Source organism: Terrisporobacter glycolicus ATCC 14880 = DSM 1288 (genome assembly GCF_036812735.1).
Lineage (GTDB): Bacteria > Bacillota > Clostridia > Peptostreptococcales > Peptostreptococcaceae > Terrisporobacter > Terrisporobacter glycolicus.
This window is the reverse complement of record NZ_CP117523.1, coordinates 1,038,084-1,499,456: the sequence shown is the minus strand read 5'-3', so window position 1 is coordinate 1,499,456 and position 461,373 is coordinate 1,038,084. Positions and strand designations below refer to the sequence as shown.

441 protein-coding genes, 2 tRNA genes, 1 other RNA gene, 1 pseudogene, 6 riboswitches and 3 other annotated features (2 of these 454 running past the window's edge) are annotated in these 461,373 nt (G+C 28.2%); of the genes and pseudogenes, 67 read left to right on the top strand and 378 right to left on the bottom strand.

The window, feature by feature from the left end:
• From TEGL_RS07340 to TEGL_RS07330, 3 genes are all read right to left on the bottom strand, one after another.
• Positions 1 to 957 carry the 5' portion of an SEL1-like repeat protein gene (locus TEGL_RS07340; protein ID WP_018589560.1) on the bottom strand. Its footprint begins 276 nt before the window's first position, so only the first 957 of its 1,233 coding nucleotides appear in the window; it begins with the start codon at positions 955 to 957; its stop codon lies beyond the left edge, outside the window.
• A gap of 182 nt (positions 958 to 1,139) precedes the next feature.
• A complete protein-coding gene (locus TEGL_RS07335; protein ID WP_018589559.1) occupies positions 1,140 to 2,306 on the bottom strand; it encodes a toxic anion resistance protein in 1,167 nt (388 codons plus the stop codon).
• A 25-nt stretch (positions 2,307 to 2,331) separates the two neighbouring features.
• Complete coding sequence (locus TEGL_RS07330; protein ID WP_018589558.1) at positions 2,332 to 3,474, bottom strand: 5-bromo-4-chloroindolyl phosphate hydrolysis family protein; 1,143 nt, start codon at positions 3,472 to 3,474, stop codon at positions 2,332 to 2,334.
• Positions 3,475 to 3,836: 362 nt separating this feature from the next.
• Here TEGL_RS07330 and TEGL_RS07325 point away from each other — a divergent pair, with 362 nt between their 5' ends.
• Positions 3,837 to 4,256: a YjdF family protein gene (locus TEGL_RS07325; RefSeq protein ID WP_018589557.1), complete on the top strand. Its 420-nt coding sequence runs from the start codon at positions 3,837 to 3,839 to the stop codon at positions 4,254 to 4,256.
• 183 nt (positions 4,257 to 4,439) lie between these two features.
• Here TEGL_RS07325 and TEGL_RS19780 read toward each other — a convergent pair whose 3' ends face one another.
• The gene (locus TEGL_RS19780) at positions 4,440 to 4,679 is read right to left on the bottom strand and encodes a WYL domain-containing protein (protein WP_242827320.1); all 240 of its coding nucleotides are present in this window, start codon (positions 4,677 to 4,679) and stop codon (positions 4,440 to 4,442) included.
• Between the two features lie 30 nt (positions 4,680 to 4,709).
• Positions 4,710 to 4,934, bottom strand: a pseudogene (locus TEGL_RS19775) (WYL domain-containing protein); the annotation flags it as partial.
• Positions 4,935 to 5,056: 122 nt separating this feature from the next.
• Here TEGL_RS19775 and TEGL_RS07320 point away from each other — a divergent pair.
• On the top strand, positions 5,057 to 5,299 hold the full coding sequence (locus TEGL_RS07320; RefSeq protein ID WP_018589556.1) for a hypothetical protein: 243 nt from the start codon (positions 5,057 to 5,059) through the stop codon (positions 5,297 to 5,299).
• A 127-nt stretch (positions 5,300 to 5,426) separates the two neighbouring features.
• On the opposite strand, the gene TEGL_RS07315 is transcribed toward TEGL_RS07320, so the two are convergent.
• The 4 genes from TEGL_RS07315 to TEGL_RS07300 all read right to left on the bottom strand — a co-directional run bounded on the left by TEGL_RS07315 (position 5,427) and on the right by TEGL_RS07300 (position 6,700).
• Positions 5,427 to 5,681 (bottom strand): hypothetical protein, encoded by a 255-nt coding sequence (locus tag TEGL_RS07315; RefSeq protein WP_018589555.1) that lies wholly within the window; start codon positions 5,679 to 5,681, stop codon positions 5,427 to 5,429.
• Positions 5,682 to 5,701: 20 nt separating this feature from the next.
• A complete protein-coding gene (locus TEGL_RS07310) occupies positions 5,702 to 5,893 on the bottom strand; it encodes a YwbE family protein (RefSeq protein ID WP_018589554.1) in 192 nt (63 codons plus the stop codon).
• A gap of 95 nt (positions 5,894 to 5,988) precedes the next feature.
• Positions 5,989 to 6,064: transfer RNA gene (locus tag TEGL_RS07305), tRNA-Met, on the bottom strand.
• A gap of 252 nt (positions 6,065 to 6,316) precedes the next feature.
• A complete protein-coding gene (locus TEGL_RS07300) occupies positions 6,317 to 6,700 on the bottom strand; it encodes a hypothetical protein (protein WP_018589553.1) in 384 nt (127 codons plus the stop codon).
• Positions 6,701 to 7,032: 332 nt separating this feature from the next.
• Between TEGL_RS07300 and TEGL_RS07295 the strand changes: the two genes are divergently transcribed.
• Positions 7,033 to 7,587, top strand: a complete 555-nt coding sequence (locus tag TEGL_RS07295; protein WP_018589552.1) for a hypothetical protein — start codon at positions 7,033 to 7,035, stop codon at positions 7,585 to 7,587.
• 74 nt (positions 7,588 to 7,661) lie between these two features.
• Positions 7,662 to 8,087: a CBS domain-containing protein gene (locus TEGL_RS07290; RefSeq protein WP_018589551.1), complete on the top strand. Its 426-nt coding sequence runs from the start codon at positions 7,662 to 7,664 to the stop codon at positions 8,085 to 8,087.
• A gap of 132 nt (positions 8,088 to 8,219) precedes the next feature.
• Here the strand turns inward: TEGL_RS07290 and TEGL_RS07285 are convergent, their stop codons facing one another.
• From TEGL_RS07285 to TEGL_RS07245, 9 genes are all read right to left on the bottom strand, one after another.
• Positions 8,220 to 8,996, bottom strand: coding sequence for a sporulation protein (locus TEGL_RS07285; protein ID WP_018589550.1), 777 nt, complete (start codon positions 8,994 to 8,996; stop codon positions 8,220 to 8,222).
• Between the two features lie 721 nt (positions 8,997 to 9,717).
• Positions 9,718 to 10,902 carry a diguanylate cyclase gene (locus tag TEGL_RS07280; protein ID WP_018589549.1) on the bottom strand — a complete coding sequence of 395 codons (1,185 nt, stop codon included), beginning with the start codon at positions 10,900 to 10,902 and terminating at the stop codon, positions 9,718 to 9,720.
• A gap of 228 nt (positions 10,903 to 11,130) precedes the next feature.
• Positions 11,131 to 12,474: a GHKL domain-containing protein gene (locus TEGL_RS07275; protein WP_018589548.1), complete on the bottom strand. Its 1,344-nt coding sequence runs from the start codon at positions 12,472 to 12,474 to the stop codon at positions 11,131 to 11,133.
• Positions 12,475 to 12,500: 26 nt separating this feature from the next.
• A complete protein-coding gene (locus TEGL_RS07270) occupies positions 12,501 to 13,229 on the bottom strand; it encodes a LytR/AlgR family response regulator transcription factor (RefSeq protein WP_018589547.1) in 729 nt (242 codons plus the stop codon).
• 803 nt (positions 13,230 to 14,032) lie between these two features.
• On the bottom strand, positions 14,033 to 15,484 hold the full coding sequence (locus TEGL_RS07265; RefSeq protein WP_018589546.1) for an amino acid permease: 1,452 nt from the start codon (positions 15,482 to 15,484) through the stop codon (positions 14,033 to 14,035).
• A 250-nt stretch (positions 15,485 to 15,734) separates the two neighbouring features.
• A riboswitch (Lysine riboswitch) is annotated at positions 15,735 to 15,911 on the bottom strand.
• 132 nt (positions 15,912 to 16,043) lie between these two features.
• On the bottom strand, positions 16,044 to 16,868 hold the full coding sequence (locus tag TEGL_RS07260; protein ID WP_018589545.1) for a lysozyme inhibitor LprI family protein: 825 nt from the start codon (positions 16,866 to 16,868) through the stop codon (positions 16,044 to 16,046).
• A 194-nt stretch (positions 16,869 to 17,062) separates the two neighbouring features.
• A complete protein-coding gene (gene brnQ, locus TEGL_RS07255) occupies positions 17,063 to 18,379 on the bottom strand; it encodes a branched-chain amino acid transport system II carrier protein (RefSeq protein WP_018589544.1) in 1,317 nt (438 codons plus the stop codon).
• Positions 18,380 to 18,610: 231 nt separating this feature from the next.
• A complete protein-coding gene (locus tag TEGL_RS07250) occupies positions 18,611 to 19,069 on the bottom strand; it encodes a hypothetical protein (RefSeq protein ID WP_018589543.1) in 459 nt (152 codons plus the stop codon).
• A gap of 125 nt (positions 19,070 to 19,194) precedes the next feature.
• Positions 19,195 to 19,653 (bottom strand): hypothetical protein, encoded by a 459-nt coding sequence (locus TEGL_RS07245; protein WP_018589542.1) that lies wholly within the window; start codon positions 19,651 to 19,653, stop codon positions 19,195 to 19,197.
• Positions 19,654 to 20,188: 535 nt separating this feature from the next.
• Between TEGL_RS07245 and TEGL_RS07240 the strand changes: the two genes are divergently transcribed.
• The 3 genes from TEGL_RS07240 (at position 20,189) to TEGL_RS07230 (ending at position 23,274) form a co-directional block, all read left to right on the top strand.
• A complete protein-coding gene (locus TEGL_RS07240; protein WP_018589541.1) occupies positions 20,189 to 20,926 on the top strand; it encodes a LytR/AlgR family response regulator transcription factor in 738 nt (245 codons plus the stop codon).
• Positions 20,927 to 20,929: 3 nt separating this feature from the next.
• A complete protein-coding gene (locus TEGL_RS07235) occupies positions 20,930 to 22,249 on the top strand; it encodes a sensor histidine kinase (protein WP_018589540.1) in 1,320 nt (439 codons plus the stop codon).
• Positions 22,250 to 22,413: 164 nt separating this feature from the next.
• On the top strand, positions 22,414 to 23,274 hold the full coding sequence (locus TEGL_RS07230; RefSeq protein WP_018589539.1) for a MerR family transcriptional regulator: 861 nt from the start codon (positions 22,414 to 22,416) through the stop codon (positions 23,272 to 23,274).
• Positions 23,275 to 23,372: 98 nt separating this feature from the next.
• Here TEGL_RS07230 and TEGL_RS07225 read toward each other — a convergent pair whose 3' ends face one another.
• The 11 genes from TEGL_RS07225 to TEGL_RS07175 all read right to left on the bottom strand — a co-directional run bounded on the left by TEGL_RS07225 (position 23,373) and on the right by TEGL_RS07175 (position 35,458).
• Positions 23,373 to 24,554, bottom strand: coding sequence for a CaiB/BaiF CoA transferase family protein (locus TEGL_RS07225; RefSeq protein WP_018589538.1), 1,182 nt, complete (start codon positions 24,552 to 24,554; stop codon positions 23,373 to 23,375).
• Between the two features lie 27 nt (positions 24,555 to 24,581).
• Positions 24,582 to 24,959, bottom strand: coding sequence for a hypothetical protein (locus tag TEGL_RS07220; RefSeq protein ID WP_018589537.1), 378 nt, complete (start codon positions 24,957 to 24,959; stop codon positions 24,582 to 24,584).
• Positions 24,960 to 25,004: 45 nt separating this feature from the next.
• Positions 25,005 to 25,481, bottom strand: a complete 477-nt coding sequence (locus TEGL_RS07215; protein ID WP_018589536.1) for a hypothetical protein — start codon at positions 25,479 to 25,481, stop codon at positions 25,005 to 25,007.
• Positions 25,482 to 25,504: 23 nt separating this feature from the next.
• Entirely contained in the window at positions 25,505 to 26,860 is a 1,356-nt protein-coding gene (gene brnQ / locus TEGL_RS07210) for a branched-chain amino acid transport system II carrier protein (RefSeq protein WP_018589535.1), read from the bottom strand.
• 112 nt (positions 26,861 to 26,972) lie between these two features.
• A complete protein-coding gene (gene acrA / locus TEGL_RS07205) occupies positions 26,973 to 28,079 on the bottom strand; it encodes an acryloyl-CoA reductase electron transfer subunit beta (RefSeq protein ID WP_018589534.1) in 1,107 nt (368 codons plus the stop codon).
• A 22-nt stretch (positions 28,080 to 28,101) separates the two neighbouring features.
• Positions 28,102 to 28,905, bottom strand: coding sequence for an acryloyl-CoA reductase electron transfer subunit gamma (gene acrB / locus TEGL_RS07200; RefSeq protein WP_018589533.1), 804 nt, complete (start codon positions 28,903 to 28,905; stop codon positions 28,102 to 28,104).
• Between the two features lie 23 nt (positions 28,906 to 28,928).
• Positions 28,929 to 30,071: an acryloyl-CoA reductase gene (gene acrC / locus TEGL_RS07195; protein WP_018589532.1), complete on the bottom strand. Its 1,143-nt coding sequence runs from the start codon at positions 30,069 to 30,071 to the stop codon at positions 28,929 to 28,931.
• Between the two features lie 439 nt (positions 30,072 to 30,510).
• A complete protein-coding gene (gene preA / locus TEGL_RS07190; protein WP_018589531.1) occupies positions 30,511 to 31,743 on the bottom strand; it encodes an NAD-dependent dihydropyrimidine dehydrogenase subunit PreA in 1,233 nt (410 codons plus the stop codon).
• A 46-nt stretch (positions 31,744 to 31,789) separates the two neighbouring features.
• Entirely contained in the window at positions 31,790 to 32,995 is a 1,206-nt protein-coding gene (locus TEGL_RS07185) for an FAD-dependent oxidoreductase (protein WP_018589530.1), read from the bottom strand.
• A 319-nt stretch (positions 32,996 to 33,314) separates the two neighbouring features.
• Positions 33,315 to 34,430: a 4Fe-4S binding protein gene (locus TEGL_RS07180; protein ID WP_027626943.1), complete on the bottom strand. Its 1,116-nt coding sequence runs from the start codon at positions 34,428 to 34,430 to the stop codon at positions 33,315 to 33,317.
• 2 nt (positions 34,431 to 34,432) lie between these two features.
• Complete coding sequence (locus tag TEGL_RS07175) at positions 34,433 to 35,458, bottom strand: LacI family DNA-binding transcriptional regulator (protein ID WP_018589528.1); 1,026 nt, start codon at positions 35,456 to 35,458, stop codon at positions 34,433 to 34,435.
• Between the two features lie 247 nt (positions 35,459 to 35,705).
• Between TEGL_RS07175 and TEGL_RS07170 the strand changes: the two genes are divergently transcribed.
• From TEGL_RS07170 to rbr, 4 genes are all read left to right on the top strand, one after another.
• Entirely contained in the window at positions 35,706 to 36,971 is a 1,266-nt protein-coding gene (locus TEGL_RS07170; RefSeq protein ID WP_018589527.1) for a Zn-dependent hydrolase, read from the top strand.
• Between the two features lie 50 nt (positions 36,972 to 37,021).
• The gene (gene hydA / locus TEGL_RS07165; RefSeq protein ID WP_018589526.1) at positions 37,022 to 38,395 is read left to right on the top strand and encodes a dihydropyrimidinase; all 1,374 of its coding nucleotides are present in this window, start codon (positions 37,022 to 37,024) and stop codon (positions 38,393 to 38,395) included.
• A gap of 9 nt (positions 38,396 to 38,404) precedes the next feature.
• Positions 38,405 to 38,899: a DUF1097 domain-containing protein gene (locus tag TEGL_RS07160; protein WP_018589525.1), complete on the top strand. Its 495-nt coding sequence runs from the start codon at positions 38,405 to 38,407 to the stop codon at positions 38,897 to 38,899.
• Between the two features lie 244 nt (positions 38,900 to 39,143).
• Entirely contained in the window at positions 39,144 to 39,737 is a 594-nt protein-coding gene (gene rbr, locus TEGL_RS07155) for a rubrerythrin (protein ID WP_018589524.1), read from the top strand.
• Positions 39,738 to 39,864: 127 nt separating this feature from the next.
• Here the strand turns inward: rbr and TEGL_RS07150 are convergent, their stop codons facing one another.
• From TEGL_RS07150 to TEGL_RS07090, 13 genes are all read right to left on the bottom strand, one after another.
• On the bottom strand, positions 39,865 to 40,443 hold the full coding sequence (locus tag TEGL_RS07150; protein WP_018589523.1) for a GNAT family N-acetyltransferase: 579 nt from the start codon (positions 40,441 to 40,443) through the stop codon (positions 39,865 to 39,867).
• 221 nt (positions 40,444 to 40,664) lie between these two features.
• Positions 40,665 to 41,483 (bottom strand): ABC transporter ATP-binding protein, encoded by an 819-nt coding sequence (locus TEGL_RS07145; RefSeq protein ID WP_018589522.1) that lies wholly within the window; start codon positions 41,481 to 41,483, stop codon positions 40,665 to 40,667.
• 5 nt (positions 41,484 to 41,488) lie between these two features.
• Positions 41,489 to 42,109, bottom strand: a complete 621-nt coding sequence (locus TEGL_RS07140; RefSeq protein ID WP_338460419.1) for a dipeptide/oligopeptide/nickel ABC transporter ATP-binding protein — start codon at positions 42,107 to 42,109, stop codon at positions 41,489 to 41,491.
• A 47-nt stretch (positions 42,110 to 42,156) separates the two neighbouring features.
• A complete protein-coding gene (locus TEGL_RS07135) occupies positions 42,157 to 43,002 on the bottom strand; it encodes an ABC transporter permease (protein WP_018589520.1) in 846 nt (281 codons plus the stop codon).
• Positions 42,999 to 43,964: an ABC transporter permease gene (locus tag TEGL_RS07130; RefSeq protein ID WP_018589519.1), complete on the bottom strand. Its 966-nt coding sequence runs from the start codon at positions 43,962 to 43,964 to the stop codon at positions 42,999 to 43,001. Before TEGL_RS07130 ends, TEGL_RS07135 begins: the two co-directional genes overlap by 4 nt.
• 3 nt (positions 43,965 to 43,967) lie before the next feature.
• Entirely contained in the window at positions 43,968 to 45,677 is a 1,710-nt protein-coding gene (locus TEGL_RS07125; RefSeq protein ID WP_018589518.1) for an ABC transporter substrate-binding protein, read from the bottom strand.
• 16 nt (positions 45,678 to 45,693) lie between these two features.
• Positions 45,694 to 46,434 (bottom strand): PIG-L deacetylase family protein, encoded by a 741-nt coding sequence (locus tag TEGL_RS07120; RefSeq protein WP_018589517.1) that lies wholly within the window; start codon positions 46,432 to 46,434, stop codon positions 45,694 to 45,696.
• A gap of 260 nt (positions 46,435 to 46,694) precedes the next feature.
• On the bottom strand, positions 46,695 to 48,128 hold the full coding sequence (locus TEGL_RS07115) for an FGGY-family carbohydrate kinase (RefSeq protein ID WP_018589516.1): 1,434 nt from the start codon (positions 48,126 to 48,128) through the stop codon (positions 46,695 to 46,697).
• A gap of 11 nt (positions 48,129 to 48,139) precedes the next feature.
• Positions 48,140 to 49,126 (bottom strand): 2-hydroxyacid dehydrogenase, encoded by a 987-nt coding sequence (locus tag TEGL_RS07110; protein WP_018589515.1) that lies wholly within the window; start codon positions 49,124 to 49,126, stop codon positions 48,140 to 48,142.
• A 22-nt stretch (positions 49,127 to 49,148) separates the two neighbouring features.
• Positions 49,149 to 50,201: an S-methyl-5-thioribose-1-phosphate isomerase gene (locus tag TEGL_RS07105; protein WP_018589514.1), complete on the bottom strand. Its 1,053-nt coding sequence runs from the start codon at positions 50,199 to 50,201 to the stop codon at positions 49,149 to 49,151.
• Positions 50,202 to 50,271: 70 nt separating this feature from the next.
• Positions 50,272 to 51,474: an S-methyl-5-thioribose kinase gene (gene mtnK, locus TEGL_RS07100; protein WP_018589513.1), complete on the bottom strand. Its 1,203-nt coding sequence runs from the start codon at positions 51,472 to 51,474 to the stop codon at positions 50,272 to 50,274.
• Positions 51,475 to 51,519: 45 nt separating this feature from the next.
• Positions 51,520 to 52,863, bottom strand: coding sequence for a Na+/H+ antiporter NhaC family protein (locus TEGL_RS07095; protein ID WP_018589512.1), 1,344 nt, complete (start codon positions 52,861 to 52,863; stop codon positions 51,520 to 51,522).
• 217 nt (positions 52,864 to 53,080) lie between these two features.
• Positions 53,081 to 53,671, bottom strand: coding sequence for a class II aldolase/adducin family protein (locus tag TEGL_RS07090; protein WP_018589511.1), 591 nt, complete (start codon positions 53,669 to 53,671; stop codon positions 53,081 to 53,083).
• A gap of 259 nt (positions 53,672 to 53,930) precedes the next feature.
• Between TEGL_RS07090 and TEGL_RS07085 the strand changes: the two genes are divergently transcribed.
• The 4 genes from TEGL_RS07085 (at position 53,931) to TEGL_RS07070 (ending at position 58,112) form a co-directional block, all read left to right on the top strand.
• Positions 53,931 to 54,728 carry a DeoR/GlpR family DNA-binding transcription regulator gene (locus TEGL_RS07085; protein ID WP_018589510.1) on the top strand — a complete coding sequence of 266 codons (798 nt, stop codon included), beginning with the start codon at positions 53,931 to 53,933 and terminating at the stop codon, positions 54,726 to 54,728.
• The gene (locus tag TEGL_RS07080; protein WP_018589509.1) at positions 54,721 to 55,887 is read left to right on the top strand and encodes an iron-containing alcohol dehydrogenase; all 1,167 of its coding nucleotides are present in this window, start codon (positions 54,721 to 54,723) and stop codon (positions 55,885 to 55,887) included. Before TEGL_RS07085 ends, TEGL_RS07080 begins: the two co-directional genes overlap by 8 nt.
• A gap of 49 nt (positions 55,888 to 55,936) precedes the next feature.
• Complete coding sequence (megL, locus tag TEGL_RS07075) at positions 55,937 to 57,124, top strand: methionine gamma-lyase (RefSeq protein ID WP_018589508.1); 1,188 nt, start codon at positions 55,937 to 55,939, stop codon at positions 57,122 to 57,124.
• 175 nt (positions 57,125 to 57,299) lie between these two features.
• On the top strand, positions 57,300 to 58,112 hold the full coding sequence (locus TEGL_RS07070; protein WP_018589507.1) for a polysaccharide deacetylase family protein: 813 nt from the start codon (positions 57,300 to 57,302) through the stop codon (positions 58,110 to 58,112).
• A 57-nt stretch (positions 58,113 to 58,169) separates the two neighbouring features.
• Here the strand turns inward: TEGL_RS07070 and pflB are convergent, their stop codons facing one another.
• The 5 genes from pflB to TEGL_RS07045 all read right to left on the bottom strand — a co-directional run bounded on the left by pflB (position 58,170) and on the right by TEGL_RS07045 (position 65,223).
• Positions 58,170 to 60,404, bottom strand: coding sequence for a formate C-acetyltransferase (gene pflB / locus TEGL_RS07065; protein WP_018589506.1), 2,235 nt, complete (start codon positions 60,402 to 60,404; stop codon positions 58,170 to 58,172).
• Positions 60,405 to 60,568: 164 nt separating this feature from the next.
• Positions 60,569 to 61,960, bottom strand: coding sequence for a GntP family permease (locus tag TEGL_RS07060; protein ID WP_018589505.1), 1,392 nt, complete (start codon positions 61,958 to 61,960; stop codon positions 60,569 to 60,571).
• 148 nt (positions 61,961 to 62,108) lie between these two features.
• Positions 62,109 to 63,107 (bottom strand): 4-hydroxythreonine-4-phosphate dehydrogenase PdxA, encoded by a 999-nt coding sequence (gene pdxA, locus TEGL_RS07055; RefSeq protein ID WP_018589504.1) that lies wholly within the window; start codon positions 63,105 to 63,107, stop codon positions 62,109 to 62,111.
• Positions 63,108 to 63,132: 25 nt separating this feature from the next.
• Positions 63,133 to 64,446, bottom strand: coding sequence for a four-carbon acid sugar kinase family protein (locus TEGL_RS07050; protein WP_018589503.1), 1,314 nt, complete (start codon positions 64,444 to 64,446; stop codon positions 63,133 to 63,135).
• Between the two features lie 15 nt (positions 64,447 to 64,461).
• Positions 64,462 to 65,223 (bottom strand): DeoR/GlpR family DNA-binding transcription regulator, encoded by a 762-nt coding sequence (locus TEGL_RS07045; protein ID WP_018589502.1) that lies wholly within the window; start codon positions 65,221 to 65,223, stop codon positions 64,462 to 64,464.
• Positions 65,224 to 65,529: 306 nt separating this feature from the next.
• Between TEGL_RS07045 and TEGL_RS07040 the strand changes: the two genes are divergently transcribed.
• Together TEGL_RS07040 and TEGL_RS07035 are read left to right on the top strand one after the other, a co-directional pair.
• Positions 65,530 to 66,015 (top strand): C-GCAxxG-C-C family protein, encoded by a 486-nt coding sequence (locus TEGL_RS07040; RefSeq protein WP_018589501.1) that lies wholly within the window; start codon positions 65,530 to 65,532, stop codon positions 66,013 to 66,015.
• Positions 66,016 to 66,026: 11 nt separating this feature from the next.
• Positions 66,027 to 66,956, top strand: coding sequence for a TDT family transporter (locus TEGL_RS07035; RefSeq protein ID WP_018589500.1), 930 nt, complete (start codon positions 66,027 to 66,029; stop codon positions 66,954 to 66,956).
• 52 nt (positions 66,957 to 67,008) lie between these two features.
• Here TEGL_RS07035 and TEGL_RS07030 read toward each other — a convergent pair whose 3' ends face one another.
• On the bottom strand, positions 67,009 to 67,713 hold the full coding sequence (locus tag TEGL_RS07030; protein WP_018589499.1) for a fibronectin type III domain-containing protein: 705 nt from the start codon (positions 67,711 to 67,713) through the stop codon (positions 67,009 to 67,011).
• 355 nt (positions 67,714 to 68,068) lie between these two features.
• Between TEGL_RS07030 and TEGL_RS07025 the strand changes: the two genes are divergently transcribed.
• Both TEGL_RS07025 and TEGL_RS07020 read left to right on the top strand, forming a co-directional pair.
• Complete coding sequence (locus TEGL_RS07025) at positions 68,069 to 69,481, top strand: PQQ-dependent sugar dehydrogenase (protein ID WP_018589498.1); 1,413 nt, start codon at positions 68,069 to 68,071, stop codon at positions 69,479 to 69,481.
• Between the two features lie 89 nt (positions 69,482 to 69,570).
• Positions 69,571 to 70,074 (top strand): hypothetical protein, encoded by a 504-nt coding sequence (locus tag TEGL_RS07020; protein WP_242827319.1) that lies wholly within the window; start codon positions 69,571 to 69,573, stop codon positions 70,072 to 70,074.
• Between the two features lie 209 nt (positions 70,075 to 70,283).
• Here the strand turns inward: TEGL_RS07020 and TEGL_RS07015 are convergent, their stop codons facing one another.
• The 8 genes from TEGL_RS07015 to TEGL_RS06980 all read right to left on the bottom strand — a co-directional run bounded on the left by TEGL_RS07015 (position 70,284) and on the right by TEGL_RS06980 (position 78,036).
• The gene (locus TEGL_RS07015) at positions 70,284 to 70,673 is read right to left on the bottom strand and encodes an HIRAN domain-containing protein (protein WP_018589496.1); all 390 of its coding nucleotides are present in this window, start codon (positions 70,671 to 70,673) and stop codon (positions 70,284 to 70,286) included.
• Positions 70,666 to 71,469: a J domain-containing protein gene (locus TEGL_RS07010; protein ID WP_018589495.1), complete on the bottom strand. Its 804-nt coding sequence runs from the start codon at positions 71,467 to 71,469 to the stop codon at positions 70,666 to 70,668. The genes TEGL_RS07015 and TEGL_RS07010 overlap by 8 nt, the downstream gene beginning before the upstream one ends.
• Before the next feature lie 156 nt (positions 71,470 to 71,625).
• Entirely contained in the window at positions 71,626 to 72,270 is a 645-nt protein-coding gene (locus TEGL_RS07005) for an ABC transporter ATP-binding protein (RefSeq protein ID WP_018589494.1), read from the bottom strand.
• Positions 72,260 to 73,195, bottom strand: a complete 936-nt coding sequence (locus TEGL_RS07000; protein WP_018589493.1) for an ABC transporter ATP-binding protein — start codon at positions 73,193 to 73,195, stop codon at positions 72,260 to 72,262. The genes TEGL_RS07005 and TEGL_RS07000 overlap by 11 nt, the downstream gene beginning before the upstream one ends.
• 9 nt (positions 73,196 to 73,204) lie before the next feature.
• A complete protein-coding gene (locus tag TEGL_RS06995; protein ID WP_018589492.1) occupies positions 73,205 to 74,068 on the bottom strand; it encodes an ABC transporter permease in 864 nt (287 codons plus the stop codon).
• Complete coding sequence (locus TEGL_RS06990; protein WP_018589491.1) at positions 74,068 to 75,060, bottom strand: ABC transporter permease; 993 nt, start codon at positions 75,058 to 75,060, stop codon at positions 74,068 to 74,070. Before TEGL_RS06990 ends, TEGL_RS06995 begins: the two co-directional genes overlap by 1 nt.
• Before the next feature lie 94 nt (positions 75,061 to 75,154).
• The gene (locus tag TEGL_RS06985; RefSeq protein WP_018589490.1) at positions 75,155 to 76,789 is read right to left on the bottom strand and encodes an ABC transporter substrate-binding protein; all 1,635 of its coding nucleotides are present in this window, start codon (positions 76,787 to 76,789) and stop codon (positions 75,155 to 75,157) included.
• 221 nt (positions 76,790 to 77,010) lie between these two features.
• The gene (locus tag TEGL_RS06980; RefSeq protein ID WP_018589489.1) at positions 77,011 to 78,036 is read right to left on the bottom strand and encodes a hypothetical protein; all 1,026 of its coding nucleotides are present in this window, start codon (positions 78,034 to 78,036) and stop codon (positions 77,011 to 77,013) included.
• A 103-nt stretch (positions 78,037 to 78,139) separates the two neighbouring features.
• On the opposite strand from TEGL_RS06980, the gene TEGL_RS06975 reads away from it, so the two are divergent.
• Entirely contained in the window at positions 78,140 to 79,063 is a 924-nt protein-coding gene (locus TEGL_RS06975; protein ID WP_018589488.1) for a LysR family transcriptional regulator, read from the top strand.
• 137 nt (positions 79,064 to 79,200) lie between these two features.
• Here the strand turns inward: TEGL_RS06975 and TEGL_RS06970 are convergent, their stop codons facing one another.
• Positions 79,201 to 80,664 carry a UDP-N-acetylmuramoyl-L-alanyl-D-glutamate--2,6-diaminopimelate ligase gene (locus TEGL_RS06970; protein ID WP_026255006.1) on the bottom strand — a complete coding sequence of 488 codons (1,464 nt, stop codon included), beginning with the start codon at positions 80,662 to 80,664 and terminating at the stop codon, positions 79,201 to 79,203.
• Between the two features lie 11 nt (positions 80,665 to 80,675).
• Positions 80,676 to 81,143: a metal-dependent transcriptional regulator gene (locus TEGL_RS06965; RefSeq protein WP_018589486.1), complete on the bottom strand. Its 468-nt coding sequence runs from the start codon at positions 81,141 to 81,143 to the stop codon at positions 80,676 to 80,678.
• A 240-nt stretch (positions 81,144 to 81,383) separates the two neighbouring features.
• Between TEGL_RS06965 and TEGL_RS06960 the strand changes: the two genes are divergently transcribed.
• Positions 81,384 to 81,611 (top strand): FeoA family protein, encoded by a 228-nt coding sequence (locus TEGL_RS06960; RefSeq protein ID WP_018589485.1) that lies wholly within the window; start codon positions 81,384 to 81,386, stop codon positions 81,609 to 81,611.
• 28 nt (positions 81,612 to 81,639) lie between these two features.
• Positions 81,640 to 83,760 carry a ferrous iron transport protein B gene (feoB, locus tag TEGL_RS06955; RefSeq protein WP_018589484.1) on the top strand — a complete coding sequence of 707 codons (2,121 nt, stop codon included), beginning with the start codon at positions 81,640 to 81,642 and terminating at the stop codon, positions 83,758 to 83,760.
• An 89-nt stretch (positions 83,761 to 83,849) separates the two neighbouring features.
• Here the strand turns inward: feoB (TEGL_RS06955) and TEGL_RS06950 are convergent, their stop codons facing one another.
• The 7 genes from TEGL_RS06950 to TEGL_RS06920 form a co-directional block, all read right to left on the bottom strand.
• Positions 83,850 to 89,918 (bottom strand): leucine-rich repeat protein, encoded by a 6,069-nt coding sequence (locus tag TEGL_RS06950; RefSeq protein ID WP_018589483.1) that lies wholly within the window; start codon positions 89,916 to 89,918, stop codon positions 83,850 to 83,852.
• Positions 89,919 to 90,073: 155 nt separating this feature from the next.
• Positions 90,074 to 90,949 (bottom strand): hypothetical protein, encoded by an 876-nt coding sequence (locus TEGL_RS06945; RefSeq protein ID WP_018589482.1) that lies wholly within the window; start codon positions 90,947 to 90,949, stop codon positions 90,074 to 90,076.
• A 116-nt stretch (positions 90,950 to 91,065) separates the two neighbouring features.
• A riboswitch (cobalamin riboswitch) is annotated at positions 91,066 to 91,257 on the bottom strand.
• 228 nt (positions 91,258 to 91,485) lie between these two features.
• Entirely contained in the window at positions 91,486 to 93,078 is a 1,593-nt protein-coding gene (locus TEGL_RS06940) for a HAMP domain-containing sensor histidine kinase (RefSeq protein ID WP_161618780.1), read from the bottom strand.
• Positions 93,059 to 93,775: a response regulator transcription factor gene (locus tag TEGL_RS06935; protein WP_416389611.1), complete on the bottom strand. Its 717-nt coding sequence runs from the start codon at positions 93,773 to 93,775 to the stop codon at positions 93,059 to 93,061. Before TEGL_RS06935 ends, TEGL_RS06940 begins: the two co-directional genes overlap by 20 nt.
• Complete coding sequence (locus TEGL_RS06930; protein WP_018589479.1) at positions 93,756 to 94,832, bottom strand: lysylphosphatidylglycerol synthase transmembrane domain-containing protein; 1,077 nt, start codon at positions 94,830 to 94,832, stop codon at positions 93,756 to 93,758. Before TEGL_RS06930 ends, TEGL_RS06935 begins: the two co-directional genes overlap by 20 nt.
• Positions 94,825 to 95,514, bottom strand: coding sequence for a polysaccharide deacetylase family protein (locus TEGL_RS06925; RefSeq protein ID WP_018589478.1), 690 nt, complete (start codon positions 95,512 to 95,514; stop codon positions 94,825 to 94,827). Before TEGL_RS06925 ends, TEGL_RS06930 begins: the two co-directional genes overlap by 8 nt.
• On the bottom strand, positions 95,505 to 96,581 hold the full coding sequence (locus TEGL_RS06920; RefSeq protein ID WP_018589477.1) for an MGDG synthase family glycosyltransferase: 1,077 nt from the start codon (positions 96,579 to 96,581) through the stop codon (positions 95,505 to 95,507). Before TEGL_RS06920 ends, TEGL_RS06925 begins: the two co-directional genes overlap by 10 nt.
• A gap of 243 nt (positions 96,582 to 96,824) precedes the next feature.
• Here TEGL_RS06920 and TEGL_RS06915 point away from each other — a divergent pair, with 243 nt between their 5' ends.
• Both TEGL_RS06915 and TEGL_RS06910 read left to right on the top strand, forming a co-directional pair.
• Complete coding sequence (locus TEGL_RS06915; RefSeq protein WP_018589476.1) at positions 96,825 to 97,712, top strand: LysR family transcriptional regulator; 888 nt, start codon at positions 96,825 to 96,827, stop codon at positions 97,710 to 97,712.
• 213 nt (positions 97,713 to 97,925) lie between these two features.
• On the top strand, positions 97,926 to 98,159 hold the full coding sequence (locus tag TEGL_RS06910) for a hypothetical protein (protein WP_018589475.1): 234 nt from the start codon (positions 97,926 to 97,928) through the stop codon (positions 98,157 to 98,159).
• A 100-nt stretch (positions 98,160 to 98,259) separates the two neighbouring features.
• Here TEGL_RS06910 and TEGL_RS06905 read toward each other — a convergent pair whose 3' ends face one another.
• Together TEGL_RS06905 and TEGL_RS06900 are read right to left on the bottom strand one after the other, a co-directional pair.
• Positions 98,260 to 99,144, bottom strand: coding sequence for a sigma-70 family RNA polymerase sigma factor (locus TEGL_RS06905; protein WP_018589474.1), 885 nt, complete (start codon positions 99,142 to 99,144; stop codon positions 98,260 to 98,262).
• 278 nt (positions 99,145 to 99,422) lie between these two features.
• On the bottom strand, positions 99,423 to 99,929 hold the full coding sequence (locus TEGL_RS06900; protein ID WP_018589473.1) for a type I restriction enzyme HsdR N-terminal domain-containing protein: 507 nt from the start codon (positions 99,927 to 99,929) through the stop codon (positions 99,423 to 99,425).
• A gap of 622 nt (positions 99,930 to 100,551) precedes the next feature.
• Here TEGL_RS06900 and TEGL_RS06895 point away from each other — a divergent pair.
• Entirely contained in the window at positions 100,552 to 101,853 is a 1,302-nt protein-coding gene (locus tag TEGL_RS06895) for a DUF1002 domain-containing protein (RefSeq protein WP_018589472.1), read from the top strand.
• Between the two features lie 43 nt (positions 101,854 to 101,896).
• Here TEGL_RS06895 and proC read toward each other — a convergent pair whose 3' ends face one another.
• Entirely contained in the window at positions 101,897 to 102,697 is an 801-nt protein-coding gene (gene proC, locus TEGL_RS06890; RefSeq protein WP_018589471.1) for a pyrroline-5-carboxylate reductase, read from the bottom strand.
• A 37-nt stretch (positions 102,698 to 102,734) separates the two neighbouring features.
• Entirely contained in the window at positions 102,735 to 103,346 is a 612-nt protein-coding gene (locus TEGL_RS06885) for a DNA-3-methyladenine glycosylase (RefSeq protein WP_018589470.1), read from the bottom strand.
• Between the two features lie 126 nt (positions 103,347 to 103,472).
• Here TEGL_RS06885 and TEGL_RS06880 point away from each other — a divergent pair, with 126 nt between their 5' ends.
• Positions 103,473 to 104,393, top strand: coding sequence for a hypothetical protein (locus tag TEGL_RS06880; protein ID WP_018589469.1), 921 nt, complete (start codon positions 103,473 to 103,475; stop codon positions 104,391 to 104,393).
• Between the two features lie 55 nt (positions 104,394 to 104,448).
• On the opposite strand, the gene TEGL_RS06875 is transcribed toward TEGL_RS06880, so the two are convergent.
• The 4 genes from TEGL_RS06875 to TEGL_RS06860 form a co-directional block, all read right to left on the bottom strand.
• Positions 104,449 to 105,252 carry a MetQ/NlpA family ABC transporter substrate-binding protein gene (locus TEGL_RS06875; protein ID WP_018589468.1) on the bottom strand — a complete coding sequence of 268 codons (804 nt, stop codon included), beginning with the start codon at positions 105,250 to 105,252 and terminating at the stop codon, positions 104,449 to 104,451.
• Between the two features lie 29 nt (positions 105,253 to 105,281).
• Positions 105,282 to 105,944 (bottom strand): methionine ABC transporter permease, encoded by a 663-nt coding sequence (locus TEGL_RS06870; protein WP_018589467.1) that lies wholly within the window; start codon positions 105,942 to 105,944, stop codon positions 105,282 to 105,284.
• Positions 105,937 to 106,902: a methionine ABC transporter ATP-binding protein gene (locus TEGL_RS06865; protein WP_018589466.1), complete on the bottom strand. Its 966-nt coding sequence runs from the start codon at positions 106,900 to 106,902 to the stop codon at positions 105,937 to 105,939. The genes TEGL_RS06870 and TEGL_RS06865 overlap by 8 nt, the downstream gene beginning before the upstream one ends.
• Positions 106,903 to 106,989: 87 nt before the next feature.
• Positions 106,990 to 107,093: riboswitch (SAM riboswitch) on the bottom strand.
• 88 nt (positions 107,094 to 107,181) lie between these two features.
• On the bottom strand, positions 107,182 to 107,772 hold the full coding sequence (locus TEGL_RS06860) for a hypothetical protein (protein WP_018589465.1): 591 nt from the start codon (positions 107,770 to 107,772) through the stop codon (positions 107,182 to 107,184).
• Positions 107,773 to 108,036: 264 nt separating this feature from the next.
• On the opposite strand from TEGL_RS06860, the gene TEGL_RS06855 reads away from it, so the two are divergent.
• Both TEGL_RS06855 and hydE read left to right on the top strand, forming a co-directional pair.
• A complete protein-coding gene (locus TEGL_RS06855; protein ID WP_018589464.1) occupies positions 108,037 to 108,522 on the top strand; it encodes a hypothetical protein in 486 nt (161 codons plus the stop codon).
• A gap of 492 nt (positions 108,523 to 109,014) precedes the next feature.
• The gene (gene hydE / locus TEGL_RS06850) at positions 109,015 to 110,073 is read left to right on the top strand and encodes a [FeFe] hydrogenase H-cluster radical SAM maturase HydE (RefSeq protein ID WP_018589463.1); all 1,059 of its coding nucleotides are present in this window, start codon (positions 109,015 to 109,017) and stop codon (positions 110,071 to 110,073) included.
• Between the two features lie 75 nt (positions 110,074 to 110,148).
• Here the strand turns inward: hydE and TEGL_RS06845 are convergent, their stop codons facing one another.
• The 15 genes from TEGL_RS06845 to TEGL_RS06775 form a co-directional block, all read right to left on the bottom strand.
• Positions 110,149 to 112,275, bottom strand: a complete 2,127-nt coding sequence (locus TEGL_RS06845) for an adenosylcobalamin-dependent ribonucleoside-diphosphate reductase (protein WP_018589462.1) — start codon at positions 112,273 to 112,275, stop codon at positions 110,149 to 110,151.
• 199 nt (positions 112,276 to 112,474) lie between these two features.
• A complete protein-coding gene (locus TEGL_RS06840; RefSeq protein WP_018589460.1) occupies positions 112,475 to 114,034 on the bottom strand; it encodes a glycine betaine ABC transporter substrate-binding protein in 1,560 nt (519 codons plus the stop codon).
• On the bottom strand, positions 114,027 to 115,163 hold the full coding sequence (locus TEGL_RS06835) for an ABC transporter ATP-binding protein (RefSeq protein ID WP_018589459.1): 1,137 nt from the start codon (positions 115,161 to 115,163) through the stop codon (positions 114,027 to 114,029). The genes TEGL_RS06840 and TEGL_RS06835 overlap by 8 nt, the downstream gene beginning before the upstream one ends.
• Positions 115,164 to 115,337: 174 nt before the next feature.
• Entirely contained in the window at positions 115,338 to 116,399 is a 1,062-nt protein-coding gene (ispG, locus tag TEGL_RS06830) for a flavodoxin-dependent (E)-4-hydroxy-3-methylbut-2-enyl-diphosphate synthase (protein WP_018589458.1), read from the bottom strand.
• Between the two features lie 23 nt (positions 116,400 to 116,422).
• On the bottom strand, positions 116,423 to 117,445 hold the full coding sequence (gene rseP / locus TEGL_RS06825) for an RIP metalloprotease RseP (protein ID WP_018589457.1): 1,023 nt from the start codon (positions 117,443 to 117,445) through the stop codon (positions 116,423 to 116,425).
• Between the two features lie 27 nt (positions 117,446 to 117,472).
• Positions 117,473 to 118,624, bottom strand: coding sequence for a 1-deoxy-D-xylulose-5-phosphate reductoisomerase (locus TEGL_RS06820; RefSeq protein ID WP_018589456.1), 1,152 nt, complete (start codon positions 118,622 to 118,624; stop codon positions 117,473 to 117,475).
• Positions 118,625 to 118,894: 270 nt separating this feature from the next.
• Positions 118,895 to 119,674: a phosphatidate cytidylyltransferase gene (locus TEGL_RS06815; protein ID WP_018589455.1), complete on the bottom strand. Its 780-nt coding sequence runs from the start codon at positions 119,672 to 119,674 to the stop codon at positions 118,895 to 118,897.
• Between the two features lie 11 nt (positions 119,675 to 119,685).
• Positions 119,686 to 120,420 carry an isoprenyl transferase gene (locus TEGL_RS06810; RefSeq protein WP_018589454.1) on the bottom strand — a complete coding sequence of 245 codons (735 nt, stop codon included), beginning with the start codon at positions 120,418 to 120,420 and terminating at the stop codon, positions 119,686 to 119,688.
• A 30-nt stretch (positions 120,421 to 120,450) separates the two neighbouring features.
• The gene (locus tag TEGL_RS06805) at positions 120,451 to 120,654 is read right to left on the bottom strand and encodes a hypothetical protein (protein WP_018589453.1); all 204 of its coding nucleotides are present in this window, start codon (positions 120,652 to 120,654) and stop codon (positions 120,451 to 120,453) included.
• A gap of 5 nt (positions 120,655 to 120,659) precedes the next feature.
• Complete coding sequence (gene frr / locus TEGL_RS06800; RefSeq protein WP_018589452.1) at positions 120,660 to 121,214, bottom strand: ribosome recycling factor; 555 nt, start codon at positions 121,212 to 121,214, stop codon at positions 120,660 to 120,662.
• Between the two features lie 32 nt (positions 121,215 to 121,246).
• The gene (gene pyrH, locus TEGL_RS06795; protein WP_018589451.1) at positions 121,247 to 121,948 is read right to left on the bottom strand and encodes a UMP kinase; all 702 of its coding nucleotides are present in this window, start codon (positions 121,946 to 121,948) and stop codon (positions 121,247 to 121,249) included.
• Positions 121,949 to 122,042: 94 nt separating this feature from the next.
• The gene (tsf, locus tag TEGL_RS06790) at positions 122,043 to 122,954 is read right to left on the bottom strand and encodes a translation elongation factor Ts (RefSeq protein WP_018589450.1); all 912 of its coding nucleotides are present in this window, start codon (positions 122,952 to 122,954) and stop codon (positions 122,043 to 122,045) included.
• Positions 122,955 to 123,013: 59 nt separating this feature from the next.
• On the bottom strand, positions 123,014 to 123,736 hold the full coding sequence (rpsB, locus tag TEGL_RS06785) for a 30S ribosomal protein S2 (RefSeq protein ID WP_018589449.1): 723 nt from the start codon (positions 123,734 to 123,736) through the stop codon (positions 123,014 to 123,016).
• A 198-nt stretch (positions 123,737 to 123,934) separates the two neighbouring features.
• Positions 123,935 to 125,116: a D-alanyl-D-alanine carboxypeptidase family protein gene (locus TEGL_RS06780; RefSeq protein ID WP_018589448.1), complete on the bottom strand. Its 1,182-nt coding sequence runs from the start codon at positions 125,114 to 125,116 to the stop codon at positions 123,935 to 123,937.
• 80 nt (positions 125,117 to 125,196) lie between these two features.
• Complete coding sequence (locus TEGL_RS06775; RefSeq protein WP_018589447.1) at positions 125,197 to 126,252, bottom strand: potassium channel family protein; 1,056 nt, start codon at positions 126,250 to 126,252, stop codon at positions 125,197 to 125,199.
• A gap of 239 nt (positions 126,253 to 126,491) precedes the next feature.
• Here TEGL_RS06775 and TEGL_RS06770 point away from each other — a divergent pair, with 239 nt between their 5' ends.
• Positions 126,492 to 126,992 carry a CarD family transcriptional regulator gene (locus TEGL_RS06770; RefSeq protein WP_018589446.1) on the top strand — a complete coding sequence of 167 codons (501 nt, stop codon included), beginning with the start codon at positions 126,492 to 126,494 and terminating at the stop codon, positions 126,990 to 126,992.
• Between the two features lie 179 nt (positions 126,993 to 127,171).
• Here the strand turns inward: TEGL_RS06770 and TEGL_RS06765 are convergent, their stop codons facing one another.
• The 8 genes from TEGL_RS06765 to TEGL_RS06730 form a co-directional block, all read right to left on the bottom strand.
• Positions 127,172 to 128,932, bottom strand: coding sequence for a DNA polymerase (locus tag TEGL_RS06765; RefSeq protein ID WP_033316289.1), 1,761 nt, complete (start codon positions 128,930 to 128,932; stop codon positions 127,172 to 127,174).
• Between the two features lie 171 nt (positions 128,933 to 129,103).
• On the bottom strand, positions 129,104 to 129,805 hold the full coding sequence (locus TEGL_RS06760; RefSeq protein WP_018589444.1) for a PepSY domain-containing protein: 702 nt from the start codon (positions 129,803 to 129,805) through the stop codon (positions 129,104 to 129,106).
• A 137-nt stretch (positions 129,806 to 129,942) separates the two neighbouring features.
• Positions 129,943 to 131,313 carry an alanine/glycine:cation symporter family protein gene (locus TEGL_RS06755; protein ID WP_018589443.1) on the bottom strand — a complete coding sequence of 457 codons (1,371 nt, stop codon included), beginning with the start codon at positions 131,311 to 131,313 and terminating at the stop codon, positions 129,943 to 129,945.
• 317 nt (positions 131,314 to 131,630) lie between these two features.
• Positions 131,631 to 131,719, bottom strand: a riboswitch (glycine riboswitch).
• 310 nt (positions 131,720 to 132,029) lie between these two features.
• On the bottom strand, positions 132,030 to 133,118 hold the full coding sequence (locus TEGL_RS06750; RefSeq protein WP_018589442.1) for a hypothetical protein: 1,089 nt from the start codon (positions 133,116 to 133,118) through the stop codon (positions 132,030 to 132,032).
• Between the two features lie 28 nt (positions 133,119 to 133,146).
• A complete protein-coding gene (locus tag TEGL_RS06745; protein ID WP_018589441.1) occupies positions 133,147 to 134,322 on the bottom strand; it encodes an AI-2E family transporter in 1,176 nt (391 codons plus the stop codon).
• A gap of 32 nt (positions 134,323 to 134,354) precedes the next feature.
• Complete coding sequence (locus TEGL_RS06740) at positions 134,355 to 135,308, bottom strand: protein kinase domain-containing protein (RefSeq protein ID WP_018589440.1); 954 nt, start codon at positions 135,306 to 135,308, stop codon at positions 134,355 to 134,357.
• Between the two features lie 206 nt (positions 135,309 to 135,514).
• Positions 135,515 to 136,777, bottom strand: coding sequence for a VanW family protein (locus TEGL_RS06735; protein ID WP_034854702.1), 1,263 nt, complete (start codon positions 136,775 to 136,777; stop codon positions 135,515 to 135,517).
• A 194-nt stretch (positions 136,778 to 136,971) separates the two neighbouring features.
• Positions 136,972 to 137,142, bottom strand: a complete 171-nt coding sequence (locus TEGL_RS06730; RefSeq protein ID WP_018589438.1) for a hypothetical protein — start codon at positions 137,140 to 137,142, stop codon at positions 136,972 to 136,974.
• 297 nt (positions 137,143 to 137,439) lie between these two features.
• Here TEGL_RS06730 and TEGL_RS06725 point away from each other — a divergent pair, with 297 nt between their 5' ends.
• Complete coding sequence (locus TEGL_RS06725) at positions 137,440 to 137,697, top strand: TM1266 family iron-only hydrogenase system putative regulator (RefSeq protein ID WP_018589437.1); 258 nt, start codon at positions 137,440 to 137,442, stop codon at positions 137,695 to 137,697.
• 240 nt (positions 137,698 to 137,937) lie between these two features.
• Positions 137,938 to 138,498, top strand: coding sequence for a hypothetical protein (locus tag TEGL_RS06720; RefSeq protein ID WP_018589436.1), 561 nt, complete (start codon positions 137,938 to 137,940; stop codon positions 138,496 to 138,498).
• 15 nt (positions 138,499 to 138,513) lie between these two features.
• Here the strand turns inward: TEGL_RS06720 and TEGL_RS06715 are convergent, their stop codons facing one another.
• The 3 genes from TEGL_RS06715 to TEGL_RS06705 form a co-directional block, all read right to left on the bottom strand.
• Complete coding sequence (locus tag TEGL_RS06715) at positions 138,514 to 138,732, bottom strand: hypothetical protein (protein WP_018589435.1); 219 nt, start codon at positions 138,730 to 138,732, stop codon at positions 138,514 to 138,516.
• A 151-nt stretch (positions 138,733 to 138,883) separates the two neighbouring features.
• Positions 138,884 to 139,441 carry a 3D domain-containing protein gene (locus TEGL_RS06710; RefSeq protein ID WP_018589434.1) on the bottom strand — a complete coding sequence of 186 codons (558 nt, stop codon included), beginning with the start codon at positions 139,439 to 139,441 and terminating at the stop codon, positions 138,884 to 138,886.
• Positions 139,442 to 139,818: 377 nt separating this feature from the next.
• Positions 139,819 to 140,868 (bottom strand): SH3 domain-containing protein, encoded by a 1,050-nt coding sequence (locus tag TEGL_RS06705; RefSeq protein WP_018589433.1) that lies wholly within the window; start codon positions 140,866 to 140,868, stop codon positions 139,819 to 139,821.
• 212 nt (positions 140,869 to 141,080) lie between these two features.
• Here TEGL_RS06705 and TEGL_RS06700 point away from each other — a divergent pair, with 212 nt between their 5' ends.
• Positions 141,081 to 141,209, top strand: coding sequence for a hypothetical protein (locus TEGL_RS06700; RefSeq protein WP_018589432.1), 129 nt, complete (start codon positions 141,081 to 141,083; stop codon positions 141,207 to 141,209).
• Positions 141,210 to 141,492: 283 nt separating this feature from the next.
• Here the strand turns inward: TEGL_RS06700 and TEGL_RS06695 are convergent, their stop codons facing one another.
• Together TEGL_RS06695 and msrA are read right to left on the bottom strand one after the other, a co-directional pair.
• The gene (locus TEGL_RS06695) at positions 141,493 to 142,023 is read right to left on the bottom strand and encodes a hypothetical protein (RefSeq protein ID WP_018589431.1); all 531 of its coding nucleotides are present in this window, start codon (positions 142,021 to 142,023) and stop codon (positions 141,493 to 141,495) included.
• 425 nt (positions 142,024 to 142,448) lie between these two features.
• Positions 142,449 to 143,330, bottom strand: coding sequence for a peptide-methionine (S)-S-oxide reductase MsrA (msrA, locus tag TEGL_RS06690; protein ID WP_018589429.1), 882 nt, complete (start codon positions 143,328 to 143,330; stop codon positions 142,449 to 142,451).
• A gap of 261 nt (positions 143,331 to 143,591) precedes the next feature.
• Here msrA and TEGL_RS06685 point away from each other — a divergent pair, with 261 nt between their 5' ends.
• Entirely contained in the window at positions 143,592 to 144,416 is an 825-nt protein-coding gene (locus TEGL_RS06685) for a carbon-nitrogen hydrolase family protein (protein ID WP_018589428.1), read from the top strand.
• 563 nt (positions 144,417 to 144,979) lie between these two features.
• On the opposite strand, the gene TEGL_RS06680 is transcribed toward TEGL_RS06685, so the two are convergent.
• Together TEGL_RS06680 and TEGL_RS06675 are read right to left on the bottom strand one after the other, a co-directional pair.
• Complete coding sequence (locus TEGL_RS06680; RefSeq protein WP_018589427.1) at positions 144,980 to 146,098, bottom strand: XRE family transcriptional regulator; 1,119 nt, start codon at positions 146,096 to 146,098, stop codon at positions 144,980 to 144,982.
• 104 nt (positions 146,099 to 146,202) lie between these two features.
• Positions 146,203 to 147,399: a DHHA1 domain-containing protein gene (locus tag TEGL_RS06675; protein ID WP_018589426.1), complete on the bottom strand. Its 1,197-nt coding sequence runs from the start codon at positions 147,397 to 147,399 to the stop codon at positions 146,203 to 146,205.
• A 148-nt stretch (positions 147,400 to 147,547) separates the two neighbouring features.
• On the opposite strand from TEGL_RS06675, the gene TEGL_RS06670 reads away from it, so the two are divergent.
• Positions 147,548 to 148,036 carry a prolyl-tRNA synthetase associated domain-containing protein gene (locus TEGL_RS06670; RefSeq protein ID WP_018589425.1) on the top strand — a complete coding sequence of 163 codons (489 nt, stop codon included), beginning with the start codon at positions 147,548 to 147,550 and terminating at the stop codon, positions 148,034 to 148,036.
• A 68-nt stretch (positions 148,037 to 148,104) separates the two neighbouring features.
• Here the strand turns inward: TEGL_RS06670 and moaC are convergent, their stop codons facing one another.
• The 3 genes from moaC to TEGL_RS06655 are packed head-to-tail and all read right to left on the bottom strand — an operon-like array spanning position 148,105 to position 149,867.
• Entirely contained in the window at positions 148,105 to 148,596 is a 492-nt protein-coding gene (moaC, locus tag TEGL_RS06665; RefSeq protein WP_018589424.1) for a cyclic pyranopterin monophosphate synthase MoaC, read from the bottom strand.
• 16 nt (positions 148,597 to 148,612) lie between these two features.
• A complete protein-coding gene (locus TEGL_RS06660) occupies positions 148,613 to 149,374 on the bottom strand; it encodes a DUF6241 domain-containing protein (RefSeq protein WP_018589423.1) in 762 nt (253 codons plus the stop codon).
• Positions 149,352 to 149,867 (bottom strand): RNA polymerase sigma factor, encoded by a 516-nt coding sequence (locus TEGL_RS06655; protein WP_081617833.1) that lies wholly within the window; start codon positions 149,865 to 149,867, stop codon positions 149,352 to 149,354. Before TEGL_RS06655 ends, TEGL_RS06660 begins: the two co-directional genes overlap by 23 nt.
• A gap of 207 nt (positions 149,868 to 150,074) precedes the next feature.
• Here TEGL_RS06655 and TEGL_RS06650 point away from each other — a divergent pair, with 207 nt between their 5' ends.
• Entirely contained in the window at positions 150,075 to 151,643 is a 1,569-nt protein-coding gene (locus TEGL_RS06650) for an oligosaccharide flippase family protein (RefSeq protein WP_018589421.1), read from the top strand.
• Positions 151,644 to 151,670: 27 nt separating this feature from the next.
• Here the strand turns inward: TEGL_RS06650 and TEGL_RS06645 are convergent, their stop codons facing one another.
• The 3 genes from TEGL_RS06645 to TEGL_RS06635 form a co-directional block, all read right to left on the bottom strand.
• A complete protein-coding gene (locus tag TEGL_RS06645; protein WP_018589420.1) occupies positions 151,671 to 152,540 on the bottom strand; it encodes an alpha/beta hydrolase in 870 nt (289 codons plus the stop codon).
• Positions 152,541 to 152,742: 202 nt separating this feature from the next.
• A complete protein-coding gene (locus tag TEGL_RS06640) occupies positions 152,743 to 153,426 on the bottom strand; it encodes a zinc ribbon domain-containing protein (RefSeq protein WP_018589419.1) in 684 nt (227 codons plus the stop codon).
• 15 nt (positions 153,427 to 153,441) lie between these two features.
• Positions 153,442 to 154,803 carry a hypothetical protein gene (locus tag TEGL_RS06635; protein WP_018589418.1) on the bottom strand — a complete coding sequence of 454 codons (1,362 nt, stop codon included), beginning with the start codon at positions 154,801 to 154,803 and terminating at the stop codon, positions 153,442 to 153,444.
• A gap of 219 nt (positions 154,804 to 155,022) precedes the next feature.
• Between TEGL_RS06635 and TEGL_RS06630 the strand changes: the two genes are divergently transcribed.
• Positions 155,023 to 155,901 (top strand): MBL fold metallo-hydrolase, encoded by an 879-nt coding sequence (locus TEGL_RS06630; protein WP_018589417.1) that lies wholly within the window; start codon positions 155,023 to 155,025, stop codon positions 155,899 to 155,901.
• A gap of 30 nt (positions 155,902 to 155,931) precedes the next feature.
• On the opposite strand, the gene TEGL_RS06625 is transcribed toward TEGL_RS06630, so the two are convergent.
• The 10 genes from TEGL_RS06625 to TEGL_RS06580 all read right to left on the bottom strand — a co-directional run bounded on the left by TEGL_RS06625 (position 155,932) and on the right by TEGL_RS06580 (position 172,313).
• On the bottom strand, positions 155,932 to 156,783 hold the full coding sequence (locus tag TEGL_RS06625; protein WP_018589416.1) for a patatin-like phospholipase family protein: 852 nt from the start codon (positions 156,781 to 156,783) through the stop codon (positions 155,932 to 155,934).
• A gap of 122 nt (positions 156,784 to 156,905) precedes the next feature.
• Positions 156,906 to 158,579, bottom strand: a complete 1,674-nt coding sequence (cspC, locus tag TEGL_RS06620; RefSeq protein WP_018589415.1) for a bile acid germinant receptor pseudoprotease CspC — start codon at positions 158,577 to 158,579, stop codon at positions 156,906 to 156,908.
• 11 nt (positions 158,580 to 158,590) lie between these two features.
• The gene (locus TEGL_RS06615; RefSeq protein WP_018589414.1) at positions 158,591 to 160,720 is read right to left on the bottom strand and encodes a S8 family peptidase; all 2,130 of its coding nucleotides are present in this window, start codon (positions 160,718 to 160,720) and stop codon (positions 158,591 to 158,593) included.
• A gap of 312 nt (positions 160,721 to 161,032) precedes the next feature.
• Entirely contained in the window at positions 161,033 to 163,138 is a 2,106-nt protein-coding gene (locus TEGL_RS06610) for a S8 family peptidase (RefSeq protein ID WP_018589413.1), read from the bottom strand.
• A gap of 88 nt (positions 163,139 to 163,226) precedes the next feature.
• Positions 163,227 to 164,624 (bottom strand): asparagine--tRNA ligase, encoded by a 1,398-nt coding sequence (asnS, locus tag TEGL_RS06605; protein ID WP_018589412.1) that lies wholly within the window; start codon positions 164,622 to 164,624, stop codon positions 163,227 to 163,229.
• 191 nt (positions 164,625 to 164,815) lie between these two features.
• Positions 164,816 to 165,062 (bottom strand) — a binding site (T-box leader).
• Between the two features lie 171 nt (positions 165,063 to 165,233).
• Entirely contained in the window at positions 165,234 to 165,449 is a 216-nt protein-coding gene (locus TEGL_RS06600) for a CDIF630_02480 family spore surface protein (RefSeq protein ID WP_018589411.1), read from the bottom strand.
• Positions 165,450 to 165,561: 112 nt separating this feature from the next.
• Positions 165,562 to 167,244, bottom strand: a complete 1,683-nt coding sequence (gene cspC, locus TEGL_RS06595; RefSeq protein WP_278244862.1) for a bile acid germinant receptor pseudoprotease CspC — start codon at positions 167,242 to 167,244, stop codon at positions 165,562 to 165,564.
• A 38-nt stretch (positions 167,245 to 167,282) separates the two neighbouring features.
• Entirely contained in the window at positions 167,283 to 170,591 is a 3,309-nt protein-coding gene (gene cspBA, locus TEGL_RS06590) for a bifunctional germination protease/germinant receptor pseudoprotease CspBA (RefSeq protein ID WP_026255000.1), read from the bottom strand.
• Between the two features lie 117 nt (positions 170,592 to 170,708).
• Complete coding sequence (locus tag TEGL_RS06585; RefSeq protein ID WP_018589408.1) at positions 170,709 to 170,918, bottom strand: hypothetical protein; 210 nt, start codon at positions 170,916 to 170,918, stop codon at positions 170,709 to 170,711.
• A gap of 66 nt (positions 170,919 to 170,984) precedes the next feature.
• On the bottom strand, positions 170,985 to 172,313 hold the full coding sequence (locus TEGL_RS06580; protein ID WP_018589407.1) for a hypothetical protein: 1,329 nt from the start codon (positions 172,311 to 172,313) through the stop codon (positions 170,985 to 170,987).
• A 348-nt stretch (positions 172,314 to 172,661) separates the two neighbouring features.
• Here TEGL_RS06580 and TEGL_RS06575 point away from each other — a divergent pair, with 348 nt between their 5' ends.
• Positions 172,662 to 173,711 (top strand): PTS transporter subunit IIC, encoded by a 1,050-nt coding sequence (locus TEGL_RS06575; protein WP_018589406.1) that lies wholly within the window; start codon positions 172,662 to 172,664, stop codon positions 173,709 to 173,711.
• A 48-nt stretch (positions 173,712 to 173,759) separates the two neighbouring features.
• Here TEGL_RS06575 and TEGL_RS06570 read toward each other — a convergent pair whose 3' ends face one another.
• The 5 genes from TEGL_RS06570 to TEGL_RS06550 form a co-directional block, all read right to left on the bottom strand.
• Complete coding sequence (locus TEGL_RS06570) at positions 173,760 to 174,821, bottom strand: DUF6398 domain-containing protein (RefSeq protein ID WP_018589405.1); 1,062 nt, start codon at positions 174,819 to 174,821, stop codon at positions 173,760 to 173,762.
• 178 nt (positions 174,822 to 174,999) lie between these two features.
• Positions 175,000 to 175,344 (bottom strand): cupin domain-containing protein, encoded by a 345-nt coding sequence (locus tag TEGL_RS06565; protein ID WP_018589404.1) that lies wholly within the window; start codon positions 175,342 to 175,344, stop codon positions 175,000 to 175,002.
• A gap of 135 nt (positions 175,345 to 175,479) precedes the next feature.
• Positions 175,480 to 176,592: a peptidylprolyl isomerase gene (locus tag TEGL_RS06560; RefSeq protein WP_018589403.1), complete on the bottom strand. Its 1,113-nt coding sequence runs from the start codon at positions 176,590 to 176,592 to the stop codon at positions 175,480 to 175,482.
• 107 nt (positions 176,593 to 176,699) lie between these two features.
• Positions 176,700 to 177,257, bottom strand: a complete 558-nt coding sequence (locus tag TEGL_RS06555; protein WP_018589402.1) for a hypothetical protein — start codon at positions 177,255 to 177,257, stop codon at positions 176,700 to 176,702.
• Between the two features lie 18 nt (positions 177,258 to 177,275).
• Positions 177,276 to 178,805, bottom strand: a complete 1,530-nt coding sequence (locus TEGL_RS06550; RefSeq protein WP_018589401.1) for an FAD-dependent oxidoreductase — start codon at positions 178,803 to 178,805, stop codon at positions 177,276 to 177,278.
• 188 nt (positions 178,806 to 178,993) lie between these two features.
• Between TEGL_RS06550 and TEGL_RS06545 the strand changes: the two genes are divergently transcribed.
• From TEGL_RS06545 to nagB, 3 genes are read left to right on the top strand one after another with little or no spacing between them, the layout of a single operon-like run.
• Entirely contained in the window at positions 178,994 to 179,731 is a 738-nt protein-coding gene (locus TEGL_RS06545) for a GntR family transcriptional regulator (RefSeq protein ID WP_018589400.1), read from the top strand.
• Positions 179,732 to 179,748: 17 nt separating this feature from the next.
• Positions 179,749 to 180,888: an N-acetylglucosamine-6-phosphate deacetylase gene (gene nagA, locus TEGL_RS06540; RefSeq protein ID WP_018589399.1), complete on the top strand. Its 1,140-nt coding sequence runs from the start codon at positions 179,749 to 179,751 to the stop codon at positions 180,886 to 180,888.
• Between the two features lie 50 nt (positions 180,889 to 180,938).
• The gene (gene nagB / locus TEGL_RS06535) at positions 180,939 to 181,709 is read left to right on the top strand and encodes a glucosamine-6-phosphate deaminase (RefSeq protein ID WP_018589398.1); all 771 of its coding nucleotides are present in this window, start codon (positions 180,939 to 180,941) and stop codon (positions 181,707 to 181,709) included.
• Positions 181,710 to 181,759: 50 nt separating this feature from the next.
• Here nagB and TEGL_RS06530 read toward each other — a convergent pair whose 3' ends face one another.
• From TEGL_RS06530 to TEGL_RS06485, 10 genes are all read right to left on the bottom strand, one after another.
• Positions 181,760 to 182,578, bottom strand: coding sequence for a MurR/RpiR family transcriptional regulator (locus TEGL_RS06530; protein ID WP_018589397.1), 819 nt, complete (start codon positions 182,576 to 182,578; stop codon positions 181,760 to 181,762).
• A 36-nt stretch (positions 182,579 to 182,614) separates the two neighbouring features.
• A complete protein-coding gene (locus TEGL_RS06525; protein ID WP_018589396.1) occupies positions 182,615 to 183,505 on the bottom strand; it encodes an ROK family protein in 891 nt (296 codons plus the stop codon).
• A 68-nt stretch (positions 183,506 to 183,573) separates the two neighbouring features.
• Positions 183,574 to 184,029, bottom strand: coding sequence for a YhcH/YjgK/YiaL family protein (locus TEGL_RS06520; protein WP_018589395.1), 456 nt, complete (start codon positions 184,027 to 184,029; stop codon positions 183,574 to 183,576).
• 12 nt (positions 184,030 to 184,041) lie between these two features.
• The gene (locus TEGL_RS06515; protein WP_018589394.1) at positions 184,042 to 185,535 is read right to left on the bottom strand and encodes a sodium:solute symporter; all 1,494 of its coding nucleotides are present in this window, start codon (positions 185,533 to 185,535) and stop codon (positions 184,042 to 184,044) included.
• A gap of 27 nt (positions 185,536 to 185,562) precedes the next feature.
• Positions 185,563 to 186,447, bottom strand: a complete 885-nt coding sequence (locus tag TEGL_RS06510; RefSeq protein ID WP_026254999.1) for an N-acetylneuraminate lyase — start codon at positions 186,445 to 186,447, stop codon at positions 185,563 to 185,565.
• Positions 186,448 to 186,519: 72 nt separating this feature from the next.
• Complete coding sequence (locus TEGL_RS06505; RefSeq protein WP_018589392.1) at positions 186,520 to 187,215, bottom strand: N-acetylmannosamine-6-phosphate 2-epimerase; 696 nt, start codon at positions 187,213 to 187,215, stop codon at positions 186,520 to 186,522.
• A 243-nt stretch (positions 187,216 to 187,458) separates the two neighbouring features.
• Complete coding sequence (locus tag TEGL_RS06500; protein WP_018589391.1) at positions 187,459 to 189,408, bottom strand: PTS fructose transporter subunit IIABC; 1,950 nt, start codon at positions 189,406 to 189,408, stop codon at positions 187,459 to 187,461.
• A gap of 2 nt (positions 189,409 to 189,410) precedes the next feature.
• Positions 189,411 to 190,328 (bottom strand): 1-phosphofructokinase, encoded by a 918-nt coding sequence (gene pfkB / locus TEGL_RS06495; RefSeq protein ID WP_018589390.1) that lies wholly within the window; start codon positions 190,326 to 190,328, stop codon positions 189,411 to 189,413.
• 156 nt (positions 190,329 to 190,484) lie between these two features.
• Positions 190,485 to 192,260, bottom strand: coding sequence for a BglG family transcription antiterminator (locus TEGL_RS06490; RefSeq protein ID WP_018589389.1), 1,776 nt, complete (start codon positions 192,258 to 192,260; stop codon positions 190,485 to 190,487).
• Between the two features lie 84 nt (positions 192,261 to 192,344).
• On the bottom strand, positions 192,345 to 194,462 hold the full coding sequence (locus tag TEGL_RS06485; RefSeq protein WP_018589388.1) for a DNA topoisomerase III: 2,118 nt from the start codon (positions 194,460 to 194,462) through the stop codon (positions 192,345 to 192,347).
• 195 nt (positions 194,463 to 194,657) lie between these two features.
• Here TEGL_RS06485 and TEGL_RS06480 point away from each other — a divergent pair, with 195 nt between their 5' ends.
• The 3 genes from TEGL_RS06480 to TEGL_RS06470 all read left to right on the top strand — a co-directional run bounded on the left by TEGL_RS06480 (position 194,658) and on the right by TEGL_RS06470 (position 197,633).
• Positions 194,658 to 195,077 (top strand): hypothetical protein, encoded by a 420-nt coding sequence (locus TEGL_RS06480; RefSeq protein ID WP_018589387.1) that lies wholly within the window; start codon positions 194,658 to 194,660, stop codon positions 195,075 to 195,077.
• Between the two features lie 298 nt (positions 195,078 to 195,375).
• A complete protein-coding gene (locus TEGL_RS06475; protein ID WP_018589386.1) occupies positions 195,376 to 197,295 on the top strand; it encodes an OPT family oligopeptide transporter in 1,920 nt (639 codons plus the stop codon).
• Positions 197,295 to 197,633 carry a PqqD family protein gene (locus tag TEGL_RS06470; protein WP_018589385.1) on the top strand — a complete coding sequence of 113 codons (339 nt, stop codon included), beginning with the start codon at positions 197,295 to 197,297 and terminating at the stop codon, positions 197,631 to 197,633. Before TEGL_RS06475 ends, TEGL_RS06470 begins: the two co-directional genes overlap by 1 nt.
• 42 nt (positions 197,634 to 197,675) lie before the next feature.
• Here TEGL_RS06470 and TEGL_RS06465 read toward each other — a convergent pair whose 3' ends face one another.
• The 8 genes from TEGL_RS06465 to TEGL_RS06430 all read right to left on the bottom strand — a co-directional run bounded on the left by TEGL_RS06465 (position 197,676) and on the right by TEGL_RS06430 (position 203,786).
• Positions 197,676 to 198,116 carry a GNAT family N-acetyltransferase gene (locus tag TEGL_RS06465; RefSeq protein WP_018589384.1) on the bottom strand — a complete coding sequence of 147 codons (441 nt, stop codon included), beginning with the start codon at positions 198,114 to 198,116 and terminating at the stop codon, positions 197,676 to 197,678.
• A 20-nt stretch (positions 198,117 to 198,136) separates the two neighbouring features.
• Complete coding sequence (locus TEGL_RS06460) at positions 198,137 to 198,973, bottom strand: aldo/keto reductase (RefSeq protein WP_018589383.1); 837 nt, start codon at positions 198,971 to 198,973, stop codon at positions 198,137 to 198,139.
• Positions 198,974 to 198,978: 5 nt separating this feature from the next.
• Positions 198,979 to 199,617 (bottom strand): ribose 5-phosphate isomerase A, encoded by a 639-nt coding sequence (gene rpiA / locus TEGL_RS06455; protein WP_018589382.1) that lies wholly within the window; start codon positions 199,615 to 199,617, stop codon positions 198,979 to 198,981.
• A 15-nt stretch (positions 199,618 to 199,632) separates the two neighbouring features.
• Positions 199,633 to 200,487 carry a MurR/RpiR family transcriptional regulator gene (locus TEGL_RS06450; protein ID WP_018589381.1) on the bottom strand — a complete coding sequence of 285 codons (855 nt, stop codon included), beginning with the start codon at positions 200,485 to 200,487 and terminating at the stop codon, positions 199,633 to 199,635.
• Between the two features lie 189 nt (positions 200,488 to 200,676).
• Positions 200,677 to 201,660, bottom strand: a complete 984-nt coding sequence (locus tag TEGL_RS06445) for a lipoate--protein ligase (RefSeq protein WP_018589380.1) — start codon at positions 201,658 to 201,660, stop codon at positions 200,677 to 200,679.
• 3 nt (positions 201,661 to 201,663) lie between these two features.
• The gene (gene lipA, locus TEGL_RS06440; RefSeq protein ID WP_242827301.1) at positions 201,664 to 202,545 is read right to left on the bottom strand and encodes a lipoyl synthase; all 882 of its coding nucleotides are present in this window, start codon (positions 202,543 to 202,545) and stop codon (positions 201,664 to 201,666) included.
• Positions 202,546 to 202,646: 101 nt separating this feature from the next.
• The gene (locus TEGL_RS06435) at positions 202,647 to 202,862 is read right to left on the bottom strand and encodes a hypothetical protein (RefSeq protein WP_018589378.1); all 216 of its coding nucleotides are present in this window, start codon (positions 202,860 to 202,862) and stop codon (positions 202,647 to 202,649) included.
• 102 nt (positions 202,863 to 202,964) lie between these two features.
• Complete coding sequence (locus tag TEGL_RS06430; RefSeq protein ID WP_018589377.1) at positions 202,965 to 203,786, bottom strand: nitroreductase family protein; 822 nt, start codon at positions 203,784 to 203,786, stop codon at positions 202,965 to 202,967.
• A gap of 215 nt (positions 203,787 to 204,001) precedes the next feature.
• On the opposite strand from TEGL_RS06430, the gene TEGL_RS06425 reads away from it, so the two are divergent.
• Complete coding sequence (locus tag TEGL_RS06425; protein ID WP_018589376.1) at positions 204,002 to 204,883, top strand: LysR substrate-binding domain-containing protein; 882 nt, start codon at positions 204,002 to 204,004, stop codon at positions 204,881 to 204,883.
• 142 nt (positions 204,884 to 205,025) lie between these two features.
• On the opposite strand, the gene TEGL_RS06420 is transcribed toward TEGL_RS06425, so the two are convergent.
• The 4 genes from TEGL_RS06420 to TEGL_RS06405 form a co-directional block, all read right to left on the bottom strand.
• On the bottom strand, positions 205,026 to 205,805 hold the full coding sequence (locus tag TEGL_RS06420; RefSeq protein WP_018589375.1) for a ZIP family metal transporter: 780 nt from the start codon (positions 205,803 to 205,805) through the stop codon (positions 205,026 to 205,028).
• 323 nt (positions 205,806 to 206,128) lie between these two features.
• Positions 206,129 to 206,887: a 5'/3'-nucleotidase SurE gene (gene surE, locus TEGL_RS06415; protein WP_018589374.1), complete on the bottom strand. Its 759-nt coding sequence runs from the start codon at positions 206,885 to 206,887 to the stop codon at positions 206,129 to 206,131.
• Positions 206,888 to 207,022: 135 nt separating this feature from the next.
• Complete coding sequence (locus tag TEGL_RS06410; RefSeq protein ID WP_018589373.1) at positions 207,023 to 207,814, bottom strand: DUF6241 domain-containing protein; 792 nt, start codon at positions 207,812 to 207,814, stop codon at positions 207,023 to 207,025.
• Positions 207,807 to 208,334 carry a sigma-70 family RNA polymerase sigma factor gene (locus TEGL_RS06405; RefSeq protein WP_018589372.1) on the bottom strand — a complete coding sequence of 176 codons (528 nt, stop codon included), beginning with the start codon at positions 208,332 to 208,334 and terminating at the stop codon, positions 207,807 to 207,809. Before TEGL_RS06405 ends, TEGL_RS06410 begins: the two co-directional genes overlap by 8 nt.
• A gap of 867 nt (positions 208,335 to 209,201) precedes the next feature.
• Between TEGL_RS06405 and hpf the strand changes: the two genes are divergently transcribed.
• Complete coding sequence (gene hpf, locus TEGL_RS06400; RefSeq protein ID WP_018589371.1) at positions 209,202 to 209,735, top strand: ribosome hibernation-promoting factor, HPF/YfiA family; 534 nt, start codon at positions 209,202 to 209,204, stop codon at positions 209,733 to 209,735.
• Between the two features lie 196 nt (positions 209,736 to 209,931).
• On the opposite strand, the gene TEGL_RS06395 is transcribed toward hpf, so the two are convergent.
• The 30 genes from TEGL_RS06395 to TEGL_RS06250 all read right to left on the bottom strand — a co-directional run bounded on the left by TEGL_RS06395 (position 209,932) and on the right by TEGL_RS06250 (position 238,220).
• Positions 209,932 to 210,657: a putative ABC transporter permease gene (locus tag TEGL_RS06395; protein ID WP_018589370.1), complete on the bottom strand. Its 726-nt coding sequence runs from the start codon at positions 210,655 to 210,657 to the stop codon at positions 209,932 to 209,934.
• A gap of 128 nt (positions 210,658 to 210,785) precedes the next feature.
• Positions 210,786 to 211,643 (bottom strand): thermonuclease family protein, encoded by an 858-nt coding sequence (locus TEGL_RS06390; protein WP_018589369.1) that lies wholly within the window; start codon positions 211,641 to 211,643, stop codon positions 210,786 to 210,788.
• A gap of 180 nt (positions 211,644 to 211,823) precedes the next feature.
• Positions 211,824 to 212,180 (bottom strand): CoA-binding protein, encoded by a 357-nt coding sequence (locus tag TEGL_RS06385; RefSeq protein WP_018589368.1) that lies wholly within the window; start codon positions 212,178 to 212,180, stop codon positions 211,824 to 211,826.
• A gap of 139 nt (positions 212,181 to 212,319) precedes the next feature.
• A complete protein-coding gene (locus tag TEGL_RS06380) occupies positions 212,320 to 213,003 on the bottom strand; it encodes a GTP pyrophosphokinase (protein ID WP_018589367.1) in 684 nt (227 codons plus the stop codon).
• 304 nt (positions 213,004 to 213,307) lie between these two features.
• A complete protein-coding gene (locus tag TEGL_RS06375) occupies positions 213,308 to 214,513 on the bottom strand; it encodes a dicarboxylate/amino acid:cation symporter (RefSeq protein ID WP_018589366.1) in 1,206 nt (401 codons plus the stop codon).
• Between the two features lie 201 nt (positions 214,514 to 214,714).
• A complete protein-coding gene (locus TEGL_RS06370) occupies positions 214,715 to 215,098 on the bottom strand; it encodes a hypothetical protein (RefSeq protein ID WP_018589365.1) in 384 nt (127 codons plus the stop codon).
• A gap of 25 nt (positions 215,099 to 215,123) precedes the next feature.
• On the bottom strand, positions 215,124 to 215,990 hold the full coding sequence (locus tag TEGL_RS06365) for a nucleoside hydrolase (RefSeq protein WP_018589364.1): 867 nt from the start codon (positions 215,988 to 215,990) through the stop codon (positions 215,124 to 215,126).
• 13 nt (positions 215,991 to 216,003) lie between these two features.
• Positions 216,004 to 217,026 carry an ABC transporter ATP-binding protein gene (locus TEGL_RS06360; protein ID WP_018589363.1) on the bottom strand — a complete coding sequence of 341 codons (1,023 nt, stop codon included), beginning with the start codon at positions 217,024 to 217,026 and terminating at the stop codon, positions 216,004 to 216,006.
• Between the two features lie 16 nt (positions 217,027 to 217,042).
• A complete protein-coding gene (locus tag TEGL_RS06355) occupies positions 217,043 to 217,852 on the bottom strand; it encodes an ABC transporter permease (RefSeq protein WP_018589362.1) in 810 nt (269 codons plus the stop codon).
• Positions 217,853 to 217,860: 8 nt separating this feature from the next.
• On the bottom strand, positions 217,861 to 218,727 hold the full coding sequence (locus tag TEGL_RS06350; RefSeq protein WP_018589361.1) for an ABC transporter permease: 867 nt from the start codon (positions 218,725 to 218,727) through the stop codon (positions 217,861 to 217,863).
• On the bottom strand, positions 218,727 to 219,950 hold the full coding sequence (locus TEGL_RS06345; RefSeq protein ID WP_018589360.1) for an ABC transporter substrate-binding protein: 1,224 nt from the start codon (positions 219,948 to 219,950) through the stop codon (positions 218,727 to 218,729). Before TEGL_RS06345 ends, TEGL_RS06350 begins: the two co-directional genes overlap by 1 nt.
• A 39-nt stretch (positions 219,951 to 219,989) precedes the next feature.
• The gene (locus tag TEGL_RS06340; RefSeq protein ID WP_018589359.1) at positions 219,990 to 220,967 is read right to left on the bottom strand and encodes a (Fe-S)-binding protein; all 978 of its coding nucleotides are present in this window, start codon (positions 220,965 to 220,967) and stop codon (positions 219,990 to 219,992) included.
• Positions 220,957 to 221,658 (bottom strand): TVP38/TMEM64 family protein, encoded by a 702-nt coding sequence (locus tag TEGL_RS06335; protein ID WP_018589358.1) that lies wholly within the window; start codon positions 221,656 to 221,658, stop codon positions 220,957 to 220,959. Before TEGL_RS06335 ends, TEGL_RS06340 begins: the two co-directional genes overlap by 11 nt.
• 53 nt (positions 221,659 to 221,711) lie before the next feature.
• Entirely contained in the window at positions 221,712 to 222,107 is a 396-nt protein-coding gene (locus TEGL_RS06330; RefSeq protein ID WP_018589357.1) for a hypothetical protein, read from the bottom strand.
• Positions 222,108 to 222,122: 15 nt separating this feature from the next.
• Entirely contained in the window at positions 222,123 to 222,788 is a 666-nt protein-coding gene (locus TEGL_RS06325; protein ID WP_018589356.1) for an ABC transporter ATP-binding protein, read from the bottom strand.
• Positions 222,788 to 224,002, bottom strand: coding sequence for an ABC transporter permease (locus tag TEGL_RS06320; protein ID WP_018589355.1), 1,215 nt, complete (start codon positions 224,000 to 224,002; stop codon positions 222,788 to 222,790). Before TEGL_RS06320 ends, TEGL_RS06325 begins: the two co-directional genes overlap by 1 nt.
• Before the next feature lie 2 nt (positions 224,003 to 224,004).
• Positions 224,005 to 224,412, bottom strand: a complete 408-nt coding sequence (locus TEGL_RS06315; RefSeq protein ID WP_018589354.1) for a DUF4418 family protein — start codon at positions 224,410 to 224,412, stop codon at positions 224,005 to 224,007.
• 103 nt (positions 224,413 to 224,515) lie between these two features.
• On the bottom strand, positions 224,516 to 225,163 hold the full coding sequence (locus TEGL_RS06310; protein WP_018589353.1) for a YdjY domain-containing protein: 648 nt from the start codon (positions 225,161 to 225,163) through the stop codon (positions 224,516 to 224,518).
• Between the two features lie 41 nt (positions 225,164 to 225,204).
• Entirely contained in the window at positions 225,205 to 225,915 is a 711-nt protein-coding gene (locus tag TEGL_RS06305; RefSeq protein ID WP_018589352.1) for a TVP38/TMEM64 family protein, read from the bottom strand.
• A gap of 245 nt (positions 225,916 to 226,160) precedes the next feature.
• Positions 226,161 to 227,183, bottom strand: a complete 1,023-nt coding sequence (locus TEGL_RS06300; RefSeq protein ID WP_018589351.1) for a phosphotransferase family protein — start codon at positions 227,181 to 227,183, stop codon at positions 226,161 to 226,163.
• Entirely contained in the window at positions 227,162 to 227,893 is a 732-nt protein-coding gene (locus TEGL_RS06295) for a TIGR04282 family arsenosugar biosynthesis glycosyltransferase (protein ID WP_018589350.1), read from the bottom strand. The genes TEGL_RS06300 and TEGL_RS06295 overlap by 22 nt, the downstream gene beginning before the upstream one ends.
• Positions 227,859 to 228,533 carry a TIGR04283 family arsenosugar biosynthesis glycosyltransferase gene (locus tag TEGL_RS06290; RefSeq protein ID WP_018589349.1) on the bottom strand — a complete coding sequence of 225 codons (675 nt, stop codon included), beginning with the start codon at positions 228,531 to 228,533 and terminating at the stop codon, positions 227,859 to 227,861. The genes TEGL_RS06295 and TEGL_RS06290 overlap by 35 nt, the downstream gene beginning before the upstream one ends.
• Positions 228,534 to 228,661: 128 nt before the next feature.
• Positions 228,662 to 229,045, bottom strand: coding sequence for an arsenic metallochaperone ArsD family protein (locus TEGL_RS06285; protein WP_018589348.1), 384 nt, complete (start codon positions 229,043 to 229,045; stop codon positions 228,662 to 228,664).
• Between the two features lie 230 nt (positions 229,046 to 229,275).
• A tRNA-Lys gene (locus tag TEGL_RS06280) sits at positions 229,276 to 229,348 on the bottom strand.
• Between the two features lie 277 nt (positions 229,349 to 229,625).
• Positions 229,626 to 230,903, bottom strand: a complete 1,278-nt coding sequence (gene larA / locus TEGL_RS06275) for a nickel-dependent lactate racemase (RefSeq protein ID WP_018589347.1) — start codon at positions 230,901 to 230,903, stop codon at positions 229,626 to 229,628.
• Positions 230,904 to 231,012: 109 nt separating this feature from the next.
• Entirely contained in the window at positions 231,013 to 232,461 is a 1,449-nt protein-coding gene (locus TEGL_RS06270) for a sodium:solute symporter family protein (RefSeq protein ID WP_018589346.1), read from the bottom strand.
• Positions 232,462 to 232,638: 177 nt separating this feature from the next.
• Positions 232,639 to 232,888, bottom strand: a binding site (T-box leader).
• Between the two features lie 148 nt (positions 232,889 to 233,036).
• Positions 233,037 to 233,642, bottom strand: a complete 606-nt coding sequence (locus TEGL_RS06265) for a hypothetical protein (protein ID WP_018589345.1) — start codon at positions 233,640 to 233,642, stop codon at positions 233,037 to 233,039.
• 292 nt (positions 233,643 to 233,934) lie between these two features.
• Positions 233,935 to 235,131, bottom strand: coding sequence for a pyridoxal phosphate-dependent aminotransferase (locus TEGL_RS06260; protein WP_018589344.1), 1,197 nt, complete (start codon positions 235,129 to 235,131; stop codon positions 233,935 to 233,937).
• A 127-nt stretch (positions 235,132 to 235,258) separates the two neighbouring features.
• Positions 235,259 to 236,950, bottom strand: coding sequence for a M3 family oligoendopeptidase (locus TEGL_RS06255; protein ID WP_018589343.1), 1,692 nt, complete (start codon positions 236,948 to 236,950; stop codon positions 235,259 to 235,261).
• A gap of 70 nt (positions 236,951 to 237,020) precedes the next feature.
• Positions 237,021 to 238,220, bottom strand: a complete 1,200-nt coding sequence (locus tag TEGL_RS06250; protein ID WP_018589342.1) for an ion channel — start codon at positions 238,218 to 238,220, stop codon at positions 237,021 to 237,023.
• A 161-nt stretch (positions 238,221 to 238,381) separates the two neighbouring features.
• Here TEGL_RS06250 and TEGL_RS06245 point away from each other — a divergent pair, with 161 nt between their 5' ends.
• Complete coding sequence (locus TEGL_RS06245; RefSeq protein ID WP_018589341.1) at positions 238,382 to 238,819, top strand: hypothetical protein; 438 nt, start codon at positions 238,382 to 238,384, stop codon at positions 238,817 to 238,819.
• Positions 238,820 to 238,882: 63 nt separating this feature from the next.
• A complete protein-coding gene (locus TEGL_RS06240; protein ID WP_018589340.1) occupies positions 238,883 to 239,197 on the top strand; it encodes a DUF1540 domain-containing protein in 315 nt (104 codons plus the stop codon).
• Positions 239,198 to 239,254: 57 nt separating this feature from the next.
• Here the strand turns inward: TEGL_RS06240 and TEGL_RS06235 are convergent, their stop codons facing one another.
• The 14 genes from TEGL_RS06235 to TEGL_RS06170 form a co-directional block, all read right to left on the bottom strand.
• Positions 239,255 to 239,941: a YczE/YyaS/YitT family protein gene (locus TEGL_RS06235; protein WP_018589339.1), complete on the bottom strand. Its 687-nt coding sequence runs from the start codon at positions 239,939 to 239,941 to the stop codon at positions 239,255 to 239,257.
• Between the two features lie 135 nt (positions 239,942 to 240,076).
• Complete coding sequence (locus TEGL_RS06230; protein WP_018589338.1) at positions 240,077 to 240,493, bottom strand: DUF3785 family protein; 417 nt, start codon at positions 240,491 to 240,493, stop codon at positions 240,077 to 240,079.
• Positions 240,494 to 240,618: 125 nt separating this feature from the next.
• Positions 240,619 to 241,521, bottom strand: coding sequence for a transglycosylase domain-containing protein (locus TEGL_RS06225; protein WP_018589337.1), 903 nt, complete (start codon positions 241,519 to 241,521; stop codon positions 240,619 to 240,621).
• 162 nt (positions 241,522 to 241,683) lie between these two features.
• Positions 241,684 to 242,160, bottom strand: a complete 477-nt coding sequence (locus TEGL_RS06220; RefSeq protein ID WP_018589336.1) for a hypothetical protein — start codon at positions 242,158 to 242,160, stop codon at positions 241,684 to 241,686.
• Between the two features lie 269 nt (positions 242,161 to 242,429).
• On the bottom strand, positions 242,430 to 243,437 hold the full coding sequence (locus tag TEGL_RS06215) for a serine/threonine-protein kinase (RefSeq protein WP_018589335.1): 1,008 nt from the start codon (positions 243,435 to 243,437) through the stop codon (positions 242,430 to 242,432).
• Positions 243,428 to 243,727, bottom strand: coding sequence for a hypothetical protein (locus TEGL_RS06210; protein ID WP_018589334.1), 300 nt, complete (start codon positions 243,725 to 243,727; stop codon positions 243,428 to 243,430). The genes TEGL_RS06215 and TEGL_RS06210 overlap by 10 nt, the downstream gene beginning before the upstream one ends.
• Positions 243,728 to 243,841: 114 nt before the next feature.
• Positions 243,842 to 244,363: a 3'-5' exonuclease gene (locus tag TEGL_RS06205; protein ID WP_018589333.1), complete on the bottom strand. Its 522-nt coding sequence runs from the start codon at positions 244,361 to 244,363 to the stop codon at positions 243,842 to 243,844.
• 25 nt (positions 244,364 to 244,388) lie between these two features.
• A complete protein-coding gene (locus tag TEGL_RS06200; protein WP_018589332.1) occupies positions 244,389 to 245,486 on the bottom strand; it encodes a murein hydrolase activator EnvC family protein in 1,098 nt (365 codons plus the stop codon).
• A gap of 21 nt (positions 245,487 to 245,507) precedes the next feature.
• Complete coding sequence (gene ftsX / locus TEGL_RS06195; protein ID WP_018589331.1) at positions 245,508 to 246,404, bottom strand: permease-like cell division protein FtsX; 897 nt, start codon at positions 246,402 to 246,404, stop codon at positions 245,508 to 245,510.
• A complete protein-coding gene (gene ftsE / locus TEGL_RS06190) occupies positions 246,404 to 247,075 on the bottom strand; it encodes a cell division ATP-binding protein FtsE (protein WP_018589330.1) in 672 nt (223 codons plus the stop codon). Before ftsE ends, ftsX begins: the two co-directional genes overlap by 1 nt.
• Before the next feature lie 177 nt (positions 247,076 to 247,252).
• Positions 247,253 to 248,182 (bottom strand): S8 family peptidase, encoded by a 930-nt coding sequence (locus TEGL_RS06185; protein ID WP_018589329.1) that lies wholly within the window; start codon positions 248,180 to 248,182, stop codon positions 247,253 to 247,255.
• Between the two features lie 25 nt (positions 248,183 to 248,207).
• Positions 248,208 to 248,906 carry a hypothetical protein gene (locus tag TEGL_RS06180; RefSeq protein ID WP_026254995.1) on the bottom strand — a complete coding sequence of 233 codons (699 nt, stop codon included), beginning with the start codon at positions 248,904 to 248,906 and terminating at the stop codon, positions 248,208 to 248,210.
• Between the two features lie 92 nt (positions 248,907 to 248,998).
• Positions 248,999 to 250,009 carry a 3'-5' exonuclease gene (locus TEGL_RS06175; RefSeq protein ID WP_018589328.1) on the bottom strand — a complete coding sequence of 337 codons (1,011 nt, stop codon included), beginning with the start codon at positions 250,007 to 250,009 and terminating at the stop codon, positions 248,999 to 249,001.
• A gap of 95 nt (positions 250,010 to 250,104) precedes the next feature.
• Positions 250,105 to 250,974 carry a tRNA 2-thiocytidine(32) synthetase TtcA gene (locus tag TEGL_RS06170; RefSeq protein ID WP_018589327.1) on the bottom strand — a complete coding sequence of 290 codons (870 nt, stop codon included), beginning with the start codon at positions 250,972 to 250,974 and terminating at the stop codon, positions 250,105 to 250,107.
• Positions 250,975 to 251,127: 153 nt separating this feature from the next.
• On the opposite strand from TEGL_RS06170, the gene TEGL_RS06165 reads away from it, so the two are divergent.
• Genes TEGL_RS06165 through TEGL_RS06155 form a run of 3 tightly spaced genes read left to right on the top strand, consistent with a single transcriptional unit; the run spans position 251,128 to position 252,197 of the window.
• Positions 251,128 to 251,334 carry a spore coat associated protein CotJA gene (locus tag TEGL_RS06165; RefSeq protein ID WP_018589326.1) on the top strand — a complete coding sequence of 69 codons (207 nt, stop codon included), beginning with the start codon at positions 251,128 to 251,130 and terminating at the stop codon, positions 251,332 to 251,334.
• Positions 251,334 to 251,600: a spore coat protein CotJB gene (locus TEGL_RS06160; RefSeq protein ID WP_018589325.1), complete on the top strand. Its 267-nt coding sequence runs from the start codon at positions 251,334 to 251,336 to the stop codon at positions 251,598 to 251,600. Before TEGL_RS06165 ends, TEGL_RS06160 begins: the two co-directional genes overlap by 1 nt.
• A 24-nt stretch (positions 251,601 to 251,624) precedes the next feature.
• Positions 251,625 to 252,197: a manganese catalase family protein gene (locus TEGL_RS06155; RefSeq protein ID WP_018589324.1), complete on the top strand. Its 573-nt coding sequence runs from the start codon at positions 251,625 to 251,627 to the stop codon at positions 252,195 to 252,197.
• 79 nt (positions 252,198 to 252,276) lie between these two features.
• Here TEGL_RS06155 and TEGL_RS06150 read toward each other — a convergent pair whose 3' ends face one another.
• The 14 genes from TEGL_RS06150 to TEGL_RS06085 form a co-directional block, all read right to left on the bottom strand.
• Positions 252,277 to 252,678, bottom strand: a complete 402-nt coding sequence (locus tag TEGL_RS06150) for a hypothetical protein (protein ID WP_018589323.1) — start codon at positions 252,676 to 252,678, stop codon at positions 252,277 to 252,279.
• A 113-nt stretch (positions 252,679 to 252,791) separates the two neighbouring features.
• On the bottom strand, positions 252,792 to 253,250 hold the full coding sequence (locus TEGL_RS06145; protein WP_018589322.1) for a hypothetical protein: 459 nt from the start codon (positions 253,248 to 253,250) through the stop codon (positions 252,792 to 252,794).
• Positions 253,251 to 253,266: 16 nt separating this feature from the next.
• On the bottom strand, positions 253,267 to 254,079 hold the full coding sequence (locus tag TEGL_RS06140) for an N-acetylmuramoyl-L-alanine amidase family protein (protein ID WP_018589321.1): 813 nt from the start codon (positions 254,077 to 254,079) through the stop codon (positions 253,267 to 253,269).
• Between the two features lie 94 nt (positions 254,080 to 254,173).
• A complete protein-coding gene (locus TEGL_RS06135; protein ID WP_018589320.1) occupies positions 254,174 to 254,686 on the bottom strand; it encodes an amidase domain-containing protein in 513 nt (170 codons plus the stop codon).
• Between the two features lie 16 nt (positions 254,687 to 254,702).
• Positions 254,703 to 255,383: a DUF3298 domain-containing protein gene (locus tag TEGL_RS06130; RefSeq protein ID WP_018589319.1), complete on the bottom strand. Its 681-nt coding sequence runs from the start codon at positions 255,381 to 255,383 to the stop codon at positions 254,703 to 254,705.
• Positions 255,384 to 255,591: 208 nt separating this feature from the next.
• The gene (locus TEGL_RS06125) at positions 255,592 to 256,587 is read right to left on the bottom strand and encodes a C40 family peptidase (RefSeq protein WP_018589318.1); all 996 of its coding nucleotides are present in this window, start codon (positions 256,585 to 256,587) and stop codon (positions 255,592 to 255,594) included.
• 130 nt (positions 256,588 to 256,717) lie between these two features.
• A complete protein-coding gene (locus TEGL_RS06120; RefSeq protein ID WP_018589317.1) occupies positions 256,718 to 257,479 on the bottom strand; it encodes a glycosyltransferase family 2 protein in 762 nt (253 codons plus the stop codon).
• Positions 257,480 to 257,646: 167 nt separating this feature from the next.
• On the bottom strand, positions 257,647 to 258,321 hold the full coding sequence (locus TEGL_RS06115) for a sugar transferase (protein WP_018589316.1): 675 nt from the start codon (positions 258,319 to 258,321) through the stop codon (positions 257,647 to 257,649).
• Positions 258,322 to 259,002: 681 nt separating this feature from the next.
• Entirely contained in the window at positions 259,003 to 260,346 is a 1,344-nt protein-coding gene (locus tag TEGL_RS06110) for a L,D-transpeptidase family protein (protein ID WP_018589315.1), read from the bottom strand.
• A gap of 97 nt (positions 260,347 to 260,443) precedes the next feature.
• Positions 260,444 to 260,881, bottom strand: coding sequence for a COG2426 family protein (locus tag TEGL_RS06105; RefSeq protein ID WP_018589314.1), 438 nt, complete (start codon positions 260,879 to 260,881; stop codon positions 260,444 to 260,446).
• A gap of 21 nt (positions 260,882 to 260,902) precedes the next feature.
• On the bottom strand, positions 260,903 to 261,952 hold the full coding sequence (gene galE, locus TEGL_RS06100; RefSeq protein WP_026254994.1) for a UDP-glucose 4-epimerase GalE: 1,050 nt from the start codon (positions 261,950 to 261,952) through the stop codon (positions 260,903 to 260,905).
• 142 nt (positions 261,953 to 262,094) lie between these two features.
• Complete coding sequence (locus TEGL_RS06095) at positions 262,095 to 263,198, bottom strand: SH3 domain-containing protein (RefSeq protein WP_018589312.1); 1,104 nt, start codon at positions 263,196 to 263,198, stop codon at positions 262,095 to 262,097.
• Between the two features lie 167 nt (positions 263,199 to 263,365).
• Positions 263,366 to 263,709: RNase P RNA component class A (gene rnpB / locus TEGL_RS06090), an RNA gene on the bottom strand.
• Positions 263,710 to 263,876: 167 nt separating this feature from the next.
• On the bottom strand, positions 263,877 to 265,085 hold the full coding sequence (locus TEGL_RS06085) for a NupC/NupG family nucleoside CNT transporter (protein ID WP_018589310.1): 1,209 nt from the start codon (positions 265,083 to 265,085) through the stop codon (positions 263,877 to 263,879).
• Between the two features lie 493 nt (positions 265,086 to 265,578).
• On the opposite strand from TEGL_RS06085, the gene brnQ (TEGL_RS06080) reads away from it, so the two are divergent.
• Positions 265,579 to 266,871, top strand: a complete 1,293-nt coding sequence (gene brnQ, locus TEGL_RS06080) for a branched-chain amino acid transport system II carrier protein (RefSeq protein WP_018589309.1) — start codon at positions 265,579 to 265,581, stop codon at positions 266,869 to 266,871.
• A gap of 29 nt (positions 266,872 to 266,900) precedes the next feature.
• On the opposite strand, the gene TEGL_RS06075 is transcribed toward brnQ (TEGL_RS06080), so the two are convergent.
• The 26 genes from TEGL_RS06075 to TEGL_RS05950 form a co-directional block, all read right to left on the bottom strand.
• On the bottom strand, positions 266,901 to 267,662 hold the full coding sequence (locus TEGL_RS06075) for an SH3 domain-containing protein (protein WP_018589308.1): 762 nt from the start codon (positions 267,660 to 267,662) through the stop codon (positions 266,901 to 266,903).
• A 420-nt stretch (positions 267,663 to 268,082) separates the two neighbouring features.
• Positions 268,083 to 268,376 (bottom strand): metal-sensing transcriptional repressor, encoded by a 294-nt coding sequence (locus TEGL_RS06070; RefSeq protein ID WP_018589307.1) that lies wholly within the window; start codon positions 268,374 to 268,376, stop codon positions 268,083 to 268,085.
• A 24-nt stretch (positions 268,377 to 268,400) separates the two neighbouring features.
• Positions 268,401 to 269,729, bottom strand: coding sequence for an MATE family efflux transporter (locus TEGL_RS06065; RefSeq protein WP_018589306.1), 1,329 nt, complete (start codon positions 269,727 to 269,729; stop codon positions 268,401 to 268,403).
• A gap of 132 nt (positions 269,730 to 269,861) precedes the next feature.
• On the bottom strand, positions 269,862 to 270,356 hold the full coding sequence (folK, locus tag TEGL_RS06060; RefSeq protein ID WP_018589304.1) for a 2-amino-4-hydroxy-6-hydroxymethyldihydropteridine diphosphokinase: 495 nt from the start codon (positions 270,354 to 270,356) through the stop codon (positions 269,862 to 269,864).
• Complete coding sequence (folB, locus tag TEGL_RS06055; protein WP_018589303.1) at positions 270,349 to 270,714, bottom strand: dihydroneopterin aldolase; 366 nt, start codon at positions 270,712 to 270,714, stop codon at positions 270,349 to 270,351. Before folB ends, folK begins: the two co-directional genes overlap by 8 nt.
• Positions 270,715 to 270,716: 2 nt before the next feature.
• Positions 270,717 to 271,508: a dihydropteroate synthase gene (gene folP / locus TEGL_RS06050; protein WP_018589302.1), complete on the bottom strand. Its 792-nt coding sequence runs from the start codon at positions 271,506 to 271,508 to the stop codon at positions 270,717 to 270,719.
• An 18-nt stretch (positions 271,509 to 271,526) separates the two neighbouring features.
• Entirely contained in the window at positions 271,527 to 272,108 is a 582-nt protein-coding gene (gene folE / locus TEGL_RS06045; protein WP_018589301.1) for a GTP cyclohydrolase I FolE, read from the bottom strand.
• A gap of 15 nt (positions 272,109 to 272,123) precedes the next feature.
• Positions 272,124 to 272,792, bottom strand: a complete 669-nt coding sequence (locus tag TEGL_RS06040) for a hypothetical protein (protein WP_018589300.1) — start codon at positions 272,790 to 272,792, stop codon at positions 272,124 to 272,126.
• 67 nt (positions 272,793 to 272,859) lie between these two features.
• Positions 272,860 to 273,627 carry a TIM barrel protein gene (locus TEGL_RS06035; protein ID WP_018589299.1) on the bottom strand — a complete coding sequence of 256 codons (768 nt, stop codon included), beginning with the start codon at positions 273,625 to 273,627 and terminating at the stop codon, positions 272,860 to 272,862.
• A gap of 31 nt (positions 273,628 to 273,658) precedes the next feature.
• Positions 273,659 to 274,555, bottom strand: coding sequence for a 3'-5' exoribonuclease YhaM family protein (locus TEGL_RS06030; protein WP_018589298.1), 897 nt, complete (start codon positions 274,553 to 274,555; stop codon positions 273,659 to 273,661).
• A gap of 327 nt (positions 274,556 to 274,882) precedes the next feature.
• Positions 274,883 to 275,704: a purine-nucleoside phosphorylase gene (locus tag TEGL_RS06025; protein ID WP_018589297.1), complete on the bottom strand. Its 822-nt coding sequence runs from the start codon at positions 275,702 to 275,704 to the stop codon at positions 274,883 to 274,885.
• Positions 275,705 to 275,818: 114 nt separating this feature from the next.
• Complete coding sequence (locus TEGL_RS06020; protein WP_018589296.1) at positions 275,819 to 277,105, bottom strand: NupC/NupG family nucleoside CNT transporter; 1,287 nt, start codon at positions 277,103 to 277,105, stop codon at positions 275,819 to 275,821.
• A 16-nt stretch (positions 277,106 to 277,121) separates the two neighbouring features.
• Positions 277,122 to 278,321: a phosphopentomutase gene (locus TEGL_RS06015; protein WP_018589295.1), complete on the bottom strand. Its 1,200-nt coding sequence runs from the start codon at positions 278,319 to 278,321 to the stop codon at positions 277,122 to 277,124.
• 1 nt (position 278,322) lies between these two features.
• The gene (deoC, locus tag TEGL_RS06010) at positions 278,323 to 278,988 is read right to left on the bottom strand and encodes a deoxyribose-phosphate aldolase (protein ID WP_018589294.1); all 666 of its coding nucleotides are present in this window, start codon (positions 278,986 to 278,988) and stop codon (positions 278,323 to 278,325) included.
• Positions 278,989 to 279,033: 45 nt separating this feature from the next.
• Positions 279,034 to 280,335, bottom strand: a complete 1,302-nt coding sequence (locus tag TEGL_RS06005; protein ID WP_018589293.1) for a pyrimidine-nucleoside phosphorylase — start codon at positions 280,333 to 280,335, stop codon at positions 279,034 to 279,036.
• A 222-nt stretch (positions 280,336 to 280,557) separates the two neighbouring features.
• Positions 280,558 to 281,619: a BMP family ABC transporter substrate-binding protein gene (locus TEGL_RS06000; protein ID WP_018589292.1), complete on the bottom strand. Its 1,062-nt coding sequence runs from the start codon at positions 281,617 to 281,619 to the stop codon at positions 280,558 to 280,560.
• Between the two features lie 11 nt (positions 281,620 to 281,630).
• The gene (locus TEGL_RS05995) at positions 281,631 to 282,383 is read right to left on the bottom strand and encodes a response regulator transcription factor (RefSeq protein WP_018589291.1); all 753 of its coding nucleotides are present in this window, start codon (positions 282,381 to 282,383) and stop codon (positions 281,631 to 281,633) included.
• Positions 282,377 to 284,134, bottom strand: coding sequence for a cache domain-containing sensor histidine kinase (locus TEGL_RS05990; RefSeq protein WP_018589290.1), 1,758 nt, complete (start codon positions 284,132 to 284,134; stop codon positions 282,377 to 282,379). Before TEGL_RS05990 ends, TEGL_RS05995 begins: the two co-directional genes overlap by 7 nt.
• Before the next feature lie 225 nt (positions 284,135 to 284,359).
• Positions 284,360 to 285,658, bottom strand: a complete 1,299-nt coding sequence (locus TEGL_RS05985; RefSeq protein ID WP_018589289.1) for an NAD(P)/FAD-dependent oxidoreductase — start codon at positions 285,656 to 285,658, stop codon at positions 284,360 to 284,362.
• Positions 285,648 to 286,103 carry a 4Fe-4S dicluster domain-containing protein gene (locus TEGL_RS05980; RefSeq protein WP_018589288.1) on the bottom strand — a complete coding sequence of 152 codons (456 nt, stop codon included), beginning with the start codon at positions 286,101 to 286,103 and terminating at the stop codon, positions 285,648 to 285,650. Before TEGL_RS05980 ends, TEGL_RS05985 begins: the two co-directional genes overlap by 11 nt.
• Positions 286,096 to 287,997, bottom strand: coding sequence for an anaerobic carbon-monoxide dehydrogenase catalytic subunit (gene cooS / locus TEGL_RS05975; protein ID WP_018589287.1), 1,902 nt, complete (start codon positions 287,995 to 287,997; stop codon positions 286,096 to 286,098). Before cooS ends, TEGL_RS05980 begins: the two co-directional genes overlap by 8 nt.
• A 189-nt stretch (positions 287,998 to 288,186) precedes the next feature.
• On the bottom strand, positions 288,187 to 288,837 hold the full coding sequence (locus tag TEGL_RS05970) for a hypothetical protein (RefSeq protein WP_018589286.1): 651 nt from the start codon (positions 288,835 to 288,837) through the stop codon (positions 288,187 to 288,189).
• A gap of 170 nt (positions 288,838 to 289,007) precedes the next feature.
• Positions 289,008 to 289,829 (bottom strand): MerR family transcriptional regulator, encoded by an 822-nt coding sequence (locus tag TEGL_RS05965; protein WP_018589285.1) that lies wholly within the window; start codon positions 289,827 to 289,829, stop codon positions 289,008 to 289,010.
• Between the two features lie 66 nt (positions 289,830 to 289,895).
• Complete coding sequence (locus TEGL_RS05960) at positions 289,896 to 291,239, bottom strand: MATE family efflux transporter (RefSeq protein WP_018589284.1); 1,344 nt, start codon at positions 291,237 to 291,239, stop codon at positions 289,896 to 289,898.
• Positions 291,240 to 291,326: 87 nt separating this feature from the next.
• Positions 291,327 to 292,592, bottom strand: a complete 1,266-nt coding sequence (locus TEGL_RS05955) for a SulP family inorganic anion transporter (RefSeq protein WP_081617830.1) — start codon at positions 292,590 to 292,592, stop codon at positions 291,327 to 291,329.
• Between the two features lie 115 nt (positions 292,593 to 292,707).
• A complete protein-coding gene (locus tag TEGL_RS05950) occupies positions 292,708 to 293,631 on the bottom strand; it encodes an exonuclease domain-containing protein (RefSeq protein WP_018589282.1) in 924 nt (307 codons plus the stop codon).
• A gap of 160 nt (positions 293,632 to 293,791) precedes the next feature.
• Between TEGL_RS05950 and TEGL_RS05945 the strand changes: the two genes are divergently transcribed.
• From TEGL_RS05945 to TEGL_RS05935, 3 genes are all read left to right on the top strand, one after another.
• Positions 293,792 to 294,004, top strand: coding sequence for a hypothetical protein (locus TEGL_RS05945; RefSeq protein ID WP_018589281.1), 213 nt, complete (start codon positions 293,792 to 293,794; stop codon positions 294,002 to 294,004).
• A gap of 111 nt (positions 294,005 to 294,115) precedes the next feature.
• A complete protein-coding gene (locus TEGL_RS05940) occupies positions 294,116 to 296,431 on the top strand; it encodes a fibronectin type III domain-containing protein (protein WP_018589280.1) in 2,316 nt (771 codons plus the stop codon).
• Positions 296,432 to 296,720: 289 nt separating this feature from the next.
• Positions 296,721 to 296,948, top strand: a complete 228-nt coding sequence (locus TEGL_RS05935) for a hypothetical protein (RefSeq protein ID WP_018589279.1) — start codon at positions 296,721 to 296,723, stop codon at positions 296,946 to 296,948.
• A gap of 64 nt (positions 296,949 to 297,012) precedes the next feature.
• Here the strand turns inward: TEGL_RS05935 and TEGL_RS05930 are convergent, their stop codons facing one another.
• From TEGL_RS05930 to TEGL_RS05805, 26 genes are all read right to left on the bottom strand, one after another.
• The gene (locus TEGL_RS05930; protein WP_018589278.1) at positions 297,013 to 298,632 is read right to left on the bottom strand and encodes a peptide ABC transporter substrate-binding protein; all 1,620 of its coding nucleotides are present in this window, start codon (positions 298,630 to 298,632) and stop codon (positions 297,013 to 297,015) included.
• Between the two features lie 52 nt (positions 298,633 to 298,684).
• Positions 298,685 to 299,662: an ABC transporter ATP-binding protein gene (locus tag TEGL_RS05925; RefSeq protein WP_018589277.1), complete on the bottom strand. Its 978-nt coding sequence runs from the start codon at positions 299,660 to 299,662 to the stop codon at positions 298,685 to 298,687.
• A 3-nt stretch (positions 299,663 to 299,665) separates the two neighbouring features.
• Positions 299,666 to 300,676 carry an ABC transporter ATP-binding protein gene (locus tag TEGL_RS05920; protein ID WP_018589276.1) on the bottom strand — a complete coding sequence of 337 codons (1,011 nt, stop codon included), beginning with the start codon at positions 300,674 to 300,676 and terminating at the stop codon, positions 299,666 to 299,668.
• Between the two features lie 13 nt (positions 300,677 to 300,689).
• Complete coding sequence (locus tag TEGL_RS05915) at positions 300,690 to 301,700, bottom strand: ABC transporter permease (RefSeq protein WP_018589275.1); 1,011 nt, start codon at positions 301,698 to 301,700, stop codon at positions 300,690 to 300,692.
• Positions 301,701 to 301,718: 18 nt separating this feature from the next.
• Positions 301,719 to 302,645, bottom strand: a complete 927-nt coding sequence (locus TEGL_RS05910; RefSeq protein WP_018589274.1) for an ABC transporter permease — start codon at positions 302,643 to 302,645, stop codon at positions 301,719 to 301,721.
• A 341-nt stretch (positions 302,646 to 302,986) separates the two neighbouring features.
• Entirely contained in the window at positions 302,987 to 304,348 is a 1,362-nt protein-coding gene (locus tag TEGL_RS05905; RefSeq protein WP_018589273.1) for an MATE family efflux transporter, read from the bottom strand.
• 8 nt (positions 304,349 to 304,356) lie between these two features.
• Positions 304,357 to 305,142: an ABC transporter ATP-binding protein gene (locus TEGL_RS05900; RefSeq protein WP_018589272.1), complete on the bottom strand. Its 786-nt coding sequence runs from the start codon at positions 305,140 to 305,142 to the stop codon at positions 304,357 to 304,359.
• Between the two features lie 15 nt (positions 305,143 to 305,157).
• Positions 305,158 to 306,165 carry a FecCD family ABC transporter permease gene (locus TEGL_RS05895; protein WP_018589271.1) on the bottom strand — a complete coding sequence of 336 codons (1,008 nt, stop codon included), beginning with the start codon at positions 306,163 to 306,165 and terminating at the stop codon, positions 305,158 to 305,160.
• 6 nt (positions 306,166 to 306,171) lie between these two features.
• The gene (locus TEGL_RS05890) at positions 306,172 to 307,182 is read right to left on the bottom strand and encodes a FecCD family ABC transporter permease (RefSeq protein WP_018589270.1); all 1,011 of its coding nucleotides are present in this window, start codon (positions 307,180 to 307,182) and stop codon (positions 306,172 to 306,174) included.
• 127 nt (positions 307,183 to 307,309) lie between these two features.
• Positions 307,310 to 308,245, bottom strand: a complete 936-nt coding sequence (locus tag TEGL_RS05885) for an iron-hydroxamate ABC transporter substrate-binding protein (RefSeq protein ID WP_018589269.1) — start codon at positions 308,243 to 308,245, stop codon at positions 307,310 to 307,312.
• 214 nt (positions 308,246 to 308,459) lie between these two features.
• Positions 308,460 to 310,442 (bottom strand): sensor histidine kinase, encoded by a 1,983-nt coding sequence (locus tag TEGL_RS05880; protein ID WP_027626941.1) that lies wholly within the window; start codon positions 310,440 to 310,442, stop codon positions 308,460 to 308,462.
• Between the two features lie 155 nt (positions 310,443 to 310,597).
• Positions 310,598 to 312,622, bottom strand: coding sequence for a tetratricopeptide repeat-containing diguanylate cyclase (locus TEGL_RS05875; RefSeq protein ID WP_018589267.1), 2,025 nt, complete (start codon positions 312,620 to 312,622; stop codon positions 310,598 to 310,600).
• Positions 312,623 to 312,648: 26 nt separating this feature from the next.
• Positions 312,649 to 314,334, bottom strand: a complete 1,686-nt coding sequence (locus tag TEGL_RS05870; RefSeq protein ID WP_018589266.1) for a sensor domain-containing diguanylate cyclase/phosphohydrolase — start codon at positions 314,332 to 314,334, stop codon at positions 312,649 to 312,651.
• 29 nt (positions 314,335 to 314,363) lie between these two features.
• Positions 314,364 to 316,409, bottom strand: a complete 2,046-nt coding sequence (locus TEGL_RS05865) for a tetratricopeptide repeat-containing diguanylate cyclase (protein ID WP_018589265.1) — start codon at positions 316,407 to 316,409, stop codon at positions 314,364 to 314,366.
• A 225-nt stretch (positions 316,410 to 316,634) separates the two neighbouring features.
• Positions 316,635 to 317,225: a histidine phosphatase family protein gene (locus TEGL_RS05860; RefSeq protein ID WP_018589264.1), complete on the bottom strand. Its 591-nt coding sequence runs from the start codon at positions 317,223 to 317,225 to the stop codon at positions 316,635 to 316,637.
• A 12-nt stretch (positions 317,226 to 317,237) separates the two neighbouring features.
• Positions 317,238 to 318,557: a DVU_1553 family AMP-dependent CoA ligase gene (locus TEGL_RS05855; protein ID WP_018589263.1), complete on the bottom strand. Its 1,320-nt coding sequence runs from the start codon at positions 318,555 to 318,557 to the stop codon at positions 317,238 to 317,240.
• 3 nt (positions 318,558 to 318,560) lie between these two features.
• Complete coding sequence (trsS, locus tag TEGL_RS05850; protein ID WP_018589262.1) at positions 318,561 to 319,886, bottom strand: radical SAM (seleno)protein TrsS; 1,326 nt, start codon at positions 319,884 to 319,886, stop codon at positions 318,561 to 318,563.
• A 27-nt stretch (positions 319,887 to 319,913) separates the two neighbouring features.
• The gene (locus TEGL_RS05845; RefSeq protein ID WP_018589261.1) at positions 319,914 to 320,207 is read right to left on the bottom strand and encodes a hypothetical protein; all 294 of its coding nucleotides are present in this window, start codon (positions 320,205 to 320,207) and stop codon (positions 319,914 to 319,916) included.
• On the bottom strand, positions 320,200 to 321,318 hold the full coding sequence (locus tag TEGL_RS05840; RefSeq protein ID WP_018589260.1) for an aminotransferase class V-fold PLP-dependent enzyme: 1,119 nt from the start codon (positions 321,316 to 321,318) through the stop codon (positions 320,200 to 320,202). Before TEGL_RS05840 ends, TEGL_RS05845 begins: the two co-directional genes overlap by 8 nt.
• Positions 321,302 to 322,447 (bottom strand): DVU_1551 family NTP transferase, encoded by a 1,146-nt coding sequence (locus TEGL_RS05835; RefSeq protein WP_018589259.1) that lies wholly within the window; start codon positions 322,445 to 322,447, stop codon positions 321,302 to 321,304. Before TEGL_RS05835 ends, TEGL_RS05840 begins: the two co-directional genes overlap by 17 nt.
• The gene (locus TEGL_RS05830) at positions 322,444 to 323,481 is read right to left on the bottom strand and encodes an XdhC family aldehyde oxidoreductase maturation factor (protein WP_018589258.1); all 1,038 of its coding nucleotides are present in this window, start codon (positions 323,479 to 323,481) and stop codon (positions 322,444 to 322,446) included. Before TEGL_RS05830 ends, TEGL_RS05835 begins: the two co-directional genes overlap by 4 nt.
• A gap of 21 nt (positions 323,482 to 323,502) precedes the next feature.
• Positions 323,503 to 323,931 carry a DVU_1555 family C-GCAxxG-C-C protein gene (locus TEGL_RS05825; protein WP_018589257.1) on the bottom strand — a complete coding sequence of 143 codons (429 nt, stop codon included), beginning with the start codon at positions 323,929 to 323,931 and terminating at the stop codon, positions 323,503 to 323,505.
• A gap of 4 nt (positions 323,932 to 323,935) precedes the next feature.
• Positions 323,936 to 324,568 carry a DVU_1556 family methyltransferase gene (gene trsM, locus TEGL_RS05820; protein ID WP_018589256.1) on the bottom strand — a complete coding sequence of 211 codons (633 nt, stop codon included), beginning with the start codon at positions 324,566 to 324,568 and terminating at the stop codon, positions 323,936 to 323,938.
• On the bottom strand, positions 324,565 to 324,786 hold the full coding sequence (locus tag TEGL_RS05815) for a DVU_1557 family redox protein (protein WP_018589255.1): 222 nt from the start codon (positions 324,784 to 324,786) through the stop codon (positions 324,565 to 324,567). Before TEGL_RS05815 ends, trsM begins: the two co-directional genes overlap by 4 nt.
• Positions 324,787 to 327,012, bottom strand: coding sequence for a pyridine nucleotide-disulfide oxidoreductase/dicluster-binding protein (locus TEGL_RS05810; RefSeq protein ID WP_018589254.1), 2,226 nt, complete (start codon positions 327,010 to 327,012; stop codon positions 324,787 to 324,789).
• Between the two features lie 178 nt (positions 327,013 to 327,190).
• Positions 327,191 to 329,935: a molybdopterin-dependent aldehyde oxidoreductase gene (locus TEGL_RS05805; protein ID WP_018589253.1), complete on the bottom strand. Its 2,745-nt coding sequence runs from the start codon at positions 329,933 to 329,935 to the stop codon at positions 327,191 to 327,193.
• A 93-nt stretch (positions 329,936 to 330,028) separates the two neighbouring features.
• Here TEGL_RS05805 and TEGL_RS05800 point away from each other — a divergent pair, with 93 nt between their 5' ends.
• Positions 330,029 to 330,442: a hypothetical protein gene (locus TEGL_RS05800; protein WP_154650599.1), complete on the top strand. Its 414-nt coding sequence runs from the start codon at positions 330,029 to 330,031 to the stop codon at positions 330,440 to 330,442.
• Positions 330,443 to 330,621: 179 nt separating this feature from the next.
• Here the strand turns inward: TEGL_RS05800 and TEGL_RS05795 are convergent, their stop codons facing one another.
• The 60 genes from TEGL_RS05795 to TEGL_RS05500 all read right to left on the bottom strand — a co-directional run bounded on the left by TEGL_RS05795 (position 330,622) and on the right by TEGL_RS05500 (position 387,551).
• Positions 330,622 to 332,136 carry a UDP-N-acetylmuramoyl-L-alanyl-D-glutamate--2,6-diaminopimelate ligase gene (locus TEGL_RS05795; RefSeq protein WP_018589251.1) on the bottom strand — a complete coding sequence of 505 codons (1,515 nt, stop codon included), beginning with the start codon at positions 332,134 to 332,136 and terminating at the stop codon, positions 330,622 to 330,624.
• 46 nt (positions 332,137 to 332,182) lie between these two features.
• On the bottom strand, positions 332,183 to 332,884 hold the full coding sequence (locus tag TEGL_RS05790; RefSeq protein WP_018589250.1) for an aspartate/glutamate racemase family protein: 702 nt from the start codon (positions 332,882 to 332,884) through the stop codon (positions 332,183 to 332,185).
• 12 nt (positions 332,885 to 332,896) lie between these two features.
• Entirely contained in the window at positions 332,897 to 334,111 is a 1,215-nt protein-coding gene (locus TEGL_RS05785; RefSeq protein WP_018589249.1) for a carboxylate--amine ligase, read from the bottom strand.
• Between the two features lie 333 nt (positions 334,112 to 334,444).
• The gene (locus TEGL_RS05780) at positions 334,445 to 334,798 is read right to left on the bottom strand and encodes a response regulator (RefSeq protein WP_018589248.1); all 354 of its coding nucleotides are present in this window, start codon (positions 334,796 to 334,798) and stop codon (positions 334,445 to 334,447) included.
• Positions 334,799 to 334,874: 76 nt separating this feature from the next.
• Positions 334,875 to 335,687, bottom strand: coding sequence for a CheR family methyltransferase (locus tag TEGL_RS05775; RefSeq protein WP_018589247.1), 813 nt, complete (start codon positions 335,685 to 335,687; stop codon positions 334,875 to 334,877).
• Positions 335,671 to 336,153: a chemotaxis protein CheW gene (locus tag TEGL_RS05770; RefSeq protein WP_018589246.1), complete on the bottom strand. Its 483-nt coding sequence runs from the start codon at positions 336,151 to 336,153 to the stop codon at positions 335,671 to 335,673. The genes TEGL_RS05775 and TEGL_RS05770 overlap by 17 nt, the downstream gene beginning before the upstream one ends.
• Before the next feature lie 21 nt (positions 336,154 to 336,174).
• Positions 336,175 to 336,654 (bottom strand): chemotaxis protein CheD, encoded by a 480-nt coding sequence (locus TEGL_RS05765; RefSeq protein WP_018589245.1) that lies wholly within the window; start codon positions 336,652 to 336,654, stop codon positions 336,175 to 336,177.
• A gap of 9 nt (positions 336,655 to 336,663) precedes the next feature.
• Positions 336,664 to 337,278 carry a chemotaxis protein CheC gene (locus tag TEGL_RS05760; RefSeq protein ID WP_018589244.1) on the bottom strand — a complete coding sequence of 205 codons (615 nt, stop codon included), beginning with the start codon at positions 337,276 to 337,278 and terminating at the stop codon, positions 336,664 to 336,666.
• Between the two features lie 29 nt (positions 337,279 to 337,307).
• Positions 337,308 to 338,363, bottom strand: a complete 1,056-nt coding sequence (locus TEGL_RS05755; RefSeq protein ID WP_018589243.1) for a protein-glutamate methylesterase/protein-glutamine glutaminase — start codon at positions 338,361 to 338,363, stop codon at positions 337,308 to 337,310.
• A 30-nt stretch (positions 338,364 to 338,393) separates the two neighbouring features.
• Positions 338,394 to 340,544, bottom strand: a complete 2,151-nt coding sequence (locus TEGL_RS05750) for a chemotaxis protein CheA (RefSeq protein ID WP_018589242.1) — start codon at positions 340,542 to 340,544, stop codon at positions 338,394 to 338,396.
• Between the two features lie 216 nt (positions 340,545 to 340,760).
• Positions 340,761 to 342,518, bottom strand: a complete 1,758-nt coding sequence (locus TEGL_RS05745; RefSeq protein WP_018589241.1) for a methyl-accepting chemotaxis protein — start codon at positions 342,516 to 342,518, stop codon at positions 340,761 to 340,763.
• 228 nt (positions 342,519 to 342,746) lie between these two features.
• Positions 342,747 to 344,462, bottom strand: a complete 1,716-nt coding sequence (locus TEGL_RS05740) for a methyl-accepting chemotaxis protein (protein ID WP_018589240.1) — start codon at positions 344,460 to 344,462, stop codon at positions 342,747 to 342,749.
• Between the two features lie 169 nt (positions 344,463 to 344,631).
• Positions 344,632 to 345,762: a hypothetical protein gene (locus TEGL_RS05735; protein WP_018589239.1), complete on the bottom strand. Its 1,131-nt coding sequence runs from the start codon at positions 345,760 to 345,762 to the stop codon at positions 344,632 to 344,634.
• A gap of 28 nt (positions 345,763 to 345,790) precedes the next feature.
• Positions 345,791 to 346,054, bottom strand: coding sequence for a flagellar motor switch protein FliN (fliN, locus tag TEGL_RS05730; protein ID WP_018589238.1), 264 nt, complete (start codon positions 346,052 to 346,054; stop codon positions 345,791 to 345,793).
• Positions 346,055 to 346,057: 3 nt separating this feature from the next.
• A complete protein-coding gene (locus TEGL_RS05725) occupies positions 346,058 to 346,945 on the bottom strand; it encodes a flagellar motor switch protein FliM (RefSeq protein ID WP_018589237.1) in 888 nt (295 codons plus the stop codon).
• A 21-nt stretch (positions 346,946 to 346,966) separates the two neighbouring features.
• Positions 346,967 to 347,728: a flagellar hook-basal body complex protein gene (locus TEGL_RS05720; protein ID WP_018589236.1), complete on the bottom strand. Its 762-nt coding sequence runs from the start codon at positions 347,726 to 347,728 to the stop codon at positions 346,967 to 346,969.
• Positions 347,729 to 347,745: 17 nt separating this feature from the next.
• A complete protein-coding gene (locus tag TEGL_RS05715; protein WP_018589235.1) occupies positions 347,746 to 348,516 on the bottom strand; it encodes a flagellar hook-basal body complex protein in 771 nt (256 codons plus the stop codon).
• Positions 348,517 to 348,528: 12 nt separating this feature from the next.
• Positions 348,529 to 349,242, bottom strand: a complete 714-nt coding sequence (locus TEGL_RS05710; RefSeq protein WP_018589234.1) for a sigma-70 family RNA polymerase sigma factor — start codon at positions 349,240 to 349,242, stop codon at positions 348,529 to 348,531.
• An 18-nt stretch (positions 349,243 to 349,260) separates the two neighbouring features.
• Complete coding sequence (gene flhA / locus TEGL_RS05705; protein WP_018589233.1) at positions 349,261 to 351,315, bottom strand: flagellar biosynthesis protein FlhA; 2,055 nt, start codon at positions 351,313 to 351,315, stop codon at positions 349,261 to 349,263.
• A gap of 22 nt (positions 351,316 to 351,337) precedes the next feature.
• Positions 351,338 to 353,170, bottom strand: coding sequence for a fused FliR family export protein/FlhB family type III secretion system protein (locus TEGL_RS05700; protein WP_018589232.1), 1,833 nt, complete (start codon positions 353,168 to 353,170; stop codon positions 351,338 to 351,340).
• Between the two features lie 3 nt (positions 353,171 to 353,173).
• A complete protein-coding gene (fliQ, locus tag TEGL_RS05695; RefSeq protein ID WP_018589231.1) occupies positions 353,174 to 353,443 on the bottom strand; it encodes a flagellar biosynthesis protein FliQ in 270 nt (89 codons plus the stop codon).
• Positions 353,444 to 353,459: 16 nt separating this feature from the next.
• A complete protein-coding gene (gene fliP / locus TEGL_RS05690) occupies positions 353,460 to 354,128 on the bottom strand; it encodes a flagellar type III secretion system pore protein FliP (protein WP_018589230.1) in 669 nt (222 codons plus the stop codon).
• Entirely contained in the window at positions 354,097 to 354,489 is a 393-nt protein-coding gene (locus TEGL_RS05685) for a flagellar biosynthetic protein FliO (RefSeq protein ID WP_018589229.1), read from the bottom strand. Before TEGL_RS05685 ends, fliP begins: the two co-directional genes overlap by 32 nt.
• A gap of 1 nt (position 354,490) precedes the next feature.
• On the bottom strand, positions 354,491 to 355,195 hold the full coding sequence (locus TEGL_RS05680) for a flagellar motor protein MotB (protein WP_018589228.1): 705 nt from the start codon (positions 355,193 to 355,195) through the stop codon (positions 354,491 to 354,493).
• Positions 355,185 to 356,003, bottom strand: coding sequence for a motility protein A (locus tag TEGL_RS05675; RefSeq protein WP_018589227.1), 819 nt, complete (start codon positions 356,001 to 356,003; stop codon positions 355,185 to 355,187). The genes TEGL_RS05680 and TEGL_RS05675 overlap by 11 nt, the downstream gene beginning before the upstream one ends.
• 19 nt (positions 356,004 to 356,022) lie before the next feature.
• On the bottom strand, positions 356,023 to 356,835 hold the full coding sequence (locus TEGL_RS05670) for a flagellar hook-basal body protein (RefSeq protein ID WP_018589226.1): 813 nt from the start codon (positions 356,833 to 356,835) through the stop codon (positions 356,023 to 356,025).
• A 5-nt stretch (positions 356,836 to 356,840) separates the two neighbouring features.
• Entirely contained in the window at positions 356,841 to 357,347 is a 507-nt protein-coding gene (locus tag TEGL_RS05665; protein WP_018589225.1) for a flagellar hook assembly protein FlgD, read from the bottom strand.
• An 11-nt stretch (positions 357,348 to 357,358) separates the two neighbouring features.
• A complete protein-coding gene (locus TEGL_RS05660) occupies positions 357,359 to 358,588 on the bottom strand; it encodes a flagellar hook-length control protein FliK (protein ID WP_018589224.1) in 1,230 nt (409 codons plus the stop codon).
• A complete protein-coding gene (gene fliJ, locus TEGL_RS05655; RefSeq protein ID WP_018589223.1) occupies positions 358,578 to 359,042 on the bottom strand; it encodes a flagellar export protein FliJ in 465 nt (154 codons plus the stop codon). Before fliJ ends, TEGL_RS05660 begins: the two co-directional genes overlap by 11 nt.
• Positions 359,043 to 359,057: 15 nt before the next feature.
• Entirely contained in the window at positions 359,058 to 360,365 is a 1,308-nt protein-coding gene (gene fliI, locus TEGL_RS05650; protein WP_018589222.1) for a flagellar protein export ATPase FliI, read from the bottom strand.
• Positions 360,362 to 361,144 (bottom strand): FliH/SctL family protein, encoded by a 783-nt coding sequence (locus TEGL_RS05645; protein ID WP_146053475.1) that lies wholly within the window; start codon positions 361,142 to 361,144, stop codon positions 360,362 to 360,364. Before TEGL_RS05645 ends, fliI begins: the two co-directional genes overlap by 4 nt.
• Positions 361,125 to 362,183 carry a flagellar motor switch protein FliG gene (gene fliG / locus TEGL_RS05640; protein WP_018589220.1) on the bottom strand — a complete coding sequence of 353 codons (1,059 nt, stop codon included), beginning with the start codon at positions 362,181 to 362,183 and terminating at the stop codon, positions 361,125 to 361,127. Before fliG ends, TEGL_RS05645 begins: the two co-directional genes overlap by 20 nt.
• A 15-nt stretch (positions 362,184 to 362,198) precedes the next feature.
• Positions 362,199 to 363,737 carry a flagellar basal-body MS-ring/collar protein FliF gene (gene fliF, locus TEGL_RS05635; protein ID WP_018589219.1) on the bottom strand — a complete coding sequence of 513 codons (1,539 nt, stop codon included), beginning with the start codon at positions 363,735 to 363,737 and terminating at the stop codon, positions 362,199 to 362,201.
• 22 nt (positions 363,738 to 363,759) lie between these two features.
• A complete protein-coding gene (gene fliE / locus TEGL_RS05630) occupies positions 363,760 to 364,086 on the bottom strand; it encodes a flagellar hook-basal body complex protein FliE (RefSeq protein ID WP_018589218.1) in 327 nt (108 codons plus the stop codon).
• An 11-nt stretch (positions 364,087 to 364,097) separates the two neighbouring features.
• Positions 364,098 to 364,502: a flagellar basal body rod protein FlgC gene (gene flgC / locus TEGL_RS05625; RefSeq protein ID WP_018589217.1), complete on the bottom strand. Its 405-nt coding sequence runs from the start codon at positions 364,500 to 364,502 to the stop codon at positions 364,098 to 364,100.
• A gap of 4 nt (positions 364,503 to 364,506) precedes the next feature.
• Positions 364,507 to 364,830, bottom strand: a complete 324-nt coding sequence (locus TEGL_RS05620) for a flagellar basal body protein (protein WP_018589216.1) — start codon at positions 364,828 to 364,830, stop codon at positions 364,507 to 364,509.
• Between the two features lie 521 nt (positions 364,831 to 365,351).
• Positions 365,352 to 365,459, bottom strand: a riboswitch (cyclic di-GMP riboswitch).
• Between the two features lie 143 nt (positions 365,460 to 365,602).
• Positions 365,603 to 366,295: a hypothetical protein gene (locus tag TEGL_RS05615; protein WP_018589215.1), complete on the bottom strand. Its 693-nt coding sequence runs from the start codon at positions 366,293 to 366,295 to the stop codon at positions 365,603 to 365,605.
• Between the two features lie 306 nt (positions 366,296 to 366,601).
• On the bottom strand, positions 366,602 to 367,663 hold the full coding sequence (locus TEGL_RS05610) for a radical SAM protein (protein WP_018589214.1): 1,062 nt from the start codon (positions 367,661 to 367,663) through the stop codon (positions 366,602 to 366,604).
• 43 nt (positions 367,664 to 367,706) lie between these two features.
• A complete protein-coding gene (locus tag TEGL_RS05605) occupies positions 367,707 to 369,674 on the bottom strand; it encodes a glycosyltransferase (RefSeq protein ID WP_018589213.1) in 1,968 nt (655 codons plus the stop codon).
• Entirely contained in the window at positions 369,664 to 371,286 is a 1,623-nt protein-coding gene (locus tag TEGL_RS05600) for a tetratricopeptide repeat protein (protein ID WP_018589212.1), read from the bottom strand. The genes TEGL_RS05605 and TEGL_RS05600 overlap by 11 nt, the downstream gene beginning before the upstream one ends.
• Positions 371,287 to 371,311: 25 nt before the next feature.
• Positions 371,312 to 373,528 (bottom strand): glycosyltransferase, encoded by a 2,217-nt coding sequence (locus TEGL_RS05595; RefSeq protein ID WP_338460416.1) that lies wholly within the window; start codon positions 373,526 to 373,528, stop codon positions 371,312 to 371,314.
• 111 nt (positions 373,529 to 373,639) lie between these two features.
• Positions 373,640 to 374,431 carry a flagellin gene (locus TEGL_RS05590; RefSeq protein WP_018589210.1) on the bottom strand — a complete coding sequence of 264 codons (792 nt, stop codon included), beginning with the start codon at positions 374,429 to 374,431 and terminating at the stop codon, positions 373,640 to 373,642.
• Positions 374,432 to 374,536: 105 nt separating this feature from the next.
• Positions 374,537 to 374,857 carry a flagellar protein FliT gene (fliT, locus tag TEGL_RS05585; RefSeq protein WP_018589209.1) on the bottom strand — a complete coding sequence of 107 codons (321 nt, stop codon included), beginning with the start codon at positions 374,855 to 374,857 and terminating at the stop codon, positions 374,537 to 374,539.
• Positions 374,858 to 374,875: 18 nt separating this feature from the next.
• Positions 374,876 to 376,543, bottom strand: a complete 1,668-nt coding sequence (gene fliD / locus TEGL_RS05580; RefSeq protein ID WP_018589208.1) for a flagellar filament capping protein FliD — start codon at positions 376,541 to 376,543, stop codon at positions 374,876 to 374,878.
• Between the two features lie 12 nt (positions 376,544 to 376,555).
• Complete coding sequence (gene fliS, locus TEGL_RS05575; protein WP_018589207.1) at positions 376,556 to 376,939, bottom strand: flagellar export chaperone FliS; 384 nt, start codon at positions 376,937 to 376,939, stop codon at positions 376,556 to 376,558.
• Between the two features lie 13 nt (positions 376,940 to 376,952).
• Positions 376,953 to 377,165, bottom strand: coding sequence for a carbon storage regulator CsrA (csrA, locus tag TEGL_RS05570; RefSeq protein WP_018589206.1), 213 nt, complete (start codon positions 377,163 to 377,165; stop codon positions 376,953 to 376,955).
• Positions 377,166 to 377,176: 11 nt separating this feature from the next.
• Positions 377,177 to 377,548: a flagellar assembly protein FliW gene (fliW, locus tag TEGL_RS05565; protein WP_018589205.1), complete on the bottom strand. Its 372-nt coding sequence runs from the start codon at positions 377,546 to 377,548 to the stop codon at positions 377,177 to 377,179.
• A gap of 16 nt (positions 377,549 to 377,564) precedes the next feature.
• On the bottom strand, positions 377,565 to 378,515 hold the full coding sequence (locus tag TEGL_RS05560; RefSeq protein WP_018589204.1) for a hypothetical protein: 951 nt from the start codon (positions 378,513 to 378,515) through the stop codon (positions 377,565 to 377,567).
• A 10-nt stretch (positions 378,516 to 378,525) separates the two neighbouring features.
• On the bottom strand, positions 378,526 to 379,833 hold the full coding sequence (gene flgK / locus TEGL_RS05555; protein ID WP_018589203.1) for a flagellar hook-associated protein FlgK: 1,308 nt from the start codon (positions 379,831 to 379,833) through the stop codon (positions 378,526 to 378,528).
• Positions 379,834 to 379,848: 15 nt separating this feature from the next.
• Positions 379,849 to 380,262 carry a flagellar protein FlgN gene (locus TEGL_RS05550; RefSeq protein WP_018589202.1) on the bottom strand — a complete coding sequence of 138 codons (414 nt, stop codon included), beginning with the start codon at positions 380,260 to 380,262 and terminating at the stop codon, positions 379,849 to 379,851.
• The gene (flgM, locus tag TEGL_RS05545) at positions 380,259 to 380,534 is read right to left on the bottom strand and encodes a flagellar biosynthesis anti-sigma factor FlgM (RefSeq protein ID WP_018589201.1); all 276 of its coding nucleotides are present in this window, start codon (positions 380,532 to 380,534) and stop codon (positions 380,259 to 380,261) included. Before flgM ends, TEGL_RS05550 begins: the two co-directional genes overlap by 4 nt.
• Positions 380,535 to 380,554: 20 nt before the next feature.
• Positions 380,555 to 380,860, bottom strand: coding sequence for a FliM/FliN family flagellar motor switch protein (locus tag TEGL_RS05540; RefSeq protein ID WP_018589200.1), 306 nt, complete (start codon positions 380,858 to 380,860; stop codon positions 380,555 to 380,557).
• A gap of 10 nt (positions 380,861 to 380,870) precedes the next feature.
• On the bottom strand, positions 380,871 to 381,296 hold the full coding sequence (locus tag TEGL_RS05535) for a YaaR family protein (RefSeq protein WP_018589199.1): 426 nt from the start codon (positions 381,294 to 381,296) through the stop codon (positions 380,871 to 380,873).
• Positions 381,297 to 381,329: 33 nt separating this feature from the next.
• Positions 381,330 to 381,989 (bottom strand): lytic transglycosylase domain-containing protein, encoded by a 660-nt coding sequence (locus TEGL_RS05530; RefSeq protein ID WP_018589198.1) that lies wholly within the window; start codon positions 381,987 to 381,989, stop codon positions 381,330 to 381,332.
• A gap of 160 nt (positions 381,990 to 382,149) precedes the next feature.
• Positions 382,150 to 384,141, bottom strand: a complete 1,992-nt coding sequence (locus TEGL_RS05525; RefSeq protein ID WP_018589197.1) for a fructose-1,6-bisphosphatase — start codon at positions 384,139 to 384,141, stop codon at positions 382,150 to 382,152.
• A gap of 176 nt (positions 384,142 to 384,317) precedes the next feature.
• Complete coding sequence (locus tag TEGL_RS05520; protein ID WP_018589196.1) at positions 384,318 to 384,467, bottom strand: FeoB-associated Cys-rich membrane protein; 150 nt, start codon at positions 384,465 to 384,467, stop codon at positions 384,318 to 384,320.
• 16 nt (positions 384,468 to 384,483) lie between these two features.
• Positions 384,484 to 386,574, bottom strand: a complete 2,091-nt coding sequence (feoB, locus tag TEGL_RS05515) for a ferrous iron transport protein B (RefSeq protein ID WP_018589195.1) — start codon at positions 386,572 to 386,574, stop codon at positions 384,484 to 384,486.
• A gap of 17 nt (positions 386,575 to 386,591) precedes the next feature.
• Positions 386,592 to 386,819, bottom strand: coding sequence for a FeoA family protein (locus tag TEGL_RS05510; protein WP_018589194.1), 228 nt, complete (start codon positions 386,817 to 386,819; stop codon positions 386,592 to 386,594).
• A gap of 15 nt (positions 386,820 to 386,834) precedes the next feature.
• Positions 386,835 to 387,047, bottom strand: a complete 213-nt coding sequence (locus TEGL_RS05505; RefSeq protein WP_018589193.1) for a FeoA family protein — start codon at positions 387,045 to 387,047, stop codon at positions 386,835 to 386,837.
• A gap of 165 nt (positions 387,048 to 387,212) precedes the next feature.
• Positions 387,213 to 387,551: a DUF2325 domain-containing protein gene (locus tag TEGL_RS05500; RefSeq protein ID WP_018589192.1), complete on the bottom strand. Its 339-nt coding sequence runs from the start codon at positions 387,549 to 387,551 to the stop codon at positions 387,213 to 387,215.
• A gap of 184 nt (positions 387,552 to 387,735) precedes the next feature.
• On the opposite strand from TEGL_RS05500, the gene TEGL_RS05495 reads away from it, so the two are divergent.
• The 3 genes from TEGL_RS05495 (at position 387,736) to TEGL_RS05485 (ending at position 389,234) form a co-directional block, all read left to right on the top strand.
• Positions 387,736 to 388,284 (top strand): DUF3793 family protein, encoded by a 549-nt coding sequence (locus TEGL_RS05495; RefSeq protein ID WP_018589191.1) that lies wholly within the window; start codon positions 387,736 to 387,738, stop codon positions 388,282 to 388,284.
• 121 nt (positions 388,285 to 388,405) lie between these two features.
• The gene (locus tag TEGL_RS05490; protein WP_018589190.1) at positions 388,406 to 388,846 is read left to right on the top strand and encodes a MarR family winged helix-turn-helix transcriptional regulator; all 441 of its coding nucleotides are present in this window, start codon (positions 388,406 to 388,408) and stop codon (positions 388,844 to 388,846) included.
• Positions 388,839 to 389,234 carry an HsmA family protein gene (locus TEGL_RS05485; RefSeq protein ID WP_018589189.1) on the top strand — a complete coding sequence of 132 codons (396 nt, stop codon included), beginning with the start codon at positions 388,839 to 388,841 and terminating at the stop codon, positions 389,232 to 389,234. Before TEGL_RS05490 ends, TEGL_RS05485 begins: the two co-directional genes overlap by 8 nt.
• Before the next feature lie 72 nt (positions 389,235 to 389,306).
• Here TEGL_RS05485 and TEGL_RS05480 read toward each other — a convergent pair whose 3' ends face one another.
• The 23 genes from TEGL_RS05480 to TEGL_RS05370 form a co-directional block, all read right to left on the bottom strand.
• Positions 389,307 to 390,083, bottom strand: a complete 777-nt coding sequence (locus tag TEGL_RS05480) for an AAA family ATPase (RefSeq protein ID WP_018589188.1) — start codon at positions 390,081 to 390,083, stop codon at positions 389,307 to 389,309.
• 4 nt (positions 390,084 to 390,087) lie between these two features.
• Positions 390,088 to 390,912, bottom strand: coding sequence for a DUF975 family protein (locus TEGL_RS05475; RefSeq protein WP_018589187.1), 825 nt, complete (start codon positions 390,910 to 390,912; stop codon positions 390,088 to 390,090).
• Between the two features lie 163 nt (positions 390,913 to 391,075).
• Entirely contained in the window at positions 391,076 to 394,609 is a 3,534-nt protein-coding gene (gene nifJ, locus TEGL_RS05470) for a pyruvate:ferredoxin (flavodoxin) oxidoreductase (RefSeq protein WP_018589186.1), read from the bottom strand.
• 373 nt (positions 394,610 to 394,982) lie between these two features.
• Positions 394,983 to 395,657, bottom strand: coding sequence for a deoxyribose-phosphate aldolase (gene deoC / locus TEGL_RS05465; RefSeq protein ID WP_018589185.1), 675 nt, complete (start codon positions 395,655 to 395,657; stop codon positions 394,983 to 394,985).
• Positions 395,658 to 396,086: 429 nt separating this feature from the next.
• Entirely contained in the window at positions 396,087 to 396,650 is a 564-nt protein-coding gene (locus TEGL_RS05460) for a phosphate propanoyltransferase (protein WP_018589184.1), read from the bottom strand.
• Positions 396,651 to 396,751: 101 nt separating this feature from the next.
• Positions 396,752 to 398,017, bottom strand: a complete 1,266-nt coding sequence (aroA, locus tag TEGL_RS05455; RefSeq protein ID WP_018589183.1) for a 3-phosphoshikimate 1-carboxyvinyltransferase — start codon at positions 398,015 to 398,017, stop codon at positions 396,752 to 396,754.
• On the bottom strand, positions 398,010 to 399,116 hold the full coding sequence (gene aroB / locus TEGL_RS05450; RefSeq protein ID WP_018589182.1) for a 3-dehydroquinate synthase: 1,107 nt from the start codon (positions 399,114 to 399,116) through the stop codon (positions 398,010 to 398,012). Before aroB ends, aroA begins: the two co-directional genes overlap by 8 nt.
• Complete coding sequence (aroC, locus tag TEGL_RS05445) at positions 399,104 to 400,273, bottom strand: chorismate synthase (RefSeq protein WP_018589181.1); 1,170 nt, start codon at positions 400,271 to 400,273, stop codon at positions 399,104 to 399,106. The genes aroB and aroC overlap by 13 nt, the downstream gene beginning before the upstream one ends.
• A 312-nt stretch (positions 400,274 to 400,585) precedes the next feature.
• Entirely contained in the window at positions 400,586 to 402,025 is a 1,440-nt protein-coding gene (gene nhaC, locus TEGL_RS05440; RefSeq protein WP_018589180.1) for a Na+/H+ antiporter NhaC, read from the bottom strand.
• A gap of 139 nt (positions 402,026 to 402,164) precedes the next feature.
• Positions 402,165 to 403,814: a M20/M25/M40 family metallo-hydrolase gene (locus TEGL_RS05435; protein ID WP_018589179.1), complete on the bottom strand. Its 1,650-nt coding sequence runs from the start codon at positions 403,812 to 403,814 to the stop codon at positions 402,165 to 402,167.
• 29 nt (positions 403,815 to 403,843) lie between these two features.
• A complete protein-coding gene (locus tag TEGL_RS05430; RefSeq protein WP_018589178.1) occupies positions 403,844 to 405,193 on the bottom strand; it encodes an alanine/glycine:cation symporter family protein in 1,350 nt (449 codons plus the stop codon).
• Between the two features lie 10 nt (positions 405,194 to 405,203).
• Positions 405,204 to 406,265, bottom strand: coding sequence for an ornithine racemase Orr (gene orr / locus TEGL_RS05425; RefSeq protein ID WP_018589177.1), 1,062 nt, complete (start codon positions 406,263 to 406,265; stop codon positions 405,204 to 405,206).
• Positions 406,250 to 407,653 (bottom strand): GlmL-related ornithine degradation protein, encoded by a 1,404-nt coding sequence (locus TEGL_RS05420; protein WP_018589176.1) that lies wholly within the window; start codon positions 407,651 to 407,653, stop codon positions 406,250 to 406,252. The genes orr and TEGL_RS05420 overlap by 16 nt, the downstream gene beginning before the upstream one ends.
• Positions 407,646 to 409,853, bottom strand: coding sequence for a D-ornithine 4,5-aminomutase subunit OraE (oraE, locus tag TEGL_RS05415; protein WP_018589175.1), 2,208 nt, complete (start codon positions 409,851 to 409,853; stop codon positions 407,646 to 407,648). Before oraE ends, TEGL_RS05420 begins: the two co-directional genes overlap by 8 nt.
• Positions 409,847 to 410,257: an ornithine aminomutase subunit alpha gene (locus TEGL_RS05410; RefSeq protein ID WP_018589174.1), complete on the bottom strand. Its 411-nt coding sequence runs from the start codon at positions 410,255 to 410,257 to the stop codon at positions 409,847 to 409,849. The genes oraE and TEGL_RS05410 overlap by 7 nt, the downstream gene beginning before the upstream one ends.
• 66 nt (positions 410,258 to 410,323) lie before the next feature.
• Positions 410,324 to 411,757, bottom strand: a complete 1,434-nt coding sequence (gene ortB / locus TEGL_RS05405; protein WP_018589173.1) for a 2-amino-4-oxopentanoate thiolase subunit OrtB — start codon at positions 411,755 to 411,757, stop codon at positions 410,324 to 410,326.
• Positions 411,750 to 412,058 carry a 2-amino-4-oxopentanoate thiolase subunit OrtA gene (gene ortA, locus TEGL_RS05400; protein WP_018589172.1) on the bottom strand — a complete coding sequence of 103 codons (309 nt, stop codon included), beginning with the start codon at positions 412,056 to 412,058 and terminating at the stop codon, positions 411,750 to 411,752. The genes ortB and ortA overlap by 8 nt, the downstream gene beginning before the upstream one ends.
• Before the next feature lie 46 nt (positions 412,059 to 412,104).
• Positions 412,105 to 413,175 (bottom strand): 2,4-diaminopentanoate dehydrogenase, encoded by a 1,071-nt coding sequence (gene ord / locus TEGL_RS05395; RefSeq protein ID WP_018589171.1) that lies wholly within the window; start codon positions 413,173 to 413,175, stop codon positions 412,105 to 412,107.
• 214 nt (positions 413,176 to 413,389) lie between these two features.
• A complete protein-coding gene (locus TEGL_RS05390; protein ID WP_018589170.1) occupies positions 413,390 to 414,799 on the bottom strand; it encodes a sigma-54 interaction domain-containing protein in 1,410 nt (469 codons plus the stop codon).
• A 46-nt stretch (positions 414,800 to 414,845) separates the two neighbouring features.
• Positions 414,846 to 415,445 (bottom strand): flavodoxin family protein, encoded by a 600-nt coding sequence (locus TEGL_RS05385; protein ID WP_018589169.1) that lies wholly within the window; start codon positions 415,443 to 415,445, stop codon positions 414,846 to 414,848.
• An 8-nt stretch (positions 415,446 to 415,453) separates the two neighbouring features.
• Positions 415,454 to 417,205 carry a GAF domain-containing SpoIIE family protein phosphatase gene (locus TEGL_RS05380; RefSeq protein WP_242827299.1) on the bottom strand — a complete coding sequence of 584 codons (1,752 nt, stop codon included), beginning with the start codon at positions 417,203 to 417,205 and terminating at the stop codon, positions 415,454 to 415,456.
• A 490-nt stretch (positions 417,206 to 417,695) separates the two neighbouring features.
• Positions 417,696 to 418,172, bottom strand: a complete 477-nt coding sequence (locus TEGL_RS05375; RefSeq protein ID WP_018589166.1) for a hypothetical protein — start codon at positions 418,170 to 418,172, stop codon at positions 417,696 to 417,698.
• 178 nt (positions 418,173 to 418,350) lie between these two features.
• A complete protein-coding gene (locus TEGL_RS05370) occupies positions 418,351 to 418,656 on the bottom strand; it encodes a DUF1540 domain-containing protein (protein WP_018589165.1) in 306 nt (101 codons plus the stop codon).
• 206 nt (positions 418,657 to 418,862) lie between these two features.
• Here TEGL_RS05370 and TEGL_RS05365 point away from each other — a divergent pair, with 206 nt between their 5' ends.
• Positions 418,863 to 419,339, top strand: coding sequence for a hypothetical protein (locus tag TEGL_RS05365; RefSeq protein ID WP_018589164.1), 477 nt, complete (start codon positions 418,863 to 418,865; stop codon positions 419,337 to 419,339).
• A gap of 55 nt (positions 419,340 to 419,394) precedes the next feature.
• Here TEGL_RS05365 and TEGL_RS05360 read toward each other — a convergent pair whose 3' ends face one another.
• The 6 genes from TEGL_RS05360 to hpt form a co-directional block, all read right to left on the bottom strand.
• Positions 419,395 to 419,565 (bottom strand): hypothetical protein, encoded by a 171-nt coding sequence (locus TEGL_RS05360; protein WP_018589163.1) that lies wholly within the window; start codon positions 419,563 to 419,565, stop codon positions 419,395 to 419,397.
• A gap of 76 nt (positions 419,566 to 419,641) precedes the next feature.
• Positions 419,642 to 420,250, bottom strand: coding sequence for a manganese efflux pump MntP family protein (locus TEGL_RS05355; RefSeq protein WP_018589162.1), 609 nt, complete (start codon positions 420,248 to 420,250; stop codon positions 419,642 to 419,644).
• A 434-nt stretch (positions 420,251 to 420,684) separates the two neighbouring features.
• Positions 420,685 to 420,903, bottom strand: a complete 219-nt coding sequence (locus TEGL_RS05350; RefSeq protein ID WP_018589161.1) for an alpha/beta-type small acid-soluble spore protein — start codon at positions 420,901 to 420,903, stop codon at positions 420,685 to 420,687.
• A gap of 90 nt (positions 420,904 to 420,993) precedes the next feature.
• On the bottom strand, positions 420,994 to 422,220 hold the full coding sequence (locus tag TEGL_RS05345) for an NAD(P)/FAD-dependent oxidoreductase (RefSeq protein WP_018589160.1): 1,227 nt from the start codon (positions 422,218 to 422,220) through the stop codon (positions 420,994 to 420,996).
• A 31-nt stretch (positions 422,221 to 422,251) separates the two neighbouring features.
• Positions 422,252 to 423,172 (bottom strand): phosphatase PAP2 family protein, encoded by a 921-nt coding sequence (locus TEGL_RS05340; RefSeq protein ID WP_018589159.1) that lies wholly within the window; start codon positions 423,170 to 423,172, stop codon positions 422,252 to 422,254.
• 175 nt (positions 423,173 to 423,347) lie between these two features.
• Positions 423,348 to 423,872, bottom strand: a complete 525-nt coding sequence (gene hpt, locus TEGL_RS05335; protein ID WP_018589158.1) for a hypoxanthine phosphoribosyltransferase — start codon at positions 423,870 to 423,872, stop codon at positions 423,348 to 423,350.
• A 208-nt stretch (positions 423,873 to 424,080) separates the two neighbouring features.
• Between hpt and TEGL_RS05330 the strand changes: the two genes are divergently transcribed.
• Positions 424,081 to 425,157, top strand: coding sequence for a pyridoxal phosphate-dependent aminotransferase (locus TEGL_RS05330; protein ID WP_018589157.1), 1,077 nt, complete (start codon positions 424,081 to 424,083; stop codon positions 425,155 to 425,157).
• 65 nt (positions 425,158 to 425,222) lie between these two features.
• Here the strand turns inward: TEGL_RS05330 and TEGL_RS05325 are convergent, their stop codons facing one another.
• Entirely contained in the window at positions 425,223 to 425,987 is a 765-nt protein-coding gene (locus tag TEGL_RS05325; RefSeq protein WP_018589156.1) for a viroplasmin family protein, read from the bottom strand.
• A gap of 70 nt (positions 425,988 to 426,057) precedes the next feature.
• Positions 426,058 to 426,990 (bottom strand): macro domain-containing protein, encoded by a 933-nt coding sequence (locus TEGL_RS05320; RefSeq protein WP_018589155.1) that lies wholly within the window; start codon positions 426,988 to 426,990, stop codon positions 426,058 to 426,060.
• Positions 426,991 to 427,478: 488 nt separating this feature from the next.
• Between TEGL_RS05320 and TEGL_RS05315 the strand changes: the two genes are divergently transcribed.
• The gene (locus TEGL_RS05315; RefSeq protein WP_018589153.1) at positions 427,479 to 427,694 is read left to right on the top strand and encodes a YdbC family protein; all 216 of its coding nucleotides are present in this window, start codon (positions 427,479 to 427,481) and stop codon (positions 427,692 to 427,694) included.
• Between the two features lie 92 nt (positions 427,695 to 427,786).
• Here the strand turns inward: TEGL_RS05315 and TEGL_RS05310 are convergent, their stop codons facing one another.
• Both TEGL_RS05310 and trhA read right to left on the bottom strand, forming a co-directional pair.
• On the bottom strand, positions 427,787 to 428,881 hold the full coding sequence (locus TEGL_RS05310; RefSeq protein WP_018589152.1) for a DUF6884 domain-containing protein: 1,095 nt from the start codon (positions 428,879 to 428,881) through the stop codon (positions 427,787 to 427,789).
• A gap of 18 nt (positions 428,882 to 428,899) precedes the next feature.
• Entirely contained in the window at positions 428,900 to 429,568 is a 669-nt protein-coding gene (trhA, locus tag TEGL_RS05305) for a PAQR family membrane homeostasis protein TrhA (RefSeq protein ID WP_018589151.1), read from the bottom strand.
• Positions 429,569 to 429,805: 237 nt separating this feature from the next.
• Between trhA and TEGL_RS05300 the strand changes: the two genes are divergently transcribed.
• Positions 429,806 to 430,636: a DegV family protein gene (locus tag TEGL_RS05300; protein ID WP_018589150.1), complete on the top strand. Its 831-nt coding sequence runs from the start codon at positions 429,806 to 429,808 to the stop codon at positions 430,634 to 430,636.
• A gap of 226 nt (positions 430,637 to 430,862) precedes the next feature.
• Here TEGL_RS05300 and TEGL_RS05295 read toward each other — a convergent pair whose 3' ends face one another.
• The 6 genes from TEGL_RS05295 to TEGL_RS05270 all read right to left on the bottom strand — a co-directional run bounded on the left by TEGL_RS05295 (position 430,863) and on the right by TEGL_RS05270 (position 436,328).
• Positions 430,863 to 431,540, bottom strand: coding sequence for a Crp/Fnr family transcriptional regulator (locus TEGL_RS05295; RefSeq protein ID WP_018589149.1), 678 nt, complete (start codon positions 431,538 to 431,540; stop codon positions 430,863 to 430,865).
• 139 nt (positions 431,541 to 431,679) lie between these two features.
• The gene (locus TEGL_RS05290; protein ID WP_018589148.1) at positions 431,680 to 431,913 is read right to left on the bottom strand and encodes a hypothetical protein; all 234 of its coding nucleotides are present in this window, start codon (positions 431,911 to 431,913) and stop codon (positions 431,680 to 431,682) included.
• A 79-nt stretch (positions 431,914 to 431,992) separates the two neighbouring features.
• The gene (locus TEGL_RS05285) at positions 431,993 to 433,195 is read right to left on the bottom strand and encodes an Ig-like domain-containing protein (protein ID WP_018589147.1); all 1,203 of its coding nucleotides are present in this window, start codon (positions 433,193 to 433,195) and stop codon (positions 431,993 to 431,995) included.
• Between the two features lie 135 nt (positions 433,196 to 433,330).
• Entirely contained in the window at positions 433,331 to 435,010 is a 1,680-nt protein-coding gene (gene ilvB / locus TEGL_RS05280) for a biosynthetic-type acetolactate synthase large subunit (RefSeq protein WP_018589146.1), read from the bottom strand.
• 28 nt (positions 435,011 to 435,038) lie between these two features.
• On the bottom strand, positions 435,039 to 436,028 hold the full coding sequence (gene ilvC / locus TEGL_RS05275; RefSeq protein WP_018589145.1) for a ketol-acid reductoisomerase: 990 nt from the start codon (positions 436,026 to 436,028) through the stop codon (positions 435,039 to 435,041).
• A gap of 81 nt (positions 436,029 to 436,109) precedes the next feature.
• Positions 436,110 to 436,328 carry an ACT domain-containing protein gene (locus TEGL_RS05270; protein WP_018589144.1) on the bottom strand — a complete coding sequence of 73 codons (219 nt, stop codon included), beginning with the start codon at positions 436,326 to 436,328 and terminating at the stop codon, positions 436,110 to 436,112.
• A 147-nt stretch (positions 436,329 to 436,475) separates the two neighbouring features.
• Positions 436,476 to 436,736: a binding site (T-box leader), on the bottom strand.
• Between the two features lie 187 nt (positions 436,737 to 436,923).
• Between TEGL_RS05270 and TEGL_RS05265 the strand changes: the two genes are divergently transcribed.
• Together TEGL_RS05265 and TEGL_RS05260 are read left to right on the top strand one after the other, a co-directional pair.
• On the top strand, positions 436,924 to 437,133 hold the full coding sequence (locus TEGL_RS05265; protein WP_018589143.1) for a 4Fe-4S dicluster domain-containing protein: 210 nt from the start codon (positions 436,924 to 436,926) through the stop codon (positions 437,131 to 437,133).
• A gap of 2 nt (positions 437,134 to 437,135) precedes the next feature.
• Positions 437,136 to 437,759: a 4Fe-4S binding protein gene (locus TEGL_RS05260; RefSeq protein WP_018589142.1), complete on the top strand. Its 624-nt coding sequence runs from the start codon at positions 437,136 to 437,138 to the stop codon at positions 437,757 to 437,759.
• A gap of 81 nt (positions 437,760 to 437,840) precedes the next feature.
• Here TEGL_RS05260 and TEGL_RS05255 read toward each other — a convergent pair whose 3' ends face one another.
• The 22 genes from TEGL_RS05255 to TEGL_RS05150 form a co-directional block, all read right to left on the bottom strand.
• Entirely contained in the window at positions 437,841 to 438,281 is a 441-nt protein-coding gene (locus tag TEGL_RS05255; RefSeq protein WP_018589141.1) for a DUF134 domain-containing protein, read from the bottom strand.
• The gene (locus TEGL_RS05250; RefSeq protein ID WP_018589140.1) at positions 438,251 to 438,724 is read right to left on the bottom strand and encodes a Fur family transcriptional regulator; all 474 of its coding nucleotides are present in this window, start codon (positions 438,722 to 438,724) and stop codon (positions 438,251 to 438,253) included. The genes TEGL_RS05255 and TEGL_RS05250 overlap by 31 nt, the downstream gene beginning before the upstream one ends.
• Positions 438,725 to 438,729: 5 nt before the next feature.
• Positions 438,730 to 439,086: a NifB/NifX family molybdenum-iron cluster-binding protein gene (locus TEGL_RS05245; RefSeq protein ID WP_018589139.1), complete on the bottom strand. Its 357-nt coding sequence runs from the start codon at positions 439,084 to 439,086 to the stop codon at positions 438,730 to 438,732.
• A 26-nt stretch (positions 439,087 to 439,112) separates the two neighbouring features.
• The gene (locus tag TEGL_RS05240; RefSeq protein ID WP_018589138.1) at positions 439,113 to 439,964 is read right to left on the bottom strand and encodes an ATP-binding protein; all 852 of its coding nucleotides are present in this window, start codon (positions 439,962 to 439,964) and stop codon (positions 439,113 to 439,115) included.
• The gene (locus TEGL_RS05235; protein WP_330360080.1) at positions 439,955 to 440,872 is read right to left on the bottom strand and encodes an ATP-binding protein; all 918 of its coding nucleotides are present in this window, start codon (positions 440,870 to 440,872) and stop codon (positions 439,955 to 439,957) included. Before TEGL_RS05235 ends, TEGL_RS05240 begins: the two co-directional genes overlap by 10 nt.
• Positions 440,873 to 440,931: 59 nt before the next feature.
• Positions 440,932 to 441,288: a NifB/NifX family molybdenum-iron cluster-binding protein gene (locus TEGL_RS05230; RefSeq protein WP_018589136.1), complete on the bottom strand. Its 357-nt coding sequence runs from the start codon at positions 441,286 to 441,288 to the stop codon at positions 440,932 to 440,934.
• Between the two features lie 14 nt (positions 441,289 to 441,302).
• Positions 441,303 to 442,133 carry an Mrp/NBP35 family ATP-binding protein gene (locus tag TEGL_RS05225; RefSeq protein WP_018589135.1) on the bottom strand — a complete coding sequence of 277 codons (831 nt, stop codon included), beginning with the start codon at positions 442,131 to 442,133 and terminating at the stop codon, positions 441,303 to 441,305.
• Between the two features lie 132 nt (positions 442,134 to 442,265).
• Complete coding sequence (locus TEGL_RS05220) at positions 442,266 to 443,960, bottom strand: CoA-disulfide reductase (RefSeq protein ID WP_018589134.1); 1,695 nt, start codon at positions 443,958 to 443,960, stop codon at positions 442,266 to 442,268.
• 130 nt (positions 443,961 to 444,090) lie between these two features.
• Positions 444,091 to 445,164 (bottom strand): GGDEF domain-containing protein, encoded by a 1,074-nt coding sequence (locus tag TEGL_RS05215; protein WP_018589133.1) that lies wholly within the window; start codon positions 445,162 to 445,164, stop codon positions 444,091 to 444,093.
• Between the two features lie 182 nt (positions 445,165 to 445,346).
• Positions 445,347 to 446,183, bottom strand: a complete 837-nt coding sequence (locus TEGL_RS05210; RefSeq protein WP_018589132.1) for a DegV family protein — start codon at positions 446,181 to 446,183, stop codon at positions 445,347 to 445,349.
• Between the two features lie 212 nt (positions 446,184 to 446,395).
• Positions 446,396 to 447,175, bottom strand: a complete 780-nt coding sequence (locus TEGL_RS05205; protein WP_018589131.1) for a C40 family peptidase — start codon at positions 447,173 to 447,175, stop codon at positions 446,396 to 446,398.
• Between the two features lie 141 nt (positions 447,176 to 447,316).
• Positions 447,317 to 447,907: an ATP-dependent Clp protease proteolytic subunit gene (locus TEGL_RS05200; RefSeq protein WP_018589130.1), complete on the bottom strand. Its 591-nt coding sequence runs from the start codon at positions 447,905 to 447,907 to the stop codon at positions 447,317 to 447,319.
• 196 nt (positions 447,908 to 448,103) lie between these two features.
• Entirely contained in the window at positions 448,104 to 448,412 is a 309-nt protein-coding gene (locus TEGL_RS05195) for a DUF6323 family protein (protein WP_018589129.1), read from the bottom strand.
• 92 nt (positions 448,413 to 448,504) lie between these two features.
• The gene (locus TEGL_RS05190) at positions 448,505 to 449,353 is read right to left on the bottom strand and encodes a L,D-transpeptidase family protein (protein WP_018589128.1); all 849 of its coding nucleotides are present in this window, start codon (positions 449,351 to 449,353) and stop codon (positions 448,505 to 448,507) included.
• Between the two features lie 150 nt (positions 449,354 to 449,503).
• Entirely contained in the window at positions 449,504 to 449,944 is a 441-nt protein-coding gene (locus TEGL_RS05185) for a hypothetical protein (protein ID WP_018589127.1), read from the bottom strand.
• 159 nt (positions 449,945 to 450,103) lie between these two features.
• Positions 450,104 to 451,147, bottom strand: a complete 1,044-nt coding sequence (locus TEGL_RS05180; RefSeq protein WP_018589126.1) for an acyltransferase family protein — start codon at positions 451,145 to 451,147, stop codon at positions 450,104 to 450,106.
• Positions 451,148 to 451,397: 250 nt separating this feature from the next.
• Positions 451,398 to 451,658 (bottom strand): PqqD family protein, encoded by a 261-nt coding sequence (locus TEGL_RS05175; RefSeq protein ID WP_018589125.1) that lies wholly within the window; start codon positions 451,656 to 451,658, stop codon positions 451,398 to 451,400.
• 651 nt (positions 451,659 to 452,309) lie between these two features.
• A complete protein-coding gene (gene yjeM / locus TEGL_RS05170; RefSeq protein WP_018589124.1) occupies positions 452,310 to 453,839 on the bottom strand; it encodes a glutamate/gamma-aminobutyrate family transporter YjeM in 1,530 nt (509 codons plus the stop codon).
• Positions 453,840 to 454,112: 273 nt separating this feature from the next.
• Positions 454,113 to 455,705, bottom strand: a complete 1,593-nt coding sequence (locus tag TEGL_RS05165) for an EAL domain-containing protein (RefSeq protein ID WP_018589122.1) — start codon at positions 455,703 to 455,705, stop codon at positions 454,113 to 454,115.
• A 259-nt stretch (positions 455,706 to 455,964) separates the two neighbouring features.
• Positions 455,965 to 456,225 (bottom strand): PqqD family protein, encoded by a 261-nt coding sequence (locus TEGL_RS05160; protein ID WP_018589121.1) that lies wholly within the window; start codon positions 456,223 to 456,225, stop codon positions 455,965 to 455,967.
• A 259-nt stretch (positions 456,226 to 456,484) separates the two neighbouring features.
• Positions 456,485 to 457,345, bottom strand: a complete 861-nt coding sequence (locus tag TEGL_RS05155; protein WP_018589120.1) for a hypothetical protein — start codon at positions 457,343 to 457,345, stop codon at positions 456,485 to 456,487.
• A 16-nt stretch (positions 457,346 to 457,361) separates the two neighbouring features.
• Positions 457,362 to 457,841: a S24/S26 family peptidase gene (locus tag TEGL_RS05150; protein ID WP_018589119.1), complete on the bottom strand. Its 480-nt coding sequence runs from the start codon at positions 457,839 to 457,841 to the stop codon at positions 457,362 to 457,364.
• A gap of 241 nt (positions 457,842 to 458,082) precedes the next feature.
• Here TEGL_RS05150 and TEGL_RS05145 point away from each other — a divergent pair, with 241 nt between their 5' ends.
• Positions 458,083 to 459,099 carry an LCP family protein gene (locus TEGL_RS05145; RefSeq protein ID WP_018589118.1) on the top strand — a complete coding sequence of 339 codons (1,017 nt, stop codon included), beginning with the start codon at positions 458,083 to 458,085 and terminating at the stop codon, positions 459,097 to 459,099.
• Between the two features lie 61 nt (positions 459,100 to 459,160).
• On the opposite strand, the gene TEGL_RS05140 is transcribed toward TEGL_RS05145, so the two are convergent.
• Positions 459,161 to 460,255: a DUF5050 domain-containing protein gene (locus tag TEGL_RS05140; RefSeq protein WP_018589117.1), complete on the bottom strand. Its 1,095-nt coding sequence runs from the start codon at positions 460,253 to 460,255 to the stop codon at positions 459,161 to 459,163.
• A 162-nt stretch (positions 460,256 to 460,417) separates the two neighbouring features.
• Positions 460,418 to 460,517, top strand: a riboswitch (SAM riboswitch).
• 101 nt (positions 460,518 to 460,618) lie between these two features.
• Between TEGL_RS05140 and TEGL_RS05135 the strand changes: the two genes are divergently transcribed.
• On the top strand, positions 460,619 to 461,167 hold the full coding sequence (locus TEGL_RS05135) for an ECF-type riboflavin transporter substrate-binding protein (protein WP_018589116.1): 549 nt from the start codon (positions 460,619 to 460,621) through the stop codon (positions 461,165 to 461,167).
• 26 nt (positions 461,168 to 461,193) lie between these two features.
• Positions 461,194 to 461,373: the 5' end (the start) of an ABC transporter ATP-binding protein gene (locus TEGL_RS05130; protein WP_018589115.1), read on the top strand. 1,524 nt of this gene lie beyond the right edge of the window; the window shows 180 of its 1,704 coding nt (coding positions 1-180); the start codon lies at positions 461,194 to 461,196; its stop codon lies beyond the right edge, outside the window.

The window sequence follows — 461,373 nt, the reverse complement described above, 5'->3', positions numbered from 1 at the left end:
AAGATATTCACCTTGTTCTATGGCTTTTTCATACCATATTTTAGCCTTTTCGTAGTTTTGCTCTATTCCTAATCCCTCTTGATAGAAATATCCCAAATTACACTGAGCATCAGAGCATCCTAAGTTTGCAGATTTTTCATACCATATTCTGGCTTGCTCCAAGTCCTCCTCTACGCCTATACCTTGATTATACATATAACCAAGTTGATACATGGCTAATTCACTTCCATGTTCGGCAGCTTTTTCAAAAATATTAATAGCTTTTTTACAATCTATTTCTACACCTTCACCATTTGAATACATAAGTCCCAAATTATAAAGAGCACTTTTATTGTTTTGTTCGCATGCTTTTTTATACCACTTTATAGCTTTCTCATAATCTATTTCACAGCCTTGCCCCATTTTATACATAACACCTAAATTATAGGCAGCATTGGAGTTTCCAAGTTGTGCAGCTTTTTCGTACCACTTAATAGCAGTTTTATAATTTTGATTTACACCTAGTCCATTTTCATAGAAACATCCCACATTAAAACAAGCAAACTCTGTCTTAGAGCTTTTGAACCAATAAAGGGCTTTTTCATAATCAGTTTCAGTGCCAGTTCCTTTAAAATACATATTTCCAAGGGCGTACTGGGCATCTTTATGACCTTGATTAGCTGATTTTTTATAAAGCTCTAAGGCTTTTTCATTATTTCTCATTTTATAATATTTTTCATCGGCTTCTATTTCTATTTGAAAATAATCTTCCAACCCTTCCATACCATCTTCATAAAAAATCCCCATTATGTACTGGCTGTGGTCATTGCCTTGAAGTGCTGACATTTTACTCAAAACCAAAAATTCCTCAAAATTTTGTTCTCCATTTTCTCCACAAAGAAATTCTTTTGCATCTTTTAATTTCTTGTAAGAATCTATTTCATTGAACTCAAGTATATCATCATCAAAGTTGCTCATATATTCCCCTCCTAACTATTATTTACATTAATAAATTTGTTTTTTCTTAGGTAATTATAGCACAAAGTTAAGAAGGGCTACACATTTTTGTATAGCCCTTTCATTTATTTATTTTATATATTTACTACTATAAACTTTCTTACCATTTATAAGCTTATTTACAGCTAGTCATTATTTCTTCTTTACTTATATTTAAAATCTATAAGCTTATTTTTTAATTGATTTTCAATATTTCTTAATTCAGCTTCAGCTTCCCTACGTTTTTCACGTCCTTCTGTTTGTATATTAAGAATTTCATCAAGAGTTGAAATCAACGATTCATTAGTAGCTCTAAGTGTTTCAATATCAACAATTCCTCTTTCAGATTCTTTTGCAGTTTCTATTGTTGAAGTTTTTAATATTTCTGCGTTTTTGCGTAAAAGTTCATTTGTCATATCTGTTACTTCTCTTTGGACTCTGGCAGCATCAGTAGCATGAGCAACTCCAAGTGCTAACACTATTTGACTTTTCCAAAGTGGAATAGTATTTATAATTGTAGATTGTATTTTTTCAGACATTAAGGTGTCATTGTTTTGAATTAATCGAATTTGAGGAGCCATTTGTAAAGAAATCATTTTGGTTAATTCTAAGTCGTGAATTTTCTTTTCAAATCGATTACAAAGAGCAATAAAATCATTTAATTCTTGAGCATCCTGAGGATTACCGCTTTTTTTTGCTTTTTCTTGCAATTTAGGAAGTTCTTCTTTTTCTAATTTTTGAAGTTTCTTTTTCCCAGCTAAGATATACATATATAGCTCTTTAAAATATACTTTGTTTATTTCATACATTCTATCTAGCATGGCAATATCTTTTAAAAGCTGTATTTGATGCTTTTCAAGAACATTGCACATTTTAGTGATATTATTTTCTACATTTTCATAATTTACTTTCATCTTCGAAACTTTGTCTTTGCCTTTTTTAAATAAACCAAAAATTCCTTTTTTCTCTTCACCTTCTTCAAAGTTTTTTAACTCAAGAACTACACTAGATAGTATTTCTCCAATTTCACCTAAATCTTTGGTTCTAACATCATTTAATGCTGCTTGTGAAAAATCAGAAATTTTCTTTTGAGCACCTACACCATATTGTAAAATAGAATTTGAATTACTTATTTCTATTTTATTTACAAATTGATCTACCATTTTTTTCTCTTCTTCTGTCAGTTGTATTTCATCAGTTATTTTTTCTTCTATTATTTTTTCTTCTGCTTTTTCCTCTTTTATTTTTATATCCGGAGCTTCCTCCTCAAATGATTGAAAAGTTAATTCCGGCTTTATATCAATAGACTTATCTTTGAATTCATCACTCATTTTAATGCCTCCCTATTATTTTTATTTACTTTTTAAAATCTTCTTCTCCTAATCCTTCTTGTTTAAATAATGTTTTAAGAACAGAGATATCTGTGGAAATATCTAAAACAACATCTTCAAATAAATAATCTAATAAATTTTCAAAAGCATTATTAATAAGATCAATACTCTTTTCAATTTGAATTTTAGCATTTTTTATATTATCACCTTGAACTACTTGATTATTTAACTCTTTGTATGAGTTTATTAGTTTTATAGTAATTGGAAGGTAATGATTTATAAATTTATTAACTTCTTGTGTCTTTTTAGGATTTTTTTCAACTTGATTAAGTATTTGATCTGCAATGTTTCCCAATTTGTCTAACTTTATAGCTATTTCTTCTCTGTAAAACTCATTTTTTACGGCTTTGATTTGTTCAATATAATTTCTTCCTATTTTAACAGTAGATTCTATTTCTTCTTTTCCTGAATTATTTATTTCTTCTTTCAATTTTTCTTTATTAGTTTCTTTGGCTATTTGTTCCTTTTTCAAATTTAAATAATCACTATAAACTTCATCATTTAACATAAAATATGTTTTTTCTTCATCTATATGTCCTTCTAAAAACATGCCTAAATCAATCATTTTACGTAAGTCTTTAAGTATAAAACTCTTTTTCTCTTTAACAAATTTTGCTAAGTCATCAATTAAGAAATAACTATTGTCGTCAATAACTCTTACATAAGTCTTAAAACGCTTTACTCTTTTTCTTACATTTATTCCTTTTAATAATAATCCTACACTTCCTACAAAAAATAAAACTAAAACTCCCGTAACAACTTGGCTACCTACAATAAAATTACTAAATAGTGAATTAGCTATTAGATATAACCCCACTGAAGAACCATAAATTACACTTCCACCAGCTCCAAACACTATATAAAGTATTCCTGATATACTTCCAGCTGGTCTTTTACTAATGTATTTTGATATATCATTTTTAGATTTTTTATTTAAGCCCATGTATTTTACACCATATTCATTGAACTTTGATTTAAATTGATTTAGAGTGTCTTCAGTTTTATAGTTAATATCTCTTTTTAGATTAGCAATATCTATTGCTTTTAGTGCACTGCTAACTGTAGACATAATTTGATCTTCTAAATTAGAAAAGTCCTTTTTATTCATTATATTGCCTCCAGATTATTTTTCTTATTATTAACATAAATCTAGATATATACTATATCCTTGTGATAATATTTTAAGTTTATTATATATTATAAGTTAATTAATTGTAACTGATAACCTGAAATTTACTTTGAGTTAATATTATTAGCCTTTATATAGTTAGAGTTATCATCCAGATTTAGTAAAAATTACAAATTAAGCAATTTTCGAACTCTACACATACTATAAAACTTTTGATATAATATATTTGAGAGATAAAAACACAGTTTCGGTTGGTAGTCCGAACCTATTTGTAAAATAGCAGTAACCTGCCCTCCTGGGTTGTCCATTCTTTTGTAATAAAATTACAGGAGGAGTTATTTATGATACAAAGTAGTTGCAAATTAACAGTATTATTTCAAAATCAATTTTGGGTTGGTACTTTTGAAGGTGAAAGTGAAAATGAATATAGTGTGGCAAGAGTATTCTTAGGATCAGAACCTACAGAAGCTCAATTATATGAATTTATACTAAAAAACTATAATCAGATTCCATTTAAAAAAATCAAATCTCAAACATTCTCTACTCAAAAGAAAACTAATTACAAGAGATTACAAAGAGAAGTAAAGAAACAACAAAAAGAAAAAGGTATGGGTACAAAAGCTCAAAACGCTATTAAACTTCAACATGAATCAGCTAAAGTTGAACGAAGAAAAAAAAGAAAAGAAAGAAAAGAATCAGAACACGACAAAATGTATGAATTAAAACAGATGAAGAAAAAAGAAAAACATAAAGGCCATTAATGAAATTTTTTCTAAAAATGCATTTAAATATGTTTAGTAAAAATGCCCTTTGAATCTAAACAAGTGGATTCTAAGGGCATTAATTTGTATATACTCATACCAGTAAATAATGAATTTCTCATTAAGAATACTAAATTAAAAAAGTTCACTTTTTTGATGTATGACTAACCTAATGCATCGTTTTTAATATTCTTTATAGATTTTCAGTAGTTTTTGTATACGATTAACAAGTTCTATACGTACATGTTCTGGAGATAAACATTCACATTTATCTCCAAATCCCATTAATATATTATATCCTAAATCATGATCTACAAAAGGAAAGTCGACTATAAATTTATCATCACCATAATCTTTTACACGCTCTTCCCCACATCTTTCAACCGTTTGTTTCCTAAGAGACCAATCAACTAGAAGTTTTATAGTAAAAAGCCTTTTATCTATACATCCACTTCAGTCTAATGGTTTTGATTTAAATTCCCTAAGTGTAAATGTGGATTCTAGTATTTCAATATTTGATATCCTGGATAATTTAAATACTCTAAAATTTTCTCTTAAAGTACAATATCCTTGTAAATACCAGTTATTTTCTTTTAGTATTAATTTATATGGTTCTACGCAACGCTTACCTTTCTTTCTATTAACACCATAGTATTCAAACGATAGGTGTTTATTATCATTTAAAGCTTTTTTATTTTTTCAATATTAATTTATCTATAACCTTGACATACTGATGTCAAATTTACTTTGATATATTTAATTTGTTACAAACAATATATAAAATATGGAGGTTATTGTAAATGAAATTTTCAAAAAAATTTAATAGAATTATATCATCATTCTCAGATAATTTAAAAGTTGATGAATTTGAAAAAAATAATATAGTTTCTTTTACTACTATACCATCTAATTCTACTGAGCATATTAGATGTAATGGTGAAGTTATTCAAAAAAGTAATTTAACTATTTTTGATTTGAAGGATGAATTTATAGAAAAAATACCTGATTATGAAGTTACTATACTATTTCAACGTTTTTACTAAGACTCCTCTAGTCTTTACAAGAAGTTCATTTTTAATTATATACATTGCTTTTTAAAACTGAAAAAGAGAGTCTTAGGCTAAAACTCTCTTTCTTAACAATATATTAAATTTATAAATTTACTCAAATTTAAACTTTTTTAGGTCTTAAGTCTGATTGACTTAGATGCTTTCTTATTACATATGTTGTTCCATCTTTTTTTAACTCTGCTTCATATGAATATCCATACTTTTCTATTTCATAATAATCTAGTATTTTAACTGCATCTCCTGCTTTTAAAGAAATATTCTTTGTGTTAGTTTCACTTCCATCTATATGTGCCTTTATTCTTCTATTTTTTGCAAGATAGGCTATATCATTTATTTCAAATTCTCTTTTTATCATAAAATCTCCTTAAAATATATTTATAAAATTTCTTGAACTCTACCAACTATGCCACTTTCAAGCATAACCTTGATTCCATGGGGATGAGTTTTAGAATTTGTAAGTATTTTAGATACCACACCCTCTGTTAATTTTCCAGTTCTTTGATCTTGTTTTTGAACTACTAATACTTTACTTCCTATTTTTATATTGTCTCTATTTTGTCCATTCATATTAATTTCCTCTTTTTATTAAAAAATAACTTTGTTATATTTTAAAAAAACTCTTATATCAAGTGATATAAGAGTTTTATATTCATAGTATTAATTGGTTGCGGAGACAGGACTCGAACCTGTGACCTTTGGGTTATGAGCCCAACGAGCTGCCAACTGCTCCACTCCGCGCTGTTATTTGATTTATGTATTAACTATAACATATATAATTTAATATAACAACCTATTATTAAATTATTCTTTCCAAACTTGTAACTTTTGAATCTACCCCAAATCCAAATGGACTGTTTTCTTAGAATTACAATTATAAATACCTAATACAATAAATGTGATTCCACCTAATATCCAAATTATAAATTTATTACTTTAGAATAATCCTGCTCTATATTAGACCTTTTATTTGCTTGAATTAAACTTTGCTTATTAATTTGAGATAACTTCTAAATATGAACCTATTATATTTTCATCCTTAGCAACCAATTCTACTAAATTCATTTCTAATGTATCTCCTGTATTCACAGAGTCAAAAACTTGCTTATTATGTAGTACATATAATTGTTCATCATAAATAATCTCTACTCTATATGAGTCAGATTTTATGATAGCTCCTGCATGAGGCACATTAGATCCTGAGACTGGAGAATAATATTTGCCTTTAACAACTACTTTTACTGTTCTTTTTCGTATTGATTTTGTTTTTAATTTTTTCACAGTATAGTTATATACATATTTTAATCCTATTATAATTGAACAGATTATTCCAATTACTACAAATATAACCCACAATATTTCAACACACATGTTCATATGAAATTATCCCCCATTTTAAATAATTCTCCTATAATTATGGCTTTCTTTTTGTGTAAATACAAATTATCTTAAATACATTAACTCACCGTAATAGTAGCATATTTAGTGATTTTTCGCACAACCTGAGGGGCGTCTTAGTCAAGACTTTGCAATGATTTTACTTGCTATAAGTTTCTTTCATAAAAAAAGCCTGAACATAACTCAGGCTTTAATAGGAAAAATTATATTCTCAACTTTCAGCTAATAGCTGCAGGATTTAGAACTCGTATAATTATTTATATGCTATTTGCACATAATAAATATAAATATTCTAAATGGTAGGTGCAAATATGAAAAATAAAAAAATTAGTATCTTTAATTTAATACTTTATATTATATATATTTTTTCAATAATATTATTTATATTTAAAGGTGAATATGGAAAAAGTGGATTAAGTGCAACTTGCTTAATTATACTCTTTGTATTAAATAAATTATATTCTAAAAATTATCCTATAATAGATAAAAGTTTATTTATATTTGGTAACTTATTTATGTTATCTTCGTTCTTATTAGGATCTTGTTATAACTTTTATGACAAAATAAAAATTTATGATGACTTTTTGCATTTTTGGTCAGGATTTATAACTGTTAAAATAGGCTGGAATATATTAAATTTTTTAAATATACAAAATTCATCTAGTAGAATAATCATTCTTATACTTATTCTTTTCTTTGGTCTAGGTATATCTGGTTTCTTGGAAATAATTGAGTATACATTAGATGTATTATTTAGTAAGCATACTCAATCAGGTGGGCTAAAAGATACTATGCAAGATATGATTGACGCTTTGGTTGGTGGCCTTATTATGAGTGGGTATTTCTTTAAAAAAATAAAAAAGTAAATCAATAATTATAAGCATATGTTCTCTTTAATAAGGAAAAGATAGTATTGATTTGAAAAAAGGAGGGTTTAACTGTGAAAGTAAAAGATCTAATGACAAAGGATGTATCATATGTAACAACAGGTTCTAATATAAAAAATGCAGCAGATATTATGAAATCTTTAGATGTTGGAATAGTTCCTGTTTGTGATAATAATAAAACTCCTGTTGGAGTAATAACAGATAGAGATATTGTTTTAAGAAGTGTTGCTGGAAATAATACTAATCAAAATGTAGAGAATGTAATGAGTGGAAATATGGTAAGCGTGAGCTCTGATACAGATGCTCATGAAGCAGCTAGCTTAATGGCCCAAAATCAAATTAGAAGATTACCAGTAGTTGAAAATAATAAGATTGTTGGTATGCTTTCTTTAGGTGATTTAGCTAGTGTAAATAAACATGTTGATGAAGCTGGACAAGCTTTAAGCTCCATTTCAAAACCAGGTAATGAAGTGAAATAAAAACTCACCCCTTAAATTAGATTTAACAGGTATTTTTATCCTGTGTCTACTTTAAGGGGTGATATTCATTTCAATAGCAACTGGATTTAAAAGTTTCCTTCCAGTTGCTTAGTTAATTCTATATAACAAATTCTAAGAATACATTCTTAGTAATCTTTCTATTTCATATTTTATTTCATCACTTGTATATTTTCTAGAATTCTCTAGTCTCATTCTTAGTTTTGTTTCATCCAGTCCCATATACTCACTCATAAAGCTCTTAATTCCTCTAACTTTTCTGTCCACTTCTAAAACTAAGTCTACATGAGTATTTGTTGGTACAAACACTAATTCTAGTTCATCTAATCTATTTCTAAAATAACCCCCAAGCGGCATAAATTCAAATTCTTGTACAAAGTTATATTTAATCAGTCTTGCTGGACAATACTCATTTTCAACTTCTCTAAGATGGAATCCTAACTCTGATATAGCATTTAAAACGTTTGTCATATATTCATTAGGTTCTACATTTATATAATCTCTATCTGATGTATCTATTGACCCTTGTATATCCATATATGTTGATATCCATACTTTTGATTTGTGCTTTGTAATAGGTACTCTTTTATATAAAATAAAACTAAATGGAATTTCATATAATTCCTCTGGTTGTATAGTTTTATCTATTTTTATTTCATTCTCTTGAATACGTTGTGTTTTATTTACTTCTTTATCATCAACTTCTTGTTTGTAGTTAGTATATACACCTATTGTTATGTCTTTTATATATTGCTCTACTTTACCACCTTTTATTTTACATATTCCTTCTATTCTTTTTCCTGGCACGATCTTTTTTGTGTGAACTATTGTGTCTATTTTTGTGCCACCTATACCAAGTGTTATAGCCATCATTTTATCAAATATCCCCATTATATACCTCCAATATATTTCTTAGTACCTATATTTTATACTAAATTTAATGTTTTCTCAAACCTTAGAAGATATATTGTATTATCTCATTTTATTTCCTTGTGATATTACAGGTCCTTCATTATTATTGTCATCTTTATCATCAGTAAGCGTAATCTTTTTACTTACTACTTCACTTTCATTTCCTGAATTATCAATAGTTTTAACTTGTATACTATTAGTTCCAACTTTTAAATAAACTTTATTCTTATATTTGGTCCATTTACTATTATTTAATTTGTATAAAACTTATTTGACTCCACTTAATGAGAAGTACTTATCTTTTTTAGATATAGTTGGATTAATAGACTTAGTTTTGTCTATTCCAAACTTTCTTTCTTTTAAAAGTTCCTAATAGCATGAAAGATGCTTTGTTTCAGTATTTTATAAATCACCAACATTAGGGGCAAACTATTATTGTTGAAAATAGCATTCCTCAGGTGGATTATAATAGTGTGAATGTGATTAGGTTTACTAAGGGTTATGAGCTTGGTAGATATGGCTTTTGCAAGATTTAAAGTAAAACACAAAAATAGCCTGGATGTCCGCTGCCCAGGCTATTTTTGCGATATATGAAAAAAAATAATGAATCAATGAACAAAGAATTTCTAATTAGGATATTTAAATTATGGACATACTTTTGAGTTTCTATACATATTTTTTATTATTTTTTTCTCTACTTTTATACATCATTAATAATAAATTTGCCTTTACCCTTTTTCTTAACCTCATAAAGTATCCTATCTGCTATTTCATAATTTTCTTTGTAATCTTTATTAATATTAAATTTACTAACACCTACACTTAAAGATAATTTTGGATTTAAATCAGTTTCATCAATTTTTTTGAATATATTTTCTAATACTAATTGTGGAGAAACCTCTTTTCCACTTATTAGGCCTGCAAATTCATCTCCACCTATCCTAAAAAACATGCCACCACTTTCTTCTTTAAGAATTTTTCCAACTGTTCTTAGATATTTATCCCCCTTAAGATGACCATATTTATTGTTCAAATTCCTCAAATCATCTAAATCTATCAAGGCAAGATAATATTCATCTTCCTTATTCAAATATATTTTATTTATTATATCTTGAAACTTATTTCTATTGTATATGCCTGTTAATTGATCTTTTTCTGATTTTTTTATAGCTTTTAATTCATCAGTAATATCTCTAGCTATACACAACACGCCTCCATCTATCTTTTCCTTAGATACTCTAAAATAATTTTCTCCTAATGTTTCAACACAATAATATGAACCTTTTTCTAAAGTTTCATAATCTCCAACTAAACACTGCTCATATAAATTTTTATCAAGCAAATTTTCATTTACTAAATCAATATCCCTTTTTCCTATAATATAGTCTGTGTCTTTATTTAAAAAATCAGCATATGTTTTATTTATATAAACATATCTTAATTTTTCATTTTTAAAAAACATTATATCTTTAGATTTATCTGCTAATAATGCTAAAAAATTCATTTGATTATTTTCTATATCTAAGTTAAACAATTCTATTAATACGTATTGATCTTCATATAAAGATATTTTCATTGATAATTCTATCTTCATATTATTTTTACTTACTTTAATACTATTAAGTACTTGTTCTTCTTTAGTTTGAATAACATTGTCAATAGTATTGTTAATAATACAATCCTTACATTTACTTGTATTTTGACAATGGACTTTTTCTATAATTGTATTTTTACAATTTAAATAGTCTCCTAATAATTGATTTAAATCATTTCCTAATAATTTTCTAGTTGTCTTATTTACATACAATACTTCCTTGCATTTGTTTATTATTATAATGCCGTTTTTTTGATTATCCAATATATTAATTATTGTATTACTATCCATTTAAATTCCCCTTTCAATAATTAAAATATTTAATTTACAAGCGCTCTGTATAATATTAAATTATCATATTTATTTTAATCATTATTTATGATTTACTAAAAAGTTAGTTTTACAACTAATTTTCACCATATTTTACTCTTAATAATAATTTATTTTCATTACAAAAACACATATATTTCGCCAACGACACTTTTTCATAACCGAACAGCATAATTATAGTAAGAAACATTATATTTTTTCTTTTATTGACAAGGGTATTTTTATTAAAAATTTAAATTCTCTCTTTTCTTTATCTACATCTATAATATTCATGCCATTTACCCCAGAAACTATATATTTTATACTTTCCACACCTATGCCATGAATTTTTTTATTGGATTTAGTAGTAATTAATCTATCATTTTTAAAATTTATATTTCCATTAAATGAATTGCTTTGATAGATAATTAAATTATCATCTTTAACATAACTTTTAAAGCTTATCCATTTTTTTTCATTCTCACTTTGATTTATACAAGCTTCAAAAGCATTTTGGCACAAATTATTAAATATATTTATCAGATCCAGTTCTGTTATGCTAAGATTACTTGCAATATAGCAGTCACAATCAAAAATAATATTTTCATTTTCACATTCTTCATATAATCTATTAAATAAAGTGTTAATTACAGGATTATTTGAAAATTTTTTATTATATGTTTTAATACTTTCAATTTTTTTATCAAACTCACATATTATGTCCTTAGCTTTTTCTGTATTTCCTATCTCAATAAGATCCTTAATATTAAATAATATATTTTTGAAATCATGATTATACATTTTTAGCAAGTTAGAATATTCATCAACTTTCTTATTTAGATTATTATTATACTCTAAATTCATCAAAGTGGTTTTATACAAAACTTCTTCCTCCACCCATTTTATTGATTTAATTTTCATACTTAATGAAAAATAAAAACAAAATCCTATTAAAATTCTTTCTAATAGCATAATACATGTAGTTGTTCTAATATTTCCTGAATAGTAGTAGGTATAGTTGGAATTAAGCAATATAATAACTAAACTAACAACTAATAAATTACTCATTAGCAGCTTTCTTCTATTAATTAATAGTTTTTTTGCCATATCTAATGTACTTCTTCTTTTAAAATTAATCATCAGAAGTAACATTAATAATCTAGATATACCAAAGGATAATATATAAGTTTCATAACATTGAACAGTTTGGTACATACTTTTGTTTGATATTACACTTAAAATTCCTACAACAATATCTCTAAATAACATTAAATGAAACATTTGATTTATAATTACGCAATATATGACTCCTATTGAGTCGAAGAAAATTATTTTAAATAAGACCATATATGTTAAAAATATCAAAATATATACAATTGGAATATAAATTTTTTTACAAATTAATCCCATTGATACAATAGACATAATCATTGGAAATGCTTTTGATAAACTTTTGTTTCTTAGTTGCAATAATTCCTTAACATAATTCATGAAAAACTTATTAAAAAAATAAATTAATGAAAAAGTTATTCCTTCTACAAGATTTAATCTCATATGCTTACCTCATTCTTTTAAATAAGTTACAATAATATATTTCCAAACTCTTTTTCCACAATCATATTTTTAAAATCTTTTAAATATTTTCTACCTATTGGCACAGTAACCCCTCCTTGTAACCTACATTCCAAATTATTAAATGATTTTACATACTCAATATTAATTATGTATGACTTATGACAACGAATAAATCCATGTTCTTTAATCTTTTCATATATATTCTTAAAAACAATATTTACTTCTTCCCTTTCTCCATAAATATTATGTAATATAGCTTTTTTATTTAAACTTTCCATATAAAGAATCCTATCTAAATTAACAACCTTATTTTGATTTTTACTAGAAATAATTATATTCTTATTGCAATTTTTATCAACTTGAGCAGCAGCCTTTAAAAATATATCTTCAAACCTGTTATTACTATCATCTTTTAGAATATAGTTTAATGGTTCTACTTCAAATGAATCTAGTGCAAACTCTTTACTTGAAGTTAAAAATATTATTATTCCACTATATCCACGATTTCTTAAAATCTTTGCTGTATCAATTCCATTAATACTTTTCATTATTATATCTATAATTATTATATTGAATCTATTTGGGTCTTCTTCTATATCAAAAATTAAACTTTCACCATTCCTAAAGGTTTCAATCTTAAATGCATAATTATGCTTATATGAAATTTCATTTATCTTATGTGAATAACAATCTAAAACATCTATTTCATCATCACATAAACAAATATTTAACATTTGCAACACTCCTAAATGTAAATTTATTATAATTTAGCAATCCAAAATAAATATTGAATTTCTTATTTATAATATCAAATTTATTTAATTAGTACATGAATTTTTTTATTATTTCAATATTTGACATGGAAAAAGGCTGTATATATACAGCCTTTAAAGTAAGGAAAAGTAGTAATTACTGATCCATATTATCACTTTTTCAATTTTTAATTGGATTTTATCATTCACTATTGTATGTATTAGGTATATTATTCTTTTCCAACAAATATATCAATACTATGATTTTTTTTATATAAATAAAAGTTTTATTTTATTAATTAATTGTAAATTGTAAATTATACTATGTAGAAAATTATTCATCCTTGGTGGTAGAATTTTTAGTTGTGTTTTGGAAGAAAAAATAAGTATAAAAAAACACTTATTTTTTCTTGCTGAGCCGCTGCAATTACTCCAAGTTTCAATCCTTGTTTTAATGGAATTCATTCTTATAGTAGTACGACCTCAAGTAATTGAAATAACTAGCTTTCAATTATCCAAGTCTTGCAATATGACTTTTTATAATAATTTTATAATAACAAAACTTAAATACTAATTTCTTTTTTAAAAATCACTCTATTGTTAATTATATACTTCTTAAAGTATAAATCAACAATAATTCACATAATAAAATTTCTTATTTTTAATTTTATAAGCATATTTTTAACTTTCTCTTCTATCTTTAAAGTAAAGCAAAAGAAAGCATGTACTTTCCAATAAGAAAATACACGCTTTCAATTATATCTGCTTACTTTTCATCAAACATCTTACATAGCCTTTTTCTTATCTTCCAATCTACCTTCATTGGATTTATTATAAGACTTTTGCGATATAAATCTTATGGCAAGTCCCATACTTATAAGAATTACTGGTCCACCATAGGTTTTTACTATTAGTAAAATAGCTTCTGTTCCACTAGATCCAACGACATAGTCAAGACCTGCTCCCAAGAACCCTGTACAAGATAGTACTAAAGCTATTCCTGACATAGTGTAGGCAAGTACATCTGATTTAAAGAATTTAAAATCAATGTTTTTATTATTTTTTCTAAATGACATATATGCACACATAAGGATTATATATGGTATAACAACTGTTAAAGCTGATAAGTCTGTTAACAATTTAAAGAATGCATCTATAGACTTTAGTCCAAATAGTGGTATGGCTATTAATACTATTAATATTGCACATTGGGTCCATAGTGCGTTTACTAATGTTCCATCTTCTCTTTTCTTAACTAAGAATTCTGGGAATGTTCCCTTTGGAACTTCTCCAAACATAGCTCTTATTGGAGACTCCATCCATATTATATAAGCTGCTATTGATGTTACTAAGAATATCGCCGCATATATTTGAACTACTATTTTTCCATTTATTCCAAAGTTGTTTGCTACTATACTATAAACCACATACCCTGCATCTTTTATACCAGCACTTTCCAAAACTTCTGGTGATGCTATTAATTGTACAGCCACAGAACCAAGTATATATGATAATGCTATAAGTATAGTTGCTATAACCATTGCTTTTGGAAATGTCTTTTTAGGATTTTCTGTTTGTTTTATATATGTCCCTGCAACTTCTGAACCTGATACTGCAAATAGCAACCAAGAAAAAGTTGAGAAATAACTTACATTAAATTTTGGAACAACTGTTTCCACACTAAACTCAGTTGCAGAAGGTGTTCCGTTAAAATATCCAACTACAGTCATTACTATAAATATTATTGTTGCTGCTAGAGTAAATTTCCCTCCAAAATCAGCCAGCTTAGAGAATTTACTTACACCTATTGTTGCTATATATGTCATAGCTATACATATAAATATTGATAGTATTGGCAACAAATAAGCATTGGAATCAGTAAATACGTTTCTTCCAAGTAAAGCCCATGATGCTGCTACAGGTATTCTGGAAAAGACCATTTGTAGATAGAAAAGTATACCTATAAAATAAGACCATGTACTTATGAATGCCCATTTTTCACCTATTGCTTGTTCTACCCAAGTATAAATTCCACCGTCTTTGTCTTTGTTAAAAGATGCCATTTCAGCTATAACTCCACACAGTGGTAAAAAGTATAGTACTGATACTATCACCCATGAAGGTATAGCAGTTGCCCCTAAATATACTGCGTTACTTGCGATGTTAGTAAAATTAAAAGTAGGAACAAATATAAGCATTACTAATGCCCATAATTTTATTTTTTTATTTTCTCCCATGATGTCTCTCCTCTACAATAGATATTTCCCATATAAAAAATTTGCTTGGCTCGAATGACGTGTTAGTGAATTATGTTGCTACCACTTTGTCAACAACCTTACTCGCGTCAATAAGTTGGTTATTGTAATTTATCTATAAATCAGAAAAACATAACTTACAATAAAAAAAGCCTTGAGCTTAACACTCAAGGCTACGTAAATACAAAAATACACTAAAATGGATACAGTATATTTAAGTATATATTATCCCTTAAATGATAGCTCACCACAAAATAATTTGTGACAGTGATACAGATATTCTCTGCATCCCCAGCTGTACAACTTTTTAGCTTCAATTATACAACTTCGGCGATACTTCCTTTCCTAGTAAATTTTTATGCTTTTACTAATTACTAGTACTATTAATTACCGCTCCTCTATCTTTTTTATACTTAGTTTAAATTTATGTATTAATTATACGCCATTTAATGAATTTTGTAAATGTTTTTCACTAAATTTAATTAAATTTCAAAGCAATTTTTTAAATTAACCATGAAAACTAAAGTACCAATATTTGTTATTATCTATAATACCTTTCATTGAACTTCTCACATCTATCAATGGTAATTGTGGCAAGACTTTGGTACATAAAAAGTTTATCCTTTCTAAGCCCCTTTTCTTTTGCCATTTTTTCCTCAACCCATTGAACTTGCTCTTTTTTCAACTTATTAAATAAACTTTTATCCAAATTTGTTTTTAAATCTTTATATAAATTATTTAACATTTCATCACTTAACTCATAAACTGCTTTTGCACTTTCAACGTCCTTCATATCATAAGATCTTAGAGTCTTTATTAATGCTGCTTGATATCTAAATATACCATCTCTTTTAACTGCTAAATCTTTAGCTTCTTTAGCTTTATTTTTATAATCATTTTTAATATTTTTAGCTGTTTTGCTTTCCTCTTTAGCCTTATCTTTTACTGTCTTTTTCTTTTCTTTTTTTGCTTCTTTTTCTTCTTTTTCTTCTTGGTCAGGATTATTCTTTAAGTTTACACACTTTTTCTTTAAATCCGTTGCAGCCTTTTTTATTATGTCACTTTCACTATTTATTGTTTCTATTGATGCACAAAGCTGTATTGCCACATCGTAGTGTTTCTTTTCCTTAGAATCAATTGCTTCTATTAAATTATTTGTTTGCTTATAAAGTGCATTTGCTTCTTCTTCATTATTATTTTCCTCTTTTGCTAAACCAAATAAGTTCTTTGCTTTATCGTATTCTTCATTTGTGGCTGCTCTTTTCCCATCTTCTAAATATTTATCATAAGATGATGTATCCTCTTTTTTGCTACATCCTACAACAAATAAACATAATATAGTTAATAGCATTATTACTTTTTTCATTTACTCAATCCCTTCTTGCTTTACAAATATTTCTATTTTATATATTAATTATATTAAATATTTTGTTGAATATCTATATATTTTATAGAATTAATATATAGTTAGTCATAATAAAATCTTTAAGTGCAAATAAAAAAGCCTAAGAGAAAATTAAATCCCTCAGACTTTTTTATTATTGTATAGTATTTAAATGTTTATAAGGCGTCATCAATTCTGTCATATCCCTTATCATCCTTATGGTTTGGTATAATGCTTCCTATAATACCTCCAATGATTGCTGGAATAATCCAGTTAAATCCTAAAGTACTAAGTGGTAATTTATTTATAAATGCAATTTCGAAGCCCATGTTATTTGCAACTGTAAGAATACTTACAAGTAGTGCCACATATGTTGCTCCTTTAAATGCATTGTCATTTTTAATTTTGTGACCAAATAAAGTCATTATTACTAAAACTATTGTTGCAGGGTAAATAACTGATAATATTGGTGCAGAAAATTGTATTATAGTACTTACACCAAAGTTAGATACTACTGCGCTAAATATACATACAACAATAACTATAGTTTCATATTTTAAAGCACCTTTAGTTATTTTAGTAAAGTATTGTGCTGTTGCTGATACAAGTCCTATAGCTGTCGTCAAACATGCTAGTCCAACTATTATTGCTAAGACTACTTTTCCTGGTTTTCCTAATAATTGCTCTGTTATGCCAACTATTAGTGAAGTTTGGTTTATATCTTTTGGGCTAACTCCAGCAAATTGATGAGCCACAGTTGAACCTAAATATGTTAAACCTCCATATACTATAACTAAGGCTACTGCAGCTACAAGTCCAGCTTGTAAAGTTAATTTTATCTTTTGTGATTCTTCTGTATATCCCTTTTGAGTAAGAGAAATAATTACAACTGCAGATAGTGCTATTGCTCCTAATGGGTCCATTGTTTGGTATCCTTGAGATATACCTTCAGAGAATATATTGCTTATTACTGGTGCTTCATTTAAATCACCAAGTGGTGATACTACACCCATTATTATTAAAAATATTAATGCTATTAACAAAGCTGGCGTTAAGTATTGTCCTATAATGTCTACTACTTTAGATGGTTTTATTGTAAGAACAAGTGTTAAACCAAAGAATAAAACTGAGAATAAAATTGGGCTGAATCCACCAAAAATTGGTTGTATTCCCATTTCAAATGTTGTTGCACCTGTTCTAGGTATTGCTAAAAGTGGTCCTAGGCAAATCATTATTGCTGTTGCCAGAATAAATGATAACCTTTTCCCAGTTCTTCCTAGTACAGTGTTTATATCTCCTTGGCACTTGGCTGCTGCCATTATTGCAAGTAATGCTAAGCCAACGTCTGCAATAATAAAACCTGTAAAACCAGTCATCCATCCACTACCACTTACTACACCAAGGTATGGTGGAAAGATTAGATTTCCTGCTCCAAAAAACATTGCGAATAGTGCAAATCCAACTACAATGATGTCCTTCTGCTGCCTTTTCATGTTAAAGCCCCCTTAAAAAATTCATTTATGTTTATTTATCAATTAAAAAAAATTATACATTTCTAAGTTCTTAACGTCTATAATTTCTCAATTATTTAACATATATTTATCATTTGGAGTGATTTTTAACATTAATTTAACCATTATTTTAAAAAACATAATAACATTTCCTACCAATGAAGGGTGCATTTATTTTAAAAGCGCCCCTCAAAATCTTAATATTACTAATTTCTACATACCAACGACTATTTTTGTAGAAATTTCATCTAAATTTTTGTTTACAACGTTGTGTAAGTACATTTCTCCACCAAGTTTTTCATTAAGTTCTATCATTTCTTTGCATCTTTCGTGCACATCATGTAAACTACATACTTCTCCACTGCTCATTACAATATGAACAACACACTCTGGAAACTTGGCTCTCATTTCTTTAACAAACTCTATTCTTTCTTCACTATATAATTCCATATCTTCATAGAAGTAAATGATTTTTTTACCATAAGCTTTGAAAACACTATTTATGTCATTTTCATCAAAACCTATCATACTTTTTTCTTCATCTTCTAAAATTCCTAAAAAATATTGCAGAGTTTTTTCAGCAGTTTCAAAATTTCCCTCACCCATACAGCATAATCTATAATCGTTCTCTAAGTAAGAAAATTTTCCCCCTATTTTTATCTCTTTTAACATATTTTTAATCTCCTTATAATTTATAGTGCCGATTTAATTATACCACTTCTAAAAAATGCTGCAAATTTTTTGTATACGTAAAAAAGCTATGTTTTTCATATATAAAATCATAGCTTAATAAAAATTTATTTAGTATTGTAGTTATCTATGCTATTTAACCATACATCATAGTTGGATCCAGTAAACAGCATATCTAAGTTTTCTTTGGCAAATAACTCTTCTATAAGGTTCTTTTTTTCCTCGTTATTATATGTTCTTATTTTGAATAATATGTGAGGTTTACCTCTATTTAGTCCATCATAATAAACTGCAACCCATAAGTCTTCCAGTTCTATACCATTGCTAGTTAGATATTCCATAATAGTACCTCTATAAATATTTAAAAACTCTATTTCTTTTTCGTTGTGTGTTTCTGCCACAAGGTCAAATCCGAAAGATTTATTTTTGTTAGTTGAATGTAAATTGTCCTCAACTCTGTCTTCTGTCTTTTGTGGTTGGGGATTTTCCACATACTTTGTACCAAAAGAGAATATGCCAAATAAAGCAACTACAATTATAATACCAATTATTATCTCTTTGCTCATTTTTATTATCTCCTGTAATCAAAACTTATCACTTATTTATTTTTGCTGTATCTGCTTATTTTGCTAAATTTATAAATAATTTATTCTTATAAAATATTTATAATTAATATAAGCAAACTAAAAGGAACTATTGCTAACCCCTATTTGCAATAGCTCCTCTCTTTTATTGGCCGTTCATGTAATTCCCCTTGAATCAACTTGACCCCTAAGTTTTAAAACTTTTAACTAGTAATGAATTTGACTTGTATCCCCATACATCATTTATAATTCATCAATAGCTTTTATAATCCCCATAATTAGTTACGCCTAGACTTCTATGTAAAATATATCATTGCATAAATACTAGAAACCGCCATTACTAATATATGCACTATTAATATATTTTTTCTTTTAGAAAACTTATTAGCAACTAAAATAATAATAATTAATTTTTCATATTTTTTCTATATTTTTGCACCCAGAGACAATACTTTGCACCTAAATACCATTTTGTGGTAGAATTTATATAAAGTTTTCTAATTATTATGGGGGTAATATGAGAATAGCTATTATAGACGATTTAATTAAAGATAGAACTGATGTGAAAAACTTAGTAAATGAGTTCTTTTTAGACAGGTTTACAGAACCAAATAATATGGATTTAAAAATAGATGAGTTTGAAAGTGGGGAAAATTTCTTATCGATTTTTAAAGCTAATTATTATGATATTATAATTTTAGATATATACATGCATAAACTTACAGGTATTGAAACTTCCAGAAAAATTTTCGATATTGATAAATCATGTAATATAATTTTTTTAACTACAAGTAATGATCATATACTTGACAGTTTCGAAGTAAAAGCAGTATTTTATATAATTAAGCCAATAACACTTCATAAAGACAAACTATTTACTGCTCTTGATTATTGTCTTGAAAATTTAAATTTAGACACGTCATCCTTAGAAATAATCATAAATAAAAAACCAATAAATTTACTTTTTTCTAATATTGTATATGTTGATTGTGAGCGTAGAATAAGTAAATTCCATACTACTAAAACTACTCTTGTTTCTAACAAAAGCTTAAACAATTACTTGGAAATCTTGCTAAGTGATAAAAGATTTATTGAATGTTTTAGAGGAATAATTGTGAATATGGAACATGTAGACAGGATAGAGTCTGACGATTTTGTATTGTCAAATGGTGAGATTATTCCAATTAGTAAACGTAAAAAATCCACTATTAAAGATATTTATTTCGAATATTTTTTAAAGAAAAGAGGCATTTAGCATATGAATTCTTTCATAGTTGCTATATCGATATCATTGGACCAAATTCCAGGGATTATTATTAGATATTTGCCTTTTCATAGTTATATAAAAAACAAAAAAAGAAAATTGCTTTTTGCTACATATTTAGTATTTTTTATACTAGAAGCTGTTTTACTTTTTCTAGCAATTAATAAATATGGTATGCAAATTTTCACTTTTAAAAAAACTATTATGCGTGGAGCTATTATATTTATACTTATAAATTGTGTAATAATTAAATCAAGATTTTTTCAGCATATGTTTGTTGCAGCTATGCAATCAATTTATTCTTTATTTTTACATACTATAATATCTTTTCTTCAATCATGCTTTTTTTTAAGTGAACCAATTTATTATCAATTTTACTTACAGTCCATGCTATATATATTTCTATTTATAATTGCTATTTATCCTCTTATTAGAGTTATAAAAGGTACTTTTATGATTTATATGAAAGAGGAAAACTCACATTATTGGAATGTATTATGGATTATACCATTTTGTCTTTTTTTTAGTGATGCAATAATAACTATGAATAATCAATGGGTAAATAGCTTCAACCAACTACTATCACGTTTATTAACAATTATTGCTTGTTTTTCCGTATTTAAATGTACTAGTATTGATTTTTCCGAAAAGAAAAACAAAGCTGACATACTTCACAATAACCAACTTCTAAAGCTTCAGGTTTCTGACTTAAATACACATTTACAGGATATTGATAAAAATAAGGAAAGCTTAAGCATACTTAGACATGATATGAGGCACCGCCTATACCTAATAAAAACCATGTTAGATGAAGGCAATTATGATGAAATTAATAATATTATTGATAATATGAATAACACTTTAGCTAAGACCAATATAATTTCATTTTGCAAAAACCCTATTATTGACGCTTCCTTGTCTGCTTATATTAAAAAAGCAATTAAAGAAGACATTAAGGTTATTACAAAAATAGATATTCCTTGTGAACTGAATATTGATACTACAGATTTAGCCGTTGTTATTTTGAACCTTATGGAAAATGCTCTTCATGCAAGTTTAGAACAAAAATCAAATGAGGATAAGATTATTGAGATTAGTTCAAAGTATTCAAATGGAACTTTAGCATTTAGAATAAAAAATAGATTTGATGGAAAAGTAAGCTTTGGTAAAGATAATCTTCCTGTAACATCTTCTTTGGGCCATGGCATAGGTATGCGCTCTGTAAAAGCATTTACAGAAAAATATAACTCTAGCTTATCTTGTAGTTATGAAAATGGCTGGTTTTCTACTATTTTATTTATAAATAATTGTTAAATAAAATAGTCCCTTTCCTTGGACCATACATGAACGAAACTTTTTCATTCATTCATGCAATTGTGCTATAATTTAATATATACTAGTCTATTTATTAACAATGTATATTTCCAAAATATATTAAATACATTTCACAATACCAATATTCACGGGGGGAGCTATATATGAATTTACGAGAAAAATATTCCATAGGCGAAGTTGAGAAAATTTGCAATATTCCTATAAAAACTTTAAGATACTATGATTCCATAAAATTAGTAATACCTTCTTTTAGAGATGCCGAAAGTAATTATAGATACTATAGTAAGGAACAAATGGTGACAATCTGTATTGTTCGCAAACTTAGAATGCTTGGATTTGGATTAAAAGAAATACATAATATTATAAATGATAACAAAGCTCATATTCTAGAAGAAAGTATTGACTCAAAATTAGTCGAAATTTCCGAGGAAATAAAAAAACTACAACAAAAATATGCAGAAGGTTGTACCTTTTCCCAAAGATTAAAAAAGGGCGTTGATATACTATCTTTGTACTCAAAAGACGAGGTTGAATCAAAAGGTATAACTATTGAAGAAATTTCTGAATCTTACTTATTTTATACTAGAAAAGTTATGAAAAATTATTCAAATAAAGATGTTTCATTGGAAAGATGGGTTGAGCTTATTAATTTGTCTAACAAAATAAATATAGAAAATAAAGGTTCAATCCTTGTTACTTATTATTCAAACCCTTTAGAACAATTTTTATATAAAGATATTGAGATCGAATTTGGTATGTATTTAGATGCTCCTATTGAATCGTGTAATTGTAAGAAGTTTGGTGGATTTACAGCAGCTACTACTATTCATGTGGGCGACTATTCAAATATAATAAATACACATATTAAAATGATTCAGTATATAAATAAAAATGGATACAATATTAGTGGTAATATTTCCGAGGAATTTATTATATCTCCTTTTGATGTAAATAACCCAGATGAACATGTTACAAAGGTAATAATTCCAATTGAAAAGGCCTAGGCACAATAAAAATTAAAAGAGAAGTATATCATTTAAAATGAAATACTTCTCTTTTAATTTTTATGCTTTAATTTATTATAAATGGGTTTTAGGGAAACCTACATTACGCCTTCTTCTTTTAATACTTTTACTTCTTCTTCACTTAGACCAAATACCTCTGCATTGTGTTGGCCAAGAAGTGGTGCTGGTGTGTCTACACTACCTGGAGTTTCAGAAAGTTTCATAACACATCCTTGGAAATATTGATCTCCAGCAGTTGGATGTTCACAGTGTACCATCATCTCACGCGCTTGAATATGTGGATGTTCAATAGCTTCCTTAACATTTAAGATAGGTCCGCATGGTATTCCTGCGTTGTCCATAATGTCTTCCATTTCTTTTTTAGTATAATCCTTACACCACTGCCCAATTAAATTTTTTAAATCTGGAACGTAATTTTTACAACGTAGATCATTTGTTGTAAATCTTGGGTCTTCTAATAGTTCTTCATGATTTATTGTTTTACAGAATTTTTCGAAAAGTCTGTCGTTACCAACACCTACAGCAACAAAACCGTCCTTACATTCATATACATCAAATGGAGCTATTGAAGGATCTATATTTCCATTACGCTCTGGTATAATTCCTCCCACTGTATAGTTAACAAGGGCATTTTCTAGTAAACTAAATATTGTATCTATCATTGATACATCAACAAGCTGTCCTTCACCAGTTTTTTCTCTATTATAAAGTGCTATTAATAAGCCAACTGTTAAGTAAATTCCTGCAACGTGGTCTGCAATAGAAGGTCCAACTTTTACTGGATTATTTTCTTTGTAGCCAGTAAGGTTTATCATACCGCCCATGGCTTGTGCCACTATGTCATAACAAGCTCTATGAGATATAGGACTGTTTTGTCCAAATCCTGAACCTGATGCATATATTATAGAAGGATTTACTTTTTTAACAGATTCATAATCTATTCCAAGTCTTGTAGTAACTCCTCCTTTGTAATTTTCTACAACTACGTCTGCATCTTTTACTAAATCATAGAACATTTTTTTACCTTTTTCTGATTTAAGGTTAAGAGTAACACCTTTTTTATTACGATTCACATAGCAGTAAAAACCACTTTCTCCACTTTTTTCATCTATTGGGCCCCATTCACGACATTGGTCCCCATTAACAGGTTCTATTTTTATAACATCTGCACCATAGTCAGCTAACATCATTGTACAAAATGGTCCATTTAATGCGGAAGTAAGATCTACAACTTTTAATCCTTCCAGTGCTTTTTTCATGATTATTACTCTCCTTTATTTCATATTTTAAAAAGTTTCATAAACAAATTGTCCTACTGTAGATAGTACTGGCTCAGGAAGTACATCTATAGAACTTGGGAATGGTGGGTCTTTAGGAACTTCTATAACTTTAAAAGCTCTTACTTCAATTAATGCTTTGTTACCATCTATTTTCTTAGCTCTTGCTATATATTCCATATAGTCTCCTGCTTGAGATGGTGTATATAAACGTATTTTTTTAACTTCCACACAATGACCTGTATTTCCAAACACCTTAGCCATTAATCTTACTGCTGTATCATTCATAAGAGTAATATTTCTTGCTCCATTTATTAATCCACCAAGATAAAAAACATCTCTATTTGACATTCTATAACGGAATGTTGCTGTCTGTTGTTCGTTCATAATTTAACTCCCCTTTTCATATTATTTTTTATTTAAATTTAAAACTTATATTTCAGCTTCTGCTTCCTCTGGAAAATCATCAAGTGGGAACCATGGATCTGTAACCAATCCTTCTGGTTGTTCTCCACGTTGTAAGTGTTTTTTAACTACTAAACGTACATATCCTTCTGTACAAAGTACTGGCTCATCAAACCAGATCATTTCACCTTTTTTACAATCTGTTTTTCCTTCACGAAATGCTGGTGTAGCAAGTTTGTAAACTTCTATTTTACAGTCACGAGAAGAATTCCCCACCTTTACTAATGTTGCTTTGTAATCTACCATATCTCCTACATAAACGTCTTTGTAACATTTTACATCGTGATATCCTAAGCAAAGTGACTCATCACCATCGCATAAAATCATTTCCTCTGTTTCAACGTCACCTATAAAATCAAACTGACGTCCAATTGATATTAATCCATCTGGATTAGCTGCATCTGCAGTTGTCATGTTATAACTTAAATAAGATACTTTTCTCATAATAACTCCTCCAAATAATTTTTTTAACTAACAACATCTTCTATCTTATCTTTCTTGCATATAATTATTAAACATCCAATAATAACAACGGCCATTGTCCATGGAAACCATGCAAGTTTTTCAGATGATAGAGGAAGTGCCTCATAGAACTTGTTTAAAACACCTAAATTTATATTTAATTTAATTCCATAAGCGTAAATTGTATCAATAGCACCAAATATTAAGGCTGTTATCATTGCATAAGAACATACTTTTAATTTTCTTTCTTCTTGGCTGTTTGGTACAAGAGCATAGTATATTACAAGTACTATTGCTGCTGGGTATATTCCATCAAGTATTGGTCCTAAAAATGCAAGTATTGATGAAAGTCCCATACAACCAAATATTGTACTAAGTATTAATATTGAAATAGATGCCTTCTTGTAATCAATTTTTCCCTGTGTTGTGTCTACGAAAAATTCTGCACATCCAGAAGTCATTCCTATTGCAGTGGTAAGAGCTGCAAAGAATAGTGCTACTGAGAATAATATTCCACCCGTTTTTCCCAACAACTTAGTGGAAACTTCAGTATAAAGAGCTGTATAAGTTAAATCTATTGTGCCTCCTGTTGAAGCACCTATTAGCATATGACATAGATGTGTAATAGATAAAAGTGCAATACCTATTATACCTACTCTAATAATATTTTTACTCATACGACTTTCTGAAACGCCCTTTGCTTTTAGTGAGTTTAAGATAACCACACCAAATATTAGGGCACAAAGTATTTCAGCTGTTGCATATCCATTAGTAAAACCATAGGAGAAGGCTGAACCTTCATAAGTTTTAGCTACTGGTGTTGATATTGGATCTATAAGTCCCTTTCCTACAACGATTATTACTATAATAAGAAGTAGTGGAAATAAGATTTTAGAAATACGATCCATAGTTTTTCCTGGACTAATTAAAAACACATAAGTTACTATATAAAATATAATTGTAAATATAATAAGAGGTAACTTAGATTGTGAATTTAGCCCAAAGGCTTGAACTATTGAGTCCCATGCTGCTGCACTCATACGCGGTATAGCATATAGGGGGCCCAGTATAACAATTGTTAGTACTGTATAAAATTTTCCTAATTTTTTACCTAAAACACGATTTGCAATTTTACTATAACTACCATTCCCTCGTGATAATGCAATATAAGCAAGTAGCGTAAGTAACAATGATGTAATAAATGCCCCAGCAAAAGCTATTAGTACAGATGAACCACTCTCTTTTCCCCAGTTCATTGGCCAAACCATGCTCGATGCTCCAAAGTGCATGGAAAATAATGCTCCACCCATCATAAATAAAGCTGGTAGTTTCAAATCTCCATTTTTGTTTAAATTATTCATTATATCCTCCATAAATCTAATATTCATATATTAAAGCTACAAAGGTATTAATTATGGATTTGCAATTAGATAACTAGAGGCAGATATCTATTGTCATACATCTATTGCTTATTTATTTATTGTTTTTAGCTTCTTTTATGTTGTCTATCATCATTGGAACAATTTTAAATAAATCTCCACTTATACCAAAGTCAGCACAGTCAAAAATTGGTGCTTTTTCATCTTTGTTTATTGCGATAATCAACTCAGAGTCTTGCATACCTGCTTTATGTTGAATTGCTCCTGATATACCTAAAGCTACATATACTTTTGGGTGAACTGTTTTTCCTGTTTGCCCTACTTGGTGATCTGCTGATAACCAGCCAGAATCTATAACAGCACGGCTACCTCCTACAACTCCTCCACCAAAAGCATCTGCAAGTTCTTTAGCAAGTTGTATTCCTTTTTCAATATCCTTGCTAATTCCACGTCCTACAGAAACTATAACCTCTGCTCCTATAAGATCCACCATTTGTTTAGCTTCTTTTACAACTTCCAAAACTTTTGTTTGTAAGTCATCTTCACAAATACTAACTGGATATATTTCAACTTCACAAGCTTTTGCTTTTTCTTCACTAAACTCACCTTTTTTCATAACACCTGGTCTAACTGTTGACATACAAGGTCTAAATCTAGGACATATTATTGTAGCCATTAAGTGACCACCAAAGGCAGGTCTTGTCATTTTTAAGTTTGTATCTTCCATTTTGAATTTTGTCTTTGACAAATCAAGAGTAGAAGATGTTGCTATAAAATCAACATAATTATTCATGTCTATATCTAAATGTGTACAGTCTGCCGTAAGTCCTGTGTGTAGTCTAGCTGCACATCTTGGTGCCAAATCTCTTCCTATATTAGATGCACCTATTAGTACAACTTCTGGTTTTTTGTCCATTACCACATCACAAAACACCTTTGTATATGCATCTGTAGTATATTCTTTAAGATTTTTATCATCACAGATAATTACTTTATCTGCTCCATAACCTCCAAGTTCTTTTGCAAGATGAGATATATTATGTCCAAGGATTACACCAATAAGTTTTGAACCTCTTTCATCAGCTAGTTTACGTCCTTCAGATATTAATTCAAAATTTGTGTTCATCATCTGTCCATGACGTTGTTCACAAAATACCCAAATATCTTTAAATTCTTCTATACGAGAACTATTAAATTCCATATTTGATTGTCTCCTTTCACAATTAAATAACATGTAGTTTTTCTAATTTACTAGTTAACTCAGCTACTGTTTCTTTACCATCACCTTCAAGCATTATTCCCACACCTTTTTGTGGTGGTGTAAATGACTTAAATATATTAGTAGGTGAACCTTTAAGACCTATAGTATCAACGTCAATTAATGGTTCATCTTTTAATGCTTCAAAATTAAGAACAGTAAGTGGTTTGCTATAACATTCCATAATTCCGTTTATAGTCATATAACGAGGTAATATATTATCTTCTTTAACACATGTTATAAGACAAGGAGTCTTAACTTCTATCATCATATATCCATCTTCAAGCATACGTTTTATAGCTAATTTATTATCTTCTTTTTTAATTGTTGCTGCATAAGTAACTTGTGGAATGTTTAGTTTTTCTGCAATTTGTGGACCTACTTGTGCAGTATCTCCATCTATTGCTTGACGTCCACAGAAAATTATATCTTCATCACTTATACCTAAGTGAGTAATTGCTGCTGCAATAATTTGTGATGTGGCAAAAGTATCAGAACCACCAAATTCACGAGAAGATATAAGTACAGCGTCATCTGCACCCATGGCAAGTATTTCTCTAATCATTTTTTCTGCTTGAGGAGGTCCCATTGTTACTGCTGTTACTTCACATCCTAATTCATCTTTTAATTTTAACGCTTGCTCTATAGCAATCATGTCATCTGGATTTATAATAGTAGACATGGAACCACGGTTAAGTGTTCCATCTGGATTAACTGCTACTTTACCAGATGTATCTGGTACTTGTTTAACACAAACATAAATTCTCATTGTTTCATACACTCCTTTTTTCCTTATTTCATAACTGCTCTTGCTATAACCACCTTGTGAATTTCAGAAGTACCTTCATAAATTTCAGTAATCTTAGCATCACGATACATTCTTTCAAGCGGATAGTCTTTCATATAACCATATCCACCGTGAATTTGGAGTGCCAAATTCGTTACAAAACGCGCATTTTCTGCTGCATTTAGTTTACACATAGCAGCTTCTGTTGTGTGAGGTTTATCCGCATCTTTTAGATATGCTGCATAGTAAACAAGTGCTTTAGCTGCTTCTGTTTTAGTAGCCATGTCAGCTATATACCACTGTATTCCTTGTAAAGCTCCTATAGGTTTTCCAAATTGTACACGTTCTTTTGTATATTTAACTGATAATTCCAAAGCTCCCTCTGCAACACCTACTCCTTGTGCACCTGTTCCTATACGAGCACCATCAAGAGCTTGCATTGCTATTTTAAATCCTTGTCCTTCTTTTCCTAGAAGGTTAGATGCTGGAACTCTACAATCTTCAAATATTAATTCAGCAGTTTCAGAACCACTAAGTCCCATTTTTGACTCTACTTTACCAATACTAAATCCTGGAGTACCTTTTTCAACTATTATTGCTGACATACCTTTTAGTCCTTTTTCTGGCTGAGTAAGTGCAAATATTAGTAATATATCTGCACGGCTACCTCCAGAAATAAAACATTTAGTACCATTTAAAACATACTCGTTTGTTTCAGGGTCAAGTATTGCTGTAGTCTTTGCAGCTCCTGCATCTGAACCTGCATTTGGTTCAGTAAGAGCAAAGGCTCCCAAAGATCCACCTTTAGTAAGTTTTGGTAAGAATTTTTGTTTTTGTTCTTCATTTCCGAATTTATAAATGGCATGAGGTGCAATTAAATGGATTGATAGTATGGCTGCAGAAGACATACATTTCTTTGCAAATTCAGAAACTGCTAACACCTCTTCCAAGGCACCGCCGCCTGATCCACCATACTCTTTAGGAACACCTATACCTGTAAATCCTATCGCCGCCATTTTCTTGAAATTATCAACTGGAAAAGTGTGCTCAGCATCAATTTCAGCTGCAACTGGATCTAACACTTCTTGTGCAAACTGTCCGGCTAATCTTTTTATCATTTCCTGTTCTCTAGTTAATGAAAAATCCATATGTTATTTCATCCTTTCTTTTATCTATTTTCTATATATACATTTTTAATTTTGTCTTACTTCAAATTACTATCTTAATTAAGTTATATCTTATATAGCAACTGTACTGTCAACAAAGTAAAAGCAACTAAATTCAATAGGTTTAAGGTATTTTTAAAAAACCCTCCACCTACTGTACCTCTTATATGGAAGTAAGTTTTACATATTTATATATTTCATTTGTGAAAGTAAGGTAATTTCATATTTTGTACCATAAAATACCATGATTTTTTGGTAGAGTTTTTTTGAAAAAAACACGTATTTTATGGGAATATTATTTATATAATTTTTCATTAAATATTAGATTCATCCCTTGTGAAACACAACTTTATTTCAACATAAAAAAGAGCCATATAAAGTAATTTACTTACTTCATATGGCTCTTTAGTTTACTTGAGTATTACATCACTATTTCTTTTTCTTTTCCATCTCTAAACATTATTTCGCCTTTGCCTATTGCTCCAACTGGACATACTAAACTACATAAATGACATCCAACACACTTATCTTTGTTTAATGTGATTTCTCTAGTTTCTTCATTGTATGTATATGCTTGATGTCCTCCATCAAAACAAGAAACGTAACATCTTCCACATCCTAAACATTTATCTTCATCTATTTCTGGATAAATTACAAATGTACGATCTATATCTTCAGCAGGTATTATGTTGTTATTTGCTATTCCTACTAAATCTTCTAATTTGTCTATTCCTCTTTCTTCCATAAAGTATGATAATCCACTTATCATATCTTCAACTATTCTATATCCATATTGCATTACAGCAGTTGTAACTTGTAAGTTACTTGCTCCTAATACTATGAATTCTAATGCATCTTTCCAAGTTTCTATTCCACCTATACCACTTATTGGAACATTTTTTAACTTATCATTTGTTCTCATTTGTTGTATAAATCTTAATGCTATAGGTTTAACAGCTTTTCCTGAATAACCAGATATAGAAGATTTACCATTAACTACTGGTAATCCTATCATTTTATCAACATCTATTCCAGTTATTGATTTTATAGTATTTATAGTAGATATACCTGCTGCTCCGCCTTCCATAGATGCTATTGCTGGTATGTTCATATCACCTATGTTTGGTGTCATTTTTGCAAGTATTGGTAATTTAGATCCTCTAGCTACTGCTTCACAGTATGTTTTAACTAATTCTGGGTTTTGACCAACATCTGATCCCATAGCATGACTAGTCATTTGAGGACATGAGAAGTTACATTCTATCATATCTGCTCCAGCTTCTGTAACTAATCTAGCTAATTCTTCCCATTCTTTCTCGTTTTCACCCATTATAGATGCAACGATAACTTTTGTAGGATAATTAGTTTTTAACATTCTTAAAGCTTCTAAACTTTCTTCTAATGGATGTTCAGAAATTTGTTCCATATTTTTAAATCCAACAAATTCAGTACTTTCTTTTCTTAGAGCATCAAATCTTGGAGAACAATCTGTTGGTATGAAGAAGCCAAGAGTTTTAAATACAACTCCACCCCATCCAGTTTCTAAAGCTTTAGCACACATTTCATAACAGTTATCTACAGGTGAAGAAGATAGAAAAAATGGATTTTCACACTTAACACCACAAAATTCAATCGATAAATCTTTCTTAAACATTATTTGCCCACCTTTCTTTATTTAGGGATATTAATTATATTTTTTATTAGCATTTTTCTGAACATGCGTTATTTACATATTCAATAACTTTATTAGCTACTTCTTTACCACTCTTTATTGCATAAACAACAGTTTTATCACTAGAAACCGCGTCTCCAGCTGCAAATATGCCTTTTGAAGCATCTACTAAGTCTTCTATATTTCTTTCACTTTCTTGACTTATTGCTAATATATACTGATCACATTTCATTGTAATTGTTGTATCATTACCTAAACTTTCAAAAGTGGCTTTTTCAACTTTTGAATTTCCTTCTATACTAACAGGTTTGAATTTTACAAATATGTTTACACCAGCTTCTTTTGTTTCAACTTTTTCATCTATGTATGCCGGCATTTCATTTTCAGTTCTTCTGTATAATATATTTACGTTTTCTGCTCCTCTTAATTTTGCAGTTCTAGCAACGTCCATAGCAACGTCTCCGCCACCAATTACTATAACGTTTTTACCTGCATATAGATTTTGTGGATCTTCTTTAACTCTTCTTAAATAGTCAACACCGATTTCCACATTTTCTAAATTTGTTCCATCTATATTTAATGTTTTACCTTTGTGAAGTCCACATGCCCATATAACAGCATCAAAACCTTTACTTAGTAAGTCATTTGGATTTTCTACTTTAGTGTTATTTTTGAATTCAACACCTAATTCTTTTACTTGATTTATTTCATGGTCAACTAATTCCTGTGATAATCTATCACTTGGTATTCCATAAGATAAGTAACCACCTAATTTTTCATCTCTTTCGTAAACAGTTACATTACATCCTTCTTTTACTAATTCTACTGCTGCTGCAAGACCAGCTGGTCCAGATCCAACTATAGCAACTTTCTTGTCCCCTTGTTTTCTTTCTCTTAACAGTGGAACGTTTAATGTTTTATCTAATTCCATTAAATATTCTTGAAGCATTTTTATTTTTATTGGTGTTTTTAGGCCAACTCTGCTACAAGCTCCTTCGCAGTATGCCTTTGATGGACATACCTTACTACAAACTCCACCTAAAACATTGTTAGCTTTTATTGTTTCAATAGCCCCTTTTGGATTTTCAAATCTTAATGATCTTATAAATTTTGCTGGATCTGTTCCAGCTGGACAAGCTTTAGAACATGGTGCATCATGACATAGTAGACATCTAGAAGCCTCTTCGCGTATTACTAATTCAAAATTCTTATCTGTTTTTTTATTTTGATCCATTTTCATTTTCCTTTCTAAACTATTTTTATTTTAAGCCACAATAAGGCTTTGTTACCTTCGTACATATACCTATACCTAACATATACCTATTAGCCTTATACTTAACCCTGATTGTAAATGCTTCTTTTTGTTGTACTCCTTTCTTTAAGAATAAGGACTAAACTGTAAACGTTTACATTACGTTTATACTTAATTTATAATTCCATTTTTTGTTAATGTCAACAAAAAAATGATTTTTTTGTTATTTTTTTGTTAAAGTTTTTTTGACCTAAATTAAAAAGGTGCCATATAATCGCTTATATAGCACCTTCTTAGTATATTAATTCTCATCATAAATTTGTAATTTATTTATCGGACAAATATGAACGCAAAGTCCACAGCCTATACATTTCAGTTTATCAATTTTTATTTTATTATTAATTACTTCTATTGCATTTTCCAGGCAATATTCAGTACATAAATTGCAATCTTCTTTGCAAACTTCATCATCACATTTACAGGTCATAGGTTGCAGTGATAATTCATCTAAAGGTTTAATTTGTTTTAAAGCCTTTCCACGTATTTCATCTATTGAACTAATTTTCTTATCTGTAAACCACTTTTCTAAGTCATTTAATATTTTTCCAATTATACCTTCACCATTTAACATAAGTGCTGTTCCAATTTGTATTGTTGATGCTCCTAACATCATATATTCTATTACATTTTCATAGTTTTCTATTCCTCCTACACCACATATAGAAATATGAACAGATTGAGCAATAGATGCTACACTAGCTAATCCAATTGGTCTAATAGGTGCTCCAGAATACCCACCATAAGTTGGTAGTAGTGGAACTCCTTTTTCAATATTTACACCTAAAATACATCTTATAGTATTTATGGCACTTATTGCACTTGCTCCAGCTTTTTTAGCTGCTTTTGATACTTCACTTATATTATTTACATGTTGAGATAATTTCACCATAACTGGTATTTTAACATTTTCAACTACATGTTTTACTATGTCATAAACAAAATTTCTATCAGAACAAGGAACTTCTACTTCTTCACCTAAAGGACTTGATAAAGATATCTCAATGGCATCTGCTCCATATTTTTCTAATTTTTTTGCTAAGTATGTAACCTCTGATGGTGAGTGACCTGAAATACTTGCAATAACAATTCCTCCATCACTTTTGGCTATCTTTAATTCTTCTTGCCATCTTTCCAATTGAAAACGACTATAAAATCTTATATTTTGTAATCCTTGACCATTATATGCTACTTGTTCACTTATCTTTGAAAATGGATCACTTACTATAGTTTCTGTAATTACAGCTCCTGCCCCAGCTCTTAAATTATTTCTTAACTTTTTGCCATCGCCATTCCAAGGGCCCGCTGAAATTATAACTGGATTTTTTAGTTTTAATCCCATGAAGCTCGTCTCTAACATAATTAAAATATCTCCCCTATCTTATTACCATATCCACATGATTTACGTATTTTAATCTTTGTTTCTAGCAGTATTTCTTGAGTAAAACTATCTTCAGATTCTTGGTTATTAATTATATCTATTAATAATCTAGCGCCCAAAACACCTTGTTTATGTAGAGGATTTATTACTGTTGTTAATTTTGATTCAATCATTCTAGAAAGCTGAATATTATCAAATCCTATCACAGCTATATCCTCTGGTACTTTTATATCGTTGTCTCTTAATGCCGCCATTGATGCAAAAGCAAAAATATCATCTGTAGCAAAAATTGCTCTTGGAGGATTTTTTAACTTAAGTAGCTTCTTAGTTAATAAGTATCCTTCATCTAGAGATATTTGAGAATGTAAGATATAATTATTTTCAATATTAATATTATTATTCTTCAAGGCTCTCTTAAAACCCTCTAGTCTTAGAGCATTTTCTCTTTTTTCTTTTGGACCATTTATTATAGCTATTTTGTCATATCCAATGTCAATCAAATGCTTTGTAGCTTTGTAACTCGCTTTTTCATAATCAATTTTTACTGTATCAATCTCTTTGCAAGCATTACTTTCCCCTATAGATACTATGGGAATTCCCTTTGATTTAATGGAAAGCAATTTTTTACGGCTTATTGAACTTGAAATAATTATTAGCCCATCGGTATTTCTTTTGATTAAGCTGTCTATACTATCCTCTTCTTTTTTAGCATCATAAGAACCATCACAAATAACAGTAATGTAACCACTTTCTGACATAATATCCTCGATACCTTTTATAATTTCCATGTAACTTGGATTTAATATATCAGGAACAATTATTCCAATTGTTTCTGCTTTACCTAAGTTCATACCTCTGGCAAACCAATTTGGTGTATAGTTGCATTCATCTATGATAGCCTGAACTTTTTCCCTCGTTGCTTGTGCCACTGTTTCTGGATGATTTTGTACCCTGGATACAGTTGCGACTGATACACCAGCTTTTTCTGCAATTTGACGTATATCCATAATTTACCTTCCCTAATTATTTTATAATGTTTGATTTATTTTTATTTTATCTAAGTTTTCTTATAACTGCAATGATTTCAGTTTTAGATTTTCGTTATATAATTAACGTATTCCATTTTGGAATAGTTGAAAATTTAATTTTTTAGTTGACTTTCTAACTTTTTGGACTTATAAAATTAGTATAGAAGATGTGTAAACGTTTACATCTTTTTCTTATATCAATTTAATTATATGGAGGGAAGTTTGTATGTTTAGATGTAGTACTGAAAGAATGGAAGATAAAATCAAAACATTTTCAAAATTTGGGGATGCAGGACATGGTGGAATAACAAGATACTCATTATCTCCTGAAGCTCTTCAAGCTAGAGACGAATTTGTTAAAAGAATGGAAGCAATTGGTGCAGTTATAGAAACAGATGATATGGCTAACATGTATGCTACTTTACCTGGTACAGATCCTAATGCAAAAAGAATTATAATGGGTTCTCACTGTGACTCTGTAAAAAATGGTGGTAACTATGATGGTATATTAGGAGTAATGGGAGCTATGGAAGTGTTAGAAACTGTTGCTACTGAAAAAATTCCTCACAAGCATCCACTTACTGCTATGATATGGACAAATGAAGAAGGTTCTTTATATCCACCAGCAATGATGAGTTCTGGTATAGTATGTCATGATGTACTTCCTAGTGAAATTGCTAAAAACTTTGAATATGATAATTTGATGAATTCTAAAAGCGTGTTAGATAAAACAACTACTTTTGGTTCTCAATTAGCTAGTTTTAAATATAAGGGAAAAAAAGAAAATCGTTTAAATGTTGATAAATATAAATGTATGTTTGAACTTCACATAGAACAAGGTCCTATCTTAGAAGATGCTGGCAATGATGTTGGTGTTGTTACTTGTGTTCTTGGAATGTTTAACTGTCGTATAAAATTCTATGGTCAATCAGATCATGCTGGTACAACTCCTATGCATAAACGTCAAGACGCTTTATATGCTGCATCTCAAGCTCTTTGTTACTTACACGATGAAATCGATAAATTAGAAAATAAAGAATTAGTTTATACAACTGGTGAAATAGTATGTCACCCATGTGTACATACAGTAATACCTGATTTCGTTGAATTCTCTATAGATGTTCGTCATGAAGATCAAGAATTATTAGCAAAAGTATATGAAATAGTTAAAAGCTTGGAAGGTAAAGAATGGGCTAAATGTAAATGTGAAGTTCAATTAGCTTGGAAGAGAGACACTGTTTACTTCGATAAAGAACTGGTAAACTTTGTAAAAAAATCTGCTGAAGAATTAAATATACCTCACCAATACATTAACTCAGGTGCTGGACATGATGCTCAGTTTGTAAATTACTTAATGCCAACAACTATGATATTCGTAGTTTCTAAAGACGGACATTCTCACTGCGAACAAGAATACTCTTCTCCAGAACAATGTGCTAACGGAGCTACTGTTTTATTAAACGCTGTATTAAAAGCTGATTTAGAAGACTAATAATTAAAGATTCATAATTTAAAATAATTTTAAAATTTGAGGAGGAAATTATGAGTAAATTTGATAAAGTAATAAAAAATGGTACGATAGTAACTGCTTCTGATACATATAAAGGTGACATAGGTATAAAAGATGGAATAATAGTTGAAATAGGACTAAACTTAGAATGTGATACTGTAATAGATGCTACTGGTAAGTTAATAATACCTGGTGGTATAGATGCTCATACTCACTTAGATATGCCTTTTGGTGGAACTTTTTCAAGTGACGACTTCGAATCTGGATCTAAAGCTGCGGCTATAGGTGGTACTACTTCTTTTATAGACTACTCTATACAACCTGCTGGCGGAACATTAGCTGATGCAGTTAAGATTTGGAAAGAAAAAGGCTCTAAATCATGTGTAGACTATGGTCTTCATGTAGCTATAACAAAAGCTGACGAAAATGCTTTAGCTGAAATACCTACAATGGTTAAAGAAGGTATAACTAGTTTTAAAGTATTTATGGTTTATGATGCTATGAGAGTAAATGATGCTGCATTTATGAATATATTAGAAAAATCAAAAGAGTATGGTGCTTTAGTTGGAGTTCACTGTGAAAACTATCATGTTATAAATCACAGAACTAAACAACTTTTAGAAGCTGGTAAAACTGAACCTAAATATCATGCTGTTTCTAGACCAGCAACATGTGAAGGTGAAGCTGCTAATAGAGCTATTACTCTTGCTAAATTAACAAATGCTCCTCTTTATATAGTTCACAATAGTTGTGAAGAATCAATTTCTAGAATAAAAGAAGCTCGTGAAGCTGGACTTCCAATAATGGGAGAAACTTGTCCTCAATACGTTATGTTATCTGAAGATAACTATGATGAGCCAGGATTCAATGGTGCTAAATATGTAATGTCACCTCCTCTACGTAATAAGAAAAACTGGGATTACATATGGCAACAATTAAAAGACGGCGTAATACAAACAGTTGCAACTGATCACTGCCCATTCTTTATGAAACAAAAAGAATTAGGAAAAGATGATTTTACTAAAATACCAAATGGCGGACCTGGTATAGAAACTAGAATGTCAATAATGCTTTCTGAAGGACCAAAACATGGTTTATCTTTAAATAAAGTTGTTGAAGTAACTTCTACAAACGTGGCTAAAATATTTGGTATGTACCCTAAAAAAGGTACAATAGCTGTAGGAAGCGATGCTGACTTAGTATTATATGATGCAAACAAAGAAGTTACTCTAACAAAAGATGTACTTCATGAAAATGTTGACTATACTGCTTTTGAAGGTGTAAAAGTTAGTGGATATCCTGTTATGACATTATCTAGAGGTGATGTTGTAGCTAAAGATGGTGAATATATAGGTGAAAACAACCGTGGTGAATTTATCAAACGTGAAAAATCTATAGTGTTATAGGTGAATGTTATGAAAAAAATGAGCTATTTATGTGCCCTTGGAATAGTGACTGCCGTCCTTTGTGGTATATGGGCCTGGTTCTCTGGTGCCCTAGGACTGTTTGGATGGGCTGGTTTCGCTGGATGTACTACATACTTTGCATGTGGTCATCATGGAGTTGAAGGATTGAAAAAAACTATTATACCAAACATGGCTGGTGTTCTTTGTGGTATGACAATTTTCTTCTTAACTGGTTTAGTTCCAGCACTTGGTGATACAGGTGTTTGGTGTGCCATAGTTACATTTGTAATGTGTATCATAGGTAAATCAAAATGGTTTGATTTTATTCCTGGTACCTTTATGGGGTGTTTTTCAACATTTGCTGCTAGTGGTAATTGGATGTTATTAGTTCCTTCTTTATTACTTGGTGCTCTACTTGGTATATCATGTGACAAAGGTGGCGACTTGTTCTATAAGGTTGTAACAAAAAACAACTATAATGATAGTGATGTAGAGGCTGAATAATAGTATTTACTTCATTATATATAAAAAGGGCCATATTGAGGTTTTACTCAATATGGTTTTTTTGTATACTTTGTTAATAATATAAAACATTGATTAGTAATAAAATACCTATTAATACATATACTAAGTTTAACTTTTATATAAATATTTACACTCAATAAAAAATAATTTATAAAAATGTTAGAGCTAATCTGGCTTTTTCAATCATCATACTATATAAAATAATTAACTATAGGAGGAATCTATGAACTTACTAAAGGATAGTCAAACTAAAATCAACTTAATGAGAGCCTTTGCTGGAGAAAGTCAAGCACGAAATAGATATACATTTGGTGCTTCTCAGGCAAAAAAAGAAAACCTAGCTTTAGTAGAAAAGAACTTTTTATATACTGCCGATCAAGAGAGGGCACATGCTAAAGTATTTTACAATCACCTTAAAGAACTTTCAGGAGGTACCATCCATATTGATGGTGGCTACCCTGTAGAAATATTTGATAATATACTTCAAACTTTAAAAGCAGCTCAACACGATGAATATGAAGAATGGCAAGAGGTATATAAAAGCTTTGCAAATACTGCTAAGGAAGAAGGTTTTATGGCTGTAGCAAATAGTTTTGAAAAAATATCAAATATAGAAAAAATACATGGAGATAGATTTGGAGATTTTGCATCAAAAATAGAAAATGGAACTTTATTTAAAAGCGATAAAGAAGAAAAATGGATTTGTTTAAACTGTGGTCATGTACATACTGGAACAGAAGCGCCAAAAGTTTGTCCAGTGTGTCAACATCCTCAAGGTTACTTTATCTTATATTCTAAATCTCCATTTGAAAATTAAAATAATTACAATATTTAAATAACAAAATGGTGTATCATATTTTGATACACCATTTAATCTTTTTACATTAATTAGTGAAGGAAAATTTTTAATTAAATTACATATTTTCCTTCACTAATTTTCTTCTTTAATATTCAAATTTTTTATCAAATTCATTTACAGCTTCTTCATTAACATTATAGCAATCATCAAAAACATAAAATCCACTTACATTTTTTAAGGAATCCTTTTTAAATATTTTCACCATAAAAAATGGTGCTTCATCATCCATAGGTATTCCTTCCATATAAACACCATATTTAGATGCTGATTCAAACCCAAACCTGCTATAGTAGTTCTTGTCTCCAGTAATAAACACAGCAGAGTATCCAAGCTTAGTAGCTTTTTCTAATGTGTCCAAAATCAACTTACCACCTATACCCTTCCCTTGAAACTCAGGCATAACACTTATGGGCCCCAATGTAATAAAAGTTTCATTGTCAATACCTTTAATGCGTCCCTTTGTATAAGCAATATGACCTACAATTTTATTATCATATACAGCAACTAACTCCAATTCTTCAATAGACTTTTTGTCTTTGTGCATATTATGTATTACTAAATGCTCACAACATCCAGGCCTGTAAATATTCCAAAATGCTTCTCTTGTCAAAATTTCTACCTCTTTATAGTCATTTGTGTTTATGTTTCTAAGTACTAAACTCATATAATCTCCTTATAAAATAATTATTTTAAATCTTAACTATGTTCTATTCACTTATTTAGCTAAATTAAATCTAAGTTTATTCTAGCATAAAACTTCTAAATATTTTTTCAACTATTATATAAGTAAAAAGTGAACTCATAAATAAATTTCTAGGAGTAATATTATCAAACTTAATAAATATAATTTAGATTTAACCCCATTGAATAGATACTGCAAATAATCTATTTAGTCGGAGTTTTATTTAAATACTCCCAATACTCAATTATATTTTTTGATGCTAAGATTAACTCTTTAGTATATTCATTGTCAGGGTTATTCTTTATGTCTATTGCTGTTTTACATTCAATAATTTTTCCTTCTTTCATCACTGCTATTCTGTCACAATTATTTATTACAGTACTTATATCATGGCTAATCATTACTGTGGATATTTTCTCATTTGTTTTAAGTTCTTCCAACAAATTTAATACTCCATTTTTTGCACATGCATCTATCATAGATGTTGGTTCATCTAGAACTAAAAAACTAGGTTTGGTGGAAATACCTCTTGCAATGGCAACCCTTTGACGTTCCCCACCACTAAGCTCCTTTGGATATTTATTCATATAAATAGAAGGATTCAAATGAACTTTTTCTAGTAAATTAGATACATATAAATCTAAATCCTCTATATTTTTATGTAGACTATGAATCTTTATAGGCTCACTTAGTATTTCTTTTATTGTTAAATATGGACATAGTGATGAATAAGGATCTTGCATTACAAAACCCATACTTTTATATAAATTTTGTCTTTCACTTCCTTTAAGCTTTAAAATATTTTTATTCTTATAGATGATCTGTCCAGAATCTGCTTTATGAAGATTAAATAATATTTTCATTAGTGTTGTTTTTCCACTACCACTATTACCTATTATACCTAAACTTTCATTTTCTTTGATTTTCATATTTATATTTTTTAGTACTTGCTTTTTTAATCTTTTTTTATTTTCCATTCTATAAAAAGATTTATTTATATCCTTAAATTCTAATATATTCATTTATCTTAAACACTCTTTTCAATAATAGTTTTTTCCATATTTATAATTTCGTCACAAAAAGCATTCACAAGTCTTTTATCATGGCTAACGAATATTATGGATAAATTTAAAGATTCTTTAATATTTTTTAGATAATATAATATCTCAGCCTCCACAAGTAAATCAAGTCCTGTTGTAGATTCATCTAATATTAATAGTTTTGGATTAGTACATAAAGCACATACTATTGCAATTCTTTGCTTCATTCCTCCACTAAGTTGATGAGGATATGAATTTAAAATATATTTTTCTAAATCAACCATTTTTAATAATTCTTCTACATTTTTATCAAAATATTCTTTACTCATATTTGAAAACTGATATAGTTCATCTATACTATCTTTTATTTTTAATACTGGGTTAAATGAGTTCATTGCAAGCTGTGGTACTATGGATATTTCATTCCATGTAGGTCTATAATTTAGTTTTTCACCTTCAAATTTAATATCTCCTTTAAAACTCCCACCCATCTCTTCTATCATTCCTAATATAGACCATATAATTGTACTTTTTCCGCTTCCAGATGGTCCTATAATTCCAAGGACTTTAGAATAATCTAGGTCAAAGTTAATATCCTCAACTATCAAAGTATTTCCATAGTGGATATGCAAATTTCTAACTTCTAATAAATTAATTATGCCACCTCCTTTTTAGGAGCCAATAAGTTCTCCACTGTATATCCAATTAAAACAAATGATATACTTAATACACAAATACAAAGACCCGCAGGAACTATCCACCATAACCAAGCACTTGTTAAAAATACGTTTCTGTTTTGGGCGTAATAAAGAATACTTCCCCAACTTTTTAATGTTGGATTTCCCAGACCTAAGAAACTAAGAGATGATTCTGTTATTATGGAACCTTTTACTAAAAACATAAATCTATATACAATTGTAGGGAAAATTTCCCTTATTATATATTTTCTTATTATATAATAATCACTTGCACCCATTGATTTAATATTTAATATATAATCCTTATTTTTTACTTTTATTACTTGAGATCTTAAAATCCTAACTGTTCCAGGCCAATATGTAAATCCTATTATCAGCGCTATAGATATGTAATTTCCTCTAAAGTATACTGATAGTAATATAACTAAAGGTAAGAATGGAATTACTAAGAAAAAATCTGTTATTCTCATTATAGTATCTTCAATTTTCTCTCCATAGTATCCTGACAATATTGATAATACTATAGCTATACCAATAGCTATTACAGAACTTATAAAACCTATTAACAAAGATATTCTACTTCCATATATAAGCTCACTTAATATGTCCTGTCCTATATCATTTGTTCCTAAAATATGTTCACCAGATGGTTTTAAAAAAGGTATAGCAACTCTATCATATGGGTTGTATGGAGATAATTTATTTGCAAATATTGCAACAAATAGAAATCCACCTAATATAACTAAACTTACAGCAAAAACTCTTTTTTCAAATTTATTTAATTTACTTAAGTATTGTCTCATATTCCATCTCCTACCCTTGGGTCTATATACTTGTATAACTTATCTGCTAGATAGTTTGAAAATATAACCATAGTTGATATAGTCAAGAAACAATACTGTATAAGTGGATAATCCCTAGCTATAATAGCATCAAACATAATCTTTCCCAGTCCTGGATAAGAAAAAACTGTTTCTACTGCTATTGACCCACTGAAAATGCTCCCTATATTCAACATAAAAATAGTGAATACAGGCAATATTGAATTTTTTATTATATATTTCTTTTCTATAACATGATTTGGAATTGACTTTACCTTTGCCATGAATATATAGTCTTCTTGTAAAACTTCAAGGACGGACACCCTCATCTGTATGTAAAAAGTTGTTATTGATGTAATTACCATGGCTGTTAAAGGTAGAACAAAATGTGATACTATGTCAAATAGTCTTGTTATAATATTAAAATCTCCATGTATACTATAAGCTCCGTAGGTAGGAAAGATATTTAGCTTTACACTGAATATAACTAATAAAATCATACTTACCCAAAATATAGGAAAACAGCTTAAAGATGAAACTGCCATATTCATCTTTAAGCTTTCCTCTCTTTTCTTCATAGCCGACTTATATCCAAAATAAGACCCTAAAAGTGTGCTTATTATAATATTTAAACTAGATAAAAGTAGAGTCCATAAAGTTGCTGATTTGACTATATCAAATATGGGCAACTTTTTTGAAAAAGACATACCAAAATCTAAAGTAAATATATTTTTTAAATAATAGAAAAATTGTATATAAAGTGGTTCGTTTAATTTGTACTCACTTAATATTGCATTTTTCTGAGATGTTGTTAAGTTTGCTATGTCTTCACCAACTATATAAGATATAGGATTTCCCGGTAATAATTTAGGTAATAAGAAATTCATTAGTATGACTAAAAATATTAAGATTAAATAATTTATAAACTTCTTATTTTTTTTCATATATTACACTCTTTTCTTTCTTGAAAAATATATTGCTCCACCTGCTATTGCTATTATTACTACACCAGCACCTATATAAGTAGTTTTGTTGCTATCACTTGTAGCACTAACTTTATTCTCTTTATTTAGGAATGAGAATCTATTTATAACTCCCACACCATTTTGCATTACCCAGTTTTCTCCCAAACTTTTGTTGTAAACGCTTATTATATCTTGGTTCATTAAATTTACAAACGGAAGGTCTTTAGCTATTATAGATTGTAATTCTTTAATAAGTTTTAATCTTTTATCTGCATCTAAAGTAGTTGATAATTCTTTTGCTTTTTTATCAAACTTTTCACTTTTATATCCACCAATATTTAAAGTTCCTATTGCTGTATCTGAATCTCCAAGACCAACTATTTTAGTTGGGCTTAATTGAGTTCCAGCAGACCATCCCCACATAGCCATATCAAAATCTCTACCTTTGGCTACATCAAATTCTGGCCACACTAATTCATCTACAGTTGTAGCATCTAATGAAGATATTTTTATTTCTATCCCAACTTTACTTAAATAATCTTTTATCATTTCAGCAATTCTTATTCTTGAAGCGCTTGATGAATAAACTAAAAGCTCAAAACATAACTTTTTACCATCTTTATTTTGTCTCACATTATTTTTTATAACATCAAATCCAGCTTCATCTAATGCTTTTTTAGCATCTTCAACGCTGTATTTTATTTCTAAATCTTTGTTTGCATAATCTAAAGTTTTTGAGTAGAATCCTGGATTACCTTTTTCAGCATATCCAAGGGTTACAGTTTTAATTATTTCATCTATATTTATAGCTTTTGCTATGGCATTTCTTATATTAGCATCATTTAATATTTTTCTTTCTGTATTAAACTGAAGCATAGTTGTACCATAACCTGTACTATTTAAAATTCCTATATTATCATTACTTTTAAATGTATCAAGTAATTCAGGTGTTAAATTCATCGTACTTGTAGCTATTTCACCTTTTTTAATAGCATTAAACATTGCAGTTGAATCTTTTATTATAGGTATATACAATTCTTCCACAATAGGATTACCTTTAAAATAATCTTTGTTTGCTTTTAACTTATAGTACTCTCCAACCTTGTACTCTTCAAGTTTAAATATTCCACTACCTATAGTTTCTTTCGTTTCTTCAGCTTTTTTATAATCTTTATATATGTGCTGTGGAATTATAAAGAATGCTGATAAAGAATCACCTATAAAATCAGGATTACCTTCTTTTAATTTTATAACAAAATTTAAATCATCTTTTACTTCTACTGATTCTATTTCATTAGCTATTTTAGTAAAAGTAGATTGATTTTGAGTTTCTGCATATTCAAAAGAAAACTTTACATCTTCTGCTGTTAATTTTTTATCATCATGCCACTTCATATTTTCTTTTAATTTCATTTCATAAGTTTTATAGTCGTCGCTAACTTTGTAATCATCTTCTATCATCCAAGGTATCACTTTGTTGTCTTTATCTAATATAAATAATTTATCATATACTAAGTTTACAAGATCTAACCCTGGTGCTCCTGTAACATAAGTATATGGAGTTATATTATTTTCATCTGCACTTACTCCTACTATTAATTTACTATCACTGCTTTCTGTTGCAAAAACAGATGTTAACGTTATACAAAATACCGTGACTGTAATTAATATTGTTCTTAATAATTTCTTCATTTTACTCCCCCATTTTTTAAATTAAATTGTCCAAATAAAATTTTCCTTCTTTTTTATAGCACTCTGCAAAAGCAACTTGTCCATGATGAGCAGATCCATTTGATAAATATAGCGCATAGTCAAAACACTTTTGAGCAGCCTTACCTTTTTCAAGATAAGAGTCAAGTTCATTCCAGTTGGGAACTATTTTTAACATAGTTTTATTTCCATAATAAGTTTCAAAATGCTTCCCACTAAACTCCAGCTGAGATTCCAGACATTGCATTGCTGCGTTTTTTTCATCCCATACTGAACTTATATCTACAACTGTATCAGTATCATGGGCAAACATATAATAAATATTTGGTATCTTATGTAATCCATATTCCTTTATACTCCACTCATCAAAATTTCTATTACAAAGTGATATAGCTTCTAAAATCAAAGTCATTGCAGGTCTTCTATCTGGGTCAAAATCACTTATACATCCATGTGGGTCTTGAGTTATTATAATATCTGGTTTAAATTTTCTAATCTCTCTTACTAGTTTTTTCTTAGATTCTAAATCAACGTTCATATTTCCACTTTCAAAATCTGTGTAAGACATTTCTATGTTTAGTATTTCACTACTCTTTTTAAGATTTTCTTTCATTCTCTCACCTGCTAACATTATTGATGCTATTGATTTTCCTCCATCTTTAGCATTTTTAGCAAGTACACCACCACACTCAACTGACTCCATACCATAAACACCTAAAAGCATAATTGTTTTACCCATATAAGCCTCCCCTTTTTGCATAAAAAAGCCATGAAAATCATGCTGTATTTCAAATACAACAAATAACCTTCATGGCTTCTATTTTATAACTTTAATTTTTATAGTTTAATAGTATCATGCTCTCAATTAATTGGCAATATTTTACATTATTTTTAAATGAAAATGTATTTTTTACTTTTTTATCTAAAATTATATCCTTTATTTCCACATAAAACTTCTAAATATTTTTTTCAACTTTATTTTAATTTGCCACCTATTATTTAATTAATATTTTTTCTAGTTTCAAACCACTGATCATAGTATTTTTTAATAAAATGATTTTTAGACGGATAATAAATAATGCAACCTTTATCTCTATCTCCATTATTTATTTTAAAATACTCATTACAAATCTTTATACCACCATTAAGTGATGCTTGAGAAGAGCCTTTTCTAACATACAGTTTCTTATTTGTTAGGTTTGCTATCATTTGACTTACAAATTCAGATTGTAATCCACCTCCACAGCCTAAAATATAATCATTGCTATTTACAATTAGATTATTTAAATTACAATATTGAAGATATGTTGAACAAGTTATATCTGCTGCTACTGACCACATCAAATCATATTTATCTATATTTCCATCAAACGGAGGTCTCATAATAAATCCACCTGTTTTTATGGATTTAGCTTCATCAAAAAATAAGGTTGATAAAATAGAAATACATTTATAGTTATCCTTATTAAATAATTCTTTGTCAATTTCTTCATAAGATACATCTTTGCATAACAGGTTTTTAAGTCGTTGATAGTTTAAACCTGTAACTCCAGGGTTTGTTTCTATTTGATAATTTTCACCCTTTAAGTTACTATCAGTCCAACATCTTTCTTCTTTATCATAAATTCTATCATTTGAAATTGCTACGACAGGAGAAGTTGTTCCTGATACGATAGCTACTTCTCCTTCTTTTATCTCAATTCCTTTTACTGCTACTTGTGTATCTGCTCCTCCTACAATAAACACGCAATCTTCATCAATTCTTAATACTTGACACAATTTAGGACTTATATTTCTTATTATTTCCCCAGCTGATTTTATATCGGGTAATATATTTTTGTCAACACCAAAATAGTCACATAATACTGATGACCAATCAAGTTTATCTATATCAAATAATTGTGTTTCACATGCTTGAGAAGGTTCAATACATATTTTTCCCGTAAATATTTCTCCGATCCATTCACTTAAACTTGTAAATTTAAATATTTCATTGTATATATCTATATGTTTTTTCTTTAAACCTAATAATTTTGCTGCTGGAAAATCACATGTAAGCCATCTTCCACTTTTTTTATAAACATCAACTGAATTTCCCACATCACTTACCCATGCTTCACCTCTGTTGTCTATATTTGGTAGTCCATAAAAAGCTTCGCCAAGCTTATTGTATAATACAATGCTTTGGCGTGCTCCAACAGAAGTTATGGCAGATATTTTTATTTCAGGAAATTCACTAATAATCTCTTTTATATAATTTAAAATTTGTTTAGACCAATCTGTTGGTATAAAATACTGGGCATCTTCATATTCATAATCTCTATAGTAATTATTTTCAAATGATTTAATACAAAGAATTTCTCCATTAGAAGATACCAATCCAACTCTTGTATTACCTGTCCCCAAATCAACTATTAAATAATTTTTATCCATAGTTAGGCTCCTTATAACAGAATCTGTTTATTAAACACTATTTTATCTAAGTCTTCATTATTAAGCCATTTCTTTAATCTTTCAGTTATTATATCAGATTGATGATTTGTTACTTCATATGTTGCACCACAAATATGAGGTGTAAGTAAAACATTATCTAATTCAACTATTTTTAAATCTTCTTTTGTAGGTGGCTCAGTTTCTAGTACATCTAATATAGCCCCTTTTATTTTTTTATCACTAAGTACATTGTAAAGATCTTTATTATTTACAACTGCTGTTCTAGCTGTATTTACAAATATAGCTTCTGGTTTCATAAGTGATAACAAAGACATATTAATCATATTTTTTGTACTTTCTAATACAGGTAAGTGAATAGAAACTATATCACATTTTTTAAATATACTTTCTAAGTCTTCTTTAATGTAGTTTTCTTTGTGATTTTCTACAAAAGGATCGTAGAATGAAATTTTCATTCCAAATGATTCTAGCATTTTAGCTGCTGATTGACCTACAGCTCCAAATCCAACAAATCCAATTGATTTGCCTTGTAACTCATTTCCCATCCAAGTATAATAAGGAGTTGTTCCCTCCACCCAATTTCCATCTTTTATCCATTGCATAGATTTTGGAATGTTTCTCATATATGTAATCAAAAGACCTACTAACATTTCTGCAACAGCTTGTGCATTTCTAGCAGGTGTGCAAAGTATAGGTATATTAGCTTTATTACATGCCTCTACATCGATATTTGCAGGATTAGCTCTACAGTCACCTATTACTTTTAACTTTGTATAATTTGTTACTACTTTTTCTGTTATTCTATCTAACTCTGTAATTAATGCATCTGGTTCATATTTATTTAATGCTTCTAGCATTTCATCTTCATAATATCTTTCACCTGAGTCAGTCCAAGGTTCATATATTACTTCTTCAAACATTTCTTCTAGTTCTTTTCTTCTTTCTTCTATTATTGGCGCTCTTACTAATAATTTCATATATTTCCCCCTTATTAAAATCTTAATAAAATTCTTTCATTTCACTATCAAAATATCTATTTAAATCATATGGTGAATATATTCCCTTATCAGTGACAATACCACTAATTAAGCTAGGTGGTGTTATATCAAATGAAGGATAAATACCCTTAACTTCTTCTAAAGTATTTTTGATACCTCTATAACTTAATACTTGCTGTGGATCTCTTTCTTCTATTATAATATCTGTACCTTTTTCTTTATCAATATCTGGTATTCCCGTAACAAAATAAGGTATAGAAAAATATTTTGCTAATAAGGCAATTTGATAAGTTCCTATTTTATTTGCAATGTGTCCATCTTTAGCTATTGTATCTGCTGCTGATGTGAATAAGTCTATATTTTTATGTTCCATTGCATAAGCTATCATATTATCAGTTATTACAGTTGTATCAAATCCCATTTGAGAACAACAACTAGATGTAAGCCTAGCACCTTGCAAATAAGGTCTTGTTTCTGCACAGTATACTTTTATATCATTATTTCTTTTTTTAGCTGCACGTAACATCATTCCTATAATTGTTTCTCCAAAACATTGAGTAAGAATTGTTCCATTCTTAGGAAACATATCTGCTAAATATTCTCCTACTATTTCCATAGTAGAATATCTTCTATTTAATGAGTCTATCGTTCTGTTAAATACAGCATCTACAGGGTCTTGTCCGCTGTCTATAGCTTTTTCCCATTCTTTAAAACATCTCTCTGTTATAAGTCCCATACGATTTGCCGTAGTTGGTCTTGCATGAGAAATAGTATAAGATGCTTTTTCCATATACTCCAATTGATCTTTTTCTTTTTTGTTCTTAGCTTCATATGCAGCTAGAGCCATTCCCATTCCTGCTGCTGTATATGGTCCTGCACTTTGAGTAACCATATCTTGAATAGCTTTTGCCACTTCTTCGTGTGTTGTACACTCAACAAATTTTACTTCTGTTGGATAAATACGTCTATCTAATATTCTTACTTTTCCATCTTCATACCATGCCACATTTTCATACTGAAGCATGAAAGCTAAATCTTGATCCATTCTTTTCATAATATAAACCTCATTTTAAGTAACAGAGTAGTAACTATAATTACTACTCTGTAAATTTTTTATATTTTAATTAAGATAATACTAATTCAAACTCTCTTACTACATCTTTTCCTTCTAAAAATTTATCTCTATTATTAACTAGACTAATGCCCATTTTTATTAAGCTTCTCTCCATCGGCAATCTTTTATTTATATCTTCAACAGATGTCACTTCTATTACCTTCGAGTCACCAACTACTCTACGTATTATTTCAGTTCCAGCATATCCAAAAGAATCTGATATCACTTTCTTTATGTAATCTTCTTTAAAATGCTTATTATACAAATTGAAAGTGACTAAATCGTCATATTTTTCTGAAAATTTATCCATGAATAAATTTATCGTCTCTTCTATAGTAGTTGAAATCCAGTTAAGGAAATCTTCATTATTCCTATCTGTATAATATTTGTTAGCCCAAGCAAAGAATAGATTACCTATTACATTTCCAACATCGTATCCCATAGGACCATAAAAAGCAAATTCTGGGTCAATCACTTTTAATCCATCTTCATTTATAAATATTGAGCCTGAGTGCAGATCTCCGTGTATTAAGGCTTGAGATTGATTCATAAATTTGTCACGAAGAATTGCCACTTCTTTCTTTAGTTTATCGTCATTATACAAATACTCTTCTACAAATGTTTTGTTTTCATCTAATATTATATTTCTACCCTTATAATCATAATACGGTTCAGTAAAAACTAAATCCTCACTTATATCACATAGTTCAATATTCGTAAACAATTTCACATATTCTTTTTTTGTTGCTCTATCAATAACTAAATCCGTAGTAGGCAATAAAGTATTTACTAAAAATGTTGAGATACTATCCGCCAAGCAGCCAAACGTTTTCCCTTGCATTAATTCAGTTCTAAGATTTTTATACTCTGATATATCTTCCATTGAAAGTGCACACATATTCTCATCATAATAAAATACCTCAGGCACAAATTCTTTTGCAAGTTTGCCTTCAATCATAAGGATTTCTGCTTCTATCTTATTTCTATATACATCTAATGGCCTGCCTGATGACCTTAAAAATTTATCTGCTTGCTTAATAATAATAGATTTTCCAGTTGATTCTTCCCATACTTTGAACACATAGTTAATATTTCCATCCCCGATTTCTATACACTCTAGTATCGACTCTTCTTGAAAATATTCTAACTTATCCTTTGCATACTCTTTTGCCGTATTAGTATTCATTAAAAAATGATCTAAATACTTTTCCATGTTACGCCCCCCAATATATAAAATAGATAATTCACATTATAATTTTTATTCTTCAAGTTGATTAACTACTAATTTTGGTTTTGTTTTAGATGCCATTTGAGGCCAACCTATTAATATAAATACGATTCCAAATACTAGCATTAACATAGAATACCAGCAATAAGGTAAAATTGTAGCTGGAGATATACCTGCCAATGCACCTGCAGTTAGTAATTGTCCTCCATATGGTAATAAACCTTGGCAACCAGATGAGAATAAGTCAAGAATACTTGCTGTTCTAGCTCTTGAAATATTATATTCATCAGCTATATCTCTAGCTATTGGACCTGCTGCTATAATTGATATAGTATTATTAGTTGTTGATATATCTATTAAACTTACTAATGCTGCTATTGATAACTCTGCACTACGAGCAGTTTTTGTTTTTCTAGTTAACTTATAAAGTAACCACTCTATCCCGCCAAGATAATTCATAAGTGCAACTAAACCACCTACTAACACAGCTATTAAAGCCATATCTTCCATCCAAGTCATACCTTCATGAATTACAGTTAAAGATCCTATTATAGTAAAATCACCATGCATAACTCCTATTATTACTCCTACAAGCACTCCTGTACTCATTACTGTTATAACATTTACTCCTAGTAATGATAACACTATAACTATTGCATAAGGTATCATATTTACAAAACTATATTCTCCACCTGCTCCAGCTGATGCACTACCCATTGGTTGTAAAGATAATAATACTAAAGTAATAATAACTGCTGGTAAAACCATCAATATATTTGCTTTAAATTTATCTCTCATTGGTATGTCTTGAGTACGTGTAGCTGCTATTGTAGTATCAGAAATAAATGATAAGTTATCACCAAATAATGCTCCACCTACAACAACACCACATACTAAAGCCATATTAAATCCTGTTGCTTGAGAAAGAGATACGGCAATTGGCATTAAAGCTGATACAGTTCCCATTGAAGTTCCCATAGAGAAACTTAAAATACATCCTATTACGAACAAGCCTGGCAGTACCATGTTAGAAGGTAATATACTTAAGCCAAAATTAGTAACAGAATCACTAGCATGCATAGCACCAGCAATTCCATAAAATGCTCCTGCTAATAAGAATATAACTACCATAAGTACTAATGTACTATCCCCTGCTCCTTTACAAAACAGAGTAACCTTTTCTTCAAAAGATAACTTCTCTTCTCCTTTTTTATTCAAGGCTAAAGCAACACCAACTGCAATTGTTATACCTATCATTAAAGGCATATTATCAAAACTTCCTGTTCCTATACCAACGGCAAAATACAAAACTAAAAATACGCACAGTGGCACCAATCCTAAAAAACTACCCTTTGACTTCTTATTATTTTCCATTTTTTCCTCCTAAAATAATTTATTGGATTTTTATAATCTATAAAATAATTTTGGAGTATGAAACTTATATGAATCCTTTTATAATTTTTGAATAAGTACGATTAGAGTAAATTCTTTGTAAATGATTTATATATAATTGAAATGTGTTTATGTATGAAAATAAATATAGATCTATTATTAGAATGCAGACTCATCTAAAGCTTCATACTTATTATTTTTAGTCTAAAATAACTGGAACTCCTGATGTTTTTGCATAGTAATAAATTTTTGCTGCATCTTCAACATATTCTGCTGCTACGAAAGCATCTTCCATAGTCTTACCAACTGCAATAACTCCATGGTTTGCTAATAAACAAGCTGTACGATCCTCTAAATATGGTAATATAACTTGAGCTAATTCTTCAGAGCCAGCTGGTCTAAAAGGAGCTACTTTAACATCTCCACCTAAAAAAGGTTTCATTTCTATTAATATTAATGGTATATCTTGATGGTTAACTGCAAATCCTGTAGCCATTGATGAATGTGTATGAACAATTGCATTTACTTCTGGGTATTTTTTATATACTTCTATATGCATTTTCCACTCTGATGATGGTTTTTGTCCTTCTACTTTTGAATTTCCTTCTCCATCAATTTCTACAATATCTTCTTCAGTCATAATATCGTAAGATAATCCACTTGCAGTTATTAAATAACTATTCTCTCCTCCATCAACATTTCTTATACTTATATTTCCACTTGTTCCTGCTACTAATTTTTCAGCGTATAATTTTTTTGCTGCGTCTAATACTAGTTTTCTTGAGTTCATTTTTGTCTCCCCCTTCTCTATTTACCATAAATGTATCACATGAATAATCAAAAAACAACATTTTTCCAACAAAAAAATCGTTTTCTTTTTGTTTTTTGACCGTTTAATTTAATTTTTGTTGTTTTTTGTGATTTATTGTTATTTTTATATTGCATTCTAAAATTAATTCCTCTACAATTAAATCATACAGATATTCATTATTAGTAAAAAAATTATAAATAAAATATAGGTATAAATATTGATTATCAAGGAGTTAATTATGTTAAAAATTGATAGACATAATATTATAGAGAAAGAATTACATAAAAAAAGGAGCGTACTAATCTCTGATTTAAGCAAGCTACTAGAATGTAGTGAAGAAACTATAAGAAGAGATTTAAGAGAAATGGAAAAGGCCAATAAATTATGTAGAATTCATGGAGGAGCATATCTACCAGAAAAATATGATAAGGGTGTTCCAATACAATTAAGAGAAACTTTTTATATTGAAGAAAAAGAACAGATGGCCCAAAGAGCTTTAAACTGTATCAAAGATAATGATGTTATAATGTTAGATTCAAGTACAACATGCTTAAAATTGGCAGAAGCACTAATTGCTTCTCAACTTAATATAACGCTTATCACTAATTCACTTAGAATTTGTAATTTATGCGAAAGTTACCAGTCTAATATTAATCTAATATGTCTAGGGGGTAAATTTCACTCAAGCACAAGCTCATTTATTGGATATCATACTTTAGATAATCTAAGTGTTTATTATGCAGATAAATGCTTCATAAGTTGTCCATTTGTAGACACTAAATATGGGTTATCCGATAACAACTTTGATAGTGCCAAAATAAGAGAATTGATGATTAAGAATTCAAAGGAACACTTTTTATTAATGGATCATACAAAGGTTGGCAATAAATCTGATATCTTATTTGCAAACCTTAAGGATATTGATGTTTTAATAACTGATTATAAGTTATCTAGGGAATGGACTGAAACTTGTAAAAAATTAAATTGCAAAATAGATTATGCTTTAATAAATAAGGAGGTTTTAAATAATGATTAATTTCCAGTACTATAATCCATCAAGAGTAATATTTGGTAAAGGCTCAGAACAAAATATAAAGCAACTGTTAAAAGATTATAATGTAACTTCTCTGTTTTTAATTTATGGTGGAAGCACTGTAAAAAAATTAGGAATATGGGATACAGTTAATAAGGCTTGCGAAGAATTAGGAATTAAATTTACTGAAAAAGGTGGTGTTGTTCCTAATCCTAAAATTGAACATGTTAGAGAACTTATAGAAGTAGGTAAAGAAAATAATGTAGACTTTATTCTCGCAGTTGGAGGTGGTAGTTCCATGGATACTGCTAAAGCCGTATCTGCAGGAATACCTTATAATGGGGATGTATGGAACTTTTTTGAAGGTAAAGATTCAATTTCAACTGCTCTTCCAATTGGCGTAATTTCAACAATACCTGCAAGTGGTTCAGAAACGTCTAACTGCTCTATTATTTCAAATGGGCTTTATAAACTAGGCATCGAAAGCGATTTCATAATACCTAAATTTGCAATTATGAATCCTGAATATACTTTAACATTACCACCATACCAAACTGCATGTGGAATAGCAGATATATTATCTCATTTATTAGAACGTTATTTTACTGATACTAAATATGTAGATACAACAGACTATTTAATTGAAGGAGCTTGTAAAGCCCTTATTCTAAATGCAGAAAGATTAATGAAAAACCCTAATGATATAAATGCACGCTCTGAAATTCAGTGGTTAGCTTCTATCGCCCATAATAATTTACTAGACACTGGACGAGTAGCTGATTGGGGATCACATAGAATAGAGCATGAACTAAGTGCTCAATATGAGCTAACTCATGGTGAAGGTATGGCTATAGTTTTAGTTGCTTGGACAAAATACATGGCTTATAATAAACCTTCAAAACTTTCACAATTGGCAAACCGCCTGTTTAACATAGATTATAATAGTTACTCTGAAGAAGAAATGGCACTTAAATTATCTCATCACTTAAACGACTTCTTCGTTTCACTAAATTTAAATACTAAATTATCACAAAAAGGCATAACAGATGAACATTTTGAATTAATGGCAATGCGTGCTACTAATAATAATCAATCAACAGCTGGCCACTACATACCTTTAGACGCATCCAAATTTGTAGATATTTTAAAATTAGCTTTATAATTATTAATTTTTATTAATAAAAACAATATATACTTAGGAGGACTTTTCAATGAAAGTTAAAGGATTTGCAACAAAAGCTATACATGCAGGACATCACAAAAATGCAGCAGGTGCATTAGGACTACCAATCTATCAAACTTCAACATTTGTTTTTGATAGTGCAGAACAAGGAAGAAAAAGATTTGAGGGAGAAGAAGAAGGATATATATATTCTCGATTAGGCAACCCTACTAATACATCATTAGAAGAAAAAATTGCTGAACTAGAAGGTGCTGAGTCTTGTATATCAACTGCATCGGGTATGGGTGCAATATCTTCAACATTATGGACAGCATTAAAAGCTGGAGATCATGTATTAGCTAGTGATACTCTTTATGGTTGTACTCAAGCATTATTATCTAGAGGTTTAACTAAATTTGCAATCGAAGTTGACTTTGTTGATTTCACTGATTTAGAAAAAGTAAAAAATTCTATGAAACCTAATACAAGAGTTGTATACTTTGAAACACCTGCTAACCCAACACTTAGATTATATGATATTGAAAAAATAGCTAAAATTGCTCATAGCCAAGAAAACGTGTTAGTTATGGTTGATAATACATTCTGTACACCTTATATCCAAAGACCTTTGTCACTAGGAGCTGATGTTGTTTTACATTCTGCTACTAAGTTCTTAAACGGACATGGTGATGTTATAGCTGGTTTTATAGCTGGATATAGTGAATTTGTAAATGAAGTTAGATTTGAAGGTATAAAAGATTTTACTGGTGCTGTTCTAAGTCCAAACGATGCCTTTTTAATAAATAGAGGACTTAAAACATTAGCAGTAAGAATGGAACAACATTGTTCAAATGCTATGAAAGTAGCTAAATTCTTAGAGAAACATCCAGCAATAGAGAGCATAAATTATCCTGGATTAGAAAGTTTCCCTCAATTTGAACTTGCTAAAAAACAAATGTCTCTACCTGGAGCAATGATATCTTTTGAGGTAAAAGGCGGTATTGAATCAGGCGAAAAGTTAATGAATACATTGAATCTTTGTACATTAGCTGTAAGCTTAGGAGATGCAGAAACATTAATTGAGCATCCAGCTTCTATGACTCACTCAGCTTGTACTCCTGAAGAACGTGCAAATGCTAATATAACTGACGGTTTAGTAAGACTTGCCGTTGGACTTGAAAATGTAGAAGATATAATAGATGACTTAAAAAGTGCATTAGATTTACTTATTAAGTAAACTATCTTAATACTAATATAATCCCCATATATAAAAAAGAAAGTATGTATTTTCTTATTGAAGATATATACTTTCTTTTTTTCTAAACACATTATAATTTTTCCACTTATAATGTGTTTATTCTATGGAATCATAGTAGTATAAGTATTTTATTTTCAACAAGGAAGGTGTTATCTTGAACAAATTTATTACTATCTTACTCTTGTCATCTTTGTGTGTCCCTTTCTTTGGATTTCCAAAAACATACGCAAATAATAGTGACTATAAAACATCAAAATTTGAATCATCTAGCTTAGACAACACTTGCATCGACTGGTTTTTTATCCCAAACGATCAATTTAGAACTCCTCAAATTAATGATGAGCTAAAATTTAAATTAAGTGATTACGACGCATTTTATAATGGACCAAAACAACCTAATAAAAAGTCCTTGTATTTAACTTTTGATGAAGGTTATGAAAATGGATATACAGATGATATTTTAGATGTTTTGAAAGAAAAGAATGTAAAGGCTATTTTCTTTGTTACATCTCATTACATTACTTACTCCCCTGACACTGTAAAAAGAATGGTAGCTGAAGGTCATGTTGTAGCAAATCATACAAATCACCACTACTCTATGCCTAGCGTTGCATATTCTCCTGAAGTTTTTAATAAAGAACTTGCCGATGTCGAGTTTAAATTTAAAGAATTGACTGGACAAGATATGCCTAAGTTTTTTAGGCCACCAATGGGTAAGTATTCGCAAAAAAGTTTGGCTATGACTAATGATTTAGGTTATAAAACTATATTTTGGAGTTTTGCTTATGGTGATTATGAACCTACAAATCAACCTTCTCCAGGATATGCTAAAAAGCACATATTAGGTCATCTTCACGATGGTTCTATATTATTGTTACATGCCATATCTAAGACTAATGCAGATATCCTTAGTGAAGTTATTGATAAATCAAGAAATAATGGCTATGAGTTTTATTTATTACCATAAAAAGATCTATGACACTATTTTTAGTGTCATAGACCTTTTTATATATTTTTTATTTAATTACATTTTTCCATGGAATGTTCTATTAATTACATCCATTTGTTGTTCTCTAGTTAATTTAATAAAGTTTACTGCATATCCAGATACTCTTATTGTAAGTTGAGGATATTCTTCTGGATGATCCATAGCATGTAGTAACGTTTCTCTAACAAGTACGTTTACATTTAAGTGATGAGCTGATTGTGAGAAATATCCATCCATTAAGTTGCTTAAGTTTCTTATTCTTTCTTCTCCTGATTTACCTAAAGCATCTGGAATAATAGAGAAAGTATTTGATATTCCATCTATAGAATGATTATATGGTAACTTAGCAACAGATGCTAGGGATGCCAATGAACCACTTTTATCTCTACCATGCATTGGATTCGCACCTGGTGCAAATGGTTCTCCTGCTTTTCTACCATCTGGTGTTGAGCCTGTTTTCTTACCATAAACCACATTTGAAGTTATAGTAAGAACAGATTGAGTATGAATAGCATCTCTATAAGTTTTATTTTTTCTTATTTTGTTCATCATGTTTTCAACTAAATATACAGCTATGCTATCTACTCTGTCGTCGTTGTTGCCATAGGTAGGAAATTCTCCTTCTATTTTGAAATCAACAGCTATTCCTTGTTCATTTCTTATAGGTTTGGCTTTTGCATACTTAATAGCTGATAAACTATCTGCACAAACTGATAATCCAGCTATACCACAAGCCATAGTTCTAATTATATCTCTCTCATGTAGAGCCATTTGCAAACGTTCATAACAATATTTATCGTGCATAAAATGTATTACATTTAATGTATTTACATAAAGTTTTGCTAACCAATCAGTATAATGCTCAAACTTTTCCATTACCTCATCATAATTCAGATATTCGCTATCTATTTTTCCAAAATCCGGTGATACTTGTATTCCTAGTTTTTCGTCTATACCACCATTTATAGTATAAAGTAATGTTTTTGCTAAGTTTACTCTAGCACCAAAGAACTGCATTTGCTTGCCAACATTCATAGCTGACACGCAACATGCAATTGCGTAATCATCTCCGTAGTAATCTCTCATCAAATCATCATTTTCATATTGTACTGAACTTGTATCTATGGAAACCTTTGAACAAAAATCCTTAAATCCTTGTGGTAGTTTAGTTGACCATAAAACTGTTAAGTTTGGCTCTGGTGATGGCCCTAGTGTATAAAGTGTGTTTAACATTCTAAAAGAAGTTTTAGTTACTAAAGTTCTTCCATCACTACCCATACCACCAATACTTTCTGTTACCCAAGTTGGATCACCTGAGAATAACTCATTGTAGTCTGGAGTTCTTAGGAATTTAACTAATCTTAATTTCATAACAAAGTGATCTATCATTTCTTGTGCTTGCTCTTCTGTAATTAAGCCTGCTTTTATATCTTTTTCAATATAAATATCCAAAAATGTGGAAGTTTTACCTAAAGACATGGCAGCACCATTTTGGTCTTTTATAGCTCCCAAAAATCCAAAATATAGCCATTGAATAGCTTCTTTTGCATTAGTTGCAGGTTTTGAAATGTCAAATCCATAAGACTGTGCCATTTCTTTTAATTGTTCTAAGGCTCTTATTTGTTCTGATAATTCCTCTCTTAATCTAATTACATCTTCTGTCATTTCTTCATTATCTAGCTCATCTTTTTCAACTGTTTTGTCTTCTACTAATCTATCTACGCCATATAGTGCAACTCTTCTATAATCTCCTATTATTCTACCTCTACCATAAGCATCTGGAAGACCTGTTATGATTCCAGCCTTTCTTGCTAATCTCATCTCTTTTGTATATGCATCAAATACGCCTTGATTATGAGTTTTTCTATATTTTGTAAATATTTCTTTTATTTCTTCATCCAATTCAAAACCATAAGCTTTACAAGCAGACTCCACCATTCTTATACCACCAAAAGGCATTACTGCTCTTTTAAATGGTTCATCCGTTTGAAAACCTACTATTGTTTCTAAATCTTTATTTAAATATCCTGCTTTATAAGCATTTATGCCAGATACGGTATGAGTATCCACATCTAATACTCCACCATTTTCTCTTTCTTTTTTATTTAATTCTAGTACTTGTTCCCATAGTTTTTTAGTATTTTCAGTAGCATCTGCTAGGAATTTATCATCACCTTCATATGGGCAGTAGTTGCCTTGTATAAAATCCCTAACATCTATTTTGTCCTGCCAAATTCCATCATTAAAATCTTTCCAAGCATTTACTTTCATTTTGAATTTATCCTTTCACATTTATGTCATTAACAAACTTTTATTTTATCTAATAATAAATATCCCCAAATTTGCATCTTATTATTTAATGATAAAATAGGTTAAATTTTGAAAAAATAAAAAAATAGGATGTATCACTGTTTTAGTGATACATCCTTATATAATTACATAAACATATTTAATATCATTAACTCTACAAATCCTACAGCCCATACTATTGTACTTGCTATAGAGTAACCTCTTAATTGTTCTTTAACCTCAGTAACTCCTAAAGTTCTGTTAACAACCCAGAAATATGAATCATTAAAGTGAGAGAATACTAATGAACCCATACAAGCTGATAATACTGCAAGTTCTGGTGATAATCCAAGTGTTGCCATCATTGGAGCTGTTACAGATGCTGCTGTTGTCATGGCAACTGTACCACTTCCTTGTATTAATCTTACTATTGATGATATGGCAAATGGTATTATTACTGCTGGTAGTGCTGTATTTGCTATAAGTCCTGCTATGTAGTCTCCTGCACCAGAATCTCTTATTATCATTCCTAAAGCTCCACCTGCCCCAGTAACTAACATTATTACACCTGCAGATTTTATACCTTTTTCCATAGTATTTGTTATTTCTTTTTTATCTTGATCTTTACCTAACCCATATATTGCTATTATTAAACCTAAACCAACAGCTATAACAGGAGCTCCTAAGAAGTTTACTACTTCTATAAATCCACCTTCTAGCGCCATTTGTGTCGTAACTGTTTTTAATAATATTAATATAATTGGTACAAATATTGGCATAAATGACATAAGTGCTGATGGCAATACTTCTTCACTACCTATTAAAGTTGCTGCTACTTCGTCATGAGCCATTGCTCCTAAATCTTCACTACTTAAATAACTTTCACCATCTTCACCTGGTACTTTATATTGCTTTTGTCCTATGTACTTAGCATAAAGAAGCCCAATAAATGTCATTGGTATGGCACAAACAATTCCTAATAATAATGTTGTACCTACATTTGCACCATATATACCAGCAACTCCAACTGGTCCTGGAGTAGGTGGTACTAATGTATGTGTAATAACTAAACCTAAAGCTAGTGATAAACCTAAAGATATAACTGATTTTTTTGTATTTCTTGATATTGATTTTGCAAGTGGTGATAAAATTACAAATCCTGAATCACAAAAAATTGGTATTGACACTAAAAATCCTGTAATAGCTAGAGCTAATTCTTCTCTACCTTTACCTAGTTTTTCAACGAATATTTGAGCCATCTTTTTTGCTGCTCCTGATACTTCAAATATTTCACCCATCATAACACCAAATCCAATAATTATACCTATACTACCAAGTGTATTTCCAAATCCAGTTGTTATACTGTTTACTACATCTCCAGCTGGCATTCCCCCAACTAATCCTGTTATTGATGCACTTATTATCATTGCTAAGAATGGATGCACCTTAGTTTTTAACATCATAAATATTAATAATGTTATTCCAAGGCCTAGACCTATTAATATTTGCGGTCCTGATACAACTAATTCGTTATTCATTATGATTCCCCCAAATTAATAAATTTTTAATTTTTAACTTTATATAAATTACATTTAATAAACTTTAGTGACAATGTATCTAAACTTCGCACACCCATTAGCGTATGCGTTGGTTTAGATACATTGTTTTATATGGATAAATTGTTGTTTACTTTTTATTAAAGTTTGGAGCGTAATCTCCAGCAAGTCTTATGGCTTCTACTAAACTTATTTCGTTTGCTATGTTTTTCCAAGCTATATCAAATGCTGTTCCATGGTCAACTGACGTTCTTAAGAAAGGCATATTGTTTGTTATTGATATAGTTCTATGGAAGTCTACAGTTTTTGTAGCTATATGCCCTTGATCATGATATAGAGAAAGTACTGCATCAAACTTTCCTTGAAGTCCAAAGAAAAATACTGAGTCTGCTCCTATTGGACCTACCACGTCTATTCCTTCTTTTCTTGCCCTTTGAATTGCTGGTTCTATTTGTCTTTCTTCGTGTCCAAATAATCCATGCTCTCCGCAATGAGGATTTAACCCTGCCACTGCCATTTTAGGATTTTCTATTCCAAGTTGTCTTAGTGCTTCTTTTGATCTTATTATGAATTCATACATATTTTCCTCAGTAACTAAATCGCAAGCTTTTCTAAGTGATACGTGTCTGCTTAAGAAGAATACTCTTAAATCTCTCACTTGGAACATAGTTAAAGGGTTGTATGTTTTTGTTAAATCTTCTAATACTTCTGTGTGTCCTATGTATGGCACTTTACCTGCTTTAAATGACTCTTTGTTAAGTGGCGTAGTTGCTATAGCTTTAACTTTACCTGCCATTGCATAATCTATAGATTTAGCTAAATATTCAAAAGCAGCCTTTCCACACATTCCACTAACCATACCTGGTTCAAATTTATTCATATCTATGTTATCTATGTTTACTAAATTTAATGTTTTGTTGTTGTAGTCCCCATCTTCTGGATTTTCTATAATATTTATTTTCATATCCACTTCACAAACTTCTATAGCTTTTTCTAATATTTCTTTATTTCCAAATACAACTATGTTTGCATAAGTGTTTGTTTTCTCTTTTGCTATGGATTTAACCACAATCTCCGGTCCTATCCCTGCTGGATCTCCTAAAGGTACTCCTATATATTCTCTGTTCATAACTATTCCTCCAAATTTAATGTCATTATTTAATGTAATATTGTGTTGATATTTTTGTTGCTAAATAATCTATACAAAGGGATAAGGTTTTCTTATCTCCTATAAGACCTCCCTTTGTTATTGCCGGCATATTAGGGTATTTACCTCCAATAAATCTTCCATATACTGCTAGTGGTATTATTTCATCTTTTATATCTATACCTTCAACACCTAGTCTTTTCATAACTTCCATAGTTACATCACCGCCACTAGTATATAAGGCTCCTATAGATGAATTCGATAATTCCAAAGCCAGCTCTGTTATTTTAGCTAAACCTTTGTTTATCTTAACTGATACTGCCTCTTCATCTATTCCAAGTTTCTTAGACAATTCTCTTAAATTTAAAACCTCATCTTCTCTTGTTGTTGTAGTTATTCCAACAATATTAGATGTACTAAGCTTTAATTTTTCTTCTATTATGTGTAATACTCTTTCAATCTCTTTATCTATTTTTTCATCATCTATAAGTTTTAATGGATTCACTTTCACAAGAGCTGGTGATTTTGTTGCAACTAAATATTCTATTTGACCTATGGTAGTTTTACTTACACTTCCTATGGCAAAGAAAACTTTCTTACCTTGCTCTACTTGAGATGATCCATATCTAGCATTCATTAAACATTTAGTAAAGGGTCCTGGATCAACAGGAATAACATTTAATTTTATTAGTGCAGATGCTTTTGCTATTGTTTCTATTTCATCATTAGTTACTGCATCTACAACAATTATTCTGTTTCCTTCATCTACTAATAAATTTATTTTTCTGCTTAAAAATTCTTCTCCTCTTAAAACATCACTAATTTGTATATCAGCTACCTTGAATTTACTTTGGCTTTGTATTATTTCTTTTACACTTGAATTAGTGACTGGACATTTTGGGTCCTTTGCCACCAAAGTATTTTGAAGTGGCACTGAGTTTACTAGTAAAAATCCACCTATAGAAATTCTTCCTGAATCAGGATAAGATGCAACGACTACAGCTATGGATTCTTTATCTTGATCTAAGATAGCATCTATTTCTGACCCTATATTTCCTCTTAAGGTTGAATCTATTCTTTTTGTATATATTGGTTGTAAATGCTTTACTCTTTCTACTTCTTTGCTCACTCTCTCATAAGCTTCTTCTTTAGTAACACCTCTACTATCAGTGCTTACAGCTACTACATCACAACGACTCATATTTTCATCGTTTAGAAGTCTAGAATCAATAAATGTAGAACATTTAAAGCCTTCCTTTGCTAATAAAACACTTGTTGCATTTGCGCCTGTAAGATCATCGGCTATTACATATAATTTCATATGTCTCCCCCATCTTTAAACTAATTTTATGTTTACACCTTCATCTTCCATTTTCTTTAGTATCTCTTCTTCCAAACCTTCATCGGTAATAACTATTTCAAAATCTTTTAAGTTTCTAATTTTAGTAAAACTTCTTTTGTTGAATTTTGAATTATCAGTTACAAGTACCCTATGCATAGATACATCTATCATAGTTTGTTTTACCTTTGCCTTGTTTGGAACAAAAGCTGCTAGTTCTAAGTTTTGATTTATGGCACTTGCTCCAACAAAACATATATCTGCATTTATATTGCTTAAGAAATCTATTGTATAAGTATCTAAACAACTACCTGTGTTTCTTTGAATTCTTCCTCCTGTGCAATAAACTTCTAAATTTTCATACTTCATTAAGTAAGCAGCAATTAATATATCTGTTGTAATTACTTTTAAATTACTTTTGTCTACTAATAGCTTTGCTATTTCCATACAAGTTGTACCTGCATCCAATATTACTATGGAATTGTCGTTTACAAGTCTTACTGCTTCTTTTGCAATTTTTACTTTTTCTTCCATGTAGCATTTTTCTTTGTCTGCATAGTCAACTTCCTTTACCATTGAGCTATCTATTACAGCCCCACCAAATACCCTAGTTATAAGACCATCTTTTTCCATCTTATCTAAATCTCTTCTTATGGTCATTGTTGCTACTTGACAAATATCAGCTAATTCATTTACTGTAGCATTTTTATTTTTCACTATATAATCATATATTTTTTTATGTCTATCTAATTGGAACATTTTCATACCTTCTTTTCATGTTTATTTTGAAGTTCGTTTATGTTCATCTATGTTTATATTATTCCATAAACCTTTATAAACTGCAACACATTTTGTTTATTTATGTTTGTTTATTTAATAACAAACAAATTCAAACATATTTGAACATGTTTTATTATACATTAATCATATCGACATATCAAAATTTGCCTTACTTATAGATTTTTTCAATTTATACACCAGCATTATAGATTTTTATAATTTGAATAAAACTCTACAAAAACTTATAATATTCCTGTAAATAAAACATTTTCATGGAGGTATATTATGAATATAAAAAAGGAAGTAAGTATTAATAAAATTACTAAAGATGCAGAAGAACTATTTCGTGGTGGATTTTTTTGCTCAGAGGCAGTAGTTAGTGCAATTCGTTCTAACTTTGAGCTGGATATACCAGAAGAGGTAATATCAATGGCTTCAGGATTCCCAGTTGGTATAGGACGTTCTAAATGTTTATGTGGTGCAGTATCTGGCGGCGTTATGACCCTTGGATTATTTTTTGGACGTACTAAACAAGGTGATCCAAAAGTGGAAAAAAACTTAGAGTTATCAAAAGAGTTACATGACTGGTTTAAAGTAGCTAACGGAAAAAATGCTCTATGTTGTCGTATTCTTACAAAAGAATTTGATATGAGCGTAGGAGCTCACAAAGAACAGTGCATATATTTCACTGGATTAGTGGCTGGTAAAGTTGCTGAAATAGTTGTAAGAGAACTTAATCTAGTTAATACTGATGTTTTAGAACATGCATAGGAGTTAAAATTATGATAAAAAAAATACCAATTCCTATTGCTGGAGTAATGCTTGGATTTGCAGCCTTGGGTAATTTACTTCAAAGCTACTCTGTGTCTATTCGTCTAATATGTGGTATAATTTCTGCATTATTAGGGCTATTATTGATTTGTAAATGTATTGCTTATCCTTCAATGATAAAAGAAGATATGAAAAATCCAATTATGGCAAGTGTCTCTGGGACTTTTCCCATGGCATTAATGCTTTTATCAGCTTATATAAAACCTTACATAGGACCTAACGCTATTTATATTTGGTACTTTGCTATAGGTTTACATATTGCTTTAATCATATATTTTACAAAAGAATTTATTTTGAAATTTGATATGAAAAAAGTATTTACAAGTTATTACATAGTTTATGTAGGAATTGTAGTTGCTAGCGTTACTGCACCTGCTTTTGAAAAAACAAATCTAGGTACAATATTATTTGGGTTTGGTTTAATTTCTTGTTTAATTTTACTTGTTATTGTTACAAACAGATATATAAAATACAAAGAAGTTCCACCACCTGCTAAACCTTTATTTTGTATATATGCAGCACCAGTGAGTCTATGTCTTGCTGGTTATATTCAATCAGTTGAAGCAAAATCTTTGATAATGATAGGATTTTTAGCGATTTTATCATTAATAATTTATATTGTTGTATTATTCCAATTACCTAAATATTTAAAAATGCCTTTCTTCCCAAGTTATGCAGCATTTACATTTCCTTTTGTTATAAGTGCAATTGGAATGAAAATGACTATGGCCTATTTAGGTAAAATGGGTTATACTGTACCTTTTATAAATTATATTGTACTATTGCAAACTATTATAGCTACAATACTCGTAATTTACACTTTAGTAAGATTTGTAATGTTCATTTTACCAAGTAAAAAATCTGAGTTAATATCTCAATAATTAATAACAAATCCCATGATACAAAGTACCATGGGATTTGTTATTATTAATATTATTTTTCAGTACATATAGTTAAAACATCTGAAAAATCTCCAAAACATACTTGACCGTTTAATTCTTTAAATGCTCTTACTTTATAGTAGTATTTTTTTCTGCTCTTTAAATTTTCATCTCTGTAACAACTTTTTCCATTGTCTGTAAGTGTGGCTACTCTTGTAAAATTGCCACTTTCGCCACTTGCTCTATAAACCTCATACCCAGAAGATTTGTATACAGTTTGCCAATTTAGCTCTACAAAAGAGTTAGATATACAATTGGCATGTAAATTTTTTACGACTGGTGGACAAGTTGTAGTGTCTAGTATATCCGATGGCAAACCTAAACATATTTTCTCTTCTACTCTTTTAAAAGCCCTAACCTTGTAATAATAATTTGTTCCACTGTCCAATTCTTTATCTATATAACATGTGGTTTTGCCACATACGTCATCAATTTTTCTGTAAAATCCATTTTTCATAGTTGATCTGTAAATTCTATATCCGCTGGCACCGTTTACTTTGCACCATTCTAATTTTATACAATCAGAGTTTTTCATAGTTACTCTTAAGTCTGTTACTTTATCAGGCTTACAATCTGTAGTAATATTTTGTTTTTCTATGCTTGTTTGGGCAAATGAATGAACTAAACTTCCAATATTACTCATTATTACTGTTAAAGTTAAAAGTACAACTATAATGTTTTTTAATTTTTTTCTCATTACCTTTCCTCCTATTTTCATTCTTATGTAACAAGGTTATTTTCATTTATAATTTGCCCTCTATTTCCTAAAAAAATTCTAAACAACTTATAACTACTTTTTTACAAACTTCTAAAATCACCTGTAAATAGGCGCATACGCTAAAACCCTAGTGTCATAGTGAAAAAGGATTTTCTAGCCACAATTCTGTATTAATACAATAGTTCTAATCATATTATTTTAATATAGATAAACAACTTCATAGTTTAATTAAATATTTTTAAATTCCACTAATTGAAATCAAAATCACTCTAAAAATATGTTAAAAATTGAACTTGATTATCTATAGTAAATAATAAGAAGGAGTATGTATTAGATGAGGAAAATTAAACTTAATTTACAGCCTATTGTTAAGAATATAGATTTACCCACTGTTTTGAAAACAACTATCATGCCAAGTGATTCAAGTGAAAGTTTATTTATTGCAACTCAGGTAGGAAGGATATTTTATATATCAAAGGGAGCTATAAATACTTTTTTAGATATTCGCCCTCGAATAATAGAACTAGGTACTTCTAGTGGTGGATATGATGAACGAGGGCTGCTAGGTCTGGCCTTTAATCCTGCATTTTATTATAATGGTCTATTTTATCTTCATTATTCAGTAGCAGGAACACAAGGTCCGGGCGCTCTTTCAAAACCTTTTAAACCTAACCCATGTGACATAGAAACTTTAAATCTAAAATGGACAGATAGAGATACTAAATATGATCATATTGATACAGTTGAAGAATGGGTTTTACAACCTAATGGTCAACCTGAAAAAAGGAGAACATTGCTTAATCTAAGAAGACCATTTCTCAATCATAATGGTGTCAATAGCTTAAACTTTTCACCTGAAACTGGAAAACTTGTTTTAACAACAGGAGATGGCGGATCAGGCTATGATCCATTTAACTTAAGTCAGGATAATATGGAAATCTGCGGTAAAATAATTGAAATTGATGTAAACAAGAATACATTAATCAATGATCCGCCTGTAGTCACACGTTTTGATGAGCTTCCTATATCTATTCAAGAAACCCTTACTGTAATGGCCAAAGGAGTTCGCAATATCCCTGGAATTTCATTTCAAAAGTTTTATAACCAATATATAAAATATGTGGGGAATGTTGGACAGGATTTAGTAGAGTCAGTTTTTTCATTTGTTAATTATAGACCAATGCCAGTTACTCAGCTTGTTCAACCTTATTTAAAATCCCAACCTGAACAAGAAAAATTTATTAACTTCGGTTGGCGAGGATGGGAAGGTACTTTACCTACTTCACTTATAGAAGATTGCTCTGAAAGTCCAACTTTGAACGAGATAACAATTACTTATTACAATGAAGCAGTAAAAATTTCAGCACAGCGTATTTCACCTCTAGCCTGTTATTTTCATAAAGATTCACGACCAGATAAATTTGGTGGTTCTGCTCTTACAGGGGTTCAGCCATATATGGGAAGCAATATACCAGATTTAACAGGAAGCGTTGTGTTTACTGATTTTGCCCAAAATGAAGAATCTGAGCCTCCAGTGAGAGGAGTTTTAGCTTATACAAAATCAACAAAAGATTCTAAACTAAATGATTTTAGTGTTATTGAAACTGATTATGATTTTGGCTCCGGGTCAGCTTATTATGTTTGTTTGGGAACAAATATGAATCAAACCAGACTTTATTTAGGGGTTTATGCCTCTGCCAATGTGGCTGATTTTGGCAAAGGTACTATTTTTGAGATTGTTCCTTAATGTCCATTAGATTACAAAAATTCGCTTCGCTCATTTCACTCAAATATATCACAACTATATTATACAAGGAGGCATTAAAATTGAATAAAATGAATATAAGCAGTTTTATTTGTGTTGGAGGCATATTAACAACATTAGCTGTTATATTTCAATCAGCACCTATATTTTTACCAGCTATTGGATTGTTCTTAAGCCCATTAAGCACTATACCTATTGCAATAGCTGCTTTTTCTAGTATACCTATTGGTCTTGCTGTATTTTTTTCTTCAGTATTAATTCTTACTATGGTTAGTATTCAAGAATCAATAATTCTGCTTTTCACTACAGGCTTACTAGGCATCGTTATCGGAACATTGCTCTTTAGGAAGGGGATAATAATTTCAATACTATCTTCAAGCATAGCACTATCTCTTGGGATAACATTTTTAACTTATATAGTAGGTATTCCGGCATTTGTAGATTTAGCTAGTTCTTTTTCAACCGCTTTAACTTTTTTAATATTTTTCTTATTTTCACTTATTTATGCAAGCATCTGTAATATTTGCCTTAAAAAATTTATAAATTATCTTACAAAAATAAAAATAATTAGCTAGCTATTGTGAACTACTTATGTGGGGTAGGTGAAAATCGGGATAGCCATCCCGATTTTATCTACTCAGTCTTTCTGCAAATTTCTAAAAAAACATCTATGCCTATTATGTCTATCATTGAGTGTAAATCGTAAGGTATGTTATACATTAAAATTTTACACAATAAAAATTTTTACTAGTCACTCTGATATTTAAATTTTTTCTTAATAAATTTAAATATCTTTAAGATAAATCCTAATTACAATATTTCTTATTTCATCAAAATCTGTTTCAAAACATTTTATTTTTCCATATAAATACTTACCTCCGTCCATTAACCTGGCAAATATTTTATTATTTTTCCTAGGAATATAGCCCAATTTCTTTCCATCTTTTGTGTATACTTCAATTGCATATTTATCATATTCATTATCTGGCTCTCTTTTTAAAGTTAAATCATCTCCCTCTAAAATTTGTAAACCTTCATCTATATAGTAAAAGATACCTGCTACAGACAATGTATATAAGTATATGTCATTTGCAAATGGTAGGTCTAGCTGACCATTTTTCATATTTGATATAAGACCTCCACCCAAACTAGAAATTTGTATATCATTACTCATAATATCTCTCCATTTCTTTAAGTTTATCATTATATATCTTACTTATTTCTTTTAAATTATTAATTTCATTAGTTAAAATAGATTTCTCTTCATCTAACCAATTTACATCTTCTAATTTTTCTTCTATATTAAAAGGAAATCTCGTTTCAAAGCTCTTCAAATTCAAAATTATTTCATCTATTTTTTCTTGTAACATCTGAATGTCTTTTTTTAATTTTTCTAAGGAGTTTACATTATCCAAATTATAATCCTCATCATCTATTATATTTAGCAAAAGCCTTAGTGTGGCTAAATCATTATTTTGATATGCCTTTTGTAGTTGTTCCCATAGATTTTTACTTCGTTCATTTTGATTTTTATTTATATCAGGATGTAATTTTTTCGCTAACTTACGAAATATACTTTTTACCTCTTTGAGTTCTTCATCTGTTATTAAGTGGCTCTTTAATAATTCTCTACTAAAGTCTACTTTAAACTGATATCGTTTTAATTCTTCTTCAAATTCTTTCATCTCTTCTTGTAAAATTATTTCTATTTTGTTTATTTCAACTTTTTCATTGCGATTTATCAAAGCTTGTATAATCGATATCTTCCTCTTATTTCTTCTTATTTCTATTTCCAACTTTAATTTTAATTTATATAAATATCCAAAGTGTCCCAAGTATTTTGCTTCTAGATAATTTTTCTTTTTATATAATATATCTTCTTGCTTTTCTACTAATTCAATATATTTTAGGGATAGCTCCTCTTGTGTTTCTTTTAGTTTTTTATATTCATCTAATATTATAATATTCATAGCGTTTCCTTAAGTTTTTAGATTATATTTATAATAGTAAGAACTTAACATTATTTGTCAAGTTCTTACTATTGCATAATTCTTATATACATCATTGTAAAGTGTCTTAATCTATAACAAAAAAGAGTAGAAAATTTCTTCTCTACTCTTTGAAATCTAAACTATATTCTCTTTAACTTCCATCACAGTATCTTCTTCTTTATTATCTTCCAAGTTAATAACTCTATCACAAACAATATTAACCAAGTCTTTATCATGACTAATAACAATAAGTCCAATACTATTTTTCTTGCAATAATCAATAACCACATTCCAAATCTGAGCCTGCGTTATGGCATCTAACATGGTAGTCATCTCATCAGCTATAAGAAACTTTGTTTCAGGACTAAGAGCTCTAAGAACACAAAATCTTTGTAACTCTCCACCAGAAAGTTCACTTGGCCATCTATTTAGCCATTCTTTCTTAATTCCCATGGATTCTATCATTTCATCACTTGGTTCATAAGCTTCATTTAGAATTTTTTTCATTTTCCACTTAGGATTTACTGATTTTTCTGGATGTTGGAAAATTAATTGTATAGGGTTGAAAGCATTTTTCTTTTTCTCACAACCTTCTAGTATTACATTTCCTTTGTCTGGTTTAATATATCCAGCTAAAATTTTGGCAAAAGTAGTTTTTCCAAACCCACTAGGAGCTACTATTCCAACCACTTCATTAGTATTCACAGATAAATTTATATCTTTTAATATATATTTATCTCCTCTATATTTAAAGTTAATATTTTCAGCTTTAAGTAGCATATAAACATCTCACCTTTCCATCTCTTATTTCTTTCATTTCAGGTTTTATGTTTTCACAATCAGGTGTTCTTTTTCCACATCTATCATAAAATAAACATCCTACAGGTAACTCACTGGCTAGTGGTTGACTACCTTTTATTGGTTTAAAACTGTTATTTGGCAGTGCATTAAACAGTGCCTTTGTATATGGATGTCTTAAGTTTTCTCCACCGTTTTTGAAGTCTTCTGCTTTTGCAATTTCCAAAGTAGTTCCTCCATAGAAAATTGCCACCCTATCTGCAATTTTTAAAGCAGCAGATATGTCATGGGTAATTATAAGTATTGCACAGCCACTGTCAGCCAAATCTCTAAAATCTTTTAAAACTTCATTTAAAGATTTTTCATCTAAGCCTGGAGTTGGCTCGTCTGCTATTATTACTTCACAGTCACTAACTAAAGCACTTGATAAAAGAACTTTTCTTGCCATTCCACCTGATAGTTGGAAAGGATAATACTTTTCTACTTTTTCTTCTAAGTTATATTTTCTAAATACATTTCTAAGTATACTATTGCTTTTCTTTTTATCTTTTATTGAAATCTTAACTTGTTTTCCCACTTCCATCAGTGGATCTAAATAATTTACTGACTGAGGAATAAATACAATTTCTTTTCCTCTAAGTTTTTCTTTTCTTTTTTCATCCAATTGTTCATTTTTATAAATTATATCTCCCTTTGTCACCGCATTACTAGGTAGTATTCCCAGTATGGAGTGAGCAAGTAAACTTTTACCTGAACCACTAGATCCAACAACTGCTAATATTTCTCCTTTGTATAAATCTATATCTAAATTATTTATAGCCTTTGAATCTATTCTATTTAATCCCTTTGTATACTGACTAAAACATATCTCCAAATTTCTAACATTTAAAATTGGTTCCTTATCCATAGCTACCTCCTAATTATAAGCTGTTTTAGGATCAATTAATTTTCCTATTTTTTTACCCATATTATCCACCATCATAGAAACTAAAACTAAAGATAATCCTGGGAAGAATGCTAACCACCATTTTCCACTTGTTAAGTATTTCATGGATTCTGATAAAATTATTCCTATGGCTGGTTCGTGAGATTGTAAGCCAAATCCTAAGAAGGTAACTGAAGCTTCATGTAAAATAGCATGAGGGAAAATTAATACAATTCCAACTAAAAGCTGAGGTATTACATGAGGTAAAATATGATTTTTAGCTATATATAAATTTGATTTTCCAAAATTCTTTGCAATCTTTGTATAGTCAGATTCTTTTACTTGCATAACTTCTGCTCTTATTACTCTAGTAAGTGAAGTCCAATGAGTTAAGGATACTCCAAGAACTATCCCTTTTAGACCTCCTCCTGCTGCCATAGATATTAAGATTATTATTAAAGTATGAGGTACTGATAAAACTAAATCTATAAACCAAGTTATAACAGAGTCTACTTTTTTGCCACAAGTAGGTCCGATTATTCCCAATATTACAGCAATTATTCCACTTATAACAGAAGATAAAACTCCTATTTTCATACTTATACTAAGGCCTTTTAATGTTCTAAAGAACATGTCTCGCCCTATCCAGTCTGTACCAAATATATGAGTTAGGGATGGTGCTTGATTTTTATTAATTAAATCTATACTAAACTTATCCGGGTCAATAACACTTCCTGCAACTAAGATAGCTATAAAAAATGCTATAAATATTCCTAAGGAAAGTATGGTTTTTTCTCTAATTCCAAATTCAAAGGATGGAGATTTTCTTTTTACAATGCTCTTTAGCTCACTCATTATGCCATTTCCCCTCCTTTAATTCTTGGGTCTATTACTCGATATAGTAAATCTGCTATTACATTTCCACTATAAACAAAAATACAACTTATTATTACTATTCCCATTAAAAGAGGTAAATCTCCTTTAAGACCTGCTGAAACTGTGGCTTGACCAAGTCCTGGATATGAAAATACTTGTTCTGCAAATATAGTTCCTGCAAACAACTCACTAAATGATAAAAACTGTAATGTAATGGCAGGAAGTGAAACATTTTTTATTACATGATTAAAAATTATACTCTTTTTACCTTCTCCACGAGCTTTTGCAAATAAAACATAATCACTATTCATAACTTCTATTACTTTTTCTCTTGTATGCAAACAAATATTAGAAACACCTATAAGACTTAAAGTAAATGCAGGTAGTACAATATGACTGAGTAAATCCATAAAGGTTACATCCGTTGTACTTACACCTATTGGAACTCCCAGAGCTACTGGGAACCATCCAAGAGAAACAGAAAATACCATAATAAATAAAATACCTAGCCAAAATGTTGGTGTTGATATAACAATATAACAATACCCACGTATTATTTTATCTATTACTTTATTTTCATTACTTCCACTGATTATTCCCATTACAAAGCCTAAAATACCTGAAATAATCCAGGCTATAATCATTAAGTATAAAGATGCTTTAAATTTTTGTCCTATAACCTCCAAAACTGGTCTTCTATATATTAACGAAGTTCCCCAGTCTCCCTGAATTATAGACTTAAACCAACACATAAATCTTTCTAAAGGTGGTTGATTTAAACCCCAATGTTCTGCAATTAATTCTCTTTGCGCCGCACTTACCTTTGTACTAGCTCCCACATAAGCTGTAACTGGGTCTATTGGAGATAGCTCCATTAATACAAAAGTTATTATACAAAGGGCAACTAATAAGGTGATTAGTCTTATTATTTTTTTAGATAGGAAAACTCCTATACTTTTGCTATTTTTCATCCAATAAACTCCCCTTTTTTATATTTCTTATAATTCAAATGTGAGGACATCCTAAAAAAGAATGTCCTCATAATATATTATAGCTTATTTTGTCTTATTTCCATGCCCATTCTGTAACATTGTCAAAAATTCTTCCACCATGAGGTTGAACAACTGGTTTTCCTATATCAAATCCTTCACTTACTATATAAACGTGATTTGCATTAACTAACCAACAGTATGGAGCGTCACCTTTTACAGAAGCTCCAGTTTTTCCATCAAATTGAGCTTTTTGCCAGTAAGGTAGCGCTTCTTTTTCACCTTCACTATTTAAAGCTTTGTCTATATATTTATTTACAGTTTTATTATCATAGAATCCTGCATTATCCCATTCAACTGGTGTATTTGCAGCTCCACCATAATATAAGTTGTATAATTCTGATGGATCTCCTGAACCAAATCCAAATAATACTGCTTCTTTATGTATGTCTTTTACTATAGTATCCCAAGTTCTTTCTTCTAAAGTTATCTCTATTCCTAATTCTTTAGCTATCTTTTGGAATTCTAATCCTAATGCTTGTCTATAGTTTCCTGGAGTATATAATACTTTGAAAGATGCTTTAGTTTTATCTTTTTCTAGTATTCCATCATTGTCACTATCTTTCCATCCACCATCTTTTAATATTTTTTTAGCTTCTTCCAAATTATTGTAGTCAGATTCTTTAAGAACTGTTTCTTTATTTAACCAAGGCATTTTTTCAAGACCAGTTGTAGATACTGAACCATATCCATTTAAAACTCCATCAACCATTCCTTGTCTATCAACAGCAGTATTTAACGCTTTTCTTATTGATTCATCACTTGTAACATTATTTCCTATTTCATAACCAGTTTTAGTTTTCTTGCCAGTGTTTGCAACCATCGGGAATTCAACACCATAAGTCTCTATACTTGGTATGTCTAAAATTTTAGTACCTTCAACTTTTTCTTTAGCAAGATCTCCGTTTATAGTTGCCATGTCAACATCACCTGATTTTACAGCAGCATAAGCAGCATCAGTATCTAAAAATACCATAGTTAATTTTTTTATACTTGGTTTGTCTCCATAATAATCTGCGTTAGCTTCTGCTATAACTTGTTGTCCTTTTGCCCAATCTACAAATTTGTATGGTCCAGATCCTATTGGCTTATCTTTAAATGAGTCATTATAAGCATGTTTAGGAACTATACCACAAGCACCTAATTTCTCTACAAATGTAGACATTGGTCTTTCTAATTTAAATTCAACAGTTGTATCATCTTTTGCTTTTACTTCTTTTATCATTGTTAAATCTATTTCTGTAGAACTTTTCTTAGTTGTTTCATATGTAAATGCAACATCCTGCGCTGTTACAGGCTTTCCATCAGTAAATTTAGCATCGTCTCTTATTTTAACTGTCCAAGTTAATTTATCTTTTGATATTTTATAATCAGTTGCTAAATCATTTTCCCATCCTAGCTCTTTATCTCTTTTCATTAATGTCGAGAAGAAAACCTTTGTTATAGATCCGTGCCCACCTGTTATGGCATCAAATCCAGCTTCCGGTTCTGCTCCAACAGCAACTACTAACTCATTCTTTTCTTTTCTTTGTTCAACACCAGATTTAGAACTTGAGCCTGATTCTGAATTAGATGAATTAGAACATCCAGCTAAGGTACCTACTAATAATACCATTGATAATAGCTTAGCAATATTTTTCTTTAATTTCATTTTTCTTTAGCCCCCCAGTATTTATTTTCCCTATAGTTTTTCATTTTTCCCTATAATTCGCACTTTTTGACAAAAAAAGCCACGAAAGTTTATTAACCTTCATGGCTTTTTTTGATCTTCATAGATCCATTTCATGTTCAAATTATGATAAAATTATAACACTACTTTTCCTTATTTTCAACATATATTAAATATTTTTTATTTTATAAAGAAAGTAAGATTTATATTTTATACTTAATCATCAATTTTTCCGTATGAGTATCAACAATATATTTCTGCTTTTCTCTTAAATTAAACCTTTCATCCATAAATATTGCCACAATTGCATATACTAAAAATGCAACTCTGAATATACTGAAAAAGGAAACTATCGTGATAATAAAATATAATAGACTTAAACTTTTCTTCTTATATTTTATGTTTATATAATTTCCTATTAATATATTCCCGTCTCTAAAAATAAAATATAATGATAAATATTCTACACAAGTTATTATGGTATCTAAATAAACATTGTTAATTTGTATATTACAAAATCTCAATAAACTTACTAATACAACATATCCTAAAGCATAATAAAAATATTCTTTTTTCATACACATAAAGTTACTATAATTTCTTATTGACCTCATCATAAAATATTTTCTTTTTCCATTTTCATTTAATATTCTAAGTTTCTTTCCAAGCATAATTGATATAAAATATATAGAGAATATCATTCCAAAAGGAAATACTGCTATAAACAAATAATAAATAACTTGTAAATTAATTTTAATAAATGGCAGTAACTTAGATATATTTTTAAGTATTGTTGGATTACTGTTAAAGTAGTCTATGTATCCTTGAAACTCTTCCATAAAGCTATATCCTATAATATTTCTGGCATAAATATCTATTAATATCATAAAAATAACTCCTACTATGGAGCCTAAAAATAAATCATCAAAAATATCTGATGCTTTAGTAATTAAATAACCGCATAAAATGCCTAGAAGAAAACTTTGGCTTACTAATATTGCAGCAGCAAAGTTTCCCAAAACAAGTAATATTAAAGTTACACTACTAATGCCGCACATTAATGTGTATTTGAATTCACACCTAAAATATATTAGCGCAAATATAATTGGCACTCCAAAATCTAAATACAATCCATATCCTAAACCAGTTGAAAGAGCAATCATTGTAATTACGATGAAAGTTGATGATAATATGGCTGCTTCTGTTAATTTTTTTACTGAACTATTCAATTTTCATGCCTCCAAAAACTTTTAAATTAAATCTAGTATACCACTTTTTAGGAAATTTATCTGTTATAATATATGATATAGGTTAAGGTTAGGGGGATTTTTTATGACTTTTGAACAAATAAAGTCTTTTTTAGCCATAGTAAAGTATAATCATTTTACCCTAGCATCACAAGAATTATATATTTCTCAATCTTCCATTTCAAAACATATAAAATCTTTGGAAAAAGAACTTGGAGTTGAGTTATTTAATAGACAGCATAGAAGTATAAAACTCACTGATGCAGGAGAAGAGTTCTACAAGTTTGCACACAAATCTATGGCAGATTACAAAAATATTTTGTTAGATATGAAAAAATACTCTTGTGAAGAAAGTAGTTCTATCTCCATTGGTGTGATAGATACCATGGTTGAATACGGTGTAGCATCTCTTATTGGAGACTTTCAAAAGGAATATCCTAATATTCAAGTAGATTTAATTGAAAGGTCCAACAGTAAAATAATAGAATACATTAGTGACTCTATAGTAAATTTAGGGTTTATTAATTCCCATTATGAGCATAAAAATATTTTAAACCTGCATAAAATAGTTGATGATGAGTTAGTTCTTGTAACATCAAAGAAACACCCTTTATCAATGAGATCCTCCGTGGATATTTTTGATACTGCTAAGGAAAAATATGTTTGCGTCAATGGTGATTATTATTTACATAATGTATTTTTAAATACTTGGGGCAATCTTAATTATTTTCCAAACACTTTATATATAGACTCCCAGACAAAAACACTTTTAGCTTTAGTTTGCGAAAATATTGGTATTACACTACTTCCATATAGTGTTGCTTTATCTTACAAAAAAAATATTGATAACAGCATACATATTTGTCATTTGCAAAATTCATTCTCAGCAAATATTTTTTTAGCACAATTAAAAAACAGACGACTTAGTAAGAATGAACATCTTTTCAAGGAGTTTGCTACTAAATGGTTTGAAACAGATAAAACGCCTTGCAAATTATTAACAAAATAAATAATTATAATAAAAAACAAGAAGAACTTGTTATTCTTCTTGTTTTTTATTATAATTATTTATTCATTTTTATTTATAAAATTAAAAATTACTTTTTAGTTTTCTATACTTTTGTTTCATATATTTAATGATTTATACTATTTGTCTAAATTATTCAAAATTTCTTTTGCCACTAGTTTATCATCAAATTCTACTATTTCATCTTTAATTATTTGATAGTTTTCATGTCCTTTACCTGCAATAAGCACTATATCCCCTTCTTTTGCTCTGTAAATAGCTTCTTTAATAGCATCTTTTCTATCTATTATAACAACATAATTCTCTTTTTCCTTATCTATGCCTATTAATATGTCTTTTATTATTTCATTTGGTTCCTCATATCTCGGATTATCTGAAGTTATTATAGCAAGATCTGAATACCCTTGTGCAATTTTTCCCATAAGGGGTCTTTTTTCTTTTTCTCTATTTCCTCCGCATCCAAAAACTGTGATTATTCTTTTTCTTGCAAAAATCTTTATACTATTTAGTACGTTATCTAGGGCATCAGGCGTGTGTGCATAGTCTACAAATACGTGAATGTTTTTGCTGTTTTCCACTTTTTCAAACCTTCCATTTACACCTTTTAATTTGCTTATTCTGTTTACTATTTTATCTACATCCATATTTAATATATAACAAGCACAAATAACAGCAAGACAGTTATAAACTGTAAATTGCCCTACCATATTTAGTGTTACCTCTCTTTCAAAATCATTAGGTCCAAGTAAAGTAAATGCTGTCTTATCTTCATAAAGTTTTACGTATTTAGCTCTAAATGTAGCATCATAATTTATACCATAAGTATAATAAGGAACGCCCCAATTTTTAATATTATCAAGTATTATTCTTCCATTTACATCATCTATGTTAATAATATTGGCACTTGTAGTCATATAAAATAAAGATTCTTTGGCTTTTCTGTAATTTTCAAATGTTTTATGAAAGTCTAGATGATCTTCTGTCAAGTTTGTAAATATACCTATTTTATATTTCAAATTTTCTACTCTTTTCAAGGCAAGGGCATGAGAAGAAACTTCCATAGTACAATACTTACAGTTATTATTTATCATACTATTTAAACTTTTTTGTATCTCAATATTATTTGGTGTTGTATTTTTATTTAAATAGTCATTTTTTCCATCAAATATGCCTATAGTTCCAATAAAGCCACATTTTTCATCTTGGCTAAGTATATCTTTTAAAAAAGACGCAACACTCGTCTTTCCATTAGTACCTGTTACACCTATTAATTCAATTTTTTCACTTGGATTTTTATAAAAATTTCTTCCTAAAGTAGAGATTACTTCATTTGTACTTTTTACTTTTATATAAGTTAATTTATCATCTTTTTGTACTTCTTCTTCAATTACAAATGCTACTGCTCCTTTAGCCTTTGCACTTTCAATGAATTTATGACCATTAACATTAGCTCCATTAATACAAACTAATAAATCCCCTTCTTTTACATTTCTTGAATCATATTCTAGTCCTTTTATTTCCACATCTTTGGGGCCTGATAACAAAATTATTTCTATATCTTTTAAAAGATCTTCTAATTTCATGATATCACCCTTCAATTTTTATTTTCCTCTTGATATGATTTAAGCCTACTTAAAACATCTTCATTATTTCTAAAAAAGTTTATTAGCTCTTCAATTTTCATCAATGTTTCAACATTTATTGTATGTTCTATAGTTTCTGTTTCCTCATGAATAGATTCTTTTATACCAAGAATAGTTAAAAATTCTTTTATGGTATTATGCCTGCTTAATAGTTTTTCTCCTACGCTTTCTCCCAAAGAAGTTAGTTCAATACTATCATACTTTTTATAAATCAACATGTTCTTATCATTTAGTTTTTTTATCATTTTTGTAACTGAGGGTGGTTTAATATTGAGTTTATTAGAGATATCTTTAACTTGTACCTTATCATTTTCAAGATTTAATCTATAAATCATCTCAATATAATCCTCTTCACTAGGTGTCAATTTATTATTTTTCATGTATTCATTAAACGTATAATAATCCTCTCTTCTACTCACAAAAACCCCTCCTATAATTTTATATTTCTAATAAGTTTTAAATATTACTATCTTTTTTGAACACTTTTAGCACAAGGCGCATAGTTTAAATTAAGAATGTTAGCTTAAGCTAAAACTCAGTGCAACGACACATCTTTACTTTATTTCAGATAAGTTTGTAGCACAAAATTTTTATGTTTTAGAATCATCTTAGGTAATGACTTTTCTAAATTTTTAGATATAAATAATTGGAGGTGCAATATGAAAAAACTTACAGACATTCAAATAAAAAATACTGTTAAAGTGGAGGGATTACTTTCTACAGGAAATTTAAAAGAAAGAATGCTAGCTTTAGGTTTAACCGAAGGAGCCGAAATAGATGTACTTAGAAAGGGTCCTAAGAATAATTTAACAGTTTATAACATCCGTGGTAGTAAGATTGCTTTGCGTGAAGAAGAAAGTAATTTAATTTTAGTGTCTTATATTTAATAATTAATTATTTTAGGGGGATAGAATTATGGGGTTAACGCAACAATCTACTAAAATAAAATCTTTAGAAGATATTTTCCATATAGAAAAAAAAGATAACGAAATTATGATTGCTTTAGCTGGCAATCCAAATACAGGTAAAAGTACTGTTTTTAATTATTTAACTGGATTAAAGCAACATACAGGCAACTGGCCTGGTAAAACCGTTTGTACTGCCAGGGGGGATTTTTCTTATAATGATATTAACTACTCTCTTATAGATTTACCTGGTACTTACTCCTTATTTCCTCTATCACAAGAAGAAATAGTAGCTCGTGATTTTATTTGTTTTGGAAATCCTGACGCTGTTATTGTTGTTTGTGATAGTACTTGTATTGAAAGAAATCTAAATCTTGTTTTTCAAGTAATGGAACTTACAGATAATGTAATTTTATGCTTAAATCTATTAGATGAAGCGAAGAAAAAAGGTATCAAAATTGACAAAGATAAACTAGAAGATAAACTTGGCATTCCTGTAGTTCTGACTGCAGCCAGAAGCGGCCTAGGTATGGATGATCTTAAGGAAACTCTAAACACAGTTGCAAAGGGAGAATATAATTTTCAAAATAAACCAGTATATTATGATGAAGAAATTGAAAGTATAATTAACTCCATTACAAAAGATTTATATAGTATAGTTCCATCAATTAATCCTAGATGGTTGGGCCTTAGATTAATTGATGGAGATGAGAGTCTTTTGACTTCTTTAAATGATTACACAGAAAATGACATTTTAGATGAGTTAAATAATGTTAAAGGTAAAATTCCAGATATTTTTGATAAAAGTAAAATAAGAAGCCACTTTACAAAAACTACTTATGACTATGCAAAAGTTATAAGTGATGACGTTGTAACAATTACAGATAAAAACGCCATGGATAGAGATGAAAAAATCGATAAGATTGTCTCATCTAAAGTATTTGGCATTCCTCTTATGCTACTTTTACTTTGTGGAGTGCTTTGGATTACCATTGAAGGTGCAAATGTCCCTTCATCCATGCTTTCCGATCTCCTATTTTCCATAGAACCAAAAATTTATGACATTTTAAATAGTATTGGATTGCCAATATGGCTAAATGAAATGCTAACCTATGGAATGTATAGAACATTAGCTTGGGTTGTATCAGTAATGCTTCCCCCTATGGCTATTTTCTTCCCATTATTTACATTGCTTGAGGATTTAGGGTATCTTCCTAGAGTAGCTTTTAACCTTGATCATTTATTTAAAAAAGCTTGTTGTCATGGAAAGCAATGTTTAACTATGTGTATGGGGTTTGGTTGTAATGCTGCTGGAGTTATTGGTTGTAGAATAATTGACTCCCCAAGAGAGAGATTAATTGCCATAATTACTAATAACTTTGTTCCTTGTAATGGACGATTTCCTACTTTAATTGCTATATCGACCATATTTTTTAGCTCAGTTATTAGCAGTAATTTTATGTCTAGTAGCGTTACTGCTCTATCTATTACTCTATTAATAATTGTTGGTGTTCTTACTACTTTACTTGTTTCATTTATATTGTCTAAAACTTTGTTAAAAGGAATTCCTTCAACTTTCACACTTGAGTTACCGCCTTACAGACCACCACAAATCGGGAGAGTAATTTATACATCTATTATAGATAGAACCTTATTTGTACTAAGAAGGGCTATTGTAGTGGCAATTCCAGCAGGAATTATTACATGGATTTTTGCCAATATATATATTGGAGATATGAGTATATTATTTCATGCTGCAAATATCTTAGATCCTCTTGGAAAGCTAATAGGACTTGACGGCTTTATTTTACTGGCATTTATCTTAGGTTTTCCTGCTAATGAAATCGTAGTACCTATATTAATTATGAGTTATATGGCTACTGGTAAAATGATTGAATTTGATCAACTATCAGCATTAGGTGAATTACTTCAAAATAATGGTTGGACTTATTTAACAGCCTTAAATATGATGTTATTTAGTTTGCTTCATTGGCCATGTGCTACCACACTGCTAACTATAAAAAAAGAAACAAATAGTGTTAAATGGACTGCTTTAGGATTTTTAATTCCTACAGCTATAGCCTTTATAGTATGTTTCATTACTACAACTATTTATAATATTATTGTTTAGAAAAACGATAGATAAATTTGTATAAAGCCAAATTTATCTATCGTTCTTATTTTTAATTCAATAACTATACTTAGATTAATCTCCTATATTTATCTTCTCTTTCTTCTGTTAAATATAACAAATCCTAATATACAAACTGATATAATACAAATTCCACTGTAAAGCCATATTGATGATTGATCTCCTGTTTTAACTATAGAATTTGAATTATTGTCATTATTAGTGTTTTGATTAGTATTGTTATTTGATTGGTCATTATCTTCATTGTCTGATTGGTTGTTATTATTATCTTTATCTTTATCATTATCACTTGATTGATTATTATTGTTGTCATCCTTATCATCGTTATCTGTTGGTCCATTATCATCCGTATTGTCTGATTGTTCTTTTTCAAAGACTGCTATAAATGTTGTGTCCTCACTTATAGTTACAATATATTCTGTATCTTCACTTAAAATAGTATCTTTGTTTCCTGATTTTACCCATTTTACAAACTTATATCCTTTATTTGGTGTCGCTGTTAACTTCCACTGAGATGTTAAGTCGTCTTCATTTTGATTTACTAGTTCAAAACTTACATTTCCGAATTTTTCTTCATTTGTATTTAAACTTACTTGTGGATATTCTCCTACATATTTAAATTTTGCAACATATTCTGTGTCTTTGTCTATCTTTACCTCATATGTTGCATTTGTTGATACTACTTTATCCTTACCTTTTAGCATCCATCCTACAAATTCATAATGTGTATTAGCTTTTGCTGTTAAAGTCCATATTGCTGTTTCTTCCTTTTTATCAATTGATTTCATTTCAGCTTTTGCACTTCCACCTTTTTTAGGAGTCACAGTAATTGTAGCTTGTGGGTCTTTACCTTCTTCTTTGAAAATTGCTACATATTCACTATCTTTTAATATAGTTACTGAGTATGTTTCATCTTCTGATATTATTTTACTTTCATCTTCTTTAGATGCCCATCCCATAAATATATATTCTTTATTTGCTGTTGCTGTCAATTTATATTTTACTGTTTTCTTTTCCGAATCTTCACTTATTTTTTCTACTGTTGCTTTTCCAGCTTTTTTATCATTAACTGATACTGTTGCTACTGGCATTTTTACATCTAAGTATACAAATGTATAGTTATATTTTTTTGCAAATTCTTCTGCATATGTTCCTTTGTATCCTTTTACCGTTTTTAATGCTTCGCAATATCTAAATACCATTTCAGGATACTCTATATTTGTTAAACTCTTTGGTAATGTTATTTCTCTCAAGCTTACACAATTTATAAACACTGAATCTTTTAGTACTGTTATTCCTTCTGGTATTTCTATACTCTCCAATGACTTACAACCATTAAACAATGATTTTGGTATTGTTTTTAATGATTTACTTGGTAATTTTGCTAACTTCATGTTTTCACAACCGGCAAATGCTGATTGACCTATTACTTCTACTGTTTCCGGTATTTCTATACTCTCTAATAATATGCAAGTCATAAATGCTCTTGCTTTTATCTCTTTTAACCCTTCTGGTAGTTCTACTTTAGTTAGTTTTTGACAAGAATAAAATGCTCTATCTTCTATTTCTACAACTTTTCTTCCTTTTACTTCTGATGGAATTATAACTTCTGTAACATTTTCATCCAACGGCTCTTTCACTGATAATGTTCCATCTTCTAATACTGTGTATCTTAATGTTTTATCTTCTATATATGCTACCTTAAAGTTTGCCACATACTCTATATTTTTATCTATCTCTACTTCGTATTCTGCATCTGTTGATACTATTTTATCTGCTCCTTTTACACTCCATCCTTCAAATTTATAGTTTTCATTTTCTATTGCTGTTAATTTATACTTTACTGTTCCTTTTTCTGTATCTTCACTTACTTTTTCTGCTGTCGCCTTTCCACCTTCTTCATCATTAACTGATACTGTTGCTACTGGCATTTTTACATCTAAGTCTATAAATGTATATTTATATTTTTTTGCAAATTCTTCTGCATATGTTCCTTTATATCCTTTTACCGTTTTTAATGCTTCGCAATATCTAAATACCATTTCAGGATATTCTATATTTGTCAAACTTTTTGGTAATGTTATTTCTCTCAGGCTTACACAATTTATAAACACTGAATCTTTTAGTACTGTTATTCCTTCAGGTATTTCTATACTCTCCAATGACTTACAACCATTAAACAATGATTTTGGTATTGTTTTTAATGATTTACTTGGTAGTTTTGCTGACTTCATGTTTTCACAACCGGCAAATGCTGATTGACCTATTACTTCTACTGTTTCTGGTATTTCTATACTCTCTAATAACATACAAGTCATAAATGCTCTTGCTTTTATTTCTTTTAACCCTTCGGATAATTCTACTTTAGTTAGTTCTTGACAAGAATAAAATGCTCTATCTTCTATTTCTACAACTTTTCTTCCTTTTACTTGTGATGGAATTATAACTTCTGTAACATTTTCATCCAACGGCTCTTTTACTGATAATGTTCCATCTTCTAATACTGTGTATCTTAATGTTTTATCTTCTATATATGCTACCTTAAAGTTTGCCACATACTCTGTATTTTTATCTATCTCTACTTCGTATTCTGCATCTGTTGATATTATTTTATCTGATCCTTTTACACTCCATCCTTCAAATTTATAGTTTTCATTTGCTATTGCTGTTAATTTATATTTTGCTGTTCCTTTTTCTGTATCTTCACTTACTTTTTCTACTGCCGCCTTTCCGCCTTCTTCATCATTAACTGATACTTTCGCTCTTAGTATTGATGTATCTTCATCATCTACACTTATTTCTATATCCGGCATAGTATTAAAATAAATATCATTATCTCCATATCCTGCATTAAAGTCTGGCGGTAGACCTTCTTCTGGTATACTACAATGAGTATTTAAAGGACTTCCCATATGCTCTGCATGTACTTTTCCTTTAGATAATTTATAAGTACCCTTTTTATCTATTGTAAATGTTAAAGGACTATTTACAGAATATTGCTTATGAGGACCTTCTATAGTTTCTCCGTTTAAGTCATATACTAAGTATGTTCTATCAGGGAAACCTGGGTTATATATAGCGGCCATTTTATAAATTGGAACTTCTAAATTTGTAAAGCTTACACTTGCTTTATCTCCTACTTTAAGCTCCTTACCTTTATTGCTATCATTAGATATGCTTATATCACTTTCCATAGCATCTAATACATAGTATACTACATTATCACCAGATGTCATTCTTACTATATTTCTACCAGTCTTAACTTTAATAGTATATGAACCATTTTTATCTGCTTCGTATTTTGTCCAATTATTTGCAAAATCACTATCCATATGTATTGGATCATGTGTTTCTACTGTAACACCCTTAGATGGTGTAAAATTATATTCTCCATATCCCTTACCTTTTACTACTGTTCCATCTGGATATGTTGTATCTCCAGTAAAATATACTGTATCGTATTTTGTCCAGTCTCTATTTCTTACTTTAAAATTAGGATCTATATCTCCTCTACTACCGCCTACATTTACTATAACTATTCCTGTTTGCTCCTTATCTATTGCGTTAAATCCATATATATTTGATTTATCAAATCCAGGGTTATTAGTTGCTTCTTGACCTTCAATTAAAGAATCGTATGTAAATTTAATTACTGCTATCCCATCTTTTTTACCAGTCATATTTACATATTTTCTACCTTCTCCACCTTTTTCTTCTATAGATAAGCATTCTTTTCCATAGATAACTTCATAATGTTTATCTGGTTCAAAGAATTTGTTTGAAACGGGACTTGTCATGCCCTGCCATACACGAAATGTCTCTAGTCTTTGGGTATCCCCCACATTCATATTTATATAGCTACCTTCGTCAACTATATTTGTATAGATATCATCCACCTTATATCGAGAATATGGATTTTCTTCATAGTCTTCTTTTTTTACTAAATCTATAGTAATAGCTTCTTTTACTTTCTCTGTATCTAAATAAAAATATGGTTTAGTTGTCTTAACATATTCCGTATCTCCTCCACCAGCTACTAACATATAGTTATTTGAAGGTACTTGGAATTTATAACTATCATATTCTTTGTTTGATGTATCTACTGATAGAGACTTAACTTCGAAAAGTTCTCTATATGCTTCTCCATATGTATTGTATAGATGAAGACCTGCCCCTTTATTTACTCTATATTCAACAGGATCTTCAGCTTTAGATTGTAAATAAACTTTGATTGTTCTAGTACTTGTACAATTTGATCCATTAAGTCTAGCGCTTACATATGCATATATTTGATCGCTTGAGTCACAATTTTGAGTAGTAAAACTATAATTTACATTATCATCTACTGGAGTAACTTTTATTTTATATTTCTTATCTTCTCCTTTAGCTTCTAACACATAATAATAATCCTGATATGTTTCCTCTTTATATCCTGGCTTTATATCAAGTACATTTCCATCTGGATCTGTTATTTCTATATTTACTTCATTACTATCTTTTTCATTTAATTTATTTTCGTTTATATATATTTCAAACGGGAAAAAAGTTTTTGATTGTTCTTCGTTAGTTTTTTCTACTTTGAACGTTCCTTTTCTTCCTATATTTTTTTCGTATCCATAAAAAATATATTTATATTCACCTGCTGTCAGATGGTAATATCCTTTCTCAAATCCATTACCATATTTTTCTCCCCAAGATTTTTCTACAAGTTCTTTTGGTTTTACTATTTCACCATACCTATTGTATACCTCTAAAGCAAACATATTATACCAATCATGACCTTCAATTTTATATGTATATGCTTTACCAAAAGTAGCTTTTACCTTCACATGGGAAGCAGGCATTTCAAATGTATATATATAGTTAATACCATCAGATTTATCTTGATTTATTTCTCTTTCTATATCATTTCCATCTTTATCTTTTATTTCCAATGTATCCATTGCAAAATTTTCATTTGGTTTTACAGTTAGAGTAACTTTTGTATTTAATTTACCTTCTTTTACATCTACTGATATTTGTCCATTTTCTGTATCTAAAGTCTTTATTTCATATGCTTTTCCATCATCTACTGATAGATTTAATATATAAGGTTTTGACGCTTTTCTTCCATCACTTGCTTTAAATTCTAGTTTATAATTTCCTGCTTTTTCTGGTTTAAATGAATAATTTGAATCTGCGTCAACTTCTTCATTATTATTAACTGATACTGTATATGTTAATTTGTCATTTTCCTCATCCCTAAATATTTTAGACAAATCTAGTAAATAAGTTTCACCTAAATTAATGCTTGCACTATCACTTTCTTTGTTAGGCACTGGAGCTGTGTTTGGTTTGATATTTGATTTTATTTTAAATGTATACGTACTAGATTTGATACTTGCATTTGAACCAGGCCAAGACTTATCACCACATATAACTATTATAGTTTCTCCATCTGATACTTTAATTTCTTCACTTCTTTTATATCCTTCTTTTGATGTATCTACATCTTCACCTTTATATACTCTTACTTGATAGTTTTTATTAGTCGCTGTAGGTTTTACATTTATTTTATCAGTATCTTCAAGTGTTAGTGTATATTCCTTCGTTTCACTGCTAAATTTAGGCGATAAACTTCCTTTACTAAAATCAATAGTTCTTAATGATGTATCATTTTTACTATAATCTCCACCTATATCTGCTCCAAAGTTAATAGTATACATTACTCTAATTTCATCATTAGCTTTTACCTTAAATGCCCCAAATCCTTGATTAACAAACCAATCATTTTTTGTTCCCATCCATCCTGAACTAGATCCACCGTCAAATTCTTTAAGTCCATTGATTTCACTTATGTAATTATTTTCTGCACCTGTTTGTGTAGCTCCTACACTATCTAATGCCTCAACTATTGCATCCATCATAGTCATATTGTCTTCAATTTTTACCCAATCATCTACTAAAGTTCCATCCCATGCTGCTCCATCTTTTTTAGAGCACGTAGTATTTTCTACTATCACATGTACTTTTTCTGTTAATACTTCTTCGGCAAAAGATTTTATTGATGATACTGTAGATAGGGTAAATACCATAATAAATGCAAGAAAAGAACTAACAAATTTTTTAATTAATTTCTTAGTGTTTTTATTCCTCATATTACTCCCCCAAATTAAAATATTATAAATATATAAAAGGGTGCTATAAGAGCACCCCATTTATAACAAACTTTCATTTATGTAATAAATCTATACTTTCTCTTATTGTAATAATATTTTATATATTTATTAGCAAAAATGATCTAATTGTATAACTATTTATTAGGTAGCTCTGACAAGTTTTCTGGGAATTGTACTCTATAGTCTCCATATGCCCAAACAACAGTTTGTCCTGATTCCACATCAAATGTTTCCCCACCAACTTTTTCAGAAACATCTACCATTTTTTGTTCAGATGTTGCAGTTCCAGTAGAATCATACACTCTATACATCCAACCAAGTTCATTTTCCATATATGTATAGTTTTTATTATTTATAGTCACATTCTTTAAGAATTCACTTCCCCACTGTACATCATAAGTAAAACTATCAGCTACCACTGATATTGCATCCATTGCTGTTGGATAATTTATTTTAGATTTTACAGCACTTGTTGATACATTACCTGTATTAGTCTTTAAAAATTTAAAGCTACCACTTGAAGCATCATATGCTCTTACATTTACACCTGAAACATCTTGTTGTGCACTAGTTGGATTTAATACTACAGTAAAGTCCATATATCCATTTGTTTTATTTGTTGCTTCTACAACTGCCACTCCTGCATTCTTTGACTTATCAATCGTAGCATTTCCCTTAGCTGCAAATTGATTGGCTACTGATTCTGGAGCTTGTTTGCTAACACTTACGGCATCTGTACTTCCTTGTACAATATTCCAATTAATAGAATCTGCATCTGCTAAATTATTAAAAAGACTTGTTCCATACCAATTACTTGTTGCACCTTGAACCATTAAAGCTTGATCCTTTGTTCCACTTCCTTTCTCAACAGTATAATTATAATCAGTATTATAATTAGTCAAATTAGGATACTCTGTGAAAAAATCAGTTGCAAATGATGTTGCCCCCATAGATAACATTATAGCTGCCGCCATTCCTGTTGTTGCAAATTTTCTAAATCTTTGGTTCATAAAAAACATCCCCTTCTTTATTAAAAATAATATTTTTTATAATGAAGATTAATTTACATATAATTATCAAAAATCACATGCAAAATAAATCTCCGATTATGCCTTCGGAAACTTTCACCATAAGCTTATAATATGCCTGTATTCTGACTAAAGCTCAAACCTACTCTTTGCTCCTTCCCAGAGATGCTTCCAGTGGTAATAGCAAATTTCGTAACTTATTACAGCAGGGATAATCTGTGGCGGAATCTCACCGCACTTCCAAAATAAAAAATATTTTTTATTTTTCTACATATATTATATATTTACATTATTATTTTTTATTATCTATAATATTGAATGAGTTTACAAATTATTACCTTATACTTATTATACAATATATTTACTGAAACTTAAGTATAGTTATTTTCTAACCAAGTAGTACTATGATAGTAATACCTTCTACATACTTCAAAATATAGTACTTATATTTTTATATAATTAAAAACGCTAGGTATTAAAATTCATACCTAGCATCAATAAATATTTTTAATTGAAATTTAAACCTCTCTTGGAAGTATAATTTCAAATTCTGTTTTATAATTTTTTCTAGCGTCCACAATTTTTATACTTCCGCCGTGGGCTTCTACTATTTTTTTACTTATGGCAAGGCCCAGTCCTGAGCCTTTTGTTGTACGAGATTTTTCTCCCACAACAAATGGGTTAAAAATATTCTTACGTATTTCTTCGGAAATTCCATATCCATTGTCTGCAATGTTTATTTTCACTTTATCGAAATATTCTTCTATTTCAAATAATATACATAATTCTTTTTTATTATGCTTTAGTGAATTTGATATAATATTTTCAAAAACACGTTTTAGTTGAAATCTATCTAACTTACAATAAATAGGATCATCTGGTATATCCGCTTCCAGCTCTACTCCATTTATATCTAATTCTTCGTATTTTCCTGCAAGATAAACTCTACCATATTCACATAAATCTATTTTTTCAAATAAAAATTTGTAGTCTGGGTGTTCTAATTTGCTGTATTCATAAAAAGTATTAATCAATTCATCTAAGTGATCTGCTTTTTTATATATAGTCATTAGATATTGATCTTTTTCTTCTTCTGAGACTATATTATCACAAACAGCTTTCGAATATCCCTTTATAACGGTTATTGGCGTTTTTAAATCATGAGATATATCAGCAAGCATTTTTTGTTTTTCTTCTTCTAAACTTTCACGCTTTTTCTCACTATTATACAACTTCCTTGACATATCATTAAAACTACTACAAATATCACAAAATTCCTGTGGTCCATCGTAATCTAAATAATTTTCACGCTCACCGTTTTTAAACTTAACAATGGCTTCATTTAAAATATTAATAGGTCTTTTTACTTTATGATTAAGCCAGGTTATAAATATTATAATTAGAATAATATATATTAGTATAAATAATGCAAATGCGCATATACCAGTAATTAAAATCTTTTTGTATATTTCATTAGTAAGAGAAGGAGTATTGATTAAAAGCGTTAGCTTCTTATTATCTTTGTCCTTAAAAGAATATTTTCTAATATCATATCCTTTTAGATAAGTTCCTGTTAAATATTTAAACTCATTTTTAGTAAAAGATTTTCTAGTATCTCCTGTATTTGTATATATTAAATTTAATTTATCATCTACAACGTAAATTTTATTATGAATATCGTCATTTTCATCATAATAAGTTATTGATACTGATATGTTTTGTTTATTTTTATCATTTTTATATTTTTGAATATCAATATAAGGATCATCATAATAATCATGTATACAACTTAGCTCTCCCTTTGTAAATTCTTTATTGAATTTTCCAGGCTCACTCTCATATATAACCTTATTATTTTCATCTAATAATTGAATGAAAGTATATTTACCAGCTAATTTTTTTATACGCGATTTATTAATTCCATTGTTACCATTCTCTGTAATCAAACTTGCATAATCCACTAATTCATTAATTCTAGGTTCACTAATAACATCTTTTATTCTATGATTTATACCATGTAATATACATATAATAGAAATTATAATAATGCCTGTAAAAGCAATATAATTTCTAACTAAAATAGTGAAAAATTTACTTTTCTTTTTTCGCAATTTTATATCCAATCCCTCTCACAGTTTTTATATACTTAGGATTTTTAGAATCATCTTCAACTTTTTCACGCAATCGAGAGATATGAACCATCATAGTATTATTGTCACTTTCAATATAATCTCCATTAATTGCTTCACATATCTGCAACTTTGTATATACTTTTCCTGGTGTTTTCATAAGAAGAGCCAAAATTTTATATTCTGTAGGTGTTACTACAACTTCTTCTCCTTTTTTATAAAGAGCTAACTTTTGGGTATCTAAAATTAAGTCGCCTACTATTAATTGTCTTTCTTCATCTTTTGGCACTACTACTTTATTAAAATCATAAAATCTTCTTAAATTAGAATTAATTCTTGCAACTATTTCCAATGGATTAAATGGCTTTGTTATATAATCATCTGCACCTAAATTTAATCCCATTATCTTATCATTATCTTCATTTTTAGCCGATAAAATTATTATTGGAATAGTATATTTCGATCTTATTCTCATGGTTAATTCATAGCCATCCATTTTTGGCATCATAATATCCATTACTACTAAATCAACTTTTATATTTTCTATTATCTGTAATGCGTCCAATCCGTTCTGAGCAGAAATCACTCTATGTCCATCATTTTCAAGATAAATTTTTAGTAGTTTTATTATATCTATATCATCTTCTACAACAAGTATATTATATGTCAAAATTTTCACCTCTTCTTTTTCTCGTAACTTTGATGTAATGATTCCCTCTAATGTTTAAAAGATAAGTAGCTGCAAGAACAATGCCACTTAACAGTACTAATAAATAAAAACTTATCCCTCTACTTACAAGCATAGCTGAACTCAAAAGTTGAACTGGGAATAAAGTTTTGTAAATGAGCATAAAGCCACTTTCACTAGCTCCTACAGCTCCAGGGAGTGGTAATGCAGATACACTAATGTATAAAACGGATTGTAACATAACTACTGTTAAAAAAGAATACCCACTTAAACCAGATGCCTTGTATATCCAAAACGAAATACTATGAAGAGCTATTATTTGTGTTGTTGTAGTTAATACAATTTTTAAAACTGTTAGTTTGTTTTCTTTAAAATATTTAGCACTATCTTTATATTCTTTCACTTGGCATAATGCCATTTCTTTAAATTTATCTACTTTTTTATATTTAATTTTCACTAGAATAAAACAAATAAAATCAATAAACTTTCCTATAAATCTTTTTGAAAAAATTGCTGTTAATATAAATATCATTACTAATGTATTTAAAAAAATACCTAGTGCAACAAAATATTTAATATTACCCAAAGTATTAACTAATAATTCATGTTGAGTTATATATCCTATTATAGCCATAGTAACTGTAACGAACTGAAAACTGGCAAGGTCCATAAGAAGTGCTAAAGATGAATGCGATACTTGAATTCCATCTTTATGCATATAGTAAACTTGCATTGGTTGACCTCCTGTTGCAGAAGGAGTTACAGAACTAAAAAATAGGCCTACAATTGCATATTTTATAGAAGTTAGAAAATTAATTTCATACTCCATAAGTTTTAAACTTCTGCCTATATTTATACCTTCACAAATAACAAAAGTAAAACTACAAATTATGCTTATTGTTATATAATTTATATTTAAAGTAGAGATTGCATTTATAATCTCTTCTATATTATTATTTTTAAAAATCATATAAAAAGTTAATAATATTAACCCAATAAATAAACCACCGTTTTTTAGCATATTTTTTGGAGAAACTTTTTTACTCATAATAATCCTCCATAGTCAAAAATTTATAGCCTTCTTTCTGCCAAAGCGGAATTGCTTTTTCTAAGGCTTTTATTGTCCTAGATGGCGCTTCATCTTTGCCACGTCCATCATGCAAACATATTATGCTACCATCCTTACTTCTTCTTAATAATTTATCACATATAACATGATCTGTTGTGTTTTTTTCCCAGTCTTGCGCCATTACATCCCATAGTACTTTGATTAAATTATATTTCTTTGCTTCATGATTTGTAAATATATTGCAATGCCCCCAAGGCGGCCTATAAAACTTCACGTTAACACCTAGTTTTTCCATCGTTTTTACACTTTCTTCAAAATCATATGAAGTATAAGATTTACTTTGATATAAAGCATTTTTGTGTTCATAAGAGTGAATACCTATGCAATGTCCTTCTTCTTTCATCCTATTTACTATTATAGGATTATCATTGGCAAAAGTTGCTACCATAAAGAAAGTTGCCTTTATATTATGTTTTTTTAACAAATCTAAAAGACAAGGTGTATACTTTTCATCTGGTCCATCATCAAAAGTTAAGTATAGTACTTTATCATTTGAATTATTTTTCTTTGTTAGTTTATATTGAAGTTTATATAAATAAGTTGGCACAATACTATAACACAACAATATTATAACCAATATTATTATAATTTTTAATAGCAAGCTGTTATACCTCCATAATAGTAATTAAGTGGTGATGTACTTTGTAATTTTTCTTTTTCAATTACTATATTTTCTTCCATACTTTTTAAAAGTAATTCATTATTTAATAAAGATGTTACATCTTCATAAACATCCGTTCCGTTTGTCCATATTACCTTACCAATACAACTGTCTTGTATATATAGAGCATTTCCTATTTCCTGATATAAAAATGGTCTAATGACATATAATGGTGTTCCACTAAAAATAGCTTCAAATAATGTTATTCCACCAGATTTTGAAATTATTAAGTCTGCTTTTTTCATATATTGATCAACCTTATCTGTATATCCAATTGATTCCACATTAGGATACTTTTCTTTTACATGTTCTAGTAGTTTTTTATTTTTTCCTGCTATAAATGTTATTTTTATATTATCATCTTTTGAAAGTTTTTCTAAAAAATCCATTGCACAAGGTATAAGACCTAAGCCTCCACCCATTATTAATACTTCTTTTTTATCCTTTGACTTTTCTATTATTTTTTCTTTCTTAAAATTTTGTTTAACAGGAATACCACTAACTACTATTTTATCACTATCTACATTTTTACTCAAAAGTGAATTTTTTGTTATGTCGCTGCCTACAAAATATAAATCTGTTTGTTCACTAATCCATTCCTCATTTACAGATATATCCGTAACATAAGTATAAAGAGGAATATTACAATTTCTCATTTTTTTATATGCTGAAAAATATTGAGAGCAAGCTGGAAAAGTTGAAATTACCAGATCAACATCATTATTTTTTAATAATAAATCTACTTTTTTCATAACGGATTTTTTTAGTGGTACACTAGTCCTTTTGGCTACAATTCTATTAAAAAAATTATAAATTAAGGAGAATTTATTAACCATAAAGTTAAAAATTAAATATATTAATTCACTAAGTTTTGGAAATATATACTCTATCATATCTATTATAATGACTGTTGCTTCTGGTTCTTCTCTTAATATTTCTTCTTTTACAGCTTCTGCTGCTGAATAATGACCCATTCCAAATGCGCCTGTAAATATTAATGCTTTCATATTAATTACCTCACAATCTATTAACTAATTTTAAGTATACATTAATTATTTTCATACTGCCTTTACATTTTCGTAAGGTTACGCAAGATAAAGGGTATTTTAGCTTACATTTTTGTCACATTAGTTTTTCATTCATTTTTCTTATGATAATAATTATTAATATTAATGGTTAAAATATATAAATTAACGTTATACTTATTATAATGTCTTATTATTAATATTAATATTGGGAGGAAAGATATTTTGATTGAAGAATTAAAAACATTTATATCTGTTGTTGAGTTTAAAAACTTTACTAAGGCTGCTAAACATCTTAATTTATCTCAACCTAGCGTTAGTAATCATATAAAAAACTTAGAAAGATATTTTAATACTACAATAATAGATAGATCTATTAAACAAAAAAATATATACATTACAGAAAATGGCGAAATACTATATAAAAGAGCTAAAGAAATATTAAACTTATTAGATATGACTATGGATGAATTACATAACACTACACAAAATGTAGAGGGTCATTTAAAAATTGGTGCTTCCTTAACAATAGGAGAATATATTTTACCTCACTTTCTTAAGGAGTTTTGTACCAAATATCCCAATATACAAATTGAAGTTCTTATTGAAAATACAAAGTCTATTTGTGACAAATTATCAAATATATCTTTGGACATAGGTCTAGTTGAGGGAACTGTTTCTTCTCCTAATTTGAATCAAACATATTTTTATGAAGATAAAATGGTTTTAGCATTGCCATACGATAGTGATATAAGCGAAGATAATTTCACTTTAGATAAATTAAAAAAATATAATTGGATTGGTAGAGAAAAGGGATCTGGTACAAGAGAATATTTAGATATGTTTTTGAATACTTCTAAAATCCAACCTAAAAATATTATGGTATTTGGAAGTAATTACGCTGTGAAAGAAGCTGTAAAAAATAATCTTGGAGTTACTATTGTGTCTAGTTTAATAGCTTATCCATCATATTGTAACAAGGAATTAAAAATTATTTCATTGGATTACAGCTTTACTAGAAACTTTTCTTATATTCTTGCTAATAATATTACCCACTCCAAAGCAAATGACTTATTTATTAGAGAATTAAAAGATTTTGTTTTAACTTTGTAGATTAAATATCATTAAACAAATAATTTTTTCATAATAGAAATATAATTATTTACAAATTTCTTATGTAGAATTTTATATTTTCTTGTACTATTTTAAAGGTTATTATGTTTTTATTTAATAATTGCAAAATTAATGTAGTTTTTTTTATAGTGAAAGTAAGGAATAAGTATAGTACAATTTTCTTAATAAAAGATTTCATGGGGAGGTTTTATTATGAGTACTACTGTTATTGTTATTTTTTCCTTACTATCCTTAAGTCTTGTTTATTTCTTGTTAAAAGTTTGTATCCAGTTTAATCGTATAAATAAGTTAAACTTATTACTTGGCATGGATGTTACAAAACTTTATAATATTGATGATGATCATGAAGAAGATGATTATTATTTTAATTATTTAATAAAAAAGTCTGCTATGCAGCTATATATTTTATCAAATAAAAAGGTCTAACCTTTACTATATAATATGCGTATATTATTGTGAAAAGTAATTTTCTACATAAAAATAGGTGATTACAAATTTATAATCACCCATTTAATATTAATCAAATTTAATAAAAATTTTTTAGTTGCTTAAGTCTACTAGGATGTCTCAGTTTCCTAATAGCCTTAGCTTCAATTTGTCTAATTCTCTCTCTTGTTACCCCAAATACTTTGCCTATTTCTTCAAGAGTTTTTGGATCATCATCATCTAATCCAAATCTCATTCTTAATACTCTTTGTTCTTGATCATTAAGCCCTGTAAGAAGTTCATCTATCTTTTCTCTAAGATTCTTTTGCTCCACTTCATGAATTACAACATCATCTAAGTTGGCATCTGATGGTATAAATTCAACTAAAGAACTATCTTCATCCTCTTTGATAGGAGTATCTAAAGATACTACATTTTTATCTCTTTTTAATATTTCAAGAATTTTATCAGGCTCCATATCGCATACTTCTGCTAGCTCATCTAATGACGGCTCTCTTTGTAACTCATTAGACAATTCTTGTTTTTTTCTTTTAATGTAGTTTATTCTTTGATGAAGATGTACTGGAATTCTTATAGTGTTTTCGCAATCATCAATATATCTAGTGATGCTTTGTTTTATCCACCAAGTAGCATAGGTACTAAACTTAAATCCTTTTTTGTAGTCATATTTTTCAACTGCTTTTATTAAGCCTATATTTCCAGCTTGAATTAAGTCTAGCATATCTACATTTTCTTTTCTGTATTTTTTTGCAATACTGACAACTAGTCTATAATTGGCATTAATAAATTTTTCTTTTGCCTCAGGAATAGAATCATTTATATCTTTTGCCAATTCTATTTCTTCATTCGGTGTTAGCATTTTGTATTCTTCAATTTCTTTTAAATACATTTTCATAGCATTTGATGCAGATGATGAATCTCCAAAAACATAATTTTCGTAAGTATGCTCTTTGTTAGCCCCCATATAATCTAACCCCTTCTTTATACATATTGTTCATTAAAAAATCGGTAAAAACATATTTTGTCTATATCAACTATAGTATGTTTTACTCCATGAAAAAATGCATGTTCTTTGTATATTTTCTAATTCATTAAACATTCAACAAAATAACATAAAAACCTTTATTTAAGTTATTTAATTTTACAAATTATAAAAATATATCCTATTTTACAACTAATAAAAAATATTTACAAATCTATTTTTCATTACGAATAATTATATTATTATATCTAACTTTTTGTTTATTTTGAACAACCACAATCATCCCCACATCCACAATTATGTCCTTCTTCGTGATGGTCATGACCGCATCCGCATCCGTCGTGGTGATGGTGTTCTAATTCTATACTTTCTTCTGCTTCGAAGAACTCTTTTTCCATTTGTTCGTATGTAGGTAGAGATGCTTCTGTATCGTATTCTTCTCCTGTCCAATCTGCATACATCATTTGATCTCCATTTGTAAGTATCATTCTACCAGCCATCGTTATATTATCAACATACTCTAAGAACTCTATTTCCTTTTGGAGTACATCTCCTTCTAATTCTACATCATCGTCTGTACATCTTACGATTAATACTGGTGCAAAATATTCTTCTTTATCTTTTACGTTTACAACTATGTCTAATATTCCTTCAGCACCTTCTTCAAATTCACTTAATAATACATTTGTATCTATCATATCTTGAGGTACTAATAAATCTTCTATTAAATATTTTAAAACTCTTTCTTTAACTAGTTCTTGTGACATTACTATTCTCCTTTCAATGCTTAAGTTTGCATTGTAAAACATTATTATATTTTATTTCCTTTATATAGTATAATACATTTCATCATTTTTCAATCATCTTCCTACTTTAATAAGAAACAAATATATTAACAAGAGTTTCTTATGCAAAAGTTCTTTTAGCATCTTTTAAGACCTTACCTAAAAATTCTGTTCCTAAAAACTTAACCTTTCATACAATCCCCCCTAATAATATATTACGCCTTCATTTAATTTATAATTATTTTTCACATTAAAAATATTATATTCCTTTAATGTATTATTCTTTATATAATTAAAACCCTTTTTCCCATAATAAATAAATATTCCACATTTTTATTTATTGTCACTTCTTATATAAATCTTACAATTTTCTTAAAACAGCCACAAATATTTTTTTTTATAATATAATTAATAGGTATCTAATAATAATTTAGTAAAGATTTAAGTATAAATTGTAATGACAGTTACAATGTTGTAATCGCATTAAGTTTCTAAATATTATACTATATTCACAGGGTATTTTTACTCTATATTAAATCTTTACATAAACCTACTTAGAAGAGTAATGTAATTATTTTAGGTGGGAATTTTAGGAGGAAATATTATGAAATTTAAAAAGAAAGTTAGCTCTCTGTTAGTAGCAATGACAATAATAGCAAGTAGCATTGTGCCTTCTTTTGCTGATGGTACTAGAGTAGTGACTATAGGTGTCAACAATACAGCTGAGCAAAGACAAAAAATATTTAGTTATTTCGGTGTAAAGGAAAATGAAGTTCAAGTATTAGAGGTAAATAATAAAGAAGAGAGAGAATATTTAGGGGGAGTTGCTACAGAAGCACAACTTGGAACTAAAACATACTCTTGTTCTTACGTAGAACCAACTAATAGTGGTGGAATAAATGTAAAAACTGCAAATATAACTTGGGTTACTTCTTCAATGGTGGCATCTACCTTATCAACTGCTGGTATGACTAATGCCAACGCTGTAATAGCTGCAGTATTCCCTGTAAGTGGTACTGGTGCTTTGACAGGTGTTATGAAGGCTTTTGAAGATGCTTCTGGTAAAAAATTAGATGAAGATAAAAAAGAACTAGCTTCTGAAGAATTAATAACTACGGGAGATCTTGGTGATAAAATAGGTAAAAATGAAGCAACTGGTGTTGTTAATGATATAAAAGCAGAAGTTATTAAAAACGGTACAAGTGATGTTACCCAAATAGCTGATATAATCAATAATGTAACTAATAATTACAATGTTACATTAACAGATGCTCAAATTAAACAAATAACTGACTTAATGGAAAAAATAGCGGCTCAAAAATATGACTATAATTCAATGAAACAAACATTAAACAATGTTTCTGATGTTGTTCAAGACAACTTAAAAGAAGCTGGTAAAGAAGTTGGTAATTCTGGAATAATGGATTCTGTAGGAGGTTTATTCTCTTCTATAGGAGATTGGTTCTCTAACTTATTTGGTGGAAGCAAAGATTTAGGTATTCTTGGTGAAACTAAAGATAATATGTTAGGAAGCAATGCAGTTATAAATGCTACAGACAAAGCTGCTGAAAAATTACCTTCTAGTGAAGAAGTTGATGGTTTCTTCCAAAAGATAATTAACTGGTTTACAAACTTATTTAATAATGACTCTGATAAAAATAACAATAGCGAGAATGTAAATAAGGATGCAAACAGTGAAGAATCTAAAGAAAATAATACTCAAACACCATCAAAAGAAGAACCTACTAATAACAACGTAGAAAATAATACAAATAGTACTGATAATAAACAAGATAGTCAAAGTACTGATAATACTCAAAATAGTAACAAAAATACTGATGATAATTCTTTAAATGTTCAAAGTGAAAACGAAGAACATTTTGATTCACAAAATACAAATCAATAAATTTTCATAAAAAAACTCCCATTTTATAATGGGAGTTTTTATATTATTTACTCATTTCTATACTTTTTTTAATACAAGAATCTATAGCTTTTAATACAGCACCTCTAAATTTTTCTTCTTCAAGTACTTTCACAGCTTCTATTGTTGTTCCACCTGGTGAACATACCATGTCTTTCAACTCTCCGGGATGTTTTTGTGTATCTAAAACCATTTTCGCAGCTCCTAATACTCCTTGTGCAGCAAATGTATAGGCCTTATCTCTTGGCATTCCAGCACGAACTGCACCATCGGCTATTGCTTCTATAAACATAAAAGCATAAGCAGTTGATGAGCCACTAGCACCTATTACTGCATGTATTAAATCTTCTTTTACTACTTCACTCTTTCCTAAAGAATTAAATATTGATTTTACAAAACCTAATTCTTCTTCACTTATGTTTTTATTTGGAGATAAAGAAGTCATCCCTTCTCCTACAAGGGAAGGAGTATTTGGCATTGTTCTTACTATTTTTTTATCATTTCCAATAATTTTTTCCATTGCTTCAATAGTTTTTCCTGCTGCTATTGTTATTATTATCTTATCATCTATTAAATCTTTTATTTCTTCTAATATTTCGTCATATATTTCTGGCTTGACACCTATTACTATAAGGTCTGAAAATTCAACTACTTCTTTAGAATCTTTACTTACATTAACATTATAATCTCTTTTTATTCTTTCAATTGTTCTGTCACTTTTTGCAGAAGCAATAATATGGTCATTATCAATTATTTTAGAATTTAATATTCCTCCTAAAATTGCACCTCCCATATTTCCCGCACCTATAAAGCCTATTTTTTTCATAATGTGTCCTCCTTTTTCATAATACTATTAAATTATATCATTGCTTATTTATAACAGAAACATTTTTATTGTTTTTAATGTAAAATCTCCATAATTTGTCTTTATCTTCCTGTGCATAATCTATATTAATTCTTTTGTCTTGCACAATTTCAAAATCATTATCTGTATTATCTTCTATATAAAGTTTACTTCCAAATATATTTTCCCCGCTTAAACTTCTGTCTATATTTAAACCTTTACAAAGTTTACCTGGACCATTTGTCAGATTCTTTTTTTGATAATTAGTCAATTCATTATATGGTTTCAAAAACCTATTATAAGATATTTCATCCATATAACTTATGGGCTCAACTGCTCTAATCAAAACACATTCTGGTATGTTTTTTTTATTAGCTGAAAGGTTTAAGCAATTATACATACCATAAATTAAATAAACATAAATATGTCCTCCGCTTAAGTATAGAGGATATGTTCTAGTACTTTTTCTATTTTTGTAGGCATGGGCAGCTTTATCAATAGCTCCCATATAAGCTTCTGTCTCCACTATTTTAGTCACAATTTTTTTATTATCATACTCCCTAATTAAATATTTATTCAAAAGATTTCTAGCTAAAGTTATTCCATCTGCACTATAAAATTTTTTATCCAAATTAAATCCTCCTTACTTATGCTTTTCTCTTTATTAATATTAGTATAACTCTATTTTTTTCAATTATTGATGAAGTAATTATATTAAACTATAATTTATTTATAGACATATAAAGGGGGGATTAAATTGAAAACTTTAGGAATAATTGATATTGGTTCTAATTCAATAAAATTAATAATCGTAGAGATAAATAATAATTTACATAATGAGATTTTTCATAAGAAATTCCAAACTAGATTATCTGATTTCGTAGGAAGAGAAAACAAAGAATTATCCTCTGAAGGTATGAAAAACTTCTTTGGAATTATATTTACTTTTAAAAAATTCTGTGACGACTTTAATTGTGATGAAATAATTGCTGTAGCTACAGAATCCCTTAGACAAATTAAAAACTCCACAGAGATTATAAATCATATTTCTAATTCTTTAGAAGTACGCATAAGAGTATTATCACCAAGTGAAGAATGTTACTATGGTTATGTTTCTTCTATTCCAGATAAATTAAATAACTATGTTCATTTAGATATAGGAGGAGGAAGCGTAGAGATAGGATTAGTAAAAGATAAAATACTTATAAAAAGTGTTAGTATCCCTATGGGTGCTTTAATAATTACAAACAAATTTCATATTAAAGATGGTATTTGTGATGAAGAAATAAGCCAAATTAAAGAATATCTCTTTGAGAAATTAAAAAATATTTTATGGATTAATGAATGCAAAAATTTGCCTACAGTTATAATTGGTGGGTCAATAAAGACTATTGGTAGAATTCATCAAAAGGAATATAACATTATGTCAAATATTCATGGTTATGAGTTAAATCATAATGATATAGAAATTCTTTTGAAAAAAATCAGTCATCTATCTTTGGAGGAAATCGTTAATAACACAGGTATATCCAAAAGTAGAGGAGATATTCTTTTAGGTGCTTTAATTATTTTAAATAGCCTTATATCATATTTCCAATCATCAAAAATAATTATTAGTAAGTTTACAATTAGGGAAGGTATTATTAATGACTATGTAAAAAATAATTATTTATTTTAAACTAAAAAAGAAGGATATTAATCCTTCCTTTTTATTAAAATTCACATATTATAAATTAAAATGTTGGAACTATACTTCCTTTATATTTTTCTTCTATAAATGACTTAACTTTATCACTTGTTAGTGCTTCAGTTAATGCTTTTACTTTTTCACTATCTTTATTGTCTTCTCTACAAGCTAATATGTTAGCATATGGTGAGTCATTAGATTCTATTGCTAAAGCATCTTTAGTTGGATTTAAGTTAACATTTAAAGCAAAGTTAGTGTTTATAACAGCAAAGTCCACATCTTGTAAAGTAGATGGTACTTGAGCTGCCTCAACTTCTACTATCTCCACATTCTTAGGATTTTTAGTTATATCTTTTGCTGTTATTAATTCTTTATCAGCAACTTCAATAATACCATTATCAGCTAATAATTGTAATGCTCTTGCTTCATTTGTTGCATCATTTGGTACAGATATTTTTGCTCCATTTTTTAAGTCATCTAATTTATCATGTTTTTTAGAATAAATTCCCATTGGCTCAATATGAACTTTAGCTGTATAAGTTAATTTTAAATCTTTTTCTTTATTCATTTCTTCTAAGTAAGGAACATGTTGAAAGTAATTTGCATCCAGTTCTCCCTCTGCCAAAGATGTATTTGGAAGTACATAATCATCAAATTGTATTACCTCTAATTCATATCCTTTTTCTTTCAATAGCGGTTTTACAACCTCTAAAATTTCTGTATGTGGTGTTGGAGATGCTCCCACCTTTATAGTTTTATCTTCCTCTTTACTAGACTTTGAGCATCCTACAAATAATGATGCACTTATAACTCCTACTAATGTTAATCCTATTAATTTTTTTAATTTCATTTTGAAATCCCCCTTATATTTATTATTTTTTATTTTAGTTTTTTATATGCATAGTCTCCTACACTTTGTATTAGCTGTACCATTATAATAAGTGTAATTACAACATATATCATAACTGAAGTATCAAACCTTTGATGCCCATACACTATGGCAACTTTTCCAAGACCTCCTGCTCCTACAGTTCCTGCCATGGCTGTACATCCTAATATGGAAATTATGGATAAAGTAATACCAGATACTATTGACGGCATCGCTTCTTTTACCATTACTTTGAATATTATTTGTAAGTTTGTAGCTCCAAAGGATTTTGCAGCTTCTATCAGCCCTTCATCTACCTCGTTTAATGCATTTTCAATTACTCTAGCAATAAATGGCGCAGCACCTATGGTAATAGGAACTATGGCTGCTGTTTCTCCAATAGACGTTCCAACAATAAATCTTGTGAAAGGAATTAATGCTATTAGTAAAATAATAAATGGAAAACTTCTAACCATATTCACTATAAATCCCAGAATACTGTATACGACTTTATTTGGCTTAAGTCCTTTTGGCTTGGTAACCACTAAAATTATTGCCATTATAAATCCTAAAATTGTTGCTACTATAGTAGGCACAATTATCATGTATAATGTTTGAAGTAAAGCATCTCCAAGTATTTCAGCTAAATAAGTATATAAACTAGTTTTATTCATTTATAATCTCCTCCCATCTAACCTTTTTCCAATCTAGATAATCTTTTATATTTTCTCTATTATCATTATCAACATTTATAATTAATGATCCAAGTATATCTTCTCTGTATTTTTCTAACTTTCCACATATAATGGAGAAATTTATGTCCAAATCCCTTGCCATAGAAGTTATTATGGAGTCATTAGAGATTTCTTTTGGGAAGATTATTCTGATATTAGTTCCCTTTGGAAGTACGATATCATCTTCTCCCACTAATTTTTGTAAGTTTTTAGAATTTTGTAAAAATAATTCTTCTGTATCTCCTATCTCTAACACTTCTCCATTTTCCATAATAGCCACTCTAGAGCAAATTTGTTTTATTACTTCCATTTGATGAGTAACCATAATTATTGTTATATTAAGCTTTTTGTTTATATCTTGTAATAAACTTAATATTGATTTTGTTGTGTTTGGATCTAAAGCTGAAGTTGCTTCATCGCATAAAAGTACTTTTGGGTTTAGTGCTAAAGCTCTTGCTATTGCCACTCTTTGTTTTTGACCTCCACTTAAATTTCTGGGTTTCATGTTTTTCTTATCCTGAATTCCTACCAATGACAAAAGCTCGTCTACTCTTTTATTTATTTCATTTTTTGAATATTTAAAGCATTCTAGTGGTAGGGCCACATTTTCAGATACTGTTTTTCTTTCCAATAATGAAAAATGTTGAAATATCATTCCCAAATCTTTTCTTAAAAATCTAAGTTCTCTTTCATCTAAATTTTTCACTTCTCTGTCTTGTACTGTTATACTTCCGTCCTCATAAGTTTCTAGTCTATTTATGCATCTTAGTAATGTGGATTTACCTGCCCCACTATGGCCTATTATTCCAAATATCTCGCCTTCTTTTATATGCATATTAATATCATTTAAAACTTTTGTTTTTCCATAATATTTATTTACTTCACATATTTGTATCATATTATTCCCCCTTAAAAGTCTCTTAATTTTGTCTAAAAATGGTATTAAAAAAGCCTAAGTATAAACTTAGGCTAAATAACTAATTTATACTCATCTTTCAACTAAAAATAGTTGCAGGATTTAGCACCATGTACAAACGTACTGGTTGCCGGGTTTCATAGGGCCAGTCCCTCCACCTCTCTTGATAAGAGTCTTTTTAATTTTTATTATGTTATAAATATTAACCATTTTCTTTTTGAATGTCAATCATTTATTTTATTTTTACAAATAATTTTTTTATTATTTAGTATTTCTAGTAATACCTAATTTTGTGTCCATGTCTTTTAACATTTTTACGAAATTATTAGTAACATTTTCTCCAGCTCTTACTGTATCATCTACTAATTTAATAAATTCATCTTGTGTTTTATTGTAATCATCTTTAGATATTTTATCTAATTTTGCTATTTTAGCATCTATATCTTTTATTGATTTTTCACCCTCAGCAATTAAACTTTCATGCATTTTCTTTAATTCTGAATCTTCAGTTTTTCCATCATTTTTTAATCCATCTACAAATGCTTGAATTTTTTCTTTGCTATCTTTGTAAGCAGCTTTTACATCATTTAAATATTTTTCATTACCAGGATATTTTTTTTCTTTATAAGTGTTAGTCACTGTATTAACATCTGTATACATGTTATAGTCAGATAATGTTCCAAGATTTTTGTCGTATAATCCTGTATAAGTGTTTAAATAAGTTTTATCCGCTACTTTATCTGTAGTTTCTGTTTTAGTTCCTGTTTTTGTTTCTGTTTTAGTTTTGTTACTACAAGCTACTGCAGTAAAAAGTAAAAGTAAAGACAAAGTTAGTGTTAAAAATTTTTTCATTTAAATTACCCTCCATTTTAAGTTATGTCTTTAAATACTATTATCTCTATTTTTAAATTTTTTATTTGTGTAGAATAATTTTCTAAAGCAAAAAAAATTATCTGTAAAATTAGGTAGTTTTTGTAAAATTTATTTTTTAAAAATTTTCTATAATTATATCGCCTTTTATAATAAAATATATCTCTAATAAACATTATCTTAATATAGTATTCATATAATATTTATAACTATTTATCCAAATCTATAATTTGTGGAGGTTAAAATATGGCATTATCTAAATCCAGGATTAGTAAAAAAAATTTATCTGATGAAACAAACATTCAAATAAAACTTCTTCAAAATGGAAGATTTGCTACTATGCTTTTTATGATCGGATGTTTTCTTAACTTTATTGAGTATAACTATTCGGAAAAAGCCATACTAGAGTCCGCATCAAATGTAGAAAAATATAATCCAGTTATACTGGATAATGAATTAAAATCTGCAGAAATAGCACAAATGGTAAGTGTAATATTTTTACTTGCTATGATTATATTTGCAGGCGACAACTTAATAAATTATATGTTAGAATTAGGCATAGTTACTTCAGACCCATCTGACGATAGTTCTAATTTTGAAATATTTAATGAAAATAGTAACCAGGGATTGAGGATTATTACTGTTTTTTCCTTAGTAAAAGTACTAGGTTATTTTGGGGCTGCTATAGGATATACTATATATTTAAAAGAATTAGAAGAATCAAACACTTAGATTTATTACAAAAAAGACTACTAAGTTTAAAGCTTAGTAGTCTTTTTTATAATATTTAAACATATTTTTCTTGCCAAAACTATTTTAAAACATCTTTTTTAAAATAATTATGGCTTTTTATTTATTTTCATATTATACTTTTTGTATATATGTTTTTAATCATTGTATTTAGAGATTTTCTTTAGATACAATTTAATAAAAATTTACTACCTACCAGAAAAGTATTGACTGATCTGTAAGGAAATTAGTTTATATCAATACATAACTTTATTTACAAAAATACTAACTTTTCTTTCATTAGTTTAATTACTTTTGAGAAAAGTTTTTTTATTGTAAAGTTGTATTTTCTTAAATTATAAGTAGACCTTATTAGATTAAATTTGACTTTATTTTATTTAAAATAATAGTTAATTATGTACTTTTGTTGTCTCTTTTTTAATTAAAAATTTAGCATTATTTGTTGAATTCATATGAAAATATTAGGAGGAAAATATGAATATAATAAAGTTAATTGACAAACTATATGAAGAAAATTCATTAAATAAAAATGAGCTCCTCTATATACTTGATAATATTAAGGGTGATGAGGTTGATTATTTATGTGAAAAAGCTGTAACTACTAGAAGAAAGTTTTATGATAATAAGGTATATATGAGGGGTTTGATTGAATTTACAAACTACTGTAAAAATGATTGCTACTACTGCGGTATAAGATGCTCAAACAAAAATATTTCGAGATATCGACTAAGTTTAGAACAAATTCTGGAATGTGCAGATTTGGGATATAAATTAGGATACAGAACTTTTGTATTACAAGGTGGGGAAGATAATTATTTTACTGATGATAAAATTATTGAGGTTATAAAATCAATAAAATATAAATATGCTGATTGTGCTATAACCTTGTCTATAGGCGAAAAATCTTATGACTCTTATAAAAAATTTTTTCATGCTGGAGCTGATAGATATTTGTTAAGGCATGAAACTGCCACAGAAGAACATTATAAAAAGCTACATCCTAAAAATTTAAAATTATCAAATAGAATTAATTGTCTTAGAGATTTAAAAGAAATTGGATATCAAGTTGGTGCAGGATTAATGGTTGATTCTCCATACCAAACTAATGAAAATATAGCTGGAGATTTAATTTTTTTAAAAGATTTAAATCCAGAAATGGTTGGTATAGGTCCTTTCATTCCTCATCATGATACTATTTTTAAAGATGAACCTACTGGTTCTCTTGAAAAATCTATTATTGTTTTAGCTCTTACACGACTTTTACTTCCATCTGTGCTTCTACCTGCAACTACTGCACTTGGTACTATTAATCCAAAGGGGCGTGAAGCAGGTTTAAATGCTGGATGTAATGTAGTTATGCCAAATCTTTCACCTACAGATGTTCGTTCTAAATACGCTTTGTATGATAATAAAATTTGCATGGGTGATGAGGCTGCTGAATGTAGAAATTGCATAGAAAAAAGAATAAATATGGCTGGATTTGTATTAGATACATCTAGAGGAGATAATATAAACTGGAATAGTCCCTTATAAGTTTAAAATACTTTAAACTTTTCATTTTGAATAAATAAGAAAAACAGTTGTTATTTACATAACAACTGTTTTTCTTTAGTTACATTTACTATAACCACATTGAAGACATATTGTACAACCACCTGTTGGAATAATAGATTCATTTCCACACTCTGGACAAATAAATTTTTCATGTCCGTCTTCAACATGGTTTTCATCAGACTTTTCTATTTTTTCTTCTTTCTTATTTTTATCTTTTTTATCATTTAATAATACGCCACTTCTTTCACAACCATCTCTGTATATCGTTATACCTTTAAGCTTATTTTCCCAAGCAGACATATAAATATTATAAATGTCTTCTACTTTAGCTTCATAGGGTAAATTTATAGTTGATGATATGGATGCATCAATATGTTTTTGCCAAATTCCTTGCATAGCTATTCTTTCTTCTGGTTTAAGACTCATAGCTGTTACAAATATATCTGGCAGTTCATTTTCATCAGTAATATCTTTTAAATTCATGTATTCTTTTACTATTGGAGTATATACTTTGTAGTAAACATCCTGTGAATGAAGTGTTTCTGTTTTTCTTGTGTATGAAATATTAAACATAGGCTCTATTCCTCCACTTATGCCAAGCATGGTAGATATGGAGCCTGTTGGTGGTATTGTTAATATTTGTGAATTTCTAAGTCCATATTTCTTTACTAATTCTTTAACATCTTCATTTATGTTGTTTATAAAGAAAGGTGATTTAAACACTTCTTCTTCATTGTATTTTTCAAAAGCCCCTCGTTCTTTTGATAATAAGGCTGATTTTTTCACTGCACTATTTAACATATTTTTTGAAATTTCATTACATAGATTAATTGATTCTTGTGAACCATATCTAATCTTTAATTTTATAAGCATATCAGCTATGCCCATAACACCAAGACCTATTTGTCTATATTCAGAAACACTCTTTTGTTGTTGTTTTAGAGGATGAAGGGAAAGTCCTTCTTCCAAAACCTCGTTTAATCCTAGTATACAATCTGCTACACAAGCTTTGAATTTTTCCATATCAAATATGGCATTATCTGTAAATGGTTCCACAACAAATTCCGATAGGTTTATGGAACCAAGCAAACAACTTCCTCCTGCTGGAAGAGGCTCTTCTGCACAAGGATTTACGCCATCATGTTTAAATTCCTTATCTTCGCTTAATAAGTGATATTTACTTATGTTGTCCCAAAATAACATTCCTGGTTCTGCATAGTCCCAATTATTTTTTACTAATTTCATAAATAAATCATAAGCATTAACTTCTTTTATTATTTCTTCTTTTGTTGCTTCCACTACAAATTTACAAGTATATTTTTCTTTATTTTTAACAGCTTCCATAAATTCATCACTTATTCTTACAGATATGTTTGCCTTAGTAACTTTTTCTAAATCAGTTTTCACATCTATAAATTCTTCAATATCAGGATGACTTATATCCATGGAAATCATCAATGCCCCACGTCGTCCCTTTTGCCCAATAAGACCTGTTGTCATTGAATATAAATCCATAAATGATACAGCACCTGATGTGGTTTTTGCTGCATTATGAACTGCTGCTCCATTTGGTCTAAGTTTGGAAATATCTATTCCCACACCTCCACCATAAGAAAAAGTCCTTGCTAAATTTTTAGCTGTATCAAATATGCTTTCTATATTATCTTCTGGTGGTTCTAATACATAGCAGTTTGAATAAGTAACTTTTATATTATCTCTATACAATCCTCTATTTGCTAAAATTCTTCCTGCAAATAAAAATTTTCTTTCTCTTATTAATTTTGCAATTTTAGGATTTCCACCACTAATTCTAGCAACCCATTCATTGAAACTTTCATCTTTATACTGATATTTATTTTTCCAAATAGACTTTTGTAACTCGTCCATATTCCACTTAGAATTTCTAATTTCAGTTCTTCTATCCCTATAAATAATATATTTTTTCGCAATATCTTTTCTATTTGATGACATTAATAAGTCTTCTACTTCATCTTGTATGTTTTCTGCTGTTGCCTCTATTTCTTTATTTTGTATTTTTTCTTCTATCATTGTTGCTATAGAATTAGCCAATTCTCTATCTGTTCCAAATTTACTATTAATTGAGGATTTATATATTGCATTAAAAATTTTTCTTTTATCAAATTTTTCTATTGTTCCATCTCTTTTAGATACTTTAATCATAATTTTTGCTCCTAAATATTTTATTTAAATTGCTTCATTTACATTTAATTTATTTTTATTACATATATACTATGTACTTTATTATTTATTAATTTCATATTAATATATTTTGTACTCATTGATTTATTATTCAAAAAATCATTTAGTTTTTTATCCATTATAAAGCCCTTCTAATAGACAACTTAGAAGGGCTTTATAATTAATCCTTTATTAAATTTTTTTCTACTAAATAATCGTGAGCTACTTTCTCTGGAGTTTGACCTTTTTCATCAACCTTATAGTTTAATTCAATCATTTCCTCTTCATTTATTACACCACTTAGTTTATTTAAAACTTCCTCTGTTTCAGGGTATTTCGCTATTAAATCTTCCCTAACTAATGGTACAGCATAATAAGGCGGGAAAAATTCTTTATCATCTTTTAACACTTTCAAATTAAATTTTTTTAATAATCCATCAGTAGAAAATGCATCTATTACTTGAGCATCTCCTCTTTTTAAGGCTTGATATCTTAAAGCTCCATCCATACTTTTAATTTCTTTAAATTTCATATTATAATATTTCTGTAATCCAGGTAAACCGTCTTCTCTATTTTGGAATGCTAATGTTGGCGAAAATACAAAACCTTCTGAGTGTTTAGTTAAATCAGAATAAGTTTCTATATTGTATTTCTTTGCAACATCAGAATCCATTGCTAAAGTATAAGTATTATTAAATCCAATAGGATCTAATACTTTAATACCATATTCTTTATCAAGATTATTTTTCACACGATTATATACATCATTAGCATCTCCTGTTGCTTCTTCTTTCATAATATTCATTAAAATAGTTCCTGTATAATCAGCACACATGTCAACTTCACCACTTACTATGGAACTCCAAAGTACTGTTGTACCCATATTTAATTTTCTCTCAATATTATAATCAGTATACTCTTCTAGTAAATCTGCATACATGTTTCCAAGTATAAGCCCCTCAGTATAGTCCTTTGAACCTACTACTATAGTATCTTTTTTTCCAAAGCTAGGCACTATGGATGTGATTAATATAACCACTACAACTATAGCTGTGCATACTTTTATACCAGTATGAGTACCTTTTCTTTTTTCAGTAGATGATTTTTGAGATGAATATTTACTCATAACAGCTTTTTCTACTCTTGAAAATATATAGTCAACTGTAAGAGCTAAAATACAAGCTGGAATAGCACCTGCTAAAATCATAATATTATTTACAGTTTGAACACCAGAAAATACTAAATAACCAAGACCGCCTGCCCCTATAAATGCGGCTAAAGTCATAAGTCCAACAGCAGTTACTGCCGAAATTCTTATCCCTGCCATAATTATTGGAAGAGCTAATGGCAACTGTATTTTATATAAAATTTGCTTTGAAGTAAGACCAATTCCTGTTGCAGATTCAATTATATTTTTATCTATGCCAAGAATTCCTGTTGTAGTATTTTTTACTATCGGTAATAAAGAATACAATACAACCATCATTATGGCAGGTTTACTTCCAATTCCTAGTACCGGAACTAACAGTCCAAGTAATGCCATAGATGGTATTGCTTGAAACACATTTATTATACCTACAATATACTTTCTAAGTTTTTCGTTCTTTGAAACTAATATTCCAAGAGGTATACCAATAATTATAGCTACAACAATTGCTACTACAGTCAATTGAATATGTTGTATTAACAAAGATATAATTTGTCCCTTTTGTGCTAATAAATAATTTATAAGATTAGTCAAGTACACTCACCTCCATTTCAAGGAATTGCTCACTTAAAACAGAAAGTAAACTACTTCTTGTTATCAGACCTGCTAATTTATTATAACGCGTGACTACAGGTACATGGCCAATCCCCTCTCTATTCATTACTTCTAATATTTCAACTAAATTATTATCATCATATACGAATACAGGCTCATTATCCATAATCTCACTTAAGCAATGATTTTGAATACCATTTCTTCTTAGTCCTTTTATTGTTACAATACCAAGGAAATTTTCATCTCTATCAACAACTAATAAACTATCGACTTTATTCGTTCTCATAATTTCCATACCCTGTATAACAGTTCTTGATTTTTTTACACTTATAGGATTTTTAATCATTATGTCTCTGGCCTTTATATACTCTGGCGCATTCCACAATCTATCACTACCAATAAAGTTTTTAACAAATTCATTAACAGGATTTCTTAGTAAATTTTCAACTGTATCATATTGCTGAACTTTTCCATCCTTCATAATACATATTTTGTCTGCCAATTTTAATGCCTCATCCATATCATGAGTAACAAATATAATAGTTTTCTTTAATTCTTCTTGTAGTGAATATAACCATTCTTGTAGTTGAGTTCGAGTTATTGGGTCCAATGCACTAAATGGTTCATCCATTAATATAATTTCTGCATCAGTTGCAATAGCTCTTACAAGACCTATCCTTTGTTGCTGTCCACCACTAAGTTCACTTGGATATTTATCTAAAAACTCTTTAGGATCTAAGCCTACCATATTCATCAGCTCTATTGTTTTTTCTTCAATCTCTTCGTCTGCCTTTTCTTTTTTTAATTTCGGAATTAATTCTACATTTTCTTTTATTGTCATATGAGGAAATAATCCTACACTTTGTATTACATACCCAATATTTCTTCTTAACTTTATAGGACTTTCCTTAGATATAGGCCTGTCATTTATGAATATCTCTCCTTTTGTAGGCTCAATTAATTTATTTATTAATTTTAAGGTAGTAGTTTTACCACAACCACTAGGCCCTATTAGAACAACAAAACTACCATCCTCTATTTTCAAGGAAACATCATCTAATATAGTTTTCTTTCCTACTTTTTTAGATATGTTTTTTATTTCTATCATAATATCTCCCTCCCATACAAACAACTTATATATATTCTAAAGTTGTTTATCATATATTGTACCACTCATCTTCTCAACATTCAACAATTTAGTAAAACTTCTAATTAATTTTGTGCTAAAATGGATTTTTAAAATAAAAAAGACGAACTAATTAAAGTTCGCCTTCTACAAATTCTATTTATCAAATTTATTTATTTCTTCTAGTAACTCTTCTACTAGTGAATCACCTTTTATTTTTCTAACAATTTCACCTTTTTTAAATAAAAGACCTTCTCCTTTTCCACCAGCAATGCCTATATCAGCTTCTCTAGCTTCACCAGGACCATTAACAGCACATCCCATAATAGCTACTGTCATATTTTTATTTATATCTTTTATTTTTTCTTCTACTTCATTTGCTACACTTATTAAATCAATATTACATCTTCCACAAGTTGGACAAGATACTATTTTTATTTTATCATTTAATAAATTCAAACTTCTAAGTATATCTTTACCCACATGAACTTCTTCTACAGGATCTCCTGTTAATGAAATTCTTATAGTATCACCAATTCCATTCATTAAAAGGGAACCAACACCTATAGATGACTTAATAGTTCCTTTTTTAATTCCACCAGCCTCAGTTATACCTAAGTGAAGAGGATAATCAACTTTTTCACTCATAAGGGTATACGCTTCTACTGCAGTGTATATGTCTGAAGATTTTAAAGATATTACTATGTTATAAAAATCTAGGTCTTCTAGAATCTTAATATGTGCTAAAGCACTTTCAACAAGAGCCTCTGGTGTGGCATGGCCATATTTTTCTAGTAAATGTTTTTCTAAAGAACCACCATTTACTCCAATTCTTATTTTCAAGTTTCTTTCTTTACATTTTTCAACTACAGCCTTTACTCTATCAATACTTCCAATATTCCCTGGATTTATTCTAATACCGTCTACGCCTTCTTCTATGGCTTTTAAAGCTAACTTGTAGTCAAAATGTATATCTGCGATTAAAGGTATATGTATTCCTGCTTTTATTTTACCTAAATTTTCAGCAGCTTCCATATCAGGAACAGCAACTCTTACTGCGTCACATCCTGCTTCTTCTAATCTTTTTATTTGTTCTATTGTTTTCACAGCATCTCTAGTATCTGTTGTTGTCATAGACTGAACTGCAATTGGATTATTTCCTCCAATTTTTATATTACCTAAAGATACTTCTCTCGTTTTTTTCCTATTATAACTCAAAATTTCACCTTCTGCTTATCTATTTAGAATTTAATTATGCCTTTAAATAATTTAGTTACATCATTATAAGTGATGAAAACCATAAATGCCATTAATGCACAAAAACCTATCATATTAATCATAGCTTCTTTGTCTGGATTTATTTTCTTTCCACCTCTTATCCACTCAATGAAAAGTAATAATAATCTTCCTCCATCTAACGCAGGGAATGGAACTAAGTTTATTATTCCAAGGTTTAAACTTATTATTGAACCTAAGTATAGTAAGTTCATTATACCTGTTTTAGCTGCTCCTGATACTATACTAATTACACCTACTGGACCTGCAACAGAATTTGTAAATCCACCTGGCACAGTTCCTGTTATCATTTGTTTTAAGAAAGTTATCATTTGCATTGTCATTTGTCCTGTGGCTATAAATGATTGCTTTATTGCATTAATTATGTTTCTATCTTTTTTATAGGTTACACCTATCTTGTATGTTCCATCTTCATTTTTTTCTGGCACAACATTTACTTTTACTGTTTTATTGTTTCTATCAACAGCGATGTTTAATTCTTCTCCCTTAGAAGAAGATATTACCTTAGTAAATTCATTCCATGAATTTATCTCTTTTCCATTTACACTTTTTACTATATCTCCAGATTGTAAATTTGCCTTAGATGCTGGAGTATTATCTAATATTTCTAAAGTAGTTGTTGGAGATCCCATGTAAATATACACCGGTATTAAAAAAATCACAGCCAAAACTAAGTTGAAAAATGGTCCTGCAAATATAACACTGGCTCTTTGAAGTATGGATTTTGTCCCGAATGAACCTGGTTTATTCGAGTCTTCATCTTCACCTTCCATAGATACATATCCACCTATTGGTAAAATCCTAATTGAATACATCGTTCCATTTTTTTCTTTACTAAATAATTTTGGTCCCATACCTATTGCAAACTCATGAACTGTAATTCCATTTTTCTTTGCAAAAATAAAATGACCAAATTCATGTATTAATATTATTACTCCAAAAAGTAATAAAGCTGCTATTATAGTCATACATTCACCTTCCTAATTCTAATACTATTATTTAAGTAAGTTAGATAAAAATTCTCTAGTTTCTTTGTCAACTTCTAAAATATCTTCTAAAGTTGGATTACTTCTATTATTATGCTGCTCTAAACTTCTTTCTATGTAATATGGTATGTCATAAAATCCAATTTTATCATCTAAAAATTCATTTACTAAAACTTCATTGGCAGCATTTAATACTGTTGGGTACGTTCCACATAACTTTAATACTTTAAATGCCAATTGTAAGCAAGGGAATGTTTCCATATCTGGCTTTTCAAAAGTTAAAGTAGCTATTTTAGCTAAATCTAATCTTTTAAAATCTGTTTCAGATCTTTCTGGATAAGTTAGAGCATATTCTATTGGTAATCTCATATCTGGGCATCCTAGTTGAGCCATTACTGAACTATCTTTAAAAGATACCATGGAATGAACTATACTTTGTGGATGAACTACTATATCAATATCTTCCACATCCACATCAAATAACCATTTTGCTTCTATTACTTCCAAGCCTTTATTCATAAGTGTTGACGAGTCTATACTTATTTTTCTTCCCATATCCCAGTTTGGATGTTTAAGCGCCTGATTTTTTGTAACATTAATTAACTCTTCTTTATTTTTACCCCTAAAAGGACCACCTGAAGCTGTTAATATTATCTTTTCGACATCCTTTTTTCTTTCACCATTTAAACATTGGAATATAGCACTATGCTCGCTGTCCACTGGTAAAATATCCACATTATTTTTCTTGGCTTCTTCCATTACAATCTCACCAGCTGTAACTAGTGTTTCCTTATTGGCAAGTGCTATTGTTTTTTTTGCTTTTATTGCAGCCATAGTTGGCACAAGTCCTATCATTCCAACAACAGCAGTTAATACGATATCTACTTCTTTTAATTCACATATCCTAACTAATCCTTCCATAGAACTTAACACTTCTATATATATATTATTTGGAATCATATTCTTTAATTTGTTTGCACTTTCTTCATTATAAACTGCAACATATTTAGGATTAAATTCTAATATTTGTTCTAATAATAAATCTACACTGCTATTTGCAGAAATAGCAACTACTTCAAACTTATCTTTATTTTTTCTAACTACATCTAAAGTTTGAGTACCTATAGATCCTGTAGAACCTAGTATAGTAATTTTTTTCATAAAAAATTCCTTTCTCAGTCATATATTATAATTTGTCTTTACTTATGTATTATATCATTATTACTATTATTATTTGTAATATTCATCAAAATTTCAAATAAAAAATTCGCTTTGCTCCATCGACATGTCAGTGAACAATTTTGATATCTCTTTAAGCCACTGTGTGAGCGCTATAAAATTTCATACAACGACCTTGCTCAAAATTCTCTTAGTTCAAAATTTATAATTATTATTGTAAGCAAAAAAGCTTCAGTCCTAACTGAAGCTAAATCATTTTATAAATAAGTTTATTACACTATATACGAATGGTGCGACTAATATTACACTATCAAATCTATCTAGTATTCCACCATGTCCTGGTATTAATTTCCCATAATCTTTAATTCCAACATATCTTTTTATTGAAGAGGCAAATAAATCTCCAAATTGAGCAACAATACTTCCAAAGAAACCTAAAAATACTATTACTTTTAAATCAATATTAAAGAAATACCCAAATGCCAAACATATTAATGTAGAGCCTAATATTCCTCCTACACTTCCTTCTACAGTCTTTTTAGGACTTACTTTAGGAATTAGCTTATGCTTTCCAAATAAATAACCTGCAAAATAGGCAAATGTATCTGTCATAAATGCAATTATAAATATTAACCAAACATAAATATCTCCTTTTGAGAAATTATCCATAGTTAGCACTATAAAGTCTATTAATACTGCCACATAAAAAACTCCAAAGAAGGTAACTACTATATCTATAATATTTATTTTTACAGTTAACATGGGTATTATCGATATTAAGAATAATATAAATATTAATGTATAAGTATAAAATATTGGTAATTGAAGATAGTTTTTAATTAGTAAATAAATAGAAAAAATATAACCTATATAATATAATGGCTTAATATCCTTTTGTTCAAATGCCTTATAAAATTCATTTAAGGCAATTGAGATTATTATAGCTTCTCCTATATATAAAGGTGTTCCTCCAAATATTATAAGGATAAATAATGGAACTAATAATAATCCTGCTATAACTCTTGTTCTCATAGGTATTCTCCTTATTTTATTCCACCAAATCGTCTATCTCGATTTTGATATGTGAAAATAGCTTTTTGAAGTTCTTTTTCATCAAAATCAGGCCAATGAACATTTGTGAAGTAAAACTCTGCATATGCAACTTCCCATAATAAAAAATTACTAAGCCTTTCTTCTCCACTAGTTCTTATTACTAAATCTGGATCTGGAATACTTTTTGTGCTTAAATGATTGCTTATAGTATTTTCGTCAATTTCATCTAAGTTTATTTTACCAACTTTAACATCTTTTATAATATCAACTAGTGCATTTTTTATATCTAATCTTCCACCATAGTTTAAAGCTAAATTTAAATTGCATCCTGTATTATTTTTAGTTAATTCTATGGCCTTATTTAATTCTTTTACACATTGGTTTGGTAAATTATCTATATCTCCTATTGCTGTTAACTTAACATCTTCTTTATGTAATGTAGCTACTTCATTTTTTAAATAAGTAGATAATAAATTCATCAATGTATCTACTTCTAATTTAGGTCTTTTCCAGTTTTCTGTTGAAAATGCATATAAGGTAACATGCTTAACACTTAGCTTTTTACATTCTCTAAGTACTGTTCTTATAGTTTCTACACCAGCTTTATGTCCTGCAGTTCTAGGCAAAAACTTGCTTTTAGCCCATCTCCCGTTACCATCCATTATGATGGCTATGTGCTTGGGTACTCTGTTTAAATCTATATCATAAAACAAATTGTTTTTCATATTCATACTCCAAATATTATTTCTGACTCCTTATATTAAGGAGCCAGAAAAGTAAGTTACAAATAACTCTACGTTATTTTCTTTTTGTGAAATTTTGATTACTCTGGGATAAATTAACTTATCCTTATCTTTCTTACCTTGAAGAATTGTTGTCGTATATTTTATTTCTTTATTATCGAAATATTCTTTAACTTCATCCAAAGGAAGGCCTAATAGCTCATAGTACTTTTTCAAAGTTATTATACCGCCATTATATCTTTTTCTTTAGCATCTAATAATACATCTATTTCTTTAATATATTTATCAGTCATTTTTTGCACATTATCTTGTGCTTTTTTTAATTCGTCCTCAGTTATTTCGCCTTCTTTTTCTAACTTTTTAAGTCTATCGTTAGCGTCTCTTCTTTCATTTCTTATTCTTACTTTAAATTCTTCCGAAGCTTTTTTAGCTTGCTTGCAAAGATCTTTTCTTCTTTCTTCAGTTAATGCTGGAACGTTTATTCTTATAACCTCTCCATCATTAGTTGGATTTAAGCCTAAATCTGAGTTTCTTATAGCTTTTTCTATTTCTTTCATTGCACTTTTGTCCCAAGCACTTATCATTAAAGTTCTTGGTTCTGGTACTGAGATAGATCCAACTTGATTAATTGGAGTTGGAGTTCCATAATAATCTACTCTTATTTTGTCTAACATTTGTGCATTAGCTCTACCAGCTCTTATAGTTGAAAATTCAAATTTTAAAGCTTCAATTGTTTTATCCATTTGTTGTTGTAATTTGTTTTGTACTTCTTTCATTTTTACTCCTCCTTCGTTTAATTAGTTTTTTATTAATGTACAGTTGTTCCTATATTTTCTCCGTACACTGCTTTTAATATATTCTCTGTTGTTAGCTCAAATACCTTTATTGGAATACTATTATCCATACATAAAGATGTTGCAGTTGAGTCCATAACTTTTAATTCTTTTTGTAATACTTCTATATATGATAATTCATTAAACTTTTTAGCATCTGCATGTAAAACTGGATCTTTATCATACACACCATCTACTTTTTTAGCTAATAATATTATTTCCGATTCCATCTCTGCTGCTCTTAGTGCCGCAGCTGTATCAGTTGAAAAATATGGATTTCCAGTTCCCGAACCAAATATTACAACTCTTTCTTTTTCTAAGTGTCTTACAGCTTTTCTTCTTATATATGGTTCTGCAATTTCTTTCATTTCTATTGCAGTTTGTACTCTAGTTTGTACATCTATATTTTCTAAGGCATCTTGAAGAGCCATAGCATTCATAACTGTAGCAAGCATTCCTATGTAGTCAGCTGTTGTTCTATCCATACCTTCAGAAGTTCTTCCTCTCCAGAAGTTTCCTCCACCTACTACAACAGCAACTTCAACACCAATTTCTTGTACTTTTTTAATAGCCACTGCTATTTCATTAACAACTTCATTGTTTATTCCAAATCCTTTGTCACCAGCTAGTGCTTCACCACTTAGCTTAAGTAATACTCTTTTGTACTTAGGTTCCATAGAAATCCTCCCGTCTGCATTTCATATATATTTTTTTATTATTTATTTCATTTTCAAAAAAGAGAACACATAAGTGTTCTCTTTTGGTTAACTATTACTTAAGTTGCTTAGCAACTTCTTCAGCAAAGTTTTCTTCTTTCTTTTCTATACCTTCACCAACTTCGAATCTTACAACTCTACCAACTTGTATGTCTGAACCAACTTCTTTAGCAGTGTTTGCTACTAATTTCTTTATAGTTAAATCAGAATCTTTTACGAATGTTTGTTCTAATAAACAAACTTCTTTTAATTCTTTTTCTAATCTACCTTTAACCATTTTTTCAACTATGTTAGCAGGTTTTCCTTCGTTTAACGCTTGAGCAGTTAAAACTTCTGTTTCATGAGCTATATAAGTTTGATCAACATCATCTCTTGAAACGTATTTTGGGTTCATAGCAGCAACTTGCATAGCTATATCTTTACCCATTGCTAATACTTTTTCATCTCTTGATTCAGTTAATAATTCAACTAAAACACCTATTTTTCCAGCTCCATGTATGTATCCAGCTATTTGGCCTTCAGTAGTTAATTTTTCGAATCTTCTGAAGTCTAATTTTTCACCTATTTTAGCTATTCTATCGTTTAATACGTCTTTTAACGCTTTTCCTTCTTTGTGGTTTTCAGCTAATAATGCTTCTATTTCAGTAGCTTCAGTAGCTAATGCCATTTCAGCAGCATCTTTAACGAATACTTTGAAATCTTCGTTTTTAGCAACGAAGTCAGTTTCTGAGTTTACTTCTACTATTGCAGCAGCAGTATTATCAGCATTTACTTCTATAGTTACTAAACCTTCAGCAGCAACTCTATCAGCTTTTTTAGCAGCTTTTGATAAACCTTTTTCTCTTAATAAATCTATTGCTTTTTCCATGTTAGCTTCAGCTTCTTGTAAAGCTTTTTTACAATCAAGCATTCCAGCTCCAGTAGTTTCTCTTAATTCTTTAACCATTTGTGCAGTTATGTTAGCCATTATTATTCCTCCTATATATTCTAAATGGTAAGGGAACCCCCCTTACCATTTATTTTTTTTTATTGTTCTTGAGCTTCTTCCTCAACAACTTCTTCTTCAGCACCTTGTCTACCTTCTATTACAGCAGTAGCCATTGCACCAGTTATTAATTTAACAGCTCTTATAGCATCATCATTTCCTGGTATTGGGAAATCTAATTCATCTGGGTCACAGTTTGTATCAACTATACCAACTACTGGTATACCTAATCTGTGAGCTTCTTGTATAGCTATATTTTCTTTTCTTGGGTCAACTACGAATATAGCTCCTGGTAATTCAGGCATGTCTTTTATTCCGCCTAAGTATTTTTCTAATTTTTCTTTTTCAGCGTTTAATTTTATAACTTCTTTTTTAGGAAGAACGTTGAATACACCTTCAGCTTCCATTTTTTCTAATTCTCTTAATTTTTTAATTCTTGTTTGAATTGTTTGGTGGTTAGTTAGCATTCCACCTAACCATCTTTCGTTTACGAAGAACATTCCACATCTTTCAGCTTCTTCTTTTATAGCTTCTTGAGCTTGTTTCTTAGTTCCTACGAATAAGATTGGCTTTCCAGTTTCAGCTACTTCTTTAACGAATTTGTAAGCTTCTTCAACTTTTTTAACTGTTTTTTGTAAATCTATTATATAGATTCCGTTTCTTTCTGTGAAGATGAATCTTGACATTTTAGGATTCCATCTTCTTGTTTGATGTCCAAAGTGAACACCAGCTTCTAATAATTGTTTCATTGATATTACTGCCATTTTGTACCTCCTTGGTTTTGTACCTCCGGCATGATCAACTCCCTAAAAAACCATTTATGGCACCTTTTAAGGATCCCATCGCCGTGTGTGATCTTTATATTTTATTTTTTCACCTCTGATAGTATAACATAGGAAAAAATAAATTTCAATATAATTTAATATAACCTTACATTATAATTATTAACTAATTTTTAGATATTAATCTGCAAACAAAATTTTTATTCTTGTTTTTAATGAAATATCACATAAATCTTCTCTACTTACAATTTTACTATCACCTAAAATTTCTCCATCATCATTATAATATTTAATTACACCTAATACATCACCTTTTTTAATTGGTAATTTAATTTCTTTGAAAGTGAGTTGTGTGTTTATATTTTCATCGTTTTTTTTCACAATTATTAAATCTTCTTCACTTTCTAAAGTTATTTCTAACTCTTCTAGTCCTTTTAAATATTTTTTACCAATTAAATCTTCTTTACTCATAACTTTTTGAGTGGTGAAGTTTTCCTTTCCATACTTAAGCATTGCAAGACACGCTTGAATTCTTTTATTTTTATGATTAGCTCCAAGAGATACCCCTATCAACCTATTTTCTATATTTTTAGTATCTTCATTAATTTTCATGGAAAAAGCTAAACAATATCCTGCATTTCCTGTATACCCTGTTTTTATTCCATCTACTTCAGGTATTATGGAAAGAAGTCCATTGGTATTATTTTTACAAAAACCTCTTTTGGAATAAGTGTAAGTTTGCATATCTGTTATGGCTGTTACTTCTTTTTCATAGTTATCCATCATAAATTTACCTAGTTTAGCAATATCTCTTGCTGTAGAAATATTTTCTTTTGGTGGTTTTTTAGGATCTGATAAACTATATATTGGAAGACCATTGCAGTTTACAAATGAGGTGTTTGTCATTCCTATTTCTTTTGCTTTTTTATTCATTCTCTCTACAAACTTTTCTTCACTTTTTCCAATATGTTTTGATATTGCTACTGCTGCATCATTTCCTGATACTATCATTAAACCCTTCATAAGCTCTATAAGTGGTACCTCTTCTCCTTCTTTTAACTTATAAGAAGATCCTCTTACTTTTGCTATATCTTTGTCTACTACAATAACATCTTGAGGATTTACCTCCTTATTATTAATTGCCTCTATAGCAATTAAAAAGGTCATCATTTTACTAAGACTGGCTAAAGGCCTTTTTTCATCAGGATTTTTCCCATATAAAACTCTACCAGTGTCTTGATCAATTAGTATGGATGACTTAGAAAACTTGTCCACATTCGTATTCTCGCCATAAGAAATACTAGGAGTAACAATACTTATAATGATTAGTAAAACTAGTAATACTTGTGCTCCCTTTTTCAAAATTCTCACCTTCTTGGTAACTTTAGTCTAAATTATTTTCCCCCTTTAATTGCGTAATAATCTTGAATTATTTTCTAGAATTATTTTATCATTCTTGAGAATAATACAGACGTCCATGTGGCATGTATTGTTATTCCCAAAAAAACTTCTATACATACTAATATTTTGCTCAATAAACCAAATGCAATAAAATCACCGTATCCTACAGTGCTAAATGTCATCATTGAAAAATACCAAGCTTCCATATAAAAAGTAACAAGTTCATAAAGTGAGTATGTATTATTTAATAAATTTATCTTTATTAATCCGTGATAAAGACTATTTATTCCTGTAAACAAATATATAAAAGCAAATAAACTTATAATTGAAAAGCTTATTAATAGTAGCTTTATAGGCTTTTCACCATAACCTATAAAATATTTTGATAAAAAGTCAAAAAAATCATTAGCTAAATAATCCATGTATCCCTTATATTTATTGATTTTCAAGAAATTACTAGCATAATTTCTTTCATTATAATAATAATAACCAATATTTTCGTTATCTTCTATTATTTTTGCCTGTATTCTCGCTATTTTATAATTATTCCTTCCGCATAAATAATTTTTTTCATTATAATATGTATCTTTTAAAATAAATTTCGTATATGGAGAAAAAACAATTCCATCTAAACGAGGAAAATTAACACATTTTCTTACTACAAATTTTTGTCCATTACAATGTAATTTTTCAAATACTTCTTCATTTATATATTTATAATTAAAAATAGTTTTATTGAATATACAATCTCCTAAAAAAGTCGATTGATTAAAATAAACGCAAGATTCAAATTTCACATTTGTAAAATCTACAGTGCTTTTAAATATAAAATTACTAAAATTGCCTTCTTCTTTAAATATAGACTCACAGAATTTTAACTTTTCATACTCAAAATTTACTATTTCATTAATATCAAATTTATCTTCAAAATAAAATCCTGTAAAATCGCTAATTTTACCTTTTTTTATATAAGCCTTAAATAAAGCTCTTTCTCTTTTATTTTTATTTTCTTTATGAAAAAGACAATATCCAGATGAGTCAGCACCTCTACAACAACTTAAATTTCTATCTTCATTAGAAACCCACTTACAATTCATTTTTGCCTCCTATCAATAAAATCTGTTATTAGTTTTTATAAATAGGATTTTTATATGCATTATTAATTATGAAGTTCTTCAAAAAATAAACCTATAGCTAACTAGCCATAGGTTTATTTTTGTGTATTTTATAAATCTTACATACACAATGCAAAGTATGATAGAATATAAGTATAGCGTAAAATTTTGATAAGTTAATCCCATTTATCAAAATTACTATTATAAGGGGTGATTCTTACATGTTTAGCAAAAATGATTATGTAATTTATGGTTCAATGAGTGTTTGTAAAATATTAGATATTGTAGAGGAAGAAAACATCTACATAGGCCGTAAATCCTATTATGTAATACAACCAGTTTATTCTGATAAAAATACTATCATCAAAGTTCCTACCGACAATAAAAAAGTACTTATGAGACACCTTCTATCAGAAAAAGAAGTACTATCAATAATAAAAAGTATACCTAATCTAGATGTACTTAAAATTGAAAACGATAGACAAAGAAGTGAGCACTTTAAATCAGTAATAAAAAATAACGAGTGTGAAGAACTAGCTCAGTTAGTAAAAAGTATTGCTCTTATCGAACAAGAGAAATTATCTATTGGGAAAAAAATATCTAAAACGGATGAAGATTTTAAAAAAACTGCTGAAAAATTAATAGATGAGGAATTTGCCACAGTTCTAAATATACCTGTCCAAGACGTACCTTCTTTTATCTTAAATAATATTCCACAGTAGAGTAGAATTTTTTAACCTTATCTTATTTAAAATTACGGCTTATTTTACAAATAATTCCATTTACTTTTGTGAATGGATAACTTATAATTATATTCATAAGTGGGAACTTATACATCTAGTATAAGTATGACGCTAGCCCAAATAAAAGAGTCGTATTTTATACGGCTCTTTTTTCATATTTAAATCATATTAAAATAATCAAATAAAGTAAATGAATTTTCTGGAATAAAACTTTCCAGCCTATCTTTTGCCAACTGAATATACCATGACTTATCCAGCTTCTGTGGTATTTCTTTATTAATAACCTGACTGTTATCAATAAAAACTCTATCAGGTGTATAGCTTATCTTTTCTAATTTTCCATCACTTTTCATTTTCATTATGGCATTATCAATACTTAATTTACTTGCAAATACTCTAAGAACTTTAAGATTTATATTTTCTTTACCATAAACTGCATGACTATACTTACCTGTGATTTTTACACATTTTTGAAAATCTATTAAATCATTACTATTATTAACAGTTCTTTCTATTTCTATATTATTGATTAACTTTTCTTTAATAGCTTTATTCACAATAGGTAAATCATTATCTATTAAGCTTAGTTTTTTTACATAAGCACCCTTGCTTTTTACACTTTTATCTTCTTTAACGTAAACATAATTATTTACATCTTTTTGAATTATTTTTTTTATAAAATCATGATCTAAGTTCATTTTTGTTCTTTTGCTCCACTCTTGACATATTTCTAAATATTTATCTACATCTTCTTTAGAGTTAAATTTAAACATAACACCATCTGTGTTTCCTTGTATAAATTCTGCTCTATCACCAAAGGTTAATTCAACTTTTTCTATTAAATCAAGAAGTAATAATTGCCCATTAACACAAATAGCTATACCTTGTCTTTGATCATATAAATCATTATTTATATCTAAACATGCACCATACGTGGAGTTAAGTACAAGTTTAAGTGATTTTTCTATAGGATTTTTTTCTCTTTTAAATTTGAATCTTGCATCTCTTATTTCTTTAAATTTGCCTGGATTTTGCACGTTTCTACTAAGAAGTCCATATTCTATCATAATAGATGGATAAAAGGAACTAACATCAGAATTTACAATGAAATTTTCACATTCATATTTTTTTCTTGCAGAATGAAGACCTCCCCATCCAAAATCTGTGTCAACTCCATATACATTGGCTCTTAAATATTTTTTAAAATCTCTATTATTATAATCTTCATACCAATGTTTTATATTATTATACTTACTAAGTTCTATAGTATTAACTATTTCAAAGTCTGCTACATCTTCTCTAGGATAGTTAGGCTTTTTAGCCCCAAGAATATATGCACTTAACTGAGCCTCCGTCTTGTTGATCATACTTTCATCTAAGTTAAAATATTCTATTAATCCCAGTTGTGCTTCATACTTATAATAGACCTCTTGAAACACTTTAAAAGTCATCCTAACATCGTGAAGACAATAAGTAGTAAGTTCTTTAATTTCTTCTTTTGTAGGATATCTATTTAAATCAAAAGAAATAGTACTTTCTCTTATATCTTCTCCCATAAACAATTCTAATTCTTTTAAGCTTCTATAACTGTCATTTAGTTCAAATATATATATGGGAATCCTATTTAAACTTCTGTCTACTGCATAAGGGGAGATATTATGTTCAATTATCTTTTCTGATATAGAACAAGGATCTGTTCCAGCAATTATTGCCTTCATTATCCATTGATCATATCCCTTTATATTATATCCTACCCAAATAGAATCTTTATTTTTATTAAAAACCCTAAGAAACTCTTCCCTATTATTGACAATAATATGTTCTTTTTTTGTTTTGTAATCTTTCATACAGCACATCCAAAATCCACCTTTGGACAATACTTCAAAATCAATAATTATACGTCTTCTCTCTTTTTTCATATGATTATTCCTTTATATTTTATAATTATTTATACTATATATTTTACCTTATATCTCTCTTTTAAAACTATTAGTTTTCTACTAAAAATAAAAACCTTAGACTGAATTTTACTTCAATCTAAGGTTTCTTATTGACATTATTTATATTTTACTACTAAAAATTATTTTTTATTAATTAATATCTTTTTCAAATTCTATTATTTTCCCAGTTACAGCGTTAACTGTTATTTCATATTCATAGTTACCTTTTCTTAATTCACCTTCATATTCTGGTGTTTTGTCATTATCTAATTCAAATTTAACTATTTTTGCTCCTGGAACTTTCTTTAACATTATTTCTTTTGCTTTAGATTCTCCTATTAATTTCTTAGAAGATGTTTTTATTTTTTCTTTTTCAAATTCTGTTATTTTTCCACTTTTAGCATTTACTGATATTTCATATTCATAGTTACCTTTTCTTAATTCACCTTCGTATTCAGCTGTATCATCTTTATCTAATTTAAATTTAACTATTTTTGCTCCTGGAACTTTCTTTAGCATTATCTCTTTTGCTTTAGCTTCTCCTATGTATTTTGAAGAAGATGTTTTTATTTTTTCCTTTTCGTAATCTGTTATTTTTCCGCTCTTAGCATTTATATCTATTTCGTACTTATAACTTCCTTTTGTTAATTCTCCTTCGTACTCTGGAGTCTTATCATTATCTAATCTAAACTTAACTATTTTTGCTCCCGGAACTTTCTTTAACATTATTTCCTTTGCTTTTGCACTTCCTATAAGTTTAGATGCTGCATCTGCCAACCCTACTTGTGATAATACTGTTGATGATGTAAGAACTACACCTAAAGCTACTGCTATCATTTTGTTTAATTTCATTGAAATCTCTCCTTTTTTATTTTTTACACTATATATACAAAGGTTAAGTTCTATTTTGGGTACCTTTTTTATAAAAAAATAAAAATTTTTTTAAAAAGTTTTTAAAAATTACAATAAAATATTGAAAACTTGCCATTTTAGCTTATTTTTTCCTTATCTGATTTATTTTTTTCATCCAAATAATCTAAGTATAATTTAGTTTCAGATATGATTATTGGAGATAGCGCAAGTAAAGCAATTAAATTTGGTAGTGCCATAAGGCCATTTACAATATCAGCTATAATCCAAACCATTTCTAATTTTAAAAATGCGCCAAGCAACACCATAAGTACAAATAAACCTCTAAACAAATTTATTTTTTTAACTCCAAATAAAAATTCAAAACATCTTTCTCCATAATAACTCCATCCAAGGATAGTTGTAAATGCAAATAAGCTTAAACTTATTGTTAGAAATATTGGACCTAAATTTGGGAGTACTGATGCAAAAGCTGATTGAGTCATTATTGCTCCATTCAAATCACTTTGCCAAACACCTGAAATTATTAAAGATACTCCTGTTAAGGTACAAATTATTATACTATCTATAAATGTTCCTGTCATTGATATTAAACCTTGCTCTGCTGGCCACTTAGTTTTTGCTGCAGCAGCTGCAATAGGGGCACTACCAAGACCTGATTCATTTGAAAATACGCCACGAGCTATACCATTTCTAATAGCCATTGACACTGTTGCTCCAATAAAACCTCCCGCAGCTGCTTGACCAGTAAAAGCACTTTTAAATATTAATACAAATGTTTCTGGTATTAATGTATAAGATTTACCTAAAATAGCAAGACATATTAATATATATGCTACTGTCATAAAAGGAACTATTTTAGTTGCCACCTTTGATATACTTTGTAGACCTCCAAATACAACTAAAGCAACACAAATTGATAATATAACTCCTGTTATTTTAGGGTCTATATTAAAAGAGCCTTGTACTGCATCTGTAATTGAATTAACTTGTGAAAATGTCCCAATACCTAAAAGCGCTACTAATATACCACTTACAGCAAAGAACGATGCTAAAGGTCTCCATTTTTCCCCCATACCATTTACTATATAGTACATTGGACCACCAGATACTTGACCATTTTTATCTTTAGTTCTAAATTTTATAGCAAGTAAACCTTCTGAATACTTAGTTGCCATTCCAAAGAAGGCAGCAAGCCACATCCAAAATAATGCGCCTGGTCCACCAGCTTTGATTGCCGTAGCGACTCCAACTATATTACCTGTTCCTATTGTTGCTGCAAGAGCTGTGCATAAAGCTCCAAAACTTGAGATGTCTCCATTACCTTCATTCTCAGCTTTAAAAATTAATTTTAATGCTTTAGGTAATCTGACAATTTGTATTAGTCCCAGTCTTACTGTAAGATAAATACCTGTACCTACTAGTAAAACTAATAATGGTGGTCCCCATATAAAGCTATCCACTTGGTTTAATAAGTTAAGAAAATCCATAAAAAACACTCCTTTTGTAATTAAATAATTTAAGTACAAAATCATATAATCATTTATGAATAAAGACAAGAATAAATTGCATCCTGCATACAGTAACAATATGCAGCTTGCTAAAAATATAATAATTTTGAATATGTATGAACTATAAAAAAATTGCTTTTTTACTCTTATAGAAATGTATTGATAATACAAGAACATATAAGTTTTTCATATATATAAAAGTATTATAATATCTTAGTAATTAAAAAATACTAAATCATAAAGATGATTTAGTATAGGATTTCATACATATTAAAGAAAAGCATAAATATGCTTTATATATATTCTCTGTCCTTTTGCCTGAGAGATTGAGCAGTTAAGCCTTGCCCCTTCGGCTCCCTTTACGGGTCTCTCCAGAGTTTCCTATTCTTTACAGTCCCACCTTTGTAAAAAGTACCTGAGAGTATGACTCCTTCGGCGTGTCCTAAGACAACTCTTCTGTAAAGCTTCATCAGATTATTGACTTGTTAACTTGTAACAATAATAGTATATTATCTTCTAATACTTGTCAAATAGATTAATTTAAATTTTCATATAAAATTATTTGATTCAAATAAAAGCATTTTTTAAAATTATCTCTCCTAATTTTTATTATAAAAATTTATTATTAAATAATTGATTTATTACATTATTTTTAATAAATAAGAAATATGGGTTAAAATAACCCATATTTCTTATTAGTTTGTTTCTATTCTTTTTTCTTTATATTTTATTGATTGAACAAATGAGTATATTATTAGCCCTTGAGCTATCATTCCACTTACTACCCATACAAAACCACCTATCATTGGTATAAGACTTAGTAATCTTATAACTAATATACCAACCAAAAGCTGTAAGTATGGATTTTTATTCTTAAGTATCAATCTTCCAATTACTATTCCCACAATCACAGGAGATAAATAAACTACTATAAAATACATAATTAATGATATTACCCCAATAGGTAAAGCTATTATACTTAAAAATAACAACAAACTAGCTATAGGCATTAATATAAATGATGCCATGCCTCCTAAAACTATTGGAAGTGGTTCTTTCAATAATAAATCACTACTTTTTATAAAGAATTTTTTAAACACAGAATACAAAAGCACCCCAAATATTAAAGATCCTAAAATCGATAGAATAGTTCCAAAACCTAAAAAAGCTTTTAGTTTACTCTCATTAGTTGAATTTTCTATCTTAGTATATTGTATGTCATTCATAGATACATTAGAGTTTACAATAGGTTCTTTAGGTGAGTATACCTTTATGTTCCCTGTAATTTCACCATTATCGGCTATAATTAACTCATTACATTTTATGTTAACATCACCATTAATTTTACCATTAATTATTATTGTGTCACCTGCGGCATAAAATCCTTCGCAATTGCCTTTAAAATTAATATTCTCACCTGATACGTAAATAGCCTTTGCAGTAGTTTTTTTACCTATGTTGATATTTTGACCAAAAGAAGTTATATTTTTTACATTTTTGCTGTTAATATTTAAAGTTTGTGCTCCACATCTTATATTGCCATTTACCTCATTACTTGTAATATCTATACTCTCAGCAAGAGCTACAACATCACCATTTACATTATCCTTTACAGTAATCTTTTTACCTGCAGAATAAATATCACCTAAGACTTCTTTTGAGATATTTATATCTTCATTTAAAGCAAAATAATTTGATGCACTATCTATATTATCTGCAAATGCATTAACTGTTAACAAAAGCATCATTAACAGCGTTAAAATAAAAACCCCTTTTTTCTTCATAATAACATCTCCCTTGATTAATTTCTTGCTACACTCTATCCATATAATCCTTGGTATCTGTTGGTAATTCTTTAATCTTAAGCTTATATTCAACTTCTTCTTTTATTATCGAATAAACAATGGCAAATAAAGGTACACCTATTATCATTCCCACTATTCCTAAGAATTTACCTGCCACAAGTATGGCAAATAATATCCAAAACGCTGATATTCCAATTGAATCTCCTAGTATTTTTGGTCCTATAATATTTCCGTCAATTTGTTGTATTATGAATACTAGTAACAAGAATACTAAGGCTTTAGTTGGAGAAACAAATAAAATTATAATAAATGATGGTATAGCTCCAATAAATGGTCCAAAGAATGGAATTATATTAGTCACACCTATTATTACAGAAATTAGTAATGTATATGGCATCTTAAATATCGAGAATACCACAAAACTTAATACTCCTATAATAGCTGAGTCAATTATTTTACCACTTAGGAATTTACCAAAAGTTTCATTACTTCTATAAGCTAATTCAAATATTCTATTTGCAGTTTTAGTGGAGAATAATGCACGCGTTATTTTTCTATTTATAGCAAAGAAGTTTTCTTTATCTATTAATAAATATACTGAAATAATAATTCCAAGAACTATATTCCATATACTTGACGCAATTGATTTTAACATATTACCTACAATAGGAATTATTTCCTTTGCAAAATCCATAACAATTTGTATGTATTTATCCATTTGTTCTTGTATTAGTGAAGCATATTCTGGGCTTACATTTGTTTCGTTTATTAAATCATTAAATAATTTAGTAACATTATCTACATATTGAGGAACCTCATTAACGAACCCCATTATACTCTCTATTAATTGAGGAACTATAAAGTGTATGAATAAGTAGCATATACCTGCTGCTGTTAAATATGTTAACAATAACCCTATACTTCTTTTTTGTCCTCTTCTTAAATTACTAAACCACTGAGCTTTTCCTAATATTTTTACTTCATAAAAATCTAAAATAAAATTAAGCAAATAAGCAATTGCAAATCCTATAATAAATGGATATAATATCCCAATTGCAATACTTATCTTTTCGCTAAAAGATCCTATTTGAGATGCTACAAAATAAAAAATTATACTACAGCAGATTACTATTAATGCATATACTGATACAGTATTATACTTTGAATTCCAATTTACTTTCATATTTTTTCTCCTGATAAATAATTATTTTCATGCTACTGAAACCAAATAATAGCAGTGACTAAAATTGTTAATGTTAGAACAAGCAATAGTGATTTTTGAAGAAACTTTACTCCAGGTTTATTATTATTTTTATCGCTTTCATATTCTTGTAAAGTGCTTATACTATTTTCTTCAATATCAGCTTTAACATACATAAACTTGCTTAAATCAATTAATACTTCTTTCACATTATTATATTTTTCAGTTCTTCTAATAAGTTTCTTGACCATATTTACTAAAGCAATATTTTCATTATTAATAGCCACAGTATTCCAGTCAATTCCTCTATCAATTAATTTTAACATTTCATCCTCATTTTTACCAATACCAAAGGGCATTTTTTTAAAAATTGCATCAAATAGAATTACACCTAATGAAAAAAAATCACTCTCCATATCTGTATAATTAATATTAATTTGATGAGGACATAAAAATCCTATGCTATTATCTTTCCTAATATTAACACCTTTATTAGCTTGAGTTATACCAAAATCATATATTTTAACATTATAATTTTCATCTACAAAAATATTGTCTTCTGTTAAAGATCCATGATAAAGCTTATGGTTATAAGATGTGTCTAGTGCTCTTAGAATTTTTCTAGATATTTTTACAATACTATTTAAGTCCATATAATTACCTTTTATAACTTTTCTAAGCTCAATTCCAGCAAAAAATTCACTTACTATATAATAACACCTCTCATTTTCTGTATAATAAGTTCCCAAATCTAGTATTTTAGCAATATTAACAGAATTAATTTGTAACAAAGTCATAGACTCATCTATTAAATTAGGCAAAAATTTTTCATTGATATACTGATCATCTCTTATGAATTGAATAAAAACTAAAATATCCTCTTGCAAATCTCTAGCTTTGTAGAATTTACCAAATACCATTTCTTCGTCATTATCTAATACCACATATCTATTAGAAATATATCTCAATATATACACCCCCCTTTATTGCATGTCATATATAAATTATACCAATATATTACATCTTTTTCTATCTTTACCAAATACCTTTATAAAAAATTTTAGCAAAACAGTTGAAAGGTATTAATAAATTTTTTATATACAAAAGATAGTGACTAAAAACAATAAGATTATTCCATTAAAAAAGATGAACTCCTCTAGAGTTCATCCCTTTTTTACTCTTTATACACACTTGTATAAATATACGATGTCTTACTTTTTCCATTCTTAGTAATAGTTCTATATGTTTTGGCAGCTGGTCTACCGTTGTAAGTAAAGTTATCAACTTTTATATTTACACCAACTTTATCTTGTGATGCACCATATACTGCTGCAACAACGCTACTTCCACTTCTATAACATTGAACATATACTGCATGATCAAAATTATTCGTAAATCTTAAATCGCTATCTCCATCGTTAACCATGGCATCTCTACCTCTAGGAACGTACGGTGATGTTTTAGAATGGTTTCTAACTTGATCTATCTGTAGTCCTGACAATAATGCCGCATTAAATAAAGTAGTAGATGTTTGACACACTCCTCCTCCAGGCGCATCTTCATACTGATCACCTATTATTACAGAGGCCTTTTTGTATCCATTGCTAAGTACTCTCATTCCTGTATGTTCATTATATGAAAATGTTTCTCCTGGCTTTAGTATAACATTATTACATCTTTGAGCTGATAGTCCTATGTTATATGATCTCTCTATCAAAGCAGAATTAAACGTAGTTGAAAATGAAGCTAGACATGTATTTATACTAGATACATCTTCAGTAGATATTTTGGGCTTTGTAACACTTACTTTTAAGTCTATAGTATCATATTTTCTGTTGTTTAAAGCTTCCATAACTAATTCTTTATTTTCTTTTGTTTCAAATTTCAAACCTGTTTTTGAAGGATTAACACTTATACCACTGCCTATATTTACTGATGCATTTTTAAAATCTTGATTAATTTCATTTGCAAACTTATTCAAATACTCATCAAGCTTTTCTTCATCATAAGTTACTTTTATAGTGTACTTTTCTCCTTCTGATTTCATACCCATACTTATATAAGAAGCAATGTCATTAAAGTAAGAACCTGTTCTTGTGGTATTGTAAGCTTTTTCTACTAATTCTTCACTATTATACTTTAAATCAATATCCTCAAAATTAATTACATAATTATTGTTGTTATAATTTAAATTTAAATTTTGTGGCTTGTATTTTTTATTTATAGCTTCAATAGCCTCTTTCTTACTCATATTAGATACTTCTACCCCTTGTATAAAAATATTATCAGCTATTTTACCATTATATAAAGACTTTTTAGTAAAGGAATTTAATGAGATACAAATAATTACTACTATAATACCTGCCGCTACTCCCAATCTTTTATATAATTTATTTTTAACTTTTTTAGCTGACTTATTTTTCATATCGTCGCTCATAACATCACCTCATCCCTACAAAGGATTATATTTTATAATCCGCTTATAAACAACAAATTTTTTCAAGATGTAACTATATTGTTACACATTTACCTACTATAATATTGTATTTTTTCCATATAAAAAACCTATACTTAATATCTACCCAAGTATAGGCCTTCCTTAAATATTTTATATATAAATAATTTATTTTATTAATGTATTTTTTCTTTTTTTATTCCAGTAAATCTACCTGAATCAGCTACAAACACAAATCCCATTTTATTGTAGATTTCATTTAATTGCATTAATGTTACTTCACCCTTTTTTATATTGTCTAAAGTTATATCTTCTATTCTTTTTTCATTAGTTATTAATGTTCCCATAATTTATCACTCCTAAAAATTAATAATTTTAATTCATTATATTAATATGCTTGTACTAATATGATAAGATTTAAAAATAATTTCATTCAAACATCCGTTCCAAATATTCGTTCTATGTAATTATTATATACGAACACTTATTCGTTATCAAGTATATTTTTGTTTTTTGTAGAAATTTATAATTAATAGTAATAAAATACTAGCTTTTGTAGATTTATCACTATTATACTGTTAAAATAAAATCAAAAGCTTTTTTAATTTTAATCTAATAAATACTTTTTAAAGGGGTGAATTCATATGAGTCGTGTAGCTGTAATAAGCGCTGTTTTAGATGAACCAGAAAAATGCCAACAAGAATTTAATAAGATTTTAGGCGGATTTAAAGGAATTATTAAAGGAAGAATGGGTATCCCTTTTGATGATGAAGGAGTATCTGTTATAGCAGTCACTGTTGTAGGTGATATGGATACAATTAATAATTTAACCGGTAAATTAGGGAAAATACCATCTGTATCTGTTAAAACAAGTGTGTCAAAAAAAGAAATAAGAGATTAATTTATATTCCTATATATATAGTCAAATTAAAAAATCATTTACAGAACATACGTTACCATAATAAATGTTTAAAACTTAAAAATAAATTATTTTTATGATGTTTTAAAAGGATAAATCTTTATATTGTTTTTTTATTATGAATTTAGTTTTTTTTACATAATAATTAGCCATGTTCCTTGTTTTTTTCAATTATCATATAGTATTATTATGTTAAAGGGAATATAAAAAGGGGGAGGGGCAATGAAACAAGCTAATGTAGATAATACAATAAAGTTCATTGAAAAAAAGACTGAATACGAAGGCAAAAATAAGATTTCTAAACTACATATTAGTAAACTTAACAAAAATCACAAAGTAATTGGATATCAAGAACACAAGAAATTGAAAGCCCTTGAATCTAAAAAGCGAAAAGTCTTTAATTCTAAAATATTTAAGTTTAGAAAAAAAATCCTTGGAGTTTTCATAATAGTATCAAGTGTACTTGTTGGTATGTATTTATGGCAAAAATTTTATAGTCCTTCTTATGTTCAATCAAATAATCATAATTTTAAGGTAGAAACTCAAAACTTATCAAATTCTGATATATCAACATACACTTCTATTGTAAAAGAGTCCATACAAGGCACTTTAGGGGTCAAGTATAATGTCAATGTTGAGCAACTCCATAAAAACGGTAACTTAGTCTTTGCTAGAGGATATTTTAATGTCCCAGACAAAGGTGATATAAATTTCGATATGATACTAAAAAATTATTCACCATCTTCTTTAAAGATTAACGGTGAAGAATTCTTAAAAAAATAAGGTGCATTTAGCACCTTATTTTTTTATATTATTCTTTGCATCTTTCACATTATCTTTAACAGCTTTTCCAACATTTACACCAGTATTTATAGTTTCTTTTGCCACATTTCCTACTCCATTTATTACATCTTTTCCAACATTTACGCCTGTATTTATAGTTTCTTTCGCCACATTTCCTACTCCATTTATAACTTCCTTACCTACATCAGTGACAGGTTTTGTAACCTTTGCCATATAATACATCTCCTATACAATAATTTTATTATAAAGTTATTTACAGTATATTATATGACAAATTAATTATATTGTTCCTATATTAAATTATTTATTTTGCAATTTATATTTTATAAAAAATAAAAACAAGGATTAGCCTTGCTTTTGTTTTTTATTTTAATATTTGTAATGTTATTGTTTTAACTCCCCAATTTCTACAAGCTGCTGAAGAGTTCATGTATATATCTATTTTATTTCCTTTTATTCCTCCACCACAATCTTCTGCTGTGAATACTTTATCCAGTTCTTTTATATACACCTTTGTTCCATATGGTATAACCTTTGGATCTACTGCTAAAGTTCCATACTTTGCCTTAGTTCCTGTAGATGTATATCCTCCACCTGTATATGCATAAGCTTTAACCGTTATTTTCTTTTTAACATTTGAAGATGAACTTGATTTTTTTATATATTTTCCACTAGACCATCCTGTCTTATTGCTATACTTAACTTTATACCATCCGTTTTTAGTAGATAGTATTTTAACTTTTGTTCCTTTTTTAATTTTTCCTATTGATTTATATTTAGTTGAAGCACCAGATCTAACATTAATTGTCGCTGTTGCTGTTGCATTTACAGTTGCAGCATCTACCTCTATTGGATTTATAATACCCATAATCATTACTAATGCTCCTACTATGGCAGTAACTTTTAAAGTCTTTTTAAACATATATTTTCCCCCTATATTAATTTTTAAGGTTGTTTTCTCACTGAAAATTATTTCGTCTTTAATCTATATTTTATTGTTCCTATACATATATAATATTACATTTTAGTAACTTTTTAAAGCCTTTTTTAGAAAATAGTTACAAATAAGTAACATGAATACATTTTTTCCATTTTATACTTATAACCGTATATAAGTATTTGCAACAGTTATACAAATATCATTTTAAAACAAATCTTTTTATACTTTTTTCTTCTTTGTAACTTTTGATTTACAATTTGTAAACATTTTCCTAGCTTGCAAATTATAATTTAGCTATAAATTATATCAAGAAAATAAGATATATTTTTACATAAAAAAAGCTAAGAAAAACTTAGCTTTTACTTTAAAATATATATTGTTATATTTTGCACTCCCCAATTTAAACACTCTTTTTCTGTATTCATATAAATATCTATTTTATTTCCTTTTATTCCTCCACCGCAATCTTCTGCAACAAAAGTTTTATCAAATTCAGGTATGTATACTCTAGTACCATAAGGAATAATTGTTGGATCTACAGCTATCGTTCTACCAAATGTAGGCTTTGTACCTGTAGCTGTTATAGTTCCAGTACAATAAGCATATGCTTTAACTTGCATACTATAGGATATATCATCAGAACTTCCTGGTTTATTAGTCACTGAATCTAATTCACCTTGTGATTTTAAATATGCAGAAGAACAATAACCAACTTTTCCATTTGATAACTTAACTTTATACCAATTACTATTAGTACGTTCAACTATACTTACTTTATCACCTTTATAAACTATTCCTATAATGCTATTTGATGTTGATGCTCCACTTCTTACGTTTAAATTTGCAGTAGCTATTAAACTATCTATAACTGTAACATTATTATTTGAACCATTAGAATTGTTTCCTGAATTGCTATTACTTTCTTTTAAATATTTATTACTAGAATACCCTATAGTTCCATCACTTAATTTAACTTTATACCATCCACTACTAGCAACACCAAGCATTTCTACAGTACTATTTTTTTTAATATATCCTATTATCTTATACTTTGTTGAACCACCTGTTCTTACATTTACACCCCAAGTTGCAACAAGTTTTTTCTCTGTAGTCGGTGAACTATTTGAAGAAGTTTTTGTGGTAATATAATCTCCACTTACCCATCCATCTTTACTTTTATACTTGATTTGATACCAACCATCTTTTGAAGATAAAATATCGACCTTATCTCCTTTACTTAATCCTCCGATAGCATTATATGATGTCGATGGTCCACTTCTAACATTAAGTGAATGTGCTGTCACTTCTCCTGTCTTAGAATCTGCATGTATATTGCTTGTCCCTAAGGCGCAAATTGCAGATGTGGCTGATAATGCTGCTATTGCATATTTATTTTTTTTATTAATCATTTTTCTCCCCCACAAATTTAGTTTTCGCTATATAAATTCACCATAATTATCCATTTATTAATATCTTATCTTAATTTCATTTAATTTTAAACATATTAATTAAAAAAATCTTATAAAATTTTAATTTTAGTTTTTTTTTGGTAAAAGTTCACTAATTATATTTTTAATTTTTCATATACTATTAAAAATATAGTTTTTATGGAGGATTGTCTATGGCTGAAAAAAATTATCAAATAGCATCTATTACAAAAACAGAGGAGGCTGCAATAAAAAAAGCTGAAGCTGAAGTAAAAAAAGAAACTGGGAAAGATTTTGTAATGATTGCTTGGGAAAAAGAATAATTTATTGCAATAAATAAGGACATCATAATATTTTATGATGTCCTTTATATGCATTAGATGGATTTATCTCTAGATTATATTTTTAATTTTCTTTTACTAAATGTTTTAATTGTAATTTATAAGGTTAAATTGTAATTAATATTTTAGTTGTAAATTGTAAAATATAAAATCATATATAATTATAACTACCTCATAGTTATCCAAAACACTTATGTACAATATTATTATCCATCTAAGCATATTTTATTATAAGTATGAGATTTACACCTCATATAATAATAAACTAATCAATATTTATATAAGTTTCATTGTTAGCTTTATTAATAGCTACTTCTAATTCTATTACTTCTTTATTTAGATTTTTTATTAATTTTTCCATATCTACTCTGTCAAAATTTAATTCCGTAACTTTATAATATACAGAAGTTGCTGCAGCATCCACTTTTCTTTCTTTGCTAACCTTTACATTTTGTAATAACTCTTCAAGCTCAAAAGCTAATTCTCTTTTTAACTTAACTTTATTTAGAGCACCTTGGATAGTTGTTGTTTCTCCTAGTACTTGTATTTCTGTAGTATTGTTCGCATAAGCAATAGCTGTTTTTATTTTTTCTATTTTATTAGATAAGGACATAAGCTCATTAAGTTCTTTATTAAAATCAAATTTCTCATCACAATCAAACCTTGTTCCATCAGCTTCTAGTATATACGTAATGCTGGCTTTTTTTCTATTTATGACACTCGGTGACTTATATCTATAATTTCTTTCTATTTCTGCTACTTTAATCATGCCTTGGTTTATTGTAAGTTTTTCCATTAATAAAATCCCCCTTATCTATTACTTTTGTTAAATTTAATTATTGCATATAATCATTGGATTTTCAATATATTTAGTTCTCAAATTAAGGTATTTTTAAATTTTTAGACCTCATTTACAATTTCTATAAATCTTTCTAATAAAATTCCACCATAGTTTTGTTCTTCAACACCATTATATATTCTTTAGTTATGTCTACTAAAAATTCTGGGTGGAGTTGTGGTAATTGTAATATGCTTTGAGAATGGGCCTCATATCCTTTCAATATTTTAGGTAGCCCCCAAGCAATCTATCATTTTCACTATCTTCTGTTAATAAAATACCTACCATTACTCCAAGTACATCTTCTAAAATTTGATGTCCATAGCAAATACCTAGTATTTTATAATTATATTAAAATAATAATATTTTTAAGTAATTTAAAATTATTTATTTTCTGGTATAAATTTTATAGCTGCTGAATTAATTGAAAGAATATTATTTCTTAAATCTTTTAGCGTATCATTTAAGACATAACCTAGGTGTATGTCACTTTTTTTACTTCTTACTTCAATTTTATTTACTATTTCCTCATCTTTTATAAGTTTTATTAAGTTATTGTTTATCGCTTTTGAAAATGTAGGCCACCCATAGTTTTTATTTATTTTATCCTTTGATGAAAATAAAGGAGTATTATCTAATACATCTACATAAACTCCTTCACTAAAATAATTACAGTATTGATTTTTAAAAGGTTTTTCTCTTAATTTATTTTGCGTTACCTCATATTGTAACTCACTTAAATTCCTCTTGGCATAACTTCTTTTTAAGTATTCATATCTTCCAGAAAATCTTAAATATTCTCTGTATAGTATGGGATTCTTTTTATAAAAATTCTGGTGAAAGTCTTCTGCTTCATAAAAGGTTTTAGCTTCATATAATCTTATTGCAATTAAATCCCCAAATATATTATTTTCTTCTAAATCTTCAATATACTTTTGAGCCTGTCTCCATTGATCTATATCATAGTAAAAAATAGCAGTTTTAAAGCAATATGATTTATCTCCAAACTGTCCTTCTTCATCAGTTGGATCTACAGAATCAAAGTAAACTTCAAGTAGTTCATTGTAAGTTAAAATCTCATCATCATAAATAATTTTTACAACTAAAAAATGTTTGTTATCTTCTTTTAAAACTATATTAAAGGTTGGATTTTTGTTTGTACCTCCACTATAACCTACTTTTATTTCCTTTACACCTTTTAACTTTTCAAATGGTTCAACCATACACCAGAAGCATCCCCCTGCAAACATTGCAGTTTTTTCCATAAAAAATCAACTCCTTGGTAAATTTTATTTATTTTCCCCAATAGAGTTGATTTTTAATCTTTATAGTAAATTAATTTTTATAGGCATAAAATATTTAATAATGTTATTATGCGAAAATTCTAATTATTTATAATTGTATCTTAAAAAACTTATTAATTCAACTGAAAAAAATAATTCTATTATATAATTATAGATATACTTGTTTTATTTGAGAAAATATACCACAATATAACATATATTAAGCTTTTTAGGAGGTAAAATATGAGCAAGTTAAAAATAGGACTAATTCAGATGAAAGTTTGCGACAATAAAGAACAAAATCTGATGAAGGCTTCTCAATTAGTCTCAAAAATTTCTATTGAAAGACCTGATATTGTTATTTTGCCAGAAATGTTTTCTTGTCCTTATGCTCCATGTAATTTCCCCATTTATGCTGAAGAGGAGAATGGTAAATCATTTAATTTCTTATCAAATATATCAAAAACAAATAATATATATTTAGTGGCTGGTTCAATTCCAGAAAAAGAAGGAAATAATATTTACAATACTTCTTATGTTTTTAATCGACAAGGAGAAAAAATAGGAAAGCATAGAAAAATTCACTTATTTGATATCGACATAAAAAATAAACAAAAGTTCAAAGAATCAGATACTTTATCTGCTGGCAATAAGGTAACTGTATTTGACACAGAGTTTGGTAAAATAGGCTTATGTATTTGTTATGATTTTAGATTTCCTGAACTTGCAAGACTTATGGTAGATAAGGGAGTTAAGACTATAATAGTTCCTGCATCTTTCAATATGACTACAGGCCCTGCCCATTGGCATATTATGTTTAAATCTAGGGCTATAGATAATCAAGTTTTCACCATTGGATGTTCTCCTGCTAGAGATTATCATTCATCTTATATTTCTTATGGTCATTCTTTAATAGTTTCTCCATTTGGTGAGATACTTGAAGAATTAACTGAAGAAGAAAATTTAGTTACTTATACAATTGATTTAAATTATGTAGATAAGGTCAGAGAGGAACTCCCTCTACTTTATCATAGAAGAAAAGATTTATACGAATTAAATGAAAAATAATAAATATAAGTAATTAAGCTAATTTATTAATGGTGTTGAAATAAGTGTGTGATTTTTTATTTAAGCCATTAGAAAAAATATTATAATGTAAAATTTATATCAATATCATTAAAATACCATATCCCATAGATTATACATTTTAATCATTAGCTTTATTTCCTGTAAAAAATCACATGATGATTATATTTTTTTAGATTAGCAGAGGAATATTGTGATTGTGGCACTCACCTTGGATATTCTCGCGATGAAATAAGTACAAAATATTTAAGTATGCCTCACAAAAGACAATTATATTTAAATACTCTTTATAAAACTATAGATAATTACATTGAATAGCTAAAGAAATTAGATGAACCCAGTTGTATTAACCATCTTACATAGTTAAACATTTCGACGATAATACACCGGAGAAAGAATATAATAAACATGTAGTTCGTATTGATGATATTAATATAGAATTTTTAATAGACTTAGAAAATGAAATATCTTAAAAAGTACTATTCTATAAAAAGTATTACTAAATAACAAGAGAGTATCAATTATTGATACTCTCTTGTTATTAATTATTTATTATTTTTGTTATTAAAACTTAGAACTTTTACATCTTTTTTATCAGCTAGAGAACCCTCTTTGAGTCCCATTAGTTTCTCCAAATCATCACCATACAAAATCATATTTTCATTGTATAGCTTTTCCATTAATGTATTTTTACTTACTATATTGTTATCTAGTAGTAATTTATATGCTTTTCTAAGACATGTTGGATGAGTTGCTTTAACATTGTCCAAAGGCTCTTCTTTATGCCATCCATTTTTACTTATTTGGTTCATTAAATAATTATATTTTTTATAATTGATTAATCCTAATGCATATGATCTATATAAAATTATAGTAAGTGGTACCATGAACTTAGATTTAACTTCTAAATACGATTCTAATTCATTAGGGTTGTCTAATTCTTCTATTAATCTGTTTCTTGGTAATAAAATAGCAGAAGCAAAGTCATCTTTATTAAATCTTTTAGCTGGTATATTTAACTCATTGCTTATTATAAATGCAAATTCATAAGCTAAATCATAATTTCTTACAGCTAAAGAATTTTTATCATGGCCAAGTGATACTATATATTTTTCTTTTCCATCTATACTTTGTTTTTGAGAATATGGAGAAGCTCCTCTTCTATCTATATTCATATCAGTAATTACTACTCCTATAGCTTCCATAAATGATACCATATTTATTAAAGGTTCTTCACCTAATTCATAGAATTCCCTACATCTTTTGGACAATTCTTCAGTAGATAAGTTTTTATTTAAGTTGTCTGGAAGTTGTAATTCTGGAAACTGAATATAGTTTTCAAAGAACAGGTAAAGTTTGTGTATCATTACTAACTTTTCTCTGTATGAAATTTCTTCATTTCTTTGTATAGTTGATTGTGGATTAAAATGAGCCGATTCTACATTTACTTTTATATTTTCATTTCTGTAGAAGTAATCTCTGGGAAAATGTAGTACATTCGATAGTTTTAATGCATTTTCCACTGTTGGTTTATATTTATTTTCTTCAAAGGCTAATATATCTTTTTTATTTATATTTGTTTCCTTAGATACTTGATCTATAGTTTTTCCTCTATATATTCTAGCTATTTTAAGTCTTTTACCATTAAATAGTTCTTTCTTCATATTTTATGGTCCTTTCATAGTTGTTTTTTTCATTCAACTTCTTATTATACTTAATATGTGACATCTTTTCAAATAATAAGTTATTTAATAATAGCAATTTAATGTTATACTGATTTTATTTTGATTTTTACGTAATCAAATAATGAAGGTAAATTATTATTATTTTTTCCTCCACCTTGAGCAAGAACTTTACTCCCTCCACCTTTACCATCAACTAATTTAATACTATCTTTTAATAATAAATTCATATCTATTTTTTCTAGATTCTTTGAACATGCAAATAATAAATTTATTTTATCATTATTTATTAAAGCTAATAATCCAATATTATCATCTCTTTCTGTTATTTTATTTGCTATTTTGTTTATGTAGTTCATTTTTTTATTTTCATAAGTTTTAATTATAATATTCATGTTGTTAATCTTTTCAGCTTCTTCAATCATTTCTTTAACTTCATAATTACTTATTATTTCTTCCAGTTTTTTATTTTCTTTATTTATTTCACTCAATTTATTGTTTAGATTTTCTATACCTCTATAAGCATCTTCCTCATTGCTGCTAAGTAACTTACAAATTTTATTTAAGTAATTATCTCTTTTTAACATTTCATTTATAGCCTTTGCTCCACATAAAAATTCAATTCTTGTTGCTTTTTTATATTTTTCAAATTTCTTTATTTTTATAACTCTTAAGTCTAAAGTATTTTTCACATGAACACCACAACATAAATTTATATCTAAATCTCCAAATTTTACAACTCTTATATCGTTACTCAACCTAAACAAATCATCTTTTATTTTTAATTTTTTAGCCTCTTTTTTATTTATATTTAGAATTTCTACAGGTATATTTTCTCTAATAATCTCATTACACATATTTTCTATTTTTATTATGTCATTCTCTTTAAAAAATCCTTCTATATCAACAGTAGAAAATTCTTTTCCTAAATGAAAACCTACAGTTTTTGCATTATATTCATTATTAAAACAAGCGGATATAACATGTTGACCAAAATGATGTTGCATGCCATATTCTCTTCTATCCCAATCAATCTCACATTTTACCTTGTGAATTCTATTTGGTTTTTTATCTAATATATGATAAATTTTATCATTTTCTTCATAAACAGCTAGTACAGATATATTATCTATAGTACCTAAATCGCAGTACTGGCCTCCACCACCTGGAAAAAAAGCTGTTTTATTCAACAAAACATGATACTTATTATCCACTTCTTTAACTTCCTCTATTTCAGCAGTAAAATTTTTAATATATGAATCATCATAAAATAATTTTTCCATTTTTCTCTCCATTTCAATTTATTTATTGTTTATCTTTAGCATTATTAGTTAATTATAACTATAAAATTATTATTTTAATAGTTTTTCTTTTGCAAAACTTTTAACTATGACTATAATTTAAATAAACTATTAAAATTAGGAGAAATATATGGATAAGAAAGAACAAGTTTTAAAAAAATTAGATGAACTAAATATTAAATATGAAATAGTAGATCATCCTCCTGTTTATACTATTGAAGAGGCGGAAAATCTTAATTTGGAAGAAAAAGAAAATATGGTAAAAAATCTTTTTTTGAAAAACTCTAATGGAAAATGTCATTATCTTGTGGTACTAAAAGGAGATAAAAAAGCTGATTTAAAATCAATAAGATCACAGATTCAATCTAGTGCTCTAAGTTTCGCTTCAGAAGAAAGATTAGAAAAACACTTAAATCTCTTAAAAGGTGCTGTTACACCTCTAGGTATTATCAATGATGAGGATCACTGCGTAAATGTTGTTATAGATGATGACTTAAAAAATCAAGCTCTTATAGGAGTTCATCCTAATGTAAATACTTCAACAGTTTTTATAAGTTATAATGATATGATTAAGTTTATAAATAGTTTTGGAAATGAAATTCTTTATGTTAACATATAGTAATACAGTTATTTCATAAATTTATAAAAAATAAGCTCTACTATCTAAACAGATAATAGAGCCTATTTTTAATCATTAATTCCTTCGAATACGAACTTACCAGATTTTCCACCAGTTTTTTCAACTAAATGAATATCTGAGATTACCATATTTTTATCTATAGCTTTGCACATATCATAAATAGTTAAAAGTGCCACATTAACCCCTGTCAACGCTTCCATTTCTACGCCTGTCTTCCCTGCTAATTTAACTAAAGAAATAGCTGTAATGCTTTTTTCATCTTCATTAAATTTAAAATCTATTTTTGACTTTGTTAACATTAAAGGATGGCACATCGGAATTAAATCTGATGTTTTTTTAGTAGCCATTATTCCTGCTACCCTAGCTACTCCAAGGACATCTCCTTTTGCCATATTGCCTTCAACTATCTTTTCAAATGTTTCATCGTTTACAAATATTTTTCCACTTGCTATTGCTTGTCTTTCTGTAATATTTTTCTCCGTAACATCTACCATTATAGCATTTCCATTTGAATCAAAATGATTTAATTTTTTTTCCATGTTTAATCTCCTTCATTTAGTAATACTCATTTAGAATGCTTTGTATTTTATCCTTATCTAATACTTCTGCCTTACCCACATTTCCATCCAACATTTCCCATACATAATTATGCACCTCTACTGCATTAGAGAAATCTCCAGATTTCCATTTTGTTAAAGAGTTTCTTAGATGCATTCTATCATAATCATCTTTAATTTCTTCAACACCTTCCAAAGCCAAATCTATAGTTTTGGGCGTTACTTCACTACACTGCCATTTATATTCAGCTTCAACTAAAGTATTTGCTAGAGAATGAATAAGTTTAATTGCCTCATTATTACCTTTTGGTTTTGCTATATCTTCCTCTTTTATATAAATAGTTTCTACAGAAGAAGATTCGCTCCCTTCAATAACTTCTTTTCCAATCCCAATAATTGACTTTAAATTATCAATTTGAATAAATTCATTTATATTTTTAAAAACACTATATACTTTTGGAATTTTTATAAAAACCTTTGGATAAATTGCTCCTATTACCGGTAGTAAAATTATAAAAACAAGAATAATATCCAGTATTTTATACCTTAGGTTTTTTCTTTTTTCCTTTTTTGCTTCTTTAAAAGGTATTTTTATACTAGTTTTAAGATTATTTGGAATATGTATTAAATCAAGGTCAGCATTATTTACATTAAACTCTTTTATATACTTATCTATATCTTTATCTATATTTTTTTCTATTTCAAGACTATCAAAATCTATATTGCTCAAAAGATTTTTATCTGGCTTCACATTTGTCATCTCCAAAATCCCCCTTTACATTATCTTTCATAAATTTTAAGGAATTTCTAAGATACAGTTTTACAGTACTTTCGTCCATATTAAGAATTTCTCCAACATCTTTATAAGACAAATTATAAAAATATATTAAAACAACCACATTCTTTAAATGAATATCTAATAAATCTATTCCTTTAAATATATCTATACATCCATTTTCATCTATAAAGTCGTCATTATCTTCTTGTTCTACCATTCCTATTTCTTCTAAATATTCATTTATGTGCTTTATAGTAACTTTTGTCATATACTTTTCAAAACTTTCATATTTACATACCATATGAAAGTTATTGTTAATATAAAGAACAGTTCTTTTCATTATTTTTTCTGCATCCTCTTCATACTTGGTATGAAGAAAAGCTAATTTATATATATATTCACTATTTTTTATCATAAGTTTTTTAAAAGCTTTTTTTTCATTGCCAATAACTTTGTCTAATAAAGTCCCCATCATAAAAATCTCCTCTCAAATGAATCACTTCCAATAAAAAATGTCGTATTTTTAAACATTCCCTTTTAGTTATTTTACACTTTTTTACACTTATCTTCAAGAATTGTAAATTTAAATAGATATTTTATTTATACTTTTTATTCTCCTTAGCGCATATAAATAATATATAAATTTAAAATAATATTTTCTATATATTACAAGGAGATAATTATGAAAAGAAGAAACTTACTGATAAACGTCATATTGCTCACCGCTTCAACTATGACTCTTGGTTTTATAGGCATGGCTTTTCGGGTTTATCTATCTAATAAAATTGGTGCAGAAGGTATGGGTTTATTTCAACTTATTATGAGCATTAATGTTGTATGTCAAACGCTAGCTATCTCTGGTATAAGAGTTACTATGACAAGGCTTGTTGCAGAAGAACTAGGAAAAGGCAATGAACATTTAGTAAAAAACATTATTATAAAAGGGCTTTTATACACCTTATTTTTCAGTATATTAACAGGTATTTTATTATTTAACTTATCCGAGTTTATATCAACAACATGGATTCAAGATGAAAGGGCCATTATTCCATTAAAAATTCTATCTTGTTCCCTACCTTTTGTTGGAATATCTTGTTGTTTAAATGGATACTTCTATGGCTGTAGAAAGGTAATAAAATGTATAAGCGCAGATATTATTGAAACATTAGTAATGATAAGTATCGTATCTCTATGTATAACATCTTTTTCAACAGGAAGATTAGATTACACTTGTGCTCTTATTGCTGTGGGAAATTCTGTTGGAAGTATATGTGCTGCATTTTATTCTTACATATTATACATATTTGAAAAGAAACATTTTACATTATGTAAAAGTAGTAGAAATAAATATTCATTTTTTAAAATTACAAGAGTTGCCGTACCTTTAGCTTGTAGTTCATATATCCAAACTTCTCTAAAAACTGTAGAAGATATTTTAATTCCAAAGTCTTTAAGGCTCTATGGCTCTTCAGGATCTATGTCACTATCAATTTTTGGTATGGTAAAAGGAATGGCAATGCCTCTACTAGTATTTCCTTCTATATTTTTAGCTTCTTTTTCAACATTGATTATTCCAGAAATTGCAGAAGCAAATGCTCTAAACAAAAAAAACACTGTAAATTATATAATTTCTAGAGTAATTAAATTCACCATGCTAATTGCCGTATTTGCCACAGGAATATTTATTGTTTTTTCTAACGAATTAGGAGTAGGGCTTTATAAAAGCGAGGAAGTTGGTTATTTGCTTAAGATTTTAGCTCCTTTGATTCCTTTTATGTACTTAGATAAGATAGTTGACGGTAGTTTAAATGCTTTAGACTTACAGGTTACAACATTAAAATACAATATAATTGATATGTTTGTAAGAATTAGCGCAATAACTTTCCTAATACCTAAATATGGAATAAAGGGTTTTGTATTAGTTTTATTTATAAGTACGACATTTAATACATCATTAGGTGTAATAAAAATATTAAAAGTAACAAAACTAAAATTTGATATACTTGATTGGATTTTAAAACCAGCTTTATCTGTAACATTATCTAGTTATGCAACAAAAATTATTCTTTATTGTTTACATATTGAAAACTCAATTTTTATAAGTATTATATTAGATTTATTTATTTATTTTATTATGCTTATTTTATTTAAAGCAATTAGAAGAAAAGATCTGCAGTGGTTTGCAGATGGACTTAAAAAGGATGTAAAAAGAGGTAAGTGGGAGACTATGGGACTTTACAAACAAATATAAAAGAGTTTGCTAAATGCAAACTCTTTATTATTGTATATTATATAAGAAATTAACTATATTTCTCACTGTTATATCCATCTGTTCATCACTACTTATTAAGGCTTCTCCATCTCCACCATGCATTCCATAATTGGCAAATTGGGAGTGGTTAGCACCTTCTATTTCTACATATTTTGTATCTTTTGGTAATTGCCCTTTAGAATTAATTAATTCTTTATAATCTACAACATTATCTTTACTTCCCCAAAGAGATAATACCTTGAAACCTAATTCACTTATATTGTCCCTTGGATATGATGATATTAATACTATTCCTTCAACATTTTTATTGTTTACTGCATATTCACAAGCAACAGTCCCCCCAAGAGAGTCTCCACCTATAACCCACTTTTTAATTTCAGGATTATCTTCAATTACTTCGTTAGCCTTATTTTTCCCAAAATTAGCATAGTTAAAAGGCATATCCACAGCTACTACCTTATATCCATAACTAGCAACATCATTACATAGTTTTGCATAAGATGATGAATTTACCCTTACACCAGGGTAAAAAATAAATCCTTTTGTTGCACTTATATTCTTAGGCGTAAAGTATGTGTAGTCCCCCTTTACAGTAACCTCAACTTTAGAGTTACTTTGCAAATACTTCATGTCTCCTTTTTGTAAAGAGTATCCATTGCTTAGCCATATGAAAAAACCTATTACAAATATAGTTAATACAGTTAAAAGAGTTATCATTCTTTTTTTTCTTGTTTGTGATTTATTCTCTTTTTTTAGCTTATTATTCTTGTCTGCATTATTTTCATCATTGTAAAGCAAAGGTCTTTCTAACTCCATAGTAATGCTAAAAGTATCATATTTACTTTCACTGTTTGACTTTGCTTTCCTTCTTTTCATATTATCCCTCCAAAATTTTTCACTACATTATATTCTATCATATAAATTTAATCATTTCATCTTAATAAATAAATCAAATTTCTTACAATTATTATAATATAATAATTATTATTTACAATATTGTAAATAACAATTGCTATAATACAAAAATAAGAGATATAAAAAGCTTAATTATTAACTTTTCATATCTCTTATTTTTATTTTATTCTGGTCTATTGTCTTGGTGATCTTTTAAAAATTCTCTTCCTTCAATTTCTATACAATCTGTTTCTATAATATTATTATGTTCAACTATTTCATTTTCAAAATTATCTTCTTCTAACGCTATTTCTTCTTTTTCCTTTAAAAAATTTTTTCCAAAATCTTCTTCTATCATACTTACTTCTGGTACCTCTTCAATTATAGTATCTTTAATCTTTACTTCTTCATTTACAAAATAAACTTCATCATCATAATGTATAGGTTCTTCTTTTATTTTGCTACCACAACATGCACAGAAGTTTGAATCCTTTTCTGTTTCTTGATTACAGTGTTTACAAATTATATAAGACTCTTCTTCTTCAATTAAACTTTTTCCACACTGAGGACAAAACTTTTCGTTTTTAAAAGCAACATATCCACATTGGCAAACTATCTTGTTACTTTTATTTTCAAAACTTCTAAGTTGCATATATTTTGTATAAATTTCTATATCAAAACCTTTTATTTCATCGCATAATAATGTAAATTCTTCGTCAATTATTTCACCTTTTCTTATTTTATCATAAGTCATTATTCCTAATTTTAATAATGCCTGTGCTTTCAAATCTTCATAATCATTGATATTTTTTTTTATTTTTATTTTTTCTGATTCTTTTTGTATATTAGAAAATTTCATATCCTTCATCTTCTTCCTCCAAATTTAATTAAAAATATTTAATTTATAACCAATTAAAGTCATTATTAAACTATATATAAATGAAATAATCAATCCTATTATAAAGTTGAACCCCATTTGTATAGCGCTTAAATAACTTAACATAGATGCTGCATTATTCCCTATATAAATAGTTGTCAAAAAACCAATTATAGACATAATTACTGCATAACATGCACTAAATATTATTACTGGTTTTATACTTTTATCTTTATATTTACTTTCTATTTTACATCCAACTATTATAAATATTAAAGCTGACAAAGCCATCATTGCTCCTAAAAGTAAAATTAAATCTAAGGAAATATTAGAATTAAATAAAGATAATATTGATAAATATCCACTACCAAGGCTTACAGGTACTAAATTTGCAAATGCCCACAAATACATAGAAAGTTGACTTAAAAGTACACCTAAAGATATATTATTTGTATAAGAGTTTAATCCTAAATCAAAAACGTAATTTATATTTGCAAAATTAAGTACTACAGATATTATAAATACTAAAGCATATCCAATGAAAATAGTTTTTAAAGCTATTTTTAATAAACCTGAAATTATATTTTCTTTTTCATACTCTTTTTTCATTCCCATAAATAAAGTGGAAATAAAACTTATTATGAATCCTTTAAATAAAACATTTAGTGTACTAAATCCAAATAAGATTCCATATCCATTTTGATTAAATCCGCTAGGCAAGTTAACTTCTACTTGAGATACTTTAGATATTGCACATAATATAAGAGCATATATTACCGCTACTCCTAAAGAATTTTTTACATGTGCTATAAAAGATGTATTTCTTTTTTTAATAAATATTTTATATGGTAATATTAGTGATACAATTGGTAATATTAATAAAATCAAAAATCCAAAGTTAACACTTGATTGAGTGCTATTCATAAAAAGTGACATAAAAACATTCACACTAGCTAAATTACTAAAAAGCATAATATGTAAGGGGTTTATTAATTCATTAATTTGATTATTGCTTCCAAATAATATAAATTTAATTATTAAAGAAAAAGCAAATAATATTGCAATGGCTAAACCTGATGCCTTTAATCCATTTATTAAATCAAAATTAGATGCTATATCTTTAAATCTTGTTTTCTCCCCTTCTTGATTTATAAATTTTTCTCTTTTACTTTTAATATTTGCCAAAATTTCACCACAGTTTTTGCAATAAATATCTTTTTTACTAACTGAATTTTCACATTTAGGACAATTAATATTATTATCTTTTTCTATAGTAAAATAATTAATATTTTCTTTTATATTTAAGCTTCCATCTTCTTTTGAGTAATTATCATATTTACTTTTATTTGAATTTTCTTCCTTATTCATCTTAATTTCTCCCTCCTGACTTACTTCCAAATAGATTATCTTATTACATTTATGAATTATAACAAAGTTTTCTTAATTATACCTTAATTCATTATTAATATTTCATTAATTTCTTACTTTGATACTAACAAATTTGTATACATTCAACTTATGTTGTTTTAATAATGAATTTTCTATACAATCTTTGTATATACTTGCAAGATAAAAGGTGGTGTTAATATGTACGAATTAGTTCAAGTAGGTGAAAATACCTATTATATAAATTGTCCTGTAAAAATAGGAATTTATAAGATAAGTGATAAGGATGTGTGTTTAATAGACAGTGGTAATGACAAAGATGCTGGAAGGAAAATAAATAAACTTTTAAATGAAAATGGATGTAATTTAAAACTTATAATTAATACTCATTCCAACGGAGATCATATTGGTGGTAATAATTTTTTACAAAAAAAATGGAACTGTGAAATAATATCAACACCAATAGAAAATACTTTTACTTCTTACCCAATTTTAGAGCCGTCGTTTTTATATGGCGGATATCCTTGCAAAGAACTAAGAAATAAATTTTTAATGGCAACTGCAAGCAATATAACTGGTAATGTGGATAAGAATCTTCCAAGGGGCCTAGAATATATTAATCTTCCTGGTCATTTTTTTCAAATGATTGGAATTAAAACTGATGATAATATATATTTTCTTGGTGATTGTTTATTTGGTGAAAATATAATAAATAAGTACCATCTATCTTTTATTTATGATGTAAAAGAATATTTAAACACATTAGACAAAGTAAAAAACTTTAAAGGCAAGTTATTTATCCCATCCCACGCAGATAATTATGAAGATATTTCTTATTTAGTCGATATAAATATTAATAAAGTAAAAGAAATTTGTTATAAAATTTGTGAATTTTGTGAGGATAATTTAATCTTTGAAGAAATTTTACAAAGAGTGTTTTCATTTTATAATTTAAAAATGGATTTTAATCAATATGTTTTAATAGGTAGTACTTTACGTTCCTTTTTATCATATCTATATGACCAAGGAAAAATTGATATTGAGTTTATAGATAATAAATTAATTTGGAAAACTATTTAATAAAAATAAAAAGCACTTAATTAGTGCTTTTTATTTTTCGTTTATAAATTTTATTAAATCCTCATAACATTCTTTTGCATCGTTGTAACCTTCATTATAAAGATCTTTTAGTTTTGTCTTATCTTTTTCCACTCTACTAATACTTACTGGCCCTTTTGATTGTATTACAAAAACTTCACCACTTTTTATTTTTTTTTCAATAAAATCTATGGTTTCATTATACATTTTATATCTATTTTCAATTGATTTCACTAAGTTTGGATATTTTTTATATTTTATTTTAAATAAGTGTAAAAAAACAGCCTTGGTCTTTCTATAAGTCTTATCTCTCGTTAATATTACTACATTTTTTTTATGATTATCTTCTATGGACTTTTTTATTGGAATAGAATCGCTAATACCTCCGTCTAAATATTCTTCACCATTTATTTCTACAATTCTAGAAAGTAAAGGTAATGAACTAGATGCCCTAACAGCAACTATATCCCTTTTCATATCCTTTATTTTTACATATTCAGCTTTTCCAGTTTTGCAATTTGTAATAACTGAATAAAAATTACCCTTAAATTTATTAAAAGCATCATAGTCATATAATACCAATTCATTTGGAATTGTATCATAAAGCATTTCAGCCCCAAACATATCACCTGTTTTTATTAAACTATTAACACTACAATATCTTTTATCATTAATGTAATCTAATATTACTTTTAATGATCTCCCTATTTGTTTTGAGTAATAACTAGCTGCATGACAAGCGCCTGCTGACACGGCATAGCAATCTTCAAAATATAAATCTTTCTCCATAAAAAAATCTAATACCCCCGCAGTATATACCCCTCTCATACCTCCACCTTCAATTACAAGTCCACTATTGATCATCTACTTCATTCACTCCTTAAATTTTCTTCTTTCTATAGTTAAATATAATTCTTTATATTGATCTAGTCAAATAATTTGATTTTCAAAATTAAAAATTATTTATATTAGATAAAGTAATTAAATTATAGAAGATTTGCAATAGCTTCTATTGTACTCTTTAAATCTAAATTTCCATAACCATATGATTCATTTGGATAAATGTATATATCTTGTTTATCTGCACCTAACATTAAAAAAGTTTTTAAAACTTTTGTAGTCAGACGACTTTTCTCAAATTCACCTTGTTCTCCTACATATTCCATAATTACAGCTAGTGCACCACATACTAGAGAACTACTAACGCCCGTTCCTGTAGATGTAGTGTAAGATTTATTTATAAATGTAGATATTAAATCTACACCAGGAGCTACTATATCTGGCTTTATTTGCCTTTGCTCTCCTGTAGAACCTTTAGAAGAGCCTACCCATAGACTAGAAGTTTTGCTGTCATAAGCTCCTACTGTGATTACATTTTCTCCAAAGCCAAATTTAGTTATTGTAAAAAATGAGTTCGGGTCTATAAATCTTGTATTATTTGAAATTAAATTTTTATTAGGAAGATAAATATGAAACTCCTTACTTATAGTAAATTCTGGGTATAATCTTAAAGTCCAAATACCTGGTTTAATATCATCTAAAAATATCTTTAATAACTGATTTCCAGTAAAAAAATAAGGGTATATTATTCTCATGGTATAGGTTGTATTTTCTAAGTTAAATTTTCCATAGTAAACATAATTGTCCGGAGCATAGGTTAATCTAAAACTTAACTCTCCTGATGGAGATATAATCATAGAGCCAATTTTATCTGGACCTATACCTAATACACTTATATCTAAGGATTTTTGTTCTCCAACTTGTATTTTTGTATCAAGATAAGGTTCATTATTAAAACTTCCTTTATAATGAATATCAGTATTTCCTTCATTTCCTGCACCTGATACAAGTATAATATTTGATCTACTTAAATCAATAAAAGTATCTAAGTGAGTAGTCAAATTTCCTGATGAAGTTTTAGACCCTACTGTTAAATTTATAATTATACTCTTGTTTTCTTTTTGTGCTACATTTAAAACATAGTTTATTGCAGCTAAAAAATCAGTATCAATATAATTTTTTATACCTAATTTAAATCTATCCTCGTATTCTCTAAGCTTTACAACTACTAATTCACTATTAACTGCTACCCCTGAATAATTAGAATTCAAATTTCCTCTTCCGCTACATATTCCTGCTGCAATGGTCCCTGTACCTACATCATCTTTTGTCAAAGTATCATTATTTTCTTTAATCGCATTATTTATGTCTTCTCTTGTAAATTCACTTCCAAATATTGCTCCCTTTGGAGGTGGCTTTTTATTGCTACTTTGATCCCATATAGATACTATTTTGCTAGTTCTATCATTATTTATAAAGTCAGGATGAAGATACTCTATACCGGAATCTATTATTGCTATTAGTATGCCTTTTCCGCTAGATGTAATATAAGGATTTGTATAAATGTAATTTATTCCCGAAGCTTCTCGTACTGTTTCTCCAATATCTAATCTATTAGTTATATTTATAAGTGAGCTCATTTCTTCTTCTCTTGTATAATAAGAAACTTGTGGAATAGCAGCTAGTATATTTTCGTCAAATAGATCATCTTCATATACTACTGCCAGCCTATTATTTAATATCATAAAGTTAGTTATATTATTTCTAGTTAGCCCATCAGCTATATTCCCGGAATATATAATAGTATAAGATTTACTCATGTATTTTTCACCTACCTCAACTGGTAAAATGCACCTTTTATATTTAAAAAACCATAACCTAAATTATTATTAGGATATGATATATTATCAAATCTTGTAGCTCCAGCCCTTAAATATGTTCTTATTTTTTGAACATATGCTAGTCTAGGATAATTTTCGTTTACAAAATTATTTTGTAATAAATACGCTATACAACCTGATGTATAAGCTGCTGCTGGTGCAGTTCCTGTAACAGTTGCATATCCACCTCCTGGATATGATGCAATTATATTTACTCCTGGTGCTACAATATCTGGCTTCAATTGATTATCTATAGTATTACCTCTAGAAGATGATGGCCATATACTATTATCAATAGTATTATAGGCACCTACAGTAATATTATCATTATATGTGGCAGGATAATTTATAGTCTTATTTGGATCTGAGTTAGTAAATTTTGTACCTGGTTTCAAAGATGCACGGTTTGATAAGTATGCATTATATTCTCCATCTATGATATATGTTCCTGTTAATATTATTTTCCAAATACCCTTTGGTACATTAGTTAGTTTAATTATAACTTGTTGTTGGCCAGAAAATAATGTAGGAAATCTATATGTGATTGAATAAATTGTAGCTTCTAAGTCCAATATTCCAACTATTGTATTAACAATAGATACATCTACATCTCTAGTTAATTCACCACTAGGTGATAATAACGCTACTCTTGCTATATCTGGTTTGTTAAGCCATATCTCAATATTAATACTTTCTTCAAAATCACTAACTTCTAATTCTATAGATTTTACATCATTTTTGTATAATAACCTTCCACTATTATGAGTATCAGTATTTCCTTCATTTCCTGCTGCATTTACTAAGGAAACTCCTTTTTCATAAAAAGTTAAATCTGTTAAATCTCTTTGTGATACTCCCACAAGGCTATTACTTCCAAATCCAAAAGTAACTACAACTGGCTTTTGAAGTTCTTTAGCTTTTTGCTTAATATAATCAAATCCTGCAGTTACCATTGCATTATTATAATTTCCGTCAACTTTTCCCATTTTTACTATTATTAGCTCTGCACCTTCAGCCACACCTACATAATTTTTATTTACTTTTCCCATTCCAGCACATATTCCTGCCAACATTGTTCCACTTCCCTCATCATCAACTGATAATGACTTGTCATTATTTAGTATTGCATTATTTATATCTTCTTTTGTGTACTCGCTGCCGATATAGAATCCTTGCGGAGGTTTTCCATCTTTACTTTGATCCCATAATGATTCAATCTTTGTTGTATTGTCATCATATATAAAATCTGGATGTAAATAATCTATTCCTGTGTCAATTAAACCAATTAATACTCCTTTTCCATTTAAAGATAAGTTTGGATTATTTTTAAAAAAATTCACTCCTATTTCTTCATTTGCGTTAACACCATTTGTAGTTCCCTTTGAAATAATGGAAAGGGAGTTGTATATTGCAAGATTTAGAGTTACATCTATACTACTAATAGATAGTACTTTTTTAAACGTCTCTACTGAATTGATATCTTGATGATTAACGTATGCAAATAATACTCCTAATCTATCACTTATTTTTAAAAACTCATAATTAGGAGCTATTTCTTTTAACTCTTCTTCGAAACCTGGTTTATATAAAATAACAAAGTCAGCCTTAGTATTAAAATACGATGGCAATTGTCTCTTTAATTTCATAGACAATTGTCTATTTAGTTTCATAAATTTTTTAAAATCATAAAATTCACTGGAGTAATTAATATACAAATTAATTATTCCTCTTATTTTTTCCTTAAATTCAAATAAAAGTTTCCATTTACCTTCACATATATATTTTTTTTCATCATCTACTGATAATGTAATTTTTATTTTCTTAATGTAACTATTTTCCTTAAATATATAAGTCTCTCCTTTTATTTTCACATTATCTATTTTATTTTTTACAATAGGTATATAATTCGAAATAAATTTAGATCTTTTGTTATTTGGGTTTATAATACATACTTGAAAGTCTTCATTAAAATCTGCATAAATGTGAATATCAACTTTCCTTTCTTCTTGTGAAACTTGAAAGGAAATAGTTTTATTTGAATCAGCATCAAAACTAATACTTATATTTTTAATATTAATCACCTCCTGTATAAGGCTATATTAATATATATACAAAAAAAGAACTTATTATAATTAAATTATAATAGGTCCTTATATTTTTTATTTTAATTTAGAATTCAAAGTTTTTAGGAGTTCTTTAGCGTGTTATAATGTCTCTTATATTTGATATTCATATTAAATCCAATGATTTTATAACTAATAACTCCTTAGGTCTAGCTGTTTTCTTTCTTCATTTCCTAAACCTTATATAAATATAAAATTGTGAGTATCTAAATCAATAAAAATATCTAGGTAGGTAATTAAATTTGTAATTATACTCCTATAACTTTTCACCTACCTCAATTGGTAAAATGCTCCTCTTATATTTAAAAAACCATAGCCTAAATTATTATTAGGATATGATATATTATCAAGTCTTGTAGCCCCAGCTCTTAAATATGTCCTTACTTCTTGAACGAATCCTAATCTAGGATAATTTTCATTTACAAAATTGTGTTGCAATAAATACGCTATACAACCTGATGTATAAGCTGCCGCTGGTGCAGTTCCTGTTACAGTTGCATATCCACCTCCTGGATATGGGGCAATTATATTTACTCCTGGTGCTACAATATCTGGTTTAAGAATATTACTTATAGTGTTGCCTCTAGATGATGATGGCCATATACTATTGTCAATAGTATTATAGGCACCTACAGTAATATTGTCGTTGTATGTAGCAGGATAATTTATAGTTTTATTTGGGTCTGAGTTAGTAAATTTTGTACCTGGTTTCAATGTCGCTCGATTTGGCAAATAAGCATTATATTCGCCATCTATTATATATTGTCCAGTTAATATTATTTTCCAGATACCCTTTGGTACATTAGTTAATTTAATTATAACTTGTTGTTGTCCAGAAAATAAAGTAGGAAATATATATGTGATTGAATAAATTGTAGCTTCTAAGTCCAAAATTCCAACTATTGTACTATATATAGATACATCTACATCTCTAGTTAATTCACCACTAGGTGATAATACAGCTACTCTTGCTATATCTGGTTTATTAAGCCATATATCAATATTAATACTTTCTTCAAAATTACTAACTTCTAATTCTATGGTTTTTACATCATTTTTATATAATAACCTTCCACTATTATGAGTATCTGTATTTCCTTCATTGCCCGCTGCATTTACTAAAGAAACTCCTTTTTCATAAAAAGTTAAATCACTTAAATCTCTATCCGATACTCCCGCAAGGCTATTATTTCCGAATCCAAAATTAACTGCAACTGGCCTTTGAAGTTCTCTGGCTTTTTTCTTAACATACTCAAATCCTGCAGTTACCATTGCATTATTATAATTTCCATTAAATTTTCCCATTTTTACTATTATTAACTCTGCGTCTTCAGCTACACCTACATAATTTTCATTTACTTTTCCCATTCCAGCGCATATTCCTGCTAACATTGTTCCACTACCCTCATCATCAATTGATAATGAATTGTCATTATTTAGTATTGCATTATTTATATCATCTTTAGTATATTCACTGCCAATGTAAAACCCTTGTGGAGGTTTACCATCTTTACTTTGATCCCATAATGATACAATTTTTGTCGTGTTATCATCGTATATAAAATCTGGATGTAAATAATCTATCCCTGTATCAATTAAACCAATTAGTACTCCTTTTCCACTTAAAGATAAGTTTGGATTTTTTTTAAAAAAATTTACTCCTATTTCTTCATTTGCATTAACACCATTTGTGGTTCCTTGTGTAATAATTGAAAGTGAGTTTGGGCTTACAAGGCTTAAAATTCTATCTATACTATTAATAGATAATACATTTCTTAACGTTTCTACTGAATTTATATCTTGATGATTAACATATGCAGATAGCACACCTAAGTCATCACTTATTTTTAAAAAATCGTAATTAGGAGCTATTTCTTTTAAACCTTCTTCAAAACCTGGTTTATATAAAATAACATAGTTATTCGTAGTATTAAAATACGATGGCAACTGTCTATTTAACTTCATAAGCTTTTTTAAATCATAAAAATAATTAGAAGAATTAACATAAACATTAATTGTTCCTCTTACTTTATCCTTAGGTATAAATAAAAGTTTCCATTTACCTTCACATATATTTTCTTTTTCATCATTTGCTACTAATGTAATTCTTATTTTCTTATGGTAACTATTTTCATTAAATATATATGTCTCTCCCTTTATTTTAATATTATCTATTTTATTTTTTATAATTGGCATATCATTTGAAATAAATTTAGATCTTTTATTATTTGGGTTTATAATACATACTTGAAAATCTTCATTAAAATCTGTGTAAATGTGAATATCAACTTTTCTTTCTTCTTGTGAAACTTGAAAGAAAATAGTTTTATTTGAATCATCATCAAAATTAATACTTATCTTTTTTATATTAATCACCTCCTGTAAAAGGCTATATTAATATATATACAAAAAAAGAACTTATTATAATTAAATTATAATAAGTTCTTATATTTTATTATTTTAATTAGAACTCGCAGTTTTTAGGAGTTCTAGGGAATGGTATAACGTCTCTTATGTTTGATACACCTGTTAAGTACATTATCATTCTTTCAAATCCTAAACCAAATCCTGAGTGAGTAGCAGTACCGAATTTTCTAAGTTCTAAGTACCACCAGTAATCTTCTCTATTTAATTCGAATTCATCGATTCTTTCTAATAATACATCGTGTCTTTCTTCTCTTTGAGATCCTCCGATGATTTCTCCAACACCTGGAACTAATAAGTCCATAGCTCTAACTGTTTTTCCATCTTCGTTTAATCTCATGTAGAATGCTTTTATATCTTTTGGATAGTCAGTTACAAATACTGGAGCTTTATATATTTGTTCTGTAATATATCTTTCATGCTCAGTTTGTAAATCTATTCCCCACTCTACTGGGTATTCAAATTTTTCTCCACATTCAAGTAATAATTCTACTGCTTTAGTATAAGTTATTCTTATGAAATCAGAGCTTACTATATTTTTTAATCTTTCTAATAATCCTTTGTCTACAAATGCATTAAAGAATTCCATTTCTTCTGGACAATGCTCTAATACATAATTTATTATGTATTTTACCATATCTTCAGCAAGTTCCATATTATCTTCTAAATCAGCAAAAGCTATTTCTGGTTCTATCATCCAGAATTCTGAAGCATGTCTCCCTGTATAAGAGTTTTCTGCTCTGAAAGTTGGTCCAAATGTATAAACATTTCTAAATGCAAGTGCCATTATTTCTGCGTTTAATTGTCCTGAAACTGTTAAGTTAGCTTCTTTTCCAAAGAAATCTTCAGAGTAATCTATTTTTCCTTCTTCAGTTTTAGGAACATTATCTAAGTCTAGAGTTGTTATTCTAAACATTTCTCCTGCACCTTCACAGTCACTACCTGTTATTATTGGAGAGTGAGAATATACAAAGTTTCTTTCTTGGAAGAATTTATGTACAGCATAAGCTGCCACACTTCTTACTCTAAATACAGCTGAGAACATATTACTTCTTGGTCTTAAGTGAGCAATTGTTCTTAGGTATTCTACCGTATGTCTTTTCTTTTGTAGAGGATATGAATTATCTGATTCCCCTTCTAGTACTATTTTCGTTGCATGTATTTCAACAGGTTGTTTAGCTCCTTCTGTAGCTACTAATTTACCTTCAACTAATACAGAAGAACTTATTGGTAACTTTCCTATTTCTTTAAAGTTTTCTAATTTATCATCTAAAACAACTTGCATATTTTTGAAGAAAGAACCATCATTTAGTTCTATAAATCCAAAGTTTTTTGATATTCTAGATGTTCTTATCCATCCAGCTATTTTTACATCTTTTTCTATATATTGTTCTTTATCTCTGTAAAGATCTTTTATTTCTATAAAATTTTTTTGCATAATTTTACCTCCTACTTAAGTATTTTATCTATTTTATTTAAAAATATTCTTTATTAATATTATACATTAATTGAAATAAGAAAATATTGTTTAAAAAGCTAATTTTTTATTTTTATTGCCTTAATTTTACCGATTTATACAGTTTTAATTAAATACAATAATTAAAATAAAAAAAGCCTTTCATCCTAAATACTTAGGACGAAAGACTATACTTCCGCGGTACCACCTAATTTAACTTTAATCAAGTTCAACTCTATTAATGTACTATTATACATCACCAATATGATAACGGTTTGGTTCCGACTAAATCTACTCTCTTAAAAGATTTCTCTTAGTAGCTCGAGGATGTTTTTCACTATATAATCTGTACTGGACTCCCACCATAACCAGCTCGCTTCAACTTCAAAATATAACTACTCTTCCCTTCATAGCATTTATTTTAGTTTATTAATTTTAGTAATTTAAATAATATATCAATTAATAGGTAATGTCAATATGTATTTTTTAAATATTATTTATTATATTTTATATATAAAGTTACATTTACACTAATGCTTAATTTTAGTAAATTAAAATAGGGAGCTGAACTCCCTATTTTAATTTAGTATTTTAAGTTCTACTTCCATTATCTACCCAATCTTTTGCTTCTATTACACTTTCTAAAGAAGGGATGGAAACCTTACTATCTGGATACTCCTCATTTTTATCTAGTATCGCTGCTGTATAAGCATTATTCACTGGAGTAGTTGAGTATAATCTGTCATTGTCTTTTCCACTAAGTTGTCTGCTAACTCCATGATTTACATTGTCTTTTTTTGTATTCAAGTTATGCCTCCTTATAAATAATAATTATTATTTGTCCTCCTTTATCACCTTTTTATTATTTTTCACTAAATTTCTATAATAATTCATATTTAATTTTATTTTTATAACAAATTTAATCAATATTTTTAGCAATTTTTATTAATGTATTTTGATAATTTAATAGACCATAACCTTGCGATATGTTTGGGTAAATATACAGACTATTTTGGGTCGCCCCAATCATTAAATATGTTTTTAGCGGCTCATTGTAAAGAGAATATCTTGGTAAATGAGTTTGTTTTAAAATATACTCCATTATTAATGCTAAAATTCCACAAACTATAGAAGAACTTATTCCACTCCCTGTTCCTGTGTTATAGGTGTTATTAAGAAAAGTAGAAATAACATCTACACCAGAAGCTACAATATCAGGTTTTATTTGTCTTTCACCGTGAGGTCCTTTAGATGACCCAAGCCACATAGAATTTGTTTTTTCATTATAAACTCCTACCGTTATTGCATATTTCAAAAGACCAAATCTAGTAATAGTATAAGACGAATCCCCATCTAAAAATCTTGTTGTTGGAGATATGATATTTCTATTTGGTATATATAAATTATAATTACCATTTATAATATACTCTGGAATAATTCTAATAGTCCAAATACCTGGTTTAATATCTCTTAATTTAATTTTTATAACAGTACCACCTGATAGCAACCAAGGTAAAATATATTCTATAGAATAATCTGTATTTTCTAAATTGAAACTACCATTAATTTTATAATTATCAGGAACATATTCAGATAACTGACTAATTTCACCAGATGGTGATATTATAGCTACTTTAATTTTATCTGGTCCAAGAAAATTTATAGTAATATCAATATTTGTACCATCTCCTTCTTGTAATATCACATCTTGATAATCGTTTTTATTAAATGATGTACCTTTACTAAATTTTCCAGAATAATGTATATCTGTATTTCCTTCATTTCCTGCACCACTTACAATTACTATTCCTGATTGAGATAACTCTGTAAAAGTATTAAGAATTGATAAATTATATAATGATGTTGATGTCGCACCAATGGAAAAGTTAATTATTAAAGGCTTATTTAATTTTTTCGATACAGAAATTACATAAGAAATGGCTGCAAAAAAATCTGAACTCTCATAATTTATTCTTTCTTTACTATAGGTGTCTTTATATTCCCTTAATTTAACTACTATTAACTCCGCATTTGGAGCAATTCCTTTATAAGATTCTTTTATTTTTCCTCCAGAAGCAACAATTCCTGCCGCAATAGTCCCCGTACCAATTTCATCTGTACATAAATCTCCATTGCTATTTTTTATTGCCTGGTTTATTTCTTCATTTGAGTATTCTGAGCCAAAAGTCATAACACTCGGTGGTTTTGACTTATCACTTTCTTGATTCCATATGGATACTATTTTACTGGTTCCATCTTCTTTTATAAAGTCTGGGTGTAAGTAGTCTATTCCAGAATCTATTATGGCAACTAAAATACCCTCTCCTGTTAAATTTACATACGGAATATTAAAAGTACTTATACCAGAAGCAGTTAAAATATCTATTCCTTCTTTCAAATTATCTGTAATATCAATAAGTGTACTCATGGGTACAGATTCTTCCCACCAATCTATCACATCTATATTATCAAGTTTTTTCGCATCATAATCTTCAGGTGTGTAAATAACTCCAGATTGATTATTTAAAGGTATAAAATTATATATACCATTATCCTGTAAACTATTTTTAACTTCTTCTATTGGTAATTTATATAATATAATATATGAATTTTCCTTTATTCTAATTTTCCATTCACCTCCTATCTAAATTGTTCAAATGTACCTCTAACATTTAGTACTCCATACCCTGCTATATCATTTGGATATACTGTACCTTCATTTCTTCTTGCTCCTAATTGTAAAAATGCTTTAACATTAGGTATAAATCCTTGTTTCGGATATTTATTATCTACTATTGTATATTGATAAAATAAGGAACATGCACCACTTACATATGCTGCTGACGCTGCTGTTCCTGTCAATCTACCATAAGTATTATTTGGATATGGTCCAATAATATTTACTCCAGGAGCTATAATATTAGGGTTCAATTCATTTAGTATATTGGGACCCCTAGATGATGGTGGCCATATATTATTATTTTGTAAGTCGTAAGCTCCTACTGATACAAGATAGTCCTGTATAGCTGGAAAATTAACTGTATAAAATGGATCTGGATTAGAAAAATTTGTCCCCTCATTTAAAAAAACCTTATTTTCCATATAAATATTATATTTGCCACTTATTATAAATGCCCCTGTCAATCTTATTTTCCATGTACCTCTTGTTATATTATAAAAAATAATTTGAACTAATTGTTGACCAGAGAAAATAGTTGGATATACATAACTTATTATATATTTAGTATTTTCAAAATTAAACTCTCCATCTACTGATATATAATACCCTACAGAAATATCCTTACTTTCTTCTCCAGTTGGAGATATAATTTTTACATTTATTTCATCTGGTCTATCTACCCATATATAAACTTGCAAAAAAGGTTCAGTCTTTGTTACTTCAAATTCCACATCCTTACTTTCTCCCGCGTTATTAATACTTCCAGTAGTATGAGTTTGAGTATTAGCTTCATTTCCAACTGCTCCTACTTCACAGTATCCTTTTAATAAATTTAGCTCAGTTTCTGCAAATCCACTTATATATCCAGCCTGTAAAATATTACCTACAGAATCAGTCATTATTATAGGTTTTTTAAGCTCTTTTGATTTAGATATTGCATATTGTCTTGCTATATAAAAATAAGCATTATTAGTATAACCTTCTTCTATTTTTAATTTTACTATTACTAGCTCTGCCTGTGGTGCCACACCTTCATATTCTTTTTTTACTCTGCCAAGACCTGCACATATTCCGCTAATCAATGTTCCACTACCTGTTTCATCTTCTGTTAAAGTATCATCATTTGCAGCTATAGCTTTATTAATATCTTCTTTTGTATATTCTGTTCCTATATAAAATCCCTTAGGATGGTTACCTTCTTTTGTCTGATCCCATAAATAAGCTATTTTACTAGTTCCATCTTCATAGATAAAATCCTCATGTAAATAGTCTATACCAGAATCTGCTATACAAATAAGTACGCCTTTTCCTGTTACATCCATATTAGGATTATTTTTTATAAAATTAACACCTATTTCTTCATTTGCATTTATTCCTCCAGTTTCTCCCGGATATGGTTTACCTAATGGCTCCATACTTACTAAATTTGTTGGCCTAACAGTAACATCTGATCCAAATAATTCTAATAAGACGTCTTCGCTACTGTTTTTAGTATTTAAAATACCTGTATTTTCCGATAGTCTTGTGAAATCATTTTCTAATCCTATACCTTTTAATTCCTCTAAAAATCCTTCTCTTATGATAACAAAAACATTTTCGGTAGTATTATTCTTTCTAATATTAATATCATTAATATACTTACTAGTTCTAAATAAACCATCTATTTCATTACTTCCATAAGATCTTAATATAATATTTCTCATGTCTAAAAATCCATAACCTAGTTCATTTGATGGGTAATACTGTCCTTCTATTCTTCTTGCACTATCTAGTAAAAGAGCTTTGGATCGTTGAGAGTACAAAAACAAATCATTTCTTTTAACTATCCCCCACTCCATTAACAAGGCACACACTCCTGTTACATGTGGTGTTGCCATACTTGTTCCTGTAAGAGCTCCTGTTGTTCCCCCTGGTAAAAATGATAAAATATTTTCACCAGGAGCCAATATATCTGGTTTATAAATTCCTAAACTTACATCTCCTCTTCCCGAAAAAACTGATACTGTATCTGTTCTTGAGTCAAAACTTCCTACTGTTATAACCCTAGTTGCTGTTCCTGGAACTGTCACTGTCAATATATTACTAGGTGAAAGAAATCTTGTATTTGGACTTATACCTTCTGATGTTGGCAAATATAAATCGATCTGTCCATTTACTATTTTTATTGGCTTAAATCTCAGTCTCCATATTCCCGAATTTATACCTTGTTCAAGCGACATAGCAGATAATCTTATGGTAACTCTTCTGGCAAGAGAATATGGTTCAATTGGATAGAAAACTCCTGTAACTATTGTATTCCCCAATGTGTTATTTAAATTAGGATTATCCATTGATAAAGCCTGAGATGATTGATTTGATGGATTTGTTACTGTTATTGAGAACTCATCCATAAAGTTAGGCCAAATATTTATATTAATAATCATTTCATTTTCACCAATAACAATTTCTACATCTTGATCTAAATTTTCTGTAAGTTGAATTCTTTTATGCCCTCCTTTATTGGCATTGTTACCTGCTGCAACTACTATATTGTTTTTCCAAAATAAACATTGATCATCAATATATTGTTCAAACAATGATAAACCTCTATGTGATCCTTCATTACTACCATAACTAATATTTATTGCTACCGGCCTCGTTAATTCAAGTGATTTGTCTAAAATAAATTTAATTGCTCTCATAAATTCTGTACTTTTAGAATAATAGTCTGTCTGTCTATTTCCAACCCTAACAAAAATTATATCCGCATCATTTGCAATACTTGCAGCTATTCCTGATACATGAGTCCCATGAGTTGCTGTTATTGATATGGGAATATTTTTTTCCCCATTAATAGCTTGATTTATATCTTCATTAGTATATAAAGAGCCTGATTTAAATCCCTCTGGCGGTGTTCCTTTAATAGATTGATCCCATAAATATAATATTTTTGACTTTCCACTAGCATCCCTAAAAATAGGAAGAGTATAATCAATGCCAGAGTCAATAATACCTAAAATTGTACCATTTCCAGATAGTCCTGTTCTATTTTTAAAACTTATTATACCTGTACTAGAAAAACTTTGTGCATCTTGTGTTTCTAATATAAATGGTTTCTCCACATACTCGATCTCACTATAATTTAATAACTCATCAAATTTATTAGGATTATCAGCTATTATTATTGCATAAGTAGGACTTAATATTTCAACATCTACTCCTAGTTCATCTTCTAGTTTTAATATATCACCATTATATTTAACAACTACTTCATAATCTATATTAATCACCTCCGTTATAAGCAAATAAAATTCTATATTAATTATATTAGTTATTCTGGACATTTATGATGGTTGAAGGTTTTAACTCATGAAAAAAGTCCCATATAAAATGGGACTTAAAATCTTTTACTTATGGGTATCTTCAATTTTTTTACTTAACCTACCCATCATATTTTTAGAAAAATTTGAGATTTCTTTTGGAACACATTTTGACTCAGCTAATAAGCAATATATCTCTAAAGCTCTTTTATAATCTCTTTTACCAGCATAAGCCTTATATGCTTCTTCTGCAAGATTTTTAGATATTTCATTAATTCTCTTAGCTCTTCTTTCCAATATAACTCTCTCCTAAATTATTCTTTTTATTAATATATATTAGAATATCTATATATTATGAATAAATTAAGTTTGACTCTTAGGCACTTCTCCTTCTTCATTATCACTTTCTTCCTCATCTTCTTCATCTTTTATAATAGTATCTTTTATACTCTCAATATTACTTGGCTTAGATGTTCCTTCTTCATTTCTTCCAACTACATAAATTTCATATGCTATCTCATTAATATCTTCATCTAAATCTATACTTATTATGATATTTGGATTTTTTAAAAAAGATTCTTGAGTTATAGATCTATATAATTCAAATTCTGAACCACCTTTTATATCATCTTTAACATAAATATCATAATTTGTAGCACCATTTAGAATATCCCAACTTAAAGCAATTTTAAGCTTATTATCTTCAATAATATACTTAGAAAATAAGTTTCTTATCATACTATTTTCTAAAGTTCCTTCTTTTACATTTATTGTTACTACTTCAATTCTCTTATTTTCTCCTTCCCCGCAACTTACAGTTATTTTTTCACTACCTTGTCTTATACCAACTATAGTTCCATCATCTTCAAAAGTTACTACCCTTTCCACAGGTAGCTTAGATTGAGAAAATTTATACGAAATTCTTGGTGGAGTTAAATTTTTAGGTTCTGTTATTACTCTAGGTTTTAATTTTATTGCTTCTCCTACTGTTATATCAAAACTACTATCTATTTCAATTCCTTTAACTCTAGCTACAATATTATATCTTATTGCTTCCACCTTATCCTTTGATTTTGCATATATGGTTGCTTTTCCTACTCCAACAGCTTTAATCTTATTATTAATCACTTGTAATACATTTTTATTGGAGCTTTCATAAGTTACACTATATGAGTTATTAAATTCTTTATAATCTACTTCCACAGAACTACTAATCTCTGCTTCATCACCAACATACTTTAATGTACCATCTACAGATACATTTAAATCCTCTATAGATGGATCTACTACTCTAATAGTTACCTTTTGCAATACTCGAGAGTTTTGCATAATTGCTACTGAAGTATAACCAGTTTTTAGGGCATTTAATATAACTGTATTTTTTTCTTTATTACTATTATCTTTAAGTTTTATTGTTTTTGTATTGTCTAAAATAGTAAATTTTATATCTGGATCTTTTGCATATCCAGGAATTTTAATATAATCTCCTGCTGATAATACTACGTCGTCACCAAGTTTAACCACATATTTATCTATATCTTGTATATACTCTCCTTCTATTATCTTAATATTTACACCTTTAATCATAGGAGGTATAGCTCCAGACTTAAAAATATAATATTGAACAAAAAATAGTAGAGGAAGAAGTACAACTATGAATATAATTTTTTTGTCTTTATCAACTTTTTTCATCTCCAACCTCCTTAAAATTAATGTTATTTAATCATACTAATATATACTAATGTAAAATTTTTGTTTACTATTATAATTATTTATAATAGATATAAATCCTTGTAATATTTATAATAAATATTATTTCAAAATAATTCAAATTATCTTATTAAATCTCATTATCTTTCATTTTTAATTTATTATAAATTATAACAATTATCTTCTTTTTCTTCTATAGTTCAATTATTATCATTATTATGATTTTTAAAACTAAATATTTTTATGTTAAATTATTAATAATATTTGTATATAAAAATAAAACTAATTATAATATTTGTAAAGATGATTATTGTTGAAAGGAGTTTTATAATGGGGAAAGATAGAAAAAGGCGAAGCCTAAAACAATTCGCTAAAGATAAAAATATAGAAATATCTGTACAAAGATATTTAATTGATGCCTTAAGCTATATGGCACTTGGACTTTTTGCTTCATTATTAATCGGTACTATTTTTAATACTTTAGGAGATAAGTTTGGAATAAGTTTATTTACAGATGTAATAAATCCACTAGCTAAACAAGTTACAGGACCTGCAATTGCTGTTGCTATTGCCTATGGACTTCAAGCACCTCCTTTAGTTATGTTTTCTTGCGCCTTAGTTGGAGCTTGCGGAAATGAGTTAGGAGGTCCTGTAGGCGCTTTTGTAGCCACTATATTTGCAGTTGAGTTTGGTAAAATTGTTTCTAAGGAAACAAAAATTGATATACTTATAACTCCAGCAGTTACTATTATAACTGGAGTTTTAGTTGCACAGTTTACTGGTCCTGCCGTATCTGCATTTATGACTACATTTGGAAATTTAATTATGAAAGCAACAGAAATGCAACCTGTATTTATGGGGGCTTTAGTTGCTGTATTAGTTGGAATAGCACTAACCTTGCCAATAAGCAGTGCTGCCATTTGTATAATGTTAGAACTTAGTGGACTAGCTGGTGGAGCTGCAACAGTTGGTTGTTGCTGCCAAATGGTTGGTTTTGCAGTAATGAGCTATAAAGAAAATGGAATGGGTGGCTTATTTGCTCAAGGAATAGGAACTTCCATGTTACAAATGTCAAATATAATAAAGAACTGGAAAATTTGGATACCTCCAACATTAGCATCAGCTATTATAGGTCCTTTATCTACTACAGTATTTAAAATGGAGAATATTCCAATAGGTTCTGGTATGGGTACTTGTGGCTTAGTTGGTCAGTTTGGTACTGTTAAGGCTATGGAAGCTGCAGGAAAAGGTGGTTCTCTGATGTGGATAGGAATTTTACTTCTTCATTTTATTTTACCAGCTATCATAACTCTTATTATCGCCAAGTTTATGAGAAGTAAAAATTTAATAAAACCTGGAGATTTAAAACTTGATATATAAAATTTGCTACATATCCGTGTAAAAAAATAAGGCTGTATAAACACAGCCTTATTTTTTTAATACATTTTTTAATAACCAATCTATAGACCCTTTAGATTTTTTCCATAAGTTTATTGACTCTTCACAATAGAAGTTTGCTTCGTTAAATAACGCAGGATTTATATATACTCCTGACATTTGCATAAAAGCAGTCCATTTTATTAACTTTAATGCTATATATTTATTTGTATTTACTGCATCTTTCAATGCATCTTTAGCCATAAACATATTGTTATTTTTATAATAGTATAAAGTTTTACTGTATAACCATATTGCAGTTTTATCATCTTTATATCTTGCAAATAAATCATTTATTTCTTTTCTATCATTTTTTTCTATAAGTATATTTATTAGTTTGTATCTTATACCTTGATGGTCTTGTGGGTTTAAATTTAATAATAATTCATATACTCTCTTAGCCGAATCATAGTCTTTATTATTATTAAATAAATTTCCTAAGTCTTGTAAAGCTATCATATACGGTTTTGTTATTTCATCTTCCCAGTATACAACTTCACCATTATTTTCAATCATTTCTACTGCAACTTTTATAGCATTTTCGAAGTTTTCAACTTTTTCTTTGAACTCATTAGATTCATGAGCTAACTGCATAAAATGTTGATACATTTTTTGTTTTTCGTCTTTTACTTCTTCAACTGGTGATTCAGTTGTTACAGCAGCTTCTTTTTTTGCTACTATTTTTTCTACATTTTCAGTCGTATCATTTGTAGAAGATATTATTACTCTTACATCATTTTCTTGTAAGTTTAAAATTTCTTTAATAGTTTCAGCTTTATTTTTAATCGTTCCTGCTGATACTCCTATTTTTTGAGAGAAATCTTTCTTTGTCATGTACATTGAATGTTTTTTGCTAAATACTCCGTTCATATCTAACACTATGTTTAATATAGAAGCAGCCCATATATCAGTTCTTGAAGTCTCTAATATTTCTCCATTTGCATCTTCTAGTATGTCTAGGATTTCCGTACTCTTTTGTGTAAAATCTCTATTTAAGTTTTCATTTGAGAAATCCATTATTATATCTTTTATTTGTGATTTCGTATTGCTCATTTAAATCCTCCATATTATATTAAAATAACACTATTTACTATTATAACATTTTTTTCAAAAATGTATATTTAAACTTTAAAAATGTTTAATATATGATAATAAAATTTTACTATATTATAGGATTGGTGAATTTTTTATTTAGAATAAAAAACTCTAGGAATATCCTAGAGATTTTTTATTACTCATTTATTACAACAGCTATAAATTCTAAATCTTCATTACCTATATTTTCTATACAGTGTTTGTTTCCATCAGCAGTGTATATTACATCACCTTCATTTACTTCCACAAACTCATCATTGTCTAAAACTTTTCCTTTACCCTTTGTTATGTAATAAATTTCAAAGTCATCTACGTGGTCATGCATTCCTATAGAATTTCCTGCTGGTATTGTTATTTTTGAAAATAATTTTGCCTTTCCCCTTAAGTCGTCACCTTCAACAATAAATTCTCTTTTAACTAACCCTTTACCATCTTTTAAATTAGATTCATCTGTTCTAATTTGTGATTTTCTTATTATCATATAAAAACCCCTCTCTTTATAATACACAACTAATGATACCAAAATTATTAATTTTTATCAACAAAGGCTCCTTCATAAAAAGGAGCCTTTAATTATCATGTTTATACTTGATAATACTAAGTCAAAACTTCAATATTACATATTTACTTTAACATTATATTTTTCTAAAGCATCTTCTAATAGTGTACTTTGCTTATCATTACTTAAAGTCTCTATTAAAGATTCTTTTACATCATCAAAATCACTATATTTTTCACCAGTCTTTTTAATAATATGATATCCATAATTAGTTTCCACTACCTTAGGATAAATTTCATTTGTTTTTAAAGAAAATGCTGCTTCTTCAAAGTTTTCATCCATTTTTCCTTTACTAAAATATCCTAAATCACCACCCTTACTAGCATTGTAAGAGTCATTAGAGTATTCAAGTGCTAAATCATCAAAGTTTTCTCCTTTTAGTGCTCTTTTAAGTAGTTTTTCCGCTAATTCTTTGTTTTCCTTCTTTTTATCATCACTCAATTCTTTTCCGTTTTCATCATAATTACTAATTAAGATATGAGATGCTCTTGTTTGAAAGAAATCTTTTTTATTATTGTTAAAATAATTCTTAGCTTCTTTTTCACTTACCTTAGAATTATTTTGTAAATAGGTTGTTGCTATCATTTCTTTTTTCAGACTTTCTTTCATATAGTCTTTAGTAAGATTAAACTTGCTTAAATATGCATCCTCAGTTAAATTAAATGATGATTCTATTGATGACATTGTTTTAGAATAGTTACTATTTACCTCATCATCAGTTACCGTAATCTTAGCTTCTGTTCCAGCTTTATATAATGCTTCTAAGTTTGTCATATAATTTATTGTACTTGCTTCTTGAGATTCAATTTCTTCATTTGATAACTTCTTTAATCCTTGGTAATAGAAGTATGGCTCCATCCTTTTCGCAAAATCTTCTCCTGTTATTTTAACATCTCCAACAGTTGCCAACACTTGTGATTTATTATAAGATTTATGAGTAGCTGGTAAGGTTCTTCCCATATCCATTCCTACATAAAAACCCGCTCCCATTCCTATAATTGCTACAAATAATATGGTTAGAATTGCCTTACCTTTTTTACCTCCTATGTACTTTTTTAGTTTACTTTTATTTTCTTCACTATTTTCTTTATGTGAATGATCTACAGTCTCTTCTGTAGTTTCTACATTATCAATGATTTCATTTTCTTTATTTGGTTTATCTTGAGACATTTGGATCCTCCTAAATTTATTTCTTATTTATATATTACAACATATAATATTTTTTGTGTGAATAGAAATGGAAAGTAATATGAAATTTTTATGAATTTTATAATATTTTATAATCTTTGCAATAATAAAGGAGTAATTATCAATGTCCCAATTAAACCATCTACCATATCTATCATTGTGTCATTTAGACCACCAGCTTGGCAATTTATTTTAAATAATAAATCTAAAGTAAACTCTAAAATTTCCCATAAATTTGATATCCCCAAACTAAACATAAAAATAAATATGAAGAAAAAAATCTTTTTTATATTTTTTCTGTCTTCTTTTTTTGTACATACATTGATAACTGTATATGCAATAACACTTCCAATTGCCCCAGACCATATATGTAGTAAGTCATCATAATGATTTATTTTGTATAATCCATAAGAGGTTCCAAGAACAAGAGAAAATAGTATAAATAAATCAAGCATTATTATTAGCATATCATTAAATAGATAATCAAATTTTTTATTACCCAATCTAAGTATATAAGTTAATATAATACACCCTGCACAAATAGTTGCGTAATTATATTTTTTAATAAATATTAAATAAACTACAGATAGACCATAAAACAGGTAGAGTAACATATTTAACAATTTTAATATGTTTATTTTTTTCATACTATTAGTCCCTACAAATTATAATATTTCAGGATCAACTTTATTTTTGCCTTCATTATAAGCCTTTAGAGGTTTTAATGCTGGTCCATTTATAACCTCGCCTTTATAAGAAAATCTACTTCCATGACAAGGACAATCCCAAGTTTTTTCACCACTGTTAAAACGAAGTTCGCAACCTAAATGAGTACAAGTAATATCTACTATATATAAATGGTTGTCCTTGTCTCTATATGCTCCATACCTCTTTCCATTTATACTTACCCTTTTTCCTTCATTTTTATTAGGCAGTTCACTACTTCCTGATATAAATTTTCCTTTTATATAGTCAATCGCAACTTCCATATTATTTTCTAAAAACTTAACATTTAAATAGCTTTTTAGCCTACTTGGATTATATAAATCTTCATATTTAGACTTGTTTTTAGTTATTAAATCTTTAATCAAAATAGCACCCACACTACTATTACTAAGTCCCCATTTGCTATTTCCAGTTATAATATACACATTACTTTTTTCATTATTTATCCTTCCAATATACGGTATATTATCTACGGAAACATAATCTTGGGTAGACCAATCAGCAATAATCTGTTTCAAATGAAAATTTTCCTTGGCAAAGGCTTCTATGGCTTTAAAGTTATCACACTCGTTATCACATTTTCCTGTTTTATGATCTTGTCCTCCAGCTATCAAAAGCTCTCTTCCATTATCATCTTTGCAAGTTCTAAATGTTCTAGTTGGCATTTCTACACTAATATAATTTCCTTCTGATATTTCATCTTTTAATTCTCCGCATAATAAATAAGATCTCGATGCTTCCTCCTTTGCAAAGAAAAATCTTAGGCCATCATACCATGCATTGCATGATGCTATTATTAAATTTTTTGCTCTAATAACATTGTTATTTCCACATTTTACTAAACATTCTTCATCAATATCTACACCAACTACAGGGGTATTTTCGTAAATTTTCACACCCATCTTATGAATTATTTCTCCTAAGGCATCCACATATTTTTTAGGGTTAAATTGACCTTGATTTTTAAAACATAAAGCTCCTTTAATACTCAGTGGAATTCCTTCTATATAATTCATATACTCACAAGGTATGTTTAATTCTTTACAAATTTCATATTCTTTCTTTATATCTTTAATATACCTTTCTTCTTGTGTATAAACAAAACTTGGAACTATTTTAAAATTACAATTTATATTATTTTCTTTTATTATGTTTTCAATAAGTTTTAATCCTTCCTCATTTGCATCATAATAAAGTCTAGCTTTTTCACTAGAGTACTCTTTTTCTATTGTAGAATATATAAGCCCATGCTGGCTGGTTACTTTTCCCGTATTTCGTCCTGATGTTCCAAATCCAATTTCATTAGCTTCTACAATGGTAACTTTTTTATTTTCTTTAGCTAATAAATAAGCTGTAGTAAGTCCAGCTATACCACCACCTACTATTAAATAGTCTGCGTTTATATCACTGTTTAAACTTTCATAATTTTTATTTTCTTCTGATGATAAAATCCAATATGAGTTCTTCATTTTTTCATCCTTTCATAGTTAATAATACTTATTATTAACTATAATTTGCTAAAATATTTTCTATCTTTATATAAATTATTTTATTTATATATATTTTTTATAAACTTGCTTTTTATAAGTATATTATCTATAATTAAACTATAAAATTGGTATATACCAATAGGTATATACCATAGAGGAGAAAAGGAATGAAATTAGTAGATAAAAATTCACAAATACCTCTTTATATTCAACTTATAGAAATAATAAAAGATATGATTAATAACAATGAATTACAAGAAGGACATTATTTAATGTCAGAAAGAGATATTTGCAAGATCCAAAATGTAAGCAGGATGACAGTTAATAAAGCTATTATTAACTTAGTCAATGAAGGAGTCTTAGAAAGACGACAAGGAAAAGGTACTTTTGTTTCATATAAAAAACAAAAACTTACCTATGAAAAAATGCAAGGCTTTACAGAAATAGCAAATGAAAAAAAACTAAAAGTAAAAAATGAAATATTAAAATTCAAATTAGAGAAACCTAATGATTTGGTTAAGGAGTACTTGAATATAAAAGATGATTCTTTCCTTGTTTTTCACATAGAAAGAGTCCGATTTGTTGATGATGATCCTACAATACTAGAAAAAATATATATTCCTGAATATATGTGTCCAAATTTAAATGAGGATCTTATAAATAAGAATTCTTTATATAAATTATATAGAGAAAAATATATGCACAAAACTCAAAGGGCTAAACAAGTTATTAACCCTATTGCATTAGATAAAACTCAGTCAAAATTATTCAATGTAGACTTAAGCTCTTTAGCCTTAAAAATTGATAGAGTTGTATTTACTGACAAGGAAGATGTTTTAGAGTATACCAGCTCTTTATTTATTACAGATAAACATCAGTATGAAATAATACTTAACGAAGATTAACAATTTAGGAGGAAATTATGAAGGCTATTATTAATGGTAAAATAGTTACCGAAAATAAAGTAATTGAAGATAAAATTCTTTTATTTAATGATAAAATAATAGGATTTTGTGACCAGGTAGAAGAAAACGTAGAGATAATTGATGCTAAAGGTCTTTACGTCTCTCCTGGTTTAGTTGATATACATGTTCATGGTAGTTGTAATTGCGATGTAATGGATAAATCTTTACAATCCATAAAAACTATAGGTAATGGAATCAAGGAAAATGGTGTTACTTCTTTTTTACCAACTACAATGTCAATGTCAAAAGAAGATATATATGGCGCTCTTGATGTTGTAAGAGAGGCCATGAATATAAAATATGATGGGGCTCAAATTCTAGGTGCTCATTTAGAAGGTCCTTTTATAAATAGTAAATACAAAGGCGCTCAAAGTGATAAGTTTATTCAAGTTCCTAACTTTCCTTTTATAGAAGATTATGTAGATGTAATTAAAATAATATCTTATGCTCCTGAAGTTGATGATAGTTTAATTTTCACAAAAGAAGTAAAAAATAAAACTGATATAACATTATCCATAGCTCATACTAATGCAACTTATGAAGAAGCTAAGCTTGCAATAAAATTAGGCGCATCAAATATAACTCATTTGTTTAATGCTATGACACCTTTAAATCATAGAGAACCTGGTGTAGTCGGAGCTGCTCTTACTAGTGATGTTTTTTGCGAAATAATTTGCGATAATATTCACGTAAATCCAGAGCTATTCCAATTCATATTGAATAACAAAGGTAAGGATAAGGTAATATTGATAACTGATTGTATGAGAGCTGGTTGTATGGCAGATGGAAAATATGATTTAGGTGGTCAGGATGTTTTTGTAAAAGATAGTGCAGCAAGACTTACTTCTGGTACCCTAGCAGGCAGTGTTTTAAGATTAAATAAAGCAGTCTATAATTATAAAAAAAGCACAAACTTATCAATAAACGATGCAATAAATCTAGCTTCACTAAACCCTGCTAAATCAATAAATATGCATAAGACAAAGGGAAGCTTAGACATAAATAAAGATGCTGATATAGCATTATTTGACGAAGAATTAAATTGCTACATGACTATTTCTCATGGAGAAATTATTTTTAACAATTTAAATAAGTAACTATATTAATAAATTACTCAATATATTATAAAATTTTGGAGGGATACATTATGAGAATAATAGTTTGTGAAAACTACGAATCATTAAGCAAAAAAGCAGCACAAATAGTAGGAAGTCAAATGATTTTAGAACCAAAATCAGTTCTTGGGCTTGCTACTGGAGGTACTCCTATAGGAATGTATAAAAACTTAATAAAGATGTATGAAGAAGGATTAATCGACTTCTCAAAAATTAAAACTTTTAACTTGGATGAATATTATAAACTTCCTATAGATAATGATCAAAGCTATCATTATTTTATGGACGAAAACTTATTTAATCATATAAATATAAGTAGAGAAAACATATATATACCTAATGGTATGTCTGATGACATAGAAGCTGAATGTGTTTCATATGACCAGTTAATTGACAATAACGGAGGCATTGATATACAAGTTCTTGGTATAGGAAATAATGCCCATATAGGATTCAACGAACCTACTATAAACTTTAAGAAGGGAACTCACATAGTTACTTTAGATGAGTCTACAAGACAAGCTAATGCGAGATTTTTCAATAGCTTAGACGAAGTTCCAACAAAAGCAATAACTATGGGAACAGGTTCAATATTCAAAAGTAAAAAAATATTACTTTTAGCAAGTGGTCAAAATAAAGCTGATGCAATTTATAACACAGTTCATGGAAAAATAACACCAGAAGTACCTTCATCTATATTACAATTGCACAAAGATGTAATTATAATTCTTGATAAAGAAGCTGCTAGCCGTTTAAATGAAAATGACTATGAATTAATTAAAGAATACGCAAAAGTAAAATAAACTTTTTAATAAAAAAATCAGTAGCAATATAGCTACTGATTTTTTTATAGTTATTCATTGTAAAGAGCATTAATTGTGTTACTGTGTAATTCTTCTTTTCTAAGCCTATCGCTTTGAAGGAAATGAGAATAGAATATATCAACTATAACTAAAACAGGGAACTGTGGTGAAATAGCTTTCCCATTTTCTAAATGTTCTTTAACAGCAATAAATAAAATTTCATCACAATAAGTTTTCATTTCTTCATCTTGTTTTGATGTTATTAAAACTATACTTGATCCTCTATTTGAAGCTTCTTTTAATGATTTAATTACTTCTTTTGTATTACCACTAACACTTATTCCAATTACCAAGCATTCATCATCCATTAAAACGGAATTCATTTTCATTATATGACTATCTAATATGGCTTCCACATTAACACCTAATCTCATAAGTCTTAACTTCATTTCCTGAGCTACAAGACCAGAACTTCCTCTTCCATAAATATATATTCTCTTTTTATTTGATATAAGTTCTACAACTCTTTGCATTTGTTTTTCATCTATTAATGTATAACTTTTATTTAAAAGTTCTTGATAAGTATCTAAAACTTGTTTTGTATAACTGGCTGTTATATTAGGAGTACTTTTTTCAAAACTTTGTTTGTATACATAAGCAAATTGTCTATAACCATCAAACCCGCATTTTTTAGCAAACCTGGATATAGATGCCTCTGAAACAAACAATGTTTTAGATAAATTTTTTGATGATATATCAATTTCTTCCGTATTATGAATGAAGAAATCCGCAATAGTTTTTTCTGAAGGTGTAAAATTATCATACAAAGATTCTATATGTGGTACTATACTCTTTTGATATTCCTTCATTAATACTCTCCCTCTTTTCCTTGGAAATACTGTTTACTATCTTTTTTTCTGCATATTTATAAAGTTAAAATATGCCCCTAGCATACCTGCTCTATTTTCATTTACTGCAAATTCTAATTTTGTTTTACCTCCTATAAAAGGTATTAAGTGTTTGTCCATACTACTTCTTATTTTATCATATAAATATTCTTTCTGTGCCATTATACCACCACCAAGAACAACAACTTCTGGATTAATAATATAACAAATATTTGCTATTCCCTGTCCTAATACTTCTACTAATTCATCAATGGCTTTTATACAGTCATTATCTCCTCCCTTAGCCTTGTCAAAAATATATTTTCCATTTATATCTTTTTCACTTATGTTTTTCATTTTAGCAACTTTCTTAACTAATACGCTACTTGCTCCAAGCCCTTGAAAAGTGGATCCCATCATATTCATATAACCTACTTCTCCACCACTCCCAAAAGCTCCGTGATAAACTTCATTATTTATAATAATTGCTCCACCTATACCAGTCCCAATAGTCAAGCATAAACTTATATTACTTCCCTTACTTCCACCTGCAAAATGCTCCGCAAGTGCTGCACAATTTACATCATTTTCAACCTCACATTGAATATTAAATTTTTCTTCAATAACATCTTTAATCTTTGTGCCTATATAGTTTGGAATCAATGGAGATGCATATATGACTTCTCCTTTTTCACAATCAACCATCCCTGCTGTTGAAATACAAATTCCTTCTATTTTGCATTCATTTTTATAGTTACTCACTATACTCATAATCTTATTCAATATATTTTGTCCACCTTTATTAGCTTCAGTGTCCATTTCATTTGTTACTAAAAAATCTAGTTTTTCATTTATAATCCCATATTTTATAGAAGTTCCTCCTACATCAATACATATATAATTTTTCATAAATACAATCCTTTCTATATATGAACTTAGGGAGTGCAGATAAACTAACCTACACTCCCTCCTTATACTTACTTTTCAATAATTATTTTAAATATGGCCTTTTTTATTTTTTCTGAGCTTCTTACCTTTACTGCTGTTCTATGAGCATCATTTGGGTAACAAACTAAGAAGTCATCTTTTTCAAGTATTACATAACCATTTTTATCACCTTCTAAAGGCAAGAAATCATCCTTTTCAACAAATTCTTTTTCTTCCATATTTTCTATGAAATTTAAATCAATTTGTTCTTTTCCGTCTAACATAAGATGTAGGTCTAAATAGTTTCTATGAGCTTCCCAAAATCTATTTTCTACTTCAGTAGTTTCATATTCAACTATATTTACAAATAAATTATCTCCATCTATTTTGTAACTACCTTTTTCGTAATTTAATAGATCATTAGAGGCTGCATATTCAAAGCATTTTTTTATATTTACTGGTAAATAATCATATTCATTTAAATTTTTTATATTTCCAAATATCATAGAAACCTCCTGTTATTCATAGATTACTGTATCACTATTTGGTACAGTATTATCATGTTTTAATTTTCTAGATACATAACTTACTGGAATTCCTACTAATAATGATATACCTATTGATATAATTGAGTAAGACCAAATAGATACTTCTGGCATATTGTATTTTATAAATACCATTGCTATTGATGATACTGCAAAGGCTGCAAAAGCACCTGTTGAGTTGGCAACTTTAGTAAATACACCAAGTACAAATGTACCAGCAAGTACTCCAAGTACTAGTCCCATAAACCCATTAAACCATTCATACGCTGATTTTATTTCTCCATTTGCTAATATCATAGATACCGCTATAGCAACTATACCAACACCTAAAGAAATATATTGCGCTATTTTAGTTTGTTGTTCAAAACTCATTTCTTTTTTACTTAAACGTTCTTGTATATCTAAAGTCCAGCTTGTTGCTACTGAGTTTAAACCAGTAGATAAAGTAGATTGAGATGCTGCATAAATTGCTGCAAGTAGTATACCTGTTATACCAACTGGTAATTGGTAAGCAATATAAGATGCAAATATTTGATCTTGTTGAGCTGTTTGAGCAAGCGCTGGATTTTGACCATAAAATACATATAAACCAGTTCCTATTAAGTAGAACACTGTAGCTATAAATATTGATAAAGCTCCATTTGTTAGCATCATTTTATTTAATTCTTTTGTATCTGTAGTTGTTGTAAAACGTTGAACTATATCCTGACTTGAAATGTAAGAAGAACAAGTATTAAATCCAGCTCCTACAACTATTATAAATACACTATTCTTTAATATATTAGGATCAAATAAAACTTCCTCAGCACCTAAGAATTTACCTTGTTTTAAAGTTTCAAATACGGCTCCAGCTCCACCATCTATGTGACTAAATAAGTATATCAAAGCAAATGTTACACCTATTAAAAGTACAGTTCCTTGTATAAAGTCTGTCCATAATACAGATTTTAGTCCACCTGTATATGAATAAATTATTGCAATTACTCCCATCACTATTATTAATATATTTACATTTATTCCCATCAACTTAGAAAGTACCATTGATGGTAAATACATTATAATAGACATTCTACCTATTTGATATATTATAAACATTAATGCTCCAAGTACTCTAAGAGCCTTACTATCAAATCTTAATTCTAAATAATGATACGCTGTATCTATATTTAACTTACTATAAATTGGCAAGAAGAATTTTATAGTTATTGGTATAGCTATTAACATACCTAATTGTGCAAACCATAATATCCATGTACCACCATAAGAGTTTCCAGCTAGTGATAAGAATGATATTGGGCTAAGTAGCGTTGCAAATATAGAAACACTTGTCACCCACCAAGGAATAGTTCCATCACCTTTGAAGAACTCTTTTCCTTTCATATCCTTTTTAGAAAAATGAAGTCCTGCAAATAATACTGCTCCTAAATATACTACTAGTATAATAAAATCTATTGTAGTAAATCCCATATTATTTTCCTCCCCTAAGAGTTATTTTTATTTTACGTATTTATCAAATATATTTTTAGCTTCTTCAACTTGAGCATCTGTAGTTAAAGCCATTGGCTTACGACAATATCCTGCATCTACACCACTTAATTTTAATAGCTCTTTTAATGTTGCGTATAATCCATTTGAAAGTATTGCACTTATTAAATCATTAGTTATATGTTGTATCTCCCTAGCTTCTTCTATTTTTCCTTCTTTTGCTAAGTCAAATATTTGTCTAGCTCTTATACCATTTACATTAAATGTTGACCCTATTGCTCCATCTACCCCAAGAACTGTAGCAGGTAACATCATTTCATCAAATCCTGCATATATTAAATGATTAGGATAAGCTTTTCTTAATCTTTCTAATAAGTAGAAATCTGCAGCTGTAAACTTAACACCGATTATTTTTTCATTCTCAAATAATTCTCCAAATTGTTCTACACTCATATCTACTCCTGTTAAGAATGGTATAGAGTATATTATTAATCTATTATCTACACTGTCTATTATTGTATTGTAGTAATCTTTTATTTCATTAAATGAGAATTTATAGTAGAATGGTGTAACTGCTGATATAGCATCATATCCTAATTCTGTAGCAAATTTAGCTAATTCTACTGATTCGTATACATTTATAGACCCAACTTGAGCAATTAATTTTATTTCATTTTTCGCTGCATCTTTTGCTATTTCGAATATTCTTTTCTTTTCTTCTGTAGAAAGCATAAAGTTTTCTCCAGTACTTCCTCCAACATATAAACCATCAACTTTCATATTGTCTATGTTATGTCTAACAATTTCACGTACTCCTTTTTCATTTATACTTCCATCTTCATTGTAAGAAACTAAAAGTGCACTAAATATTCCTCTCATATCTGCGTTATTCATCATAATTTTTTCTCCCTTATTCATATAGTTTTCTTATATTTTTATATTTTTATTTCAAAATTATTTATTACCTTATTTTAAACTTCCAATAGCATCTGTAAATCTTTTTGTTATATTTTGAGGTCTTGTAATTATAGAACCAACTACCACACTGTAACTACCTAGTTCTAAAACTCTTTTGACTTTTTGCGGTGTATCAATATTCCCTTCTGCAATAACCTTATTTGAGACCTTTGAAATAATTTCTCTAAGAATCCCAAAATCGTTTTCCTCAATTTTACTATTTTGGCTTTGTTTTGTATATCCAACTAAAGTAGTTCCTATATAATCAAACCCAAGTTCATCTGCATGTATGGCTTCTTCCACAGTTGAACAATCTGCCATTAGCTTTTGATTTGGATATTTAGTTTTTATTTTTTTATAGAATTCCTCTAAAGTAACCCCATTTGGTCTTAAACTAGATGTAGCATCTAATGCTATTATTTCAGGTTTTACTTCCATAAGCTCATCTATTTCTTTCATTGTAGGTGTTATATATACATCACAATTTTCATAATCTCTTTTTACTATTCCTATTATTGGAAGATCCACATTTTTTTTAATTTCTTCTATATCTTCCTTTGTGTTGGCACGAATCCCAACCGCACCACCTTCTTTAGCAGCTTTAGCCATACGTCCCATAATAAAAGAAGAATGTAAAGGCTCATGTGGTAATGCTTGACAAGATACAATTAAATTATTTTTTAATTGTTCTAAACTATCCTTCATACTCTTTCTCCTTCCCTAATTTCATCTTAAATACAGTATATAATTTAAAGAAAATATTTTCAATAAAAATTATATTTCAGAAAGTACTTTCATAAATTTTATATTTTTAAAGATTTTTATATTAATTTTATATAAATAAATGCATTTTCTTGCAATAAAAAACACCTTTTAAAAGGTGTCTCTTATTTTAATTATAAATTATTTTATATTTTCAATCCCATAATTTCATTTGAAATTGTAAACTTATTTTACTTTATTCAGTGGTTTTTTTAGAATTGCTAGTAAAATTGCTCCTACTACTGAACCTGCTAATAATGCCACAAGATACATTAAAGGATTTATTATTGTTGGAAGTACAAATATTCCTCCATGAGGAGCTCTAAGTCCACATCCAAATGCCATAGATAATGCTCCAGCAAGACCTGAACCTATTACACAAGCTGGTATAACATGAAGTGGATCTGCTGCTGCAAATGGAATTGCGCCTTCTGTTATGAATGATAATCCCATTATATAGTTTACTATTCCTGACTTTCTTTCACTTTCACTAAATCTGTTTTTGAAGAAAGTTGTAGCAAGAGCTATTGCTAAAGGAGGTACCATACCACCTATCATAACTGCTGCCATTATGGCAAATTGTTCTGGACCAGCATTTACTACAGTAAGTTGAGCTGTACCAAATACATAAGCAGCTTTGTTAAATGGCCCACCCATATCTATTGCCATCATTGCTCCAAGGACTGTTCCAAGTAATATTTTACTAGTTCCACTCATAGAAGCTAAAAAGCTGTTAAGTGCTGTATTTACAGAACCAACTATTGGATTTATACTTATCATTATTAATCCCATTAAAAGTATCCCAAATACTGGGAATAGTAAAACTGGTTTAATTCCTTCTAAAGAATCTGGTAAATATGAGAATAATTTTTTAAGTAATAATACTAAATATCCACCAACAAAACCAGCAAGTAATGCACCTAAGAATCCTGCACTTATAGCAGTTTTTGCATCATAATGCATAAGATTACTAAAAGTATATCCTGCACTTGCTATAATACCACCAACAAAACCAACTGCAAGACCTGGTCTGTCAGCTATACTCATTGCTATATATCCAGCAAGAACTGGCAACATAAATCCAAATGCTTGACCACCTATTGTTTTGAAAAATGCTGCAAGAGGTGTATTCATACCAAAGTTAGTTGGATCTATTGTATAATCATCAAATAAGAAAGCTAGCGCTATAAGTATTCCTCCACCAACAACAAAAGGTAACATATGAGAAACACCATTCATTAGATGTTTGTAAAATTGTCTTCCTACACTTTCTTTTTCATTTGACGTTTCTTCTAAGTCATTTACTTGGAAGCCATGAAAAATAGGTGCATCACCTGTTACGGCTCTATCTATAAGTTCGTCTGCCTTATGTATACCATCAGCAACTTTTGTTATTATAACTTTTTTTCCATTAAATCTGTTCATTTCAACATTTTTATCTGCTGCAACGATTATACATGTTGCATTATCTATTTCCTCTTTTGTTAAAGCATTTTTAATACCTGCTGAACCATTAGTTTCAACTTTTATACTTATTCCTTTATTTGCAGCCTTTTGATTTAAATTTTCTGCTGCCATAAAAGTATGGGCTATTCCTGTTGGACAAGCTGTAACTGCTAGGATTGTAGGTAGGTCAGATTTTTTATCTTCTACAACCACTTCTTCTTCCTCTGGGAATTTTTCTTTTTCTTTTATATTTATTAAATTTAAGAATTCATCTACTGAAGATACATTTATTAAATCATTTCTAAAACTTTCATCCATTAATATTGTTGATAGTCTTGATAGTACTTCAAGATGAGTATCGTTTGCCCCGTCTGGTGCTGCTATCATAAAGAATAAATGAGATAAACTATCATCAAAGGCTTCGTAATCTATTCCTTCTTTTGATATACCAGCAGCTAAACAAGCTTTGGTTACTGCTTTGTTTTTTGCATGTGGAATTGCTACCCCTTCTCCTATGGCAGTAGTACTTAATTCTTCACGAGCAAGTATTGCCTCTTTATATTCTTTTTTATTGTTTAAATTTCCACTATTGTTAACTAAATCAACTAGTTCATCTACTACATTTGATTTATTTTTTGAAACTAAGTTTAACTTCACTGAGTTCTTATTAATAAGATCAATTATTTTCATTTTTATATCCTCTCAACATTTATTTTTTTTATTAATTCTTCAACAAGTTCTTTCTTTGCTAAATCTGATGAAAATGCAGTTGCACTTCCACTTGCCGCTCCTAGTTTTAAAGCTTCTTCATAAGAATTGCTATTTATATATCCAGATATAAAACCAGCTACCATAGAATCTCCAGCACCAACTGAGTTTACAACACTTCCTTTTGGTACATTACTTATAAATACTTCTTTATTTTCTGTTATAAGAAGAGCACCATCTTTTCCTCTTGAAACTAGCACATTTTTTGCCCCCATTTCTTGAAGTTTTTTACCATAAGTTATCATATCATCTATGCTTTCTAGTTTTACATTAAACATTTCTTCTAGCTCATGATTATTCGGCTTTATTAAAAATGGATTATATTTTAATACATTTAAAAGTAAATTTTTAGTTGCATCGACTACAACTTTTACATTATTTACTTTTACATGTTCCATAATTCTTTCGTATAAGTCTTCTTTTAAAGTTGACGGAATACTTCCAGCAAGAACTAAAATATCGTCCTCTTTTAATTTACTTAATTTATCAAATAATTCTCTAAGTTTTTCATGGCTAATATGTGGTCCACCACCATTTATTTCAGTTTCTTCATCACTCTTTATTTTTACATTGATTCTAGTAAATCCATTATCTAATTTTATAAAATCTGATTTAACATTTAAATCAGATAAAGAGTTTATTATAAAGTCTCCTGTAAAATTACTTACAAATCCAGTAGCTATATTATCGTGTCCTAAAGTTTTTAATATTCTTGAAACATTTATTCCTTTTCCTCCTGGATATACATGTTCACTATTTACTCTGTTTACATGTCCTGTATTTAAATATTCAAGATTAATAACATAATCTATAGACGGATTTAGGGTTACAGTGTATATCACTTTATTTCCTCCTTTATTTTTCGTATATATTATTTTGTGCTTTAAATTACTTTTGTATCCTATGACTATAATATATGAAAAGGCTTTCTCCAAAAAGACAAAAAATTTCTCTTGATTAAAAGAGAAATTTAACCTTGTCTGTTTTAGGTCCGTTGCTTAAAACAGTTTTATAAACTTTTCATAAGATTTGTTTTCACAAATATTCACCACTTTTGATGTTGTGTCTAATTTATTATAAATACTTGAAAATACTTGTTCATAATCAAGTATCTTTTCGTTATTTAATGCTAGCATTATTACAAGTCTAACTTTTCCATACTCCCAGTCTATCGGTTCTTTTAAAATACCAACAACTATTTTGTTTTCTTTTATATTACCTTTAGAGCCATGGGGCATTGATACCATATTTCCTATTTCTGTTGTAGCAATTTGCTCTCTTTCAAAATAGGATTTTTTCATTTCTTCATCAATAATATCCTTTTTTAATAATGAATTACTCATGAAGTCTAAAACTTCTTCTTTATTTTTGCAATCCAAATCTGTAAAATATAATTCCCTATCAAAAAAGTCTTTCACATTTACATCTTCATAAACATATCCTGTATCCATGAATTTTTCTATTATTTTAATTTCTTTTTCAGTTAAAAATGGCGATACATTAATAATAGGTATTTTTTTGTATTCCAAAGGCATTGTTGATATTAAAAAATCTACTACAGAAGGATCTATATACTCAATTAAATAAGAAGGAATAATTTTTACTATTTCTATTCTATCTTTAAATAATTGCTGTAGCTTAGTATTTATTAGCATAGAAGTTCCAGCTCCAGATGCACAAACAATAATAACCTTAAATATTTTTCTTTTTTTATTACTTGAATATCTCTCTACTGCTCCCCCCACATGAACAGCAATATTTGATACTTCATCCTCCCCAATTTTCAAATCCAATTCATTTTCTATAGTTTTTTTAGCTATTTTGGCTAGTTCATAGGCATAAGGATATTTAATTTTCACATCATTATTTACCACATTATAGTTGCAAATTCCAAGTTTATCTTTTTTAATCAAGTTATTTATATGATTATATAAGCATTCCATAAAGAACTCATCTTTACTAATATCTATGGCTGTAGCTAATTTTAAATTTTTACAAAATGAAGCAATCGCTTTAGTTATTTTTTCTTTATTTACATTGTCATTCATTATTGCTTCACGTTTAATTTTATATTCTTTTATATAATCTTTAATAAACTGATTATAATCCTTGTAATTATTTATGCTCAGTTTAATAAAAATTGTGCTACATAAATTTTTAAATTCTATATCACTTAAAATCAATTTTTCATTGTTTAAGTATTTTAATATTTCATTTTTCAAATTAAATATTTTATTACTTACATCTTCAGTTAAAAAATCTTGTAATATTAATTCATTATCTTTTCTAGAACATAAATCTATTATGCACCTTATAATCGCTGATTCATCAGCTTCAACACCTATTCCATGTTTATGTTTAGATACGATATTTATATTATATTTACTTAGAATTTCTTTTACTTCTTTTAAGTCATTTTTTACAGAAGAAACACTAATAAACATAGCATCTGCCAACTCTTCCAACTTAATACTATTTTCTTCTTGTAAATTTAAGTTGAGCATTGTTTTAATTATAAATTCAATTCTATCTATGTTTCCTAAAGTATTATTATTACATTCAGATACATCAATTTTTCCTTCTAATTTATAACCTACTCCCCTAATAGAAATTATTTTCGTATCCTTAAGTTGTTTATTAATATCTTTAATTTCACTTTGAATTGTTTTTGTTGAACATCCAATCTCTTCACTTAAAGCTAAACTACTTACAGGATGATTTAACTCTTTCAATATTTCTATTATAGCTAAGGCCCTTGTACTTAAATTATTCATACTCACACCTCTTTTGCTCATATATTTCATAGATTTTAATAAAATTTCCCAAATATTATTTACCCATTTTTTATCTTTAATATTTTATTTTTTTAATTTAGCCAAAGCTTCAGCAAATGGATTGTTGAAACTTTCTTCTTTTTTATTTTGATTTTTTAAGTATTTTTGTATATCTTTTTTTGATCCTTTTTGCTTTTCTTCTTGCTTTCTTTTATTAAAAGCAGATAATTTTTCTCTATATCCACAAGCACATGCAAATAGTTTATTTTCGCCTTCTCCTCTAAGTTCTAATTTTTTATGACAATTAGGACATCTAGAGTTTGTTACTTGTGATACTGTTTTTCTCGTGTTACACTCTCTATCTTCACAAACTAACATCTTTCCTTTTTTACCATTAACTTCAAGCATAAATTTACCACAGTTAGGACATTTATTTTTAGTTAAGTTGTCATGTTTGAACTTGCTATCACTTTTATTTATATCTTTTACTATTTCTTTTGTATAAGTTTTAATATCTTCAATGAAATTCTCTTTATTTGCTTTTCCATTAGATATATCTGTAAGTTTTTTCTCCCACTGTGCTGTTAAATCCGGTGTTTTTAATTTTTCAGGAGCTAAATCTAATAATTGTCTACCTTTTGAAGTAATGTGTATTTCTTTGTTATTTTTCTTTTCCACTGAGAAAGAATTAAATAATTTTTCGATTATATCTGCTCTAGTGGCAACTGTCCCCAAATTATTTTTTTCCATTTCTGTAAGTAAAGTTCCTTCATTTAAATATGGAGGTGGATTGGTTTTTCCAGTTTTAATTTTCACTTCTTCAATTTTTAATACATCATTTACTAAGATTTCTGGAATACTATCTAGTTTTTCTTCTTCATCATCTCCATAGCCTTCTGTAAATCCTAAGTTAATCACTTTATTACCTTTAGCTCTGAAGTTTTCTCCTTCGCAACTACCAGTAATAGTCGTTTCCACATATTCAAATGGAGGAGAAAGTATGCTTAAAAATCTTTTTACTACTAAGTCATAAACTTTTCTTTCTTTATCACTCAAATCACCAAGAAATATTCTTTCTTCTGTTGGTATTATTGCATGGTGGTCAGTAACTTTAGAATTATCTACAAAAGATTTATTTCCCTTTATATTAGTTTTTAATAATTTATTACAAACTTTAGAATAATCACTTACATTAACTGCTTTTACTCTATCCTTTAATGTTTCAACTATATCTGTAGTCAAATATCTAGAATCTGTCCTTGGATAAGTAAGAACTTTGTGGTGTTCGTATAACTTTTGCATTATTGATAATGTTTCTTTTGCTGAGAAACCAAATTTTTTATTTGCGTCTCTTTGTAATTCGGTCAAATCATATAGTGGTTTAGAATATCTTTTCTTATCTACTTTTTTAACATCTATAATTTTTATTTCTTTATTATTTAATTTTTTTGCTATATTTTCTATTTTCTCTTCGTTAAAAGAAGTAGTGTTGTTTTTTTTATCTATCCAATTCATCTTAAAATTAGAACTACCTTTTTTAGTAGAAATATCTATAGAATAATACTCCTTTGGTACAAATCTTCTTATTTCTTCTTCTCTTTTTAAAATCATTCCAAGTGTTGGAGTTTGAACTCTACCACAAGATAGCTGAGCATTATATTTTGTAGTAAGAGCACGAGTCCCATTTATCCCTACAATCCAGTCAGCTTCTGCCCTTGCTATTGCTGAATAATATAAATTATTATACTGTCTTCCATCTTTTAATTTTTCAAAACCTTCTTTAATTGCTTTATCTGTACTTGATGATATCCAAAGACGTTTAATAGGCTTTTTAACATGAGCTTTTTCTATTATCCATCTGGCAACAAGTTCTCCTTCTCTCCCTGCATCTGTTGCTATAACTATTTCACAAACATCGTCTCTATTTAACTGAGCTTTAACTGTATTAAACTGTTTAGATGTTTTTTTAATAACTACTGTTTTTAGTTTAGAAGGAATTATTGGCAAATCTTCCATTTTCCAAGACTTATATTTTTCTCCATAACTTTCAGGATCTGCAAGTGTTACAAGATGTCCTAAGGCCCAAGTTACTATATATTTATTTCCTTCTATATATCCATTTTTATCTTTATTACAATTTAATACCCTAGCAATATCTCTTCCAACTGAAGGTTTTTCTGCTAATACTAATATTTTTTTCATTTTAATCCTTTCTTATTTTAAATACATTTTAAAATAATATGTTATATATATCTTTATCTTTATAACTAATAATTTTACCATAAAATTCACTTTGTTCATAGGTCAACGAAATCTATTACATAATACTTCATGTATCTCCTTACAGTACATTAGTGTAATAAACTATAATTATCATATAAATTTAGGGGTGATATTGTGATAAGAGATTTAGTTAAAAAAAGCAGAAGTTACATGGTTTTTAATGAAAGTTATAAGTTGAAAAGAAATGATTTAGTAGAACTAATAGAGCTAGCTAGATTTTCTTCTTGTGGTAAAAATGGTCAATATTTAAGGTTCATTACCGTATATAAAGAAGATATTTTAAAGGAAATTTATCCTTATCTTACATTGGATACATATTTAAAAGATTGGAATGGTCCAACGGAAGGTGAAAGACCTACTGGTATTATTTTTATAGTTTCTAAGGAATGTACTTTAACAGACCCTATTTTATCTGGTGATTATTTAATACATATAGCTCTTGCTATTGGAAAACCTGCCCATAAAGTTATTATAGAAGATGATAAAACTCATCATGTTCCTAAGATTATTATTAATGATTTAATCATAGATTAGAAATAAGATGGTCTGCTTTTAATGCATATCCTTTTTATTTTATTATAATTATATTTGACTAAAACTGATTTTTTAAATTATCTTCAATAATAAATTAAATTCTTTGTATTTATTTGTGTGTTAAATTTTTTTCTTGCATATATCTACACAATAATCTTGATTATGACAAGCTAATTATTTTTTATATTATCCACAAAAAAAATTTTATATATTTTTGTCGTTATATGTATATTAATTTAACAAAGATATTAATTTTCCTGTGCTACAATTTATTTAACAAAATAAGGGGGTGTGTAATTTGAACAAAAAATTACCAAAAGAGGCTTATGGAGGTGTAGCTGGAAAGGACTACGTTCCATATATTACTGATAAGTCAAGAACTGGTGGAAATGCTGCTGTACTTATTATTGGTATTGTTTTTGCTGCAATATTTTCAGCTTCTACCGCATACTCCGGTATGAAAGCAGGTCTTACTGTTGCTGCCGGAATTCCTGGTGCAATTATAGGTTCAGCCTTTGTTGCTATTTTTGCAAAACAAAAAGGCATACTTGGCAAAAACTTAATTCAAGGTATGTCAAGTGGTGGTGAATCTGTTGCCAGTGGTCTTATATTTGTATTACCATCTGTTATATTAATTGGTAGTGAAGTTTCTTTCTTAGAAGGCCTTGCTGTTGGTGTTGGCGGTGTGTTATTTGGTATAGGTATAGCTTCACTGGTTTATAATTACTTAATTATTGATCAACATGGTCAACTTGTTTACCCTGAGTCTATGGCTATATCTGAAACTTTGGTAGCTTCAGATAGTGGTGGAGATTCTATAAAATACATGGGTGTTGGATTTGTTATAGGTGGTGCTTTAAATACACTAACAAGTGCTTTTCTAAATATAACAAACAACGTAATGTCTTTTTCAGGTAAATCTTGGTATAAGTGGAAATTTGATTTGGAAGTTAATCCACTATTATTAGGTATTGGATTCATAGTAGGTCTTGATGTTTCTTTAACAATGTTTGCTGGCTCTATACTATCAGTATTTGGTATTACTCCATTACTTGGTTACTTCACTGAGATGGCAGGAGACGGTATCATGGTATGGAACAACGCTTCATTAGCAGTAAATCAAATGGCTGTTGCAGATATTTCTAGTGCTTATGTTAAATACATAGGTGCAGGTATGATGTTATGTGGTGGTATAATTGGCGCTATAAAACTTATACCAACTATAATTGCTTCAGTAAAAGAAACTGCTAAAGCAAGAGCTACTGCTACTAAAGGTGACGGTTCTTCTACTCAATTATTAATTTTAATAGGTGGAGTTATTATTGGGTTTATTGCTTCATTTATTATTTCTGGAAGCATTTTAATGGCTATTATAGGAGCTATATTATCATTTATCTTATCTTTATTATTCGTTATAGTTGCTGGTAGATTAACAGGAACTATAGGAACATCTAACCTTCCTGTGTCTGGTATGACAATAGCTTCTTTAGTTATAGTTACTTTAGTATTTGTAATTATGGGATGGACTTCTACAGTTGATAATAAATCTTTACTTTTATTTGGCTCATTTATAGTTGTTTCAATAGCTATTGCTGGTGGATACTGTCAATCTCAAAAAGTTACTTATGTTATAGGTGGTAACAAAAACGAAATGCAACGTTATTTTACAATAGCAAGTATTGTTGGTGTTATAGTTGTTGTTGCTGTTATAGTTTTATTAACAGATCAATTAAAAATAACTGGTGATAACCCTCCATTTGCTCTACCTCAAGCTAACTTAATGTCTACGCTTACTTCAGGTATAATGTCTGGCCAATTACCATGGGTTATGATTGTAGTTGGTGTATTTATGGCAATAGTTCTATACTTATTAGATTTACCTATAATGACAGTTGCTATAGGATTCTACTTACCAGTTGCAACTACTTCTATAATCTTAGTAGGAGCTTTAATCCGTGTATTTGTTGAAAAAACATCCAAAGGCGAAAAAGATAAAGAAGTTAAAGTTAGTAATGGTATAAGTTTATCTTCTGGTTTAGTTGCTGGTGGTTCTATACTTGGACTTATTGGTATAATATGTCAAGTAACTGGTGTAGTTGGCGGAAATGCTCCTACTGGATTTGCTGCTGGAAATGGTATGGCTGCCTTATTATTAGTTGTCTTAATAGTACTTACAATTATACCTATCCTAAAGTCAAAGGTTAAGGATGAGGAATAATGAATAACGAGGATGCTTTAAAATTAATATTTAAAATTTCAAATAATATAGATTACGAGGTTGATAATAAAATTGTAACTGTTTTAGAAAAGCAAAATCATCCTATACAAAAATTTTTTAGAAAGTTAAAATTTAGAATACCTCTTTATAAGAAGATTAAACTTGATGAATATTGTAGTTTTGTTTTTTTACAGATAGACGGTGAAAAAACTGTTGAGGAAATAGGCAGAAATCTAGAAAGTATTTATGGTGAGGATTGTCATCCTCTTTATGAAAGATTGTTAATGTTTCTAAATCATATTGAGATTAATTGTAATTATATAGAGAGAGTTGAGTAAATTTTAAGGGGCATATTTAATATGCCCCTTTATAACATTAATTTATCTACTCCACTTCAAATAAATCATGTCTATTAATTGTTTTCCATTTTCAAATATGGGCTGATCATAATTGTCAACGAAAAAATTTTTTACTCTATGAGATTCTTCAAAACCACACTTTTGATAAAATGGAATTGTTAAAGTACTATCTCCTGTTCCCACATACATTATATTACAATCCTTATAATAATTAAGAATATAATTTATAAGTATTTTACCATAACCCTTATTTTGAAATTGTGGAATAGTAGCTATATTTTTTAATTCATATACTCCATTACCTTCATTTGTAACAACGCATTGTGCTTTTACTCCCTCATCTATCAATAGAAACATGTCTCCCTTTTCAAGGTACTTATTTATCATATTTTCCTGCTCATCTGCAAGTAAAAGCAAATCTATATATTCTTTTTTATTGCTTACTACTTTAGTTATTTTCATTCTATTATCCTCTTTAATTTTTATTTAAAATCAAGGTAAGTTGTATTTTCTGGTACTCCTGTTACAGATGAATCATATCCTTTATCTAATAAATTAATTTTCATCATGTCTTCTTTAGAGATTTCAAAATCAAAAATGTCTAAGTTTTCTTTTATCCTATTTTCATTTGATGATTTTGGTATAGGAATAATTCCCCTTTGCAAATGCCATCTTAATACAATTTGAGCAATTGATTTTTTATATTTTTGAGATAAGTTAATCATAAGTTCATTATCAAATATTTTGCCTCTCATTATTGGACTCCAAGCGATTAGCTGAATTTCATTTTTATTACAGTACTTTACAAAGTCATTTTTTTGATTAGTCGGATGCATTTCAACTTGATTTACCATTGGTTTTATCTTTGCATCTTTTATTAATTCTTCCAAATGACTTTGTTTAAAGTTGCAAACACCTATTGCCTTTACTTTTTTACTTTCATAAAGATGTTCAAAAGCCTTCCATGTTTCATTATTTAATTTATTTGGCCAATGAATAAGATATAAATCTATGTATTCAACTTGTAAATATTCTAATGATTTGTTAAAAGCTTCTATAGCCTTTTCATATCCATGATCATCATTCCAAAGTTTAGTAACTAAGAATATATCTTCTCTGTTTATTTTACTAGCTTTTATTCCATTACCTATACCTACTTCATTTCCATAAAATGATGCGGTATCAATTTGTCTATATCCAACTTCTAAAGCATACTTAACAATTTTTTCAGTTTCTTCATCACTTCCTGATTTGTAAGTTCCAAAACCTATTGAAGGTATTTTTAATCCATTATTTAATACTTTAAAATTTTCATTCATCCTAATTAATCCCCTTTCTCACATTCAATTAATTTTATTCTATTTTCTCCCACCACAATTGCTTTTGTTGCTATATCATGAAATAGAGATGTTTCAATTACACCAACTATTTTTCTTAAATCTTCATCTAACTTTTTAATACTTTTTATATCTTTTCTATCAAAATAAACTTCCATCAACTTATCATTTCTCATTCTAACCTTGCCACCCAATTGTTTTACGCTTTTTTCAACAATAGATTTACTTTCAGGTATTATTTCTAAAACTACAGGATAATTAAATTTAAGTGTTTCACACACTTTACTTTCATCCACAAGTAAAATATAATCCTTAGCCATCGTAGCTACTATTTTTTCTTTAGTGTGTATACCTCCACAACTCTTAAGAGCATTTAAATCATAATCAATCTCATCACAACCATCAAATGCGACTGACACTTCGCTTACGTATGAAATCTCCAATACATTTAAATTATTTTCCCTACAAAGTTTTTCTGTGTTAAATGATGGAGTTACAATTTTTACATCAAGCTTATTTTCTTTAATATAGGAAACAAGGTGGGAAATTGTACTACCTCCTCCAAGTCCAATAATTGACTTATTTCTAATATATTTTAAAGCTTCTTTTGCACAAGTTTTTTTCAAGGCTTTGTCCTCCCCCTAAATCTTATCGTCTGCAATTAACTGTTCATGCCTACTAAGATTTTTATATACATCTTCTTTTCCTACAGTTAAAAATAAATAAAGTATCTCTATTACAGTCATAGCTGAAATTCTTGAAAAATAATATTCTTCTAAAAATAACTTTTCTCTAGTTGCTGTCTTTATATGATAATTGCAAAGTCTGGCCAAAGGTGAATTGTTACTATTGGTTATTGCTATGATTGTTGCCCCTTGTTTTATAGCTACCTCAGCCACATCAATTAACCTCTTCGATGCTCCTGAATTCGAAATTATTATAACCACATCTTCTGATGATAAGTTGTAAGTATATGCAATTTGAGTTTCCCATATTGTATTAGCAACGGCTACTATTCCAATTTGATTAAATTTATAACAACCATCTAAAGCTACTGGTATTGTATTTCCAACGGCTGCAAATTGTACAGTTCGTCCTTTTTTTATTACATTTAAAATTTTTTTTAAATTATTTTCATCTATTAGAGAAACTGTTTGTTTTAATTCTTCAATCTTATTAAACAAAATATTATTAAGAGAAGAGGCTATATTATCCTCACTTACATTACCAGAGATAGGTATTTCATCTTTTTTCAAGTCTACAACTTCCTTAGCTAAAGTTATTTTCAGGTGATGAAATCCCTTTAAATTACACTTTCTGCAAAATCTAGTTACTGTTGCTTCGCTAACACCAGCAAACTCTGCTAACTCAGAAATAGTCATATCGATTAGTTCTGATCTATTATTTACTATATAGTCTGCAATTTTCTTTTCTGCTTCAAAAAAATTATTATATTCTGTAAAAATAATATCAATAATAGATTTATTCTTCTCCATATTTCTTCCTCCTTATAATAAAGTATTTATTACTAATATAATATCTATAAAAATTATTTTTGTAAATATTAATATTACGAAAATAATTTTTATAGATATTTTGTAAAAAAAGGAGTAATAATTTTAAGTAAATAACCTTAAAATACTACTCCTTTATCATTAATTAATACTTGTACAAATTACTTCACTCTAATCAATTATACATTCAAGTAAATCATCCTTAGTAATTTTATAAAAAAATTTGTCTATATCCAATGTATCTAAGAGTTTATATATATCATCTTTATCATATTTACAATTAATAAAAGCTTTTTCTACATTAGAAATATCACCAGTTAGAAAAAAATCGCCTTCTATAGCACAATCTTTAATTATCCCCTTTTTTATATCAAGTTTAAAATCTACTCTTCCACCATCAAATCTTTTCCATCTATTAATATTAAATACTGGATTTCTACCATAATTCCAGTCCCATGATTCAAATTTTTCCTCTTTAATTTTATTTATAGCTTCAATATCTTCATCAGTAAGAGTATAGACTTTGCTATCTTTTAACAAACTTTTTAACATAATGTCTCTAAAGTCTTCACTAGTAATATTTTTATCCATTACTTCACTAATATTTATTACTCTTTCTCTAACAGATTTTATACCCTTCGCTATAATTTTATCTTCTGCCACAGTTATACTTTCAACCATTGCTTTAATGTCTGTATTAAATAAGATAGAACCATGGTGCAACATAACATCATCTTTTCTATATTGTGCATTTCCAGAAAACTTTTTATTTCCTATTAATAAATCATTTCTGCTATTAAAATGTGCGTCAATATTTTCTTGTCTAAGAGCCTGAACAATTGGTGCTGTAAATTTGCCAAAAGAAATACCATTTTCTTTATGATTATTTTCTATAAATGTAAATTGCCAAGCTCCCATATCAGTGTAAATAGTACCTCCACCAGAGTTACGTCTTACTACATTTATATTGTTTTCTTTTATATATTTTTCATTAATTTCACAGTATGTATTTTGATATCTTCCAATCATTACTGTAGGATTTGTTCTCCAAAATAAAAATATTTCATCATCTGCCAAATCCTTCTCAGTCATCAAGTATTCTTCCAATGCAAAGTTAAAATATGGACTAGTCGAGTTACTATTTATATAAATCATGTTTTATCCCCTCTCTACTGCTTTTGCTTCCAATGCATCTGCAGCCTTATAAGAACTTCTAACTAATGGGCTACTTGCTATAAATCTAAATCCTTTTTCCACTCCAATTTTTCTATATTCTTCGAATTTCTCAAGTGAAACATATTCTTCCACATCCACATGTTTTCTAGTTGGTTGTAAATATTGACCTATGGTAAAAATATCACACCCTACTTGTAAAACATCATCCATAAGCTTATATATCTCTTCATCTTTTTCACCAAGACCTACCATAATCCCAGTTTTGGTAAGAATTTCCGGTGTATTTTCTTTTACATATTTTAATACATATAAAGATCTATCATATAATGCCTCTGGTCTAACTTTTTCATATAGTCTCTCTATAGTTTCCATATTATGATTAATAACATCGGGCTTTGCATTTATTATTATATCTAAATTTTTATCTTTCCCTTTTAAATCAGGAATAAGAACTTCTATTGTTACCCCCGGATTTAATTTTTTAACCTCTTTAATAGTTTTTGCAAAATGATTTGCCCCACCATCTTCTAAATCATCTCTAGTAACACTTGTTATAACCACATGCTTTAAGTCTAATTTTTTAACAGACTCCGCAACATGTAAAGGCTCAAGTGGATCTAAATGTGTAGGTTCACCATTAGTTACATTACAAAATTTACAATTTCTAGAGCATTGGTTCCCCATTATCATAAACGTTACTGTTCTTTTTTTATAACATTCACCCCTATTAGGACAATTTGCTTCTTTGCACACTGTATGCAGTGAATCATCTTCCATCATTTTTTCTATACTACCTACTTCACTGTCATAAGTAACTTTAAACCAATCAGGTTTTCTAACCCTTTTTCTTTTACTCTCCATCATAATTTCCCCTTTTACCATATTTTGTCTTATACTTTTATTGTATAAATATAAATAAGAGCTGTAAATAAATTATTTACAGCTCTTACTCATCTTTATAAATTTTATTCACTTTCTACAAGTCTCCAAATTCCCATCTTTGGACTTACAAATAAATCTTTTCTATATTTAAGCACTTTATCAACTTCATAACTAGAATTAACTAAACCTGAGTGTATAAGCACCTTCGCTATCTTACCGATTCTCATTTCTTCTTTTTCTTTTATCATTTCTACTATTTTTTCACTTATTATATCCATTTCTTCTTTAGTATATTTCATATTATTCTCCTTTATATCTTTACTTATATCTTTACTTATATCTTATTATATAATATGAAACATAATATTTATACTAAATATAAAAACGATAAAATTAATATTTTATATCCAATTTATTTCTGCTTCTTTTCTTGGAGCTGTTCTTTTATATTTAACATTTGGATATCCTACAACCATGCATGCAGCAATCTTTTGATTATCTTTTATTTCTAGTAAATCTAATATTTCTTTATTATTCTCAGATGCTATTTTTAAAAATCCACTATAAAAAGTTCCAAGACCTAAAGCATCTACCATAAGATTCATATTTGAAGAAGCTAACGCTCCATTAAACTCATTATTAGCGGTCACAATTATTACTAATGGTGCATTAAAAAATAATTTATCATTTTTAATTGGATCTTCTTTATATGCTTTATAAAAATTAGTCCATAAAGTAGCATATCTTTTTAAATATTCTGTTTCAGGAGTTAAATTATTAAGAATATATTCACCTTTTTTATTTAAACTTTCAAAAGCTAATTCTTTTAATGCTTCTATTTTATTAGTAACTACAGTATAAGATACATCTTGACTATTATTTGCTGTTTGTGTGAATCTACCTGCTTCTATTATTTTTTCTATTTTTTCTTTTTCAATTTCTTTATTTTTAAAGTTTCTCACACTTCTTCTAAATTTTATAAAATTTAATAGATTTTCAGATACTACTTCAAAATTTTCCTTTTCATATTCAACAACATCATACATATTATAATCATCTGTTGAAATTGCCATAGTTGGACAGACTGCTACACAATGACCACATTTCATACAAGCTTGATTTTTTATATTAGCTTTATTATTCTCTATAAAAATATCATTTACTGGGCAGTCTTTCATACACTTAGTACATCCTATACATTTTTCTTTATCTACATTAAACATTTTTAACCTCCACCATTTTTACTGCTTTAATAAGTTAATAATTTCATTATAAAATATATAAAAATAATTTATAATTAATTACTAATTTATCTAGATTTTTAATCAATATATTGTTATTATATCACTATAATTTTAAAAAGGTCTAATGGCTATTATTCATATAATAATAACTTTTAGTTATATATATTGATTTTTTATTTTTAAGGAGAATAATTATGAACTTGCAACATTTAGAATATTTTATAACCATTGCAAAAACTAAGAACTTTACAACTGCTTCTAATATATTGTCAGTAACACAGCCTGCACTTAGTAAGGCTATTTCTAAACTAGAAGAAGAGTTAGATGTCCCACTTTTCGAAAAAAATGGTAGAAATATTGAGATCACCAGATTTGGAGAAGTATTTTTAAATTATGCTAAGCTAGCATTAAATGATATTGAGAAAGGTATTGAAGAGTTAAAATATATGAAAAATGACCAAGAAAAAAATATATCTCTTTCATATACTGAGTGTGTTGGAACTAGTTTTATTCCTTTTATAATTAGTGGTTTTCTTGAAGTACATTCAGATATTAAATTTAAATTTAACAATACTTCTGTGGAAAAAATCTTAAATAATCTTAGCACTAGAAAAACTGACTTAGGATTTTTTGATGATATTAGTTGTATTAATAATTATCCTGAGATTCAAACTGTATTGGTTAGTAAACAAAAGTATGTTTTAGTAACATCAAAATCACACCATCTTTCAAATAAAACTGAAGTCTCACTCTCAGAGTTAAAAAATGAATTATTTGTAGTTTATGATAAAGGCTGCAGCAATAAAGGGATTTCTTATACTAAATTTATTGATTATACTCCAAAAGTATCTGTACAACCTAGTGAGGCAGGTATGTTAGTTGGATTAGTAGCTGCTGGCGCAGGAATCACTATAGTTCCAAACACACCTATGATAAATACGAATGAAATTTCCATATTAAATATAAAAGAAGATATTGGTTATAAATCTATTTACATGGGATGGAATAAAAATAATTTAAATTCAAAATTCATAAATGAATTTAAAAATCATATTTTAAAAATAAATAATATTTAAATTAATAGTATATGAAAATATATTATCTATAAATAACATAGTTATGCTGTACTTACAATAACATAACTATGTTATTTGTAAGCACATTTTTTAATCAAGTTAGCTCTTTGTATTTTCTTAAGAATACTTTATAATTAATCTATTATCCTAATGCTACATCTAAAATCATCATTATTACAAAACCTAATCCAAATCCAATAGTTCCTATATTGGAATGTTCTCCCACAGATGCTTCTGGTATTAATTCTTCTACAACCACATAAATCATAGCTCCAGCAGCAAAAGATAAAAGATATGGCATTAAAGGTTGAATAGTTGTTGAAAATAAAATAGTTAATACTGCACCAATAGGCTCCACTACACCAGATAAAAATCCATAAAGAAATGATTTTGATTTACTCATACCTTCACTTCTTAATGGCATGGAAATTATGGCTCCTTCTGGAAAATTTTGAATTGCTATTCCTATTGAAAGTATTAATGCTCCAGCCATAGTTATTGTACTTTCTTGACTTATAACTCCTGCAAACACTACTCCCACTGCCATTCCCTCTGGTATATTATGAAGAGCAACTGCTAATACGAGCATAGTTGTTTTTCTTATTTTTTCACTTTTTAATCCTTCTGGTTTATTATTATTATAATGCAAGTGAGGAATAATCGTATCTAATATAAGCATGAATCCTATGCCTACAAGAATTCCTATTGCAGCCGGAGCAAAAGCTAATTTGCCCATATTACTACTCATATTAATAGCTGGTATTATTAATGACCATACAGAGGCAGCAATCATTACACCTGAAGCAAAACCAAGTAAACCTTTATTAACTAATGCATTAATCTCTTTTTTCATTATAAAAACACAAGCAGCACCTAATGTAGTACCTACAAGCGGTATTAAAATTCCAATCATTGTATTCATTATTCTATACCCCCATTCTTCATATAATTTAAGTACATATAAAACTTTATAAAAATAAAATAATTTTCTAGAAATCATACTTACTATTGATAGATTTTTCATATTTATAATAACTATATCGTTATATTTATACCCACAATTGATAATTGTTATCAATTATAATCATATAAATATTACTTGTCAAGGAATTAAATTGATTTTAACAGTTTCAATATTCATATTTAATATTTTATAAATAAAAAAGCCAGTAAACACCTACTGACTTTTTATAAATTTATATACTATATATTTTTTCAATATAATCTAACTTTTAATAAAATCTACTATAAAATTTCTATATCTTTTAGCATTTCAAACTTTTTAAAATTAGTCATTTCAATATTGACAGGTGTTATGGAAATATAACCATCATTAACACAAGTAATATCACTATCTTCATCTTGATCTAATTCTCTAATATTTCCTCCTATCCAAAAATATCGTTGCCCAAAAGGACTTATCCTTTCTTCCATTACATTATCGTATTTTCTTTCTCCCAACTTAGTTATCTTACTTCCTTTTATTTTTGTATTAGGTATATTTACATTTAATATACAGTCATTAAATAAATTCAATTTATCTTTAATATTTTCTACAAGCATAGCTACATATTTAGCTGCTTCTTTATAGACTTCACTTTTAACTTTAAATTCATTATATGACACTGCAATTGATGGTTTATTTAAAACAAGCCCTTCTATTGCTGCTGACACAGTGCCTGAATATATAACATCTGTTCCCAAATTAGGACCATTGTTTATTCCACTTAAAACTAAATCAAAGTCTATATCCTTAAATACAGCATCTATTCCCACTTTTACACAGTCTGCTGGTGTTCCTGATATGGAATAGGCCTTTATATTATCTGAAATATAAGCTTCTTGTACCATTATAGGACTATGTATTGTTATAGAATGTCCCGTAGCACTTTTTTGACTTTCTGGTGCAACTACATAAACATTTGCTATTTTAGATATTTCTTTTGCTAATTCTATAATTCCATCTGCAAATATTCCATCGTCGTTAGTTATTAATATATTCATGAAAATTCCTCCTTTATCATATTATTTATTTTGCCATAATAATTATTACTTATCAATTTTTCATAAATAAAGGATGAGATTCACCCTCATCCTTATATATTACTTTTCATAAATAAAAATTCCTACACTTTTATTTTACTTAAAATATTTTTCTTTAATTTTATTTATCTCTTTCTTATCTAGAGTTGATGCTATTCCAATTTGTCCGTCTAGCATATGCCATACATAATTATGTACTTCCACTGCATTATTAAAATTTCCATTTTTCCATTTTGTAAGTTCTTTTTCTAAATATTCCTTAGCCTCTTTGTTTTTTATATTATTTATTGAATTTAGTGCTATTTCAATGTTTTTAGGAGTTATCTTTATCACTCCAAACTTTTTGCCATCAGCTGGATTGATAATTTGATTAGACATTTTATGTATAAAATTAACTACTCCATACTCATCATAAACTGTATTTTTATTATTACTGTCATTGCTTTCTTTCTTTTTATCTACCTTGTATCTCGTTATTTTTACAAAGTGAATTTTATTATCCTCTACTACAGCCTTTGGAATTATTGTGTCCAACTCTAAGGCAGCGCTTATTTCATCTACTTTTAAAACATCATTTATTTTTTCCAAAGCTACCATTACTGGCTTTACATAATAAGCTAATGCTGGACTATATACTCCTATAGATAATAAAATGACTATGCTAGCTACTATTTTAACATATCTTTTCTTATTTTTACTCTTAGATATATCTCCTTCTGCTTTATCTATAGCATTCTTTATGATGCTATCTTTATCAAAGCTATATTTTATATCATCTATTTTCTCTTTATCTATATAAAAATCATTCATTTCTTTGTCAATTTCTTCCATTGCCATATCATCCATATTTTCATTATCTAAATTATTGTGTTTTTTCTTTTCAATCATTAATGTAATCCTCCTTTAACAGATTTTTCATGTCTTTTATTGCTTTTCTAATATGTGTCTTTATAGTATTTACTGGACGCTCCAAAATTTTGGATATATCTTCAATTTTCAAATCCTCTATATATCTAAGAATAATTACATCTTTATATTTATCTTCTAGCTCATCCATTGCATTATATAAGTCCATTTTAATTTCTATTTGGTCATCATTATGTACTTTTTTTACATAATCATTTTCATCATGTTCTAACTCTATCATTCCATTTTTTCTCATATAATCATTTGATACATTTATAAGAATTTTGCTTAACCAAGTTTTAAAATATTTTGGTTCTTTTAAACTTTTTATGTTTCTATAAGCTTTATAAATTGTTTCCTGTACTATTTCTTTTGCATCTTCCTCATGTTTACATCTTAAATACGCCTCTTTATATAATCTATCAAAATACATATTTATCAAATCTTCAAAGGCTTCTCTATCGCCTTTAATAGCTTTTTTCACTAAAAGTATATCTTCCATGATTACTCCTTTCATTTTTGTTTTCAACTGTTAGACATAAATTTATAATAAAAAGTTTTAACTTTTTTAAATTTAAAAGTAAATTTATTATTATAATAAATAAAACTCTTTGAATATTTCTAAATCATACATATATATGATATATGAAAATTTCAACTCAAAAAAATAATGTAATAAACATCATTTTTGTATAATGCATCAATAATTATCTTTTTAATATTCTTAAATAAATATTAAAAAGTATTTGTTAAATTTCTTTTAGGATATCTTTATGATTTCTTTTACAAAATTACAATTAGTATACAATTGAAGCTTGTTAATTACTTCATAAATCTGATGATACATATAAATTAAAAAGATGGTATTGCATACAAAGGTCACATGAATTTCTTGAGAATTTCTCTTAATAAATTAAATTTAGTTTATAGTTGCAATCTATGATTGGAAAGTTTAGAAGAATATTTTTAGAAGACGAAAAACGAATTAAAAAAAGCTGTAAAAGAACTGTTCATATGGGAATTTTAGATATCTCCTCAGTTTGTAGTGAGTGATTAAATAATATTGTTTATTCAGATAATGATTTACTTAATATAGATGATTATAAAAAATATTAATATTTAATTATATACATATTAATTAAAAACACCCCGTATAATCTATATTTTACCAGAAAAATTTGTAAAAATATAGACTTTTCATGCAAACATTTTCAGACTACTATAATAGTATAAATCATTTTAAAAGTAGATAAATACTTTCTAGAATGAATATAGATATCTACTTTAAGAAATCAATAATTCACCAAATTTTACTATTTTATCTGTATGAAATTAGTAAAATAAACATTTAATATTGGAGGTACATATTATGAAAATTAATATCGTCACAAAAAAAATCGAATTAACAAATTCTATTAAAGGAAAAATAGAAAATACTTTCTATAACTTAGAAAAGTATTTAAGTAGTGATACGGATGTACATGTAAAATTAGATGTTACTAAGAGAAGTCAAAAAATTGAAGTGACTATATTTACTAAGAATGGGACAATAATTAGAGCAGAAGATTCTAAAAGTGATTTATATAATGCTATTGATGAGGTTTACGACAAATTATATAAGCAGATAAGAAAATTAAAAACTCAACTTATAAATAAAAATAGATCTAATGATAGTATTAGATTCAATAATATAAATGAATATGATGATATTAATATTGAAAGTGAAAATGCAATAAAAAAAGTTAAGAAATTCAACCTTGATAAGCCTATAACTACTGAAGATGCTATTATGCAAATGGATTTACTAGGACATAACTTCTTTGTATTCAGAAATTTAGATTCTGAAGATATAAACATTGTTTATAAAAGACATGATGGCTATGGTTTAATTGAACAAATCTAATTATATAGTTTGAAATACAATTTGCTTTTTAATATTATTTAATAAAAATAATCGGTTAGATTTTTGAAAGTAGCTTTATATAGTAGTTTTAGTTAAGGTATGGATCAAATTAACCATACCTTAACTTTTTCTTTATACAATTAATTACTTTTAATAAACCTAGCATAAACTCCTAAGAACCTTATTCATCTGTTAATTATATCTTCTTATTCAACTCTTCCTTATAATGTTTTAAATGTTTCAGAAATTCCTCTCTTCCTGAATGCATTGCAAAAATAAATTTTTTCTTTCCAATTATTTCTTCATTCCTTTTCCTAATATTTTCTTTTAATAATTCATACTTAACAATTATTTCATTGTCATTGGCAAATTTTCTTATATGAACCATAATTTTTAAAGAATAACATACATCTATAACAAATACACCGTAGAAAAAGCCCATTACAAAAGAAAATGATAAATGGTTTGATAGCCAATAAAGAGATTCTAGTATATCAGGATGAATTAAAAAGTAATATATGGCACTTAATATTGCCCAAAAAATTGAAAACTTAGGGCAAATAATACCTTGTATATTCCCGTATTCATCTGTATAATCCCATAACTTTATATTCATTCCTTTAATAAAAATAAGGCCTGCTAAATATTCAATAAAAGTAACAACTAAAGCCATAATGGCAAATAGAACTAATTCCTCTATAAATTTATTTTGTATAAAACTAATATTTATTTGAGCCAATAAATACAATACACATAAACTAAATCCATAAAGCGGTAAATATGGCCCTATTAAAAATCCTGGATTTATCCATCTTCGTTCTGGATTTGCTCCAGAGAAAAATCTTCTAAAAATTAATTCTATTACCCATCCTACAATACTTCCAATAAAAAATATAAATGCCAATATTAAAAAATAACTCACGATGTTCACCCCATTTTTTATAAGTTTTATATAATAGATAATTATCTAAATCTTTTTATAGTTAATATATTTTAAATTCACTATTTACATATAAAATCAAATAATGTTTATAAAATTTGCTTAACTTGTTAATAACATAATCCACATGCTTTATATCCCTTTGACTTAGCTTGTGATTCAGTCATTTTAATAGCTCCCTTCATTCCGTGTGCATATTCAGAGGAATGATATTTATTTGAGCTTGAGTTACCTCCATTTGCATATACAGTTTCATTTAAATTACTTTCACTTTTATTATTACTAGAGCTACTATTACTTGATATAGCATCCCCATTATTATATGTATCTACATTAAAACCTTTGTCTGTAACATATCCATTAACCGACCATATATTTAACTTACTTGCCTTAGCTTTATCTTGAGCTTTATATAAAGTATCTAGGTGTCTTCTTTGGGAATAAACATAGCCAACCCTTGCAAGACCTTCTTCTACAATTTTTTCATTGAACATTTTCCAACTTTTATCTTCTTTGTTGTAAAACCATAAATAGCATAAATGTCTATCATATTTATCTGTTTTATCACCTTCATCATATTCAATATATACCTTATCCCCTACTTGAAGCGATTCTTTGGCAAAGTTTGAAGCATCTATTGAATACGGTTGTGGATCTACACCAGGCTTTACAGACTCTGGCGTATCTATTAATAATAATCTTAGTGTAACTATTTTTCCAGAATCTTTTAATTTCACCTTCATTGTATCACCATCTACAACTCGTTCTATAGAAGCTTTTACTGATCCCTTTGGTACTGAACTATTATTAGATTTGCTGTAATTATCATTTTTATTTTGAGTTGTCTTAGTACCAGTTAGCGTACTTAAAGTTGTTGTACTACTAGAACATCCTCCAAAGAATAATGATAAAGACAGTGCTCCCGCTAATAATAATGATTTCAATTTGTTTGTCTTAAATAATTTCATCTGTCTCTCCTTATCATCTCTACATTTTTTTACTTTTTTTTAATCAATAATATAAGTATAGCTTTTTTATGACAAATACTGAATAAGTTTTTGTTATAAATTTTCTTTTAAAACATAAAAGAGCCTAAAATAAATTAGGCTCTTTACATTATTTTTTATTAAATATTATTAATGTTTATCTTATTTAGAATAAAGTCTAATTCCAACCAATAAACATCCATCTATATAATCATAATTATTTTCATCTAAAAATTTAATAATTTCATCGCTACCTGCTCCTGGTTGTATAACAATACATTTAAATTTTTTTTTATTTTCCATTAATAATTTTAATCCTACAGGAGGATTGATGCATAAATCAATTATATCAATTTCTTCATCAATATCATTGATAGACTTTAATTCTTTTCCAACAGAATATACTTTATAATTACTATTTATCAATTCATGTTTTATCTTATAAGCATATTTTTCTTCATTTAATGTATCTCCTAAAACCACAAAAGTATTATATTTCATTATTTCTTTTAAATCCATAATTTTTCCTCCTAAATTTTATGTACTTTATTATAATTAGTATTATTCATTTTAGTTTATATATAAATAATAATTGAAATATAATTAAAATTTTTAAAACAAAAAGTCATATGAATATATACCCATATGACTTAAATTACTAACTATTTTTCAATATTCTATTTCTTATCTGCTCCATACGATTATCAAGAGCAGCGCTAATTTCAGCACATTCTACTAAGTTCTTAGCAAGCATATCTGCTTCTTCTTGAGGTATATCTTTTTTATAGCGTAACTTATGCTCTAAACTTGCCCAGAAGTCCATAGCTATAGTTCTTAACTGAACCTCAACCTTCATATTTTTCTTTTCATTTTCTAAAAAAATTGGAACCTCTATAATTAAATGCAAACTTCTATATCCACTTTCTTTTGGATTTTTTATATAATCCTTTACTTCTACTAAAGTTATATCATCTTGTTGCAATAAACATTCTGCAAGTAAATATATATCTTCTGGAAAAGAACAAATTACTCTTATGCCAGCAATATCATTTATGTTTTCTTCTATTGACTCAAGAGAAAATGGATATCCTTTACGTTTTAATTTTTTTACTATTCCCTCTGGTGACTTTAGCCTAGATTTTATTGTTTCTATTGGGTTTCTATCATATTGAAGGGAAAATTGTTCATTTAAAACCTTAAATTTTGTTTCCACTTCCATAATCGCACAACGATAATAAGACATAAGCTGATTAAGAGGCATCATGTTACGTTGAAATAAATCTATAACATTATCATCGATTAATCCTTTTATAAGTTGATCTCTTATTTGCGCTTTTATCATTTGTAACTTCTCCCTCCATGTCAAAACACTTTATAATAAGTATAAATATTCTTTAACTTTTATACTATATTATAATATCATAAATATTCAATCTGTTACATAAATAAGTTAATTAATAGTATTACATTTATAGTGAAAATATGATTCTTCTGAAATATAAACAATTATCATTTTTTAATAATAAAAAAAAGAAAATATCTCAAAATTAAAAATAATTTTGGATACCTTCTCTTTTCATTCATTAATATTTAACTTTTTTATTCAAATATAAAATTTTTATTTTAATTAAATATCTAAATTGATATTAACCAATTTTTTTGAATTTTTCTTTTTTGCTCATTTTTTTGTTTATATGGTCAACTACTACTGCTATTGCATTATCTCCTGATACGTTTGCAGCTGTTCCGAAACTATCTTGAGTTAAGTATAATGCTATCATTAAACTTGCAAGACCACCATCAGATGGTATTCCAATCATTGGTAAAAATGGTAGTGCACTCATTATAGCCCCACCTGGTGCACCTGGTGCTGCAACCATAGCTATACCTAACATTAATATAAATGGCAACATTACTCCAAATCCAAAATCCATATTATTCATCATTAATACTGCTACTGCAAATGATGTAACTGATATTATTGAACCAGATAAGTGAATTGTTGCGCATAGTGGCACACAAAATTCTCTTATTTCTTTACTTACTCCATTGTTTTTTGCACATTCAACATTAACTGGGATAGTCGCTGCAGATGACTGTGTTCCTACTGCTGTTAAATAACCAGGTATTTGATTTTTTAACATTTTAAATGGATTTTTACCAGCTATTGTTCCTGCCACTGTAAATTGTATTACTAAGTATATTAAATGCATTGGTATTACTATAAGGAATACTTTCCAGAATACTCCTAAAATTGCTCCAACTTGTCCTGCGTAAGTTATATTTGCAAAAGTTCCTGCTATATATACTGGTAATAATGGTATTATTACTGTTGATAAAGTTTTCGTTACAATCTCTTGGAATTCTTGGAATACTTTATGCAAAGTTTCACCTTTTCCATTATTTCTAAGTGATGATATACCAAGGCCTATTGTAAATGCAAAAACAATTGCTGCTGTCACATCTACCATTGGTGCTAGTGGTATAGTAAAGAATGGAGATAGCATCCCTGCTTCTGGATTACCTATTTGCGATGCTACACTAGAATCAATAAATGCTGGGAATATTGTTGATGCAACTAAGAAAGCTGCTGTACCCGCTACTATTGTAGATCCATAAGCTATCCCTGTTGTTATTCCTAATAATTTTCCTGCTCCTGTTGCTAGATCAGCTATTCCTGCTGTTACAAATCCAATTATTATAAATGGTATTACAAATTTTAAAAATGCTGAAAATAAAGTACTTGCAGTAACTAATACTCTAACCAAAACCTCTGGAGCATAATTACCTAACAAAATACCTACAATAATTCCTAAAATAAGCTTAGGAACTAACCCTATTTTTTTCTTCATGATTATATCGTCCTCCTCAGTTGTTATTTATTGTCACGTGTTTAATTATAATAACGTTTTCTTTTTGTGTCAACGTTTTCTTTTTCCCTATCATTCTATAATAATCTAATTTCACTTATTAGTTTAAACTATTCTAAGTAAAATTATTAGTGAAATTTAAATTTGTTCTACCATTAAAATTTAAAAAAATCATCACCATATTTAGCTTTTATCTATATTTTTATAGACTAATACAACAGTTGAAATTGCTATACATATTTGAATAAAACAATATATAATACGATTATAATCAAATAAAAATAATGATACTATGTTAGGTGTAATAAATATCAGTACTAATCCAATACTAATATATCTATTTAATATATTTTTAACTTTCTTAGGATAATCTATCATATCTACCATATTCTTTGTAAAACACTCAATTAGAAACCTAAGTATTATATCTGAAATCCAAAGTCTTAAAGTTAAATACAAAATAAACAGAAAAAGAAATTCTACCATAAAAAATGGCAACCCAATTAAAAATTCCTCCATATCAATTTTAAAAATCAAACTATTAATACTATATTTTAAAATATCCATATTTCCCTATATGCCCCTTGATTTTTTATATCTCAACACTTTTCCATGCATTGTAAATATCCTTGTTATAAAGCTCTTCATTATCTATTGTAGGAAGATTCAAAATACAATTATTTTCCTCATCAACATTTAAAAATCCTCTTTTTAAGTCATCCACACTTAAATTCATTTTGTATATATTATTTTCGAAAAATTCTGATCTCATTAAATAAACTGCAGCAGTAACATCCCAATTATAGGTTCCATTAATACCAAATTTATTCAAATTATAATCAAACCAATAATCTACACTATTTTTTATATAAGGTACTATTGGATTTGTGTAATCACTTAATTCTCTTTCGTAGTCTTCTCTCGTCACAAGAACTTTTAAACAGTTATTACCAGTAATCACAGAAACATTCTTACCTTTTGTTAAAACTGTATACGTAGCTATTGGATCACAAGAGAAATTTAACTCGTCCATTTGTCTTTTAGCAAATATTAGAGGCTCAGTTATTCCCCCCATTAATACAATTTCTTTAACTTTTTCAAAGAAAGTATTATCTTTAACATAAGCCCCATAAAGATTAGTCAAAGACCCTGTTGCTAATATAGATAGCTCTCCTGCATATTCATTTGCCATTTTCACTAAATAGTCACTTGCTTTATTATCTAAGTCTTTTGGATTCTTTCCACCTTCAAGTACAGGTAAATTATCAGCTTTTAATTCTTTTATCATCTTTAAAGTATTTGGATAGACTACTTCCACCTTATTATTTCCATAAGTAGTAGTTACTCCTAATAAATTTGCATCTTTATTTCCCAGTAAATATATTAATGTAAGTCCATCATCCACATCACAATCTGGTACTCCATAAGTATTGTCACAATCAAATATTATATTTTTCATAATTAATCCTCTTTTATTCAAATTTGAAGAAAGAAACTTCCTCTTCACTTATTTTTATTCCTACTTTATTATTTATTTTTATATAGTTATTACTTAAAATTTTAGAACTAGATTTCACTAATATTTTTTCCTTATTTTTACTTAAAACAATTTCTACAAAATCTCCTATATATGTAATTTCACTAATCTCATAGTCTTTTTTCTTTTCATCTATTTCTATACTTGATGGTCTAACCATAATTTCATACTTACCATCTTTTTTATCGCAATTTAATTGAAAGTTATTGCATTTAAAAATATCTTTTACAACTTCACCAATGAAGTAGTTATTTCTCCCAAAATAATCAGCCACTTCTTTTGAAACAGGTGAACTATAAATAGTATAAGGTTTATCATACTGAATTATATCACCGTGCATCATAAGAGCTATTTTATCAGAAAGTTGTAATGCCTCATTTTTATCATGAGTAACTAATATCATTGTCATATTATTTTCTCTTTGAAGTTTTTTCACAAGTTGTCCCATTTCAAGTCGTAACTTTTCATCCAAACCAGAAAATGGCTCGTCAAGAAGCAATATATTTGGATTTGCAGCAAGGGCTCTAGCAAGGGCTACCCTTTGCATCTGTCCCCCTGACAATTCTTTTATTTTTCTTTTTTCAAACCCTTCTAACTGAACGTCTTTAAGTAATTTATTTACAACTTTTTTTTGATTTTGTTTATTTATTTTATTTAAAGTCATAGCAAAAGCAATATTTTTTTCCACTGATAAGTGAGGAAATAGTCTTAAGTCTTGAAAAACTATTACTGTTCCTCTTTTTTCAGGAGGCATATTTTGAATTTCATTCCCAAATAAAATAACTTTTCCTTTTTGTAAATCATTTAATCCTGCTATAGTTTTTAACAAAGTACTTTTCCCACAACCAGAAGGCCCTAAAAGAGAGATAAAGTCTCCGCTATTTATATTTAAATTTATATTATGAAGAATCTCATTTCCTCCCATATTTACTTTTAAATTTTCTAATTTTAAACTCATTTATTTCACCTATTTTCTATATACCATAAAAGTCTCTGCTTATATTTTTATTAATTTTAGAAACTGCCACTTGGAAAATGCTAAATATTATTATTGTTATACCTAAAAATACTAAAGAATATGTGGATGCCATATTTCTATCTCCTCCAGATAAGTATGGAAACATTACAATTGCAAAAGTTTTAACCTTACCTCCGCCTATTAGCAATGTTAAAAAATATTGACTAAAAGATATTATATATGACATACTAAGTGATGATAAAATTACAGGAGACAAAATAGGCAAAGTTGTTTTAGTAAAAGCTTGAAACTGTGTAGCTCCAAGAACTTGAGCTTGCTCTTCAAGTTTATTACCTATCGCTGTAGTTCCATCCATCAAGAGCCTTGTTGCATAAGGTAGAGAGTAAATTAAATGAACAATAATGACTCCCAAAACACTATTACTCAGTTCCCACTTTATAAACATTACATGTATTCCCATAGCAAAAACTGTGGATGGTATTAAAAATGGCAATAAAGTTGAAAAATAAAGTTGTTTTTTAAATTTAAAATCATAAAAAACAAATGCTCTAGAAGTCATAAGACCAATTATAACTGACAGTATGGCAACTATAAAAGAAAGTAATATGCTAGATGCAAATAGTTGAATCATTTCACTTTTTCGTGAAAAAATCTCATTTAGCGCTCTTAAAGAATACGTCTGTGGTAATAAATTAGGCCAAGCCCATCTTTCTGTAAATGACCATATTATTAAATTTATAATAGGTAATATTATACAAATACTCATTATAATTAATATAATCTTATTAATTTTATTATTTTTCACCTTATCACCTACTTTTCTTTTATTGATGGTATATTATCTTTGATTAAATTGTAGTAAATAATTGCAGCTATTAAGGAAATTATCATTATTATTCCATTTAGTGCCATAGCATATGGTCTGTTCTGTAAATTTGGATGAATATATTGAATATAAGAAAGAACAGGCAAAGCTTTTGGCAGTGTAGGACCTAATAATTGAGGTATTTCATAAGCTCCTAGTGAAAATATAAATATTATCAAGAATCCACTTAATATAGTATTTTTACATAAAGGTAGAGTTACTTTTTTAAATGTTTCATATTTACTAGCACCCAAATTTATGGCCGCTTCTCCCAAATTATCATTAATATTTGACATAATAGATAGTACAAAATAAATTATAAAAGGTATCTCTTTCCATAAATATGCTAACATTATTCCTATTCCATATTTGTCATAAATCAAATTTAAAAATTGATCCGGCGAAGAAATAAGACCAATAGATGATAAAATTCTAGCCATAAGTCCACTTTTCGAAAAAATGTTTAATATAAAAATAGCCACAACTATATGTGGAACTACAATAGGTATCTCAATTAACTTTTCATAAAACCACTTAGTTTTTTTGTTCATTACTATTATGACACAAATTAGCGTGCCCACCACAACAGAAAATATTGAGGATATGAAAGCTATATATAAACTAAACATAATTGAAGATTTCATATGTGGTGATGAAAGTACTTCTATATAGTATTTTAACGTGGGCTTCTCTAAACTAAAAGTAGGAATCACCCCAAAACTTTGGGTGATTCCATTAATAAGCCCTATTATAAATATTATTAGAAGTAATATTTGTGGTATTAACAATATATAAGGCGTATATTTATTTTTCATTATTTTCCAACAACCTCTTCTAACCATATTTCTTCAATTATTGGGACTAAACCAGCAGGCATTTCAGGAAGTCTTTTTGATAATAATTCATCTTGAGGTATTGCACCTTTCCCTATATCAACTTTATCAAATTCTGCTTTTTCTTCCTTACTTAATTTATTATTGTCAACTACAGATATAGTTTTTAACTTTTCAAGTCTTGATGCTTGTATTTCTGCACTTATCATCTCATTTATAGCTACCATTGCTCCAGCTTTATTTCCACTATTTTTAGCTATAGCTATATAATTTGTATTACCTATAGTTCCTTTATCAAATAAGAAAGTTTTTGTAGTATCAGTGTAACTTCCATTTTCTATTCCTCTAGCAACTGCATAAGCTGTATAAGTCATATTCATTACTACTTCATTATCTTTAAACATATTATCTAACTGAGTTGAATCCGCTGGGAAAGATTTACCTTCATTCCATAAATATTTGTTTAATTCAACTAAATAATCAAGTGCTGGTTGTATTGCTTTTTTAACAGTTTCTTTGTCCTCTTTCATATCTTGGAATTGTTCGTATCCACATATATCATATATTACATTACGAACAAAAGCACTTCCTGTAAAATCAGGTAGAGCTGGGTATGTAACCTTACCTTTGTTTTCTTTAGCAAACTCTAATAATTCTTTTGTACTACTTGGTGCATTTTTTGTAACTGCACTATCATTCATAAATACTAACTGAGCTTTTCCGTAAGGCGCTTCGTATCCTTCAGTTGGAAAACCAAAATCATTTTTATTTTCATCTGCATTTAAATCAAGATACTTCTTTGCATTTGGAAGTTTTTCTAAAAATGGTCCATAAAGCATGTTATTTTCTTTAGCTGATTTAAAGTTTTCACCATTTATCCATATCATGTCAATACTTCCATCTTCTTCACCAGCTTGTATTTCACCTGATAACTGGCTAAGTACTTGGTCTATATCCATTGGAACTCTTTCCATTTTTATATCGTATTTTTCTTTCATTTTTGGTGCGAAAACATCATCTAACCAAGCATTTAACTCTTCGTCTCCACCCCATCCATAAAATGTAACTGTACTACCTTTTGCTTTTTCTAATACTTCTTCCCATTTCATGTTATCTACATTTGTTACAGTATCTTTACTTTTACCACAAGCAACCATGGATAACATTATAATTGCACTCATTAAAATTGATATAATTTTTTTCATATCTTCACTCCTTTATCTTATAATTAAATAATATATTTTTCATTTTTTAAATTTAAACATAGCTCTATTAAACAAAGATTTCATTCCTAAAGGCACTTCTTCTTCTACATTTAACACTAATGGAAGCAGGTGATAAGAATTTAAAAATCCTTTTCTTCTAAAATTTCCAACACAAGACGCACAATAAGTAAATAGTTTTTCTTCTCCTGCTAAGGATACTGATTTTGCAAATTTTGTTGATATTTCACTTTCTTTAGAGCTAGCACATCCTCCTAAACCACAACACTGGGTATCTTTAAATGAATTTTTAATTTCTCCTTCTAAAAAAGGTCTTATTGTGTTGAAAAACAATTCTTTTTCTCTGTCTGGACAAGGATAATAAATAGGAAGAGTTTCTTCCTTTATACTTTGTCCTAAATTAAGTTCTTTTAATTTTTCATAAATAGTTATTATCTTTATATCCAACTTCTCATTTAAAAAATAATAACAATTTGGGCACACTACTATGATTTCCTCAATATTATCTTCTTTTATTTTATTTCTTAAAGATTGTAAATTTTTATTTGCATCATCTTCTAAACCTAGCTCTTCTATTGGTTTTTGACAGCAATCAAAAATAACACCAATGTCATACTTTTTAAGTTCATCTATTAATGCTTTTCCTGTTTTCGGAAAGAATGATACAAAATTACATCCCGGGAATAATACTGATTTTTTATTTGAACTTTTATAGTTGGCAAAAATATAAGGATTTTTTTCTTTTAAAAGCATATTATAATCCTTATCCATTATAGCATTATTATTATTTTTAACATTTTCTTTTCTCATACTTAATGCAATTTCTTTTCCATCAATATCTTTTGGACAAACAGACTTGCATTTTCCGCAAAGAAAGCAATGATAAGCCAAATCTTCTCTTTTTGAAAAGCCTTCCAGATCCATATTATATTTTCTTAAAAAATCACAATTTTTTGTGCATAAATTACAATGAATACAGTCTTGTGCATTATTCTTCATTTTCTATTACCTCTTTATTATTTTCTAGATACTTTCTTTGAATAATTATTCCTGCTATTGTTACAACTATAGCTAAAACTCCTGCTATTATAAAGTATTTCCATTTGTTAGCACCTGCTGTAAGCCCTGCAGAGCCTATGGTAAAGAATGATACTCCCGGAAACATAAAAATAAATGTATATATTGTATATTTCCAAAATCCAATATCTGTTATTCCATAGGCAAAATTTTGCAAGTTATAAGGAAATATAGGAACCATTCTAGTAATCATTAAAATTATTAAGTCACTTTTGTCATTATCAGAGAAAAGAAGTTTTTTCAAAATTTTATTTTTTTCAAGCATGGGCTTTATCATATCTTTTAAGAAAAATCTCCCTACTAAAAATGCCATGGCCGCACCTAAAGTTGTAGCAATTAAGCAAGCAAATATACCTAAAACTGGTCCAAATAAAATCCCTGCAAAAACAGCAAAAGTTACTCCTGGAATTGCAAGTACAACACATCCTACAATAGTTAAAATCATATAAATACTCATTGCAAGTAATATATTATCTTTAACCATTTGTTTTATAAAATCTAAGTTTTTAGTATCACTTATATAATCTGACCATCCGTAATGATTATTTAATAAAATCACAAGTATAATTATAGCTATAAATAAACTTGTTTTTATAATATTATTTTTATTCATATTTTTCTCCAATCATAAACTATTACTTAAGGGAATAATTATTGTCTAGAAAATTAGCTCTTATACTCTTTTCTATCTGAAAATAATATTAACAGCAAACCTAAAACTAAAATGATTAACAATATCAAATTTATTTTAGAGAAAGGTAATCTAGTCATATTTATACCCTCTCTAATAATCGATGCTGGCACAACTTGTAGCCTTTTGAATCCATATATAAAATTACCATAAATAAAACAAATAGCAATGTTTATTATAGTAAATTTAAGATTTAATTGTAAATCTTTTTTTCTTAAGTAAATACTAAGTATCACAGTTAATACGACAAAAGTAATAAATAAAATATATCCTACATTAACCCTCATTTCAAGCCATTCACTTTTGAAGCATGTTATTGCAAATACTAATGCCCATAAAAAAGTATTATACATAGTTTTTAAATATTTCATATAATCACCCTACTTTTATTTTTCTTTTAAAATGCCGTTTTCCATGCAATATGTTTTGTTTGTATAATTTAAAAACTCTAAATCATGTGTGCTTATTAATACAGCTTTATTTTCTTCGCTAATACTTTTAAGCAATTTCATTACAATATGAGAATTTTCTAAATCTAAGTTACTAGTTGGTTCGTCTGCTATTATAACGTCTGGATCATTTATCAAAGCCCTAATAATAGATACTCTTCGTAGTTCACCACCAGATAAACTACTTGAGTATTCATTTTCCATACCATCTAATCCTACTTTTTTTAGTAGACTTAAAGCCCTATCATGAACGACTTCATTTTTTTTTGATAAATAGTATGGCATGCATAGGTTATCTATTATTGTAAAATTAGATAATAAGTTTTGACCTTGTGTAATGTATCCTATTTTTTCATTCCTAAGTACTGATAATTCATCTCCACTCATAGATGTTATATTCTTATTGTCTATTAGTATTTCTCCATGATTTGGCTTACATAATCCCGTTAGCAAATGAAACAGGGTGCTTTTTCCAGAACCTGATCGACCAATAATACTGACAAAATCACCTCTAGATACAGATAAGTTTACGTTGTCAACGGCTTTAAAAATCTCATTTCTTCGCTTATATTCTTTTACTAATTTTCTTCCTTCTAAAATCATTATTCATTCTCCCTTATAAGTATATCTGTATCTTCCTTGCTAATTTTATACACACTTATAATTGATGCTATTAGTCCTGTAAATATGGAAATAGCTAAACACATAATTCCTATTTTAAATGTTTCTATGTTAAATGTATTTAAATAAGGTATATCCATGCTCATACTTATTAAATTTTTAAACAATGTAATTAGCGTTAATGAGCATAAAACTCCAATTACAGATCCTATAGTTGTAATAATTAATCCCTCTAACATAATCATTAAAGAAATTTGTTTTTTCTTGGCCCCAATAGTATATAATATACCTATTTCTTTTTTTCTTTCATTTATAGTAATTATAAAAATACAAATTATTGCCATGGCTGTAACTATAAACAATAAAACTGAAAAAACTGTGCTATATACACTAAATTGCTTAACTTTATTAATAATTCCACTAAACAAAGAATTTGATGTATATGCAGTAATGTTTTCATCATCAAATGTTGTATTTATATCAAATGCTAATCTTTCATTTGAATATTCATCGTTTACATCTAATAATACCATTGATATGGTATTTTCCATATTATTTAGCTTTAAATTATCATTTGCAGCTTTAGAATTTTTCAATTGGTATGCAGTCTCATAACTCATAAATACTGAGTGATCATTACCAGTTCCTGTTTTATCTAGTTTGTCAACTACGTTAAATTTTGTATTGTAAAAAGTAATAATATCACCTGGATCTGATGCTACATTATATCCTACTACAACCTCTCCTTTTTTCAAATTGATATTTCCTTCTTTTAGCCAAGGTTTAATAACAAAATCTGTTTCTGGATCAAATGCAATTAATTGAACTGGTGCATCGCAGCAAGTTGCTTCCATTGTTTGAATATAAAATTGTGTTGACATTTTGTCTATATTTTTAATACTACTTAGCTTATCTGTCCATTCTCTGTCAAAATACATAGTACTTGGTTCACCCATAAATAGTGATTGCTCAAGCTCTTTTGAGTATTCATTTGGAATAATAATAACATCTGCACCCATCCTTTGTGTAACATTTTCTATACCATTTTTCATTGAGCTCATTAAAAATGTACTTGTGAATAAAGAAAATGATTGTATTATCACAAATAAAACTAAAAATAAGCTTCTTACTTTTCTATGCTTTAAATTATTTAAAGATATCCACACAATGTTTTTCTTCTTATTTATATTGTTCATAATTATTTATTTCCTCTGATTTTTTTTCTTAAACATATAATATTTATTATAGAAACAATAATTAAAACTCCACATATCAAATATATAGCAGGAAATTCTATTGCTAGGCATGGCATAGTACCTTTTTTACATCCACCTATTAAAAATTTTGGTATAGCTATAGAGTACATACCTATAAAAATACTCATTAAAGACATTCCAAGATTTATTCCTTTTGATTTTATAAACATATAACAAATTCCTACTATAATAAGTAAAATTCCTATACCTAGAATTGCTTGAGTTGACCACCAACATTTCATTGGATGTTCTTGGTTAAATCCACATCCAACAAATATATATTTTGGTCCAAGAAACATTAAAAGCCCCGTTATTATATAAAACATTGCCATTCCTACTCTATTTTTCATTTTTATCTCCTAATTTATTTTAAGTCTTTAAATAAGAATATCTCAAAGTGAAACTATAACACCTTGAGATATAATATTATTATCTATACTATAGTTTATAAAATTATTTAGCTATACGGAAAGTTACCCAAACTTTAGTTCCATCTTTTGGTAGTACGCTTTCATCGCCAAACCATTGAACTTCTTTATTTTGTGATGTTCCTGTAGCATAAGCTGCATCACTAGTTATACCAGTTGCACAACTATCTAAACAAAGTACACATCCAGTATTATTAGTTTTAGCACTTCCTAAGTTCCCACCAAAACGTAAGTCCATTTTTCTTTCATCACTTGATTTTATTATATCTTCAAATGGTATTTCTTTGTCTTGTCCTTCCCAAGTAACAACAGCTTCTAATTTTTGACCCTCTACAGTTGCTCCTTCAGCTGAAGACGAAGCCTTCATATCTTGAGCAGTTAAATTATCACCTGGCTTAGCACCAATATCTAATAAGGCTTGATGGAATTCCTTTTCATCAGCTAATCCACGAAGTACTGATTTTTCTCCATTTGATCCATCTTTAAATACTACTCCATGACGAGTTGATTCTGTAAAATATTTTCCATTTACTTCCGTTAACATTTTAACTTCATTATTTTCTACTATTAATGTTTTTTCATCTGACGCTCCTTCTTTAGATTTTGAGCAAGCTGTTATGGCAAACATTAATGTCCCGATAGCTAATAAAGATATCATTTTTTTCATTTTCATATTTTATCTCCCCCATATTTTTATTTTTTAAATAGACGATACTATTTAAGATTTTTTTTATTTTTTTGTCTATCACTATACACTTGTTTCATTAAGAAAATTAATATTGTTAAAGCAAATAAAATTAATAGTCCTGTTACTAACAACTTAGCTCCACCAGTTAGCATTCCTCCAACATAAGAATAAACTATTGTTGCAGGTAATTGACCTAGTCCAGTTGCTATAAAGAATCCCCAGAATCCCATACCAGTTAACCCTGCTGCATAACTTACAATATCAAATGACATAAATGGTAAAAGTCTGGCAATTAATATACTTTGTTTCCCGTATTTAGTGAAAAAAGTATCTACTTGTTCTATTCCTCTTCTACTAGTTAATTTTATAGCCACATCACGTCCTAATATTCTAGCAATAAAGAAACAAACTGCCGCTCCTGCCATTGCACTTGACCATGACAATATAGCTCCTTGCCACCAACCAAATAAATTAGCGTTTGCAAAAGTAATAAGAAAAGCTGGAAGAGGTGCAGCTATAGATTGGAATATCATTAACATGAATGATACTAGTGCTGCATAAGGACCATAAGATTCCACAAAGTCTCCCACTTTTGTAAAATCTCCTGATTTAAACATAAAAGCAATATTATCAATTGTTGTCTTTATAGATGGAACTAAAAAATAACTTAGTATACATATCATTAATAGAACTATAATTGCTATTTTTCCATAAACATTACTTTTTTTATTTTCCATAATTCGACCTCCTTATATAAATTTTTACATTCGTGAATTCATTTTATCATGCTCCCCAATTTAAATCTAATTATAAATTTCTATATAATTTCTATATTATAGATTTTTTCTATAAGATAGAAATTTATAATTATCATTTTATATCATAATTTTAGCTACCACATATATATTTCTCACTTCGTGCAATTTTTTGTTCAAAGTAAATAAAATAAGCATGCTAATACTAGCATGCCTAAGTAACACTCTTATAAATTTTTATTCTTAAAATATCGATTTTCTATCATGTCTAAAAAATCTTTTGATAAGTAATCATTCAATTTCTTAGCTGTAAACTCATTTCTTATTAATTTATTAGGGTCTTTATATTGAACCCAAGCCATAGCACACCAAGTAATGCCTCTTAAACAAGTTATTGGAATATATAAGTTTAGTCTATCTTCTATGTCATTTGTATTGAATCTATTTCCAACAACTTCTATATATTTTTCAGTAAATTTTTTAATTTCTTCCTGGGATAAAATAATATCTGTTTTCCAAAATGTAGTTGTTGGTGCTAGAAAGTGTCCTAAATCTTGTGCTGGTTCTCCTAATATTGGCTTTTCCCAGTCGATTATATAGTTATTATTATTTTCACCATTTATTAAGAAATTACTTGAATTTAACTCCGTATTAATAATACATCTTCGTCCTTTATACTCCCCTGTATTTTTTATCATTTCTCGCCCTATGTTTAGCATTCTTTTTATTTGTTTTTTCTTTTCTTCATTCCCTAAAGGACTGTCATAATAAGTTTGTATCATCGTTTCACATTCATCAATAATTGCTTGCAACGGATTTTTAGGACATAGTAGATGTGTATTTTTTTCTAATACTACACTATGTATATCTCCTAAACAATCAGCTGCAATATATAAATCTTTTCTATAATCTAAGGGAACACCTTGTAAAAAATTCATAACTAAAACACCATAATCAAGGTGTTTCTTGCTTCCATCCATATATATTGGTATTGGAGTTCTATTACTTTCTTTTAATTGTAATAATGATTTGTACTCATATTCAATCTGATTACTTAAGTCCATTTGACTTGCTGTATTTATCCGAAGAATTAAATTGTCTTTTGTTACTGGATGAGTAAATAAGTAATTAATATTATACTCTCCTTGTGCCAGTAACTGAAAATCAATTTTACTATCTTTAGGAATATTTAGTTCATCTAAAAATTCTTGTCTTTTTGCATACTCTTCTAAACCGTTAATTGTAAACATCCTCTTTCATACTCCTCAATAACCTTAATAATATATTTTGATGTGTGCATACTTTTGCTTACATTTTCTTTTTTTATTTCATTGTAAAAATAAAATAAATCTTCTTTCTCATCTATATCAACATTTTTATTAGTTAGATCATAGGTTAAATTTGAATTTTCTATTGAAGCTATAGTATTATCTAATACATTTCCATGACCATATTGAATATTTTCAAATACTGCTTTAGTAGGATTTTTCATTCCTACTAAATAATAGCCTTTGTCTACTGTTGGTCCTAAAACAATATCTTTATTTTCTAAAATTTTAAAAGCTTTTTTCAAGTCATCTTCTTTTAAATAAGGTATATCACTTCCTATTAATATACACGAGCTATATTTTTTATCTAAAACATACTCTATAGCATTATACATTTTCTGACCTAAGTCATTTCCTTCTTGTATTTTATACTTAAATTTATGTCCAAAAATACTTTTCAATACATTCTCCTTATCTTCCGGTGTATAGAGTATAAAAATATCTCTTTTCAATTTCTCACAAGTAGATTTAATATCTTTTAGAAAGCTTTTGTGAATCTCTGCACATTGATCTTTTGTAAGAAAACTCTGTAGTCTTGTTTTTGTTTTCCCTGGTATGGGAACTCTTGTAAAAATAATAATTGCCTCTCTCATTTTATCACCTAACGTCTCTATATTCTTTATTAATTTCATTTATATCTCTTCCACACAAATATTGAAGTTGTAGTTTTTGCATCTGTGTCATAGTTTTAAATATACCTTTTTCCAAAAATCTTCTAGCTGAAGTTGTTATTGGGCTATCTATTTGTTTAAAATAATATTTCTTTCTTTTTAACTTTAAAGAAAATTCTAAGTCTTCCATTATAGGCAAATTAGGCATTCCATTCATTTCTTCGAATAGTTCTTTTATTATAAATATCCCTTGATCTCCAAATGCTATTTTTCTTAGTTTAACTCTTAAATTAGACATATAACCACAAATCTTCATCCATATTATGTCATCATCAAATTTTAATTTTAAACACCCTAATTTACTACCTTTATTTATTTCATCTTGAATTTTAATAATTACATCATCTTCAATCTTGCTGTCACAGTGAAGGAAAAATAGTACATCCCCTTTAGATGCTTTACTGCCATAATTCATTTGATTTGCTCTTCCCTTTGGACAATTTATAAGAGTAAAGCAGTCATCAATTAAATCTGTAGTTTTATCATTACTTCCTCCATCACAAAATATTACTTCAAAATTTCCTTTTAGTCTTAATAAATTATCTTGAAGTTTTCTTATATTTTTCTCTTCATTATAAATTGGAATTATTATTGAAATCATTATTACACCCTTATATCCTATTTTTTTTCATTTTAACAATAAAAAAAATTCTCGTCAAATAAATAAAAAATAGATTAGAATTAGTTAATCTTAATCTATTTTTTATTTGTTATATATTTAATACTAAATTATATTCCACTTACTATGTTTATCTGGTTTGCTTCTATTATAGATTTTATCTCATCAACTGTTGGATATGAACCTACTTTAAATACATTTTTATCTATCACTACTACTGGTAATCTATCATAATTTAATATCTTGCTACCCTTATTATCTATATTCATCAACCCATTTACCACTTTATTTCTTGTAATATATTGATTTTTTCTATTTATATTCATTAATGAATTTATTACATTTGGTCTCGTTATTACATTATGCCTTATTACTTCTATACCACTAATTTCTTTTTTTAAAGCTTCCAAATCTTCATAAATATTTTCATCTTGATTAGTGTTTAGCAATCCACTTATTCTTTGAATTTTATTTTCGTATATTTCTATTTTCATATTAATAGCTCACCCTTTTCATTAATTTGAAATGCTTTTTATATTTATTAAAACTTAATATTCATATTATTTTTCTAAATTTATTTTTATTTTGTTATACTCTTTTAATACCCTTATATTTAGATTACAAACTATATATTGTAAATCTTACCTTTTTTATATAATTAACCCAAAATAAATCTATATTTTTTCAAATAAAAAATCCTATTGATTTACAATAGGATTTTTAGTGACCCATCTGGGACTCGAACCCAGGACCCCCTGATTAAGAGTCAGGTGCTCTACCAGCTAAGCTAATGAGCCATAAATATTTAACTACATATTAATTATAGCTAACATTTTTTGAAAATTCTACCCTTAACTAATTATTTTATTATTAAATTTTCCCATATAATTTTTTTAATATAATTTAAATCTATCCATAAATATAATCAAAAGATGGCAAATGCCATCTTTCAATTTAAATTAATTTTTAACATTATTTATATTCATATAGTTACTACTTTATTAACTATATCTAATTGTTGTTTATTGAGTAAATAATTAAATCTATATTCATAATATATTCATCTTAATTTATTTAATCTTCGTCTAATAAAGGCACTACATTTCCTCCATATGGAATTACATATATATCTTTATTTTTAAAATTAATTTTATTTAGCAAGTCTTCAATATTATTTGAAGCTATTATTTTCATATCTTTTAATACATCTGGATCTATAGAACTTAGCATGTAAACATTACATTTTTCTATAGCTTCGCAGGCTGCATAGAATATATATCCTCCTATTGTAAAGCTTTCTCTGAGTTCTTCATCCAAAACGCCCCTTTTTAATGGATCAATCCAGTTAAAGAAATCCGGTGCTCCTCCACCTTCACTACATTCGGCAAGTAATATCAATGTGCCTCCTTTTTTTACAGCCCTAGTGGCATTAAATAAGGATTTTGTTGACTGATATAAATTAATATCCTTTGGATATCCTCCACAACTGGCTATTACTATATCTGCTTCTTTTTTTATTGGCAACCCATATGCATCATCTACATATTTGCAGCTTTTTAGCCATGCATCATGGAAATCACCACATATTAATTTACTATGTTTTGATGATGAATTTACTACTATGTTTATTCCAAAAGCTACATCTATAAATTTTGCAGCTTCATTCATATCTTCGTTTATTGGGTTATGATTTAAAAGTCTTGCCCCAACCGACGGATCTGATCCTTTTTCTGTTTTGCTTAAACTTTGTATATGATTTTGTCTTATTGTTTGTCTTCCTGCCACACCAGGTATTACACTTTTTCTACCTCCACCAAATCCTGCCATTATATGATGAACTGTTCCTGTTATCATTATTACTTTTCTTCCTACCACCAAAGGATTAACATAAACTTTAGTACCTGAAGATGTAGTTCCAACATTTATTAAATCATCTGCATCACAATCATGATTCACAACTTTAACCTTATCATAAACTGATTTTGAGGCTAGCTGACAAAGTTCTTCTTCACTTTGCTTTCTATGACTTCCAAGTGCCACAACTACTACTATGTTCCCATACATTACTTTTAATTCTTCAGTTAAATAGTTTACTAATTGCTCACATATTAAATCTTGTCTTTGCCAAAATCTAGTTAAGTCGCTAATAACTATGGTTACTTTGTCATTTTCATCTATAATCTCATTTAAAGGCTTTGAGTTTATCACTTCTGTAGTGATTCCTTTTATAAAAGCTTCCTTTAAATTTTTTATTTCATCCATTTGCTTTTCTTTTAAAATATTTACTGATTTTGATCCTTGTAAATTAATAGTTATTTTTTCTTTTCCATATCTCATTTCAACTTTATCCATATTTTACCTCCTAATATTTATATTTTGTGTCTTTTATTATCAATATAATATTCTGTAATTTATTTTAAAGATTGATCTGTCTTTTTATTGATTTTTTAATTTTACTAATCTATTTATGTCTTGCTAAACTCAAATTATCCATAGTATTTTCTTTTTCGTCTACAATCACTTTATTTTTTTCAAATAAACTTATTACTACAAAAGTAATCCCACTAACTGCCATCATCCAATATCCAACATCTTTAAATATGTTATGAAGTGCTGGACATACTATCCATGATATTACAGCAAACACTGATGATAATATGGTGAAAAAACCTGCATTTTTACTTGCAAACTTAGGAAACCAAAGACCTGCTACTACTATTATAGATGTTCCTATTGCCATAGACAGACATACTTTCATTGCACTTAATATGGTACCAAGTTGTGATGATAATATATAAGTTAAAATTCCAACTACTAGTATTATTATTTTATTTATCATAAATGATTTATCTTTTAATTTATTTCCTGCTTTAGTTCTAAAAAATACATCATGACTAACTGTAGTAGAGCATCCTATTAACATAGAACATGCTGTGGACATATCTGCCGCCCATAATGCTGATAATGTAAGCCCTGCCATAACTGGTGGTAGGCTCATTATTATCATTGGAAGAGCCTGAGTTGCTTCCACATTAGGAATTAATGCTTTAGATGCTATACCAAGCATTGCACATATAAACCCTATTGGTATCATTAAAAGTGCTCCTATTCTAAAACCATTTACTGCACTTCGATCATCTTTAGATGTTAAACATATTTGTACAGCTCCTTGTACTGAGTTCGTATTACCACACATGACTATCATCCATGCTATAATTGCTGGAATTCCCATTCCCGATGTTAAACTCATGTACGGTACATCCGGTGTTGATCTAGCCATAACTTGAGCTGCTTCCCATCCACTTTGATTGAATAGGACTAATACTGCTGTTGTTATTATACCTATATAAATTAAAGAAATATTTAATATATTACTTACACTTGCAGAGCCCATTCCTCCAACAAATCCTACTAACATAAATATTATGAAAGAAAAGAATGTAGCAGTCTTCATATCAAATACTTCTGGCAATAAACTAGATAATATGGACCCACCTGCTATATATTGAAGCGCTATAATTGTACATTGAATTATTATCATTGCTATGGTCATCATTACTCCTGCTTTTTCATCATACAAAGACTGAATTAATTTTGTAACTGTACTAAAACCTGATTTTCTTAGTTTTTTTACTATGGTGAAACTTGCTATTATTGCACCAAATGCCCATGCCACATTGTACCAACCAGCTGACAAACCAACAGAAAATGCATTTTCTGCTATGCCTATGGTAGATGCTCCACCTATTGCCACACCTGATATTGTAACAGCTGTAACAATTGTACTATTTTTATTTTTATATAATAAGAAATCCTCTCCTCCATCTTTTTTTGATTTTATGGATACGACAATACTAATTCCAAGTAGCATTATCACATATAAAATAACAATTATTAATGGTATATTCATTATAATTTCCTCCTCTTAATAAAATGGTTTTGTATATTGTATATTAACAAAGGTTGCAACTACTTTATTAAAATACAATACTATGATATTGATTTTTCGAAATATTCTGTATTTTAAGCTTAAAATTTATCATTTATTTCTTAATGGTTTACACAAAAATAAAAAAGCCCTCGTCCTCAAAAGGACGAGAGCTTATCTCGCGTTACCACCTTAATTTATAAGTAATTTACATTACTTACCTCCACAAGTACTTCTTAGAATACTCTGTCACTATAACGTGTGAATACGTCACATCCTACCAAGCTTGGCTCTTCAGTGTGAAGCTCAAAGATGTATTCATAATTAAAAAAGTATGTACCTCTCATCAACCGGTAACTTTCTGTATACCTTTCTTTTAATTACTACTTCTTCTTATCATAGCTTTTATTTTTTAGTTTGATTTAATAATAGTTTTATTTTTTTGTATTGTCAACTACTTTTTTATAATTTTTTACTCAAATTTTATTTTACTAAATACTAACAAATAAAAAACTTAGCATATTTTAGTGCTAAGTTCTTTTTATCTTAACTATATTTTATTGTAATAATTCAAAGTATCCTGATGGATGGAAGAAATATATTGATCCATTGTCTTTGTCTACTAAGTAAGCTAAGTCAGTTTCTATATTTGGTAAAAATACATATCCTCTTATTCCCTTTTTCTGCATTGCTTTAAAAGTATTTTCATTTCCTTGGTATGCGTAAGTAAAGTCAACTTTTTCAACATCTTTTAAATATTTATTTAAGACTGCTTCAGCCTGTGATTTTGTCATTCCTGTTTTAACTTCTTCTTTATCTTTATCATCTTTTGCAACTGTATTGTTAACTGGCTTAGTAGTTTCTTCTTTTTTAGTAACAACCTTTTTAGTTTCTTCTTTTTTAGTTTCTTCTTTTACTTTTACTGGTTTTTTAGTTTCTACAACTGAAGTTTCAGATTTTACTGGTTTTTTAGTTTCTTCTTTTTGTGTTGTTTTGTCTTCATTGTTTTTTACAATTTCTGTTTTTGCAGTATTTGTAGCTTGTTCAACTTTTACTGGTTTTACGTTTTCTTGTTTGTTGTTTTGTGAAATTCCGTTTGCAATTGGAGTTATTAATAATGCTCCAGTTAATAATAATGTAATTGCTATAATTCCTTTTTTCATATCTCAACACTTCCTCTATAATATATTTTATAATTTCTTAAATTTTATCTTTTATTTATACTATTATAATATCATTACCCCTTGAAAAATTACAGTTACATACTTGTTACTTTGTATTACAAAATAGTAACATAGGTAATTACAGATTGTTACTAAATCTCAATATTATGTAAGATTCACTCTCTTTATGTAAACAACTAAATATTTTTGTTAATACTTAATACAACAAAGTTCTTAAATAAAAAACAGAGTCATATATTGAACTCTGTTTTTTATAAAAAAATAAACTTTTTTATTCTTTATCTAACTTTAGATATGTTTCTAAACCTTCTTTTAAAAGTATGGCTGCCTTAGATAAATCCTTAGTATTTAGAATATATGCCAGTCTTATCTCATCAATTCCAAGACCATATGTTTGATAAAATCCCTCTGCTGGACAAGGCATTACGGTTTCTCCATCTTTATCAAAATCACTTAATAACCATTTAGTAAAGTCATCTGCATTTTTTACTGGTAGTTTTGCAACTATATAAAAAGCACCACTTGGTTTTTTACAAATAACACCTGGTACTTTTATAAGTTCATTGTAAAGTACGTCTCTTCTTTGTCTATATTCTTCATTAACTTCTGTTAAATAAGAATTATCTGTCTTGTAAAGTTCTATTGCTCCTAATTGCTCTAAAGTAGGAACAGATAATCTAGCTTGACATAACTTAAGTATCCCTTCCATAAAAGGCTTATTTTTAGAAGCTAATGATCCTATTCTTGCTCCACAAGCACTATAACGTTTTGATACAGAGTCTACAATGATTACACTATCTTTTACTCTTTCAATAGTACCTACACTAGTGTACTCACCATCATAAACAAACTCTCTGTAAACCTCATCAGCTATTATCCATAAGTTATGTTCAAGCGCTATATCTGCAATCATTTCTAATTCTTCTCTTGTGTAAACTACACCCGTTGGATTTCCCGGATTTGAAAATAGTATGGCCTTAGTTTTATCATTAATTTTTGATACTATTTCGTCTTTATTTGGTAAGTGGAATCCACTTTCAGCTAAAGTAGTAATTGGATTAATATTCACTCCTACAGATTTGGAGAAATTAAAATAATTTGAGTAAAAAGGCTCTGGAACTAGTACATTATCACCTTCATCACAAATAGTAAGCATGGTAAATAACAAAGCTTCACTACCACCATTTGTAATTAAAATCTCATCATTTTTAAAGTTTAAATTGTAATTTGTATAATACTTTCTTATAGCTTCTATAAGCTCAGGCAAACCTTCTGATAAAGCATATTCTAAAACTTCACCTTTATATTCTCTTATAGCTTTAAAAAAACCTTCTGGTGTTATTATATCTGGCTGACCTATATTTAGATGATATACTTTTTTACCTTGATTTTTTGCCTTTGCTGCAAAAGTTAATAATTCCATTATAGTTGATGGCGGAACTGATTGTATTCTTTTTGAAATATTCATAAATTATCCTCCTAACTTACTTCTTCAAACTTAGAATTTCCATATATCACAAATAATATTTTGTAAATAATGATATAAATATTAAAAAAAGCTAAGAATATGTAATTTACACATCCTTAGCTTTCTTTTATAAATTTTTTTCAAATTTTTCTATGTTCATTTCTAAATTATTCATTATAAATTCAATACAATTATCATCAAAAGGAGATATCAAATTCCCAGTTTTAACTATTTGCAGAAATGACCTTGTTCCGCCAACTTTACAAATTTTTAAATAGTCTTCCCATCCCTCTTTTCTGCTTTTTTCCATTTTTTTAAGGAATTGGAATGCACAAATTTGTGCTAATACATAGTCAACATAATAAAATGGATCTTTAAATATATGTCCTTGCTTAAAGAACCAACATCCTTTTTCCAATATTTTATTTTCTTCATAATCTCTATGTGGTAAATATTTTTTCTCTAAATTGCGCCAAACTGCTTTTCTTTCATCCTTACTCATATTAGGATTATCATAAACAATATGCTGGAACTCATCTACTACAACTCCATAAGGCAAGAATTTTATAGCTGAGCATAAGTGAGCAAACTTGTATTTGTTAGTATCTTCTTTAAAGAAAATATTCATCCAAGGATAAGTTATAAACTCCATACTCATAGAATGAATTTCACAACTATCTAAAGTTGGAAAGTTTATTTCTTGCATATCTATATCTCTAGACATAAATAATTGAAATGCATGTCCTGCTTCATGGGTTAATACATCCATATCTTCACTAGTTCCATTAAAATTAGAAAAAATGAATGGAGCTTTATAATTTGGAATATAAGTACAATAACCTCCAGCAGATTTATTATGTTTAGTTTCTAAATCCATAAGATTATTTTCCAACATAAAGTCAAAAAACTCTTTTGTTTCTTTTGATAATTCATTATACATTTTTATTCCATTTTCTATTATATAAGCTGAGTCACCTTTAATAATAGGATTTCCATCTAAAAATTCTAGATTTTCATCAATATAAGTTAATTTATCTAAACTTAATCTTTTAGCTTGTTTTTCATATAACTTATTACAAAGAGGCACTATATATTCTAATACTTGTTTCCTTAAATTAACTACCATTTCTGGGTTGTAGTCTGTTCTATACATTCTTATATAACCTAATTCTGTAAAATTGCTGAAGCCTAGCTTTTCAGCTATGTCATGTCTTATTTTTACTAAGTTATCATAAATTTCATCAAATTCTTCCTCATGTATATCAAAGTAGCTATAATAAGCTTTAGATGATTCTTCTCTAACTTTTCTATCTTGTGATAACATATATTTGTAAAGGCCAGATAAATTTAACTCTTCCTCATTAAAGTTTATTTTTGCTGAAGCTAATAGTTTTGTATATCTAGACATTAGTTTATTTTCTTCTTGTAATTGTGGTATTATTTCTGGTGAAAAAGATTTTAAAGAGTATTCACATATTTTATAAAATTGTTCACTAAAATCATTTATTATATTTTCTTTAAATTTAGAACTAATAATAGCATTATAAAAATCTGAATTTAATTCTGTATATAGTGGACCGTATTCATCCCAATAACTTGTCTCCTTTTCATAAAACTCATCTGCCGTATTTATACTATTTCTTATTGAGGCTATAATAGACATAGTTTCAATGTGTTTTCTAATATTGTTTAAGTCCATTATATATCCATATTGCTCTTTGTAGTCTTCCGCAGATTTCATTTTATTTACTAAATCTAAAAATGATTTTTTTATTTCTTCATAATTAGGTCTTTCATATTTGTAATCTTGAAATTTCATTTTTACCTCCTAAATTTTATAATAAATACAATTTATCACATACAAGGTTACTTTGCCAATTATTACACCTTTATCTAGTGATTTTTCTAGCTAAAGTAGCTGTCCAAACTCCAACCATAGTCACTCCTAATAACATTTCCACACATGAAAATAGCACACTATATCCTATGGGAAATATATCTCCGTATCCCACTGTTGTAAATGTAACTAAACTAAAGTAAAAACAATCTATGAGATCCATATACATTAGTTTCCTTGGTAAATAAGATAATATATTTAAATTATAATGAATTATTCTTTCATTAACGCAAAGGCCGGAAAACATATATATTATAGAAAATATCAACACAATTTCTAAGGATGATATAAGGGCAAATGTTGGTCTTTCACCATATCCACAAGTATAGTAAAAAATATTTGATTTTAGTCTTTCCAGTCCTTTTAAATATTTTCTTTCTGCACATTTAGCAAGGTAGTAATATTCTCCAGAATAATTAAATAATCTGTTTTTTTCAAATACTCCTGATATGCTCTTATATGCTTTAAATATATTATAATAAGAACTTTTATCCTTTTTGTTTAATTTTAATAAATCAATAAATGTGTTTTCATCTACCTTGCTTGTAAATTCATCTTCAAAAGTCAGTATATTTATATCAGTTCTTATTGTTTTCATAGATTTTAAATCACAATCAGAAAAAATTATATTTTCAATAAAGCATTTGTTGAAAATACTATTTCTAAGACTACTTAAAGAAAATTTAACTTCTGTAAATTTAGTAAATTCAAAAACAGTATTTTTCATATTAGTTGTATAAAAATTACAACTTTTAAATTCACAACTATCTTTAAAATATACTGCTATTTTTCCTTCATCTTCAAAGTTACAATGACAAAAATCCACATTATAAAATATGCAATTTTTAAATTCACTTCCAAAAAAAGTGCAGTTTTCGAATTTAATATTATTAAAATTACATGATACAAATTTATTATAGTCTATATTTCTATTAGATATGCTTTTATATATATGTTTAGAGTCAAGGCTTTTTGTTCCTATAGTTTTGTTTTCTATATGAGTAAACGGATGCTTTACTTCATCAATATTTAGAATTTCTTTATTATCACCATATATTTCACTTACATTATATTTATTATCACTCCTATAACTTAATTTTTTTATATTCATTTTTTCATTGCTTTTCATAAGTCTTTCTTCTAATTCTATATTTATTATTTTCCTATTTTTATCAAAATCATATATTCGCATAGTATCACCTTAATTTAAGTATTTAATATATATATTGATTTTTATTTTTTAAAATCCTTTATTGTTAAATATTTTTGTTTTTCATTTTGTAATAATATAAAAAAAAATTTAATATGTATTATATATAAAAATTTACTCCTTTAGAAAATTGGAGGGATATTATGAAAAAGGAAAATAAAATTTTAGAGGATAAATTGCCAAAAAACTGTTGTACTTTTTGCTCTCATTTAAGCTTAGAAGGTCCTGATGAAAACTTTAGATATTATATAAAATGTGTTATTAATAATAAAATCCCAAGACCAACAGACTGTTGTCAGTTTTTTGATCAGGAAAACACTAATTTAACAACTTGTGATTTAGATTATTTATATTTAGACTTTTTAGAAACTAGTCTTAGAATAAAATACGAAGATTATCTTAACTCATTATATTGGCAATTGTTTAAAGAGAATATACTAAAAAAACACAACAATACCTGCTCTATTTGCAATAGTATAGAAAATGTAGATGTATATCACATAAATAAAAAATTAGGCCGAGAAACAGATGAAGATGTAGTTGTTTTATGTGACAAATGTTTTCCAGGTAATAAAAAGTAATTGTATAAAATAATACAACTTACATATATTATCTTTAATATAGTTTGTTAAGGAGGTCTAAAATTGGATACTAGTTTAAGATGTGATGCAACTAGATGTATACATAACAATGATAATCATTGTTATGCTGGAAGAATAAGCATTGATGGTTTTCTTGCAGATGATATTGATGACACTTACTGTTCAACTTTTAAAGAAAAGGACTATCAGCAGTTTACTAGTTCGATTTACGGTGAGAATAAGTTAGATCCTACTACTATACAAAATATAAAATGCGATGCAATAAAATGTTCCTACAACGATAATAAGTATTGCACAGCAAAAAAAATAAAAATAAACAGCGGTAATGCTAGTTGTAATACATTTGTTGAAAAATAAATATTTAATATAAAAATATTAAAGTAAAAAGAAGCTACCTAATTGTAGCTTCTCTTTTTATTCTTCATCAGCTTCCATGCAAGTTTCAACTTGAATATTATTTTTATTTTTCAAAGATTTTATACTTTCAATAATACTTTCATGAGTTAGTGATTTAGAATCAATATGACTTATTTTAAAAGCAATTTGTATAGCATATCCCAATCCAAATCCACTTATTATTGTACCAATTCCAACACTTCCTCCTAAAAGCCAACCTACTGTCAAAGCTGTTAACTCTATAATCGTTCTTATTCTTCCTACAGATTTTGATGATCGTTTATTTATGGCTAACATTAAACCATCTCTAGGGCCACTACCAAGAGCTGGTTTTAAATATAGTACAGTGGCTATGGCAGCTAAAACTATTCCTATTAACATCATAAGAATGCCTGTAAATAAATTATTTGCATAAGGAATTATATTAAAACCTTCAAATATATCTAAAAAAGTACCTATAAGAAATACATTTCCTAAAGTAGCGAATCCAATTCCTTCACCCATAAACGCATCAATTATTATAATTATAATACCTACTCCTATGGATATTTGCCCCATAGTCAGGCCAGTTTTTAAAGAAATTCCTTGATGTAGCACATCCCATGGACTTAGCCCAATATTTGCATGTATCATTACCACTATAGCTAAACCATATATTATAAATCCTAAAAATAACCTAGCTGTAACTCTAATTATTTTATTCATGATATTATTCACTCCCCCCTCAAATTAATCATAACAAATAAATATAAAAAATAGTAATCTAATCTAAAAATTAAATATAAAAATTTACTTAATAAAAAAGACATATCAAAAGATATGTCTTTTTTACATGCTTTATTACACTTCACAATTCTCCATTTGTATTATGTAATCATTACAATGTTTGCATATTATTATACTCACTATATAACTATCATCTACAAGATTTAATCTAGATAGCTTATTGAATGATTTTCCTTTATAATCTTTGTCTATAGTGCTTATAACATATTTCCCTTCCTTAGTGTAAATATAAAAATGATATTCTAAAAATGGGAAAAATTTTTCTTTTTCTTTTATTCCTTTTAAACACTTTGGACATGCCTCTATATAAAACTCTTCATCAAATATTATTTCTTCTAGAGAGTTATTTATCAATTCTATAATCATATCCTTATCGATATCTTTAACTGGTTTATCATCATCGTTGATTAATTCATCAAAATTTTCATCATTTAATATGTATTCTTTTTCATCATAGTTAAATTTAAACATTTATTCACCTCTTTTATTTTATAAACTTCAAATAGCATTAATCTTATTATAATATGAAATAATTAAATATCAAGACTATACACTAAAAAATGCCAATAAGTTTTACTTATTGACATTTTAATTATTTATGCAATTTCAGATTTAAAAGGTGTTGGATCATTAAGAGCTTCTTTATATTCATCTTCACTTATATAGCCCTGATCATACATATGTTTCAACACCACTTTTTGTCTTATTTTTGCCTCATCATGTTGCATATATTTTGCTGGATTATTTGTAATCCCTGCTAACATAGCACATTCACTCAGGTTTAAATCTCTGACATCTTTTCCAAAATAAGCTTTTGCTGCATCTGCCACACCATAACTTGCTTTTCCAAAATATATATTATTTAAATAAGCTGATAAAATTTCATCTTTTGTCATTATTTTATTCATTTGCATAGCATTATACATGTCTCTAATTTTACGCTTCATAGTTCTTTCTTCACTAGTCAGTAAGTTTTTTGATACTTGCATATCAATAGTACTTCCACCTTGTGTTGAATCCGATAAAATATTATTAACAACAGATCTAGTTAAGGACCTGAAATCAACACCTTTATGTTTATAAAATCTTTTGTCTTCTGTTGAAACAATAGCATACTTTAAGTTATTTGGTATTTCATTTACTGGAACTACATTTTTAGATACATAACTATTGTAAATTAAATCTTTAGTCACATCGGGAGTTCCCTTTAGTGATACAGCTACTAATACAGAGGCAAATATACTTCCTATAAATGTTAGTATTAACAAAACAGTTAAACATTTTTTTATAAGACTATTTCTTTTACGTCTTTTTTTATCTCTTTTTTTATAAAATAATTCTTTCTCTAATTCAAAATTTTCATCTATTTCTTTTCTATTAACTCTATTGATCTCTTGTTTATTTTTAATACTAACTGCATTGTGATTACTTTTATTTGAATTATTAGAACTAATTTTTTTTCGTCTTATTTTATTATCACTACTATCGTAATAGCTCATATATACCTCCTTACTCGTTAAATTAATTATACATTGTAAATTAAAATAAATCAAAGTACAAAATTGTAATATTACACTGTGTCAAATGTAAGGTATAAATGATTAATATGTTGAAAAAAATAAATATTTAAAATATTATTCATTCTTTTTACTATTAATATATTAAATATTTATTACTTTTATAATTTTTTCTTTGTTACTATCACTTAGATTTTCTAAAACCAGCTTAAGAGGCATATTTTTTTCCTCTAATACTACTCCTATTTTTACTTTTTTTTGTTCTCCACTATCTAATGTACCTACGAACCCCAAATATTTATTTTGGCTTTGTATAAATGTTTGTAATTTTTTATTATCTTGATAAACAGAATAATTTATATTAGATAATTCTACAATATCTAGTCCAGTATTACTTATATTCATAGTAATAATAGAATAAGATTCATAAACTTCGTCTAAACTAATTGCACTATTTATTGTTTCCACATTTGTAATTTCTATTTTAATATCTTTATCATTAATATTATTTACATATAATGAATTTTGAAATTGATTATTTTTATTAATAGAGTAAGATACATTATTAAAGGTATATACTACTATTAGTATAAATATGTAAATTATTAGTTGTTTTTTCATGATACTCCTCCTTATTAAAAGTATTTTAACCAATATTTAGAAATATATTTCTAAACATCTATTTCTTAACTAAAACATATTATTAATTCTCATAAAAAAGATTATTTTTTTTAAATGCTTGCATATTTTGTCGAATTTTGTTATTATGAATATACAGTTATTTCCCCAATAACTGATTACTCCCCAAACAAAATATATTCCCTAATAAACCCCTTTTTATAATATATTTTAATAGAAAACCCTACTTGAACGGATTAAAGTAGGGTTTTTTAATTTTCTTTTATAATTTTTCTTATTATTCTATATCCTTGAGCCTTACTTTCTACTTCCATATTACTTTTAGCAGCTTTTATAACATTCGATTCTATGGACCATATTTTATCCTCTCGCTTTAATATAATATAGTTATCATCTTTTATCCATGTAAAGTAATCCTTGCTCCTTTTATCATATCTCCAATCCAGATTTTCTTTAATTTTTGATAAATCATTTAAGATACCTAATACATCTTCATATCTGTCTTCTCTTTTTACTTGTAAACATTTTTCTATAACTTCAATTAAAGATTTAGGTATATGTGGTAAATACTTTTTTCTTACAGGAAACTTACCTTTTGATATAGCTATTTTTAAATCATTTAAATTTTTATATCTCTTAAGTTGATTATTATATTCCTCATTTCCATTACACATCCTATATAAAGTAGTTCCAACTTGATAAACATCAATACTGCCATCTACAGTTGATGTAAAACACTGCTCTGGAGCTATATGCTTATAATAAACATTTTTTAACTTGCCACATCCATGAATATCAAGTTTTATGGCAGAACCAAAATCACCAAGTATAGCTTGATTATTATCATCTATGAGTATATTATTGGGTTTTATATCACAATGAATTATATTATTATCGTGTACATAATAAAGAGCTGAAAGAAAATCTAAAGAGTATTTTATAATTTCCCTTACTGTTAAACTTCTGGAATCCAATATATGATTTAAAGATCCTTTTTCATAATAAGGCATTGTTATATAAATATACTCGTCGTCATAAGTTGCATAATTAATTTTTATTATATTAGGATGATTTAATGAAGATATCTTTTTAGATTCTTCAAAATATTTATCATACTCTTTTAGTTTTTTCTTATCAATCTGCTTTAATATCATCTCACAGTTAAGCTGTCTATCTTCAACTATATATAAAGCTGAATTTACACCTTCTGAATTAATCTTTTGTAATATTTTTAAGTTTAATTTTGGACTTATTTCCATAGTATTACTCCTTTACTTGAGAATAATTCTTCTAGAACTCCTTCCATCTTAACTGCATCTACTATCTCAACACCTATATCTCTATCTACTTCCAAACAATATGCCTCTATATTATATTGATTTATAATTGTGCTTATTATTTTTTTTATATAATATAATTTATCACCCATACTAAAAGAAAAAGGCAATACAATTTCATCATCTTTAATTTGTCTTTTCTCATTTTGATCATAGTAAACTATGTAAAACTTAACTTTATCTGTATAAATATTTACATAAATGTGATTCATATCTAATCCCCCTATTATTCCTACTAATATATACTATGAATCAATACTTTTATTGAACACAAAATTTCCAATATAAAAAAGAGCTATAGATTTATCTATAGCTCTTAGTCTTAATTATATAGGTTCTGGAAATACTTCATCTTTTATTATTAAGAACAACTCTGCTGTAGCCTTAGTATCGCTATCAGCTCTATGAGCATTTTCATTAATAATATTGTAATAATTACATGCAGTTTCCAGTTTTTTATTTTTTCCTTTATATGATTTACATTCTTTAAGCATTTCTAGGGTACATATATGATTGTCTATAGGTTCTAAATTATATTTTTGCAAATAATAATTTAAAAACTTCAAATCAAATTTGGCATTATGCGCTATCATAACTCTATCGCTTAAGAATTTTCTAAATCTCGGTAAAACAGTTTCTATGCCTTCTTCATTTTCTACCATTTTATTTGTTATACCAGTTATTTCTGTTATAAAAGAAGGTATAATTGCATCCGGCTTTACTAATCTTGAATAATTTCTTGCTATTTGATTATTTTTTATTTCTGTTATACCTATTTCTATTATTTCACAACCTCTATATGGGTCTAGTCCTGTAGTTTCTAAGTCTACTACCACATATTCTTGCATAAATACTACCCCTTATCTAAAAAGATTATAAGTAATTTAATGGGTTTTGAGGAGTTCCATTTACTCTAATTTCAAAGTGTAAATGTGGCCCTGTTGATCTGCCTGTTGATCCTATTTTAGTAACAACTTGTCCTTTTTTAACTTTATCTCCTACTTTAACTACTAAAGAACTATTATGAGCATAAAGTGACACTAAGCCATTGTCATGTCTTATCATTACTGTATTTCCATAAGTTCCTTGAACACCTGAATAAATTACTGTTCCACTATCAACAGCTACTGCTGGAGTTCCTGTAGGTGCTGGTATATCTATTCCTGTATGTAATTTACTTACACCTAGTACAGGATGTACTCTATATCCAAAAGGCGAAGATATTGTACTATATCCAGGTACTGGCCATGACCCATTTGATATTACAGCATTTGAATTACTTGAATCTGATTTGTTTGAATCTGATTTATTTGTATTTGATTCACTAGAAGCTGCAGCATTTTCTGCTGCTATTTTTTGTAGCTTTTCTTCTAATGCTTCCTCTTCATTAACTAATTCGTTTTTTAATTTTTTCAGCTCTGCTTTATCTTCCTCTAAGCTCTCTTTATCTTTAACTAACTCATCTTTAATTACTTTTGCTTCTTCTTTGTTCTTATCTAATGTTATTTTCTTCTCTTCTATTTCACTTTTATCAGATTCTAAATCTTTTAGCATTTGTTTATCTTGTGCTACAACTTCTTGCACTATATACACATTATTTAAAAAGTCAGAAATAGAATTACTACTTAGTATAACCTTTAAATAACCTAATGTATAGTTATTGTTTATAACTTTTAATCGGTCTCCTAAGCTTTCTTCATTTGAGTCTATATCTTTTTCTAGCTTCTTAATATCTTCTTTTAATTTTTTTGATTCATTATTTATTGTTTCTATCTTTTTATTTGCTTGATTAATTTTTTCTTCTACTTTTTCTTTCCTATCATTTAAATTTTTTATCTTTACATCTAATTCATCTTGCTTGTCTTGATTAGACTTTAACTTACTTTCTGTATTTTCAGCATTGGCATATATTGTACTACCAGCTGAAAATAGCATTGAGCAAATTAAAGCTGTTGATATTATTTTCTTCATATTTTTCCCCCAAATTATTTTTTATACTTTTAAATATTTTTTTACAGATAACCCACTTCCTAATATTCCTACTATTATTCCTGTAACAAATAATACTAAAACTAATAAGTAGGATACACTTGAAAGAGGTAACATCATATCTCCAACAATCGAATTTAGAGATATTTGCATATTTTCCACTACATACTTATACATTCCTGTACATATACCAAGAGATATTAAAGAACCAAATAAGCCTATTATACATCCTTCTACTATAAATGGAGCTATTACAAATCTATTGCTACCACCTATATATTTTATAACTTGTATTTCTTCTTTTTTGCTATATACTCTGGCCTTTATTGTATTAGATATTAATACTAGACAAACTATTAATAGGAATCCTATTACAATTCCTCCAAATTGTTTTACTGTATTTGATGCTGTTATAAAGTTTTCCATAATTTCTTCATAGTATTGAACTTCTATAACACCTTTTATTTTTTCTATACTATTTGCCAAAGTTTTTATTTCCTGAGAATCAGCAATAGTTACTATAAAATAATCATCTAAAGGATTTTTAACACCTTCTAACAACTCTTTCTCGTCACCAAAGTTTTCCTTCATATTATCAAAAGCTTCATCCTTCGTTTGATATTTAACGCTTTCAACTCCATTTATTTTTTCTAATTCTTCTTTTACTTTTACCCTATTATCTTTGCTTATTTTTGAATCTAGCGATACTCTTATCTCATTTACTTCATTTTGTGTTTTTTCCATAAATGAGTTAATATTTAATACTATACATAAGACTATACCAAGTATAGCTAGAACTGAAGTTACTGAAACTACAGAAATTAAGCTCATAGTTTTATTACTAAATACACCTTTTAATCCTTGCTTAAAACTATATGTTACCTTTGATATTATCTTCATTATTCGCACCTCTTTGTGTCATAAATTATTTTGCCACCTTCAATTTTAACAATTCTTCTAGGAAATTCTCTCACTAGCTCCAAGTTATGAGTAGCCATGATTACAGTAATTCCTCTTTTATTTATTTCCTCTAGTAGCTTCATTATAGAAATAGAATTATCCATATCTAGGTTTCCTGTACACTCATCGGCAATTATAATAGAAGGTTTATTTACTAATGCCCTTGCTATACCAACCCTTTGACACTCACCACCTGATAATTCATCTGGATATTTTTTATATTTATGAGCTATTCCTACCCTTTCTAAAACTTCCATAACTTTATTCCTTATATTCTTAGGATTTTCTCCTACTACTCTAAGTGCTAATTCTACATTTTCATATACAGTTTTTTCTTTAATTAATCTATAATCTTGAAAAACTATTCCTATATTTCTTCTGTATTTGTGTAGCATTAAATTTTTTATATTAGTTATGTTTTCGTTATTAACTATAATTGTCCCATCTGTAACTTTTTCTTCTCTAGTTATTAATTTTAGAAGGCTTGATTTTCCCGCCCCTGAATGTCCTACTAAAAAAATAAACTCTCCTTTATCTATTGTAAGATTTATATCTTGAAGACATTTATTTCCGTCTGAGTATTGCTTCTCTACTTTTGTAAATTTAATCATTGTCTCAACTCCATATATTTTAATTTTAAGCATCTAATTAGTTACAATTTTGTTACTTTCTAATTTATTATATCATTTTTTTGTAAAATTTTGAGATAAAAAATGAAATTTTATATTTTTTGTAAAAAAAAGAGCTTGAAACTTATTATAATTAAGTTCCAAGCTGAAAAAAACTATTTATTTTTTATCTTTTAAATAAATCAATCCATTACCTTGCACTGTTCTAGGGTATCCTAAATTTTTTGTATACTTTATAAGTTGTGCGTAAATCTCTTCTTGAGTTAAGTCTCTTTGAAATTCTTCATGAGACCAATTTTTAAGTAATGCTAAACTTCCACTAACATGAGGTGCTGCCATACTTGTTCCACTTAAGCTTGCAAATTGATTGTTAGGATAAGTAGATACTATATCTACCCCTGGAGCTACCAAATCTACTACTAAATTAGCATTTGAAAAGCTAGCAGGAACACCTTTTTTATCTACAGCCCCCACTGATATTACATCTACATAAGATGCTGGATATGAGTATTCAAAATCACCTGCATTTCCATCACCTTCATTACCAGCAGCGCATACTACTAATATATTATTATTAACAGCATGTTTTATTGCTTTTTCAAGCTTAGGATCATCGTTTGGCATACCAAGAGACATTGATATAATATCAACTTTCTTATCTACTGCATAATTTATAGCATTAATTACCCAGCTTACTTTTCCACTTCCAGTCCTATCAATAGCTTTTAAAATGTATAAATTAGCCCATGGAGCTACTCCTACTACTGTATTATTATTTCCATTTGAAGCTATAATTCCTGCCACATGAGTACCATGACCAACTCTATCAATTACTATATTAGGATTTTTCTTATCTTCATCGGTAAAATTTCTAACAAATACAATATTGTCCTTTAAACTTTCATGATTAATATCGCAACCTGAGTCTATTACCGCAATATTTATACCTTCACCCCTACTAGATTCACTCCACATATTTTTTGCTTGAATCATAGCTACTCCATAAGGTGTTTTTCCTATATTTTTTACTCCTCTATTCATAATAAAAGGAATAAGTTTTACTTTATAATCATCATTTTGGTTTTTCATAATATTTCACTCCAATATTATTAAATTATATATTAGAAACATCTCTTACAAAATAAGATCTAATATTTTTAATCACTTCTCTTTCATTACTTAAATCAATATTATAAATATATTCCTCTTTATATCCTTCTCTTATATATGTTCCTTCTACAATTGTTCCATTTTCAATGATAACCTTCAAATATGAATTTTCTGGTAGATGGAATGTTCCTACTCTTCCTTTTCTGTCTGCGTAATACTGTCCAATATATTTGTAATCATCACAAGTATAAACTCCAATACCTTCCTTGCATCCATTTTTAAAATCACCACTATAAAAAGATTTATTTGCAAATACATATTTACCTACACATTCCATTTTGTCGCCTTTCCACATTCCCTCATAAATATCTTTATTTGCAAAGTAGCAAGTTCCAAGACCTTCTCTTATACCATCTTTAATTTGACCTTTATAAATATCTCCATTAGCATATCTTATTACATCCTCATCACTATTTATGTTGTATACCTTAGCATCTTCATTCCTACTATGTATATTAAACATATTATATCTATTTTTAAGGAACGATTTAGTGTTTCTTCTTAATAAGTAATTAATAGTTTTTTTCCCCCCAACTAATGATGTTTTAATATTTTTTATATATCTTACTATTACCACTGCAATAACAATAAAAAATATTATTTTTATTAAAGTAGACATTTTTATAACTGTAGTTATAAACATACAACCTCCTCCTCTTACATAATCCTCTTTCTTATTTATATTTATAATATTTATTATTTAAAACAAAAAAAATGATTTCTTTTGAAATCATTTTACGTTATATCTGTTGCTACTTCAGTTATATTTTCTACTTCTAAATCTTCATTAAATAAATCAATTATATTATTAACTTCTTCCTCGTATTCTTGTTGATTTAATTTATATAAAAGAGCATCATCTAATAATTCTTTCATATCCAGATACAAATTATCTAAAACATAAAAATAACCTTCTTTTATATCTTTTAATTTATCCAGTGATTCTAGTTTTTTACTTACATCTCTAATAATATCTATTTCATGCACATTTATTTCCTTTATAGATGATAAATATAGTTTAATAGTTTTAATAATTTCTAAAGATATACAGTAAATATCAAATTCCCCATTTTGATTATATAAATACTGTCTATATTCTTCGAATCTATTTTCCAAATCTTCATTTAAGACCGTGAATGGTGGTTTTAAAAAATCGTGTATTATTAATAAATTTCTTATTTTATCATTTTCTTCTAAGACTTTATCTAATATATATAAATTATATGCATCATACAATGGATCATGTGCATCCCCACAAAACTTTACATTTGCATATTCTAAAAGATTTTTTAATGATACATAGTTCATACACTTCATCCCATAATTTATATACTTATCTTTAATGTCTACAAACAAATTTCTTATATTGTTTAAAAATCTTGGATGATTATTTTTTTGAGAGCTTAATCTATCTGTATAATTAAAACACGTTAAATCTAAATTTCCAAAAGTATAAATTCCTTCAATATCTGAATATATACCAAGCCATGATTTAAAATTTCTCATAACATTTTCATAAGTTGGAGCAGTTTCCAAATCTTTAGTTGTAATGTGGGTAAGTTCCTCAATATGAGGAAATACTTCTTGATTAGTTACTGGTTTGATTAAAGATTTAAACTTATCTATTTTTCCACTTTTAGTATCATATTTAATGGCACCTATTGCTATGATTTCTGCTTTAAACCCCTCCCTCTTACTTTTGGAACTTGGCATATTCATTTCAAAATCCATGTAAATTTTCTTCAAAATAATTCCCCTCTCTTTATAGCTATAATTATATTTTATCATAATTAACATAAAGAAAAACCGTTGAATTGTTATTTCAACGGTTATTTTATATTTTATTCTTCATCCTCGAATTTATCTAAGAAAGAATGCCTTTTTCCATCTTGTTCCCAGCCTAACACTGAATCTAAATATACATTTTGAGCCGATTTAAATATTGATTTTTCAACTTCTTGAAAGTTGTCCCCTAAGGATTTAATTAAGTCTTTAATTTCATATCTTTTATTACCTGTTTTTTTAGCCGCAACCATACAAGCACAATTAAGTGGCCATATTCCGCTATTTTGAATGAATTTTATAATACTTTCTTCTCTTATATAATAAAGAGGTCTTATTATTTGTATTCCATCAAAGTTTGTTGAATTAAGCTTTGGAAGCATTGTTTTAAAGTTCCCAGCACATAATAAGTTAAGCATTGTCGTTTCTATAACATCATCAAAATGATGACCTAGTGCAAGTTTATTACACCCTAATTCTTCAGCTTTATTGTATAAGGCCCCTCTTCTCATTCTTGCACACATATAGCAAGGATAATCACTTGCTATTTCATCTGCAACTTCAAATATATTTGCATCAAATAATTTGATTGGTATCTCTAAGTACTCACAATTATCAATTAGTAATTGTCTTATATCTTTATGATATCCTGGGTCCATTGCTATAAATTCCAATTCAAAGTTTACTTGTCCGTGCCTTTTTAATTCTTGAAACATTTTTGCCATAAGCAAACTATCTTTTCCACCAGATATTGCTACAGCTACTTTATCTCCTTCTTCAACTAATTTATAATCTTTTATTGCTTTTATAAATTTAGACCAAGTGTATTTTCTATATTTTTTTAATATGCTTTTTTCGATTTCTTTTAAAGGTTTACGCTCATCAAAAGGTACTATTATTTGACAGCCATTTCCTGCTAATTCACTCATCTTTTCACCTCATATTCTCTACATATCTATGCATAAAATTAATTTTATCATATTTTATAGGTTTTATACAAGCAAGTACTCACGATTTAGAATAATTGGAATAGTATAGAATTAAGATAGAAATATCTAATTCAACGAGGAGGTTTTGACAATATGGAAAATACATCTAGAGGAGTTTCGCAAAACTGTGGTAACTGCTTAGCTAGACCATATGTAAATGATCAAGTGCTTACAAAAATATACAATCTTGAATGTGCACTTAAATACGGTACTATTTTTCCAGAATTAAACTTATTTAATTCTGAAATGTATAATCCTGCATTATATTCATCACCTAAAAAAAGAGGAGGTAGAAGATAATGACAAACATGAGTAGAGCTGAACAAATGCTTAAAGTCCAAGAGCTTTGTTTCGCATGTTTAGACTTAAATTTATATTTAGATAATAATCCTACAGATAAAAATGCTATATGTTTATATAATTCACTAGGACAACAGTTTGAACAAGCAGTAAAGGCATATGAAAAAAAATTTGGACCTTTAATGAATTTTGGTCATAGTAGTAGTTCTTGTCCTTTTGGGTGGATAGATGAACCTTGGCCATGGCAAAGAGAATATTATAATTAAAAATATTATAGGGGGATTAAATTTATGTGGATATATGAAAAGGCGTTACAATTTCCAGTAAATCTACAGTGTAAAGATTTACAGATGGCTAAATATATTTATACACAACTTGGGGGACCTAATGGAGAGTTGGGAGCTGCACTTAGATATTTACAACAAAGATATACTATGCCTACGGGAAAAACAATTGGATTATTAACTGATATAGGTACAGAAGAACTTGCTCATGTAGAAATGATATCTGCTATGGTTTACCAATTAACTGATGGCGCTACTCCAGAAGAAATGAAAAAATATGGCCTAGGTAGCAATTATGCTCAAAATGGTTATGGGATTTTTCCTGCAGATTCTAATGGCGTTCCTTTTAGCACTTCTACGATAGCTGTTATGAGTGACCCTGTTACAGATTTACACGAAGATATGGCCGCTGAACAAAAAGCTCTTGCTACTTATTATCAGTTAATAAACTTAACTGATGATGTTGACATTAAAGATACTCTTAGATTCTTAGCACAAAGAGAAATTACTCATTATCAAAGATTTGGAGAAGCTTTAATGGATGTTTATGAATACAACGATTGTAAAAAAATATTTTAATATTTAATAATATATATTTAAAAGAGGTTGCAAGTAAATTTTTCACCTGCAACCTTTAATAATTTGCTTAAATAATTATTTACATTTTTGACAAAGCACTTATTTTAGTGTTTTCCATCAAATTATAAAATTTAAAAATATTTTCTCCATCTTCTTCAATAAAATATTGTAAATGACATATTACTTCCTTAACACATATACTTTCTTCTCTATCATAATAATCATAATATAAATCCTTTAAATATTGTAAATAGCATTTATTTATTCTAAGTTTTACATAAACACTTTCTTTCATATTTTTATTAATTTTGTCCAACAAAATAGTATAAACACATACATATTCTTCATTTAAATTTCTTTCTTTTAATTTTTCTTTTAATAATGACTTAATTCCTTTTGCTGACTCTTTATTAATAAATACATTTATAAAATAATTTCCTCTACAGTATTTATATTGATAAAAATTAGTTATCTTACACATAATAAATCCCTTCTTTAAAATTTCTTATTAGAGATTATTACCATAATATATAATGCTTTATACATATTACTTTAACTAAAAAATCCTTAAGCAAATGCTTAAGGATTTTTTAATTAATTATTTACAAAGTCCATCATCATACTATCTCCAAGTATGTCTTGAAACTTAATATATTCTTTTTTTACTAATATTATTAACAATTCACGTAACAAATCAATTACTACTTCTCCACTAAAGTCATCTGCTAAGGATATATAAGGTACTTGAAGAATAAGTTCATTACTTTTACTAATCACAAATTTATTTGCTGTATAATCAGTATTTAAACTATTAATTAAATTTAATACTTCCTCTCTTTTATCTTCTAATACTACTTTGCCAAAGAAAATATTAATCATTGTATAAGCAGATTCACTTAATATTATTGCTGTCAAACAATTATTAGCATAAATATCTTGAAAAGCTCTAAATAAAACTAGGTTATCTTTTTCTACAATAGTAAACATATTTCCCATAGATTTTTTCCTTAAGGCTTCCTCTAGTAAAACTTTCTTTACTTGTAGATTTTCCATTATTTTTCCTCCTGTTTTATCCTTGAGTATCTAAAAAAGATAAAATACCTTGATATATCCCTTCTGCTAAGTTTTTTTGAAACTCAGGATTCATTAATTTTTTTTCTTCTTTAGGATTACTTAAAAAGCCACACTGTATTAGTATTGCTGGCATATTATTACCTTGTAATACATCAAATGTAAAAGGTGTAACTCCTCTATCTTTTAAGTCTACATATGCTGAAACAGACTTTTGTATCAGTGTTGCAAGTTCATCCGAAGCATCATTCGCTCCAACTCTATAAAATGTTTGAACGCCTTCTGCTTTATTGTCTTCATTACCAGTCATATGAATTGATACAAAAAGATCAGCGTTTTGCTTATTTGCATCTTCTACTCTTTCGCTATTAGATAATGTAGTGTCTGTATTTCGTGACACAACCACACTAATATCACCTTGAGAAGATAATCTTGATGATACTAATTTACTTATTTGCAAATCAATATCCTTTTCTAAAACTCCATTATTTGTTTTGTATCCTACGTCTGTTCCACCATGACCTACATCAATGTATACTACATATTTCTTCTTTTCTGTAGTACCTTCTTCTTTCAAATCAAATTGTTTTTCTTTGTTTACTTTGCTAGTATCTTCACCAACTCCAAATACTGCTGTAATAAGAGACCCTACATTTTCTTTTGCCACAGATAGACCTGAAAATACAGTTTGTAAAGCTTTTAATAAACCAAATACTATTATTAATAGTCCTACAGTTACAAGAATCAATTTTCTTTTATTTACTTTAGTTCTTTTTTTGCCATGTTTTCTTTTTTTGTTTTGTCTTGCCATAATTTCACCCTTCTTAGCATATTATCCCATATAATGAAAATAATTCTGATAAATTTATTTTAACACCAAGAAAGATTCTTTTCAACTTTACAAATCACATATAATACCCAAATATTTTTAAATATCGTCTTTCTCCAACTTTCAAACTCAGAGGATAATCTAATAAATCATAAGTATTTTGGCTTTCAAGATAATCATTAACCTTATCTCCGTTAAGTAATATTCCCGTTATTATCATTGTATGGTATGCTTTCCCATCTTTTATTAATTGAACAATATCACCTAACTCCATTTCATCATACCCTGCTTCTGCTGCATACACTCCAAAATTATCTGTATTATCATTGTTATTTTTAGTAAAATACTCAAAAAATGGCTGTGCAGCCGTCCAACTAGGTGTTCTCTTTTTATCGCTATACCAATACCACTGTTTCATAATATTGTCACCATAGTGGTCCATGGGAACTCCTCCTGCATTTACACATTGAGAAATATAGTTGGTACAATTACCTCCCCAATCTTCATAATCTTGAAATTTAGGATTTCTGCTAAGGGCCCATTGTCTTGCATACTGAACAGCAGCTATTCTATCATATTCATAAAACATAATTTTTCCCTCCATACTAAAGCACTATTTTTTTCACAATATTTTTTACAGCATATTCACTGAGATAATTATAAATTTTATTAAAAGGTATTTTAAATTCGATTAAGTTCAAAATTTCTTTATCTATTTCACAAGAAGAAAAAGGCAATATTAAATGCTCTTGAGTAAAATAAAATATATTTTCTTCATCTAAGCAAATATTCTCTTCACCCATTTGATATAAATTATCTTCTTCATATTTTTGTAATTCTGAAATTAGTATTTTAGCTTGAATTAATATATATTTTTTAAGTATTTTTATATAGTCTACATTTTCCTTAAATAAATCTTTTAAGATAATATCTTTTTTTAATTTAAAATCAAAATTATAGCCTTTCAAACAACTTATATCATAAAATCCTGCCAGTTGCGAAAATTCAATAGCCAAACTTATTATATCTTTTGATAAATATCCAACTTGAAATTCTGTAATGCTATTAATATGAGTATACTCTTCACTACTTACATTATATGTGTCCTCAACTACATCCATAAAAGTCATTATGTCTTCAAATATAATTTGATTTACACTTTCTATCATTTCATTTTTTATATAATCTTTGTCATTCTCTTGTTTATAATATATTTTCGGAAAGTTTATATAGTATTTAATATAATCTTTCTCATATTGTAGAAGTTCTTTTGCAATTACAACCATAATCGCTGCCCTCCCCTTTATACTTTTATATTTAATAATATGAAAATGACCTTATTTTTATTATTTATATAATTATAAAATGATAATAAAGTATTATAATAAAAGCTTATTATATTTCATTGTTTCCTTTTCTATTTAGTATTCAAAATAACAACAATTAAAAAAGCTATAATGAAAATAAAATTTTCATTATAGCTACTTATATTAATTAATCAATTATTCTTCTTGCCGTTACATATCCTTTTACATAATATGAAGTTGATAAACTTTCATATCTTACTGTTTTTCCTGGGCTTGGCGAGTGAACAAATTTATTATTTCCCACATACATACCTACATGACGTATACTATTTGTACCGCTATTAAAGAATATTAGATCTCCTGGTTTTAAATTACTCTTGCTAACATGCTTTCCATTTGATGCTTGATCCCTAGAACTTCTATTCAAATAAACTCCTGATTTTTTATAAGAGTAATATGTAAGTCCAGAACAATCAAAAGAATTTGGCCCTGCTGCTCCATATACATAAGGTTTGCCTACTTGTGCTTTTACTGTAGATACTACTGTATCAATCTTTTTGTTAGTTGTTGATGATGTAGAAGGTTTAGTATATGTTACTTTAATATCACCAGAATCTCCTGAATATGTTTTCATATTTTCAGAAGATACATATCCTGTTGAAGATTTAGATATTTTTACCTTAGACCATCCATTGCTGTATGATTTTATTACTCCTACAACACTACCTTTTTTTATTGTTTTTTTAACACCATAATTTGTTCCAGGACCTTTTCTAACATTAAGAGCAGAACATGTTACCTTTCCTACTTTCTTTATAGTGTCCTTATTTTCATTTGATGTTCCTGATATAGTTTTCAATTTTGAGTAATTATTGCTAATATATCTAGTAGTACCTTTATATTCAACTTTATACCAACCATTACCGCTTTTAGAAATGTATTTAAGTTGCGTTCCTTTTGTTACTGTACCAGCTATAGAATAATCCTTACTTGGACCTTTTCTAACATTAAGAGCAGAACATGTTACTTCTACAACTTTAGTTACTTTCTTTTGTTGATTTGTAGATGTAACTTCTTTTGCTTCCACATTTTCATTTAAAGCAACTACAGGCATCATACTTGTAGTAAGTATCCCCATCGCCATTGCTTTTGAAATTGCCTTCTTATTTTTATTAAAAACCATACTCCACACATCCCCCCTTGTAACTTATTTGCAACTATTATAACATAGTTTAAATTCTAATTACCACTATTTTACAAAAATAAATTTTTTCTAACAAATATTTACTATAAAAAAAGTAGGAATATGTAGTCTATTTTTTGTAACTATTCTTTCTAAATCCATTAATTGTGTATTTAAAAAAATAATACAAAGCTTTATTTAACGGTAATTTTTCAACATTAGTATATATATTCCAAGTCCATATAGCAGCCTTTATTTTATTATGACTTACAGATGAATTAGATTTTCTATAAGAAGATAAAATCTCATCTAACCCATAGGCAACTACATTATTTTTTAATATTTTTAACCATAAGACAAAATCTTCATGATGATTATTTTCAAATCTTATAGGTGTTTCAATTTTTAATCTATCTATCATAACCGTCAAGCACCCTATGTCATTTCCTTTTAAAAGTCTATTATAATCTTCATATTCTTTTGCATTAATAACTTTATTCAAGCTTGTGCTATTTTCATTTATTAAATCATAAGCTGTATATGTAAATGAATAATTGTTATTTAACATAAAATTTATCTGATTTTCAATTTTATTTTTTTTATATAAATCATCTGCATCTAAAAATGAAATGAATCTACCTTTTGCTTTTTCTATACCTATATTTCGTGCTGCCCAAACCCCATTATTTTTATTGCATTTTATATATTTAATAAATGGAAAACTCTCAGTATATTTTTCTATTATATTTTTGCTATTGTCAGTAGACCCATCATCAATAATTATCATCTCTATATTTTTATAACTTTGATTTATGACACTTTTTATACATTCTTCAATATATTTTTCACTATTATATACAGGTGTAATTATAGATACTAATTTATTTTCCATATAGATTTCTCCTCCCTCTTTGTTTAATATAAAAATAGGGAGAGATTATTATCAATCTCTCCCTATTTTTTCGTTATGTTATACTTTTGTTATATTTTCATTATCTTATTATATATATTTTACGAAAATTTTTCAAGAAAAGTTATAATGAATAATAATTTTTTTATTTATCTAGCACCTTCTCCAGTAAAAATAACCTTCACGGTTTTAAATAATATAGATAAATCTAAAAAAACACTTCTATTTTTTATATAATATAAATCTTCTTTTATTTTATCTTCTGGAGATATTTCATATCCTCCATGCACTTGAGCATACCCTGTAAGACCAGGTTTAACTACCAGTCTATTAATAAATCCTGGTATTTCGTCATTAAATTCCATAGTTAAAGTAGGTCTCTCTGGTCTAGGACCAATTATACTCATTTCTCCCTTTAAAATATTTAAAAATTGTGGTATTTCATCGATTCTTGTCTTTCGTATGAATTTTCCAACCTTCGTAATTCTTGGATCATTTTTTTCTGCCCATATGGCTCCATTGGTTTCTGAGTTAATCCTCATGGATCTTAATTTATATATAAAGATTATTTTCCCATCTTTTCCAAGTCTGTCTTGTTTGTAAAAAATAGGGCCACCATCTTCTTTTTTAATTAAAAAGCCAAAAACTATTATCATAGGTATAGAAATTACCAGTCCAATTATTGAAATTATTATGTCAAGTATTCTATGATATATTTTAAATAAGAAAGAGTCATTGACTATGGAGTAATCTATGCTTGCTGATATTTCACTACTAAAATTACAAACATCATCTTCAAATTTCTCAACATATTGACCCATCATTGTGCTTATACCCCCCTGTGCACAAACATACTTACAGCTACCATATTATGCCATTTAACATTCTATTAACATTATAGTTTATAAAGTTCTTTATATCAATACCTTTAATTTGTTTTCAAAGTTTTTCATATTAAATTCATATTGATATTAAGTTAATATGAAACATAAGTTAATTAATTTTAAAAAACAAATGATTGAAAAATCAATATGCCAATAGCCAATGAATACACAACGCTATTTACTTATATTTCCAATTATTATTCAATAGAATAAATATCCGAAAGAGTAAATGATACTCCTCTTACACTGAATAAATACTTACTTATACATAGAATGTTTAGAATTATTAAAATAAAGTAAAAAATAAAAAGTTTTCTTTTGTTTTTTAATATAATAACTTTAGCAATAATATTAACATATAATTAACAAAAAAACACCTAGTTTGTTCAGTATAAATAATTTAACATATGTTAATTATAATCGTAATAAATAATAGAAAGAAACTCACATTAACCAAGGTTTAACTTATTTATGATTTACCATTGCATTGTATTTTTCTGTCTAAAAATTGTAACTTATTTGATAGAAAAGTACAATGTATAGAATATTAAGTTTTCTTATTCTATTTATAATATATAAAAAAGCCCTCTCATTATTTGTCAATGAGAAGACTTTTTATATTTACATAGCTTCTTCTGAAGAAGTATCTTCATTATTTTCTTTTATCTCTTCAGGTTGTGATTCATCCGTTTTTTTAGAATCATAAACTTTCTTTGATGTACTTGTATCTTTTTCTATTTCTGTTTTATTAATTATTTTTCCTACTTTATCAAAAGTATAAGTATAACCATCTATTTGTTTCTCACAAGATTTATAAGCTTTTCCATCACCACCAAAGTAATATGAGTCAGATTTTATCTTAATTTCCTTATTCTTAACCATCTTACCATTACTTCCAAAGTAGTAATAATCATTTCCTATTTTTATCTTTTTGTCAATTACCATAGCACAATTATCATCAAAATAGTAGTAAGTTCCATTTACACTTTTCTTACCTTTAAGCGCTTGACCCTTCATGTCACCTGATTTTTTAAAGTAATATTTTTTACCAGAGATTGTTTGCCATCCCGTTTGCATTTTTCCATCTTTTCCAAAGTAATAGTCAGCGTTTCCTATTTTTATCTTTTTGTTAGCAATCATTACACAGTTCTTATCAAAGTAATAATAAGATCCATCTATGCTTCTCTTATCTTTAACTGCTTGACCCTTAGCATTTCCTGATTTTTCAAAATAATATTTTTTACCAGAGATTGTTTGCCATCCTATTTGTCTTATTCCATCTTTTCCTAAATAATATCTTTTACCAGAAATTGTTTTTAAACCAGTTTGCATTCTTCCTTTACTATCAAAATAGTATGTTTTATTATCTATTGTATACCAACCAGTTGCATATTTACCATTTGATTTACGATAATACTTGTAACCACTATTTGTATACCATATATTTCTAAGCTTTATACCATATTGATTAGCTATCCATGCATCATCTTTAGATGTACTTTTTATTATTACTGTAGCACCAACTCTGATTTTATTGTATAACCACTCTACATCCTTATTGTGCATTCTTATGCATCCACCACTTACATTTTTACCGATTGAGCTTTCTTTATTGTTTCCATGAATTCCATATGTAGTTCCATATCCATACATATTTAATCCCATCCATCTTTTTCCTAAAGGATTTCTTGGATCGCCCCCCGGAATATTACCTTTATAATAAGGTCTGTTTTTAATTTTATTAACTATAGTTGTTTTACGTTGTGGTGTTGGAGTACTTGATTTTCCTGTTGCACATTTAAATTTTCTTACTAAAGTATAATTTTCATAAAAATTTAAAGTATTTTTTTTTGAGTTAACTATAATTAACTGATTAGTTGCTGCATTTGCTATAGGTATACTCGACGCTAATATCATAACAGTTGCTAATAATATTGTACAAAATGATTTAAACCTTTTTTTCATACTTTCCCCCCCTTACCTATGATAAGGTAAAATATTATACAATAATATTCTAACATATTTTGCCACCATAAATGATGACAATTTTATTACACACTTTTTAAATTATATGATAAGACAAAAGGCCTACAATTAATCCAGACAATAAATTTCCTATAAAGATTCCACATAAAGCTTCTTTCAGCCTCATTCTCAAAATAGATGCTATGGCGGCGGCTGTCCATGTTCCAGTTGTGGGCAAAGGCACACCTACAAACAAAATAATACCTATTATGGAAACTGTCTTCATCTTACTCATACTAACATTTATTTTATTATCTATTTTATTCAATAATGAAACAAATATTTTTTTGTCTCTTAAAAATTTCATAACATGTCTATACGCTAATACAAGAGGTATGCCCACCAATGTGGAACCTAATACACTGGCAATATATACACCTAAAGGATTTAAATCTAATGCTATTCCTATAGGTATGGCACCCCTTAACTCTGTAACAGGAACCATTGATAAAATCATAATTCTTAAATACTCCAATTCATACCTCCTTTATAAGAATTATATTTTAGATGTTATCATATCTAAAAATTCATCTTTTTTTTCGTATCCTTTTGGATTATTATTTTGCCATCTCCATGAATCTTCACACATTCTTTCAATGCCAAATTCTGACTTCCAACCTAACTCATCATATGCCTTAGTTGGGTCTGCATAACACATATCTATATCACCTGGCCTTCTATCAGTTATTTTATATGGTATTTCTATGTTATTTGCTTTTTCAAATGAATTAACTAAATCTAAAACGCTGTAGCCTTGTCCCGTTCCTAAGTTATAAGTAACTAAACCTGGCTTTTCTTTAAGTTTTTTTAATGCTGCCAAATGACCTTTAGCTAAATCCACCACATGTATATAGTCTCTAACACCTGTACCATCGTGTGTATCATAATCATTTCCAAAAATACTAAGTTCCTTTAGCTGACCAACCGCAACTTTTGTTATATAAGGCATTAAATTATTTGGAATACCATTTGGCTCTTCGCCTATTGTACCACTTATATGGGCTCCTATCGGATTAAAATATCTAAGAATAGCTAAATTCAAATCACTATTAGCCTTACTTAGATCTCTCATAATATCCTCTATCATAAGTTTAGTAGCTCCGTAGGGATTTGTTGTTGAAAGCGGAAAATCCTCTTTTATTGGACAACTTTTGGGCTTTCCATATACTGTTGCTGATGATGAAAAAACAAAGTTATTCACATTAAACTCTTTCATTAACTCAAATACAACTAATGCTCCTACTAAATTGTTTTTATAATATTCTAAAGGTTTTTCAACAGATTCACCTACTGCTTTTAATGAAGCAAAATGAATTATTGAGTCAATATTATTTTCTTCAAATACTATTTTAAAAGAATCCTTATCTGTAACATCTATATTATAGAATTTAAATTCCTTATTTGTTATTTTTTTTATTCTTTCTAATACTAATTTATTACTATTATAAAGATTATCTACTATTACTACTTCATAGTTTTTATTTAGTAATTCCACAACTGTATGACTTCCTATATATCCTGCCCCTCCTGTAACTAGTACCATAATTATTTCCCCCTAAATTAACAATTATATTATTTAAATATAAGTTAAATTTACCATATTTTTGTATCTTCTTCAATTCGGCATATTAATCCTTATATAAAAAGCATCTTATATTAATTTATAAGATGCTTTTTATAACAGATATTTATTTTACATATACGGCTACACAATAACCTATAATATTATTATAGCTTACTTTTAACCACCCATCTTTTTCTTCATATATTTTAATACTTGCCTCAGCTGGCATCGTAATTAATGTCTTGCCATCTAAATTAGGTAATTCTCTAAGATTTAATCTAGTTGTAGTAGTACCCAATTTATAGTTTTGTGTTACTTTTGATATTAAGTATTTTGCACTTACCCATCCCGATTTATCATTATATTTTACTTGTGCCCAAGTTTTATTACTATTATATGATACAATGTTTACCTTAGCATTCTTTGGTATTGTACATATCCTTGCGCTATTAGAACTTGGACGTATTCTTAAATTTAAATTTTCACTTGCATATAATGTATTGTTATCACTTACCTTTTTTAAATAAGATTTGCAGACCCAACTCTCTTTTCCATTATAATTAAATTTAATCCAATCACCATACTTGTCAAAACCTACTGGTTTTACTACTATATCTTTGGATAATACTCCTATTTTCTTGTAATTAACAGATGGTCCTGTTCTAACATTTACTGATGACGTAGTTATGTAATCTTCATATTTAGAAACATTATTATCTCCTTGTGATATTATTTTTTCTATGTAAGTAGTACTAACCCAACCGGTTTGATTGTTATATTTAACCTTAGCCCAGTTATTATCACTAGAAAATTCCATAACGTTAACGGTATTACCTTTAGGTATTGTTAAAATTATTATATTGTCCGTAGATGGTCCCCTTCTTAGATTTAATTTTTCTTTTGTTTTATAATCTCCAAGTTTTTTATCAGTTTCATTACTACTTTCAACTTTTTTAATATATTTCCCACACATCCATACATATTGATTATTATATCTCACTTTAACCCACAATTTATCTTGCGAATACTCTAAAGGTGTTACTATTGTACCTTTCTTTAAAGTTCCTATAGATATGTAATCTTTTCCTGGTCCCTTTCTCATGTTTAAATTATCAGTCAAATAGTACTGAGTCTCCCCTAATTTCTCAGCTTGAATAAATACTAAACTAGATGATAATGTTGTACCTACTACTAAAGAACCAAGTATTACTTTTTCAAATTTTTTCATTTGTTTTCCCCCATATTTACAAAAATCTTTCCCCACATTAAAATATTAACATAATTTACCAAAAAAACCAGTATTTCTATATATTTTTCTTTCTTAAACAATAACAAATTAATTTTTTTACAATAATTAATTATACGCATAAAAAAAGAACCCTTTTAGGATTCTTATAATCAAGCAAATCTATAAGCGGAGTTCTGTATTTGATAATCATCTATCTAGGCACATTGTCACCAATATGCTCAAGCGACCTACCTACCGGAGAGTGCGAGCAACACTCTTTTGGTCCTCTTTTGGTCTTGCTCCAGGTGGGGTTTACACAGCTTTCTCAGTCACCTGAGAAACGGTGAGCTCTTACCTCGCCTTTTCATCCTTACCAAGAAAATCTTGGCGGTAATTTTCTGTTGCACTTTCCTTAGGATCACTCCCACTAGGCGTTACCTAGCACCCTGCTCTATGGAGCTCCGACTTTCCTCACGTAGCAAATGCTACCTGCGATTATCTGACTTACTTAATCTTTATTTATATTACCATATAAAATTATTTTTGTCAAAACCATTATATTCCAAATGTAATTATAACTTATTTTTCTTAATATTTATTTAAATTCAATTTTAAGTATAAGTTAAATTTATTTTATTATAAAATAAAAGAAGCCGTAAAGACTCCTTTTAATACAGACTATATTGCTGCTATTAATCCAACTATTAATGCACTAAGTACACTTACTGTAAAACCACCTATCATTCCCCTGAATGCTAGTTTAGCTAATTGATTTCTTTTTTCTGGACAAAATACAGATATTCCAGATATACATATACCTATGGAACCTACATTGGCAAATCCACATAATGAAACAGAAAGAACTAAAGCTGTTCTTGGGTCAAGAGTTTTTATAATTTCTCCTAATTGACCAAAAGCAACAAATTCATTTAATACTAATTTGCTTCCAAGTAATTGACCTGCAAACTGAGCATTTCTCATATCAAGTCCCATTAAATATCCTAGTGGTGCAAATAATACAGAGAATATTTGCTCTAAAGATAATCCAAATATTCCAAGGATACCATTAACAAGTGCAACTAAAGATAATATTGCTATAAGAGATGCTCCTATGCCAAGAACCATATTAAGTCCATCATTCGCTCCTTGAGATATCGCTGAAATTAAGTTAGGGTTATCACCTTTATTATCAATCTTTATTTCTTCAGCTTCATCCATTTTTAATTCTTTGTTTTCTGGTAACATAAGTTTTGAAACTATTATACTACCTAGAGGAACTAATGCCCCACCTATTAATAAATATTTCATTGGTATACCCATACCTGAGTATCCCATAAGTACTGTAGCTGACATACTACCCATTCCCGAAACTAAAACAAGCATTATTTCACTTTCAGTCATATTCTTTAAGTATTTACTTACTAATATAGGTGATTCAGTTTGTCCAAGGAACATATTTGCAGTAGCAACAAAACTCTCCACTTTTGAGGTTCCAAGTATTTTACCTATTATACCACCTATAACTTTAACAACAGCACCTATAACTCCTAAATAGTATAATGCTGAAACTAAAGCTGATATAAAAATTATGTTTCCTAACGTCTGTATTCCAAATATAAATCCTGTTGGTGCTCCGCCATCAGCTAAAGATCCAAATATAAACTCAAGACCTTCTCTTCCATAACCTAATATATTAGTTACTACATCAGATACTTTTTCAATTACTACTTGTCCTAAAGGAAATTTAACTAGCAAAAATGCTAATAAAAATTGTAATACCAATGCTTTTAATATCATCTTCTTATCTATTAACTTTTTATTTGAAGAGAAGAAATATAATATACCCAGTAAAACAATTATACCTATTATGTTTAATAATATTGTCATTTTATCAACCCATCTTCCATATTTTTTGTATCAATTTATTTATATATATTAATACCTTAATTATTATATACTGTACTCATATATTTTTTCAATCTTTTTTATACATTTTTCTACATTTTTCTACATGTATTTTGCCAACAGTAAGAAAATTTGTATGTTGACAATTTTCAGTAAATTTTGTATTATTAATTCATAAGGTAAAACTTAACATAAATTTAAGGAGAATAATAATGAAAAATATGAGTCTAACTAAAAAAGCACAATTTAATTTATATTATTATAGCTATTATAGATAGATTTGTATTTATGAGATATATAAAATCACCATAGATACAAATCTTAAAAATTTGTATCTATGGTGGCTAGAATTAATTTGTTATGCAAAGCCACGTAGATAATTACTATGTGGCTTTTATTAATCCTAGGCCTAAAGCCACATAGTGTATGCTATGTGGCTTTTTATATATTAAAATTTAAATTTGAGGTGTGAGAAATGAATAAAAATAAAGATATTATAATAATTGGTTTTGCCCTTTTTTCTATGTTCTTTGGAGCAGGAAACTTAATATTCCCTCCTTTTATAGGTATGACGTCAGGAAGTAATTGGCTAATAAGCTTTTTAGGATTTGTGTTAGCTGATGTTGGGATAATTTTGTTATCAATAAATGCTGTAGCTAAAGCTGGATCTTTCCAAGATGTTGTTGGAAAAGCTGGTAAAAAATTTGGAATCTCTTTGGAAGTTATAATGATGCTTTGTCTTGGTCCTATACTAGTTATACCAAGAACAGCAGCTACAACTTTTGAAATGAGTATATTACCACTTACTTCTTCTATTAATTCAGTAATTTTTTCTGTTTTATTTTTTGGTTTAACATTTATGTTAACAATAAGACCTACAAAAGTTATGGATATAATAGGCAAATTTTTAACTCCAGTACTTCTACTTGCTTTAGGGCTTTTAATAACAAAGGGAATTATGTCTCCTATTGGTAAATTGAATATAAATAATGACAATAGTTTATTTGTAAATGGACTTAGTCAAGGATACCAGACTATGGATGCTTTAGGTATAGGGGGAGTTACAACTTTAATAATGACTTCTTTTATAAGTAAAGGATATATTGATAAAAGAGAAAATATATCTATGACTTTAAAATCTGCATTTATTGCTGGGTGTGGACTAGTTATTGTATACGGTGGATTAGCATACTTAGGCGCAACAGTTTCCACAGTATATGATTCATCTATTTCTCAAACTGCTTTACTTGTAAATATAACTCATAACTTACTAGGCAAAAGTGGAATCTTATTACTTGGTATAATAGTTGCCTTTGCATGTCTTACTACGTCTATAGGTTTAACTTCTGTTACTGCTAAATATTTTGAAGATGTAACTAATAAAAAATTAAAATACTCTCATTTAGTTGCCTTTATTTGTATATTTAGTTCAGTAGCTTCTAACTTAGGTGTCAATAAAATAATTGCTATTGCAGCTCCAATTTTAACTATTATTTATCCTGTTTCTATATTATTAGTAATTATGAGTACCTTTAACAAATGTTTTTCTAAATCAGCAGTCTTTAAATGTTCAGCTTATATCACTTTATTAATAAGTTTATTAAATGTTATCGATAGTTTAGGTATAAATATAAACTTTGTGCATAAATTACCTTTAGACTCTATCGGATTTAACTGGGTAGTACCTGCTATAATAGGAGGTCTTATAGGCAAATTCATAATGAAAGATAAAAAAAATAAAGAAGATTTAAATAAAATAAGTGCATAAAAAATAGCCAACATTTAGTTGGCCATTTTTTATTTTAATATTTCTATTGTTATATTTTTTATACCCCAATCATTACAATTTTTTTCTGTTGGCATAAATATATCTATTGTATTTCCTTTTATTGCTCCACCACAGTCTTCTGCAATAAATACTTTATCTAGTTCTTTTATATATACCTTTGTTCCATATGGTATTACGCTTGGATCCACTGCTATTGTTCCGTATTTTGGAACTGTACCTGTAGCTGTTATTCCGTCTCCAGTATATGCATAAGCTTTAACATCCAAAGTCTTTGCAACATCTTTTGATGTATTTTCTGATGTTGTAGTAATATAATCAGCACTTACCCACCCTGTATTATCTTGTGAATACTGAATTTCATGCCATCCATTATTTGATGATAAAATTTCTATTTTTTCACCCTTACTAAGTTTTCCTATTATTGAATATGATGTTGACGCACCGTTTCTCACGTTTAATGAAGTCGCTGTTACTGTTCCTGTAGTAGTGTTTTTTGATATATAGTCATCACATGACCATCCAGTTTTATTGTTGTCATATTCTATTTTATACCATCCATTATTTGCTGACAGTATTTCTACTTTTTCACCTTTGCTAAGCTTTCCTACTACTGAATATGATGTTGAGGCTCCACTTCTCACGTTTAATGAAGTTACTGTTACTGTTCCTGTAACATTAGCTGCATCTGCCTTACTTATTGGTGCAAAAGCTGATACAGTTAGCACCATGGCTACTGTTAATGTTATAGTCCTTATTGTTTTTTTTATCATAAGTCTTCCCCCGTTATTGTTTTATTTTAATTTAATCAATTTCGTTGTTGTCGAATTTTGCAATTCCATGAATCTATTTTATTACATTTCTGTAACTTTTGAAAGGTTTTTTTGTATAAAAGTTACAAATAGGTAACAATCATTTTATTTCCTTAATTATCCAATGTAAAAATATATAAGTATTTTAAATAGTTTCAGCGGTGTTAATTTTACTTTTTTAGTTAGAAAAAATATTTTATTTTTTTAACTTTTTTATTTTTTAATAAAAAAAGAGAGGATTTTTCACCTCTCTTTTTCCTATATATTACATTAATTAAATTTACACATGACTATTTTTTGCCCTACAAATCAAATACTTCATAATGGCACATTAATTTTAAAAACATTTTTAATATATATTATTTTATCAATAGGTCATTTTTACTTAATAAATTTATCTATTGCACTATTTAAGTCTTTAAGAACTTTCTCATCTCCAGTTTCTACCGCATCTACAATGCAGTGTTCTATATGATCTTGTAAAATTATTTTTCCTATATTATTAATAGAAGATTTTACAGCTGAAACTTGTATTAAAACTTCACTACAATCTCTTCCTTCTTCTACCATTCTTTTTACAGACTCCAAATGACCAATAGATCTAGATAGCCTATTGATTACTGCTTTTGTATTCTTGTGAGAATGATTGTGGTTATGTTCTTTATTATTTTCCATGTTATTCATCTCCCTTCTTCTTAATTATATAGCTATACTTTCCCATTTTCCATGATTAAATCTTATAATAAGTAAGAATGCTCTTACAGTAATATCAATAGCATACGCTATCCATACTCCAAATAACCCAAAATTCATTATTATACCTAGAAAGTATCCTATCCCAATTCTCACACCCCAGATTCCGACTAATGTAGCATACATAGGAAATTTAGTGTCTCCTGCGCCTTGCAAAGCACTAGTAAAAATTTGTGTTATGGCGATAAAACACTGAAAAAGTGCAATTAATCTAAGTACATTAATAACCATAATTTGTACTTCAACAGTATTCGTAAATATTTTTACTATTTGTGGGGCAAATATAAATAAAAGCATACCTATTGCTACCATGCATAAAGTAGTTATTATATCAGCTAAATATACTATTTCTTTTGATTTTTCACTATCTCCTTCTCCTAAGCTAATACCGACAAGAGTTGCCGTTGCCACGCCAAATCCTAGTGCTGGAATATAAGTGTAACTTTCAATATTTCCTGCAATATTATGTGCAACATAAGCTGATACTCCAATTGAAATAATCATACTATTATAAACCAATTGACCCAGTCTCATTATTAACTTTTCCATTCCTGCAGGTGCTCCAATTTTAATTATAGCTTTTAATGTATCATTTCCACCTTTAATGACCTCTTTATTTATTTTTATATTAATATTACACATTCTCAACTTAATTAGCAAAATAACTACGTTCATACATCTAGAAATAGTTGTTGCTAAAGCTAATCCTATAATCCCCATATTCATCTTTATAAAAAGCATATTTAATATTATATTTAACACATTAGCAAAAGCTGTAGCAATCATTGGTGTTTTTGTATCCTTGGTTGACCTTAAACAACTAGATAAAATTAATGATAAACACAAAAATATAATTGGCACAGCGACAACTAAATAATAAGGTATCGTAAAGTCTAAAATCTCATTAGTTGCTCCACATATTTTTAAAATATGATCATAAAATAATATATTAATTACTCCTACAACTAAACTAATTATAATTCCTAAAAAAATTGATTGAGTCGTAGCTTCTTTAACCTTATCCATTTCTCCTTTTCCAAAATTTCTTGCAACAATGGCACTTGTTCCTATACTAATTGCTGTGAAAAATACAATAAATACATTCATAATTAAGTTAGTTACACCTATGGCAGCAATAGCATTATCATTGATTTGTCCAGCAAAATAAGTATCTACAGTTCCAAGTAAAGTTTGAAGTATATTCTCTATAATTACAGGAATTGCTAAAGTAGTAATAGCTATTATGTTATTTTTATTTTTAAATAAATATTCCATAATCAACCTCCTCACATCCCCCCTAGGGGGTTATGAGAATTATAACACTACCTTCAATTGATGGCAATAAAAAAGAAGGTCTAATTTACACTAAATATGCAAATTATCCTTCTTTTTATCAATTAAAATAATTTAAATATTAACACTAACCTCTTTAACTTCATCTCTTTCTTCTTTACTTAATTTAGAAAGATAATATGATATGGGTTCATTATCAATAGTCAATCCTTTATTTAAATCCATAAGAGGAATTAACACAAAAGCCCTTTCTCTAATCCTTGGATGTGGTAAAGTCAATCTTTCATCATTACTTATTATATTATTAAAAAACAAAATATCCACATCAATAGTTCTAGGTCCCCATTTTATTACCCTTTCTCTATTTAGCATTTCCTCTATTGCATGACAAACTTCTAATAATTCTATAGAAGACAATGAAGTTTCTATTTCCATACATATATTTAAAAAATCATCTTGCTCAGTATATCCCCATGCCTTTGTTTCATAGACTTTTGATATTTTTGAAATATTAATTTTTACATGTTCCTGAAGAGTTTTACATGCTTGTCTTAAATATCCTTCTCTATGTCCCATATTAGTTCCTAGACCTAAGTAAGCTTTATTCATCTTTATCTCTCCTAATCTCCACAGCAAAATAATCAAAAATACCATTTACAGGTGCTTCTGGTTTTTTTACTCTAACCATAATAGATTTAATCATGCTAAAGCTTTCTAAAACCTCTTGTGCGATTGTTTCTGCCAAAGCCTCTATTAAATCAAATCTTTTATTTACTGTTATATCCTTTATTATCTCATATATATCAGCATAGCTAACAGATTTAGTTAAGTCATCACTTTTCCCAGCTTCTTTTGTACTAAGATAAAGCTCAGCATCTATAAAAAACTTTTGTCCTAATACTTTTTCTGCTTCCAAAACTCCATGATAGCCGTAAAAACCTAAATTACTCAAAATTATTTTATCCATAATTAACCTCTATATATTCTATCTGCAATCTTTGCAGCTTGCAAATTTTCTTTTACATCATGAACTCTAACTATTTCAACACCATCTCTAATTCCACAAACAGTTGTAGCCACAGTAGCCTCCACTCTTTCTCTAGGTTCTCCTCCCACTATATTTCCTAAAACTGATTTTCTTGAGGTTCCAAGCAAAATGGGATATCCAAGAGTTTTAAGTTCGTTTAACCTTTTTAATACTTCTAAGTTTTGTTCAAAAGTTTTTCCAAATCCTATGCCTGGATCTAAAACTATTTTTTCTTTTTTTACTCCTGCTTTTAAAGCTTTGTCTATGCTATTTTGTAAAAATTCTTTTATGCTTTCCATTATGTCTTTATCATAGTATGTTCCTTCTTGATTGTGCATAATGCAAACAGAAGCATCATATTTTGCTATAACATTAGCCATATTTGCATCATAAGTTAATCCCCAAACGTCATTTACCATATAAGCTCCCAATTTTAATGCTTCTTCAGCTACTTGAGATTTATACGTATCTATAGATATAGGCACATTAATACTCTTTTTAAGTGTTTTTATTACAGGAACTATCCTTTCTATTTCTTCTTCAGCTGAAACAAACTTATGACCTGGTCTAGTAGACTCTCCTCCCACATCTATTATATCTGCTCCTTCTTCAATCATTTCTTTAGCATGATTAACTGCTATTTCCACACTTGTGTATTTTCCTCCATCTGAGAAACTATCTGGAGTAACATTTAAAATTCCCATTATGTAAGTTTTTTTACCATATTTAAACATCAATTTTCTCCTCATATATTAATCAAATTTAATTAAGCTCATAGCTTCACTTCTTGCTAAAGCGTCTTTCTCAAAAATTCCTCTAACTGCTGATGTTATTGTTTTACTACCTGGTTTTTTTACACCACGCATTGTCATACACATATGCTCAGCTTCAACTACAACCATTACTCCATATGGCTCTAATTCTTCCATAATAATATTTGCAGTTTCTTTTGTGATTCTTTCTTGTAACTGAGGTCTTCTGGCAAACGTTTCTATAACTCTTGCTAATTTAGAAAGTCCTGTGAGTTTTCCATCCTTTGGTATATACACCACATGAGCTTTTCCAAAGAAAGGCACTAAATGATGTTCACAACTTGAATAAAAAGGTATATCTTTTACTACTACCATTTCTTCATGATTTTCATTTTTAAATAAAACTTTTAGATGTTCTCTCGGATCTTCATTCAGTCCACTAAATATTTCTTCATACATTCTTGCTACCCTATCTGGTGTTCCTATTAATCCTTCTCTATCTGGGTTCTCCCCTATTGCTATTAATATTTCTCTAACCGCCTTTTCTATAGCAGGTTTATCAACTGTTCTTCTTTCCCCCATTATTATCCTCCAAAATTATAAGTTTTTAAAAATATAGTCTGTTACTTTTATTATTTTTTTATATTTATCAGATCCACTAACATTACATATTAATTTATATAATGTAGGTTCTTGAATCTTTAAAGATCTTAGTAACTTTTTATCTTTTGGTAACCAAATATCATTCATAAGATAATACATTTTTATGATTTTATTTAAGTACATATAAATCAGAAAATCATATTCAAATTCTTCATATTCATCTTTATGTTTTAGTCTAGACATATCTGATAGCAATTGACTAACACGAAATCCTTTTTCTTCTTTTGATAATTTATTGGGACCTTCTTTATATTTTTCTTCACATAATGACAAAATCCCTTTTCCCAAATCATTTTCATCATATAATAATTTTCCATCTTTTATATTAAGAAAAAAATATGTTTTACTTTCTATAAAATCATAACAACCTTTTATAGAAATATAATTAAAATCAAACTCTATTTCACCAATTTTTTCAACTTTTCTAATTTGATTTTTTTCTTGATTTTCTACAATAATAAATAAGTCTATATCATTTACCTTAGGATCTTCTTCATAAATTTTTCCTTTACTAGAACCTGCATGAATAATAGCCTTAACATTTTTATCTCTCTTTACATCTTCTATTACTTTTTTAAAAGTATTATAAATATTATTATTCATAAACTCCTCCTAGGAGTAAGAGTATATATTCGTTATGTTTTTGTCAATAATATAAGCTATTTTTCCATTAAAAAACATTATGCTGTTTTAAAATATCTAATGATTCTTCTATATAATTAAAATCCATCTCAAGTACTACAAATTCTGGGTTTAAAGATAAAATATATTTTAATTCTTCTTCACTTAAATTTCCTTTTAGTATACCTAAATGTTCATCTTTAGTTCCATAATTATCATTAAGATGGATTACTCTAATTTTATTTTTTAATAAGTTATAGTTACTTTTACAAATTAAATTGTGTCCACTATCAAAGCAAAAACTTATGGAATTATTATGTTCAAATATATACTTAAAATCTTCTACATCACTTCCCAAACTAGAAAAATCTCCACCTTTTGTATAAGTATTTTCTATTGTAATATGTAGATTATTCTTTTCTAATAATAATTTATTAAAAAAATCTACTATATTATTTAAGTACTTTTCTTTATTTTTACTTAACCTAGTTGTCATAACATAACCTAAATGCATATTAAAATATGAGACATTTAAAAACTTCAATCCCTCACTTAATATGTTAATATACTCTATCCACTTTTCCTTAATAAATATAATATCTTCACAAGGATTAAGCTCCATTGGTAAATGAATTCCCACACTTAAATCAAGTTTTTTTATATCATTTTCATATTTTATAAGTTCTTCACAATCATAAAGGTTATCAATACCTATTTCTATATGGTTTATTTCTTTATTTTTATTACATATTTCTAGAGCTTCATTTATATTAAATATTAATGAAGATATACCTATCCTTATATTTTTACCATCCATCATTTTATCCCCTTATCTTATATTAATGTAATTATAAATAAAGCTTCATTTCCATCTTTTTGTCATAAACAGACCAAGTATCTTCTTTTGTTTCTTCTTTTATTTGGTTAATTTTGTTTAAAGAAGCATCAACAGTATCAGCAAAATTTAATACTATTGATTCTTCCATATTAGCTTTTTTGGGTGAACCGTATTCCAGCTTACTATGATGTTGAGTAATACATCCCTTTATTCTTGTTACAAAATCTTCACTAAAAGGAATATTCAGTTCAATTATTGCCCTGTCAATCATTTGCACTCCAATAATAATATGACCTTCTAATTCACCCTCTAAAGTATACTTAAAAGGACCACTGCAATCCATTTCGTATATTTTACCTATATCATGAAGTTTAGCACTTAAAACTGCAATTTCTCTCCTCCTACAATCATATATATCACATAATATTTTTGTCAAATACATTACACCTAAAGTATGTTCAGCTAAGCCTCCAATGTAGTTATGATGCATGCTAACTCCGCCAATTCCTCGTTTAAACTTTTCTAAAAATCTTTCATCTTTAAAAAAATAATCATCTAGTATTTTACCTTGTGGTGAAATTATACATTCTCTACTTATGGCTTCAATATCTTTCATAATTTCATCTATATTTCTACTTACAGTTGCAAGATAATCATCAATATTATAGTCTTCTATTATTTTAACTTGAAAAACATCTAAAATATAATCTTTAGTACCTTCAATTTCAATAACTTGACCTGGGTCTAGTTTTACTTTTGCAGGAATTTTTGCATTTATATATCCGCTTTTATCACTTAATAAATAAATCATCTTATTTCCATCTTTATATAATTTCTTATTTACCATAAGACAAATTTTCACACTTCCATCTTTTAAATCTTTAAGGTATGATTTTTTATCTGCCATAACATTTCTCCTTAATTATAAAATTAGTCATTAAAAAAGCTCTAGATTGAAATATAAACTATCTAATCTAGAGCTTTTGCAAAAGACATAGGTGATAGCCTAAGCTTTTGACTTATGTTTCTCAAACTATTTAATACTATCAAAAGGTTAGACAATGCTAGCTTTTACCTAGTTAGTTTGAGATTTTGTTGATATTTAATCAACTATTATTATATTAACCACTAACTTAATTTTAATGCAGAAATTAATCATATAAATTCATCATAACTTCTTATAAATATATTACTAAAAATAGACATGCAAATTGCATGTCTATTTTTAAATTTATTATAATTCACTAACTATAGTTTTAACTAATGCTAAGAATTCTCCTTGAACTTTTTGAGTAGTTTCTATTACTTCTTCATGATTTAAAGGTTGATCAAGTATTCCTGCCGCCATATTTGTTATACAAGAAATTCCCACAACTTTAAGTTTACTGTGTGATGCAACTATAACTTCTGGAGCTGTTGACATCCCAACTGCATCTGCTCCTAATATTCTTGCCATTCTTACCTCAGCTGGAGTTTCATAAGTTGGTCCTGAGAAGAAAGCATACACACCTTCTTGAACTTTTATATTTAACTTATCTGCACATTTTTTAGCTAACTCCATATATTCTTTTGTATATGCAGATGACATATCTGGGAATCTTGTTCCTATTCTATTATCATTTGGCCCAATTAAAGGATTATTTCCAGATAAGTTTATATGATCTGTTATTATCATTAAGTCTCCTGGTTTAAAATCTTTATTAGCTCCACCTGCTGCATTAGTTACAAATATAGTTTCCACACCTAACTCTTTCATTACTCTTACTGGGAAAGTTATCATTTCCATTGAGTATCCTTCGTAGTAGTGGAATCTCCCTTGCATTGCTACAACAGTTTTTCCTTGTAAGTTACCTATAACTAATTGTCCAGCATGACCTTCTACTGTTGATACAGGGAAGTTTGGTATTTCATCGTATTTTATTTTTATAGGATTTTCTATTTCATCAGCTAATACTCCAAGACCTGATCCTAATATTAATCCTATATTTGGTTTTATTTCTGTTTTTGAATTTATATAATCTACTGATTCTTGTATTTTAGTATATAAATCTTTCATTATTTCACCTCATATGTCTTTATCAAATTAATAATAATTTTTTATTATAAATCTATTTTACCCATTTTCTTTTTTTCTTTCAATCTATTTCCATATAAATTTTATACATATAATTTATATAGCGACTACGGCTCCAACTATTAAAGCACTTAATAAACTTACTAAGAAACCACCTATCATTCCTCTAAAAGCAAGTTTCGCAAGTTGATTTCTTTTTTCTGGACAAAATACTGATATACCTGATATACATATACCCATTGAAGATATATTAGCAAATCCACATAAAGATATTGTCATCATAAGACCAGTCCTATAATCTAATCCATTTATTATTTGTCCTAGTTGGCCAAATGCAACGAATTCATTTAATACTAATTTACTTCCAAGTAATTGAGATGCAGTAAAGATTTCTGCCTTATCTAATCCCATTAAGAATCCAAGAGGAGAAAATACATAAGATAGAATTTTTTCTAGAGAAAGGCCTACTGCTCCTAAGGCTCCATTAACAAGAGCAACTAAAGATATAATTGCAATAAGTGATGCACCTATACCAAGAGCCATGTTAAGTCCATCGTTAGCACCTTGAGCTATAGCTGATATTAAGTTGGCATTATCACCTTTATTGTCTATTGTTACTTCATCAGAAACTATTTCTGTAGCTATAGGTTCCGCAATTTCTGCCTCTATAGGTGTATCCTCTATATTAGTAACGTCTTCCTTTGATTTAGCTAATTCTTCTTTTTTATTTTCTGGTAGAAGTATCTTAGAAACTATTATACTTCCTAGAGGAACTAAGGCTCCACCTATTAATAAGTATTCCATTGGTATACCCATTCCTGCATACCCCATAAGAACAGTGGCTGACATACTTCCCATACCAGATATTAAAACAAGCATTATTTCACTTTCACTCATTCCATGTAAATATTTGGATACAAGAATTGGTGATTCAGTTTGTCCAAGAAACATATTTGCAACAGCAACAAAACTTTCAACCTTGCTAGTTCCAAGCACTTTACCTATTGCTCCACCTATTACTTTAACAACAGCGCCTATAATTCCTAAATAATATAGAGCTGCAACTAGAGCAGAGATAAATATAATATTTCCAAGAACTGATATACCAAATATCATTCCTGTAGGAGCACCTGAATCAGATAATGATCCAAATACAAAGTTTAAGCCTTCTCTACCATAACTTAATACATTAGTAACAACATCAGATACTTTTTGAATACCTATTCTCCCCAAAGGGAACTTTACTAATAAAAAAGTTAATATAAATTGTAATATAAGGGCTTTTAATATCATCTTTTTATCTATATTTTTCTTATTGGACGAAAATAAATATAGCCCACATACTACTACCATTATTCCTAAAATATTAATTAATATCGTCATCTTATTCTCCCATTTTTTATTTTATTAATTCTAAAAATGATTTTCCTATTTCAAAATCATATTCTTTGTTATCATCATTAAAATTATCCAAGATAGTCATTCCAATATCCGCCATGGAGTTTAATTCATTTAATTTAATAGGGTTTTCTAAATTTTTATTGTAAATTAAAACTGGAACGTATTCTCTTGTATGATCAGTTCCTTTAAATGTTGGATCATTTCCATGATCTGCTGTGATAATTAATAAATCATCATCATTCATTTCTTTAATTAATTCTCCAAGCTTATTGTCAAAAGATTCTAAAGCATTTTTGTAACCTATAGCATCTCTTCTATGACCAAATAATGCATCAAAATCTACTAAATTTAAAAACACTAGTCCCTCAAATAAATTTTCTTTTGCTATATTTATAAGTTCATTTATCCCATCTTCATTACTTTTGCTTTTTATACTTTTAGTTATACCTTGATAAGAATAGATATCTCCTATCTTTCCTATACCTACCACATCTAAATTTCTATCTTTAAGAGCATCTAATATTGTGCTTTTCGGTGGTCTCAACGCATAATCTTTTCTGTTTGCTGTACGTTTAAAGTTTTCTTTATTTGTTCCTACAAAAGGCCTGGCTATAATTCTACCAACCTTATATTCTTCTTTTAGAGTAATTTCTCTAGCTATTTCACAAACTCTATAAAGTTCTTCTAAAGGTATAATTTCTTCATTTGCAGCAATTTGTAATACACTGTCTGCTGAAGTATATAGAATCAACGCTTTGCTTTTTATATGTTCTTCTCCTAAATTTTTTATTATTTCTGTTCCTGATGCTGAAATATTTCCCATAAACTTATGACCACTTTTATTTTCAAGTTCATCTATTAATTTCTTTGGAAATCCTGTATCTGTAAATACTTTAAATGGTTCTTTTATAAGTATTCCTGTCATTTCCCAATGTCCTGTTATTGTATCTTTTCCCTTAGATAATTCGCCGCATTTTGTACTATAAGCTATTTGATTTTTTACAGATTTTACACCATCTATTTTTTCTATATTTCCAAGACCCATTTTTTGCATGTTTGGAAGATTTAATCCTCCTGCAGCTTTAGCTATGTTGCAAAGAGTATTAGCACCTTCGTCCCCATACTCTTTTGCATCATTTAAAGAACCTATGCCTACAGAGTCTAATACTGTTAAAAATACTCTATTAAATTTTTTCATATTAATACCCTGAGCATTCTTCATTATTTATTAATTTTATTATTCTGCTTGTCCCAAGTCTTGTAGCTCCGATTTCTATAAACTGAGAAGCAGTTTCTAAGTCAGATATTCCACCTGCAGCTTTTATAAGTACATCTTTTCCAACATTATCAGCGAATAGTTTTAAATCTTGTGCTGTAGCTCCTCCACTGCTAAATCCAGTTGAAGTTTTTATATAATCAGCTTTTGCATTTGTTACACATTTACACATAGCAATTTTCTCTTCTTCAGTTAAAAGACAAGTTTCTATTATTACTTTTAATATTTTTTCACCACATGCTTCTTTTATTGCTTTTATCTCTTCTTCTATTTCTTCAAATCTATTTTCTTTTAACATTCCTAGATTTATCACCATATCTATTTCGTCTGCTCCTTTAGATATAGCATCTTTTGTTTCATATACTTTTACATCAGTTGTATTGTATCCATTTGGGAATCCTATTACTGTACAAACTTGCATTTTATCTCCCACATATTCCTTTGCTCTTTTTACGAAAGAAGGTGGTATACATACTGATGCTACTTCGTATTTTATAGCATCGTCACATATTATTTTTATATCTTCCCAAGTTGATGTTTGCTTTAACAAAGTGTGATCTACTGTTTTTAAAATAGTTTTATTATCCATTGTATCTCTCCTATTAAATACTGTTTATTTTAAAGTTTTTAATTTCTATATTATTTTATGAATTATTGGAGCTTTTTCAGCTTTTTCATCTGCTATGGTATAAGCACTTAATAACTCTTCTTCTGCTTTTTCAAACTTAGATTCATCTGATGAGTAAAGAGTTGCTAATACATCTCCTACCTTCACATAATCCCCCATTTTCTTTTCTAAAATAATTCCTGCTCCATAATCTAAATCATCTTCTTTAGTGTGTCTTCCAGCTCCTGTTAATAATGAAGATATTCCTACTTTCTCAGCATTTAATGCATATACATATCCTTCTTTAGTAGCTTTAACTTCATGAGTTAGAGGTGCTATTGTAAATAACTCAGAATTATCTATTACAGATGGATCTCCTCCTTGAAGTACAGCTAATTCTCTTAATTTAGCTAGTGCACTTCCATCTTGTAAGCATTCCTCTAATTTTTTTCTTCCTTCTTCCATAGTTTCAACTAGTTCACCAAGCATTAACATTCTTGATCCTAATTGAAGAACTAATTCTCTTAAATCTTCTGGTCCTTTTCCTTGTAATATTTCTATAACTTCCTTTAATTCAAGAGCATTACCTATTGCATATCCTAAAGGCTCTCCATTTAAGGTTATTGCAGCAGAAGTATTTCTTCCTAAACTTTTTCCTATACTAACCATAGCTTTTGCTAATTCTTCAGCATTTTCAGCGGTTTTCATAAATGCACCTTCGCCATATTTAACATCTAGTAATATTGCATCAGATCCTGAAGCTATTTTTTTACTCATTATACTTGCTGCTATTAAAGGTATACTGTCAACAGTTGCAGTTACATCTCTAAGCGCATATATTTTTTTATCTGCTGGTACTAAGTTTTGTGTTTGCCCTGCAATAACAAGCCCTGCATTTTGTACCATTTCTTTAAATTTGTCTTCCTCCACAGATATATCAAAGCCTGGTATTGACTCTAATTTGTCTAACGTTCCTCCTGTATGTCCGAGTCCTCTTCCTGATAATTTAGCAACTTTTCCTCCCGCTGCTGCAACCATAGGTACTAATATTAAAGATGTTTTATCTCCAACTCCACCAGTACTATGTTTATCTAGCTTTATTCCGTCTATCATACTTAAATCAACTATATCTCCTGAATTAACCATTGCCATAGTTAAATTTGCAGTTTCTTCTTTAGTAAATCCATTTATATATATTGCCATTAATAATGCAGATGTTTGATAATCTGGTATTTCACCATTTGTATACTTTTCTACAAAAAATTCTATTTCTTCTTTACTTAGTTCTTCCTTGTCTCTTTTTTTAGATATAATATCGTACATTCTCATTGGTTTTTCCCCCTTATGTGTTATAATTATCTCACTACATTTTATATATTTAATTATACAAAGGAAAACATTTTCTTTACATAAATTATATTGAGGTTTCTTGTAACAATATTGATGTATTTTTGTAAATATAACTTTAAATATACAATAACATGCAATAATTTTGACATTTTGTAAAAATATTGATATTTAATAAAAAAAATAACCCACCATAAATGTGAGTTATTTTTTATTATTTAAATATTTATCTAGTTCATCTTGAGTAGATGGTATTATAATTTTTCCATCAATAATTAGTTTTTTTATTTCTTCTACTTTTTTAATTATGTTAGAAGGAATTTCAACATTAGAACCTTCTCTTTCATATCCTATAACATCATCTTTAAGTCCTAACTCTTTTATTCCCGGCATCCACTTATCATTTACTATAGATTCAATCTCATTATATATGATTACATTGGCATACCTAGTTGCTGTTGAAACTATATAATCTGGCTCGTATACATTTTGATTAGCATCCACACCAAAAACATATTTATTCATTTCTTTTGCAGCTGCAAATACACCAAATCCCGATTGACCTGCCAGTTGCTGAATATAATTCACACCCTTTTTATGCATTAGAAGACCAATTTCTTTTGCTTTTGCTGGATTATCAAAATCTCCCACGGAAGCCTTTATTACATTTATATTAGGATTAATATATTTTACTCCAGCTTCAAATCCAATGGCACCTTCTTCCAAATAGCTTAGATTTTTCCCTAGAATAACACCTACGCTGTCACTTTCTTGTTTCGTTTCAGTTGTACACAATCCTGCTAAAACACCATTTAAGAAAGTTTGTTCATTCCACCTAGTGTATATTGAGCTAACATTAGGTAAACTTAACTTAGAATCTATAATAGTAAATCTTTGTTTTGGATATTCTTCAGCTATTTTTTTAATAGCATCTTCCTGTTCTTCTCCTAACCCTATTATTAAATCATATTGTTCATCTTTTGCATAATTTAAATATGCTCCATCATAATCGTCATTATTTTTCACATGTATATAATCAAATTCTATTCCTAATTTTTCTTGAGCTTCTAGCATACCTTCATAACATAAGTCATTAAATGACTTATCTCCAAGTCCTGTTTGATTAAATATAATAGCTATCTTAAATATTTTTTTTTCTTCTTCATTATAATAAAGTAAATTTCTTTTGTTACTATCTACTAAATAAATCATAAATAACATTACTATAAATAATATTACTATTGTCTTAATGTGAGCTTTCTTCATTTATATTTACCTTAATATCTATCATCATCTGGAGATATACCTTTGTATTTTTTATATGTTTTAGAAAAATAGCTTGGATTTTGATATCCAACCTCCAATGCTATTTCTCCCACCTTCATATCGCTATTTTTTAAAAGATACTCTGCTTTATTTAGTCTATAGTTTGTAAGATATGTTGAGAAATTTTCTCCCACTTCTTCTTTAAATAATCTTGAAAAATATTCATGTGATAAAAATACATTTTTAGATATATCAGCTAGACAAATAGGTTCTTTATAATTAGAATCAATATATTCAAGTGCCATTGTTATTGATTTTGAATATTTATTTTCATCTTTATCCACTTCTATACTTTCATTTTCTTTATTAACAATTACTTCTTTTTTAATAATCATATCCTCTTCAATTTTAGAAAATACTTCTTTTAATTCCACTGGTCTTATATCTGATTTAATTAAATATTCAAATACACCATAACTTATAGCCTGCTTTGCATAATCAAACTCTGCATAATTACTTAATAATACTACGTAAACATTTGGCATTATTTCTTTTACATTTTTTGTAAGTTCAATTCCATCCATCAATGGCATTTTTATATCACTTATTATCACTTCTGGATTTAATTTTTTAGCTAATTCAAATCCTTCTTTTCCATTATTTGCACTGCCTAATACTTTATAATCATCTGAAATTTTTGAAATATTATATACTATCCAATCCCTTATTGGAGCTTCATCTTCAACTACTAAAATATTTAGCATATATCCTCCCTTAAATTTGGTAACATAAATATAACCTTTGTGCCTTTACCTTCTATACTCTCTATTTTCAATCCATATTTTATTCCATAATTTAATTGGATTCTTTCATTTACATTAGTAACACCTATAGAGTTTATACTTGCACCTTTATTTAACACATTTATCAATTTATCTTTTGACATACCTATTCCGTTGTCTTCAATTATTATTTTAATATATTCATTTTCTTCAAAAGCAGTAACTTTTATATTACCGAAATTATTTTCCTTTTCCATACTATATAATATTGCATTTTCTAATATGGGTTGTAATATAAATGAAGGAACTTTAAAATCTAGTATTGTTTCATCAATATCATATTCAATTACAAAAGTATTTGGATATCTCATTTGTTGTAATTCCCCATAGTTTCTTATATTTTCAATTTCTTCTCTTAAAGTAATCATTTCACTTGCTTTTGGTAATATAGCTCTAAGCAACTTTGTAAATCTATATAACATTTCTTCAGCTTCTTCATTTTTTTCCATAGATATTAAAAATCTAATTCCACTCAAAGTGTTATATAAAAAATGTGGATTTATTTGTGCTTGTAAAAAGCTTAGCTCTGCAACACGCTTTTGTTTTTCAGACTCTTTTATATTTTCTATAGATGTACTAAGTTGGTTTACCATACTATTAAATGAGTCTTGTAAGTCTCCAATTTCATCATCTCTATTAACAATAATGTGTGACTTCAAGTTTCCACCAGTTACTTCTTGCATTTTATCTTTTGTCTGTATAATCGGTTTTGTAATCCACTTTGAAAGTTTATATGTGATTATTAAAGCTATAAAACTTACTAATATTATTATAAGAGTTGTTATAGATACAATTTGATTTGATATTTTCATACTAATATTGCTTGGGATTTCTTGTATTATTTTCCAATTATATTCTTCGATTTTAGAAATAATTTTGGTGTTATTTTTCATATGGCCTTCAAACTCTGCATTATTATTTGATATATCTTCATAGTTTTTACCAATGTCTCTTTTATCTTTACTCGATATAATTTTTCCACTTGAATCTGTTATGTAAATATCTGTCCCATAATCTGTTATTTTTGAATATCTATCATACAACATCGTTTCACTTATATCCATTATTAAAATTCCCAAAGTCTCATTAGTTATAATATCTTTAATTAACCTTCCCATTTTAAAAATATTTTTATAAGGGCCTATACCATTTTCATCTTTATATGTATTAATTAAAACTGTATCTCCATCTGCCTTTACAATTTCTTCATACCACAGTTCTTTTTTTATATTTTTTAAATGATATTTATTTTTTGAATAGGTGCTATATGTATATCCATTATTTCCTACTATATATAGTTCTGGCTTCATATTATATCTTCCATATTCCCACACCACATCATTTAATAATCCTTCTACATATGAATTTGTATTTTTTTCTAAACTCTTATCAGAAGAAATATCTTTATAAGAAGTCGCCAATATTTCCATTAAGTTACTATCAACTACAATATTATCTCCCATGATTTCCACATTCGACAGTAATATAGATATATTATTTGCCACTTCATCTAAAACTTGTTCTCTCATTACTTTCATTTCTTTATCTACTATTTTATTAGTATTTTTCACTTCCCAAAAGGAAATAGCAAATGATATTAATAATATAAGCATAAATAGAAGCAAAAATAATTTTAACGTAATACTTTTTCTCATTTTCGAAATATTTCCCATTTATTTTAACATCCTTAAAAATTTCTTGTTATAGTAATTAAGTTTAAACTATATCTTTTTTTTTATCAATTATATTTTATATTGCATGGTAAGTTTGTCTTAATAAAAATACATAAAAAATAATCATTTATATTATACATTATAAAATAAACATAATACTTTTTAATATGCAAAAACAGCTGATTATTTAAATCAGCTGTTTTTGTTAAGTTTATATAAAATTTCCTAAATGCTATATTCAAACTCTCCATTTTCTTTTATGGAAAAGAAATCAGCATATCCAATATCAAAAACTCTATCTCTTAAATTAGATATCTCGATCTTATGTTTTATTAGATAAGTAATAGGTCCTGTATAAGAAATATCTCCTTGGGCAACAAATCCTGTTATTACATTATCCTTTATAACAAACTTTTTATATCCATCCTTGTCACATCTAGTAATTACATCATAAGTATCGTCTGGTGGTATAACTATTCCTAAAGAAATTGTTGGTATCCCTGCAAAGTTCATGCTATTTTTAAAAGTAAATTTATCGTCTATAACTTTTTCAACTCCTGCCATATTGTAAGCTGCTACAATTCCTTGTTTTACAGCTAATGGCCAAATGGCATTTTTGCCAACTACATCTCCTGCCGCATATATATCTTTTACTGTAGTTTCACATTTATCATTTATAACTATTCCTCTGTTATCTTCTATATTAGTATTAGCCACAATCTCTGTATTAGGTCTAACTCCTGTAGCAATTATTAATAAATCACACTCAACTATGCTACTGTCTCCCAGTTCAACACCTTTAACATTCTTATTATCATCTAATACAATTCGATTTACTGGTAAAGAAGAATATAATTTTGCACCAAGTTCTATAAATTTGCTTTCATATACTTTAGCTGAATATTTATCAAGTTGTAAATCTAATATATACTCATTTGGATAAATTAAAGATACTTCTAAATTCCCCTTATCTAAAAGTGATGTCAATATATCTATGCCTATAAGGCCTGCTCCTATTATCGCAACTTTTTTACTCTCTTTGATTTTTTCCTTTATATAGATTGCATCTTCAATATCTCTAAGGGAATAAATATTATTTCCTTCTTTTGCATTTTTTATTGGAGGCACAAAAGATTTTGCTCCTGTTGCTATTAGTAATTTATCATAACTTATCTTTTCTAGTTGTAAGTTTACTATTTTACTTTCAGTGTCTATACTTTTTGCTTCAGCATTTTTTATCCACTTTATATTGTTTTTTTCCATAAAATCTATATCTACAAAATTAATACTTTCCACACTTCTATGTTCTGAAATAACATGATGTAACATACAACGAGAATATATCTTTTCATCTTTTGATATAAGTGTAATATTTCCCTTTGGATCTAATTGTCTTAAAGTTTTTACTGCATTTACTCCTGCTGCACTTGCTCCTAAAATCACATATTTCTTTGGAGTATTTTTTATTTCAATATAATTTTTTTCTTTATTAGATGATAATTTGTTAAATAATTTATCTAGCATAAGCATCCTCCTTTTGTAGCTCGATAGCTCCTGTAGGACACATAGCTACACACTTAGGAATTTCTTCGTTTTTACATAAATCACATTTTAATATTTTTTGTTTGCTTCTATCGTCTATTTTTAATAAACCATATGGACATGACATTACACACATATAACAAGATCCACATTTACTCTCATCATATGAAACTATTCCCGTCTCTTCGTCTTTACTCATAGCTCCACTCATGCAAGTCATTACGCATTCTGGCTCATCACAATGTCTACAAAATATAGGTACTGGTTTATTATTTCTGTCCATTTCTATATGATTTTTACTTTCAGTATCTATACTATCTAAATCTAATGTGTATATATTTTCAACATTACTATTTCTTAACATACAAGCTAGAACACAACTTTTACAACCCTTACATAAGTCCTTATCAATTAAAATTCTATGCATAAGATTCCACATCCTTTAACCCAAGTTTTACTCTTCTATCTATTATTATTTCTTCTAACTGATCTGCAGTTGATTTAGGATCTGGGTTTACTATTACGTGACCTCCTGTTATATCTTTTAAACCTTCTGTTAAAACTTCTGTAACTAATTTACTTCCTGTTATAAATGGAGGAAGAGCTAAGTGTAGAGGAAGACCTAACGCTAGACCAAATGCTCCATCTGCAAGTGCTTGTTCTTCTAACCATTGTGGTGCAGAAAGTACAAGTGGAAGCTGCGGTAAGTCTATTCCTAAGTATGCTGCTAATTCTGTTGCAACTATTTCAAGTCTACCTATTGCTAGACATGGCCCAAAATTTAATACTGGCGGTATGTTAAGTTGTTTACATACAGCTTTTAAATTTTCTCCTGCTAACTCTTCTGCTCCTGGAGACATTAATCCTACGTTTTCAAGTCCTCCAGTTGAACATCCTGCTGACAATACTATAATATCTCTCTTAATTAATTCTTTAGTTAGCTCAACTGTATTTATGTCATGTCCACCAGCAGTCATATTTGAACACCCAACAATTGCTGCTACACCTTTAATTGTTCCATTAGCTATTAAGTCTACTAATGGTTTCCATGAATCACCTAAAAATTCTTTTAAGTTCTTTTCACTAACACCAGTTAAAGATTGTTCAAATCCATGATCTTTTGGTATATCTATTTTCACTTCATTTCTTCTATTTTTATAAGATTCTAAAGCTTCATTTATTAATTTCCTATCTATTTCATCGTATTTATTTCTGTCTAAGTAAATATATTCTGCATTTTTCTTTTTAGCAACATCATCAAGACATATCATTTTAACTTTTAATTCATCTGCTATAGGTTCAAGCCCTGGTATTGTACAGTTAAATTCTGAAACTATCATATCTATTGCACCTGTTGATAATACTGCTTCACTTGTAAAGTTATTTCCTGCATGACCTGCAAATATTTCTTGATAATGTTCTCCCCTAAGTTGTAAATCTTGACCTACACATGTACATCCTACAAGTCTAAATCCTTTTGCTCCTACTGCTTTTGCAAGTTCCACAACTTCTTCTTCTTTTAATTTTTCTTGGAATGATGTAAATGTTGAATGTTGATGTCCTGTAATCATTATGTTTATATAATCTTCGTCTATTACTCTAAATCCAACTGGTGCCATTCTTATAACTGGATCACCTAGCATTATGTCATTTATAAGGTTTGTAAGTGTTAATCCATAAAGTCCTGTTGAAATTCCAAGGCTTAAACAACTCATTAACATATCTACTGGATCTGAGTTTAAGTTTGTTGATGATTTTACTACTCCGTCAAATACTTCTGACTTAGCTCCACCAGGCATAATCCCTAACTCTTTCCATTTTTCTACTCTTGGTCCATATCCTATTTTTTCAACAAGTTCCATTTTTGTAAATCTAGGTTTGTATAAATCATTTAAAACTGCATCTGCTACTTTAATACATTTTTCATATTTATCATCAGCTTCTATCCCTAATTTTTTAGCTAAATGATTTAATGCTTTTTCACTTTTGATTATTCCCTTTGTTTCCCCCACATGTTTTAGATTTAGAGCTGTATTTTCTACTACGTGAATATAACATGCTGAACCTGATGCAACTGCTCTTAAAAAATTTCTACCTACTATTGTATCTGCATCTGCTCCACAAATTCCCTTTGGTGATTTAGGTGTTATTCTACAAGGTCCATTGGAGCAGAGTCTACAACAAACTCCTTGTAAGCCAAATCCACATTTTTGCTTTTGAGTTTCTGTTCTGTGAAATGCTGTGTCAAACTCCTTACTTGCTACGAAACTTTCCAATCTTTCATCTGCACTTTTGCACATTTTACAACTATTACAATCCATTTTAACTCCCCCTAAAAATAATCTTTTTTAATTTTGACATCTTAAGAAATGATTTTTGATTAGCTTAATTTTTGTGATAGTTTATTAATTAACAAATTTTTCTTATTATTATAGATACCTAGAAAACTTTTTCCTAAACATTTTTTTGTATTTTTTAAATAAAAAAAGATAGAAACTAATCTATCAATTTTATTTTAACCTTATACTTAAATTCGCTACTAAATAATCTTCCTCAACAGATATTGATTTTATATTGGTATTTTTAAAAAAAGTTTTATCTATTATTATATCTCCCTTATCCACAGTAATACTGTCCAAGTTTGAGAACCAACTATCAGCTATAGCATCAACAATATCGTTATTTAAACTTAAATTTAATACTCTAATATCTTTTAAGTTAAGTTTCAAATCATTATTTTCAGTTAACGTAGGTAATATATCTATATCTATTGGTGTTTTTAAATAAGCAAGAAGCTTATATTGACCTCCTATAGTTAATCCATTTTCATTAATTGTAATTTTTATATTTTCAATATCTTTATTGTTTGTATTTTTCAAATAGTGATCAACAAAACTTAATATTGTATCTTCTGGTATATAAAAACTTCCTTCTATTCTCAATGGATTATCCAATATTTTTATATCCTTTGATTCCAGTCCTACTAGTGACTGTATATATTCTATTTGGTTTTGTGGTAAATTAAAATTTGTATTTACATTCATATCTATCTTAGGACTATTATTATTTATACTTTTCCATTCAAGACTTCCTATAAAAAACAAACTTGTAATAACCAATAATATTATTCCAATGAATAAATACTTTCTTCTATTTTTCAATAAAATACCTCCTTACATAAATCCCCACTTAATTCATAAGTTATACTATATAAATATATACTTATAAAGATTATATACATTACCAACAGATTACATAATTAATTAATGTAAAATTTTGAAATAAAAACAAGCTATCATGAATTTTTTTGATAGCTTATTTTTTATTTTAACTAATCTTCTATTAAAATTTCTATTTGTCCAAGGGATTTTTCTTCTCCATCATTTCCCACTCTAGTCATTATATATATTTCGTTAAAATCTCCAATAGTTTTTATATTATTACTTTCTATGTATTTCATAATCACCTCATAATATTTGCCTGAATCTCTGTAAGTATCATCAAAATACATGGTCAAATAATTTCCTTTATTCATTGAAATTATTTTATCGTCTTTAAAATACACATTTTCTCCCAAATTAATCATTACGTTTTTGCACTCCGCTCGTCCTTCTCTTTTCACATCTTCATATGATACGGTGAAAGCTATTTCTGCATTAATATTTTCATAATCTCTTTCTACTTCCAAAAGAATTTTTCTTAAGTTAATTTCGAATTCATCAGAAAAACGATCAGTAAAGTTATACTGAATAAATTTTCTTTCTTCATTGTGTTTTATAAAAATGTCATTTATTCCTCTGTTTAAGGATATTTTTATTTTAGCTTCTAAGGATTCCACTTTATTTTTTATATTTTCTAACTCTTTCATTTTTTCTGTTACTATTTTCTTTTGATTACCCAATATCTCAACTATAGATTCCAAAGATGTGTAGTTGTTTGTAACTTCTTTTATTTCTTCTAAAGATAAGCCCATAGCCTTGCACTGTTTTATTAAATCTATAGTATTAAAATCTTTCATAGAATAATACCTATAGCCTGTATCTTCATTTATGTAAGAAGGTTTTAATAATCCTACCTTTTCATAATGTCTTAAAGTTTGTACTGATAAGTTATTTAGTTTTCCCATTTGACCAATAGATAAATACTTTCCCAATTTATCACCTCCAAAATTATGTATGCAAAAAGGACATTAATTTAAATATTAATGTCCTCATTATACCTACATAATAGCAGCTTCTTCAAGTGCTTCTGATTTTTTTTCTTTATTTAAAACAATATCTGTATATTTTTTTACATTAGCGATTATATACATAACTATAAATGTTAATGATTCTGATGTTAAAACACTTACCCAAATTCCGTTTAACCCAAATATTTTAGGTAATACATATAAACATATTGGTAAAAATACCATTGCTCTAAATATGCAGAATAAATTCGAGAATAAAGGTATTTCTACTGCTTGATAATAAACCAATGTATCTAGGTTTACACTTCCTACTATATAAGCAAGACATGCTATTTTTATACCATTATAAGCAAGCTCAGCTATTTTAGGATCTGTTGTAAATATTCCAACTACACTAGTTCCAAATACATAACAAATTGCTGCTGCACTTATACTTACTACTAAAGATGATATTACATTAATTTTATAGAATTTCAACATTTTATGTTTATCTTTTCTACCAAAATTATAACTTATAAGCGGCTGTGCTCCAAATGTTAATCCTAATAATACCATATATATATTTGTTGTTATATAGTTTATTATACTATATGTTGATATTCCTATTTCTCCCATGTAATTTGAGAATGCGATATTGTGTAAGAATACTATTATTGAGAAACTTAATTGTCCAAAGAATGATGGGAATCCAACGTTTAATACTTCTTTTAAAGTATCTTTGTTTAATGATGCATTCCCAAAGCTTAATACTCCTCTTTTTCTTAAGAAATGTGGTAATAGCATTGAAACTGTAACTATTTGTCCAAGTCCAGTAGCTATTGCGGCTCCTTTTATACCCATACCTAATGGGAATATAAATACATAATCAAGAATTACATTTGTAATGGCACCTGCTATAGTTGAAACCATTGCAAGTTTTGGTCTATTATCATTTCTAACAAATGAATTTAATACTATACCTACTAAGTTTGGTGTGCAAAAGATTGCATAATATCTTAAGTATTCTGTTGCCATAGGTGCTAAATTATCTGTTGCACCAAGCATCCTAACTATTTGTTCTGGAAACGTCACACAAACTATAGTTGTAACTATACATATTATTAATAATAATTTCATTACTTGTCTAAATATATTTAATGCTTTATCAATATTATTAGCACCAACATTTTTTGATACTAATGCCCCTCCACCTACTGCTAACATACTTGCTATTCCAAACAATACAACAGTAAAAGGAAGTACTATATTTACGGCAGCTAAAGCCGTATCACCAACACCTTGCCCTACAAATATTCCATCTATTACTGTATATAAAGACGAAATAAAGTTTGCCAAAGCAGATGGTATTGCATAACTTAAAAATTCTGTAACCATAATATACCTCCTGTTAAAATACTAAGGTATATTATAAAGTCTATACTAAGTATAGAGTCAATATTTATTTCAAAAAATACTTATGTATTAAGCAACTTCTTCAGTAGCTTTATCATCACTTTTATTTATAAATAAAACAGCAATTAAATGTATACTCATACCAACTATTATGGCTATAACCAAATCAAATACTATTGTTAATATAAATGTTGATAAAAGAACAACTACATCTATTTTAGGTAAGCTCATCATTTCCTTCATTTCTTTCCACTCACCCATATTATAAGAAACTATTATTAATATTGCAGATAAAACTGTCATAGGAATCATTTTTGCTAATGGCATTAATAATATCATTATTAAAAGAAGTGTAATGGCATGGATAATCCCAGATATTGGACTTCTTCCTCCATTTTTAACATTTGCAGCTGTTCTCGCTATGGCACCTGTTGCAGGTATTCCTCCAAATATAGCTGAAGCAATATTTCCAAAACCTTGTGCTACAAGTTCACTATTTGAGTCATGTTTATCATCTATCATTTTATCTGCAACAACACAAGATAAGAGTGATTCTATTGAAGCCAAAACTGCTATGGTTATGGCTGGTTGAATTAATTGAATTATTTTATCCATATTAATTTTAGGAATGCTTGGCATTGGTATAGTTGATGATATATTAGAATATAAACTTCCAATTGTATCAACATTTAAACTAAATATTTTTACAACTAATGTGGCAAATACTAATGCAATTATTGATGCTGGTACACCTTTATTTACTTTTGGCCAATATACCATTATCAAAATACATGCTAAGCCTATTAAAAATGTAATTAAATGAAAACTATTTATATTTTCTATGTATGCTGCTATTTTGTATAATGCTTCGGCGGGAACATCTTTTATATTTAATCCTAATAAATCTTTAATTTGTGTAATAAGTAAAGTAACTGCAATTCCACTAGTAAATCCAACTGTAACAGTTTGCGGAACATATTTTATAAGATTTCCCATTTTCAGCATACCCATAATAATTAGTATTATTCCAGACATTATGGTTGCAATAATAAGTCCATCAATTCCGTAGGTTTTTACAATCCCATAAACTATTACTACAAAAGCACCTGTAGGTCCTCCTATTTGTACTTTACTACCACCTAAAAAAGATATCATAAATCCAGCAAATATAGCTGTAATAAGGCCTTTCTCTGGTGACACTCCTGATGATATAGCTAAAGCTATAGATAGTGGAAGAGCTATTATTGCTACTATAAAACCAGCTATTATATCATTTTTCATTAGGTCACCACTTATTTCATTATTTCTAAACATTGTGATTAACTTTGGCGACATTCTATTATACTACCTCCTTTAAAACTTCGTCCTTCTGTATCATACTCTTAGAAAGTAATAAAGTCAAAAAAAAATATTTAATAATAAATTTTTATTTTTATTTTTAAATATTTTTTTATTCTTTTAGTATCTTTTCAAATTTTTCTTCATTCACTATTGTTAAATCTTGTCCTTGATTTATATAGTTAACTGCAGTTCTTAATTTATTACTCATTTGATTTGGGCTTAAACCTTCAATGTTTTTAACATTAGTAATTAAAATATTAGTTTTTTTAGTAACAGAATTTCTTGTTATACCACCTAAGTCATTAATAATATTTATTGCTTCAGATCTACTCATAGAATTCAGTTCTCCTGTGAATACTACTATTTTATTTTTAAAGTAATCAGTTTCTGATGAAAATATATCATTGTTATACTCATTATCTTCATATTTCTTTGAAACAACACCTTCTCTTATTTTTTTACATGGTGAATAAGTATTATCAACTACACTACCCAACTTAAATCCTACAATCTTAGCAATATCATCTATATTATTTAAATTCAATTCTTTAGAAATATTTATTAAAACATTTGCAGCGGCAGTAGCATCTGCACTGGCATGGTGATGATTAAATTTATAATCTAAATGTCTATTTACTGTATTTAACTTATGATTATTCAAATATCTATAAAATAATTTTGAAGCTACTAAAGTGCATGCATAATCTAAGTTTGGATATTCTAAATTATAAAGATCTAGCGTATTTCTTAGTACAGAAAAATCAAAGGATGCATTATGCGCTATTACCAAATTATCTTCTAAATATGTTTTTATCTCTGGCCATAATTCATCAAATTCTTTTTCACTAATTACATCTTCTTCTCTAATTCCATGTATAATTACATTTCTTGGTTCAAATCTAAGTGGTTTTGGCTTAATTAGCCAATATTTTTCTTCTATTATTTTGTTATCTTTTACAACAGTAATACCTAAAGAACATGCAGAATCTCTTTTTTCATTTGCTGTCTCAAAGTCTATAGCCATAAAATTCATACAAACCTCCACAAATTAATATTTTACGATACTCATTATATCATATAGTTTGAATTTATACTTAAGTATATCCCAAGCAGACATATTGACTATGTTATCCTACTATAGTATTCTATTTTTAAGTTATTATAAAAATTAGTATTGGGGGGTAATAATTAAAATGAAAAAAACAAGTAAATTCTTATCATTTATGATATCACTTGTTATCTTATCTTCATCTCTTCCTACATTTACCTATGCAGAATTATATAATGATGCCTTAGATAATTCTCAATCAGTTGAATCTAGTAAAGATGAAAATACTGACTCATCCGAACCACAGGAAAATGTTCGCCAAGATTCTCAGCTTGCTAAAGGATCTTATCTTTATTAGACTAATTATGAGCAAACAAAAATAAACTACAAAAAGGTCACTGTTGATATTCCAAACCTTAAACGTATTATTAATTTAGACAAAGCTGATTCAGTTGTTATAAAAGGAAATATGTCTTACAACAGCACAACTGTTCAAAGTTTTTCAAAAAAAATTGACTTGTCTAAAATTAAGGATAATTCCTTCGAAATAGACTTTCCTGCATACGGTAAATTTTCTGTACAAGCTATTTATTATAAAAATAATAAAGTAGTTACTAATGGAAATACTTCTACTGTAGGTGTAGTTGCTGAGGAATATAATCTAGCTGCTTTAAACGCAACTTTTCCAGTTGTTCAATTTACACTATCTCTTTGGGATATGAAAGATAATTCAAATAAAGAACCCGTTCCAACATTTGTAGCCTTAACTAGAAGTGATGCTTATGATTGGAATAGTCTTCCTCAAAATGTTTATGAAGTTCCTTTCTTAACAAATAGAGATAGTACCTCTTTCCAAAGTAAAATCAATATGATGTCTCAATATGTTAAAGATTTATATGAATTAAATCCAGACTCAAAATTTAATTTATACACTGTAGACTACACGATAAAAACATTTTTAACAGTTATTATTCAAAATAATATACCATCAAATCAATATAGTTTAAGAGTTTTATCTGATGGTACTGCATCTTATGCTGATTTTAACAAAATATTTAATGTTTCAAATCCACAAAAGGTGTATGACTCTATGGCTAAAGAATGGGCCTATGTTAAAGAACAGTATAGTAAGGGTAACCATATTGATTTATCAAAATTAAAATATGCTTACAATGGAAAATCTCATAGCCTTTTACGTTATTATGCTTATGTTATTGTCAACGAAGAAAGTAAAAATGATACTCAGTGGTGGCTTTCACGTGTTAATGATACATTTAATATTAGTGATACCAACTTCCTTGATCAAGCTAAAAATTGTCCTTCTATAAAAATAACTAATATTTCTAGCATGCTTACAAATCTTCAAACTAAAGGTGATAATGTCATTAATGAGTTCAAAACTTTGTACCATTTTAATGATACTATGTTTAGTGAAGCTACACAAAAAAACAAAAAAGTTATGATGATTCTAGGTACTAGAGTTAACCTAGAAAGTAATTTTGCTGATTATACAAAATTCCTAAAAACTTATTATGGTGACGACTATATTTATTATTATAAAGGTCATCCTGCAACACCTACAAATCTCTATGAAAGCAAACAGAAGGAATTATCAGAATTAGGTGTTACTGATGTTGAATCATCTATTGCAGCTGAACTTATTTTATTCTTCCATCCTGATATTTCCATGTCTGGATATAGTTCAACAACTTTTATGAGTGCATCTGCTGACACAGCTTGTGGATTATTTGGGCGTACAAAAGCTAGTGCAAGTAACGAATCTTATTCTTCAATGCTAGATTTTTATATAAGTCCTTTAACTGATTATTCTAGTGAGCTTGGAAAACTTGCAAAACAAAATCATACAAATTATATGGTCGAGTTCCAAAACAAAGATAAATACGATGTAGCAATTTGGGATGCAACAGATGGCAGTATTACTTACTATAAATTGAAAGATGGAAAATATATATATGTATCAAAAACTATAACAACTGCTCCTAATGTTACTGCTGATGGCGGAAGAAATCAAGTCACTTTAAGTTGGAATAAAGTTGCTGGCGCTACTAAGTATAGGGTTTACTCATATGATGAAAGTGCAAAAAAATACACAAAAATCACTGATACTACTAAAACAAATTATACTATTAGCAATTTAAAGGATGGTACAAAATACACTTATTTAGTCAGAGCTTATGATGGTTCATCATGGAGTAATTATACTTCTTCAAACAACATCTCTGCAGTAACATTTTGTGCTGCTCCAAATGTTAATGCTAAAAGCGGAAATAAAAGTATTACATTGAGTTGGAAATCTGTAAAAGGTGCTCTTCGATATAGAATTTATTCATTTAATAAGGAAACGGATACATATACAAAAATTGCTGATACTACTGGTACTAAATATACTGCAAAAAAATTATCTAGTGGTACAGATTACACTTATTTAGTCAGAGCTTACAATGGTAATTCATGGAGTTCTTATACTTTAGATGATGTAGTGTCATCTAGAACTTATTGTTCTTCACCAAAAGTTACTGCTAAAGGTGGAAATAAAAATATTACATTAAATTGGAAATCTGTAAAAGGTGCTACTAAATATCGTATCTACAAATACAACACATCAACTAGAAAATATACTTCTATAGGCACTACAACTGGTAATAAATATACAGTTAATGGATTATCAAAAGGTAAAAAATATACTTACTTAATAAGAGCTTATAATGGTATGAGCTATAGTTCTTATACTAGTAAAAATAGAGTTTCTGCTACCGTAAAATAGTTTTACCCATTGACTGTAAATTAATTTAAGTCTAATATTTAAAATTTAACTTAATTATTTATCTCTAAAATATTAAGTTCATAAAAATATAAAATCAAAACCACCTGTAAGTGTACCGTACCAAAATTATAATATTTGGGGTACAGTACAAAATAGGTGGTTTTCTTTATATAATAAAATAACTCCTCTAAATCATCCTAAAGAGTCTATAGTTATATTATTAAAGGAAACTTATACATTTTATCGAATAAATAATTATAAAAGTTTTCATTATATAAGGAGGAAATATATGAAAAAATATGAGGTATCTAGAGAAATCTATAACCCTTGTGCTGGAGTATATATTTTTGATGATAATTTTTTCAAAGAAACAGAAACTGATAATATTGAAAAAACTATTGAGAAGTGGATTGGTGGGTATATGCCAAAATATGAGAAAAACACTTTTCCTGATGGTTCTGTAGAATACATATTAGATTTACCACGAAAAGTTAGATATACCTTTAATATTCTGTAATAAAAAACACTCACTAAGCATTATTTTGCATAGTGAGTGATATTTTTTATTGTTTATTAAAATGCTATTCAGTTACTTTGCAATACATAAAGTATTTAAATCCAAGTGGTGAAGTGTACATACCTTCTAATTTATCTGATATTAAGTATAAATCAGTGTAATAGTAGATTGGTATTATTGGCATGTCTTTTGCCAACATATCTTCAGCTTCATGCATTTTTGCATATCTTTCTTTTGCATCAGTTGTAGCTTTTATTTCAGATATTAATTTATCATATTTTTTATTAGACCATTGAGCATTATTATTTCCGCCACCAGTTACCCACATATCTAAGAAAGATATAGGATCATTGTAATCACCTAACCAACCATCACGAGCAACTTGAAAGTCTCCTTTTTTTCTTGTTTCTAAAAATACGTTCCAGTCTTGAGATGATATAGTAGCATTTACTCCAAGGTTTTCTTTCCACATACTTTGTATTGCTTCCATTATAGCTTCATGTCCTGGATTACACATTAACTCTATACTTGGAAGGCCTTGACCATTTTCATATCCAGCTTCTTTAAGAAGTTTTTTTGCTTTTTCAACATTACCTTTATAATCTTTTGCATCATACCATTTTTTAGCATTATCGTGGAATTCTGTTTTTCCATCTGCATCAGTTAAGCCAGTAGCAACAAATGAATCTGCAGGTATTTGACCTCCTTGAGCTACTTTCTCAACTATATAATCTCTATCTAATGCTAATGCTAATGCTTCTCTTACCTTTACATTATCTAATCCTTCTTTTTTAACATTTATAGATACAAAGTAAGTTCCTAATTGTTTTTCTATTACTAGTCCTTTGTCTTTCATTGCATCTATTTCTTCACTTGGTAAATCATCCGCAAATAATATTTCACCATTTTTGAATGCTGATAACATAGTATTTTTATCTTCCATAAGCACAAAGTTTATAGTATCAGGTCCTAATTTATCTAAATCGTAGTAATTTTTATTTTTTACATATGTCATTTTAGATTGATGTTCCCATGATTTTAAAACATAAGGTCCATTTCCTATATAAGTAGATTCCGTAGTAGACCAATCCTCAGGATTTTTCTCAACTATGTCTTTTCTAACTGGGAATGTTGCAGGGAATGCACATACTTCTAAGAAATAAGGTGTAGGAGTTGTTAATGTTACTTCTACAGTTTTCTCGTCTAATGCTTTTATTCCTAATTCTTCTGGTTTTTTCTTTCCTGCCATTATTTCATTGGCATTTTTAACCATGTCTATCATGTAGTTATAGTCTGCTCCAGTTTTTGGGTCTACTAATCTTTGCCATGCATAAACAAAATCTTCAGCTTTTACTGGTTCACCATCTGACCATTTTATACCGTCACGAAGTGTAAAAGTATAAACTGTTTCATCTTTATTAACTTCATATTTTGCTGCTTGAGCTTCTACTATTTTATTATCCTTATCTTGTTTCATTAAACCTTCAAATGCATGGTTTATTAATGTAGCTCCATCTACTGCGCTATTTTTTGCTGGGTCTATAGTTGTTGGCTCTGGTCCAATATTGACACTCAGCTCTGTTCCTCCCGATGATCCACCACTACCTGAGCTACATCCAACTAAAGCTGTAGATACTGCTAAAGCTGATGCTAATAAGACTGCTAATTTCTTCTTAAATTTCATATTGCTCCCCCTTTTTAATTAATTTATATATATACCCTCTGTAATATATATCTTATATTTTTTCTATATTATGACATGCTACAAAATGTCCTTTATCGTATTCTTTCAATACTGGTGCTGAATTTTTACATTCCTCAGTTACATATGGACATCTAGTTCTAAAAGTACATCCACTTGGTGGATTTAGAGGACTTGGTATATCGCCTTGTAGTACTATACGTTTTCTTTCTCTACTAGATTTAGGGTCTGCGATTGGAATAGCTGATAATAATGTTTTTGTGTAAGGATGCATAGGCTTATTGTATAATTCACTACTTGATGTAAGTTCCACCAAATGTCCTAAATACATAACTCCAATTCTATTGCTTATATGTTTAACTACTGATAAATCATGGGCTATAAATAGATACGTAAATCCTCTTTCTTTTTGTAAATCTTCCAACATGTTTACTATTTGTGCTTGTATAGACACATCTAGTGCTGATATGGGCTCATCACAAACTATAAATTCTGGTTCCACCGCCAATGCTCTAGCTATACCTATTCTTTGTCTTTGCCCACCAGAAAACTCATGTGGAAATCTATTTGCATGCTCTTTATTTAATCCAACTGTTTTTAACAACTCATAAATTTTTTCTTGTCTTTCTTGTTTGTTGATATATAATTTATGAATGTCTAAAGGTTCTCCAATTATATCTCCTACTGTCATCCTTGGGTCTAGAGAAGCATATGGATCTTGAAAAATTATTTGCATTCTTCTTCTGTAAGAGTGCATATTTAAATTAGTAATATCTTTACCGTCATAAATGATTTTTCCCTCTGTTGGTTCGTGAAGTCTAAGTATGGTTCTACCTAGGGTAGTTTTACCACATCCACTTTCCCCAACTAATCCTAAAGTTTCGCCCTTTTTTATATGAAGAGTTACATCATCCACAGCTTTTACAAAATTTGTTTTAAGAAATCCCTCTTTTACTGGAAAGTATTTTTTTAATCCTGTGACTTCAACTAAATTAGCGTTTACATTTTCCATGGTTTACTCCTCCTTTTCAAATTCTTCTTTAACTAATAGCCAACAACTAACTTCATGATTTTCGTCAATTGTATAAATAGGAGGTACATTTTCCATACATACTTTCATACAATGCTCACATCTTGGAGCAAAAGAACATCCCTTAGGTGGATTGATTAAATCTACAGGGTTACCTTCTATAGGTATTAATCTTTCATGAGAATCATTATTTATTTTAGGTATAGATTTTAATAACCCATGAGTATATGGATGTTTTGGATCATAAAAAATATCATCTATACTTCCTCTTTCAATAATATTACCTGCATACATTACAGCAACTTTGTCACATATTTCTGATATAACTCCCAAATCATGAGTTATAAATATGATAGACATATTGATTTTTTCTTTTAATTCTTTTAATAATTCAATTATTTGAGCTTGAATTGTAACATCTAGTGCAGTTGTAGGCTCATCTGCTATTAGTAATTTTGGATTACAAGCAAGAGCCATAGCTATCATGGCACGTTGTCTCATTCCTCCAGAAAACTCATAAGGATATTGCTTCAGTCTTTTTTCTGGCTGATTTATACCAACAAGTTCAAACAATTCAATTATTCTTTTTCTTCTATCTTCTTTATCTAGATCTGTATGTTTTTTTAAACTTTCGTCTATTTGACTTCCAACTGTAAATATGGGATTTAAAGATGTCATAGGGTCTTGGAATATCATTCCCACTTCTTTTCCTCTTAGTTTTAACATTTCAGCTTCTGGCAAAGTAGTTACTTCTTTGTTTTGAAAATTAATATTTCCACCAATAATCTTTCCTGGCTCTGGAATAATTCCCATAAGTGCATAAGACGCCACTGATTTTCCACTTCCACTTTCTCCAACTATTCCCATAGCTTCACCATATTTTAAATCATAAGATATTTTTCGTACTGCTTTTACTTCTCCAGCATGAGTAAAAAAAGATACTTCCATTCCATCAACTTTTAATAATACATCTTTTTTAGTAATTGTATTCTCCATATAATCGTCCCCCCTATTTCTTTAATCTTGGGTCAAGGGCATCTCTTAGACCATCACCAAATAAGTTAAATGCAAGTATAATAATACTTATTGCTATAGCTGGAAACATTAATCTATATGGATAAGATGCTATTCCGTCTAATGCATCTGAAGCCAATGAACCTAGTGATGCAAGTGGCTTACTTACACCTATTCCTAAGAAACTTAAAAAGGCTTCTGTAAATATTGCTGAAGGTATTTGTAACATAGTTGTTACAACTAACTGACCTACACAGTTTGGAAGTAAATGCTTAAATATTAGTCTTTTATTATTAGCACCAAGAGCTCTTGCTGCACTGACATACTCCATTTCTTTAAGTTGCAAAACTTGACCACGAACTATTCTTGCCATACCAACCCAGTAAAGCAAACCATAAACTATAAACATTGCTAAAATACCTGGTCCTAGAGTTTGAAGAGGACCAAAAACACCACCAGAGTCAAAAGCCTTCGTCAGAGGTTCTTGCAATACTATTCTTAATAAAATAATGATTAGCATATCTGGTAAAGAGTAGATTATCTCAACAATTCTCATCATGACCATATCTACTTTTCCACCAATAAGACCAGAAATAGAACCGTAAATAGATCCTATAACTAATACTATAAGAGCTGAACCTATTCCTATTAATAGTGATATTCTAGCTCCTACCATAGTCCTTACTAATAAATCTCTTCCAAGCTTATCTGTTCCAAAGGGATGTGCAGCGCAAGGTGTTAGATTTTCATGTCCCCTTATTTGTTGATCGTATGTATAAGGACTTAAATAAGGTCCTATAAATGCAAATACAATAAATAGTAATATTACTATTAAAGAAATCATTGCTATTTTATTATTCTTTAATCTTCTCCATGCGTCTTTCCAGTAACTTGTATTTTCTCCCATATTAATTAAGCTTTCTTGTTCTTGCTTAGAAACTGGCATAAAGTCTTCTGGAGATAATTTTAATTTACATGTAAAATTCTTACTTTTTTCTAGAATCATAATATTTATCCCCCTTATCTAATCATCCAACTTAATTCTAGGGTCTACCACTTTGTATAAGATATCACAAACCAAGTTCATTAATATTATAAACGAAGCCAAAAATACTGTTGTACCCATTATCAGGTTATAATCCCTTGCATCTATTGCCTTAATAAAATACCTTCCAAGCCCTGGAATATTAAATACTTTTTCTACAACAAATCCTCCTACAAGAGTGAACGCTACTAAAGGTCCTAAATATGTTATAATTGGTATTAATGAGTTTTTAAGAGCATGTTTAAATGTAACTACAAACTCAGACATACCCTTTGCTCTTGCAGTTCTAATATAATCTTGACCTAAAGCATCTAACATGCTTGAACGCATTAACCTGGTTATATAACACATAGGATAAAATCCCAACGTAAAAACAGGCAGTATGTAACTAGAAGGACCACTAATTCCATATGTAGGTAGTATCTTTAATTGAATTGAAAACAACAACATTGATGCCGTTGCAATTACGAAGGACGGTACTGCAATGCCTAAAGTTGATATCACACGAATTACACTATCCTCCCATTTTTCTCTTTTTAGTGCGGATAAACATCCTAATGGAATTCCAAATAGTATTGCGAATATAATTGACATTGCACCAATTTTTGCAGATATAGGAAATGATTGCTTGATTATTGTTGTGACTGGTACATTTCTTTGAAGTTTATAACTTACTCCCAAATCTCCATGTATCAATTGTTGAAGATATATCTTGTATTGCTCAAATACTGGTTTATCCAAACCATACTTCTCATTTAGTGCTTGTTGTGCTATTTCATTTGTTTTTTCAGAAGCAAATGGGCTTCCTGGTACTAACTTCATTAAAAAGAATGTAATAGTAGCTGCAACAAAAATAGTAAAAATAGCCATTAAAATACGCTTAAGAATAAACTTTGCTGTGTCCATCTTTTTTCCCCTTTCTTATTTGACTTTTAATTTATACATTAATAATAACTTTTTTACATTTGTTTATTTTTTCATATTATTGATATTTTTTATTTACTTAAATATTAATTTAGGCCTAAATCAAAGTCAATATTTGGTAATCTACATTTTTAGATAAATTATTCAGAAAATTTATGCAATTCTTTCAATTAACATAATATTCACTGTTTTTTTCTGGTGAAAAATAATGAATTTTATAATTTCTTGTATTTTTTTGTATAAATATTCTTTTAACAATTAAGTTTAAATTTTAAATTATAAATTAAAAAGACAAAGTTAAAATTATTAACTTTGTCTTTTTTCTATTTACATATTTCAGATAAATTCATTTTCTCTTTTTTAAATTCTCTGTACAGGAAGAATACTACTATAAACATAGCAAAAAAATCTGATATTGGCTGAGATGCCCATACTCCTTTTAATCCATACATATTTGGAACTATTATTATAACTGGTATTAATATAATTACCTGTCTAAGTAAACTTAAAAACATAGACTTTTTAGCTTCACCTATGGATTGAAAATAAATAGAACCAAGAACTGATATTCCAACTATAGGTAACGTGGTTAAATTTATATTTATACCTTCAATTGCCATATTCATTAAACTTTCATCTTTTGTAAATATTCCAACAAAAACTTTTGGGAATAATTTAACTAAAATAAATCCTATAGTTAAAATTATTGTCCCATATAAAATTCCAAGTAAAAGAGTTTTACTAGCTCTACCTAATTGTTTTGCTCCATAATTATAAGCAATTATAGTTTGCATACCTTGACTTAGTCCAAATATAGGCATTAAAAACATTAGTGAAATTGATGTAACTGCCGTCATAGCACCTATAGATAAATCTCCTCCGTATACTTTTAATACTTTATTTGTAACTAAATGTATAGACCCAGCAGCTAACTCCATAAAAAATGGTGTTGCTGCTATAACTAATATTATTTTTACTAATTTTTTGTCTAATTTTATATTCTTAAGTTTTAATTTTAAGTTTGATTTACCAAGAGTAAAGTAATAAGTTGACCAAATAAATATGAATAACTGGCAAATTACTGTACCTATAGCTGCTCCTTTTATTCCCATATCTAATCCAAAAATAAATATGGGGTCTAATATTAAGTTAAGAACACATGAAATTATCATCATTCTGGCAGCTAATTTTGGATTTCCTTCTCCTCTTATACAACTATTTAGTGCAAATCCAGGTAGGTTGAACCAAGCTCCTGCAAAAATTACACTCATATAATCTCTCGCATATTTTATCGTATCGTCACTTGCTCCAAAAGCATAAAGGATCCTATCTAAGAAAAAGATTCCCACCAATACCATGATAATTCCTACAGCAAATTCTAAAGCCACAGTACTTCCCATGATTTTTTCTGCTTCTTCTTTATTTCCTTCTCCAAGTTTAATTGATATATTGGTACTTCCACCTACAGCTATAGCCACACAAAAGGCTCCAAGTATGGTAAATAACGGCATTGTAATTCCTAGTCCTGATATAGCTAAAGCACCTGCATTTTCCATAGAACCTATAAATGCTCTATCAACTGTGTTATATAATGAAGTAACCATCATGGCAAGGATGGCAGGCACTGAATACTTAATCAGTAGTTTGCTTATATTTTCATGTCTTAATGCTCCTTGATTTTCCATTATTTCTCCTATCTTACCATATCATAAGTTATACAAACAGGCTTTTTAGACCTAGGATCTTCCATGATTTCTGAATCAATATTAAATAGTTCTTTAAGATTTTCCTTTGTCATTACTTCATAAGAACTTCCCTCACAAACTATTTTTCCTTTTTTGATTCCTATCATATGATGAGCAAATCTTGCTGCATTGTTTAATTCATGTATAACCATAACAATTGTAGTATTATGTTTTTCATTTAATTCTCGTAATAAATTTAATACCTCTAGCTGATGAGCTAAGTCTAAATAAGTAGTTGGCTCATCTAGCACTAGTATATCTGTTTGTTGAGCTAGAGCCATAGCTATCCAAGCTCTTTGTCTTTGACCTCCAGATAAAGCTTCAATTGGTCTATCTCTAAATTCTTTTATTCCTGTAACTTCCAATGCCCAAGTTACTATATCTTCGTCATCTTCTTTTAATCTTCCAAAACCTTTTTGATGTGGAAATCTTCCATAAGCTATTAACTCTTCCACTGTGAGTCCCTTTGGTGCTTGGGGACTTTGAGGTAGTACTGCCATAGTTTTGGCTAAATCTTTTGAAGATTGTTCTTTTATATTTTTTTCATTTATAAATATGTCACCACTTTTAGGTGTTAATATTCTTGCAATAGTTTTTAAAATCGTGGATTTACCACAACCATTTGCACCTATTATAGTAGTTATTTTTCCACTTGGTATTTCTAAATTCAAGTCTTTAACAATATCCAAGTTTCCGTAAGATATATTTAAATTTTTAGTACTTATAGCTGTCATAATTTTTCCCTCTTTCTACTCTGCTAACATTAAATAAATAAAGTATGGTACACCTATTATAGCTACAACTATTCCCACTGGAATTTCCATAGGTGCTATGATATTTCTTGATATGGTATCTCCAACTAATATAATTAAAGTACCTATAAGTGCTGCTGTAGGAATTAATTTACTATGCTTTGGTCCTACTAACTTCCTAGCTATATGAGGCGCAACAAGCCCTAAAAATCCTATACTTCCTGCTACAGATGTGGACACCCCTGATAATACAACAGCATATATTATTAATTTTCTTCTTTCTTTTTCCACCTCTATACCTAATCCTGTGGCTACTTCATCTCCTAGATTTAGTGCATCTAAATATCTAGATTTATAAAGTGTAAGTGCCATTAATATTATTATAAATGGTAAGATTGCCATTACATATTTCCAGTTAGAACCCCAAATACTACCTGAAGTCCAAGCCATTACTCTGTTGAATTCTTGTGTAGTAAATTTAAGCTGGAAGATTGTAAGTAATGAAGTAAATGCTATATTTACTCCTATACCTATTAATAATAACCTTGAAGAGCTTATTCCCTTATTCCATGCAAGTATATAGATTAAAAAAGCTGCAAATAGTGCTCCTGTTAAAGCTACTATCGGCATAGTGAAGATTGTTAAATTGCTTACACCATCATATACGTTTCCATTCATAAAATAAATATACATTACTACAAATAAGGCTGAACCTGAGTTTATACCAAGTATTCCTGAGTCTGCCAAATCATTTTTAGTAACACCTTGCAAAATTGTGCCTGAAGTAGCTAAAGCCGTCCCTACTAATATGCCTATTACAATTCTAGGTAATCTCAATTTGAATATAGCAATCTCATGCGCATTAGACCCTTGGCCTAAAAAAGTTTTTATTACATCAAAAGGTTCAATCGATAGAGATCCCATATTTAAACTAACTAAAAATGTTATTAATATTAAACTTAATAATATTCCTGTAACTAATAAATACTTCTTGTTCTTTTTCATAAATTATTAACTCTCCTTTCTCACAAGGTAAATAAATATTGGAACCCCAAGCAATGCTGTTAAAGATCCAATTGGTGTTTCATAAGGAGGGTTAATCATTCTTGATAATATATCACTATATACTAATAAAACTGATCCAAATAACATTGATAAGGTAATTATATATTTATAATCTGATCCTATAATTCCTCTTATTATTTGAGGAACTATAAGTCCCACAAAAACTATATTTCCTGCTACTGAAACTGATGCTCCTGTAAGTGCTATTACAATTATTAAAGATACTAATCTTACTAAGTTAGTTTTTTGACCTAATCCTATTGCTACTTCTTCACCTAAGCTTAAGATTGTAATCTTTGGTGACATTATCATTGCTGAGACAAATCCTATACCGCCTACAATCAGAAGTAAATTGACACCTTGCCACTTAGCTGACGTAAGTCCTCCAGATATCCAGAAACTTAACTCCTGTGATAAGTTGAAATACATGGAGATCCCCATGGCTAGTGAAATTAACAAAGTTCCCATTGCCGTTCCTGCTAAAGCTAGTTTTACAGGATCAATTTTTCTAATGCTCCTAGAACTTATAAAGTAAACTAAAAGTCCACTTATACTAGCTCCTAAAAATGCGAATATCATTTTCGTAAAGCTATTCAGAACTATGTTAGGATAAATCTTTTGTAAGACTAAAGCTACAGCTATCATAAAAGTAGCTCCTTGAGTAATACCCATAACAGATGGTTCAGCTATAGGATTTCTCGTAATACCTTGCATTATGGCTCCCGACACTGCCAAAAATCCACCAACCAATGCAGCCGCTATAGATCTTGGTATTCTCACATCTCTAATTATTTTTGTATTTATATCATTTTTATCCGAAAAAATACTACTTATTATGGTTCCAATATCTATATTTTTAGCACCCAATGATATTGATACTACTATACCACTTACAAGTAGCATGATCCCAAGTATAATCATTATTATTGCTATTTTTTTCTTTTTATTCTTACCCACTTACTCTCCTCCTTATAAGATTCTCTTAATTTCTAGTTCCAATGATATTCATTAGATTTATCATCATCCATTGACTAAAATTAAATAAGGTGAGGAAATTAAATCTTATCCCCACCCACTTGATTTATTATTTTATAACAGCGTCTTTAATAGACTCTAATATTAATTCTCTTCCTATTGGATTGTAAGCTTGAGAGAAGTATGGACTTGAATCTAATATAGTTACATTTCCTTCTTTTACTGCTCTTATTTCAGACCAAACTGAACTAGATTCTAAGTCAGATTTATCTGACTGCGTTGCTATTACTATTATGTGATCAGCATCTATTTCTGATAAACCTTCCATAGTAACAGTTGGTAGAGTTATACTATCTTGCTTAGGCATATTAGCTGGTTGAGGTAATTGCATATCTTCTTTTAAAACTGTTCCTATTCCACCTTCACTAAATACCATGAATGAACCTGAACTTGCTAAAACTGTTAAGTAAGTAGTATCTTCACCATTAACTAATTTTATCTCTTTACCTAACTCTTCAGCTTTTTTATAATAAGCATCTAGCCAAGACTTAACTTTATCTTCTTGTCCAAATAGCTTGGCTACATCTTTTAATTTTGCTTCCCAATCATTTGATTTATCTTCTAACATAACTGTAGGTGCTATCTCTTTTAGTTGATCATATATTTCTTCTTGTCTTGGTGCCATTATAATTAAATCTGGTTCTAAAGCAAGTATTGCTTCTATATCTGCTGTTTCCATCATAGAATGTCCAACTATTTTTACATCACCTAACGAGTCTTTTATGTATGATGGTACATTTTTCGTATCGTAAGAATCCACATTAGCCGTACCTACTACAGTTTGTTCTAGTAATAATAATTCTTCACTACTTCCTGATATATCTACTATTTTTTTAGGATTAATTGGTATCTCCACTTCTCCTTTTACTGTTTCAACTACTCTTGTATCTTTATTTTGTTTTTCCGCTTCATTTGATGAGCAACCTATTAATCCAAATGTTGCAAGTGCTAATGTTAACACTGCTAATACTTTTATTTTTTTCACGTCAATATCTCCTTATTGTTTTAGTATTAATTATCATTAATTATTATAAATAATAATCATTATCATTTTGTTGTTTTATTATATCATCCATTTTTTTTATGGTCAAGAATATTATAACTATATTTTTTCCAAATTAAAAATACAGTTATAATTACATAAAATTTATCATAATAGTTAAGTTTATGGCAATAAAAAATCCCCTATTGGGGACTTTTTATACTAATATTTCATATATATCAGATAGTTCTAATTCTGTGTTGTAATTGCTTATATCATAAATTTTATAATCAATACATTCATCACATCTATTTGGAAGTATTATTTTGAAAGTACTACCTTCACCAACTTTACTTTCAACACTAATATAACCATCATGAAGATCAATTATAGATTTTACTATGCTTAATCCTATTCCACTACCTTCATTCTCTCTAGTCAATGATTTATCTGCTTGAACAAATCTTTCAAATATAGCAGTTTTATCACTCTTTGATATTCCAATACCTTCATCTTTTATATTTATTTCTGCAAAATCATCATTAACATATATATTAACATAAATATTTTTATTTTCAGGAGTAAATTTTATAGCATTTGAAAGTAAATTTAACAATGCTCTTTCTATCATAGATGGATCACATTTTGCTATAAATTCTTCTTCGTTAGTGTCAAACTGTATATTAATGGATTTAAGTTGAGCATAATTTACAACAGATAAAGTCACATCCTCGACTATTGAAATTAAGTTATAATAATCAAATTTGCCTTTTAATATTCCCGTTTCTATTTTTGAGATATCAACCACATTATTAATTAACCTTAACATTCTCTTGCAATTTACATGTAAGGTTTTTCTATACCTTCTATACATCTCCTTAAAATCTTTATCTGATTTTACTAGTGAAATATCAAGAAGTTGAATTGTAGAATAAAAAATATTTATTGGGGTTCTGAGCTCATGAGATATATTAGACATAAATTCAGTCTTTTCTTTATTGTATACTTTTAATTTTTCTAACTCTAATTCTTTACGTATTAATTTTGATACATCCATATAAGTTATAACAAACTCTTTTTTAGCATCTAAAGTTTCAATAACTTGTAATGAACAATCAACTGATCTACTTTCATCTGGATTTTTAATTATTCCTCTCCATACACCTTTAGTATTTAAGCTTTTTATAATTTCATCCTTATTCTCTAATTTATTAGCCATTATTGCAAATGATAACTTTACTCTTTTTGCATCTTCAGGAGAATTAATTTTGTAATAGTCCTTAAACTTCTTATTACCATATATTATTTCTCCATCTTCTCTACAAATAAACATAAAACTATGTTTATGATTATCAGTTAAATTGTAAAAAAGACTTAAGTTTTCATTAAGTATTTTTGTTCTATTTATGTACAAATATAATTCAATAAAAGATCCAGCAATAATAATTAAAAATATTATGTATGTAATAGACACTGAGGTTAACTTGACATAAAATGATGTTGTATCTACTGCATATACTGCATAAATCGCCTTGATAGCTAGCATAAAAATACTAGAGGCTAATACTACAAATATATATTCTTTATCCTTAATACCTATAGCAAGTAGTCTTATTGCCGAAATAAAGTATGTGGCTGTTAGAAAATAATTATATATTACAAAAAAATCCGTACTATAAAAATATTGAAGAAAGTTAAGATTTTTTTCTACCAAATTAAAGATTATAGTATATAAAATTACAAATATAATCGATATTTTTTTATTATTAACAATTAATGTTTTAATTTTACTTTTAGGAATTATAGCTATTATTAGCAAAATTATTCTAAGTATAGAAGTAGATACAGTAATATAACTAAACAAATTATACTCTTCATAATAAAAGCTAAGAAAATCTATTTGACCAGATACTATTCCTACAGATAATCCTAGATACATTAAAGATATAACAAAAATACTATCTTTTTTTAATCTATTATAAGAAATTAAACAACTACCAAAAGCCAATACTGACAGTATGGAACTAAAACTTCTTATAAAAAATAAAGTCGATTCTAAGTAAGATTTTTCTTCCCCTATTTTAGAAAATATATTAAAAATGTAAATGCAACAAACTAGTAATACAAAAAATATTATTTTTTCAAATAGTTTCTTTTCTTTTTCTATTAAGCTCCTATCACTTATGATATTGTTAATCATAAATTTAATCCCCCTCTATATATAGATAACTTTTATTTTGCTATTTTTGATAATATTACACAAATATATAGTATCAAATTTTCATTAATAAATATAGCATTTATAAAAATATGAGTACTTAAAAATCCTAGCTATTATTTAACTAGGATTTTTTGTTATTTAATAAAAACATATTTATTTCGTCCATCATTCTTAGCCTTATATAGCGCTTCATCTGCTTTCTTTACATAATCATCGTAGTTTTTTATTGTTTCTATATGAGCTGTTGTTATACCCATACTTAAGGTTAATCTATCGCAAACAGTAGAGAATTCATGTTTAATATTTAAATTATATATGTTTTGCATAATATGGTTTGCTTTTTTTATAGCATGGTCTTTTCCTGTATTTAACATTACAATTACAAATTCCTCTCCACCATACCTAGCTATAAAATCGCCTTTTTCACAAGAAGTATGTATAGATGATGCAATGGTTTTTAAGGCTTCGTCTCCTTTTAAGTGACCATAATTATCATTGTATGGTTTGAAAAAATCTATATCTACCATTACAAAGGATATAGGCATTTCAGTTTTTTTGTATAAATCCCAATTTCCTGCTAAAAATTCATCTAAAGCTCTTCTATTTGCTATATTAGTCAAATGATCTGTTACACTCAAGTCCTTAAATAACTTATTTAATCTATTTATTTCCTTATTCCTTTTGTAAATATTAAAACTAAAGAAGGAAATTATTATAGCCCCTCCGCCCAAAATAGCATCAAATATTTTAGCTCTATTACTTGCACGTTCTAGAGTTGAAATTTTAATTAAATTTTTATTATTTTCAAATTCATTATGTAAATACTGAGAGCATTCTTTATCTTTATTATCAAATGAATTTGATTTAAGTTGATTGTTTTTTTCCAAGTATTTAATTGTATTTTTATAATCGCCTAATGACTTATAATCCAAATAAATTTTATTAGTATAATCTTCTTCTAAATAGGATAGTCCTCTCACTGTAACTAAATTTTCTGCTTCTTTGTGATATTTTAAAGCTAAAGTATAATTTTGCAATTTATAATATGCATCACCATACTCTTCTAATAATTTTACATCAAAATCATAAAAACTAAACTTGTCCCTTTTCTCAAATCTTTTTTTAGCTAAATCCAGTAATTTTATTGCTTTATCTACATTTCCTAATTGAGTTTGTAAATCTGCCTTGTTTCCATACATGTATGTAAAACAATCTTCTTTATAAACGCCTTTTTTCTGTTTTAAAATTTCTTTTTCTAGCTTTTCAAAGCTTATTCTGGCTTTATCAAATTCATGTAACTGAATATAAGCTTCACATATATTCATTAGTGAATAACTTTTGGCTTTAGCATCTTCATACTTATCTTCTAAGTTATACTTTAATGCCCTTGATAAATATATTAAAGCATCTTTATAATTACCTGAGTATAAATAATCTATCCCTAAATCTGTAGATATTAGCATAGTCTTTTCTTTTAAGTTCTTTTCATTTGCCATATCTAAGGCTTCTAATTTGGCATTTATACTTTCTATATACTTATCCTCAGACCAGTATGCTCTTCCCAAGTTAAAGTATACCTCTTCCATTTCCTTATAATTTATTTCTTTTGCTAGTTCTAATGTCTCCTTTAATATTTCAACTGATTCACTACTACCATCAGGAATACAATAGATATCATAACCCCTTTTTATTCCGTATTTTACAACTTCTTCTTTTTTATTAGATATAAAAGCTATATCTTTCATTTTTTCAAAAGATTCATTAGATTTTTTATATTCATTTTCATATAAATACATTCTACTTAACTCATAATATATTTGTGTTTTTATTTTAATGTTTTTTATACTATTTATATTATTTATTGCTTTGTTATATAGTTTTATAGCCTCTTTATTTTTCTTTTCTAAAGAGTTTAAGTAAGCCAGTATATAATAAGACTCAGATAAAATTTTTTTATCCTTAGAATCATTTATTATTTTATTAGTTTCTTTTTTAATTTTATTTTTTTCTTCATCACTAAAATTTTGAACTTCATAATTTAATATATATTCAACTGTCTTATTATGATTTATTTTATTATTGCTTATATTTTTAATAATTACAAATACAATACTTATGAAAATTGCAACCATTAAAATAAGTTTCGTGTATTTCTTCATTTTTCCCCCATTATTTATGAAAAAAATTAGATTGCTTTTACATGTGATTTTTTAATAATATTTATAAATACATGTACTATTTTAGGATCAAACTGCGAGCCTGAACATCTTTTTAGCTCCTCTATGGCTTCATATATACTTCTTCCTTTGCTATAGCATCTATCGTTTGTCATCGCATCAAATGAGTCAGCTACAGTTACAATTCTAGATAATATAGGTATTTCATCTTTTTGTAATCCTAAAGGATAGCCAGCGCCGTCCCATCGTTCATGATGAGTTAAAATTTCTCTAGATATACAACTTATTTCTGGTAAAAGGCTAGCTAGTCTATATCCTTTTTCAGAGTGTGTTTTCATAACTTCATATTCATCTTTTGTAAGTTTTCCTGGTTTCAATAAGACATGCTCAGAAATACCTATTTTTCCTATATCATGTAATCTTCCAATTAAAGAAGCTTTTTCAATCATATCCTCATCTAAATTTAATGCTTTTGCAATTTCTATACAAAAACCAGAAACTCTTTGGGTATGTTTTTCTGTTTCTACATTTTTGTTAGCTAAATTAACCTTCAATGTTTCTAACATTGAAGCTCTAACTAATTTATCACTAAGCATCTTTTTTCTATATACTTTGTCCTCTGCTTCCACTAATACTCGATCAATACTGTCTCCTTCATTTAATATAGAACATCCCATAGAAATGCTCATATTTATATTTTCATATGTAGTATTTTCACATAGGTCATCTATTTTCTTCATCATACTCGCACATTGCAAATCTGAAAATCCAGGTAATAATATAACAAATTCATCTCCACCCCATCTAAATACAGTCCCTACCTCATCAGATGCTTTTAATAATATTTTAGACATAGTTTTTAAAAGTTTATCTCCTTGTAAATGTCCTAGGGTATCATTTACTATTTTCAATCCATTTATATCACCTAAAATTAATCCCATAGGAAATTTCTTATTTTCTATAATTTCTTTAACTTTTATATCAAAATATGATCTATTAAATAAGCTTGTTAATCCATCTGTATAGCTTAAATACCTTAATTCATCTTCTTTTCTTTTCTTTTCGGTTATGTCTCTGACAAGACCTACTAAACCTTTTATACTTCCAAATTCATCTAAAATAGGAGTTTTAATTGTTTCAAAAATCTTATCATCAACTGCTTCTTCCATGTATAGTTGCTGTTTCCTTGAGATAACAATTTTATCATGATTATAACATTGAGTAATAAATGATATATCTAAAGGAAATTCTAAATCATTTTTACCAACAATCTCTGTAATCCCCATATTATTATAAAATTTCTCACATTCTTTATTTATACCTAAGTATTTTAAGTTTTTATCTTTATAAAAAACCAAGTCTGGAATACTATCAATTACAGTTCTTAGTGTATGCTTTTCATAGCTTTGATCTACACTATCAATCATATCTGTGAAATCTACTAGCATGCCTATTGTTTCTTTACACTTATCATTTATATACGTAATATGTTTATATATTTTACTATTAATTTTTATTATATCTGTAGACTTTCCCTTTGTATTTTTTATGTTATCAAATAATTGTTCTACTTCTTTATTTCTTTTTTTAAAATTCAACTTAAAAGTTTCATTTATAAATATTATTTCATTTTCCTTATTTTTTACCCATACTGGACATTGAAAATCTTCAAATATATCTTTTATCAAGCTCATAATATACCTCCTTTTATGATTTTTATATATTAATGTAAGTATACATATGTATCTTTTCCCTTAGATTTTGCTTCATATAAGGCATTATCTGATTTTTGTATATACTCATCATAATTTTTATTTGTTCCTATACATGCTGTACTAATTCCCATGCTGATAGTTATTCTGTCACTTACTTTAGAATATTCATGAACTATATTGGTATCATAAATATTTCTTCTTATCCTTTTTGCTAAATTAATAGCCTCATTTTTATCTGTATTTAGCATTATTACAATAAATTCTTCTCCACCATATCTAGCTACAAAATCTACTTTACGACATGATTTTTTTATTACCATAGCTGCTATTTCAAGCACTTTATCGCCTTTTGGATGCCCATAATTATCATTGTATAATTTAAAAAAATCTAAATCTATCATCATAAAAGATATAGGCATTTCAGTCTTTTTATATAAATCCCAATTAACTGCCAAAAATTCATCTAGTGCCCTTCTATTATGTACTTTTGTTAGAGCATCAGTAACACTTAAGTCTTTAAATAGCTTATTTAATCTGTTTATCTCTTTATTTTGTTTATATATAAAACAAAGAAATGTGCTAATTACAGTTGTGGCAATACCCAACCCAATAAATAATAATAACATTTTATTTCTAGATTCTTCTAACTTAGATATTTTTTCTAAGTTTTTTTCACTTTCAAATTTATTTATTAAGTATTGAGAATACTGCCTATTCTTATTCTTTGACAATTCTGTTTTCAGTTTAATATTTTTTTCTAAATATAATATGGTATTTTTATAATCACCCATAGCTTTATAATCTAAATAAATCTTGTTATTATATATTTCATCTAAATATGATAAATCTCGTTCTAATGCCATTTGTTGTACCTCTTTATGGTACTTCAATGCTTTTTCATAGTTTTTCAATTTATAGTGTACATCTCCATATTCTTCGCATAGTTTTACATCAAAATTTGAAAAATTAAAATTATTTCTTTTTTTATACCTGTATTTTGCAATATTAAGTAATTTCATTGATTCAGATGGTTTATTTATTTCTGTATTTAAATCAGCCTTACTTACATAAATATTTGTTATAAAATCCTCTTTTATCTTTACATCTTTTATCTTTTTTGTATTTCCTTCTAATTTATTAATACTTTCTTTTGCTCTATCATAATCCTTCAGTTTTACGTAACATTCAACAAGATTTAATAATGCATAGCATTTGATTTGTGCTTCTTCACTTTCATCTTTTAAATTATAAGTTAGTATACGAGATAAATAAATTACTGCTTCATCATAGTTTCCACAATAAAAATAGTCTATTCCTATGTCTACAGAAATTTTTGCAATTTTACTTTCAATATTTTTGCCCCTAGCAATACTAAGCGCTTCTAATTTAGCATTTATGCCTTCTACTAATCTACCTTCGTACCAGTATGCTCGTCCCAAATGAAGATATACATCTTCTATGTATTTATAATTTATTTTTTTTGCTAACTTCAGTGTATCTTCTAATATTTTTACAGCTTTACTCTTCTCCTCAGGATAATTAAAAATATCATTTGCTCTTAACAATGAATATTTAATTATTTCTTCTTTTTCATCTTCCATTGTGCCTATTTTTTTTATATTATTGAAAGCGTCTTCAGACTTAGTGAATTGTGATTTATTTAAATAAGACCTGCTAAGCTCAAAATATGTTTTTGTTTTTATTTTTGTTTTAATGTCTTTATTAAAGTAATTTATGGATTTATTAAAATTATTTATTGCTTCTATATCATTCTTCCTTTGTATATAAATACTTCCTAAAATAAAATTGCACTCGGCTAAAATCTTTTCATTTTCTGTATTATCAAGTATATATAAAACTTTTAATTTTACATTTTTTAACTTTTCTTCATCATAGTTTTCTATTTTAGATTTCAAAATATCATTTGTAATCTCATCAATATCTACCATATTTTCTCTTGAGATTTTTTTTTCATAACTTATGAAATATATACTTGAACATATTATTGTTAATATTGCTACTAATAATAGGATAAATTTTTTCTTTTTTTTCATTCTTCCCCCATATTTTCTTCTTATATTAATGCTGAAGTTTTATATTCTTCATATGAGTTTTTTAATTTTTCCCCCTAGATTTTTCATTTATAATTTTACAATATATGTTAGCTTATCTACAATCATTTTATTGTAACATTTTTACATTTATAAATTGTTAGTTAATATTTTTTAAATTTTATTTAATTATTAAAAATAAAAACCATGAAATATAGATTTTTTCATCTATATTTCATGGTTTTTTATTTTATACTGTGTTTTATTACAATTAATATGTATAATATGTCCATATTCTAATTTAATACTTAATATTTCATCTAAAGGTATGTTTTCAATAGAACAAATTATAGATTTTATAACACCACTATGGCATAATATAACAATATTATTATCATAATTTTCTTCACATAATTTTCTAAATTCACTATTTGATCTTTCATAACATTCTTTAAATGTTTCCCCATCTTTAATTCTAAAGGTTGATATGCTTTTGCCTCTATTTTCATACTCTTTTTGATATTTCACTTTAATATAATTAAAAGATTTATTTTCCCATATACCCATATTAATTTCCATCAACTGCATATCTACATGATAAGGCACATTTAAAATAGACGATATTATCTCTGCAGATTTTTTGCATCTTTTTAAACTACTCGTATATATTTTACTAATATCTTTATCCTTTAAAAATAAACCTACTAATTTAGCCCTTTTAATACCTTTTTCATTTAAATTAATATCTGTAATTCCTATACATTTTTTTATATTATCTTCCCAATATAACTCTCCATGTCTTACTAAATAAATATCCATAGTTCATCCTTTTTAAATAGAGTTAATTTTTCTCTTTCCTCTATATAAATCAATATATTCATCTGTATAAATTAGATTTATATGTATTTTTAACATTTTCATTTCATAAGACTTCTTAATCCTTGGATTTTTTAATAATAAATCTTTTATCTTTATTTTTAAGTCTTTATTATCATGGGATAAAATCATTTTTTCCCCTTGAAATAAAACAAGTTGCAATTTTAACTCATAGTAATTATCAATACTTTCCACATCTACTTTATAATTTACAATGTTATTCAAATTAAATAAATTATTATCTATAGAATTTATATTTATATACAAATTTTTACCTATATGAGCTCTATCATCCATTCTATATCTTAATTTATCTAATCTTTTTAAAACACTAGAACAATTACAATTATCTACTACAAAAGAAGATATATCTCCTGTTGCATACCTTATAAGAGGCATTGCTTCTCTAGTTAAAGTAGTAATTAATATTTCTCCACGTACTCCATCATCTACTTTTTCTTTTGTCACAGGATTTACAATTTCTATTAGTAAATCATTTTCTCTAACATGCATTCCCTCATGACAATTACAGTCAACTGCACATCCAAGGCCAGTTTCTGTCATTCCAAAATGATTAAATACTTCACAATTATATGCATTCTTTATTTGTTCAACCAGTGTATTATTTACCATATCCGCACTGAGTAAGATACTCTTAATTTCTATGGGCAAATTTTCTTTTTTTATATATCTTCCTAAAGCTAAAATTTCAACTGGCATACCTACAATAGAGTTTACTTTATTACTTATTATAATATCTGCAGTTTTCTTAAAAGAAGATAAAGTACCATTCATAACAGGCTTAACCTTCATAATTTCTAATGATTGCTTTATTAAATCCCCCACACTATTTTCTCTTTCAAAAGGAAGCATAATAATCATTGCATCATCTTTTTTAACAAGAAAACTAAGTCCTTGTATAAAAAAATCAATTGTAAGTTTTTGATCTTCTTCAGTAAAATAAATTCTTTTATGTTTACCCATAGTTCCAGATGTATCTAAAGAAACTATTCGACTTATCTCACTTTGATTAACACAAACCATTTTGTTTCCATTTTCAACTATAGCATCTTTATTGATAATTGGTATTTTGTATAACTCGTCTAAAGAATTTATTTCATCTAAATTTTTATATAATTCTTTATAAAAAGGTGAATTTTCTTTCACATATTTAATTAAATTATTTAATGTATTTAATTGATATTTTTCGAGTTCTTCTCTACTTAATTCATTTTTCACTTTGATTTTTTCACATATCCAATTATCTAGTCTCATACATTATCTCCTATATAAACTGTTATTATCTATATTTGTTAAGTTGTATGCACAAAAAGGTATAAGCTTCATATCTTTACTTACCACATGTATATAGCATTGTTTTAGTCTATCTAAATCCACATTCCATACATCTTGAAATAGCATGGCCGATATAGCTAGAGTATAGCTGTCAAATCTATCTAAAAAATCATCTAAAGACTTTGTAAATTTATTTTTAGTATCCTTTTTATTTGATGAATTTTTTACTGCTGACCATTGTTTCGCCACAAATTCTCTAGATTGTTTTGAAGAAGTTGGTTTACAGCAACAATTACTTTTGCTACCTAAAGGCTTTAAACTTTTATCTTCATTTACTAAGAAATTTCCATGGAAAGAACAGTATGAATTTTCTGCTCCTCCACCCATAAAGTTTTCTATTTTCATCTTACCTTTCATTTGTTCTTCTATTTCTCTTAACATTTTCGGAATTGTTATTCTATAAGTTTCATCTCGATTTTCATATCTTCCAAAGAAACTTACTGGTTGAAAGTGCACTCCCCTTATGGCTGGCATGTTATCTATGGAAAAATTAATAATTTTTCCTATTTCATTAATATTCACATCTTGCATTATAGTAGGCACAAGAACTACCCCTACTCCTGCTTTTTTACAATTTTCTATGGCCTTTAATTTTACTCTAAGCAATTTTTGACCTCTAAGCTTGGAGTATACTTCATCTCTAAGACCATCAAATTGTAAAAATACAGTATTTAGTCCTACATTAGTTAAAGATTTTATATAATTTTCATCTTTTGCAATTCTAATACCATTAGTATTTAATTGAAAAAAAGTAAAACCTTTTTCTCTTCCAATTTTAATTATCTTATCTAAATCGTCTCTTAAAGTGGGTTCTCCTCCTGATAGTTGTATATTATAAGGACCACCACACTTCATTAGATAATCGTAATATTCACTAATTCTTTCTATACTTATATCTTCCTTTGCATTTTCATTGGATGAGGCGAAACAAATAGGACATTTTAAATTACATCTATTTGTTATTTCAAGTAGTACACAACACGTTTCTTGTCTGTGTCCACTACATATGCCACAATCATATGGACACCCATTATTTACCTCACTACTTACAACATTAGGAGTTGTAAATTTTTCCACATCGCTCCAAGTTTCGTAATCCTTACCTTCCCAGATTAATGTTTTAAAAAAACCATGATCTTCACAAGATTTTTCCAAATATACCTTATCTTCATATTCTACTTTTTGCCCTACTATTTTTTTAAAACAATAAGGACATAAACTCTCCACTTGACCTATTACTCTTCTCATAGTTTACCCCCTAGCAATCTGTTCTTCCTATAAAATTTCATTTAAAAATTTTTCAAAAGCCTCTTTTCTTTCTTCATCTATATAATCTGGATAATCTGGAAAACTTACTCTTATAATTTTAGAATTAATAACTCCTTTAATTTTATTTTCATTCTCACAATAAATCATAAAAATCGGTCGTCTAAAATTTTTTATTTCTAGTTTACCTAAGTTTTGTAATTTTTCAAGAAATTCTATATTTATTTCCACATTTAATTTATACTCATACGTTTGGCTGTTTTTAAAACAATTATCAATTTTGTTTACTTTAAACTTATCCATTTATTATATCCTTTATGGAATTAATAAAATAATCTACCTCTTCTTCTATAGTAAATCTAGATAAACTAATTCTAACAGTTCCACTTGGTGATGTATTTAAACATTTGTGAATTAAAGGTGCACAGTGAAGTCCACTTCTACATATAATGTCAAAACTCATTTGAAGTATTTCTCCTACTTCATTTACGCTATAATCTTCCATAGTAAATGATATTACAGGAGTTGTTTCTCCACTTACGTCTATTACATTAACATTGATTTTTTTCAGTTCTTTTTTTATTTTATTAACTAAATAATCTATATTGTCTTTATTTAAATGATTTTTAAAACTCCATCTTAGAGCCTCTTCTAATCCTTTGAATGAGATATCATTTGGCGTTCCTGCTTCTAATTTCAAAGGCATTTCTTCTGGCATTGTATCTTCATCACTATATATTCCCGTTCCACCTTGTAACACAGGATTTAATTTAATTCTAGGTGATACATAAAGGCCACCTGTTCCTTGGGGACCAAGCAAGTATTTATGACCTGTAAACGCTACCATGTCTATATCCCATTTTTGTGGTAGTACATCTACTAAACCTAAACTTTGAGAAGCATCTAGTAGTACTACACAATTATATTTTTTTGCAATGGTAGCTAATTTTTCTGCATCGTTAATTGCTCCCGTTACATTAGATGCATGCGTAAATACAACCATTTTAGGCTTTATTTCTTTAATTTTTTCTTCCCATAAATAAGGATCTATTCTTCCTTCTTCATTTACATCCATTATTTCATATTCAATAACTTTTTTCTTTTTAAGATAATACAGTGGTCTTAGTACTGAATTATGCTCTGCCGCTGTAGTTAAAACTTTATCTCCTTCAGTAAACCCAAATCCTTGTATTGCTAAATTAAGTCCAACGGTAGCATTACTACAGTAGACAATATTATTAGGGTTGTCCAGTTGAAGTAATCTTGATAATAGCTCCCTACAATTACAATTTTCTTTTTCATCAAATCCACTTCTATGAGCGTTACATGGTAACTCATCTAAAGCTTTTTTAATATATTCGGAAACACACTGGGGTTTGGGCCAAGATGTAGCACCATTATTTAAATAAACCATTCTTGTCTCCCCTCCACTTATTCTCCAATTTTTCATACTCATTTTTACCAATTATTGAAATAATGTTGGATTTTATCTTAAGAGCCGTTTCATATTTTCTCATTATATTTTCTTGAATTTCTTTATCTCTTTTATATTTATTGAATTTTTCTTTAAATCTTTTATCTAAATCTGAAAATTCATCTTCTACTACTAATTTATCACCATAATATAAAATAGTATTTTCATTTACTAAACATTCCATTTTTTCGTTAAGTTTCATATGACTTCTTACAATATTTGCAATTTTGTCATACCCTAAGCTATGTAATAAATCAGCCCCTACATCATCATGATTTTTTTCTCTTCTTTTTATATCATGTAAGATAGAGGCTGCATTAATTAAACTCACATTAATAATTTCTTTATCCTTGTTGATTGAATTACTTAAATCTTCACATATTTGTTTTACCTTTATGACATGATTAACTATAGATTTTGATACATTAAAATAAGATAATAAATAAATACAATCTTCATAAGATAAATATTGCCTATTTTCAAAATTCTTTTTCACCTTATAAAAATCTTCTTTATAATCCATATCACATAAGATAAATTTGTCTGGAGTATTTATTTCTTTAGATTCTCTTTCAAAATGGTCCAATCCACCTTTTAATCCATTTTTTCCATTATAGTTTAATAAATATTCAAAACATTCAGAACTTATTATAGGTGGGTGCCCTATGGTATTTTTATATATTGGATAAACAATTTTAATTTGTTTTTTACTTATTTCTTGAATCAATAAATCTATTGTATATTTAGATACAAAACCTACATCTCCAGGTAAAAATATAATTGCATCACAACTATTTTTTACTTTATCTAACCCAAGCTTAAATGAATCATACATAAAAGTACTTTCATATTTATTGTTGTAAATTATATTTACATTTTGATTTTTTATGCAATTTTCTATATCTTCTCTTCTATAACCTACAACAATATTTATATCTTCTATACCGCTCTGCTTTAAGCTATTAATTGTGTTTATAATAAGTGGTTTCTTTCCTATTTCCATTAAAGGTTTAAAATCTTTCATTCTAGAAGATAAACCTGCTGCAACAATTAACCCACTTATCTTCATTTTTCCAATCTTCTTTCTTTTGTTCCCCTTTCATTTATAAGCTCACCTGCTATGCTTACTGCTATTTCTCCTGGAGTTTTTGCATCTAGCTTTATTCCTATTGGAGCATGAACTCTTTTAAAATCTTCTTCTGTAAAACCATCTTTCTTAAGTTTTTCATAAGTCATATTAATCTTAGATTTACTACCTATCATTCCTATATAATACGCATCTGTTTTTAATGCCCAATTAAGCACGTTGTAATCATATAAATGGCCTCGTGTAATTATTAAAATATAACTATCTTCATCTATACCTAAATCATCTATTTCTTCTAAACTATCTAATACAATAGTTTCAGAGTTTGGAAATCTTTCTTTATTTGCAAATTCACTTCTATCATCTAAAACTATAGTTTCAAATTCTATTATATCTAAAATTGCTGCTGTTTCTTTAGATACATGGCCAGCTCCAAATATGTAAGCTTTTCCCATATTATGAACCTTTTGTACAATAAATATTTCATCATCAATAGCATCTGAGTGAATACTTAATCTTTCAATCCCATTTTCTAATTTATTTCTCATTAATTGACTTCCTGAATATTGGCCAATAAGATTATTTTTATCATCAACAAATAACATTTCTTTTTTATCTTTTTTTAAAACTGTAACTATCCATCCCTTTTTGTGATTTTTTATAGCTTCAGTTGCTTTTTCCATAATTAATAAATTATTATCGTCGTTACAGTCCATATAATTTATAAGAATTTCTCCATTTCCTCCACAAACCATTTCTGATTTATTAGCATCTTTATTATCTAAATTAAACTCATAAATAAACGTTTCCTTATTTTTAATTGACCTCACACCTTTTTCTATACAAGACGCTTCCATTTTACCACCTCCTACTGTGGAGAATATGGAACCATCTTCTCTTATTATCATTTGAGTTCCTTTTGACCTAGGTGTGGAACCATTGCTTCTTACTATACTAGCTAAAACAAAACTCTTCTTATCTCTTAAAATGCTTAAACCTTCTTCATATATGTTCATCAACTCTTCTCCCTTTATTAATTACAACTCATAACCATATTTATTAAGTATCTCGACTACTTTTTCAAATGTATTTAATACTAAATTAGGACAAATTTTTGATTTATTATCAAAATTTCCATCTAATATTTCCCCACAGTTTATTCCCTTATTATCACTACATTCATTTTCAAACCACTCTATTAATTCATTTGACATAATGCTTAGATTTTTATCTTCTATTTCTTCATCTTCACCCTTTGAAGTAAAATATCCTAAGATGCATGCTCCTCCTGTAAGGGCTCCACATATTCTTTGATTAAAACCTAAACCTCCTATTAATCCTCCCATGGCTCTAATTAAATCAGGATTTTCTTTTCCTTCTAAATCTAAAATAATCTTCATTAGTATCTGACTACAATAATATCCCTTAGACGATAATTCCAGCATTTCCATATATAATTCATCCATAATATCAATCCCTTTTTTTAAGTATTACTAAAAAGTATCCCGTTTCTTTTTTAAATATGTCATTATTTATCTTATTGTTTTGATTCCCTCTAAGTAATCCTGATAATTCTCCGTATTCCCAAAGTACCATTCCCAGATAATTTTTCCATTCTTGAGATTTATCTTGGAATATGATAGTTTGAAAATTTAAATCTGCAAATAACTTATTCCAATAATTAAGAGTATATGTATCATCATATATATTTGTTTGTCTAAAGAAAAAATCACTTAGTAAAATTATTCCACTTTTTTTCAAAAGCTTTTTACAACTTTGTAATATTTGTTCTGGATTTTTCATAACTGATAAACTACATTCAAATAAGATTAAATCAAAATAATTTTCTGAAAAATCAAAATTGTTTGCATCCATTACTTTTATATTAATATCTTTATATCTTTCCTTACCTAAATTAATCATTTCTTCAGAGAAGTCAATGCCTGTTGCATCAAACCCCTTCTCAGATAAATAGTTTACCGAATACCCGCTTCCACAGCCTACATCTAATACTTTAACGTCATCATTTGTCTTGTATATTTCTATTATTTCATTGACAAGATTTAAGCCACCTAAGCTAAATATATCTCTTTTATTAATCATTTATCCTCTAAAGCCTTTTCAACTCTTAACATTTTTGAATATACTAGACTTTCGTCTATAAATACATTGTTGCATTTAGGACATTTGGGTAGCTCAACAGGAAAACTACTGCCTAAATATTCTAGAGTTACTTTGCCTCTTTCAAGGGACATATTACACTTGGCACAAATCATGGACTCACTTGAGTAATCATAAAAATCATCATAACTTTCTTTCATTTAATTCACCTCTATTTTCATTCTATGACTATATGCGTTATAAACTAAATATTTTCCTCCTTTAATAGTATACTCAACCCAAAATGTAACGTTTTTTACTCTATTACAGGCCAAATTATGATTGTTTGATTTGTTTATAAATTTTTCTTTAGTTTCTTCTGCATGCTTTATCGTATCTTCAATGTCTTTATATAAAATCATTCTATCTTCTAGTGTTTCTTTCAAATCATCACTCATAATTAAATCGATTTTATAATTATTAGTCTTATCTTTTTCCTGTGTTAAATCTAATTTTAATTGGACTCTGTTGTATCTTCTTTCAGAAATATTAGGTTTTTTATTTTTACCATCAAAATTGTATATTAATTGTAAAATATGTTTTGCTTCTTTATTTTGACTCAAAAAACTATCTCTGCAATTTATACAATAAGTCAGATAATTTAGTTTATTTTCTTTAATTCTTGATAAAACTATATTTTCCTTTAATTCCTTATTAGAAAAACAAGTAAGTCCACCAAATCCACAACAAGTGGTTATTTCTCCACTATAATCTAACTCTTTTAGATTAAATCCTATATTTTTTGCTATTTCTCGCACTTGCCCTTGTAATTTATCATCATATCTAACCGTACATGGATCATCTATGACAATATCTTCATAATTTCCTATACATGACAATTTATTTTCATTAATATAATCATAAATCATATTTGTTTTTATATTTTTTAAATGAGAATTAAAAATTTTATAACATGTAGGACAAGCTGTTATAACAACAGGATTCTTTAATTTATCTAAAGTTTCTTTTATTAATTTTATTTCTTCATAAAACTTAGCTTCTTGACCAGACCATTTTCCTATAACTCCACAACAACCTAGTATTAGCCCCACTTCATATTTTAACTTGTCATTTAAATCTTTATAAATTACTTTTACTAAATCAGGTTCAGAAGCACATAGCTGGCATCCTGGGAAAAATACATAATTTAAGTTTTCTTTATTTATAACTGTAAAAAACTCTTCACTATTACTAAATTCCATATCTTCCATGGCAAATTCGAACGCTGATGGTGGCATTTTGTTTGTTTTTACCATTTGATCTCTTGCATATTCACAAACTTCTCCTAAATCCAACCCTCCAGGACAAATAGCTTTGCACTGACCACAAAGGCTGCATGAATTTATCATCTTATTTGATGTTCTGTTTCCTAAAGCTATAGCTAAGTTATTATAAATTTCTCTTACTATTTTTTTAGGATAAGACTTGTAATGTCTTAAAAATTCACACCCTTTTACACATTCAAGACAATTACAGTCAATACATCTTTGTCCTTCTTTTATAGCTTCTTCTTTTGTATAAAATACTTTATTTCTAGGAGTTATTTCATATTTAATTTCAACTTCTTCTAAATTTGTATATAGTTTTGTTTGAAAAACCCCTTCTTTTTCTCTTCCTTGAATCATACTACTATGTTGAAAATATCTATCTATGGAAGTTGAAAGTCTCTTACCTAAACTTATACATTCTACAGATGAAACATTTTTAGGGCTATAAAAAATTTTATCATTTTCATATTGTAAAGTTATCACATTGTAGGATAAATAATCTTTGTATATATTCCCATCAAAAACTAATACATCGTATTTTTCTTTATATTCATTTAACTTATCTTCTTCAAAAAAAGAATTAAGATAAATCTTTACTCCTTCTTTTTCGACTCTCTGCAAATCTTTACTTATAATTTCGTCTTCCAAAATATCTTTACAAGCATCATATATATTTTTCCCTAAAACATTTTGATTTTCGTATAAGTCAACAAAGTATCCTTTCTTTCTTAATTCTATTGCGCAAGTTAATCCACTTAAACTAGTACCAAATATTATAGCTTTTTCTTTCTTTTTAGGTTTTAATAAAACTCTTGTTTTAACTTCTTTTCCATAATTCATACAAGCTAGTTCAAGTTGTCTAATATTTATGGAATTTCCTAATTCTTTTCTTTTACATCGACTTTTACATTTTTCTTCACAAACTCTACTTATTATATTTGGAAAGACAATTTTTTTTTCATAAATTTTTCTACCTTCAGTAAAATCACCTTGGGCAACTAGTTTGCATAACTGTCTTCCATCTACATGAACAGGGCACATAGCATTACACCAAGGATCTTCTTCTTGAATACATTTGCTTTCTAACTCTTTTAATCTATCTTGACTAAGATTGTCCATAGTCTATTCTCCTTAAAAAATATATCTGTTATTTGTATTTAAAAAATTTATTTCCCTTGAGATTTCTTATATGAAAAAAAGGCTTAAACTCTTGTAAAATATACTTAAGATTAAGCCCTTCTATTTGACTAAGCAAGAGCAACAATCGTAAAATTACTCTTTTATATTTACTTCTTATTTAAGCATTTGCTCCACTTGCTAATTCATCTAATGCAGCTTTTACTACTACTGGAGTTGCAGGTACTTTAGTTACTCTAGCTCCAGTAGCATTAAATATAGCATTTAGTATAGCAGGATGAGGTGCAGCTAATGGCCCTTCACCTACTCCAGAAGCTCCATAAGGTCCATCTGGTCTTTCAGCTTCTTCGTAGTGTATTTCTAAATTATCTGGTACGTCCTCTATTTGTGGTATACCACATTTAACTAACGTAGTATGTTTTTCTAAATCTTCAAAATCCTCAGTCAATGCAAGACCTATACCTTGTGCCAATGCTCCATAAACTTGGCCATCAACAACAAGTTTGTTTATTATCTTACCACAATCAACCATACAAGTGAATTTTTCAACTTTTGCTTTACCAGTTTCCATATCAACAGCAACTTCTGGCATATTAACAACATACATATAGTTACTAAATGGTGATCCTTGACCATTTTCTATCTGACAGTCAGAACACATAGAAGCAACCCACTTACCTACATACTTAGTTGGTAAGCCTTCAGCAACCATTTCATCGTAAGAACGATATGTTCCATCACCTTTTTCTAGTGCTTTTAACAAGTTTTCAGCAGCTATTCTAGTAGCATTACCTGTAACAACATTAGATCTACTTCCTCCAGCAGGACCACTATTTGGAGTTTGACGCATATCACACATTACTAATTTAATATCTTCCGGTTTATATCCAGCAGCTTTTAAAGTAGCATGAGCCATAGTTAATGTTCCTATATCAGCACCTTGACCATGATCTTCCCAAGAGTTATAAATAGTTACACCTTTTGGAGTTATTTCAGCATAAGCTTCAGATGAATCAGCCCCATCTAATCCACATCCATAAACACCAATTGATATACCTACACCAAGTTTAACTTTATCTGTAGAGTTTTCTTTAACTCTTACTTTAGCTTCTTCATATAATGGTCTTAATTTATCCATCATAGGAACAATTGAATAAACTTCAGGAGTTTGACCTGTAGGAGTTGTATCTCCTGGTCTATAAGCATTTATATATCTTAATTCAAATGGATCCATTCCCATTTGTGCTGCTAATACATCTATAGCAGTATCAGTTCCCATGAAACTTTGTGGAGCGCCATATCCTCTAAATGCACTACCCCAAGCATGGTTAGTACATACAGTATAAGAAGTATTTCTTATATTTGGTATTCCATAACCTGCACCTACGAATTGAGTAAGACGCATAGTTAATAAGTCACCGAATTCTGAGTATGGGCCATGATCGATATAGTTTTCACCTTCAAGAGCAAGTATCTTACCATTTTTATCTGCTCCAAGCTTTATCTTCATAAATGCTGGCGATCTTTTACCAGTATAAGTAATTTGTTGATATTGACTATATACTAAAGAAACTGGTCTTCCAGTAGCTAAGCAAGCAACTCCTAACATAGATTCCATAGTTGGAGAGAACTTATATCCAAAAGTTCCTCCAGTTGGATTTTGTACTAAGAAACATTTCTCAGGATCAACACCTATACCAGTACAAATCATTGCATGATGTAAATGGATTCCTATACTCTTAGAATGTATTATTAAGTTTCCATCTTCATCCATAAATGCTTGCCCGCAGTCAGGCTCTAATGGCAAGTGTGGTTGACGACTACAATAAGACTCAACTTCAACAACATTTGGAAGTTTTTCCATCATCGAAGTTGTTTCATCACCTTTTTTACATTCTGTTTTAAAGTAAACATTAGGAGTTCCTGGATGTATTTCTATAGCATCTTCTGCCATAGCTTCTGGAGCACTCATATAAGCTGGAAGTACTTCTAAGTCTACTTTTACTTTTTTAGCAGCAGCTTTAGCTTGTTCTTCAGTATCAGCAGCTACTAATGCTATAGCATCACCATATTGGAATACTTTTTCATCACAAAGGATTGGTCTATCCCATCCATCTCCCTTATTAGCGCTCGGAAAGAACACTAATCCATTTATTTTATTATTACCTTTAACGTCTTTAGCAGTTATCACTTTATAAACACCTGGCATTTTTTCTGCTTCAGAAGTATCTATTCCCTTAATATTTGCATGAGAAACCTCAGCTTGAACTAAAGCAAGTTTTAAAGTATCTTTTGGCATTTTTAAAGATAAATCCGCACCGAAATCCCAAGTACCAGTTACTTTAGCCTTTGCAGAAGGTCTTACATACTTAGTTCCTAATATTTCATTTCCTACAGGTTCAAAAACTAAATCTTCTACTTTCTTTTCGCCTCTTAGTACTGCAGCTGCATCCATAACAGCGTCTACTAAAGGTTTATATCCTGTACAACGGCATAAGTTTTTATGTTTTTGGAACCATGCTCTTACTTCTTCTCTTGTTGGAGAAGGGTTTTCTTCTAATAAAACTTTAGCTGACATAATAAATCCTGGGCTACAAAAACCACATTGTGCACATCCATGACCCATCCATGCAACTTGTAATGGATGTAAATCTTCACCTTCTGATAATCCTTCAATAGTTTGTATAATTGATTCATCCTCAACTTTTTTCATTTTAACTATACAAGAACGAACAGCCTTATTATTTAAAATAATAGTACATGTACCACAGTGACCTTGACCACAACCTATCTTACACCCTGTAAGTAATAGTTGTTCACGAAGTACATTAGCTAAACTGCTTTCTGGATTAACAAGTAATGTTCTTTTTACCCCATTAATATAAAGGACCTTTTTTAGTAGCAAATTTATTTCCCCCTTTTAAATTTTTATTTCTAAATTAATAAACTTGGACTATAATTTATGTAAATTTATTAATTAGCAAAATTAATACTTATTTTGGAGGTTATAATGATTAAAAATAATGTTTTAAATGAAGAAGTTTGTAAAGAGATATTTGATAAGTTTATTTCTGCATCTAGCGCTAAAACTAATGAAGAATTAATTGTTTTGAGGGATTTTACTATAAGTTACATTCTAGACTACTTCAACAATAATTTAACTCCAAACAATACCCCTTTAGATTTTATTAGTTGTGATGAAATTACTATAGAGATTAAAGATAAGACTACTAATAGAATTTTCAGGAGAAATCTAGATATTTCTTACATAGAAAACTCTAATGGTTTAAAGTTGATGGGTGAAAACTTGAAAGGCGAACCATCAGAAATTGTATTTTTATCTGACACTGCAATAAATAAAATAATTGATATAACTGGTCAAGGATTGAATAAATCAAGATGCCATGACTAATTTTGTTTTCTAATTAATTTAATGATATCATAAGAATTTTCAAAAATCAATTTCACTATAGTATATTTGTGCCTATTTTATTATATAAATAATAATTAATTATTAATATATTTTCATTTAAAGAAGGCATTACATAATAAATGTAATGCCTTTAATATTTTCGTATTACAAATTATTAACTAAGCTAATAATTCTTTTTCTTCTATTACTTTTTTTGCTTCATCTTTTGCAATAGCTATTTCATCAAAAGGTAGTTTTTCTCCATTTATTAATTGGTATTTTTCATGACCTTTACCTGCAAATACTATCATATCTCCTTCTTTAGCATTTCTAATAGTATATTTTATAGCTTCTTCTCTATCTGATATTTTTATTACTTCACAAGAAGAACCTTCAAAAGATTCAGCTATATCATTTATAACATTCATTGGATCTTCAAAATCTGGATTATCTGCTGTAAGTATCGCTAAATCGCATTCACGAGCAGCAACATCACCTAATTCTTTTCTTCTAATTTCAGTTCTACCACCTACTGAACCAAATAAGCATATTAATCTATCATGATCATAGTTCTTCAGAGTTTGTAGTATATTCTCTAAGCTAACACCATTGTGAGCATAATCAACTATTACTGTAGCATAAGGAAGTATTGGTAAAACTTCCACTCTACCACTGACCTTAGCACTTTTTAAAGCATCTATCATAATCTCTTTTTTTACGTCTAAATATTTACACACTGCTACAACTGCCAATGCATTGTAAATGCTAAAAGTTCCTGGAGAACATATAAAGCATGGGAATGTTTCTTCTTTTGTATTACAGTCAAAACTCACTCCTAGTGAGTCTATTTCTTTTGAATATCTTATATTATTAGCAGTTAAATTAGCCTCATTTTCTATTCCAAAAGTCTCCACATCACAAGTTGCTGCATTTATTACATCCTTTGCATAATCATCATCTACATTAATAATACCATGTTTCGCCATTTTAAATAATCTTGCTTTACATTGTAAATAATGTTCAAATGTTGGATGTTCTTTTGGTCCTATGTGATCTGGAGATAAATTAGAGAATATAGCTACATCGAAATCTACATCTTCTACTCTATTTTGCATTATTCCACCAGAAGAAACTTCCATAGATACACATGTTACACCATTATCCAGCATTTTTCTGAATATTCTATGTAACTCATAGCTTTCTGGAGTTGTATTTGATGTAACTTCATAAGTTCCATTGAAGAAAGTCCCATTTGTTCCTACTACACCAGTATTAACTCCTGATTCATTTAAAACAGTTGCAATATAATTAGTTATAGTTGTTTTCCCCTTAGTTCCTGTAACACCAATTATTTTTAGTGAATTAGATGGCTTTTCAAAAAAGTTATGTGATATTCTTGATAAACTTATTCTTGTATCTTCCACAAATAATTTTACAGTATCATTTGGTAGCTCTATAACGTATTTACTAGATTCCATTCCTTTTTGTAGTAAAAATACTCTAGCTCCATTGTCATAAGCATTTTTTGCAAATTTATGCCCATCTACAGTTTCACCTACAAGAGCAACAAATATAAATCCTTCTTTACAACTTCTAGAGTTATATGATATATCTTTTATTTCAATTTCATTAATTTTTTCTAAAGGTAAGTTAGATGTAAAGCTTACATCTTCCATTAATTTAAATAACTTCATAATATACTTCCTTTCTGATTTTAAAAAATAGAGTAGGTTAACTACTCTATTTTAGTTTTCTTCCGCTTCTTAATATAGTTTCCCTAGCAAGTACTTCCAAGGAATCTATATAAAAATTCCCATCTAATTTATTATCATTTTTTAATATAGATAACTCTGTACATCCAAGAATAACTCCATCACAATTATTTTCCTTTAAATAATCTACTATAGAATTGAACTTGTCCATATCAGCTGGTTTTCCACTTTTTATATCATCATAAATTATTTCCATTACTTTAGACTGTCTATTTTCATCTAATACTAAATATTCTATATTATGCTTTTCACACATGTTTTGGTATAAACTAGTTTTAATGTTTCCAGTAGTAGCAAGAATACCTAATTTTTTATGATTAGTCTCTTTGGCATGTTTAATTGTTTCCTCTACAATATTTACTAAAGGTATATTAACTCCTTTAACTATTTTTTCATAGAAATAATGTGCCGTATTACATGTTATTACAATAAAGTCTACACCATATTTTTCTAATTTTTTTGCATCATCTATTAATATCTTTGATGGGTCTTCATTAGATTTTCCTATTATAAAAGCTGTTCTATCTGGTGTAGTTGCTCTATTTGTTATTATCATATCAACATGTTCTTGGTCAGTCTTTGCTTCTGTCATATTTACTACCATTTCATAGAAATACACAGAAGCCATAGGTCCTAAACCGCCTAAAACACCTACAGTTATATTATTCATATTATCACCAATCTACTTACAGTATTTTTTGAATTTTCTAAATTGATTCACATGGTATAAGAATATATACCATCTTCTTTTAAAGTTTCCTTTTAAGTCAGCTTCGTATCCAAATGACGTGGCAGATTTTCCTGCAGCATCTAATTCTTTACACTTATTTACTAATTCTTGACTTTTTACATATTTATATACTACTTCTTTCGGTATACATCTCCAGAAGAAAGGTTCCTTTTGTATTTTTAAGTCTAGCTCTTTGTTGTTAATTCTATCTTCTACAACGAACTTCGCTATGTTATTTCCTGAAGATGTTACATAGTAGTTACTTCTACCTTGTCTTAAGTTTATTTCAAATACTTTATATTTATTGTCTCTTGCATCGTATTTTATATCAAAGTTTGAATATCCTGTGTAGTTTATACTCTCTAAGAAGTTTTTAAATTTAGTCATAACTGATTCATCATACTCAGTTATTATAGCCGCATGATTTCCTATTCCTTTTGGAGTATGTTCTTCTAATAAAACATGTCCTAAACATTGCATTTTAACTTTTCCATTTTTATCTGAGTAACAGGTTAAAACTCTCATGTGGGAGTCATCTCCAGGTATGAAGTCTTGAACTATCATAGATTTTTCATAACCGTGAGAGTATATTTTTTCTATTTCTCTTCTAAATTCTTCTTCATCTTGTATAAGATAAGCTTTATTCATTCCTTCAAAAGCATTTTGGAAGAATGATATACTATCAGATGCTTTTAATATAACCGGATAATTAAATCCAAAGTCACCTATTTCATCACCCTTATTGTATATATATGTTTTTGGATAATCTAACCCATATTCTTCACACATATTGTAAAATAATTCTTTTTCTATTAGCTTATCTTTAAGTTCAGCACCTATATAAGGTACTATATACTTTTCTGATAATATATCTCTATAATCTATTATTAATTCAGCATACTCATCAGTACATCCATGAATTATAAGTTTTTTATTTGGCTCAGCAAGCTCATCTGCCGTTTTTAATAAAACCTTTATGAACTCTTCTTTATTACCCATATTAGGGTCTACTCTAAAATCTATTATATTACTGTCTTTTGTTGCCCCAAGTAACATTTTCCCAAAAGCTATTGACTTTACTCCATAAGCTTCGTGATAAGCTCTAGCCACAGAATAACAGTTTATATCTCCACCAACCAATACAGGTTGAATTTTAAACTTCTCCACTTTATCCACCTCTTATTCTTTTTAAATACATTGGTTATTATACTTTATTTCTCACAATCTGTCAAAAAAACGACTGTTTTGCAAATCTCAACAAATGTTGAAATTTCAATATATATGATAAAACAACTCTTTATCTTAGAATAATATTTTAGTTTGAAAATTTTAATATTATAACTTCCTTATTTATCCATAATTAGTATTTATAACCTCATAAGATTTTAATTAAAATATTACATTATTTAAATCTAAAAATACTATAGATCGACTTATTTTACATAAATCAATCTATAGTATCATATAATTTTTGCATTATTTCTATTTTATATAAATTTCTTATAGCTTTGATAATGCACCTAAAAGTATTTCTTCTTTAAAAGGTTTTACTATAAACCCTTTAGCGCCATATATAATAGCCTCTTTCATTTTTGCTTCTTGTCCTAGAGCTGAAACCATAACAACTGATGCTCCTGGATTTAATTTTTTTATCATTCTCAAAGCTTGTATTCCGTCAAGCTCAGGCATAGTAATATCCATTGTAACTATATCTGGACTTAATTCTTTGTATTTTTCAACAGCTTCTAAACCATTTTCTGCTTCTCCTACTATTTCATACTCATAATTTGAAAGCATATTTTTTATTGTCATACGCATAAAGGCTGCATCATCAACTATTAATACTCTTTTCATAACTTTCCTCCATTGTTTCAAATACATTTTGTTAACTTACTCATACTTATATTTTAATTCTTTTAGGATTCAAAAACTATACTTTATTTTTTTTATATACTGATGGTTTTACTCTTTTTAAATCAGTTTTTAAATTAGATAAACTTTCTGACATTCCAATTATTAAATATCCGCCTGGTTTTAGAGAATCACATAATCTATTAATTAGTTTTTGATTTGTAATATTATCAAAATAAATCATTACATTTCTGCAGAAAATAACATCATATTTTGACTTACTCCAACCTAAGTTATTATTCAAATTAAAATATTTAAATTCTACTAACTTCTTTATATTTGGATTTACCTCATAATTTTTTTCATCTCTTTTTTTAAAATAATTTTGTACCCATGCTGATGGTAATTTTTCTATTTTATCATTTGAGTAAATTCCATCTTTAGCTTGTTTTAATACTTTGTTTGATATATCGGATGCTGTTATAGCTATTCTTTGACTTGAATTAACACCTAGAATACTTGATGCTAACATGGCAATACAATAAGCCTCTTCACCTGTTGATGAAGCTGCTGACCAAATTTTCAACCCTCCAAGTGGAGGTTTTTTTAAACTTGGAACTAATACATTTTCTTTTAAAAACTCAAAGTGCATTTCTTCACGCATAAAATATGTATAATTCGTAGTTAATTTTTCTACTAATATTGATACTTGTTCACCTGTTTTATCTTTCATCAAGTTATCTATATAACTATTATAATCAGAAAATCCTAATCGTTTAACCATCATTAATAGTCTTGTTTCTATTAATGTCCTTTTATTTTCAAGATTAATTCCATAATTATTATACATGAAATTTCTCAGCCTTGCAAAATCTCTATCTGTCAACTGCATAATTATTTTCCTCGACTATCTTCATTAATGAATCACAATCTAGTATTAATTGTACATCATTATTTATTTCACTAACAGATTTTATAAAGTTACTCTTTCCTTCATCTTGACTAGAGTCCATATTCATGTTCTTTTCTGACGAAATATGAATTACTTCATTTACTGTATCTACTATTAATCCTATTTTATTATTGTTATTTTCAATTATAATAATGCAAGTTCTTTCATCATAATTTATAGGTTCTATATCGAACCTCATTCTAGCATCCATAACTGGAATAATAGTACTTCTTAAATTTATAATACCTTTCATGTATTTTGGAAGGAATGGTACCTTTGTTATTGGTAACATTTCTATAATTTCTATAATGTATTTGGATGATAGTGCATACTTTTGATTATTCACGACGAAAACCATATACAAATCATCTATTCTATTTTCTGATTCTACATCATTTGCATACATAGATACTGCCCCCCTTATTAATTAAATTAACGTTTCACCTTTACCCACACTTTTTACATGCAATTTATTAGTTCTTGTATCAAATACAATTGTTCTTCCACAAGTACCTAATGTATCTTCTGATATAATTGGAATATTTAGTTTGGCTAAAGTCTCTTTGCATGATTTTACATTTTTTTCACCAATAGTGAATACACTACTTGATGAATTATTAAAGTTAAACATATGTGCACCGCCGGCTATCTTTGCTCTTATAAATCTAGAATTTGCCCCTAGTTTTTTCATATCTTCATATAATGCCACTATTCCTGTATCAGCATACTTTGCTTTATTTATTAGCATTTTTTCATTTTGAGAGTTAGAAAGTAAAATGTGCACTAATCCTGCAATTTTATTTATCTCATCATAAAGGACTACACCACAACATGAGCCTAGTCCTATAGTCATAATTTTTTGTGGGTCTCTTACAATCTTATACTCTGCTATACCTACCATTTCCATTATATAGTCCTACACAGCAAAGCCTAAAGATGACAATAACTTCGTACAGGATGACACATTAGGAATAAAATAATACTTTCCTTCTATATCATAATCTTCAGTAAAGAAGTCTGTTTCAATACATAATATTGAACTAAAATCTAATCCATATAATGAAATTGGTAAGTTCATTATTGCTCTTACCATATCTATACTAAAGTGAGGTATAGATGGAGTTATAGTTAAATTTGTCATATCTGATATGGCTGTTAAGTATGTTCCACATAATATATTACATATTTCTCCCATTGCGTTTAATTCTTTGCACATCTCTTCGTAATCATCTTTATTATATTTAATTTCTTTGCCTGATAATTTTGAAAGTAAATTAAAAGCAGAATCTATTTTCATGATAACCATGATGAAACCTTCCATATCTCCTGAAAGTTGTAAAACCGTTCCTACTACCAATTCCTCTGGTGAATCGTAGCTCTTTGTAATATCATCAAGTTCAATCATATCACTATTTGGTATTCCAATGTCCACTAATTCATTTAACATTGTAGCTAATGATGTTGATGCATTACCAGACCCTATATTACTAATTTCACGAAATATATTTAATTTATCACAAGTAATTGTCATATATACCCTCTTTCTATCTAGTCTTTAGATTATTTTCTCATTTCATTTCTTTTGAGTTGATTTAGTATTGCGTTTGGAATCATATCTAAAGATGTTTCCTTTATAACCGCACCCATATTCTTTGCTACCATTGGCATGCCATAAACAGTACATGATTGTTTATTTTGGCCAATAGTATATCCACCAGCTTTTTTTATTTCTAATAATCCCCTTGCTCCATCGGATCCCATTCCTGTTAAGATTGCTGCTATGGATTTTTCTTTGGCTTCATTTGCCACAGATTCAAATAAATAATCCACTGATGGACAATGACCACTAACTTTATCGCCTTCTTTAACTTGAATTAAAAATTTATTATTTTTCTTTATAATACCCATTTGCAAACCACCAGGAGCAATATATGCATTCCCTGGCAATACAACTTCTCCATTTTTTGCCTCTTTCACGCTAATTGTGCACTCTCTATCTAAACGTTCTGCATATCTTTTTGTAAATACTGGAGGCATATGTTGAGTTATAACGATTCCAGGTAGTCCTAAAGGTAGCTCTTTTAATACTTTTCCTATTGCCTCTACCCCTCCCATAGATGCTCCTATAGCAATTATCTGATTATTATTGTTTGTTATGCTTGTTGTTTTTTTAGAGTTCATTTTTTTTTCTACAGGTTTACTAACCTTTGCAAGGTTACTTTTTATATCTAATTTAGCTACTGATGCTTCCTTTATTTTAGTAGCCAAATCTATTGCAAATTCGTTCATAGTACTTGATGTCGGTTTATCTACAAATCCTACTGCTCCAGCCGATAAAGCCTCAAAACATTTGTCATTGGCACCACTTATAACAATTGTAGGTATTGGACATTGATTCATTAAAATCTTTAAAAATTCAATTCCATTGACACCTGGCATCTCTATATCTAATGTTAATACATCTGGTCTATATTGTAATACTTTATCCCTTGCATCATAAGAGTCCTTAGCTGTTTCTACTACCTCTAACTCTGGATCTTCTTGAAGATACTTAGATATAACACGTCTAAATATAATCGAATCATCAATTACTAATACTTTTATTTTTTTATCCATTTACTCTTTCTCCTTTTGTATTAGTATATTTTATCTATGTATCATAGCATTAACATCAAGTATAAGGCTAATAGATCCATCTTCTAAAATAGAACATCCCGCCAAATAAGATTGTACTCCTCTAAATTGAGTTAGTATTGCAGGTATTGGTTTAATTACAACTTGTTGCTGTCCTAAAATACTGTCTACAATTAAGCATATATTACCCATCTCGGATTCTACCAAAATCATAATACCGTCATCTTTTTTGATATCACTTAACCCTAAAATTTTTGATAATCTACAAATTTTATAACAATTCCCCCTTATAATACTATGTTCTTCTCCGTTTGGATTTTCAACAATATCATAAGCGCCGTACCTAAATACTTCTTTTATGTTAAGTGAAGGAATAATATATGTTTCATCATCATTTCTAATTTTCATACCATCTACTATGGCCAATGTTAGTGGAATACGTATTGTAAATGTAGTTCCTTTTCCATACTCACTATCTATGCTAATAGAACCTCTTAACTTACGTATATTAGTATAAACAACATCCATACCCACACCTCTACCTGAATACTCAGTTACAGCTTCTTTTGTAGAAAATCCTGGTGCTAATATAAAATTGTATGCTTCTTTATCACTAATTTCGTTAATACTCTTACTAGTTATTCCTTTTTCAATTGCTTTTTTCACAATTGCTTCTTTGTTTAAACCTCTTCCATCATCTTTTATTATTATTAGAATATCTCCGCCAGTATTTTTTGCTTCCAATGTTACAGTTGCTTTCTCTGGTTTTGTTGTGCTTTTTCTTTCTTCTGGTGTTTCAATACCATGATCCATACTATTTCTTACCATATGCATTAAAGGATCTGATATATTTTCTAATATATTTTTATCTACTTCTGTTTGTTCTCCTAATAAGACTAACTCAACTTTTTTGCCCGTTTTTTTGCTCATATCTCTTACTACTCTTTGCATTTTAGTAAAAGTTGATGATATAGGTACCATACGAATAGACATCACAACATCTTGTAATTCATTGGTTAACTGATGTAATCTCCTTGCTTGCTTTTCAAAATTATCTGGATCAAAATTTTCTAGTTGAGATTGTTTTTCAACCATAGATTCAGTAGTTACTATTTCTCCTACTAAATTCATAAGGCTATCTATCTTGTCTATATTAACTGTTAAATAACTATTTTTATTTTCTTTTTTTGTTTGAGTTACTTTATCTTTCTTATTACCTTTAACTTCTTTAACATTATCTTTATTATTATTTAAATCTTCATTAATTTTGCTTATTTCTATATTTTTTTCTACAACTTCTTTGTTTGTAGAATCATTGACAATTTCTACTACTTCCTCAGGCTTTAAATTAACTTCTTCTACTTCTTCAATTTTTTCTACTTTATTTGAAGCTCTAGAAATTTCAGTAATTTGTAAAGTCTTTAAAAACATTGTTTCTTGAAGACATTTTTCTAATGTGGACTTATCATTTTCACTTTTTACATACATAGTAAATCCGTCTTTAATTATTTCTTCATCACAATCTCCCATTAAATCTGCTGGAATAGTCTCATTTATAGTACATAAATCTTCTATTGATGTTGTTACACCAAGAGCCCTTATGCCTTCCATTCCACATCCATTTTCAAATAATACTTTTATGCAATATTTTTTTTCACTACCTATTAGTTCACTGTCATCAGTATCTTCTTTAGTTTGCTGACTTATATTTTCTTCAGCTAAATTAAAGTCCATATCTAATGTGTCTTCATTACTGTCTTCTTCATTTTCTTTCAATAAGTCTAAAACTTTATCATGTAGCTCATCTATACTTGATTCTGGAAGCAATCCCTGTTGAATATTAGAAATTTCTTCTTTAAGAAAGTCAATACTTAGTAATACAACATCTATTATTTGTTCCCATTTTTCAGCAGAAACCACAAGCCCTTTACGTATTTCATCAAAGACGTCTTCTATACAATGTGTCAGAGTTGTTAAACTATCATATCCCATCATGGCAGAAGAACCTTTTATTGTATGCATAGCTCTAAAAATTTCTTCTATTTCTTCCTTTGCCAATCCTCCAGTATCTGAATGATCTACAAGTAAAATTTCTTCTAATTGCTCTAATAGCTGCATGTTTTCTTGTACATAAAATTCATTCATAGAATCTATTCCACTCATATTTATCTCCTTTTATAATAAAAATTTAATATGTTTAATTTTTCATTGTTATTTAACACAACCATTAAATCAAATTAAATGTAATCTTTTGGCATAATTCATTTATATACTATACGGATAAACAATTTTATTCTTTAGTTTTATAAATAAATTAATTTTTCAGTATCTAAATCAATTTTTGTTCCCTAATTTTTATATTAACTATCTAAAATATTTTTAGAAATTTATTGAGTTGTTATTGCTATTTAAATTGTCTTCGAAATTTATAGTATCCTGAAAATTAGAATCTCCTTTTAATTCAAATCTCTCAATAAGTGATTTTAGCAATTGAGCTTGTCCACTTAATTCTTCACTTGCAGCTGCACTTTCCTCACTTGTTGCTGAGTTCGTTTGAACTACTTCTGAAATTTGTTCTAATCCTAAAGTTACTTGATTAATTGCATTTGACTCTTCATCTGATGCTTTTGCAATATCATCTATTAAAACAATAACTTGATAAATTTTATCTATTATTCTTTGTAGTGACTCTGCTGTATTATCAACTATTAAACTTCCATTATCAACTGCCTTTATAGAATTTTCTATTAATGTTGCCGTATTTTTTGCTGCTTCTGCTGATTTTGCTGCTAGATTTCTAACCTCATCTGCCACTACTGCAAATCCTTTCCCTGCTTCACCTGCTCTTGCTGCTTCAACCGCTGCATTTAATGCTAATATATTGGTTTGGAAAGCTATGTCATCGATTGTTTTTATTATTCTTCCTATTTCATTAGATGTAAACGATATTTTTTCCATAGCATTTACCATTTCCTTCATTTTCCCATTTCCTTCTTCTACTTCATTTCCTGCACTTATTGATAGTTCATTAGCATCGCCTGCATTTTTTGCTGTATTTTTAATTTTATTAGATATATCAACTATTGTAGCCGATAGTTCTTCTATTGAACCAGCTTGTTCTGTTGTTCCCTGTGATAACATTTGTGCTCCACTTGCTACTTGTTCTGATGCTGTTTCAACTTCTTGTGATGCTGCATGTATTTGTGACATTGTGTCACTTAGCTCATTTGTAATTTTATTTAAAGAATTTTCAATATAACTAAATACTCCAATATATTCTACCTGAGGCTCTATATTAAAGTTACCTGCTGAAACTTCATTTAATATATTCACAGCATCTTCAATAACTACATTTATCTCTTTACTCATCTTACGCATGCTTTCAGATAGAACTCCCAACTCATCTTCTGACTCATAAGTTATATCTATATTAAAATCGCCTTCAGCCATTTTATTTGCAGCTAATTCTATTTCTTCAATTGGCTCTTTAATTCTCTTTGTAATTCTTATACATACTACTATACCTATTCCGATTGCCGTTAGTGAAAGTAACAGTGCTATTGTTCCTGATTTTTTCACACTACTTGACACCATACTATCATATTCTTTAGCAGCCCTTTCAGCATCATCATATACTTCAACAGAAGTTTGAGTACAGCTATCAAATAAAGCTGTATATTCACTAAGATCTATATCTGATAACGATCCACTAAATTTTTCTTTTTTTGTTTCTTTATATATTTCTTCATATTCTTCTTTTACTAAGTTTATTTCTTTCTCTAACTTTTTCATATCTTCTTTTATTAAATCATTTGTTGTTGGTATATCATTTATTATCCCTATTCTTTTACTTATACTTTCAAAGTCACTTAAAATTATTTTTCTTGGCTCTTCATGTTCCTTAAGCGCAAATGCTCTGTTAATTTGTCTTGATATTGACACTAAATCTCTACGTATTCCCATAGTTTGATTTGTTAGTTGATAAGGCCCTGTATAAATATTGTGGGACATTTCTCCAGCTTTCTTTAAATTGTTTAAAGTATAAAGGCTTGCTAAAGTAGACATTATAAGTACAATAGCAAACGCCATCCCCAATCTTTTTCCAATTTTCATCTCTTTTAAATTAAATTGTTTCATAATTTATTCCTCCATAACTTTTTCATATATAATTCTAAACATTTTATAATATACGGAAATATCATAATTTACTTTATTAAAATAATAAACAACTATATATAAAAAAAATTATTATTGCTTTTTTATTAAAATATATTTAAAAATAAAGAAGCTGATTTCTCAATTAACATAGAAATCAGCTTTTTTATTTTTGACTAAACATATTTAAGATTCTAATTGCCTATAATATTAAATATTAAAATCTAAAACTGTATCATCACCTTTATTTTTTAAATTAAAATCATCTATTAAAGATTTTAATATTTGAGCTTGTCCACTTAGTTCCTCACTTGCAGCTGCACTTTCCTCACTTGTTGCTGAGTTTGTTTGCACTACTGCTGAAATTTGTTCTAATCCTAAAGTTACTTGATTTATTGCATTTGATTCCTCTTCAGACCCTTTTGCTATTCTATCAAGTAAAGAAACTACTTTATTAGTTTTATCCAATATTCTTTGTAAAGATTGAGATGTATTATCAACTATGCTAGTACCATTTTCAACTGCATTTATAGAATTCTCTATTAATGTTGAAGTATTTTTAGCTGCTTCAGCTGATTTTGCTGCTAGATTTCTAACTTCATCTGCTACTACTGCAAATCCTTTACCAGCTTCTCCTGCCCTAGCTGCTTCTACCGCTGCATTTAATGCCAATATATTCGTTTGGAATGCTATATCATCTATTGTTTTTATTATTCTTCCTATTTCATTCGATGTAGATGATATTTCGTCCATGGCAACGATCATATTCTTCATCTTTTCATTACCATCCTCTACTTCTCTGCCTGCATCTGTATATAATATATTTGCTTCCTGTGCATTTTTTGCTGTTTCTTTTACTTGGTTTGATATTTCAACTATAGTTGCAGATAGTTCTTCTATTGATCCTGCCTGCTCTGTAGTACCTTGTGATAACATTTGTGCTCCACTTGCAACTTGGTCTGATGCAGATTGAACTTGGTCTGATGCTACATTAATTTGTGACATTGTATCACTTAATTCATCCGTAATTTGAGCTAAAGATTTTTCTATATTATTGAATACTCCTATGTATTCTACTTTAGGCTCAACATCAAAATTACCTGATGCAATCTCTTTTAGTACATCAACCACATCATCAATCATAACCTTTGTTGTATTACTCATTGTCATCATACTATTTGACAAGCTTCCTAGTTCATCTTCTGATTCATAGTCTATCTCAATATCAAAATCACCTAGTGACATTTTATTTGCTGCAATTTCTAGTTCCTCAATAGGCTGTCTTATTTTTCTTGTAATATATATGCCTATTAAAATAGTTCCAATAGTAATACAAGTACACATTAATACACTAGTTAACCAAGCTTTTTTCACGTTTTTACTTACATTTTCTTTAAATAGATTTCCTTTTTCTATTTCAGCATCGTAAAGAGTTGTTGAATTATTCGCTACCTCAAGATAAGCTAAAAAATAATCACTCTTTTCATCAATAATTGAATTTTCTATTTCTTTTGAGTTGCCTTTCTCTATTACTACCTGTAATTTTTCATATTCTTGTTCCAATTTTTTAATTGAAGTTTCTAACTGTTGAATTAAATTAATATCCACATCAGGACTATTTTTTATTTTTTCGATTCTTTCATTCAAACTATTAAAATTTTCATTAATAGTTGATTCATAGTTTGAAATATCTTTTTCAACTACTGCGTAAGCAATATTTTGGTCAATAGATAAAATATTTCTTCTAATTCCCATAGCCTCATTTGTTAATTGATATGGACCATCAAATAAATCAGTTGTATATCCACCTACTACTCTTAAATTTTTTAGAGATAGTGTAACAATAATTGTAATAGCTATTATTAACATCCCAAAAACCAATGCCATCTTTTTACCAATTTTTAAGTTTTTAAATCTTCTATCCATTTTTCTTCTCCCCTATAGCTTTTTGTCAGAATTTATTTATTTTATTATTTCATTTATTAATATTACGGATACTTTTTCATTTCTTTAATGCAAATTCTTAATAAAAAGTATTTTTTTACATAAAAAAAGTGCATAAGTAAAATTTTATTTTTCTTATACACTTTATTATTTAAGTAGTTTTCACAACTTCTTCTTTGCTAAATTTTTCTTTGTAGGAAAGCATAAACTTTTCCATACACTTTTTAACTTCAATCTCACTTGGCAATACAATACTTTTTCTTTCATCTAATACAAATCTCGTTTCATTTTTGACTAATGCGTTACATGATAGTTTTTTATTTACACTACCTTTCATTTCTGATAGTAGTTTTGAAATTTCTCCTTTAGTTATATTATGTAAAATAACTTTGCATTCCTTTTCAGTCAATATATTATCATATGTTATTCTTTCTAATTCTTCATTAAATATTTCCATTATTGTTTGGCCTTTATTTTTAGCATATTGCTCAGTTATGTATTTACTTATCTTTAAATAAAACAATACTAATATACTCATAGCTAATGATATTATAAAAATAGGTAAAAATAAATATAGATTATCCTTAAATGTGCCTCCATTAGTTATTATCTGTATTATTATAATTGCTAATGTTAATCCTCCAATCAATGAAGCGGTTTTTATATTTTTTATTAGTTTTTTCTTTGTTTTTAAATCATCATCTTCACCAATGTCATCATCTATCATAACATCTAATGGTTTATATAAATCCAGATTATTTATTTTTTTCAAATAGTTAATTTTATCACAAAATCTACCACATTCCTCTTCACCCATTATATCTGTTAATTCTAATTCTTTTATAAAATCTTCACCATATACTGTAGTAGCCCTTATTACTGATTTTTTTAATGCATTTTCTCTGTTATCTCCATTCCATATTGCTAAAGCGTACTCTATACTTCCAGATATGCCTAGAATATGTTCACATTCTATACTTTCATCTATAGCAAATATCTCTATTCCTTTTATCTTTCCTTCATATGATATATCTTTTGCTTGATTATATGTTATAGTACCCCTTTTTAAAACTTTACTTGGATCTATATCCGGGTCTACGGTTAACCCCTCTTTTATTCTTTCCAAGAAATCACTTATAGCTTCTTCATATTTGTCACAAGGTATTTCTATTTTTATAGGCGATCCATCATTATTAACATATCTAAGTTCTCCATAATTTAAACAAGCATCTACACATCGTTCACCTGTACTATTATATTTACTTTTTAACATTTTCGCCATAAATTTTCCATCCTTTGCTATGTAGATATTATTCTAAAGTTTTAACAAGTTCTTCTTCTCCAAGAATACTTGTTATTCTTATTCCAAAATTTTGATCTACGATCACAGCCTCTCCATAACCAATTTTTCTTCCATTTACAAATATTTCAAGTTCTTGATTCTCTAATGTGTCTAACTCTATTAATGACCCTTTCGTAAGTTCAAAAACATCCTTTAATGTCATTTTTGTTCTTCCTAATACTGTACTTATCTCTAATTCTATATCTAATACTCTATCAAAATTCTCTGCCATATTTTATTCCTCCTTACCAATGCTGTCTACAACCACTACACCTCTTTTATTTTCTATAAGCCCAGGTTTACATTTAAAAGATTTTGATCCTGCAATATAAAGTTCTATTTCTTCCTCTATTTTTGAATCTAATTTTATTACATCTCCAACATTTAGGTCTAATAATTCCTGAACTTTAATCTCTGCTTTACCTAATAGGGCAACAACATCTGTACTGGCAGCATAAACATTGTTATATATTGCATTTGTAAATTCAAAGTCATAATCGATATTTTTACTTTTAAAAAGTTTTTTTGTTTCTAATTGTGGTAATATTGGCTCCATACAGCTATATGGCTTACAAAATCTCATTTTTCCTACTTCTTTATTGTCATGTATCATTTTCATATGAGCAATTAATACTGACTCACTTACTGGATATTTTTTGCTAGATCCAAGGTTTAAGTGAACTTCTAATACTTCTCTGTATTCACAACCTTCAACCACATGAAGCTTTGTTAAAAAATTTTCACTGGCATGATGAATTAGCTGCTTATCAATTTCTGTAAGCTCTCTTGTATAATCATCAAAATTACCATCTCCACCTAACATACAATCTATAAAAGTAAGAGCTATACCTTTATCTATTTGGTATATAAGACCATTTACTAAAGGCTGAATTGCATGTTCTACTATAACAGAATCAGAAGTTACCATATTTGTAAATTCTTCATAGTTTGTTTGTTCTATCTTTTCTACCTTACAAACTATATCTTTTTGTTTTAATTCATAATTCAAAAATATATTAATATTTTTACAAAATTCCTCTGCGATAACAGATACGAATCTCATATTGTCGGAAGAATATCTTTGAGGTTTTTTAAAATCATATTTTTTTATATCCTGTACCATAGTATTATCCTTTTACCTTTCTTATCTTGATTGAAGATTATTAATCATGCCCCACATCTCATCTACAGCTTGTATACCTTTACTATTAAATTGAAAGGCTCTTTGTACCGTAATTAAGTCAGTCATTTCACTTGATAAGTTTACATTAGACATTTCAACATGTCCCTGTCTAATATCTGCTTCCTTATATGCATGCATATTTGCTCCCTCTTTTAAAGCAAATAAACTATCACCAACTGAAATCAAATCATTTGTACCCTCTGTAACATATAAATTAATTCTTCCTACCATTTTGTCGTCTAGGTATATTTGTCCTTCTTTATTTATATTTAATTTACCATCTGATAAATCAACATTTCCTCTATTGTATCCATTAGTGTAAGTAATATCTACTCTATTCCCATTTGCATCCACTAAAGTTCCATTTGCATCTAAACTAAAATCTCCATTTCTCGTAAGGCAATGACTTCCATCAGGTCTAATAACACAAAAATACCCTTCTCCATCTATTGCTAAATTAGTATCTATACCAGTATTTTTCAAAGATCCTTGAACCATATTTCTAGTTGCTTCTGCTATTTTTGTTCCTGTGCCAGTCAAACTACCATTTGAACTATGAGGATTATAGTCACTCTCTAAAGATTTCGTATATAAATCTAAAAATCCTACATCTAATTTTTTATAACCTGTTGTTTGGGAATTTACTATATTATTAGATGCAATATTTATTTTTTCTTGATTTGCAATCATGCCAGATGTGCTAGTACGTAATATATTGTACATATTCTTTCCCCCATATCTTATACTCTTCCTATTTCATTAGCTATTTTATATAGTATAGAATCCATTGCCTGCACTACTTTTTGATTGGCTTCAAATTCATTAACAGTTTCCATAAGCAAAGCTGCTGAATTTATAGAGTCTACATTTGAACTTTCTAAGTAACCTTGCTTTACATTAAAGTTTGTCGCATTAGTTGGGTTTGCACCTTTATAAACTCCATTTCCAATCTTTTCTAATTTATCATAGTTTTGAAAATCAACTACTCTAAATCTATATCTTTCTTGACCATTAATATTAATTCTATTATCTGAACTAACAGACATACTATCATTACCTACATTGATACGCTCTGTAGCTCCAGTTGCATTATTAACTCCTAAAACATAATGACCTGAACTTGTTATTAAATATCCCTGTGCATCAACACTAAAATCACCATTTCTTGTATAATACCTATTATTTTGATTATCCATAACTTCAAAAAAGCCATTACCCTCTATTGCAAAATCCATATTATTTTCCGTTGAAACATTAGTACCTTGGCTATAATTAGTAAATGTATCATCAATTCTCACACCAAAACTCATGTTTCCTAATGTCTGCCTATTTGCTTTTCCATTTTTGTAATTATCATTATTTGATAGCATAACTTCATCAAAGCTCTTACCAAGCAAAGTTTCTTGTTTGTATCCTGTAGTGTTTATATTAGCTAAATTATTAGTGATAATACCTTGCCTAGATTGAAGTGTTAACATTGATGATACTGATGTATATAATCCTCTTAACATATTTTCCCCTTCTTAGTCTATATATTTTATTCTTTTCATCTCTGCTCTTAGATTTGAGATTGCCCTTGTATTTAACTGAGATACTCTTGATTCTGATACACCTAATACTAGTCCAATTTCTTTTAATGTCATCTCTTCATAATAATAAAGTGATAATACTAATTTATCCTTTTCTTTCAAATTATCTATTGCCTTTGACATTACTTCTTGAAGTTCTTGTTTTTCAATAATAGCACTAGGTGATTGTTCTTCTTTTTCTTTTATTGTATCTATAAGTTTAACTTCACTTTCATCTTCATATATGACTCCGTCTAAAGATACATTACTTCTATTCATCATCTTTAATTTTATGTCATTTGCCTCTTTTATAGATATATCCATATATTTTGATATTTCTTCCAAACTAGGTTGCCTATAGTAGGTATTTTGTAAATCCTCAACACATTTATTATATTCTTTTATTTTACTTGTGTAAGTTCTAGAAATAGGGGAATGCCTTCTTATTTCATCAATTATATATGATGAAATTCTAATAGATGCAAATGTTGAAAATTTTACACCTCTGTTTTTATCGAACTTTGTACTTGCATCAATTAACCCCATGACTCCATAACTTACTAAATCTTCATATTCCATTCCAATTCTATTTGTGTAGTATTTTGATGCTATATGCCTCACAAGAGACATATTACTTACAATAAGTTCTTCTTGTTCATGTGTCTCCACTATATATTCCCCCCTTAACTATATACAAACTACTCCTTGAGATTTTATCTGTATATCACTTGGTACTTCATTAAGTGATAAAATTACTACGTTTGGAAATACCATTTCTATTAATTTTCTAAATGGTGCCCTTATTTTTGGAGATACTAATAATATAGGTCTATTATTGAAGCTTATATCTTCAGTTATATTCTGTATATTTTTAAATATATAATTTGTCGTATCTGGATCAATTGCTGGATAAGTTCCATTTACTGACCTTTGTAAATTATTACTGATCATGTTTTCTAATTCTAAAGATAATGTTGCAACTGTCATAGAATTATTTTCATCCACTAAATCTGAACATATACTTCTACTCATTGCCATTCTTACATATTCTGTTAAAAGCTCTATATCACGAGTATTTCTTGCATGATCTGCAAGTGTTTCTAGGATTGTAACCCTATCCTTAATAGCTACTTTTTCTCTGAGCAAGTTTTGGAATACTTTTTGAACTTCACCTAAAGTCAACAAGTCTGGTATTAATTCATCTACAACTGCACTATATCTTTCTTTAGTTACATCTATTATCTCTTTCACTTCTTGTCTTCCAACCAACTCATGAGATTTACCTTTTATTATTTCAAGTAAATGAGTTACCAATATGGTAGTTGGATCAACAATAGTAAATCCACACAATTCTGCTTCTTCTGCCTTTTCTTTTTTTATCCACAATGCATCAATTCCAAATGTTGGTTCTTTAGTTTGTATACCATCAATATCCATAGCAAGTCCCATAGGATTCATACAAAGTAACATATTAGGCATTAAATCATATATTGCTACAACATTTCCTTTAATTTTTATGCTATATTGGTTTGGATTAAGTTGCAAATTATCTCTTATTCTAATTGGCTGAACTATTATTCCCATATCTATAGCACATTGTTTTCTTACTGATATAATTCTTTGAAGTAAGTCACCTCCACTAGCTTCATCAACTAGTGGTATTAATCCATACCCAATCTCTACTTCAATTGGTTCAACATTTATATAACTAGATACATCCTCAGCATTTTCTATATTAGGAGGTGCATCATTTTTTTCTAATATTTCATTTTCTAACTCTCTTTGATTTTCTTTTTCCTCTTTATTTAATAAGAAGGCAATTAAAATTGCTCCTAATCCTAAAGTGAAAAATGATAACTTAGGAAGTCCTGGAATGAATCCCATTACGATTAATACTGCTCCCGTCATGGCTATAGCTTTCGGAATAGACATTAACTGTTTTCCAAATAAATTAACAAAGTTTTCATCACTATCAGCTCTCGTAACTAATATACCTGCCGAAACAGATATCAATAATGCTGGTATTTGACTCACAAGTCCATCACCGATTGTAAGTCTTATATATGTCTGAACCGCATCTGAAAAACTCATGTCTAGCATTATAACTCCTATTACCATACCTGCAAGTACATTTATTAAAGTTATAATTATTCCAGCTATTGCATCACCTTTTACGAATTTTGAAGCCCCATCCATAGCTCCATAAAATCCTGCTTCCTGTTGTAGTTTTCTTCTTCTTTCTCTTGCTGTCTTCTCATCTATCATTCCAGCATTTAAGTCTGCATCTATACTCATTTGTTTACCTGGCATTGCATCCAGTGTAAATCTTGCAGAAACTTCTGATACTCTACTTGATCCACTAGTTATAACTACCATTTGGATAATTACTATAATCAAGAATATAATTACTCCTACAACATAATTTCCCCCAACAACGAAACTACCAAAGGCCTCTATTATATTTCCTGCATAACCTTCCCCTAATATTAATCTTGTTGACGATATATTTAGAGCTATTCTAAATAGTGTGGTAACAAGCAATATTGTTGGAAATATTGATAGTTGTAATATATCAGTCGATAAAAGAGTTAATAGTAATATTAATACTGCAAATGATATATTTATTGCTAGCATTATATCTAATAAAAATGTCGGTAAAGGTATTATTATCATTAAAACAATACCAATTATTCCAAATCCAACTATTACGTCAAATCGTTTTTTATAATCTAATTTTTCCATCTATTTTTAACCTCTTTATTAACTATTTATATTTGTTTTTAATTTTATAAACTGCCACCAATACTTCTGCCACTGCTTGATACATTTCTTCTGGTATTTCCTTATCTATATCAACCTCTTTATATATAAGTCTTGCAAGTGGTTTATTTTCAATAATTGGTATATCATGTTCTTTCGCAACTTCTCTTATCTTAAATGCTACAATATCTGCACCCTTTGCAACTACTATTGGAGTAGAATCTATTCCTTTTTCATATTTGATTGCTATTGATATATGAGTAGGATTTGTTACAATAACTGTCGCGCTAGGTACTGCTTGCATCATTCTACTATTAGAGAGTTCTCTTTGTTTTTGTTTTATTTTACCTTTTACTTGAGGGTCTCCCTCCATCTGTTTATATTCTTCTTTTACTTCTTGTTTAGTCATTTTCAACTCTTTATTATGTGTAAATCGTTGATATGCATAATCAGCTATTGCTATTAAGACAACAGCTAAACATATTTTCCCAAGTAACGATTTTATAAGTTCAATTATGGTATTTAAAAGATATGGAAGATAAATATCCGCACTTTTCATAATTCCTTCAAAGTTTTTGCTCATAAAAGAATAACCAATGTATAATAATATTCCTATAATAGCTATACTTTTAACTAAAGTGCCTAAAGCTTTAAGAGAAAACATATTTTTAAAGCCGTTTATTGGATTCAACTTTGAAAATTGTGGTTTAAGTCCTTCTCCTGTAAATAGCATACCCGATTGAATAAGGTTTCCTATTACACCAAATATCATTATGATAAATCCAATTGGTAAAAATATTTTCATAAATGAAAGTAAAATCTTACTTCCAAGTGAATTTAATATTACTCCACCTTCAAAGTTCATACTAAAACTACTGCTAAGTAAATTAATCATAAAATTTTTAATTTCTAATATTATATAGTCAGACATAGTAAAAATTATCATTAACATAGCTACTAAAGTTATAGCCGTTGTTACCTCTTTACTTTTTGCAATATTACCTTTTTTTCTAGCATCTCTTTTTTTCTTTGCTGTGGGTTCTTCTGTTTTGTCATCACCCATTGATAAGACTATACCTACTGGTCCAAGTGAGGTCATCATATCATTATTTACCATGCTTAAGGTTCCATCTAGTATATCTGGTATTTTATTCAATAAATTATGTATTTCTGTTATTATAAATGGGAGTGCTATCATAAAGAAAACTACACCCACTAGCATTTTTAAAGGCATACCTATTATCATTACATTTAATTGAGGCACACTTCTTGATATAAGTCCCATTATTAAATCTGTAAATATAAGTGATAATATAACAGGAACCGCAATTTTAAATCCTATAGTAAAGCACTGTACAAATACATGTACAATATAATAAAAATTATTTTGTATTAAATTTTCACCTATTTCTATCAAATGAAAACTTTCCTGTATGCCTATTATTAATTTGTGATGACCATTCATACTAAAAAATATAATTATTCCCATCCAATACATAAGATTTTCTATCAAAGTTGCTTGTTCTTTAGTATTTGGGTCGTATATACTACTCATTGATAAACCTATTTGTTGATCTATTAAACTACCCGCTATTTTCAAGCTATTAAAACATAAATTTGTTATATAACCTAAAAGTAACCCATTTACAGTTTCCATAGCTACTAATTTAATTAAGTCAAATGTAGTAAGCACATTTACATCAATATTAACGCCATAGGATATTATAATAGACATTAATATTGAAAAGCATACTTTAAAAGCCTTTGGGGTTCCCGATGGAAATAAAATATTAAGAGAAGAAAAAAATGTTATTACTCTAATAAATATGAATAACATTTTTTACCCCTTTATAACAGCTATCATATTCATGATTTTAGTGGTAAATTTAATAATCTCATTTAGCATCCAGTTTCCACCTAGTGCCAATGTTAATGCTATTACTATTACCTTTGGAACAAATGTTAATGTTTGCTCCTGAATTTGTGTTGTTGCTTGAAATATACTTACAAGCAAACCAACTAACAATGATAAAATTAAAATAGGTCCCCCAACTAACATACTTGTATATAATGCTTCTTTTACTATACTCATTACCATATTCTCTGACATACTACTTTCCTCCTAACTATTTGAAACTTAATAACAAAGATTTAATCAATAAATTCCAACCATCTACCATAATAAATAACAATAATTTAAATGGCAAAGATATCATAGCTGGCGGAAGCATGAACATACCCATAGACATTAGGGTACTTGAAACTACTAAGTCTATTAGTAAAAATGGTAAATAAACTAAAAAACCTATCTGAAAAGCAGTTTTTAATTCACTTATTGCAAATGCTGGTACTAATACACTAAGCGGTACATTTTCTCTATTTAAATTAGTTTTATCTATATCAGCACTTTCTATAAATAGTTTTAAATCATCTTCTCTTGTTTGATTTAGCAAGAATTTTTTAATAGGAACTTGTGCCTTTTCTACTGCCTCATCAAATTTTATTTCTTCATTCATATAGGGTTTAATGGCTTCATTATTTATGGAGTTTATTGTAGGAGCCATAATAAAAATTGTTAATGACAATGCTATTCCAATTAATATTTGATTTGGAATAGATTGTGTAGCACCTAAAGCCGATTTAATAAATGAGAATGTAATGATGATTCTTATAAAACTCGTCATCATAAACACCATTGTTGGTAGAAACATCATAAGTGTTAAAACAATAAATAGCTCTATTAAAGGAGTAAGTTCTTGTTGATTATTTGAAATCATTTGTATTATTTCGTTCATTTTTTATCTCCTTTAACCTAAATTTTTTTATGTCTTTTAATTTTAAATCTATATTATTTCTATTATTAATTTTAACTTCTTCTTGTTTTCTTTCTATTTCTTCTATTTGATGACTTGTAAGTTCTTTTATTTTATCTGTTTTAGTCGATGATGAGATTACAACACAACCTTCATCACCGACTTTTATAACATACACCTCGGTATCTTTATTTAAGTTTGTTCTTTCTAAAACTTTTATGTATTTGTTTTTTGCTAATCCATTAATGCTTGATTTGCTGAGTCTTATAGTTATTATTATTAAAGCAATGGTGAAAGGTACAAATACTATTAAATTTATAATGTATTTTAGTATATTGTCCATTTTATTTCTCCTTTTGCTGTTCCTTAACAATTAATATATCAACTCTTCTATTTATCATTCGATTTTTTGTGGAATCATTCTCTACCAATGGCTTATACTCACCATATCCTTTAACCGAAAATCTTGTTGGATCTAAATTTTTAGTTGAAACAAAATACTTTACAACACTAACAGCTCTTGCAGTTGATAACTCCCAGTTTGATTGAAACTCTTTGTTAAACATAGGCACATCATCTGTATTTCCTTCAATTAATACATCATTTGGTAGATCCTTAACAATTTTTGTAACCATATTTAATACATTTTGACTTTTTTTCTTCAAATCTGCTTTACCAGGATCAAATAGTATTGTTTCATCTAGTTGAAGTACAACGCCCCTATCTTCATCTCTAACTTTGATAACGTCAGTAAAGGAATTTGCTTCAATTGTTTCATTTAACTTTTTAACCAAATCTTCTTGTATTTGTTCTGTGCTTTTTTCATTCTTAGTAGCTATTTCTTTAATATCTGATAGTTCTTCTACTTTAACATCACCTCTTAAAGACCTTTGCAATGCATTTGATAATTCATTTAACTTTTTAGAATCAACAGATGACATTGAATATAGCAATATAAAAAATGTAAGAAGGAGTGTTATTGTATCTGCATATGTATCCAACCACGCATTAGGGTTTATATCATCACCTTTTTTTTTCTTACGCGACATCTCCATCTACCTCACTATCGTCAACTTCTCTTGTAAAGTAATTTTTCTTTTCTGAATCACTTAAATATGTTAATAATTTTTCTTCAATGACTCTTGAACTTTCACCGTTTTGAAGGCTTCCTATTCCGCAAATCATCATTTCCATAAGCTGAACATCTTTTTCACACTTATTTTGTATATTATATCCTATTGGATTAAGGATTGTATTTGCAAGTATTGTTCCGTAAAAAGTTGTTATTAATGCTTTTGCCATTCCTGATGATATAGTTGTTGCATCATTAAGTCCTCCTGCAAGCATTTGTATAAGACCAATTAACGTACCAACCATTCCCATAGCTGGTGCAAAAGAACCCCATAATTTAAATATTTTAGAACTATTTTCGTATTTGCTTTCAAATATATTAATCTGATTTTCTAGTATTTCTTCTATACTTTCAATATCCAAACCATCAATAACAAGCTCTAATCCATTTTTCATAAATTCATTTTCTATCTCTTCAACATCATCTTCAATTGACAATAAACCATCTTTTCTAGCTTTTCTAGATAATTCCTTAAATTGACTAACTAAATCCACCTTATTAGTTCTATTTATCTGCATAGCTACTTTTATTGACCCTGGAATCTGCTTTAGATCGTCTAACGAGAATGTAATTAATACTGCAGCAAATGAACCTCCTACTGTTATAACAAAGGATGGCATATCTATAAATGCCCCTATCCCTGCTTTATCTTGTGCTATTCCAAAGAATAGCACAGCTAATACAAATAAAAAACCAATAGGAGTTAATATGTCTGACTTTTTCATGTCTTACCTCCTCTGTTTTCTATCTTTTTAAATTAATAATTTCTTGTAACAACTCATCACTAGTAGTTATAACCTTACTTGCTGCCTGGAAGGCTCTTGTTGTTACTATCATTTCTGTAAATTCTTCTGATAAGTCAACATTTGACATTTCTATGGCACCTTGTTTTACATTTCCATAAGCTGCATTTACAATAGGGTCTCCAGAGTTAGGTGATACACCATAAAGATTGCTACTTAATGCTTCAAGACCTTCTGGATTTTGAAATACTGCTATTCCTAGTTTTTGAGCAGCAGTTCCTGCTTCTGGGTATTTGCTACCATCTGCCAAAAGATATGATACTTCTCCCTCACTAGATATATTATAAGACAATACTTTTTGGCCATTTTGTTCTTTAGGTATCTGAATAGGTTTTTTATCAGTTCCAACTACTTTATATCCATCTGCTGTAACTAAATTACCATCTTTATCAATGTTAAAAGATCCATCTCTAGTGTATGCATATTGATTTTCACCAATTTGAACAGTAAAATATCCATCTCCATCAATAGCTAAATCAGAACTTCTACCAGTTGTTTGTATATTTCCTTGTAATGTATTTTTAAACATACCACTTACTTTTGTTCCTATACCTACTTGTCCTGGACTTACTCCACCAACGATACCTCCTGGTGAACTAGCAAATATTGAAGTTTGATATAATGCATCACTAAATCTAACATTACTTTTCTTAAATGCTGTTGTTCCTACATTTGCAACATTGTTACCAACTACGTCCATCTTAGTTTGATTTGCCTTCATACCACTTATTCCCGAATACATCGATCTTAACATTTGAATTATTCCCCCTTGTTATCTTCTTCTACATTTGTATTGGTGCCCTTTACCTTAGTAAGCGCTCCATATTCCACTTCTACTAATTCTCCATTCTCAGAATTTCTTACATTCATATATACAACTCCGTCTTTTATATGAACACTTTCAACTTTTCCTGACATTGTCTTAGTAGTATCATATCCTTCTTCTTTAGGCACATATACTTCAACATCTTTTCCTATTAATGCTGATGCTGAACCCATTGCTGAATTTACCAAAAGGCCATTTGTCATTCCTATTAAGTACTCCATACTATCATTAAGAGCCATCGTTTGTTCTAACATATTGAATTGTGCTAATTGAGTTACATACTGAGTCGGATCTTGAGTGTTAAATGGATCTTGATTAACCATCTGAGCTACTAGTAATTTTAAAAATAAATCTTTATCTGTATTATTACCTGAGTCAACAATCTTTGTCCCTTTTTCAGTTACTGTACTATTTCTACCTATACCTGTTATTTCACTCATTTGCTACTCCCTTAAATTAAAATATTTACATTATCTTCTATTACGACTTCTTCCATATCTTCAATCGGTTCATCTACTGAACTGATATTTTTTTTGCTACTCTGTTGGCTTCCTTTATTATTTCTTTCAAATTCTTGATTCAAATTTGATGAGAAGCTATTTTGAGTATTTCCTTTCATTTCAACTGATATATCTTTTACATTAATATTTAAATCTTTTAGATGTTTTGCAATTTCACTTTGGTTTTCATTAACTAAATTGAAAACATCACTTTTACTTATTACAATTGCCACACTAGCTTCCTCGTTATTATTAATAAGTTTAATAGTCATATCACCTAGTTCTCTTGGGCTTATCTTAATAGTTATTTCTTCTTGTCCACTAGATTTCAAATATTTAATCGTTTTAATAATGTCTTCTCCTATATACTCTTGTCTAATTGTCGGAATTTCTTGTCTCGAAGCAACATTTATCAAATTTGTATCTTTATTAATTAGTGGATTATTATTTATAATAAAATTGTTGTCATTATCTCCATTTAAAATATTTTCTAAGGTATTTAATTCTTTATCTATTTTTTCATCTAATTCATTATTTCTAATCAAATTAAGTTTATATGTTGCATTGTTAGTTTCTAGTTGACTAAATTTTTCATTATTAACTATTTTGTCATTAATTCTATTTTCACTATTTTCTATTTCAACATTGTCTAGTTTTTTTATTTCAGGCATTTCATTATCATTTCCTATTTTGTTATTAGACATAATATTATCTAATTTTTTTAACACTTCAATTTCTTTATCATTTAACTTAATCCCAATAGTTTCATTATTAATTATTTCAAACTTATTTTCAAAGTTATTTTTCAAACTTTTTAATATTTCAAATTCTTCACTACTTAGTAGGTTCATATCATTCTCATTAACATTTGATATTATATTAAGTTCTGTTTCATTGGTGTTACTACAAACATTAGCTGAACTTTCCACCTTATCTAAGTTAATATGAACTTCATCCATATGTTGCAAGTTTTCTTGATTATTAAATAATTTCAGATTATTTAACAAGTTTAAAATCAAGTTATAGTCTATATCCTCAGATTTATCACTATCTTCAAATATTCCTTCTAGTACGTTATCAAATATTCCTTGTTCTGTTTCCCCTAAGACATTTTCACTATTTCCTCGGAAATAATTAATAATATCTGCTACATTTGTTGATAAACTCAAATTAAACTCCATATTTACCACCTTTTTGTGAAACATTTACATTATTTCTTATATATGCATAGAGAGCAAACTCATCATTTCTAATTTGTTCTATTCTTTCTTCTTCTTTTTTCACTCTCTCCATTTCCTTTTCTTTAAGAATTTCTAATGATTTTCTTTTTATCTGTTTTTCTATTAGGTCATTTTGAGCTTCTATGACTTTCTTTTCTTCATCTTTAAGTTTCTCATCTGTCAACTTTATAGACTGTGTAAGAGTAGATAAATAGTTTATTGTAACCTTTTGTGAGATTACATCATTAGCCCTAGTAATATCCGAATATTTTTTATAATTTTCTTCAAGTTTTTCTAAATTTTTTTCTACTATTCTTTTTTCATTTTGAGCCTGAGTGTATTTTAACTTGCTTTCATCTTCCTCTTTTATATTTATGTCTAGTAATTTTTCTAGTTTGAACTTAAATTTTTTCAACTACTTTACTCTCCTTTAGGAAAACATATTTATCAATGAATTTTTACTGTCTTCAAATAATGTATTTTCATTTACATTTTGCTTCAAAAAATTATTAACAGAGTCAATATATTCAATTGCCATATCAATATTTTTATTAGACCCTTCTTTATATGCTCCAATATTAATTAAATCTTCTGCATCTTTATAAGTTGCTAGTATATCTCTTGCATAAGAGGCAGCTTGATTATGTTTATCATCTGAAATCTCTTTCATAAGTCTGCTTACACTGTTTAATATATCTATTGCTGGATAATGATTCTTATGGGCCAATGTCCTTGATAAAACTATATGTCCATCTAATATGCCTCTTACTGTATCTGCAATAGGTTCATTTAAATCATCACCATCTACCAATACTGTGTAAAACGCTGTTATAGATCCCTTCTCAGAAGTCCCTGTTCTCTCCATCAATTTTGGTAACATAGCAAACACAGAAGGGGTATATCCCTTTTGTGCTGGTGGTTCTCCTATAGCTAGTCCCACTTCTCTTTGTGCCATTGCAAATCTAGTAACAGAATCCATCATGAGTATTACTTTTTTACCTTGGTCTCTAAAATACTCAGCAATAGCTGTTGCAGTTAAGGCCCCTTTTAGTCGTACTAAAGGTGATTTATCAGAAGTAGCACACACTACTACTGATTTCTTCATTCCTTCTTCACCTAAATCTCTTTCTATGAAGTCGAGAACTTCTCTTCCTCTTTCTCCAACAAGAGCGATTACGTTTACATCAGCTTCTGCTGTCCTTGCTATCATTCCTAAAGTTGTACTTTTACCTACTCCACTTCCAGCAAATATTCCTATACGTTGCCCTTCACCACAAGTCAAAAAACCATCAATAGCTCTTATTCCCGTTGGCATTATATTTGTTATTCTTGGTCTTTTCATAGGATCTGGTGGTTCATTAAGCAAACTGTATCTTTCACCTGATATTATTGTTTCTTCATCTATTGGATTACCCAATCCATCTAAAACTTTTCCTAAAAGGTCATCACTACACCTCACACTTAGTGGTATTCCTTGCGCTACAACTCTACATTCTGGACCTATTCCTGCTAATTCACCAAGGGGCATTAATATTACATCCCCATCCTTAAATCCAACAACTTCACAGTTAATTGGCTCATTTTTATTATTATAAACATGACACAATTCACCTACAAAGCATTTAACGCCTTCAACCTCTAGTGTAAGTCCTATGATTTTTTTTACTTTTCCCTCACATATTACTGAAGGAATATCTTTGATTTTTTTTATAAGTTTTTCAAACTCTATATTAATCATAGTAATTCCTCTTTTATTTTTTCTAATATTCCATCAATCCCCACTATTAAACTGCCATTAATATTATCTATTATTGCATTCCCAGCTTCCATTGACTCATCTTCTAAAACAAAAACATCTCCATTTAACTTATAAGATTCTTTTAGTTCTAATACTTGTTTATCCAATCTTTCTTTATATATAGGATTAACTTTTATAACAAAGTTTTCTCTAAGTTCATATTCTTCAATAACATTTCCTATTAAATTATTCATTGCTGAAACATCTTCAAATTTTTCTCTTAATACTTGCTCTGCTATACTAACGCTTATATTTAATATATTATTTCTATTTTCTTTCATGTAACTTGACACTTCATGATTAGATTGAATTAAAATATTATTGGCGTTATCAATTATTTTATTTGCTTCTTCTTTGGCTTTTTCAACATATTCTTCATATACTTCTTTGTAACCATCTTCATATCCATTTTTTAGCCCTTGTTTGTGACCTTCTTCATATGCCTTTTTTTCTATGTTGCTAACTTCTTCTTTACTCTCTTGTATAATTCTGTCTGCCTCTGTTTGAGCATTTTGTATAATTTGCTCACTCTGCTCTTTTGCTTCATTCAACTTTAACTCAACTTCTTCTTTGATTTGTGCCATTTCATTTTCTCTTTTCATATCAAATTCATCACTTTCAAGTCCAAAGCTAGATTTGTTTGAGTTAACTTTTATTTTTCTTTTGCCAAGTATCTCTACTTCATCTGACTTAATAATATTACACAATAAATTCATCATCTGAGCCTCTAGTTAAATTTATTTCTCCCATGTCTTCAAGACGCCTTATAGTATTCACTATATTTTGCTGTGCTTCTTCCACTTGAGATATTTTTACCTTGCCTAGTAAGTCAATTTCTTCCCTAAGAGCTTGAGATGCTCTATGAGATTGATTTTTAAATATAGTTTCTGAAACATCTTTAGAGGCACCTTTAAGAGCAAAGGCGATATCCTTAACATTAATTTCTTTAAGAATTCTTTGAATTGCAATATTTTCAAGTCTAACAATATCTTCAAATATGAACATGTTAGATTTAATTTCTTCTGCTAATTCATCATTTCTATCTTCTATATATTTGATAATACTTTTTTCTGTTTTTCTATCAACATTTCCAAGTATATTTACAAGGCTATCTACTCCACCACTACTTTCTATTTCTCTTTGCCCTAAATTAGCTAGCTTCTTTTCAACAGCTTTATCTATGGCTTTTATAACATTCGGAGAAATAGAAGATGCTGAACCGATTTTTAAAGATACTTCATTCTTGACCTTTTCAGGAAGTTCCGCTAATATCACAGCCGCTTTATCAGGTTGAATATGTGTTAAAATTACAGCTATGGTTTGAGTACTTTCTCCTTGTATACAAGCTAATATTTGTTCTGGTTCAGCTTTTCTTGCCCCCATAAACAATTTTGTATATGCATCATATTTAATTCCTTCAAGCAACTTCCCTGCTCTCTGGCTTCCTAATGCCTCGTGAAGTAATGATGTAGCACTTTCTATACCACCTTCCATTACATATTCTTTACCTTTGTTTAACTCAATAAATTCTTGTAATATTTCTCTTCTTTCTCTTGCATTGATGGTATTAATATTTGCTATTTCCACGCCTATTTTTTGTATCTTCTTATCTGATAAATTTTTCAATACTTCAGCTGAAGCTTGTGGGCCTAAAGTCATCAATAATATTGCTGCTTTTCTTGCCCCTGTTACACGCCTTACTTTTGGTATATTACCTAAGTCAAAGGCATTTTCTGATTTATTAATTTCTGTATTCAAAATAAACTCACCCTTTTATACATTTAACCAACTATTTATTAAATCTGTAACCCTATCAGGATTTTCTGAAGCATATTTTCTTACTTCTTCTTCCAATGTAATACTTTCCTCTTCTTCATCTTCATTTTCTGATTTCGAAGAACCTTCCATTTCTTCTATTTTTCTATTAATTAATTCTATTTCATCTACATCGTCATATTCTTCGTATTCTTGTTCTTTTTTCTTTTTAATTCTATTCATTATGAAGAAGGCTACTGTGCCTGCTAAAGCTACTGCTAATAATATAAATCCTAATAATTTCATATTATCACTTATACCACTTTCTTCTGATGCTTTGTCGGCATTAGCACCAAAGTCCATTGCTACGACTTTCACATCATCTCCTCTTTTTGCGTCCATACCTATGGTATTTGCTACCATATCATTAACATTTGTTATTTGTGCATCTGTTAATATTCCATCTATTGCAACAGACGCTGTTATTTTATTCAACTCACCTTGAGCTTTTGTTGTTTTTGTTTCTTTTCTTCCAGTATCATACTCAATACTTTCATCTTTGCTTGATGTAGTTCCATCATTAGCACCTGAGACGTTATTCATATTATTGTCTACTGAACCGCCTGTATTTCCTTCTTCAGTAGTTTTATTTTCGCTTCTACTTTCCTTCATAACTACTGTTTTAGGACTTATTGATGTCTCAGTTATCTCTCTATTATCAAAGTTTAAGTCTGCATTTACTGTGGCCTTAACCTTTCCTGCTCCAAATATAGGTTCTAGTAAATTAACAATTGATTTTTCTAGATTTCTACTTAGTTCTTTTTCTGCTTTTAGTGCAATATCTATTCCATTTGAATTTGAAGTATTTCCTTTATCATCAAATAACCCATCTGATAACAGATTCATTTTTTGATCTACTACTTCTACATTTTGCTTTGGAATATTCGTACTACTTGCAGAGACTAATGACATAATCGACCTTATTTGTGATGGTTCTAGTGATTGACCTGCCTTCAAAGTTAGGGCTACAGCCGCACTCCCAGGAGTTCCTTCGTCTGAAAACACAGACTCTTGACCTTGAGTTATGTTGACTCTAGCATCCTCAACCTGTTGAAAAGTCTTTATAGTCTTTTCTATTTCTCCTTGAACCATTCTTTGTTTTTTAATACTAAATTCTTCATCTGTAAGACCAAATGAAGAAGTTTCATCCATCAATTCAAATCCTTTTGATCCATTTGAAATGTTTCCTGATAGCTCAAGCCTTAACTTATCTACTTGTTCCTTTGGTACATAAATACTATCTCCTTCAATCTTCATTTCAACACCTTGATTTTCAAGTTCCTTAGTAATTGAAACTGCATCATCTGATGTTAAACCTGAAAAAAGAAGTTGATATTTACTATCATTTATATACTTAGCTCCAAAGACTAAAGCCAATACAAGTGCTATAATCCCTACTACAATTGCTATTTTCTTTTCTTTTTTAAGTTCCTTAAATTGTTCCTTTTTCTTCTGAAAAATATCTTTTACTTTGCTTATAATTCCTTTAAATTCCATGTGTTTGCTCCTTATTTATAGGCTACAGTTGCACTCCGCTTAATTCCTTGTAAGCCTCAAATAATTTATTTCTTGTTTCTAACATAAGTTGCATTGATATTTGGGACTCCTGCATTGATAACATTACATCATGCATAGAAACATCTTTTCCCTTTACAAGAGCTTCTACCATATTATTTGCGTCTACCTGAGTTCCATTAACTTTATTAATAGCTTGTGATATAACATCATCAAATTTAATTTTTGAATCGTTAATTGGTTGTTCTTTTAAATTTTTGTTCGTATAATTGTTATCTATTATATTAGAAAATATATCAGAATTTATATTTATACTCTCTATACCTTGCATCTAATCCCCCCTTACTTTCCAATTTCTAAAGCTTTTGAAATCATATTTTTTTGTGCATTTAATGTATCTATATTTGATTCATATGATCTCGATGCTGATATTAAATCAGTCATTTCTACTAGTAAATCAACATTTGGATATTCTACATATCCTTCTTCATCTGCATCTGGATGACTTGGTTCATACACTCTATTCATAGGCGAACTATCATTTTGTATTGATGCAGTCTTTACCCCAAGCATTCCTAGTTTTTCATCGTAATTTTCTTCAAATGTAGCTATTTTACGTTTATAGGCATCTCCATTCTCAGTTCTTGTTGTTTTAACATTTGCTATATTAGAAGATATAACATCCATCCTCATACGCTCTGCTGATAAACCACTGGCACTGATTCTCATCCCACTAAAAATACTCATTTATTTACCTCCCTGAAATTATACTTTTTGTCATTGCAATTTTTGTATTAGTTAAACTAACTAAGGCATTATATTGTAGAGTTGTAGCAGCTTGATTTACTTTTTCATTTTCAAGATCGACATTATTTCCATCTTCCCTCATAGATGTATTTTTCTCTGTTTTAACTTCAATTTTGGCATCTTCTAATTTGTCCGTTAATGTATTTTCAAAATTAACATATTTCCTCTCATACCCTACAGTATTTATATTGGCAATGTTGTTTGCGATTACCTTACTTCTCAACTCTGTCGCATCCAATCCCATTTTCATCAAACTGTATATTTCCATATATACCTCCCTAATTTCCTAATTTGAACAACTATCATAATAGTATTTTCAACTTATTTACCCTAAAACTACATTTCACATACATTTTTAAATTTCAATTATAAATCAAATTAAATTCACTATTTTATTTATGTACCCTCATGTAACTTTATTTTTACATAAATATGAATTTTTGACATTTTTTACTATTGCCTCTTCTATTATACACTTTTTCCCGTTATTTGTTTTTAAAAAAATATATTTTTTCGACTTTTTTACCGACTTTTTTTTACATTTTAATTATTTTTTCCATTATTTATTTATTTACTTAAGCTTTATAAAAAAATTATTTTATTTATTTAAGTTTTTTGAAAATAGTCACTATTCTGTATATATGTGTAAACAATAAAAAAACTATCCCAAACAAATAAGGATAGTCACCATCGAAAATATCATAAAATTCCCTTTAATATACACAATATTTATAAAAACTCTTATATAAATATTCAAGGAATAATTATAATAACAAAGAATGTAAATTCTTAGGCAACTGGCTGGCGTAGTAAAATTATATTATTTAAATAATTTATTCTACCGTAGCCCCTTTAGCTTTGCGTCTTTGGATTTCTCCAAATTTGCCAATATATTACTTTTATGTATAAAATACCATATTTCCTAACTTTTTTCAATAAAACCCACGAAAAAAATAGTAATATATACTATTTTTTCAAAAAACAAAGTTGGATTATGAAAAATAAAAAGTTTTATAATTTATAATTAAATTATATTTATATTATATCATAATATCTACAATAATCCCTACAGCTATATCACCTTGAATAAAAACAAAATCAAGAGGATTATTAATTGTATTTTCGCTTATATGATCTTCTGAGTCGCCATATTTTTCTACAATACTTTCAGCACATTCTAATTCTGTTTTATTTTGATTTATCAAATGTTCTAAGTTTAGTAATTTAGCTTTATGTTGAGCAAGCTTTCCCTTTATATCGTTTATCTTTTTAAGACATTCACCTAAAGATTCCAATATCTGTTCAGAATCTTTTAACTCTACTATTTCTGATTCATACTCATCACTTAACTGATTTACTTGCTTTTGTATTTTTCTTATTTTTATTTTTTCCTTAGCCTCTTCTTGCTTACCATTTTCCATGGTCTGTAAATAATACAATTTAAGATCAGTTAATTTTTTTTCCATATTATCAACTTTTTGTTCTTGAATCTGTATAAAAGACACTTTTTCTTGTATATTTCTCTTGTCATTTTTTAATATAGCTGCTTTATCTTTTATATTTTTATAAATATCATTATTGCTTGTCTTACTACTTTTTCTATTAACTTTAATATTTTTAATTTCTTCATTTTGAACATTAATTAACTTACTAACATCATTTTCACAATTTACTTCTTGATTTATTTTCTTGTCATAAGTTTTCAAAAATACTTTTTCTCCTGTTATTATCATAATTTATACCCTCACTATACGTTAAAATAATTTCATAAATATTTACATTTTTATATTATTAGGTAGTTAAATCTATATATTTATTTTTAATGATGTCAATATTATGTCTATGTTAATTATTACTACTTGTAATTAGTGGCATCGTTATAATTTTTCCAACAAATTATAGCTTATATTATATACTACGACATATAGTCAATATTCTTTATAAATTTAAATACACCCAAATAATATCTTATATGATAAGATTCTATCTAGGTGTTTTATTAATTTTATTTGTTAATCATGAATGTTACAATATTAAAATTATAATTTCCCTTTTCTTAAAAAGCTATTTCTTATATAATTTGCTTCTTTTTTTAATTCTGCATATTCTTCATTATTGTCTTTTAATTTTTGACTCATGAATGCTTTCATCTCTTTATTTAGCCATCCCTGACAATTACTATTAAACCTATTTCTTAATTCTGCATATGTAGGCGAATCTAATTCTGGAATAACACCTAACGCTAGAAATGCATGTCCATTGTAGCAATGTGGTTGACTACATTCATATCCAATTGCATTAAAAGTTAGTGGCTTACTAATATCATTAAATATATTATCTAATTCTATTCCACAATAACACTGTCTTAGTGAACCTGTCCCTAAATTAATATATACACTCCAATCACCTGCATAACAAAATTCTTTTCTTTCTTTATAAAATATACTTACTTTATAATCAAATAAGTTGGATTCAAATGTACTCCAAATCTCATTATATTCTTCAAAAGAATAATCTGATAATATATCAATACCAGGTTTTCTATCATCCCTACCTATCGTTATATGACATAAAGCCCCTAATCTTTCTAAACAAATTTTCTTAATATCTTCTATATGAGGTATAAGTTCATCACTAGGTGTTATTTCTACTGTAAAAGAACACCCCTTATTTTTAACTTTTTCGATATTGTCAAAATAATCATTAATTTTATTAAGCCTAATTAACTCTAAATAATGAAAAGAAAATTTAAAAAATAATCTTTTTAATAATTCAGAATCAAGTTCACATATTTCGTCTAATCTTTTTGACACCGTTCCATTTGTAACAACCATGACATAGTGACCTTCTTCTAATAACTCTTTTATTAACTCAATCACTTCACTGGATAATAAGGTTTCCCCTCCTGCACACAAATTTATCAAACATTTACCTTCTAATCTTTCTGTAGACAAAGCTTTTCTAATCTCTTTAGGAGAGTACTTTAATTTTAAAATTTTATTGTTAAATTTACTCTTTTGAGTTATATAACAATAATGGCATCTTAAATTACACATTTCTACAGGAACATAACAGTCAATAAATCTCTTTAGCTTTTCCACAATAATCCCCTCTCTCTTCATATATTTAATCTTGAATCAATTATTAAACTAATTCTACTTCTAAATTTTTATTTAATACATCTTTTAATATCATTAAGTATTTATCATCAAAACAAAAATCATCTTTCTTTTCTATAGCTTCAAGTTCAGTTATAAGATTCTTTATATTATCCAAGCTAATATTATCTGTCATTTTAATATAATTTAATGAACTAATCCATTCATAGCTTTTAATAACTTTGTAATCCAAACTTCTTAAAACTATACAAGGTGTTTTAGTAATCGCTGCGAATATCATACCATGTAGTCTATCAGTTATAACTACTTTTGATTTATAAAATTTTCTCCAAAGCTTAAACAACTCATTTTGTCTAGTTATACCATTCACTTTATAATTTACAACAGTATCGCTTTCAAAAACATCAAATGTATTTTTTATACCTTGTATCAATTTATGTTTATCATTTATACTATAGTAGCTTTCTTTATCTTTTCTAAAAAACACCGTTATATATTTTCTATCTAAACATTCTTTTTCAATATCTAACTTATTATTTAAGTAAAACACAATATCAGGACATAACTCAACTTTACAATTTAGGAAATTTTTCTTCATAATGTTAAATGAGGTTTCTTCTCTCGCTAATAATATAAGGTTGCTATGACTATTATATATCTTCTTCGTAAGATTAAATTCCTTTCTACCTTCTTCATCATCAGAAAAATATATTGTTTGAGGGAATGATATTATAGGTATATTTATTAGATTTGATATTATATGCCTTCTAACTTGTTCTTCCCATATATAGTGATTTCCCATATTACCTCCACCTGGAAGAACTACAAAATCATTTATACCAATGATGTCCTTTATTACATCTATATATAAATATGTATCTTCATAATTTATTTTTATAATCTTATGATGAGGATATTTTTCCTTTAATATTTGTATAGATGAGTACACAATAGCATGATCACCTAAATTTCCATGAGTAGGTATTGACATATAAATAATTTTTTTCATATTTTTATACAGATAGAGTTCATTTTTCCTATTGCTTTTTAAATAATGTAGATCGTAATATAATTCCGGATTATTTATCTGAATTTCTAAATTAATATCTTTTATTTCATTTTTTTCTTTTATTTCTTTGACTATTTCATCTCTCTTACATCTCAAACCTAAAGAGTCACAGAATCTAATACTATTTGAGTAATATAGAGTAATCCATCTTATTAATATTTCCTTAGTTATTTGTTTTAATTTATAATGACAATAGAATTTATAAGTTTCTTCTGCAATCACTTTATTACTATAAATTCTTTTTTCACTAATTGGAGATGTCATTATAGAATTAGACCTAATTCGTCTTATAAATAATTTATTGTTTATATATTTTATTCTATTAGCTTTTATAAAACTTTCAATTGTATGTATTTCATCTTCATGCAATATACCATCATAAAAATACAATTTATTATTTTCTATATATTTACGTCTATATAAATTAAGCCATACTGGTGATCTATATCCTCCTTTTTCATTTGAGTAAATATAAAATTCTTCACCATCCATTACCCTTGATTCTAATATATTACTCCTATCATAATTTTCAGCTACAACATTATCACTATACTCATCATCAATGAAGCATTCAGCATCAAATGTCAGTATATCTAACTTATTTGTTTTCGCTTCTACGTAACAGATTTCCATTGCTTTTAAGTCAATATAATCATCACTATCTAGAAAATATATGTATTCTCCCTTTGCTATTTTTAAACCGCAATTTCTGGCACTACTAAGACCCTTATTCTCTTGATTTATTATTTTTATATTGCTGTAGTTTTTTTTATAATTATTAAGTATCTCTTCACTTGAATCTGTTGATCCATCATTAATACATATTATCTCAATATCCTTTAGCGTTTGGCTAACGGCACTATCTAAACATTCTTCTAAATATTTTTCCACATTATAAACAGGTATTATTATACTAACTTTCATGTACGCACTCCTTATTATCATATAGACATTCAATTAATGATTTGTATGCATCATAATATATTTCATATTCATCATTTCCCATAGCATACATTAGATAAGCTACGTTTCTATTTAATAGCGGAGAATTAACTAAATTGGTACTTTGAGATAATACATTTATATATTTGTCATATGCTCTATCAAATTGATTTAACTCAAAATAATAATTTGCAATCTTATACTCTAAATGCTGATCAGACATTTCATCTACTTTTTTATAGTTTTTTATAGACAAATTAGCTATAAATTCTATTAAATCATATTCTTTTGCAGCATTTAAATACATTAATTCTACTTTAATAACATCACTACAATGCTCACTATTTATTGCCAATGCACATAAATTTAAATAATCTTTATTTTCAGCCAACAAACTTAAGTATATTTGATACATTTCCTCTGTTTTGTATTTATCATAAATATATTTTGCTATTTCTATATAATCTTCTATATTCTCACATCCAGCTGCTAGTATATATAGTGACTTTTCATATTCATTTTCTGTTTCTGCAATCTTTTCTTTTAATCTATCATGAGAATTCATTAAATATTTTATATTTGTTTCACCTATTAAATTTGATATATCAAATTCAGTTTCACTATTATCAATATAATACGTATTATTTCTTTTTTCTATTATTGTCTTATAATTAAATACCATCACATCATTAGTTAGTATTAAATCACAGTTATCGCACATTTCTTTATCAAAATATATATTTATATTATGATTTATACAATCATTTTTATCAGTATAGATATTACTATTTGTATAATATACTACTTTAGCGTAATCTTTTTGATTAAGTGAAATTTGTGCCTTATCAATATCTCCACATATTATTACACAGTTCTCATGTCTTCTAATTGTATACTCAAGTATTTCGCTATATTTATTTGAATTTATTTCATATATATTAATACCATCTTTTATAAATTTATTTTCATATTGTATCTCGTTATTTTCTATTATCTGTATAATATTATTATTTTGCTTTCTTAGTTTATTGAATATAACATCGTCTTCAGCTATACCTAAAGTAATAATTGTTAAAATATCCGAAGTATTTTTTTCCATTTCATTTAATTGATTTATTGTATTCTTAATTTCCTCTATTAATTCTTCATCATTTGTTATATTTAAGCATTCCATATAATACTTAACCGCTTCTTCTTTATTTCCTGTTAATATATTAATATATGCCATATTATATAATAAATCCACATTATCTTTATCTATTTCAAGACCATGTTTAAAATATTCATATGCGTCTTCTAAATTTCCTTCCTGCATGCAAATTATACCATCCATACTGTAAATGGTAATATCATCCTTAATTATATCTTTATATTGTTCCAATAGTTCTTTTGCTTGACTTAATTTATTCTCATTTATTAATTCTTCTATACTCTTTTTTACTGTTTTTATATATATATCTAACTCTTTTTCACTTTTTTCTTTCTCTTCTTTCTTTTTTGATAAATGTTTTTGAATAAAGTATTCTGCTATCATTTCATCTAATTCTTGATCATTTTTTATTATAGTTTCTCTTATCTGATTTAACGTAATCATATCCCCAAACTCCTTTAGTAACATTTTAACTTTCTATCAATAGTTTAATCTTTTCTTTAGCTTCTAAAATTAATTTATCATCTTCACTAGTATTTATTATTTTATCGTAAAACATTATTGCCTCTTTTTTTTCATGCTTCACTTCTTTCAAATAAGCTATATTAAAAATTGTATTTACATTTGAACAATCTAAAATAAACGATTTTTTCAATAGTATTTCTGATTTTTCGTAATTATTATTTAATAAATATATAATAGCTTTCATATTTAATACTTCACAATCCTCGTAGTACATGGTTTCATACTCATTTATCATAGTCAATGCATCATTTATATTTCCTAGTTTTATATTATTTTCAATAAGTGACTTGTACTGTTTCTTAAGTTCTTTTATTTCTCTACTTTCATTAAATGCTTTACTGAATTTATCAATCAGTATTTGTATTGATTTTTTATATTGTTCATTATCTGTAATTAATATTTTTATTTCCTTTATATATTTTATAGGATCTTTTTCTTTCAATTTTTGTATTGAATTAACCTTAACCACAAACTCCTCTTCTTTATCTTTTAATAAATATATTATTTCTTCATCTGATAAATTTTTATTATATACTTGTTTTATAAAATTATATCTATACGTTATATACATATAAAATATTTTTTCGTACTTTTCATTATCAAAACTTCCACCTTCTAATAAAGCTTTCAACAGACAACTATATATATTTAATTTATTTAAATTTAATGTATTAGGTTCTTTTAAGAGCCAATTATATAATTGCAACAAACAATCTCGATTATTACAAATTATATAATTAAAATAATCTTGCATATATGAGTAACTTACATTTTGTAATAATGCTAATATGTCTAAATTATTATTAATAGCATAATATATAATATCACCATAATATGATTGCTTTCCGATTAATAATAAATTATTTAATTCTTTTACTGTGAATTGTTCTCCTAATCTCACTTTATTTAACGAACCATAATTATTTTCGATATTTGATAAAGCTTTATATAGTTCGATTTTATCAATTTCTTTTATTTTTAATATTATTTTTTCTAAGCTAGATTCTAGGTATTTTGTATCTATTATTGATGACATTTTGTTTTTGTATATATTCAATATTTTATCTACTTCATTTACATGATATAAACTTTCAAATAAAATATCATATACATCTTTCATTTCTTCAAAATCCATATTTTTATATTTTTCAATTACTTGATTATATCGTTTTAAATAGTAACAATTTTTAAGTATATTCTTTTGTGCATTTTCTTTTAATCCTATAGTTATTCCATCAGCATATATACTATTTGCTTGTATTGATATCTCATAATTATCTACTAAATATATATATCTTTCATAGCTATTTAAACTTTCTTCATACTTATATAAGAAACTTTGACTAAGTGCCAAGAAATAATATATATCTATATTTTTATCATCCTTTTTTTGCAAATATTCTAAACAAATTTTTTCACACTTATCAAATTGTTTTAATTCAATATAAAATTTTGCTAAATTAGAATAAGCATATGACGGTATATTTTCCCATGACCTATATAAATTCATAGATTTTTCCATATAATATAGTGCTTCTTCTTTTTTGTTTATTGCCATAAAATTTTTACCTAATTGAAAATTTATATATGGATTATTAGGATTTTTTTTTAATTCTTTTAATAAAATTTTTTCATTTCTCTTAAGCTTCTTATTTTTAAATTCCTCATCTACATATAGATAACCATAATGATTAAATACAGCTATATTGTTGTATATAGGTTCTTTATACATAGGTTGTTCATGTATTGCCCCCTCATATCCAAAACCTTTTCTTTTAAATAATCTTAGATTTACAGATTTGCTATAAGATTTACCATCTTCAGAGTTTATATTTTTTAACTCTACAGATGCTGAGTTATATTTTTTATGTAAACCTGTTTTGAAAAAACTAATCATTTTTTCACATTCTATTAGCTCTTCATCTGCATCTAAAATAAGTATCCATTCACCATTTGCATAACTTATTGATTTATTCCTCATATCAGCAAAGTTATCATTCCACGATTCAAAATAAACTTTATCAGTATATAATTTAGCTATTTCAACACTTTTATCTATAGATCCTGTATCTAGTATTATTAATTCATTTTCAACTTCTTCTCTTATTTTATTTAATGCTTTTAATGTTTTGCCTAAAAATTTTTCTTCATTCTTTATCATCAACACTATGCTTAATAACATATTATTCTTCCTTTCAAGCTAATTAACTTTAAAAATAAAGAGTAAAGCATACGCTTTACCCTCTTAGTTTTAAAGTTAATTCAAGTTTAATTATCTTAATAATTGAGTTACTTGTTCTGGTTGTTGTTTAGCTTGAGCTACCATAGCTTGAGAAGCTTGAGTTAATATGTTAAACTTAGATAACTTAACCATTTCTTTAGCAACATCTACGTCTCTTATTCTTGATTCTGCTGCAGATAAGTTTTCTGTTGATGTTGTTAAGTTTGAAGAAGTGTACTCTAATCTATTTTGTACTGCTCCTAATTTAGCTCTTGATGCGTTTATAGTTGCTAAGTCAGTAGTTGCTGCTGTAACTACTGCTGCTGCTTTTGTAGTATCAGCTACATCTGAAGTTACTGTAGTAGCTAAAGTTCCTACTGCGAATGTTCTTGTTTCAGCATTAGCACCAGCTTGTATTGTTACTGTACTAGCACTAAATACTGTAGTATTATTGAACTTAGTATCTGAAGCTATCTTACCTATTTCTTCTTTTAATTGACCTAATTCTAAAGATATTTTATCTCTATCAGCAGTTTCTAATGTTGAGTTACCAGCTTGTATTCCTAACTCTCTCATTCTTTGAACTATATTTCCTGCTTCTTCTAATGCACCTTCTGCAGTTTGTACCATAGATACACCATCTTGTACGTTTCTATCAGCTTGTTCCATACCTCTTATTTGAGATCTCATTTTCTCAGATATAGCAAGTCCTGCAGCATCATCTCCAGCTTTAGTTATTCTTAAACCTGTAGATAATTTCTCCATAGAATTTCCTGCTAAAGCAGTGTTTTTTGCCATTTGATTTGTTGATATCATAGCATTTAAATTAGTGTTTATTCTCATTTTATACTCTCCCTAGTTTTTACGACATCCTTGTCTTATTTTTTATACAAATACTTGGCCAAGCATTGCTTACATTATATTTATTCGGCATACTTTTAAAATACTTTATACTTTTTTATTAAAAATATTTAAATTTCTGTTATTGTAATTCACATATGAGTTATTAACCTGTTTTGATAGTCTATATTCTTTTATTTCTTGCTTTATTTTTGCCATATTATCTTTTAAAAGCTCTTCTATCTGTCTATCTATATCAATAATTCCTTCATTAATTAACTTCTGTTTAAATTCATTATTATTAATTTGATTATCTAATATTTCTTGCCTTTTATTTAATAATTTTTCTAATGCATATATATCTTCATTTTTTAATGATTCAACAATTTGTAATGATATATCTTTATATAAACTAATTTTTTCTGTCATATAATATCCCCCCCAAACTTACATTTGTGCGAAATAATTCATTTGAGAATTAAATTTATTCATATTCGACTCTAATAATCCAAACTTCTTGTATAAATCATTTTCTTTATCATTCATTTTTCTTTGTAGCTCTTTTATAGCCTGTGCTTGTTTTTTTAATTGTTCTGAATAAAAATTATTAGCTGCTGATGCAGTTTTATCAAGGCCAGCTTTTTTAGCAAAAATAGAAGAAGAGTTACCTACATACTTACCTATGGTACCTTTCATATTTTCCATAACACTTGAGCTTCCTTTTGCAAACATATCATATACTTTATCAGAATTATTTTCTAATGCTTTTATAAATTTAGTCTCATCTAAAGATATTTGACCTCTTTTGTTATAGTTTTCATGAGATGTTAATCCCATTTCATTTAATATTGGCATATTATCTCCAAATATAGCTCTTTGCATATCATCCATGAATTTTCTCATATCAGAGTCATTTCTAAGCAGACCCTCTCTAGCCTTTTCTTCCCATTTTTTTATCTCATCTTCATCCATATCTTCTTTTTGAGCTTCAGTCAATGGTGGATAGTCTCTATTTGGTTTTTGTATTAAAGTATCATACATTTTTTCCATTATTTTGTTATAATCTTCTACAAAGGCTTTCATTTTATCCACTACAGGCTGAACATCTTGTTTTGAAGTTAATTCAGATGTTCCTGTTGAATGAACATTGTATTTTATACCATCAATAGTAAATGAGTTTGATTGTTCTTCTAAAGTTTTTGTAAAGGAACCATCTTTTGATGTTACCACTACTTGTGAATTAGTCCCTATGAAAGTTTTTCCACCAAATCCTAAAAAATCTAAAGACCCACTTTCAGTTTTCCCATCTTCCGAAACTATTTTAAGAGAACTGTTACTTCCCGTCTTAGAAGATTCTATAGTAAACTTACCTGTCATTTCGCTATAAGATGCTTTTACTTCTCCCGACGTGCTATTGTTTATTTTTTTCACTAAAGTTTCTATAGTATCAGCTGGTTGATCTAGTACATCTATTTCTTTTGTTTCATAAACCGGTTTTCCATCGGCATCTACCATTGGCTTTCCATCTACATCTACTTTTTGTACATAAACTGGTTTCCCATCGGCATCTACCATTGGTTTTCCGTCTACATCTACTTTTTGTATTGGTACAGTTTCTTTCTTATATGTATTCTCAGTTCTTATTGTTATAGGTTTTGAAACCTCGTTTTCTCCATCTCCATATCTAATTACAAATGTAGTTTCTCCTGATAAGCCTAAATCTTTTAGACTATTTGTTTTATTTGTAGCCTTAGATGATTCTGCTCTAGGAGGTTGAGCTAATTTTTTTACATCAAATTTATAATCAACATGGTTTGCTCCAGGCGTACCTGTTGCAGTCATCACATTTGAATTAGAGCTACTTACAGTTAACGTATTCCAAGCACTACTAACTAATATGGAGTCTTTAGATGTGAAACTAAAATATTTGTCATTAAAACCTTTTACATCATTTATAACTTCTCTATAAATTTCTTGTTGCCATTTTAAAGTTTGCTCTTTTTGCTTAGCTTTGTCTATTTTATTTTGTTCTCCAGTAAGCATTTGTTTTACCATCGTTTCAGTATCCATACCTGTCGCTAAACCAGGTAACCTTATTCCACTAACACTTGACATAAGAATCCCCTCCTACTTCCCAGTTTTTATCTTTTTATCTGCTTCATACCATATATCTCTTATTTCTTCTATTATAGGTAATATATTATCAATTATATTTACATCTTTCTTTATATTCGCTCTTCCAAGTTCATTTTTTATAAAATCATATAAATTGTATAGTTCTTCCATATACTTCCCAGCACTTTTATCCATTGTAACCATTAATTCTAAAAATATATCTTGGACACGAATCAATTCCTTATGAGCTCTAGCCATGTCTTTTTCTTGTATTGCTACTTTTGCTATCTTTGTATATTTTACAGCACCATCTAATAGCATCAATAGTAACTTTTCCTTTGATGCCATATTTACTGAATTTTGCTTGTATGTATTATACGGGTTTGATGTATACATAAATCTTCCTTCCTTACTTTAACAACTTTAATATTTCATTTGTATTTGCAACTGCTTTAGCATTTTCTTTTCTTACATTTTCATATACTTCTTTTCTAAGTATAATTTTGTCCTTTGGGGCATCTATTGCAATTTTTACACTTCCATCATCTATTTTTACTATCTTTATTTCAATATCATCACCAATCAATAAAGATTCTTCCTTTTTTCTAGTAATTACTAACATCATCCCACTCCTTATACTAAAGGTTCTTTTATGTTATACTTATCATCTTGCAATATTAATTGCTTACCTTTATTATTTTTTATATTTATAATAACAGGAGCTTTTAAATTAACTGTGCTTTTTTCTAAAGTCTTTCCTAGAGTTATTAGATTTAATACTAACACATCTTTTGGACTATCTATTTGTAATTCTTTTATTATATCGTCACTTAAATTTAGTTCATAATCTTTTTTAATTTCAAATGGAGATATGGCTATAAATCCAATATTTGAATCTTCTATAGATATTATTAACTTAAATTTTTCGTTGCTTTCAACTTGACTTACTTCAAATTTCCTATATTTTTCAAGTCCCGGTATTCCTTTTTCAAAAAATATTTGCATAGATCCCTCCCACATTTTATAGATAATCTAATATAGTAGGTTGCATTAATGTAGTACCTACTTTTATAGATGCTTGATATACTAACTCAGCTGATTTCAACTCTATAAATTTTTCAACTTGATTTACATCTTGGTCTAGAGATAATACTCCCTTCATATTTAATATGTTTTCTTCATTAAGTTCCTTTACCTTTTCTGCTGTACTAACTCTAACACCTAAAGAAGTTCTTTCATCTAGTGCATGATTATACAAGTTATCTATATTATCCTTAGTTGTTCCTAATAATTGTTCTTTTGCCTTACTTTTTTCATCATCAGTTCCATTTGTTATTTTATCCATAAGTTTAGATACATTATTGATTTCTTCAAGAAAATCTACTGATTTACCATTATTGTCTTTTCCATTAAAAATCTCACCCGCTGATATATTATAATCTATGTTTATACCATCGGATATATCTGCTCTTAAATCACCCATATTTGAATTTGGATTAATTTTTAAAGTAACTACACCATCTTTATTTTCCATTGTTATAGGTGGCTCATCCACATTAGTCCCACCAAACATGTATTTTCCACCATAAGTGGTATTCATTACATCGGCAATTTCTTTTATTTTTTCATTTATTTCAGCTTGAATGGCCTTAAACTCTTCATCAGAATATACACCATTTCCAACCTTTAATATATCATCTTTTATATCTCCAAGCATATTACCCAAATGGTCTAAAGATCCGTCTGTTGTGTCCATCCATCCAACTGTCTCATCAATATTATAGTTATATTTTTCTGTATATCTTATTTCATTGTTTAAGTTCATTATTCTTATAGCTTTATGTGGATCATCCGAAACTCTATTTATCATTTTACTAGAATTTATCTGCTCATTTATTTTATTCATTCTAGTTAAATTTTCTTGAGTGTCATACATATGATTCCTTATCATTGAAGTATTTGTTATTCTCATATTTATCCCCCTATCTCTTTAGTCCATTTATAACTACATCTAAAAGACTATCTATAGTAGATACCACTTTTGCACTGGCGCTATATGCATGTTGGAATTGTATTAAATTTACCATTTCTTCATCCATAGATACTCCTGATGTATTTAATCTTGTATTATCTATTTCTTTAATTATTTTACTTTGATTACGTTCTTGTCTTATTACTTCTTGTGATTCATTACCTAATTTTTGTATCATTTGATTATAGAATTTATCTATAGTAGTTGTTTCCCCTCCTATAGTTATTTTTTCATCCTTTAATTTATACATTGCTAAGGCTGTCTCTGTTGAAATCTCAAACGCTCTAGGATTATCTGATAAATCCTTATTTACACTTAATATAGGGTCTTTACTGGCATCAAATATAAATAAGTCAGATGGTTTAGCACCTCCATCTGCAAGGACTTTATTAACACCTTCAGCTATACCCTTTGCTAAGTCTGTTAAACTTGTGGTATATTCATCTATTTTATCTATCATATCTAAAGAACCTTGTATTTCTCCTGATACATTATCCAAACCTTTGATATCATCTACAGTTAAAGGCGTAAAATTACCATCCGCATCGTATGTATTTTCCAAAAGCTTTTTAACATCATCGTTATTTAAATCTAGTTTCATACTTAGATCATCTAAAACTTTATCTCTTTCATCCATCAAGTCATTAGGTGTTTTCCCACTACCTTCAACTATTTTTATCTGTTTGTCTAATTTTTTAAGTTGCTTAAGCATATTGTTTACTTCTTCAATATCTTCGTTAAGCTTCTTATCCGCCTGTTGTACCAAACTATCTAACTTTTTCTTTATATTGCTAATATTATCTGCAAGATATTTAGTATTTTGAACCATAATATCCTTAGATCCTACATCTGTAGGGTTCTTTGATAATTCTTGCCAACTAGAAAAGTAGTTCGCTATCGATGCTGAGATTGATGTTTCTGAAGGCTCATTAAATATAGTTTCCATATTTGTATAGTATTGATATTTCGTACTTATTTCGCCATAGTTATGAGATTCGCTCCTATACTGATAGTCATAAAAAGTATTTCTTATTCTCATAATATTAGTAGCCTCTACACCTGTCCCTAATTGACCTGCTCCAAGACTACTATTAAAACCTGGGTTACTATAAGCACTTTTTGCACTTTGTTCTACTCTTTGCCTAGTATATCCAGGTGTATTCATATTGTTAATATTATGGGATGTAGTCTGTATCGACGCCTGACTTACATTCATTCCCGATTTAGCTGAGTGTAAACTCCCTAATAATCCAGCCATATATATCCCCCTATCTTATTTACCTACTTGCCCATAAGCATTATATGTACCTATTCCTTTGTTGGGCTTGAGACAATTTATCATTTTTTTAGTAAAGAATAATCTTTGTTTTATAAGTATTTCATTTGCTTCTTTTTGTATTTCTATCATTTTTAAAGTAGCTTGTATTTCTTCATAAGCTTGCTTTATTTTTTCATCATTACTAGCTTCCACCACTTCTTTCATACTAGATTCACTACCCATAATATTTCTTCTTTTTATTTCTATTCTTGCTAAATTTTTTGCTACTTCATCTAATTCTTTTGCAATTTTATCCATCTTTATAACATCTTTATCTATTATAAAGTTGTACTGTTCGTCTAAAAGAGTTAATAAATTTTTAATAATATTTTTTTCTTCAAATATTATTACTTTTAACTGTGAATTCAATTATTATCACCTTCCATCCTTTCTATTATTTTTTTTGCTAAAGCTTTTGAATCTACTGAATATGTTCCATTTTCAATTCGTTTTTTTATATCATTCACTTTATCCATATTTACATCTTCTTTGCTTATATTTACTTCATTTAAATATTTTCCCAAATCTGATATTTGTACTGAATCTGATTTATTATTTTTATTATTTATATTTTCAACTCCCAATTTTTTAGTTTTATAAACATTGTCAATATTTGTAAATTTAATACTATTAATTTTCATAGTGCACCTCCTTGTATTAACTAAATATCTTGATTTACACTTTTAATCTGTGAAAGCCTAACTGCTAATTTATTTTCTATAATTATACTTTCTCCACTTGCTATCATTTTTCCGTTAACATTTATATCAAGTGTTTCTTCAACATGCTTATCAAGCACTATTATATCTCCCACTTTATAGTTTGCAATTTTACCAATTTTTTCCTTAGCACTTCCCATAGATATGGTTATATCCATAAGCGCTCCAAATATTTGATTTGCACTATCAGTTGGTATTTTTTCACCTTCTACTAATTGTTCAAATTCTACTGAATAAATATTATTCATATTTCCTCCTTTATAAATACATATCGACTAAAAGCCCATTTATTTCATCTATTTTTGTGGCCAAATTTATATTATCTTTCTGATCATATAATAATTCTTTAGTAATACCTTCTAATTTTTCATCTACTATTTTTACTGTTTTGAAGTAATTCCCATCCCAAAAACTAGAATCTTGATTTAAACTATACATATAATCCACAACTGATTTTAAATATGACTTAATAGCTTTTTTGTAATTTACCACATCGCTATAGTTTTGATTTGCCACTACTTTTTCGCCAATTGACTTTATTTCTTTTATATATGATTCTATCTCTTCTTTACTTTTAAATCTATTCGCCAGATTAAAACTATCATTAAAGCTACTTTTTTGTTTATTTCCTCTATTTTCTATAGTATTAATATTCCTATTTATACCTACATGTTCTACTTTCATATTTATCCTCTATAATTATAAATATTTTAATTATTATCCTTTATAGTATTTCATTACTTTTGGTACATAGTTTTGAGTTTCTTTTGGCATTTTATATAAATCATTGATTGATTTAACTCCTCTGCTAGCCATTCTTCCCGGTCCTCCATTATAAGCCATCAATGCCATTCGTTCATCTCCGCCATACATATCTAGATATTCTTTTATATGTCTTGTCCCACCGTCTATATTTTGCTCAATGTTAAATGGATTTTTGACTCCTAAGTCAATACAATTAAATGGCATTAACTGCATTAAGCCTTTTGCTCCAGCACCAGACACACAATTAGGATTAAAATTAGATTCAACTTTGATTATTGCTTTAATTAAATTTTCATTTACCCCGTATTTTTTTGCACATTTTTCCACGGCATTTTCAATTCTTTCATTTACGCTTTTATCTTTATTTGTTGCTTTTATTTTATTTGTATTTTGACTGCTATTTAATGTTTCTAATCCTGAGACATTTTCAAGATTTTTATTATTCAAGTTTATATTTATATTTATATTTTGTGAGTTAGTTGTAGAGATTGCTTTTAACAAACTTATCATTACCATGTCAAAAGAATTACTACTAGATTCACAACTACATTTATTTAAACCAGTCAAAGAATTACTTAGCTGGTATTTTAATAAGTCAATACTATTAATCATATATTCTCCTCAACCTTTTTATTTTTATAATACGTCAATTTCTAGATTATCTTTATACAATAAATTATTTTTTTATTAAGGTTTAGTATTTTATTTTTAAATAAAAATGAGCTATTTACTAATTTTTAATAACATAGCTCATTAACATTTTCTATTTGATTTAAACTTCTTTAATAAGACCTTTTTTGTAAGCAATTATTAACATCTTCAAATCATTTACTTCTTGCTGTATTTTCATTCCATCATAAGTATCTCTTACAAACATTCTATTTACTCTATTTTCCACAATTATTGATGTAGATAATATATCTTTTTCATTAAATATAGAGTCTTCTGCTGATGAGAAGGGCTCATGTGATACTAATTGCATCATTTGTGAGTTGTATATTAAAGTATATCCCGCTATTCCTGTTTTTCCTTGGTAAGCTCTAGAAAAGCCACCATCAATAGCTAAAATTCTTCCACCTGCTTTTAATGGGCTTTCACCATTTTTACTCTTAACAGGCACATGCCCATTGATTATGTGCCCGCTTTCAAAATCTAAATCAAACTCATTAAAAATCCTCTTTAAAATTTCGTCTTCTTCTCTTAATGTATAGTATGGATTTTTATTTTCTCTTTGGGCTTCTTTTTCCTCTATAAAATATCTTTCATATGTGGTCATATCATCTTTTCCAAATAATGATGAGCATCTGCCTGTCCATAAATACCACATCATGTCTTTTCCATATTCTTTTTCTGGATGATTTTTATCAAAGAAATATCCTTTTCTAATATAAGATTCCATCTTGTCCATTAATGCTTTTCCTTTATACTCATGATTGTCAATTTTCATAGACATAAAGTCACCATCATTAGTTAAAGGTATACACCCGTGAACAAGTAAATTACCATTAGTTTTTAAATAAATGCTGCCCTTTGAGAATAGAAAGCCTACGTGTTTTTGAAGTTTATCGCTATTTTCAAAAGATGTAGCCAACTTTTCTATAACAATTTCTTCTCTTTGTGTTAGTTTATAAGGATCTTTTGGGTCTATTGTTGGGAAGTTTATATCTTTTAATTTGTAAGTTTTACCCTTTAGTTTTATTGTTCCTTCTTTGTAATTTACCTTGCTTAACAATAACCTATGATCCATTTCAAACTCTGGTCTTCTTTTAATTATTTCTGCTTCTAATTTAAATTGAATTATACTAATAGCTTTGTGCATTTTTGCCATTAATGATTTTTCAGTTATAGAAGCCTCATCATCACTCATTTTCGGTATAAATTCTGTACATGGATCATCTTTGTATATTTCTAGAGCAAATGTTGCTAAAGGTAATATATTAATTCCATAAATATCTTCTACTATATCTAAATTAGCATATCTTGCAGATATTCTTATAGCATTGGCTACACATAATTTTTGTCCTGATGCAGCTCCCATCCATAATATATCGTGGTTTCCCCACTGTATATCCACATTGTGGTAATTCATCAAAGTATCCATAATAATATCAGGTCTTGGTCCTCTATCATAAATATCTCCAACTATATGCAATCTATCTATAACAAGTTTTTGTATTGCCTTAGAAACTTCTATTATAAATACTCTTGCTCTATCTATCTCAATAATATTATCCACTATACTTTTATAATATTCATCTTTATGAGGGCTCGTTGAATCTGGGTGTAATAACTCCTCTATAATATATCTAAAATCTTCTGGAAGGAACTTTCTTACTTTTGATCTTGTATATTTACTTGAAGCATATCTTAAAAGTTCAATTAATCTATGAATACTTATTCTATAAAAATCTTCAATTTCTTTTTGACTTTCTTGTTTTTCAATCAAATCTAGTTTTTGTTCTGGGTAATATACAAGAGTAGCCAATCTTCTGCGCTCGCTCTCTATCATACAATTTCCAAATAATTCTTCTATTTTTCTTTTTATTACTCCCGATGCATTTTTTAATACATGAACAAAAGGCTCATATTCCCCATGAATATCTGACAGAAAATGTTCGGTTCCCTTAGGAAGATTTAATATTGCTTTTAAATTTATAATTTCAGCACTCGCTTCTGATATGCTTGAGTATTGTTTAGATAATAATTTCAAATATTTAAGCTGACTATTTAAATAGTCATCTGAAACTTCATATATTTCTTTCATATAAAATTCCTCCCTATTAATTTTCTTACTATTAATTATTATAGCATATATTTTTATATTAATTTTTCTTATGGTTGCTCTTTATATTTTATTCCAAATGACAATAATATATTTTTATACAAATAAAAAGAATGAGATATCTCATTCTTTTTAGGGAAGGTTAGATTGTTAAGAAATTATTGTTTATGGTTACACTGATTTGCAGATGAACATCCATTGCAACCACTAGAGCACTTACTTTCTCCACTTCTAGCATTCTTTATAAAATTTTTACACGTTAAAATTACTATTAAAACTGCTCCTATTCCAATTAAGTAATTTATCATAATATCATCCCTTTATTTAAAATATAAACCTGCAAGCTGTATATACTAAAAATGCAACTACCCAAGCCACTAACATTTGAAAACTTATTGTACAAAGAGTATCTTTTAAAGAACCCATTTCTTTTTTCATAGCTCCAACAGCTGCAAAACAAGGCATACAAAGTAAATTAAATGTCATATATGAAAATGCTGCTGCTTGCGTAAATGCTGTTGCCACACCTGGAATTGCTGCACTTCCTTCCATAGCTGCCTCTGTTATTGCATCACTTGCTCCATATAATACCCCAAATGTAGAAACTATATTTTCTTTAGCTATCCATCCTGTCACTACACCTACTGATGCTTTCCAGTTTCCAAATCCAAGTGGTGCGAATATCCATTGAATACTTCTACCTATTGAGGCTAATATGCTGTCTTCCATCTCACACATACCGCTAAAGTTGAAGTTAGACAAGAACCAAATTAAAATAGTAGATGCCAATATAATTGTTCCTGCTTTTATTGCAAACCCTTTTACTTTTTCAAATCCATGAATTAAAACACTTCTTAAAGTTGGTATTCTATATTGAGGAAGCTCCATAATAAAATTAGATGCTTCTCCTTTTACTATAAACTTACTTAATATAAGTGCTGATATTACTGCTACAGCTAGACCTAACATATAAATTGAATAAACTATCAAAGTTTGATTACTATTTGTAAATAATGTTGCTGCAAACATTAAATAAATTGGTAGTTTCGCTCCACAAGACATAAATGGAGTAATCATCATTGTTATTTTTCTATCTTTTTCATTTTCTAAGGTCCTACTTGCCATAAGAGCTGGTACTGAACACCCAAACCCCATAAGCAGTGGTATAAATGATTTTCCACTCAAACCAAATCTTCTAAATATTTTATCCATAACAAAGGCAACCCTCGCCATGTATCCGCTATCCTCTAATACTGACATTAATAAGAATAATACAAGTATTTGCGGTAAGAATGATATTACTCCACCAAGACCTGCAAGTATTCCATCTCCCACTAGAGATAGTGCCCATTCACTAGCACCCATATTTTGTAATGACGTGAGTATTGTTTTAGTTAATGGACCTTCCCAAAAATCAACAACTATAGTTTGAAGCCATACACCTATACCTAAAGGTCCTTCACCAAATGTTATAGAAAATAATCCGTACATTATTACTAAAAATGCAGGTATAGCTATTAATCTATTAGTTAGTATTTTATCTATTTTATCAGACGTAGTTTCAACCCTCTTACCATCTGATTTTTCTTTCTTTTTAACAGTTTTTCCTACTACGTTAGAAATAAATTTGTATCTTTGGTCTGCAATTTCACCTTCTGCATCTCCATTTAATTTTTCATTAGCTCTGTTTAAAATTGATTCAATTTTTTGCTTTGCATCATAAGAAAGTTTTTCAATTTCTATTGGATCTTCTTCTAATAATTTTATACTTCTCCATCTAGAATTTATTAAACGACTATCATTATCATCTATATAGTGTAAAATTTCTTCTAAAAAATCTTCAACATCCTTTGAATAAATATCTAAATCTTCATTTCTTTCTGTTGATACTTTTTTTACTTCATTCATTAAAGTATCAATGTTTTTACCATTTCTAGCCACAATAGGTACAACTTTAACGCCTAAGTATTTTGATATTTTATCTATATCTATTTTTGTACCACTATTTTCAACTTCATCCATCATATTTAGTGCCACGATAGTTGGAATTCCTGTTTCTAGTATTTGAAGTGTTAAATACATATTTCTTTCTATATTTGTAGCATCAATTATATTTATAAGTACATCTGGTTTTTCTTCTACTATATAATTCCTTGCAACTATTTCTTCTGCTGAATATGGCGAAAGAGAATAAATCCCTGGTAAATCCACTATATTCATTTCTTTATTTTTTTTATATTTTCCCTCTTTTTTCTCTACTGTAACTCCTGGCCAGTTTCCAACATGTTGTTTTGAACCAGTAATTTCATTAAAAAGAGTTGTTTTTCCACAGTTTGGATTTCCTGCTAATGCAATATTTAAACTCTTTGTCTTCCCACAGTTTGAATCTTCTGCTAATGCAATATTTGAACTCATTTTATCCCCCTCCTTTACTATAATTGATTTACTTTTATTTGATTTGCTTCGTCTTTTCTTAAACTTAGCTCATATCCTCTTAAGTTCACTTCTATAGGATCACCTAGAGGAGCTACTTTTACTATTTGAATTTCTACTCCTGGTGTAATTCCCATATCCATCAGCCTTCTTCTCGAAGGTCCTTTTTCTCCTAAACTAATTACTGTTCCTTTTTGTCCAGGACTTAAATCTCTTAACGTTTTCATCAATCTTTCCTCCTGCTATTCTACTACTATTTTATTTGCCATTGCTCTATTTATAGCTATTTTTGTACTTTTAATTAATAATATAATTCCACTTGGATTTTCTGATATTACCTCAATTTTTTCACCTGGCAGAAATCCAAGACTTTGTAAATGTGTTTTTACTGAATCTTTTCCTCTTAATTCTTTTATTCTCTTAATTTCTCCTAAAGAAACCATAGACAATAACATATAACCATCCCCTTAAATTTATATAAATGATATTTAATATTTATTGATAATCAATCTCACATACTTTAATAATAACTTTCCATTTCCCCCATGTCAATAGTTTTATGAAAATAATTATCATTATTACCATATATATATGATATTTATGCTTTCCTCTTATGTATTTTATATGAAACTCTTTGTTTTTTTAAAATTATATTTACATGATGAACATTCTCCATTACATTCTTCTACTTTATCAAGACATTCCAAAAAAGATACTTTACTGTTATTGTAATGTCTTATAACAGGTATATTTTTTTTCTTTGCTTGAGTTTCTACTACAGTTTTTAACTTATGAGATACTGTAGAAGTAAACATTACAACTGCATTTGGACTTCCAAAATCCTTAAGAGCTTTTGATGACATATTTAATATTACTTTAGTTTTGTATCCTTTTTCTTTTCCTAAATTAATATAGTCTCTCTTCATTCTTTCATTTCCACCTACTACCAATAAAGTCATTTACCTTTCATCCTCTCTTTCGTTATTGATAATGATTATCATTAATACTCATAATGATAGCATTTCATTTCCAGCCTGTCAATAAATATAGGTTCTTTTAACAAATTTTACATAAAAAAATAATTATAGATTGACTGTTTTATAAGAATAATAAAACTATATAACTTTTAAGGAATGATTTTAAATGATAGATAAATTATTAATAAAATATGCTTCACCGACTTTAGCCGGAGTAAAAACAGGTAGCTTATTCAAAGTTTACAAACACAATAAATTGAATTTAAATGTTGAAATTAGAAATTACAATCTGCTTTTAAATTCTTTAGATGTATACTTAGATATTATTTATACTTGCGATAAATATGTTTTAATTTACCTTTATAGATCAAAAATGCTTCTTAATGATTTAAAAAATAAAAGTGTTATAGATTTTTTAAGTACTTATGGATATGAAGGTATTAATATAGAAGATTACATCTCTCACTTAAAAGTAAGATTTAAATTTTTTCATAAAACACCTCATGAAGTTGGTGTTTTTCTAGGTTATCCTTTAAATGATGTAAAAGATTTTATTGAATATAAAGGAAATAATTTTAAAATTTGTGGTTGTTGGAAAGTTTATAACGATGTTGAACTGTGTAGCAATAAATTTAAAATTTTCAAAAAATATACTCAACTATTTACTTATCTTTATGACAATAATTATCCATTGGAAATATTAATTCATAGTTGAAAAAATTTTAATTATAAGTTGTTGACAAAAAACATTCAAAGTAATAAAATAGTTTGCATAAGAACAAATTAGTTCCTATGCAAACTATTTTGTTTAATTAAATTGATGAGGAGATTTTTTAATGAAGCATGATTCATTTGAAATAGCAATGTTAATAAAGGAAATATACGCAAGTACAATTGAAATTGTTAACCAAAATTTAAAAGGAAGTTCCCTTACTCATCAACAAACCATGGTTATTAAGTTAATAGCACATAAAGGGAAGGTCACAATCTCTGAGTTATGTAAAGAAATGTCTTTAGCTAAGGGTACTATATCTGGTATAGTGAGTCGATTAGAAAGCGTTGATTACGTAAAAAAGGTAAAGTATGACAATGACAAAAGGAATACTTATGTAGAGTTTTCAGATAAAGGTTATCAATATGCTAAAAGCTTTAGGAATGAAATAAATAAAAGCTTTGATAAAGTATTTGAAAATTTTACTGATGAAGAAGTAAAAAAGACTAAGAAAGATTTAATTGAACTAAGAAATAAATTAAAAGGAGATAATAAAAATGAGTAGTATTTTAATTTTTGCAATAGTAGCTATAACTTTAGCTCTAATATTTTATACAATAGGGGTATTCTCTGAAAGAAGAGCTAAAAGCCTTAATAAGAATCATGTAATCATATTTTGGCTAGGTTTAATATGTGATACAACAGGTACCTTAACTATGAGTAAAATTGCCGAATCAGGTACTGATGCAATGAGCGCTTCTGGTCTAACGTTACACGGAATTACTGGGTCTTTAGCAATTGTACTTATGTTATTCCATGCCGTTTGGGCAACATGGGTGTTATATAAAAACGACGAAAAGAAAAAAGAAACGTTCCATAAATTTAGTATTGTAGTCTGGCTTGTATGGTTAATTCCTTACTTTATAGGAATGATATTAGGAATGAAAATATAGTATTTTCATAATAAAAATAACAACTATATAATATTATATAGTTGTTATTTTTATTATATAATAGTTTCTATTTTAGTCATCTAATAAAATATTCAAAAACTTTTCTTTACTATTTAAAAATGATTTTGTTATTTGAAAATGATCCGTTTCCTCCACATTTACTTCTCTAATTTTGCTATCTTTAATTTCATATATTGTAGAATCAGGATAAGTCATAAGTATTGGTGAATGGGTACTTATAATAAATTGACAGTTTTCTTTTACTAATTCATTTATCCTAGTAAGCATTGACATTTGTCTACATGGAGACAGGGCGGCTTCTGGCTCATCAAGAATATATATACCATTTTTTGAAAATCTATTTAACATTACAGAGAAAAATGATTCTCCATGAGATTGATCATGAAGAGATTTGCCTCCATATGAATCAATCACTCTAGCTCCTGGGCCAATAACACCATCTAATTCATCTATATTAGTAGCCAAATTATACATTGACTCTGCCCTCAAGAAGAATCCATCTTTTGGACTTTTTATTCCTTTTACTAAGGTAATATATTCGTAAAGTATGGAGTGACTATTTTTCGTAGAAAAATTAAAGTTCTTGGTACCACCTTCCGGATTAAATCCATATGCTACAGCTATAGCTTCCAATAAGGTTGATTTTCCACTACCATTTTCTCCTACAATAAAAGTAACTTTTGGATGCATTTTTAATTTTTCTAAATGCTTTATTATAGGCAAGGAAAAAGGATACTCATTAATATTTGCTATCTTTTCTTTATTAATTTTCACTTCTCTTATAAAAGTATTATAATTTATTTCTTCCATCTTGCATTTGCCTTTCAATATATTAGAATCCTATTAATTCACTACTACTAACATATCCATTTTTAAGAGCATCCTCTCTAAGATAAGCATATAACTCTGCATTTGTACTTTGTACATAAGGATTAACATAGAAAATACCAAGTATACCTATAGTAAGACCTGATAATATCTCCCATCCTAAGAATGATAAATCAAGCATAAAAGTATTCCATTTATTTCCAATCATCATTCTTTTACTTATTTCAAAAGCCCTTTGTCTACTTATATCTGGATTTTCACTTAATATATATGGTATCATTCTATATTCATAAGATTTTATTACTCCTGGAATTATAAATAACAATGACCATAAAAATTGGAATAAGCCCTTCATAAACATTGTAAATATTGTATTTTTAAGTTGACCGCTTTTATAAATAAAAATCAAGCTATCTAGTGTCTTTTCTTCTTCTCTAATACCCATAAAGAAATTATTTTTCCCTATTTCTATTGGATAAACAATTAGTAATTTAACAATGAATATCACAATAAAAATAAGTATAAATATACCCATAAACAATAAAAAGAATCCACTAGCAAAAAATTCTTCCACTATATTAAGAGAGTCTGATTTTTCTTGATCTAAATCTTCATCATAATAATATTCATCATTTCCATAATAGTAGTCATCTGTATAGTTATAATCGTTATGCATAAATGAGTCGTAAGTATCACTTACTCGGCTACTAACTCCACTTCCTAAGCCTCCACTTAATAGTAAACATATAAAACATACTAGCACTGCTTTCCAATAAAATTTTTTAAAAGTAATTTTTCCTCTTTCTTTCAGTTCACTTCTAATCCACATAGTATTCCCTCCTTTTACCATAATTATATTATATGCTAGTTTTTATTTGCATAATATTACAACATTGTATTATTTAAAATGTATATAATTTTCAAATAAAAATGGTGGATTAAAATAACCCACCATTTCTTTTTATATAAATTAATTAAATTTTAAATTTATATTAGTCAGCTAATCTCTTATAGCTATCTAATCTATCTTTAGCAGATTCTTCAGCCATTGTGAATAATTGTTCTGCTTCTTCTGGGAATTGTTTAGCTATAGCAGAGTATCTTACTTGTTTCATTAAGAAGTCTCTGAAGCTTTCAGTTGGCTCTTTAGAGTCTAGTGAGAATGGATTCTTACCTTCAGCTCTAAGAGTTGGGTTATGTCTGTATAAATGCCAGTATCCAGATTTAACAGCTTGTTCTTCATTAGCAACACTTCTACCCATACCTTCTTTTAATCCATGAGATATACATGGAGCGTAGCATATGATTAGAGATGGTCCATCATAAGCTTCAGCTTCTACAACTGCTTTAACAAATTGATTGTAATCAGCACCTATAGCAACTTGAGCAACATATACATTACCATAGCTCATTGCCATCATACCAAGGTCTTTCTTTCTAGATCTCTTACCAGCAGCAGCGAATTTAGCCATAGCAGCAATTGGAGTAGATTTAGAAGATTGACCACCAGTATTAGAGTAAATTTCTGTATCGAATACAAGAACATTTACATTTTCTCCTGATGCAAGAACATGGTCAAGTCCACCGTAACCTATATCATAAGCCCAACCGTCTCCACCAAGTATCCATTGAGATCTCTTAGCTAAGTAATCTTGTCTTGATTTAACAGATTCGATTAATGCTTTAGTTTCTTCATCTTTTGGCTCAGCTTTATTTATTAACTCAACAACAGCTTTACTTGCCTCAACAGATGCTTCACCGTTATCTTTATTTTCTAACCAGTTATTGAATACTGTTCCACCTTCTTCACAACATGGGTTAGCAGCAAGTTTTTGCATATCTTCAACTAATTTACCTCTTATTTGTTCAACAGCTAAATGTTGTCCTAATCCATACTCAGCATTATCTTCAAATAATGAGTTTGCCCAAGATGGACCTTTGCCTTCATGGTTGCAAGTGTATGGAGTTGATGGAGCAGATCCTCCCCAGATTGATGAACATCCAGTAGCATTAGCTATCATCATTCTATCTCCAAATAATTGTGTTACAAGTTTGATATATGCAGTTTCTCCACATCCTGCACAAGCTCCTGAGAATTCCATTAATGGTTGTCTAAATTGAGAACCTTTAACAGTTTTAGGATTCATTATATCTCCTTTTGGAGCAACTTTTGCTGGATCTACAGCATAAGCCCAGTTTTCAACTTCTACGTCTTGAGTATCAAAAGGTTTCATAACTAAAGCTTTTTCTTTAGCTGGACATACGTCAGCACAGTTTCCACATCCTGTACAGTCCATTGGAGAAACCTGGATTCTGTATTGTAATCCATCGAATCCTTTACCAGTAGCTTTCTTAGTTTTAAATGCTTCTGGTGCATTTTCTAATTCTTCTTCATTTACAAGAACTGGTCTTATACAAGCATGAGGACATATGAATGAACATCTATTACATTGTATACAGTTTTCTGTAATCCATTCTGGAACATTTACAGCTATACCACGCTTTTCATAAGCAGCAGTACCACATGGGAATGTACCATCTTCGTATCCTAAGAATGTACTTACTGGTAAATCATTACCTTTTTGTCCACTCATTGGTCTTAATATATCTTTTATGAATGCTGGTTCTTCACAAGTTGTAGTTGCTTCATCTTCTGTAGCATTTGCCCAAGAAGCTGGAACATTAACTTTAACTAATGAATTTATACCTGCTTCAACAGCTTGGTAGTTCATGTTAACTACTTTTTCACCTTTTTTACCATAAGCTTTTACTATAGAATCTTTTAGGTACTTAACTGCATCATCAACTGGTATTATATCAGCTAATTTAAAGAATGCAGCTTGACATATCATGTTTATTCTATTTCCAAGACCTATTTCTTGACCTATTTTAACAGCATTTATAGTATAGAATTCTATTTCATTTTCTGCTATATATTTTTTCATTTCTGCAGGAAGATGAGCTTCTAAGCCAGCTTCGTCCCATATAGTGTTAAGTACGAAAGTACCACCTTTTCTTAATCCTTGTAATAAATCATATTTAAATACATAAGATTGGTTATGACAAGCTATATAATCAGATTCATCTAAAAGATATGTAGATCTGATTGGAGTATCACCAAATCTTAAGTGAGACATTGTTATACCACCAGATTTTTTAGAATCATAGTCAAAGTATGCTTGTGCATATTTATCAGTGTGGTCACCGATTATTTTTATTGCTTGTTTGTTAGCACCAACAGTACCATCTGATCCTAATCCCCAGAATTTACATCTTACTGTTCCTGGAGCTTTTATTTTAATTGGCTCAGCTTTTGGTAAAGATGTATTTGTTACATCATCTACTATACCTATAGTAAATCCATTTCTAGGTTCTTCTATGTTTAAGTTTTCAAATACTGCATGTAAATCAGTTGGAGTTGTATCTTTTGATCCAAGTCCGTATCTTCCACCTACTACTAATGGAGATAATTCAGATTTAGCAAGTACGTTAACTACATCTAAGTATAATGGTTCACCTGGAGCACCTGGTTCTTTTGTTCTATCAAGAACACATACTCTTTCAACAGTCTTAGGCATTGCTGCTAAGAAATGTTCAGCTGAGAATGGTCTGAATAAGTGAACTTTTATCATACCAAGTTTTTCACCTTTAGCGTTTAAGTAATCTATTGTTTCTTCTAAAGCTTCTGTAACAGAACCCATAGCAACAACTACATGTTTAGCATCTTCTGCTCCATAGTAATCAAATAAGCTATGTTTTCTTCCTGTTATTTCGCTCATTCTCGCCATATTTTTTTCAACTATTCCAACTATATCATTATAGTATTTATTAGAAACTTCTCTTGTTTGGAAGTATATATCAGGGTTTTGAGCTGTACCTCTAGTTACTGGATGGTTTGGAGATAAAGCTTTATCTCTAAATGCTTGAACAGCATTCATATCTAATAATTTTTCATAATCTTCATTTTCCATTAATTCAACTTTTTGAATTTCATGTGATGTTCTGAATCCATCGAAGAAATGTATAAATGGTAAAGATCCTTCTACTGCAGACATATGTGCAACTGGAGCTATATCAGCAACTTCTTGAACTGAACCTGAAGCTAACATAACAACACCTGTTTGTCTTGCAGCCATAACGTCTTGGTGGTCTCCAAATATTGATAATGCTTGAGCAGCTAATGCACGAGCAGTAACGTGGAATACACCTGGTAATAATTCACCAGCACATTTATACATATTTGGTACCATTAATAATAAACCTTGAGAAGCAGTAAATGTTGAAGTTAAAGCTCCTGCTTGTAATGAACCATGAAATGCTCCTGCAGCTCCTGCTTCAGATTGCATTTCAACAACTTTTACTTTTTGTCCAAAGACATTTTTTCTCCCTTGAGATGCCCATTCATCAACTAATTCAGCCATAGTTGAAGATGGTGTTATTGGATATATAGCAGCAACTTCTGTAAATGCATAAGCAACATGAGCAGCAGCTGTATTTCCATCAACTGTTTTCATAAATTTAGCCATTTTATGTTTCCTCCTTAATTTTACCCTAAATACTATACAATTTATATTTGTATGTTTATAAAACTATTAATTGTTTTGTCATTGCTATAAATGCTAGTCTGTTTTATAAAACACTCTTTTACATTTATTAACAATATTCTGCATAATAATTTAAAGTCCTTCATAATTCTGACAATTTTAAAAATTCAAACACAAAAATAATTTTTAATACAAAATTATTTTTTTAAAGTCACACTTAATACATTACCCATAAAATAACAAATCAAATCACATTAGTTTCTATTGGTTAAAATTTCCTAATAACATATTTTTAGCTTTAATTATTGTCATATATTTTAATGTCTGTTAATTAGATAAATTCTAGCTAATAGTTTTAGTATCCTATAGTATCTGTTTTTTCACCAGTAGCTATAGATATAGAAGCACTAGCTCCTATTCTAGATGCACCAGCATCTATAACTTTTATAGCATCTTCTGTAGTTCTAACACCACCAGATGCTTTAACTCCAACATTTGGTCCAACTACATCTCTCATTAATTTTATATCTTCAGGAGTTGATCCGCCAGTTCCAAATCCAGTTGATGTTTTAACATAATCTGCTCCAGCTTTAACTGATAATTCACATGCTATTTGCTTCTCTTCATCAGTTAAATAGCATGTTTCTATTATTACTTTTACTAATGCTTCTTTATTAGCTGCATCTACTACTGCTTTGATATCATTGCAAACAAGGTCATAGTTTTTATCTTTTAATGCACCTATATTTATAACCATATCTACTTCATGAGCACCTTTTGCTATAGCATCTTTTGTTTCAAAAGCTTTTACCTCACTAGTATTTGCACCTAAAGGGAAACCTATTACTGTACAAACCTTTACTTTACTTCCTTCTAGCTCTTTCTTAGCAAGTTCTATATGTGTTGGGTTTATACAAACTGAAAAAAATCCATGTTCTTTAGCTTCTTCGCAAACCTTTATAACATCTTCTTTGCTTGAAAAAGCTTTAAGTACTGTGTGATCAATCATATTAGCAATATTTTGTTTCATTATTATATAACTCCTTTATATTATGTAATATTTCCTAGATACATCATAAATATGTATTATTACATTTACGATGCATTTTGCTGTTAATAAATATACTTTCATTATTATGTTAGCACATATAATTCTTTTTTAAAGAAGAGTTTCCTTTATTTTCATAATTATATTTACATATAATTATTTTTTTTCTTTAAAAAAGAAAGCATGTTTTTCACAATAAATGAAAATAAAGTATTTTTAAGTAAAATTAGATTATTTGTTTAATTATTTAACCAATAAAAATATTTTACAAATTAAATATAATAACATTAAATTTCATTTTAATAATTATTCATTTTACTTAGTTTGAACATTTTTATATGTAAATATTTTATGAAATAAAAAAAAGATATGTATAAAAATACATACCTTTTCATTTTTAGCATTTGATAATTATTTAACTAACTCTACTAATTCTCCGTTTTTAACTCCTGCAGCATTTCCTTCTTCTAGGTCAACATGCATTTCTAATGCGAAAGCAGCATTCGCTCTAACTAATACGTTGTTGAATAAAAGCGCTCTTTCTCCTTCAGTTTGAACTGAAACTATATCTTTATCTTTAACTCCGAACTTTTCAGCATCTTCTAAGCTCATATGTATGTGTCTAGAAGCTACAATAACTCCTCTTCCTAATTCAACTTCACCTTTTGGTCCTACTAATTTACATCCTGGAGTTCCTTCAACATCTCCTGATTGTCTAACTGGAACAGCTAAACCTAGTCCTCTAGCATCTGCTAAAGATACTTCTACTTGAGATTCTGGTCTTGTTGGTCCTAAAACTCTCATTTTAGTTGATCCTTTAGGTCCTACTACTTCTACCATTTCTTCACAAGCGTATTGTCCAGGTTGAGATAAATCTTTTTTATGTGTTAATTCATATCCTGCTCCGAATAAAGCTTCAACATCAGCTTGGCTTAAATGTATATGTTTATTTGATAATGCTATTGGTAATTTCATGAAATATAACCTCCCAAAAATTTTCTTGTATATAATTATTTCTAATTACTATCTGCAATTCAATTATACATAAATTTCTATGTAAAATCAAACCATAATGATTATTTTGATAATTTCTTCAGTAAATTAAAGTAACCTGGAAAAGAAATATCAATACATTTGTCACTATCTAAAATTACTTCATTATTGCTAATTAAATTTGCAATGGAAAATGACATAGCTATTCTGTGGTCGTTAAATGTTTGTATTTTTCCACCTTGTAAAGGAGTTTTCCCTTTTATTACCATTCCATCTTCTAGCTCAATAGCTTTACCTCCTATTAAGTTTAGATTGTTCACAACAGATTTTATTCTATTGCTCTCTTTCACCTTTAATTCTGATGCATCTTTTATAATAGTATCTCCTTCTGCTCTTGTTGCTAAAAGTGCAATTATTGGAATTTCATCTATTAACTTTGGAATTAAATCTTTATCTATAGTAGTTCCTATCAAATTAGGACTATATTTTACTAAAATATTCCCAACTTTTTCACCACAGATTTCTTCTTCATCAATTATTTCAATATTTCCATTCATTTTTTTTATCACTTCTATAATTCCCACTCTTGTATCGTTCAAACCTACATTTTTTATTAATACTTCTGAGTTTTCACTTATTAGAGCTCCTACCATTATAAATGCGGCCGAAGATATGTCCCCTGGTACATAAATATCTTTATTAAATAATTCGTCCACAGGATTTATTTTTATGTCCAAATCATTTACTTCAATATCTGCTCCAAAAGATTTAAGCATTATTTCTGTGTGATTTCTACTTTTCACTTTTTCATGAATAAAACTTGTATTATCTCCATATAAACCTGCTAAAATTAATGACGATTTCACTTGAGCCGATGATACTGGCATATGATAATTTATATGAGTTAAATTTCCGCCTTCTATAGTTATAGGTGTTAAGTTTGCATCATCTTTTCCACTTATAATAGCTCCCATTTGTCTTAATGGATCTGTAACTCTTTTCATAGGTCTTTTTCCTATGGACTCATCTCCTATAATTGTACTCTTAAAATTTTGACCTGCAAGAACACCCATCATAAGTCTTATGGTTGTGCCTGAATTTCCCACATCTAAAAGTAAATTATCCTCCAATGATTTCAATCCTCTTAGACCTTTTCCATTTACATATACTTCTTTATTATTTATTTCAATATCCACACCCATTTTTCTAAAGCAATTTACTGTAGATAAACAATCCTCTCCCATGAGGAAGTTGCTTATTTTATTTTTACCTTTCGAAATGGAAGAAAACATAATTGCTCTATGCGATATGGATTTGTCTCCAATTAACTCAAAACTTCCCTTAAGCATTATTACACTCCTTTATGACTTTTAAAATAAGTTCTTCTTCTATATTATCAAATACTTCAACTTGTCCTTGACCTACAGGAAGAACAAGATTTATTTTAAAGAAACTATTTTTCTTATCACTTTTCATTATATTAAATACTTCATCAACATTTTCATATTCAAAAGTAGTAGGTAAATTAAATTTTTCACATAAATTTATAAATTGATTGTAGTATTCTTTATTTATTAGATTTTTTTCAAGAGATAATTTAAATGCCATATTCATTCCAATAGAAACAGCTTTACCATGACTTATATGACATAATTTTTCTATTCCATGTCCAAAAGTATGTCCAAGATTTAGTATTTTTCTAAGATTTCCTTCTTTTTCATCCTTATCTACAACATCTCCTTTAACTTGTGCACAAATTTTCACCATTTTTAATAAGGTTGAAGTTTTTTTATCTAAAATGTATTCGCTATTTTCTAATAAGAAATTAAAAAAATTCATCTTTTCTTCACAAGCATTCTCTTCTATAAAAGCATATTTTATTACTTCACCCATGCCACTTAAATATTCTTCTTCTGGTAAAGTTTTTAATGCTTCCACATTTATGTATGTAATCTTAGGTTGGTGAAAAGCTCCTATTATATTTTTGCTATTACCTAAATTTATTCCAGTCTTTCCTCCTATGGAAGAATCTACTTGAGATAGTAGTGTAGTTGGTATTTGTACTATATCTATTCCTCTCATATATGTAGCTGCCACAAAACCACCTAAATCTCCAACTACTCCTCCTCCTAAGGCGATTACTAAAGATTTTCTACTTAAATTTACTTTTACGCAATAGTTCATTATTCTTTCGTAATCTTCTATGGATTTTGAATCTTCACCAGGATTTACTATATATTCATAAACATATTTTCCCTTTAAATGTTTCATCATTTCGTGTAACTGAACATTATATGTGTTGTAATCACATATTACAAAGTAAGCATCATAAATTTTATTTAATTCCTCCACTGAATCCACATTACAGGCTTCACATAGACTTTTTTGAAAATTTCTATATCCCTCATCAACGTATATTTTACAAGTATTATTGATTATTTTTTCCATCCTCTATCACCTAACCTTTTTATATAAGAATTATAATTGGTTTTTAAATCTTCTAAAGAGTCTCCTCCTATTTTGTCTAAGAAAAATTTGCAAATTACAAAAGCCACAACATTTTCACATACTATGGAACAAGCAGGTACTGCACATGAATCTGAGCGCTCAACACTAGCTTTATATTTTTCCAATGTATTTATATTTATAGTGTCTAAAGGTTTATATAAAGTTGGTATGGGCTTCATTGCACATCTTATGATTATTTCATCTCCCGTTGTCATTCCACCTTCTATTCCCCCCAAATTATTGCTTTTTCTTATTATTCCCTCTTCTTTATTATATAAGATTTCATCCATAACTTCTGAACCCATAAGTGCGGATGCTTCGAATCCAAGTCCTATCTCCACACCTTTTATTGCCTGCGTTCCCATCAAATGCATAGCTAAATGTGCATCTATTTTTTTATCAAAATGAGTATAAGAACCAATACCTGGTATTAAGTTTTTTACTCTAACTTCTATTATTCCACCTAAAGTATCTCCTTCTTTTTTGCATTCATCTATTTTCATTTTTATTTTTTCTTCTAAATCTTTATTTACACATCTAATTTCACTATTGTCTACATTATTTTTAATGTAATTAAAATCATAAACTTTATCATCTTTTATTTGTCCAATTTGTACCACGTGAGATGCAAACTCTATATTAAAATTTTTAAGAACTTGTTTACAAATAGCTCCTAGGGCAACTCTTGATGCAGTTTCTCTTGCTGAGGATCTTTCTAATACATTTCTAGCATCTTCAAAATCATATTTTAAACAACCTACTAAGTCAGCATGTCCTGGTCTTACATTTTTCACTATTTTTTCTTGTTCATCTACTTCATCCATAGGAGACATATATTTTTTCCAGTTTTCAAAATCCTTATTTTTTATTTCAAAGGAAATAGGAGCCCCAATAGTTTTCTTTCCTCTAACTCCTCCTATTATATTAATTTTATCTTTTTCTATTTTCATTCTACCACCACGGCCATATCCGCCTTGGCGTTTTCTTAATTCTTCATTAATTTCTTCTATATTAAGTTCTATATTTGATGGTATACCATCAACGATAGTTATTAAACTTTGTCCGTGAGATTCTCCACTTGTTAAATATCTAAGCATATTATTCTCCTTATCTTTTTTACTTATTTTATTAGTTTATCAAAATAAATCAAAAAAAGACATATTAGTTTTGTATAAAAAAGACTAGCTATTATTCATAATCTTATAGCTAGTCTTTTTATGTTCTATAAATAAAATAGTTATTACAACAAGATTAAATCAAATCCCACTGTAATAACTATTACATAATAACTTTACTAATATAAGTTTTCGTTTATTTGTTAATAAAAAATTCGCTTCGCTAATATCGCCAACGAGATGCCTTCACTACCGCTTCAGGCAACTCCGTTGCTCAAGTCACAAAGTTGAAAATTAAACTAGGTTAACTTCGCTATCCTTAATATTTAAACAAGTTTCAGGTTCGTCATCTATTTTAGCTATTTTTATTTTACATGCAATTAATATTAATGATACTATTGGATTTATGATGTTTAATAATGCATATGGAGCATATACAAATGCTGATACCCCTAGTGTTCCAGCTATGTAAGCACCACATGTATTCCATGGTACCAATGGAGAACTCATTGTTCCGCTATCTTCCAATGCTCTCGACAGCATTTTAGGGTGTATACCTCTTTTTTGATATTCTTTACTATACATTCTTCCTGGTATAACAAGAGACAAGTATTGTTCACCTGCAATTGCGTTTGTGAATAAACAAGTTACCATTGTACATAATACTGTTCCAAATATACCTTTTGCAAATCTTAATAAAGATGAAGCAATTACTTCAAGCATGCCTGTTTTCTCTAGTATACCACCAAGAGATAAAGCACATATAGTCATAGATACTGTAGACATCATATTCATAAGCCCACCTTTAGATAATAAATCATCTACTAGTGCTACTCCTGTCTGTGACACATAACCATTTTGAGCTGCCTCTAATATTGCACCTATGGATTGTCCCTGTAAGAATATTGCGAAAATTATACCCGTTACAGCACCTACTATTAACCCTGGTATAGCTGGAACTTTAAATATAACAAGACCTATTACTATTACAGGTGCTAATAATAATACTGGTGATAATGTGTTAAAAGAAGATGCTAATGTGGATCTAATTAATTCAATTTGGCTTGCATCTAAAGCTTGTCCTGAATATTTCATTCCCATTATACCGTATATAACTAAGCAAATTAATAATGATGGTATAGTTGAATATAACATATATTTTATATGAGTAAACAAGTCAGTTCCTGCCATTGCTGGAGCCAAGTTAGTTGTCTCAGATAAAGGTGATAATTTATCGCCAAAATAAGCACCTGATATTATAGAACCGACAACCAGCCCAACAGGAATACCTAAACTTTGTCCTATACCTAAAAGAGCCACACCAACTGTTCCCATTGTACTCCAAGATGAACCTGTTGCAAGAGATACCACAGCACACACCAAAACTGCTGCTACTAAAAATATATTTGGTGATAAAATTTTTAAGCCCCAATAAATCATGCTCGGAACTACTCCACTAACTATCCAAGTCCCTATTAGTATACCTATTATCATAATAATTAATATGGCTTGCATAGCCATCTTAATACTATCAAACATACTTGTTTCAAGATCTTTCCACTTAAATCCCAGCCTATAAACAGCTACAATCCCGGCTACTGCTGTAGCACCTACTAATGGAACATGAGGTGATGCTCCATACATAAATATTCCCACACCTAAAAATAACATCAAAGCTGTAATTGGTATCATCGCGTCAAATAGAGTTGCTTTCCTTCCACTTTGTTCATTCATGAAATATTACCCTCCTATTTTTTCAAATAACTTAACCTAATATTTATCCACTTTACAATATAGTTTAAACACATACGCTGATATCGTTTTTCCAAATATCATTTCTTTTCCATAAAGCTAATTTATATAGAATTTAAAATCAACGTCTTAATAAATTAGTTATTGTTTTGTACACCAATGTAGGTGCAACTTTAAAGCTATACTCTTTTTCTATACGTTCAGTAAATTTATGAGCATCTTTCCCAAAGCTTCCTATATCTAATACAGGTAAATCAAGTTTTTGCATATCTTCCAATGGTAAATGATACTTGCTTCCAAAACCTGGCATATTATTTTTTAATGCACTTATTATTTTGGGGTCTTGTGGAGCTGCTCCATAGCTCAAATCACTAATATATGGGAAGAATTTCTTATACACAATTTTATATTTAGTCCTTGTTTCATCTACTGCTTTTTTAACTGCATCTAATAAATCTTTTTCTTTTTTATTTTTTCCTTCTATATATATATGAGGATAATATGGTGGCGTAAAATACACAATTACTACAGGATCTTTATCCGACCATAAACTGTGAAGTTCCTCAACCATTTTCAAAGAAAAGTCTCTTTGATCTATTGAACTATCTTTTAACATTTCCTGTTCAAAGGCTTCCATATGATTTTTTGCTTCTTCGCCCATTTCTTCCATTACTTTGTCATAAAGTTCTGTATAAGTAAGTACTCTTGATTTAAAAGGCAATTCTTTATATTCTCTTTTACTAATTTGTGTAAATCTTTGGTATTGATTATTTAAATTATCTATAACATTTTGAAAAGCTTCATCTGCTGCATTTTTCATTTTTAGGAGTACTTCATCTGGTGTGCTGCAATGAGTTGCATAATTGAAAAATAACGTAGCTGTTTTAGCTATTTGTACTGAGTACTCAGGTTTCAAATCTCTTTGCTTTAAAGATATAGGAGGAAGAGATACTTCTCCTTCTACCTCATCACAAAAATCAATATTTAAATTTATCTTTTTAAGTATTTCTGATGATATACTATTAGGATCTACTCCCTTAAAAGCTTCTCCTACATGTGTTTCTTTTCCTACTATATAAAACGATGGCATTAATTTTCCTACCGTACCTATGTATACATATTTGTTTTCATCACCTTCATACTCTGATGTCATATAGTCAGTATCTAAAAGTGCCAAATATTCTAATTCCTCTTCTTCTTTTATTTTTACCAATTCAGGTATACACGAAAGCATTCCACCTGAGTTTCCTTCTTCATCACATACTGCACAGAAAATTAAATTTCCCTCAAATTCATCAAGGTTTTTTGATATTTTCTCCATAATTGCCATTATTATGGCATCGCCAGTTTTCATATCAAATAGCCCTCTACCAAAAAGATAATCCCCTGAATCTAAATCTTTTTTTGCTTCTTGTGGGATACTCACTTGTTTAAACATTTCTGTCAATTCATAAGGCTTATTTGCATATTCTTTTAAGTTTCCATAATCAGATATACCGACTGTATCTGTATGACCTATCATTACGACAGTTTTCTTACTATCTCCCTTTTTTCCCCTCAGTATTGCCATTACTGATTTTCTTTTCCATGGATCATTTGGAACATCTACAAATTTTAGATTCCCAGGATTTTTTTTATAATAATCCATTTCGCTAAATATTTTATGAACTTTATTTACAGAACCAATTTCTCCTGTTGTTTCAACAACACTTAATTGCTCAGTTAATGATATTGCAATTTCTTCTATCCTTTTTGATATATCTAATTCCATTTTTATCCTCCTAGCAAAATCCCATGTTATTATTTACTACCTATCAACTCTTTATTATTAAAGAAACTATCCGATTCTTCTTTCACTTCTTTTCTAAGAAGTAAAACACCAATCATATTTGTAGCTATTACTCCAGCTAATGTAAAATCTAATAATACTATAATTTTACTTAGGTCCATAGTTGCTCCAACTATTATAAATAATAAATATATAACTCTCATTACTTTAGAAAATTTGCTTCCAAATAAATACTCTGCTTGTTTTTCACCGTAAAAAATTATAACTACTATTGTAGAGAATACAAACATAAGCATGCAAAGAGTTATTATTCCTCCACCAAATGCATTACCAAATGCAGTTTGTATAGCCGCTGATGGCATTGCAGCTGCTTCACTAGCTCCAAATTTATGCCACACATCAGTAGTTAATACTAATAGAGCAGATACACTACATATCATTAGGGTAGAAACTATTACTTCAAATATTCCCCATAGTCCTTGTCTTGCTGGATGATCTGTTATAGCTGCACTATGAGCTATAGTAGAAGTACCCATTCCAGCTTCATTTGAATATGCTCCTCTTGCAGCTCCTGCTTTTATAGTTTGAACCACTGCAGCTCCTGCAAATCCTCCAAATCCAGCTTGAGCCGTAAATGCACCTTCAAATATTAATGCAAATGCCCTAGGTAATTGGTCAACATTTATTAGTATAACTATCAATACCATTATCATATATATACTAGCCATTATAGGAACTAGCTTTTCAGATATTTTCCCTATTCTCTTTATTCCACCGTATACAATGAATCCTACAAATGCTATTAAAAAAATCCCCGATACTATAGGTGTTATATTTATAGTTGATGCACTTTGAACAAATGATGCCGTTTGTGTGGCTATAGAAGGAGCTATTTCTATCATTAAGAAAAATGCAAACAAAGTACCTAACCATGGCAATTTAGCTCCATCTCTTATATAGTACATAGGTCCACCTACATATTCTCCATCTTCATTTTTAATTCTATATTTTATGCCTAGTATTATTTCTGAATATTTAAGTGAACAACCAAATAGTCCAATCAACCACATCCAAAACACAGCTCCAGGTCCACCTGTGGCTATAGCTATAGGAACACCAACAATATTAGAAGCTCCTATAGTTGAAGCCAATGCTGACGTAGCCGCTTGAAATGGACTTATTGTTCCATCACCACTAGACTTACTCAGTATTTTTCCAAATGTTTGTTTTAATATAAAAGGGAATTTTGTAAATTGAAAAAACCTTAATGTAATTGTCATTATAATTCCCCCACCTACCAGGACTATTAAAACTGGATATGTCCATAACCAACTTGTTATACTCTCCAATAAATTAAACATTTAATCACTCCTAATTAATTATTTTTTCTACATACTCACTTGTGCTAGATGACATTAATCCTCCATAAGTTAATAAAAATTCTACTTTATCACCTATATTATACTTTTGATTACTTTTAGTAACATCTAGTATCATGTGGTCTGAACTTGCTCCTAATATTGTTATAAAAGGATCAACCGGAGTTAAAGAATCCATATCTATGTCCTGTTTTCCTATAGCTATAATAGCCCTTTTTAAAATTCCTCTATCTTCGTATACAGGTTTATTTCCAAATGCATCAACACCTATTTCTCCAATAGGAACTGATGGCTTTTCTTTACATTCAACTACTTCACATACAAGTTTGAACGCATCTTGGTAAGCTCCTTCTATGTTTTTTCCATATGCTGTTTCTCTTCCAAGGACTATGGATTCTCCTATTCTAAGATTAGTTACTCCCTTTGGCATGTTATCGTTCATCATTAAGTCTAATGAACTTGAATTTCCGCCAGATACTATTTCTAGATTCAATCCAAACTTATTTTCTACATTTTTTGCTATTTCAACTAATCTTCCTGTATTTATTTCAGATGGTATAATCGCACCGTAACACGTTAAATTTGTTGCTATTCCAACTATTTTAATATTTTTAAATTTCTGAATATTCTCTATATTATTAAACAAATCCTCTTCATAAAAATATCCTTCTCTTAAATCACCTAAATCAAACATTAAAACTATATTGTGAATTATATTTTTACTTTCACATATTTCATTTAATGCTTTTATTGTTTTTAGCTCTGAATTAAAACTTATATCGCTATATTTTATAACATCTTCTAACTCGCTTATCATTGGTATTCTAATAAGTATTTTAGGTAAATTTATGTCTTTCAATTTTTTTAGATTGTTTATTCTAGAATCTGCGATATAATCGATACCTTCTTCAACTAGCTTCTCTACTATTTCCTTTCTTGCGCAGAATGATTTAGTTACAAAAGCTAAACTTATATTTTTATCATGGCACATACGAGAAATAATTTTTACATTTTGTTTTAATTTATTAATATCTATTTCTAATTTAGGGTACATAATTTCTTCTCCTCAAAATTTAAACTCTTTAGCATAAGTTTTAAAGATGCCTCTTCATGTTTCTTAGATAAAACACCAATAGAGGCCATAATATAATCGTTATCTATTAGTATCTTTGTTTTTTCTTTTGGTAATAGTAATTCTTTATTTTTGTTGTACATAGTTACATATTCTAAAATTTCAACCCTATTTGGAAGTCTAGTAAGTGCTCCACCAGTTCCAATTATATACTTAACACCTGTTAAATCCTTCCCTTCTGCTATTTTGCTTTTTCCATTAGTGCCATAAATATTTCTTATTCTCCCTACATGTCTTATAATAGCTTTTATAACTGCTTCTTTAGTCAATCTTTCAACAAATAATATTTCTTCTTTTGATTTTGGTATTGGCGGATAATTCTCCATTATAGAATCTATATCTATTGATAGCTCTTCTTGTAAACTTTCTTTACCAATAACTTCTACTATATTTTTCATATTTACATATACACCCAAATCACCTTCTACACTTCTCTTTGAAACTGGTTCTGGATTTACCAATATTTTGTTAATGAATTCACTCCCTTCAGTAGCAGAGTGAACATCTGTAGTTGCTCCACCTACATCTAATGTCAACAAATCACCAATATTTCTATAAAGAAGTTTAGATGCCTCCATTACTGCACCAGGAGTTGGTGTTATATTTTCATTCACCATATCCTTTATATACTTCATTCCTGGAGCCTTAGTTATATGTTCTTCAAATACATCTTGAATGATTTTTCTTGTTGGCTCTATATTTAGTAAATCAATTTTTGGGTATACATTTTCCGCTATATAAAGCTTGTAATCACTCTCTTCAAATATTAACTTAATTTCTTCATGATTTTCCACATTGCCAGCATATATAACTGGTATTCCTAGATTTAAAGATGCTATCATTTCTGCATTATATACGGCTGTATCTCTTTCTCCATAATCAACTCCACCAGCTATCAAAATTATATTTGGTTTTATCTCTTTTATTTTTTTCAAATCAGTTCTTTTTATTTTTCCCGCTGTAACTTGCTTAATAACTGCTCCTGCACCGAGTGCTGCTTCTTTTGCTGCTTTTGCCGTCATATCATAAACTAATCCATGAACAGTCATTTTTAATCCTCCAGCAGCACTTGATGTTGCAAACATATCTTTATATTTAATTTCACCTACATTTAAATTACTCGCTAAATCTTTAATTGCACCTGATAAGCCGTTTCTTACATCTCCACCTTCAAAAACTGTAGTAGGTGCTTGACCCTGACCTAAAAATTCAGGGTCTCCACCATTAATATTATTGAAGGCGTTTACAACTGTTGTTGTACTTCCTATTTCTGCAACAAGAACATCTATTTCTAATATGCTATTAGTCATTTTGATCCATTTCTCTTCTTTTTTCTACTAAGAAAGTAGCTACATTTATTCCTTTGCTGTTTCTTCCAAAACCTGCATCTACTCCTTGTTCAACGGCTATTTCAGGTGTTACTTGTGTTCCTCCACAAACGATCATTACTTTATCTCTTATACCTTTTTCTATACAATACTCATGTAACTTCTTCATATTTTTGTAATGTATATCATCATGACTTATTATTGTAGATGCTAATATAGCATCAGCATTTAACTCTATTGCTGCATCTACTAATTTTTCTACTGGAACTGAAGTTCCAAGATAATGACACTCTATACCATATTTTTCTATTCCACCATGTTTTATATCTATTATTTCTCTTAAACCAACTGAATGCTCATCTTCTCCCACTGTAGCTGCAACAATTTTCATAGGTTTTGCATCTATGTCTTCTCTGATTTCTTCATCAGTTAGTACTTTTGGCTCTTCTGGTATAACTAAATCATTTATATCTATATCAAAAGGAACCTTACCTTTCATTTCAATTCTAGTACCTTCAGATTCGTGCATAACTTCTCTACTTATAACTTCAATATCTTCCAAATTCATCTTTTTACCAAACTCAAGTGCTGCAAATTCAGCAGTTCTTTTGTCTGTTGGAAGCATCATTGTTATCATAACAATTCCGTCTGCACACCATTCCATCTCAGGCTTTATTTTTGTTCCAAGTCTATATCCTTCTGATTCTTTTAATCTTGTTTCAACGTTATCAAAATCATCAAGCTCATCTATATATACTATTTTCTCAGGATTTTCGAAAGTAGAACCACCTATTAATGAAGCCGGATTATCTACAGCTTTTTCATCATATTGAGCTACATTGTTATATCCAAAATGAGCAGTTACAGGTGCAAAATAGTCTTCATCTCTTTCATAAACAGTTCCTTCTCCAACTCCTCCTTTTATTTTTCTTGATATTCCATCTCCATTTCTTTCTGGATAATTTCCTGAATCAACAAAGAATCCTTGCTCAACAGCTTCAAAATATCCACCAGCTTCAATTATTTCTTCCATGTATAATACTGCTCTTTCTTTAATCTCTCTAGATTTATCCCTTAATTCCCCTACATTTTTAAGTTCTATCATATCCATAAGTCCATCCATACCAACTAAAGCTTGTTTAGCTGTATCGCATGCTTCTATATTATAAATATGCCATGGAACGTTTCTACCTTCGTCAGGAGTTATTGTTGATTGTACATCTGCTCTAGTTAATACTGATGTTAATAAGTTCAACACATGAGTAACGGTTGCTTCTCTAGTAGATGAATCCATATATTTAGTGTTCATTTGAGCTCTCATTTTATAGTCACTAAAAAATTCTCTAAGTGCAACAGCATAAGGTAAGTCAATTCTTAAACAAGGTGCAGGAGGAGCTGTTGGAGGAACTGTTGATAAACAAATATTAGATTTATCTATTCCTATTTTTTCAGAGAAAATTGAGTTTAAAGCATGTTGCACCATAAGTTCTGGCATTACCTTCCAAGCCTCTCTAGCTGTTGCATTGGCATTATGAGCTCCATCTATTTGAGCCATATTTGCAAAAGACATTATCTGTTTAGCTTCACAAGCATCAACAAAAGATCTTATCATATTTATATTTCTATATAAAACGTTATATTGTGGATCTTGGTGTGCTCCATTTATCCCTTCTTCAGCAAACATTACAGCAACTTCTGGCCCTGCAATACCACTTACATATGAATGATAATTAATAGGTCTTCCAACTTCTTCTTCTATAAAATCTAGGGCCTTTCTTTGTGCTCTAACTTGCTTTCTTGTTATTGGAACACCACCAATTCCCTGAGGGGTACCTTCTATAAGACCATCGAAGTGTGATTGTCCAGCAGTTCTTATAACCATTAAGTGATCTGCACCATGGTGAGCTGCCATTCTCATTCTCCTTATATCATCTTCAAATCTTCCTGATGCAATTTCAGTAGTAATAACAGGCACTGGTTGAGGATCTATATTATTAAAATATTTAGCTGATGGTAATGCAACACCATCTGTTAGAGGTTTTGTAGCTTGCTTATATTCAAATGGTCCCATCTCAAGATTTTCTACATGCTCTCTCCATGTCCATCCTCTTCTCTTTGGTCTATATTTATCTAGATCTTTAAGAATATAATCTATATCTAATTTTTTATTTTCTTTTAGCATTCTACTTTTTCCCCCTCTCCTGTTGATTCCATCGTTGATTTTTCATTGTTGTGAAATAAATCTACTACCTGATCCCAGCCTTCTCCGTTGATTAACATTAATCCGGCTTCTCTAACCGTTATACCTTTGTTTGTTGCTAATTTATAAACTACATGACCAGCACCTTTTCCTATTAATCCTCTTTCCATAACTCCCTCTAATATAGGTTTTACTTCAAGAGAAGAAAATCCCATTCTAAGCAAAATAGATCTTTCTATTGATGGCGTTGTATTTTTTCTACCTAGTTCTACCATTGGATCAACTATTTGGCTTGCTAATTGCCAGAACCTATCTTTTAACTGTTGATCACTTAGTTCTTGAAGATGTTTTCTTCTAACTTCAAAATCATCTTGTCTCTTTTCCATATATATCCCCCTCATTTATTTACCACTATAACTATGGATTTAACCTATTTTATATTTATTTAACTCTTATTTCAAATTATCTAAAACTTCTATTACAAACTCTTTAGAGCTCTTAGTCTCTTTCATTAGAAATTCTATATCCTCATTACTTAAATTATTAATATCATCTATTTTATTATTTATTACACAATTTTTTATATAAGATTTTCTTATCTTGTTCATATCAACATCTACACATTTTAATAACTCTGGACTTTGTGGTAATATTAAATTTTCACCAGCTATTTCATCTTTTGGATTACCAAATTTTATTTCTATTCCATTTTCTCTGGCGAAAGTAAGTTGAGGATTAATATGTTTTCCCGCTCCAGTGTATTCAGTTTCTTGAACTACTATAATTTTATCCTCATCTAACTCTTGTGCTAAAGAAAATGCTGCTGTTAAAGATGTATTTCCTGCAGGACCTCTTTCAATACCTTCCAACTGTGCTAACAGCTCAGTTATATAAAATACCTCTCCTTGTTTAACTAACACGTATCTATCCATATATCTAAGCGGTCTAGCTGCTGATCTAGGAACATCTGATCTATCAGGCCATGTGCAAAATGGAATTCCAAAACCTGTATGCCCTGTAGTAAAGGATTTCCTATTGAACTGACTATCACTAGCCATATGTAATCCTTTTAAGTCAACACTAGCTCCTACAACTTGAGTATCCAAAGCATCAGCTTTTATTAAACCTCTTGCTGTTCCTGTAAGATTACCACCGCCTGCATTAGTACAAACAACTACATCAGGATTTTTTCCATATTTTTTCTTGAATTGAGTAGATAATTCATCTCCTAAAGTTTCAACACCAGCTATACCAAATGGTGAATATAGAGAAGCATTAAAGTATCCTGTTTCCTCAAGCAAAGCTAAAAATGTATAAAATAATTCTGGTCCAACTGTCAATTGAACAACTTCTGCCCCTAGTGCCTCACATTTTCTTGCTTTTTCAATAATTTCTGGTTGACCTACTCCTTTAGAGTCATAGCATTCTTGAACTATTATACATTTTAATCCTTGCATAGCTGCTTGAGACGCTACAGCTGCACCGTAGTTTCCACTAGTTGCTGCGATTACACCTTTGTATCCCATTTTTTTTGCATGATATACAGCAGTAGCTGCTCTTCTTGCTTTGAAACTGCCAGAAGCATTCATGGCTTCATCTTTTATAAAGATTCTAGCTCCTTTTCCTTTTGGAGCACATTTTCTTGCTAACTTAGTTAAATTTTTAAGTTCTATTATGGGAGTGTTTCCTACTGCATATTGTGATTGAATAGATTCTATCTCTTGAAGTGTATATCCAGTTTCACTCATCATTTTTTCATAATCAAATCCTATGCCATCTTCTTCAAGAGAAGAGTAATCTAATCCTATGGCATTTTTCATTATTTCATTTTTTCTTCCCATAACAGCTTCATAACTCATATCTTTTTCTAAGACACTACTACTCATTATCCTCACCTCCAAATAATATTTCCTTTCCTTGAATTCCTATTTGAAGTAACTCTGGTATGCACTTACCATAGTCATGAGTATAATATGGGTTTACTTGTACTAAATTACCTTTCACAAATCTTCCTGTTATAGTCTTTACTTCAACCAAATCCCCTACATTAGCATCTTTTTGTACAAATCCTTTAACCCACATTTCCAATGGCACTTTCTTAGTATCATCTGGAACTTGTGGAGCTCTTTCATCAGGAGTTAATACTAGGTTGTGTATGATAACCCAATCATTACATTTAGCATCCATTTTGTTCTCCCCCTTTAACTACTACCTACTTTTATAATTTCAATTCTTATATTTCTACTTTTACATCTTCTTCTAATTCAACTTCTATTTGTTCTCTTACGTCACCCATTATTGCTCTAGGTACTGGTATATCTAACATAGTTTTTAGTCCTGGTCTTGCATTTATTATTAGAGGTATAGAGTTCACTATCATTGCATAAGTTCCTATTCCTCCAGGTATTTCAGGATTTATTTGTAAATCTATATTTGGTATTCCTTTTATTGATATGTAGTCTCCTGTTTTAGTTCCTTCAGCTTCTGGTATTATTTGTTGTGGATGTTCCATTTCTACTAAAACTTCTCCATTTACATATCCATATCCGCATTGTCTACAACCAGCAACATTTCCTGCTAAAGCCTCTCCATATTTAGATTTTCTGTCTATTGTAGTCATTATTGGCTCTTTTGTTTGCTCTATTTTATCTAACTTCCATCCTAGTCCATCTGTGATCATATTTATTGATTCCACAAAACCAACATGACCTGCTATTGTATCATTTTCTACACCTTTTAAGAACTCATCTTTAGTTACACCTACCCCTTGTTCAACCATAACAGCTTTCCCAAATGGAGATAAATCATTTACTCTTTTAGCACTTATGCTATCAACTTCTTCGCAAGTTCCTGATAGAGCTAAAACTAATAAATCTAATACAAATCCTGGATTTATACCTGTTCCTAATACACTTACACCATTCTCTTTAGCAACTTCATCCATTTTTTTAGCTAAGTCTGGATCATCAGCTTGTGGATATGCCATTTGCTCAGCAGTAGAAATAACATTTATTTTTTTCTCTAATAAATAAATTATTTTATCAAAAGCTTTTTTTGTAAAAGAATCAGTTGCTAATAAAACAACATCACAATTTTTTTCTGTGAAAGCTTCTTCATAATTACCATTTATAATAACTTCATTTCTATTTCCTCTTTCTATTTCCAAAACATCATATATGCTTTTACCTGCAGTACTTCTGCTACAAACAGATACTATTTCCATACCTTCTTTTTTTAATATCATATTTGCCATTCCTGTTCCCATTGCTCCAAATCCCCAAATTCCTATTCTTACTTTTCTCATTATTACACCCTCCTAAATAAGTTGTTTTAATTTTCTTACAATTTTTATAAAGCACAAATTATGCCAACTTTAAATTTTCAACATTAATTTCTTATCAAACCTTTTGTTTTACTCATATATTTATTTTTTTGCTTATAGATTTTTTTCCTAATTAATTTTTTGAAATAAAAAAAGAGCAAAAAGTTTTGCTCTTATGCAAATTTTTTTGCTCTTTTTATTTATTAAAATTTTTTATATTGTATTTTTTCATTTTGTACTGTAAATTTTGCCTATTTATTCCCAAGATAGCTGCTGATTTACTAATATTATATCCTGTTTTTTCTAAGGACTCTATTATATACCCTTCTTCAACATCTCCTATAATATGATCTAAAGTTTTATATTCTAAGTCATCTAAAGAATAATTCTCATTAGTTTTTTTTTCTTTCAAATTATAATAATCGTTTAAATGAATCATTTCAGGAACTATATTTTTTTCATTGTCCATCATACTCATAGTAGAATATATAACATTTTCTAATTCTCTTACATTTCCTTGCCAGCTATGTTTTTTTAAATAATTAATACTATCATAAGAAATACCTTTTACATCCTTATTCAATTTTCTATTATATTTTTTAATAAACATATCACAAAGTAATGATATGTCTTCTTTTCTTTCTCGCAATGGTGGTATTTCTATATTTATTACATTTAGTCTATAGTATAAATCTCTTCTTATTTTGTTTTCATTTAATATCTGAGTTGGACTTTCATTAGTTGTTGCTATAACTCGAACGTCAACAGGAATGTCTTTTGTACCGCCTACTCTTCTAACATAACCTTCCTGTAACACTCTAAGTAATTTTGCCTGTAGAGCCATAGGCATTGAATTTATTTCGTCTAATAATAAAGTTCCTTTGTTAGCTTGTTCAAATAAACCAGGTCTATCGACTGCTCCTGTAAATCCTCCTTTTATCGTTCCAAAGAGAATTCCTTCAAATAATGATTCTGGTAATGCCGCACAATTTTGCGCTATAAAAGGATGTTCTTTTCTATTACTAGCATAGTGTATAGATTGGCTAATTAGTTCTTTACCAGTTCCAGTTTCTCCATATATAAAAACTGATGCATCAGACTTACTTGCTTTCTCACACTTTTTAATAGAGGCTTTCATAAGCTTACTGTTCCCTATAATGTCTTCAAACTTATATCTTCCTTCTAATTTATTTTCTCTATTTGTTGAATTGTTTTTTAAATTTGTTACTTGTTCAGATAAAGTTTCTATTGTTGTAATATCCTTTGATATTTCTAAAGCACCTATGAAATCATTTCCATTTATAATTGGGATTGTAGTATTTAATGTAGTTATTTCTTTTCCATTTTTATCAACATATCTTTGCATATTATTTTCTATGATCTTTTTTTTATTTAATACCTCTAATAATGTGCTGTTTTTTATATTCATTTCATCAACAATATCCATAAACGACTTACTCATTACATAAGTTTTACTCATTTTTTCTATTTTTTCCATACAGTCATTATAGATTATTGTTTTACCCTTATTGTCTATAAAATGTATCCCCTCATCAATATTTATTAGTATTTCCCTCATTAATATTTCATATAGTTCTAAATTCAATAACTCCCCCTCCAAAATAACTGACTTAATTGTGAATTTATTATTCTTACATTAGATCATTTATTTCTTTTATATAATTTATCACCGCCTCATTTAACACTTCTTGAAATACCATATTTTCACTAAATGCTACTTCATCACTATTACTCATATAAACATTTGAAATTAATTTAGTATTTATACACTTAAAGAATAAATCCATTACAAGTTGTCCACCTAAAAATTGATTTTCATATTCAGGTTGACCTCCCACCGCTATAAACATTCCTCTACGTTCTTTTTTAATATCTATAGATGGTTTCTTTAATATGTACTTACTTGAGTAAAATGCCTGAGTTCTATCTACTAATGTTTTTACCTTTGTAGAAATACTTTGGAAAAACATAGGACTTACTACAATAGTTCCTATAGATTTGTCAAAAGCTTCATATAGTGGAGTCATATCATCTTTTATAATACATTTTCCAGTTCTTTCACAATATCCACAAGCTGTGCAGTAGTCTATATTCATTCTATAAATATTTAATACTTCGTAGTTAATCTTGTTCTCTTCTAACTTTTTAGTTATATTTTCAATTATTTTACTACAGTTTTTACTTCTTCTTGGACTACCATTAACAATTAAAACTTTATTTTGTTTATTCATAACCCCTCCTAAATATTTTTTAACATTAAAATTAAAATATCATCATCAAAATTATCATTTCCAGTAAATTTTTCTGCTTCTATTTTAAAGTTTTCTACAATTTTATTCTTATTATTTTTGTAGTTATTTTCTACAAAACCCTTCAACCTATCTATACCAAACTCTTCTTTATCATTATTTTTAATTTCTAATATGCCATCCGTAAACATAAATATCATTGGATAATTTTCTACACTAAAGGTATTACTATGATACTCTCCCTCTGGTAATACACCTATAGGAATTCCTTTTTTACAATTAAGACTCTCCACTACTTCACCATTTTCATCAATAATTATAGGACTATAATGACCTGCATTAGAAACAGACAATATATTTCTTTCAGTGTCAAACACATTTATTAAAGCCGTAGCAAATACACCCATCTTATCAAACTCTTCATATAATATTTTATTTAAGTGAGTTGCTATTTCTCCAGGTGTTTTATATTGATAGCATAATGTTTTAAAAGCACCTTTAATCATAGCAACCATATAGTTGGCCACTATACCATGTCCCATAACATCAGCAATAATATAAGCTACTCTTTTATCATCAATTTTATGCGCATAATAGAAATCTCCACCTACAACTGTTGCTGGTCTATGATAAAATTCCAATTCTTTTTCATTATTGCATTCCATCTTACTATCATTCATTATAAGTTTTTGTTGTTTGTTGAGTATATTCAACTCTTTTGCAATCAACTTATGCTTTACATTTTTCTCACTATAGTCATAAAGTTGCATAGCAACTGTAACCTGCTTTGATAATATACTCAATATATTTAAATCATCATCTTCGTATTTTTTTCCATCTGTACATAAAATTACACCAATAGACTCTGATTCATTAGACAATTTATAGAAGATATATGTATCTACATTTAAGTTTATTTCTTTTGATTTTTCTCTATCATTTACATACTGGCCTTGAACATTTTTTGATAAAAGCAAATTAACTGTATCTTCCATATTAGTGTCTCTTTCATCTAACTTACAATAAGACCTAAATATTTTATTTTTACAATTATTTTTGTCTATTAATATAACCGAATCTTGGCTCTTTGTGGTTTTTTTAGCTATATCACTTAAATGAACTAAGAATTCATCTATATTTTTATTTTGATAAAGCTTTCTCGTAGCTTCACTTATTAATTCTAAAGAACTTCTAAGTTTATCAATCACAAAATTCTTTTGACTATTTTTTTCTGTTATTTCTATAGATAAAGCTATTAAAGAAGCAATAGAAGACACAAAGTCTATATCCTCATCTTTTAAAATATCATCTTCGTCTAAGAAACAAGTCATAAATCCTACTACTTTTTTATTATATATTAAAGGAAATACAACCCTTCCTGTATATTTTTCATACTTCGCTAAATCTCTCTCTTTTATAGCTCTTTCATCTTCAAAGACATTTTTTATATAAATTATTTTTTTAAATTCTACTGCATCATGAATGTATTCTGGATAATCTTCATAAAAATCAAATTTTACACCTTTAGCTTCGTCAGATTTAAAAGTTTCTCTTATGTAATCTAAGCTATTTGAACATACTAAGTAAGCATGCTTATAATCGCTATTATAAAATAAGTTGACACAAGCTTTTCTAGGAAAAACTACTTCAAGCATTTTTTCAATTATTTTATCCTTTATATCAAAAAAATTAGTAGATTCTGTAACTAACGAAGATATCTCTACTAAATTTTTAATTTTCATACTAATATTGGTCATAAGTATACACCCTTCCCTCATATAAGATTTACTTTTTTATAAAACTTATTGTAACATAATATTATTTATTTATATAGATAAATTACCTTTTTACATGTTTAGGGAATAAATATATATTACTATTTAAATCAAGTATATCTGTGTTAATTCCTCTGTCACTTGAAATTAATGTAAAATTTATTTTTAAATTTTAATTATGTCTATAGTTGCTATGAAGATACTTTCTCTATTCAATAAAAAGAGCTAGCACTTGTATTTTTCACATACATAAATATTAAAAGTAGAAGAGGCATATGATCTAAAAATAACATAAAATAAAAATACTGGAATGAAATATCAATCCAGTATAAAGTCCAATTTTAAGACCTCAGTACATTTCTATGTATACCCGAAATATAAATAATTATTTTTTATAGCTTGTCGGTTTAAAGTTATATAAATACAATATTTATTTATATAATTATCATTATATTTTTTATTGTTTAAACCCTTCATATATACTCCTAATCGTATATATAAATACTATTATAAAACTTATACCTATAAAATAATTAAACCCTGTAAGTAAACTTATAATAAGAAGAGTTATTAATAAGTTAATTCCCCTCTTACCATTTTCATTTATAAAGTTATTCGTTGATATTTCTATATTATTTTTTACATTTTCAATTGCTTCCTTTACTTGCTTCTCATAACTAACTTTATAAACTAAATAAGTTACCTCAACTAATAGTACCCCTACTCCAAGAAGCATTCTAACATTAAAAGATAAATAAAGTATAAACAATGCTAAAATTATTTTTAATCCTTTAAATAAATAACTATCTATTTTTAATGTAATATTTCTAAATTCTTTACACCCTTTTCTAAGTTCATAATCTTTATTTGGCATATTGCTCATTTTGGTTTTTACTATTTCTGAGTAAAATAATTTAATTATATTATTTATCATAACTACACTTCCTCTTAATATCTATTTTATTTTTATTATTGGTAAAATTTTGAATTTATATACTTTAAAAAGGCTTGAATAGTAATTTTTATACAAGTTTTAGGATAATATAATGTCCTTGCAAAAAAAGCCCTAAAAGGGCTTTTTATTGTAAGTATTAAATTTTATAAAGATTAGGTTATTTTTGTGCAAAAGTTTCACAAGATGCATCATTTGCATTTATTCTAACATCATCAGCTGCGCAACATTCATTTTCGTTATATTTGCAATTACAAGCCTCACATTTAATATCTTGTGGCTTTGTACATCCACAATCTACAGAGTTAGTAAATCCTCCATTTGCTTCATCAACAAAAGAACTACAACCTGTTTCACTAGTTGTAACTGCTTCACGTCCTGCAACATTTATTGCTCCTGCTCTACATTCACAACTTTCATTATGTGCACAGTTAGTAGCATTACATTTTAAGTTTCCATTTTCCATAAATTCCACCTCCTAAAGTTATCTACTTTATTATGTGCAAAATTAAAAATATAATTATGTTTTCTTAATTAATTGAGTTTATATTTTAATGAAATATTTTAGTCTGAATCTTTATATGTTTTAATTTTCTGACAAAAAGTATGCAAACTTTAAATTTGGCAACAATAAAATATAAGAACTTATTATAAAAATAGGAGTGGTCCCTTATGGAGATAAGAGAATTAGACTTAGAAACACGTAATAAGATTTATAGCCACACCAAAAGCATTTTAAGAAAATACCAAAAGGGGATAGTTACTGGCAAATTAACCGCCGATAAGTTTGCACAAAATATTTTATGCGATGATTATATTAATCATATATTAAGCGAAGATTTATTAAATGAAGAAGATTTTAAATCTTCTTACATAGAATACATAAATACTCTTATTGATATGCAAAATGAAAACTTAGCAACTTGTCGCAAAAGAAAAAAAGAAAAAAAGAAAGTATTGCCACCCAGCATTTCTCAAAAAGTAAAACTTAAAAATCTTTTATTGGATGAAGGCTATGATTTAATTATTCCCATACAATATCTAAATGGTAATGATATGGAGAGCATAATTAAATATATTGAAACAGGAGACATAGAGTTAGGAAATGAAAGAATTTACAATTACATACGAAAAACTAATCTAAGTTAAAAAAAAGCACTACTAAGTTAATTTTTAGTAGTGCTTTTAAAATTTAAAATTTTGCTTATCCCATAGCTTTTTCTAACTTAGATAAATATTGTATAGGATAATATCTTAATAATTCTCTAAATTGTTCTACACTTAATCCTTCTGTAGTCGTATATATTCTTATTTTTCCATCTACATCTGCATTAATAAAGTCTTGTTTAATTTTGTTAAAATCTGCTACTGCCATAATAACACTCCTTATGTATTTAATATTTTACATCTAGAGTTATTTTAACCAAGACATATATTTTTATTTATTTTTTCTATACAAAGGGTAAAAAACCTAAATGTTCTAATAATATTTTAATACCCATTAATATTAAAATAACCCCTCCTGTAAATTCTGCTTTTGATTTGTACTTTATTCCAAATACATTTCCTATTTTAACACCTATAGCAGATAAAATAAACGTAACTATTGCTATAAATGAAACAGCTGGTATGATATCTACTTGTAAAAATGCAAATGTTACACCCACTGCAAGAGCATCTATACTAGTGGCAATAGCAAGCATAATCATATTTTTGAATCCAAGTTGATTTACTTCTTCTTCTCCTACAGCTGCTTCTGTTAAATCTACAATTCCACCACCTTCATCCTTTTCCATAGACTCTCTTATCATATTTATTCCTATAAATGATAATAAAATAAATGCTATCCAATGGTCTATGCTAGTTATATAGTCCTTAAATTGTACTCCTAATATAAATCCAATAAGAGGCATTGCTCCTTGAAATACTCCAAAGTATAGACCAACTTTTCCACACTCTTTAAACGTAACCTTTCTAAGAGATAGTCCTTTGCAAATTGAAACTGCAAAAGCATCCATTGAAAGACCTACTGCTAATATTAATAACTCAATTAGACCCATATTTGTCCTTCCTTTCATTTATTAAAATTTCATTCTACTTTGATATATTCTTCCCAAAATTAAATTCATTAAGCCACAGTGTGAACTCTAAATTTTGTGCATCCAACCATGCATATCTACTTTAATCAAATAAAAAAAGACCCACCTATAGCCTTCGCTATAGATAAGTCTCATCATTCAAAACAAAGCCAGATAGTATAACTATCAGTATGTTGACTTTATTACACTAAAATATCAGTGCCAACTACTCCCTTACCAAAGTATTATTTATTTTAATATATTTTCTTTTATTAGTCAATATAACCTTTATTTTCTATTTCGAAAAATTTTTATAATATATAATATTAATATAAAAATAAAGAGGTAAGTAAAAAGAAATTCATTTCTTTATACTTACCTCTACTTTTAACTATATATTATTTTCTATTTTCTAGTTATTGTTGACCTTTTCCAGCCATTTGTTGTTCAGCCATTTCAACAAGTTTTTTAGTCATGTATCCACCTACATAGCCATTTTCTCTAGCTGTAAGATTTCCTTTATCTACTTGTTGATAGTTAGACATACCAAGTTCATTTGCTATCTCTAATTTCATTTGATTTAAAGCAGCTTTTGCTTCTGGAACAGCCTTTGTGTTATTATTGTTAGTTGCCATGTTATTACCTCTTTTCTTTTTTAATATTTGTTTCTAATACTATTATGTTACAATTGAGATTTAACATGTATGCAATTTTTGACAAAATTTTTAACAATTGGTACCAGCTAAGTAAGCTGTTGAATAAGCTATCTGTAGATTAAATCCTCCAGTATATGCATCCACATCTATAATTTCTCCTGCAAAGAACAGATTGTTTACAATTTTAGATTCCATGGTACTGGCATTAATTTCACTTACTTTAATTCCTCCAGAAGTAACTATAGCTTCTTCTATTGGTCTATATCTCTTTACAGTAAAAGTAAGATTTTTTAATAAATAAACTAAATTTAACCTTTGTTTTTTAGATATTTGATTTACTTTTAAGTGTCTTGGTATTTCACTTAATTCAATTATTATTGGTATAAGTTTTTTTGGAAGCAAATCATCCAACGAATTTTCAAAGTTTTTGTTTGTGTACTTTGTAAAATCTTTAATAATTCTTTTATCTAACTTTTCTTCATCTAATGCTGGTTTTAAGTCAAGAATGATTTTGTAATTTTCTTTACTAGTATCTTTCATTCTGCAACTAGCAGATTTTATTATCGGTCCATCTAAACCATATTCTGTAAATTCTAATTCTCCGAAGTCATTATATATTTTTTTATTTTTGCTACTAATCACAGTTATAGCCACATTTCTAAGAGCTAATTTTTCTAAATCTTTAACAAAATTTTCTTGCACCTCAATACCAATTAAAGAAGGTTTCGGACTTATTATTGTATGTCCTAAAGACTTAGCGAACTTATATCCATCTCCTGTAGATCCAGTAAGAGGATAACTCATGCCTCCTGTAGCCAGTATTACACTGTCACATTTTATTACTTCATTATTGTTATAAATAACTTTTTCTATTTTATTATCTTTTGCTATGATTTTGTTAACCTTCGCATCTAATATAATTTTTACTTTTTTGTCTTTAACTTGTCTTTCTAAAGCTTTTACCACATCTAAGGCTTTGTCACTTTGAGGAAATACTCTTTTTCCTCTTTCCGTTTTAGTTGCAAGACCAAGAGAATTAAACATAGTTATTGCATCATAATTTGTAAATGTGTAAAAAGCACTGTATAAAAATTTACCATTTGTAGGTACATTTTCTATTAACTCTTCTACATCACAATCATTAGTAATATTACATCTTCCCTTTCCTGTAATTAAAAGCTTTCTTCCTAATCTATGTTGTTTTTCTAAAAGTATAACATTGGCTCCATTATCAGCTGCAGTTGATGCTGCCATCATTCCAGCCGGACCTCCGCCTATTACTACTACTGTTTTCAAATAATCATCCTTTCCTTAAAAATATGGAAATTTATGCTAGCTTAAATAATTTAAATAGTGCTGGAGCACCTGCTACACCCCAAAATACTACAATTGTATATTTTAAATATTTAATAATATTAATTATCTCTTCTGCTTTATTAACTATTAAAGTATCTTGCACATAATTAAGCAACAAATAAACTGCTAATAATGATATTATCCCTACTACAAATCTAAGTATTTTTTTACCTAAACCTTCATTTTTTGAAGTTTTTTTAGCAAATATATTTTTTCTTCTAGTCTCATTTTCCGTACTAAAGTTAATAAAAGTATCTTCTACCATATAACCTAGTGCAAAACCTGTATAAAGACCAAACATTTTGTATAAATCTTCTCCACCAACAAAATATGTACAAACTCCAAATATTAACATCAAAATTACTAATATATAGTAATTTTTGCTATCATCTATGTAGTCAAATAATTTTATAAATATTATACTTAAAACTATGCCAAATCCCCATGCAACAATTACGTCCATTGGCCAATGGACACCTAAATATAATCTTGATATTCCTGCTCCTATAATCATTAATATTCCTATAATGTATATCCATGATTTTCTAAATAAATACATCATAGAAGTCCAAAAAGTAGTAGCCGTTTGCGTATGTCCACTAGGAAAAGAATAACCTGTTGCAGTTTCTACTCTTAAAGATTCTAAACCTTCTGTACCTATAGGTCTTGGCATTTTAACAAAATTTTTAATCCATGCATTTATATTTAAACTTCCACAAAGCGCAAATAAAGTTCTTTGCCCTGCTTTTTTATTTATACACCAATATATTACCCCTGTTAATACGGTTATTACTGGTACTTCTGTGCATATAGTAAAGAATGTAAATATACCTGTAAGTAACTCATTTCTTATACTTTGCAAATACATTAATATGTCCAGTTGAGATCCCATAATTTACCACCTTTCAATAAAATACTTCTTCTTTTCTATTTTACATAATTTTTCAAAATAAATATATATCTTTTGACAATAAATATAATATTTTGTTATTTTTCTTATAATTTACATTTTGAAATATGCTAAAAAGAGTATAAGATTTACTCTTATACTCCTTTTTATTATGTTCTTATATATCTTCAACAATACCTATATAAGGAAGATTTCTATATTTTTCAGCGTAATCTATCCCATATCCAACTATAAATTTGTCTTCAATCACATATCCTACATAATCAACTTTAATATCTGATGTTCTTCTTTCTGGCTTGTCTAATAATGTACAAAGTCTTAATGATTTTGGCTTTCTAGTTTTTAAAGCTGCAACTAATGAGCTTAAAGTTAAACCTGAATCAATTATATCCTCTACTATTAATACATTTTTATTTTCTATATCTACATCTAAATCTTTTATTATTTTAACTGTACCTGATGAATCAGTTGATGTTCCATAACTTGAAACAACCATAAAGTCCATTCTTACATCTAAATTTATCTCTCTTATTAAGTCAGCACAAAAAACACTAGCACCTTTTAATATTCCAACTACTAGTAACTCTTCTCCAGCATAATCTTTTTCTATTTGACTTGCTAGTTCTTTAACTTTATCTTTTATTTCTTCTGCTGAGTACAGAACTCCATTTAATTTATACATAATTTCCTCCCAGTAATGATGAATCATGTTTATTATAACATATATTTTCCCTTTTTCAAATATTTTCATTCGTGTTTTATATTGCATTTTTTTGTTAAATATTATAGCTATTGTATTAGTACAATATTCTTTTTATTTTTGTACATATCTACATATATTTAATTTATACTATACTATATTAAGAATCAAAAAAATTGGAGGGCTAATTATGAATGTAAATCATGGTGCTAATTTATATGATTTGTCAAAACAATATGGTTTTTCAAAAGATGAATTTTTAGACTTCAGCTCTAATATTAATCCATTTGGCACATCAACTTTAGCAAAGGAATATGTAATTAATAATATAAATATGGTATCAGTTTATCCTGATCCAGAATATGTTGAATTAAAAAAATCAATTTCATCTTATTGCAATTGTAATAAAGATAACATGGTTTTAGGAAGTGGTGCTACAGAACTTATATCTTCCTTTATAAGTACTATTACTCCTAAAAAGGCAGTTCTTCTTTCCCCAATATATTCAGAATATGAAAAAGAACTTAAGAAAATTGATTGTGAAATAGTTAAGTATTTCTCTAGGGAATACAATGATTTTGAAATAGATCCTGTGGAATTTGTTGATTTTATAAATAAGCATGAATATGATTTAATCGTCATTTGCAATCCTAATAATCCAACAGGTTTCTCTTTTTCTAAATTTGAAATAGAAATTATATTAAAAAATACCAATGCTTTTGTTATGGTTGATGAAACATATATTGAATTTACAAATACTAGTATTTATTCTTCCACACCTTTAGTTGATCAATATAACAACTTATTTGTAATTAGAGGTACTTCTAAATTTTTCTCCACACCTGGTATTAGATTAGGATATGGGTTAATTGGCAATGAAAGTATAAAAAATGAAATCAACAAGAATCTTGATTTATGGAATATAAATATTATTGCTTCATCTATGGGTGAAATAATGTTCACTGACAATAATTATATTTCCAATTGCGTAGATATAATTTTAAACGAAAGAAATTATATATATAATTCTTTATGTGAATTTAATAATCTTACAGTTTATGAAAGTAAAGGTAATTTTATATTATGTAAATTAAAAGATAAAACTATAACAGCTAGTGAACTTAGAGAAAAGCTAATACCTAAAAAAATTATAATAAGAGACTGCCAGTCCTTTGACGGACTGGATGAATATTTCTTTAGAGTATGCGTTTTAAAACCAGAAGATAATAGATATCTTATTAATTCTTTAAAAGAAATTTTATATTAATTTAAATAATAAAAGGACATACTATATGTCCTTTTATTATTTCTCAAAATTACAAAAATAAATTTTTACTTATTTTCATTTAAATATTTTATAATAGCGCCTTTTGCAGCTTCATCTGCCAAATCATTATACACACTTTCATTGCTATGTGCCTTTACTTTTACAAAGCAAATATTCAATTCTTTACTTATTTTTTCCATATACCTTACATATTCCTGAGTGTACTCATTCTTCGCCTGCCACTCACCACTAGCCCATAAAGCTATATTTTTTAAGTCGTGATAAATAGCTACATTTTGTTTTCCTAATTCTTTTGCCTTATTTATAGCAACTTTTACAGATTCTAATTCTCCTACAATATTCCATTGATCCCATTTGTCATATCCTGCATTGTAGTAAGTATCATGAGAACTATTATTAGGGTCAAGTACAATTACTCCAGATCCAAAAACTTGATTTCCTCTATCATAGCTTCCATCAACAAAAGCAATAAACTCATAATCATTACTAATTTCTTCTGGACTTATATATGATTTGTAAGTTTTAATTTTTGCAGTACTTCTAATAGGCTTAACGTCATAACCTTCTTTTAGTTCTTTTGTATTTGTATTAGTCTTTTTCTTAATTGGTGATTTTTCCTTAACTGTTTCTTCTTTTTTTATAACTGTTGTACTAGCATCACCAATAAAAGCCATAGCTTCTTCAATAGTTGGAAAACTTTTATATTTTGCGCCTTTATATCCTGTTACCTGTGCAGAGCAGTCAGCCCAAGTAAAATATATTCCTGGAGTTTTACCAACTTTAACTGCATAGTACTTCTTTTTCGACATATTAAAATTCCTTTCATTTATGCATTTAAAATAAATATTATAATATCATTAATAATACTAAATAATATAATTAATATCTATAAGAATTATTTATTTTTTCAAATACATAATCATTTACATGGACAAAATACTCCTTTGTTCTTTCTTTTGCATGTTCTATAGTATCATAATCGATAGTGTTAAATATTTCTTTTAATATGCTTTCTGTTGATTCTAGTTCTTCTATATAAACTTTTTCAGCAAAGTTTTTACTCATATTCTTCATTTGTAGGAAGACTTGTTTAAGAGTTTTCACAGTTTCTTCAATAAATTCCAATTCAATATTTCCTGCCAAAAATGCTTCTTTAAGTAAAAAAATATTATAAGAATTCTCTACCCCTAAATTTGTAATAAAATCTTCAATAGTAAAATTATATTGATTGTATTTATCCATTTTTTTATATTGCTCAATCATTTCTAATGAGAACTCTATATCTTTATAATCCTGGGAAAGCTTCTTATAATATTCGTACGTATTTTTATTTGTGCATGAAAAATATATAGTTTCTAGGTATTTAGAATCATATTTTTTTACCATTTTCCATGCTGTATAATAGGCTATATTAGCTGACTTGTCTAAAGGAAATTTGTTATTTCCTGAACTGATTGAAGGAATTGCTATTGTTTTATTATCACATTCCACTGCCATGTCTATGGAGTTTTTATAGCAGGAATATAATAAATGACATTCATCTTCATCTCCACCTTCCCATTTAGGTGTGCAGGTGTGAACTATACTTTTTACATTTAAATCATATCCTTTTGTAATAATACTATGACCTACTTGGCAAGTTCCACTTTTGGATAACTTCTTACTAAGTTTTGCTCCAGCGTTCTTTTGAATTAACTTATCAAGTCTATCGCTACCGCTAAAACACTCATCAGTTGGATTTACAATAGCATCTACTTTAATATCTATAACTTCGTCTTTTACAATTTTAATTCTGTTATCTATACTATCCATATATACAACCCCCTTTCAACAATAAATTATTTACTTTTCATACATTTTCTATAAAAAAGTATAAAATCCCTTTTTATTATTGACCCTACAATTTAATTATAAACATTTTTGTTAAAATTATCATAAACTAAATGTAAAAAGTTAGACAAATCTAACTTTTTCTATATATTATTATCTTCCTCCAGACCTATGGAAATTTCCATATAAGATACATTTTTATATTTATATATTACTCTTCTAAAAAAAATCTTCACTATGCATTTTAATATTCTCATGTCATACCTCCGCTGATTTTAGCCATATCTAACATTTATTATTCAAGTGTAATATATATTATGAAAAATAAATGTGTAGGTTACTAACAATGAAAATAATATAAAAATTCACTCTTAAAAATATTTCTATTATTATAAAATTGTTTATAATATCTAATATTTTATAATAATAGAAATATATGATAAAATGTTATAAAAAAGGAGTTTTTATAAATGGCAGATTTTAAATATGATATAGTTGAACATTTAGGAGTATTATCTGAAAATGCTAAAGGATGGACAAAAGAGTTAAATCTTATTAGTTGGAATGGTGCTAAACCAAAATATGACTTAAGAGACTGGGGTCCAGAGCACGAAAAAATGGGAAAAGGAATTACATTAAGTAATGAAGAGTTTGAAGCTTTAAAAGAAATAATTATTAATTTATAGATTACTATTTTTAAATAAATTTAAAATAAAAGAAAAGCTGATTAAAATAAGACATATCTTCTTATTTTAATCAGCTTTTCATGATTATTATTTTATTCTTGGCTAAATTCTTCTTTTTCCTCATTTGATTTAACGCATAAAGTTATAATTTTTCTAAGTTCACTTTCATTTAATTTAGCTTTATCATATATTTTAGATACCCACATTTTGCTGTCTCTTATTTCATCCATAGGACTGTATTTTCCTAGCCACTTTTCAGAACTATCAAATTCCTCATCATGATATATTGTAGAAATTAAGCCCTCTTCTAATCTATATCTATCTTCTGACTCCTTCACTTCAAAACATACAAATTCAAATCTTTCTTTCATATAATTACTTATTTTTTCTTCTAAAACTGACTCTACTTTCATATCTCTAAGTTGTTCATATTTACTTTCATTAACTTTATCATTAAAGTTTATATTCCAAATATATAAATAATCGTGTTCATTATAAGATAAAATAGACTTTCCTATATTTTTTCTAAAAAAACTACTATCTTTAAATCCATTTTTATAGTGATTCTTAATTCTAACAATTAATTTATTATCGTTGTCATGAGTACCTATTCTTACAATCCTATCCATACCTTTGTATTTTTCTTTTTTATCTAAAACCACATAAATACCATTAGTAAATGGTATTTCATCAAAATTATTATGATTATATCTTTTCATAGAATTAAAAAGTATATGTAATTTTTCTCCATAGGAAGTCTTACCACCGTTCTCTTCATTTAGCTCTTCTCTTAAAAAATTTATCTTTTCTTCTACTGATAAGTGGTCTAAAGGCATGTCTACATTGTTTAAGAATTCCACATAGTTTTTATAATAGTTTTTATCTGCTAAGATAATATATTCATCTTCATGTATGTTGGTAAAATTGTTTAATTTATTCAAGATTTTCAATGACCATAGTCTATTTTCCATTTCACTTGTAAAACTGGCCGACTCATTGTATGACATGGTATAATCTCTTTCTTTTACAAGACCATATCTTGAAGTTAATATATAAATTTCATCTGCAATCTTTTTTCCATAGTCTATAGATAGCTTAAATAATTGGCTCTCTTTATCTATATCCTTAACTAAATTAAATCCAGCCTTCTTTCCATTAGTACAGGATATTAGTACAATTTTACTCAATAATATCTCCCCCCTAATTTATAATACATAAAACATTATTCCAAATAAGTGAGCTATACTTCCAAGTAACACAAATACATGGAAAATACAATGCATATAACTTTTATTCCTTCCTATTCCATATAAAACAGCTCCAACTGTGTAGAATATTCCTCCTGCTAAAATATACATGAATCCATTCCAAGTAAGAGCCTTAATAGCTACAGGAACTACTACAATTATGCCCCACCCCATTATTAAGTTACATATCATAGAAAATATAGCATATTTTTTTAAATCAATTGCATTAAATATAATTGCTATTATGGCAAGCGACCATTCTACAATAAAGATACTCCATCCTACTATTGGATCTACTCCTCTTACCGCACATAGTGCAATTGGTGTATATGTACCCGCTATCAAAATATAAATAGCACAGTGATCTAAAACTTGAAATACTCTCTTTGCCATACCATCTTTTAAACCATGGTATATGGATGACATGGAATATAGTAATATCATTGTTATTCCATATACTACTGATGTAACTATTGCCATTATATCGTGATGCCATGCTGAAATTACTACACATAATACTAAGGCTATTACACCAATAGCACCACCTACTATATGAGATATGTAATTAAATCTCTCCTCTGCTATAGAATAGTTAGGTAACTTTCTATCAATTAATTTTGTTCTCATATTATTCCTCCTACTTCTTTTCAAGTCATTTCTGTTTAAAAATATACATTTTATACACACTAATTATAGTACGATTTTTAACTTCATAATTCCTTCTTATACAGAAATCTCATTACTAATTTAAATCATTTAAACTAAGTTACCATAATTTATTTTGAATGTCAAAAATTTGGCTTTACAACACTTTTCCATGATGATAGTATATTTTATAATACGTAATAATTGGAGGATTAAGAAATGATAAAAATAGTATGTGATAGTATTTCTGATTTACCACAAGAAATACTTAAAAAATATAATGTTGATATAGTGCCTTTAACAGTGATATTTAATAACAAGGAATATTTAGCTGGAGAGAATTTGACTACAAAAGATTTTTATAAAATGCTAAGAGAAAGTGATAGTATGCCAAAAACTTCTCAGGCTACTTATGTACAATTTAAATCTGTATTTGAAAAATATGATGAAAACACACAAATAATTTATATCTCTGGATCTTCAATAGCTTCTGGAACTTATCAAAGTGCCATGTTAGCAAAAAACGATGGACATGACAATGTTTTTATTTTTGATACAGAAAATTTATCTATAGGTAGCGCTTTATTTGTAATAAAAGCATGTGAAATGGTTGAGAATGGTTATTCGGTTAATGACATTCTTTCAACTTTAGAAAAATATAAAAATAATGTTGAAGTAGCCTTCTCTGTAGATACTTTAGAATATTTAAAAATGGGTGGCAGAATTTCTTCTACTAAGGCTGCACTTGGAAATTTATTGTCAATTAAACCTATTTTAGAAGTTAAAGATGGCTTAGTATCTCAAAAATCTCAAGTTAGAGGTAAAAAACAAATTTACTCAACTTTAGCAAAAACCATAGTAAATAGATTTGGCAAAGATTTAAAAGATAATACAATTATTTTAGGTTGCGGAGACAATGAAGACGATTTAGCAATCATGAAAGAATCTTTAGAAAAGGAAGCTGAGATTAAAAATATTTATTTCGTTAATATAGGATGTATCATTTGTTCTCATTCTGGCCCAGGAGTCATGGGAATATCTTGTATATAGTAATTTAAAGAAAAAAAATCAAAATAGACTTAGATAGCTGCCAAGTATGCTATCTAAGGTTATTTTGATTTTAATAATACGGCTTTTTAATATGTTTTTCGAGTAAACATATTGTAGTCCAAGTCCAAGTAATATTTTAATCCTTTATACCAAGATAAATACTAATTAAGTATTTATAGCTATAGTATATCCTACCTGCAACTTTATGTATGTTGTTTAAACAACACTATTTAAGAATTTCAAATTCATTCTTTCTAAATTTTATTATTCCCTCTTGTTGCATCAGAGATAGTTCATGGGATAAAACACTTCTATTTACACATAAGTAGTTAGCTAATTGGTCTCTATCAAAAGAAATTTTAAACTTATTAGAGTTCTTATTCTTGTTTTGAATTAATAAATAAGTCATAATCTTATCTCTTATACTTCGTTGAGATACTAGTTCTATTTTATGGCATTTTTTTGCACAAGTATTTGCTAAACAAGTAATAATATTTTTGTAAATATTACAAGTATCTTTTTCTGACAAAATCATTGCCTTGTCCAATATTTTTTTATCAATTTTCAAGATAAAAGATGGTTTTGTTGTATAAACATTGTAAAAGCTATTTTGAGACGGCGTACATAATATATCCAGAGCAAAGACTTCATGAGTTTGCAATTTAGCTAATAAACTTTCACTACCATCAGGACAATATTTACATACATTAACTTCACCTTCCAGTATTACTCCCAAATAGTCAATATGATCATCTTCTTTAATAATCATTTCTCCTTTTTTAATAAATACAACTTTATATATTAAAGAAGATAAGAACTTTTTAATAGCATCTTTTTCTAAATTTTTAAATATTATAGAATTTGAACATATTTCAGTAACTCTATCTTCATTAAAATCCATCATAGTAACCACCTCATCTCTCTTAAGTAATTATAGCATTTTTGTATACAAAAACGTATGATTTGAAACATGAACTTTTATACAAAAAAAGCATGTTGTTAAAACAACACACTTTTAAAATACTTATTGCACTATAAAGTTTTTATTTGATTTTTATTAAGGACTCTGTAATTATTGGTCCATTTTTATCATATTCCATGGATAAAATCCAACCTTCACCTTTCATTGTTCGAGTTTCCAGTTTGTTATTCTTCTCTACTAATATAGATACTTCTCTTTCTTCTTCATCTACTATATTATAGACTCCACTATCCACATTATTTATAATATTTTGAACAGTTTCAGCGCTCCCCATATTAATTAATATCTCTTCCACTTTTTTGTCTCCCACTTTATTTTTATAATCTAGTCTATTTATATATTACAATAATTTAAAAGACAAAAAAAGCATTATATTATTTAATTTTTATACTTTTTGAAGATATTGCATATCCACTTTTAGACATTTTAACTGTTATTGATTTTCCCTTTGATTGTTTTTTTATCTTCATTGAATAAGTTCCATTTGATTTAACAGTAGCTTTTCCTATTTGTTTATTATTAACATAAGCTTTTACTGTTGCACCCTTTGAACCTTTACCAGTTATAGTTTTTTGTGTTGATTTTACTGAGTTAACAGTAAGCCCTTTACTGAAAACCTTTTTAACTGTTATAGTTTTAGATTTTGTAGTATAACCAGTTTTATACATTTTAACTAAAATCTTTCTACCAGAAGATTGTTTTTTTATCTTCATTGAGTATGTACCATCTGATTTTACTATTGTTTCTCCTATTTTCTTTCCATCTACATAAGCTCTTACCGTTGCACCGCTTTTTCCTTTACCAGATATTTTTGTTGAAGTTGATTTTAGTTGATTAACTGTAAATGTAGAAAACTTAGCATATTCTGCTTCAACTAAAGCTAACTTAGATCCATAACCTGATTTTTCTATCTTAACTATTAATGTAGAATATTCTTCTTGCTTAGGAATAGTTAATTTATATGTATTATCTGATTTTACAGTTGTTGTATATGTTTTGTAACTATCTGTCATAACACTTACTTTTGCACCTGCTACACCTGTTCCTGATAAAGAAGTAGTACCTGGAAGTACTTTTTTTACAGTAAAAGGTGACATATTTTTTAAAGTTTTTGTTGTCTTAGGGCTTATTGTATAATTACCCTTAGTCGCAGTTACTAATATTGCATATTCACCTTTTTTTAATTTTAAGTTTACATTATTTGATACTTCTTTAGATTCATTTACCATTGTATCTGACCAAATAATTGATTCTTCATCACTACCAACCATTGTTACTTCAAATAATTTTGAAGTTGATTTATAGCTAAGATTTATACTCTTGTCACTAGCTAGTTTAAATTTGTACATTATTAAAGATAAGTCTGCATTAACTTTATATTTTTTTTCAGCATCTAGTTTTATAGTACTTCTTTTACTTTCTACCTCAGCATTCTCGTCAAGTAAGATATCACCCAAAATATCTTCTATACTTGCACTCCTCGGTATTACATTTGATACTCCATCTGCGAAAGACGATGCTGTTATACCTACTATCATCATAAACGATAGTAGTAAAGATAATAATTTTTTATTCATTAAATTTCCCCCTCATTGAAAATATTTAATTTTAACATACCATATTTACAAATATAAATTCCATAATTTTTTCAATATTGTAACTAATTTGTCAAAAATAAGAAGATGAGCTTACTATAAACTCACCTTCTTATTTTAATTGCATATTAAATTTAATAAGGTTTCATTGGGAGGTACTATTGGATAAACATCGTAATCTGTATTTATTTCACATTCTAAAAATACTGGTTTATCTGTATTAATCTCACTTAAAACATTCTTTAGCTCTTCCAAAGTTGTTGCTTTATAACCATCTATTCCATAGGCCTTTGCCAACATTACATAGTCTACATTTTGGTCCACATCAGTTTGGGAATATCGTTTCTTAGAAAAAAGTTTTTGCCATTGTCTAACCATGCCTAAAGTAGAGTTATTAAAAAGTAATATTAATATAGGTATTTTATAAGTAGAAACTGTGGCCATTTCATTACAATTCATTCTAAAACTTCCGTCTCCTGTAACTAAAACCACATTTTTATTTAGTGCACCAAGTTTCGCCCCTATAGCTGCACCTAATCCAAATCCCATAGTCCCAAGGCCTGCTGATGTTATAAAGCTTTTTCCAAGACGAAAGTTCCAATACTTCGCAGTCCACATTTGATGTTGACCCACATCTGTAACTACCACTGTATCATCCCCCATTTTTTTATTTACTAAAGATAATATGTTTTGTGGATGAAATTCCTCTTCATTCATTATATTTTCTTTGTCTTCGTAAGTTTTTATTTCTTTTTTCCAACTAGGATTATTCTTTTTATCAACTTTATTATATAATTCTTTAAGTAATGAAGATAAGTCTCCTACTAAATCAACTTCTGATTTTATATTTTTATTTATTTCAGAAGGATCTATATCCATGTGAATTACCTTTGCATTCTTTGCAAATTCAGAACTTTTACCTATTACTCTATCACTAAATCTAGCTCCTATGGCTATTATTAAATCTGAGTTAGATATGGCCAAATTTCCCTCTTTACTTCCATGCATCCCTAACAAACCTAAGGATAAATCATCTCTTCTATCTATATCGCCAAGGCCCATTATTGTATTTAATACAGGAGTATCAATTTTCTTTGCAAAATCCACTAGTAATTTTTCCTCATTAGCATATTTTACACCTCCTCCAGCATATATTATAGGTCTTTTGCTTTCTCTTATTAAATCACAAGCTAAATCCACTTTCTTTTTATTTTTATACTCTTCTTTTAACTCATATTCACTTTTTAAAGAATTTTCTAAATTAGATGGAAGATAATTATCCATATTAAAATCAACTTCTGTCAACATTAAATCCTTTGGTATATCTATTAAGACAGGACCTTTTCTTCCACTATTAGCAATTTCAAATGCTTTTTTTATAGTTTTTGGCAAGTCTTTTGCTCTTCTTATTAAGAAGTTATGCTTTGTTACTGATAAAGTGACACCAGTTATATCTATTTCTTGAAAAGAATCTTTTCCTAGTAAAGGTGTCGGTACTTGACCACTAAAGCATACTAATGGAGAAGAATCCATATAAGCTGTTGCTATCCCTGTAATCGCATTTGTTGCACCTGGACCTGAAGTTAAAAAACATACGCCTACTTTGTTACAACTTCTTGCATATCCATCAGCAGCATGAACTGCTCCTTGTTCATGAGAAGTTCTCACATGATGTAGTTTATCTGTATAGTCATATAGTGCATCATAAAGAGGTATTACTGCTCCTCCAGGGTAACCAAATATAGTATCTACCCCTTCCTTTATAAGACATTCTAATATTATTCTTGACCCATCCACCTAATTTACCTCCTTTTATATATTAATCTTATTTTTTTAAGAAAGTCATCATACTTCTTAAAGTTCTACCTGTTTCCGATATTTCTGAATGATATTGTTGTGTTCTTCTATTTAAGAAGTCTTCACATCCATCCTCATTTTCCTGTATCCATTCTCTTGCAAATTTTCCATTTTGTATATCCGTAAGTACATCTTTCATAGCTTCTTTAGATGCATCATTTATTACTCTTGGTCCTGATACATATCCTCCCCATTCTGCAGTATCACTAACTGAGTAATTCATTCTTTCAAGTCCTCCCTCATACATTAAATCAACTATTAATTTCATTTCATGTAAGCATTCAAAATAAGCAACTTCTGGTTGGTATCCTGCATTTACTAAAGTTTCAAATCCAGCTTTTATTAACTCTTCACAACCACCGCAAAGTACTGCTTGCTCTCCAAATAAATCTGTTTCAGTTTCTTCTTTAAAAGTAGTTTCCAAAACTCCAGCTCTAGTTCCACCTATGCCCTTTGCATAAGCAATAACAGTCTCTCTAGCATTTCCGCTTGCATCTTGGTATACTGCAAATAAGCAAGGAACTCCGCTTCCTTCTTTATATACAGATCTTAATAAGTGACCAGGACCCTTTGGTGCTACCATTACTACATCCACAAATTCTGGTGGATTTATTAAGTTATAATGTATATTGAATCCATGGGCAAAAGCCAGCGTTTGACCTTCTCTTAAGTTATCTTTTATATGTTCATCATATATTTTCTTTTGGGCTGTATCTGGCATTAAACACATTACTACATCACTGTCTTTTGTTGCCTCCGCTACACTTACAACTTCAAACCCATCATTTTTAGCTTTTTCTCTTGATTTACTAGTATCATGTAATCCAACAACAACTTCAACACCGCTATCTCTAAGATTTTGTGCATGTGCATGACCTTGACTCCCATATCCAAGTACCGCTACTTTTTTATCTTTTAAAGCATCCATTTTTACATCTTGTTCATAAAACATTTTCATTTCAAATTACCCCCTATGTTTATTTAAAATTTATAATTATGAATTTATCTTTATAGATATTGCTTCATATCAGTTTAATTACTACATTACTTTTAAATCCGATACATCATGTAGTTTTCTCATATAATTTATTACCTCTTCTACAGATGTTGTTTCGTCATTTATTGTTAAGTGCATTCCACAGTTTTCAGCTGACATACTCATTGACTCTACTTCCAGTTCTTTTCTTCTAAGAGTCATAGCTACTCTTAAAAATGAATCCATACCTTGATTTAAACTTGCATATACATTTCTTTTCATATAAATTACCTCCTATTAAACCTTTACAATTTTATTAAAAATTTGCTTAGCTCTTAACTTTTCATGTTGCACATAGAAACCGAGTAGGTTTTTATATATTTTTGCAAATAAAAAAACTTCCGCCATTATAAGCAATATTTATTTGCTCATAAGGACGAAAGTTATATTCCGCGATACCACCTTATTTATAACCTAAAAAACATACAGGTTATCTCTCATTTGTTCTAGTCAGAGCTAATCTTAACTATAGCTAAGTAACGCTAGCATACGTTCATATTTACTAAGAAAACTTTTCAATATGAAAGCTGGGAGTGATCATTATATACTTGAATTAACACCAATTCTCACCAACATTGGCTCTCTGTAATTAATTAAACTAAGCATTTTTGTCTCCGTCAAAGCTTTTAAATTTATTAATTTCAATTTATATCAGTAATTATATGCACCTTCTTATTTAATGTCAACCTATTTTTTAAAATCTTCTGAATTTTCTTTTCTGTATACAATCCACATAAATTCTTCAAAGTGACTTTATCACTGTATTTCATATATAAAAATATTATAATATTTTTATATTATTGAGGAGGAAATTTAAATGGCAAAAATAAAAAGAAAAGCAATTATAGATAAAGATTACTGTGTAGCTTGCGGTAGTTGTGTAAAAGTATGTCCTTTTAATTTAATACACATAGAACAAGGTGTATTTGCAGAGATAAACTTAGATAAATGTGTAGGATGCGGAAAGTGTGCAAAGTCCTGCCCTGCGTCGGTTATAAATATAGAAAAAATGGAGGTAAAAGAATAATTATGGATAAAAAGAAATTCACTGATTATATGTGGATAATAAATCTCACATATTTAGCCTTAGGATTTTTTAATATATTATTTGCTTGGATAGGTTTATTGTGTTTCTTAATACCATTAATAATATCTCTATCTGGTTATGGTAAAACTTATTGTAATATTTACTGTGGCAGGGGTCAATTATTAGATTTAATGGGAAATAAGTTAAAATTATCAAAGCATAAAGATATTCCTAAATTTTTAAAAAGTAAGTGGTTTAGGTATGGATTTTTAACATTTTTTATGACTATGTTTGTAATTATGTTATTTAATACTTATTTAGTATTTAAAGGAGCAAGTGGTTTAAAAGAAGTTATTCAGTTACTTTGGACATTTAAAGTGCCTTGGTCATGGACTAATACTAGTATGGTAACTCCTTGGTTAGCTCAATTCGCCTTTGGATTTTATAGTATGATGTTAACATCAACAATCCTTGGAATAATAACAATGTTATTGTATAAACCAAAATCTTGGTGTGTTTATTGTCCAATGGGAACTATGACACAATTAATATCAAAAGCAAAATATACTGATAAAAGTAATATATCATGTAACAGTTGTAGTAGCTGTTCTAGCAAAGTTAGCTAAAAAAATATTTAAATATAAAACTTGTAATGGACAAAATAGGCATCACCTTATATTAAGGATGATGCCTATTTTATATTACAACTATTTATTTTTATCACACCATATTTTACATATATGTGCTTTTTTACTACAAAGTACATTTTTTGAACCACATGAAGGACACTTTTCTTTATCTTGTAAATAATTTATCTCATAAATATTATCACAATCAAGACATTTAAATTTGCAGAATTTGGCTCTATAATTTCCACCATCTATTCTTATTGCCTTTCCTTGAGTTAAGGCTATAGCAACTTTTTCTCTAGCTGAATCTATAATATTTTGAAAAGTTTGTCTAGATACCTTCATTTTTTCTGCGCACTCTTCTTGATTTAATTTTTCAATATCTTTAAGCCTCATAGCTTCTAGTTCTTCTAATTTTAGTATTACTTCCTCTAATTCACATTTAGATTTATCTATGGGAGTAAAATAAGTACTCTCTGGGAAAAAATCTACTGTTCTAACTTTTGTTGGTCTTGCCATCTAAACTCCTCCTTACATTTGGAACATAGTCCTGTAAAAATAATATCTATGTCATATATATCCAAATCCTTTTCCATTTCTGCTTTATCTTTTAATTCTAAACATTGTAAATTAATATCTTTACTTTTAATATCAATTATACTATTACATTTAGAACATTTAAAGTGAATATGAAAAGGATCTTTGCTAAATATTTTTAGTTCAAAATATCCTATGCCATTGATGTTTATTTCTTTAACTATATCAAATGTTTTAAAAAGGTTTAAAGTTCTATGAATTGTACTAAGACCAATTCTTTTATCTTTTAATCTATCATGAATTTCTTTTGAGTTTAAATGAATTTTACTTTCGATTAGCACCTCTAATATGGCCAACTTTTGAATAGTAAATTTATACCCATTATTTTTTAAAATCTTTTCGATTCTTACAACAATATCATCCATGTTATTTATTCATTACAGTGACCTTCATGCATGTGTTCTCTGCAAACACTTCCACTTGATACTAGTGTTCCATCAATATATTTATTTATTATATCATCAGTTGATCCACTAGCTCCCACTATTACATTTATATTATTATCTGCAAATAATTGTTGTGCAGTTTCTCCCATACCTCCAGATATAATGATATTTACATCTAAATCTTTTAAAAATACTGGTAGAAAACCTGGTCTATGCCCTGGATTAGCAACAAATTCTTTTTTTGAAATACCATTATTTTCTATATCATATATTTCAAATCCTTCACAATGACCAAAATGACCACTTACACACTTATTTTCACTTGCAACTGCTATTTTCATTTTACATACCTCCATTAATTTATTAATTATATTTTAATTATTTTTTTTATATTATTTAACATATCCTCAATAGCTTTTTTTGCCAGACTATTATCATATTTAGTTATGGGCTTTAGTTCATTTATAGATTTTACAACCATGTTATCGTAAGGAATTTTTCCAACAAGATTAATATTTTTACTTTTTAAATATTCATCTATTTCTTTTGACATGTCTTCGTTAATATCATATTTGTTTATACATGCCATAGTAAAAATACCAAAATGATTGCAAAGATCTACAACTCTTGTCAAATCTTTAATTCCTGATTTAGTTGGTTCTGTTACTACTAGTACTGCGTCACTTCCTGTTATGGAAGATATTACAGGACAACCAATTCCTGGAGAACCATCTATTATGGTAAAACTATTATTGTCATTAGCTGATGATGCATTTCTTCTCAACTGGCTTATTAATTTACCAGAACCATCACTTCCAATTTCCATTTCCGCTCTAGATATTACTCCTTGGGCCACTTTGCTTAAAAATACATCTGCTGTTTTTTCATCTTTTAATTTTATGGCTTCATAAGGACATACTAATTTACATGCTCCACATCCTTCACATAAAAATGGATCTATTTTGTAATTTTTAATAGCTGAAAATTTACATACTAATTCACATTTATTACATTGTTTGCATAAGTCTTTATTTATTTCAGCTTTTTTGCCTCCAATAAAACTACCTTCTTCTATATTCTTCCCTTTGTAAAACAGATAAAAATTAGGTGCATCTACGTCACAGTCAACTCTTGTTACATCATTAATTAATTCACTTAATGCTGTTGCTATAGTTGTTTTTCCTGTTCCACCTTTTCCACTTAATACAACTAGTTCCAAGGTAGCACCTCCTTTAATCTATTGGAAAGCTTGTCAAATATGCGTTTGTAATTTGAATCACTGTAGAGCATTTCACCTTTTGAATATATTCTTGCAGCTTCTTTATCATAAGGTATACTTCCTAATAAGGTGATTTTTTCATCTATGCAATATTCTTTAATTATGTTATTTTCATCATCCTCTTTGTTTATAACTATACAAAATGGAATTCTATATAGTTTTACAAGCTCTACTGCCATTTTTAAATCATGAAGTCCAAATTGAGATGGTTCTGTTACAAGTATGGCTACATCCGCATAATTAAGGGCATTTACCACATTGCAAGATGTTCCAGGAGGACAATCGATTAAATTATTACCCTGTGGGAGGTTTTTCAAAAGTGTTTTAATAACAGGTACAGCCATTGGCTCACCCACATTTAAAACACCTCTAATACAATTTAAATCATTGACACTACCTATTTCTATTTTACCAATCTCTCTTTTTCCATAGGATATAGCATCAAATTTACAACTTATTTGACAAGCTCCACAACCATGACATAATTTATTAAATAAAAGTATCTTATTATTTGATTTTGCAAGAGCATTAAATTTACATACCTCTACGCATTTTCCACAATTTGTACACTTATCTTTATCTATAATTGGATATTCCACCATAACCTTTTCTTCATTATGTATTTTGGGGTTTAGAAATAAAAAACCATTAGGCTCTTCCACATCACAATCTATATAATTGCTTTTTAGTGCTAAAGACAAGTTTGTTGATACAGTTGTTTTTCCTGTACCACCTTTTCCACTAAGTACAGCTATATTCATTGTCAATTCATCTCCTATAAAAAATTCGCTTCGTTCATATCGCCAACCATATATCTTTGCTCCACTGCAGATACATCCGTTGCTCAAAATTCGCAACCCTTTAGAGACGTATCGGCGAAACACTCCATGTGGCCAAATTAAAGATACTATCCTTGATGTGGTGCTCCACAAGAGTTTATTTCTTCAAGTTCTTTATTATTATATTTTTCAATAACTTCATCTATTGGTAAACTAGAACATTTATATGCTTTTATATTAGATTCACTAATTATATCAAATGCATTTGGTCCAAGGCTTCCTGTAATAATAACTTGAACTTTTTCATCTATTAACTGATTTGAAGAAGCAATTCCAGCACCTCCAGATGCTGTAAATCCTTTATTTTCAATTACATTAAATTCTCTACTATCTGTATCATAAATTTGAAAATAATTACATCTTCCAAATCTTTGATCTAGTAAACTTTCTTTTGTTCTCCCATTTGTGGAAATGGCTATTTTCATATTGAACTCTCCTTTTACTTATTAATATTTAGTTCATCTATTATTTTTTTTACTATAGGATTAAATACCTGATCTAAATCTTCTTTTTCCCTATTATCTTGTGATAGCTTACTTATGCTACTTAACATTGGTAGTTCACCAAATAGTTTTAAGTTATTTTCTTGTAAAAATTTATTTGTACTTTCTCCATCAAACAACTTAATTTTTTTGCCACAATCTTCACATGTTATGTAGCTCATATTCTCAACTACCCCAAGTAGTCTTACATTCATTTTTTTAGTCATCTTTACAGCTTTTGACACTATCATAGATACAAGATCTTGAGGAACAGATATCATAACTACTCCATTTATAGGAATTGATTGCATTACTGTAAGAGCTACATCTCCTGTTCCTGGTGGCATATCTATAAGAAGATAATCTAAATCTTCCCATATAACATCTGTCCAGAACTGTTTAACTAGATTAGATAACATAGGCCCTCTCCATATTACAGGATCATCCTCATTATCTGTAATTAAATTTAAAGACATAATCTTTATACCATCCTTATTCTGTACAGGTAGAATTCCCTGTTCAACATACGTTGCTCTTTTATCTCTTACACCTAATAATCTTGGAATACTAGGTCCTGTTATATCTGCATCTAATACACCAACTTTATATCCTTGTTTTTTCAATGTTTTGGCTATTAATGAACATATGGATGATTTTCCTACTCCACCCTTTCCACTCATTATGCCTATTATTTGCTTTACATTATTTAAAGGATTGTTTTCTATCATACAATTCTCTTTGTCCTTTGTGCATTTTTGTGCACTTGGACAGCTGTTGCAACTAGTCATACTTTCATCTCCTACTTCGTTATTAGCATATGCTAATTAAATATTAGCACCATTTATAGTTATTGTCAAATGCCAATAACTATTTTTTTCATAAAAAAATAGAGAATATTTCTTATCCTCTATTCTTTATAACTATAAAATTACTTCTAAGCTTTCATCTTGATCACTTATCAATTTTTCTGCATTTTTTATACTGCTATAAGTTTTATATCCACCATCTATATTTGAAGTATTATACCCATATTGATTTAATATAGTACATGCAATATATCCTCTTAATCCAACTTGACAACATACGTATACTCTTCTATCTTTAGGTATTTCATTTAGTCTATCTCTTAATTGTCCCAGTGGTATATTAACAACATTTTTTATAGAGCCGTTTGACACTTCGTATTCTTCTCTTACATCAAGTATGTATTCTTTATTTTTTACTAGATTTTCAATTTCATACCACTGTGTATTTTCAACTATATTTTCCATAATATTGGCACCACAGTATCCCATCATATTTACAGGATCTTTTGCAGAATTGTAAGGTGGTGCATAACAAACTTCTGTGTCTTGTAAGTCATATACTGTAAATCCTGCTTTTATTGAGTTTGCTATTAAATCAATACGTTTGTCTATACCGTCTTGTCCAACACCTTGTGCCCCTAGTATTTTACCTGTCATTGGATCAAATAACATCTTAAATGAAATTTGTGTTGCACCTGGATAATACCCTGCATGAGATGCTGGATGAATATGAATTGCTTCATAAGGTATGTTCAAATCTCTAAGGGTTTTTTCATTATTTCCTGTGGCTGCAACAGTTAAATCAAATACTTTTGCTACTAATGAGCCTAGGGTTCCTTTATATTCTACGTCTTTTCCTGATATTATATCTGCGACTAATCTTCCTTGTCTATTTGCTGGCCATGCTAAAGGAATCATAGTTGGTTTTTTATTTACAAAATCTATAACTTGTATAGCATCTCCCACAGCATATATATCTTCATTTGAAGTTCTCATCTTACTATTTACTACAATAGCTCCTTTTTCATTTACTTCAATACAAGCTTCTTTTGCTATCTTACTTTCAGGTGTTACTCCTATGGAAAGAATAATCATATCCGTCTCTATTTCTTTTCCACTTTTTAAAATAACTTTTTTACCCTTATCTTCAATCTTTGCAGGCTTATCTTTTAAGATTAATTTTACACCCTTTTCGATTAAATGAGTGTGAAGTACACTTGCCATCTCGTAGTCAACAGGTTTCATAACTTGATCCCTTGAATGAACTAATGTTACTTCTACTCCTCTTTCATATAAATTTTCAACCATTTCTAAACCTATAAATCCACCACCTATTACAAGAGCTTTTTGTGGTTTATTCGTATCAACATAATTTTTTATTTTATCTGTATCTGCAATATTTCTAAGAGTAAATAAATTTTCACAAGATTTTATTCCTTCTATATCTGGTATTTTAGGCATCGCTCCTGGTGAAAGTATTAACTTATCATAAGTTTCTTCGTATAATTCTCCAGTTTTGTGATTCTTCACCTTAACTTTTTTATTATTTTTATCTATTTTTATAACTTCACTTAAATTTCTTATGTCTAATTTAAATCTTTCTTTCATTCCTTCTACAGTTTGAACAAGAAGAAAACCTCTATTTTTTATGCTATCACCTATGTAATATGGAAGGCCACAGTTGGCAAATGATATATATTCTCCCTTTTCAAACATAATAATTTCGAAATCTTCATTTAGTCTTCTAAGCCTTGCTGCTGCAGATGCTCCACCTGCTACTCCACCTACTATCAAAACTTTTTTAGACATTAATTTACCCCCTTAGTAATTTTATCTATTCACTTATATTATAGTCCAAATATATATTATTTCTCACTTATAAAGACTTCTAATTAAATTAATTATTAGTATATAAGAAAATCAATAAAAATATTAAATTTTATTCTATGTCATAATTTGATGAGCATGATTGATTCTTACCTCTACTTTTTGCTTTATATAAAGCCTTATCAACATCTATTATAAGAAAATCGATGTCTTCTTGACAGAACTGTCCATAACCTACACTTATGCTTATTCTACCTGCTGGCGTTATCATTTCATTACAAGTTTCTACCAAAGATTTAGATATTTTTGAACACTCTTCATTAGTTGTATTTGGAAGAAGAATTAGAAATTCTTCACCACCCCACCTATATATGGTATCCTTTTCTCTTAATTTTTTTTTCATACATGTGGAAACTTGTTGAAGAACTATATCTCCAACCTTATGTCCAAATTTATCATTAACTTTTTTAAAATCATCTATATCAGTTAATATTATACAAACGGGTAAGTTATTTGCATTTTTCAAATAGTCACCTTCATAAATTATTTCATGAAATTTTGTTCTGTTATAACATTGTGTTAAATTATCTATAAAAGCAAATTCCTTTAGTTTTTTTTGCAACTCATACTTTTCATAATAACTTAAATACAATGTATAAGATATTGTAATGCATAATACCATAATAATCGGTATAACTAGCATATACATATTATAACTTATTGTATTTTTTAAAAATAATAAATCAAGAATAACAGGAACAATAAAACCTAGTATCTGATGAGCTAAAATATATTTAAACGGCATTCCATGAGAAACAGTTACTAAGCTTAGATTGTATACTATAAACCCATTAATACTGTAATTTACACCATTATCCAGTTTTTCAACTACAAGTAAATATAATAATAAAATATAAAACATACTTAAACATACAAAGATTGAAAGTATTTTATAATTATCTGTATACTTATACGGTACATAATAAACAAGAGGTGCTAATAGCATAAGTACTCTTAATAAAAAAACCGTTTTACTACCTTGAGGATCTATTATATAATCCCACCCAAAAAAAAGAAAACATGCTATGCTCAAACTTATGATAGAAATTAAAGTGTAATTTTTATATTCTTTATTCTTTGATTGTAAAAAATCTTCCTTTTCATCAAAAAATTTTATTTTTAACATTTTTTATATCTCCCCAAATATTATAAGTTCAATTAAAATGATACTCTATTCCAAATTTAAAGTCAATTTTTGGAAATATATTTAAATTTAATTTTAAATATTGAATTTTTTCATACAATTATATACATAAATAAAAAAAGCTATCTCATAACAACTGTTACGGATAGCTAGCAAATTCATTTTTATAATACACTTACTAATATAGCACCTTCTGATGTATAAGTTCCCATGACTGAACCAATTTCAGTTATAATAACCTCTTCAAAGCTATGATTTTTTAATATCATTTCTTTAGCTTTTTCGGCTTTTTCTAAACAATTTGCATGGGCTATTGCTAATGATGTATATTTTCCAGAACTAATTATATCGTTGGTTTTTCCTACAACTTTTTTAATAGAATTATTACACCCTCTTGCTGAATCTATTGGTTTTACAACACCATCACTAACTTTTATTATTACTTTCATGTTTAAAGCATTTATAAGTTTTCCTGCTAGAGGATTTACTCTACCACCTTTAATAGCATTTTCTAAAGTCTCAAGTGAACCATAGAAGAATTTATCTTTCTTTAATTTTTCAATTGTATCCACTGCTTCTTCAAAGTTTTTTCCTGCATCTATTAATTTGGCAGCTTTCATTACAAACTGTCCATGTCCTATAGATCCTGATTCAGTATCTATTACAGCTATTTTTTTATTAGGATTTTCTTCTAAGATCATATTCTTAGCAAGAAGAGCGGCTGAGTAAGTGCCCGATAAAGCCGAGGCTATTGTAAGCACTATCACATGCTCATCACCCTCATAACTTTGCATAAATTTTTCTGGTGATGGACATGAAGTCTTTGGAAGTTCCTTTGAGTTTCTCATTCTTTCATAAAATTCTTTTTTATCCAATTCTCCATCTATGTATACATCTTCTCCAAAAGAAACATTTAATGGTACTACTTTTATATTATATTTTTCAATTATATCTTTATTTAAATCACAAGAGCTATCTGTTATTATCTTTATTTTATTCATAATTTACTCCTTAAATTATACTATTTCGCAAGTCGGTCATCCGACCGATAATTAATTTAATTATATTATTTGATTAATCTAATGTCAACGTTTTATTTTGATTATCAAATTTTTTATTATTAATATATTTTAAAACAAAAAAACTTTTATAGCATGTTTATATCATACTATAAAAGTTTTCTCTTATTTCTTATGTTTTATTCCATTTTAAATTATGGTCTTCTTGCACATATGTATTTTTTTTCATAATATCCAGTTAAAGTTGATTTTTTCACTCCGTCTCTTGGATTTGAAGCATGTATAAATTCATTATTTCCTATATACATACCTACATGACTCACTCTTCCTTTTCCCATTGTATCAAAGAATATTAAATCTCCTACTTGTAAGTCTTTTTTCTTAACAGATTTTCCATATTCACTTTGTTCATATGAAACCCTTGGTATATTTTTGCCTAATGCTTTTTTGTAAATATATTGGGTTAACCCTGAACAATCAAAATTATTTGGACCTGTTGCTCCCCACACATATTTTTTTCCAACTTGTTCTTTTAGTAAATTTACGGCTTTATCCATTTTAGTTTTACTTATTGGGTTTCCAACATTTTCACTCTTTTTACTATCCCCAACTGATATTTCTATATTCGCTATTGTATTAGTACTGTTTGACTTAATATCTTCAGGTTTTACATAATTTACATTTACATTTATTCTATCGGAATTTATACTTCCAAGAAGTGTAGTAAGTGCATTTAAGTCATTAGAATATAAATTATTATTATTTAAATTACTAATATTGTTCAATAAATTTCCTGCCCTATTACAAGAAGTACAAGAACCTCCTAAATTATTAGAATTTAGTAAACTATTTGATAAAACAGAAACAAAGTCATATGATGAATTACTTGATGAACTATTATTACTATTTAGACTTGCACTAGTACTCATTGCCTGTAGCAGTCTACTTAAAGCTATTTGATTAATTTCACTCATATCTTACTCCAATTTATAATTTGTTTTTATAATTATTATAATACGGCAATTAATTTTCTTTATTTAGAGCTAAACTTATTTTTGTTATAATTCAAAGTAATTTTTTTATAAAAAGAGAGCCTCATAGAGCTCTCCTCTTTCTTATACGGTAGGTATTTCATCGTAACTACTTATTACTTTGTTTACTATGCCATACTCTACTGCTTCTTCACAATTTAGCCAATAGTTTCTATCTGTGTCATTTTCAACTTTTTCTAATGGTTGATTTGTAGCAGTGCTTATTATTTTATTTATTCTTTCACGAACTCTAGCAATTTCTAAAGCTTCTATATGAAGATCTGTTGCTTGACCTCTACATTGACCAAGTGGTTGATGTATCATATATCTCGTATTTGGTAGAGAATATCTGTTTTCTTTGTCAGCAGCAAGATATATTGTTATTCCTGCGCTAGCTACCCATCCAGTTCCTATAACTATAACCTTTGGTTTTACAAATTTAATCATATCATGGATAGTATCTCCAGCTTCCACATGTCCACCTTGACTATTTATGAATATTTTTATAGGCTCATCACCCATTTCTTGTAATATTAATAATTGAGTAGCTACTTTTTCTGCTAATTCTTGATTTATCTCTCCCGAAATAAATATTGTTCTAGATTTTAATAATTTTTCCATAACCACACTAGATGTGTCTTTTCCTTTTTCCTCTTTCTCCCCTAAATAAATCATTTACTTTCTCCTTTTATACCTTTTTAATATAAAACATTCTAAAGATTATTGTTAATTTGTCCCTTATTAATCATTATATATCTATCTTATTTACCTTACAACTTTCCATTTATTAAATTTTCTATTTCTTTTAATTTATTTTCACTTAGTGATTTAAGATATTCTACGTAAAACTCTTCCCATTCATAACTAGTGTCTAATTTTTTAAGTAATAAAAAATATCTTGTAGATCATTAATTATTTCTACATAATCGTCTTTATCTGTATATTGAGATGTATATATTTTATTTATTAGTTTTTTAGTTACATCCATATTCAGATCTATTCTTCCATAAGTTTTTAAGCTATACTCTCTCGATTTAATAATTTCTTCCACATCTTCTTCTGTCAAAATCAATCCATAGGCTGATGATTTTTCATTAATTTTTAAGAGTTCATTTTTTGCTACAGTGATATATTCATTTTGTATTGAACTTAAAATAATATTTTTTCTCAATTTTATCATATCCTTTCAAAAACTCCTTGATTTTTTAACATTTTTATGCACAAAAAAAAGACAAGATTATAATAACTTGCCTTTAATATTTATTAATTTAATTAATTTATCACTACTGCTGTTGTATCTAAAATATTATCATATATCCAATGTGCATTTTCCACTGATAACCTTATACAACCATGACTTAATGCCTCACCTAAAATATCATTAATTATTTCTGTTCCCTCTGCATTAAAAAGAACGGAGTGATAATAATAACTTCCTTTTATTCTCGTAGCATATTTTACTCTATAAGTATCTGAACCAAAGTACGGCTTTCTGCCATTTATATAAAAAGTTCCTGTAATTGTTGGTGTACTAGGCTTTCCCACAGTACAGCTCCATTTATAAAGTAACTCCCATTGATTATCTTTACCTTTTTCAAATACATAAGTTAATCTATTTTTTAAATTTGTAGTAATTAAATTTACAGTTGGGCTTTTGATATTATTATCATTTACAAATTTAATCATATCTGTATCAAAGTAAGTAAAATCATATTCACCTGGTTTCATACCATCATTGCTCAAAAACACATTAAATATATATCCCTCTTTATCGTCATAAATAACCTTACTCCAATCTCCATTCACATCTAAAACTTGTACCCTGGATTTTGCTGGAACCATAGTTACTGGATTTGATGCTGAGTCTGGATAAGATCTTAACTCGGTATCTGTCCAAGTATATTGTGTTTTTGACAAGTACTCATTATAAACAAATCCTCTTAAATCATTATAAATCACCTCATACCAATCTTCTTCTGCATCAATAACATTAACTTTTGAACCTGCTGGTATTACTGTGATAACATTAGCTTCAGTAGACTTTCCATCCCTTAAATTTAAATTAGCAAGAGTATATTTAACATTGTCATTTGAACTTTGTTGTCTTTTAATTCTGCGCATGTTCCCCACCCCTATAATAAATATTTTTATAATATTTTATGAGAGTAAAGCTATATTAGTTCGTCATTTATATTTATATATCATTATTAAACCCTTTTTCGCTTTAATAATTAATGACCCGGTATTAGTTTTAATACCAGGCCATCTTAGTTATTTACTATTTAATATTTTCATGTTTCTTTTCATATTTTGTATATTTTCTTGTACAACCTCTTTTAATTTTTCTCCCTTTTCCTTGCTAATAACTTTTTCACTTACCATCCTGTCTATTTTTTCACATTCAATCTTATAAATTTTTTCTTTAATATCAGCTTCTTTGGACTCTCTATCCTTTGTCATATAAGAGTTAATATTTTTCACATCATCTTCCGTTAGGCTACCATTTTCTTTTAGTTCATTTATACTTTCTTTTAGCAAACCCCATTTAACTCTTGGACAAGGGCATTTAGTACATGAGCTGTCATCAACATATGTAGATGAAGTTATTTCATTTTCCAATGCATTAATTTTTAAAGCTCCTCCACACAATGTTCCAAGTATTATAAATAGCGTAATTATCACCAAACCTACTGATTTATTAGTTCTTTTCATATTTTACCTCCTTTAGTTTACAAAAGCACTTTTGATTAACTTTACTTTTCCCAAAAAGCTTAATTAAACCTTAAGAAAATAAATTTTTATAAAAATTTGCTTCTATCAAAAATACCTACATTTTAAAATTAATGTAGGTATTTCTAATTTATAATATATTTATCTGCCACCAGTCAGTAACATATATATTTTTCTCATATATTTTCTCATAAATATTGCCACACAAGCGCATATTATTATTGTTATTATTGGTGCTACAAAGAAAATAATTAAGCTACTCGTTGAACTTACTGGCATTACTTTAAACCACACCTTTTTAATAATTGATTGTAGTGGAATATGGAAGAAGTAAATAAATATTCCGTACTTAGCTAGCTTCATTTCTTTTCCTAAATCAAACTTTTTCTTAAATCGCTCTCCTATTACATCATAAACAAACCATGCAAATGGTACACCACATAGTATTATTATGTTTTCAACAAGTAATAATACATATTCGTGATTTGGTATTTGAGGCATATATATTAGAATAGTTTTTAGTATTATAGCTAATATATAACCTAATCCAAATAAATATCCCTTATCTTTATATTTATTAAAGTATATATCAAAGTCTCCAATTGCAAAACATGCACCAATTGCAAACATTAATATAGGGTAATAAATAACATCAAAGAACCAAAATACTGTAATTACTAACAATGCTTTACCTTTTAATTTGTCTATAACATAGTAAATTATTGGGGAAATCACTACATTTATCATTAAGGCTCTAATATACCAAAACTGATATGGAAGAGGATAAATATAAGTATTTTTAAATAATTCTACAGCATTATAATCAGCTATTATTCTATCTGAGAACATTGATCTACCAAAAGCAGTAAGTTCTACTAAATATAATATTATCAGCCATCCTGTACACCATATAAAATAAGGTATAAATAAACTTTTAAATCTTTTTTTGTATTTTGATAAAAAAGCCTCTGTTGATGGTTTAAATTTATAAAAGAATAGGTATCCTGATATTACAAAGAACATAGGTACAGCTATTCTTACAATTCCTTGTCCTATAAAGTTTTGTACTAATGTATTTACATTAAATATAGATGCATCTTCTAAGTTGTTCGAATGAAGAACGACAACAAAGAAAGTCATAATTAAAGACATATTTTTAATTTTATTACTAAGGTATTTGTCCATAAGTTCCCCTCTTTCTGCATATTTTACTTTTTTCGCTAAATTTCTAATAGTCTACAATTTAAAATACCATAATTTTTTTCTTTTATCAATAAAACTAATGTGACATTTATGTTATATTTTAAAATAATTCATTCCATCTTGTAAAAACGATTTCTTTTTTTAATTAATTTTAATAAAAATAAAAAAGCTGTACTATTTATTTTATAGACAACTTTCTTTTATCTTATTCTCATCAGTTTTATATTGTATTTTATATTATATTTACATTCTTTAAATATTTAATAAAATCGTCAACGTTAGTTCTTGCTTCATTCAGCTCTAAACTATATTTATCCATAACCTTAAAAACGATTTCATCTTCATTTTTTGCACTTTCAAGATTATTCCAAATAAAACTTCCTATATTATTAACCTTTATTATTCCTTTAAAAGATAATGCTGTTTCTCCTATTGGAACTAAGGTATTTTCCCCACAAATATTTCTCATACAAAACTCTTTTTTTATTTTCATAACTACTTCCCCCTTAAGTTTACTATTTATATTAAAATAGCAACTTTGTTAAAAATATATTTATATTCTATAAATAATATATTAATTTTACACTCATGTCAATGAAAATAAAAAAAACATTTTCCATACCATAATATTTATTTTTTTAAGCCATTAATTTTCTTTTCTTAAAATCATATGAAAAATTAAATAAACATTATAAAGTACTTTAATTAATATAGGTCAAAAATGTCACTCCTTCAATTTTATAAAGTTAGAATATTCAAAATATTTTTTAATTATATATACTAAAGATATATACTAAAGAATGAAGTAAATATACCATGTACATTTTAGAAATTTTTGTGTAAAATTTGTGTAGGGAATTCAATATCGACGGAAAAATTAAAAAACAATAATCAAATTTTAGAAATGGATTATAAAGAATAAAAAAATCAGAAAAATTCAATCCTATGGTTAAAAAGAAAGAGTGGAAGATAATATCTTATATGTAATTGAGGTATTTTATAAAGATAACAAAAAAGCATTTGGCTTAGAAGATACTATAATTTATAAAACCACAAGTATTCATAAATGGTAAATTGATATTTTTCCAAATAAAAAGAAGGTGATAATAATATTCACCTTCTTTTTTAAACACATTACATATAATTATGCCACTTTATTTGTATTATTTTTATTTTTAATATATTTCTTTTCATATCTAGCATATAATAAATACCCTACTACAGAGAATAGTAATGGTCCACCTATCATTGTAAGTGTCTTAACTAAACCTTCTGTACTAGTTATTACCGGCTCAATTATTGTAAATACATTTGCAAATCCAATTATAGCAGTTACCATTGTTGCTGCTGCTATAGCTAAACCATAAGATTTATAAACAACAAATGGTCTTTCTAATTCCCCATTTAGTTGCTTTTTTTTAAATTTAGGGAATGCTGCTGATAAGAACATATATGGTATAGTCATTGCTACGTTAGTCATTAATGTAAGAAGAGCAACGAATTCTTTTGCGTCATCCCCACCAAATGCAACTATTAATATCATAACTATTACTATTATCGCTTGAACTATCATAGCGTTTATTGGCATTCCATTTTTTATTTCTCCAAGTTTTCCAGGCCATACTTCTTTTGGAGCACCTTGGATAAGAGTTTTAAGTGGTGAATAAGTTAATGTAAAGAAAGCTCCTGTTAAAGCTAAGAACATTGAAAGACCAACAAATCTTGCTGTCCATGCTCCAACTGTTAATGCCGCTGCTTGAGAAAGCCCCATTCCAACACCTATTTTAAATCCTAAGTTACTCATTAATATATATGTAACATTTGCTAAGTTTACGTTACTACCACTCATTACTTCTGACCAGTTGGCAAACATACCGCATGCAAATATTCCTAATGCATATCCTAAAGATATTACCACTGCTGATATAGCCAAACCTTTTGGGAAAGTCTTTTCAGCATTTTCTGTTTGGTCTACTAACCCTCCAAGAACTTCTAAGCCACCAAATGCAAAAACTGCAAATGTTAAGAATGATAATATTGCTATTGGAGTTGAATACTCTGGATTTGGTGAAGTTGTAAAGCTTTGAGCTATATTATTTATTGGCTCTGCTAAACCACCATTCATTAAAACTACTACAATACCCCCGCCTAGTAATACTATGTTAAGTATTGTTACAGCAGTTCCTCCTACAGAAGTTATTTTACTTATTTTTTCTACACCTTTTGTAGCTATAAAAGTAACAATAACTATCCATATCGCTGCTAATATTCCTAATGTTTGTACTGATCCTAGACCAAATAAGCTCCAGCTACTAGTCATATCCTTACCAAATATTGCGTTTGATAATGGTATCCATATAGTTGATGAAACGTTTACCATCCAAATCATATATGAAGCGTACCACATAAAAGTACCTATAAATGCGTATTTACCACCAACTGATTTTTCCATCCATGAGTACATTCCACCACTTTCTTTCTTGAAAGCCGAACCATACTCTGCCATCATAAAAGCATATGGAATAAAAAATAGTACCGCACTTATTACATACCATGGAATAGCTGAATAACCCATTAAGAAAAATGCCTTAGGCATATTAGCAAATCCAAATACCGATGTGAATATCATAAGTACAAGAGGTACTAATGTAAGTTTTTTTGTTTCTTTTGACATAACTTTTCCTCCTTATAATCCCCATCATTTACTACAAGATAAACCTTTTCTTCTGTAAATTTTGAGTTCACGCAGTAACAACCTTTTTTGTTACCTGAAATTGTCACAATTTATAATAACACTATTAATTTTATTTTTCAACGGCATTTTTTAATTTATTATATTTCCATAAATATACAGAATTATCTTACTAATTACGACAATTATTGTCGATTATGCAAGCTAATTTTCACAAAAAAAATAATGATGCAACACTTGCATCATTATTATCTACTATATAGGAGATGGTTTGCTATAGTAATACCCCTGCACATATATTTTATCATTATCAATGCTTTTTATAAGATTAATTTGCTCTTCAGTTTCTACACCTTCCACAACTAATACACTGTCTGCTCTTTTTGATACTGCTGATAAAAACTTTATAATTTCTTCCTTAAGATATTTCTTAGATATAGTGTATATAAAATATCTGTCTAATTTGATAATATCAAATTCAATTTTTCCAAGTAAATCTAAATTAGAGTGTTCCATGCCAAAATCATCTATCGCTATTAAATAGCCTACATCTTTTAATTTTTCTATACATGTAGACAGTTTACTAATACTTTCTGATTTTACTCTTTCTATGATTTCAAAACAAATTGAATTTCTTGATAGATTGTATTTTTCCATTAATTCAATAGATTTTTTAATAAAATCATCATTAATAAGCTCATTAACTGAAATATTTACGGAAATATATTTGCCGCTTTCCAATCTATATTTTTCATGTATTTTTTTATAATCTTTCATTACATTTTCTAAAACCCATAAAGATAATTTATGCAACATATTATTAGACTCTACTTCATCTAAAAACGAATTTGGTGATAATACTCTTCCATTTTTACATTTTTGTCTTATTAGAGCTTCAAATCCAACTATTTTTTCCACATTAGGATCAAATATGGACTGATAGTAAAGTATATATTTATCATTTTTTATTCTATATTTTATTTTTATTTTTATACTTATTGATTTTATTTTTCTAAAATTAGATAAAACAAATATTATAGATATAATAAGCATAGTTGATATGATATGCCTAAATATCTTGCTATTTTCTTTTATTTTAAAATATTTATTATAAGACTTTTCTAAGTCCTTTAAAATATCTTCTTTGTTATTTTCTACAATTTCATTAATATGAATAATAATATCTTTATTTTTCTTACTAGCTCCTATATAAACAGGCCCTGTCGAAAACTCATATACTAGTTTTCCATAATTCTGTTTATTTATAGGTTGTATAGACAAATCCAGATCTCTTCTCTTAAATGAATTTATCATATCCCCTTGTTCATAAAATTCAATAGTATTAACATCAATATTTTTATTTTTAAATAAATCTTTTATGTATTCTCCATTATTTTCATTTTTAATAACACCTAGTTTTAAATTTTCCATATTCTCTAAATTTACATACATAACTTCACTATTATTAGAAAATATTCCATATCGTTGAACACCTATAGATTTATCTGAATACACAATTTTATCCATTCTATCGTCAGTTTTATTTAAACCAACAACAATATCCACTTTACCGCATTCTAACTTTTCCATAGTATTTTTAAATGATGAAATTTCATATTCGTAAGTATATTCATCATATCTATTTATTATTTTAATTACATCATCATAGTAGCCTTTTACTTTTTGATTTTTACCAATATAATAACAAGGTTCATATTCATAAACACCAACTTTTATGATTCTTGAGTCATTTACATGATTTAAATCGCTATATCTAATATAAAGGTAAATGCATAATATTATAAATATAATTCCTATGAGTATGATTGACTTATAAGATTTTTTCATCTGAAGGTTTTCCTCCTCCTTCCATAAATCTTTATTTACCTACACTTAAAGTATAGTATTTATCAATTGTATATCATAGCATTAATAATATTTTTTTATATGTTTATAATTTAAAATACAAAATTTTCTCATTTTTCTGTATTATAATATAACTTCACAAATATTCTATATAATTGGATTTTATTTTGAAATAAAAAAAGATAGAGTTATTACTCTATCTTTTTTGTTATATATGTTATTTATTAGATAACTAATTTATTTATATTATGTCTGCTGCTTCCAATTGCTTCAAAAAGTCCCCTAAATCCTTTTTTGCATCTGATTTTTTCACCATATATGTGTTAGTAATTAAGGAAAGTATCTCCTCTTCACTTTTGCAGTCTTCTAAATTTTTCCAAACCAAAGCTTCAACTTCATTTAAACTAATTAGTCCATTGTAACCTATTTGTGATGTATTTTTGGGCATAAGAATATATTCTCCAGCAATTTTACGCAGATTGAAATCTTTTTTAACTTCCATGATTCCTCCCCCTTGTTTTAAAATTTTCATCATTTTAGTATATGCTAATTTACTAAATAAATTTCAAGATGAAAAATAACCATCAATTAAATTTTACTTTAGTGTGCCTTTAATGTCAACAAGTGGAATCTTATTTTTCAATGTGTTACTTTATAAAATAAAGCATTACTTTTCAAATTATTTATTTATATTGGTTATTTTTATAACAAAATAAAGAAAGTAGTCGTATTTTACGACTACTTTTAATTAATTTATAATATTATTCTTTTACTGATTCAACTTTTAAAATTTCACATTTTTCATTAGAAAAATGTATAGTATTAGAACTTACACTTTTTCCACTTTCAACATTTTCAAATTTAACACGATAAGTAATTCCACCCAAATAGCATCCACCTGGAGAAATAGTTTTATAATATACATAAACTGTATTTAAGTTTTCACCACTTAAGTTTTCTACTGTAATTTTTTTATTTTCAGTAGTTATAGCTACTTGAGACTCCATAGTAGGTAAATCATTTATCATATTATTTTTCGAACTCATATATATATATTTATCATCTGGATTAAACTCTATCTTACCACTTGATTCCATTGCAAGTGTACACACTCCTGGTTTTAAGTTTGTAATTTTAAACTTTATAGCATTAGTTTTACCCATTATTTTCATATTAATTTCACCATAATCTATAACCTCTTTAGAGGTATTTTTTACTATTATGGCTAAAACATTTTCTTTATTAACATCACTACCATCTTCAACAAACTTTCCAGAATATTGTCCTATGCTTAAGATTTCCATATTTTTATTAGGAATAGAATATGGAAGATTAATTCCTGCCACAGTTATAGCTTCACTATTTTCTTGTTCTAAGTTATTATTTGTATTATTCTGGCTTGATAAGTCTTCACCAGGAGTATATCCTTCTATTTTATTGATATCAATTTTATCAGAATCAACTATTAACTTTTCTCCTTCAATAATTTGATCTGCTTTTTCTTCAGTTTTTACATTTGTTTTTTCAGCTGCCTTATCTTTCTCCACATAGTAACCTATGATGCCTAAACCTATTAGACATATTAAGATAGCAGATATTATAATCATTAATACCTTCTTCATTAAATATATCCTCTCCTTATTCGCCTTCTCTTTTAACAATTGTTTTCATAATAGCATTAATTTTAAAAATGTGGTTTCTAATTGGTCTAAAAAATTGCCATATTTTTATTATACTTTTATATTTCCAGTTGTCACAGGAAATCTCTATACCATTCCTTATAACTTTAGAGCAAACTCCTATAACTTGATTATTTTTTACAACTTCTACCCACTGTTGTGCATCTCCATTCATGACAAAAGTGTTATCATCTATTATTTTATATACCCTATGAAGTACAAATTGCCCAGTGTTCCTTTTTATAAATACAATTTCACCCTTTTTAATTTGTCTGTTTCTTGACGATGTTAATATTACACTGTCACGAAGGTGTTTTAATATGGGCATCATAGAATATCCAGTTACTCTTAGTTTACACTGTCCCCCATTTTTTATTATTTCTTCCATAATAGGTACTATTTCTTTGCCATCTTTGCAGCTATATACATAGTTATCCATTATATTCCCCTTGTTTATATATAATAATTTTATTGTATCTTATATTAGTAAGTTTTTCAAACAAAATAATTTAATTACTTCTTTATACCAAAGTACTTATCTTATCAAATAAATTAAATAGTTAGTATTTGTTGAATTAGTATATAAATATGTATAGTTTTTATGTTATAGCATGTAAATTTACAATATTTGTTATAATATAATTATGAATTTCAATTAAATCAAAAATGGAGGGGATTTTTTGACTCAAAAAAATAAAAAATTTAAATTTACAAAAATTGCTGTTATTTTATTAGTACTAATAATAGCTATTCCATTATTCACTTTTTATCATTTTTATAGTAAATTAAATACAACAAGCACTAAAGTTGAAGATGCTTACAAATCAAAATACGAAACTGTGGATGGTATAACTAACATATTATTATTAGGTACTGATGGTAGGGAGAAAGAACTTGCCTATCGTTCTGACTGTATGATGATTGCCACTATCGATTCTAACAACAAAAATATTAAACTAACATCTCTTGCTCGTGATACTTATGTTGATATTCCAGGTAAAGGTAAGGGAAAACTTAATGCTGCTTATTTTTGGGGTAAAGAAAAGTTGCTATTCCAAACAATAGAGGAAAATTTCCAAATAAAGTTAGACAAATTTATTCAAGTTGATTTTGATAATTTAATGAATATTATATTTTCAATAGGTGGAGTAGAAGTAGATATTAAAGAATATGAAATTAAATCTATAAATGAAATGATACCAGGTTCTTACAAACAATGTACTTATTCTGGTAAGGGCAATATGGAACTTCTAACTCATTCAGGTAAACAAAGAATTAATGGCTATCAAGCTATTGCTTATACGAGAATAAGAAAAGTAGATAGTGCCATAAATAGAGATGAGAGACAAAGAGAAGTTATGCTATCTGTTATAAATACTATGAAGCAAGAAGATTTTTCTAAATATCCTAGTTTATTAAATACACTACTTCCATATGTATCTACAAATCTTACACCAAAGGATTTAATAAATATAGCATTTACTGCATACAACTTCAAGCCTTTAACTATAAAACAAGGGCAGTTCCCAATAATAGATGACGTTCATATTAAAGGTGGTACATACAAAAAAGCTGGTTGGGTTTGGTTATACGATTTAAACTCAAGAAAAGTTCTACAAGACTTTATAAATAACGATGTTGATATGGATAAGAACGAATATTTAAAAGATAATAGTAATATACAACTTAATTATTAATTTAAAACAAAAGACTGTAGTATAAATTTAATTTCTTATACTACAGTCTTTCTTATAGTTTCTACATTTTAGTTATAGAACCACCCGATAAGGTTGTTCTATATATATTGTCGCTAAGTATATCATCAAATTCATCATATTGATCAAATACTATTTTTCCAAAATAAATTCTGCTCTTTGCAATATTTATACCATAATGCCATTGATGCTTACTTGTTTTTTTTATAGTTTTTCTGTTACTTCCATCTAAATTCATTGAACATACATTGCCACTTGAATTAATATAATAAATTTTATTATTGTACAAGTTTATGCTTGAAGTGAAATTTTTCGATAAACATTTGTTATTTTTTCCAGTAGATGATATCTTATATACTTCACAAGTATCGTCATTTTCATTGTAAGAATCCTTATCATTATAAACTGTATAATAAATGTTTCCTTTATAGTAAACCATATCTTCTATAGAAGATTCTTCTTTTTTGCCAGATTTATATTTATAAACAGTAGTTCTTTTTTTAGTTTTTGTGTTTATTTTGTATATTATAGAATTATCATATCCATTTGCTACTATATAGATATAGTCGCCAGATAAGGATATATTATCTATCACTCTTGATGATGTAGTATATAATGTTGAAACAGTCTTTTTAGCTGATAAGCTGTAACAACGCAAAGACATTGCTTCATCATAATTACTATTTACGCTTTCTTTTATATAGTATAAATAATTATCTTTTACTATAATTGGATTGTATCCATAATTGCTTATTAATCTAGTTTTCTCAGTCCCATCAGTTTTAACTCTATAAATACCATACCTATTACCAGAGTCGTATATTCCCACATAATACATGTACTTGCCAACTACATTTATGTATGGTTCTTCTGATGCATTATTTACTATTTGTTTTTTTGCACTTCCATTTTTATAAGTTCTGTAAATATAGTAATAATTTGCCTCTTTAGTTTCTTTATATATCTTGCTACTTCTTATATAAGAGTAGTTTCCATTTGCAGCTGCATACCCTCCATTACTAATATTTGAATTACTGTTCCCATATACTGAAGCCCCATCAACACTTTTTGTAAACCCGCAAGTAATTATCACTCCTACTATTAATATAATAGATAAAAATTTCTTTAATTTACTCATAAATTCCCCCCACTTTTACTTTAATTAATATTAATATACTTTAAAATATGATTTTCCTCCATAAGTCCTTTATAAATGTAATTATTTTGTAAATTATTTAAACTTGACAAATTTCGACTTATTTTGTAGAATATTTTGTGGAACTCACATAAAATTAAATATTACTTATCAAGAGAGGTGGAGGGACTGGCCCTGTGAAACCCAGCAACCGGTCTAAAGACAAAGGTGCTAATTCCTACAGAAGAATTCTGGAAGATAAGATTACGCATATAATCTCTTTCTTATCAGAAAGAGATTTTTTTTATATAAAAGTTCATTAATAAATTTTAAATATAAAGAAACGAATGGAGAAAAAGGAGTAATATGATCAAAATAGATACAAAAACAATAGTAACAATCGGTGTTGCTTCTGCTCTTTATGGAGCCTTAGGGTTTGTTGGAATACCCATAGGACCTAACACTCAATTAAAACCTGCCATAGCTTTGCTTGCTATATTCTCTGCTCTATTTGGTCCATTTGTTGGATTTTCAATGGGGTTTTTAGGACATATGTTAACTGATATGATTGCCGGTTGGGGAATCTGGTGGGGCTGGGTTGCAAGCTCTGGTATTATGGGTCTTTTTATGGGACTAGTTTTCAAATGCAAGAAATTTAGTATAAAAGATGGATTATGTAATAAGTTCCATGTTTCATATCTTGTGATTACAGGTGTGATTGGTATTATCTTAGCATTTGTATTTGCTGCAGGTTTTGACGTGCTTGTTATGGGTGAACCTTTAGATAAAATGAAAATTCAGGCAGCTCTTGCCATATTTACAAACGCAATAGTATTTTTAGGTGTTGGTGTTCCAACTATACTAGGTTTTGTTAGAGCAAATAAAAAAAATAGTGGGTTAAAGATTGAGGACTAAGCAAAATAAAAAATAAGGAGAATATAATGATAAGTTTTAAAAACTTTAGTTTTAAATATAATAATGTAGTTGATAAAACTTTAAAGGATATAAATATTACTATAAATAAGGGTGAAAAAGTCTTAATAGTAGGGCCAAGTGGTTCTGGAAAATCCACTCTTTCTCATTGTTTAAATGGACTTATTCCTTTTTCATACAATGGTGAA

Excerpts from the sequence above, each read along its gene's own strand:
- TEGL_RS05765 (WP_018589245.1), bottom strand. The coding sequence starts at position 336,654 with ATGGAAATGGTAGGTATAGCAGAGTATAAGATTGTAAGAGACCCACAA.
- TEGL_RS05875 (WP_018589267.1), bottom strand. The coding sequence starts at position 312,622 with ATGAAGAAATACACGAAACTTATTTTAATGGTTGCAATTTTCATAAGT.
- TEGL_RS06380 (WP_018589367.1), bottom strand. The coding sequence starts at position 213,003 with ATGATAAAAGCGCAAATAAGAGATCAACTTATAAAAGGATTAATCGAT.
- TEGL_RS05350 (WP_018589161.1), bottom strand. The coding sequence starts at position 420,903 with ATGGCAACTAACAATAATAACACAAAGGCTGTTCCAGAAGCAAAAGCT.
- TEGL_RS06410 (WP_018589373.1), bottom strand. The coding sequence starts at position 207,814 with ATGATTGAAAAGAAAAAACACAATAATTTAGATAATGAAAATATGGAT.
- TEGL_RS06985 (WP_018589490.1), bottom strand. The coding sequence starts at position 76,789 with ATGAAATTAAAGAAAAATATTGCTAAGCTATTATCAATGGTATTATTA.
- TEGL_RS05520 (WP_018589196.1), bottom strand. The coding sequence starts at position 384,467 with ATGATAAATTACTTAATTGGAATAGGAGCAGTTTTAATAGTAATTTTA.
- TEGL_RS05215 (WP_018589133.1), bottom strand. The coding sequence starts at position 445,164 with ATGTTAAAAATAAAATTTTTTGATGAAAAGGAAGATTTTTTACAATCA.
- TEGL_RS06025 (WP_018589297.1), bottom strand. The coding sequence starts at position 275,704 with ATGAAAGATTTATATACTAAAATACAAGAATCAGTAGATTATATAAAT.
- TEGL_RS06505 (WP_018589392.1), bottom strand. The coding sequence starts at position 187,215 with ATGAAGGATAGTTTAGAACAATTAAAAAATAATTTAATTGTATCTTGT.
- TEGL_RS05760 (WP_018589244.1), bottom strand. The coding sequence starts at position 337,278 with ATGACAATTACTTGTGATAAATTAAATATATTTCGTGAAATTAGTAAT.
- TEGL_RS07175 (WP_018589528.1), bottom strand. The coding sequence starts at position 35,458 with ATGGATATACGTCAAATTGCAGAAAAAGCTGGTGTATCAGTCGCAACT.
- TEGL_RS06315 (WP_018589354.1), bottom strand. The coding sequence starts at position 224,412 with ATGAAAAATAGAGTAGGAATGGCAATGTTTTATATAATAACGGGGCTT.
- TEGL_RS05680 (WP_018589228.1), bottom strand. The coding sequence starts at position 355,195 with ATGTCGCGTAAGAAAAAAAAAGGTGATGATATAAACCCTAATGCGTGG.
- TEGL_RS07315 (WP_018589555.1), bottom strand. The coding sequence starts at position 5,681 with ATGATAAAAAGAGAATTTGAAATAAATGATATAGCCTATCTTGCAAAA.
- TEGL_RS06185 (WP_018589329.1), bottom strand. The coding sequence starts at position 248,182 with ATGAAAAACCAAAATGATGATTATAAAGTAAAACTTATTCCTTTTATT.
- TEGL_RS05200 (WP_018589130.1), bottom strand. The coding sequence starts at position 447,907 with ATGATTTATTTAGGGGAGAAAGAGGAAAAAGGAAAAGACACATCTAGT.
- TEGL_RS06225 (WP_018589337.1), bottom strand. The coding sequence starts at position 241,521 with ATGAGCTATTACGATAGTAGTGATAATAAAATAAGACGAAAAAAAATT.
- TEGL_RS05925 (WP_018589277.1), bottom strand. The coding sequence starts at position 299,662 with ATGGAAAATGTAAACGCTAATTTAGTTGAAGTCACAGGATTAAAAAAA.
- TEGL_RS06085 (WP_018589310.1), bottom strand. The coding sequence starts at position 265,085 with ATGACAATATTATTAAACATAATAGGTATAATTGTTTTACTGGGTATA.
- TEGL_RS06835 (WP_018589459.1), bottom strand. The coding sequence starts at position 115,163 with ATGATAGAAATAAAAAACATATCTAAAAAAGTAGGAAAGAAAACTATA.
- brnQ (WP_018589309.1), top strand. The coding sequence starts at position 265,579 with ATGAATAAAAATAAAGATATTATAATAATTGGTTTTGCCCTTTTTTCT.
- TEGL_RS06875 (WP_018589468.1), bottom strand. The coding sequence starts at position 105,252 with ATGAAATTAAAAAAATTAATAGGATTAACATTAGTAGGAGTTATAAGT.
- TEGL_RS06150 (WP_018589323.1), bottom strand. The coding sequence starts at position 252,678 with ATGTGTAAGATAACTAATTTTTATCAATATAAATACTGTAGAGGAAAT.
- TEGL_RS07270 (WP_018589547.1), bottom strand. The coding sequence starts at position 13,229 with ATGTTAAATATTTGTTTATGTGATGATGAAATAGATGTTTTAGATTGT.
- TEGL_RS06265 (WP_018589345.1), bottom strand. The coding sequence starts at position 233,642 with ATGAAAAAAGGAATTATAGCAATTACATTATTATTAACTGGAGCATTA.
- TEGL_RS07045 (WP_018589502.1), bottom strand. The coding sequence starts at position 65,223 with ATGTTCCAATTAGATAGACATAAAAAAATATATGATTATATAGTGAAA.
- TEGL_RS05155 (WP_018589120.1), bottom strand. The coding sequence starts at position 457,345 with ATGAAGAAGGTATTAATGATTATAATATCTGCTATCTTAATATGTCTA.
- TEGL_RS05665 (WP_018589225.1), bottom strand. The coding sequence starts at position 357,347 with ATGAGTGAAATAACAGGTATAGGTAGAAATAGTACAGTAACTGAAAAA.
- TEGL_RS05560 (WP_018589204.1), bottom strand. The coding sequence starts at position 378,515 with ATGAGAATAACAAATACTTCAATGATAAGGAATCATATGTATGACACT.
- rpsB (WP_018589449.1), bottom strand. The coding sequence starts at position 123,736 with ATGGCAGTAATATCAATGAAACAATTATTAGAAGCTGGTGTTCACTTT.
- TEGL_RS05490 (WP_018589190.1), top strand. The coding sequence starts at position 388,406 with ATGAAGCATGATTCATTTGAAATAGCAATGTTAATAAAGGAAATATAC.
- TEGL_RS05475 (WP_018589187.1), bottom strand. The coding sequence starts at position 390,912 with ATGTGGATTAGAAGTGAACTGAAAGAAAGAGGAAAAATTACTTTTAAA.
- TEGL_RS06970 (WP_026255006.1), bottom strand. The coding sequence starts at position 80,664 with ATGAAATTAGAAGATCTTTTAAAAGATATAGAAATAATTTTGTTATCA.
- TEGL_RS07010 (WP_018589495.1), bottom strand. The coding sequence starts at position 71,469 with ATGAATATTATAATATTAGATGAATATAAAAAACTAAAAGAAACACAA.
- TEGL_RS05285 (WP_018589147.1), bottom strand. The coding sequence starts at position 433,195 with ATGAATAAAAAATTATTATCTTTACTACTATCGTTTATGATGATAGTA.
- ilvC (WP_018589145.1), bottom strand. The coding sequence starts at position 436,028 with ATGAAAATGTTTTATGAACAAGATGTAAAAATGGATGCTTTAAAAGAT.
- TEGL_RS06815 (WP_018589455.1), bottom strand. The coding sequence starts at position 119,674 with ATGAGAACAAGAGTTATAGCAGGATTATTATTAGTTCCATTATTTATC.
- TEGL_RS06930 (WP_018589479.1), bottom strand. The coding sequence starts at position 94,832 with ATGAGTAAAAAAGTTTCTCCAAAAAATATGCTAAAAAACGGTGGTTTA.
- TEGL_RS05300 (WP_018589150.1), top strand. The coding sequence starts at position 429,806 with ATGATAAAAATAGTATGTGATAGTATTTCTGATTTACCACAAGAAATA.
- TEGL_RS06370 (WP_018589365.1), bottom strand. The coding sequence starts at position 215,098 with ATGGATATTTTAAAATATAGTATTAATAGTTTGATTTTTAAAATTGAT.
- TEGL_RS05175 (WP_018589125.1), bottom strand. The coding sequence starts at position 451,658 with ATGAAAATAAAAAAAGAGTTTTGTATGAGAAATATTTGTGGGGAAAAT.
- TEGL_RS05825 (WP_018589257.1), bottom strand. The coding sequence starts at position 323,931 with ATGGATGAATTATATATGGAAATGCTGGAATTATCGTCTAAGGGATAT.
- TEGL_RS06460 (WP_018589383.1), bottom strand. The coding sequence starts at position 198,973 with ATGAATGAAAATTTTAAAGTATTAAATAATGGATTAAAAATACCTTCA.
- TEGL_RS06115 (WP_018589316.1), bottom strand. The coding sequence starts at position 258,321 with ATGATGGGTCAATATGTTGAGAAATTTGAAGATGATGTTTGTAATTTT.
- larA (WP_018589347.1), bottom strand. The coding sequence starts at position 230,903 with ATGGATAAAGTTGAAATGAGATATGGAAAAGAAAAAATAACTATTAAT.
- TEGL_RS06035 (WP_018589299.1), bottom strand. The coding sequence starts at position 273,627 with ATGGATGGTAAAAATATAAGGATAGGTATATCTTCATTAATATTTAAT.
- nagA (WP_018589399.1), top strand. The coding sequence starts at position 179,749 with ATGAAGGCTATTATTAATGGTAAAATAGTTACCGAAAATAAAGTAATT.
- TEGL_RS06565 (WP_018589404.1), bottom strand. The coding sequence starts at position 175,344 with ATGATAATAAGAAAATCACAAATTAGAACAGATGAATCTAATTTAAAA.
- TEGL_RS05980 (WP_018589288.1), bottom strand. The coding sequence starts at position 286,103 with ATGCATAGAATTTTAATTGATAAGGACTTATGTAAGGGTTGTAAAAGT.
- TEGL_RS05615 (WP_018589215.1), bottom strand. The coding sequence starts at position 366,295 with ATGATAATAACAGGAGAAAAAGTATTTTTGAAAACTTATGACAAGAAA.
- fliE (WP_018589218.1), bottom strand. The coding sequence starts at position 364,086 with ATGCAAGGTATAGAGAGTATAAATATAAATTCTGATATATTTTCTAAT.
- TEGL_RS06215 (WP_018589335.1), bottom strand. The coding sequence starts at position 243,437 with ATGGAAATAAGTCCAAAATTAAACTTAAAAATATTACAAAAGATTAAT.
- TEGL_RS06685 (WP_018589428.1), top strand. The coding sequence starts at position 143,592 with ATGAGCAAGTTAAAAATAGGACTAATTCAGATGAAAGTTTGCGACAAT.
- rseP (WP_018589457.1), bottom strand. The coding sequence starts at position 117,445 with ATGACTATAATAGCAGCTTTATTACTTTTTGGAGTAATAATATTAATA.
- TEGL_RS06765 (WP_033316289.1), bottom strand. The coding sequence starts at position 128,932 with ATGAAAAAAGAGAGAAGACGTATAATTATTGATTTTGAAGTATTGTCC.
- TEGL_RS07050 (WP_018589503.1), bottom strand. The coding sequence starts at position 64,446 with ATGAAATTATATGTAATAGCCGATGATCTTACAGGCGCAAATGCAACA.
- TEGL_RS05460 (WP_018589184.1), bottom strand. The coding sequence starts at position 396,650 with ATGAAATTACCAATAGCATTATCAAATAAACATATACATTTAAGCCAA.
- TEGL_RS05315 (WP_018589153.1), top strand. The coding sequence starts at position 427,479 with ATGGCAGATTTTAAATATGATATAGTTGAACATTTAGGAGTATTATCT.
- TEGL_RS06040 (WP_018589300.1), bottom strand. The coding sequence starts at position 272,792 with ATGAATAATAATATTTATAATACTTTTAAAAAAGTAATAGAAGATGTA.
- TEGL_RS07180 (WP_027626943.1), bottom strand. The coding sequence starts at position 34,430 with ATGTTAGAGACGAGCTTCATGGGATTAAAACTAAAAAATCCAGTTATA.
- TEGL_RS05140 (WP_018589117.1), bottom strand. The coding sequence starts at position 460,255 with ATGAGTAAATTAAAGAAATTTTTATCTATTATATTAATAGTAGGAGTG.
- brnQ (WP_018589535.1), bottom strand. The coding sequence starts at position 26,860 with ATGAATAATTTAAACAAAAATGGAGATTTGAAACTACCAGCTTTATTT.
- TEGL_RS05645 (WP_146053475.1), bottom strand. The coding sequence starts at position 361,144 with ATGATGAATTTATTGTGTAATATTATTAAGTCAGATGAAGTAGAGATA.
- TEGL_RS06255 (WP_018589343.1), bottom strand. The coding sequence starts at position 236,950 with ATGAAATTTCAAGATTACAAATATGAAAGACCTAATTATGAAGAAATA.
- TEGL_RS07135 (WP_018589520.1), bottom strand. The coding sequence starts at position 43,002 with ATGAGACAATACTTAAGTAAATTAAATAAATTTGAAAAAAGAGTTTTT.
- folP (WP_018589302.1), bottom strand. The coding sequence starts at position 271,508 with ATGTTTAAATATGGTAAAAAAACTTACATAATGGGAATTTTAAATGTT.
- TEGL_RS05365 (WP_018589164.1), top strand. The coding sequence starts at position 418,863 with ATGGAGATAAGAGAATTAGACTTAGAAACACGTAATAAGATTTATAGC.
- TEGL_RS05355 (WP_018589162.1), bottom strand. The coding sequence starts at position 420,250 with ATGGGTCTAATTGAGTTATTAATATTAGCAGTAGGTCTTTCAATGGAT.
- rbr (WP_018589524.1), top strand. The coding sequence starts at position 39,144 with ATGAACTTACTAAAGGATAGTCAAACTAAAATCAACTTAATGAGAGCC.
- TEGL_RS07090 (WP_018589511.1), bottom strand. The coding sequence starts at position 53,671 with ATGAACTCAAGAAAACTAGTATTAGACGCAGCAAAAAAATTATACGCT.
- TEGL_RS07220 (WP_018589537.1), bottom strand. The coding sequence starts at position 24,959 with ATGAACGAACAACAGACAGCAACATTCCGTTATAGAATGTCAAATAGA.
- TEGL_RS07105 (WP_018589514.1), bottom strand. The coding sequence starts at position 50,201 with ATGAAAAGAATGGATCAAGATTTAGCTTTCATGCTTCAGTATGAAAAT.
- TEGL_RS06095 (WP_018589312.1), bottom strand. The coding sequence starts at position 263,198 with ATGAAAAAATTTGAAAAAGTAATACTTGGTTCTTTAGTAGTAGGTACA.
- TEGL_RS07185 (WP_018589530.1), bottom strand. The coding sequence starts at position 32,995 with ATGGATCAAAATAAAAAAACAGATAAGAATTTTGAATTAGTAATACGC.
- TEGL_RS05815 (WP_018589255.1), bottom strand. The coding sequence starts at position 324,786 with ATGAAAGAAAGTTATGATGATTTTTATGATTACTCAAGTGAGTCCATG.
- TEGL_RS05770 (WP_018589246.1), bottom strand. The coding sequence starts at position 336,153 with ATGTATGCAAATGATGTAGAATCAGAAAATAGAATAGATGATTTGTAT.
- TEGL_RS06635 (WP_018589418.1), bottom strand. The coding sequence starts at position 154,803 with ATGAATAAGGAAGAAAATTCAAATAAAAGTAAATATGATAATTACTCA.
- TEGL_RS06865 (WP_018589466.1), bottom strand. The coding sequence starts at position 106,902 with ATGATACAAATATGTGAAGTAAATAAATATTATGGAAAAACAAAAGTT.
- flgK (WP_018589203.1), bottom strand. The coding sequence starts at position 379,833 with ATGGCTGGATTATTAGGGAGTTTACACTCAGCTAAATCGGGAATGAAT.
- TEGL_RS05430 (WP_018589178.1), bottom strand. The coding sequence starts at position 405,193 with ATGTTTAATTTATTGGAGAGTATAACAAGTTGGTTATGGACATATCCA.
- TEGL_RS05185 (WP_018589127.1), bottom strand. The coding sequence starts at position 449,944 with ATGAAAAGAACTAATAAATCAGTAGGTTTGGTGATAATTACGCTATTT.
- TEGL_RS05320 (WP_018589155.1), bottom strand. The coding sequence starts at position 426,990 with ATGGATAGTATAGATAACAGAATTAAAATTGTAAAAGACGAAGTTATA.
- TEGL_RS05840 (WP_018589260.1), bottom strand. The coding sequence starts at position 321,318 with ATGGTTTATTTAAATAATGGTGCTACATCTTGGCCCAAACCCCAGTGT.
- TEGL_RS06330 (WP_018589357.1), bottom strand. The coding sequence starts at position 222,107 with ATGAAATATTTAAAAACTATGTATAATACTTTTTTATGGGCATTAGTA.
- TEGL_RS05535 (WP_018589199.1), bottom strand. The coding sequence starts at position 381,296 with ATGAAAGTAGAACATGTAGGTATAAATAGGAATATTAATACTATAGAA.
- TEGL_RS05495 (WP_018589191.1), top strand. The coding sequence starts at position 387,736 with ATGATAGATAAATTATTAATAAAATATGCTTCACCGACTTTAGCCGGA.
- TEGL_RS05295 (WP_018589149.1), bottom strand. The coding sequence starts at position 431,540 with ATGATGGATTTTAATGAAGATAGAGTTACTGAAATATGTTCAAATTCT.
- fliS (WP_018589207.1), bottom strand. The coding sequence starts at position 376,939 with ATGTATACATCAAACCCGTATAATACATACAAGCAAAATTCAGTAAAT.
- TEGL_RS07020 (WP_242827319.1), top strand. The coding sequence starts at position 69,571 with ATGAATATAAGCAGTTTTATTTGTGTTGGAGGCATATTAACAACATTA.
- TEGL_RS07325 (WP_018589557.1), top strand. The coding sequence starts at position 3,837 with ATGATACAAAGTAGTTGCAAATTAACAGTATTATTTCAAAATCAATTT.
- TEGL_RS06385 (WP_018589368.1), bottom strand. The coding sequence starts at position 212,180 with ATGGATTTAAAAGAAATAATGAAATATAATACTTTTGTGGTTTTAGGA.
- TEGL_RS06750 (WP_018589442.1), bottom strand. The coding sequence starts at position 133,118 with ATGAAGAAAAAAGGGGTTTTTATTTTAACGCTGTTAATGATGCTTTTG.
- TEGL_RS05910 (WP_018589274.1), bottom strand. The coding sequence starts at position 302,645 with ATGGACACAGCAAAGTTTATTCTTAAGCGTATTTTAATGGCTATTTTT.
- mtnK (WP_018589513.1), bottom strand. The coding sequence starts at position 51,474 with ATGGAAAAGTATTTAGATCATTTTTTAATGAATACTAATACGGCAAAA.
- TEGL_RS06545 (WP_018589400.1), top strand. The coding sequence starts at position 178,994 with ATGAAATTAGTAGATAAAAATTCACAAATACCTCTTTATATTCAACTT.
- TEGL_RS05725 (WP_018589237.1), bottom strand. The coding sequence starts at position 346,945 with ATGGTACAGGATATAAAAAAATATGATTTTAAAAAACCTCAAAGATAT.
- TEGL_RS05410 (WP_018589174.1), bottom strand. The coding sequence starts at position 410,257 with ATGGAAAAGAGACAAGATGATTTTGAAGTTAGAAGAAAACATCTTCAA.
- TEGL_RS06160 (WP_018589325.1), top strand. The coding sequence starts at position 251,334 with ATGACAAACATGAGTAGAGCTGAACAAATGCTTAAAGTCCAAGAGCTT.
- TEGL_RS07170 (WP_018589527.1), top strand. The coding sequence starts at position 35,706 with ATGTTTAGATGTAGTACTGAAAGAATGGAAGATAAAATCAAAACATTT.
- TEGL_RS07125 (WP_018589518.1), bottom strand. The coding sequence starts at position 45,677 with ATGAAGAAATTATTAAGAACAATATTAATTACAGTCACGGTATTTTGT.
- TEGL_RS06490 (WP_018589389.1), bottom strand. The coding sequence starts at position 192,260 with ATGAATAATTTAAGTACAAGGGCCTTAGCTATAATAGAAATATTGAAA.
- TEGL_RS05135 (WP_018589116.1), top strand. The coding sequence starts at position 460,619 with ATGATCAAAATAGATACAAAAACAATAGTAACAATCGGTGTTGCTTCT.
- hydA (WP_018589526.1), top strand. The coding sequence starts at position 37,022 with ATGAGTAAATTTGATAAAGTAATAAAAAATGGTACGATAGTAACTGCT.
- aroA (WP_018589183.1), bottom strand. The coding sequence starts at position 398,017 with ATGCTTAAGGGAAGTTTTGAGTTAATTGGAGACAAATCCATATCGCAT.
- TEGL_RS06205 (WP_018589333.1), bottom strand. The coding sequence starts at position 244,363 with ATGCAAGAATATGTGGTAGTAGACTTAGAAACTACAGGACTAGACCCA.
- TEGL_RS06015 (WP_018589295.1), bottom strand. The coding sequence starts at position 278,321 with ATGAAAAAATTTAATAGAGTATTTTTAACAGTATTAGACTCTGTAGGC.
- TEGL_RS05865 (WP_018589265.1), bottom strand. The coding sequence starts at position 316,409 with ATGAAAAAAAAGAAAAAATTTATCCTATTATTAGTAGCAATATTAACA.
- TEGL_RS06295 (WP_018589350.1), bottom strand. The coding sequence starts at position 227,893 with ATGAAATTAATAAAGAATATAGAGACGTTAGGTGATAAAATGAGAGAG.
- TEGL_RS06220 (WP_018589336.1), bottom strand. The coding sequence starts at position 242,160 with ATGAAAAAACAACTAATAATTTACATATTTATACTAATAGTAGTATAT.
- TEGL_RS06435 (WP_018589378.1), bottom strand. The coding sequence starts at position 202,862 with ATGAAATATACTAAAGAAGAAATGGATATAATAAGTGAAAAAATAGTA.
- pyrH (WP_018589451.1), bottom strand. The coding sequence starts at position 121,948 with ATGGAACCTAAGTACAAAAGAGTATTACTTAAGCTAAGTGGTGAAGCA.
- TEGL_RS07245 (WP_018589542.1), bottom strand. The coding sequence starts at position 19,653 with ATGAGCAAAGAGATAATAATTGGTATTATAATTGTAGTTGCTTTATTT.
- nagB (WP_018589398.1), top strand. The coding sequence starts at position 180,939 with ATGAGAATAATAGTTTGTGAAAACTACGAATCATTAAGCAAAAAAGCA.
- TEGL_RS07150 (WP_018589523.1), bottom strand. The coding sequence starts at position 40,443 with ATGAGTTTAGTACTTAGAAACATAAACACAAATGACTATAAAGAGGTA.
- feoB (WP_018589484.1), top strand. The coding sequence starts at position 81,640 with ATGGGGTTAACGCAACAATCTACTAAAATAAAATCTTTAGAAGATATT.
- asnS (WP_018589412.1), bottom strand. The coding sequence starts at position 164,624 with ATGCAAAAAAATTTTATAGAAATAAAAGATCTTTACAGAGATAAAGAA.
- TEGL_RS05955 (WP_081617830.1), bottom strand. The coding sequence starts at position 292,592 with ATGTCGCCAAAGTTAATCACAATGTTTAGAAATAATGAAATAAGTGGT.
- TEGL_RS06470 (WP_018589385.1), top strand. The coding sequence starts at position 197,295 with ATGAATAACGAGGATGCTTTAAAATTAATATTTAAAATTTCAAATAAT.
- TEGL_RS06975 (WP_018589488.1), top strand. The coding sequence starts at position 78,140 with ATGACTTTTGAACAAATAAAGTCTTTTTTAGCCATAGTAAAGTATAAT.
- TEGL_RS06070 (WP_018589307.1), bottom strand. The coding sequence starts at position 268,376 with ATGGAAAATAATAAAGAACATAACCACAATCATTCTCACAAGAATACA.
- hpf (WP_018589371.1), top strand. The coding sequence starts at position 209,202 with ATGAAAATTAATATCGTCACAAAAAAAATCGAATTAACAAATTCTATT.
- hydE (WP_018589463.1), top strand. The coding sequence starts at position 109,015 with ATGAATATAATAAAGTTAATTGACAAACTATATGAAGAAAATTCATTA.
- TEGL_RS07035 (WP_018589500.1), top strand. The coding sequence starts at position 66,027 with ATGATAAAAAAAATACCAATTCCTATTGCTGGAGTAATGCTTGGATTT.
- TEGL_RS07240 (WP_018589541.1), top strand. The coding sequence starts at position 20,189 with ATGAGAATAGCTATTATAGACGATTTAATTAAAGATAGAACTGATGTG.
- pdxA (WP_018589504.1), bottom strand. The coding sequence starts at position 63,107 with ATGAACAGAGAATATATAGGAGTACCTTTAGGAGATCCAGCAGGGATA.
- flhA (WP_018589233.1), bottom strand. The coding sequence starts at position 351,315 with ATGGAAAAATTAGATTATAAAAAACGATTTGACGTAATAGTTGGATTT.
- TEGL_RS07080 (WP_018589509.1), top strand. The coding sequence starts at position 54,721 with ATGATTAATTTCCAGTACTATAATCCATCAAGAGTAATATTTGGTAAA.
- acrB (WP_018589533.1), bottom strand. The coding sequence starts at position 28,905 with ATGAGAATTTATGTTTGTGTTAAACAAGTACCAGATACATCTGGTAAA.
- TEGL_RS06360 (WP_018589363.1), bottom strand. The coding sequence starts at position 217,026 with ATGAGTTTAAAATTAGAAAATTTAAAAGTAAATATGGGAGGAAATGAG.
- TEGL_RS05945 (WP_018589281.1), top strand. The coding sequence starts at position 293,792 with ATGAAAAAAACAAGTAAATTCTTATCATTTATGATATCACTTGTTATC.
- TEGL_RS07000 (WP_018589493.1), bottom strand. The coding sequence starts at position 73,195 with ATGGATAAGGAACCAATTTTAAATGTTAGAAATTTGGAGATATGTTTT.
- TEGL_RS05525 (WP_018589197.1), bottom strand. The coding sequence starts at position 384,141 with ATGAAAGAAATATATGAAGTTTCAGATGACTATTTAAATAGTCAGCTT.
- TEGL_RS06430 (WP_018589377.1), bottom strand. The coding sequence starts at position 203,786 with ATGTTTAATGTAGATAAAGAAAAATGTATAGGATGTACTAAGTGTATG.
- TEGL_RS06520 (WP_018589395.1), bottom strand. The coding sequence starts at position 184,029 with ATGATATTTGGAAATATAAAAAATTTAAATGAATATGATTATTTACCA.
- TEGL_RS05605 (WP_018589213.1), bottom strand. The coding sequence starts at position 369,674 with ATGAAAGTTAGTATAATAATACCTGTTTATAATGTGGAAAAATATTTA.
- TEGL_RS06290 (WP_018589349.1), bottom strand. The coding sequence starts at position 228,533 with ATGATTTCAATAATAATTCCAATTTATAATGAAGAGAAAAATATAAGA.
- TEGL_RS06640 (WP_018589419.1), bottom strand. The coding sequence starts at position 153,426 with ATGAAGGATATGAAATTTTCTAATATACAAAAAGAATCAGAAAAAATA.
- TEGL_RS05250 (WP_018589140.1), bottom strand. The coding sequence starts at position 438,724 with ATGGATGATATTGTTGTAAGAATCGAAAAGATTTTAAAAAATAATGGG.
- TEGL_RS06305 (WP_018589352.1), bottom strand. The coding sequence starts at position 225,915 with ATGGAAAATAAAAAAAGTAATGTTTATGGAAAAATAGCAATTATAGTT.
- TEGL_RS06730 (WP_018589438.1), bottom strand. The coding sequence starts at position 137,142 with ATGGGAACATTAATAACTAATGAAAAAAGAATAGAAGATATAACTTTA.
- TEGL_RS05740 (WP_018589240.1), bottom strand. The coding sequence starts at position 344,462 with ATGGATAGAAGATTTAAAAACTTAAAAATTGGTAAAAAGATGGCATTG.
- TEGL_RS05505 (WP_018589193.1), bottom strand. The coding sequence starts at position 387,047 with ATGTTATTGTCTATGGTTTCTTTAGGAGAAATTAAGAGAATAAAAGAA.
- TEGL_RS05935 (WP_018589279.1), top strand. The coding sequence starts at position 296,721 with ATGAAAAAATATGAGGTATCTAGAGAAATCTATAACCCTTGTGCTGGA.
- TEGL_RS07225 (WP_018589538.1), bottom strand. The coding sequence starts at position 24,554 with ATGAAAAAAGCACTGGAAGGATTAAAAGTTGTAGATCTTACTTCCGCA.
- TEGL_RS05735 (WP_018589239.1), bottom strand. The coding sequence starts at position 345,762 with ATGGCGAAAATGTTAAAAAGTAAATATAATAGTACAGGTGAACGATGT.
- TEGL_RS07110 (WP_018589515.1), bottom strand. The coding sequence starts at position 49,126 with ATGAAATTATTAGTAAGAGCGCCAATAATAGAAGAAAGAAGAAAAGAA.
- acrC (WP_018589532.1), bottom strand. The coding sequence starts at position 30,071 with ATGGATTTTTCATTAACTAGAGAACAGGAAATGATAAAAAGATTAGCC.
- TEGL_RS06005 (WP_018589293.1), bottom strand. The coding sequence starts at position 280,335 with ATGAGAATGTACGATATTATATCTAAAAAAAGAGACAAGGAAGAACTA.
- folK (WP_018589304.1), bottom strand. The coding sequence starts at position 270,356 with ATGAATAAAGCTTACTTAGGTCTAGGAACTAATATGGGACATAGAGAA.
- trsM (WP_018589256.1), bottom strand. The coding sequence starts at position 324,568 with ATGATTAATAAAAGAGATATATTTAGCTTAGGTGGCTTAAATCTTGTC.
- TEGL_RS06720 (WP_018589436.1), top strand. The coding sequence starts at position 137,938 with ATGAAACAAGCTAATGTAGATAATACAATAAAGTTCATTGAAAAAAAG.
- TEGL_RS06445 (WP_018589380.1), bottom strand. The coding sequence starts at position 201,660 with ATGATTTATATAAATAGTAACTCGACTAGTCCATATTTTAACTTTGCA.
- TEGL_RS06550 (WP_018589401.1), bottom strand. The coding sequence starts at position 178,805 with ATGAAGAACTCATATTGGATTTTATCATCAGAAGAAAATAAAAATTAT.
- TEGL_RS05180 (WP_018589126.1), bottom strand. The coding sequence starts at position 451,147 with ATGGACAAATACCTTAGTAATAAAATTAAAAATATGTCTTTAATTATG.
- TEGL_RS05160 (WP_018589121.1), bottom strand. The coding sequence starts at position 456,225 with ATGGAAGTTAAAAAAGATTTCAATCTGCGTAAAATTGCTGGAGAATAT.
- TEGL_RS07335 (WP_018589559.1), bottom strand. The coding sequence starts at position 2,306 with ATGAGTGATGAATTCAAAGATAAGTCTATTGATATAAAGCCGGAATTA.
- trhA (WP_018589151.1), bottom strand. The coding sequence starts at position 429,568 with ATGAGAACAAAATTAATTGATAGAAAGTTACCTAACTATTCTATAGCA.
- TEGL_RS06845 (WP_018589462.1), bottom strand. The coding sequence starts at position 112,275 with ATGATTAAAGTATCTAAAAGAGATGGAACAATAGAAAAATTTGATAAA.
- TEGL_RS05995 (WP_018589291.1), bottom strand. The coding sequence starts at position 282,383 with ATGCTAAATATTTTAGTAGTTGAAGATGAAGCTCCAATAAGGGATTGG.
- TEGL_RS07005 (WP_018589494.1), bottom strand. The coding sequence starts at position 72,270 with ATGCTACTTAAAGCTGAAAATATTAACTTTAAATATAGAGGAGATAAA.
- fliW (WP_018589205.1), bottom strand. The coding sequence starts at position 377,548 with ATGCAAATATTTTTTGAAAAAGGAATACCGGGACTTGAAAAATATAGG.
- TEGL_RS05205 (WP_018589131.1), bottom strand. The coding sequence starts at position 447,175 with ATGAGTGAAATTAATCAAATAGCTTTAAGTAGACTGCTACAGGCAATG.
- deoC (WP_018589294.1), bottom strand. The coding sequence starts at position 278,988 with ATGGATAATAAAACTATTTTAAAAACAGTAGATCACACTTTGTTAAAG.
- fliT (WP_018589209.1), bottom strand. The coding sequence starts at position 374,857 with ATGACAGAAAAAATTAGTTTATATAAAGATATATCATTACAAATTGTT.
- TEGL_RS05855 (WP_018589263.1), bottom strand. The coding sequence starts at position 318,557 with ATGAGACTAGATAATTGGATATGTGAAAAAATCAAAGTGAAAAATGAA.
- TEGL_RS06960 (WP_018589485.1), top strand. The coding sequence starts at position 81,384 with ATGAAAAAACTTACAGACATTCAAATAAAAAATACTGTTAAAGTGGAG.
- yjeM (WP_018589124.1), bottom strand. The coding sequence starts at position 453,839 with ATGTCAAAAGAAACAAAAAAACTTACATTAGTACCTCTTGTACTTATG.
- TEGL_RS06775 (WP_018589447.1), bottom strand. The coding sequence starts at position 126,252 with ATGAATTGTAAGTGGGTTTCTAATGAAGATAGAAATTTAAGTTGTTGT.
- flgM (WP_018589201.1), bottom strand. The coding sequence starts at position 380,534 with ATGAAAATTAATAGTATTAAATTTACAAATATTGACAATGTTTATAAA.
- TEGL_RS05245 (WP_018589139.1), bottom strand. The coding sequence starts at position 439,086 with ATGAAAATAGCAGTTGCAAGTGAAAATAAGTGTGTAAGTGGTCATTTT.
- TEGL_RS05385 (WP_018589169.1), bottom strand. The coding sequence starts at position 415,445 with ATGAATAAACAAAATAAAGTTTTAATTGTTAATGGTAGTCCAAGAAGA.
- TEGL_RS05195 (WP_018589129.1), bottom strand. The coding sequence starts at position 448,412 with ATGATAAAATTGAGAAAAAATATTATTTTAAGTTCAATACAAAATGAA.
- TEGL_RS06755 (WP_018589443.1), bottom strand. The coding sequence starts at position 131,313 with ATGGATTTTCTTAACTTATTAAACCAAGTGGATAGCTTTATATGGGGA.
- TEGL_RS05165 (WP_018589122.1), bottom strand. The coding sequence starts at position 455,705 with ATGAAAAAATCTTATAAGTCAATCATACTCATAGGAATTATATTTATA.
- TEGL_RS05870 (WP_018589266.1), bottom strand. The coding sequence starts at position 314,334 with ATGAGCTTGATAAAAGATATATTTGAAGATTTTCAATGTCCAGTATGG.
- TEGL_RS06365 (WP_018589364.1), bottom strand. The coding sequence starts at position 215,990 with ATGAAAAATATAATATTTGATTGTGACAATACTTATGGAGTACCAGAT.
- TEGL_RS06700 (WP_018589432.1), top strand. The coding sequence starts at position 141,081 with ATGGCTGAAAAAAATTATCAAATAGCATCTATTACAAAAACAGAGGAG.
- TEGL_RS06905 (WP_018589474.1), bottom strand. The coding sequence starts at position 99,144 with ATGGGGGCTAACAAAGAGCATACTTACGAAAATTATGTTTTTGGAGAT.
- TEGL_RS07160 (WP_018589525.1), top strand. The coding sequence starts at position 38,405 with ATGAAAAAAATGAGCTATTTATGTGCCCTTGGAATAGTGACTGCCGTC.
- aroC (WP_018589181.1), bottom strand. The coding sequence starts at position 400,273 with ATGCTTAGATATTTAACAAGTGGAGAATCTCACGGACAAAGTTTAATA.
- TEGL_RS05485 (WP_018589189.1), top strand. The coding sequence starts at position 388,839 with ATGAGTAGTATTTTAATTTTTGCAATAGTAGCTATAACTTTAGCTCTA.
- TEGL_RS07260 (WP_018589545.1), bottom strand. The coding sequence starts at position 16,868 with ATGAAAAAAGTAATAATGCTATTAACTATATTATGTTTATTTGTTGTA.
- TEGL_RS06560 (WP_018589403.1), bottom strand. The coding sequence starts at position 176,592 with ATGTCTCAAGATAAACCAAATAAAGAAAATGAAATCATTGATAATGTA.
- TEGL_RS06030 (WP_018589298.1), bottom strand. The coding sequence starts at position 274,555 with ATGGCAGATAAAAAATCATACCTTAAAGATTTAAAAGATGGAAGTGTG.
- TEGL_RS05895 (WP_018589271.1), bottom strand. The coding sequence starts at position 306,165 with ATGAAAAAGAACAAGAAGTATTTATTAGTTACAGGAATATTATTAAGT.
- TEGL_RS05595 (WP_338460416.1), bottom strand. The coding sequence starts at position 373,528 with ATGATAAAGAATGAAGAAAAATTTTTAGGCAAAACATTAAAAGCATTA.
- TEGL_RS05340 (WP_018589159.1), bottom strand. The coding sequence starts at position 423,172 with ATGGGATCTCAACTGGACATATTAATGTATTTGCAAAGTATAAGAAAT.
- TEGL_RS05780 (WP_018589248.1), bottom strand. The coding sequence starts at position 334,798 with ATGAAAAGAGTATTAATAGTTGATGATGCAGCCTTTATGCGTATGACA.
- TEGL_RS06735 (WP_034854702.1), bottom strand. The coding sequence starts at position 136,777 with ATGAGCGACGATATGAAAAATAAGTCAGCTAAAAAAGTTAAAAATAAA.
- TEGL_RS05755 (WP_018589243.1), bottom strand. The coding sequence starts at position 338,363 with ATGGATAAAAAAATAAAAGTATTAGTAATTGATGATTCGATTATATTT.
- fliF (WP_018589219.1), bottom strand. The coding sequence starts at position 363,737 with ATGGAATTTAAAGGAATTATAAGCAAAGTAAAAGATATTTTTCAGAAG.
- TEGL_RS05590 (WP_018589210.1), bottom strand. The coding sequence starts at position 374,431 with ATGAGAATAAACACTAATTTAAATGCTATGATATCAACAAATCAAATG.
- TEGL_RS05845 (WP_018589261.1), bottom strand. The coding sequence starts at position 320,207 with ATGGATAAGTTTAAAGTAAACAAAATTGATAATTGTTTTAAAAACAGC.
- TEGL_RS06155 (WP_018589324.1), top strand. The coding sequence starts at position 251,625 with ATGTGGATATATGAAAAGGCGTTACAATTTCCAGTAAATCTACAGTGT.
- TEGL_RS06325 (WP_018589356.1), bottom strand. The coding sequence starts at position 222,788 with ATGATTTTAGAAGGAAGAAAATTAGTAAAAGAATATAAGCGAAGAAAT.
- TEGL_RS06420 (WP_018589375.1), bottom strand. The coding sequence starts at position 205,805 with ATGAATACAATGATTGGAATTTTAATACCGCTTGTAGGTACTACATTA.
- TEGL_RS06320 (WP_018589355.1), bottom strand. The coding sequence starts at position 224,002 with ATGAACAATATAAATAAGAAGAAAAACATTGTGTGGATATCTTTAAAT.
- surE (WP_018589374.1), bottom strand. The coding sequence starts at position 206,887 with ATGAATATATTAATAACTAACGACGATGGAATATTTGCAGATGGAATT.
- TEGL_RS06235 (WP_018589339.1), bottom strand. The coding sequence starts at position 239,941 with ATGAATAAAATAATTAGAGTTACAGCTAGGTTATTTTTAGGATTTATA.
- TEGL_RS05370 (WP_018589165.1), bottom strand. The coding sequence starts at position 418,656 with ATGGAAAATGGAAACTTAAAATGTAATGCTACTAACTGTGCACATAAT.
- TEGL_RS05860 (WP_018589264.1), bottom strand. The coding sequence starts at position 317,225 with ATGGATATTTATTTAGTAAGACATGGAGAGTTATATTGGGAAGATAAT.
- TEGL_RS06335 (WP_018589358.1), bottom strand. The coding sequence starts at position 221,658 with ATGAATAAAAATAATATTATAAAAACAAGTTTATTTATAGCTATAATT.
- TEGL_RS06200 (WP_018589332.1), bottom strand. The coding sequence starts at position 245,486 with ATGAAGAAAATAATATCAACAGCTTTAATTTGCTCAATGCTATTTTCA.
- aroB (WP_018589182.1), bottom strand. The coding sequence starts at position 399,116 with ATGGAAAAAATAATCAATAATACTTGTAAAATATACGTTGATGAGGGA.
- TEGL_RS06770 (WP_018589446.1), top strand. The coding sequence starts at position 126,492 with ATGTTTAGCAAAAATGATTATGTAATTTATGGTTCAATGAGTGTTTGT.
- TEGL_RS06570 (WP_018589405.1), bottom strand. The coding sequence starts at position 174,821 with ATGAGCAATACGAAATCACAAATAAAAGATATAATAATGGATTTCTCA.
- TEGL_RS05920 (WP_018589276.1), bottom strand. The coding sequence starts at position 300,676 with ATGGAGAATACAATTACTAAAAAAGATGTATTATTAAAAGTTGATGGA.
- TEGL_RS07145 (WP_018589522.1), bottom strand. The coding sequence starts at position 41,483 with ATGAATATATTAGAATTTAAGGATATAAATAAATCTTTTTATAGAATG.
- TEGL_RS06580 (WP_018589407.1), bottom strand. The coding sequence starts at position 172,313 with ATGAAAAAAGTTGATAAAGACAAAAAAATTATATTCATAGTTGTACTT.
- TEGL_RS06065 (WP_018589306.1), bottom strand. The coding sequence starts at position 269,729 with ATGGAATATTTATTTAAAAATAAAAATAACATAATAGCTATTACTACT.
- TEGL_RS06125 (WP_018589318.1), bottom strand. The coding sequence starts at position 256,587 with ATGGTTTTTAATAAAAATAAGAAGGCAATTTCAAAAGCAATGGCGATG.
- TEGL_RS05835 (WP_018589259.1), bottom strand. The coding sequence starts at position 322,447 with ATGAAGATAAGTGGGTTAATTGTTGCAGCAGGTTTATCTTCTAGAATG.
- TEGL_RS06465 (WP_018589384.1), bottom strand. The coding sequence starts at position 198,116 with ATGAAAATAACTAAAGTAGTAAGCAATAAAAAAGAATATATAGATTTG.
- preA (WP_018589531.1), bottom strand. The coding sequence starts at position 31,743 with ATGTTTAAGAAAGATTTATCGATTGAATTTTGTGGTGTTAAGTGTGAA.
- TEGL_RS06285 (WP_018589348.1), bottom strand. The coding sequence starts at position 229,045 with ATGAAAATAGAAATATACGAAAATAAAATTCAAAGAATAAGTGGATTG.
- TEGL_RS06760 (WP_018589444.1), bottom strand. The coding sequence starts at position 129,805 with ATGAAATTAAACAAAATGATAGCAGTAGCTTTAGGTGTAGTTCTTACA.
- pflB (WP_018589506.1), bottom strand. The coding sequence starts at position 60,404 with ATGAAAGTAAATGCTTGGAAAGATTTTAATGATGGAATTTGGCAGGAC.
- TEGL_RS06630 (WP_018589417.1), top strand. The coding sequence starts at position 155,023 with ATGTACGAATTAGTTCAAGTAGGTGAAAATACCTATTATATAAATTGT.
- TEGL_RS05260 (WP_018589142.1), top strand. The coding sequence starts at position 437,136 with ATGGATAAAAAGAAATTCACTGATTATATGTGGATAATAAATCTCACA.
- TEGL_RS06405 (WP_018589372.1), bottom strand. The coding sequence starts at position 208,334 with ATGGAAGATATACTTTTAGTGAAAAAAGCTATTAAAGGCGATAGAGAA.
- TEGL_RS06900 (WP_018589473.1), bottom strand. The coding sequence starts at position 99,929 with ATGTCACAAGAACTAGTTAAAGAAAGAGTTTTAAAATATTTAATAGAA.
- TEGL_RS06510 (WP_026254999.1), bottom strand. The coding sequence starts at position 186,447 with ATGAATAACGCAGATATGAGAGGAATATTTAGTGCACTTTTAGTTTCT.
- TEGL_RS05930 (WP_018589278.1), bottom strand. The coding sequence starts at position 298,632 with ATGAAATTTAAGAAGAAATTAGCAGTCTTATTAGCATCAGCTTTAGCA.
- TEGL_RS06230 (WP_018589338.1), bottom strand. The coding sequence starts at position 240,493 with ATGTTTAAATTTAACTATGATGAAAAAGAATACATATTAAATGATGAA.
- megL (WP_018589508.1), top strand. The coding sequence starts at position 55,937 with ATGAAAGTTAAAGGATTTGCAACAAAAGCTATACATGCAGGACATCAC.
- TEGL_RS06895 (WP_018589472.1), top strand. The coding sequence starts at position 100,552 with ATGAAATTTAAAAAGAAAGTTAGCTCTCTGTTAGTAGCAATGACAATA.
- folE (WP_018589301.1), bottom strand. The coding sequence starts at position 272,108 with ATGGGGGAAAGAAGAACAGTTGATAAACCTGCTATAGAAAAGGCGGTT.
- TEGL_RS07275 (WP_018589548.1), bottom strand. The coding sequence starts at position 12,474 with ATGAGATTAAATCTTGTAGAAGGAATAACTTTTTCATTAATTTATTTT.
- TEGL_RS05660 (WP_018589224.1), bottom strand. The coding sequence starts at position 358,588 with ATGGAGTTTAATTTGAGTTTATCAACAAATGTAGCAGATATTATTAAT.
- TEGL_RS05985 (WP_018589289.1), bottom strand. The coding sequence starts at position 285,658 with ATGCTAGATAAATTATTTAACAAATTATCATCTAATAAAGAAAAAAAT.
- TEGL_RS06145 (WP_018589322.1), bottom strand. The coding sequence starts at position 253,250 with ATGGAAAATCTACAAGTAAAGAAAGTTTTACTAGAGGAAGCCTTAAGG.
- TEGL_RS06250 (WP_018589342.1), bottom strand. The coding sequence starts at position 238,220 with ATGCGAATATATGATTTTGATAAAAATAGGAAAATAATAAATATAGAA.
- orr (WP_018589177.1), bottom strand. The coding sequence starts at position 406,265 with ATGTACCCTAAATTAGAAATAGATATTAATAAATTAAAACAAAATGTA.
- proC (WP_018589471.1), bottom strand. The coding sequence starts at position 102,697 with ATGAAAAAAATAGGCTTTATAGGTGCGGGAAATATGGGAGGTGCAATT.
- TEGL_RS06000 (WP_018589292.1), bottom strand. The coding sequence starts at position 281,619 with ATGAAGAAAGCTCACATTAAGACAATAGTAATATTATTTATAGTAATG.
- TEGL_RS05940 (WP_018589280.1), top strand. The coding sequence starts at position 294,116 with ATGTCTTACAACAGCACAACTGTTCAAAGTTTTTCAAAAAAAATTGAC.
- TEGL_RS05750 (WP_018589242.1), bottom strand. The coding sequence starts at position 340,544 with ATGAGTGGAATAGATTCTATGAATGAATTTTATGTACAAGAAAACATG.
- TEGL_RS06375 (WP_018589366.1), bottom strand. The coding sequence starts at position 214,513 with ATGAAGAAAAAAATAGGGTTAGTTCCTAAGCTTATTTTAGGAATTATT.
- TEGL_RS06920 (WP_018589477.1), bottom strand. The coding sequence starts at position 96,581 with ATGAAAGCATTAATATTTACAGGCGCATTTGGAATGGGTCATTATTCA.
- TEGL_RS06180 (WP_026254995.1), bottom strand. The coding sequence starts at position 248,906 with ATGTTTATAACTACAGTTATAAAAATGTCTACTTTAATAAAAATAATA.
- TEGL_RS05905 (WP_018589273.1), bottom strand. The coding sequence starts at position 304,348 with ATGGAAAATCAAGGAGCATTAAGACATGAAAATATAAGCAAACTACTG.
- nifJ (WP_018589186.1), bottom strand. The coding sequence starts at position 394,609 with ATGGCTAAATTTATGAAAACAGTTGATGGAAATACAGCTGCTGCTCAT.
- TEGL_RS07300 (WP_018589553.1), bottom strand. The coding sequence starts at position 6,700 with ATGAACATGTGTGTTGAAATATTGTGGGTTATATTTGTAGTAATTGGA.
- TEGL_RS05775 (WP_018589247.1), bottom strand. The coding sequence starts at position 335,687 with ATGCAGTTGACAGATAGAGATTTTGCAAGGCTGAGAAATTTCATGTAT.
- TEGL_RS05795 (WP_018589251.1), bottom strand. The coding sequence starts at position 332,136 with ATGAAGTTATTTAAATTAATGGAAGATGTAAGCTTTACATCTAACTTA.
- TEGL_RS05675 (WP_018589227.1), bottom strand. The coding sequence starts at position 356,003 with ATGAAAAAGTCAGACATATTAACTCCTATTGGTTTTTTATTTGTATTA.
- TEGL_RS07025 (WP_018589498.1), top strand. The coding sequence starts at position 68,069 with ATGAGGAAAATTAAACTTAATTTACAGCCTATTGTTAAGAATATAGAT.
- TEGL_RS06670 (WP_018589425.1), top strand. The coding sequence starts at position 147,548 with ATGGATAAGAAAGAACAAGTTTTAAAAAAATTAGATGAACTAAATATT.
- TEGL_RS05270 (WP_018589144.1), bottom strand. The coding sequence starts at position 436,328 with ATGAAAAGAAATGTATATGCAAGTTTAAATCAAGGTATGGATTCATTT.
- trsS (WP_018589262.1), bottom strand. The coding sequence starts at position 319,886 with ATGAGAAGAGTAATAGGTCAAGTGGAGAGTTTATGTCCTTATTGTTTT.
- TEGL_RS05325 (WP_018589156.1), bottom strand. The coding sequence starts at position 425,987 with ATGTCGAAAAAGAAGTACTATGCAGTTAAAGTTGGTAAAACTCCAGGA.
- TEGL_RS06020 (WP_018589296.1), bottom strand. The coding sequence starts at position 277,105 with ATGACGATATTAATTAATATTTTAGGAATAATGGTAGTAGTATGTGGG.
- TEGL_RS05960 (WP_018589284.1), bottom strand. The coding sequence starts at position 291,239 with ATGGTTACAGAATTTTTAAGTTATGCAATACCATCTGCTTTGGCAAAC.
- TEGL_RS06625 (WP_018589416.1), bottom strand. The coding sequence starts at position 156,783 with ATGATCAATAGTGGACTTGTAATTGAAGGTGGAGGTATGAGAGGGGTA.
- TEGL_RS05745 (WP_018589241.1), bottom strand. The coding sequence starts at position 342,518 with ATGAAACAATTTAATTTAAAAGAGATGAAAATTGGAAAAAGATTGGGG.
- TEGL_RS05700 (WP_018589232.1), bottom strand. The coding sequence starts at position 353,170 with ATGTTATTCATATTTATTAGAGTAATAACATTTTTTTCTTCTCTTAAT.
- TEGL_RS06340 (WP_018589359.1), bottom strand. The coding sequence starts at position 220,967 with ATGAAGAATAATGCACAAGACTGTATTCATTGTAATTTATGCACAAAA.
- TEGL_RS06525 (WP_018589396.1), bottom strand. The coding sequence starts at position 183,505 with ATGAAAAATTATATATGTATTGATGTAGGAGGAACTTCTATAAAATAT.
- TEGL_RS05720 (WP_018589236.1), bottom strand. The coding sequence starts at position 347,728 with ATGTACAATATATTACGTACTAGCACATCTGGCATGATTGCAAATCAA.
- TEGL_RS07120 (WP_018589517.1), bottom strand. The coding sequence starts at position 46,434 with ATGGGTAAAACAATTATGCTTTTAGGTGTTTATGGTATGGAGTCAGTT.
- fliN (WP_018589238.1), bottom strand. The coding sequence starts at position 346,054 with ATGGCAGAGAATTTTGATAGAGTATTAGATATAGAATTAGAGATAAGT.
- TEGL_RS06645 (WP_018589420.1), bottom strand. The coding sequence starts at position 152,540 with ATGAAAAGAAGGAAAGCAAAGTCAAACAGTGAAAGTAAATATGATACT.
- TEGL_RS06990 (WP_018589491.1), bottom strand. The coding sequence starts at position 75,060 with ATGAAAAATAGCAAAAGTATAGGAGTTTTCCTATCTAAAAAAATAATA.
- TEGL_RS07235 (WP_018589540.1), top strand. The coding sequence starts at position 20,930 with ATGAATTCTTTCATAGTTGCTATATCGATATCATTGGACCAAATTCCA.
- csrA (WP_018589206.1), bottom strand. The coding sequence starts at position 377,165 with ATGTTAGTAATTACTAGAAAAAAGGAAGAATCTTTATTGATTGGTGAT.
- TEGL_RS07310 (WP_018589554.1), bottom strand. The coding sequence starts at position 5,893 with ATGAATGGACAAAATAGAGACAATATAAAAATAGGAAGTAAAGTATTA.
- TEGL_RS05790 (WP_018589250.1), bottom strand. The coding sequence starts at position 332,884 with ATGAATAATATAACTGTAGGTGTTTTAGGCGGTTTAGGACCTATGGCT.
- TEGL_RS06660 (WP_018589423.1), bottom strand. The coding sequence starts at position 149,374 with ATGACAAATGTGAAGCCAGATAAAAATCTTTTGAGCAATATAGATTTT.
- TEGL_RS06310 (WP_018589353.1), bottom strand. The coding sequence starts at position 225,163 with ATGAAAATGAAAAAAATGATATCTTTATTAGCTATCGGGACATTAATG.
- TEGL_RS06945 (WP_018589482.1), bottom strand. The coding sequence starts at position 90,949 with ATGAACCAAAGATTTAGAAAATTTGCAACAACAGGAATGGCGGCAGCT.
- TEGL_RS06350 (WP_018589361.1), bottom strand. The coding sequence starts at position 218,727 with ATGAAAAATAAATATACGCCTTATATATTGTTAATACCACAAATATTA.
- TEGL_RS06575 (WP_018589406.1), top strand. The coding sequence starts at position 172,662 with ATGGGGAAAGATAGAAAAAGGCGAAGCCTAAAACAATTCGCTAAAGAT.
- acrA (WP_018589534.1), bottom strand. The coding sequence starts at position 28,079 with ATGGAATTTAATAGTTCTCGTATAGAAGAATTTAAAGATATTTGGGTA.
- TEGL_RS06745 (WP_018589441.1), bottom strand. The coding sequence starts at position 134,322 with ATGAAAGTAAATTGGAATTCAAAGTATAATACTGTATCAGTATATGCA.
- TEGL_RS06075 (WP_018589308.1), bottom strand. The coding sequence starts at position 267,662 with ATGATAAAAAAAACAATAAGGACTATAACATTAACAGTAGCCATGGTG.
- TEGL_RS07095 (WP_018589512.1), bottom strand. The coding sequence starts at position 52,863 with ATGGAAAATAATAAGAAGTCAAAGGGTAGTTTTTTAGGATTGGTGCCA.
- TEGL_RS06555 (WP_018589402.1), bottom strand. The coding sequence starts at position 177,257 with ATGAAAAAAATAAACATATTAAAATTGTTAAATATGTTACTCTACCTG.
- TEGL_RS05190 (WP_018589128.1), bottom strand. The coding sequence starts at position 449,353 with ATGCGCAGAATTAAAAGACAACAAAGTTCAAATGACAATGTTAAATAT.
- TEGL_RS05220 (WP_018589134.1), bottom strand. The coding sequence starts at position 443,960 with ATGTCTAAAAAAGTTTTGATAGTAGGTGGAGTAGCAGGTGGAGCATCT.
- frr (WP_018589452.1), bottom strand. The coding sequence starts at position 121,214 with ATGAAAGAAGTACAAAACAAATTACAACAACAAATGGATAAAACAATT.
- TEGL_RS05880 (WP_027626941.1), bottom strand. The coding sequence starts at position 310,442 with ATGATTAACAATATCATAAGTGATAGGAGCTTAATAGAAAAAGAAAAG.
- fliP (WP_018589230.1), bottom strand. The coding sequence starts at position 354,128 with ATGAACGAAATAATACAAATGATTTCAAATAATCAACAAGAACTTACT.
- TEGL_RS07320 (WP_018589556.1), top strand. The coding sequence starts at position 5,057 with ATGAAATTTTCAAAAAAATTTAATAGAATTATATCATCATTCTCAGAT.
- TEGL_RS06820 (WP_018589456.1), bottom strand. The coding sequence starts at position 118,624 with ATGAAAAAAATTACTATACTAGGTTCTACAGGATCTATAGGTACTCAA.
- TEGL_RS05915 (WP_018589275.1), bottom strand. The coding sequence starts at position 301,700 with ATGATTCTAGAAAAAAGTAAGAATTTTACATGTAAATTAAAATTATCT.
- tsf (WP_018589450.1), bottom strand. The coding sequence starts at position 122,954 with ATGGCTAACATAACTGCACAAATGGTTAAAGAATTAAGAGAAACTACT.
- ftsX (WP_018589331.1), bottom strand. The coding sequence starts at position 246,404 with ATGAAGATAATATCAAAGGTAACATATAGTTTTAAGCAAGGATTAAAA.
- ortB (WP_018589173.1), bottom strand. The coding sequence starts at position 411,757 with ATGAGTAGTAGTGTCTTAGAAAAAGATATGAGTTATGAAGCTGTTATG.
- TEGL_RS05900 (WP_018589272.1), bottom strand. The coding sequence starts at position 305,142 with ATGACAGCTATAAGTACTAAAAATTTAAATATATCTTACGGAAACTTG.
- TEGL_RS06260 (WP_018589344.1), bottom strand. The coding sequence starts at position 235,131 with ATGAATATTTCAAAAAGAATACAATCAGTTCCGCCATCAACTATAATG.
- TEGL_RS06170 (WP_018589327.1), bottom strand. The coding sequence starts at position 250,974 with ATGAGTGAATTAGCAGGAAATGGCTGTCAAATAATAGTACCTTTTGAT.
- cooS (WP_018589287.1), bottom strand. The coding sequence starts at position 287,997 with ATGGATTGTAATAGTTGTAAAATGTGCAAAAGTGCAGATGAAAGATTG.
- TEGL_RS06425 (WP_018589376.1), top strand. The coding sequence starts at position 204,002 with ATGAACTTGCAACATTTAGAATATTTTATAACCATTGCAAAAACTAAG.
- TEGL_RS05990 (WP_018589290.1), bottom strand. The coding sequence starts at position 284,134 with ATGGGAAATATTTCGAAAATGAGAAAAAGTATTACGTTAAAATTATTT.
- TEGL_RS05670 (WP_018589226.1), bottom strand. The coding sequence starts at position 356,835 with ATGTTAAGATCGATGTATTCGGGAATAAGTGGTATGAAGGCAAATCAA.
- TEGL_RS06130 (WP_018589319.1), bottom strand. The coding sequence starts at position 255,383 with ATGGTTGTAATTGCAAAAGAACTTCTACAATATGAGAAAGATTATATT.
- TEGL_RS07130 (WP_018589519.1), bottom strand. The coding sequence starts at position 43,964 with ATGAAAAAAAATAAGAAGTTTATAAATTATTTAATCTTAATATTTTTA.
- nhaC (WP_018589180.1), bottom strand. The coding sequence starts at position 402,025 with ATGAATGAACAAAGTGGAAGGAAAGCAACTCTATTTGACGCGATGATA.
- TEGL_RS05830 (WP_018589258.1), bottom strand. The coding sequence starts at position 323,481 with ATGAACATATATGAAGAAGGTTTAAGCATTTTAAGAGATAAGAAGAGT.
- ord (WP_018589171.1), bottom strand. The coding sequence starts at position 413,175 with ATGAGAAAAGTAAGAATAGGAATTTGGGGATTTGGAGCAATGGGAACA.
- TEGL_RS05810 (WP_018589254.1), bottom strand. The coding sequence starts at position 327,012 with ATGGACAATCTTAGTCAAGATAGATTAAAAGAGTTAGAAAGCAAATGT.
- TEGL_RS06530 (WP_018589397.1), bottom strand. The coding sequence starts at position 182,578 with ATGAAGGAATATCAAAAGAGTATAGTACCACATATAGAATCTTTGTAT.
- ortA (WP_018589172.1), bottom strand. The coding sequence starts at position 412,058 with ATGGATGCTAAATGTAATGATTGGGTTATCATACACAACCTAGTATTA.
- feoB (WP_018589195.1), bottom strand. The coding sequence starts at position 386,574 with ATGAGTTCAAATATTGCATTAGCAGAAGATTCAAACTGTGGGAAGACA.
- oraE (WP_018589175.1), bottom strand. The coding sequence starts at position 409,853 with ATGCTAAAAGAAAATAAAAAATTAGATATAGATTATATTCTTAAAGAT.
- TEGL_RS06300 (WP_018589351.1), bottom strand. The coding sequence starts at position 227,183 with ATGTTTACAATTAACGGTTTAGAAGAGTATGCAAAAAGACAAGAATTT.
- TEGL_RS06500 (WP_018589391.1), bottom strand. The coding sequence starts at position 189,408 with ATGAAAATAATTGATCTTATTAATAAGAACTCAGTGAAGTTAAACTTA.
- flgC (WP_018589217.1), bottom strand. The coding sequence starts at position 364,502 with ATGAGTATTTTTAGTGGGATGAGAATCAGTGCCAGTGGTTTATCAGCA.
- TEGL_RS06910 (WP_018589475.1), top strand. The coding sequence starts at position 97,926 with ATGAGTACTACTGTTATTGTTATTTTTTCCTTACTATCCTTAAGTCTT.
- TEGL_RS07115 (WP_018589516.1), bottom strand. The coding sequence starts at position 48,128 with ATGGATAAAAATTATTTAATAGTTGATTTGGGGACAGGTAATACAAGA.
- TEGL_RS06450 (WP_018589381.1), bottom strand. The coding sequence starts at position 200,487 with ATGGAGAAGAATAAATCTATTATTGATATTATTTTTACAGAATATAAT.
- TEGL_RS06695 (WP_018589431.1), bottom strand. The coding sequence starts at position 142,023 with ATGGAAAAACTTACAATAAACCAAGGCATGATTAAAGTAGCAGAAATA.
- TEGL_RS06855 (WP_018589464.1), top strand. The coding sequence starts at position 108,037 with ATGGCATTATCTAAATCCAGGATTAGTAAAAAAAATTTATCTGATGAA.
- deoC (WP_018589185.1), bottom strand. The coding sequence starts at position 395,657 with ATGAAACAAAATATTGCTAATATGATTGATCACACAGTACTTAAAGCT.
- TEGL_RS07285 (WP_018589550.1), bottom strand. The coding sequence starts at position 8,996 with ATGGGGATATTTGATAAAATGATGGCTATAACACTTGGTATAGGTGGC.
- TEGL_RS05530 (WP_018589198.1), bottom strand. The coding sequence starts at position 381,989 with ATGATTAATAGTATTGACTTATTAAAATACCAGCTAAGTAATTCTTTG.
- TEGL_RS06675 (WP_018589426.1), bottom strand. The coding sequence starts at position 147,399 with ATGGAAAAATTATTTTATGATGATTCATATATTAAAAATTTTACTGCT.
- TEGL_RS06515 (WP_018589394.1), bottom strand. The coding sequence starts at position 185,535 with ATGGGATTTACTACAATAGATTTTATTATACTAGTAGTATATTTAGGA.
- TEGL_RS06715 (WP_018589435.1), bottom strand. The coding sequence starts at position 138,732 with ATGGCAAAGGTTACAAAACCTGTCACTGATGTAGGTAAGGAAGTTATA.
- TEGL_RS05715 (WP_018589235.1), bottom strand. The coding sequence starts at position 348,516 with ATGTTAAGAGGATTATATACATCAGTATCATCAATGTTAACACTTCAA.
- TEGL_RS05685 (WP_018589229.1), bottom strand. The coding sequence starts at position 354,489 with ATGGACAATATACTAAAATACATTATAAATTTAATAGTATTTGTACCT.
- TEGL_RS05510 (WP_018589194.1), bottom strand. The coding sequence starts at position 386,819 with ATGAAAACGTTAAGAGATTTAAGTCCTGGACAAAAAGGAACAGTAATT.
- TEGL_RS05375 (WP_018589166.1), bottom strand. The coding sequence starts at position 418,172 with ATGATAAATAATATAATTAAATTATTTTACTCAGAAATAGTAAAAACC.
- TEGL_RS06995 (WP_018589492.1), bottom strand. The coding sequence starts at position 74,068 with ATGAGTGAGCTAAAGAGCATTGTAAAAAGAAAATCTCCATCCTTTGAA.
- fliQ (WP_018589231.1), bottom strand. The coding sequence starts at position 353,443 with ATGTCAGAGAATATGGTAATGAGTATAGTAAAAGAAGCATTATATACA.
- TEGL_RS06140 (WP_018589321.1), bottom strand. The coding sequence starts at position 254,079 with ATGGCAAGACAAAACAAAAAAAGAAAACATGGCAAAAAAAGAACTAAA.
- TEGL_RS07230 (WP_018589539.1), top strand. The coding sequence starts at position 22,414 with ATGAATTTACGAGAAAAATATTCCATAGGCGAAGTTGAGAAAATTTGC.
- TEGL_RS06165 (WP_018589326.1), top strand. The coding sequence starts at position 251,128 with ATGGAAAATACATCTAGAGGAGTTTCGCAAAACTGTGGTAACTGCTTA.
- TEGL_RS07295 (WP_018589552.1), top strand. The coding sequence starts at position 7,033 with ATGAAAAATAAAAAAATTAGTATCTTTAATTTAATACTTTATATTATA.
- TEGL_RS05225 (WP_018589135.1), bottom strand. The coding sequence starts at position 442,133 with ATGACTAGTTGCAACAGCTGTCCAAGTGCACAAAAATGCACAAAGGAC.
- fliI (WP_018589222.1), bottom strand. The coding sequence starts at position 360,365 with ATGATTAATATAGAGTTTGAAAAACTTATAAAAAAAATCAAAGATATT.
- TEGL_RS05230 (WP_018589136.1), bottom strand. The coding sequence starts at position 441,288 with ATGAAAATAGCCATTTCCACAAATGGGAGAACAAAAGAAAGTTTACTA.
- fliD (WP_018589208.1), bottom strand. The coding sequence starts at position 376,543 with ATGTCAAGTGTTAGTGGAATAAGGTTACCTGGTTTAGCGACAGGTATG.
- TEGL_RS06135 (WP_018589320.1), bottom strand. The coding sequence starts at position 254,686 with ATGTTTTATGAATATGATAGAATAGCTGCTGTTCAGTATGCAAGACAA.
- TEGL_RS05435 (WP_018589179.1), bottom strand. The coding sequence starts at position 403,814 with ATGGAATTAGATATATCAAAAAGGATAGAAGAAATTGCAATATCATTA.
- TEGL_RS05330 (WP_018589157.1), top strand. The coding sequence starts at position 424,081 with ATGAATGTAAATCATGGTGCTAATTTATATGATTTGTCAAAACAATAT.
- TEGL_RS07215 (WP_018589536.1), bottom strand. The coding sequence starts at position 25,481 with ATGAGAAAAGTATCTTATTTAAGTTATAACATGACAACTGCAGATGCA.
- brnQ (WP_018589544.1), bottom strand. The coding sequence starts at position 18,379 with ATGAAAAGGCAGCAGAAGGACATCATTGTAGTTGGATTTGCACTATTC.
- TEGL_RS07060 (WP_018589505.1), bottom strand. The coding sequence starts at position 61,960 with ATGAATAACGAATTAGTTGTATCAGGACCGCAAATATTAATAGGTCTA.
- TEGL_RS06870 (WP_018589467.1), bottom strand. The coding sequence starts at position 105,944 with ATGAATAAAACTAGTTTATATACTTATTTAGCTGAAATACTTGGAGAT.
- hpt (WP_018589158.1), bottom strand. The coding sequence starts at position 423,872 with ATGTATAAATTAAATGGAGTTCTGTACTCAGCAGAAGAAATAAAAGAT.
- TEGL_RS06860 (WP_018589465.1), bottom strand. The coding sequence starts at position 107,772 with ATGAAAAAATTTTTAACACTAACTTTGTCTTTACTTTTACTTTTTACT.
- TEGL_RS07030 (WP_018589499.1), bottom strand. The coding sequence starts at position 67,713 with ATGAGAAAAAAATTAAAAAACATTATAGTTGTACTTTTAACTTTAACA.
- lipA (WP_242827301.1), bottom strand. The coding sequence starts at position 202,545 with ATGATGGAGAGTAAAAGAAAAAGGGTTAGAAAACCTGATTGGTTTAAA.
- folB (WP_018589303.1), bottom strand. The coding sequence starts at position 270,714 with ATGGATAAAATAATTTTGAGTAATTTAGGTTTTTACGGCTATCATGGA.
- TEGL_RS05420 (WP_018589176.1), bottom strand. The coding sequence starts at position 407,653 with ATGACTAATAGCATATTAGAAATAGATGTTCTTGTTGCAGAAATAGGA.
- TEGL_RS07330 (WP_018589558.1), bottom strand. The coding sequence starts at position 3,474 with ATGAATAAAAAGGACTTTTCTAATTTAGAAGATCAAATTATGTCTACA.
- TEGL_RS05210 (WP_018589132.1), bottom strand. The coding sequence starts at position 446,183 with ATGAATAAAATAAAGATAATAACAGATAGCTCTTGTGATTTAAATAAA.
- TEGL_RS05620 (WP_018589216.1), bottom strand. The coding sequence starts at position 364,830 with ATGGAAATATACAGTTTGATGAAAATGGGATTGGATGCGACAGAGTTG.
- TEGL_RS06650 (WP_018589421.1), top strand. The coding sequence starts at position 150,075 with ATGAAAAGAAGAAACTTACTGATAAACGTCATATTGCTCACCGCTTCA.
- TEGL_RS06485 (WP_018589388.1), bottom strand. The coding sequence starts at position 194,462 with ATGAAAAAAATATTAGTATTAGCAGAAAAACCTTCAGTTGGAAGAGAT.
- TEGL_RS05360 (WP_018589163.1), bottom strand. The coding sequence starts at position 419,565 with ATGGCAGTAGCAGATTTTAACAAAATTAAACAAGACTTTATTAATGCA.
- cspC (WP_018589415.1), bottom strand. The coding sequence starts at position 158,579 with ATGAGTAAATCTTATACTATTATATATTCCGGGAATATAGCTGATGGG.
- TEGL_RS06345 (WP_018589360.1), bottom strand. The coding sequence starts at position 219,950 with ATGAAAAAAATTATATCAATTTTAATGAGTGCAATTATAATGTTATCC.
- TEGL_RS06705 (WP_018589433.1), bottom strand. The coding sequence starts at position 140,868 with ATGATTAATAAAAAAAATAAATATGCAATAGCAGCATTATCAGCCACA.
- TEGL_RS06725 (WP_018589437.1), top strand. The coding sequence starts at position 137,440 with ATGAGTCGTGTAGCTGTAATAAGCGCTGTTTTAGATGAACCAGAAAAA.
- TEGL_RS07085 (WP_018589510.1), top strand. The coding sequence starts at position 53,931 with ATGTTAAAAATTGATAGACATAATATTATAGAGAAAGAATTACATAAA.
- TEGL_RS05380 (WP_242827299.1), bottom strand. The coding sequence starts at position 417,205 with ATGAAAATTAAAAATTTAGTAGAGATATCTTCGTTAGTTACAGAATCT.
- TEGL_RS06120 (WP_018589317.1), bottom strand. The coding sequence starts at position 257,479 with ATGGAAAATAAATTAGTATCTATAATTACACCTGTATATAATAGTGAA.
- TEGL_RS05540 (WP_018589200.1), bottom strand. The coding sequence starts at position 380,860 with ATGAATAATATTTATTCAGTAGAATTTGAACAATTAGTAGAAGGTGAA.
- TEGL_RS05265 (WP_018589143.1), top strand. The coding sequence starts at position 436,924 with ATGGCAAAAATAAAAAGAAAAGCAATTATAGATAAAGATTACTGTGTA.
- TEGL_RS06950 (WP_018589483.1), bottom strand. The coding sequence starts at position 89,918 with ATGAGGAATAAAAACACTAAGAAATTAATTAAAAAATTTGTTAGTTCT.
- TEGL_RS06245 (WP_018589341.1), top strand. The coding sequence starts at position 238,382 with ATGAAAAAGGAAAATAAAATTTTAGAGGATAAATTGCCAAAAAACTGT.
- TEGL_RS07250 (WP_018589543.1), bottom strand. The coding sequence starts at position 19,069 with ATGTTAAAAGAGATAAAAATAGGGGGAAAATTTTCTTACTTAGAGAAC.
- TEGL_RS06110 (WP_018589315.1), bottom strand. The coding sequence starts at position 260,346 with ATGAAAAAAAGGTTTAAATCATTTTGTACAATATTATTAGCAACTGTT.
- TEGL_RS06270 (WP_018589346.1), bottom strand. The coding sequence starts at position 232,461 with ATGAATATACCATTAATAATTGTTATTTTATATGTGATAATGCTACTT.
- TEGL_RS06390 (WP_018589369.1), bottom strand. The coding sequence starts at position 211,643 with ATGAAATTATTTAAGACAAACAAATTGAAATCATTATTATTAGCGGGA.
- TEGL_RS07040 (WP_018589501.1), top strand. The coding sequence starts at position 65,530 with ATGAATATAAAAAAGGAAGTAAGTATTAATAAAATTACTAAAGATGCA.
- TEGL_RS05150 (WP_018589119.1), bottom strand. The coding sequence starts at position 457,841 with ATGGATAACTATGTATATAGCTGCAAAGATGGCAAAGAAATAGTACCT.
- TEGL_RS06680 (WP_018589427.1), bottom strand. The coding sequence starts at position 146,098 with ATGAAGAAAGAACTATTTAATGGTAAAAGACTTAAAATAGCTAGAATA.
- TEGL_RS06810 (WP_018589454.1), bottom strand. The coding sequence starts at position 120,420 with ATGAAAAACAATTTGTTTTATGATATAGATTTAAACAGAGTACCCAAG.
- TEGL_RS06710 (WP_018589434.1), bottom strand. The coding sequence starts at position 139,441 with ATGTTTAAAAAGACTTTAAAAGTTACTGCCATAGTAGGAGCATTAGTA.
- TEGL_RS06655 (WP_081617833.1), bottom strand. The coding sequence starts at position 149,867 with ATGATGGGGACTTTATTAGACAAAGTTATTGGCAATGAAAAAAAAGCT.
- TEGL_RS07265 (WP_018589546.1), bottom strand. The coding sequence starts at position 15,484 with ATGGGAGAAAATAAAAAAATAAAATTATGGGCATTAGTAATGCTTATA.
- moaC (WP_018589424.1), bottom strand. The coding sequence starts at position 148,596 with ATGGAAAAAAAATTAAATCATTTTGATTCAAATGGAAATGCTATAATG.
- TEGL_RS05600 (WP_018589212.1), bottom strand. The coding sequence starts at position 371,286 with ATGATTACGTTAAATCAGATAAGAGAAACTATAATAAAAAATGATCAA.
- TEGL_RS07015 (WP_018589496.1), bottom strand. The coding sequence starts at position 70,673 with ATGAGTAATGATATACAAATTTCTAGTTTGGGTGGAGGTCTTATATCA.
- TEGL_RS05255 (WP_018589141.1), bottom strand. The coding sequence starts at position 438,281 with ATGGCAAGACCAACAAAAGTTAGAACAGTAGATTTTTTCCCAGAGAGT.
- TEGL_RS05500 (WP_018589192.1), bottom strand. The coding sequence starts at position 387,551 with ATGACTTTATTGGTAGTAGGTGGAAATGAAAGAATGAAGAGAGACTAT.
- TEGL_RS07280 (WP_018589549.1), bottom strand. The coding sequence starts at position 10,902 with ATGGATAGTAATACAATAATTAATATATTGGATAATCAAAAAAACGGC.
- ftsE (WP_018589330.1), bottom strand. The coding sequence starts at position 247,075 with ATGATTAAATTTACAAAAGTAGAGAAGCAATACTCAGACGGAAATAAA.
- msrA (WP_018589429.1), bottom strand. The coding sequence starts at position 143,330 with ATGGAAAAAACTGCAATGTTTGCAGGGGGATGCTTCTGGTGTATGGTT.
- TEGL_RS05950 (WP_018589282.1), bottom strand. The coding sequence starts at position 293,631 with ATGAATTTTATGGCTATAGACTTTGAGACAGCAAATGAAAAAAGAGAT.
- TEGL_RS06210 (WP_018589334.1), bottom strand. The coding sequence starts at position 243,727 with ATGAATCACATTTATGTAAATATTTATACAGATAAAGTTAAGTTTTAC.